The organism is Pseudomonas sp. CYM-20-01 (genome assembly GCF_023169845.1).
Lineage (GTDB): Bacteria > Pseudomonadota > Gammaproteobacteria > Pseudomonadales > Pseudomonadaceae > Aquipseudomonas > Aquipseudomonas azotoformans.
This window is the reverse complement of record NZ_AP025169.1, coordinates 4,181,037-4,640,394: the sequence shown is the minus strand read 5'-3', so window position 1 is coordinate 4,640,394 and position 459,358 is coordinate 4,181,037. Positions and strand designations below refer to the sequence as shown.

Genomic DNA, 459,358 nt, shown 5'->3' with positions numbered 1-459,358 from the left:
GGGAAGACCCGGTCTCGACCATCGAAGAAATGGTCGAACTGCGCCGCCATTGCTCGATTCCGTTTTCCACCCACAACACCGACATCGCCCGAGCAAGGGTGCTCAAGGTGCCCGACGCGATTGTCGGCAACCCGGCGGTCCTCGGTGGTATTGGCCGGCTGCTGCGCTTCATCGGCGCTTGCGAGCATGCCGGCATCGACTTCTGGTGCTACAGCGGCGATTCGGGTGTGGGCAGTGCGGTGTACCTGCATTTGTGTGCGGCGTTGGGCTGGATCCGTGAACCGAACCAGTCGCTGTTCCGCATGCAGGTCACTGACGTGATTGAAGAGGGCCCGTTCGTGCCACGCAATAACACCGTGCGCGTGCCTGAAGGCCACGGGCTGGGCGTGACCCTGTCCCAGGAGCGCTTGGCGTACGGCCATAAACACTTCCTCGAACACGGCCCGATGAACAAATACCACGACGCGCAAAAGCCCGGCACGTTCCGCCGCCTGCCGCTCGCCTGATCTTTTTTTTGGAGGCACTGCCATGAATCAGACTGTGATAGATCATGCCTACGCGCTGTTGTCCAAGCGGCGTCAGGACTGGGGGCTGGAGCAGCCCTTTTATGTGGATCAGGACTTTTTCGAACTGGAAATGCAGCTGTTTTTTCGCCGTCAGTGGCTGTTCGCGGCCATGACCTGCGAGATCCCCAAACACGGCGACTGGCTGCGGGTGAACGTGGGGCGTGACTCTGTGATTGTCATTCGTGGCAACGATGGCGAGGTCAATGCGTTCCATAACACCTGTCGCCATCGCGGCTCACGGATTTGCCTGGAGGAGCACGGCAGCACCAAGCGACTGGTCTGCCCGTATCACCAATGGTCTTACGACCTGCAAGGACAACTGACTGGCACCCGCTTGATGGGCGATGATTTCGACCGTGCCGACTTCCAGTTGGCGCCGGTGGCAGTAGGGGTTGCTGGCGGCTACATCTTCATCAATTTTGCGGATGAACCGAGCGACTTCGAGCCGTTTCGCCAAGACGTTGAGCCCTACCTGCTGCCCCATGGCCTGGACGATGCCAAGGTCGCCTACACCCAGACGCTGGTGGAAAAGGCCAACTGGAAACTGGTGATCGAGAACAACCGCGAGTGTTACCACTGCGTGGGTTCACACCCGGAACTGATGCACATCATCACCGAATTCGACGACCCGAATGATCCGCGCATCAAGCCTGAGTACAAGGCGCTGGTCGAACGCAAGGCCGCGGACTGGGACCGTCTGGGCATTCCACATGCCCATACCCAGGGCAGCGAGCGTTACCGCGCGGTTCGCCTGCCGTTCACTGATGGGCGTGTGTCCATGACCGTAGATGGAAAGCCTGGGTGCTCGCGCTTGTTGGGCAACCTGACCGATTACGACCTGGGCTCGGTGCGCCTGATGAGCCTGCCCAACACCTGGAACCATATTCAGGCGGACCACGCGGTGACCTTTCGGGTGTTGCCGATCGGGCCAGAAGAAACTCTGGTGACCACCCATTGGCTGGTGCACAAGGACGCGCAGGAGGGCCTGGATTATCAGGTCGAACGGCTCAAGGAGATCTGGGCCGCCACCAATGACCAGGATCGTTTCCTGGCGGAAAACAATCACCTGGGGATTCGCGGCAGCGCCTATCGCCCTGGCCCGTACTCCGAATTGATCGAAGGCGGCACCCGCGACTTCATCCGCTGGTACGCCGATCAACTGCTTGCCGAGCTGGCACCGCTGGCTCAAACCCAACCTATTCATCGGGAGACCGCCGCATGACCGCTACTCTAATTGTCAGCCTGGCCGAGATCGAAAATCTCGCCACCACCGCGCTGGTTGCCAGCCATGTCAGTCCCGACAACGCTCGGGCCGTGGCTCGCTCGATTGCGTTTGCCGAGCGCGATGGGCAGCAGATTGTTGGCTTGTCCTACCTGCCGACCTACTGCGACCACGCTGCGTGCGGAAAGGTCGATGGTGCTGCGCAGCCGAGCGCCAAGGTGCAGGCGCCGTCACTGATTCGCGTCGATGCACGAACCGGTTTCGCTCACCCGGCGTTGGCCCTGGGCCTGCCTTTGCTGGTGGAGGCCGCGCGGCGCCAAGGCATGGCGGCATTGGCGGTGGGGCAGTCCTACGCGTGCGGCTCGCTGGGTTATTTTGTCGAAGAACTGGCAGAGCAAGGGCTGGTCGCCTTGATGGTGGCCAATGCCTCGCCTTCGATTGCGCCTCATGGCGGCAAGACTGCGTTTTTTGGCACGAACCCTTTGGCGTTTGCGTGCCCGCGGGAAGGGCGTCCGCCGCTGGTGATTGATCAATCCTCAAGTGTGGTGGCCAAGGTCGCGGTGATCGATGCGTACCGCCGCGGCGTAGCGTTGCCGGCAGGTTGGGCACTGGACGCCGATGGCCAGCCGACCACCAATGCCGATGCGGCAATGGCGGGCAGCCTAAGCCCGATCGGTGGCTACAAAGGCACGAGCGTGGCCTTGCTGATTGACATCCTTGCCGGTGGGTTGAGCGGTTCCAACTTCTCGTTCGAAGCGTCTTCGTTCGGCGATTGCGAAGGCGGACCGCCGCGCACCGGGCAACTGCTCATCGCTTTCGATCCCGCAGCCTTTGGCGGGGCGGCATTCGTGGCGCGGACTGAAGTATTGTTCGGCGCGCTGCTAGCCGAACCGCACGTCCGCTTGCCCGGTGAGCGCCGACTTCAGGCACGACAGGGCAACGAAAACGGTATCGAAGTGCCCCTGGAACTCTGGGAGTTGATCGGACGCTATGTCGATCAAGGATCGCCCGTTTCGCACGCCGGGGGTGCCTAATGAGCCTGGTTCTGCTTGATCAACCCTTGAGCGCAGCGCAGGTGGCCGAAGTGGCCGCCAAACAAGCGGTTCTTGAATTGTCGACCGACGCCAAAGCGCGCATCAGCAAGGCTCACGCCATCGTGCGCAGTGTGGCGGATAACAACTTGCGGGCCTACGGCGTCAACACCGGGGTGGGTGCGCTGTCGGATACGATTGTACCGCCGGCACAGCAAAACGCCTTGTCGCGCAACATCCTGATGAGCCATGCAGTCGGCGTCGGCAGGCCATTGGGGGTTAGCGAAACACGGGCGATCATGGTCGCCGCTGTGAACAACTACGCCCACGGTTATTCCGGGTTGCGGCTGGCTGTGGTCGAACGCCTGGTCATGCTGCTGAACGCCGGTTGTACCCCGCAAGTTCCGCGGCACGGCTCGGTGGGTTATATCAGTCACATGGCGCACATCGGCCTGCTGTTGATCGGCCATGGTCAGTGCCTGCTTGACGGCGTACGGATGCCGGCGGCGGTGGCGCTGGACCGGCTGGGGGTCAAGTCCTTGGTGCTGGAAGCGAAGGAGGGCTTGTGCCTGGTGAACGGTTCGCCGTGTGTCACGGGCCTCGGAAGTTTGCTGCTGGAGCGTGCACGCTGGTTGCTGGATTGGGCGGATACCATCGCGGCGCTCAGCTTCGAAACCCAGCGCTGTCAGATCCGCGCCTTGCATCCCGTGTCCATGGCGTTGCGCACATCCCCCGGCCTGATGCAGGTCAGCCAGCGCTTGAACACTTTGCTCGCCGGTTCGGGCATTTTGCTCGCCGCCACCGGGCGCAAGATCCAGGACCCCTTGAGCCTGCGCAGCATTCCGCAGGTCCACGGTGCGGTGCGCGATGTGTGGGCCCAAGTGCTGACAGTGGTCGAGCGCGAATTGGCCAGTGTCACCGACAATCCAGTGATTTGCGGCAGTCCTGAAGCCCCCGAGATTTACTCTGAGGCCCACGCGGTGGGCGCTGGGATTGGCCTAGCCATGGACCAGATTGCCGTGGCGACCGCACAATTGGGAGCGATTTGCGAACGGCGCATCGATCGCCTGGTAAACCCGTTGGTAAACGGCTTGCCGCCATTTTTGGCGGGCAGCAGCGGGGTGGAGTCAGGGTTCATGATCGCGCAATACACGGCCGCATCACTGGTGGCGCAAAACCGTCGCCTCGCCGCGCCGGCCAGTCTCGATGGCGGTGTTAGCTCCGGGTTGCAGGAAGACATCTTGTGCCACGCGACACCGGCTGCGCTGAAAGCCCACGAGATCCTCGACAACCTCGAAAGCCTATTGGCCATTGAGCTGTTGGCCGCTTGCCAGTGTTACGACTTGTTGGAGCCAGACCTGAGACCGGCGCCCCTGACTCTGGCGATTTATCAAGCGGTGCGCACCCGCGTGACGCGCTATGCCGATGACCGTCCGCTGGGCGAGGATATAGCTGCACTCAGTCGACTCATTGCGCGCTACGCCCCCGACGACACGCAGTTTCTTTGCAGGGTGCAATGAACGCAAGTGAGTGGGGCTCGCGGCAGGGTAATCAGATAACGGGGCACAATCATGTTTGAAGTAATTGTCGTACAAAAGCGCCACGAGGCTGAAGGTGTTTGCAGCTTTGAGCTGTGTCGCGGAGACGGACAACCTTTGCCAGCCTTCACGGCGGGCGCGCACATCGATGTGCGAGTGAGCGTGGATATCACTCGCCAATACTCGTTGTGCAACAGCCCCTTGGAGCGCGATCGCTATCTGATTGGCGTGTTGCACGAAGCCATGTCACGAGGCGGGTCGCGTGGCATGCACGAGCGTATTGGCGTTGGTGATCGGTTGTCGATAAGTGCGCCGAAAAACCACTTCCCGCTAACAACAGGGGCGCGAAAATCGATACTGTTGGGTGGTGGTATCGGTATTACGCCAGTGCTCGCGATGGCCTTTCAACTCGCCCACGAAGGTGCCGAGTTTGAACTGCACTACTGCGTACGCGACCCGCGACGCGCGGCGTTCTTGCAACTCATTGCAGCGTCCGGGTTTGCCGATAACTTGTACATGCACTTCGACACTGGCGAGCGACATCAGTTGTTGGATTTGAATCATGTGTTGGCTGAGCCTCGTGCGGATACTCATCTCTACGTCTGTGGCCCGAACGGTTTCATGGACTATGTAATAAACACAGCACATGGACTCGGTTGGCCGATTGAGCAGATTCACCGGGAGTATTTTGCGGCGTCGAGCGTGGTGCACGATGTCGATCAAGCATTCGAAGTCGAGCTGGCAGAGTCAGGATTAGTCCTTGAGGTACCAACTGACAAGAGCGTGCTCGACGTGCTTTGTGCCTCAGGTATCGAACTGCCTTCTTCGTGCAGACAGGGCGTTTGCGGCGCCTGCATGACACCGGTTATCGAGGGCGTCCCAGATCACCGGGATGTCTTCATGAGCGATAAAGAGCATGCGTTGAACGATCAGTTCACTCCGTGTTGTTCTCGCTCGAAAACCCGGCGATTGGTGCTGGCACTTTAGCTAATGTCTTCCGAATCCACCTCGCCCCGGCATTGCTATTGAACGAGGTACAGCGGGCCGGAGATGTTAGGGTGACACGTGAATCCTCATCTGACTCCCGACTAGTCAGACTGATATCAGAAACTAACACGATTACTCATCTGTAGGTTGATGGCGAAGCGGCTAGGCCGCGACAGACCGCTTTTGGCCGGTTGCTGCCCTTCGTGATAGACAGCAACCGGCCAAAAACAGACGCTCATGGACGACTGCTTTTTCGACCCATAGCTGCCGGTCAGTTGCAATGGCAAGGCGTTGACGATGCTGGTCGTTGAGTTGTGCCAGGCGGTGTTACAACTAACCTGCCGCCTCTTAGGCACAAGGTCATCTAATGCCGGACCGTGTTTCAGTCAGCATATTGATCAACGCTCTCAGGCCGGATGGTACATGGCGATTCGCCGAGTAATAGAGGCACAGCCCCGGATACGCGGGACACCACTCTTCCAGAACTCGTTTGAGTCGTCCGTCCTTGAGCGCATTGGCTGCAAGATGGTCGGGCACGAAGGCGATGCCGACTCCATCGATTGCTGCCTCCACCATCAGCGGCTGATCAGTCAATGTGAGAGGGCCGGGAGCATTGATCCTTTCGACAGCGCCATGGCGCTCAAACTCCCATCGGTAGATTGCACCACTTTCAAACCGGAAGCGGATGCAATGATGGTCATACAGATCTTGCGGCACCCTTGGATATCCGCGTTGCTCGAAGTACTCGGGCGACGCCACTGCCGCAAAGCGAACCTCTCCCATGACTGGGATGGCCACCATATCTTTGGGTACGGCTTCCGCTAATCGGATGCCCGCATCAAAACCATCTGCAACGATATCGCTCAGCTTGCCATCACTGAATATGTCGAGATGGACGCGAGGATACTCGCGCAAAAAGCGCGCAAGCACTGGCCACAGTACCAACCGGATGGCGCCCTCACTGGCATTGATTCGCACCGTTCCGCTGGGGGCGTGGTCAATGCCCTCCAACTCCCGAACGGCTTCTTCAACTGAGGCCATTGCCGGTCTTAGTTTTATGGCTAGGCGCTCTCCCGCCTCGGTCAAGGAGACGCTTCGAGTCGTCCGGTTGAAAAGGCGGACGTTCAACCGTTGTTCGAGAGCCTTGATCGAGTGGCTGATCGCCGAGGGCGTCATGTCGAGATCGATTGCGGCGCTGCGGAAACTTCGGTGGGCTGCGACCGCCAAGAATGCGGCAAAGGCCGACAGGTCATTACCCTTGGATTGGTGAATTACTTTCATCATGGAATCAAATATTGACCAGATTGTTGCGACAGTCAATGAGCCATAGACTCGAATGAAGCTGCAGCATCGCGGGTCCAAAATGCCCTGTGTCGCTCTCAGAGCATCTCGTCCGCAGCCCTAACAGCAATGACCACCTGATCGAAAGGAACATGCGATGAAGATGAAGGCAGTTGTGATGACTGGCGCGAACAAGCCTTGGGAGGTTCATGAGGTTCCCATGCCCAAGGCAGAGCCAGGGCTGGTCCTGGTGAAAGTTCACGCCTCCGGCATGTGCTACACGGACGTGTGGGCAACTCAGGGGGCTGGCGGTGACATTTATCCCCAGACCCCGGGTCACGAAGTAGTCGGTGAAATCGTCGAAGTCGGTGCGGGCGTCCACACGCGCAAGGTTGGAGACCGAGTGGGCACCACTTGGGTACAGTCCTCGTGCGGTCGATGCCCGTACTGCCGCCAAAACCGCCCGTTGACCGGCCAGACGGCCATGAACTGCGTTTCGCCCAGAACGACCGGTTTCGCGTCGCAGGGCGGGCACGCGGAGTACATCGCAATTTCTGCGGAAGGCACCGTATTGTTGCCCGATGGGCTGTCCTACACGGACGCCGCGCCCATGATGTGCGCGGGCTATACCACCTGGAGCGGCTTGCGAGACGCGGAGCCAAAACCGGGTGACAGGGTCGCGGTGCTGGGTATCGGCGGGTTGGGCCATGTCGCCTTGCAGTTCTCAAAGGCGTGCGGGTTCGAGACCATCGCGATCACGCATTCCCCAGACAAGCACAAGCTTGCGACCGACTTGGGTGCCGACCACGTCGTCATCAATGCCGAGGAGCTCTTGGCAGTCGGTGGTGCCGACGTGCTGCTGATCACCACCAACGACTTCGAAACCGCCGAAAAGGCGCTCGCGGGAGTTAATCCTGACGGTCGCATCGTCCTGTGTGGGCTCGACTTCAGCAAGCCGTTCTCGATTCCGTCCGACGGCAAGCCATTCCATATGATGCGCCAACGGGTGGTTGGCTCCACGCATGGCGGACAGCATTACCTCGCCGAAATTCTCGACTTGGCCGCGAAGGGTAAGGTCAAGCCCATTGTCGAAACCTTTTCGCTTGACCAGGCAACGGAGGCTTATGAACGTCTGTCCTCCGGGAAGATGCGATTCCGTGGTGTGTTCCTGCCTCACGGTGGAAATTGATACGCAGAGCGGTTCCGGCGACCGCGCGGTCGCCGGGACCGCGTCAATTATGAAACGTGGGGACTGAAAAATGGCGGCGGGTAGGTCATCGGCAATGCGCAAACGAACGCCCCCTCAACATCGCCATGCTGAAAGCCTGCGACGTGGCATTGATATCGGTCGAATATCGGCTTGTGGTAACGACGCCTGATTTATTGCTCAGAAAATAAATCAGCCCCCTTTTCTATGCCCGCGCTCCGCAGCTAATCCTGATCGTGCGCCTAAGATAGGACCGAAGTGGCTTGGTGACAAAACGCCACGTCGGGTTGAGTCGTGGCAAGCCGCGTGGATCAGTGCGTAGCAAATGGTGATAGGTCTATTTTCTCCTAGTTAGACGTCCGCTTCTGGCCGATTTCTGCCAGCCATGATGGGCAGAAATCGAGCCAAATAGCGCCTCCGGCGATGTCATACAAAACTATGAGTACTCAGTACTAAAGATGCCGACCTATAAAGTCGGTAGCCATCCAGTCGCGGTATAGGCTGGGAAAGACATCATCGACTCGGTCGGCGGATACTCATAGGTTGAGGACAGCACCGCACTGAGTCGATCGCCCAACAGGTTCCAGGCGTTTTTCTTCTCGTCGGCATAGTCGTGATGCAAGTAATGGCGTCTCACCCGGGAGCCGGCCAGCACATGGTTTTGGCAGCGATCGATGACGTCCAAGCTAACGCCTAAGGCTTGCATCATGGTCGCGCCCGTACGGCGCAGGTCATGCGGAGTCCAGTCGCCGTTTTGGCCGTCGGCAAGGACCAGGGTATCGTCATGGCAACGTCTGGAGAGGGCCTTGCGGTTTTTGAACCGGGCCTGGCGATCGCCGACCTGTTTGCTCACCACTTTCACGTCCACATGCCCATCATTCAGCTTGTTCGGAAAGCACCATTGCGAGTCTCCCGTCAGGATTTTGAGTTCCTGAAAGAAATGCAGGGCGAAGGGGGAGAGGAAGACATGGTGGTCCTGTTTCTTGCCACGGGTGCCTTTGACGTTTTCGCTCGGGAGGAACCAGGTCTTTCGGTCCAGATCGACATTTTTCCATTCAGCCTGCAGCAACTCGCCAATCCGGCACAGCGTGCCTAGGCTGATCCAGAGCGCGAGTTGAGTTTCTTTCTTCAGTGGTCGAATGCCTTCATATTTTTGCCCGGCGGGCAGGGTGTTGTAATCGGCGGTCATTTGTTGGAAGCGGTTGTGCAGTTCCAACAGCTCAGCCGGCGAAAGAACGCGGCTTCTTTCCGCTTCGTAGTCGGCAGGGATCAATGGGGAGATGTCGACCAGTTCCGTCGGATCACCCTCAACCAGTAACGCCCGCCAAGGTTGGCGCTTTCTAGCCCAGCTGAACATCTGGGTGAGGTCGGCGAAGAAGCTGATGGCTTGCCGGTGAGCGCCGCGGTTGACCACGGCCCGGATTAGCGTCCGAACATCGTGTTCGGAAACATTGTTCACCGCTGTCTTGCCGAGTGCTGGCAAAAGGTCCTTGTTAAAGCGTCGTTGCAACTCAGCATTGCCGTCTTTGCGCGCCACGCCATCTAACAGCCAGGCCTTGGCCAGATCCTGGACGGTCAGCGTTTGCACCTTCGTCGTTTTTACTTGTTCGGTCTCTACGTTAGCCGCGGCGTATGCCTGTGCCTTGGCGGTTTTCTTGTGTTCGTTGGGATTGATCTGCTCATCGATTAGCGCACGGGCCTGGTTGCGGGCCTTGCGGATGTCCGTTAGAGATTTGCGCGGCCACGACCCGCAGGCGTACTCTTTGTTCTGGTCGCCCCAGCGATAACGATAGAAGAAGCTGACCGAAACACCGTCCTTGCGGACTGATATTCGACCGGCCAGATTGCCATCCTCCCTGAGGATGCGGCCCGCATCATCGGCGGTCAGCGACTCGAGTTCTTTGATGGTGATTTTGGCCATAAAATGGGCTCCCCCTACTTTTACCCCCACATAACCGTCGGCTCTTGATGGACGTGACTGGACTCTCGTGGAGCTGAACACCGCTGAAGCTCAAGTAAATACTAGCTTAGTAAAATCCAGAGTAAAGTTTTGGAAGCTTTCAAGAAGTATGAAAAAGGAGATGGGGTGCTAGGGGTCGAGTGTTCGAATCACTCCGTCCCGACCATATAATTCAAGGGGTTGCGAGATTTTATCTCGCGACCCTTTTTTATTTTTGGTCGTTTTTACCCCCACAAAACCACTGGCTCTGGGTGGAATCCTCGCGGCTTCCGCGTGGGCGGACGCAGTCTTTGGCGCCCACGCGTGGTCTCTTTACCAATGTTGTTTGGTCTTTCTCTTCAGGTCCTGATGTTTTTGAGTGTTTAAGACTATTTTCTTGCTTATTGAGAACTACATACAGGTCAACCAGCAGCTTGTTTATCTCAGGTCGCTCGGGTCATCCTGCGTACTCGGTAGTTAGGCTTGGGCGGCACCGGGATCGTATAGCCGTCGGGGACTAAACTGCGTAGGTCGTAGCCCATCATGAACAATCCAGCTTCAAAGGCGTGGCAGCGGTCTACCAGGTGAGGCTGCTTGGCGAATAGTTCGGACCCTTCTAGCACCGCGCGGATGATCCAACCTAATTGGAGCTGGCGCCGTGCCCAAAGGTGGCGACTGGTGGTGGAGAGTCGCGGTGTACCGTTGTAGCCAAGCTTTAAGTCTTGTGGGTTTCGAATCTGGTCGCCAATCCCTGGCCCCCAGGCGAAGTCCAGTGCCTGCGGCGCAGTGGTGCCGGTGCCTTGGCGGTACAGGTGGTAGAGCAGCGCGATGGCGGCACCGACCCGGCCGTCATAGATGGGAGAGCCTGTGGTGTCGAGCAGGGCATGGATCTTAGTCATGCCCGAGTCGAATCTTAGGATCTTCTGCTTGGTGAGGTGGTTGAGCTGCTGCTTGCGGTCCAGCGCGAGAAGCGCCTGGCACTGCTTTAGGTAATTCACTAAGTTCTTATCGTGCATTTGCTCCTTGAGGAATCCGACGGCGCCATCGACATTTCCCCACGCTAGGATCGCTTCGCAGGCTCCATGCGTGGCGAACTCATCGCGGGCGCGAACCGCCAGGCGCAAGCGAATACGCAGCCGGCGCAGCTCCGCCTTGACCGTCTCCCAGTTCCCGCCCCACTGGTATTCCGCCTGAACCGCTTCGATACCTTGAACCTTGCAGTCGATTGCTTTGCGCACAAACCTGCTGCGCGCGACCTTCAGATGCACTGGCAGAGTGGGGAGGTTTTCGATTAGCCACTCGATGAGGCCGAGCACGTCCGGTTGCTCGAGAAACTGCTTGCGATTCATTCCATGGTTCCTAGTCGCGTCGTGATGAGGATGAAGCTCTAAGGTAGAGCTCGACGGGGTATGTTTGAGTGCCTGTTTTTCGATCCACAGTGGATCTTTCACTATTGACTACACTCGACGAGCGGGCATTCGCTTTGGCTAATCCTAAAAGTCACTTGAGCTGGCATTTGGACGACAGAGCATCTGAATGGACTTTTGATGAGGTCGGAATCAAATGCAAAGGCAAGGCGATTCGATTTTTCTTAGTGCTTCTGACTTGGTTGGACATCTTAACTGCCGGCACTTAACGAGCCTTGACTTAGCGGTGGCGAATGGCGAGCTAGAACGCCCTGCTATCTGGGACCCATTGCTGCAGATTCTATGGGAGCGTGGCACGCGACATGAACAAGGCTTTGTCGAGCACCTACGATCCCAGGGTCTATCCGTGACAATCATTGACGGTATCGGAGTTGATGACGAATCGGTTGAGCGCACAAGGAGCGCCATGCTCGCTGGGGATGAGATCATAGTACAAGGCGCGTTTCGCGCGAATGGTTGGGTGGGTCGCACGGATGTCCTCAGGCGAGTAGAGGCCGAGAGCAATCTTGGAGCATGGTCTTATGAGGTGATCGATACCAAGCTTGCTCGTGAGACGAAAGGTGGAACTGTCTTGCAGCTTTGCTTGTACGCCGATCTAGTCGGCACCATCCAAGGGGGTTGCCCGACACATAGCCATGTAGTTGCCCCATGGTCCGGGTATGAGCCACAGATGTATCGAATGGACGATTACGCAGCGTACTTCCGACGAGTCAAAAGCAGTCTTGTAGCTGCTATCGAGCACGCGGGGGAGGTGATCTATCCTGAACCGAAGGAGCATTGCGACATCTGTCGTTGGCAGAGTCGTTGCGACCGGAAACGTCGAGAGGATGACCATCTCTCGCTTGTGGCCGGGATTACCAAAGTCCATATCGATGAGTTAAGACGGCACGGCATAGAAACTATGACGGATCTAGCAGCAATGCCGGTTCCGCTTCCATGGAGACCCTCGCGCGGGGCAGTACATTCGTACGAGCGGGTACGAGAGCAGGCGCGCATTCAGGTCGAGGGACGCGAAGCAGGGAGCGTGCTTCACGAACTTTTACCTGTTACGGAGGGATTCGGTTTAGCGAGCTTACCCGAACCTTCAGTCGGGGATATCTTCTTCGATCTGGAGGGCGACCCATTTGCTGGGGAAGGCGGCCTTGAGTACTTGTTTGGTTATACTTTTATTGATGGTAACAATGGCATCGCTTATACGGCTGACTGGGCGCTATCTCGTGAGGAGGAAAAACTGAATTTCGAGCGTTTCATCGATTTCGTCGTCGCTCGACAGGAGCAATACCCGGATCTGCACATTTACCATTTCGCACCCTATGAGCCGGCTGCTCTAAAACGGTTGATGGGGCGTCATGCAAGTCGTGAAGAAGAGATTGATGCTCTTCTGCGCTCTAAACGTTTTGTTGACCTTTACAGCGTGATACGAAATGGTCTGCGAGCGAGCGTGGAAAGTTACTCGATCAAAAAGCTTGAGCCCTTATACGATTTCAGCCGAGATACAGAACTTTCAGAAGCAAACAAGGCGCTTGCTAAGGTTCAAGCATGTCTTGAGCTGGGAGATTTAGCGTTCATCAATGATGTTGATCGTTCTGTTGTGACTGGATACAACCGAGATGATTGCGTATCTACATGGCGACTTCGGGACTGGCTAGAAATACAGCGCACCAACTTGATCAACGTTGGCAATATCATTCCTCGACCGGAAGTCCCTGGGAGCGTGCCAAGCGAGGCACTTGGTGAATGGCAAGAGAAGATCATTGGGCTTATCGAACGGTTGACGGACGGGGTTCCTACTGATGCGGCGGAGCGCACGGCCGAGGAGCATGCTCGATGGATTCTCGCGCATTCGCTCGACTGGCACCGGCGAGAACAGAAGGCGCTTTGGTGGGAGTATTTCCGCCTTTCCGACCTTATGGCAGAAGATTTGCTCGACGAGCGAGCTGGACTTTCAGGTCTAACATTTGTGGGCGTGAATGGGGGAACCGCTAAGGCACCCATTCATCGCTACAGCTTCCCTCCTCAAGAAACGGAGATGCGCGGCAGTGAGGATTTGCACACTTTGGGAGGCAGGAAGCTAGGCAGCGTCGACGCAATTTCTCTGGATGAACGTTGGGTCGATATTAAGAAAAGAGGGGACAGTGCAAATATTCATCCTGAGGCAGTTTTTTCCCACACAGTTATTAATACGACTGTCCTCGCCAATGCGCTTGTTCGCATCGGCGAACATGTCGTTGCTCATGGGATGGAGGGAGGCGGACCCTTTCAGGCCGCTCGTGATCTTCTGATGCGTCTGCCCCCTCGTATAGGCAATCAACCGATCCAGCATGAAGGTGAGCCTGCCCTAGATGCCGCACTCCGTGTTGCGGCACATATCGAAAGTGGACTGCTTCCAATTCAAGGGCCGCCAGGTGCCGGCAAGACGCACACAGGCTCACGTATGATCTGTTCTCTCGTGCAAGCCGGGAAGACTGTTGGAGTAACTGCCAATAGCCACAAGGTCATCCGCAACCTTCTCGATGGAGTTGTGAAGGCTTCTGAAGAAATGGGAATTGATGTTTGCTGCTTTCAAAAACCTTCGGAGATGGAACCAGATCAGCAGCGATTGCGATTTGTAAAAAGTAATGCTGATTTGCTAAACGCCATCGGCAGCAGAGCAAATGTGGCAGGAGGGACTGCTTGGCTGTGGGCGTCGCCTGATGCAGCGCACTCCGTGGATGTGCTGTTTATTGATGAAGCGGCGCAAATGGCGCTTGCGAATGTAATTGCTGTATCACAAGCGGCGAATAGCGTTGTGTTGCTAGGCGATCCGCAACAACTCGATCAGCCGATGCAGGGTAGTCATCCAGAAGGCACTGATGTTTCAGCTCTGCATCATATTCTTGGTGAAGAGCAGACGATTGCGTCTGACCGAGGACTTTTTCTTGCGGAGACATGGCGTCTTCATCCGGACATCTGCTCCTATACGTCCGAACTATTCTACGAGGGGCGTCTTCATCCTCGCCCAGGATTGGAGGCTCAAGCAATTCGCTCACCCGGACGCCTCAATGGTTCAGGCCTCCGCTATGTGGCAGTCGTTTCTGAAGGCAATCAGAGTTCATCGCCGGAAGAGGCTGATTGCGTTCGAACGCTCGTGGAGGAAGTCCTTGCGTCAGGCACTACCTGGATCGACAGGCATGGTGTTGAGCGACTGATATCGCTTCAAGATATATTAATCATTGCTCCCTATAATGCGCAGGTGTTCGAGTTGCAGGACCGCATTTCGGGCGCTCGGATCGGAACTGTCGACAAATTCCAAGGACAGGAAGCGCCGATCGTCATTTACTCGATGACAACATCAAGCTACGTCGATGCACCGCGTGGAATGGAGTTTCTCTACAGCCTAAACCGACTGAATGTCGCTACATCACGTGCAAAATGTGTTTGTGTACTCGTTGCGTCACCTACTTTGTTTGAGGCTCAATGCCGAACACCCCGCCAGATGCAACTTGCCAATGCTTTCTGCCGTTACGATGAACTTGCGACGAAAATATAGAAAAAGGAGTTAGTAATCCTGACGTCCGCTGCGTTTTCTGTCGCATCACCATGGCTCGTGATGATACGTACTCGCCAGGAGCGACATCGCGCACACGGACCTTGGGCTTCATTAAGTCGAAGGCTCGAAGCTTGCTATCAATGGCCAGATCGAAGAGAGCCAGATCTCTGCGTCGATGCCTGCCCCTGCGGTCCAGGACCAGGCGGCGAAATCAGACTTCGTCATGAGCGTTTATCCGAAAGGCGCCAGTGGGGCAGTATCCCCGCCGGTGCAGGGCGGATGAATACGCCGGCCGGAATACAGTTGTGAGACGCAATCATCAATCAGCGGATGCGTTTGAACGATGCCATGCAAGGGTAGCCTGTCACCTATAAGATTTAGGGCTTCAAAAACTATAATGCGATGAGGTTCGTGTTCCAATGCAGCAACTTAATATCGCTGTGCCTTATGGCGAACGATGCGTGCTCACACCAAGTGGTTGCGCAGTGGTGTGGCCGTTTCTGAATGCAAAGAAAGGCGATGGCCCCTATGAGCTATTTCTGGACACCAATGCCCTGAGTAAAGTGGATTGGGCGCGCCAGCTGCCACAGCACGTCCGGCACCAGTCCATTCTGAATCCGTTGCCGGCGCTGATGGAACAGTGGTTTTCCAATCCAGAGTTTCGCGCTGACCCGATTACCCGAATAGACGCGATGACCCAAACCTTGTGCGATTTGGGCTTTAACTTTCGAGCGAATTTCGCCGAGCAACAAGTGGCCCTTTTACGCAGGAATGAAGCGGCACTGAAGACGCAGTTCAGCCTCATTTTTCCCTATGTGGTGATCATGAAATCATTGCTGTCGAGGAAGACGCCGGTGGAGACAGCGCTGGCTGAGCTTGATCGAATTGGCCAGGCTGATATTCCGCGCTTCACTTCCAGCCTTATGTTGACTGCCTTAGGGGTTGTGCTGAAAAGTAAGCAGGCGCTCAAACTCGACGGGGATACGAAGCCTGCCTACTCGTATCTGGATTCCTTCCTGGCTTTCCAGTCGGGACAAAAGGTTGAGGGCAGCCACATCACAGTGCCGTACCTGCGTAACCGGGCGGGGGATTTGAACCTATGGTTGATACTGCCGACGCTACGCCAGCAGGGTTATTCATTTATTGGCACACCTGCAGTAGTCACGGGCGATAAAGCACTGCACCGATTGATCCTGCGGGTACTGCCACCACTGCTGCATGTCAGTCAGAAAACATGCTTTTCCATCTTTCCTGAGGGATTGGATGAGGCCCAATACACGAAAATTCTCCAGACTGTACAAACCGTTGGGATCAGAGACGAGATGACCATGGAGCAGCGCCGGCAGCGGGTGGCGGCGTTGTTCGAGTTGTCCAAGGATTTTTGTGCCAACGCTGAAGAGCGTGCGGCCGTAGACGAAAGTTGGCAGGAATGGTGCCTGCCGGGGCTTGGGTTGGACATCCGATTGGACTGAACTGCCAGCGCCGGTCCTGATTGCTCAGGACCGGAATTAGTTTGATGAACTACGCGCCGGCCAATATCACGGCAGTGCCACAGACGACTTCACCAGAGAGTCACGACTCGATCAACTCCCGCACCCGCGCCGTCAAGGTGCCGAGTTGTGGAAGTGACTTGAGGATGGCCTGCATCAAGGCGCTGTCACTGCCGTGGAAGTCATAAATGGCCTGTTTGATGTCGCCCGCCCCGTAGTCTCGCCCTGTCGACATGATGCTCTCGACGTCCTTTTATCCATCGGTGTTGCGTTTATCAATATAAGGCGTGGTCCGTGCACACTGTGGTTCTACTAAATCGATATTGGAGGGGGAGCCTGCCCATCAGAACAACGGGCAGGCCAATCCTAATCTGTACCTAGCGCAATCTGCGGAAGGCTGCGCGCAGTTCCAGGGAGGGGCCGCTTATGGCCGAGGCTGTGTAAAAACGTTTTTGAACGCGACAGGTACTCAAAATCGGACTGGAAATCGCGTTTCTACGCGAAATCCACATCTGCTGACGTGCCGATAAATTTCAGATTTAACACAGATGCGCATACTTCAATTTTGTGAAGCGTTTTTACACACTCTGGGCCGTTTTCTGCCTGTCGCGAAGGACTGAAACCGGCCGATTCTGTTGAAAAAGTCGGCTTCGGTTTCCACGGCAGAAAAATACGCGCCTGAGATTGAAATCTGTGTTTTGGGTAGAAGGTTCAGGACTCGGATTTCACGTAGCAGCGTGCAAAAGAGGTGTTTTCACCCATCAATCTTCGAGCGTTTTGGGCAACCCGACTTTTTCAACAGAATCGGCCAATTGCTGCCAGTAGCGACCGGCAGTAGACGCCCCCTAAGAGACATTCAGATTTTTCGCCGCAAGGTCAGCAATGCAGCGGGAGCAGTCACTGGCGCGGCTTAAACGGAGGGGGTCTGAGCGGCGGCTTACTGAGTTCACCTGCCGTTCCTGCTGGGAGAATTTGATTCAGATGGCGCTCGAGGCCTGGCCATCAACGGTCGTTGGAGAAGGGCAGCTTGCAGGCAAGGTTCTCTGCCAATCTCGCTTCGGTAACCGTAAGGCTGTTACCCGAAGGAGACCACATTGAGGAGCGAAATGCGATGCGCGCTTCACGGCGGGCGCACACACTTGGCGATAGAGAACGCTTCGGCGGGCGCATGTTAGCCGAACCATCGCCGCAACTTTCGCCGGGCTATTTCGAGCAGAGTCGTCACCAGCCCTGACGGGACCAACGGTTCGCTGCACTCCTCAACTTGTACGCCGAACGACGGCTCGTCCACTACAAGCTCGTCTCCAAATCGTTCCAGTCGCCACGCGGTCAGATGCGTGTTAATCGCGGCTGACCAAGTCCTACCGTCCGGATGCGCGCACACGTGTCGCCAATTGCCCGGCAATCGCGCAACGCACGCGCCGCCGGGACTGTGCAGAATGTTAAGTTCCCCGTTGACTTCCACGGCGAACATCGCGATAGCCATCGGGTTACGCGCGAAAGCGGAAGGATCCGTCATGCGGGGATATTCATGCACGCACTCGCCGGTCTGAATATTCCACACACGGAGGACGTCACGGTGTGCCGAAGTCAGCCACTGCCCGTCGTCGGAGATACCGAGGAACCGAACGTGCTTGTCGCCGCCAAGACGTCGCAGTTCCTTCAACGACGCACTGTCGCGAACCATGATGACGGAGTTGTCACTGTGGACCAGTACGTCACCTGTCGCTGAAAAACACGCATGCTCAAATCGGCCCTTTTCATGAATCGATGCGGTTTCTCCGAGCATAGTGAGCGTCTGTGCGTTCAACACACACAGCTTGCCACTACCGTCCGATACGACTGCGACTCGACCGTCGCGGGAGAAGGCCAGGGGTTCGCCGGGAACATCGCGCATCCGCTTACCCGAGGGAAGGGCGTGCTCGTAGCGACCGAACAGTTGCGACTTGCTGTTATGCCGCAGCCAGAAGCTGCAGCTGTCTGCCGCAACGTCCACCCCAGCCCAGCCAGCGAACCTGTACGTTGCTACGGTACGCATGCACGGCCAATGCCAGATGCGCAAGCCGGTCGCATCCTGCTCGTTGGCGAGGTTACATCCGCCCCAAGTGATGGCAAGCGGCCGCTCAGGCACACGGATCAGCCGATCGATCGACTCGGTGATCTGGCGTGTTGCCCGCAAGACCATCGTGTGCGCGTCCCAAATGCGCACCGCGCATGGCTCGTTCTTGTACGACATCGTCGGCGTCTTAGCCGTCGACACCAGCACCGTTCCGTCATCGGAGTAGGCAAGCGCGGAAATCATGTTCTCGTGGTCTACGGGGCTAGCCTCTGTGCGTGCTTCGTCAACGCGAATGAAGTGCACTTCAAACTGGTTCTCGCCGTGCTCGCTGTCGAGTCCGAGGTCGTTGCCCGACGCAGTCGCGAGTAACGATCCGTCCGGCGAGAACGCCATCGTGTTGATCTTGCTCAGCTGTGCCCGTACGTCGCCAACGTGCCGGCCACTCGTGGCGTGCCAGATTCGCACATTCAATGCGTTGCTGTCCGCCATCGCAAGCAACTCACTGTCGGGCGACCACGCGAGGGGGCCGCCGTAGCCGTTGTTCTTGTCCAGCCACGCCACGGGGTTTCCGTCTAGCAATCGGTAGATCCACAGCCTGCGGCCTTTGTCGTAGCCGCAATGGAAGGCAACCAACAGTCCATCTGGCGAAACGAACAACCTGCCGACTGCATGCGCGCTGACGCGCAATTGCCTGACTGCGCGCCTCGACTCGCAATCCCACACGTTGATGGCGTCGCTCCTTGAGCACCATGCGAAATGCGACGTACCCGGAATGAAGTCGAAGTACGCGTTCGAGGAGGTTGCGTGAGCTTGTGACACGGGCTCACCAATTCGGTCCAACAGTTCACCCTGCGGTATGGACCAGATGGTGATCGAACCATCCCCGGAGCATGCGACGAGCAGCTTTCCGTCACTACTGTATTGCAGCTTGTGAACGCCTGAGCGGTGCCCCTTGTGCGTAGCGATGTGCTCGCCCGTGAGCAGCGAGAATTCCATGATGGTCTGTTGTGTCACGGTGGGCGCCATCCCCAGGGCGAACCGCTGCGAATCGGGCGAAATCGTTACTGATAAGATTTTGTGGCCGATGCGGTGCAGCCGCAAACATTCCTGCCCGCTCGCAGTGTCGAACACGCGCACGGCAGGATTTATCGACACCGCGACAAAGAAGCGCCCATCGGGCGACCACGCAATATCGACCACGGCGTGAGAGAAGCCGGTGATGCGCCGGTCGACGGTTGAGCCGAGACGCAACAGCGGTGGGCGCAATTCACGCAACCAAAAACCACCGGGGTACAAGCGCTCCGCAACCTGCCTGCCCGCCTCGGCCCAGCGTGCCATGGTGCTGTCCCGCGGTAGGTGCCTGCCTCCATCTGCGTAATGCGCGCCAGCAATGCGATGGTCGTACCACCAGCAGCTGTTCCACATGCATTGCAACAGCGCTTGAGGATAGTCGTCGCGGTGAGCGTCGATGAAATCAATGTCGCGACGCAAGGCTTCCTCGGCCAGCCGAAGCTGCCAGCCCAACGGGTCGTCCTTGCCGAACAGGCCGCCCGCATCTTGGAGGTCGCCGGCCAGTTCGTAGAGCATGCCGGCGCGATGCCTCGCGTGCCACAGCTCCCACTCGAGCATCAGCGACGCGAGCGCATATTTTGCCTCGAGTGTTGGTTCGTCGGCCGCGATGGATCCGCGCAGGAAAGGCAGTTCAGTGGCCTTGCCCAGATCGGGTTGGCCATCTTCCAAAAACCACGCGCGGTGCTCGAAGAATATCGCCAGCGTCTTCCGGCGCGCGGCACGCGTGGCAGCATCGGGCAGGTAGCGTGTGGTGACCTGCTCGGCAAGCGAGCGGTGAAAAAAACCGATGAGCGCCCCGTCCGGCGCTTGGCGGCGTTGCAGATACGGCCGCATTTGCCGCAGCACAACTTGCAGCGTCGCGTTGCGTGCGGCGGCGGCTATGTCCGGGTGTGCCTGCGCAATGAACTCCGACAAGCCCGTTTCGCTCAATCCGCGTCGAGAAGCTCCGATTGCAGCGAACGTAGTGCGAACGACCTCGCGAGTGGCGTACGGCTCATCGGCCTCCAACCTCGCCAGTATCGCGTCGAACATGCGATGCAGCGCGTCGTGCGACGACTCGCCTTGCGCAGGCCTGGGCAAGCGAGCGATCGCGTCGTCCAGCTTGTCGAAGGAGCCGAACAGCTTCAGCTCGCGCAGCGCCAGCGTCAGGAACAGCGGGTTGCGGCTGGCCGGGTTAGCGAGCAGCACCGCCACCTGGCTCTCGTCGAGCGACTTCGCGTACAAGTTGGGCAACGAGCGAATTAGAGCACGGCAACGAGCTTCGTCCATCAGCGGAACGGCAATTTCGAGCGCGTGGCGCTGGCGCAGCGCCGTTAACAGTTCGACTGCGTCGCTCGCGGTGCTGACGAGTATGCGCACGCCAGGCGGCAGCTTCAGTGGGATCCAGTTCGCGGGCGATGCGGTGCGTTCAAGTTGGTCGATGCCGTCGACCACCACCACGACGCCACGCTGCGCCGCCACTGCGACCTGCTGCAAGAACGCGGGCCACGCCTTCATGATGTCTGCGGCGTCGCGCGGCACCGGCGGCAATGCGGCGCTTGCGTCCGAACCGAGCTTTGAGATCAACTCGAACCACATGCTCGCGAGCAGGTCGGGCACGCGCGTGCTCGATGGGCTGGCACCTGCCGCGCGAAACACCACAAGCGCTTGCGCATCGTCGCGCCGTGCAAACCAATAGCACAGTGCCGCGCTCTTACCACTGCCCGCCGTGCCCCAGACGAAACATGCTGTGGGTGTATCGCCGGCGATGTAGTCATCGATTCTCTCTTGCAATTCAAGATCTGGAACGTGCAACTCAACCCGGCTCGCGACGAACGCGTCCTGCCGGTCGACTTCCGCGGCGACCGCATGCATCGGACGCTCTTGCTGGGCTATGTGATCGGCATAGCGCACTTCGATGGCTCGCTTCAAATCTGCTTCGAACTGCTCGCTAAAGTCGTCGAGCGAGACAAGCCGCCCAGGCACGCCAGGCGTTGCGGGGTCGATAGTATGGCTGTCCCACCGTCCGGTGTATGTGCGCACGCGGTCCAGTGGTGCGAAGACGTCACGAATGCGCTGTTTCAACGCTTCCAGTCGCTGCTGCAAGTCGACTTGGCCGGACGCGGGCGCAGATTGAAAGAACGTGGACGCATAGGCCTCGCGCTCGTCCTCACCGCAATCGAGATCGCTTGGAGGCGGCAACGAAGTCGAGTCACGGATGTAGAAAAACGCCTCCGGCGCGGCCCCCTGCTCTTGCGGACGCAGCGCGGCGGTTTCGATTTCCAGATGAGTCACTGAGTACGGTCCTTGTGATTCCACACCCGCGAGCGCCGCGGACGCATCCTGCGCAAGCGAGCCGTACTGCGCGCCGAGCAGGCAAACGAAGAACGGGCGGCAGCTGTCAATGTGTTGCAGGCAGACTTCAAGCACCTTGCCATCCTCTGCCTCCTCGCGCGGAATGCCCCAGCGCAGGTCCACGTCGATCAGATGCAGGCGCCGGTCTTCGCACCATTGGCGCAGGCGCGGGAAGGTAACCTTGACTAGAAGGTCGCGCTCCGCGTGCATATCGCGAAAGGTGGACGAGATGAAGACGCGAACGGTCTTCCATCGGCTTTGAGCTGAGGGAGCGGACGTACAGTTGTTCATCGTCTTCAACCGCTAACGACTGCAATTAGGCAGATCCAAGAACCGCATCTTCGATCTGGCTGGGTGATTTGTAAACCAGGACCTCAAGGAGAATTTGTGGGCTGTCGCTCGAGCAGCACGCCGCGTTCGACGTCGGGTCGTACCATGCATATTTACTTGCGCAACGACTGCTTTGAGCGCCACATAGCGATGACAGCGTAATGGAGGTGTCGCCTGCCCGTGGCGACCGCTTAGGCGTTCGGCCATTTCTCCCAACAGCAGGCGCTACTCGCTGAGATCTTCGCCGCGGAGGCCGCAGCGCGCAAAGCGGCGCATCAACAGCACCGCCGAATAAAGCTGCGCCTCACTTAGACCGCGATGCGTTATTGGCCCGCAATCAATCGCCTAGTGCGCCAACTCCTGGAAGTAGTTGGCGCGTTACCTTGTGGGTCGAGGTAGTGTAACAAGCCTCTGGCATTGACCTGTAGTGAGACAGAGCGGCAAACGCCATCTCCGGCGCCCATCTGGGGCTGACGGCCGATGGCTTGCACGTGACGCTCCCGAGGGTAGTCTCAAATGGCGCGCTGCGACTCTATCGCTCGGAGTGCTGCTGCCAGTGTAAGCCCAACGATGCGGGCCCACCTTCGGGTCGCTTTGCAACTGTCCGCTCGGCTCGCGCGAGCGGCTGCCTTGTGGCGACGTGCTCACGGCAGCGGAGGTCGCTGATGGTTCGGCAAGATCCACCTGACCAATTCAAGGCTGAGCGGCAGAATACTGAGTGAACCGGCCGCTGGCCATGCATTCGCCAACAGGCCTGAATCAGTCTTTTGCTGACGTAGCCCAAGAAAGCCTGACCGACCGCTTTTGGCCCAGAGTGTGTAAAAACGCTTCACAAAATTGAAGTATGCGCATCTGTGTTAAATCTGAAATTTATCGGCACGTCAGCCGAACTGGATTTTGCGTAGAAACGCGATTTTCAGTCCAACACTGGGCTCCAATCGCGCTAAAAAACGTTTTTACACAGCCTCGGCCGGTAGTGGCCGCTTGTGAATGTCCGCTTCAGCCGATAGCTGCCGGTCGCGATGAGCCAGAGCATGTAGAGTGGCGCTGCTATTGGGATGATCATTGGGTCATCTTCTGCTTGATGCGCTGCGCCTAGGCTCAGAAATAGTTATGCGCAAATCTGCCAGCAGTGACATCGTCCCTGATGTTCAGCAAGTTATCGGTAGCTGGTTTTGGGCAAGAATTCGGCGAGTTCATCCCTGTTGTTCAAAATGATTTGCTGGGCCTTCGCGGACTTGCCCGAATCGGCCTGGTCCAGCCCTAGCTGTTGTAGGGCGTAAAACAACAGCGCCTGTCGGCACTCAAAACTGCACTCTCCCTCGGTCATGCCAAAGTCGAGTTCGATCACCTTCCGATGCCCGGATTCCAGCTCCGGATGTGGGGCGAGTACTAGGCGGACCATATTGTGCCAAGCACGATCAGCGCTGGCGCGTTCTTGGTCGATTTTACTTTTCTCGATTTCCAGCACTCGCGAGAGCAAAAAGTCTCGAAAATCATCATTGGTATGACAGTACGCACGCATGTGCCAACGAAAACCATTGTTGACTAGTGCATGCGGGGTCACCACTCGCACGGAGGGCGTCGCTGAGGAAAACGACTGATATCGAATGGTCAAAGCTTCGTGCTGGCGGATGGCTTTGACCACGGCAATGACCGCCGTGACGTCCAGGCGCCGCCAAGGGCGAGGGACAGTGGCCACGGGAGGATACCATCCGAGAAAACTGCCATGTAAGCCTTCGGGGCTTACGGTCGCTCGTAGTAAATCCTCTAGGTAACGCTCAAGTGAGCTGGACGCAAAAAGCGCCCGAAAGGAAGAGGGTGCTCGATAGACCTTGGTGCTCGTGTCGTACGTCAGGTTGCCGGGTGCCCGTTTGATGTATTCGGCCAGATCCAGAGAAGACTGTGGGACAGATATGCCAAAAAAGCTGGTCAGGTCGCTTCGGTTGAGGTGGCCGTCCCAGTGCAATCGATAGTCGATGAATTCGAGCCGTCGTTCCTGACCCCAGCGCGCGCCAGCCCGGGGGGGAGTGTTGGGCGTTGTCTCAACGTCATTTGTCATGGTGGCCATTTCCTTTCAGTCTAAAAACTAGACGCGTATAAAAAATATTCGTATAGTAAGGCTACGCGATCGGCTGCTGGAGCGCAAATCGTCACGGGCACTCGCCATTCACGGGTACCCAAACCAGCGGATGGTCAGGGTTTTAACTCTCTATGACGGGTATTCCCCATGTCTTTGAACAACACCGAAATACGTTATTACGACGGTAACGTGTTGCGCCTTCCCGCTGAGAAGCGCACGGCGTATCACCAGCAAGTTGATCGACTGATCTCTGAGTTGAGCAAAAAACTTAAGGATCAGAACAAAATCACCATCACGAAGGTCGTGAAGGCTGGGTCATTCGCCAAGTTCACCATCCTGCGTCAAACCACTGAAGATCCGGTGGATGTCGACGTTGTGTTTTACATCTCTGGTCGTAATGTCGATCACGAAACGCTGTCGAGCCTGAATCAGCTCATCTTCGACGCATTGATCACCTTGTACCCAAACAAGTCGGTTGAAGACTTCGAGATCCAGCGTAAGGCGGCGACCGTGACCTTTGTCGGTTCGGGGTTGAGCGTGGACATCGTCCCGGTCATCGAAGATCCCCAAAACGCCAATTACGGCTGGCAGTTCGATATCCATGACGGAACCCGGGCACAGACTTGCGCACCTTGCCAGATCAAGTTCGTGCGTGATCGCAAGAACATTGACCCTGATTTTCGCACCTTGGTGCGGCTTGGTAAAAAGTGGCGCAATCGCATAGAACTCAAGCCCTTAAAATCGTTTGTTATCGAACTGATCATGGCTCACGTACTTGCCACCAACGGCAAGGAAGGTTCGATCGAAAAACGCTTCCGTGACTTTCTGCAGTACATCGCCCAGTCCGAACTCAAGGAGGTCATCACCTTCCCGGAAAACGGCACCGTGACCTCGGTCTTTAGCGATCCGGTAGTGATACTTGATCCAGTGTGCAACACCAACAACGTAGCCAGCCGGATTTCCGAGGGCGAGCGCAAGGAAATTGTGGAAGCCGCTCTTAATGCCTGGCAAACCGCTCATTTCGCATCAACAGAAGACGACCTCGAGCTTTGGAAAGAGCTTTTCGGGCCGCGATTTAAAGTCAAGGAGCCAGCATGAGTCAGACCTACACTTCAACCGAAACGTATTCCGTTGTCGACGTGGAACTGGTAGCTCGCCGGGTCAAAGCAGATCTGATCATGATTGCCAGCAGCACCGGTGCGGTGTCTGAGGACAAGGCCAAGGAATGGGCTCACGACGTCGAACTGTTGGCCAAGAATGGTTATTTAAAGATGGTCGACCTTACTTTGTTCAGCAATAACGTGGAGCACAAGGCTATTCAGTTCAAGGTCAATACCGAGTCAGGCGATCTCACCATGAGTCGGCCTGGTGCGCTGTGGCCGAGGCTGCCGAATCCAGACCTGCGTATCGTTCTCTTCTATACCGCAGCCTACGATGCGGCGGCGAAGGAGAAGATGAGTGGCAAACTGTTGATCGGCTGGACCCCCACTAGCGCGGATACCAGTCACTCAACCCTGACTTCTGGCAGCGGCCGTGATTACGTTAGCAATGGATATGGCATGCAAAGAAAGGACTTCAGTCGATGAGCCACCCCAATATTTTTGACAGTAAAACACCACTGCCTGATGACACGCTGCAGGCTCGAGAAAAGAATCTGCTCGGATTCGACGCGCGTTATCAGAAAATCAACGAACAACTGCGCTTGTTATTGCACCTCGATAAGCTGGCAACTTGGAGTCAGAAACATCACCGCACTGCGCTTGCCCTGTGCAACCTTGTGGCTGAGCAATACCCACTAGTCATTTTCCACGGAGACGTCGGCACTGGCAAAACCGCGACGGCTGAATGCATTGCCAATCGGTTGGCCCGGGAGTCACGTACAGAAGACTCGTTGCTGTTCAAGCTTAGCAATCGCGTCCGTGGCAGCGGTAAGGTTGGAGAAATGGGGACCCTAGTGACCCAGGCGTTTGCTGAGGTCATTGCGTCGGCGGGTAAGACCCGGAGGGCGATTCTGGTGATCGATGAGGGGGACTCACTGGCCGCTTCTCGCTCTCAAGAGCACAGTCATCACGAGGACAAAGTGGCGGTGAATACACTGATTCAGTGTATCGATGACCTGCGTAACCATGGCGGTCGGATCGTCGTATTCCTGTGCACCAATCGCCTGTCGGTACTGGACGCGGCCTTACAGCGTCGTGCAGCAGTGGTGGAAGAGTTTCTGCGACCTGATGACGATGAGCGACGGGCCCTGCTCAAGATGGATTTGGATGGTCTTAGCCTCAATGCTCGACAAATCGAAGGGCTTGTGGCAGCGACAGGTCCCCGCGACAAGCAGCCCGGCTGGACATTTTCTGACATTCGCACTCGCCTGTACCCAGCAGCGTTGGCTAAGGCTTTTCCCGATAAGCCGCTGACGTATGAGCTCCTGCAGGAGGCGGCAAGCTTGTTGCGACCGTCCCCGATTTTGGAGGACAAGTAATGGCGCTATCATCATTGTTTGGTCGACGCATTCATTTGGCGGGCAGTATTGTCGATGATCCCGCGATAGCTTCGGTAACTGAAGTCACTCGTGCCCGCGAGACGGTGGTGGCGCTGGTCAAGGAGTTGATGCGCAAGGGAGCGACATTCGTCATCCCGGTCGACGCGGAAAAGAAGCGATCGGACGGCTTACCCATTTGTTTTGATTGGCTCATCTGGGAAACGATTCACCAAAATATCCACCTAAGGCCCTCCGACGCCCCGAGCCCGTTGATCGTCGCGGTTAAGCATCACAAGAACGAAGATCAGATCCCCGACGAGTTTATCGAACTCTGGGAAGCGCTAAGAGGATCTTCGCTGGTTCAGATCGAAAGTGCGGCGCACTGGAACATGAACAGCAAACGGATGGAGACCCAAGCTCGCCACGGCGATATTCTGATCGCTCTGGGAGGCGGCGAGGGAGTCTTGTACCTGGCCAATCTCTATCACGATGCCGGAAAGCCGGTCATTCCGATAAACCTCAAACTGGTGGCGCCGAATACCGGGGCACTGAGGCTGTTCGAGTTCGGCACTTCAGGCAACCACGCCCGGCGCCTTTTTCATGCGGACAGCAGCACATCTTCGCAGAGCTGGCTGAATCGGATCGAAATGCCGGCGCGCAAATCGGTCCAGGACGGTGCGCGTGACATTCTGGAACTGCTGGAGGCGCTTATCCCGCCCAAGGCCTTTGTCGTCCGGTTGCTCAACAGCTCCCATCCTGAGTACGAGGATGTACAAGCCTTTTTTGACAACGTGGTGCAACCCGTCATGGAGGGTGAGCTTGGTTACAAACTCGAAGTCGTCGACGGCAAGCAAGCGTATGACTTCGCCCGTATCGATCAGGAGATTTTCACCAAACTTCATCGCAGCAGTGTAGTGCTCGCTGACATAACCGGGCTTCGTCCTAACTGTTTTCTGGAACTGGGTTACGCGCTAGGTCGAGGTTTGCCAACCATGGTGTTGGCCAAGTTAGGTACCGAGCATCCGTTTGACATCTACTCGCTGTCAGGACATCACTGGAAAACCACAGGCGGTAGCGAGGAGCGCAAACGCGAGTTTCGTACCCACTGGAACGCCATTAAAACGCGCCCCCCCCTTGTTCCCACAGAGCCTCTTATCCCATGAGCAGCAAACGCGAAGTTTTCATTTCAATTGACGTTGAGACCGCAGGTCCGATCCCGGGTGAATACAGCCTGTTGACCATCGGAGCCTGCGGCGTCGACGATCCGAACCAGACCTTTGCCTGCGAGTTGAAACCGACGACGCTCAATGCCGACCCAAAGGCGTTGGAAATCACAGGGCTTTCGCTTGAGCGCCTTGCCAAGGAGGGGCTTGATCCAGAGCAAGGTATGCGAGCTTTTAAGGAGTGGGTGGCGCAGATGACAGGAGAAGACTCAATACCGGTTTTTGTGGGGTTCAACGCACCGTTTGATTGGTCATTCGTGAACTATTACTTCCATCGGTATCTGGGAGAAAATCCTTTTGGTTTCGCTGCGCTGGATATTAAGTCTATGTATATGGGCGCGACAGGATGCAAATGGGCGGATACTCGCTCCAGTAGAATCGCAGAGGCACTTAATCCGAAGCGAGAAGGCGATCATGACGCGCTACACGATGCCCTTTACCAGGCCGAGCTTTTTCGTCTTACTCGTAAGCTGATGTAAGACGAGTAATGCTTGTTCCACTATTTAGAGTCACGGGGCAGCCACACGCCCCGATAGTTAACACCTGCGCTTGATTTGGGTGGTGCTATCCATGATTTTAATACTCGCGCCGTCGTTGTTTTGGAATATCGCTGCAACCTCGTGCATGTACTCTCGAACTATGGCTAGGTACTGCTATAGCATCGTCAAGTCACTGCCTTGAGCGGAAAGATTGTTGTTTGTAGCCAACTCAGTACTGGATTTTCTCGCGGCAGCCAGTAGGGAGTACAGCTTCGGTGACGTGTTAGATGCAAGTATTAACTATCTGAGTAAGCCATGGAAGAAGTACGAAGCACCTGTACTAATGTTCGAAAGTATCGGGCATTCATCAGCTATTCTCACGACGATGGCGAGGCCGCAAAATGGTTACACAACGCCCTTGAGACATGGAAGCTGCCATCAGACATACGGGCGCTGGTGCGCAAGCAACGGGGGGATTTGCTTCGTCTTTTTCCTGTCTTTATCGACCACGGAGAGTTGTCAAGTTCGCCCAGTCTTCGGCAGGCGCTCAAGCAAGCACTGGACAATTCCGATGCCTTGATCGTGCTTTGCTCACCCAAATCGGCCGAGTCCGGATGGGTGAATGAAGAGGTTCTGCATTTCAAGCGCACCAGACGAGGCGAGAAGATCATCACCGTCATGGTCGATAGCGCCCCAAAGCGCACGAATCATGCGTCGCCGAGTGACGAGTACTTTTGTCCGGCGTTGCGCCATCCGTTAGGTCAAGACGACGAGCTTGAAGTGAGTCTGCGTGAGGAGCCTCTTGCAATCGATATGCGTGAACGCTCCGGCATTAGTCGTCGGGACGTATTGCTCAAGGTTATCGCCGGCATTTTGGGGGTGGATTTTGACCAGCTAAAACGGCGCGAACGTAACCGTAAGCGAAACTGGTGGATCGCCTGCTCGGTACTGATTTTTGCCGGGTTGATGTTACTGGTCTGGAGTCTTTATTCGAAAGATCAAGCCAGGAGGGCCGGGATCGAACGTCAGTCGCTTGAGCTGCTGTCCATTGCGGATGCGCGCTTTCGCCGTCTTGACTACGACGACGGAAGTGACTTTCTGCAATCGTCGATCAAGTTACGCCAGGGACTGGGACAGGCGCCGTCCTCGGAACAGTTGGGACTGATCTACCGGACACTGCTGGACAAGCGGGTCAGCATGCCATTCAGCGAGGTGACGACAAAGTACGATTTACAGAGCCTGGCCCAAGGCTCCGTATTTTTGGTGCTGTTAGAAGGTGCACGTGTCGCGCTGATCAATAATGCTGATCCGAGTGTGCTGAGTTACATCGACATGGCACCGGTTCTCGAGCATTTCCTTCAGCAAGGTATGAGCGCCACGGACCTGCAAACGGCGCTGCAGGGACAAAGAGTCGAAGCCGACACGCAGGGCCGCAAGTTGTACCTGCTGATCAAGAATCAGCTGTTTACCTTCAATATGGATAGCGGGAAACTCCAGGACTCGCTGGACCTCGTTCAGGAACGTGACTTTTCGAGTATTCCACTGAATCAACGAACGGACTTTCACCTGTACTGGGTCGGTGCGCAGTTGATTGTCGAGTTCGGTCAAGAATCCAATTCCGTTGCCTTTCGGCTTCCCGGTGGCGGCTGGAAGGTGATTAGGGGTCGTAGCGTCTCTGATTGGGACGATCACACCGGCGACGTTTACCTGAATGATCAGGGGCGGGCCATTGAGCGCTATCGAGATGCTCAACTGCAGGGGCGTCTGCCCATCAATGTGAATCGAGATTTTGTCCTGGGAACTCGAAACGGTTTGTTGAGCGTTATCGACATTTCAACAGCGGGCACGTCAGTGATCATGCTCGAGACTGAAAAACTCAAGCCCCTGTGGCGCTGTCATATCGTGTCGGGGAAGGTCCTTCAGGCCGACCCTATCGCTGCTGATCAGTTGCTGGTGCAAACCGAGTCGCCCGCCATGCTGTGGCTATACCGCCGCGACGAGCAGGACTGTCATGTCGTGGGCATCTATCCCAGTGCTGCAACATGGTTCGATTACGTGCCTGAGTGGCGGCAATTGGTTCTCACGCAGTCGAATGGCAGTGAATGGGTCAGGGTCACCGATGATGGTTTCGAGCGGGTTGCGCAGCTGCCTTATTCGCGTGCTGCCATCACACCCAAGGGCGAGGGGTATGCCGTCCACAATGAAAAGCTGCTGAAAGTCTGGCCTCAAGGCCGGTTTTTTGGAGAATCGTTGAAAGGGAAATATGGGGCGTCTGGGAAGACTTCAATGTTCTTCGCTACGACCGATGGCATACGCGCGATCGCGGCAGGTAGTGACATCGTGCCCGAAGCGCATTGGGTGCGCTCCTTTAGAGGCAAGACTTATCAGCTGTCAAATCAGCACGGTGAAGTTTTGAAGGAACTCAATCCGGTGATTGATGAGATAACGATTGACGCGATTCTCAGCCGCGAATCGTTCAATCAGCACTCGCCATCGAACCGTGATGGAATGAGTCGCATGCTGGCTCAGAGTTTTCGCGAACACGGCATTTTTTGGCACTCGCCCATCCTCGACCATGCCTGGAATGGCGACATCTACGGTGAGTCGTTCGATGTGCTGACTCGCATCAATATAAAATCCAACCAATTGCAGGTACTGCCTGCGCCCGCTGGCAGTCATTCAGTCAACGAAGCAACTGGCGAGGTGTGGACCCGAAGTTCGCTGGACGGGGACTCGTTGACCTATCTGCCGCCGCAGGCCCAAAACGCTACGGAGATCGAAGGCAGCTCGGCCTATTTTTCCGTGGGCCTGGGTGAGTCGCCTTGGCACAGTCTTCGCGGCCAATCCGGTCTTGTATTTTCGGCCGATGGTCACGACACGCTGGTGTTCAACACTGACGGCCGATGGGCGATTATCGACGCTCATCAATTGCAACCGGCTGTTAGTCCGGCCACTCGGGACCTTGCAATAAAATCGGCGGTTTTCCAGGCACAAGGCTGGCTAATGACAACCCGCGATGATCGCTTGGTGCGGATGTCTACCGACGGCAATACGCTTTTGCAGCAGGCGCCTTTACGCCCGGGTGCCAGTCAGATTGTCGACCTTGGCGACCAAGGTCTCGTTCTTGTGCAAACGAGTGAAGGTGTCGCCTTACACGATGCCGTGACCCTGGCGGAAGTAGCGCTGATACCCGGTTACACGGAATTTCATGCCCTGGGCGCTGGTCAGCAGGTACTGCTGGCAGTGAGTAACCGTGAGGGTGATGAAAAATGGAACATCTATCGATTGCCCGCCTTCGGTAACCACCTGTTGGAGCGAGTGGATGAACTGCGTCTGACACAAAGAAGTCCTGCTCCGCGATCCCATTAAGCTTTCTGGACCTGTAATCAAAGATCAACGAGCAAGTGAAGAGCGTGGCCAGGGCGTTGTTGATGTCAGGGAATTGTTGATCCGTATTTCTACCCTATATTGATGAGAACGGTGCTTATTGCCCAAGGCAAACGTTCCATGTAGTTCCCATTTCAAGGAGAAGCGCTTGAAGCTCCACGCCTTTGTCGCCATGCCTTTTGGTACTAAACCGGCGCATGACGGGAAAATGATCGACTTTAATCGCGTATACGCCGAGTACATCGAACCGGCGTTGCGTGATGCCGGTCTGGAAGTGTTCCGCGCTGATGAAGAGCTCCGAGCGGGGGACATTCGTACCGACATGTTCCAGGAGTTGTTGATGGCGGATGTCGTTATCGCCGACTTGACGCTGGACAACCCCAATGTCTGGTATGAACTCGGTGTGCGACATGCGCTTCGTGCGCGGGGTGTGGTGCTTGTCCAGGGACCGAGACAGAGCCAGCCGTTTGATATCTACACTGATCGCAAATTGCGTTACAACCTGAAGGACGGCGCCCCTGACCCAGCGACGCTGGCTCTCGATCGCAAGTGTCTCACTGACATGGTGCGTGAGACGCTTGACGCTTGGCATGGGCGCAAGGTGAGTCCGGTGTATAGCTTGCTTCCGCACTTGTGCGAGCCTGACTGGAAAAAGCTACTGCTTGAACAACACAACGAGTTCAGCGCTTCCTATAAGGAGTGGTCCAATCGGCTGGAAATAGCACGGCAGAAAAGGTTGGCGGGTGACATTCTCGTGCTGGCCGAGGAAGCGCCGACAGTGGCGTTGCGCATCGAGGCAAAAAGCGCGGCAGGGGACGCACTGCTCAAGCTTCGGCATTACGATTTCGCGTTGGAGCAATTTAACGCCGTACTGGCTCTCGATCCGGCGAACAAGTTTGCGCGTGAGAAAAAAGCGATTTGCTATGGTCGTCTTGATCGCAAGGTTGAGGCGAGAGAGGCGATGCGCCATCTGACCATGGACTATCCAAACGATCCGGAAATCCGGGCGCTTGCCGGGCGTGTGGAGAAGGAGAACTGGATCAATCGTTGGCGCTCTCGGGGCTCTACTCCGACAGAATGGATAGGCGCCGCGCGGTCGCAGGACTCGGCGCTGACTCAAGCCATCGAGCCGTACTACAAAGCGTTCAGCAACGCCCCGGATCACTACTATTCCGGTATCAATGCACTGACCTTGAGCGTTCTGCGCCGTCATCTCGGAGCGGAAACCAGCGCCACAGCGATTGATCTGTTGACCGGGGGCGTGCGCTGGTCGAGCTTCGCTGCACGAGAGCGCAACCGCAAGGATTACTGGGCTCAAGCGAGCTATGCCGAGTTGTGTTTATTGGTGAGCACGCTTGAGGACGTGAGGAAAGAGTATCGAGCCACTGCCGCCGCTACGAATCATGACTGGTTCGCGCTGGACTCCATCCGCCAGACACTTTGCCTGTTGCGCGATCTTGAGTTCCGTCCCGCCGAAACAGCCGTCGCGCTCGATATCATCGATCAGGAAATAGCCATTAGCTCCCCCCCATTCGAACCGCGCCAGGTATTCCTCTTCAGTGGTCATATGATCGACACCCCTGATCGTGCGGTTCCTCGCTTTCCGGCAGACAAGGAAGCCGTTGCTGCAGAGAGTATTGCCGCAGCGCTCAAGAGCTTCGGTGCGGGCCCCGGTGACCTCGCGTTGGCGCAAGGTGCATGCGGTGGTGATCTGTTGTTCCTCGAAGCGTGTCAAAAGCTCGGCGTGCGCCTGCAACTGATGCTGCCACTTCCCGAGCCCGAGTTCATTGAACGCTCCATACTGCCCTCCTTGGGTGGTGAGCAGTGGCGTACCCGCTATTTCGATCTCAAGAGCCAGACAGAGGTGGTGCTGCGTATCATGCCGACCGAACTTGGTTCGCCACCCAAATCGAGCCCCGATGAAGCCATGAGTCCTTTTGAGCGCTGCAACCTGTGGTTGCAATACAGTGCGCTTGCATGGGGGGTAAACAAGGTGCGGTTTATCTGCCTGTGGAATGGCAGCGGTGGCGACGGACCGGGTGGCACCGAGCATATGTACAAGGAAGTGAAGCGCCGGACGGGGCGAGTAGCCTGGCTGGATACACGCAAGCTTTGGTAGGGCGGCGATTGAATCGACTGCGTATCGGCAAATATGAGCTACACCTGTCAATGTCCGGAATTCACTGACTCACCCTGAGCCGCCAACCCAATATCTGAGCATTCGCCATGAGCCAACAACTGGTCAGCCGCATCGAATCTGCTGAACCGAAGAAAATCCTTGCCTGTGACGGCGGTGGTATTCGCGGACTGATGAGCGTCGAGATCCTGGCCAAACTCGAAGCCGATCTGCGTATCGCTAAAAATGCGCCAACGCTGGTTCTTGCCGATTTCTTTGATTTTGTTTGCGGTACCAGTACCGGTGCAATTATCGCTGCGTGTATTTCTGCGGGGATGTCCATGGACGATATTCGTGCGTTTTACGTGGGCAGCGGCAAGGACATGTTCGACCCCGCATCGGTTTTTAAACGTCTGCAGTACACCTACAAGGCCGATCCCCTGGCGACAAAACTGCGTGCGGAACTGGACCGGGCACTGAAACATTCGTCGACACCACAAGAGCCCAACGCCACGCTGGGTAGTTATGGGCTACGCACGTTGTTGATGATGGTGCTGCGCAACCACACCACCGACTCACCCTGGCCGGTGTCCAACAATCCTCGTGGAAAATACAACCAGCTTCAGCGCAAAGACTGCAACCTGCATTTGCCGCTATGGCAGTTGCTGCGTGCTAGCACCGCGGCTCCGACTTATTTCCCGCCCGAAGTTGTAACCTTTGCCCCGGATACCGATGCTGAGTACCAGTTTGTTTTCGTTGACGGAGGCATCACGACGTACAACAACCCGGCCTTCCTGGCGTTTCAGATGGTGACTGCCGAACCTTATGCGATTAACTGGAAAACGGGCGCCGACAAATTGTTGATCGTTTCGGTCGGCACCGGCAGCGCCGCTGAAACCTGGCAGGATTTGAAGGTGAGTGACATGAACCTGGTTCATTACGCCAAAAACCTTCCGGGGGCACTTATGAACGCGGCCAGTGCAGGGTGGGATATGGCTTGCCGGACGCTGGGGGCGTGTCGTTTCGGAGGGGCGATTGATCGAGAGTTTGGCGAAATGATGATGGTGGAAGACAACGTCAAATCGACCTGCCCGAACTTGTTCAGCTATGTGCGTTACAACCCTGAGTTGACCCGGTCCGGGCTGGATAGGCTAGGTCTCACAGACGTCGACCCCGCTACCATTTCGAAACTGGACTCAGTGGCGAACATTCCGGATATCCAGCGTGTTGGTGTGTCGTATGCGGCGCGGAGTGTCTCGCTCTCACATTTGAAAGGTTTCGTGTAATTCATTGTGCGTCCCGCGGTCGGGATTTGCGTAACGAGGTCAGGACGTATGCCTCAACACTTTATTCACTATGTGCCTAGGCGAATCGTATTGCGATTCCCTGATGATCCCAATCATCCCTGGTTCGCAGGTGTACAAGACCTCGACGCCGGTTTTTCCCGCCCGAAATTTCATGTCAGTCGCCGTAAAACCGGACCCACACAGCAGGTGAGAAAGGGGGATACGATTTGGATCCTTGGGCAAATTTTTTCACCGTGGGGGGCTCTTCCACCCGGGCTTGACACGCGCATTGAAGTTAAACACGTTGAAAGGTCAGACGATGGGAAATTTCGGTTTATTGCAACGAAGCACTCGCATTGGTTTCCGTTATCCAATATTTTACAGGTTCTTCCTGAGCTTGAATCGGTAACGGGACAAGGCCGTATAAACCCAGTGTTCAAAGATCTTGAGGCCCCCATTGGCAGGAGCTTGCAGAGTATGCGGCTTTTGGCCTCGGCTGATCCTTTGGAGGAGCATCTTGGGAGGCTAAGTCTTCAGCCGGTAAACTTCATCAGCTACCGGATTTGCGATGGCACCCATTCTGCGTTCATAAAGACGCAGGCGCTTCTCGCACAGGGGCAGGCGGTCTTCTGGGATCGATGGTGCCTTCCTCGCCGACTGGCAGAGCGACGTGAGTTGGTCGGTAGTGAGGTGCTGGATCGCCACCTGATGAAGCAACTTGCGTCAGCGGAGGTGGTATGGGGAATCCAGTCCCCCGCTTATTCGGCGCGGGGTAGTTATTCGGCGAAAGAAAAGCGCAAAGCTGTTCGCCTGGGTACTTATCAATCTGTGCCTGACTTTTAACTACGGGCATTTAAGCGCGAAAGTTACACAGTGGCACTAAACATGATTTCAACAACGACTACCTCGACAGCTTGCGCAGCACCGGGCTCAGTTCAGCGACCGAGTTTCATCACGATTTGCTCGAACTCTATTCGACGTTTTTGAAATTCTGTGATTCGTGCATAAATGGCTGGTAAAATACATCTATCAATTTCCGCTAAAAGTGCATCATCGTTAACGTATACATGCGGCGTGAGTACGGAAAGATACCCGCCGAAGTCTGAAAACAATGTATAGGGAGTAGCCTCCGCCGAAATCAAGGGTTGAACGGGGACCGACGGGAGCATGGGAATAATTCGTTGAAGTTCCTGCGGGATGCTCTTCGGGTCTGTTATATCAGCTAAGATAAAGCATGACATGTGAGCTAACAGCCTGTTGGCGCTGGTGCGATTTTGACCTAGGCTGCTGATTTTGACTGCCCCACATGCTATCTTCGAAATCACCCGCGAGTTCATCATTTTTTGAGTAGTCGGTGGGGCAATGAATTCCGGTTGCCTGGGTCAAAATCGCACCAGCGCCAACAGTTCAATGTCAGCCACCCCCTCCGCCGGCAGTGTGGTTCATGGTCCCACAAGAGCCCAACTTGACCCGGCGCATGCACAACGAATTATCGACATCACCGATGCCGGCGACCAAGGACTGATCACCCCGGCGACCTGTCAGACTTACGCCAAAGAAGTCTCAACACCGAAGTAAAAAAGAGCGTTCGGGCGGGATGTGTCAACATCCAGCCCGACCGCCGTCCCTGCAGAATGTCCCTGCTAGTCCAGCCGAGTCTATTACTCCATACATGAAGCTCGCCTTGCCTAGAGCCTGTTTATCCAGACAGTAAAGGTCTTGCTTTATATGTCTACTATCACCCCGTGGATAGGCAGCAAATGCCGTCTGGCAGGCGCTGCGAATTATTTTTCATCAGTATGCGTGGATTCATTCTCGTCGATTTGCTCCTCCGGATCTTCCGGGTTTTTTTCGATATCTTCGCTTTTTGCGTTACCTAGGTCATATAACTCATTTTCGATACTGCAATCCTTGAGATCGGCATTGATTAAATTTATCAAGCCATCTTCGTTTTTGCCTACAATGCCAACATCATATACTCCATGGGCTAAGCAGTGTCCTGCATATCGAGAAAACTCGTTGAGGTAGCTATAGTACATCGAGGTGTATCGCTTATAGGAGCCAGGGTAACCCCATGTTTCCCCAACAATGACGTCGGGGTTATCTTTGTGTTTTAACCATTTTATAATAACGTCCGGCTTGTGTTCATATGCAAAGTCATCGTTACGATATTCCTCTTCAGTAGGTTCTTCGTCCCTCACGCCAGCATATTCTAGAATTCCGATAACTCTAAATTCTGCATCATCATATGATAGGTCTCGTGCAAGAAATACCATCGGAAATGCTGCGCCACCGAAAGTTCTCCCCCAATACGTGCCTGCAATCTGTATGCCGATAACCTCCTTTTTTCCTGCTTTCGCTCTATACAAACTCAAATTCATTACGTGGCTTGCAGCTTCATTGATGTCAGCTATGGCACACTCCTGTTCATTGCGAGTCAGGATGTAGAATGGTGAAGGGTCTTCGCATGTGAATCGACAAGCTCCGAAGCATGGGCCTTTATATTTTATAAGGTTGTTAAGTGACTCTCGAAGTATTATGTAATAGTTTCCGGAGGTTTTACCCATCTCTTTTAGTGTGAGGATTCTGCAGTTGCCTTCTTTGCATGTTGTAAATGAAATGTTTCCTATGTACTTCAGGTATCCCATTTTTATAGTGACTGTTGGATCTGCTTGCTCTTTGATTAAATTTCTATAGAATTCAACGGAATTCGTAAGATTTTCCGACCTGCGCTCAGCAATTCCACGTAATTTGGCTTGTGTACGAGTTTGTTTTTCCTGCTCAATCGTTTGTAGGTGTGACTGGTATCCGAACCAAAGTGCTAGTATCGCGACTATAAAAAAAAGTACTACAGAAAAAGAAAGCCCAATCAGCGCTTTTCTCTGTCTATTGTGTTCTCGCCTAACGAGAACGTCTTGATCCACTCCTAAAAGCCCAGCGGTGAGTTTCATAAGGCCGACTGCCCGGCCGTCGCCGATTAAATTTTTCTTGTCGTCTCGAAGAGCTCTTAGATCTACGGCAAGATAATCAAGGTTACGAAGATTTGGCGGAAAGAAATCGTTTTCAATATCTTCTGAATTTGGGGAATTTGGAGAAATTACTGGATAAATTCTATCGCCCTTTCCGAGCTCGATAAATCTTTTTACCTCTTCATTGACCCATGAGCTGCAGGCAGCTGCAGGACTACAAAAAACAATTAATGAGTCGCTTGCCTGTAACTTCTCATTAAGGCGTTCACTAAGTCGCCCTCCACCCGGCAGGTCGGCCCTGTCAATAAATATTGGGTGAAGTGACTCGGGGATATTTCCGTGATTACCTGTTGTTTTTAAGAGGCTCTTTGGTGTTCTGTATCGATCAAGCTTTTTATGTAACCAGTGTGCCGCCGTATGGTCTTTTCGGCTGTAACTTAAAAAAGCATTGTAGTGGTTGTTGTTTGGCATGATCAATGCGCTTCTTAATAGTTATCTTTTTTCGGGCTTTGAGCTATTTATGGTGGCAACCCATTTTGCGTGCTTTTGCGAAATAAGCCCCTCAATTCTGTCAGCCAACAAAGCTTCCGGAGCATCTACCCTAGCGTATGGCACTGCGCTCGATAAATATGTGTATTTTTCGTGTTTGAGCGCTACGTAAGTTGATCTATAGGTGGTCCATACTTGCTGATATCGGTTCAGTTGTTGAATTCCTTCCATGATTAGTAATACCAAGCCAAGTAGCGCTGGAATTTTGTTTAAGTCTGGATTTTCGATGACTGAATCTACTGGAATTAATGCGGATGTTATAGTTTGCATTAGTTTCAAGGTTTTAAATTTGAATTGCGCTGAAATGCTTTTTTTTATCGTACCAAGAAATTTGTTGTTCTAGTCTGTCTATAGGGTTGTAGGGTGGGTGTGGATTATGTTTGGATTTTAAGCTTAAGGTGTTGTCGAATTCCTTAGGTGGCTCATTGTTGTCATTTGTAAGGCTCATAACAAACCTCTGTCTCAGATTTTATTGAATAGTAGTATGCTCAGGTATAGCACCATTTAGAAAAAAGTGCCTATGGAGTCAAGGGGGATGAATCAGATCGTCCGAAATCGTATAATCGCGTCAGTGTCGCTTTCACATATGCGTCCAAGGTTTCCACGGCCGCCGCCGCGTTAACTGCAATGTTCTCTACGCCATTTTCCGAAAGCCACTTGGTAATTTCTTCTATCGCTGCACTTAAAGGGTATAGATTGTGCAAAAGAATAGACAGGCCCCATTCTAGGCCATCGGCGACCTTCGACGTTTTCGCGCTCTTTAGCCATTGACTCACCAGCGCGTGAGGCTCCGTTAATTGATGGGGGGGCTTCAATAGTCCGCCGGAGTATAGGTGAGTTAAAATCAGTGCCAGTCTTGGCGAGCGAGTTGTCATGGTCGAGCACTTGGAGTCGGACATTGCCTTCGACCTGAGGAGGTTTGGGTTTGCGTTGTCGCTGCTTTTCCGATTTGGCCCAGTGGCCACGCCCAGGGAGAGGGATGCCGGCTTTGCGACAAGCTTTGGCGACGGCGACGTCGGAAACATCAATATCGTGTGCCAGTTTGACCATGGGTATTTGCCATACTTTTTCGAACAGTTCCACGACGGTGAAGCTCACGAATGTGTACATGTAGTCTGTCACCTTTCCTCATCGCGAATTTAAGGTCACAACACAGGGTGTCGCGGATGTTGAAGTCCGGGAAACTCTGGGTGCAACAGCCTATGACGGTGTTCGCGTCTCTGGCTGCGCGTACGCTGGAAAAGACAACATCGACTCGTTTGCCGTGTGCTCGTAGGTCGAGGACAGCACCGCACTGAGTCGATCACCCAACAGGTTCCAGGCGTTTTTTTTCTCGTCGGCATAGTCGTGATGCAAGTAATGACGTCTCACCCGAGAGCCGGCCAGCACATGGTTTTGGCAGCGATCGATGACATCCAGGCTAACGCCTAAGGCTTGCATCATGGTCGCGCCCGTGCGGCGCAGGTCATGCGGCGTCCAGTCGCCGTTTTGGCCGTCGGCAAGGACCAGGGTATCGTTATGGCACCGTCTGGAGAGGGCCTTGCGGTTTTTGAACCGGGCTTGGCGGTCACCCACCTGCTTGCTCACCACTTTCACGTCCACATGTCCGTCATCCTGCTTGTTCGGAAAGCACCACTGGGAGTCTCCCGTCAGGGTCTTGAGTTCCTGAAAGAAATGCAGGGCAAAGGGGGAGAGGAAGACATAGTGGTCCTGTTTCTTGCCGCGAGTGCCTTTGACGTTTTCGCTGGGGAGGAACCAGGTCTGCTGGTCCAGATCGACATTTTTCCATTCGGCTTGGAGCAACTCGCCAATCCGGCACAAGGTGCCCAGGCTGATCCAGAGCGCGAGTTGCGTTTCCTTCTTTAATGGACGAATACCCTCGTACTTTTGGCCCGCGGGGAGGGCGTTGTAATCGGCGGTCATTTGCTGGAAGCGGTTGTGCAGTTCCAACAGCTCCGCCGGGGAAAGGATCCGACTTCGTTCGGCTTCGTAGTCGGCAGGGATCAGGGGAGTGATGTCGACCAGCTCAGTCGGATCGCCCTCAACCAATAACGTCCTCCAAGGTTGGCGCTTTCTGGCCCAGCTGAACATCTGGGTGAGGTCGGCGAAAAAGCTGATCGCTTGCCGGTGAGCGCCGCGGTTGACCACGGTGCGGATCAGCGCCCGAACATCGTGTTCGGATACGCTGCTCACTGCGGTCTTACCGAGTGCTGGCAAAAGGTCCTTGGTAAAGCGTCGTTGCAACTCGGCATTGCCGTCTTTACGCGCGACGCCATCCAACAGCCAGGCCTGGGCCAGATCCTGGACGGTCAGCGTTTGCACCTTCGTCGTTTTTACTTGTTCGGCCTCTACGTTAGCCGCGGCGTAGGCCTGTGCCTTGGCGGTTTTCTTGTGTTCGTTGGGATTGATCTGCTCATCAATGAGCGCCCGGGCCTGGTTACGCGCCTTGCGGATGTCGGTCAGGGATTTGCGCGGCCAGGTTCCGCAGGCGTACTCTTTGTTCTGCTCGCCCCACCGATACCGATAGAAAAAGCTGACCGACACACCGTCCTTACGGACAGAGATTCGACCGGCCAGATTGCCATCCTCCCTGAGGATTCGACCGGCATCTTCAGCGGTCAGTGACTCGAGTTCTTTGATGGTGATTTTGGCCATAAAATGGGTTCCCCCTACTTTTCCCCCCACAAATACGTCGGCTCTTGATGGACGTTACTGGACTCTCGTAGAGCAGAACACCGCTGGAGCTCAAGTAAATACTAGCTTAGAAAAATCCAGAGTAAAATTTCGGAAGCTTTCAAGAAGTATGAAAAAGGAGATGGGGTGCTAGGGGTCGAGTGTTCGAATCACTCCGTCCCGACCATTATTCCTGAGTAAAATCAGACTCTTAAGCCGATCAACTAGATCGGCTTTTTTGTGCCTGCGCAAAACTCCCCGGTGATTTCGCTGATGTTCAGGTCCGCAACTGCCTTGGACCAGATGATTTCCTCACGGGGCCAGCGGTCATTCTTGGTCCACGCCCTCAATTTGTGCCATGAGATGCCGATACGATAGGTATGACCCAAGAGGCGATTTCCTATGTTCAATGCAAGCCTTAAGAAACAGCTTCAATCTCAGAACAGTGAACTGTTAGAGCTTCGCCAACTGCGCGATGGCCTGGATCGTGAAATGCTGACGTTAAGTATCGATCCCTCATTTAACATCATGGCCTGCAACGAAAACTTTGGAAATACGCTGGGCTATGCTCCGGATCGGCTTGTAGGTCGCCCCATGGCCGAGATTGTTCCCCAGTACGTCTCCAAGCTGCCGTGCTTTCATAACTTTCGAGCTGCAGTGGCCGCGGGGAAGTCGATCAGCGACGATTACAGATACCTTCATGCCGATGGTTCGTTGGTGTGGATTCATGCACATTGGCAGCCCATCATGGACGCGAGCGGCCAGCTGAGCCACATCACTTGCTACGCGACAAACATTACGTCCCGAGTAGAAAAAGCCTCGGAAAATGCCTCATTCATCGAGGCGTTGTTACGTTCTACCGCGGTGATCGAGTTTGATCTCTCTGGGCATGTACTGACGGCAAATGATCAGTTTTTACAAGCCATGGGCTACAACCTGGGACAAGCAAAAGGGAGCCATCACCGTGTTTTCTGTAAACCGGAGCTGACTTCGTCCCAGGAGTACAAGGACTTCTGGGCAAAGCTGAACAGAGGTGAGTTTGTCGCTGGCCGGTTCGAGCGTATAGACAGTCGCGGCCAAACGGTGTGGCTGGAGGCAACCTACAATCCGGTTTACGACACCGAAGGCAATCTTTGCAAAGTGGTGAAGTTCGCGACGGTAGTGACCGATCAAGTGGACCGTGAGCATGAAGTGAGCGGGGCAGCCCAAACGGCATTTGAAATATCTCAGCAAACGGATGTCAGCGCTCAACGAGGCGCAGTCGTCGTCAACGACACGATGCATACCATGCGTAAAATCGCGGTTGATATGCAGGCGGCCTCTGGGGGAGTAGAAGCGCTGGGCAAACAGTCATTGTTGATCAGCTCAATTATCCAGACGATTAGCAGCATCGCGCAGCAAACCAATCTTCTGGCTCTGAATGCGGCGATTGAAGCGGCTCGCGCAGGTGAGCAAGGTCGAGGATTTGCCGTTGTGGCTGATGAGGTTCGACAATTGGCTGGACGGACCAGCACAGCGACTGAAGAAATCGCGTCGGTTGTCTTGCAGAATCAGAAGTTGGTCGATGAAACCGTCGCTGAGATGGCAAACAGCAAGTCCCAAGCCGAGCAAGGCCTTGAGCTTGCCACTCAGGCAGGCCAGGTGATTGTTGAAATTCAGGACGGTGCCAAGCGGGTGGTCGACGCCGTTGGCAGGTTTGCGACCCAGGTGGCTTAGCCCGCGGGACGGTTCGCCAAAGCTGGGTGGGTCTATCATCACCCAGCGCAGCGCATCTCGCCGTTCAGGGCGACGTGTTGGAAGGAAGCGCGTTTATCGCGTGTAGTACTGCTTCGGCGATGGTCTTTGCGATCACTCGACGCTGAGCGTTATCGATCATGGGGCTCAACCATGCAGGCAGGCTATTGAGCATCGGCAAAATGGCTGTGAGCGCACACTCGCGCAACGGCCCGCCAGGCTGATGGCAAGCCTGGTCGACCCATTTTATGAATTCTGCCTCATAGGCAAGCTTCAATTGCTCAACGCGTGCCTGCATTGCTGCGCCTAGACAATTGGCATCCATGACGGCCAACTTGAAGTGCACAGTCATGTGGTCATACAGTTGGATGTGAGCGTCGATCAGTGTTGTCAGGCGTTGCGCGGGCGTCAATCTTCGCGTTTTGATCAAATCAACATGCGACAACAACGCCTGATACAGCTCCATCAGCCATTCAAACAGCATGGCCTCTTTACTCTCGACGTGATGATAAACCGCTCCCGGGCTTATGCCGATATGCGCCGCCAATTCACGCACGCTCACTTGGCTGAAACTGCGCTCCTTGAACAACTCCAGGGCTCTGCGCTGAAACTCCCTTCGGCTCAGCACAGGAACCATCCGCCCGTGAGTCATGTGTCGAGTGCCTGCTGTTTGGCTATTTCCTGGCTGCGCAGAATGAACCGCTGCAGCTTTCCACTTGGCGTCTTGGGTAGTTGTTCGACGAACTCGATTTCCCGCGGGTAAGCGTGTGCAGCCAGGCGCTCTCGCACGTGCAGGCGCAGGACTTCCGCCAATTCGGCGCTGGGCGAGTACTGGCCATTCAATACGATAAATGCCTTGATCAGCTCGGTGCGCTGCGGGTCGGGTTTGCCGACCACGGCGGCCTCGACCACCGCCGGGTGTTCGATCAGCGCGCTCTCGACATCGAAAGGTCCGACGCGATAGCCCGAGGTGGTGATCACGTCGTCGTTACGGCCGACGAAGCTGATACTGCCATCGTCATTCAACTCCACAATATCGCCGCTCAAGTAATAGCCGCTGACAAAGGCTTTGGTCGGCATCGCGAAGTAGCCCTTGAACCAGCACAGCGGCGAACGTTCGCGGTCCACCGCCAGCACGCCTGGCTGGCCAGTCGGCAATTCCCGGTGGGCGTCATCCAGCACGACAATGCGGTATCCCGGCATCGCATAACCGGCCGATCCCTCACGTATCGGGTGGTCTAGCCCATGGTGATTGCACAGCACCATGCCGATTTCGGTCTGGCCATAATGGTCGTGGATGACCACGCCGAGCTGTTCGGCAAACCAGCGGATGACTTGCGGGTTAAGCGGCTCGCCGGCGCTGCTGACGATACGCAGGTGACCACGCACGGCGTCGGCGAACTCGTCCCCTGCTGCGATCAGCAGGCGATAGGCCGTCGGCGAGCCGGCCAGGTTGCGGATTCCGTATTTCGCGATGATCCGGCAGGTACTCTCCACCGAAAACGGCCCGTCATAGAACAATGTGGCATGGCCGCATGCCAATGGACCGGTCACCGCGTAATACAGGCCGTACGCCCAGCCAGGGTCGGCGAGGTTCCAGAACGGGTCTTCCTCACGCAAGTCGATGGCATCACGCATATAACCCTTGAAGGCCAGGAGAGCGCTTAAAGGCACTTCCAGCGGCTTGGCCGGCCCGGTGGTGCCTGAGGTGCACATCAGCAAAAAAGGCGCGCTGGCATCCAGCAACGCGGGCGCGCACTCGGCGTGTTGACGATCCAGCGCGCTCCAGAAATCGTAATCGCCTGGGGTCCATGCATGATCGCCGGTCACCAGGATGCGTGGGCAGTCGGGGATGTCGTCCAGCTTGGAACGGTTGTGCACGTCGGTCACGATCCAGCGTGCCTTGGAGCAGCCCAATCGCTGCTCGATCGCCTTTGGACCGAACGCGGTAAAGAGCGGCTGGTAGACTGCGCCGATACGCCAGGTGCCCAAAATGGCGATCAACAGTTCAACCGTGCGTGGCATCAGGCCCGCGACACGGTCTCCGGGCTTGACCCCCTGTTCCCGCAGAAAGTTGCCGAAGCGCGCAGCGTGAGCTTGCAGTTCGCTGAAACGGTAGTGCGTGGCGCGGCCATCCCGCGTTTCGCAATACAACGCCACGGCATTTACGTCGGCGTGTCGGTCGCAGCATTCGACGCAGGCATTCAAGGCATTCAGCTCGCCCTGTAAATCCTGCGCGGCCAAGCGTAAAAAATCGAAGGAGCTCACTGCTGAGTTGTAATCGCGCATAACGTACCTGATTGTTATTGTTGGAATATGTGCGTTGCCCACGCCCGCAGCGCGGGGGCACGTGGTTAGCCGTCTATCATCTCGGCCGCCTGCTGGGTCGCCTGGCTGGTGCGGGTGGCCAGCTTGCGCACTTCATCGGCGACCACCGCGAACCCGCGCCCGGCCTCGCCGGCGCGCGCCGCTTCGATGGCAGCATTCAACGCCAGCAGGTTGGTCTGGCTGGCAATGCCCTGGATGGTGGCGACAATCTGCGTCAGCTTGCTGAGGGTCTCCTGCATCACCCGATGCTGTTGCGCCTGCGTTTCGCGCATCGCACTTTCTTCATGGTGGGCATGGATATCGGTAATGGCGCCCACCACCCTCTGCGGGGAGCCGTCCGGGGCGCGACGTGTTTGCCCGCGGCCGCGAAACCAGCGGTAGGTGCCGTTTTTGTGTTTGAGTCGATAGTCCACGTCAAATGGGGTCCGGCCGCTGCGGTCGTCCACATGGGCGACAAAGGCTGCGATGGCCCGAGCGCTATCGTCGGGATGCAGGCGTGAGGTCCAGCTTTCCAGGGTGTTGGGGAACTCCTCAACCGTGCTGCACCCCAGCAGCCGGCGCATTTGCGACGACCACCAAATGGTGTTTTTCGGGTTCGCCGGGTCGCCCGCTACCACCTCGATGTCCCAGAGCCCGTCATGCAGCATCTCCCGGGAAATATCGAAACGGGTGGCCGCCAGTTCGAGCGTTTCGTTGTGCAGGCGTTGTTCATGAATGTCACGTACGCTGCCACCGATGGCGACCGCGAGGCCCTGCGCATCACGCCGCGACTCACCGCTGATCCTGCACCAGCGATAGTCGTCGCCGGTTGCAGGCTTTATCCGCACGTCCAACGCAAAGGGTGTACGCCCGCTGCGATCGGCCAGATGCCGGGTAAGCGCCTCCCGATGCGCTTGCTGGTCAGCCGGGTGCAACTGTTCACTCCAACGGCCCAGTTGATCAACACCCTGGGGCTGGATCGACGCCGACCCCATCCATTGCAGCGCACAGTCCGGCGCAGGGGCAGTGGTTCCATCGAGTTCCAGCGCCCAAAACAGTTCACCGGCGCCCTGGGTGATCAGGGTCAAGTGCGCTTCCAGTTGGCGCAATTGTGTGTCGCGGCCGGCCAGGCGCTGATCCAATCGGGCGACTTCCAGGCCCAATGCGCGTGTTTGGTCCTTCAGGGTTCGCCGCTCCTGCAGCAGTTGGTCTACGCCGGCCAGGATGCGGCGCAATATCGGGTTATTCGACGACAGCGGCGTGCTTGCCTGGTCAGGCTGCTCCAGCCTGTCGGCGAGCGGCGTCAGTACCCAGCGGTGGGTTCGGCTGAAAAAGAGCATGGAACACCTCTACCTCGTCAAATGGATTCAGCCTGCCTGGGAGCCGACAGGGCCTGTGCATCAAAGGCCGCGGCCCCCGGCAGGGCTCGCCAGGCCGACGGTCCGGCGGCGATTTCTTCGGCACTGAGCAGGCAGTTGTCGAGCTCACGCTGCAACGCGTGGGTATCGAGATCCTGGCCGATGAACACCCACTCCTGCCGACAGTCGCCGACGATGCTGTCCCACTTGGCCATGATGCTCTGCAACCGGTATTCATCCCGCGGCCACTGCGACTGCTCGATGAAGTTCCACCAGTGCCCAACATAGTCCCACTGGAACTGCGCGCCGCTTTGCGCCAGCAGGCCGGTTTCCAAGTGCCGGCTGGCCAGCCAGAAATAACCTTTGCTGCGTAACAGGCGTCCGTTGCTCCAGGGCTGTTGGAGGAAATCGAGCAAGCGTTGTGGGTGGAAGGGCGCGCGTTCGCGGTACACCCAGGACGTCACGCCATAGGTGTCCGACTCGGAGGCCGGAGCGTCTTCAACCTCCATTTTCCTCATCCAGCCCGGCGACGCCGCAAGGCTGGGCAAGTCAAACAGATAGGTGTCGAGGAGGCGGGTCAACTCAACCTGGCCGTGGGCCATCGGTATGATCCGCGCCGTCGGGTTAAGGCCTGCGAGGACCGCCTGCACGGCCTGATAACCCGGCTCGTCGATCAGGTCCCGTTTGTTGACGAGAATGACGTTGGCGTACTCCACCTGCTCGATCAGCAGGTCCGCCAAAGGGCGTGCAGAGGTGTTCTCCTGTGTATCGTCGCGGGCCACGGTGTCCGGTGACGCGAGCAACGCCTGAAAACGGCTGCCATCGACCACCGTCACCAGGGTGTCGAGCCGTGCCAGTTCGCTGAGGCTGAAGCCTTCAGCGTCAAGGAAGGCGAACGTCTCGGCGACCGGCATTGGCTCCGAGATGCCCGTGGATTCGATGAGCAGGTAATCGAAACGCTGCTGACGCGCCAGGGCACTGATCTGTTCGAGCAGATCGGCGCGTAGCGTGCAGCAGATGCAGCCGTTGCTCATTTCGATCAGCTCATCGCGACCACGGTGCAGCGACACGTCGCGCTGCACCTCGGCGGCATCGATATTGACGTCGCTCATATCATTGACGATGACCGCCACCCTCAGGCCTTCGCGATTGCGCAGGATATGGTTGAGCAGCGTGGTCTTGCCGGCACCGAGGAAGCCGGAAAGCACCGTCACCGGCAGTCGGCCCGCCTGGGTGCCGTCCATCATACGTTCACCGCTCGAGGGGCATCGACGTGGTCCAGGTAGCTTTCGAACAGATCGACCACCACGAAGCCGTCATCTGCTGCATCGCCCCACAGGTCTTTCACCGCAAACTCCACATGGTAGGTCGGCTGATGCGCCGCGCTGGTATCGCCATGGCCGATCGCGTCCGGGAACGGCCATTTTTCCGCAGTGCGGTGCAACACCACGCCTTGCTTGCCGCGCACATAGGCCGGCATGCGGATATGCCCGGCCACGTACTCGTCGCGCACGACCACGCGGTCGCCGACCTCAAACGGAGCGCGACCGGTGATCGCCGCACGCCCTCCCGCCTGTGCCGGATTTGCCAGCTTGAAGTGAGAGCCCAAAGCCTGGTCGAGCTCCGCCTGGGTGATGACGCCCGTTTCGACCAGCAAGGTGGCGGTTGCGATGACATAGCGTTCGTAGTACTGGGTGCCGACATGTTGGCGTACGTCCAGGCGTTCGACGGCATGACGCACTTCGTCCACGCTGAACTTTTTCAAATGATCGGCCCCGACGAACATCAAGCTGTACGCCAGGTGCTCCCAGTCCTGCTTGAATACCTGTTTGTAGTCCAGGCTATTGATGGTGTGAGGGACTTTGCCAAAGCCTTGGAAACCGCCGAGATCGTGAAAGCCATCCATAATAGAAACTCCGGGAGTTGAACGATGATGCGTGGTTTTTCTCAGCCAACGCAGGGCAGGGCGACGCCGATCAGCACGTCTTTGGTCACGAGTGCCTGAAGCTGCTCCTCACTCATGTGTTCGGAACCTTCAGGCCTTAGCGGCAACACCAGGTAGCGGGTTTCGGCGCTGGTATCCCAGACCTTGACCGCCACGTCGGTTGGCAACTCCGTCCCCAGTTCGCGTAGCACGGTGCGCCCCTCCCGGACCAGGCGGGCACGAAACTCGAAGCCCTTGTACCACTCGGGTGGCAGGCCGAGCACCGGCCAGTTGGTGCATGAGCACAGGCTGCAGACAATCACGTTTTTTACCTGTGGCGTGTCTTCCAGCGCGACGATGTATTCGCCCTGCGGGCCGGTATAGCCGAACTGGGCACATGCAGCGGTGCCGTCCTTGAGCAACAGCGCCCGGAACTGCGGATCGACCCAGGCCTTGGCGACCACCCGGGCGCCGTTCTCCGGGCTCCAGCCGTGCTCCATCAATTGCGTGAGTTGCTCGACGTAGCCCTCTGGAATCAGGTCCTTGCTCTTGAGGACCTGGAACAATGCCCAGGCCCGTTCACCGGGGGTTGAAGTGCTCGCAGGCGTGGAAGTAGATGGACTCATGGGGTATCTCCTGTCAGTCATCGCGGTTGTGGAGTGGTTGAAACGTGCCGGTCTTTCTTATTGTTTTCAGGTTGGGCGCTCAGAGCGTGCGCCAGTCCACCGCGGCTTCGAACGCCGCCGCGGCCTGGTAGATCGTGCCTTCGGCGTAGTGCCTGGCGACCAGCATCAACCCGACGGGCAGCCCGTCCACCAGGCCGCAGGGAATCGACATGGCCGGATGCCCGGTGATGTTTTGTGGCGCGGTATTGCCGATCATTTCCAGGGCGCGGGCCACGTATTCAGTGATCGCGCAGCCCGCCGGCGGGTGGGGCTGGGCAGTGATGGGCGTGGTCGGCATCACCAGCAAGTCATAGCTCTGCAAGGCCTTGTCATAGCCTTGCCGGGCAAAGCGGGCGAGGTTCTGTGCCTTGGCGTAATACCGCCCGTTGTAGTGGGTCAGGCCGTACTGCCCGACGAACATGCACAGCTTGAGCGACGCGGATAATTGGTCCGCCTGCTCGCGCCAGCCGGCCTGTTTGTCCAGCAGGCCGACGTCATACAAGCCTTTCCAGTTAAAGCCTGCGCCGTTGCCATGCATCATCTGCATGGTCAGGCCTTCACAACCGATGGGGTGCCACAACGAACCTGCCAGGTTGTGTTCGGGAACGGACACTGTCTCGACATGGGCGCCCAACGCCTCGAGACGGGCGACAGCGTCGCGCACCTTGTCCGCCACGCGCGGATCCTGATTGGCCAGCGCGAACCCCTCCTGCAACACACCGATCCTGAGCCCGCTCACCCCCCGCGCCAGATAACTGCAATAGTCATCGACCTGAGGCGCCGCCTGGCGTGGGTCGAGGCCATCGGAACCGGCCATGGCCTGCAGCATCAGCGCGTTGTCGTGCACGTTGGCGGTGATGGGACCGACATGATCAATCGTCGCTTCAATCGCCATGATGCCGGTGTAGGGCACCAGGCCATGGGTCGGTTTCATGCCATAGGTGCCGCAGAAGGCCGACGGGATGCGGATGGAGCCGCCTTGATCGCCGCCCACGGCGATGTTGACTTCACCGGCGGCGACCAAGGCCGCGCTGCCCGATGACGACCCGCCGGCGGCATACCCGTGACGATGGGGGTTGTGTACCGGGGCTGGGTCAGAGGTATGGCTGCCGCCCGACAGGCAGTAGTGTTCGCAAGTGGCTTTGCCGAGGATGGTCGCGCCGGCATCGAGCAGACGTGTGACCACGGTGGCATCGAAACCCGGTACAAAACCTTCCAGCGGTGCGGCGCCGTTCATCATCGGGACGCCGGCCAGGGCGATGTTGTCTTTGAGCGCGACGGTTTTACCGGCCAGCAGGCCGCCACGGGCGCCATTCACTTCAGTCCGGTAGTACCAGGCGTTGAGCGGGTTTTCCTTGGCCGAGGGGCGATAGCCTGAGCTGCGCTCGTAACGTATCGGCGGAACGAAATCACACAGTTCGTCGACCAGATCGTATGCATCGAAACTTGGTTGCATCAGATCCAGATAGGACGCTGACTGTTCCTGGGTCAGTCGCATGTTCAACTGGGCCGCGATGGCTAACAGCTGATCCAGCGTGGGACGAGTAATGGCCATGATTTTCCTGTCTTTTTATCGATTCAGTCCGGGTGGTGATGTACACCAAATTAGGCGTCTATCACCGTATTCGCATGGTTGAGCAGGACACGCACTTGGCTGAAAAGGACAGCGGCATTCAGAACACTTTCAAGACGCGCAGATTCAGGCGCGCGCCTTCCTTGAAGCCTTGCTCCACCTCGATATCCCTGCCGAGCTGCGCCTGTACCTGCAATGTGGGATCAATAAAGTGCGTGACTGTGAAACGTGCGTAGGACGTCGACACGCCATCGTGCTGGTCAACGCCGTCGATGCTGGTTGCGGCCCCGGTGACATAGCCTCCACCGAGGGCGAACGTGGTGCTTGGGGTCCAGTTGTAGCGCACGGCGGCCTGGTACTCGTAGCGCGTGTTTTCTTCGAGTTTCGCGCTGCTGGTACCGTAGTCGTGATTGGTCGAAACCCAGGACACGTCGGCGACGGTGTCCAATGCCCACTGCGCTGAGAAGTGGTGGATATAGGCCGCTTGTAACGTTGCCCGCCAGCGGTTCTCGCCCAGGTTCAAGGCGTCGTTTTTGTCGTAGCTGCCCACGGGGATGTACAGGTAGGGGGCCAGGGCAAACACATCCTTGTTGGCGGTGGGGAGTGTCCACTTGAGCGGGGCGGTGAGAATCGGGTCACCCAGGCCATGTGCATCACCCAGCGCGCCGACGTCGCCAGAGGCGTTCATGTAGCCGAACGGCAGCAAGATCTGCGGTTCCCATGAAAGGTTTTCGCCAAGGCCTATGGCATGGATGTAACGCAGGATGCCTACGTCGGAGCTGAGCTTGGCGTTGTCGGAGGTTCGATGGCCGTTCTGATACAGCTCGGACCGGTTGGCGTGCTGGTAGTAAAACAACACCGCATCGGCCCCGGCGGGCAGCGGTTCGAAATCCCCCGGCGCGACCTCGAGGGCCTGGCTTTTGGCAAACGGCAACATCCCCAGCACCAACACGACTCGACTCAATTTCATGGCCGTTCTCCTTGTGCGGCAGCGGCATCGCGCAGCATTCCGGTGTGCGCATGGCAGTTGATGTACTCGAAGATCTGGCTGTTGGCGTCTGACACTGACACTTCGTGGTACAGCCGCAACTTTTTCAAACCGGCGGCCACGCGGAAGAACGTCACGAAAATACGCAGGTGGGTCGGGTGGGATTCGGCCCAGCGCTCGAGTTTTTCCACCGAGCGCCAGTGTCCGATGTTGTAGCTGATGTCGAGAAAATTGCCGTCCAGGTCGATATTGCGCACGAACCGGTTGCTGTAGCAGCCCAACGGCTGGCCGTTGTCACGCAGGAAGTCCATGCCGTCCTGCAACGTCGGTAGAATTTCGTCGAGGTACAGCGAGCGTTCATCCGCCTCGGCGTCCGCCCAGTCCTGGCCGGAACGAATCAGCGTGAGGTTGTCATGCCCCAGCACCACCACCCGGCCGCCCCTGGCAGGATCACCGCTGATCACTTGCAGCTCACTCGTGGGCTTCATCCAGTCGGTCTGGGAGATCGCAAAGCGGTCGCGCATCGAGCCCCAGTAACCGTGCTCTTCGATTTCGCCACTGGTCTTGTCCATGACGGCGCCGACACCAGGTAGATTGTCCTGGAAGGCGTAGAGTGTCTCGAACTGCTCGGCGCGCGGTGCGCTGATTTCACGAAAATAGCCTAGCCCGTCATTGAGGCGATCCTGGGAGGCCCACCAGTCGTTGACCGCAGCACAGCGCAACCAGCGGCAGTGAGCAGCCGGGTCTTTCCAGTAGCCGACCACGATCAAGTTATCAAAGCCGCTGTTGTCGGTGTGGTGGGTCACGTCATGGGTCTGCGGGCCATCGGCCAGGCTGAAGCTGCCGACGATGTGACGCATGGCCTGGAGCGCGGCTTCGCGTTGCGCTTCCCCTCGGTACTGCACGCCGAGGTAGGCCATCACCACCTGTTCCAATTGCTCGTCGGCGCGTGCAACCCACATGGCAAAGGGCGGCTGGTACTCGTCGGGCACGCGGCGCGACAGGGTGCGTGGGCATCTGAGATGTGTGTCGATTGCAGATTCCATGTTGAGCTCCTCGTTATTTTCGTTCAGGCCTACGGGTGGGCATCAGTGCTTGGGCGACGGGTCGCGCTTGGCGGTCTGTCGTCGGCGCAGCAGCTTCATGGCCCCCCACTCGATCAACCAATAAGCCGACTCTTCAGGCACGAGGTCGCGCCTGTGCAGGAGCCAGGAGGCATCAGCCAAAGGGTGTGAACAGTGTCGATGCATGGCGTGCCTCATCAGCGGGGGTTGAGCTGCTGTGAGGTGGAAATTAGGCGTGACGGCGAGAGGCCGCTTGGTTCGTCGAGACAACCGTTTGGTTGGAAAAGACAACCCCGGGGGGGACCCCTCCGGTGATCGGCGTTGGTGCGCCCGTGTCGAAAGCCCAGGCCTGTTTGCCTCTTATTGGGGACGCTCGGGCGCAGGAAGTCGCTATGAGTACGTGAGGGCGACCGTCAATGTGTCTGGCCTATTAATTGCTAGCGCTGAAAAGCCGGTAACACCTTTTCGAGCTCTAACTGTATTGCCGTACCGAGGTCAGTGCCATGAATCCAAGCACTCAGTATTCGACCCTTGCTGTTGCTGCACCACGTCGCTTTGATTACTGGAAAGAAGTGGTCTGCCGCCATTGCCTGGCGGCCGATAGCAAACCCTTGTCCCAGAGCAGTTTCGATGGTGTGCTTGCGGTCAATACCTTAGGCCGTCTGGACATCTGTTCACTGTCATCGCCCCTGCATTACTGGGAGCGTTCCGCGCAACATCTGCGTAGCGGTCCGGCCGACGATTTATGGCTGGGGTTCGCCCGGAACGGTCATGGGCAAATTGAACAGAGCGGAAGAAAAGCCAGCCTGGCCACTGGCAATTTGTTTCTTTATGACGCAACGCAACCGTTCCGATTCAGCCTCGGTGGTACCGAAAATCACCTGGTGCGTATTCCGCGGGCATTGCTGACTGAACGCCTGCCGCGTATTGCGGAGCACACCGCGATGGTTCTCGATGATCGGCGGCCCGGCGTGATTCCCTTGCGTGAAATGCTGCGCCAAGCAGCGATTACCCCGGCATCCTTGCAGGATCAGGGCATCTCCAGTCGCTATTCAGAGGCGTTGCTCGACCTTCTGGTGATCAGCCTGGAACTCCAGGACCTGAAGGCCACTCACCAGGAACTGGACCTTTACGGCCGCATCATGCAGTACATCCAACGGCATCTGGCCGAGCCGGACCTGTCGATTGAGGTCATCGCTCAAGCCCACAATGTGTCCACCCGCACCGTCACGCGCGCGTTCGCGCGGTACCAGAAAACCCCCGCCGCCGAGATTTGGAGGGAACGCCTGAATGCCAGCCGTGAAGCGATCGAGCGCGGCCAGGTGCGCAGTATCTCGCAGGCCGCGCTGGACTTCGGGTTTTCTGACTTCTCCCATTTCAGCCATGCGTTCCGCAAAGCGTTCGGCGTCGCGCCTAACACCTTGTTGCAGCGAAATTGAATGATCAAGCAGGGGGAGCGCTAGCCGGCGCTCCTGGTCCTGGACATATCAATCTCAAATGTTATCTCGTCTGCAAGCTGCTGTACGCTCGAGCGGTCTGCAAGCTTGGCCAGGTTGATACCTGTTGTACAAAACATTGATTCGGTTTCTGGCGACCTGACAAAGACGGTAGCAGTCCAGCCATTGATCAGAACGCAATCGACCTTGTGCCCCGGCAGGCTCCGCTCCAGACCCTCGGTCAGCGATATTTTCTTCCAGCTGTGCATGATGACGTACTAACGTGGGTAGTGATGCACGATTGACCTGCGCCTTTTGAAGAAGTGCCAATAGGCCATCACTTTCTATCTCCGCGCTTGAGTGCATTTGCTTCGTGTTGGCGCAGTTCGGCAAGGGCCCAACGATAGGCCTTGAACCAGCCGATGACGGTCCAGCCCGCAAGGAGATTTTTCGTGAGTAAGGCACGGGGAGGATCAGGGTGGAGGAGGGCTACGCAAACCGACGGATACATGTAGAGCAGGACCGCACTGAGATAGAACAAGAAGCTGGCCGCCAGCGCTATTGCTGTGTCACCCGTGCAGATGAGATAGCTGACGGCGCATGTTGGGATGAGTATTGCCAGGCCAAATACCCTCATCGACCGCTCTCCAGAACCGCCGCTTCAGGCCGCGGCCTTGGAAGCAGTGATATCACAATGCCTTGTCCTTGAACAGGTAAGCGCTCCAGTTGAGCAGGCCATGAACGGGCAGGGTCACCGGCAGAATCAGTATTTGTTCTTGAACAGCATGTTGGGATGTCCTCACCTTAACCTGAAGGAAAGCGGCCGCAAGGGCCGCGATCGTCGACTTACCAGAGGGCAATGTCATAGGTGAGGTAGAGGCGGTTGCTGTCGCGGCCCCGGGAGAATTCAGAGCGATAGACGTAGTTGCGCATGCGCACCCCCAGCCCCTTGAACGTGCCGGCCTGCACCACGTAGGCCAGCTCGGTATCACGCTCCCATTCCTTGACCGTGGTCGTGAACTTGCCGTCATTGCCGCTCAGGTAGCGTGCCGAGAAGGTCAGGCCGGGTACGCCGACGGCGGCGAAGTTGTAGCCGTAGTTGAGCATCCAGGTCTTCTCGTCCTCCTCGATGAATTTGCCGATACCGGCGTTGCTGAATGAGTAGACGGTGGCGCCGCTGATGTAGGGCAGACCGGCATCTCCGCGAAGGGTCTGGTAGCCCCCTCCGACGGTATGGCCTGCGATCACGTAGGACAACTGGCCGCTGAACATGTCATTGTCGATTTTGCCCGCGTAGCCAGCGCCGCTATCAACACTGTTGAAGTAGCGCAGGTCGCTGGTCAGCACACCACCGGCCAGTGGCAGGTCGTGCTGGATGCCGGCAAAGTTCTGTCGGTAGAAGTTCTCGAGTTCCCCGTAGAAATAACTCAAGCGAAGGTTTTTGCCCCATTTGTACTCAGCCCCGGCGTAGTTGAAATCTCCCGATTTTTCCCCGCTGTAGCCGTCGGGCACGATCGGCACGCTGTTGGTGGAGTCGCGTAGTTTGAAACGGTCCAGGTGCCCGCCGGTGACGGTCAGGTTGTCGATGTCGGTGCTGCTGACCTGGGTGCCCTGGTAGGTCTGGGGCAACAAGCGTGCATCGTTGTAAATCAGCACCGGCGTCTTGGGCAGCAAGGTGCCGTACTTGACCGTGGTTTTGGCGAACCTGGCCTTTGCGGTTGCGCCGGCGCTGGCGAACTCGTCGGCCGCTCGCCCGTCATCGTGCACCGGCATGAGCCCGGTGCCACTGCGGCCGCGCCCTGAATCGAGCTTCACGCCATACAGCCCCAGGGCGTCCACGCCAAAGCCGAGGGTGCCCGGCGTAAATCCGGACTGATAGTCCAGCAGAAATCCCTGGGCCCACTCGGTACGCTCGCTTTTTGCCGTTCTGGCGGCTCGCGCACTCAAGCCGTGCTCGTCGCGAAAGTTCTCGTTGAAATACACGTTGCGCAGTTGCAGCTTGAGTTTGCTGTCATCAATAAAACCTTCGGCGTTGGCTCCTGCGACGGGTACCAGGCCTAACGCGCAAAACAAAGCCCGACGGGCATACATAGGGTTCATGGCAAATGACTCTTTGTTGTTATTTGGGGTGCAGGGCGACACGCGCCCCGTGAGCGAGGCGCGCTGAAAGACAGCAGAGGTTGTGGGTGGATCAGGTGAACAGGCTGATGGCCCCGGTCAACAAGGCCAGCGCGGTGACGACCAGCGAGGTCAGCACTGCCCATTTGACGGTGGCCTTCTGGAAGTCGCCGATATCGCGATCGACCATGCCCACCAGCAACAGGGTCGAGGCCACTAGCGGGCTCATGAGGTGGACGGGTTGCCCCAGGATCGAGGCGCGCGCAATTTCAACCGGGTCGATGCCATACGCCGCGGCGGCATTGGCCAGGATCGGCACCACGCCAAAATAGTAGGCGTCATTGGACAGCACGAACGTCAGCGGCATGCTGGTGATCGCCACCACCAATGGAAACAGGTGGCCCCAGGATGGCGGGATCCAGTCGACGAGGGTCTGTGCCAGGGCGTCCACCATCTTTGTGCCGGAAAAAATCCCGGCAAAGATCCCGGCGGCGAATACCAGCAACACCACGGTCATTGCGTTACCCGAGTGCGCCAGGATGCGTTCTTTCTGAATGTCCAATTGCGGGTAGTTGATCATCAGCGCGAGCACAAAGCCGATCAGGAACAGGATCGCGGAGTGCATCAACCCCATCACCAGGGCCGCCATCACCGCAATGACCAGCACCAGGTTGACGTAGGCCAGTTTCGGACGCTTGTGGGGGGTGTCCTCAAGAATCGCGTTGATGTAGCAATCGCCGCCACCGCTCTGCAGTTGGACATTGCCGATCCGCTTGCGCTCGGCACGTCCCAGCAGGAAGGCGGTGAAGATCACCCACAGGGCGCCGCCGATCATGGTCGGCAGCAACGGCACGAAGTATTCGCCGGCATCCAGGCCCAGCGCGGCAATAGCCCGTGTCGCGGGGCCGCCCCAGGGGGTCATGCCGCTCATGATGCTCAGCGACAGCATGGAAATGGTCGCCAGGATCATCGGGTTCATGCCGATGCGCTTATACAGCGGCAGCATCGCTGCGCAGGTGATCATGTAGGTCGTGGTGCCGTCGCCGTCGAGTGCGACCAGCAAGGACAGCAGGGCAGTGCCGACCGCGATCTTCATCGGGTCGCCATTGACCCGCTTGAGGATCTTGCGGATCAGCGGGTCGAACAAGCCTGCGTCGATCATCAGGCCAAAGAACAGGATCGCGAACAACAGCAGTGCGGCAGACGGTGCGACCATTTTCAGGCCGTCGAGCATCATCTTGCCGGTGGTGCCACCGAAACCGCCAATCACCGCGAAGACGATAGGTACAACGGTGAGCGCGACGATTGGCGACAAACGCTTCGTCATGATGAGGACGGTAAATACGACCACCATGGCCAGGCCAAGGAAAGCGAGCATAGGACGATTCTCTTGTTGTTATCGTAATAGTGGCTGACGCCGAGGCGCACGCGCCCTGATCCGCCGGGCGGCCAAAGGCGCCTGGCGGAGGAGGGGTCAAGTCAGGGAGGGGCGTTGCCCGGTGATTGTTAAACGCGCTTGGGGACTTTCAGGTCTTCCCAGGCTTCTACCGGCGTCGCAGAGGGTTTTGCGTCGAGCATCCGGTGCAGCGTTTCGCGATGGCAGGCATTTTCCGATAGGGAAATCACTACCGTCGCGACGGCGTTGCTGGCCAGGCTGGTCAGGGCGCGCGCCTCGGACATGAAGCGGTCAACCCCGATCAGCAGCGCCAGGCCGGCCAACGGGATGTCGTGAATGACCGTCAAGGTCGAAGCGAGCGCGACGAACCCGCTGCCCGTCACGCCGGCGGCACCTTTGGAGGACAACAGCATGATCGCCAGCATGGTGATGATTTGCGTCAGGCTCAGGTCAATGTTGCAGGCCTGGGCAATGAAAATCGCCGCCAACGACAGGTAAATGGCCGTACCGTCCAGGTTGAACGAGTAGCCGGTGGGGAGTACCAGGCCCACGACGCCTTTCTTGCAGCCCAGCGCTTCGAGTTTTTCCAGCATGCGTGGCATGACCGGTTCCGTGGAGGACGTGCCCAGCACCACCAGGAATTCTTCACGGAAGTAGCGCAACAGTTTCCACAGGCTGAAGCCGTTGCTACGGCAAATGCTGCCCAGGATCACGAACACGAAGAAGCCGCAGGCGATGTACAAGGTCATGATCAACTTCGCCAGCGAACCCAGCGAAGTGATGCCGTACTGACCCACGGTGAACGCCAGGGCGCCGAAGGCTCCGACCGGGGCAAAACGCATCAGGTACGCGAAGATCTTGAAGACCATCTGCGAAGCGGCTTCGAGTACGTCGAGTACCGGCTTGCCACGCTCGCCCAGGGATGACAAGGCAAACCCGGATAACACCGCAATAAAGAGCACCGGCAGCACTTCCCCCTTACTGAAGGCACCCACGAAGGTTTCGGGGATGATGTGCATGAAGAACTCCACAACCCCAAGCTTTGCCGCCGACTCGGTGTACTGGGCCAAGCCTTTGGTGCTCAGTTGGGTGGGATCAATGTTCATGCCGACGCCCGGCTGGAACACGTATACCGCCACCAGGCCAATGACCAGGCTGATCACCGTAAGGCCAAAAAACAGCAGCATGGTCTTGCTGAGCAGGCGTCCGAGCGAGCGTTTGTCGCTCATTCCGGCGATGCCGGTGACGATGGTGCAGAACACCACGGGGGCAATCATCATCTTGATGAGCTTGATGAACGCATCACCCAGTGGTTTGAGTGCGATGGCCTGCTGAGCCCAGAAATGCCCAACCACAATGCCCAGCACCACGGCGCAGAGGATCTGGAAGTAGAGCGATTTAACAACTTTCATGGCATCACCCATTTTTAGAATTGTGCGGATGCAAAAATGCCAACGACCGCCGGAATTATCCGGCGAGGCGCTGTGACTCAGTGGCGTAGACGTAACCGGAGAACAGCCTGCGCGCGGTGCGTACGACGGACGCTTGAATTGTCTCACCATTGCGGCCGGTGTAGGACAATACGACATCAATCCCGCCGCTTGGGTGTTCGATACGCACCGCTTCACGACGCGGCGTGCTGACCCCGCCAAGCATCTGCGCGACGATGCTGCCTTCTATCACGCACGCGGTGGCCAGACCAATCGAGCCGGTAATGGCGAGCGCGCGGTGGCAGTTGTGCGGCATGAAATAGCGAACCTGAATCGTACCGCCAGCTTTCGCGGGCGAGACCAGCACCGGCTTGGGAATCACTTTGCCGCTGACATCGCCCAGGCCCATGGCCAGGCCGGCCTTCAGCCGCAGCGTCTCAAGGCGTCGCAGGAATTCTTTATCGGCGTCCAGTTCCGCTGGGCTCTCATCGCCACGCTTGCCCAGTTGACTGGCTTCGACGAGCACCATGGGCATGGCCATGTCGATACAGGTCACCGCAATGCCATCAATGACGTCCTGCGTGTTGCCGGTGGGAAAGAGTTTGCCCGTCTTGCTGCCGGCTGCATCCAGGAAGGTCAGTTGCACCGGCGCCGCGGTGCCGGGCACACCATCAATGGCGGTATCGCCCTCATAACTGACTTTGCCATCCGGTGTGTACACCTCGGAATGGATGAAGGTCCCGGTGTTGACGTTGCGAATGCGCACACGGGTGCGTCCGGGGGTGGCTTTGACCAGGCCCTGTTCGATGGCGAACGGGCCAACCGCACACAGCATGTTGCCGCAATTAGGTGCGCTGTCGACTCTGCGCTGCGAAACCATCACCTGGACAAACAAGTAATCAACGTCCGCATCCGGGTGCAGTGAAGGGCTGACAATCGCAACCTTGCTGGTTTGCGGGCTGCCACCGCCGATTCCGTCGATCTCCAGTTCATGACCGGAGCCCATCAGGTTGAGTAGCAGTTCGTCGCGGGCCTCGATGGACGACGGCAAATCCCAGTCGAGAAAAACCGGACCTTTGGAGGTACCACCGCGCATCAGCACACAGGGGATTCTTTGCATAATACTGACTCTTGTTGATCAATCGAGGTGATTGATGCTCTGGGAGCAAGAGTCTCAAGCTTTGAAAAATGTTTCCAATGCAAAAATTGACGTTATTATTGCGTTTGGCGAATGATAAAAGTGCGCTAAACGACTTCCCTATTTCCTTGGCTGACGAGACTGGACATGGACTATGAGCTAAACGACATCCGATCTTTCGTGAAAATCGCCGAATTGGGTAGCTTTCACGAAGCGGCCGATGCTTTGCATCTGTCTCAACCTGCACTCAGCCGGCGGATAAAAAAACTGGAAGAGGGGCTGGGCACGGCGTTGCTGGATCGCACCACCCGCAAAGTCAGCCTTACCAGCGTCGGGCGTGACTTTCTTCCCAAGGCGCGCCGGTTGCTGGATGACTTCGACGAGTCGATTCTTAATATCCGTGAACTGGCCGAACGCCAGATCGGTCGTGTAACCCTGGCGTGTATCCCTACCGCCGCGTTCTATTTCCTGCCTTCAGTGATCCGTCTGTACAACGAGCGCTATCCAAAAATCCGCATACGTCTGCTGGATTTGAGTGCGAATGAGGGCCTTGAAGCGGTACTGCGCGGGGAAGCCGACTTCGGTATCAACATGATGAGTGGGCAGCATCCGGACATTGAGTTCGTGCCATTGGTCAGTGAGCCCTTTGTATTGGCGTGCCGGCGTGATCACGAGCTGGCAGGTCGCAGTTCGGTCACCTGGTCTGAATTGAGCGATTACCGCCTTATCGGGGTAGGGCGTTTGAGCGGCAACCGCATGCTGCTCGACCACGCTCTATCGGGTTTGAGTTGGCGGCCGCAATGGTTCTATGAAGTCCAGCACCTTTCGACTTCATTGGGCCTGGTGGAGGCCGGCCTGGGGGTTTCGGCGATGCCAAGCCTGGCCATGCCGGCTGATGATCATCCCACCTTGGTCAGCGTCCCGTTGATCGAGCCAGTGGTTAACCGTTCTTTGGGCTTGGTCTACCGCCGAGGCTCATCGCTTTCGCCTGCGGCGGAAAAATTCGTCTCGATACTGCTTGAGCAATGGCCACAGTGAGCGGCCGCGTGTGGCCGTCCACTGGCGGTCATACGCATGAGTGAGCTGCCGTCTGCGAGTGAGGCATTCCCGGGCGTGCCCTCGCTTGTTACTTCTGCCCACTGATGGGGCGTTTTCTGAGCGGTTAGGTAGCGGGCTTCTGCACGATCGCTTCATGTTTTCCGGTGACGAACGGGTCTATTTCATTCGAATCAAGCGCTTGGCTCATCATGACTTCACTTGGCACACATCCTGCTTTTTTCGTATCCATGGATAATTGGATACAAAAATTCAAAAGGTGCTGCCGATGCAATTTGCCCCCGCTTACGTTGACCGCCAGCCCCTCACTGCCGAGGAGGAGGCCTACAACTTCCTGCTCGATGCCATTTGCGGCGGTCGTTACCGCAAAGGCGACCGTCTGATCGCCGAAGACATCGCCAGCGAGATCGGCATGAGCCGCATGCCGGTGCGCGAAGCCTTTCGCCGCCTGGACGCCCAGGGCCTGGTGAACTTGCGGCCCAATCGCGGTGCCATCGTCAGCGGCCTGGATATCGATGAACTGCACGAAGTGTTCGAAATGCGCAGCGCCCTCGAAGGCCTGGCGGTGCGCGTAGCGGTGGGGCGCATCGGCGAGCGCCAGTTGGCCGCGCTGGAGCGCTTGCTCGACGCGATGGACGACTACCGTGACGACAGCGCCGCCTGGGTCAGTCGCCACCGTGCCTTCCACGAATACCTGTGCAGCCTTAGTGGCCGCCCGCGCCTGATGAAGCAGATCTCGGCGCTGTACTCACTGGTCGAAGCGCCGATGCGCCTGTGGTTGCAACACGGCGAAAAACCTCTCAGTGCCCGCCAGGAACACGCGGTGATTCTCGACGCGATCCGTGCCGGTGACGCCGCCCGCGCCGAAGCCGTGGTGCGCGAACATATCGAAGGCACCGTGCCGGCGCTGATCCAGTTCCTGCAAAGCGAACAACAATAAGAAACACCTGCTGTGTGTTGACGTTGAGTCCTGCCCCGTTAATCAACGAACTGGAGTGTCTGGTCATGCATAAACACCGCGCCTTGCTGGTGGCTGTCTCCCTCGGCCTCTGTACCCAATGGGCCGTCGCCGCGCCCCAGGTGCCGGAGCGTCTGAAGAACGTCGACAAACTCACCTACTGCTCGGGGATGGATTCACCGCCCCTGGTGTCCTTCGATGAAGCACAGAAACCCCGCGGGCTCACCGTCGACCTGGGCCTCGAAATTGCCAAGCGCCTGGGCGACAAACAGGTGCAGTGGCGGGTGATTCCGTTCTCTGGCCTGGTGCCGGCGCTGCTCGCCCAGCAGTGCGACATGATCGTCGACCAACTGTTCGACAAACCCGAGCGGCGCCAGGTGATCGACATCGTCAACTATATGTATTCCAGCCAGTCGGTGGTGGTGCCCAAGGGCAACCCCAAGGGCATCAAGAGCCTGGATGATCTCTCCGGGCACAAGGTCGCGGTGCTCAACGGCTCTACCATCAAGACCCTGCTGGACGCGCAGAACGACAGCCTGGCCAAGGCCGGCAAATCACCGATGAAACTGGTGGTGTACAACACCGATACCGACGCCTTCCAGGCCCTGCGCATCAGCCAGGTTGATGCCTACGGCACCACCGTGGAAACCGCCGGTTATTACGCGGCGATGGCCCCGGAGCTGTTCCAGGAAGGCGTGCCAGCGTTCAGCCGCATCCTCACCGGTCTGGGCATGCGCAAAGATGATCCGCAACTCAGCGCCGCCGTGCAGCAAGTGATCAGCGACATGCGCAGCGACGGCAGCTACGTCCAGTTGCTGAACAAGTGGCATGTCAGCAGCGACACACTCGACTGAGGCACACCGGCGATGAATTTCAATTGGGATGTGTTCTGGCAGTACCTGTTGCAGCCGAGCGGGGTGTACCTCACCGGGCTGTGGCTGACCTGCCTGATCGCGGTGTCGGCGATGCTGCTGGGCTGTGTGCTGGGGTTGGCGGCGGCGCTGCTGCGCTTGTCGAAGAACCCGCTGTTGCACTTGCCGGTACGTTTTTATGTGTGGCTGATGCGCGGTACGCCGCTGCTGGTGCAGATCGTATTCCTGTACACCGCGTTGGCAGCGGGCGGGATTTTCCGCTTCGAGGATATCGCGCTGTTCGGCCTGGTCATCCCCGGCAATATCCAGGCGGCGATCATTGCCCTGGGCTTGAACGAAGGCGCGTACATGGCCGAGATTATCCGCGCCGGCATCGGTGCGGTGGACAAGGGCCAGTACGAAGCCGGGCGCTCCCTGGGCATGGGCTTTGCCAAGCTGATGCGGCGCATCGTGCTGCCCCAGGCGTTCCGCGTGATCGTGCCGCCGCTGGGCAATGAGTTCAACGTGATGCTCAAGAACACCACCCTGGTCAGCGTGATCGGCGTGCAGGAGTTGCTGCTCAGCACGCAGATGGTCACCTCGGCGACGTTCCGCGTGTTCGAGTTGTACCTGGTGGTCGCGATTTACTTCTTGATGCTCACCACCTTGTGGGGTTTTTTCCAGCGCTGGCTGGAGGCGCGCTTCGGCCAGTCCGACCGGCCATCCGCGCCGCCACCGGCGTCCAGCCGCATGTTCGGGCGCAGCACCTTGAAACTGCTGAGGGGACGATAACCATGGCGCACCAGAGTGAAGAACTGATCATCGAGGCGCTGGACATCCACAAGTCGTTCGGCACGCTGCAGATCCTCAAGGGCATCTCCCTGCAAGTGCGGCGCGGCGAAGTGGTGGTGCTGATCGGCGCCTCCGGCTCGGGCAAGACCACCTTTATCCGCTGCATCAACCTGCTGGAAGACATCCAGGGCGGGCGCATCCGCGTCAACGGTCGTGCCATGGGCTATCGCGAGCGCAGCGACGGCAGCCTGGTGCGTGATTCGGAGCGCAACATCGCGCGTCAGCGCCGCGACATCGGCATGGTGTTCCAGCGTTTCAACCTGTTCCCGCACATGACCGCGCTGGAAAACATCATCGAAGCGCCGATCCAGGTGCTTGGCACACCGCGCGCCGAAGCCCTGGAGCAAGCCCGTGGATTGCTGGCGCGGGTCGGCCTGGCGGACAAGGCCGGCCACTACCCGTCGATGCTTTCCGGCGGCCAGCAGCAGCGCGTGGCGATTGCCCGCGCCCTGGCGATGAAACCCCAGGCCATGCTGTTCGACGAGCCCACCAGCGCCCTCGACCCGGAAACCGTCGGTGAGGTGCTGCAGGTGATGAAGGAGCTGGCCGAGGAGGGCATGACCATGGTGGTGGTCACCCACGAAATGGGCTTTGCCCGTGAAGTCGCCGACCGCGTGGTGGTGCTCGACCAGGGCGAACTCATCGAGCAAGGGCCGCCGGAACAGATTTTCAGCCGCCCCAGCCATCCCCGTACCCGGGCCTTTCTCAGTCGTGTGTTGTGAGTCTTTCCATCACCCTGTGTTGACGAGTCTTAGCCATGTTGAAATTTTCTGCTCACGAGTACCCCTATCCCTCACAGCGCCAAAGCGTATTTGCCCGTCGCGGCATGGTTGCGGCGTCCCAGCCCCTGGCGGCCCAGGCCGGTATCCAGATGATGCAACAGGGCGGCAACGCCATCGACGCCGCGATTGCCACGGCGGCCGCGCTCACGGTGGTAGAGCCCACCGGCTGTGGCCTGGGCGGCGATGCGTTCGCGCTGGTCTGGTGCAAGGGTCGGTTGCACGGCCTGAATGGCAACGGCCACGCGCCGGCGGCCTTGAGTATCGAGGCGGTCAAGGCGGCGGGGCACGACCGGATGCCGCTGTATGGCTGGACGCCGGTCACCGTGCCCGGCTGCCCATCGGCCTGGGCCGAGCTGTCCGAGCGCTTCGGCAAGTTGCCGTTTGCCGAGTTGCTGCAACCCGCTATCAGCCTGGCGCGTGACGGCTTCCCGCTGTCGCCGGTGATCGCCCAGCTATGGCAGGTCGCGCTGGACGAATTCAGCCCCCATCGCGACTCAGCCCTGGACGCCTGGTTCGACACGTTCCTGATCGACGGCCGCGCGCCACGGGCCGGTGAGATATTCCGCAACCCGGCCCAGGCGCGCACCTTGGAAGAACTCGCCGCGACCCGTTGCGAAAGCCTGTATCGCGGCGCCCTGGCCGAACGCCTGGATGCCCATTCCAAGGCCAGTGGCGGCTACCTGCGCGCCAGCGACCTGCAGGATTATCGCGCCCAATGGGTGGACCCGATCCACATCAACTACCGGGGTGTGGACGTCTGGGAAATCCCGCCCAGCGGCCAGGGCCTGGTGGCGCTGATGGCGCTGAAAATCCTCGAAGGCTTCAGCTTCGATCACCGCGACAGCCAGCAGACCTGGCACCGCCAGTTGGAAGCAATGAAACTCGCCTACAGCGACGGCCTGCACTACATCACCGACCCGCTGCACATGCGCGTGGCCGTCGCCGACCTGCTCAGCGATGCCTACAGCACCCGCCGCCGTGGGCAGATCGGCGAACAGGCGCAACCGCCTAAACCCGGCGACCCCCACGCCAGCGGCACGGTGTACCTGGCCACGGCGGATGCCGAGGGCAATATGGTCTCGTTCATCCAGAGCAACTACCACGGCTTCGGCTCCGGCGTGGTACTGCCCGACAGCGGCATCGCCCTGCAGAACCGTGGGCAGGAATTCAGCCTCGATCCGAGCCACGCCAACTGCCTGGCACCGGGCAAGAAAACCTTCCACACCATCATCCCCGGCTTCCTCACCAAGGACGGACAGGCCCTCGGCCCATTCGGCGTGATGGGCGGCTACATGCAACCCCAGGGTCATGTGCAGATGGTGATGAACCTGGTGGACTTCGGCCTCAACCCGCAAGCGGCCCTTGACGCGCCGCGCTGGCAATGGCTGGGCGACATGAAGGTCGGCATCGAACACGGTGCCTCTAGTGACCTGGCCAATGCCCTGGCGCGGCGCGGGCATCAGGTGCAGATCGTCAGCGACCTCACCGACTACGGGCGTGGGCAGATCATCCTGCGTGATCCGGTCAGTGGTGTATTGTGCGGCGGAACGGAGCCAAGGACGGATTCAACGATCGCAGTGTGGTAAGCGAAAAAATTGGCTGAAGGCTGTCCCTTTTTTTCACCTCGCCTGTCATTCCAGGCAAGTGAACAACATCGAGAGCTTCCGCCAATGCCCGCAGTCCGCCCCTTGCTGAAACTGAGCCTGATGCTGAGCCTCAGCGCCAGCCCGTTTTTCGCCGCCGTCAGCTACGCCGAAGACACCGCCGTCCGCCGCAGTTACCAAGTGCCGGCGGGCAGCCTGAGTGCGGCGCTGACGCGTTTTGCCGGGCTGTCGGGGGTCAACCTGTCGGTGGACCCGGCGCTGGTCAGCGGGCGCAGCAGCAGTGGCCTGTCCGGCGAATACGGCGTGGAGGAGGGCTTTGCCCGCCTGCTGCAAGGCTCCGGCCTGCAACTGCAAGCCATGGGCGAGCAGGCCTACATGCTGGTGCCGGTGCCGGAGGGCAGCAGCCTGGAACTGGCGCCCACGTCGATCCTCGGCACCACCGGCCTGTACGACGGCGACACCTACGCCGGTGGCCAGGTGGCACGCCGCACGGCGCAGGGCATGCTCGGCACGCGGGATTTCATGGAGACTCCGTTCAGCATCACCACCTACACCCAGGAGGCGGTGAAAAACCAGCAGGCACGCACCCTCGGCGACCTGATCAGCGCCGACCCCTCGGTGCGGGCCACCAACCCGGCCGGTGGGCGCTACGAGCAATTCACCATTCGCGGATTCAGCCTGTTCAACAGTGACGTGGCCTACAACGGCCTGTACGGCGTGCTGCCCACGTACACCATCGATATGGAAATGGCCGACCGCGTCGACATCCTCAAAGGCCCGAGCCAGTTGATCAACGGCATCTCGCCGCGTGGCAGCGTCGGCGGCGGGATCAACGTGGTGCCCAAGCGCGCCACCGACAAGGACATCAACTCGTTTACCGGCAACTGGGCGTCCGACAGCCAGGCCGGTGGCGCGGTCGACATTGGCCGACGCTTTGGCGAGGACAACCAGTACGGCATTCGCTTCAACGGCGTGAAGCAGTCCGGCGACACCGCCTGGGACCACCAGAGCGTCGACCGCGAAATGGCCGTGCTGGGCCTGGATTTTCGCGGCGAGCGCCTGCGCCTTTCCACCGATATCGGCCATACCGAGCGCGACACTGATGCCCCGCAGGAGCGCGTGCAGGTGGCGGCCGCTGCGCCGGTACCGAGTGCCAACGATGTGCGCCGCAACTATGCGCAGTCGTGGAGCAAGGCGCGCACCAATGACACCTTTGGTACGGTCAACGCCGAGTACGACCTCAGCGACAACGTGATGCTCTACGGTGGCGTGGGCGCGCGCAAAAGCAACCACGACTTCCTGCGTCACGCGGTTTCGGTGACCAATGCGGCCGGCGATTTCAGCGTGCAGCCACGGGACTTCACCCGCGATGAAAACGTGCGCACCTACACCGCTGGCGTGCGCAACTGGTTCCACACCGGGCCGGTGAGCCATGAGGTCAACCTGGCCGCCAGCTACTTCGACATGGACTTCACCAACGGCGGTGCGCGGTATACGGCGCCGTCGAGCAATCTCTACAACCCGGTGCAGTCGCAGACGCCGTCACGGCCGACTCGCTTCGATCCCAAGGTCTATACCGAAAACAAATTCAGTGGCGTGGCCTTGTCCGACACCCTGGGCTTTTTCGACGACCGCCTGTTACTCACCCTCGGTGCGCGCTGGCAGCGGGTCAAGGTGACTGACTGGAGCGATGGGATCAAAGGCGACACCGCCTATGACGAAGAAAAGGTATCGCCGTCGGGCGGCCTCCTGTTCAAGGCCACCGACAAGTTGTCGCTGTACGCCAACTACATGGAAGGCCTGAGCCAGGGCAAGATCGCGCCGTCGACCTCGAGAAACGAAGACGAGATCTTCCCGCCGTTCATCAGCCGCCAGGTGGAAGTGGGCGCCAAGTACGATGCCGGTGCCTTCGCGGTGACCGCCGCCGTGTTCCGCATCAAGCAGCCGGCCTATGAAACCAATGCGACCACGCGGCTGTTCGGGCCCAATGGCAAGCGTGAGAACTCCGGCGTGGAGTTGAGCGTGTTCGGCGAGCCACTCAAGGGCTTCCGCCTGCTGGGTGGGGTGATGTACATCGACAGCACACTCAAAGACACCACCAATGGCACCTGGGACGGCAACCGCGCGCCAGCGACGCCCAAGTACAACGTCAACCTCGGCGCCGAATGGGACGTGCCGGGCCTGGAAGGCCTGACGTTGACCAGCCGTGGCATCTACTCCAGCTCGCAGTACCTGGACCAGTCCAATGTCAAGGAAATCGACGCCTGGAACCGCCTCGACGTCGGCGCACGCTATGGCTTCAAGGTGGATGACAAGCACATCACCCTGCGGGCGAACGTGGAGAACGTCGCCGATAAACGCTACTGGAGCTCGGCCGGTGCATCGGATGACAGCGAGCCGGGACTGACCCTGTCGACACCGCGCACCTACCTGCTGTCGGCCACCGTCGACTTCTGACATCGAGCTTGCTGTGGTGAGCGCGCTTCCTGTGGTGAGCGGGCTTGTCCCGCGTTGGGCTGCGCAGCAGCCCCAACAAGAACACCACATCATGCCAGGTAGAACGCGGTGCCAGGTTTTGGGGCGGCTTCGCCACCCAACGCGGGGCAAGCCCGCTCACCACAGAAGCCCGCTCACCACACAAACCAGTGACCACACAAGCCAGCCCCCTCCAGCAAGCCAGCATCCACATGGCCGAGCAGGTCATAAATGAGAATGTTTTTTGATCACGCCGCCCCGATATGGAATAGTACCCGCCGTTTTCCCCGGCCTGTCTAGCTGGGGTGTGTTAACGCCGAGGTCCTTGTCATGCGAATGCTGCGTTCCATCCCCACCCTGGCCGCCTGTGTCTTGGCGTTCTCGTCCAGCCTGCTGAGCGCCGCCCCCATCGACCTCAACGATGGCCAGCACGCCGTGCATCTGCCCGATGCCCCCAAGCGCGTGGTGGTGCTGGAGTTTTCCTTTCTCGACAGCCTGGCCGCCGTTGACGTCACCCCGGTCGGCGCCGCCGATGATGGCGATGCCAACCGCGTGTTGCCCCGCGTACGCCAGGCCATCGGCCAGTGGAAGTCGGTGGGCCTGCGTTCGCAGCCGAGCATCGAGGAAATCGCCCGGCTCAAGCCCGACCTGATCGTCGCTGATCTCAATCGCCACCAAGCGCTGTACAGCGACCTGGCGAGCATCGCGCCGACCTTGCTGCTGCCGTCCCGTGGCGAGGATTACCAGGGCAGCCTCAAATCCGCCGAGCTGATCGGCAAGGCCCTCGGCAAGAGTGCGCAGATGGAGGCGCGTATCCAGAAGAACCGTGAAAACCTTAAGGCCATTGCACAACAGATCCCGGCCGGCGCCAGCGTGTTGTTTGGTGTGGCGCGTGAGGACAGCTTCTCCGTGCATGGCCCGGACTCCTACGCCGGCAGCGTGCTTGAGGCCATCGGCCTGAAAGTCCCAGCGGTACGCGCCAATGCCGCACCCACCGAGTTCGTCAGCCTGGAACAATTGCTGGCCCTCGATCCGGGCTGGTTGCTGGTCGGTCATTACCGTCGCCCCAGCATCGTCGACAGCTGGAGCAAGCAGCCGTTGTGGCAAGTGCTCGGCGCCGTGCGCAATAAGCACGTGGCCGAAGTGGATGGCGACAGCTGGGCGCGCAACCGTGGCGTGCTGGCGTCGGAGCAGATCGCCGAGGACGCGCTGGCGATTCTTAAAGGCGGCAAAGCCGTATTGAGTCAATAACCGTGCAACGCAGTTTCGCCGCCATTGGCATTCTGCTGTTGGGTGCCGTGTTGTTCTGGCTGTCGCTGTACAGCTGGTCACCCTTCACCCTGACGGCGACGGATGCCTGGAATGGCCTGGTGCACCAGGGCAGCGTTGGCGGCAACATGGCCTATATCGTCGCCCAGTTGCGTGTGCCACGGGCCGTGTGTGCCGCGTTGGTCGGCGCCTGCCTGGGCCTCGCCGGCGCGCTGATGCAGGGCATTACGCGCAATCGTCTGGCGTCGCCGTCCCTGTTTGGTGTGACGGCGGGCGCCGCATTGGGACTGGCGCTGTTTTCCACCGGCCTGGTCGCACTGCCCTTTGCCGGTGGTGCGCTGTTGATGACCTGCCTGGGCGGCGCGCTGGCCTGGATCACGGTGTTCAGCCTCGGCGGTGCCTGGTCGCCGACCACGGCCCAGGGCCGCCTGGTATTGGCCGGCGTGGCCGTGGCGGCGTTGTGCGCGGCCTTGACCCGGCTCACGGTGATCCTGGTCGAGGCCCAGGCGCAAAGTGTACTCAACTGGCTGGCCGGCTCCCTGGCCAATGTCGGCGCTGCGCAGGTGCAGTTGCTCTGGCCGTGCACCTTGATCGGCGGCCTGTGGGCACTCTGGTGTGCGCCGCGCCTGAACCTGATCAACCTTGGCGAAGACGCCGCGCGCTCGTTGGGCGTGGGCATCGCCAGCCTGCGTCTGCAAGTGTTTGTCGCCAGTTTGCTGCTGGTGGGCGCCAGCGTGTGTGCGGTGGGGCCGATCGGGTTTGTCGGGCTGATCGCGCCGAATATCCTGCGTCAGTTCCTGGGCAATGACTACCGCTGGCTGATCCCGCTGAGCGCCGCATTGGGCGCGGTGATCGTGCTGGGGGCCGACCTGCTCAGCCGCGCCGTGGCCTTCCCGGTGGAAACGCCGGCGGGGGTGGTCACCGCGCTGATCGGCGCACCGTTTTTCCTCTTTCTTGCCAGGCGCGCCCTATGATCCGCCCACGACTGCGCCTGTGGCTGCTGCTCGGCCTGTTGCTGCTGGCAACCGGGGTCAGCCTCAGCGCCGGCACCCTGTGGCTCACGCCGCACACCGTTCTGGAACGCCTGCTGGCCCACGACGCCCTCGACTTCGAAGTGTGGAACCACCGCCTGCCGCGCAGCCTGATCGCGATCCTCGCGGGTGCGGCCTTCGGCCTGGCCGGGGCGATTGTGCAGGGCGTGATCCGCAACCCGCTGGCCTCGCCGGAGATCCTCGGCGTGACCCAAGGCGCCGGGTTGGCGCTGACCGTGGCGATCATCGGCTGGCCACACCTGCCGATTGCCTGGCTGCCGCTGGTGGCTTGCCTCGGCGGGGCCGGCGGCGCGTTGCTGCTGGCGCTGTACAACACCGGCGTGAGTTTTTCCGGGGTGCGCTTTGCGTTGTCCGGAGTGGCGATTGCGGTGACCTTGTCCAGCGTCACCGAGTTTCTGATCCTCTCTCACCCCTTGGATATCAACACCGCGCTGCTTGCGCTGACCGGCAGCCTGTGGAGCCGCAACTGGCACCATGTGGCGCTGGTGTTGCCGTTCCTCGTATTGATCCCTGTGGGCCTGTGCCTGGCCAAGCCGCTCAACCTGATCGCCTTGGGCGATGAGGCGGCCCACAGCCTGGGCACCGCGCTGAGCCGTACGCGTTGGTCGGCGATGGCCTGCGCGGTGTTGCTCACCAGCCTGGGCGTGGGGGTGATCGGTCCGATTGGCTTTATCGGCCTGGTCGCGCCGCATATGGCGCGGCGGCTGGTGGGCGGGCATCACCAGTACCTGCTGCCGGCCGCGATGCTGATCGGCGCGTTGCTGCTGGTGCTGGCCGATACGCTGGGGCGCACGCTGATTGCGCCCAGCGAAATCCCCGCCGGGGTGCTTACGGCGGTGATCGGCGCGCCGTATTTTCTTTGGTTGCTGGCACGGTTCAAGGGTTGATGACATGAGTATTCTCCAGGCACGCGAGCTGGACATCGGCTATGGCGCCACGCGCATCGTGCAGGGTCTGTCCTTCGCACCGCCTGCCGGCAAGGTCACCGCGTTGATCGGCCCCAATGGCTGCGGCAAGTCCACCTTGCTCAAGGCCTTCGCGCGCATCCTCAATCCGACCCAGGGCGAGTTGACCCTGGATGGCCAGGCCTATGCCAGCCTGTCTGCCCGGGAGTTGGCACGGCAGATCGCGTTCTTGCCGCAAGTGTTGCCAGTGCCCGAAGGCGTCAGCGTGCGCCAGTTGGTTGCCTATGGTCGCAGCCCGCATAACTCGCTGTGGGGGCGCTTGAGCGGCAGTGATCAGGCTCACGTAAGCCAAGCCATGCAGCGCCTGGAACTGGACGTGTTGGCTGATCGCGCCCTGGCGGACCTGTCCGGCGGCCAGCGCCAGCGTGCCTGGCTGGCGATGGTGTTGGCGCAGAATGCGCCGGTGGTGCTGCTGGATGAACCCACCACTTACCTCGACATCAGCCATCAGGTCGAACTGCTCGACCTGATGGGCGAGCTGGCTGCCGAGGGCAAGACCGTGATCACTGTGCTGCATGACATCAACCAGGCCTGTCGTTATGCCGATCACCTGGCGGTGATGCACGGCGGCAAACTGGTCGCTGATGGCGCACCGGCGCAGGTGGTCAGTGCCGAGTTGATGCGGCGGGTATTTGAGGTGCAGGTGCAGGTGATGCAAGAGCCGGTCGCTGGCACGCCGATGTGCCTGGTTGAAAAAAGCACTCGGGCCAAGGCCTGATCAAGATCAAGACCGACTCGCTTCGCATCGTGGATACGGTTTTTGTTCTGTGTAGCCGGCCCGGCCTCCTGTGGCGAGCGGGCCTGCTGTGGCGAGCTTGCCCCGCGTTGGGCTGCGAAGCAGCCCCCAAACCACTCACGCAGGCATGCCAACGCACTCCCACATTTCAATGCTCGATAATCCTGGTTAACGGCCACTCGAAAGTGCGAGTGTGCTCCGCGTCGAAGGTGAAGTAAGCACTGTGAGTTTATTGGGCTGCCATTTAATTGCGTGAAAGCGCATAAGTGGCTAATTGCAACTAGCGAAGTAGTGGCTATTAGCTGCTAAGGCTCTGTCACGGGGTTCTTGGTCATTGTGTTTATTTTATTCCCCCTGTTCAGGAACTAGCGCTATAACTTCCAGTCGATAACCCCGGCTTATTCTGGCTTGGGTTATGGCTAACTAATGGCATCTTCCAGTAGTTCCAAATAGCCATACTTTCTCGCAATACTAGATACCTGAACATTATGTCGTCAGCGCCTATTGATGCCTGCCAGATGCAGATCCCGCACACCGACCAGGTGTGTGCGTGGCTGATGCAGCATGCCGGGTTGAAAACGGTGGACCTGGAGCGCGCCCGGCGCTTGCTGTCGGATGACCTGCTAAGCCTGCTGACCCGCCTGGGCCTGGTTTCCGATATCGAATTGGCCCGTGCCTGGGCGGCGTTGCTCGGTGCGCCGCTGTTGCTGGCCGACGCCGCGCCGCCGTTGCTCGATCCCTTGCCTGTCCTGACTGAACGCTTCATGCGCCATTACCAGGTCGCGCCCATGGGCTGGACCCAGGGCGGCCTGCGCGTGCTGGCCGCCAACCCGGCGCTGCGTTATCCGTTCCAGGCCCTGGCCTATGCGTGCCAGGTGCCGGTGTGGCTGGCCATCGGCCCGCGCACTGAGGTCGACACGCTGATCGAGCGTTACTACGGCCAGGGCCGTTCGGCCATGGGCACGTTGATCGAAAACCTCGATGAACAAGGTGGTGCCCTGGACGATATCGAACACCTCAAGGACCTGGCCTCGGAAGCGCCGGTGATCCGCCTGGTCAACCTGATCCTGCAACGCGCGGTGGAGCAACGTGCTTCGGATATTCACATCGAACCTTTCGAACACCAGCTCAAGGTGCGCTACCGCATCGACGGTGTGTTGCACGACGCCGAAGCGCCGCCGGCCAGTTCGTCGGCGGCGGTGATTTCGCGGGTGAAGATCATGGCGCGGCTGGACATCGCCGAGCGCCGGTTGCCGCAGGATGGGCGCATCATGTTGCGTATCCAGGGCAAGGAACTGGACCTGCGGGTGTCCACGGTGCCCACCAGTTTCGGCGAGTCGGTGGTGCTGCGCCTGCTCGACCGGCAAACCGTGCAGTTCGACTTTCCCAGCCTGGGCTTCGACGGCCAGCGCTTGGCCGCCTTTGTCGACCTGCTGGCGCGGCCCCACGGCATCCTGCTGGTCACCGGGCCTACCGGATCCGGCAAGACCACCACGCTCTACACCGCGCTGTCGCGGCTCAATACCGCCGAGCGCAAGATCATCACCGTGGAAGACCCGGTGGAGTATCAGCTCGAAGGCATCAACCAGATCCAGGTCAAGCCCGCCATCGGCCTGGACTTCGCCGGGGCGCTGCGCTCCATCGTGCGCCAGGACCCGGACGTGATCATGATCGGCGAGATCCGTGACCTGGAAACCTGCCGCATCGCCATCCAATCGTCCCTCACCGGGCACCTGGTGCTCTCCACCCTGCACACCAACAGCGCCGCCGCCAGCATCACGCGGCTGCTGGACATGGGCGTGGAAAGCTACCTGATCGCCTCGACTGTCAGCGGCATCCTCGCCCAGCGCCTGGTGCGGCGCCTGGACCCGGCCACGCGTGTCGCTTTCGAAGCGCCGCCCGAACTGATCGCCGAACACGGCCTGGACCGCCTCACCGAACAACGCCCGATCCTGCTCTATCGCGGGGACTATCACGGCCGCAGCGCCCTCACCGAACTGCTGGTGATGAACGACGAACTGCGCAGCCTGCTGATGCGCCACGCCGACGCCTCGACCCTGGAACAGGCCGCACGCCGCGCCGGTTTGCGCACTTTGTATGAAGAAGGCTTGCGCCAGGCACTGGCGGGGATTACTTCGCTGGAAGAAGTGCTGCGCGTGACCCGTGGAGAGGACGCTTGAGCCTGTTCAGCTACCGTGCCCTGGACAGCCAGGGCGCGCCGCAGAACGGTACGCTGGAGGCCACCGATCAAACCGCTGCGGTGGCGACCCTGCACAAGCGCGGTTGGCTGCTGTTGCACATCGAACCGGCCGGCGGCCCCGGCCTGCGCAGGGCACGCGGGCCGTTGAAGGGCCAGGCGTTGGTGAGGTTTACCCAGCAATTGGCGACGCTGCTGGGGGCCGGTCAGCCGCTTGAGCGCTCGTTGAGCCTGCTGCTCAAGCAGCCCGGCCCACCCCAGGTGCGCGCGTTGATCGAACGCCTGCGCGACCGGGTCAAGGCCGGCAAGCCGTTGTCCGCCGCGCTGGAAGAAGAGGGTCCGGCGTTCTCGTCGTTGTACCTGAGCATGGTGCGGGCCGGTGAGGCCGGTGGCGCGCTGGAAGGGACGTTGCGCCAACTCAGTGATTACCTGGAACGCAGCCAATTGCTGCGTGGCGAAGTGATCAATGCGCTGATCTACCCGGCGTTCCTGGTGGTGGGCGTGCTGGGTTCCCTGGCGTTGCTGCTGGCGTATGTGGTGCCGCAGTTCGTGCCGATCTTCCAGGACCTGGGCGTGCCGATTCCGCTGATCACCGAGGTGATCCTGGCCCTCGGGACGTTTCTCGGCGCCTATGGCCTGGCGCTGTTGGCCGGGTTGAGCGTGATCGTTTGGTTGGGGGCCGCACGCCTGCGCGATCCGCTGTTTCGCGAGCGCTACGACCGGCGTCTGCTCGGTATTCGTGTGGTCGGCCCGTTGCTGCAACGCGTCGAAGCGGCACGCCTGGCCCGTACCCTCGGCACGCTGCTGAGCAATGGCGTGGCGTTGCTGCAGGCCTTGGTGATTGCGCGGCAAGTCTGTACCAACCATGCGTTGCAGGCCCAGGTCGGGCGTGCGGCGGAATCGGTAAAAGCCGGCGGCACCCTCGCCAGTGCGTTTGGCAGCCAGCCGCTGCTGCCCGAGCTGGCCGTGCAAATGATTGAAGTCGGCGAACAGGCCGGCGAACTCGACGGCATGTTGCTCAAGGTCGCCGACATCTTCGACGTCGAAGCCAAGCGCGGCATCGACCGCCTGCTGGCCGCGCTGGTGCCGTCCCTGACCCTGGTCATGGCGGTGCTGGTGGCGGTGATCATGCTGGCGATCATGCTGCCGCTGACGAGCCTGACCAGCAATATATAAAGGAGCTGACCCCATGAAAAAACCACGCCGCCAAGGCGGTTTCACCCTGTTGGAAATGCTCGCGGTGATCGTGCTGCTGGGCATCGTCGCCACCATCGTCGTGCGCCAGGTCGGCGGTAATGTGGACAAGGGCAAGTACGGCGCCGGCAAGGCCCAATTGGCTAGCCTGAGCATGAAGATCGACAGCTACGCCCTCGACGTCGGCGCACCGCCCACCAGCCTGCAACAGCTGGTGGACAGGCCCGGTGGCTATGCCAAGCCGTCGGACCTCAAGGACCCGTTCGGGCACGCCTTCGGTTATCGCTTTCCTGGCGAACACGGCGCGTTCGACCTGATCTTCTATGGCCAGGACGGCCAGCCGGGCGGCGAAGGCTACAGTGCCGACCTGGGCAATTGGGAGTAGGGCCGCCATGCTCCAGCGCGGCTTCACCCTGCTGGAAATGCTGGTGGTGATCCTGCTGATCAGCCTGGCTGCCAGCGTGCTGGGGCTGGGTGTGCGCCAGGGCTTGCAGGTGGCAAAGGAACGCCATGCGGTGGGGCAGATGGTGGAGGCGCTGCGCACCACGCGGGCAGGGGCGATTGTCAGTGGGCAGCCTGCGCGTACCGTGTTCGATCTGAGCGACCGTACGTTCCAGGCGCCGGGGCGAGCGGTGCAACGGTGGCCGTCCGAGTTGCATGTGACGCTGCACACCGCCGAACAGGTCGGCCCTGGTGTCGAGTTCTACCCCGACGGCAGTTCCACCGGCGGCAATCTCCTCGTGGCCAATGGTGCCCGGCGTTGGCGCATCGATATCGGCTGGCTCACCGGCAGCGTGCAAGCCAAGGCGCTGCCATGAAGCGCCAGGCCGGTTTCACCCTGCTGGAAATGCTCGCCGCCCTCACGCTGATGGCGGTGTGCAGCACGGTGCTGCTGGTTGCCTTTGGCCAGAGTGCGCGCTCGTTGTCCCAGGTGGCCCACAGTGACCGGCTGACCCACGCGGCGCTGACGATTTTCGACCAGGAAGCGGCGGGGCGCTTGAGCAACGGCGTCAGCCAGGGCGAACTCGACGGCATCCATTGGCAACTGATCAGCACCCGGCAGCAAGCGCGGATCGTGCGTCTCGACCTGGTCCTCAGCGAAGGCTCGCACCAGGCCCGCTTCAGCACCTTGAAGGCGCGCCTGTGAAGCGCCGCGAGCAGGGTTTCACTTTGCTGGAGATCCTTGTGGTGCTCAGCTTGCTCGGCGTTTTGCTGGTGCTGGTCGGCGGCGCATTGCTGGGGGCCAATCGCGCCGTGTCCAAGGCCCAGGCGTACACGGTGAGCCTGGATGAAGTGCGCGCCGCCCAACAGTTTTTGCGCACGGCGATCAGCGAGGCGTTGCCGCTGGCGGTGGGCGAGGGCGATGGTTTTTTCGTGGGCACGGCGCAGCGTCTGGAATTTGTCTCGACCTTGCCTGGTGTGCTTGGTGGCGGGATCCATCGGTTCAGCCTGCAACGGGTCGAACAGGCGTTGCAGGTGGGGTTTTCTCAACGTGAACCCCAGGTGCTGCTGAACAACATCGAGGCGTTGCAGTTCAGTTATCGCGGCGAGTCACCGCTGGGCCAGCCCACCGGCTGGGTGAGTGAATGGCCCTGGCCCAGGCGCTTGCCTTCGGCCGTGCGCATCGCTGCCAGCGTGGCGGGGCCGGTGCCCTGGGTCACCCAGGTGATTGCCTTGCGCTTGAACCTGTCCAGCGGGAGTGTTGAAGAATGAAGAGCCAACGTGGTGCTGCGTTGCTACTGGTGCTGTGGGTACTGGCGTTGCTCAGCGTGTTGCTCGGCGGTCTGGCCGGCTGGGTACAGCTGGAAAGTCGCCAGGCCCTGTGGCTGCGCCAGCACACCCAGACCGTGTTGGCCGCCGAAGCCGGTATCGCGCAGGTCATGGCCGATCGGCACTGGGTTGCCGATGGTCGCGACATCCCCCTGGCCTTTGACGACGCCCAATTGCACGTGAGCCTGCGCAGCGAGCGCGGCAAGCTCTACCTGATCAACGCTGATGCCCAGGACTTCACGCGCCTGGCCCTGGCCTGTGGCGCTGCCCCGGCCCAGGCCACACAACTGGCCACGGCCCTCGAAGCACGACGTAACCAGGGCCTGGCGCCGTTGCGGGTGCTGGAAGAAGTACGCCAATTGCCCGGCATGACGCAAACCCTCTACAGCCGCTTGCTGCCCGAGATCACCTTGTGGAGCGACCTGGACCGCCCCGATCCCGCCTTCGCCAGCCCGCTGATGCGCAAGGCGCTGAACCTGCCGCGCCAGAACGCCGAAGGCGTGGACCACGGCGAAGTGCTGGTGGTCGATAGCCGCGCCGAGCGGCCCGGCGGTTATCAGGCGCGGCTGCAAGTCACCGTTTTATTGAGCCCATCGGAGGACAGCGCACAACCCTACCGGGTGTTGCGTTGGCAAGAATGAATCGACTGGAACCCATCGCCCGACACTGGCGCGGCAGCCTGCTGCAACAGGGTTGGCAGGCATGGATCGCGGAGTTGCGCGCCTGTGTACCCGTTTGGCTGGCGTGGCAAGAGCCACCCGAGCAGATTCATCACTGGCCATTGAACGCGCCGGTCGCAACGGGCAGCACGCGCCAGGTGCTGATGCTCGGCGCCGACGCCGTGCTGGTGCAAAGCGTACGACTGCCCTTGGCGGCCGGGCGCAATCTCAGCGCCGTGGTCGGCTACGAGCTGGACCGCTACACCCCGTTCGAGGCCGACCAACTCTACTTTGTGGCGCGTCAGGAGCGACGTACTTCCACCCACCTTGAGGTGACGTTGGTGGCGATCCTGCGCGAACGCCTGGACCAGATCCTCGCCGACTGCGCCACCCTGGGCCTGCATCCCCATCGCGTGGATGCGGCGGACCTCGGCGTCGACCTGCTGCCCGCGCCATTGCGCCCGCAGCGGCCCGCCGGCATGGGCTTGCAACGCAGCCTGCCGTGGCTGTGCGGGGCGTTGCTGATCGCGGCGATGCTGCTGTGGCTCAACGACCGCCAGCGCGTTATCGACGTTATGCACGCCAGCGTCCAACAGCAAAAAGCCGAGGTCGCCGAGGTGCATGCGCTGCGCCAGCAACTGCTCAATACCCGCGGCGCGGCGCAGTACCTCACCCGGCGCAAACTGGCGCAACCGCCACTGGCAGCGTTGCTCAACGACCTGACCACCTGCCTGCCCGCCGACACCTGGCTGGATCAACTGGACGTGAAGGACGGCGAGATTTCCATCGCCGGCCAGAGCGCCAAGGCCAGTGCGCTGATCACTCGCATCAAGGGTTGCCGCAGTCTGGAAAACGCCCAGTTCGAAGGGGTGATCCAACCCGATGCGCGCACCGGCAAGGACCAGTTTGCCCTGCGCGCCCACCTACGCCAGGAGGCTGCCGATGCGCCGACCCCTCACACCCCGTGAACGTCGCGGCGCGGCCTTGTTGCTGCTGGCCGTGGTGGTCGGCGCGGCCTACTGGCTGTTGGTCGACAGCTGGTTTGCCGGCCCCTTGCGTGACATGGGTGAACAGGCCGAACAACTGCGCGAGCAACAACAACGCTATGCCGGTGTACTGCGCCAACGCGATGGCTTGCGCCAGCAACTTGAGCAGGCGCGGCAGGACCCGGCCAGCAGCACCAGCCTGCTGCCGGGGGACGACCCGGATGTGGTCGCCGCCGATCTGATGCAACGCCTCGCCGACCTGATCAACAGCCACGCCAACCTCGGCGGCGGGTGCAGCCTGAGCCAACGCAAGCCCATCACCCCGGAGCAGGACGACGGCGAGCCGTATCGCCAGGTCAAGGTCAGCCTCACACTCGATTGCGCCATCGAGCCCCTGGAAGCGCTGCTGCATGAGCTCGAATACCAACCGCCGTTCCTGTTTGTGGATGAGCTGCGCATCCGCCGCAGCCAGCAGGCGCCGGCCAGCGGTGGTGCGGGCAAGCTGGTGGTGCACCTGCTGGTGCGCGGCTACCTGCAACCGTCGCGGGTGACGCCATAATGAGCCGGTTGCGCCCCGTGGAGTGGGGCTTGCTCGGCCTGTCGGGGTTGCTGGGCGTGCTGATGGCGGTGATCCTCAGCAGCCTGGGTGATGAACCGCAATGGCTGCCCGAAGCGCCTGTGCGCGCCCATCCCACTCCTCAAGTAAAAGGGCTGCCCAGTGTGCCGTTGGACAACCTGGCCGCCACGTGGCAAGCGCCGCTGTTCAGCCCGGATCGCAGCCCGGATCGTGTGGTGGGCAAGGCGCAGGTCAGCAGCCTGGCCCATCTCACCCTCAGCGGCATCATGATCACCGGCAACCTGCAGATGGCCATGCTCAAGCAGGTCGACGGCCCGCTGCTGACCGTGCGCCTGGGCCAGACCCTGCCCAACGGCTGGCGCCTGGAACACCTCACTCCGCAATCCGCCCGTTTCAGCCTGGACGGTCGCACCCAGACCTTGAGCTTCTACGCCAAGCGCTTGCCGCCACCGTCCAAGCGACCCCCCCTTACTTTGCCCCGCGAGCCCCTCCCTTGATCGACATGCGCACCTCCACGTTATGCCTGGCCACCGCCCTTGCCCTGGGCGGCTGTGGCAGCTTTCCCGACCGTCTCGAACCGGATGATGAGCTTCTGCACGAGGCCATGCAGGGCACCGGCGCGCAACGCCCACCCAGCGAGGCGCCCCCAACGGAAGTTGCCCAGCCCTTGGTCAAGTCTCCCGCGCAGCGCCAGTTGATCCGGGGCAACCAACAGTTCGTGCGTGCGCCGGCGGCCACGCCGGGTGCGAAGGCAGAGGGCGGCGACATCGTGTTCAACTTCGCCGACCAACCCATCGAAGCGGTGATCAACAGCGTGATGGGCGACCTGCTGCACGAAAACTACAGCATCGCCCAGGGCGTGAAGGGCAACGTCAGCTTTTCCACCTCCAAGCCGGTGGACAAGCAGCAGGCCTTGTCGATCCTCGAAACCCTGTTGTCCTGGACCGACAACGCGATGATCAAGCAGGGCGACCGCTACGTGATCCTGCCAGCCAGCCAGGCCGTGGCGGGCAAGCTGGTGCCGCAGATGAGCGTGGCGCAACCTTCCAGCGGCTTGTCGGCGCGGCTGTTTCCGCTGCGCTACATCTCCGCCACCGAGATGCAGAAACTGCTCAAGCCCTTCGCCCGCGAGAACGCGTTTCTGCTGGTCGACCCGGCGCGCAATGTGCTGAGCCTGGCCGGCACGCCGGATGAACTGGCCAACTACCAGGACACCATTGACACCTTCGACGTCGACTGGCTAAAGGGCATGTCGGTAGGCGTGTTCGGCCTGCAACGCGCGTCGGTGGCCGAGCTGATGCCTCAGTTGCAAAGCCTGTTCGGCCCGGACAGCGGCATGCCCCTGGCGGGCATGCTGCGCTTCCTGCCGATTGAACGGACCAACTCGGTGGTGGCGATTTCTTCCCAGCCCCAGTACCTCAGCGAAGTCGGCGACTGGATCCGCACCATCGACGAGGGTGGCGGCAACGAGCCACAGATGTATGTCTACGACGTGCGCAACATGAAGGCCGTCGACCTGGCCAAGTACCTGCGGCAGATCTACGGCACCGGCGCGATCAAGGACGACACGCCGGCCAAGGTCGCGCCTGGCCTGCGCACGACGACCCTGTCGTCACTCAATACCGGTGGCTTGCAGAACAACCCGCCTGCCGCTGAAGAACCCGAGCCGGAAGAGCAGCCGGTCGCCGCCACCAACGCCCTGGAAGCCGGCACCCGTATCACCGCGCAAAAGAGCAGCAACCAACTGTTGGTGCGCACTCGTCCTGCGCAGTGGAAAGAGATCGAAGCGGCGATCAAGCGCCTCGACAACCCACCGCTGCAAGTGCAGATCGAGACACGGATTCTTGAGGTCAAGCTCACCGGTGAGCTGGACCTGGGGGTGCAGTGGTACTTGGGCCGCCTGGCGGGCAATTCTGGCAGCACCACGGTGGCCAATGCCTCCGGCAGCCAGGGCGCGCTGGGCGGTGGTGGGGCGGGGCTGGGGGCGACGGATTCGTTGTTCTATTCGTTTGTCAGCTCGAACCTGCAGGTGGCGTTGCATGCGCTGGAAACCAATGGGCGCACCCAGGTGCTGTCGGCGCCGTCGCTGGTGGTGATGAACAACCAGCCGGCACAGATTCAGGTGGGCGACAACATTCCCATCAGCCAGACCACCGTCAACACCGGGGATGCGGACACCACCTTGAGCAGTGTCGAGTATGTGCAGACCGGGGTGATCCTGGATGTGGTGCCGCGGATCAATCCGGGGGGGTTGGTGTACATGGATATCCAGCAGCAGGTCAGTGATGCCGAGAGCCAGAGTGGTACCAGCGATACGCCGGTGAATCCGCGTATTTCGACGCGTTCGGTGTCGACGCAGGTGGCGGTGCAGAGTGGGCAGACGGTGTTGCTGGGGGGGTTGATCAAGCAGGACAACGGGGAGAGTGTCAGTGCCGTACCGTATCTGGGAAAGATCCCGGGGTTGCGCTGGTTGTTTGGGAGTACCAGCAAGTCCAAGGATCGGACGGAGTTGATTGTGTTGATTACGCCCAGGGTGATTACCAGTAGTGGGCAGGCGCGGCAGGTGACGGATGATTATCGGCAGCAGATGCGGTTGTTGCGGCCGGGTAGGTAGTTAGATAGGTAGGTGTACATATCCGTTTCTTCGGTAACGGCTACTTATGGTTCCGCTCTTACAGCGGGTCACTTTTTGAAGAGCGCAAAAAGTAACCAAAAACGCTTCGCCCCAACCGGCGTTTTTCAAGGTAGTTGTCGTGTCTCCCGTCTTGCTAGGCGACCTTCACGACAACTGTCAGCTCCCTTTCAGGATTGAGGTACACCGTCCCGATAGGGTCCCAGTTGCGTGTCTCGCCTGACCACCTTTCAGGCCTTTTTTCTCTCGCTTGCCCATAGATTGCCGCCCTCCGGGCCAAGATTTCCCGGTCTTTTCCCTCGTGGCGCTGGGCGGGTGTCACGAAGCGGATTCGGCTATGACGATGCTCGGTGTTGTACCAGGCCATAAAATTCCTGACCCAGATACGCGCGTCATCCAGGCTGCCAAATCCATCCTGCGGCCACTGCGGGCAGTACTTCAGCGTTCTAAACAGCGACTCCGAGTAAGGATTATCGTTGCTTACCCGGGGTCTTCCTCTCGATGGCGTGATACCCAGGTCGTACATCTTGGTCAGTAACGTCACCGATTTCATCGGTGCGCCATTGTCCGAGTGAAGCACCAGCGGCTGACGCCAGCACTTCTCTCTAGTGACACTTCGTTGCAGTAGGACAGCGGCTTTTTCACCGTTTTCTGCTTCGTAAACTTCCCAGCCCACAGCCTTTCGGCTGTAGATATCTTCGATCAAATAGAGGTAGTAAAACTTCCCACGAACTGGCGACGGCAGGTACGTGATATCCCAAGACCACACCTGATTGGCGGCTGTCGCCGCGTAGGTGGTGGGTGCTTCATGGCGATGCGGGCGTTTGGCGCGGGAACGATGATGCTGCTGATCTGCCGCACGCAGCACTCGGTAAAAGGTTGCCTCCGATGCCATGTAACGTCCCTCGTCAGCGAGCCGTGGCACGATCTGGCTCGGTGGCAGATGTGCGTAGGCCTTGCTGTTGCACAAGGCCAGGATGGCTTGGCGCTCAACATCAGTCAGAGCATTATTCGGCACTGGCCTCACCGTCGTGGTGCGCCCATCTGCCAACAACGCTTCGGGCAGGATCCAGCGTTGTAGCGTGCGTAGCGAAATACCGACTTCTAGACACGCAGGCGCCCTGCGGGCGCCCGCAGTGATGGCTTCGGTGAGCCAGTCGACGAGAAGATGCCGTTCTGGCAACAAGGTCAATTGTCCTCGTCGTCGCTCCCCCAGTAGGCATTGAGCTTTTTCGCAGCACCAGCAATGCGACTGTTTCAGCCAGCGCTGCATCCTTTCGGCGCAGCTCACGCTCCAGCTCCCGAATCCGGTTCTTATCCTCCTTGGTCTCACCAGCGATTCCTTTTTTCAGCGCTGAGTGATTAGTGCTGTTGGCAATGAAAGCTTTGCGCCAGCCGTCAATTTGCTCAGGGAAAATACCGTTGCGACGGCAATACTCACTCAGCTCCAGCTCCGACAAAGCTGATGATTCGATGACTGCCATGAGCTTGGATTCGGCAGACCAACTTTCAGGCGACTGCTTGTTTTCGGACAACTGAGAACCTCTGGCAGCGGCTTGCTTACGCCAATAATGAAGAGACATGTCGCTACAACCTTCACGGCGCGCGACCTCCGACGCTGACAGGCTCAGGGGCGGAAGCATCATTTTCAACAGCGCAGCTTTGCGTTCTTCTGAATAGAAAGGCATGACCTTACTCTTGCCGCCCCCGGAATACTTTTAAAAAGCGGAGGACACGACAACTACCCTGACACCGGGGGCAACACTCGGCACCTCGCCTAGGCTCGGTGTGCCCTCACTCCGGCTTGAATCCGTGGGCCGCCGCAATGGGCCATCCATGGCCCAGTGCGGCTAACCCGGCGTCCTGCCGGGTTACCCACGGATTCAAGCCTGCGTTCGGCCAGCGTGTTTGACGGGGCGATCCCAGATCAAAAGCAAGAGCGCGGCGGCCTTAGAGCCGACCGGATTGTATGGCCGGTACTCGGTCAAAGTGTGGGAAGAGGCTTGCCCCCGATGGCAGTGGGTCAGTCACTGATGAGTTGGCTGACACACCGCCATCGGGGGCAAGCCCCCTCCCACAGTTTGATCTTCATGTATCAGTTGAAGGGTGGTTTGCTCTGGCTCTAGCTCTGGCTCTGGCTTTAGATCTGCTTTTGATTTTGATCTTAGGCGGCCCCCCAAATCACTGTCGGATTACGGGCACACCGAGTGTTGGGGCAAGAGCGTTTTGCTTACTTTTGCGCTGTTCAAAAGTGAGCCGCTGTAAGGGCGGAACCAATATCCGCCGTTACCCAAATAACGGATATACCCCCAATCCCCTGATCACAAAAAACATTACTTATATGAATAACAAAATCAATAAATAATGAAATCAAAAAATATTATCTTATGCCGAAATAGCATCATGTTTTCAAAACCCATTCCGTTATGTTTGAGCTCAACAGCCTACCCCGAGCGGCGTACCCTCACCAGCAGCCCGGTGCCGATCGATGTGGTCAGCACCAAGCAGCTGCAGAGCACCGGCAAGCCCGGTCTTATGGAAGCTTTGAGTGCAGTGATCCCCTCGCTGACCCTGCCGGAAAAAACCGGTTGGGACGCCAGCGCCATCGACCATGTGGAAGTCCTGCGCGATGGTGCCGCCGCCCAATACGGCTCGGATGCCATCGCCGGGGTGATCAACGTGGTCCTCAAGGCCGACACCAGCGGCACCTCGGTGACCAACATCGGCCACGGCCGGGTGTACTTCGCCGGCGACGGGCTGGACTTCGCCGGTTTGCAGGCGGGGTATACGCAGTTCTTTGGCACACCGGAACAGCCGAATAAACCGGCACGTACGGCGCTGCAAGTGGTGGCGTTGCCATTGCCCGGTGCGTTGGTTGAAGTGGAGGCGATCGCTGCAAGAACGCTGTGAGACTCAACGCGTCTTGGCAATCACACCGCTCATGTATTGATTCAAATCGCGGAAGTCGCTAACCCTCCACGCGAATGGCGCTAGCTTCACGCCGTTCTCTCGCAACGTCCTCGGGATCAGGTCGCCATTGGGGCGAAGGATGATTGAAGAGACGATAACGCCTGGGTAGTCATTCAGGCGTTTTTTGAACGTGGCGGTGGTCAGGTCAGGTGTCGGGGGATTGCTCTTGTTGGCCAGGGGGCCTGTGCCTTTGATATCGGCGCCATGGCACATCGCACACCGCTGGGTGAAGAGGGTTTTCCCGTTGGTGTTATCCGCCGAAGAGAATGACGGTTGGAGCAGCGATAGAGCGCCGAGCGATGTGATAAGTACTCGTTTCATTTCCATATGGCCTTAGTGTGTCAATCAGATGTGAGCCGATGGCGTCAAGGACGGTGGGCCAGCCAAGGCTGATTACTCCTGCAACTGCAACGCCCGCTGCTTGAGCTTGCGCTTTTGCTCGAACGGCAGCTTCTCATCATCCTCATACGGCGCGCTGTACCAGTTGCCATAGGTCGGGTTGGGCAACAAGAACCAGCGTTGTCCCAACCAGTGCATATAGGGCTCCACCGCCTTGCGCTGATCCGCGAGGGTGTTGTGGTCGGCCTGCACGAAATCCCCCAGGGAATCCCCGGCCATCAATAACACGCGGGCATGGGCGGCGACCCATTGGCGGCGGCAGTTCTTGCCGTAGCCGGCGCTTTCGCAGTGACCGGTGGGGGTGCTGGCGGCCAAGACCTGTTCGTCGCTTTCGATTGGGAAACCGCGCAGGCGCAGGTTCTTCACCGTGGCGGCGACCTGGCTGTGTTCGCGGTTGGTCAGGTAATAGACCTTGATGCCTTTTTGCCGGGCCGCTTGCAGGAACGCCACGGCACCGGGTAAGGCCTGGGCCTTGGCCTGGTCGACCCAGGTGTTCCAGCGGTCGTAGGAATAGACTTGGTTGTTGACCACGTCGCGGGCGTTGAGCGGCACGTTGTCCAGCAAGGTTTCGTCGATATCGACCACCACCGCCGGCGGCAACCCGTTCAGGTTGCGTGGCGCAAAGGGCAGGGCATCCCAGGTGGGATCGGCCAACGCCACGTCAAGTTGGCGGGTGGCATTGGCGAAAAGCTGTCGGTAAATCAACTCATGCTCGATAGAGGTCTGGGTCCAGAGCACGGCATCGAGTTGGTCATTGGCCGGCGGCGTTTGTTGGCAGCCCGCCAGCAGAAGCAGGCTGGCGAAGATCAGGTTGCGCATGGGCAGTCTCGCAAGTGAAGGTTGAATGGGCAGCACGTTAGCGTAATCACGGGCGCCAGACCGGCATGATGTGCTCATCAATCGCCCAGTGGGGTTGGCGAGGTCGCAGGCATACCCCACCCACCCATCGCACATGGCTGGCGTGATCCAGCCAGTTGGCGTGACCGTTCAGCACGGCTTGCCCCAGTGCAGTCAACGCCAGCACCTGGCGCGGCCATTCCAGGTGCGTCTCGGTGGCCGTGAGTAAAGGCTTGTCGCCATCGAGCAGCGGTTGCAACAGCGCATGAAACATCATGTCGCCCAGAAACGGCAGCGGTTCACGTTTGGCCATCAGTTCGGCAAACACCCGACCAAACGGCGTTGGCCCGTTCTCGGCGAGGTACGTCAGGGCCAGGCGCTCGGTCAACGAAAGGCCGTCATGCAGACCGGGCAGTTCCTGTAATTGGCGCAACAACGCCGGGGCAAGCAACGGCAAGGCGGGGTGGTTGTCGTGGGCCAGTTGCGCCCATTGGACGGGTGAGCTGTCGCAATACGCCGACCAGGCCTGTTTGGCCAATTGCACCGCATCATCCCCGATCAAGCGCCGCTGCGGCCACAGCCACGCCAATACATCCGGCGCCAGTTGGCCGATGCCGATAAAGCGCTGCACGCCAGGAATGCGGTCCACCTCGATGAGTTCCAGTGCGCGCGGCGCGTGTTCAAGGCCGGCGAGTGCGCGGATCAGGAACAGTTGGTCATAGGCATCCGCTTCGCACCACAGCACACTGTGGTCGGCGCTGGCCAATGCTTCGAGGTGGTCGTATTCGGCGTCGACGCGACGAGCTGCATCGGCTGCATCAATGGCAAAGGCCTGGCTGATAAAAGCGCTGCGCAGGGCGCGGAAGGCTTGGCGGGGCAGATTGCGGACCGGCCCCATGCACAGCGGGTCGGTGAGCATCCGGAACTGACCTTTGAACCCCGCCAGTTGCAGGCTGTGGGCAATGTCATTGCCGCAGCGCCAGTGGGTGGTGCGGGCTTCATCGCTGGCGGCAAAATCGGGGTGGCGGGTGGCGAAGTCGATGGCATCGACATGGGCCTTGAGCTTTGGCCAACTGCTGAAGCCCAGCTGCTTGGCGATTTCCCATTGGGCCTGGGACAAGGTAGCGTTCGGGTCTTGGGCTTTGAGGCGCGGCAGCAGTTCCTTGGCGCGCTTGCGCTGTTGCTCAAGGTTGAGACGGCCATCGGTGTTGAAGGGTTGGGACATACGATCTCCTTGCACAAACCTTTTCCGCTTCAAGGTGGGGAGTCGTAGAAAAAAGAGGATGTTGCAGTGTCCTGGGCGCAGCCCTTTCCGCGGAAGGTGGCGTAGAGAGCGCCAGGCAGGGAATATAGGCAGTGAGGTTTTTGATTGCAAGCCGTTCAACCGAGTAATGAGTTCATGACCGACACCCCGTTAATCGAAACCCGCGCCCTCACGCGCCTGGACGAGCGCCGCCAGGTGCCGTTGCTCCAGCCCACCGATTTCAGCCTGCAGGCCGGCGACCGCGTGTCGATCACCGGCTCATCCGGCTCCGGCAAAAGTGTGTTCCTGCGCGCACTGGCGCTGCTGGATGCGCCCACCTCCGGGCAGGTCCTGTGGAACGGCCAGCCGATCGGCAACGCGCAGATTCCCCACTACCGCTGCCATATCAGCTACCTGTCCCAACGCCCGGCGCTGCTCGACGGCACCGTGGAGGACAACCTGCGCTTCCCCTTCAGCCTCAACACCTCGCGCAAGCGCAGCTTCGATCTGGCGACAGTGACCACACTGCTGGGCCACGCCGGCAAGACGCCGGACTTTCTGGCCAAACGCGCCGCCGACCTGTCGGGCGGCGAGTCCCAGGTGGTTTCGCTGATCCGCACCCTGCAGCTCAACCCCGAAGTGCTGTTGCTCGATGAACCCACCGCCGCCCTCGATCCCAGCTCATCCCGCGAAGTGGAAGCGCTGATCGACGCCTGGTTTGCCGGGGATCGTTCCCGTGCCTGTATCTGGGTCTCCCACGACCTGGACCAGGCCCGGCGCATGAGTGACCTCCACTTGCAGATGAGTGCCGGTGTGTTGAGCGGAGCGGCCCAGCCATGAACTATCAAAATCTCACCGCGCTGGACATGGGCATTGCCGCCTCGCTGATCCTGATCAATGGCGCGCTGTCGCTGCTGTTGCGCCTGGGCCTGGGCCGCCAATTGCTGTGGGCGGCGGTGCGCACCGTGGTGCAACTGCTGGCCATCGGTTACCTGCTGGGCTGGGTGTTCGAGTTCGCCTACTGGTACGTGGTGCTGCCGCTGATGTGCGCCATGACCCTGATCGCCGGCCTCTCCGCTGCCGGGCGTGGGCGGCGGACTTACCGGGGCCAGCGGGTCGACAGCATCCTGTCGGTGTGGGGCAGTTCGTGGCTGGTCACCGCCGTGGGCTTGTTTGCGGTGATCCGCATCCACCCCTGGTACGAGCCGCAGTACGCGATCCCGATCCTCGGCATGATCCTCGGCAACACCTTGACCGGCGTCTCCCTGGGCATCGAACGCATGACCCAGGAACTGACCTCGGGGCGCAACACCATCGAAATGATCCTGGCCCTCGGCGGTTCACGCTGGGAGGCCGCGCAGGAAGCTATCCGCCAGGCGGTGCGTGCGGGGATGATCCCGACGCTGAACCAAATGACGGTGGTCGGCATCGTCAGCCTGCCCGGCATGATGACCGGGCAGGTGCTGGCGGGAGAGAGCCCGGTGGACGCGGTGCGGTATCAGATCGTGATCATGTTCCTGATTGCCGCATCGTCGGCGTTGGGTACGGTGGGGGCGGTGCTGCTGACCTATCGGCGGTTGTTTTCGGTGAGTCATCGGTTCCTGAGGGACAGGCTCGAGGAGCGCTGAGCGGTATTGTTTCATCGGGTGAAATGCTCGATTGTAAATCCTGGTGATTCCAACGGCCGGGGCAGCGGTGGAGTATGCGGGGCGTCGAGACCCCCTTCTTTTGGAGCCTTTCATGATCAAACTCTATGGTTTTCCGTTGTCCGGCCACTCCCACCGCGTGGAACTGATGCTGTCCCTGCTGGGCTTGCCGGTGGAATACAACCTGGTGGACCTCAAGCAAGGTGCCCACAAGACCGCCGACTATCTGGCCACGATCAACAGCTTCGGCCAGGTGCCGGCGATCGATGACAACGGTGTGGTGCTGGCCGACTCCAATGCGATCCTGGTTTACCTGGCCAACACCTACGGCAAGGGCCAATGGCTGCCGGGCGATCCTGTGGGGCAGGCCCGAGTGCAGCGCTGGCTCTCGGCGGCCGCCGGTCAACTGAGCGCAGGGCCTGCGTCGGCGCGGCTCGCCACCGTGTTTGGTGCCGAGGTCGACACCGTCGCCGCCATTGCTCGTTCCCATGCCCTGCTGAAGCTGGTGGAGGCACAACTGAGTCAGAGCCGTTTCCTGGCCGGCGAGCAGCCTTCTATTGCTGATATTGCGTTCTACACCTACGTGGCCCATGCGCCCGAAGGCAATGTGTCGCTGGCTGACTACCCTCAGGTGCGCGCCTGGCTTGCCAGCATTGAAGCGTTGCCGGGGTTCGTCGGCATGCCACGCACAGCCGTGGGCTTGCAATCCCATTAACGCAAACCCTATGTAGTGAGCGAGCTTGCCTCGCGCTGGGCTGCGAAGCAGACCCAATAAGACCGCTGCGTTGTTTCAGAAAATACGCGGTGGCAGGTTTCAGGGCCGCTTCGCGCCCCAACGCGAGACGAGCTCGCTCACTACAAGGTGAGGGTGGTGTTTTTTGAGAGGAGTGCCGATGGACCGATTTCATGAAATGCAGGTGTTCCTGGCGGTGGCCGAGGAGGAGGGCTTTGCCGCCGCCGCGCGCCGCCTGAACACCTCGCCGCCCAGCGTCACGCGGGCCATTGCCGCCATGGAGGAACGCATCGGTACCCAACTGCTGGCGCGCACCACCCGTAGCTTGCACCTGACCGAAGCCGGCCAGCGTTACCTGGAAGATTGCCGGCGCATCCTGGCGGAACTCGATGAAGCCGAAGAAGCGGCGGCGGGCAGTTACTCCATCCCCTGCGGCCACCTGACGGTCACCGCGCCGGTGCTGTTCGGCGAGTTGTATGTGGCGCCGGTGCTGGGGGAATACCTGGACCGCTTTCCGTTGGTGAACATCAATGCGTTGCTGGTCGACCGCGTGGTCAACCTGGTCGACGAAGGCGTCGATGTAGCCGTGCGTATCGGTCATCTGCACGAGCCGGGCCAGCAGGCGATCAAGGTCGGTGAAGTGCGCCGGGTCGTCTGTGCAGCGCCAGCCTATCTCGACCAGCACGGGCGACCGGAGCATCCGTCGCAGTTGCGTGAGGCCAAGATCGTCACGTCATCGTCGAGCCAACTGGTGAGTGGCTGGGAGTTTGTCGACGCCGGCCAACCCTTGACCGTGCCCATCGAGCCGCGCCTGGTCGTTACGGCAAACAATGCCGCGATCAACCTGGCACGCCTGGGCTGGGGCATGACGCGGGTGCTGTCCTATCAGGTCGCCACGGCAGTGGCGGCGGGCGAGTTGGAGATCGTCCTTCAAGCGTATGAGGCTGAGCCGTTACCGATCCAGGTGGTGTTCCAGAAGAGCGGCCGTGTACCGGCCAAGATCAATACCTTTGTCGACTTCCTCAGCCATCGCCTGGGCCAGGATGCTGCCCTGAACCCGGCGATGAAACGGTGCGGTTGATGGAGCGCTATCGCGACATGCAACTGTTCGCAGCACTGGCCGGGCACTCGAGCCTGGCCGGCACGGCGCGCAGTGTGCGGGTGTCCGGGCCAACCCTGGTCCGTGCGGTGGCCCGCCTGGAAGCGCGGCTACGCGTGCGGTTGCTTGAGCGCAGCACGCGCGGCGTGAACCTGACCGACGCCGGCAACGCGTACCTGGCCGATTGCGTGCGCCTGCTCGCCGCCGTGGGCGCCGCCGAAGCCTCGGCCAAAGGCTTGCATGTGCAGGCCCAGGGCAACCTGCGGGTGTTTCTGCCCTTTCTGTTCAGCCGTTATGTGATGGCGCCGGTGTTGGCCGACTACCTGGACCGTTATCCCGAGGTGAGCCTAGCGGCGCATTACCACGACTATTATCCAAACCTGCACGAAGAAGGGCTGGACGTGGCGATCCTCGTCGGTGAACTGCCCGACTCATCATTGATCGCCCGGCCCGTGGGGCAGGTGCGGAATATTCTTTGCGCCAGCCCCGACTATCTCGCTGTTCATGGCGAGCCCCAACGCCCGCACGACCTCAAGCAGCATCGGCTGATTGCCAGTGCCGATCAGGTGCATTGGGATTTCCAGGGTTATCAACTCAAGGCCCGTGCGCGCCTTGGCTGCGCCACGGTGCAGGGCGCGATCAATGCGGCGGTGCATGGCGCGGGGGTGATTCGCTGCCTGAGTTACCCGGTTCACGAGCATCTGCAGAATGGACAATTGCGCCGCCTGTTGCCGGGTTTTGAACAGCCGCCATTGCCCGTGCACGTGGTGTATCGCCAAGGCCGCAACGCACCGATGCGCGTGCGCAGCTTTGTCGACCACTGCGTGGCGGCGCTGCGTGAACACCCGGCATTTCAGCTGGCGTAACAGTGGATTGCCTGGCGTGGTGATTCCCTCGGTGGCGGGCAGGGCGCAGCATCGGGTTATCCAACATGAGGTGCTTGCCATGAACCTGATCGAACAATCCCCCTGGCATGCCGGTGAACGGCACATGCAAGAAGCTGTGGGCGTCGCCGAGCGCATGGCCGTGGTCGGGCCCAAGGTGATCCGTGACCATTTGCCCGAGCAGCATCGGGATTTCTACCCCTTGTTGCCGTACCTGATGCTGGGTGTGGTGGACGAGCAAGGTATTCCCTGGGCGACGATGCTTGAAGGTGCGCCGGGCTTTGCCCACTCGCCGGACCCACAGACCTTGCAGGTTGATAGCTTGCCATCCGCGAGCGACCCTGCCCGCAATGCCTTGCGTGAAGGCGCATCCATTGGCTTGCTGGGCATCGACCTCAACACCCGCCGTCGCAACCGTATGAATGGGCGTATCGGTGTGCTCGATCACGAGGGCTTTTCGGTCGACGTGGTGCACACGTTCGGCAATTGCCCCAAGTACATTCAACTGCGGCCGATGGATGCCGTCGCACGTAAACCCGGTAGCGTGGCCGAACGTTCCAGCAGCCTGGATGAGGCGGCCCAAGCGGCAATCCGCAACGCCGATACCTTCTTCGTCGCCAGCTATGTCGAGGTGGATGGCCAGCGCTCGGTGGACGTTTCCCATCGCGGCGGCAATACGGGTTTTGTACGGGTCGAAGGCAACGTGCTGACCATCCCTGACTTTGCCGGCAACCTGTTCTTCAACACCTTGGGTAATTTGCAGGTGAACCCGGTGGCGGGGTTGTTGTTTATCGATTTTGAATCGGGGGATGTGCTGCAGGTGGCTGGGCGTACTTCACTGATCCTCGATGGCCCTGAAGTGGCGCTGTTCGAGGGCGCCCAGCGCTTGTGGACGGTCACCGTGGAACATGTCGTACGCCGCCCGGCGGCGTTGGCGTTGCGGTGGCAGTTCGCGGAGTTTTCGCCGTTCAGTCTGGCGATGGGGAGTTGGTAGTCTGTCCCGCCCCTCGATGATCCCCGATATGTTGCGGGATGTTGAACCGCCGGATTGAACGATTGCTTTGGGTTAGCCTTGTTTTCCTACAAACAACAAGGAAGTCTCATGCAACGGAAGGTCATTAATCCCACAACGGTATTCAACGCCCTGCAATACGGCTTCAGCCAGGCCATGGAAGTGCCGCAAGGCCGGCGCATCATGCTGTCCGGCCAGGTCGGTGTGGATGCTGACGAGCGCACCGTCGGCCCGGGTATTGCGCAACAGACCGCCGCCGCTTTGGACAACATCGAAAAGGTGTTGGCCGAGGCCGGCGGTGATCTGTCCCACGTGATCATGTTGCGGCTGTACATCGCCCAGTCCGCCCGTGACCAGCAGGAGCCGATCGCGCAGGCGTTGCGCGAGCGCTTCCCGCACAACCCGCCGCCGTCTTCGTGGATTATCGTCAGCGGGTTGTCGTTGCCGGATTGGTTGATTGAGATCGAGGCGGAGGCGGTGATTGCGCAGGCGTAAATCCAATTGGGGGGATCGGCAGGCGGGCCTCTTGTGGTGAGTGGGCTTTCTGTGGCGAGCGGGCTTGCCCCGCGTTGGGGCGCGAAGCGGCCCCAGGTTCGGAAGCGTGCGGTGTGTCAGGTAATCCTAGGCGCCTGGTTTTGGGGCTGCTTCGCAGCCCAACGCGGGGCAAGCCCGCTCGCCACAGTTGCAGTGTCCGCCCTATTGGGAGGGTATCAGCCAGATATGGCCGGTTTTTCAAAGACCTTGAAAGGGCTGACCCTCAGTACCGAATCATTACCGACTTGAGCTCGGTGTAATCCTCGATGAATGCACTGCCAAACTCGCGCCCAACCCCCGAAGACCGATTGCCCCCAAACGGCACTGCCGGGTCGAGCAGTGTGTGCATGTTCACCCACAACGTGCCGGCCTTGATCGCCGGCACCATGCGCAGGGCCTTGCCCAAGTCATTGGTCCACAGGCTGGCGCTGAGGCCGTAGGGGCCGTTGTTCATCAGCGCGAGCAGCTCGTCTTCACTGTCGTAGGGCAGGAAGGTCGCGATCGGGCCGAAGGTTTCTTCGTTGAGCAGGGTGTCGTTGATGCTGTTGGCGAGGATCACCGTGGGTTCGACGTAGCAGCCGGGGCGGTCGATGAGTTTGCCGCCGTGGATGATCCGGTTGTTTTCGGCGCGGGCCTGGCTGAAGTAGCCGAGCAGTTTGAGTTGATGCTGATGGTGGGTGACCGGGCCGAATTCGGTGCGTTCGTCCAGCGGCGAGCCGATGGTGAGGCGGCTGAGGCGCTGGCTGAGTTTGTCGAGCACCGCGTCTATCTGCGAGCGGTGCACGAAGAAACGTTCGGCCGCCGCGCAGATTTGCCCGGAATGCAAAAAACCGGCTTCGATGATGCCGTCCACCGCCTTGTCCACGTCCACGTCACGCAGGAAGCCGGCGGCGTTCTTGCCGCCCAGTTCCAGGGTCGCGCGGGTGAGGCCGGCGCCCATGGCACTGCGGCCTACGGCGATGCCGGTGGGCACCGAACCGGTGAAGGACACCTTGTGCGTGCCGGGGTGTTCCACCAGGCCTTTGCCGACGTGGCCGCCGCCCGTCAACACGTTGAGCACACCCGCTGGCAACCCGGCTTCGATGGCCAGTTCGGCGATGCGCAGGATCGTCAGCGGCGTGAATTCGCTGGGCTTGATGATGATGCTGCAGCCGGTCACCAGTGCCGAGGCGAGTTTCCAGATGGCGATCATGGTCGAGAAATTCCACGGCACGATGCCCACCACCACGCCCACCGGTTCGCGCAGGGTGAACGCGGTGTAGCGTTCGCCATTGAACGAGGGCAGCGACGGGGTGAGCGTCTGGCCGCTGATCTTGGTCGCCCAGCCTGCGTAGTAACGCAGGAAGTGCGCCGCCTGGTCGACCTCGAACGCACGGGCAATCTGGATGATCTTGCCGGACTGGCAGGTCTCGATCTGCGCCAGTTCTTCGCGGTTGCGTTCCAGCAGGTCGGCGAGCTTGAGCAGCACATTGCCGCGTGTCGCCGGCGCAGCCTGGGACCACAACTGGAAGCCCCGGTTGGCGGAGTCGACGGCTGCATCGATATCCGCCAGGTCGGCATCGGCGACCTGGGCGATCACCTCACCGGTGGCCGGATTGGTCACCGCCAGCGTCTGGCTGGAATGGCTGCGGACGTTGACGCCGTCGATGAACAGCCCATGGGGTCGACGTAAAAACGCTTCGACGTGAGGCAGCAGCGGGATATCACTCATGGCAGGTTCCTGGCAGTTCACAAAAGAAAAGCCGAGGGTAATCAAGCCACCCGCGTCTGGCTTGACTGTGCCTGCCAGGCGTCATGCCTGTGGCTGCCGCGCCTGTGAAAAGTACAATCTTGCCTGTGGAACGTGCATTTTCCACCGGCCTGCGCCGTTCGATACTGGCCCTGCATCCAGCGCTGCTCCTCGACTTGGAGCGGCTGCCGGACTTCCAATAATAAGCGGGGCCGTCCATGAAAAAGCCAAACCCACTCCTCGAAGACCTCAAGCCCCTCCTGCCGCTGATCGCGGCGAATGCCACGCGTGCCGAACAGCAACGCCAGGTGCCGGATGAGAACATCGCCTTGCTCAAAAGCATCGGTCTGCACCGTGCCTTTCAACCCAAGGCCTTTGGTGGCCTGGAACTGTCGCTGCCCGAGTTCGCCGACTGCATCGCCTTGCTCGCCGGCAGCTGTGCCAGTACCGCCTGGGCCATGAGCTTGCTGTGCACCCACAGCCACCAACTGGCGCTGTTTTCGGCCCGGTTGCAGCAGGAAATGTGGGGCGAAAACCCGGATGCCACCGCCAGCAGCAGTATTGCGCCGTTCGGGCGCGTGGTGGAGGGCGAAGGCGGTGTGCACTTCAGCGGTGAAATGGGCTGGAGCAGCGGCTGTGATCACGCCGAGTGGGCGATTGTCGGCTGCCGTCGACAGAATGCCGAAGGCACCCAGGATTACTGCTTTGCCGTGCTGCCGCGCAGCGACTACCAGATCCGCGATGACTGGTTCGCCGCCGGCATGAAAGGCAGCGGCACCAAGACTCTGGTCATCGACAATGCCTGGGTGCCCGAGCACCGGATCCAGAAGGCCAGGGACATGATGGAGGGCAAGTCCGCAGGTTTTGGCCTCTACCCCGACAGCCAGATTTTCTACGCGCCATACCGGCCGTATTTCGCCAGTGGTTTTTCCACCGTCAGCCTGGGCGTGGCCGAGCGCATGCTGGAGGTGTTCCGCGAAAAAACCAGAACCCGCGTGCGCGCCTACACTGGTGCTGCCGTGGGCGCGGCAACGCCGGCGTTGATGCGCCTGGCCGAGTCCACCCACCAGGTGGCCGCTGCCCGCGCATTCCTCGAAAAAACCTGGCAGGACCACGCCGAACACAGCGCCGCCCAGCGTTACCCGAGCCGCGAAACCCTGGCGTTCTGGCGCACCAACCAGGCCTACGCCACCAAGATGTGCATCGAGGCGGTGGACCGCCTGTTCGCCGCAGCCGGTGGCAATGCCTGGTTCGAACACAACGAAATGCAGCGCCTGTTCCGCGATTCGCATATGACCGGCGCCCATGCCTACACCGACTACGACGTCTGCGCGCAGATCCTCGGCCGTGAGCTGATGGGCCTGGAGCCGGACCCGAGCATGGTGTGACCCGTTCTTCCACTACAACAATCAGGGCGTCCGTTCGAGGGCGCCCGGGAGTCTTGCATGCCTGACAACAGCCTTTTCGACCCACGGGCCTTTCGTCGTGCCCTGGGCAACTTCGCCACCGGCGTGACCGTGGTCACCGCCGCCACCGCATCCGGGCGCAAGGTGGGCGTGACCGCCAACAGCTTCAACTCGGTATCCCTCGATCCGCCACTGGTGCTGTGGAGCATCGACAAACGCTCCAACAGCCACGAAGTGTTCGAGGAGGCCAGCCACTTTGCGGTAAATGTGCTGGCGGCGGATCAGGTGCACCTGTCCAACAACTTTGCGCGCCCACGCGAAGACCGCTTCGCGCTGATCGAGTACGAACCGGGGGAGGGCGGTTCACCGGTGTTCGCCGATTGCTCGGCACGCTTCCACTGTGAGAAATACCAGCAGGTGGACGGTGGCGACCACTGGATCATGATCGGCAAGGTGGTGGCCTTCGACGATTTCGGGCGTGCGCCGCTGTTGTATCACCAGGGCGCTTATGCCGAGGTCCAGGCGCTGCGTCCCTGCGCGCCCGAGACGGTTCAGAACGGTACGGCGACCACCAACTGACTGTAGACATTGGTGCCGTTGCCACCGACCTGGTTGCCGCCGGTTTCGGCATCCTTGTCGGGTTTGTAGAGGCCCAGCAGCGGGGTGATGATCAGGTGCTCGTTCACCGCCCACTCGGCGTACAGGTCCAGCTCGCGACCGTCCAGGTTCAGCTGGCCGCGGGTGCTGACGGTGGTGTAGTCGAAGAACAGCGCACCCAGGGTGAGGTTCTCCAGTGGCTTGACCTTGAGCGCCACGTGTTGCACGGAGGTGTTGGTGTTGTAGGGGCCGGAGTAGTTGCCCGCCACTTCACCCTGCACCCAGGTGCCGTAGCCGCGGTTGAAGCCGGCGAACATCGCGTCCCAGTTCTTTGAATAGCGCGCGTAGCGGTAGGTCAAGTCCGGCGACCAGGGCAGGTCGGCGAAGGTGTAGCCGGCTTCGGCGTAGCCGGCGTTCTGCTGGCTGTCGCGGCGGTTCTGGCGGGCCAGTTCAAAGGCGAAGTGCGCGTTGTCGATACCGGCATTGCCGGCGCCGCGCAGGCTGTACAGGTTCATGCCTTTGCGCTGGCGCTGCACGTCGCTGGCGAAGCGCTCGTCCACATCGATCCCATGAATATACGTGAGCCCCAGGGTGCCCGGCGCGGCGCTGTACTCCAGGGTGCCGGCGGCCATTTCGGTCATGGCCTGGGCGGGGTTGTCGGACTTGATCCACATCAGGCTGCCATGTACGCCGTCCTTGCCGCCGAGGCGAATCACCGCAGTCTTGTCGAAGGCATGGCGTGCAGCGATGTAGTAGGCGCCGCCGCGGTTGAACTCGCCGTCACCCACGCCCTTGCCCAGATTGGGGCCGTCGTCGTTGATGAGAAAACCGTCGCCCAGCATGATGATCTGCCGACCGAACGACAGGTCCACGCCGTCCTTGCCCAAGGCCGGGAACAGCTCGCCCGAACGCCAGCCGGCGAAGGCTTCGTCGAACTTGGTGGTGCGCTCCTTGCCTGTGGTGACCCCGGAGGCATCGCCATCGCCCCAGGTGCCGGAACTCACCAGGTTGGCCGTGCCATACACGCCGCCAAAGCGGCCCAGGCTCTGGTCGACGCTCAGGCCGTACTTGATGAAGGCCTCGCGCCAGGTGGAACCGCCGTTGCGCCCGTCGTAGTTCTTCTTGCTGTTGAACATCCCGTACACGGCAAGGAAGTTGCCGGTGACGTGGGTGTCGGCATCGGCGTAAAGCTCGACCGCCTGGGCTTGGCCCACCAGCAGCGCAATCCCCAGGCCGACCGCCTGGCGCAGGCCGCGATTTTTCAGTGTGTGCTCCATTGTTATTGTCCCCAGCTTGGTTAAGAGTGAGGGCGCATTAGGGCGAGTGGCGGGGGCCTGAGTCTTTTCTCTGCGTGCCAGGGAATTGACCCTGGCCGCCACGCCGCCCGCTGTGGCAGGGAGCAACAAAACCGGCGGCAGACAGGGGCAAGACGATCAATTCGAGTGGGGCGCAGAGTACCGATACATTAAAAAAACCGTCTTCGAGGACCCCACCATGTCGATCAACGACCGACTCACCGCGCACCTCAACCGGGGTACGGTAGGTTTCCCCACCGCCTTGGCCAGCACCATTGGCCTGATCATGGCCAGCCCGGTGATCCTCACCGCCACTATGGGCTTTGGCATCGGCGGCAGTGCGTTCGCCCTGGCGATGCTGATCGCCGTGGTAATGATGCTGGCCCAGGCCACCACCTTTGCCGAGGCCGCCTCGATCCTGCCCACCACCGGCTCGGTGTACGACTACATCAATTGCGGCATGGGGCGGTTTTTCGCGATCACCGGCACCTTGTCGGCGTACCTGATCGTGCATGTGTTTGCCGGCACTGCTGAAACCATCCTGTCCGGGGTCATGGCCCTGGTGAACTTCGAACACTTGAACACCCTGGCGGAATCGGCGGGTGGGTCATGGTTGCTCGGCGTGGGTTTCGTGATCGTCTTTGGGGTGCTGAACGCGTTTGGCGTCAGTGCTTTTGGCCGGGCGGAAATCATCCTCACCTTCGGCATGTGGACCACCCTGATGGTGTTTGGCGTACTGGGCTTGATCGCCGCGCCCGCTGTGCAGTTGGAAGGCTGGTTCGGTGAGTCGCTGGTGGGCACCGACCTGATCACCGTGCTATCGCTGGTGGGCATGGCGATGTTCATGTTTGTCGGTTGCGAGTTCGTCACGCCGCTGGCGCCGGACCTGCGCCAATCGGCCAAGGTGATGCCGCGCGCGATGATGCTGGGGCTGATGGGTGTGGCCACCTGCATGTTCATCTATGGCGCGGCGATGAAACGCCAGGTGGAAAACGTGGTGCTCGATGCCGCCTCGGGCGTGCACCTGCTGGACACGCCCATGGCCATCCCCAGGTTCGCCGAGCAGGTGATGGGGCAGATCGGCCCGCTGTGGCTGGGCATCGGTTTTCTGTTTGCCGGCGCGGCCACCATCAATACCTTGATGGCCGGCGTGCCACGGATTCTCTACGGCATGGCGGTGGACGGGGCGTTGCCCAAGGTTTTCACCTACCTGCACCCACGTTTCAAGACGCCGCTGCTGTGCATCCTGGTGGCGATGCTGATTCCCTGCCTTCACGCGCTGTACCTGGGTGGCAACACCGACAACATCATGCACCTGGTGCTGGCAGCGGTGTGTGCGTGGAGCTTTGCCTACCTGCTGGTGACGATCTCGGTGGTGAGCCTGCGTATTCGGCGGCCGGACTTGCCACGGGCCTATCGCTCGCCGTGGTTCCCGCTGCCGCAGATCGTGTCGAGCATCGGCATCCTGCTGGGCATGTGGTTCATCACGCCACCGGGCATGACCCCGGCGGACATCTATGTGCCGTTTGGCGTGATGCTGGCGGGCACGGCGGCGTATGCGCTGTTCTGGACCCTGGTGGTGCAGAAGGTCAACCCCTTCAAGCCGGCCTCTGTGGAGGAGGTATTGGCAAAGGAGTTCAGTAACCAACCGGAGCAGGCTGATGACGGTTATGGCGACTTTGCGGCAAAGACTGTTTGAGCTGTGGCGTGCCGATCGTGCGCCGTCGGGGTATCGACCGGGGGTGACCCTGGCGCACCTGCGGCGCAACCTTGGGCTGGCAACGCTTGAAGTGGACGGCGTGGCGTTCGAAATAGTCGAGCGCACCGAGTCGCAGTTGTTGATGCACCTGGTGCTGACTGAGTTTGTCCTGCGCGTACCGGCAGCAACGGGGGGCACGGCGAGCTTCGCGGTGCACCATGGCGGCGCGATCCGGCGCCATGGAATTCGTGTGCAGCGCCGTGCCGGCAACCAGGCATTGGGCCGTGAGTTGCAGGCACGCTTGTTGGCCGATGAGGCGTTGTTCCAGGCGCTGATGCCGCTGGATTTCAAGCGTCTGCGCATCGAGCTGCACGACCAGCAATGGTGCGTGCGCCTGGAGCATATGGGCGGCAGCGAGGTGGTCAATCGCCTGCCGGCGTTTCGGCGTTATATCGCCCTGAGCGCGGTGCAGCGCAGTCATTTGCTCGCGGCGCTGGTCGGGTTGAATCGGGTGTTGTCGAACCTCTGATTGGCATCATTAGTGCTTGCGCAATGGGCACACAGGTTGTTGTTGCGTGCATATAGATAACATGTTAACTATTGCATCAGAACAACAAAAAGAAGCCATTGCGGAGACACCCCATGAGCATCCCACAGCATGCACACGACGGGCTGGACACTTGGAACCGCGAGCTACGCGCCGCGTGCGGTTATTTCGAGACGGAACTGGCGTTCAACCGCTCGCTGTTCATCGGCGAGATCCGAGACTTGCCGCGCGGCGTGGCCATCCTGCGCACCAATGCCGGGCTGATCAAACGCCCGGCGCACCACGCCGACCATGACAACGACCAGGACTGTTTCCTGGTCAGCCAACGCAGCGGCTATTCGCAGATCGCGCAGAACGGCCAGACCCTGCAACTGGCGCCTGGCGAGATGCTGTTGATGGACTCGGTGGGCTCCATCGAAATCACCCCCTTCGGCCTGATCGAACACGCCTCGCTGTCACTCTCGCGGCCGCAGGTGTGCAAGCACCTGGGCGGCGACGCACGGGCTTTCGGCAAGATCTCCTCGACCAAAGCCTGCGGGCGCATGCTGCATGTGCTGATGGATCAACTGTGCAAGGACGCCACCGCAGACGGCGCGGGTGAAGTGGAGGCGTTGCAGATGGCTTTCGTGTCGCTGCTGGGATCGGCCCTGGAGCAGGGCGAAGAGTGCCGCGACGGCCTGGCAGCGCTGCAGGGCAGCAACCTGCGCAGCTACGTGCAGAAGGTCATCGATGAATCCCTGAGCCAGCCGGGGCTCAGCCCGATCGGCCTGGCCAACCGGCTGAATATCTCGGTGCGCCACCTGTACCGTCTGTTCGAAGAACAGGACGATAGCGTGTGCCGCTACATCCAGCGCGCGCGGCTCAAGCGCAGCGCGGATGACTTGACCAACCCGTGCCTGCGCAGCGAGTCGATCACCTCGATTGCCTACAAGTGGGGCTTTACCGACTCGGCGCACTTCAGCCGGTCGTTCAAGAAGCAGTTCGAGGTGTCGCCGAAGGATTTTCGTTCGAGCCGGATGCAGGCGGTGGGGGCATAAACGGGATCTTCAAAACAAAGGAGATCAAATGTGGGAGGGGGCTTGCCCCCGATAGCGGTGGTTCAGCCAAGCCTGTGGTGACTGACACACTGTTATCGGGGGCAAGCCCCCTCCCACATTTAGACCGTGCGCGGCTCAGTCATCGGGATACTCCGTGCGGTTGAGCACCTGGCAATACGAGCTGATGGGGAAGTTCGACAGCGCATCGAAGGATGCACCGGCATAGCCGAAGATCTTGCCGTCGCTGCGGTGCTGTTGCAGGTCGATCAGCACCAGGCCGAGGGTCGGCACGATCTTCTCCTGCCACACGAACAGGTACAGCTGTTCGGCGATCTTGTAGTAATGGCAGCGGTCGGTGTCGCACAGGCCTTGCTCCACGCCTTTGAGGCATTGCCAGGCATAGAACCGCTCGTTGAGGTAGATGTGCTCGTAGACTTCGCTGGGGCTGTAGCGGTACCGGTTGCGCAGGCCCACCAGTTCCTCGGTGGGCGCATGCCGGCAGTGGCCGGCCTGCCACGGGCGGTCGAGGCTGCCGTGGAGGAAGTCGACTTCCACCGAGGTCAGCGGCTTGCCGGCCAGGGCACGGTGGTAGAGGCCTTCGTGGGTCTCGGCCTGGTCCGGCAGGCGCCCGATCACGGCAGTGAACGAGGCGTTTGGTGTGTCCAGCACCAGGCTGATCGACCAGCTATGCCCGGCCTCGTGCTTGATGAAATCCACCAGGTACAGGCCCGGGCGAATCGAGGTGGCGCGGTACGGTGCGCTGCCGCTGGAGTGGCCATCGGCGGCGTGCCAGGCCAGGCGGTCCTGCTCGAAACGGTGCTCGATCTGCCAGCCATTGGCGAAATGCAGGGTGAACGCCTGGCCCGCCAGCTCGGCCAGGTTGGGCAGGATGAAGGCGTCTGGAGCGAAACCGTCGGCCAGTGCGCCGACGGTAATCCAGTCGGGAGAACTCGTCATGGCAACCCCTCCCTTACACGACGGCGAAGTAATGTTTGACGAAGCTTTCGCTGAGCACTTCCCACAGCACGGGCGTGCCTTTGGTCACGAACCAGCTGTCACCGGCTTTGTAGCGCGAGGTGTGGCCCGTGGATTCGTCGGTCAGCAGCACTTCCCCAGTGACCACCGTGGCTTGTTCAGCAAACGGATAAACCATGCGGAACTTGCCCTGGGTGGTACCGAAATAAGCGCTGCTGACCGGGTCGGTGGGCGCGCCGAACGTCATCTTGCCGAAGGCGCGCACGTCACCTTCGAGGATCTCGGAGCCGAGGTCGGCCACGGTGCCCCAAGGTTCGAGTTCCGAGAGTTGGACGTTGTGCTTGAGGGGGGTGAGGGGCATGGCAGTTCTCCAGTTGAGTAAAAAATGCGGTTAGCGGCGCCCGTTCCAATAGCCGGAAAGCTGGTGCCAGGATTTGCCCGCCGTCAGCAGCAAGGGGCGGATCGCGTCCTTGCCGATGATGGTCGGGCGATGAATCGAGCTGACCAGGTCGTAGCGCGCCGAGCCTTCGCTCATGCCTTCGGCCAGGACCTTGCAGATGATGTGGCTCGGGGTCACGCCAAAACCGGAATAGCCCTGCACGAAAAACGCGTTGCTGCGCCCCGGCAAGGTGCCGATCTGCGGGAACAGGTTGGGGCTGCACGCCATCGGGCCGCCCCAGGCCAGGTCGATTTTCACGTCCTTGAGGTAGGGGAAGATCTTCAGCATGAGGTGACGGTTCCAGGCCTTGAGGTCGCCGGGAATATGCTCCACCAACGGCGTTGCGGCGCCGAACAGCAGGCGGTTTTCGTTGGTCACCCGGTAGTAGTCGATCACCGGGCGAATGTCGCTGTAGGCCCCCCGAATCGGGCTGATGCGCTGGATCAGCTCCTCGGACAACGGCTCGGTCATCATCTGGAACGCGTAGGTGTTGATGGTCGAACGGTGCAGCTCCGGCTCCAGCTTGTTGAGGAAACTGTCGCAGGCCCACAGCAGTTTGCTGGCGCGTACCGAGCCACGGCCGGTGCGCACGGTGATGCGTTCGCCGTAGCTGACTTCCAGCGCCGGGCTGTTCTCGAAAATCCGCACGCCATGGCCGGCCAGTGCGGTGGCTTCGCCCAGCAGCAGGTTGAGCGAGTGCACATGCCCGCCGCCCATGTGCAGCAGGGCGCTGCTGTAGGCCTTGGAACCGATGATCTGTTGCACATCCGCGCCGCCGAGAAAGCGGATTTCGTGCTGGCTGTTGATCGACTTGAAGTCCTTTTCCCAGGCGCGCAGGGTTTTTTCCTGGCGGGCGTTGAAGCCCATGTAGCCGTAGCCGTGGCAGAAGTCCGCGTCGATGTTGTACTTGGCGATGCGGTTCTTGATGATGTCCGCGCCCAGGTCGCTGATCTCGAACACCTGGCGCAGGCCGTCTTCGCCCACGTCCTTCTTGATCTTCTCCAGGTCATGGCCGATGCCCGCCATGATCTGCCCGCCGTTGCGACCGGTGCCGCCGAAACCCAGGTAGCGCGCTTCAAGCACCACGATATTGGTGATGCCTTTTTCCGCCAGTTCCAGGGCCGTGTTGATGCCGGAAAAACCGCCGCCGATCACCACCACATCGGCGTCGATGTCCTGTTCCAGGGTAGGGAAGCTGAGGTTGTATTTCTTGGTGGCGGTGTAATACGTGGGGGTTTCGATGTTGATCATGGCGCAGCCTGAAAAGTGAAGGAAGGCTCTAAAGCGGATACCTCCATTAGGGGCCCTGGCGAGATGGAAGTCTTGACCCTGCGTGCCCATGCATTTGATTCAGCGCGCCATGGGCGGTGCACTCGACAAGTTATAGCGCGCTCGCCGGCAGGGAATGTTAGAGTTTCGTTAAATTATTAACTAAATACTTCGTGACCCTGATCCCTATGTCCAAACCTCGACAATCCCTGACCCTGGCCTTGCTGCAAGCCCGCGAAGCCGCCATGAGTTTTTTCCGCCCGTCCCTGAATGAACACGGCCTGACCGAACAGCAATGGCGGATCATCCGCATCCTCGAACAGTACGGTGAACTGGAGATTTACCAATTGGCGGAACTGGCCTGCATCCTCAAGCCGAGCATGACCGGCGTGCTGGTGCGCATGGAAACCGCCGGCATGGTGCACCGGCGCAAGGCCGAGCAGGACCAGCGCCGGGTACTGGTGACGTTGGCTGACAAGGGCAAGGCGAGTTTCGAGTCGATGAGCCAGTGCATGGAGGCCAACTACCAGCGGTTGCAGGATCAGTTTGGCGAAGAGAAGTTGCAGACCCTGCTGGGTCTGCTGGATGACTTGAAGAACATCAATATCAAGCGTTGAATCAACGCCTCGAACACTGAGGATCAAAATGTGGGAGCGGGCTTGCTCGCGAATGCGGTGGGTCAGTCAGAGAATAGGCTGGCTGTACCACTGCATTCGCGAGCAAGCCCGCTCCCACATGAGATTTCAGTAGATTCCACCGCTGTGGTCAGCCTCGGGAATGCCTTTGAATGTGCCTGCCAGCGCCTGCAACCCACGCATCAGCACCGTGGTATCCACACCCACCGCGACAAAGGTCGCGCCCAACTCAATGTAGCGCCGCGCCAGGTTTTCATCCGCGCTGAGAATCCCCGCCGCCTTGCCCGACTGCACGATGCGCTTGATCGCATCCTCAATCGCCGCCTGCACATCCGGGTGCCCCGGATTCCCCCGATGCCCCATCGATGCACTCAAATCCGCCGGGCCGATAAACACACCATCCACGCCCTCGACGGCGGCAATTTCATCCAGGGTCGCCAGGCCTTCAAGGTTTTCGATCTGCACCAGCAGGCACATCTGTTCATCCGCCTGGTCTAGGTAGCCAGGGATGCTGTTCCAACGTGAAGCCCGCGCCAGTGCACTGCCCACACCCCGGATCCCTTGGGGCGGATATCGCATCGCACGCACCAGCTCACGCGCCTGGGCGGCGCTTTCGACCATGGGCACCAGCAGCGTCTGGGCGCCGATATCCAGCAGTTGCTTGATCAATGCACTGTCGCCGATTACCGGGCGGATCAGCGCCTGGCTGGGATAGGGCGCGATGGCCTGCAACTGGCCGAGCATGCCTTGCAGGTGATTGGGCGCGTGTTCGCCGTCGATCAGCAGCCAGTCGAAACCGGCATTGGCGGCCAACTCTGCGCAATAGGCGTCGGCCAGGCCGAGCCACAGGCCGATCTGCACCTCGCCGCTGTGCAGGCGGTGTTTGAAGCGGTTGATGGGCAGGTCCATGGCAATCCTCCAGGGTTCAGACGAAGCGGCAGGCAATCGACCCAAGCAGGTCGTAGTCGACATGGAACGTGTCGCCAGGGCGGGCTGCGACCGGGCGGGTGAAGGAGCCGCCGAGGATCACTTGCCCCGGCAGCAGGGTCACGTCATAGGGTGCCAGTTTGTTCGCCAGCCAGGCCACGCCCTTGGCCGGGTGGTTGAGCACGGCGGCCGACACGCCGGACTCTTCGATCACGCCATTGCGGTACAGCACCGCCGGCACCTTGCGCAGGTCGATCTCGGTCGGCCGCACGGCACGGCCGCCCAGCACCACGCCAGCATTGGCGGCGTTGTCGGAGATGGTGTCGAACACCTTGCGCGTCGCGTTGGTCTGCGGGTCGACCTGCTGGATGCGCGCGTCGATGATCTCCAGCGCCGGGATCACCCACTCGGTGGCGTCGAGCACATCGAACACCGTGCAGTTGGGGCCCTTGAGCGGTTTGCCGAGGATAAACGCCAGCTCCACTTCCACTCGCGGCACGATGAAGCGTTCGAAGGGAATGTCGCTGCCTTCGTCGAAAAACATGTCATCGAGCAGGGCGCCGTAGTCGGGCTCGGTGATGTTCGACGAGACCTGCATGGCCCGCGATGTGAGGCCGATCTTGTGGCCCTTCAGGGTGCGCCCGTCCTTGATCTTTTGCGCGACCCAGGCGCGCTGGATGGCGTAGGCGTCGTCGAGGGTGATGCCGGGGTAGTCGAGGGAAAACTGGCGCACCTGTTCGCGGCTGCGTTCGGCGCGGTCCAGGTGCGCAGCGGCCTGGAGAATTTGCTGGGGGGGGAGCATGGCAACGGTCCTTAATGTGGGTTGACGATGGCGGCGTGGGTGCGCAGCACCAGCAGGCCGCCGAGGGCGATGAACAAGGCGAGTACGTACAGCGCCAGGCTGGCGCTCTGGGTGGCGTCGCGCATCCAGCCGATCAGGTACGGCGCGAGGAACGCGGCAACGCTGCCGAACGAGCTGATCATGGCGATGCCGGCGGCCTGGGTGGTGGTGGACAGATACGCCGGCGGCAGTTGCCAGAACATCGGCAGGGCGGCACTGGCGCCCATGCCGGCCAGCACCAGCCCGCCCATCACCAGCAGCGGATTGCCCGGCGCCAGGCCCGCCACGGCGATCCCGACCGCCGCCATCAGCAGTGGCACGCACATGTGCCAGCGGCGTTCGCGATGGCGGTCGGAGGAACGCCCGCAGCCGATCATGAAGAAACATCCGGCCAGGTACGGCACGGCACTGAGCAGGCCGACCTGGCTGTCGCGGCCGATGCCGGCGCCATGGATCAGCGTGGGCATCCAGAACGCCAGGGTGTTCACCGCCAGCATCACCGCGAAATACACCGCCACCAGCAGCCATACCTGCGGGTCGCGCAGGATGCCGCCGAACGAGGTAATGGTCTTGCGCTGTTCCTCGCTGCGCAGTTGGTCGCGCAGCTGTTGTTTTTGCTCGGCGGTCAGCCAGTGCACCGCGTCGAAGCCGTCCGGCAACCACTTGAGCACCACCAGCCCCAGCAGCACCACGGGCAGGCCTTCGATCAGGAACATCCACTGCCAGCCACGCATTCCGCCGACATCGTGGAAGTGTTCCAGGATCGCCCCGGACAACGGCCCGCCCAACACCCCTGCCATGGGCACGGCGATGGCAAATAACGCGGTGACCTGGCCGCGACGGCGTGCCGGGTACCAGCGGTTGAGAAACACCAGGATCCCCGGGAAAAACCCGGCCTCGGCCACCCCCAGCAAAAAGCGCAGCACGTAGAAACCACGGGCGCTCTCCACCCACAACATGCCAGTGGACAACAGGCCCCACACCACCATCAGGCTGGCGATCCAGCGCCTGGGGCCGACGCGGTCCAGGGCCATGTTGCTCGGCACCCCGAACAGCGCATAGGCGATGAAAAACAGCCCAGCGCCGAAGCCATAGACCGTGTCGCTGAACTGCAGGTCGCTGCTCATCTGCATCTTGGCGAAGCCGATGTTGATGCGGTCCAGGTGGGCGAACAGGTAACACACCAGCAACAGCGGCATCAGGCGCCACGTCACTGAACGATGGGTACGGTCGTGCTCGGCCAGCACGCGGCTGGCGGTGGAGTGGGCTGTGCTCATGATGTTGTACTTTTTGTCTGAGAGGCCGTGGGGAGAACAGCGGGTTTACCCCGCCGGGTTATTCAGGAACGCATGCACATTGTTCTGTTTGAAATTGAGTTGCGGATGCAGCTCGACCATCTCGAATGACAGCGCCAGCAAACGTTGCGCCTGCAACTCGGCAAAGTGCGCGTTGATCACCGCGAACACCGCTTCGGCCACCGCCTGGCGCGTGGCCAGGTCGCGGCCATGGCCGACCTTGAGGGTCATGTGTACAAAGGCGTAGTCGTGCTTGCCATCGGCCATGCGCCAGGTGTCCAGGCGTACGCCACGGCTGCGAATACCGCCGAGGGGGAACACGCCACTGTCGCCCAGCACGCGGTGGATCTTTTCAAACAGGCCGGGCAGGTCGGCCTGTGGTTCGAGGTTGTCGGTGTACTCGGCGATAAAGTGCGGCATGGGTTGCTCCCGGTTCTACAGGGGGAAAATCGCATTGATCTGGCCGGTGCCCGAACTGCCGAACGGCGGTGTGATGATCTCCGCCGGCTTGGCGTAATCCGGCCCGCCGAGTAGCCCCAGGAGCATCGCGGTGTCGTGCATCTTGCCTTCGCCGAAGCAGTGCTCGGCGTAGTCCGGCAGCATCGCGCAGAACTCCTTGAAGCGGCCTTGCTTCCACATCTCCACCACGTGCAGGTCCACTTGCTTGTCGAATTCGCGGGTCCAGGTGTGGATATTCGCCTCGGCCTGGCGGTCGTCCGAAAAGCGGTGCGACAGCGAGCCCGAGGCCAGCACCAGCACCTTGCGGTCACTCTTCTCGATGGCCCGGCGCACGGCGGCACCGAATGCGAAGCTGTCTTCCAGGCGGTGCCAGGCGCACCAGGCGGCAATGGAAATGACCTTGAATGTCTCAGCCTCCGGCACGTCCATGTGCATGTAGCGCATGGGCACCAGGGTGCCGTATTCCAGCTCCAGGCTCGGGATGTTGTGGGCCATGCTGCGCACGCCGGCCAGGTTGGCCTCGGCGGCGATCAACGCGCCCAGCTCGGGACAACCGGGGTAGGCGTACTCCATGTTCTTGATGAAGTGCGGCAGCTCGTTGCTGGTGTAGGTGCCCTGGAACCGCTCGCCGCAATTGACGTGGTAACCGCTGTTGACCAGCCAGTGCACGTCGAACACCACTGCCGTGTCGGCGCCCAGTTCGCGGGCGCGGCGGCCGATCTCCTTGTGACCGGCAATCGCCGCTTCGCGACAGCCGTGATGCTTGCCGGGCAGTTCCGACAGGTACATCGACGGCACGTGGCAGATCTTCGCTGCCAGGACCACTTCGCCCATGATGATTCTCCAGGTTCATTATTGTTGTTGGAGCGCCTTGGCGGGGGTTAAACACCCCAACGCGGAATGTGATGGCTGCCCATGGAAATGCACACGTTCTTGATCTCGGCAAACACTTCGAAGCTGTACTGGCCGCCTTCACGCCCGGTGCCGGAACCTTTCACCCCGCCAAATGGCTGGCGCAGGTCGCGCACGTTCTGGCTGTTGATAAATACCATGCCGGCTTCGATCCCGCGCGCCAGGCGATGGGCCTTGCCGATGTCCTGGGTCCAGATGTAGGAGGCCAGGCCGTACTCGGTGTCGTTGGCCAGTTGCAGGGCCTCGGCTTCGTCCTTGAAGGGGATCAGGCACACCACCGGGCCGAAGATTTCTTCCTGGGCGATGCGCATCCGGTTGTTCACATCGGCAAACACGGTCGGCTGGATGAACTGGCCTTTGCTCAGGTGCGCCGGCAGGTTGGCCGGGCGTTCCAGACCACCGGCGAGCAGGGTGGCGCCTTCCTCGATGCCGATCTTGATGTAGCCGGTGACCTTGTCGTAATGCGCCTGGGTGATCATCGAGCCGACCTGGGTCTTCGGATCCTGTGGGTCACCGACGATCAAGCGTTTGGCGCGGGCGGCGAACTCGGTGACAAACTGCGGGTAGACGCTTTCCTGGATAAAGATACGGCTACCGGCGGTGCAACGTTCGCCATTCAGGGAAAAGATGGTAAACAGCGCCGCATCCAAGGCGCGCTCAAGCTCGGCATCCTCAAAGATCAGCACCGGCGACTTGCCGCCCAGTTCCATGGAGTACTTTTTCAGGCCGGCGGTCTGCATGATCTTCTTGCCGGTGGCGGTGCCGCCGGTGAACGAAATGGCGCGCACATCCGGGTGCCGCACCAGCGCGTCACCGGCCGTGGCGCCATAGCCCTGGATCACGTTGAGCACGCCGTTGGGAATCCCGGCTTCCACCGCCAGGCGTCCCAGTTCATTGGCGGTCAGCGGCGACAGCTCGGACATCTTCAACACCGCTGTATTGCCCAGCGCCAGGCACGGCGCGGTCTTCCAGGTGGCGGTCATGAACGGCACATTCCACGGTGACACCAGCCCGCACACGCCCACCGGCTGGTAGAGGGTGTAGTTGAGCATCTGGTCGTCCACCGGGTAGCTGTGGCCATCCATGCGCGTGCAGACTTCTGCGAAGAAATCAAAGTTGTGCGACGCCCGGGGAATCAACACATTCTTGGTCTGGTGGATCGGCAGGCCGGTGTCCAGGGTCTCCAGTTCGGCCAGGTGCGGCACGTTCTGTTCGATCAGTTCGCCGAGCTTGCGCATCAGGCGTGCGCGTTCCTTGGCCGGGGTGCTGGCCCACTTCGGGAACGCGTCTTTGGCGGCCGCTACGGCCTGGGCCACTTCCTCGGCACCGCCGCTGGCGACTTCGCCAATCGCCTCGCCGGTGGCCGGGTTGTAGTTGATGAAGGTGTCTTTGCTTTCGACCTCACGGCCGTTGATCCAGTGTTTGATCATGCTGCTCACGCCTCTTTCCGGGCGGAGAAAAACTCCGCCTCGCTGACAATTCGGTTGACCAGACGGCCCACGCCTTCGACTTCCACCACCACTTCATCGCCGGGCACCACATCGGCCAGGCCTTCGGGCGTGCCGGTGGCGATCATGTCGCCGGGTTGCAGGGTCATGAAACTGGACAGGTATTCGATGAGGTAGGGGATGTCGAAGATCATGTCGCGGGTGCTGCCTTCCTGACGCAGCTCACCGTTGACCCAGGTGCGCAGGGTCAGGTTGCCGGGGTCGGGCACATCGGCCACATCAACGATCCACGGGCCGACCGGGGTGGTGGCGTCGCGGTTTTTCACGCGCAGGTTGGGGCGGTAGTAGTTTTCCAGGTAGTCGCGGATCGCGTAGTCGTTGCACACCGTGTAGCCGGACAGGTAGTCCAGGGCGTCGGCGCGCTTGACGTTGCGCGCGGCCTTGCCGATCACCGCCACCAACTCGCACTCGTAATGCATGTAGGCGACGTTGTCCGGGCGCCAGGTGACCTGGCGGTGGCCGGTGTAGGTGCCGACGGACTTGATGAAGGCCAGGGGTTCGGTGGGTGGGGTGAAGGCCAGTTCGGCCGCATGGTCGGCGTAGTTCAAGCCCAGGGCGAACATGTTGCCGGTGGCCGGTGGCAGCCACTGCACCTGGTCTTCGACGAGCAGGCGACCATCGCTCAAACGCACGGTGTTGTCGGCTTGCACCTGTACGGCGTGCACTTCACCTTCAAAGCGGATACGGGCGTGTTTCATGCTTGGGTCTCCGCTTGAATGTGATTGAGCAGACGGCCCACGCCGCTGATCTCGACTTCTACCCTGTCGCCCGGCAGCACATCGACGCGCCCTTCGGGGGTGCCGGTGATCAACACATCGCCGGGATGCAGGGTCATGAATTCGCTGATTTCGGCGATCAGTTGCGGGATATCGCGCACCCAATTGGCCGTGGTGTTTTCCTGGCGCAGTTCGCCGTTGACCCACATCTTGAGGCTCAGTTGACCGGGGTTGGCGAGCTGGTCCCGTGGGACTAACTGTGGCCCGAGGACGCAAAAACCATCGCGGCATTTGGCTTTGATGGCCGGGCGGTAGTAGCTGTCTTCCGGCAGGCTGAATTCATTCACCACCACATAGCCGGCCACATGGGCCATGGCGTTTTCCAGGCTGACACGACTGGCGCGCTGGCCGATTACCACGCCTAACGCGGGGCCGGGTTGCAGGCGTTCACCCTCGGGGTGCAGCACCACGCCAGCGTGCTCGTTGCGCGTATTCGGGGTCTTGATAAACAGCACCGGCTTGCTCGGCGGCTTCTGGTAGGGCGCCTGCTGGAAGGCGGCGAGATGCTGGTCCAGCAGGCCCTGGTAGTTCAGCGCGACGCCGAACAGGGTGCCGCTGGCAACATCATGCAGGGTACGGCTCATGCGTTTCTCCTGGCGGTGGCGACTGCTGCATAGGCAGTTCGTTAATGTGTTAACGTTATAATTAATATGTTAACTACCGTCAAGCGTGGCAAAATCCTCTGGCGTCATAACAACAAGAAGAGGGCACCGTGAAGCCGATCCCCAACATCAACATCGGGCAGGTCTACGACCAGCGTTACAGCGATGCCGAGGTGCATTACGACAAGCTCGGCAACCTGGCGGGATTTTTCGGGCGCAACATGCCCGTGCATCGGCATGACCGGTTTTTCCAAGTGCATTACGTGAAAAGCGGCGCGGTGCGGGTGTACCTGGATGACCGCCAGTTCGTGGAGTCCGGGCCGATGTTCTTCCTCACGCCGCCCACGGTGCCCCACGCCTTTGTCACCGAGGCGGATGCCGATGGGCATGTGCTGACGGTGCGCCAGCAGTTGGTGTGGGGACTGATCGACGCCGACCCCAGCCTGGCTTCCGGCGCGGCCTGCGTGGCGCTGACGGCGGGTGACCACGGCCTGGATCAACTGTTCGAAGAACTCAACGATGAGATCAACGCCGCGCGGGCAGGGCGCGCCGCCGCATTGGACAGCCTCACGCGCCTGATCATGATTCGCCTGCTGCGCCTGTGCGCCCACTCACTGCCGGCGCGCCCGACCCGGCACGAAGACCTGCGCATCTTCCATCGCTTCAACGAATTGATCGAGGCCCACTATCTGGAGCACTGGCCGCTGTCGCGCTATGCCGAGGGGATTGGCGTGACCGAGGCGCGCCTCAATGAGGTGTGCCGGCGCCTGGCCGACCTGCCGTCCAAGCGCCTGATCCTGGAACGTGTGATGCAGGAAGCCAAGCGCTTGTTGCTGTTCACCGGCAGTTCCGCCAACGAAATCTGCTACCAGTTGGGCTTCAAGGACCCGGCGTATTTCAGCCGGTTTTTCCTTCGGTATGCCCAGGTGACGCCGGGGGAGTATCGGCTGCGGCAGTCGGGCTTGCACTGACGTTCCACGCGCCGCCCAGCGCCGTGTACAACTTCACCTCCGCCACCAGTTGCGCCAGGCGGTCGACGATCAACGCTTGTTGCGAACTGAACAACGCACGCTGCGCATCCAGGAAGGTGAGGTTGCTGTCGACGCCACTACGGTAGCGATGTTCGGCCAGGTTGTAATACTGCTGGTTGGCCGCGACGAAATCCCGCTGCGCCTGCAACTGGTCGGTATAGGTTTGCCGCGCCGCCAGGCCATCGGCAACTTCCTGGAAGGCGGTCTGGATGGATTTTTCGTACTGCGCCACGCTGATGTCTTTTTGCAGTTTGGCGTAGTCAAGGCTGGCGCGCAGGCTGCCGGCGTTGAAGATCGGCAGGTTGATCTGCGGCTGGAACGTCCAACTGCCCGAGCCGCCCTTGAACAGCCCCGACAGTTCGGTGCTGGCGCTGCCGGCGTTGGCGGTCAGGCTCACCGACGGGAAAAACGCTGCGCGGGCCGCACCGATATTGGCGTTGGCGGCGCGCAACTGGTATTCGGCCTGGAGGATATCCGGGCGGCGTTGCAGCAAGTCCGAGGGCAGGCCGGCCGGTACGCGCGCCACCAGGTCGGCGGCAAGTGGACGCGACGGCAGCTGTTCGTCCACCGGACCGCCTACCAGCAGGGCGAGGTTGTTGAGGTCCTGGGCGACCTGGCGCTCATAGCGGGCCACGCTGGCGCGGGTGCTTTCGACGCTGGTGGTGGCTTGCACCACGTCCAGCGCCGAGGCTTTGCCGGCGGTTTTACTGCGGCCGGTGAGGCGCAGGCTGTGTTCGTTGGCCACCAGGGTTTGCCGGGCCAGGGCCAGCAGTTCCTGGTCGGCGCGCCAGGTCAGGTAGGCATTGGCGACGTTGGCGACCAGGCTCAGCTGTGCAGTGCGCCGCGCCTCTTCGGTGCCCAGGTAGGTGAGCATGGCCTGTTCGCTGAGGCTGCGGATGCGGCCGAACAGGTCCAGCTCGTAGGCGCTGATGCCCAGGGTCGCGGAATAGCTGGAGGTGATGGCGGCCTTGCCCGTGCCGGTCACGTCGCCCGGCACACGCCGGCGCTGCCCGGCGCCGGTCGCCGACACGGCCGGGAACAGGTCGGCACGCTGGATACGGTACTGCGCCTGGAACGCCTCGACGTTCAGCGCGGCCACGCGCAAGTCGCGGTTATTGACCAGCGCATCGCCAATCAACCCTTGCAGCGCCGGGTCGTGGAACAGCTGCTGCCAGTCCGACGTGCCGGCCTGCGCCAGCGCATACACGCCAGCCTGGGGATACTGCGCAGGCACGGGCGCCGCAGGCCGTTGGTAGTCCGGGATCAGCGAGCAGCCGCCGAGCATCCAGGCCATCGCGAAGGAGCTCAATTTATGCATCAGGCGCCCACCATCCACTTGGCCAGACCGTGCCGGCCACTCACGCCCAACTTGGCGGCGGCGCGCTTGAGGTAGGTCTCGATGGAGCTGTTCTTCACGCTGAGTTTCTCCGCGATCTGCGGCACGGTGCCGCCGGTCAGCAAGCCGAGGCACACCTCCTGCTCGCGCGCCGACAACGTGATGTCGCCCAGGGACAGGCGCTTGTAGAACTCACGTTGCAATTGCGACTGCTCCAGCAACGTGTGGGCCGGTTCGACCTCGGTGTGCGGTGCCTGGCGCAGGCTCTGGGCGTGGCACTCGATCAGCGGCAGCAGCGTGTCCGACAGGCACTTGAGAAACGACAACTCGGCCAGGGAAAACCCGCGCTGGGTCGGCGGGCGATAAAACGAAATCACACAGCGCCGATTGCCCTGGCGCGACACCAGGTTGCACTGGTGCGAGGTGCCGCGCGGGTGAGCGCTGTTGGCCTTGGCCTTCAACTGTATGAGCAGCGGGTCCTGCATACCCAGCATCTCACGCAGCAGCGGGTGGTCGTCCATGGAATTCAGCGCCAGGGGCGGCAGGTCCTGCGTCTGGCCGGCGCTGCCCAGCAGCGTGATATCGAGCACGCGATCGCGCAGCTCGTCGAGGGTCCATTCGCTCAGATCCACCAGGTGGATCGGCACCCACTTGTCCACCAGGTGCAGCATGTGGGCGGCAAAGCCCGGGTGGCCACTGCTGGCAATCAACTCGCCCATTTCAGCGTAGAAATGCGGGCTTTGGGTGTTGGCAATACTGCTGGTCAAACTCATAGCCTTCTCATCCTTGATATCGAAAACCGTGTACAGACGCTCTGGGCCTCTGCGGGGGCGATCCGTTGCTCACACACCAGAGTCGGTATTCGAAAGTGTATTTAGCCAGTGGATTTGTCCTACGTATGTAGCGGAAACGAGGGACACAACCTGCCATAGAAACCGCGTCATTAATTCGACGTTTCTGAGAGGTAATTCCGACTACGAGTCACCAAGCGGATTTTTTAGGGTTAATTAACTCTATGATAAATAAGATAAAAATATATTTTTTGAAATGTTCAATTCAAACCGGCATCGGCCAAATATAGCCAATGTCCTACAACTCTTTAATCGTTTCAGCAGTGAACCATCAGCCAAGCCTGGTCTATCCATTTGAATGTCCGGGTTTAGGGTGACAGACAGCCCCTGGCCCCCATGCTCCAATCCGGCCCATTCGTCGAAATGGGCACCCCTGCGCGGCCAGTGCCTGACCTCCATGAGAAGGATCTTATGAAGCATTCACCCAGCTTCCCCCTCACCGCCGCCCAGCAGGACATCTGGCTCGACCAACTGCGCGAAGGCGACTCGCCGCTGTACAACATCGGTGGTTATGTGGACTTTGCCGGCGCCATCGACCCCGGCCTGATGCAGCGCGCTGTCGAACTTCTGGTCGCCAGGCACGACGCGTTGCGCACCCAACTGCACAGCGACGCCGACGGCTTGCCTCGCCAGACTTTCGCTGCGACGTTGGCTGTGGAACTGGCGCGGCATGACGTGTCAGCTTGTGCTGATCCGCAGGCCGCGAGCCACGCCCTGATGCAGGCGCAAATGGCCCGGCCTTATGCGATGCAGGGCGCGCCGCTGTTCCGCTTTTTCCTGGTCAAGCTCGACGACAACCACTATCGCCTCGGCACCCAGGCCCACCACCTGATCCTCGACGGCTGGGGCTTCGGCCAGATGCTGCAATCCCTCGCGCAGCTGTACACCGCCCTGGTGCAAGGCCGGCAAGCGGAGTCGCCGGCGCCGTCCTACATCGACTTTATCGACGCAGACCAGCACTACCACGCGTCAGCCCGTTATGCCCGCGACCGCGCCTATTGGCTGGGCAAGTACCGGCTGATTCCCGAGCCGCTGTTGACCCCGCGACACACGGCCAAGGCCACGAGCAATACCCTGGCGCAGGCGTTTCCGGTGGCACTGCTCAACCGCATGGAACAGGTGGCCAACCGTTACCAGGCGTCGGCGTTTCATGTGCTGCTGGCGGCGCTGTATGTGTATTTCACCCGCACCGCCCAACGCCAGGAGTGGGTCGTGGGGTTGCCGATTCTCAATCGTTCCAATGCGCGGTTTCGTTCCACCGTCGGGCTGTTCACCCAGGTCAGCGCCGTGCGCTTGCAGTTTGATGAGCAGTTGCCGTTCAGCGCGTTGGTGCGTGGGGTACGCGACCAGCTCAAGCAGGACTTCCGTCACCAGCGTTTTCCCCTGAGCGAGATGAACCGCGAGCTGGGCCTGCGTCGAAGCGACCGCGGCCAGCTGTTCGACCTGTCGGTGTCCTTCGAGCAGGACGACCATGAACTGCGCTACGGCACAACAGTGGCCCGTGCAGTCAAGGTGTCCAACCACCACGAGCCGCTGCCGCTGGCCATCCACCTGCGCAGCAATCGCTACCAGGACACCGCGTGCTTGCATTGCGTCTACAACGAGGCGTACTTCCAGCACGATGAAGTGGCGGCCCTGGCGCAACGTTTTACCTGGCTGCTGGAGCAGGGGCTGGCAGACACCGCGCTGACGATCCGCGATTTCTCCCTGGTGACACCCGCCGAACAGGCGCGGTTGCAACAATGGAACGCCACCACCCAGCCCGTCACGCCGCCGCAGACCCTACACGCGCGCATCGAAGCCCAGGCTGCGCGCGCGCCGGACGCCGTGGCGGCGGTGTATCAGGGGCGGCACCTGAGCTACGCCCAACTCAACCAGCAGGCCAACGCGCTGGCCCATCAACTGCTGGAGCGCGGCGTGCGGCCGGACGACCGGGTGGTGATCCTGGCGCGGCGTGGGCTGGACACGTTGGTGGGGTTGCTGGCGGTCCTCAAGTCTGGCGCCTGCTACGTGCCGGTGGACCCGGCCCATCCCGCCGAGCGCCTGAATTACTTGCTGCACGACAGCGACCCGGTAGTGGTGCTGACCCAGCACGATTTGCTGCATCGGTTGCCGCCCTTGACGGTGCCGGTGATTCAGCTTGACCGCCCGACCTTCCACCTGGGCACCAACCCCCGCGTAGCGGTCAGCCCCTCCCACCTCGCCTATGTGATCTACACCTCGGGCTCCACCGGTTTGCCCAAGGGTGTAATGGTCGAGCACCACAGCGTCTCGAACCTGGTGGACTGGCACTGCCGGGCCTTCGACCTGCATGCCGGCAGCCACACCGCCAGCGTTGCCGGTTTTGGTTTTGACGCGATGGCCTGGGAGGTCTGGCCGGCGTTGTGCGTGGGCGCCACGCTGCACCTGCCGCCGGCCCATGACGGCGCCGAAGACATCGACGCGCTGCTCGGTTGGTGGCAGGCGCAGCCGCTGGACGTGTGCTTCCTGCCGACGCCCGTGGCCGAGTACGCCTTCAGCCAGGGCCTGCACCACCCGACACTGCGCACCCTGCTGATCGGCGGCGACCGCTTGCGCGCGTTCACCCAGGCGCAGTCCTTCGCTGTGATCAACAACTATGGCCCTACCGAAGCCACGGTGGTCGCCACCTCTGGCCCCATGGCTGTCGGCCGGCCATTGCATATCGGCGCACCCATCGGCAATGCCACGGTGTACGTGCTGGACGCGCAGCAACAGCCGCTGCCCATCGGCGTGGCAGGGGAGTTGTACGTGGGCGGCAACGGCATCGCGCGCGGGTATCTCAAGCGTCCCGACCTCAGTGCCGAGCGTTTCCTCGACGATCCCTTCACCCAGGGGCGCATGTACCGCACCGGCGACCTGGTGCGCTGGCTGCCGGACGGCAACCTTGAATACCTGGGGCGCAACGACGACCAGGTGAAAATCCGTGGCGTGCGCATTGAGTTGGGCGAAATCGAAACGGCCCTGGCCACGCATCCGCATATTCAGGACGCCGTGGTGCAAGCCCGCGAAGGGCAGTTGCTGGCCTGGTTCGTCCCGCGTGAAGCGGTGCCGATCGAAGCCCTGCGCGCCCACCTGCAAGCGTCGCTGCCCGACTACATGCTGCCGGCCGCCTACGTACAGCTGGACGTGTTGCCTCTGACCGCCAACGGCAAGCTGGATCGCAAGGTGCTGCCCACACCCACCCAAGACGCATTCGTCACCCGCCTGTACGAAGCACCGCACGCCGGCGCGGAAAGCGTACTCGCGCAGATCTGGGCCGAGCTATTGCAGGTGCAGCAGGTCGGGCGCCACGACCACTTCTTCGAACTGGGCGGGCATTCATTGCTGGCCTTGCAATTGGTGCAACGCATGCGCCAGGTCGGGCTGCGCGCCGATGTCCAGGTGCTGTTCGGCCAGCCGACCCTGGCGGCCCTGGCGGCGGCGAGTGAACTCAGTGACGTGGACGCGCCGGAGCTGGCCGAACTCGACCCCGCCAGCCTGGCGCCTATCGTCGCGCGCATCCCCGGCGGCGCGGCCAATGTGCAGGACATCTACCCGCTGGCGCCGTTGCAGGAAGGCTTGCTCTACCACCACATCACCGATGAACGCGATCCTTATCAGCAACAGGCGCTGTTCAGCTTTGCGCAGCGCGAGCAGTTGGACGCATTTGCCCAGGCCCTGCAACAGGTGATCAACCGCCACGACATCCTGCGCACCAGCCTGGTGTGGGAGGCCCTGGAGCAACCGATGCAGGTGGTGTGGCGTCAGGCGCAATTACGCGTTGAGCCGCTGCGCGAAGACCCTGCGCCGCTGGATTTGCGCCAGGCGCCGCTGATGGCCCTGGACTATGCCGAAGAGCCGCAGCACTCGCGTTGGGTGGCGCGGCTGCGGTTCCATCACCTGGTCAATGACGCCACCTCCACCACGATCCTGATGCAGGAAATCCGCGCCCACTTGCTCGGCCAGCAGGCGCAGTTGCCGGTGCCGGTGCCGTATCGCAATGTGGTGGTGCAAGCCCGTTCGCCGGCACGTCAAGCGGCGCACGAGGCGTTCTTTCGCGAGCAGTTGGGGGATGTCGACGAGCCGACCCTGGCCTTCGGTCTACAGGAGCGCCAGGCGGATCGGGCGCACACCGAACAAGTCGAACGTGGCTTGAGTGACAGCCTCAATCAGCGTTTGCGTGCCCTGGCGCGTGGCGTGGGCGTGAGCACCGCCAGCCTGTTCCACCTGGCCTGGGCGCAGGTGCTCAGCCGTGTCGCCGGCCGTGATGACGTGGTCTTCGGCACCGTGCTGCTCGGCCGTTTGCAGGCGGGCGAGGGCGCCGACCGTGCCCTGGGCATGTTCATCAACACCTTGCCGCTGCGGGTGCGCCTGGCCGGGCGAACGGTGGCGGATGCGCTCACTTGCACCCACGCCCGGCTCAGCGCCTTGCTCGTCCATGAACAAGCCTCCCTTGCGCTGGCCCAGCGTTGCAGCGGCGCGTCGCCGTTGTTCAACAGCCTGCTCAACTACCGGCACACCGACGCCGAGCGTGACCTGACCCTGGTGCCGGGCATTGCCTTGCTCAGCAGTGAGGACATCCTCAGCTACCCGCTGATGCTGACCGTGGACGACACGGCCAAGGGTTTCCGGATCAAGGCCAAGGCGCCGCAGCAAATTGGCGCCGGTCGGCTGCTCGACTACCTTGAAAACACACTGATCAACTTGGCGGACACGCTGGACCAGGCGCCACAGACACCGTTGCGCGACGTCCAGGTACTGCCCGCCGGCGAGCTGAAAACCCTGCTGGTGGACTTCAACGCTACCGACACCGACTACCCCGACACTTTCACGGTGCAGGCGCTGTTCGAAGCCCACGCACGGCATATCCCCCATGCCATCGCCGTGCAGGCCGGCGAGTTGCAACTGACCTACCGCGAACTCAACGAACGCGCCAACCAACTGGCCTTCCACCTGCGTGAGCGCGGTGTGCAACCGGACGCCCGCGTCGCGCTGTGCGTCGAACGCGGGCTGGAGCTGGTGGTGGGCCTGTTGGCCATCCTCAAGGCCGGCGGTGCCTATGTGCCGCTGGATCCGGGCTACCCGCGTGAGCGCCTGGCCTACATGCTCCACGACAGCCAGCCGGTGGCGCTGCTGGTACATGCCGCCACCCGTGACGTGCCGGGTGACGTGTCGATCCCGGTGATCGACTTCGACCACTGCGCCTGGAGCCAGGCACCTGTCGGCAACCCGTTGGTGCCGGGGCTGAGCGTGGCCAACCTGGCCTATGTGATGTACACCTCGGGCTCCACCGGCACACCCAAGGGCGTGATGATCGAACACCGTGGCCTCGGCAACCTGATGCACTGGGGCTCGCAGCTGTGCCCCAATGCCGAGGGCGGCGCGCTGTTGCAGCGGGCACCGTTCAGCTTCGACGGTTCGGTGTGGGAGCTGTTCTGGCCGCTCACCAACGGCATGCGCCTGGTGCTGGCACGGCCCGACGGCCATCGCGAACCGGCCTACCTGGCGCAGGTGATACGTGAGCAGCAGATCACGGTGATCAAGTTCGTGCCGGCGATGTTGCAGCAGTTCCTTGAGCTGGAAGAGTCCGCGCTGTGCAGCAGCCTCACCGATGTGTTGTGCGGCGGCGGCGAACTCACCGAAGCCCTGGCCCGTGGCGTGCAGGCGCGCTTGCCCAAGGTGCGCCTGCATAACGTCTACGGTCCCACTGAAGCCACAGTGGACAGCAGCGCCTGGACCCTGGAACCCGGCGCGCCGGTGCCGGCATTGCAGTTGCCGATTGGGCGGGCGATCAACAACACACGCCTGTATGTGCTGGATGAACACGATGCGCCGGTGCCGATGGGCGTGAGCGGTCAGTTGCATATCGGTGGCGTCGGCGTGGCCCGGGGTTACCTGGGGCTGGAGCAGATGACCGCCGAGCGCTTTATCGACAGCCCGTTCGTGGCCGGTGATCGGCTGTATCGCACTGGCGACCTGGTGCGTTACCTGCCTGACGGCAATCTGGAGTTCCTCGGGCGTAACGACTTCCAGGTCAAACTGCGCGGTGTGCGCCTGGAACTGGGGGAGATCGAGTCACGGCTGCTGGTGCATCCGGCGTTGCGCGAGGTGGCGGTGTTGATTCGCGATGAACGCCTGGTGGCGTATTTCACCGTGCGTGGCGAGGCGCCGAGCCCGGATGCGTTGCGCGCCCATATGCTGGAGCAATTACCGGAATACATGGTGCCGGCGGCGTTTGTGCAGCTCGACGAATTACCGCTCAACCCAGCGGGCAAACTCGACCGCAAGGCCTTGCCGGAGCCGGGGGTGGGGGCGGTGGTGAGCCGCGCCTATGCGGCGCCGGTCGGGGCGGTGGAGGTGTTGATGGCGGGGATCTGGGCTGAGGTGCTGAAGTTGGAGCGGGTGGGGCGGCACGATCATTTCTTTGAGCTGGGGGGGCATTCGTTGTTGGCGGTGAACCTGGTGGCGCGGATGCGCAAGGCGGGGGTGGAGGTGGATGCGCGGGCGTTGTTCAGTCATCCGACGGTGGCGCAATTGGCGGGGTGTGTGTTGACGCAGGTTCAGCGGGTGGAGGTGCCTCAGGCGGCTATTCCGCAGTTGGGGCGGCGGCGGCGGATTTGACGGGGGCATATCCGTTATTTAGGTAACCGCTGCTTAGGGTTCCGCCCTTATGGCCAGCCCTTTCAAGTATCTGGCTGATACCATTCCATCAAGGGCGAACACTGCAACTGTGGCGAGCGGGCTTGTCCCGCGTTGGGTTGCGTAGCAGCCCCAAAAAAGCTGGGAGCGCTACGCACTCCAACGCGGGGCAAGCCCGCTCGCCACAGAATGCCTGCCCAGTCGAAAGCAACCAAAGCACTCTTGTCGGGATGACTCACCAAGTCAGTTCACGCACAGAGGTAAGCTGCTTTGTAGGACCGTGTTCAGGCAGTCGCAGGCGCAGGTTTCAGGCACTCGATGGAGCGATCTACTGTCGCCTTGGCGATCTCCAGCAAATGCCAGACCGCCAGGATTCTCGCCCGTTCGGGGTTGCTCAGTGTCTCGCCACAATCCAGCGCGGTGGCGGATGCGCTGTCGAGCAAACTGGCGGTGTAGAGCAGGGCGTCTTCGAAGCTCAGGTCTTCGTGGAGGGCGTGGAAACCCTGTGAAGGCAGGTAATGGTCAATGGCGCGGTTGAAGGAGGCGCGGTCTTTGGTGAGGTCTTTTGGTGGGTCGGGTAGGGCTTTGTTCATGGTGTAGTTCCTTGTGTGAATAGGAGCCAACACCTGGCGCGACTAAACGATGGGTGGCGGCTGTACGCAGGTTAGTCGACCGGCCACAAGGAAATCCGGCGCACCCGAAGGTGCCCTGCGCACAGCCACCATAAAACTTCATGTGACCATGCGCCTTGTGTCATTCCGGGCGACTAAACCCGATCACTGAAAACCAGTGACGGACCGCAGACTAGCCACCGATTCCGGCAGGCACAAGGCGGCGGAGATTGTCTAGGAAACGTCCTGCAATTAAAAGCGACACGCCTTGCTGGCCCTTTACAAAGCATGACCAAATGCCACTAACCCTCCCGCTCAACGATGCCGTTGCCGTCCCTGTGGTCCACAGGGTTGCTTTGCTGAACGCATTCCTCAAGCTGCTAATAACTGCCTTATAACTCAAAAAAATTTGGCTATGCGATTCAGCTATTGGATTGTTCTTGAGGTAATGCATTTAATCCGGGGCCTAACTTATTGTTGTTCGGAATAAATCAGCGTGTTCGCACGTTGTAATGAGTCATCGTTCCGCCTTAGAGATTAGCCATGAGCAACCCGGTTGCCCCCGAGCCCCTGATCCGCCTGCTGGGCCTGTGCAAGACCTTTGGTGCCCAACGGGCGCTGGATCAGGTCAGCCTGGATATTTACTCGGGCGAGGGCGTGGCGTTGCTCGGTGCCACGGGGGCGGGCAAGTCGACGCTGGTGAAGATCCTCAGCGGCAGCCTGGCGGCGGATGCCGGTGAGGTGTGGGTCGATGGGCAGCGCCAACGCTTTGCCTCGCCGTTGTCGGCGCGGCGGGTTGGCATCGTGGCGGTGCACCAAGACCCCGACGACGCCATCGCCCCTGGCCTGAGTGTGGCCGAGAACCTGTTGCTGGATGAACTGGGTCAACCCGATGCGGATTTTCTGCTCAACCGCAAAAGCCTGCTGCAACGCGCCGAAGCCATCGCCGCCGGGCTGGGCCTGGACCTGCCGCTGCAACACCCGGTGGAACGCCTTGGCCAGGCCGAGCGCCAACTGCTGGTACTGGCCCGGGCCTTTGCCCTGCAACCCAGGTTGCTGATCCTCGACGAACCCACCGCCGCCCTGTCGGAAACCGACGCCGAACGCCTGCTCGGCCTGATCGACAGCCAGCGCGCCCGGGGCGTGGCGATCCTCTATATTTCCCAACGCTTGTCTGACCTGCAACGGGTGACCAACCGCGCTATCGTCCTGCAAGCGGGCCGACTGACCAGCGACCTCAACACCCGGCACTTGCCGAGTGCGGCGTACACCTTGTTTGGCGATGTGGCTGAACAACCTGCGGTAACTGCCGACAAAGCCTTGCCGGTGCCGTTTCTGGAACGGTTCACCCGGGCCGGTTTCATCCGCAACCGGGCGGAGGGGCGGGCGGTGCAGGCGCAGGTGGCGGGTTTGCGGATGGACACGGGCGAGGCCGATGCGGAGCGCAAAAGCAGGATCAATCCGGATACTTGATTGCGGGCGTATGGCGCAGTGAGTGATGCCTACTGCTACGAGACCAAAGGGGGCGCATCGCAGATCAATGCCGCTTGTCGTTTTTTTCTGAAAAAAAATTACAACAGTTCGGTACATGTTAAGTAATAAGGCATCTGATTGTTTTTGTAGTGTGTTCAGTAAGTTACTAATCTTGTTGAGGGTTTTGATGTGCTGTGGGAGGGGTCGAAAAAAATCGTCGTATGCAATTATTGAATGTCTGATTTTTATGAGTGAAATTTCTCATGTTCATGAGCCTGTTAAAAGTAGGCTATCTTGAATGTTCTTCCAGATACGCTAAGTTTTGATGGAGAGTCGGTCACGCTTCCTGCGAGGTAAGTCATGAGCGGTTATCTATTGTCCAAACCCTTTTTACTGGCAGCATTGTTTATCAAGGAACAGTTGAAGGAACCGGTTGCACTGTTCTGGATGGTAGTTTCTCCCGCGGTGACGTTCTATTTGATCACCTATGCGAGGACGCCCGATGACGATCGGACGATCAATTATCTAGCCGTTACATCTTGGTTCTATGCCTTTATTGCCTGTAGCGTAGCGTTTTTCGGCCTGGCGTTTTATATCGTCGGGCGCAGAGAAAGTGGCTTCTTGCGTTCATTTGTCTACGCTAAACCGACTAAGCTGGTCTTTCTGTTTGGGCAGTTTTTTGCTTGTTCCATCTTGTCGATAGTTTACTGCATGGTTTTCTACGGTCTGACGAAACTTTATTTTGGGGCGGGAGTGGAAGTGTCGGAGGTGTGGGATGTTGCGTCGAGATTTTATATCTGCTTTCTCTTGTTCTCTATATTTTCGCTGTTGCTTACATTGGCTCCATTAAGTTTTCAAAATGCCAGTACTGTTTTTTCTGTCTTGTTGTGTTTGATGTTGGCGCTTGGAATTGTCAGTGCCAGTACATCTCATACTGCCCTCGAAGTCATCAAGCTGTTAAATCCAATGAGATGGGCTAATCAAATAATGCTAGAGGGGGTCGTGGGATCGATAGAAGTCATGCTGGTTGTCATGGTGGCCTTTTCTATTTCCTTTGGCGTGACCTTTCGGTTATTGCTCATAAACCCAGTCTGGAGCCGATACTAATGAAGAAACTTATCGTCAGCTCACTCGGGGTCAGTTACCCAGGCCATGTAGTGTTCAGCAAGGCTTCTCTGACAGCCATGGCCGGCTCCATATCAGGCCTTCTCGGCCCAAACGGCTCCGGTAAAACGACGTTTTTTGACGTACTGTGCGGCCTGAAGAAAGTGGAGGGTGGTGAAATAAGCAGCTCCTTCTCCAAGCTGCTGTACCTGTCGCAGGTCATCAGCACACCCCCTGTATTTCGCATGTTCGACATCTTCAAAATGGCCATGCTGTTTTGCTCCGACACCCAGGTCACCCAACAACATGCACTCGATAAAATCGAAAAATGGAGCCCCGGCATCGCCGAGCGGTACTGCGAGATCTGGAACAAAAAATCTGCGCTCTGCAGCTATGGAGAGAAACGCTGGTTTTTTACGTTGTCGTTGCTTTGTGCCAACGCGGACCTGGTGATACTGGATGAGCCCACTGCGGGTGTGGATCCGGAGTTTCGTTATCACATTTGGCGCTGTCTGGAGGGGGCTGCGGCAGAGGGTGTCGCGGTCTTGGTTTCATCACATAACGTCGATGAGATCGTCGCGCATTGCGATGATTTTTATATGCTGAGCCAAAGGCGATTCAACCGGTTCACTGACGCGCAAGGCTTCATGGACGCGTACGACGCCCAAAGCCTGGATGAGGCATTTATCCATGCCGCCAGCCTGAAGGGATAAGACCGCCGTCTATTTGGACCAGGGAACGAACGCCACGCTGCCACCCTCACGTTTTTGAAACAAACGCTCGCCATTGTCCGGCTGGGTGGTGATGACCTGGTGATCCGCGCCCAGGTACGCCAACGGCGTCAGGTCGTCCTTGGAATACTGCGCGACGATGATCGTGCGCTGCGGGTCGAAGGCCTTGCCGCTGGTTTTCTGCAACCAGGCCATGAACGCTGCGCTGTCGCCCTGGCGCGGGAAGTCCTGGGTCTCGGCCACGTAGTAGAACGGCTTGCCACCGTTTTGCAGGTACATCGGCACCTTGTTGTCCACTTCCACCAGCACCAGTTGCCATTGCTCCCACGGCGCGCGTTTGACCGCTTCGCTGCGCACATCCTCGGCCAAGCGGGTGACGCCGCCATTGCCGTTGCTCCATGGGTAGGCCACGCCAATGACCAGCAGCATCAACACGGCGGCGCAGGCGAACCCTTTGTACCAGCGCGGCCGGCTGGCGGGCCTGGCCTGCAGGCGTTCGCTGAGCCACCAGGCGCCGAGCAACTGGGCGAAGGGCACCAGCGGCAACACGTAGTAGCTGCGCCGGCTGCCACTGGCGGTGAAGAACACAAACAACAGGCCCAGGCCCCACACCAGCCATCGCACGTTGGGCGGGGTCTGGCGCCAGTGCCGCAGCGCCAGCCACAGGCCGAGCAGCCAGCACGGCAGCCACGGCAGGGTGTAGGCGGGCAGGTAGATCAGGTAGGTGTAGATCGGTCCCATGTGATCGAACGGGTCGAAGAAACGCACCACGTTTTCGCGGAACACCAGCGCCAGGCCGCTTTGCCCATAGGTGGGCGCACCGTAGATATGCGAGAGCACGAACGGCACGGCATATACCGCGGCGGCGATTAGCAGCGCAAGTAGCAAGCGCAGGTTGAGATGGCGCTTGTAGCGCTGCTCGCCGAGCAGGTGCGGCAGCAGGACCAGGCCCGGCAGCACAAAACCGATCAAGCCCTTGAACAGCGAGGTCACGGCCAGCAACAGGAAGAACACGGTGTAGCGACCCAGCCGGGTGTCGTCCGGCCCGCGCCAGTACCACCAGACGGCCGCCAGCACGCCGCACACCGTCAGCACATCCGCCGTGGCCACCCGCGCCCAGAACAGAAAGTAAAAGGTGGTGGCGAGCATCCAGCCGGCGATCAGCCCGGTGCCCTTGCGCATCAGTTGCTCACCGAGCAGGTAGACCAGCCACACACTCAGCCACGCACCGATCACCGAGGGCAAGCGCAGTGACCACGGCCCGAGGCCGCCCATCAGGTGGGCCGTGGCGGTGATCAGCCAGTAGGAGGGCAGAGGCTTGTCGTAATAGGGGGTGCCCTTGAGGTAGGGGTCGAAGTAGTCCCCGCTCTGTAGCATCTGCAAGGCGATGTTCGCCCAGCGGGTCTCCGGGCCCCACAGGTCGCGTGCGCCGAGGCCGGTGAGCAGCAACAGCGCGGTGACGCCCAGCAACAGCAGCAGGGCGCCGCGTTCGGTCTTCCAGAAGGGTGTCATCAGGGCAGGCTCGGGTAGATGATCAATTCGAGATAACCCTTGTAGTAGCGTTTGCCGCCTGGCGGCAGTTGCCCGGCTTCGCGCATTTCACTGGTGCTGTTGACCCGCAGCAGCACGCCCACCGAGCCGTGCTGGCGCGCCTCCTTGAGCCAGGCCTGGACCCCGTCCAGTTCCACTTTGCGATGCACCGAGCCCGCGTATTGCAAGCCGTAGCGCAGTTCGCCCTCGGTGTCATACAGCGATACTTCTGGTCGTTTCAGGCGCCAGGCCAGGGCGCTGGCACTCCCCAGTTCATTGCTCAGCAGTGCCTGGGTCTGTTGCAGTTCTTCCAGGTGTTCAAGCACAAACTGGTCGGGCATTTCGTTGTCGGCAATCCACGACGGCATGCTCGCCGGCAACAGGATCACCAGCAGGCCGATGCCCAGTGCAGGCATTGCCCACAGCGTCAGTGGGCGAATCACTTGCAGCAGGTTGGTGAGAATCCACACCAGCAGCACGATGAAGGCCAGGGACAAGCTGAACATCTCGGCGTGGCTGTTGCTGTACAGCGGCCGGGCGATTTGCAGGTAGATCAGGCCGATCATGGCCGCCATGCCGATCACGAAGTTGAACAGGCCATTGAGGCAGATCGTGCGGGCTTTGCCCTGCTTGACCAGGTCGATCATCGTATGGCCCATCAGCAGTGCCAGGGGCAGCAGGCACGGCATGATGTAGGTCGGCAGCTTGCCTCGGCTCAAGCTGAACAGGCCCAGGGGCAGAAGCAGCCACAACGCCAGGAAGGTGATCGCCGGCTGGCGTTTTTCCTGCCAGGTCTTGCGCAGAGTCGTTGGCAGCAGACCGGCCCACGGCAGGCTGGACACGGCGATGATCGGCAGGAAGAACCACCACGGCCGCACATGCTGCGCGTTGTCGGCGCTGAAGCGGCGAATGTGTTCATTCCAGAAAAAGAAGCGCCAGAAGTCCGGTTCCTGAAGATGGATGGCCAGCGCCCATGGCAGGCACACCAGTACTGCGACCACCATCGCCAACGGGCCATAGCGCAGCAACTCACCCAGGCGACGCTGCCAGAGCATGTACGGCACGGCAATCAGCACCGGCAGCGCCAAGGCCAAAAAGCCCTTGGTCATGAACCCCATGGCGCAGGCCAGGCCCACGACGACCCAGGCCCAGAGGCGGCCGCGCAGCGTGGCACTATCGAGGGCAAACCACAGCGCCACCAGGCTCAGGTTGACCCAGAAGGTGAATTGCGGGTCGAGGTTGGAATACCCCGCCTGCCCGGCCACCAGGCCGAAGCTCAGGTAGAGCAGGGCACAGGCGAAGCTTTTGCGCGGGTCATTCCACAGGCGACGGGCGATCAAGTAGGCCAGCAGCACACTCAAGCCGGTGGTCAGCGCCGAGGCGATGCGCACGCCGAACAGGTTTTGGCCGAACACCGCCTGGCCCAGGGCAATCAACCAGTAGCCGCCGGCGGGTTTTTCGAAATAGCGGATGCCCATGAAATGCGGCGCCACCCAGTTGCCGGTTTGAAGCATCTCCTGGCTGATCTGGGCGTAGCGGGTTTCGTCCGGGATCCACAAACCATGCAGGCCCAGGGGCAGCAGGTAAAACGCAACGAAGGCCAGCAGTAATACCGGCAGGGGTTTTAGTCGGGTCATGCAAACGTCGCTCCCTGACGCTCTGAGATGTGGGTTTCAAGTGATGAAGTAATAGTGGAAAAAATCACAGCGTTCACACAATTGCAGAAAATATTCATGACGTCCTTAGTTAAAAGGCGCAACTAAACATGCCAGAACAGGGCTGTCTTTTTGCTGAACAGGGCGGGGAGTAAGTTAGTGGGTCTGTTTTAGCGCGGCAGGCCAATCCGGATTGTTGACGATGCCCAGGATCTTCAACTTGCCGTTGGGCAATGCCTGCACGAACAACGCGCTGCCGTATTCGGGGAACGCGGCATGGGGGAAGCCCTGGGTTTTTTCGAAGTCGGCGATGCAACCGCTGTGGGTAACGAACACCAGATTGCGTCCGGGGGTCTTTTGACTGAGCAATTCCTCGCCCATGGCCGTGCCGCAGATGGCCTGTTGGCCCGAGGTCAGCTCGTTTTTGTCGAACATGAAACGCAGGGTCTGCGCCGTGCGGATAGCGGGACTGGCGAGCACATCGCTGGTGTCCATCCCCATGGATTTAAAGGCGTTGCCGAGCTTTTCGGCCTGTTGGCTGCCGTGTACCGTGAGGCCTTCCATCGGGCCCAGGCACGGGTTGGCGGAGCGATCGCAACGCTCCTCATGGCGCACCAGTACGATCAGGTCGCCGTCGCGCCACAGCGGCATCACTTGCGAGGTCAGCAGGCGGTTGCCGATGCCCAGGTCCCGTGGCGACGCCGGCCAGAACAGGCTGCACACCAGCAGCAGGCCAACCACCGCAAGTCCCAGCCAGAGTCGTTGCAAACGCTTGAAAAAGTCCCGGGGCGAGCGCGGTTTGGTCAGGGTAAGGTCAACCACTTCATTCACCATGGGCATTGTTGGCAGTCTTGTATTAATTAGGCGCAACGTTTTAGCGAATGTCCTTAGTGGGACCAGAGGCTGTCACACGACGGCTGTCTTTTCGCTGAACACCTTGCATGTAAAAAGTTGTGAAAAAGGACAACTAACAAGTTGCCGGCAAGTGAGGCTTGGTGGGTAATTTAATGAGGCACGGGTGGGCAGCTGGTGAAATCGATGTGAAAAATTTGCGTGGCCTTGGTCGGCAGCCGTTATTCTCGATGGCCGCCCATCAAACGAGTGTTGTCATGTTGCAGGTGCAAGGTGTGATCAAAAGCTATGCCACCCCCCAGGGGCCGTTGGCGGTGCTGGCCGGTGTCGATCTGCACCTGGGCCAGCGCAGCAGCCTGGCGCTGATGGGCGAGTCGGGCAGCGGCAAGAGCACCTTGCTGCACTTGGTGGCCGGGCTCGACCGTGTGGATGGCGGCAGCATTCAGGTGGGCGAGCAGCGCCTTGATCAACTGAGCGAAGCGCAACTGGCCCATTGGCGACGTACCGAAATCGGCCTGGTGTTCCAGCAGTTCAACCTGATCGGCAGTTTGCGGGTCGAGGACAACCTGGCGTTCCAGGCGCGGCTGGCGGGGCGCTTTGACCCGCAGTGGCAGGCGCAGTTGATCGAGCGCCTGGGCCTGGGGGATTTGCTCAAGCGCTACCCGGAACAGCTCTCTGGCGGCCAGCAGCAACGGGTGGCGGTGGGGCGCGCATTGGCGTCGCGGCCGGGCCTGTTGTTGGCCGACGAGCCCACCGGCAACTTGGACGAGGCGACCAGCGACGAAGTGCTGCAACTGTTGCTGGACCTTTTGCGGGACAGTCCCACCAGCTTGTTGATGGTCACCCACAGCCCGCGCATCGCTGCACGGCTGGACCGCCAGGTGGTGTTGCAGCGTGGGCGCGTTCTAGCCGCAGGCGCCGCCTGAGATGGCGGTATTTCAGTGGACCTTGCGCGCATTGCTCAGCCACTGGCGACGGCATCCTGTGCAGTTTTTCAGCGTGCTCACCGGCCTTTGGCTGGCCACCGCACTGTTGATCGGCGTGCAAGCCCTCAACAGCCAGGCGCGTGACAGCTATGCCCGTGCCAGCCAATTGATCGGCGGTGAACCCCAGGCCAGCCTCGGTGCGCCGGACGGGGCGAGTTTCCCCCAGGCGATCTTCGCCCAATTGCGCCGCGCCGGGTGGCCGGTCTCGCCGGTGGTGCAGGGGCGAGTGCAGCTCAAGGGCCTGGAAGAGGTACGCCTGCAGTTGATGGGCATCGACCCGTTGTCGTTGCCCGGCAGCGGCGCCGTGGCGGGGCAGCGCTTGAGCCAGGCGCAGATGCTCGCCTTCTTTGATCCGCCGGGGCGTACCTGGATCGCGCCGCAGACCTTGCAGGCCTTGGGACTGCGCGAAGGCCAGCAACCGACCACCGTGGGCGGCCGCACACTGCCGCCATTGCAAGCCCAACCAGACATGGCGCCCGGCCTGTTGCTCACCGACATCGGGTTTGCCCAGCCTGTGCTGGAGATGCCCGAGCGCCTGTCGCGCCTGCTGGTGGACAAGGCATTCGCCGCCAGCCAGCCCACGCCGCCCGCCGGGTTGCAGCTCAAGCAAGGCGAGGACAACAACCTCGCACGCCTTACCGAGAGCTTTCACCTGAACCTCGACGCGCTGGGTTTCCTGTCCTTCGTGGTGGGGCTGTTCATTGTGCATGCCGCCATCGGCCTGGCCCTGGAGCAACGGCGCGGGTTGCTGCGTACGTTGCGCGCTTGTGGGGTCAGCGTGCGCATGCTGATTGTGAGCCTGAGTGTGGAGCTGGGCGTGCTCTCGTTGCTGGGAGGTGTGCTGGGCGTCGCCAGTGGCTACTTGCTGGCCAGTCTGTTATTGCCCGATGTGGCCGCCAGCCTGCGTGGTTTGTATGGCGCCGAAGTCCCGGGGCAGTTGAGCCTCAGCCCCTGGTGGTGGGGCGCAGGGCTGGGCTTGAGCCTGATCGGTGCGCTGCTCGCCGGTGCCAGTAGCCTGTGGCGGGCAGCGCGCCTGCCCTTGCTGGCGCTGGCCAATGCCCAGGCTTGGCATGAAGCCCACGGGCGTTGGTTGCGCCGTCAAGCGTGGGTGGCTGGCGCCGCCTTGCTGATCGCCTTGCTGGCGCTGTGGCTGGGCAATAGCCTGGCTGCCGGGTTTGTGCTGATGGCCGCCTTGCTGCTGGGTGCGGCGCTCGGTTTGCCGGTGCTGCTCAACGGCCTGCTCAAGGCCGTGTTGGGGCGTAGCCGTTCGGTGCTCGGCCAGTGGTTTCTCGCCGACTGCCGCCAGCAGTTGCCGGCCTTGAGCCTGGCCCTGATGGCGTTGCTCTTGGCGCTGGCCGCAAACATCGGCGCGGGCTCCATGACCTCGGGTTTTCGGCATACCTTCAACAACTGGCTGGAGCAACGTCTGACCGCCGAGCTGTATCTCAACCCACAAACCCCTGCCCAGGCCGAACAACTCGGCACCTGGCTGGCGCAACAGCCGTTGGTGCAGACCGTGCTGCCCACCTGGCAGGTCGCCGTGCAAGTGCAGGGCTGGCCGGCGGACCTGTTTGGCGTGGTCGATGATCCCACCTACCGCCAGCATTGGCCGCTGCTGGAGGCCACGAGCGAACCCTGGGACCAGTTGCAGAAGGGCGACACCTTGATGCTCAGCGAGCAACTGGCGCGCCGGCTCGGGGTGAAGCTGGGCGATGCCGTGAACATCCCCACGCCTCAAGGTGTGTGGTCGCCGAAGGTGGTGGGGGTTTACGCCGACTACGGCAACCCCAAGGGGCATGTGCTGGTCAATTCACAACATCTGCTGGCGCACTGGCCGACGCTGTCACCGGCGCGTTTCAACCTACGGGTCTCGCCGCCGGACGTGGCGCCGCTGGTACGTGAGGTGCAACGTGCCTTCGCCCTGGACGACAGCCGTATCGTCGATCAGCAGCAACTCAAGGGCTGGTCGAGCCAGGTGTTCGAGCGCACCTTCGCCGCCACTGCCGCGCTGAACAGCCTGACCTTGGGTGTGGCCGGCGTGGCATTGTTCATCAGCCTGTTGACCCAGAGCCAGAGCCGCCTGGGCCAGCTTGCACCGCTGTGGGCATTGGGCGTCACGCGTCGGCAATTGATGCTGCTCAACCTCGGCCAGACCTGGCTGCTGGCGGTGCTCACATTGGTCCTGGCGGTACCGCTCGGCCTGCTGTTGGCCTGGTGCCTGGATGCAGTGATCAACGTGCAGGCGTTTGGCTGGCGCCTGCCGCTGCAGGTGTTCCCGTGGCAGCTGGCGCAATTGCTCGGGCTGGCGATGCTGGCGACCTTGCTGGCGTCGGCCTGGCCGTTGTGGCAGTTGTACCGCAGCCGTCCTGCGGATTTGTTGAGGACGTTTGCCAATGAAGATTAAGCCCCTGTTGTTGGCGTGTTTGCTGCTGGCCGCTTGCGACAAAGTACCCGCGCCGCAGGAGAGCTTTGCCGGTCTGGGCAGCGACGCGGCGGACTTTGCCCAGGTGGTGCCGGGCAAGGTGTTCAGCTTCCCCGAGGACCACGGCCCCCATGCGGGCTTTCGTATCGAATGGTGGTACGTCACCGCCAACCTCAAGGACGCGCAAGGCAATGTCTTGGGCGTGCAGTGGACGCTGTTTCGCAACGCGCTCAAGGCCGGGCCGGTGCAAGCGGGCTGGCACGACTCCACCGTGTGGCTCGGCCACGCCGCCGTTACGTCCGCCACCCGCCATTACGCTGCCGAACGTTACGCACGCGGCGGCGTCGGCCAGGCCGGAGCTCAGGCAGTGCCGTTCAATGCCTGGATCGACGACTGGAATTTCGCCACCCGCCCTGGTGCAGAGAGCCCTCTGGCGGACATGCAACTCAAGGCCAGCGGTGCGCAATTCGCCTACGACCTGCACCTGACGTCCAGCCGTCCATTGGTGCTGCAGGGCGACCACGGCTACAGCCGAAAATCCGACCAGGGCCAGGCTTCGTACTACTACAGCCAGCCATTTTTCAGTGCCCGTGGCAGCGTCAGCATTGACGGCAGGGTGTATCAAGTCAGCGGCCCGGCCTGGCTCGACCGCGAATGGAGCAGCCAACCGCTGACCGCCAGCCAGACCGGCTGGGACTGGTTTTCCCTGCACCTGCACCGGGGCGAGCAATTGATGCTGTTCCGTGTACGGCAAACCGATGGCACGTCCTACCTGACCGGCACCTGGATTGATCGCGAGGGCCATACACAAACCCTGCACAACGCAGATATCCAACTGACGCCTCTGGATACGACGACTATTGAAGGGCGCAAGATCCCCACTCGCTGGTCGCTGAAAATCCCCGGCAAGCAGCTGGATATCACCACGCAAGCGTTCAACCCGAATGCCTGGATGAACCTGAGTATCCCGTACTGGGAAGGCCCGGTGCAGTTCGAGGGTGGGGTGGGTTACCTGGAAATGACTGGGTATTAGGGTTGTTTCCGTAGGCTGTATTTCTATGCTGCGTAGGCAGCTTCCCAAATGTAAATCGCCCCCCCTGGACGTGTGTCCGGGGCGCAGGTGCTTGCTTATATTTCGACGCCATCTTCACTGCTCACAGGATGTGAGGCATGGCGCAAAGTTTTATCAACAACCGCGTAACGGACTATCAGAGCTTGAAAAACCGACTGATGGGCGGTGCCCCCAGCCGCCAGCGCTCCGCTCATTTTGATGTGTTGAACCGGCACCTGCGCCCCGGCCTGGTGGCGCCGGGGCAACTGGTGATTATTCCCGACAGCCACAGCGTGAATTGCTCGGTCGAGGAGGCCTGGTTGATGCGGCATGCCGAGGAGGTACGCCGCCATCTGGAGGGAAGTGCTGCGGCCGGCACGACGGTGATCGACAACTATGACTTGCTGCAGAGTTTCATGGCGAAGGGCTCGATTGGCATCGGCAGCGCGACGTCGGCCTGGGCGCGGCACCTGGATGAAGTGGCGCAGACGCTGGAGGAGATCGAGCGGTTGCATCAGCGGTTGAAGGACGGTGCGTTGGACAGGACGGCGTTTATTCAACAGCGCCAGGGGTTGTTCCGGCGGTTGGAGGTGCAACTGCAAGGCGCGGCGCGGTTGGGGACGGGGTTGCAGGGTAATGAGTCGTTGAAAAAGGTGTTGGGCCTGTCGACCAGGAGCTATCTGCATAAAGGTGAGATCGCCGGGTATGCGAAGCGGATGCGGGAGATTGCGCAGATGTCGAAGTGGTTGGGTAAAGGGACTTATGTGGGGTTGGCGCTGGATGTGGGAGTGGCGGGGTTGGAGATCAAGGAGGCGTGTGTGGAGGGGCGGGAGGTGCAGTGTAGACGGGCGAAGTATGTGGAGACGGGGAGGTTGGCAGGTGGAGTCTCAGGAGCTGCCTTTTTGGGAAGAATCGGTGCAGGAGCTGCTCGCAAGGCATGCACAATGTTCCTAGGCATTCGCATGAAGGGAAAAGGTGAACTCGCCTGCGGAATTATCGGAGGCTCAGCGGGAGGGTATGTGGGAGGTGAGGGGGTCGGTAGTGCTGGGGCGTTTTTGGGAGGAGAGATCATGGAAGTCGATGGGGATTTGATATTCCTACCCGAGGGAGCCTAACCATGAATTTTTTTCTCATCTACTCCATCGTGTTGTTTGTCGGGACGTTTGTTGTCTTGGGACTGATGATTTTTGCGGAATATGCAAAGCTGGATGAGGTGGAAAGTTATTTCCGTCAGAACGAAAAGGTCCAAGACAATAAGCGATTTTGGAAGCGAAACCAGTGGATCGACAGGCAATATCGCATGTTGCTTATTTCTGAGTTTTTCTCAGACTCAAAGCGCCATGTGGAAGCCGGTATTGTGACGGAGGCTGAATTAGCGTCAGTTCCTTTAGCGCTCAAGCGCTGGATGGTGTGGCCTTATAAAGTTGGCTATATCTGGGCCTTCGGGACGGCTATCTGGAGCTTCTGGCGTTGGTGGTGCGACATCCCCATTCCATAGAAACCCAAATTTCTTCAAAAAATACTGTACATCCATCCAGTCATATCCTACATTCCATCCCAGGTGACCGGACGTCACCTGAGCTTCACTTTTTAACTATGGATGGATAAAAAATGAAATCGAAAAAAGCCTTTATGCTGGGCGCGGCCATGGCGGCCTCCTGCTTCGTTTCGGCCTTCGCCCTGGCCGAGCAAACCCCTCACACACTCAGCGCCGAAGCGGTCAAGCAGGCCGTGGAAAAAGCGCTCAAATCCGGCGGCAAGCTGGACGCGGCGAAGGTGCCGACCAATCTCAAGCAAAAACTCCATGCAGCCAAGACCGGCCAGTCCAAGGCCGTCACCCAGGCGGTCAAGTCCGCACCGTTCAACAGCGTAGTCAGCGAGTTGAAAAAACCGAGCCAAGCCGAGCCGAAAAGCGCTGCTGTCGCCGACTTTGTGCCGCTGTTCCCCACCTTGGATATCAACACGCTCTACACCATCAACGGTGTGGCCCAGGGCGAAGAGTTCGCCTACCACTTCAACCTCCCACAGAATGCGCGGGTCCAAGTGCAATTGGTCAACCAGAGCGCGGGCACCGACATGTCGCTGACCCTGTTTCAGGACGATGGCCAGGGTAACTTGAGCGTGGTGGGTTCCTCGGATACCGCAGGCAATGCCGATGAGTACCTCAACGGGGTTCTGCCGGCCGGTGATTATTACTGGTACATGGTGGCCAAGGTCGCGAACAACTCGCAGTTCAGCTTCGGCGTGGCGGTGGACACCAACATCGATGCCTACGAGCCCAATGACACGCCACAGACTGCCTTTGTGCTGCCGGACTCGATGAACAAGGTCTCCGGAAACCTCGATAACGCCAACGATGTCGACTACTTCGACTTCAAGGCCGTGCGTGGCCAGAGCGTGAGCATGTACCTGGCCGGTGACGCGAGTGGCAGCCGTAACCAGTGGATTTTCGACCGTTTTGACGGCGTCAACTGGGTTACCGTTCCTGCGGGCTCGACCTCGACCTACCCGAGTGTCACCCCGGGCACCACTGTGAAGGTGCGTGTGCGGGCCAACCCGGCTGTGGCTCAGGACCCGACCAAGCACTATCAACTGAGCCTCGGCTCTACGCCGCGGTTGAACACGTCGGATGTGAAGGGTGACAACATCGTGCGGGTGCCTGCATCGATATTCTGGATGGCGACCCAGGCTGCGCGTACGGTGAACTGGACCACTAACTGGTCCGACTCCACGGGTGCGCCGCTGCTGGGTGTTACGCCGGTACTGCGCATCGATAAACGCTTCGAAGGTGCCGAGTTCAACTGGACCGACTTCAAGGCCACCACCAACAGTGCGGGTACCTCCCAGGCCAGTGCTGCTATCGGTGACTGCTTCGGCGATTACCGTGTGCAGTATCCGGACAGCAGCACCGGTGTGACGTACACCTGGGACACCACCTTCAACTTCGGCGGCTGGCGTATCGAGCTGGATGAGTTCCCCGGTGTGGGGGTTGGCGGCGAGAATGTGCCTTACGTGACTTTCGGGCACATCTGCACCCAGAACATCGTTCACTGATTCTAGGGTGTGAGTGAGGAGGGGCAGCCTGATGAGGCTGCCCCTTTTCTATTCTCCCGCCAACGCCTGTGCCAACGGCAACCGCGCCATGCTCGTGCCCTTCAACGAGCCCAGGTACAACCACTCGCCATATTCCCGAGCGGTAGTAATGGGCGAGTAGTTGCCCGCGCTGCCATCCTGCAAATTGGCAATCACCTTGCCTTGCGTATCCAACCCCAGCACAAAGGCTTTGCGCTCGATCGGCTTGGGCACCACCATCAACGCCCGCACCATCACTTTGCGCAGCATGGGGTAGCCGGCGAAGCTGTCCAGCAGCGGGTTACGTGGTGAATACAGCGCCACCCAGAAGCGGTCCTGGCCATTGAAACTGAGGTTGTCCGGCAGGCCGGGCAGGTTGTCGATAAACAGGTCATGGCTGCCGGCACGTTCGCCCTTGAGCCAATACCGGCTGATGCGATAGGCGCCGGTCTCATTGACCAGTACATAATGTTCATCCGGGCCCAGGGCCACGCCATTGGCGAATTGCAGCTGGTCGAGCAGCACCTCGGTGGTGCCGTTGCTGAAGTCATAGCGCAGTAGCCGACCATCGCCGCCATGTTCGATCACCGCTTCGCCGTCCTGCCCATAACCCCAGCGGCTCGATGCATCGCTGAAGTAGGCATAACGCCCGCTGGCGTCCACGGTGACGTCATTGGTGAAACCGAAGGGGACGTTATTGGCTCCCGTGCTCAAGGTAGTGAGTTGGCGGTTTGCATCCAGGGCGAGCAGGCCCTTGATGCCATCGGCAATGATCAAGCGCCCATCCGGGTGCAGCGCTATTCCCAGGGGCCGACCGCCGGTATTGGCCAGTACCTCCAGGCTGCGGCTGTCGGGTGCGGTGCGGATGATGCGCCCGTCATGCAAGCCACTGATCAGATAACCCTGGGCATCCAGCAGCAAGGCTTCGGGCCCGGCGATGTCCTGCGCGCCGATCTTCTGCACGCCCTTGAGGCGCTGGTTTTCGGCGTAGGGGCCGTCCTTCAGCGACGGCGGCTTGGGCGGTGTCCAGTTCACCGGTTGCACTTTGGTGGGCATCAACAGCAAGAAGGCGATCACCAGCAGAAACAGCACAAACAACAGATGACGCAGTTTTTTGGGACGGGTACTCATGACGATTCCTGGTTGTCGTGGGGGCCCGGCTCCCAGTACAGGGTGCCGAACAAGTAATCCATCAGCGGGAGGACGATATTGAAATTGTGCCCCTGCATCAGCTCACGGCGGTGGTGCAGGGCATGCAACTGGTGCATCTGGCGCAGCCACGGCAGCCGTGCCACTGGGTGGTCGGCGGGCAGGTGTTCGCAGGCGTGAAACAATTCGTAAAGCAAATATCCGAGGAGCATGCACCCGGCGAACAATCCGGCGACGTTGGGGCTCAACTGCTGGAGCAGCCACCAGGCGGGCAGGGTGATCGCCAGGCTGTGCAGCACGATCAGCCAGGCCGGAAACAGAATGACGCGCCAGTCCCTAGGGCTGTCGTAGGTCATGTGGCCGGGGGTGAAAAAACTGTGGTGATCGCCGGTGTGGCGCGCATAGAACAGGCGGGCCAGGGCGTGTTTGTGGTGGCCGAGGTGGCGGTGTACCAGGTAGATACACAGGTTGAAGAACACCAGCGTCGCGGGCACGGTCAGCCATTGCAGCGCGGTGATCTGGTGCGTCGATGACCAGGCCAGGCTGATGCACGCGATGCCGTAGCCGAACACGAAACTGGCGTGGAGCCAGGGGTTGTAGTGGGGCGCGACTTGGGCGCGGTAACGGGCGCGAAAGGTCTCGGTGGGATGGGCCATGGCAGGCAGCTCGGTATTTTTTGTTGGAGGCTGAGCTTAGTTGGTACTCAAGATTGTGCGAGGTTTTGTGTTGCGCACATGAACACGTGTGGGAGGGGGCTTGCTGTGGCGAGCGGGCTTGCCCCGCGTTGGGCTGCGAAGCAGGCCCCCTTGTGACATTTCGACCGAAGCCGACCAGTGGCCCCTTGCGTCACCCGAATTTCCTTGTTAGCTTCTCGCAAAATGTTAACGATAACATTTGCTCTAACAATAAAAACAAAACAGAGAACCACGCCATGAAAATGCTCCCGAAAACCCTGTGTTTATTGGCTGTAAGCATCACCCTCGGTACCGCTGCCCCCGCTTTTGCCGACGCCGCCAAGCCGATCCGCATCGGCGCGTCCTTCCAGGAAATCAACAACCCCTATTTCGTCACCATGAAAAACGCCCTGGAAGAAGCCGGGGCGACCATCGGTGCGAAACTGATCATCACCGACGCCCGCCACGACGTGTCCAAGCAGGTCAGCGACGTTGAAGACATGCTGCAAAAAGGCATCGATATCCTGCTGATCAACCCCACCGACTCGGTCGGCGTGCAATCGGCCGTCAAGTCTGCCCACGCCGCCGGCGTGGTGGTGGTTGCGGTCGATGCCCAGGCGGACGGCCCGCTGGATTCCTTCGTCGGTTCGAAAAACTTCGACGCTGGCTTCCAGGCCTGTGAATACCTGGCCAAGAGCATCGGCGACAAAGGCAATATCGCGATCCTCGACGGCATTGCCGTGGTGCCGATCCTGGAGCGTGTGCGTGGTTGCAAAGAAGCCGTGGCCAAGCACCCGGACATCAAGATTGTCAGCATCCAGAACGGCAAGCAGGAACGTGACCAGGCGCTGACCGTCACCGAAAATATGCTGCAGGCCCAGCCCACCCTCAAGGGCATTTTCAGCGTGAATGACAACGGCTCCCTCGGCGCACTCTCGGCCATCGAAGCCAGCGGCCTGGACGTGAAACTGGTCAGCGTCGACGGCGCGCCGGAAGCGATCAAGGCGATCCAGAAACCCGGCAGCAAATTCATCGCCACCTCGGCGCAATACCCTCGTGACCAGATCCGCCTTGCCCTGGGCATCGCCCTGGCCAAGAAGTGGGGCTCGCAAGTGCCGGCCACCATCCCGGTGGACATCACCTTGATCGACCAGGCCAAGGCCAAGGATTTCAGCTGGTAAACCACCCAGGCCCCACGCCATCCGTGGGGTTTGCGGTCTCCTTCTGAATACGAGGTCGGCGGCATGAGCAGTCTTCTGAAGCTGGAAAACATCTGTAAGCGGTACCCGGGCGTACAGGCCCTCAAGTCCATCAACCTGCAGGTCGAGCGCGGCGAGATCCATGCCTTGCTCGGCGAAAATGGCGCGGGCAAATCGACCCTGATGAAGATCCTCGGCGGCGTCGAGCGTCAGGACGAAGGCCAGATCCTGATCGATGGCCAGGCCCGGCAGTTCGCGACCTACCGCGATGCAATCGCCGCCGGCATTGGCATCGTGTTCCAGGAGTTCAGCCTGATTCCGTACCTCACGGCCGTGGAAAACATCTTCCTCGGCCACGAGCTGAGCAACCGCTTCGGCCTGCTGCGCAAGCGCGAAATGGTCGAGGCCAGCGAGGCGTTGTTCAAGCGTCTCGGCGTGACCATTGACCTGCAATGCGCAGTCAAGCACCTGAGCGTGGCCGAGCAGCAGTTTGTCGAAATCGCCAAGGCCCTGGCCCTGGATGCGCGCCTGCTGGTGCTCGACGAACCCACCGCCACCCTTACGCCAAGCGAAGCCGAGCTGCTGTTCGAGATCATGCGCGAGCTCAAGCGCCAGGGCGTGGCGGTGATTTTTATCTCCCATCACCTGGAGGAGATTTTCCAGGTGTGCGACCGCATCAGCGTGTTGCGCGACGGCGGCAATGTCGGCGTCACCGATGTGGCCGACAGTGACATCGACCGCCTGGTCGAGATGATGGTCGGGCGCCGCCTGGCATGCAGTTTTCCGCCCAAACCGAGCAGCGCACGCGGCCCGCTGTTGCTGGAGGTCAAGGACATTCAGCTGGTGCGCAACGGCCCCCGCAACAGCTTCCAACTGCACAAGGGCGAGATCCTCGGCTTTGCCGGTCTGGTCGGTTCCGGTCGCACCGAGCTGGCCCTGGGCATGATGGGCGCGCTGCCGTCGGTGAGCAAAGACGTGTGGCTACGCGGTGAGAAAATTACCCTGGATGACCCGGCCCAGGCGCTCGCCCACGGCATCGGCCTGCTGCCGGAAAGCCGCAAGAGCGAAGGGCTGATCACCGATTTCAGCATTCGTGAAAACATCTCGCTGAACAACCTGCCCAAATACCAGAACGCCTCGGGCCTGATCGACAAGGCCAGGGAATGCGCCAGTGTCGAAGACCTGATGCGCCAGCTGTCGATCAAGGCCCCCAGCGGCGAAAGCCGGGTGTTCAACCTCAGTGGCGGCAACCAGCAGAAGGTGGTGATCGCCCGCTGGATCAACCACCACTGCGACGTGCTGGTGTTCGACGAACCCACCCGTGGCATCGACGTGGGGGCCAAGGCGCAGATCTACGCGCTGATGCGCAGCCTCACCGAACAGGGCTACGCAATCATCATGATTTCCTCCGAGCTGCCGGAAGTCATCGGCATGTGCGACCGCGTCGCCGTGTTTCACAAGGGCGCCATCGTCAAGGTCCTCGAAGCGTCCGCCGTCAATCCTCAAGAGGTCATGCGCCATGCAACAGGGGGCTCAAGTGAATACGTCCATTAACACCGTCGACAGCAGCCGGCTGCGCCTGAACCTGGCGCGGCTGGTGCGCTCGCCGGCGTTCTATCCGTTCGTGGGGCTGGTGGTGGTGACCCTGGTGATGATCCTCGCCAGCGACACCTTCCTCACCGCCAGCAACCTGTCGAACATCGCCCGCCAGGTGTCGATCAACGCGATCATCGCGGTGGGCATGACCTGCGTGATTCTCACCGGCGGCATCGATCTGTCGGTGGGGCCGGTGATGGCGTTGTCCGGCACGCTCACCGCCGGGTTGATGGTCGCGGGCCTGCCGCCGGGCCTGGCGATTGGCGCGGGGATGTTGATCGGCGTGGCCTTCGGCATCGGCAATGGCCTGTTCGTCGCCTACCTGCACATGCCGCCGATCATCGTGACCCTGGCGACCATGGGCATCGCCCGTGGCCTGGGCCTGATGTACACCGACGGCTACCCGATTTCCGGGCTGCCGGAGTGGTTCGGCTTCTTCGGTCGCCAGAGCCTGTTCGGCATCGAAGTGCCGATCCTGATCATGCTGATCACCTACGCCGCCGCCTATGTGCTGCTGCAACACACGCGCATCGGCCGCTACATCTACGCCATCGGCGGCAATGAAGAAGCGGTGCGCCTCTCCGGCGTGCGTGCCGCGCGCTTCAAGCTGCTGGTGTATGGCATCAGCGGCCTGACCGCAGCGATTGCCGGGCTGGTACTCACCTCACGCCTGATGAGCGGCCAGCCGAATGCCGGCGTGTCGTTCGAGCTGGATGCGATTGCCGCCGTGGTACTCGGCGGGGCATCGATTGCCGGCGGGCGCGGGGTGATCGTCGGCACCTTGCTCGGCGCCATGCTGCTTGGCGTGCTGAACAACGGCCTGAACATGCTTGGCGTGTCGCCCTACGTCCAGAGCGTGATCAAGGGCGCGATCATTTTGCTGGCGATTTTCATCAGCCGTCAGCGCCACAAATAAACTCCTAACAAGCACAGGACTCGACACCATGGACAAGCACACCGACATGCAAGCCGTCGTCTGCCACGGCCCCAAAGACTACCGCCTGGAACGCATCGGTAAACCCCAGGCCCGCGCCAATGAACTGGTGATCCGCATCGCCGCCTGCGGCATCTGCGCCAGTGACTGCAAGTGCCACTCGGGCGCTGCGATGTTCTGGGGCGGCGACAACCCCTGGGTCAAGGCGCCGGTGGTGCCGGGGCACGAGTTTTTCGGTTATGTGGTGGAAGTCGGCGAGGGCGCCGCCGAGCACTTTGAAGTCGCGGTCGGCGACAAGGTGATCGCCGAGCAGATCGTGCCCTGTGGCAAGTGCCGCTTCTGCAAGTCCGGCAAGTACTGGATGTGCGAAGTGCACAACATCTTCGGCTTCCAGCGTGAAGTGGCCGAAGGCGGCATGGCCCAGTACATGCGCATCCCCAAGACTGCCATCGTGCACAAGATTCCCGAGTCGGTGTCGCTGGAAGACTCGGCGCTGGTGGAGCCGATGGCCTGCTCGATCCACACCGTCAACCGTGGCGATATCCAGCTCGATGACGTGGTGGTGATCGCCGGCGCCGGCACGCTCGGCCTGTGCATGGTCCAGGTCGCCGCGTTGAAGACCCCGAAGAAACTGGTGGTGATCGACATGGTCGACGAGCGCCTGGAACTGGCGAAGCAATTTGGCGCCGACGTGGTGATCAACCCGGCCCGCGACAACGCCCGCGAGATCATCAACGGCCTCACCGACAACTACGGCTGCGACGTCTACATCGAAACCACTGGCGTACCGGCCGGCGTCACCCAGGGCCTGGACCTGATCCGCAAGCTCGGGCGTTTTGTCGAGTTCAGCGTGTTCGGCGCCGAGACCAGCGTCGACTGGTCGATCATCGGCGACCGCAAGGAACTGGACGTACGCGGCGCGCACCTCGGCCCGTATTGCTACCCGATCGCCATCGACCTGTTCGAGCGCGGCCTGGTCACCTCCAAAGGCATCGTCACCCATGACTTCCCGCTGGACGACTGGGCCGAAGCCTTTGAGTTGGCCAACTCGACCAAGTCGATCAAGGTGCTGTTGAAGCCGGTGGTTTGAACATGAATTACGTGATGGGGGTCGACATCGGAACCCAGAGCACCAAGGCGCTGCTGGTGGATGGTCACGGCACGATCATCGCCCAGCACAGCCAGGGGTATCGCGTGGATACCCCGAAAGTGCGCTGGGCCGAACAATGGCCGCAGGTCTGGCTGGACGCCGTCGAGGCCTGCGTGGCGCAGTGCATGGCCAAGGCCGCTGTGGCGAAAGACCAGGTCAAGGCGCTGTGCATCAGCAGCCTGTATGGCGGCTCGGGGATTGCGGTGGATGCGCAGCTCACACCGCTGCACCCGTGCCTGATCTGGATGGACCGCCGCGCCGGCGAGCAAGTGGCCTGGGTGCGCGAGCATGTGGACCTGGAGCGCCTGTTCGAGGTGACCGGCAACTCGGTGGACAGCTACTACGGTTTCACCAAGATGCTCTGGCTCAAGCAGCACCAGCCCGAGGTGTGGGCGAAAACCCGCTACCTGCTGCCACCGAACAGCTACATCAACTGGTGCTTCACCGGTGAGTTGGCGGTGGACCACAGCAGTGCCGGCAACATCGGTGGCGTCTACGACGTGAAGGCGCGTGGCTGGTCGGCCGAGATGCTCGATGCGCTGGGTATCCCGCAGGCCATGATGCCGCAGCGCTTGGTGCATTCCGGGGAGGTGGTCGGTGGTTTGCTTGAGGCCTGGGCGACACGCCTGGGCCTGCAGGCCGGCACGCCGATCCTGGCGGGTGGCGTCGATGCGGCCATGGCCACGCTGGCGGCGGGGGTGACACAACCGGGCAACCACGTGGCGATGATCGGCACCAGCATGTGCTGGGGTTACCTCAACCAGCAGGTGGATGCGCGCCATGGCCTGGTCAGCATGCCCCACGTCTACAACGGCCACCGTGACCTGTACATCTTCGGTGGTGCGATCACCGCCGGGGCTTCGGTGAGCTGGTTTCGCGAGCAGTTCTGCCAGGCCGAAGAGCAACAGGCCAAGGCCAGCGGCCAGGACAGCCTGGTGCTGCTGGAACAGCGGGCGATGCACATCCCGGCAGGCAGTGAGGGCCTGTTGTTCTTGCCCTACCTGATGGGCGAGCGCAGCCCGGTGTGGGATGACCGCGCCAGTGGCAGTTTTGTCGGCTTGAACCTGTACCACACCAGGATCCACCTGTACCGCGCCGTGCTGGAAGGCGTGAGTTTTGCCTTGCGGCATAACATCGAAGCGGGTACGCGCGGTGCGCACTCCCTGGACCCGCGCTTGATCGTGGTGGGCGGGGCGAGCCATTCGGACCTGTGGATGCAGATCATCGCCGACGTCACGCGGTACCCGGTGTACACCATCGTTCAGGAGGTTGAGGCGGCGTTGGGCGCGGCGTTGCTGGCGGCGCATACGGTGGGGTTGGTGAGTGATGCGGCGATGGACAAGGGCTGGGTGCAACTGGAGCTGCGCGCTGAGCCCAAGGCGCAAAACGTCGAGGCGTATGACCGTGCATTCGGCGAATACCTGAAGCTTTATCCGGCCCTGAAACCGATCATGCACAGCCTGCAGGAGAACTGAATGAACGCCGCCTTCGACTTCACCCACCACCGCATCCTCGTCACCGGCGCCAGCAGCGGCATTGGCCGTGAAATCGCCCTGCAACTGATCGCCAGCGGCGCCGACGTGTTTGCCCTCGGCCGCGACGCGCAGGCCCTGGCCCAACTCGGTTGCCACAGCCTCTGCCTGGACATCGCTGACAGCACGGCCCTCGACAAAGCCCTGCAAGACCTGCCGCCGCTGCACGGCCTGGTCAACTGCGCCGGCATCTCGCGCCTGGAACCTGCCGCTGCCATCAGCGCCGAGGCGTTTGACCAGGTGATGAACGTCAATGCCCGCGCCGCTGCGCAGGTCGCCAGCCGTGTGGCGGCGAAAATGATCGAAGCGCAGATCGCCGGCAGCATCGTCAACGTCTCCAGCCAGGCCTCGTTGGTGGCGCTGGACGATCACCTCGGCTACTGCGCCTCCAAGGCGGCGCTGGATGCGATCACCCGCGTGCAATGTGCCGAGTGGGGCCGCTTCGGCATTCGCGTCAACAGCGTCAACCCAACGGTCACGCTCACACCGATGGCGACCATGGCGTGGTCCGCACCGGCCAAGCGTGACCCGGCGCTGGCGGCGATTCCTTTGGGGCGTTTTGCGCAAACCGCGGAAGTGGCCCTGCCGGTGCTGTTCCTGCTGAGCCGCGCGGCGAGCATGATCAGCGGCGTCAGCCTGCCCATCGACGGCGGTTATACCAGTCGTTAGCCGTTTTCCAACTGGCCAGCGATGACCACCTTGTCCCGCGGCTTGCTCGGGTCTTCGAGGCGGTCGAGCAGCAGGCGTACCGCGCTGCTGCCGGCCAGGGACGCATCATGGGCCACGCAGGCGATGGGCACGCCGAAGATATCGGCGAAGGGCAGGCGGTCGATGCCACAGATGGTCAGGCTGTCGTGGGGGATGTTGTGCATGCGCAACGCGCGCAGCGCGCCGAGGGTGATCAACTGGTTGAACCCCATGATCGCGTCCGGCGCCGAGTGTTCGGCCAGGTAGTCGAGGGTATGCAGGTAGGAGGGCATCAGCGTGTAGTCGCCGGCCTGCACTTCGACCTGCACCTGCGGGTGTTCGGCCAGCACTTCGCGCAGGCCCTTGAGGCGCTCCACGGTGATGCGTGAATGTTCGGGGCCGGTCAGCACCAGCAGGCGCCTGAGGTCGGGCGTCTGGCGCAGCAGGTAGTGCGCGGCCTGGATGCCGCTGTGGTAGTTGTCGAGCACCACACGGCTGAACGGGCTGTCGTGGATCGTGCGGTCGAGCAGCACCACCGGGGTCTTGCCGTTGGCCAGGCGTTCGAGGTAGTCGGGCTGGTAGCCCGGCTCATCCGAGACCGGCGACAGGATGATCCCCGCCACGCGGTAGCCCAGCAGGGTGTCCACGGCCTTGCTTTCCAGTTCTTCCAGCTCATCGGTGTCCACCAGCATGATGGTGTAGCCGTGCTGCTTGGCCTCGCGGGAAATCGCCTTGATCATTTCACTGTAGAACGGGTTGTCCACCGACGCCGTGATCACGCCGATGATCAGGCTTTCACTGCGCTTGAGGCCGCGGGCGAAGGCGTTGGGCACGTAGTCCAGCTCCCGCGCCACTTCGAGGATGCGTGCCAGGGTGGCCGGCTTGACCAGGTCAGGTTTGCTCAGCGCCCGTGACACCGTGATGGTGGTCATGCCGACCTGTTTGGCGATGTCGCTGATGGTGACGGACTTTTTCTTGTTCATCGGTAAGGCTGCAAAAGGAAACACCCGCAGGCTAGCATGCGCGGCGGATATTGTTGCTTCAAATCAGCGGGTCCCAGCGTTGCGACCAGTCGCTTTCGGCCTTGACCACCTCGCGCAGCAACCCCAGCGCCTGTTGCAACACCGCCGAGTCTCGCGCCCGTGAATACACCAGGTAGGTGGGGAAGCTGAACTCCGGCGCCTTGGGCACGCGTTGCATCACGCCGCTGTCCAGGTAGCTCTGCACCACGCGGGTCCGGAAATAGCCGGCGCCGCCGTTCTCAAGGATGTACTGCAACGCCAGCGGCCCCAGGTTGAAACTCAGCGCGGCGCGGGCCTTGTCGGGCAGGGCGGCGTCGTGTTGTTGACGAAAACCGGGTCCCCAATCGATGTACACATAGGGCGCCGGGTTGCTCACCAGCTGCACCAGAATCAGTTTTTCCTCCAGCACCTGCTCCACCTGCAAGCCCGGCCAGTACTGCGGCTGGAACACCAGGGCGGCGTCCAGTACACCCAGCTCCAGTTGGCGCAGCAGGTATTCGCCTTCGCGGATTTCGGTGCGCAGGGCGTGGCCGGGAATGTTCTGGCGCAGGGCCTGGGCCCAGCCGAGCATCAGCGGGTTGCACAGGCTGACTTCGCCACCGATGTGCAGCACGTTGCGATAGCCATCGGGCAGCGGCAGGTCGCGTTTGGCGGCCTCCCAGGTCTGCAGCAACTGGTTGGCGTACACCACGAAGGCCTCGCCATCGGCGGTCAGCCGGGCGCCGGCGCGGTTGCGCACGAACAGTGTGCTGCCCAATTGGCTTTCCAGGCTCTTGACCCGTGCGGTGATGGCGGTCTGGGTGACGTGCAGTTTCTCGGCCGCTGCGGCGAGGCTGCCGCAGCGGGTGATTTCGAGGAAGGTGCGTGCCAGTTCGATGTCCATGAAGCCCCCGGGGATGAATGGGGGACAGTGTAAAGGAATGCGCCCGATACTGTGGAAGGAGGCTTGCTCCCAAGGTCTTTAGGTAGAACTGGCGAAAAGTACCCACAGTTGCAGTGTTCGTCCTCAGCCAGATAGGGCCAGGACCATCTGCGTGTACCCCCTCCCACATGGGGTCCTACGGTGTTCTGGTGATTGGGGCCTGCAGGTGCTTGGTCGGGAATGCCTTTGCATACACCTGGCACACCCGCAACACCTGCTCATCGGCAAACCGCGCGCCCACCACATGCAACCCCACCGGCAAGCCATTCGCCGCCAACCTACACGGCACCGACGCCGCCGGTTGCTGGGTCAGGTTGAAGGGGTAGGTGAAGGGGGTCCACTGTGTCCATGCCTGCAAGCCGGAGCCGGGCGGTACGTCGTGCCCGGCTTCGAATGCGGTGATCGGCATCATCGGCGACACCAGTACATCGTAATGCTCATGGAACGCGGCCATGCGCGCTACCAATGCGGCGCGGGCTTCAAGGGCGGCACTGAAGTCGTCCAGGCTCAGCTGTTCGCCCCGTTTTGCAATCCTTAACAGTCCGGGGTCCAGCAGCTGTTTTTGTGCCTCGCTCATGGCGCCGGTCAGGCGCGCTGCGCCGGCTGCCCATAAGGTGCTGAACACCTCCAGCGGGTCGCTGAACCCTGGGTCGATCTGCTCGACATGGGCGCCCAGTTGTTCCAGGCCTCGAACCGCTTCGGCAACTACCTTGGCCACCTGTGGGTCGACATCGACGTAACCGAAGGTCGGGCTGTAGGCCACGCGCAAGCCTTTCAAATCCGTACCCGGCGTCAGCCATGGTGTGGTGCGTGGAGCACCGATCAAGCCATCCCGTGCGTCCGGTTGGGCGATGGTCTGCAGCATCAGCACACTGTCTTCCACCGTGCGGGTCATCGGCCCCAGGTGCGACAGAATCGTCATGGAGCTGGCCGGCCATTGCGGCACATAACCGAAGGTCGGCTTGATGCCGAAGGTGCCGGTAAACGCACAGGGAATCCGGATCGAACCGCCCGCATCGCTGCCCTGGTGCAACACGCCGAGGTTCAACGCCGCCGCTGCGCCTGCGCCGCCGGACGAGCCGCCCGCCGTGGTGCGCGTGTCCCAGGGGTTGCGGGTGATGCCGTACAGCGGGTTGTCGGTCACGCCTTTCCAGCCGAATTCCGGGGTGGTGGTCTTGCCCAGCAGCACCGCGCCGGCCTTGCGCATAAAGGCTGTGAAGGGCGCGTCGACGTCCCACGGCCCTTCGGCGGATGAGGTGCGCGAGCCCTTGCGGGTCGGCATGCCGATCGTCAGCGTCAGGTCTTTGATCGACGCCGGCACACCGTCCAACGCACCGCAGGGTCGGCCGTCGAGCCAACGTTGTTCCGAGGCGCGCGCCGCACTCAGCGCGCCTTCCGGGTCGACGTGGCAATAGGCGTTCACCACCGGGTTGTAGCGTTCGATACGCAGCAAGGCGTCTTCGGTAACCTCCACCGGCGACAAGGTCTTGTCGCGAAAATGCTGCAGCAGTTGCACCGCCGTCAGTTGGCCGATCTCACTCATGCCGTTTCCCCCTGTGCCGCATTGACCATGGCGCGCAGCAATACCGCGCAGCCCGCCGCCAGGTCGTCCGGCGCGGCGTTTTCAATTTCGTTATGGCTGATGCCGCCTTCGCACGGCACAAAGATCATCCCGGCCGGGCCGAGTTCGGCGACGAAGATCGCGTCGTGCCCGGCACCACTGACGATGTCCATATGGCTCAAGCCCAGGGCCTCGGCACCGTCACGCACCGCGTTGACGCAGGTCGGGGCGAAGTCCAGCGGTGGGAAATCGGCGGTGGGCGTCAGTTCAAAGGTCAGGCCGTGTCGCTGGGCGGTGGCTTCGATCACGCCGCGCACTTCATCGACCATGGCTTGCAGCGTGTCCGCGTGCAGGTGGCGCAGGTCGATGGTCATGTGCACCTGGCCGGGAATCACGTTGCGCGAGCCTGGGTGCAGGCTCAGGCAACCCACCGTGCCGCAGGCGTGGGGCTGCTGTTGATGGGCGATGCGGTTGACCGCGCTGACCACCTCGGCGGCGCCGACCAGGGCGTCCTTGCGCAGGTGCATCGGCGTCGGGCCGGCGTGGGCTTCGACGCCGGTGAAGGTCAGGTCGAACCACTTCTGGCCCAGGCACCCCATGACCACGCCAATCGTGGTGGCCTGGTCCTCGAGCACCGGGCCCTGTTCGATATGCGCCTCGAAATACGCGCCCACCGGGTGGCCGAGCACGGCGCGGGAGCCGGCGTAACCGATGCGCTGCAATTCGGCGCCCACCGACAGGCCCTGGTCATCGACTTTGTCGAGTGTGTCCTGCAAGTCGAACTTACCGGCAAACACCCCGGAGCCCATCATGCACGGTGGAAAGCGCGAGCCTTCTTCGTTGGTCCACACCACCACTTCAAGCGGTGCTTGGGTTTCAATCTTTAAATCATTCAGGGTGCGGATCACTTCCAGCCCGGCCATCACCCCGTAGCACCCGTCGAACTTGCCGCCGGTGGGTTGGGTGTCGATATGGCTGCCGGTCATCACCGGAGGCAGGGCAGGGTTGCGCCCGGCACGGCGCGCAAAGATATTGCCGATGGCGTCAACGCTGACGCTGCACCCGGCCGCCTCGCACCATTGCACAAACAGGTCGCGGGCCTGGCGGTCGAGGTCGGTGAGGGCCAGGCGGCACACGCCGCCTTTTACCGTGGCGCCCAGTTGGGCCAAATCCATCAGCGATTGCCACAGGCGGTCGCGGTTGATCAGCGGGGCGTTGCTCTGGAGCGGTTGCGTAAAACTGTTCATTAGCAGTCTCCGGTCAGGCACTCAGGGCCAAATAACGGTTTTTGATCGTAGGGTCGGCACGGAAGGCTTCGGCGCTGCCTTCGTAGACCACGCGGCCTTGTTCGAGCACGTAATGGCGGTCGGCGAGCTTGTCGCAGACCATCAGGTTCTGTTCCACCAGCAGCACCGGCAGGCCGTCGTCCTTGACCTTGCGCAGGATCTTCACCAGTTCGTCGACGATCACCGGGGCCAAGCCCTCGGTGGGTTCATCGAGGATCAGCAGCTTGGGGTCGTTGAGCAGCGCGCGGGCGATGGCGAGCATCTGTTGCTCGCCGCCAGACAGCGCGTGGCCGGCGTTTTTGCGCCGCTCCTTGAGGCGCGGGAACATGGCGTAGACGTCTTCAAGCTGCCAGCGGCTGGTCTTGCGGGCGGCGATGCGCAGGTTTTCCTCGACGGTGAGCAAGCGGAAAATCCCGCGGTTCTCCGGCACCAATGCCAAACCCTGGCGGGCGATTTCGAAGATCTTCTGCCCGACCAGCGCCTGGCCGTTGAAGTGGATCTGGCCTTGGCGCGGGCAGATGATGCCGAGGATACTGCGCAGGGTGGTGGTCTTGCCGGCGCCATTGCGCCCCAGCAGTGTCACCAGTTCGCCGGGGTTGACGGTGAGCGACACGCCCTCCAGTACGTGGCTCTTGTCGTAGTACGAATGGATATTCTCGACGATCAGCATCAGGCAGCCTCCCCAAGGTACGCGGTGCGCACACGTTCATCGGCGCGCACGAATTCCGGCGTGCCCTCCACCAGGATCTGGCCGTGGCTCATCACCGTGATGCGTTGGCTGATGGACATGACAATGCTCATGTTGTGTTCGATCAACAGCACCGTGTGGTCGCGGCCAAGGTCGCTGATCAGTTGGGTCATGATCGGGATGTCATCGATGCCCATGCCCGAGGTGGGTTCGTCGAGCATCAATAGTTTGGGCTTGGAGCAGATCGACATGCCCACCTCCAGCACCCGTTGCTGGCCGTGGGACAACTCGCCGGCCAGGGTGTCGGCGCGGGCGGTGAGTTGCAGGCGCTCCAGCACCTGGTCGGCCATTTCCAGGTGTTCGCGCTGGCTGTCTACGCGGCGCCAGAAGTTGAGGGCGCGTGCGCCGTCACGGCCTTGGGCGGCCAGGCGCAGGTTCTCGCGCACGCTGAGGTTCTGGAACAGGCTGGTGAGCTGGAACGAGCGCGCCATGCCCAGGCCGACACGGCCGTGGGCGGGTTTGCGCATCAGGTTCCGGCCGTCGAAATGGATCGCCCCGGCGGTGGCCTGGCGCTCGCCGGTGAGGCAGTGGAACAGGCTGGTCTTGCCGGCGCCGTTGGGGCCGATGATGGTGTGGATGGTGCCGGCCTCGACCTTGAGGTTGACGCCATTCACCGCATGGAACGCACCATAGGCCAGTTCCAGGTCCTGGGTTTCCAGCAGGATGCTCATAGCCCTTCCTCCTTGGCGACAACCACGCTCTTGCGGCTGCCGCGCACCTTCTCGAACAGCGACGCCAGGCCGCCCCACAAGCCACCGCGCATGAAGATCACCACCAGGATCAGGATCACCCCCAGCAGCATCAGCCAGCGCGGCCACAGGTCGGAGAGAAAATCCCCGAGCAGCACGATGGAACCGGCGCCCAGCAGCGAGCCGAACAGCGAACCGGTGCCGCCGACGATGGTCATGATCAGGATGTTCTCGGACATCGCCAGGTCGATGTTCGACAGCGGCACAAAGTGCAGCAGCATGGCGTACAGCGCCCCGGCAATCCCGGTGACGGCGCCGGACAGCACAAACACCAGGATCTTGAAGTGCCGCGTGTCGTAGCCGATGGCCGAGGCACGGGTTTCGTTTTCGCGGATCGCCATCAGCGTGCTGCCGAACGGCGAGGCGATCACCCGGCGCGCACCGATGAAGATCAGCAGGAACAGTACCGCGACAAAACCGTAGAACGCGCGGGCGTCGGCCAGGGACAACAGCACGGTGTCGCCCAGGCGGATTTCCGGGCGCGGCACGCTGAGCAGGCCGTTGTCGCCGCCGGTCCAGTCGCTGAGGGTGTAGGCGACAAAATACGCCATCTGGCTGAAGGCCAGGGTCAGCATCACGAAGTAGATGCCGGTACGGCGGATCGCCAGGGCGCCCACCAGCAAGGCCAGCAAGCCACCGGCGATGGCGGCGCCGAGCAACGCAGTGAACAGGCCCAGTTGCAGGTGGATCATCAGCAGCGCCGCGCAATACGCGCCGGCGCCGAAGAAAATGCCTTGGCCAAACGACAGCAGCCCGGTGTAGCCCAGCAACAGGTTGCAGGCCAGGGCGGCCATGGCAAAGATCAGGATCTCGGTGGCCAGGGTTGCTGAGGGCAATATCAACGGCAGGCCGATCAGTACCGCCAGCACCCACAGCAACATGGCGCGCGATTGCGTCTTGGCAAACGGCAGGGGATTTTTCTCGCTCATGTCAGGCTCTCCCGAACAGGCCGTAAGGGCGCACCAGAATCACCACGGCCATCGCGCCGTAGATCATCAGGCTCGCACCCTGGGGCCAGAGTGTGGTCATCAGGCTTTGCACTACGCCCACCAGCAAACCGCCGACCAGCGCACCGCTGAACGAGCCCATGCCGCCGATCACCACCACCACGAAGGCCACGCCGAGAATCTCCGGGCCGACAAAGGGCTGCGCGCCGCGCAACGGTGCAAACAGCACACCGGCGACGCCGGCCAGGGCCACGCCGAGGGCGAAGGTCATGGAGAACAGGCGGAAAATATTGGTGCCCAGCAGCGACACGGTTTCGGTGCTTTCACTGCCGGCGCGCACCAGGGCGCCGAAGCGCGTGCGTTCCAGCAGCAGCCACAGGCCCAGGCCGACCAGCCCGGAAAACACAATGAGGAACAGGCGGTAGTAGGGGTAGACGAAATCACCCACCACCAGCACGCCGCGCAGCAGTTCCGGCACCGCGACGCTCTTGCCCACCGGGCCCCAGATCATCACGCTGGCCTCCTGGATGATCAGCGCGATGCCCAGGGTCACCAGGATCTGGAACATGTGCGGCAAGTGGTAGATGCGCTGGATCAACAGGCGCTCGATCACCCAGGCCAACGCAGCCACCACCAGTGGCGCGATCAGCAGCGCCAGCCAGAAGTTGCCGGTGAGGCTCACGGCGGTGTAGCAGATGTAGGCACCCAGCAGAAAGAACGCGCCGTGGGCGAAGTTGACGAAATTGAGCAGGCCGAAAATGATCGTCAGCCCGACCGCAATGAGGAAGTAGATCATCCCCAGCCCAAGGCCGTTGAGGATCTGGAACAGGTAAAGATTAAGCATGCAGGAACCCTCGGCAGGACGCCGCTTGCGCGGCCTTGCGCTACAAAATTCAGCGGATCAGCCGAGCGTGCAGCCCGTGGCGTCCACCGGCGGGAACGACTGGCCGGCGCTGAGCACTTTGGCCAGGTCATCCTTGTCGGCCATGTCGTTGCTGGCCTTGCCGATCAGCAGGTAGTAATCCTTGATCACCTGGTGGTCACCGGCGCGGATCGATTCCTTGCCGGTCGGCCCTTCGAAACTCAGGCCCTGCATGGCCTTGGCCACGGTCGGCCCGTCGAAGCTGCCGGTGGCAATGATGGTTTCGAGCATGACCTTGGTGCTGATGTAATCGGCGGCCAGCGGGTAGGTGGGGTTGATGCCGTACTTGGCCTGGGTGAGCTTGACCAGTTCACGGTTGAGCGGGGTGTCGACCTGGTGCCAGTACTGCGCGCCGAGGTACACGCCTTCCAGCACGTCGCTGCCCAATTCCTGGAACTGGTCGAGGCCGGCGGACCACACCAGTAGCACTTTCATGCGCTCCTTGATGCCGAAATTCACCGCCTGGCGCAGGGTGTTGGACGACTGGCTGCCGAAGTTGAGCAGCACCAGCACGTCGGGTTTGGTCGAGATCGCGTTGGTCAGGTAGCCGGAAAATTCCTGCTCCTGCAGCGAGTGGTAGCTGTTGCCGACATGCTCCAGGCCGTGTTCCTTGAGCACGTTTTTGGCGCCTTCAAGCAGGGCTTCGCCGAACACGTATTGCGGGGTGATGGTGTACCAGCGCTTGGCTTCGGGCAGCAGTTTGATCAACGGCACCAGGGTTTCGCGGATCGCGCCGTAGGTGGGCACCGACCAGCGGAACGTCGCCTTGTTGCAGTCCTTGCCGGTGACTTCATCGGCGCCCACCGGGGTCATGAACACGCCACCGACCTTGTCGACTTCCTTGGCCACCGCCAGTGCCGACGACGACAAGGTGCACCCCTGGAAGAACAGCGCGCCATCCTGCTGGATGGCTTCCTGGACCTTGCGCACCGCCTTGCCGGCGTTGCCTTCGGTGTCGATGACTTTGTAGTTCAACGGGCGACCGAGCACCTCGGGGTGCTGTTCCACCGCCAGGCGCGAACCCATGTCGGCAAACTTGCCATAGCTGGCAAACGCGCCAGACATGGACTTGAGGCCGTAAAAGGTAAAGGGCTCGGCGGCAAATGCCGAACGCACGCTCAGCGGGAGGCTGAGGGCGGCGGCTGCGGTGAGACTGGCTTTCAACAACGTACGACGCTGCATGGGGTGACTCCCTGGTTTAGTTATTGGCAGGAGTGGCAATGGCGATACGGTGGAGCAAGGGCCTGTGGGCAGGCCTGTTATTGGATGAAACGGTGTGTGGTTGAAATGCAGCCCAACTGTGGGAGGTGGCTTGCCTCCGATGGCGGTGTGTCAGTCGACATGAATATTGAGTGTGCTGGCGTCATCGGGGGCAAGCCCCCTCCCACATGGGGTCTGTGGTGTTCCTTAAGAGTGATCGAACTCCAGTAGAAAATGCGGGCTGACCTGGCCTTCAAGGGCGGTCATGTGGTGTTCGGCATCGCACATGTGTTCATGCATCAAGCTGCGTACCGCACGTTCATCCCCGGCACGAAAGGCGATCAGCAACTGCTTGTGATAATCCAGGTTGGCCGCGTCGAACTGCTTGCGCTTGGGCTTGTAGGCTTTTTTCAGCACCACCAGGTCGCGCAGCAGGTCGTTGAGAAACTGCGCCATGAAACTCAGCAGCGGGTTGGGGCAGGCCTTGGCCAGCAGGTTATGGAACTCCAGTTCCGCCAGGCGTTGCTCGCGCTGGCCGGCTTCGCTGTCTTCCGGGGCGCTGCAGAAATCCACGTTGTCTTGCAGGGCTTGATAATCGTCTTCGCTGAGGCGCCCCAGCACCGACACCGCCAGTTCCACTTCGATGACTTTGCGCAGTTGGTACACCTGCTCGCCGTCCAGGTGCTGGAAGTGCAGGTAGTTGCGCAGTGCACGGCTGGCCGGTTCGGTGCCGGCCTGGTTCAGGTAGGCGCCACCGCTGGGGCCGGTGCGGGTGCTCACCAGGCCTTCCACTTCCAGGGCCTTGAGTGCTTCGCGGGCAGAGCCCTTGGAGCACTGGAAGCTTTCCATCAGCTCACGCTCGGTGGGCAGGCGGTCGCCGGGCTTCAAGGCGTCGGTGACGATGGAGCGCTTGACCGACTCGACAATCACATCGGACAGCTTCTGGCGTTTGCGTCGTAGCGGGCGGCTTAGCATGGGTTCGATTTATCGTATTAATGCGGATAAATAGCACTTAATAACGATCGCCCCCCAGCGTCAACGCCGGGTGTCGTTTTTGAGGCCAACAGGTCGCAAACGGGGGGTTACTGCCTGTCGGCGGAATCCAGGCAGCGCGTGGAGCGTGGAGGTTGCTTGCCGTAGACCAGGAAGTCGCCCACCCAGCGGTTGATGCAACGGCTGGCGTCCTGTGTGGCCGAGTCGTTCAGGCGCAATTGTTCGACGAAGGGCGCCGCCATTTCGCTCGCGTGCGCGTTGACCAGCACCATGCGCGTGACCCGCTCGGGGAACAGCGTGGCGTAGCGGTTGCCCAGGCGTGCGCTGTCGGCATTGCCCAGGTAACGCAACTGAGCTTCACCGAGTTGGGTACGTACGAACTCCAGGTCCTGGGCGGCCATTTCGATGCCATTGTCGGTACTCAGGTCGCGGGTGCTGAGCTCGATGACGTCATAACGGTCCACCAGCCTGCGATAGGCCGGGTGGGAGTGGGCGTTCCACAGGCTGGCCAGGTGGATGACAAAGGTGCCGACCTGATTCTTTTTGGCCGCGTCGCCGGCCTGGGCAATGATCACGCCTTCACGGCTCAGCGGGTCGCGGGCACCGACGCGAGTCACGTACAGGCGCAGCCTGCCCTGGCGGGGCGCTGCGTAATTGCGCGGTACGCTCACGGTGCCGCATTGGGTACGTTCCAGTACCGCGGGGTCCAGGCGTTCAACGGTGGGCAGGGGACAGTCCAGCAACCAGTCGATGGCAGTGGGGGGGATCAACGGCTGGGCTGCGGCAAGGTTTGCCAGCAGCCAGAGACAGGCGCACGTCAGGTGTTTTGCAGCAGTCATCGAGAGGTCCCGGGCAACCGTGTGATAGCGGTTTTTTTACCAAGGACCTTGGGTCGAAGAATGTAGGCTGAAAGAACGTCTTGTGTATGAAACTGGAGTTTTGTTTATCGGATCTCTGTCTGCCAGCCACCACCCAGCGCTTTGTACAGGGCGATACTGGCCTGTAGGCGTGACAAGCGCAGTTGCACATTCTGGTCCTGGGCCGCGTACAGCGTGCGCTGGGTTTCCAGCACGGTGAGCAGGTCTTCGGCGCCGGCCTGGTAGCGGCTTTCGGCGATCTGGAACGCCGTCTGCGCCTGTTGCAGTTCTTCACGCTGCCATTGGCGCTGCTGGTCGAGGCGGGTGATGCTGCTGAGGGCTTTTTCCACATCGGCAAAGCCGTTGATGATCGCGCCGCGATAGGTTTGCAGCAGTTCATCCTGACGGGCGCGGGCCTTGTCGCGTTCAGCGCTTAAACGGCCGTTGTTGAAGATCGGGCCGACCAGGCCGGCGGTCAGCGTGTAGTAGGGGCTGCGCAGAATGTCTGCGGCCTTGTAAGCGTCGGAGCCAAGCGTCGCACCAAGGGTGACGGCTGGTAGCATGGCCGCGCGCGCCACGGTGACGTCGGCTTGCGCCGCCGCCAGTTGCGCCTCGGCCTTGGCGATGTCGGGTCTACGGCTGAGCAACTGGCTGGGCATGCCGGCGCCGATGGTCGGCCAGGTGAGGGCCTGGAACGGTTCGCTGCCCAGCTCCAGGGCCTGCACGGGCTGGCCGAGGAGGGCGGCCAGGGTGATGCGCGATTCTTCGGCCAGTTGCTGGATAAGCGGCAGTTGACGTTGCTGGCTGGCGACCAGGCTTTTTTGCTGGGCCAGTTCCAGGGCAGTGGCGGAGCCGGCGTCATAGCGGGTCTGCACCAGGTCGAGTACGTTGCGCGCGTTCGCCAGGTTGAGTTCGGCGATCTGCTGGCGCTGGTGGGCAGCCAGGGTTTGCGCGTAACGGTCGGCCACGCTGCTGAGCAAGGTCAGCTCCACCGTGGCCTGGTCAAACTCGCTGGCGCGCAGGCTATGCAGCGCACTGTCACGGGCGGCGGCACGGCCACCCCAGAAGTCCACTTCGTAGCTGGCGGTGAGGTTGGCGCCAAAGTTGTCGACGGCATCATTGGTGCGTGACGCATCCAGATCGGGCCCGCCCGGTCCGCGCAGCAACTTTTGACGGCTGGTGGCGAGGTTGAACTTCACCTCCGGCAACAGCGGTGCGCCGGCGATCACTGCACTGGCCTGGGCCTGACGCACGCGCGCGGTGGCGGCAGCTACGTCGTAGCTGTCGCGGCGAGCCTGATCGACCAGGCGGTCGAGTTGCGGGCTGCCGAACTGTGTCCACCATTGCCGGTTGGTGGCCTGCGCCGCCGCACGCTCGGTATATTGCCAGGCGGCCGGCGGTGCGATGCCGCTGTCCAGGGCTGGCGGGTTGCCGGTGCAGGCGCTGAGCAATACGCAGAGGCCGGGCAGGTAAAGGGATCGTTTATTCACTGGTCAACGCCTTAACCGGATCGAGCCGGGCAGCTTTACGGGCCGGCATGAAGCCGAATACGACGCCGGTGACGAGGGCGCAACCGAATGCACCGAACACCGCCACCAGGGAAAACTGCACCGCCACCTTGGCCAGCACCAGCACACCGCCGACCAACAGTGCGAGGGCGATGCCGCACAGGCCGCCAACCACCGAAAGCATCACCGCTTCGGTGAGGAACTGGCGCAGGATGTCGCGCTGGCGTGCGCCTGTGGCCATGCGGATACCGATTTCACGGGTACGTTCGCGCACCGTCATCAACATGATGTTCATCACGCCGATGCCGCCCACCAACAGGGAAATCGCGGCAATCGAACCGAGCATCAGCGACAGGGTGTTCTGCGTGCGCGCCTCGGCCTGGATCATCGCGGCGTTGTTGGTCAGCTCATAGTCGCGCTTGCCGTTGTGCAGCTTTTGCATCAACTGGTCGATGGCCACTTCGGCCTCGCGGACCTTGCGCGCATCCGCCGCCGCGATCACCACATACTCGGGGTCGTAGCTGCCGAACAGACGCACGCTGGCGGCGGTGTAAGGGATGGCAACCCGGTCGTCACTGTCCTTGTTGCCGGAGCTGGCGCCTTTTTCCGCCAGCACGCCAATCACCTGGAACGGCACATTTTCAATCAGGATGTACTGGCCGATGGGGTCGACCTCACCCTTGAACAGCTTCTCGCGCACGCGATGTCCAATCACCGCCACGGTGGCAGCCGCACGTTCGTCGGCAGCAGTGAAGTAATTGCCCTCGACCACCGGCCAATTGAAAATCTCCGGGAAGTTGGTGTCATTGCCGCCCACGTAGGCCATGTAGTCGACATTGCCAAAACGCACCCCGGCTTCGTTGCCATTGACCGGCATGATGCGCTGCACCTGCGGCAGGGACGCCAGTGCATGCACGTCATCGAGGGTCACGATGCCCAGCGGCGTGCGCGGATTCGGCGACGAACCGCTGAGGTAGATGATGTTGGAGCCGAACGCGCCCATCTGCGCCATGACCTGGCGCTTGCTGCCTTCGCCCACTGCCAGCATCACCACCACCGACGCCACGCCGATGATGATGCCCAGCAGGGTCAGCGCGGTGCGGAAGCGGTTGATCCACATCACACGCCAGGCGGCCTGTACCGCGTCCATCAGTTCGGCTTTCCAGGCGCCGTTGTGCTCGGCGCCGTCGGCCAGGCGCTGGCGCAGGTCCACGGCTTGCAGGGCGCCGCTGGTGGCCACGGGTTTCGCGTCGCTGTCATTGGCCGAGTCGCTGATGATCAGGCCATCGCGAATCTCGATGATGCGGTTGGCCCGCGCCGCCACTTCGCGGTCGTGGGTGATCAGGATCACCACGTGGCCCTGGCTGGCGAGTTCGTCGAGCAGGGTCATGACCTCGGCGCCGCTATGACTGTCGAGGGCGCCGGTGGGTTCGTCGGCGAGGATGATATGGCCGCCGTTCATCAACGCACGGGCGATGGACACCCGTTGCTGCTGGCCGCCGGAAAGCTGGTGCGGACGGTTGCCGGTGCGCTCGGCCAGGCCCAAGCGGGTGAGCAGGGCGTTGGCGCGGGCATGGCGCTCGGCGGCGCTGATGCCGGCGTAGATCGCCGGCATCTCGACGTTTTCCTGGGCCGAACCCGAGGGGATCAGGTGGTAGCCCTGGAACACAAAGCCAAAGGCTTCACGGCGCAGCCAGGCGAGTTCGTCGCTGTCCAGGTGCGCGACGTTTTCCCCGGCGAACAGGTAGTCGCCGGTGCTGGGGCGGTCGAGGCAACCGAGGATGTTCATCAACGTGGACTTGCCGGAGCCGGAAGCGCCGACGATGGCGACGAATTCCCCGGCATGGATCGCCAGGTCGATGCCGCGCAATACGTCGACCTGCGGGCTGTCGCCGCCGCCGTAGGACTTGCGGATGTCCTTGAGTTCGATCAGGGGCGTGTTCACCTCAACCCCCGTTGCCGTCGGCCGGGCCGACCAGCAGGTGATCACCTTCGTTCAGGCCGTCGAGCACTTGCACGCGCAGGCGGTCGCTGATGCCGACCTGCACCTGGCGCTGTTCGATGCGGCCATTCTTGGCCACCACCCGGGCGATCTGCTGGTTGGCGTTCGTCGTGCCCTGCAGCGCAGCGACCGGTGCCGTCAGCGTGTCCTTGGCCTGGCTGGCGACGAAAAATACCTGGGTGGTCATTTCGGCCATCAACGCGTTGTCGCCGTTGTCCACATCCAGCAACACGGTGTACAGCACCACGCGGCCGCTGCCGCTTTTATTCGTGCTGTTGGGGCTGCCGCTGCCTTGAGTCTGATTCAGAGGCTTGGGCGGGATCGGCAGGATCTGCCGCACGGTGCTGGTCCAGCGCCGGTTACCGCCGCTCAGGGTGGTGAAGTAGGCGGTCATGCCCGGTTTGACGTGGCCGATATCGGCTTCCGAGACTTCCGCCCACACGGTCATCGGCGACAATTTGGCGATCCGCAGGATCAACGGCGTCTGCTGCTGGGCGTTGAGGGTCTGGCCGACGCGGGCGTCCACCGCGACCACGGTGCCGGTCATCGGCGCATAAATCCGCGTGTAGCCGAGCTCGGCTTCATCACTGCGCAGGCTGGCCTGGGCTTGCAGGATCTGCGCCTGGAACATGTCGACCCGCGCCTGGGTGGCGCTCAGTTCCGCCTTGGCGGTTTGCACGTCTTCCTCGCGGGTGGCGTTGCCGGCGACCAGGCGCTGCTGGCGCTGGTATTTCTGGCGCGCCAGTTCGTGCTGGGCCTTTTGCTCCTGCAACTGGGCCTTGAGGTTCTCGATGGCGTAGCGGCTGGCGTCGAGCTTGGCCTTCTGCGTGGACGGGTCGATCTCCACCAGCAACTGGCCTTCCTGCACCTGGTCGCCGGCCTCGACGTGGATCTTGCGGATCTGGCCGGATGCCTGGGCGCCCACGTCCACATAACGGCGCGGTTGCAGGGTGCCCAGGGCGGTCACACTGTTTTCGATATTGCCGCGGGTGACGGTGACGGTGGTGAGGGTGTCACGCCCCGGCGGCAGCACCTGCCAGGCCGCGACGGCGATGATGGGGATCAGGCACGCGATAACGAGCAAGGCGCGTCGGGCAGGTCGAGGGCGTTTCATGCGTGGGTTTCCAGCCAGGAAAGTTCGGACCGCAGTTGCGGGGAGCTGACAAGTAAACGAGAGAATTGCGCGGGGATTTAGGCGGTTACATAAGCAGTTACAGCTCCCTTGAAGAAAAAAATCGTCCGTTGATGCAAGTCTGCTTTAAAAGTAGATGAGAATTACTATAAATTGCACGCACTCAAACTGCCATTACCTTAACGCTGTCTTTTTTGCACCCGGGGACCTAATGCCGCTACCCCGCGGCCGGGAGTCATGTTGGAAAACTACTATCGCGAGCTGGTGTGTTTCCTCAACGCCAAGCTGGGCAACCGTCAGGTCGCCGAGGATGTGGTGCATGACGCGTATGTCCGGGTGCTGGAACGTTCCAGCGACACCCCCATCGAGCAACCCCGTGCCTTTTTGTACCGTACTGCGCTCAACCTGGTGATTGACGGCCATCGGCGCAACGCCTTGCGCCAGGTCGAACCGCTGGACGTACTCGATGCCGAAGAACGCTTTGCCAGCAGTTCGCCGCACACCACCCACGCCCACGGCCAGCGCCTGGAGCTGCTTGAACGCGCCCTGGCCGAACTGCCGCCGGCCTGCCGCGACAGCTTCCTGCTGCGTAAGCTCGACGGCCTGACCCACTTGCAGATTGCCGAACGCCTGTGCATTTCCCGCGCCCTGGTGGAAAAACACATCGTCAACGCCATGAAGCACTGCCGGGTACGGATGCGCGAGTGGGAAGCACACTGATCAATGATCGGTTAAATTTTATTTCACTGTCCTCGTTTCCTATCAACACACGGCCTGTTGTTCAGGCCTTGAAAGGTATTCCCGCCCCACCGCCAAGGGGCTTATCCAGAGGACACTGGAATGACACAGGCAATTGCTTCGCCCGCGGTTCACGACCTGATCGGTATCGGTTTCGGCCCTTCGAACCTGGCGCTGGCCATCGCCCTGCAGGAGCGCGAAAAGGCCCAGGGCAAACTGGACGTGCTGTTCTTGGACAAACAGGCCGACTACCGCTGGCACGGCAATACCCTGGTAACCCAGAGCGAGCTGCAGATCTCGTTCCTCAAGGACCTGGTGACCCTGCGCAACCCCACCAGCCCGTACTCCTTCGTCAACTACCTGAAAGCCCACGACCGCCTGGTGGACTTTATCAACCTGGGCACCTTCTACCCGTGCCGCATGGAGTACAACGACTACCTGCGCTGGGTCGCCGGGCAGTTCCAGGCCCAGGCGCGCTACGGCGAGGAGGTGCTGGCCATCGAGCCGATCCTGCATCAGCAGCAGGTCGAAGCGCTGCGCGTGATCTCCCGCGATGCCCTGGGCGAGCAGCATGTGCGCACCACCCGTTCGGTGGTGGTCAGCGCCGGTGGCACGCCACGTATTCCCGAGGCGTTCAAGGCGCTTAAAGGCGACAGCCGGGTGTTCCACCATTCGCAATACCTGGAGCGCATGGCCACCCAGCCGTGTGTCGACGGCAAGGCCATGCGCATCGCCATCATCGGCGGCGGCCAGAGTGCGGCCGAAGCCTTTATCGACCTGAACGACAGCTTCCCGTCGGTGCAGGTCGACATGATCCTGCGCGGCTCGGCGCTCAAGCCCGCCGATGACAGCCCGTTCGTCAACGAAGTGTTCTCGCCGGCCTTCACCGACCTGGTGTTCCAGCAGGAGGGCGCCGAGCGTGAGCGCCTGGTGGCCGAGTACCAGAACACCAACTATTCGGTGGTGGACCTCGACCTGATCGAGCGCATCTACGGCATTTTCTACCGCCAGAAAGTCTCCGGCATCGCCCGCCAGGCGTTCCGCACCATGACCGTGGTCGAGAAGGCCACCCCCGGCCCGCTGGGTATCGAACTGGCGCTGCGCAACAACGCCAACGGCGACACCAGCGTCAACCATTACGACGCGGTGATCCTGGCCACCGGCTACGAGCGCCAGACACACCGCGCCTTGCTGGCGCCGTTGGAAGACTACCTGGGCGACTTCGAAGTGGCACGCGACTACCGCATCGTCACCGACGAGCGCTGCAACGCCGGCATCTACATCCAGGGTTTCAGCCAGGCCAGCCATGGCTTGAGCGACACCTTGCTGTCGGTGCTGCCGATTCGCGCCGATGAGATTGCAGCGTCGTTGTATGCCCTGGACCGTGGGCGCGGCAAGGGGCGCTCGGTGCAGGACCTGTTGCTCGCCACGGCAAGCTGACAGGCTGCACTTGTGACCCGGAGGGTTGGCTGATACTGTACAAAAAACCAGTATCGGTAGCCCTCCATGCAGTTGATCGAAAAACTCAGCATTCTCGCCGACGCCGCCAAGTACGATGCATCGTGCGCCAGCAGTGGCGCGCCCAAGCGCAGCTCCGAGGGCAAGGCGGGGCTGGGTTCCACCGATGGCATGGGCATCTGCCACAGCTACACGCCCGACGGGCGTTGCGTGTCGTTGCTCAAGGTGCTGCTCACCAACTTCTGTCTCTACGACTGCCAGTACTGCGTCAACCGCCGCTCCAGCGACGTGCCCCGTGCGCGTTTCAGCCCGGAGGAGGTGGTCACTCTGACCCTGGATTTCTACCGGCGCAATTGCGTCAGCGGGCTGTTTCTCAGCTCCGGCATCATCCGTTCGTCCGACTACACCATGGAGCAGTTGGTGCGCGTGGCCAAGCTGCTGCGCGAAGAGCACGACTTTCGCGGCTATATCCACCTCAAGACCATTCCCGACGCGGACCCGGCGCTGATCGCCGAGGCCGGGCGCTATGCCGACCGGCTGAGCGTGAACATCGAACTGCCCACCGAGGCCAGCTTGCAGACCCTGGCGCCGGAAAAAAAGATCGTCTCGATCAAGCAGGCCATGCAGACCATCTACACCGGCGAGCAGACCGTGCGCAACGAACCGCGTGCACCGCGTTTTGCGCCGGCCGGGCAGAGCACGCAACTGATCGTCGGCGCCGACGACACAGATGACAGCACCATCCTCCACGGTGCCGAGGCGTTGTACGGCAACTTCAAGCTGCGTCGCGTGTATTACTCGGCGTTCAGCCCCATTCCCAACAGCCCGAAAAGCGTGCCGCTGGCCGCGCCGCCGCTGATGCGCGAGCACCGCTTGTACCAGGCCGACTTCCTGTTGCGCAGCTATGGGTTCAATGCCAATGAACTGTTCAAAGGCCCTGGCCACCTGGCCCTGGACATCGACCCCAAGCTGGCCTGGGCCCTGGACAATCGCGACGTGTTCCCCCTGGACCTGAACCGCGCCGAACCGACCTTGATTGCACGCATTCCAGGCATTGGCCTGCGCACCACCCAGCGCCTGGTGGACCTGCGCCGCGAACGCAAGATCCGCTTCGAAGACCTGGCGCGCATGCGCTGCGTACTGGCCAAGGCCAAGCCGTTTTTCATCACCAGCGACTACCACCCGCAACAGGCCGACAGCACCAGCGTATTGCTGCGCGAACAACTGCGTGATCGCCCGCAACCGCAGCAGATGGGGTTGTGGGGGTGATCAGCCTGGAATGCGACAACCTGTTCGCCACCTGGCGCGATCAGGCGCGCTGGCTGCTCAGCCATCAGGTCGACCCCAGCCAGGTGAGCTGGGGCGAGGCGGAGGTGGCGGACCTGTTTGCCACCGATGAGCCGATCCCTGAGGGCCTGGGGCCGTTCCAGGCGCGGATCCCCAAAGCGTTGTTGGAACTGCTGGAGTCGGCTGCCTGCTATCACGGCGACCAGCGTTGGAGCTTGTTGTACGAAGTGTTATGGCGCGTCAGCCATGGCGACCGCACCGCGATGCTGGCCGGGGACAAGCTGGGCAGTGAGTTGCAGCGGCGGATCAAGCAGGTCAGCCGCGAGGCGCACCACCTGCATGCGTTTGTGCGGTTTATCGCGCTGCCGGCGGGAGCGGGGCCGGAACTGCCGGAATACGTGGCCTGGCACGAGCCAGCCCATCACATCCTGAAATCAGCCAGCCAGCACTTTATCGGGCGCATGGGCCGCCATCGCTGGATGATCGCCACGCCGCTGGATGGGGTCTACTACGACGGCGAGCAGTTGATCCACCAGCGTGAATGCCCCGAGGCGTGGCGGCAGTTGGCGCAGAATGTCGAGGACCCCCACAATGCGATGTGGCTGACCTATTACAGCCACATCTTCAACCCGGCGCGGTTGAACCCCAAGGTGATGGAAGGGCACTTGCCCAGCCGGTTCTGGAAGAACCTGCCGGAGGGCAAGTTGATACCGGGGTTGATCAGCGAGGCGCGGACGGGGAAGCAGAAGGATGGGCAGGCCAGGCTGATCGGCACCAAGCCTGGCAAAAAAATCTTAAGCGGGCAGGGTTGAATATGTGGGAGGGGGCTTGCCCCCGATAGCAGTGTGTCAGTCTATACATTTTTAACTGACACTCCCTCATCGGGGGCAAGTCGAATCGTCGCACCGCCCCTCCCACATTAGATTTGCGGTGTTTTGGAGCGATAAGTTCAGGCCAGCTCGGTGGCGGTGTTCTTGACCACCGCCAACTCCGGATGCGCCACCAACTTATCGATGTGCAGCTCGTCATTGTTCAACCAGGTTTCTGTCAGCACTCGATAGTGCTCCATGTCCCGGCAACGCATGCGCAGGCTGTAGTCGAACGGCCCGCTGATCAGCTGGCATTCGAACACCTGCGGGCAGGCTTTCACACAGGCTTCGAAGGCCTTTTGCGCCGAGCGCCCGCTTTGGTTGGACAAGGCCACCAGGACCAGCAATGACAAGCCTGGCGAGACCATCTGCACATCGATGATCGCCCCATACCCACGGATCACCCCACGCCGCTCCAGCTTGCGCACCCGTTCCAGGCAAGGCCTGGGCGTGAGGTGCACCAGCGACGAGAGTTTTTCGTAGGTGATGCGCCCCTGATGGCGCAGCACTTCGATGATGGCCTCATCGATGCGGTCCAGCGCAGGGGAGGAATGGGGTCCGTTGGCCTTGGTATCCATGGGGTTCACTTCAAACGGTTGGAAAGAAATTGTTGCAGGCGCTCACTGCCGGGGTGGTCGAGGATCCTGGCATCGCCTTGTTCCTCAACCTTGCCCTGATGCAAGAACAGCACTTGGCTGGACACCTGGCGGGCAAAGCCCATTTCGTGGGTGACCATCAGCATGGTACGACCTTCCTCGGCCAACGTCTGTATGACTTTGAGGACTTCTCCTACAAGTTCTGGGTCGAGTGCGGAAGTCGGTTCATCGAACAGGATGATCTCCGGTTCCATCGCCAAGGCTCGGGCGATGGCCACGCGCTGCTGCTGGCCGCCGGACAGGAACGCCGGGTACTGATCCGCCACGCGGCCCGGCAGGCCGACCTTGTCCAGGTACAGGCGCGCGCGTTTTTCCGCCTCGGCGGCGCTCACGTTCAGCACCCGTCGCGGGGCCATGGTGATGTTTTCCAGCACGGTCATGTGGCTCCACAGGTTGAAGTGCTGGAACACCATGGCCAGGCGTGTGCGCAGGTTCTGCAACTGGGCCTGGTGCGGCGCGCGGGTGCCGGCGCGGCCTGGCTGCATTTCGAGGCTGATGCCATCCAGGGTGATCACCCCGGCGTCTGGCTGTTCGAGGAAGTTGATGCAGCGCAGCATCGTGCTTTTGCCGGAGCCGCTGGCGCCAATGAGGCTGATCACATCGCCATTGCGCGCATTCAGCGATACGCCCTTGAGCACTTCGTGTTCGCCGTAGCGTTTGTGGATGCCTTCGACTTGCAGCTTGATGGCAGCGGTGGCGGGTTTGGCTACGGGTTCGTCAACGGGATAAGTGGCCAGGGCCTGCGCGGACTGATTCATGGGTTAGCCTCGGGTAGGAACAAGAAAACGCATCCAGCGACGTTCGGCCAGTCGGAACAGGCCCACCAGTGCAAAGGACAGCAGCATGTAGAGCAGGGCGGCGATGCCGAAGGCCTGGAACGTCAGGAACGTCTCGGCATTGGCGTCGCGGGCCACCTTGAGGATGTCGGCGACGGTAGCGGTAAACGCCAGGGAGGTGGCGTGCAGCATCAGGATCATTTCATTGCTGTAGGCCGGTAATGCGCGACGCAGAGCTGCCGGCACTACCACAAACAGGTTCAACCGCCAGCCATGCAGGCCATAGGCGCGGGCCGCTTCGATTTCGCCGTGGGGAATATTGCGGATCGCCCCGGCGAAGATTTCCACGGTGTAGGCGCAGGTGTTGAGCACGAAGGCCAGCAGGGTGCAGTTCAGCGCGTTGCGGAAAAACTGGTTGAGCAGGGCGTTGTCCTGTACCACTTCCAGGCTGTACAGCCCGGTGTAGCAGATCAGCAACTGGATATACAGCGGCGTCCCACGGAACAGGTAGGTGTAGACCTCCACCGGCCAGCGCAGCCAGAAGTGCTCGGAAACCCGCGCCAGCGCCAGCGGAATCGACAGCACGAAGCCGAACACCACCGAGACGATGAACAGCCACAGGGTCATGGCCACGCCGGACAGCCCCGCGCCATCGCTGAGCAGGTAGGCCAGGCCGTATTGCTGGAACAGTTCGATCATCGCGCCATCCCCTTGATGCCGAGGTTGTAGCGCCGTTCGAGGCGCTTGAAGATGCGGTTGGAGAGGGTGGTGATCATCAGGTACACCAGGCCCGCGAGGATCAGGAAGTACAGCGGCTCGTTGGTGGTCTTGCCGGCGTTCTGCGCGGCCTTGACCAGGTCCGACAGGCCGATGATCGACACTAGCGCCGTGGACTTGAGCAGCACCAGCCAGTTATTGCCCAGGCCCGGCAGGGCAAAACGCATCAGCTGCGGGAACAGCACCAGGTGAAAGCGCTGCCAGCGGCTAAGCCCATAGGCGGTCGCCGCTTCCAGTTGGCCGACCGGCACGCTGAGGATCGCGCCCCGGAAGTTCTCGGTGAAATACGCACCGTAGATGAAGCCCAGCGTGACGACGCCTGCGGTAAACGGGTCGATTTCAAAGTAGTCCCAGCCGAACAGTTCGCTCAGGTCGTTGAGCCACAGTTGCAGGCTGTAGAAAATCAGCAGGATCAGCACCAGGTCCGGCACGCTGCGGATCAGCGTGGTGTAGAGCGTGGCCGGCACCCGCAGCCATTTGGCGCTGGAGAGCTTGGCGCCGGCGGCGATCAGGCCGAGGGCGAGGCTCAAGGCCAGGGCGAGGAAGGACAGCTTGAGCGTCATCCACGCACCCTGGGCGAGCATCGGGCCGTAGCCTTGCAAGTTGAGGAATTCATTCATGGAAATGATCTCGATGGAGCACAGAGATTGACTGTGGACGCTGCCTTTTGTGGGAGGGGGCTTGCCCCCGATAGAGGTGTATCAGTGCCAAATCAGTTGACTGAACCACCGCTATCGGGGGCAAGCCCCCTCCCACACAAGCAAGTTTCCACAGCGAGGTCAGAGCATCACTCGTGGTAGATGTCCTGATCACCAAAGTATTTCTTCTGGATCTGCGCGTAAGTGCCATCCGCCTGCACCGCAGCGATGCCCTTGTTGATCAGCGCGCGCAATTCCTGGTCGTTCTTGCGCAGGCCCATGGCGATGTCCAGGGGCAGGGTCGGGTCCTTGAAGGCCGGGCCGGTCTTGAAGTCGGCGCCTTCGGGCTTGGACAGGAAGTTGAGCTGGGCTTCGAGCTTGTCGGTCAGGGTCGCGTCGAGGCGGCCGTTCTGCAGGTCGGCGTAGTTCTGGTCCTGGGACTGGTACGCCTTGATCTGCGCGCCGAGCTTGGCCAGGTGCGCACGGGCATAGGCCTCCTGCAACGACCCTTGCAGTACGCCGACTTGCTTGCCCTTGAGGGATTCCGGGGTGTCGCCGAAGTCGGCGCTCTTGCGGGTGATCACCGAGGTCGGGCTGAGGAACAGCCGGTCACTGAAGTCGATGATTTTTTCACGGGCCGGGGTGACGGCCATGGACGACATGATCGCGTCGAACTTGCGCGCGCGCAGGGCCGGGATCATGCCGTCGAATTCATTGTGGACCCAGGTGCATTTCACTTCGAGCTTGGCGCAGATCGCGTTGCCCAGCTCGATATCGAAACCTTGCAGGCTGCCGTCGGCGGCCACGGATTCGAAGGGCGGGTATTCGGGGAACACGCCGAAACGGATTTCTTTCCAGTCCTGGGCGTGGGCGGAGGTGGCGCAGAGTGGCAACAGCAGCGCGGCGAAGAGTGATCGCAATGGAGTCATGTGCAGGTCCCTATATTTTGTAATTGATGTCAGGGCAGTGAATAACTGGGAGCAGAGAATGCTTCATGATGGTGCGTTTTTTGTGTCGTTTACCCCTCGCATAAAGCGCAAATTGCGCTGTTAAAACTGGCAATGCAGCGGAATCGGCTGTGACACCCGCTGAATCGGCTTTTCCTCCCTGAAAAAATGGCCCGCCCTCGACGCAAAGCAGCAGGCCAGAGCGGTCTCAGGCGCGCTTTTTCTGCTGTACGCGGGGCTGTTGGGCCAGGCGTGCGAACAGGTCTTTGGGGTCGGCCAGGTCCGGCACCAGCTCCAATTCGCTGCCCACCTCCAGCGCCTTGGCTACGTCGAGTACGTAGCGCAGGGCCGAGTAGTCTTCGATGGCGAAACCCACCGAGTCGAACAGCGTGACCTGGCGCGCATTCTCGCGGCCTGGCTGCTGGCCGTTGATCACTTGCCACAGCTCTGTGACCGGCGAATCTTCCGGCATGTGCTGGATTTCGCCTTCGATGCGGCTTTGTGGTTCGTACTCGACGATCACCCGGGCGCGCTCGACGATACGTCGGTCCAGCTCGGTCTTGCCTGGGCAGTCACCGCCGACGGCATTGAGGTGCATGCCGGGTTCGATCATGTCGTCGGTGAGGATCGTCGCGTAGGCCTTGTCGGCGGTGACGGTGGTGACGATGTCGGCGCCTTTGACCGCTTCAGCCACGCTGCCGGCCAGGATCACTTTGATCGCCGGGAAGGCCTTGAGGTTGGCGGCCAGTTTGGCAGTGGCCTTGGCGTCGATATCGAACAGGCGGATTTCATTGATGCCAAGCATGGCGTGGAAGGCCAGGGCCTGGAATTCGCTCTGCGAACCGTTGCCGATCAGCGCCATGCTGCGGCTGTTCTCGCGGGCCAGGTAGCGGGCGACCAGCGCCGAGGTGGCGGCGGTACGGATCGCGGTGGTCAGGGTCATTTCCGCCAGCAGCACCGGCAGGCCGGTGTCGACATCGCCCAGCGCGCCGAAGGCCATTACGGTGAGCATGCCTGCCAGGGTGTTTTTCGGGTGGCCGTTGACGTACTTGAACGCATACAGCGACGCATCGGACACCGGCATCAGCTCGATCACGCCGTCCGGCGAGTGGTTGGCCAGGCGCGCGCATTTTTCGAAATCTTGCCAGCGCAGGTAGTCGGCGCGGATGTACTCGGCCATTTCGGTGATGCAGGTGGACAGGCCTTTTTGCGAGACCAGGTAGCAGAGGTCGTTGACGTCGATATAGCGGGTCATGGCAAGACTCCTTATTGAAATGAGGGACGGGCGGGCAGATGCACTTCCGCCAGCATGCAGCGGGCACTGCCGCCGCCGATGCGTTCGATGTTGTCGATGTTCACCACCACCGGCCGGGTGTGGCGCTCGATATGTTGGCGCTGCGCCGGTTGCAGAGCGCCCCAGGCGCTGGCCGACATCACCAGCAGCGGCTGGCCGTCGCGGTCGTGGACTTCGAGCATGTTGCCGGCGAAGGCTTCCAACTGGTCGAAGTCGAGGGCGACGATGTCCTTACCGGTGTCGCGCAGGGAGCGCTCCAGGGCCTGGCGCTCATTGGCAATCGGCAGGGCTTGCAGGCACACCACCGAGAGGTTGCGGCCGACGCTCATCATCACGTTGCTGTGGTAGATCGGCGCGTGGTGGCGGTCGACCGCGTGGAACACGCAAAGCTGGTAGTCGAGGCGCTCGGCGAACTGACGCAGGGCGTCGTGGTGGGTGCGCCCGGAGTGGCAGGCGTAGCTGATGCGGTGCTGGCGGTCGAGCACCATGCTGCCGGTGCCTTCGAGGAAGATGTTCTGTTGTTCGAGGTGGCTGAGGTCGATGGTGCTGTTGATCGCAAAACGTTGCTCCAGTACTTGCAGCACGCCTTTGTCGCGTTCCAGTCGTCGGTTCTGGCCTTCCATCGGGTACAGCACCAGGCTGCCGTCGGCGTGGCTGCTCCACCAGTTGTTGGGGAAGATCGAGTCAGGGGTGTGGGGCGCCGGGGTGTCCTGCACCACCAGCACTTCGACGCCGTGATTGCGCAGGGTGGCGACATAGCCGTCGAACTCTTCCAGCGCTTTCTGCTGTGCGTGGAGTGGGTCGAGAGGCTGGCGTTGGAAACGGTTGTTGATTGCGGTGTCCGGGTTGAAGGCAAAGCGCGCCGGGCGAATCATCAAGACGGTGTTGGTGGTTTGCATGGGGGCACGAAATCCATGGGGTGAGCTGTGGGGCTATTTTGTGGGTTGTGCGGGGTGAATCCCGGCTGAAACCGAGGGGTGGTTCAGCCGGGAAAGCTGAAAAGTTGGGTAGGGCAGCCGAATCGGCTGCCGGAGTGAAATGCATGCAACCTGTGGGAGGGGGCTTGCCCGCGACAGCGGTGGGTCAGCCAGAAAATCTATATCTGAAAGCATGCTATCGGGGGCAAGCCCCCTCCCACATTGGTAGGATGGTGTTTGTTGCAGCTGTGTCAGCCAGGAGGAATCATGTCTACCGCCGTTCGTCTCGCCCAGGAAGCCGATGCCGAAGGGATCAGCCAGGTCATCCTCGCGGCCCTGCACAGCAGCAATGCGCGGGATTATCCGACGGAGGTGATTGCGCGGGTCGCCAGCAACTTCACACCGGAGGCAGTGCTGGCGTTGCTCAAGCGCCGCGTGGTGCTGGTAGCGATTCAGGATCAGGTGATCGTCGCCACCGCAGCGCTGGATGCGAATGTGGTGCGCTCGGTGTTCGTCAATCCGGAGTTGCAAGGGCAGGGCATTGGTCGGCTGTTGATGATCGAAATCGAGCTACGCGCCCGCGAAGACGGGGTGACGGTGCTGAGCGTGCCGTCTTCGCTGACCGCCGAGCCGTTCTACACCAAGCTGGGGTTTCACACCGTGCGCGACGTTTATCACGGCAGCGAACGTACGTTGGTGATGGAAAAGGCCCTGCTGTCCCGGCATCCCATCGGGCCGTATCGCGACCGTCAGCACCGGGCGCAGGTAGTGGCGTTGTGGCAAGAGGCGTTTGGCTACGAAACGGCGCACAACCTGCCCGCCCTGGCGATTGATAAGAAGCTGGCGGTCAACGATGGTTTGTTCTTCGTCGCGACGGACAAAAAAACCGTGATCGGGACGATTCTGGCCGGGTATGACGGGCACCGTGGCTGGCTGTATTCAGTGGCGGTGCATGCGGACTACCGGCGCCATGGCCTGGGTTCGTCGCTGGTGCGGCATGCGGAACAGGCATTGACGGCGCTGGGCTGCATGAAGATCAACCTGCAGATCACCAGTGGTAATGAGGGGGTCGTCGGGTTCTACGAGGCATTGGGGTATGGGGTGGAACCCAGGATCAGCATGGGCAAGAAGCTAGTGGTGAATATCCCCGAACAATGAAAAAACCCGCCAGATGGCGGGTTTTTCCAGGTGGCTCAGACCTTGACGATCCAGCCTTGCGGCGCTTCAACGTCGCCGGTCTGCACACCGGTCAGCTCTTTATAGAGCTTCTGGGTGATCGGGCCGACTTCAGTTTCGCTGTGGAATACGTGCAGCTTGCCGTTGTACTGGATACCGCCGATCGGCGAGATCACCGCCGCCGTACCGCAGGCGCCGGCTTCCTTGAACTGGTCCAGCTTATCGATGAACACTTCGCCCTCGATCACGTCCAGGCCCAGGCGGGTCTTGGCCAGTTCGATCAGCGACAGGCGGGTAATGCCTGGCAGCACCGAAGGCGACTTCGGTGTGATGAACTTATTGTCGTGGGTGATCCCGAAGAAGTTGGCCGAACCGACTTCCTCGATTTTCGAGTGGGTCATCGGGTCCAGGTAGATCGCGTCGGCGAAACCGGATTTCTTCGCTTCCGAACCCGGCATCAGGCTGGCGGCGTAGTTGCCACCGACCTTGGCGGCACCGGTGCCCTGTGGGGCGGCGCGGTCGAAGGTGGAGATCTGGAAGTTATGGGGCACCAGGCCGCCCTTGAAGTAGGCGCCGACCGGGATGCAGAACACCGAGAAGATGAACTCCGGCGCAGTGCGCACGCCGATGTTGTCACCGGTGCCGATCACGAACGGGCGCAGGTACAGCGCGCCACCACTGCCGTACGGCGGGATGAAGCGCTCGTTGGCCGCGACCACTTGCTTGCAGGCGTCGATGAAGTCTTCGGTCGAGACGTGCGGCATCAGCAGGCGGGCGCAGCTGCGCTGCATGCGGGCGGCATTCTGGTCCGGGCGGAACAGGTTGATCGAACCGTCCTTGCAGCGGTAGGCCTTGAGGCCTTCGAAGCACTGCTGGCCATAGTGCAGGGCGGTGGAGCCCTCGCTGATGTGCAGCACGTTGTCGTCGGTCAGGGTGCCTTCTTGCCATTCGCCGTTTTTCCAGACCTGGAGAAACCGCTTGTCGGTCTTGATGTAGTCAAAACCCAGCTTGTCCCAATTGATGCTTTCGTTACCCATGACACCCTCTATCGTTGGTCAAGTCGGTTTTTTTCTGGATGGGCGCAACAATACTGCATTCTTGGCTTGTGTGGGAGCCACTGGGTGGACGCCTTCAGCCTCTGGTTTGACCGATCCACCGCTATCGGGGGCAAGCCCCCTCCCACAATTTGAATGCATTCCCCTGTGGGAGGGGGCTTGCCCCCGATGGCCTCACCGCGGTTTTACAGATGCAGTGCGTGCCCCAACGCCCGCAACGCGGCTTCCTGTACGGCTTCGCCGAGGGTCGGGTGGGCGTGGATGGTGCCCGCGACGTCTTCCAGGCGCGAACCCATTTCCAGGCTCAGGCCAAAGGCGGTGGAGAGTTCCGAGACGCCAACCCCCACGGCTTGCCAGCCGACGATCAGGTGGTTGTCACGGCGTGCCACCACCCGCACGAAGCCGGTTTTCGACTCCAGGGTCATCGCTCGACCATTGGCCGCGAACGGGAAGCTCGACACGATGCAGTCCAGGCCGGCGGCCTTGGCTTCGTCGGGCGTCTTGCCGACCACCACCAGTTCCGGGTCGGTAAAGCACACCGCCGGGATGGCCGCCGGGTTGAATTCGCGGTGCTTGCCGCTGATCAGTTCGGCGACCATCTCGCCCTGGGCCATGGCCCGGTGCGCCAGCATCGGCTCGCCGCTCAGGTCACCGATGGCCCACACGTTGCGCATACTGGTCTGGCAGCGGTTGTCGATCTTGATCGCCGCGCCGTTCATATCCAGGTTCAGCGCTTCGAGGTTCCAGCCCTGGGTGTTGGGTTTGCGACCCACCGCCACCAGCACCTGGTCGGTTTCCAGTGACAGGGTGTCGCCGTTCGGGTCACGCACCTGCAATGTATTGTCCGAAAAACCGGTGACGCTGTGCTTGAGGTACAGCTTCACCCCCAGTTGCTTGAGGGATTCGTTCACCGGTTGGGTCAGCTCGGCATCGTAGGCCGGCAGGATACGATCCTGAGCCTCGACCACACTGACTTCGGCCCCCAGCTTGCGGTAAGCGATCCCGAGTTCCAGGCCGATATAACCGCCACCTACTACGATCAGGCGCTTGGGAACCCGCGTGGGTGCCAGCGCTTCGGTGGACGAGATGATCGGCCCGCCAATCGGCAGCATCGGCAGGTTGACGCTTTTCGAGCCGGTGGCCAGCAGCAGGTGTTCGCACTGGATGCGCTGGTCGCCGACGTCGACGGTTTTGCCGTCCACCACCTTGGCCCAGCCGTGGATCACTTGCACCTTGTGCTTTTTCAGCAGCGCCGCGACGCCGGTGGTCAGGCGGTCGACGATGCCGTCTTTCCATTCCACGCTTTTGCGGATGTCCAGGGTCGGCACATCCACTTCGATGCCCAGCTGTGAACCCTGGCTGTGGTGCACGGTTTGCTGGAACTGCTCGGCCACATGGATCAGGGCCTTGGACGGAATGCAGCCGATATTCAGGCAAGTACCGCCCAGCGCCTGGCCTTCCACCAAGATGGTCGGGATACCCAGTTGGCCGGCACGGATCGCCGCCACATAACCGCCAGGGCCGCCACCGATAATCAGCAGGGTGGTATTCAATGTCTGCGTCATGCCTTACTCCAGGAACAGGCTGGCGGGTTGTTCGAGCAGGCCGCGAATGGCCTGGATGAATTGCGCCGCGTCCATGCCATCGACCACGCGGTGATCGAAGGAGCTGGAGAGGTTCATCATCTTGCGCACCACGATCTGGCCCTTGATCACCATCGGCCGCTCGACAATGCGATTGACGCCGACGATCGCCACTTCCGGCAGGTTCAGCACCGGCGTGCTGACAATGCCGCCCAACGCGCCCAGGCTGGTCAAGGTAATCGTCGAACCCGACAGCTCATCACGGCTGGCCTTGCCATTGCGCGCGGCCGTGGCCAGGCGTGCGATTTCCTCGGCATTGCCCCACAGGCTGCGGGCCTCGGCGTGGCGCACCACCGGCACCATCAGGCCGACATCGCTCTGGGTGGCGACGCCCACATGCACCGCGCCGAGGCGGGTGATGACCTGGGCTTCGTCGTCGTAACGCGCATTGATCTGCGGGAAGTCGCGCAACGCCACGACCATGGCGCGCACGATGAACGGCAGCAGGGTCAGCTTGCCGCGTGTGGCACCGTGCTTTTCATTCAAGTGCACGCGCAACTCATCGAGAGCGGTGACGTCGATTTCTTCTACGTAGCTGAAATGCGCGGCACGCCGGGTGGCGTCCTGCATGCGCTGGGCGATCTTGCGGCGCATGCCGATCACGGGGATCTGTTCTTCGGTGTTGCGTTCGGCGTAGGGGTTGGCGGTGGATGAAGCCTTCGCTGTGCCTTGTTGCAAGTAGGCGTCGAGGTCTTCGTGGAGGATTCGGCCCGCCGGGCCCGAGCCCTGCACCAGACGCAGCTGAATCCCGGCGTCCAGGGCGTGCTTGCGCACGGCAGGGGAGGCCAATGGGCGTTCGTCGGCGGCACGTGCCACAGGCGCCTGCGCCGCGACAACCGGCGCGGGTTTGCTCTCGACAACCGCCGGCACCGGCTTGGCTTCCACCACCGGGGCGACTTTCGGCGCCTCTTTGACGAGCGGCGCATCCTTGGCGTTGCCCGCGCCTTCCACTTCAATGCTGATCAGAATACTGCCCACGGCCATGACTTCACCCGGCTCGCCGCCGAGGGAGAGCACCTTGCCGTGCACCGGCGAGGGAATGTCCACCATCGCCTTGTCGGTCATGACATCCGCCAGCACCTGGTCTTCGACGACCATGTCGCCGACCTTCACATGCCACACCGACAGTTCAACTTCCGCGATGCCTTCGCCAATGTCCGGCATCTTGATAACGTGCGTGCCCATTCAGACCTCCATGACCCGTTGCAACGCCGCGCCCACGCGGGACGGCCCTGGGAAATACGCCCACTCCTGCGCGTGCGGGTAGGGGGTGTCCCAGCCGGTGACGCGTTCGATCGGCGCTTCCAGGTAGTGGAAGCAATGCTCTTGCACCAGCGCCACCAGCTCGGCACCAAAGCCGCAGGTGCGGGTGGCTTCGTGTACCACCACGCAACGGCCGGTCTTCTTCACCGACTTGACGATGGTGTCCAGGTCCAGCGGCCACAGGCTGCGCAGGTCGATGACTTCGGCGTCGATGCCGGTTTCTTCGGCGGCGACTTGCGACACATAGACGGTGGTGCCATAGGTCAGCACGGTCACGGCCGAACCCGGACGCACGATGGCGGCCACGTCCAGCGGCACGGTGTAGTAACCGTCCGGCACCTGGGCTTGCGGGTGTTTCGACCACGGCGTTACCGGGCGGTCGTGGTGGCCGTCGAACGGGCCGTTGTACAGGCGCTTGGGCTCGAGGAAGATCACCGGGTCATCGTTTTCGATGGACGCGATCAGCAGGCCCTTGGCGTCATAGGGGTTGGACGGCATCACCGTGCGCAGGCCGCAGACCTGGGTGAACACCGCTTCGATACTCTGGCTGTGGGTCTGGCCTCCGTAGATGCCACCGCCGCACGGCATGCGCATGGTCAGCGGTGCGGTGAACTGCCCGGCCGAGCGATACCGCAGGCGCGCAGCTTCCGAGATGATCTGGTCGGTGGCGGGGTAGACGTAGTCGGCGAACTGGATTTCGGCAACCGGGCGCAGGCCATAGGCGCCCATGCCCACGGCCACGCCGATAATGCCGCTTTCCGAGATCGGCGCGTCAAACACCCGCGAGCTGCCGTACTTGGTCTGCAAGCCTTCGGTGCAACGGAACACGCCGCCGAAATAGCCGACGTCCTGGCCGAACACCACCACGTTGTCGTCTCGTTCGAGCATCACATCCATGGCCGAGCGCAGGGCCTGGATCATGGTCATGGTGGTGGTGGTCATGGCGGTTTCCACTTCAATGCTGTTGTTGTGATCGTTCATGTCAGACCCCCAACTCTTGACGCTGGCGCTTCAAGTGCTCCGGCATCTCTTTATAGACGTCCTCGAACATGGTCGCGGCGCTTGGAATCTGGCCGCCGGCCAGGGTGCCGTACTGTTCGGCCTGTTTTTGCGCGGCAATCACTTCGGCTTCAAGTTCTGCACTGACCGCCGCATGCTCCTCTTCGGACCACTGGCCAATCCTGATCAGGTGCTGCTTGAGGCGGGCGATCGGGTCGCCCAGGGGGAAGTGGCTCCAGTCGTCGGCGGGGCGGTATTTGGAAGGATCATCAGATGTGGAATGCGGACCGGCGCGGTAGGTGACCCACTCGATCAGCGTGGGCCCGAGGTTGCGGCGCGCACGCTCGGCAGCCCAGGCGGAAGCAGCGTACACCGCGATGAAGTCGTTGCCGTCCACGCGCAGAGAGGCGATGCCGCAACCGACGCCGCGTCCGGCGAAGGTCGTTGCTTCACCACCGGCAATCGCCTGGAAGGTGGAGATGGCCCACTGGTTGTTGACTACGTTGAGGATCACTGGCGCACGGTACACATGGGCGAAGGTGAGGGCGGTGTGGAAGTCGGATTCGGCGGTGGCGCCGTCACCGATCCAGGCGGAGGCGATCTTGGTATCGCCCTTGATCGCCGAGGCCATGCCCCAGCCCACGCCTTGTACGAATTGGGTGGCGAGGTTGCCGGATATGGTGAAGAAGCCGGCGTCCTTGACCGAATACATGATCGGCAACTGGCGGCCCTTGAGCGGGTCGCGCTCGTTGGACAGCAACTGGCAGATCAGGTCCACCAGTGGCACTTCGCGAGCCATCAGGATGCTTTGCTGGCGGTAGGTGGGGAAGCACATGTCGTCGATGTTCAAGGCCAGGGCCTGGGCGCTGCCGATGGCTTCTTCGCCAAGGCTCTGCATGTAGAACGACATTTTTTTCTGACGCTGGGCGACCACCATGCGGTTGTCGAAGATCCGCGTCTTGAGCATGGCGCGCATGCCTTTGCGCAGGATCTCCACCGGGATGCCTTCAGACCACGGGCCGAGGGCCTGGCCCTGGTCGTCGAGCACGCGGATCAGGCCCTTGGCCAGGTCGGCGGTGTCGGCGGGTTCTACGTCGATGGCGGGTTTGCGCACGGTGCCTGCGTCGGTCAGGCGCAGGTAGGTGAAGTCGGTCTTGCAGCCTGGGCGGCCCGAGGGTTCAGGGACGTGCAGGCGCAGTGGTTCATACTGCTGGGTCATGGCTTTCTACGCTCTATCTTGTGAATTTCTTGTAGTGGGCGCGCTAGCTGACAGTCAGTCCCCGGGTAGGGGAAATCTTGTCCTACAACAATCATAGGCGTGGCGTAGAAGAATATTTATCTCTGTTTCGTTGCGCTCAGGATCATTTGCGGATAAAAAAACTGCATAAACATAATAAACAGGTGATTTTGTCTCATGCGCAAACTGGACCGTACCGATATCGGCATTCTCAACGCCCTGCAGGAGAATGCACGGATCACCAACGCCGACCTGGCCCGTTCGGTCAACCTGTCGCCCACGCCGTGTTTCAACCGGGTCAAGGCGATGGAAGAACTGGGCTTGATTCGCGACCAGGTCACGCTGCTGGACGCCGACCTGCTGGGGCTGCACGTCAATGTGTTCATCCACGTGAGCCTGGAAAAGCAGAACGAGCTGGCGTTGCAGCAGTTCGAAGGGGCGATTGCGGACCGCCCGGAAGTGATGGAGTGCTACCTGATGGCCGGCGACCCGGACTACCTCATCCGGGTATTGGTGCCGACGATCCAGTCGCTGGAGCGCTTCATGATGGATTTTTTGACCAAGGTGCCAGGCGTCGCCAATATCCGGTCCAGTTTTGCACTTAAACAAGTTCGATATAAAACAGCGCTGCCGTTACCACGGGATGGACTAATGGTATGAATATCGGAGAGTCGCAACAGCCGTTAATTATGATGGTTAGCTAAGCAATGATCTGCGTCATGTTTATTTGCCACTATTCATAAAAAAATGCGTAAGTAGTCACGTTTTTTTCACACTCGGTTAAACAAAGTTGTACCCGTAAGGCTGTGTTCGACACGGCCAAGGGGAAGGGTGAGCCGAGATGTCCATGAGAGCCTTGAAGTTGAACTTTCGTACCACATTGTGCTTCGGTGTGGTGTGTTTCCTGCTGTTAATACAAGGCGCAATGACGCTGATAAAAGTCGATAAGGTTTATTCATCGACGGTCGAAATACAAAACAACTGGCTGCCCAGCATTCGCCTGGCCGGCCAGATAGATTCGACGTTTTACAAACTTCGCCTGGACCTGCGGCGTTACGCCATGGAATACGCGGACAAGGACCCCGCCTCCCTGGAAAAACTCAAGGCGGTTCGCGCTGAAGTGCTGCAAGTTGCCGAGCATTATGGAGCGCTGGTATCGAGCCCCGAGGAGCGTACCAAGTACGACCAGGCACTGAGCGAGATAAAAAACTACAGCCAGAAGATGGATGAATTCCTCGCGCAAGCCTCCAGCTTTTCCGCGGAACAAATGGCGGTGTATTTGCGCGACGTCAACGGCCCCATTGCTCGCCAAGTGCAGGCCTCCATCAGCGATTTGATTGCGATCAATGAACAGGGCTCGAAGACCGCGGTGCAAGCCGCCGCCAGTGAGCATGATGCGGCGCGGTTGTTCACATGGGTGTTGATGGCCAGTTCGGTGTTGATCGCCGTGGTGGTGGCCCGCTTGCTGACCCGCAGCATTATCAATCCGGTGCGGGAGCTGCTGGTGTCGACCGGCAAGATTGCCGACGGCGATTTGCGTGTGGCCATTACCATCAGCGGCAATGACGAACTGACCGAGCTGCAAAAGTCGACCGCTACCATGCAGATGAACCTGAAAAGCACGTTGCAGCATATCTCGGAGGCGTCCGGGCAGTTGGCGTCGGCAGCCGAGGAGATGAGTGCGATCACCCGGGAGTCCACTGCCGGCATTGAGCGCCAAAGCCTGGAGACGGATCAGGCCGCCACGGCGGTCAACCAGATGACGGCAGCGGTCGAGGAGGTGGCGAGGAATGCGGTGTCTGCGTCCCAGTCGACGCAGGACTCCCAGCGTTCGGCAAGCGTGGGCATGGAGCGGGTGACGCAAACCATCGCTTCGATTGAAAAGTTGAGCTCCACGGTGCAGCAAACCGGGGTGGAAGTTGAAGGGCTGGCCAAACAGGCCCAGGACATCGCCCGGGTAGTCGAGGTGATTCGCTCCATCGCCGAGCAGACCAATCTGCTTGCGTTGAACGCAGCGATTGAAGCGGCGAGGGCGGGAGAACAGGGCCGAGGCTTTGCGGTGGTCGCCGATGAAGTGCGGGCGCTGGCCCACAGGACGCAAACATCGACCCAGGAAATCGAACAGATGATTGCGAAAATCCAGAGCTGTTCGAGCGAAGCGGTGGCCTCCATGGTCCTCAATCGCAATGAAGCGGTGGACTCGTTGAAGGTTGCCCATGAAGCCGGCGTGGCGATCACCCAGATCACCCAAGCCATTACCGACATCAATGAGCGTAACCTGATGATTGCAACCGCGTCGGAAGAACAGGCGCAGGTGGCGCGTTCCGTCGACCAGAACCTGATCAGCATCCGCGACCTGTCCATCCAGAGTTCGTCGGCCGCCGGTCAGACATCGGTGGCCAGCCAGGAACTGTCCAGGCTCGCCGTGGACTTGAAACAGATCGTGGCGAAGTTTGCAGTGAGTTGATCGCCAAGCAGGTCATGCCTTGGGGGGATGATACATGCTGAAGTGCATTGCTTGTTCCCAGGTGATCCTGGGGATGTACCTGCACAAACTGGACGGGCCATGGATCGGCCATGGGTTCTGGAAGAGCAGCTTTTTGTTGGACCGTGAAGAGGACCGGCAGCGTTTGTTGACGTCGCAGGTCCAGCGGGTCTGGATCGATACCGCAAAAGGCTGCGACGAACCACAACCGGCCCCAGCGGCGCCGGTCACCGTCAAACAACCTGCCACACCGCGTCCTGTGGTGCCAGCCCCCTCAGAGATTAAAGCGGAGGTGGCGCGTGCCGTGAAGGTGTGTGCGGTTGCCAAGCGTGCCGTGATCAGTATGTTCAGTGACCTGCGCATGGGGCGCGCGGTGGAGGTTCGTCAAGTGGCCAGCCTGGTGGAGGACATCTCCCGCTCTATGCTGCGCCATCCCCATGCCTTGCTCAGCCTGGTGCGCCTGAAAAAGGCTAATGAATACACTTACATGCATTCTGTCGCGGTCAGTGGCTTGATGATCGCGCTGGCGCGGCAATTGAACCTGTCGCCGGAGTTGGTCCAGGAAGCCGGGTTGGCCGGGCTGTTTCATGATGTTGGGAAAATGGCCATTCCCGAGCAGATCTTGAGCAAGCCGGCCGGGCTGACCGAGACGGAGTTCTGCACCGTACGTCAGCATCCGGTGGAAGGCGCGCAGATGTTGCGGCTATGCCCGCAGATCAGCGCCCTGGTGCTGGATGTGTGCCTGCATCACCATGAAAAAGTCGACGGCAGCGGCTATCCCCTTGGCCTGGCGCAGGACCAGATCAGCCTGTTCGCGCAAATGGGCGCGGTATGCGATGTCTATGATGCGATCACCTCGGAGCGCCCCTACAAACATGGGTGGGGGCCCGCGGAGGCGATCCAGAAAATGGCCGAATGGAAGGGACACTTCGATGCCCGGGTGTTCCAGGCGTTTGTCCGTTGCGTGGGTATTTACCCGGTCGGCGCCTTGGTGCGCCTGGAAAGCGGGCGCATTGGCGTGGTTGTCGAACAAAGCCCTACGTCGCTGCTGACGCCCAAGGTCAAGGTGTTCTTTTCGGCACGTTCACGCTTGCCGATTTCCCAGTCGGTGGTGAACCTGGCTGAGCAACCGGACAAGATCATCAGCCGTGAAAGCGCCGAGGAGTGGGGCTTCAAGCATATCGACGAATTGTGGTCGGGGCTTGCGCCCTCCAAGTCGTCGTACTTCGAGTAAGCGCGATTCAGAGCTGGTTGAGCGGAATCTTCAGGTACACCACACCGTTATCTTCGGCGGGGGGCAGGTTGCCCGCCCGCACATTCACCTGGATCGCCGGCAGCAACAGCGTCGGCATGCCCAGCCCGGCGTCGCGCTTGGTGCGCATTTCTACAAACGCCGCTTCATCCACGCCGTCATGCACATGGATATTGCCTGCGCGCTGCTCGGCCACGGTGGTCCGGCATTTGGCCTCGCGACCTTCGGGCGGGTAGTCATGGCACACGTACAACTCGGTTTCCACTGGAAAGGCCAGCAACTTGCGCATCGATGCATACAACTGCCGTGCATCCCCTCCCGGGAAATCACAGCGGGCGGTACCGACATCCGGCATGAACAGCGTGTCGCCCACCAGGATCAATCGGCCGTCGATCAGGTAGGCCATGTCCGCCGGCGTATGCCCTGGCACATGCAGTGCCTGGGCCTTGAGGTTACCGATATGAAACACCTCATTCGGTGCAAACAGGTGGTCGAACTGCGAGCCATCCACACGGAACTCCGGCTCCAGGTTGAACAGGTGCTTGAACACGCCCTGGACTTTACTGATGGACTGGCCAATCGCGATCTTGCCGCCCAGGGTACGGCGCAGGTAGGGCGCGGCGGACAGGTGGTCGGCGTGGGCGTGGGTTTCCAGCAGCCACTGCACCTGCAAAGCGTGCTCGCGCACGAAGGCGATGACGTTATCGGCCTGGGCGGTATCGGTACGCCCCGAGGCCGGGTCGTAGTTGAGTACTGAGTCGACAATGGCGCACAGGCCGCCGTCGGTTTCATAGACGACATAGGTGTAGGTCGACGATGCCTCGTCCAGAAAGGCTTGAATCAACGCTGGCATGGCGGACGTCCCCGATGAAGAAAAAAGTGGTTACAATCAGTTTACGTTTTCACATAATGTTTTGAGCTTAAGTGACACAAAGGACCCGAGGCAAATGGAATCTACTCTGAGTGAAGGCGAAGTTGCCCAGTTGCGCGCATCGGCGTCCAAGGCCTGTTCCTTGCTCAAGGCCCTGGCCAATGAGGACCGCTTGCTGATCCTGTGCCAGTTGACCCAGGGCGAGCGCAATGTCGGCGAGCTGGAAGCCCTGACCGGTGTGCGCCAACCCACGCTGTCACAACAGTTGGGCATCCTGCGCGACGAGGGGTTGGTGGCCACTCGTCGGGAAGGCAAATACATTTTCTATGGGCTGGCCAGCCATGAAGTGATTCAAGTGATGAAGACCCTGTCCGGCCTGTATTGCGGCGCGGTCATAAAAAGCTGGGCGTGACGCCATCCGGCAGCGACCCTTGTGTGCATGTATTACAAAGGCGATAGACCATGACCGACCAACACTGGGGCCCTACCATCAGTGGCGATATCGTAGTCATCGGCGGCGGCTCGGCGGGCATTGGCCTGCTGGCCAGCCTGCTCAAGCGCGACCCCCACCTGCATATCACCCTGATCGAACCGAGCGACCACCACTGCTACCAGCCCGCCTGGACCCTGGTGGGCGGCGGTGCCTACGACGTGAAAAAGACCCGCCGCCCACTGGCCGACGTGTTGCCCAATGGTGTCACCTGGGTACAGGCCGCCGTCAGCGAACTGCTGCCGGACGAGCAGACCCTGGTGCTCGACAGCGGCCAGCGCGTCACCTGGAACAACCTGATCGTCTGCCCCGGCCTGCGCCTGGCCTGGGAGAAGGTCGAGGGGCTGCAAGACACCCTGGGCAAACATGGCGTCACGTCCAACTACAATTACCAGCACGCTGCTTACACCTGGCAGTTGGTGCAGCAACTCAAGGGCGGCAAGGCGATCTTCACCCAGCCGGCGATGCCGATCAAATGCGCGGGTGCGCCGCAAAAAGCCATGTACCTGTCCTGCGATCACTGGCTCAAACAGGGCACGCTGAAACACATCGACGTCGAATTCAACCTGGCCGGCGCCGCGCTGTTCGGGGTGGCGACCTTTGTGCCGCCGCTGATGAAGTACGTGGAAAAGTACAATGCCCGCCTGGCATTCAATGCCAACCTGGTGAAAGTCGACGGCCCAGCCCGCAAGGCCTGGTTCGAAGTGAAGGACACCGAGGGCAACGTCCGCATCGAAGAGAAAGCCTTCGACCTGTTGCACGTGGTCCCACCCCAAGTGTCGCCGGATTTCATCCGCCAAAGCCCACTGGCCGACGCGGCCGGCTGGTGTGAGGTGAACCCCCATAGCCTGCAGCACCTGCGCTACCCGCATATCTTCGGCCTGGGCGACGTGTGCGGCACCACCAACGCCAAGACCGCCGCAGCGGTGCGCAAGCAAATCGTGGTGGTTGCCGAGAACCTGCTGGCCCTGCGCAAACAGGCGCCGTTGCCGCTCAAATACGACGGCTACGGCTCCTGCCCGCTGACGGTGGAGAAGGGCAAGGTGGTGCTGGCCGAGTTTGGCTATGGCGGCAAGCTGCTGCCGACCTTTCCCCTGGACCCGACCCGGGCGCGCCGTTCGATGTGGTTCCTCAAGGCGACCTTGCTGCCGTGGTTCTACTGGAACGGCATGCTCAAGGGCCGTGAATGGCTGACTCGCCTGAGCAAGGTGGACTGAATGCTGCTCGCCAGTGTGTTGGGATTGTTGATGGGCCTGGTCATGGGGCTGACCGGCGCCGGTGGCGGCATCCTCGGGGTGCCGGCGCTGGTGCTGGGCCTGGGCTTGAGCATGACCCAGGCCGCGCCGGTGTCGTTGCTCGCCGTCGGCGCGGCGGCGGCGGTAGGGGCGGTCGATGGTTTGCGCCATGGCCTGGTGCGTTATCGCGCCGCGTTGCTGATCGCCTTGCTCGGCGCGCTGTTTTCGCCGGTGGGGGTGTATCTCGCCCACCAATTGCCGGAAGCCCTGTTGATGGGGCTGTTCAGTGCATTGATGGTGCTGGTGGCCTGGCGCATGTTGCAGCGCGAAAAACGCGAGGCAGGGCCGAGTGACCATGGCACCGCCTCCTGGGGCCAGAAGAACTGCATGCTCGACCAGCAGACCGGGCGCCTGGCCTGGACCGCCAAATGTAGCGCGACCCTGGCCGCCCTCGGCGCGGTGACCGGCGCGGTGTCCGGCCTGCTGGGTGTGGGCGGCGGCTTCCTGATCGTGCCGGCGTTCAAGCAGCTCACCGACGTGCAGATGCGCGGCATCGTTGCCACCTCCCTGATGGTGATCAGCCTGCTGTCGTTGATCGGCGTGGCCGGCGCGCTGCATGCCGGTGTGCGCATCGAGCCGGTGGGTTGGGTGTTTATCGCCGCGAGTATCGTCGGCATGCTGGCCGGTCGGCGTCTGTGTTCGGTGATCCCCGCGCGTGCCTTGCAGGTCGGTTTTGCCGGCCTGTGTGTCGTGGTGGCCGTGGGCATGTTGGTCAAGGCCGGTCTTACATCCTAAGTGCCGGGCCTGGACTAAACCGAACTTGCCGGGCACCCGCTGCCCCTCCAAAGCATCCGCAAATCAGGGCCAAGGCAGCGTATGCCATGGCCCACCGCCTTTTGATAATCGCCTCCGACATCAAGTCCCCGTTGCGGAGCGCACCCTGCATAACAATAAGAACGTCCCGCTGCGTCTGTTGCCTGCCTTTATCCTCGGCCTGGGCCTCAGCCCATTCGCCGACGCCGAAATCATGTTGTACGACAAGGACGAAACCACCTTCTCCACCGATGGCTACATCAACGCCTTTCCACCGTGGCCTCCGTCACCTCCAAGGGCCTGGGCTACGGCGTGCAGGCGAAGATGGGCGGTTTGCCGCTGACCGGTTCGGGGTTCCAGGCCAAGGGCATCAACCCGTTTTTCACTAACAATGCCGGGGAGGCCACGTTGCGCAACGTCGACAGCAATGGCTACCTGGTACAAGGCTCGTACAAGGTCGGCAAGAACCGCCTGGCCCTGTCCTACGGCAAGACCAAGGACGACGGCAATGGCATGGTAGCCATCTGAAATGCAATCAAAATGTGGGAGGGGGCTTGCCCCCGATAGCGGTGGATCAATCACTCATGCATCGACTGACACCCTGCAATCGGGGGCAAGCCCCCTCCCACATTGGATCCCCATTGGCTTTTGAGAGAGTGGTCTTGAAAGCCTCATCCCATCGCATCCCCCACCCAGTACCCAAGTAGCATAGGTCCACGCCCAGGCCCTTCGTACACTGATGCTTCAGAGGGGGAGGCAACGATGCACAACAGTGAAGGCGTAGTCAGCGCCATGTCCCAGGCCACCGATGCCGGGCAGGCCGCCGAGGAATTGGCCCAGCAACTGCTGCACCCGTACCTGGGGTTTGTGCTGTTTTTCTGTTCCGCGTCCTACGACCTCCAGGCCCTTGGCCAGGCCCTGCAACAGTGCTTCGGCAAGGTGCGGGTGGTCGGCTGCACCAGCGCCGGCGAGATCACGCCCCAAGGCTACGGTCGCAACTGCATCACGGCGGTGGGCTTCAACCATGCGCACTTTTCCATCGCCACGGAGCTGATCGATCAGGTCGAGCACTTCAGCCTGATCGGTGCCCAGGACATGGTCGAGCGTCTGGTCGGCGGCTGTCGCAGCAACACCCTGGCGCCGATCAAGGGCAACACGTTTGCGCTGACCCTGCTTGACGGCCTGTCCAGCCGCGAAGAAATGGTCCTCGCCGCCCTCAGTGCAGCCCTTGGGGATATCCCGCACTTCGGCGGCTCGGCCGGTGACGACAACTTCCTCACCCACACCCACGTGTACTTCAACGGCGTGTTCCACAGCGGCGCGGCGGTGGTGGTGCTGGTCAACACCTGGCTGGATTTCGAGGTATTCACCACCCACCACATCCTGCCGCGCACGGAAAAACTGGTGGTGACCGGCGCCGACAGCCCGTCACGCCGCGTGTTCGAGCTCAACGCCGAGCCCGCCGCCGAAGAGTACGCGCGGCATATCGGCGTGGCGGTGGCCGACCTCGACCACCGCACGTTCGCCGCCCACCCGCTGGCGGTGCGTATCCACGACCAGTACTACGTGCGCGCTATCCAGCAGGTGCATGAGGACCTCAGCCTGAGTTTCTACTGCGCGGTGGAAAACGGCATCGTGCTGACGGTCATGACGCCCGGCCCGTTGCTGCCGAACCTGCAGGCGCTGTTCGACGGCCTGCAAGCGCGCCTCGGCGACCTGTTGCTGACCATCGGCTGCGATTGCTTTTTGCGCCGCCTGGAGCTGGAAGACAACGGCACCCTCGAACAGCTTGGCGGTTACTTGCGGGACCAGCGGGTGATGGGTTTCAACACCTACGGAGAACAGTTCAATGGCATGCACATCAACCAGACGTTCACCGGGGTCGCCATTGCCCGAGGCCGGCGCTGACCTGCCCGCTCAACTGGCCCGGCTGCAACAGGACAACCACAAGCTGGCGCGGATCAATGCGGCGCTGATCGAGCGCATCGAGTCCGGCATGCCCCAGGGCAACAACCCCTACACCACCTTCCAGCATTCGGTGGTGCTGGCCGAGCAAGTGCGCGAGCGCACCGACGCGCTGAACCAGGCGATGGCCGAACTCAAGGCCAGCAACCACCTGCTGATCAACGCCCGGCTGCGCGCCGAAACCCTGCGTGGCGAACAGGCGGCGGCGCAGAAAGCCCAGGAGAGCGAGCGCTGGATCCGCCTGATCACCGACAACGTGCCGGCGCTGATCGGCTACTTGAATGCCGACCTGGTCTATGAGTTCACCAACAAGGTCTATGAAGAATGGTACTGCTGGCCGCGCGGCATGATGCTTGGGCAGAGCCTGCGCGAAGTGCACAGCGAGCAGCATTGCCAGCGCCTGGATGCCTACGTCGCCCGTGCCTTGGCGGGGGAGAGCGTGACCTTTGAGTTCGCCGAAACCAACATCAACAACCAGGAACGCTACATGCTGCGCTCCTATGTACCGAACATGCTGGCCAGTGGCGAGGTGGTGGGGATCTTCGTGTTGATCCGCGATATCACCGAACGCCGCCGCACGGCCGAAGCCTTGCACCAGGCCTACCAGCATCTGGAACAGCGCGTGGCTCAGCGCACCTCGGAGCTTACGTCGCTCAATGACCAACTGCTCAAGGAAATCGACGAGCGCCGGCGCATGGAAACCCGCCTGCGCGAAGCCAAGCTCGAGGCCGAGCAGGCCAACCTGTCGAAAACCAAGTTTCTCGCCGCCGTCAGCCATGACCTGTTGCAACCGTTGAATGCGGCGCGGCTGTTCACCAGTGCCTTGCTGGAACGCCCCAGCGAAGCCCTGGTGCGCAATGTGAGCAACTCCCTGGAAGACGTGGAAAACCTGCTGGGGACCCTGGTGGATATTTCCAAACTGGATGCTGGCGTGATCAAGGCCGATATCGCGCCGTTCGCCTTGAGTGAATTGCTCGACAACCTCGCCGCCGAGTACACCCAACTGGCCCGCGCCGAAGGCTTGGCGCTGCACTTTGTCGGCTGCTCCGCGTTGGTGCGCAGCGACATTCAGTTGCTGGCGCGGATCCTGCGCAACCTGCTCAGCAATGCCATTCGCTACACCTACCAGGGGCGGGTGGTGCTGGGTTGCCGGCGTCAGCAGCAGCGCCTGTTGATCCAGGTGTGGGACAGCGGCATGGGGATTGCGCAAGAGCGCTTGGAGGAAATTTTCCAGGAGTTCAAGCGCGGCGACGTGCAGCGACCGGACCAGGACCGCGGCCTGGGCCTGGGCCTGGCCATCGTGGAAAAGATCGCCGGGATACTCGGCCATCGCATCAGCGTCAGATCCTGGCCGGGCAAAGGCTCGATGTTCTCGGTGGAGGTACCGTTGAGCGCCACGGCCCCCAAGTCGCTGCCGGCGCCTTCCATGAGCGAGCCGTTGCTCGAGCGCCTGCAAGGTGCCCGGGTGTGGGTGCTGGATAACGACGCGGCGATCTGCGCGGGTATGCGTACCTTGCTCGAAGGCTGGGGCTGCCGGGTGATCACGGCGCTGTCGGAACAGGACCTGGCGCGGCAGGTGGACAACTACCATGCCGAGGCGGACCTGTTGATTGCCGATTACCATCTGGACGACGACCAGAACGGCGTGGACGCCGTGGCCCGCATTAACGCCCGGCGCGGGAGCGCGGTGCCGGCGTTGATGATCACCGCCAACTACAGCAATGAATTGAAGCAGCAGATCCGTGAGTTGGGGCATACCTTGATGCACAAGCCCGTCAGGCCCATGAAGCTGAAAACCGCCATGAGCCACCTGCTCAGCCGGCCCTGACAAAATGCAGATCAAAATGTGGGAGGGGGCTTGCCCCCGATAGCGGTGGATCAGTCAATGCATGTGCTGACTGACACTCTGCCATCGGGGGCAAGTCGAGTCGTCGCACCGCCCCTCCCACAGTTGATTTGTGGTGTGTCAGACCGTCAGCGGCGCAGGTACGAGCCGAAATCGATATCTCCGGCACTGAGTATCGCCTGCACGCGGTTATGCACATTCAACTTGCGCAAAATCGCCGACACATGGGCCTTCACCGTGGTCTCGGCAATCTCCAGCGTATAGGCGATCTGCTTGTTCGACTCACCCTTGGTCATCCGCTCCAACACCAGCAGCTGCTTGCGTGTCAGCGCCTGCAACAGCTCGGGGGCAAACCCAGGGCTGTCGTTCATGCGCCGCTGCCCAGTGTTTTTCTGGGTGCGGATGATGTCCGGCGGCAGGTACACATTGCCGTTGAGAATCTGCTGGATCGCCTCGGTCATTTGCAGGCGCGGTGATGACTTGGTGATAAAGCCCACCGCGCCGTAGGTGATAGCTTGCAGCACGATCTGTTTGTCCTGCTCGGCCGAGACGATCACCACCGGAATGGTCGGCGACTCGTTGCGCAGGTTGATCAGGCCGTTGAGGCCGTGCATGCCGGGCATGTTCAGGTCCAGCAGGATCAGGTCGAGGTCGTCATGTTCCTGGGTCAGCGCAAGGGCGCTGTCCAGGTCGGCGGTCTCCATCACGTCGCTGCCGGGGAAACCGTCGCTGATAACGTTGTGGATCGCCTCGCGAAACAGCGGGTGATCGTCGGCAATCAGAATTTTGTACATGGCCGTTCACCTTCTTGTTGTGGTTTTTTATTCAAAGGGTTCGGGTGTCGCAGCCATCACTGGCAGGTTTGCCGCTTCCCATGCGTCCAAGCCATCGCGGTACCAATACACAGTGGTATAGCCCAGGTTGGCGGCCCGTTTTACCGCGTTCCAACTCAGCCAGCAATCGGCGCGGCAGTAGAACACCAGCGGGCGGGCCAGGTTGCCGCCCGTGTACTTGTACAGGTGGCGCACAAAGTAACCTTGCCACTCGGGCGTGAGGTCGCCGTCGCCGGTATTGGCCAGCCAGTGACTGCCGGGCAGGTTGGCGTGGGGCTGGTCTTCGATGAAGCGGCCCTGTAGCCACGGGCGGCGGTACACGTCGATCAGTACCGGTGCGGGCGTCTGGGTCAACAGGGTTTGCAGGGCAGGGGTGTCGACGATGATCGCCCCGGGCAGTTGATCGGGCGTGGGGCTGCGGTACAGGCTGGTGCGGTAGCCATCGGCGGAAAACAGTGGCGTGTCGGCCTGTACGTACGTGATGAACAGGCACAACAGTGCCGCAAGGGGCAGTCGAGCGGGCAGCATGGCGGATCCAATCCTTATCGTTATGCGCCCATTACACGCCAGTCCTGCTGCCTTGGGAATGCGACGATAGACAGCAAAACCAGTACCAAAGTAGTAGGTCCCATTGGTCCCCGGGGTTCTAGCATGGCCAGAGGCACCGCCATTGGAGGCACTATGAATATCCTGCTGGTCGATGATCACGCCGTGGTCCGCCTGGGTTACGCCGGGCTATTGCGCAGCGGGCTGCCCGGTGTGGTGGTGCGCGAAGCGGCGAGTGGCGAGGATGCCTTGGCGCGGGTGCACGAAGCGGTGCCAAACCTGGTGATCATCGGCTTCGGCCTGCCGGGGATCAGCGGCCTGGAAACCACCCGCCGCCTGCGCCAGCGCTTGCCGCAATTGCGCGTGCTGTTTTTCAGCCAGCATGCTGAGTTGCCCTTGGTGCGCCAGGCGTTGGAGGCCGGTGCGTCCGGCTACCTGACCAAAAGCGCGTTGCCGGCGGTGATGCTGGATGCGGTGGAGCGCATTCTTGACGGCCACACCTATATCGAACAGGACCTGGCCACCCAGCTGGCGTACCACCCCACCGACCGGCGCCTGCAAAGCATGACCCAGCGTGAGCTGGAGATTTTCCTGATGCTCGCCAAGGGCACCCCGGCGCGGGCAATTGCCGCTCAGTTGAGTATCAGCAGCAAGACCGTGTCCAATCACCTGACCTTGCTCAAGAGTAAGTTGCAGGTGAGTTCCCATGCCGAGTTGGTGCATTTGGGTATCGACATGGGGGTGGTGCGGGTGGCGGGTTAACGGTCCCAGGTGGTCGGGCAGTCCTTGCAACCTTCCATGTTCGCATCCTGGAAATTCGCATAGTGCTGGCGGCTGCCGGTGAGGGTGGCTTTCTCCAGATTGCTTTCGCCGAACTTGGCTTCTTGCAGGTTGGCGTCGCTGAGGTCGGCACCTTGTAGGTCGGCCTTGCTCAGCCAGGTCATTTCCAGGTCGGCCGCCCGCAGGTTGGCCTGGTGCAGCTTCGCCCCCGACAGCCGGGCAAATTGCAGGTAGGCGGCGCTGAGGTTGGCGTTTTCAAATTGTGCGCCCTGGGCAAACAGCCCCCAGCCTTGCACGGCCATCAGCGTGGCACCGGTGAAATCCGCCAGGCGCATGTTGGCTTGTTGCAGGCTGGCGCGGGTCAGGTTGGCGCCTTGCAACTGGGCTTTTTCCAGGTTGGCCAGGTCGAGGTTGGCGTGGCGCAGGTCTGCGTCGCGCAGGTCGGCGCCGGCCAGGTTCATTTTGCTTAAGTCTTGATTGCTCAGGTTGGCGCCCTTGAGGTGGGCGCCGGGGCATTGGCTGTGTTCGGCAATGGTACAGCCGTTGATGACCAGGGGGGCGTCGTCGCCCTCGTCGGCGTGAGCCAAGGGCAGGGATAGCAGGATTAAAAAGGGCAGATATTTCATCGCGAGACCTCTGGGGATCCTGGGGTGAGCGGGCTTGCTGTGGTGAGCGGGCTTGCCCCGCGTTGGGCTGCGCAGCAGCCCCAAAACCTGACGGCTCGTTGGGGCTGGAGAAAAGCCGGGGGCCGCTTCGCAGCCCAACGCGGGACAAGCCCGCTCGCCACAAAGGATGACCCCGGCATATAGGGTGAGGTTACTTCTGAGCGGTTTTCAGGTCCCAGCTCGGGATCTTGAACACCCAGAACGACCCACCCTGTGCCACCGGCTTGGTCAGCTCCGCCATGTCGCCGCCCCACAACGGCACCGCGCCGCCGTAGCCGACTGTCACGCCGATGTACTGCTCGCCATCCTGTTCCCAGGTGATCGGCGGCGAGACGATGCCGCTGCCGGTCTGGAATTTCCACAGCTCCTTGCCGGTTTTCGCGTCGAAGGCCTTGAAGAAGCCGTCGCCGGTGCCGGTGAACACCAGGTTGCCCTTGGTCGCCAGTACGCCGGCCCACAACGGCAGGTGTTCCTTGTGCTCCCACACCACCTTGCCGGTGGTCGGGTTCATCGCCCGCAGGGTACCGACGTGGTCGTCATACATACGCTTGATGCGAAAGCCCATGCCCAGGTACGCCGAGCCCTTCTTGTAGTTGACCTCTTCGGTCCAGTACTCCTCTTTCCACTGGTTGCCCGGGATGTAGAACAGCCCGGTGTCCTGGCTGTAGGCCATTGGGTTCCAGTTCTTGCCACCCAGGAACGGCGGCGAGACTTCCACCGGCTTGCCCTTGGTTTCGCCCGGCAATGGCTTGGCTGGACGCTGGCCTTCGTTTTCCACGGGGCGGCCGGTCTTCAGGTCGATGTGGCTGGCCCAGGTGATGTTGTCGACGAACGGGAAGGCGTTCTGCAGCTTGCCGTTGTTGCGGTCGACCACATAGAAGAAGCCGTTGCGGTCGGCGTGGCCGGTGGCCTTGATGACCTTGCCATCCTTGTCCTTGTAGTCGAACAGCACCAGTTCGTTGTTGCCGGAGAAGTCCCAGGCGTCGTTCGGGGTATGTTGGTAGAACCATTTCACTTCGCCGGTGCTGGGGTCGACGCCGACCTGGCCGGAGGTGTAGAGGCTGTCGAAATCGTGGGGGTTGCCGTCCTTCGATGTACGCGCCCAGGTGTTCCACGGGCCGGGGTTGCCGGCGCCAACGATGATGGTGTTGGTCTCGGCATCGAAGCTCGCACTCTGCCAAGGCGCGCCGCCGCCGTGGCTCCAGGCCTCGACCTTGCCGGTTTCGGTGGTCGGGTCATCCGGCCACGAAGGCGCCTTGACGTCGCCGGTCGGGGTGCTGTCCTTGCCGTTCAGGCGGCCCATGTGGCCTTCCACGAACGGGCGCATCCACACCTCTTCGCCGGTGTCCGGGTCGCGCGCATACAGCTGGCCAACCACGCCGAATTCATCGCCGGAGCTGCCGTGGATCAGCAGCACCTTGCCGCTGACCTTGTCTTTGATCAGCACCGGGGCGCCGGTCATGGTGTAGCCAGCGGCGTGGTCGCCGAATTTCTTGTTCCACACCACTTTGCCGGTGTTCTTGTCGAGGGCGATCAGGCGCGCGTCGAGGGTGCCGAAATAGATCTTGTCGCCGAAGATCGCCGCGCCCCGGTTGACCACATCGCAGCACGGGCGAATGTTGTCGGGCAGGCGGTGGTTGTAGGTCCACAGGCGTTTGCCGGTCTTTGCATCGAGGGCGAACACCCGGGAATAGGAGCCAGTGACGTAGACCACGCCGTCGCTGACGATGGCCTGGGATTCCTGGCCACGCTGCTTCTCATCGCCGAACGAATAGGACCAGGCCGGCGTGAGCTTGAACACGTTCTTGTCGTTGACCTGCGCCAGCGGGCTCCAGCGCTGGGCGTTGGTGCCCATGCCGTATTGCAGCACGTCCTGGGTGGTCAGGTGGTCGTTGGCGATGTCTTCCCAGGTGACGTTGCGGGTCTGTTTGGCAGGCTCGGCGGCGGCGAAGCTGGCCGCACTCAAGGACAGGCTGCCGACCAGCAGGAAGGCCTGCACGGCAAGGCTCAGCGGCGAGAGGGCGGGTAGCGATCTTATTGTCATGGTTGCAGTTCCCAGTGGAGGTTATGGCCTGCACAGGGTGCGATGTGAACGCCGTTGCGAATACGGAAAAAGTCCCGGTGTTGCCGGGACAATTTCCCGAACCGCCTCTGATTTAGCAGTGCCCCACAAGGCCTGCTACCAACGGATGAGAACCCGCCCACCAAAGCAGCATACGGGTGTCGCCAGGGGCTTCCTAAGATGGTTGCCATAGCCTCTGCCAAGAGGTTTTGCGTGCACTCCCGAGGGAAAAAATAATGACAACAAAACGCAACGCCTTGATCACCGCCTGCCTGCTCGCCGGTGCAATCAGTACAGGTTCCGCCTGGGCCCACGGCAACGTGACGCCCACCGCCGTGGAAACCAAAGGCCTCACCCCGATCAAGGACGCCGGCGTACCGCTGGACGCCGATGGCTGGGCCGCCACCAACCCCTATCGCACCACACCCGAGCATGACAAGGCGGTGGAGGTCGGTGCGTCGGCCTACAACCAGAACTGCGCGGCGTGCCATGGCCTGGAAGCCAAGTCCGGTGGCATCGCTCCCGACCTGCGCATGCTCGATGCCGGCGACGCCGGCGATGAATGGTTTGTGGAGCGCGTGCGCCACGGCGCCGTGCGCGATGGCCGGGTGTACATGCCGAAAATGGCCGACTACCTCAGCCAGGAAGCCCTGTGGGCGGTGCGTACCTACCTCGACAGCGTGCACGTCGAGGAGTAAGCCATGGGCCTGCGCGGGTGGTGGTTGTGCTGTGTGCCGATGCTGGCCTGGGGCGCGCCCGTGGACCCGGTGCCCTCGGTGATGTGGGCCTACTATCACCAGCGCTTTCTCGACAATGCACCGTTTGTTTTCGACGAGCGGGTGAAGCTCCTGGCGCCGCCGTTCGCCGAGGATGCGCGCCAGGTGCCGCTGGAGATCGACGCCCGCGCCTTCAAGGGGGACGTGGTGAAGATCCTTGCCTGGGCCGAGCTGAACCCGCTGCCGCAGATCGTCGATTTCCAGCCGTTGGGGCCAGTACTGCCGTGGCTGTCGCTGCGGATTCGTATCGAACAGGCCACGCCGTTGCGTGCAGCGGTGCTCACCCGGGATGGCATGTGGCATGTCGGCTCGGCCCTGATCGATGCCGCCGGTGGCGGCTGCACCGCGCCCAGCGTGGTGCGCACCCAACCCGGCTGGGAAGAACACCTGGGCGAAGTGCTCGGCGGCCGTTACCCGCGTGCCGAGTTCAGCCGCGTGAAACTGCAAGTTGCCCATCCGATGGATAACGGCATGATCAGCGGTATTCCCGAATTCTTTATCCATCAGGCCGAGCTGCGTGGCGCAGATAACCAACTGCTGGCACGCCTGGAACTGTTCCCCGCCGTCAGCGAAAACCCCAGCCTGGCCTTCGACATCGAAGGCCGCGAGCCCACGCGCCTGACCCTGCGCGACACCAGCGGCAACCAGTTCGAGGCGGCCATCCCATGAGCCTGCGCTGGATTGTGCTGTGGCTGCTGCTGTTCAGCCTGCCGGTGCTGGCGGACCTGGATTACGTCCTCAAACCTCGGTTGATCGCCGATAACACCTGGCTGCTGGAAGGCAGCACCGACAACTTCACCAGGGACAATGGCGGCAATATCGTCAATGTCGGGTTCATCGTCACCGAGCCCGGCGTGGTGGTGATCGACACCGGGCCGTCCAGGCGCTACGGCGAAGCCCTGCGCCAGGCCATCGCCCGTGTCACCGACAAACCGGTGATCCAGGTGCTGCTGACGCACCACCATCCCGACCACGCCCTGGGCAACCAAGCCTTCAAGGATGTACCGATTGGCGCCCTGGCCGGCACCAAGGATTTGCTGCATGAGCAGGGCGACAGCATGGCCGAGAACCTGTACCGCATGGTGGGTGACTGGATGCGTGGCACCGAAGTGGTGTTGCCCAACGAAGCCCTGCAAGCGGGGCTGATAACCTTCGGCAGCCACGACCTGCAACTGCTGCACCTGCGCGGCCATACCGGCGCCGACCTGGCGATCCTCGACCGCAGGACCGGCGTGCTGTTTGCCGGCGACCTGGTGTTCTACCAGCGCGCACTCACCACGCCCCATTCACCGGGGCTGGCGATCTGGCTGGCGGATATCGCCACTCTGCAAGGCTTGCCGTGGACCCTGATCGTGCCCGGCCACGGCCCCATTGCGACCGACGCCAAACCCTTCGAACAGATGCGTGACTACCTCACCTGGCTCGATCAATTGCTACGCGACGGGGCAGCCCATGGCAGCGACATGCCAGAGCTGATCCGCAGCCCGATCCCCGAGCGATTCGCGGGCATCAACCTGAGCCGCTATGAACTGACCCGCAGCGTGACCCACCTGTACCCGCACTACGAACGCACCCAGATGCAGCCCATCAACACCCAACAATAAGCAGAGGCCTCACCATGATCTACGCCCAACCTGGCACCCCCGGCGCCATCGTCAGCTTCAAGCCGCGCTACGGCAATTACATCGGCGGTGAGTTCGTCGCGCCGATCAACGGTGAGTACTTCACCAACACCTCGCCGGTCACCGGTGACGTCATCGCCGAGTTCCCGCGCTCCAGCGCCGCCGATATCGACAAGGCCCTCGACGCCGCCCACGCCGCCGCCGATGCCTGGGGCAAGACCTCGGCCCAGGACCGCGCCCTGGTGCTGCTGAAAATCGCCGACCGTATCGAGCAACACCTCGAAGTGCTGGCCGTGGCCGAGACTTGGGACAACGGCAAGGCCGTGCGCGAAACCCTCAACGCCGACGTGCCCCTGGCCGCCGACCATTTCCGCTACTTCGCCGGGTGTATCCGTGCCCAGGAAGGCGGCGCCGCCGAGATCAACGAGCACACAGCGGCTTATCATTTTCACGAACCATTGGGCGTGGTCGGGCAAATCATCCCGTGGAACTTCCCATTGCTGATGGCCGCGTGGAAACTCGCGCCGGCACTCGCCGCCGGTAACTGTGTCGTGCTCAAGCCGGCCGAGCAGACGCCGCTGTCGATCATGGTGTTTGCCGAGCTGATCGGCGACCTGCTGCCGCCCGGCGTGCTGAACATCGTGCAGGGCTTTGGTCGCGAAGCCGGGGAGGCGCTGGCCACCAGCAAGCGCATCGCCAAGATCGCCTTTACCGGTTCCACCCCGGTGGGCGCGCACATCATGCATGCGGCGGCCGAGAACATCATTCCGTCCACCGTGGAGCTGGGCGGCAAGTCGCCGAACATCTTCTTTGAAGACATCATGCAGGCCGAGCCGCAGTTCATCGAGAAAGCCGCCGAAGGCCTGGTGCTGGCGTTCTTCAACCAGGGCGAAGTGTGCACCTGCCCGTCGCGGGCTTTGGTGCAGGAGTCGATCTACGAACCGTTCATGGCCGAAGTGATGAAGAAGATCGTCAAGATCAAGCGCGGCAACCCGCTGGACACCGAGACCATGGTCGGCGCCCAGGCGTCCGAGCAGCAATACGACAAGATCCTCTCCTACCTGAAGATCGCCCAGGAGGAGGGCGCGGTGCTGCTCACCGGCGGCGCAGCCGAGCGCCTTGAAGGCGACCTGTCCAGCGGCTATTACATCCAGCCGACCCTGCTCAAGGGCCACAACAAGATGCGTGTGTTCCAGGAGGAAATCTTCGGGCCGGTGGTGGGCGTGACCACCTTCAAGGACGAAGCCGAAGCGTTGGCGATTGCCAATGACAGCGAGTTCGGCCTGGGCGCCGGCCTGTGGACCCGCGACATCAACCGCGCCTACCGCATGGGCCGGGCGATCAAGGCCGGTCGCGTGTGGACCAACTGTTATCACCTGTACCCGGCGCATGCGGCGTTTGGTGGGTATAAAAAGTCTGGCGTCGGGCGTGAGAACCACAAGATGATGCTCGACCATTACCAACAGACCAAGAACCTGCTGGTGAGCTACGACATCAACCCGCTGGGCTTCTTCTGACCCTCTGATTGCAACGCGGTCCCCTGTGGGAGGGGGCTTGCCCCCGATAGCGGTGTGTCATTGACATAAATGTTGACTGACGCGCTGCCATCGGGGGCAAGCCCCCTCCCACATTTTGATCGGCGTCCATTCGCTACCAATGCAGGCGCCGCATCGTTCGAAAGTAGCATTCGCTACCCCATCCCCCCATGCATTAATGACCCCACCGGAATCTTCCGGCCCAACCCGAGGACTGCCCCCATGTGGACCAAACCTGCATTTACCGACCTGCGTATCGGCTTCGAAGTGACCATGTACTTCGCTAGCCGTTGATCGCGGGTACTGTCGGAAGGATGCCTCTTTGGTCTGATTGCATTCGCAGCCGGATCGGTTAGTGTGGAGCGCATTCTTCCAAAATAATAAAAACAGGCTTTCCAATGAGCCCAAATCTGAGCCTCCTGCGTAAATTCGTCTCGCCTGAAATCATCTTTGGAGCCGGTTGCCGGCACAACGTCGGTAACTACGCCAAGACCTTCGGCGCGCGCAAGGTGCTGGTGGTCAGCGACCCCGGCGTGATCGCCGCCGGTTGGGTGGCCGATGTGGAAGCCAGCCTGCAAGCCCTCGGCATCGACTACTGCCTGTACAGCGCCGTCTCGCCCAACCCGCGTGTCGAAGAGGTAATGACCGGCGCCGAGGTGTACCGTGAACATCACTGTGATGTGATCGTCGCCATCGGCGGCGGCAGCCCCATGGACTGCGGCAAGGCCATCGGCATTGTGGTGGCCCACGGGCGCAGCATCCTTGAGTTCGAAGGCGTCGACACCATTCGCGTGCCCAGCCCGCCGCTGATCCTGATTCCCACCACCGCCGGCACCTCGGCGGATGTCTCGCAGTTCGTGATCATTTCCAACCAGCAGGAACGCATGAAGTTCTCCATCGTCAGCAAGGCGGTAGTGCCGGATGTGTCGCTGATCGACCCGGAAACCACGGCCAGCATGGACCCGTTCCTGTCTGCCTGCACCGGCATCGATGCGTTGGTGCATGCGATCGAGGCGTTCGTTTCCACCGGCCATGGCCCACTCACCGACCCCCATGCGCTGGAGGCGATGCGCCTGATCAACGGCAACCTGGTGCAGATGATCGCCAACCCCACGGACATCGCCCTGCGCGAGAAGATCATGCTCGGCAGCATGCAGGCCGGTCTGGCGTTCTCCAACGCGATCCTCGGCGCGGTGCACGCGATGTCCCACAGCCTCGGCGGCTTCCTCGACCTGCCCCATGGGCTGTGCAACGCGGTGCTGGTGGAGCATGTGGTGGCGTTCAACTACAGCTCGGCGCCGGAGCGTTTCAAGGTGATTGCCGAGACGTTTGGCATCGACTGTCGCGGCCTCAATCACCGGCAGATCTGCGCGCGGCTGGTGGAGCATTTGATCGCGCTCAAGCGGGCGATCGGCTTCCACGAAACCCTGGGCCTGCATGGCGTGCGCGTGGCGGATATTCCGTTCCTGTCCCAGCATGCGATGGGCGATCCGTGCATCCTCACCAACCCGAGGGAGTCGAGCCAGCGTGACGTCGAGGTCGTCTATGGCGAAGCTCTCTGACGACCAGCAACGCGCACTCGCCGGGTTGCTGGGGCTGGGCGACCAGTCGGCGCGCAAGAGCCATTACCCGGAACTCACGGCGCGGCTGGATGAGCTGGAGGCTGAGCGCAAGCGCTATATCCGTCTCAATGACGAGTTGGAGCAGCGGGTCGCCGCACGCACCGATGAACTGCTGGAAGCCAACCACAACCTGCAACAGCAGATCGCCCAGCGCGAGCAGATCGAACAGGACCTGCGCGACGCCCGCGACGCCGCCCAGGCCGCCAACCGCAGCAAGGACAAATACCTCGCCGCCGCCAGCCACGACCTGTTGCAACCGTTGAACGCCGCACGCTTGTTGATTGCCACCTTGCGCGAACGGCAGTTGCCCAGCGTCGAGCAGGTGCTGGTGGAGCGCACGCATCAGGCGCTGGAGGGCGCCGAGGACTTGCTCACCGACTTGCTGGACATCTCGCGGCTCGACCAGGCGGCGGTCAAGCCGGATGTGGCGCTGTACCGCCTCGACGAACTGTTCGCGCCGCTGGTCTCGGAGTTCCAGTCGGTGGCCCAGGCGGCGGGGTTGAACCTGCGGGTGCACACGGGCTGCTATGCGATCAGCACCGACTTGCGCTTGCTGACGCGGATTTTGCGTAACTTCCTCAGCAATGCCTGCCGCTATACCGACGAAGGTTGCATCCTGTTGGGCGCGCGCAAGCGTGGCGATTGCCTGCGCCTGGAGGTCTGGGACACCGGGCGCGGGATTGCGCAGGACCGGCTGGAGGCGATCTTCCTCGAGTTCAACCAGCTCGACGTCGGCCGCGCAGCGGACCGTAAAGGCGTTGGGCTGGGGCTGGCGATTGTCGAGCGGATCGCCGAGATCCTGGGTTACCCCATCGCCGTACGCTCGTGGCCGGGACGTGGCTCGATGTTCAGTATCGAGGTGCCGTTGAGCACCGAGATCCCTCTGCCGATCAGCCAGTTGCCAGCCCAGCCGACCACCGGCAACCCGCTGCCGGGACGGCGTCTGCTGGTGATCGACAACGAGGTGAGCATCCTCGACAGCATGCGCGCGCTACTCGGGCAATGGGGCTGTGATGTGGTCACCGCCACCGACCAGGCCGGAGCGTTGCTGGCGTTGGAGGGCAGGGCGCCGGAACTGATCCTGGCCGATTATCACCTCGACCATGGGGTGGTGGGGTGTGCGGTGGTCAAGCACCTGCGTGAGCATTTCGAACTGAACATCCCGGCCGTGATCATTACTGCCGACCGCACCGACCAGTGCCGTAGGGCGTTGCGCCGGTTGGAAGCGCCGTTGCTGAACAAGCCGGTCAAACCCGGCAAGTTGCGGGCCGTGTTGAGCCAGTTGTTGGCCTAGGTCAACACGTCGCAGGTGCTTTTAGCCCATGCTCAAGGCTTGATCTAGAGCCTTGGAGTGGCCCATGAGTGCGGCATCTTTCAAATTACCCCTGGGCCTGGTCGTCGCCGTGTTGGTGATGGCCGGGGTGCTGCTGTTGCCGGTGCCCGCCGACTTGCCGGTCGCCGGGCACCGCATGCTGGCGATCCTCGCGTTTGCCGTGGTGGTGTGGATCGCCGAAGCGGTGTCCTATGAAGCCAGTGCGATCATGATCACGTCGCTGATGGCCTTTCTGCTGGGCACCGCGCCGTCGTTGCAGGACCCCGCGCATGTGATCGGCACCAGCCCGGCGATCAGCATGGCGCTCACCGGGTTTTCCAACCCGGCGCTGGCGCTGGTGGCCGGGGCGCTGTTTATCGCAGCAGCCATGACCCACACCGGCCTGGACCGGCGTATCGCCTTGGTGACCCTGAGCCGGGTCGGCACCAGCACCCGGCGCATCCTGCTGGGGGCGATTGCGGTGACGGTGCTGCTCAGCCTCGTGGTGCCCAGCGCCACGGCGCGCAGTGCCTGCGTGGTGCCGATCATGATGGGTGTGATCGCCGCGTTCGGCGTGGACAAACGCTCGAATATCGCCGCCGGCATCATGATCGTGGTGGCCCAGGGCACCAGCATCTGGAACGTCGGCATCCAGACCGCCGCCGCGCAGAACCTGCTCACCGTCGGTTTCATGGACAAGATGCTTGGCCAGCGCGTGTCGTGGATCGACTGGCTGATTGCCGGCGCGCCGTGGGCGTTGATCATGTCGGCGGTGTTGCTGTTCCTCGTGCTCAAGTTGCTGCCGCCGGAGACCGACAGCATCCCCGGCGGTAAAGAGGCGGTGGCGCAGTCGCTGGTGGAGATAGGGCCGATGACCGGCGCGCAGAAGCGCCTGTTGAGCGTTTCGGTGTTGCTGCTACTGGCCTGGGCCACGGAAGGGCGCCTGCACAGTTTCGACACCACCTCGACCACCTACGCCGGCCTGGTGTTCCTGTTATTGCCGGGTATCGGCGTGATGACCTGGAAGGATGTGCAGTCGCGCATTCCGTGGGGAACGGTGATCGTGTTCGGGGTAGGCATCAGCCTGGGAACGGCGCTGCTGACCACCCAGGCCGGGCAATGGCTGGGCGCGCAAGTGGTGGCGCATACCGGGCTTGACCAGGTGGGGCCGCTGGGTGTGTTTGCGATTCTTGGTGCGTTCCTGATCCTGATCCATCTGGGCTTCGCCAGCGCCACCGCGTTGACCTCGGCGTTGCTGCCGATCCTGATCGCGGTGTTGCAGACCTTGCCGGGGGATTTCAGCCGGTTGGGCATGACCATGCTCTTGGGGTTTGTGATGAGCTACGGGTTTATCCTGCCGATCAATGCGCCGCAGAACATGGTGTGCCTGGGGACCGGGACGTTCACGGCGCGGCAGTTCGCCAAGGTGGGGGTTCTGGTGACGCTGGTTGGCTACCTGTTGATGCTGGTATTCGCTGCGACCTACTGGAGTTGGCTCGGCTGGATCTGAATACGCAGGACATCCCAGGGGGGCAGGGCGACGAGTCGACTTGCCCTCGCACATTTCAGGTGATGCCTGTTCTTCGCATCAATTATGCCCTCGACATGGCAAGATGAACTCCGCTCAGGTTTACTGTCTCTGAGTATGGGTTTACCTGAGTCATCGAATGAACAAATACACCCCCCACACCTGGGAGCCCCACGAGCGCCCGAGCCTGCCCGGTTCGCCGTCTACGCCGCTGCACCCGACGCACAAGCGTTGGCTGTTCGCGATGGTGGGCGTGCTGGTGGCGATTACTGGCGGGTTGGGAAACGCGCTGGTCATCGCCAACCTGCAATACCTGCAAGGTGCACTGGGCGCGACCACCGCCGAAATGGCCTGGCTGCCCGCCGCCTATGTGATGACCAATGTGTGCATGAACCTGCTGCTGGTGAAGTTCCGCCAGCAGTTCGGGCTGCGTGCATTTACCGAGGTGTTCCTGGTGCTGTACGCCCTGGTAACCTTCGGCCATCTGTTCGTCAACGACCTCAGCTCGGCCATCGCGGTGCGCGCGGCCCATGGCATGGTGGGCGCGGCGCTGAGTTCGCTGGGTTTGTACTACATGATCCAGGCCTTCCCGGCCAAGTGGCGCTTGAAGTCCCTGGTGCTGGGGTTGGGCACGGCGCAGTTGGCCTTGCCATTGGCACGGCTGTTCTCCGAAGACCTGCTGCAAATCGCCGAATGGCGCGGGCTGTATCTGTTCGAGCTGGGCCTGGCGCTGATCTGCCTGGGCTGCGTGTTCCTGCTCAAGTTGCCGCCCGGCGACCGCTTCAAGACCTTTGAAAAACTCGACTTCGTCACCTTCGCCATCCTTGCCACCGGTGTCGCCTTGCTCTGCGCCGTGCTGTCCCTGGGTCGCATCGACTGGTGGCTGGAAGCACCGTGGATCGGCATCGCCTCGGCCTGTTCCCTGGTGCTGATCATGGCCGGGCTGGCCATCGAGCATAACCGCGCCAACCCGATGCTGATGACCCGCTGGCTGGGCAGCGGCGTGATGATCCGCCTGGCGCTGGCGGTGATCCTGATCCGCATGGTGTTGTCCGAGCAGTCCACCGGCGCCGTGGGTTTCATGCAGATGTTGAACATGAGCTACCAGCAGATGCACACCCTGTACGTGGTGATGCTGGCCGGGGCGATTGCAGGGCTGGCGGTGAGTGCGTTGACCATCAACCCGGCGCACCTGTTGATGCCGCTGGTGATTTCCCTGGCACTGATGGCCACCGGGTCGGTGATGGACAGTTTTTCCAGCAACCTGACCCGGCCGCAGAACCTGTATATCAGCCAGTTCCTGCTAGGCTTCGGCGGTACGTTCTTCCTGGGACCGACCATGGTATTGGGCACGAAGAACGTGCTGACCAACCCGCGCAACCTGGTGAGTTTCTCGGTGATGTTCGGTATCTGCCAGAACCTCGGCGGCCTGATTGGCGCGGCGTTGCTGGGCACGTTCCAGATCGTGCGCGAGAAATATCACTCCAGCATGATCGTCGAGCACTTGACCCTGCTCGATCCGCGTGTGGCCGCGCGGGTATCGAGCGGCGGTTCGGCCTATGGCGGCATTGTCGCCGACCCCGAGTTGCGCAACCTCATGGGCATTCGCAGCCTGGCCACGGCGGCGACCCGCGAGGCGAACGTGATGGCCTACAACGATGTCTTCATGCTGATCGCGATCATCGCGATACTGACCATGATCTGGATCTTTATCCGCAGCCTGTGGCTGATGAGCACGACCAAAACAGCAGCCCCTCCCGTTCAACCCAGCGGCGCTTCTTCATGACCGAACCGACTTCCACCACCCGACCACCAACGCCATCGCCGCCACCCCGGAAGGCACCACGCCGCCAGGCGCCTCGGTCACCGAGCCACGTTCCCTGCGGGTGCGCATCGTCTCATCGCTGGGGTTTGCCGCGATTGCCATTGTCGGGGTGCTGATCGTGTTGTATGCCTGGCAGTTGCCGCCGTTCAGCAGCGCCGTGGAAACCACCGAGAACGCCCTGGTGCGTGGGCAGGTGACGATCATCGGCCCGCAACTGAGCGGCTATGTTTTTGAAGTGCCGGTTCAGGATTTCCAATACGTGAAGGCCGGCGACCTGCTGGTGCGCCTCGACGACCGGATCTACAAACAGCGCCTGGACCAGGCGCTGGCGCAACTGGCGGTGCAGAAGGCCTCGCTGGCCAATGTGGTGCAGCAGCGCAACAGCGCCGAAGCGACCATCAAGTTGCGCCAGGCAGCCTTGGTGGACAGCCAGGCACAGGCGCGCAAAAGCACGGCCGATTTGCGCCGCAATGAAGAACTGATCAGCGACGGCTCGGTGTCCAAGCGCGAACTGGACGTGACCCGCGCGGCCAATGCACAGACCATCGCCGCCGTGGCGCAAGCCCAGGCCAGCCTGGAAATCGCACGACAGGACTTGCAGACAGTGATCGTCAACCGTGGCTCCCTGGAAGCTGCCGTAGCGAGTGCCGAGGCCGCGGTGGAGCTGGCGCGTATCGACCTGTCCAACACCCGCATCACTGCGCCGCGTGACGGTCAGTTGGGGCAGATTGGCGTGCGCCTGGGGGCCTACGTCAACTCCGGCGCGCAACTGATGGCGCTGGTGCCGCCGCAGCTGTGGGTGATTGCCAACATGAAGGAAACCCAGATGGACAACGTGCAGGTCGGCCAGCCGGTGACCTTTACGGTGGATGCCTTGAACCACCGCAAATTCCACGGCACGGTGCAGCATATTTCCCCGGCCACCGGTTCGGAGTTCAGCCTGTTGCAGGCGGACAACGCCACCGGCAACTTCGTGAAGATTGCCCAGCGTGTGCCGGTGCGGATCACGGTGGACCCGAACCAGGCCGAGAGCGAGCGGTTGCGGCCTGGGTTGTCGGTGGTCGTCAGTATCGACACGGCTGGGCGCCTGAAAAACGCTCCACCCTGACACAACGCAAATCAAAACTGTGGGAGGGGGCTTGCCCCCGATAGCGGTGTGTCAGCCACCCAATGGATTACTGATTCCCCGCCATCGGGGGCAAGCCCCCTCCCACATGTTGGATGTATTTCAAGTTGAAATGGAGTTGCACCGACTGATTGTGTTCCAGCAGTTTCAGGCCCGGCCGCCCCGCCAGGTGATGGGCATTCACCGGATGACTCACCGGTTCGATGCAAAAGAACCCCAGCCCCGGCGGGCAGTACAGCAGGAAGTAGTCGGCGCCGGTGGCCTGGCACTCCAGGGCATAGCCCAGCTCCGGTTGCTCGATCAGGCAATGTCCATCCCACTGACAAAAACCGTTGTCCACCAGGCCTTCCGGCAAGGTCTTCAACGTCTGGAAATCCCAGGCGGCGGGTACCGGTGCCAGCTCCGTGGGCAGTTTCGACGGGGCACTCATCCACACCTGCGAGGCCTTGGCCTGCAACCGCGTTTGCGCTGTGCGCGGCAGGTAGGGATGCAATCCCAAGCCGTGCCACGCCGGTTTGTCCGCCAGATGGGTCACCCGCAACGTGATGCTCAGCTCGCCGTCGCGCAAGCAAAACCGCTGCTCAGCGCGATAGGCGAACGGTGTGTCGCACACCAGTTGCAGCACCACTTCGTTCGCCGACTGGCTGACCACCTGCCACGCTTGTTGCCAGGCCGACCCGTGAATGGGCAGTGGGTCGGTCAGGCTGTTCGGCGTGAGCGCCAGCCAGCCGTCGGGGTTATCGAAACCCCCTTCGGCGATCCGGTTGGACCAGGGTGCCAGCGGATAACAGCCGAGTTTGCCCGGCAGGCCCGTGTCCAGGGCCTGTTGGTCGCTGTGGCGCAACAATGGCTGGCCGCTGGCTCGCACGCGCCAATTGACGATGCTGCCACCCACGGCCGGGGCCAGGGTGAGGTGGGTCAGGTTGTCTTCCAGTTCGATCAGCATCACAGCACCACGCTCGGCAGCCACAATGACAGCGCCGGAATGTAGGTCACCGCCATCAGGATCAGGAACAGCACCGCATAGAACGGCAGCAGTGCCTTCACGGTTTTTTCAATGCTCACCTTGCCCACCGCGGCGCCCACGAACAGCACCGCGCCCACCGGCGGGGTGATCAGGCCGATGCCGAGGTTGACCAGCATGATCATGCCGAAGTGCACCGGGTCGACACCGAGCCCGAGCACCACCGGCAGCAGGATCGGCGTGAGGATCAGGATCAGCGGCGCCATGTCCATCACCGTGCCGAGCAACAGCAGCATGACGTTGATGCACATCAGGATCACGTAGCGGTTGTCCGACAGGGTCAGGAACGCCGTGGTGATTTTCGCCGGGATCTGCATCAGGGTCATGATGTAGCCGAAGCTGGCGGCGAAGGCGATCAGGATCATCACGATGGAAATGGTGCGCACCGTGCGGTGCATCAGCTTGGGCAGCTCGCGCCATTTGTAGTCGCGGTAGATGAACATGGTCACGAAGAACGCCCACAGCACGGCAATCGCGGCCGATTCGGTGGCGGTGAAGATGCCCGAGAGGATGCCGCCGAGGATGATCACCATGGCCATCAGGCCCCACAGGGCATCTGCGGCGATCTTCAGCGCCTGCTTCAAGGGGATGACTTCGCCCTTGGGGTAGTTACGCTTTTTCGCGAAGATCAGGCACAGCACCATCAGGCAGGCGCTCATCAACAGGCCCGGCACCACGCCGGCCATGAACAGCGAGGCGATGGACACCGTGCCGCCGGCGGCCAGGGAGTAGAGCACTGAGTTATGGCTGGGCGGCGTCAGCAACGCCTGCACCGAACCGCTGACGGTCACGGCGGTGGCAAATTCCCGTGGATACCCACGGCGCTCCATTTCCGGGATCAGCACCGAGCCGACCGAGGCGGTATCGGCCACCGACGAACCGGAGATGGCGCCGAAAAACGTCGAGGCCATGATGTTGACGAGGGACAAACCGCCGCGCACAAAACCCACCAATACCCCGGCAAACGCCACCAGGCGACGTGACATGCCGCCCTCGGCCATGATCGCCCCGGCCAGTACAAAGAACGGAATCGCCATCAGCGAAAACTTGTTCACGCCCCCGGCCACCTGGATCATCAAGGCCTGGAACGGGATGTCGATCCACCACGCGCCGATCAGTGCCGACATTCCCAGGGCATAGGCCACTGGCATGCCCAGCAGGATCAAGGCGATAAAACTGCCCAACAGAATCAATGCATCCATGTCAGGCAGCCCCTTCGTTTTCTTCCACCAGGTCGAACCGCACCACGCGCCGCTGGCTCTGGTCGCCGAGCAGGAGTTTTTCCAGTACGAACACCAGGGTCAGCAGCCCACCGATCGGGATCGGCATATAGGTGATGCCTACGCGCAGTGTGGGGATGGCACTCATGAACTGGTTCCAGGTGGACAGGCACAACTTGGTGCCCCACACGGTCATGAACAGGCAGATGGTGGCCATCAGCAGTTGCGCGACGATAGCGGCGATGTGGCGTTGGCGTGGCGGCAGGCGGTCAGTCACTACCGCCACCGACATATGCGCACCCGCGCGGTAGCTGGCGGCGGCGCCGATAAAGGTGAAGATCAGCATCAGCAGGATGGCGGTGGGCTCCGGCCAACTGGCGCCGGTGCCGAGGACGTAGCGGGCGAAGATGCCCCAGGGGATGATCAGCGCGACCCCCAGTACCGAGAGGCCGGCGACCCAGATGCAGGTCATGTACAGGCGGTCGTTGATGCGCAGCAGTAAATTCTTCATGGCGTTCACCGTAACCGGGCGCGTCGATACCGACCGCGCCGGGCCTTGCTAGAGAAGGAGGGTGTTACTGAACGGCGTCGATACGCTTGATGATGTCGGCGTACGCCGCGCCGTATTTGGCGCGAACCGGCGCGGTGGCGTCATAGAAGGGCTTTTTGTCGACAGTAATGAACTCCACGCCGGCGGCCTTGAGCTTGGTTTCACTGCTGGCGGACTTGGCGTCCCACAGCACGCGCTCGTCCGCCTGGGCGGCCTTGGCGGCTTTCTTCACCATGTCCTGCTGGGCGGGAGTGAGCTTGTTCCAGGTGATTTTCGACATCACGATGGGCTCGGGCAGGATCAGGTGTTCGGTGAGGGTGTAGTACTTGGCGTTCTGGAAGTGGTTGTGTTCGAGCAGGGTCGGCGGGTTGTTTTCTGCACCGTCGATCACCCCGGTCTGCAGGGCGCTGAAGATCTCGCCGGTGTCCATGGCAATGCCGTTGGCCCCCATTTCATTGAAGGCTTCGATGAACAATGGGTTGCCTTGCACGCGGATCTTCATGCCCTTGAGGTCTTCGATCTTGCGCACCGGTTTCTTGGTGTAGAGGTTGCGCGTTCCGCCGTCCATCCAGGCCAGGGCCACTAGGCCGAATTCCGAATCGGTGATCTTGGCGAGGATCTCATCGCCGATCTCGCCGTCGATGACCTTGCGCATGTGCGCCTGGTCACGGAACACGAACGGCAGGTTGAACACATTCACGTCCGGCACCACCGGGCCGACGATACCGAGGCTGACACGGGTCATCTGGACCGCGCCGACCTGGGCCTGTTCGACCACTTCTTTCTCGGAGCCCAGCACACCGCCGGGGAAGTACTTGAAGGTCAGTTCGCCGTTGCTTTCCTTGGTCAGGGCCTTGCCCATGTTTTCTTCGGCGACGACGGTGGGGTAGCCGGCGGGGTGGATGTCGGCGAACTTGATTTCCAGGGCGTGGGCGGCGCTGGCGAGGGAGAAGCATGCAGCGGCGAGCAAGGTGCGTTTGAAGTCCATGGGGGTTCATTCCTGTCTTGTTATTGTTGTATTCAAGGCACAGCGATGCAGCTAGAGGGTGAACGTGGGCTCCGGCAATCCGACAACGCCGGGGTTGAGGGCAAACACGCCGCCGGACAGCGACTGGGGGCTCTGGTCGTCACGGATCGAAGTGACGAACAGGGTGTCCAGGCGGCTGCCGCCGAAGGCGCACATGGTGGGCTTTTTTACCGGTACGGTGAGGGAGCGGTCGAGGCGGCCATCGGGGGTGAAACGGTGGATCAGGCCGGCGTCGTTGGCGCAGATCCAGTAGCAGCCTTCTGCGTCTACCGCCGCGCCGTCGGGGCGACCGAGGTAGTTGTGCATGTCCACGAAGACGCGGCGGTTGGAGGGCGTGCCGGTGTCGATGTCGTAGTCGAAGGCCCAGATCTGTTGCACCAAGGGGTGTGAGTCCGAGGCGTACATCGTACGGCCATCCGGGCTGAATGCCAGACCGTTGAGGGTGATGAAACCGTCCAGTTGTGCATAGGGCACGGCGCCGGATGCGTAGCGATAGAGGATGCCCTCGGGCGCATTCAAGCCCATGTTCAGCACCATGCTGCCGGCCCAGAAGCGGCCCTGGCGATCACAGCGGCCGTCGTTCAGGCGCATGTCGGCGCGGGGGTGTTCTACTTCAGCCAAGGGCGTGGTGTCGAGGCTGCCGTCGTTGTACGGGGTAAGCTGGAAAAAGCCGCTCTCCATCCCGGCGACCCAGTTGCCGGCATCGGTGCGGGCGATACAGGCGAGCATCTGCGGCGCTTTCCAGGCGGCAAGATGGCCGGTGGTGGTGCTCCAGCGTTGCAGGCCGCCGTTGGGAATATCCACCCAATACAGCGCATTTTCCTCGGGCACCCACACCGGGCATTCGCCCACGGCGTTGCGGGCGTCGACAATCAATTCGGCGTTCATGGGTCAATCACCGAAGGGGCCGGCCGCGCAGAACGCGCCGCCCTGGTAGACCTTGGCCGGATCATCGGCAGCCACGGGCGGCTGGGCCTCGACCTGGACGCGGAACACTTCGGAGCTGTCCTTGGGCGCAAAGCCCAGGTGGGCGGCGTAGCGGTTGTCCCACCAGGTGTCGAGGTTATCCGACATGCCATACACCACGGTGTGGCCGACGTTGGGCGTGTACAAGGCGCGTTCGAGCAGTTGGGTCAGGTCATCGAAACTCAACCAGGTGTGCATCATGCGGCGGTTCTGCGGCTCCGGGAACGACGAGCCGATGCGGATGCTCACGGTCTGGATGCCATAGCGGTCGAAGTAGAAACTGGCCATGTCTTCGCCGTAGGACTTGGACAAGCCGTAGTAGCTGTCCGGGCGGCGTGGCGAGTGGGCGTCGAGTTGTTCGCCCTGCTTGTAGAAGCCGATCACGTGGTTGGAGCTGGCGAAGATCACACGCTTCACGCCGTGGCGGCGGGCGGCTTCGTAGATATGGAAAATCCCGCAGATATTGGCGCCGAGCACTTCTTCGAACGAACGCTCAACCGATACGCCGCCGAAATGCAGGATGGCGTCGACGCCTTCCACCAGGTGGTGCACGGCTTGCTTGTCGGAGAGGTCGCAGGTCTGCACTTCTTCGGACGCGTCGGCGGCCGGCGCCATGTTGGCGATATCCGACAGGCGCAGCACGTGGGCGTAAGGGCGCAGGCGTTCGCGCAGGACTTTGCCGAGGCCGCCGGCGGCACCGGTGAGCAGCAGGCGGTTGAATGGAACGGGCGGGGTGGTGAGGGTGGTCATGTAGGTTCCATTGTTGTTGTAGGTTGTCGTATGACTTTGCCGAAGTATCGTTATTGATTCCCAGGCTTGTCAACGCCCTTCAGGCTGGCAATGCTCAAATGTGGGAGGGGGCTTGCCCCCGATGGCAGTGTGTCAGGCAGCAGATAGGCCTCTGGTCCGCCGCCACGGGGGGCAAGTGCGAATCGTCGCACTGCTTCTGTCACCTTTAGAGCAGTGAAATCGGATAGCTGATGAACAGGCGGTTCTCGTCGAACTCGTTATTGCTGAAATCCCGACGCATGGTCGAGTTGCGCCAGCGCACGTTCAAATCCTTCAGCGCGCCACTCTGTACGGTGTAGGCCAACTCCGATTCGCGTCCCCATTCCTTGCCATCGGTGATCGCCCCGGTGTGCACGTTGCTGCCGCTGATGTAGCGGTTCATCAGGGTCAGCCCGGGAATACCGAGCACCACGAAGTTGAAGTCATGGCGCACCTGCCAGGATTTCTCCTTGGCGTTGTCGTAGCTGGCGTTGTAGCTGTCGTTGGCCAGGGTGCCGCCGCTGGTGCCGTTGACCCGCATCCACACGCTGTCGCCGGTGAGTTTCTGCAGGCCCACATAGAAGGTGTTGCCGTTGTACTTGGCCGAGAGCAGGGCGAAGGCGGTCTTGTTGTCGAGGTCGCCAGCCAGCGCGCTGCCGTCTTCCTTGCCGGTGAAAAAGCCAAGGTTGGCGCCCAGGGTCCAGTCGCCCACGGGTTGGCTGTGGGTCAGGTTGAAATACCGTTGCTGGTAGATGTCGGTGAGTTCGGCGTACCACACACCGACCTGGGTGCGCTTGTCGTTGAAGCTGTATTCGCCGCCACCGAAATTGAAACGGTCGGAGGTGAACGCGGCTTTGCCGTTCATGAACATGTCTTCCATGCTCGCGTCATTGCGCGGGCTGTTGCCGCGAAACTGGCCGCCGTAGAGGGTCAGGCCGGCGATCTCATTGGACGTGACCTGGCCGCCACGGAAGGTCTGGGGCAGGGAACGGCCATCGTCGGAGCGCAGGATCGGCAGTACCGGCATCCATTCGCCGACCTTCAGTTCAGTCTTCGATAATTTGCTTTTCAGTGCTACGCCAAGGCGCCCGAAGTTATCGGCCGGGCGGCCATCGCTGTGGATCGGCAGCAACTGCGTACCGCCGGTGCCTTTACCGCCATCGAGCTTTTGCGAATACAGGCCCAGCACATCAATGCCGAAGCCCACCGTGCCTGTGGTGTAGCCGGACTTGGCATCGAGGATGAAGTTCTGCGTCCACTCTTCGGCCTTGCCCTGGGGGTTGCTGGGGTTGGTGAAGTTGCGGTTGAAGTAGGCGTTGCGCAGATTGAGCGTGGCTTTGGCATCGTCGACGAAGCCTTCGGCCGAAGCGGTGAGGGGCAAGGTGAAGGCCAGGCTGCCGAGACCGATAAAACCCAGGCGGACGGAGGAATTGCGGGCGAGTGAACTCACAGTGAAGCTCCCTTTCTTTTGTTGTTTTTATTATTTGTTATACGTTGTCGTACAACATTGGGTGCGATATTTGCGAGGTTTTCAGGCGCTGTCAAGCAGAAGTTATACGATGACCTGCTCGGTGTGGAGGTTCAATGTGGGAGGGGGCTTGCCCCCGATGACGGTGTGTTTCAGTCAACCATCAGCATCGGCGGCAAGGTGCCCAGGAGGGAAACGGCGGCGACGGCGGCAATCCCCAGCACCCACTCCAGCTTCACACTGGCCTTCAGGCTGCCCAAGCGTTCTTCACAGCGCTCGATACGCAGCCGGTTCAGCAGCGCCAGGGCCAACATGCCCAGCACCAGCAGCACCTTGATCAACAGGATCAGGGCAAAGCCGTTGAATAACGGCGTGGGCCACAGTTGCCCGGTGAGTACGCGCACGTTGATCAAGCCAGTCACCAGCAAGCCGGCGACCAGGCCATAACCCACACCGCTGAAGCGTCGCAGGATTGGCTCCAGCGCAACAGGCGGGGATTGGCGCTGGATCAACACCAACAGCAGCAAGCCGCCGAGCCAGGCACCGACACACACCAGGTGCACCACCTGATTGAGGATCAGCAATCTGCCGCTGAGCCCGTCCAGCATGGCGCCATGGCCGACCGGTGCCAGTGTCGCCAGCAGCAGCGCGATCACTGGCAGGCGCACCATCGGCCAGGGTTTGGCCAACACGATCACCAGCAGCAGGTTCAGCAACAGGTGCCACACCCACACCTGGCCGAAGAAGGTCTTGCCCAGCACCAGCTGCACCGTGGCCGGCTGCAGCGCCGCGTCCCAACTGCCGGCCATGCTCGCGGTGATCAGTAACAGCCAGGCGACGCCGGACCCCAGCCCCAGCCAGGCCAGTCCACGGGTGATCCGCTCAAGTTGCCGGTCCAGCGCCGGTTGCGGTGCAGCGCCGAGCAGCCAGGGCCTGAATGCGCAGGCCCCGAACATCAACAACACGACGCTGAAATGCAGGAAACGGCACAGCACCAGCAGGGTAGCCACGGGTTACTGGCCGACCTTGAAGCTGTATTCGCCGTTGCTCTTGTGGGTATCGACCGAGACCGCGTTCCACACCACTTTGTAGGTGCCGGCGGCCAACGGGGCGGCTGGGGTGACCACCAGCACTTTCTTGTCGGCGTCCGGCGTTTCCAGGCCCTTGATCGCGATTTCGGTGCCGTCCTTGCTCAGGGACACCTTGGTGAAGGTGGCTTCGACGCCTTCGCTGAAGGTCAGGCGCAGGTCCTTGGGCGCAGCGACGCTGCTGTCGGCCGCTGGCTCCGCAGCCTTGAGGTGGGCGTGGGCAAACGCTGCCGAGGCGCCGAGCAAGGAGGCGAGCAGGGCGAGGGTGGTGAGGCTTTTCTTGATCAACATTGTTCAATACCTTCGGGGTCAGGGAGTCGGTAGAGCCATGTGCAGCAAGGGAAAGGGCTTGCCTTCGCCATCCAGCGGCGAGCGCGCGACCTGGATAAAACCATAGTGCAGGTAGAACCCCACGGCTTGTGGGTTTTGTTCGTTTACATCGACGGTGAGCGTGTCGTGACGGGCACGGGCGTGGTCCAGCAACTGGCGGCCGATGCCCTGGCCACGACGCTCGGGGTCGATAAACAGCATCTCCACATTGTTCCCGCCGGTACCGATAAAACCGGCGATGCCTTGTTGATCTTCATACACCCACACTTCCAGGGCAGGCATCGGCAGGTAGGTGTCGCGTACCAGGGGCAGCAAACGTTGAATTTCATCCTCGGGGAGGAAGTCATGGGTGGCGCGCACCGAGCGTTCCCACAGTGCTCCCAGCACGGGGTCGTCGGTGGCCACACGAGGTCGAATAGTCATTGCAATGATCCTTCATGGGGACCGCGATCCTAACCAATCCGATTTCCGGGGGAAAGGTTCGCGTCAGAAGTTTCACTATGGCCTGTCGCCCCGATCTAGAGCCGATGGTAGTCTTTAAGCCAAGTTGTTGTCAGGGAGCCCTTATGGGCAATCACAAGATCGGAATTCGTCGGGTCAACGTCGAAAAAATCCTGCTGGCCGCGGAGAAAATCTTCGCCGAAAAAGGCTACGGCAGCACCGCCATGGCCGACATAGCTGAAGAAGTGCAACTGCCGCGCTCCAACCTGCATTACTACTTCACCACCAAGAGCGAGCTGTACAGCGCCGTGCTGTTCGACCTGCTGGAAGTGTGGAAGCAGGACGCCCTGAGTTTCGAGACCTTCGATGACCCCCGGGTGGTGCTCAGCAGCTACATCCGCGCCAAGATGCAGCGCTCGCGCACGCGGCCGTATGGTTCGAAAGTCTGGGCCAACGAAATCATCCACGGCGCGCCGACCCTGGGTGAGGCGCTGGATGAAAGCCTGTACGACTGGGCCAAGATGAAGGAAGCGAAGATTCGCCAGTGGGTGGAGGACAAGCGCATCCTGCCGGTGGAGCCGTCGAGCCTGCTGTATATGATCTGGGCCTCGACCCAGCACTATGCGGACTTTGATCACCAGGTGAAGATTTTGAATGATCACCAGCCGTTGTCGGATATGCAGTTCGAGAAGGCGATCCAGACGGTGACCAGTGTGATCTTGCGGGGGATTGGGTTGGAGCCTTGAGCCTTATGGTGACGCTGGTTGTTGTGGTGAGCGGGCTTGCCCCGCGCTGGGCTGCGAAGCAGCCCCAATAAAAACACCTCGGTCCTTCAGACAGAACTCAGTGCCTGATTTGGGGCCGCTTCGCAGCCCAGCGCGGGGCAAGCCCGCTCACCACAGGTTTGCCTACACAGCCTCCCGATAGGGGTTCCGCGGATCCTGCGTCCAATTCAAAAACGGCTTGCCGGTATCTATCGGCACCATCTCGATGCATTCGGCCACCGGGCACGTGATCTGGCATAGGTTGCAGCCTACGCACTCATCATCGATCACCTCATATTTATGCGTACCATCCGCCTGTTTCAGACTGGCAATGGCCTGGTGCGACGTATCCTCACAGGCAATGTGGCAACGCCCGCAGCCAATGCAGGCTGCCTGATCGATCTTGGCGATCACCTGGTAGTTGATATCCAGGTACTTCCAATCCGTCGTATTACCCACCGCCCGTCCGGAAAATTCCTGCAAGCTTTTGTAGCCTTGGCTGTCCATCCAGCGCGACAGTCCGTCCTTCATCTCTTCCACAATCCGAAACCCATGCAGCATCGCCGCCGTGCACACCTGCACCGCGCCGCAGCCCAGGGCGACGAACTCCGCCGCATCGCGCCAGTTGCCGATGCCGCCAATGCCGCAGATCGGCAGGCCCTGGGTCTGTGGGTCGCGGGCGATCTCGGCGACCATGTTCAGCGCAATCGGCTTCACCGCCGAACCGCAGTAGCCGCCGTGGGTGCTCTGGGTGCCGACTATCGGCAGGGCAACCATGCGCTCCAGGTCCACGCTGGTGATGGAGTTGATGGTGTTGATCAGCGACACCGCATCCGCACCGCCACGGTACGCCGCTCGCGCTGCCACGCGGATGTCGGTGATGTTCGGCGTGAGCTTGACGATCACCGGCAGCGAGCAGTACGTCTTGCACCAGCGCGTCACTTGCTCCACGTACTCCGGTACCTGGCCCACCGCCGCGCCCATGCCGCGTTCGGGCATGCCGTGGGGGCAGCCGAAGTTCAGCTCGATACCGTCGCAGCCGGTGGCTTCAACCAGCGGCAGGATGTTTTTCCAGGATTCCTCGACGCACGGCACCATCAGCGACACGATCAGCGCACGGTCGGGCCAGTCCTTTTTCACCTGGGTGATTTCCCGCAGGTTGATCTCCAGGGAGCGGTCGGTGATCAACTCGATATTGTTGATGCCCAGTACTTCCCGGTTGGCGCCGTAGTGCGCCGAGTAGCGGGACGACACGTTGACCGCCGCCGGGTCCTCGCCGAGGGTTTTCCACACCACGCCACCCCAGCCGGCTTCAAAGGCACGGACCACGTTGTAGGCCTTGTCGGTGGGCGGCGCGGAGGCCAGCCAGAATGGGTTGGGGGCCTTGATACCGGCGAACACAATCGAGAGATCGGTCATTACGCAGCCTCCACAGTCAGCATGAGTTGGGCGTGCATGGCTTCAGCGGCCAGCTTGCCGTGTTGCACCGCCTGCACGGTGAGGTCCTGGCCGAGGCTGACGCAATCGCCACCGGCGTACACCCCGGGAACACTGGTACGCAGCTGCTCGTCGACGAAAATGCGTTCGCCGACGCGGTGCAGTTGCTCGGCCAGCGGGTCGTGCAGCGCCTCGTTGTCGAAACCCTGGCCGATGGCCTTGAAGATCGCGTCTGCGGCCAGTTCGAAGGTTTCACCGGTAGGGTGCAGGCGGCCGTTTTCCATGCGCGTACGCAGGAAGCGCATGCCGCGTACATGCCCCAGGTCATCCAGCAGCACGGCTTCGGGCTGGGCCCAGGTCAGCAGGCGCACCTGATTGGCCTTGGCGATAGCCTGTTCGTGGTGGGTGGCGCCCATGTCCGCCAGGCCCCGGCGGTACACCAGGTTCACATCGCGGGCGCCGAGGCGGGCCATTTGCACGGCCATGTCGATGGCGGTATTGCCCGCGCCGAGCACGATGCAGCGGTCGGCCAGGGGCAGTTGGGTGAGGTCGTCGGCCTGGCGCAGTTCGCGGATGTAGTCGGTGGCGGCGAGCAGGCCGGGGGCGTCTTCATTCGCCAAACCGAGTTGTTTGCTCGCGGCAAGGCCGAGGCCGAGGAACACTGCATCGAATTGCTGGTGTAGTTCGCTCAACGTGAGGTTGTCCCCCAGGCGCTGGCCGTGGCGGATCTCGATGCCGCCGATCTGCAAGAGGAAATCCAGCTCCTTCTGCGCAAAGTCGTCCACCAATTTGTATTTGGCGATCCCGTACTCATTGAGGCCACCAGCTTTTTCCCGGGCTTCGAAGATCACCACATCATGGCCGTGCAACGCACTGCGATGGGCGCAGGCCAGTCCGGCAGGCCCGGCACCGACCACGGCAATCCGCTTGCCGGTAGGCGCGGCGCGATGGAAGGGGTGTTCGCTGAAGTGCGCGTTGTCGATGGCGTAGCGTTGCAACAGGCCGATCAGCACCGGAGCGCATTCTTCGGCGTTGTTACGCACGCAGGCTTGCTGGCACAGGATCTCGGTAGGGCACACCCGCGCGCAGCTGCCGCCGAGGATGTTGGCCGAGAGAATCTTCTGCGCCGCGCCTTGCACGTTTTCGGTGTGGATGTTGCGGATGAACGACGGGATATCGATTTCGCTGGGGCACGCGTTCACGCAGGGCGCGTCGTAGCAATACAGGCAGCGCGAGGCTTCCAGTTGGGCCTGGCGAGCGTTGAGGGGGGGGGCCAGGTCGGTGAAATGGCTGGCGAGGGTGGCGCCATCCTCAACGGGATGGGGGAGGTGGGTCAGGGTCTGGATCACGGTGTTGGCCTCACGGTTATTGAGGTGCTGCCTCTGATGGGCAGTGGTTTTTTTGTTGCTTGCACTGGCCTCATCGGGAGCAAGCGCCCTCCCACACTTGACCGCGTTGATCCTGTTGGAATGGGGTCAATGTGGGAGGGGGCTTGCCCCCGATAGCGGTCTCAGCGCTTCACAGCTACTGGCCTGGAATGCTCAGCCCGCCTGCTCAACTGCTCGAACACTGGCGGATACGCCGGCCGCTCCACATACCGTCCGGCCCCGCGCTCGGCGCGCAGGTCGCCATCGGCCCAGACCAGCTTGCCCTGGCTGATGGTGTGGCTGGGCACGCCGCGTACGGTCTTGCCTTCGAAGATGTTGAAGTCGACCTGCTGGTGATGGGTCTTGGCCGAAATGGTCCGCGTGCCCTGTGGGTCCCACAACACCAGGTCGGCATCCGCGCCGACACGAATCGCACCTTTGCGCGGGTAGAGGTTGAAGATCTTCGCGGTGTTGGTGGAGGTCAGCGCCACGAACTCCTGCATCGACAGACGCCCGGTGTTGACGCCTTCGTCCCACAACAGCGCCATGCGGTCTTCGATACCGGCGGTGCCGTTGGGGATCTTGCTGAAGTCGTCACGCCCGGCGGCTTTTTGCTCGGCGCAGAAGCAGCAGTGGTCGGTAGCGGTGGTGTGCAGGTTGCCCGATTGCAGGCCGTGCCACAGTGCATCCTGGTGCCCGCGTGGGCGGAACGGCGGGCTCATCACGTAGCCGGCGGCGGTCTGCCAGTCGGGGTGTTGGTAGACGCTGTCATCCAGCAACAGGTGGCCGGCGAGGACTTCACCGTAGACCGGTTGGCCTTTGGCACGGGCGTAGGTGATCTCGTCCAACGCTTCTTTGGTGGAGACGTGCACCAGGTACAACGGCGTGCCGAGGGTCTCGGCAATGCGGATCGCGCGGCTGGCGGCTTCGCCTTCCACCTGCGACGGACGCGACAGCGGGTGCGCTTCCGGCCCGGTGATGCCCTGGGCCATCAGCTTGCGTTGCAGGTGATACACCAGCTCGCCGTTTTCCGCGTGCACGGTGGGCACCGCGCCCAGTTCCAGGCAGCGCTCGAAGCTGGCGACCAGGGTGTCGTCCGCCGCCATGATTGCGTTCTTGTAGGCCATGAAATGCTTGAAGCTGTTGATGCCGTGGTGGCTGACCAGCTCGGCCATTTCCTCGCGAACCTGCTCGCTCCACCAGGTGATCGCCACGTGGAAGCCATAGTCAGAGGCCGACTTTTCCGCCCAGCCGCGCCACTGGTGAAACGCCTCCAGCAAGGATTGCTGCGGGTTGGGAATGACGAAGTCGATGATCGACGTGGTGCCTCCCGCCAGGCCCGCCGCCGTACCGCTGAAAAAGTCTTCACTGGCCACGGTGCCCATGAAGGGCAATTGCATATGGGTGTGGGGGTCGATGCCGCCGGGCATCAGGTATTGGCCGCTGCCATCGATTAGTTCAGTGCCGGCGGGAATATCCAGGTTCGTACCAATGGCCCGGATTAGACCGCCTGCGCACAACACATCGGCGCGGTAACTTTCATCATGGGTAATAACGGTGGCGCCACGGATCAACAGCGACATGTCGAGTTCCTCACAGGCTTGACCGGCTTGTGCCAGTTCTAAGTGTTGTAGTGCTGCTTGCCGATGGTCGGTTAATTCCTGTCATCGGTGACAGGAATAGAAACTAGCCCGAGTTTTTAGATTGGGCAAGAAGATTTTTTATAAGCTTATACTGAATTTAAGTTATTGATTTATAAGTATAAAAATCAATAATCACCAAAATGTAGCGGCCTCTCACCATTTTGACGCACTTGACAGGTTCTTAAATTGAGCAACATTTCTTATTGCAAATCAGACGCTTGAGACATGCCTCTTGACGGGCAGGGGAAATAAAAATAATTGTGTTGCACCAGATTGAGTCCTGATGGTTCGGGCAACTTCCGCATTATTTAGCCTGAGTAAGGCGGCAAGTACCGAAGGTTCAATCGGAAAGCTGATAAACATCAGCACGTTATATAAGCGGTGAGGGTGCGGTAACGGTTGTCGGCACGGTTATTGAGTGCAGAGGCGGCTGGCCGGGCCCGTGATGTCATGTTGTTTACGAGGTACTCCGGCCGCCTGCACACACCTGCAGGCGCGCAACAATAATTCGAAAAAACCGTGGAGCGGCCATGCAACAGAACAGATCGCAAGTCATTGAACGCAACGGCCTGTACGAACTCGACGCCGGCCCCGACGTCCTCGACAGCCCTCGCTACAACCACGACATGGCACCGACCAAGGTGCACGAACGCACCTGGAACAAGTGGCACATCACTGCGCTGTGGGTCGGTATGTCGATCTGCGTGCCGACCTACACGTTGGGCGGGGTGCTCACCGCGTATTTCGGGTTGTCGGTGGGCGAGGCGCTGATGGCGATCCTGCTCGCGAACATCGTGGTGCTGATCCCGCTGACCCTCAATGCGTTCCCTGGCACGAAGTACGGCATACCGTTTCCGGTGCTGTTGCGTTCGTCGTTTGGCATCCTCGGTTCGAACGTGCCGTGTCTGATTCGGGCACTGGTGGCGTGCGGATGGTTCGGTATCCAGACGATGTTTGGCGGGTTGGCGATCCACCTGTTCCTGGGCTCGATCTTCGAGGGGTGGAAGTCCCTTGGCGGCACCGGCGAGGTGATCGGTTTCATGATTTTCTGGTGCCTGAACCTGTGGGTGGTGCTGCGTGGCGCCGAGTCGATCAAGCGCCTGGAAACCCTGTCGGCACCGTTGCTGGTGGCGGTGGGGATCGGCCTGCTGGTGTGGGCGATGCCCAACGTGTCGATCAGCGAATTGATGGCGATCCCGCCCAAGCGTCCCGAGGGTGCGAGCCTCACCGGTTACTTCATGGCCGGGCTCACCGCGATGGTGGGGTTCTGGGCTACCTTGTCACTGAACATTCCTGACTTCAGCCGCTACGCCAAAAGCCAGAAGGACCAGATCCTCGGGCAGATTTTCGGCCTGCCGCTGACCATGTTCCTGTTCGCCGCCCTCGGCGTGATCATGACCGCCGCTTCGGTGAAACTGGTGGGCGTCAGCGTGTCCGACCCGGTGACCCTGATCGGGCATATCCAGAGCCCGGTGTGGGTGGCCGTGGCCATGGCGCTGATCATCGTCGCCACCTTGTCCACCAACACCGCGGCGAACATTGTCTCGCCCACCAACGACTTCCAGAACATCGCGCCCAAGCTGATCAACCGCACCACGGCGGTGATCCTCACCGGCCTGGTCGGGCTGGCGTTGATGGCCCATGAGCTGCTGAAAAAACTCGGCCTGATTGTTTCCGATGTGAGCCTGGAGACCGTCTACTCCAACTGGTTGCTCGGCTATTCCAGCCTGTTGGGGCCGATCGCCGGGATCATGGTGGTGGACTATTTCATCACGCGCAAACAGCAACTCGACCTGGCCGGCCTGTATCGCGATGACCTGTACCCGGCATGGAACTGGAGCGGTTTCATCGCGTTCGGCGTGCCGGTGGTGCTGACCTTGCTGTCGTTGGGCAGCGATGCGTTCAGCTGGTTCTACAGCTATGGCTGGTTTACCGGTTCGGCGCTGGGTGGGTTGTTGTATTACGGCCTGAATGCCAAGCGCGGGGCCACGCCGGTCACCGTCAATCCATAAGAAAAAATGTAGCCTGAGGAGATCCCCATGAACGCTGCCCTGGACGTTCTGCAATCCACCGATCAGCACATCAACCGCGACCGCCTGTGGCAATCGCTGATGGACCTGGCCAGGCTCGGCGCCACGCCCAAGGGTGGTGTGTGTCGCCTGGCCCTCACTGATCTGGATCGCAAGGCCCGCGACCTGTTCGTGCAGTGGTGCGAAGACGCCGGTTGCACCGTGACCATCGACGGCATCGGCAACATCTTCGCCCGCCGCCCCGGACGCAACCCCAACCTGCCGCCGGTGATGACCGGCAGCCATATCGACACCCAGCCCACCGGCGGCAAGTTCGATGGCTGTTTTGGTGTGCTGGCGGGAGTGGAAGTGCTGCGTACGCTCAATGATCTCAAGCTGGAGACCGAGGCACCGTTGGAGGTGGTGGTGTGGACCAATGAAGAAGGCTCGCGTTTTCCGCCATGCATGATGGGCTCGGGGGTGTTTGCCGAGAAATTCACCCTGGCCGATACCTTGGCCAAGGTCGATGTGGATGGCGTCAGCGTGGGCGATGCGCTGAATGCGATTGGCTATGCGGGCTCGCGGCCTGTGAGCGGGCATAAGGTAGGTGCGTATTTCGAAGCGCATATCGAACAAGGGCCGATCCTTGAGGATGAGAAGAAGACGATTGGTGTGGTGCTCGGCGCTTTGGGGCAGAAGTGGTTCGACCTGAAACTGCGGGGGGTTGAAGCGCATGCGGGGCCGACGCCGATGCACCTGCGCAAGGATGCTCTGGTGGGCGCGGCAGCGGTGGTGGCGGCGGTGAACGCAGCTGCATTGGGGCACCAACCTCATGCATGTGGCACGGTAGGTTGCCTGCAGGCTTATCCGGGATCGCGCAACGTCATTCCCGGTGAAGTGCGCATGACCCTGGATTTTCGTCACCTGGAGCCGGCCCGCCTGGACTCGATGATCAGTGAGGTGCGCAAGGTCATTGAGGACACCTGCACCAAGCATGGGCTGAGTTTCGAGATGGAGCCCACCGCTGACTTCCCGCCGCTGTATTTCGATCAGGGCTGCGTAGACGCGGTGCGCAATGCGGCGAATGGCCTGGGCTTGTCGAACATGGACATCGTCAGTGGGGCAGGGCACGACGCAATTTTCGTCGCCGAACTTGGCCCGGCGGGGATGATCTTCGTGCCGTGTGAAGGGGGCATCAGCCATAACGAAATCGAGAATGCCGCGCCGGATGACCTGGCTGCTGGGTGTGCGGTTCTATTACGCGCAATGGTGGCAGCTTCCGCCGCAATCGCCAGCGGCAAGTTAGCCGCCTGAAATACGGTAGAAAAAAATGTGGGAGGGGGCTTGCCCCCGATAGCGGTGGGTCAGTCACCCTGTTATCGGGGGCAAGCCCCCTCCCACATTTGAACAGTGTGTGATGTTAGATCCAGATGGCATCCCACAATGGGTAGTCGCCGATCTTTTTCACCAGGCCTGCTCTCAATGGATTGGCCACTACATACCTCGCCATCTTCACTAGATCATCTTCCTTGCGCAGTGCCCGGTCATGGAAGCTTTCCTGCCAGAGTCTTCCCTTGCGTCCGCTTAGGCCGTTGACGGACCGCGTGCTCTTGGATTTTACCTGCCGCATCAGGTCCGCCAACGAGCCTTTTTTCAACTCAATAAGCCAATGAAAGTGGTCAGGCATGATCACCCACGCCAGCGAGTTTGCGAGCCCTCGGTACTGAGCCAGGCGAAACTGCCAGACCACCAGTCGACCGAGGTGGAAGTCGCTGAATATCGGTAGGCGTTCGTGGGTGTTGGTGGTGATCAGGTAGATGCGGTTGGGTTCGCTGAAGCGTCCGATGCGCAGCCGATGTGAAGCGGGTAAATCTGCCATTCCCTGGCCCTCTCAAGGTGTGTTCAGAGAGGCTAGATCGGTGTGTAAAAGGCTGACGGGCTGGCTTTTGGCAGGATGTGTCTGGAAGAACGCCATCGGGGGCAAGCCCCCTCCCACATTGGTTCTGCGGCGTTCATACATTGTGTGTCTGGCACAGGAGCAGGGTGGAAGGGGACAAGCCCCCTCCCACATTAGTTCTGCGGCGTTCATACATTGTGTGTCTGGCACAGGACAAGTGTGGGAGGGGGCTTGCCCCCGATTGCGGTAGTTCAGTTGACAGTTATGTGACTGACCCACCTTATCAAGCACCCGGCTGCCAGCCACCACCCAGCGCCGTCACCAACCCCACACTCGCCTGCAACTGCCGCGTCTGCACCGCCTGCAACGTCCTTTGCGCCTGCAGCGCCGCCGTCTGCGCGGTCACCACATCCAGATAACTCACGGCCCCGGCCTGATAGCTGTTCATCGCCAAGGCTTGTGTATGCTCTGCCGCATCCGCCGCCGCCTGTTCATCCTGCGCTTCCTGCTGCAAATCCCGCAGTTGCCCCAGGTTGTCTTCCACCTCGCGCACGGCCTTCAGCACCTGGCTGCGGTAGTGCGCCGATGCCTCTTCGAATTCGGCTTTGGCCTGGCGCTCATTGGCGCTCAGGCGGCCTCCGTCAAAGATCGGCAGATTCACCAGCGGCCCCAGCGCCCAATAGCGATTGCCGGCGGACAGCAGGTTGCCGACGCCTTGCGTCTGCCCGCCAATCAACCCGGTCAGGCTGAAATCCGGGTACCACGCAGCCTTCGCTACACCTATGTTCGCATTGGCCGCAAACACCCGCCGTTCCGCCGCTGCAATGTCCGGTCGACGTTGCAGGAGATGGCTTGGCAGCTGCGATGGGATGCCCGGCAGTGCAATCAATTGCGGGCTCGGCGGCAGGGAGAAATCGCTGGCCGCCACGCCCACCAGTTCACCGATGGCATGCTCGGTCAGGTTGCGTTGCCCGCGGACTTCATCCAGTTGCGCCTTGGCTTCGGCGAGTTGGTTCTGTGCACGCGTCAGGTCCAGCTCTGAAGCAATCTGGCCCTCGTACCGGCTGCGGGTCAGTTGCAGCGCCTGGCTGAAATCATCCAGCGAACTGTTGAGGATCCGCGCCTGTGCATCCAGCCCATTGAGCTGCACATACAGGCTCGCCAGTTGATGCTGCAAGCTCAGGCGCGCCACCGCCAGGTCATCCCCCGATGCTTGCGCCTGGGCATCGCCGGCCGCCACCTGGTTGCGGATTTTGCCCCATAGGTCCAGGTCGTAACTCAGCGAGAAACCCGCTGTATTGCTGTTGTACACCGACGGCTGCGTGGTCCCCCGCAGCGGCCGTGAATCCGATTGGCGCTGGCGCAACGGCTGCGCGCTGGCGGTGATCTGCGGGAACAGGCCGGCATGTAGCTGGCTGGCATACGCCTGGGACGCGTCGAAGTGTGCCAGTGCCGCCGCCAGGTCGGGGTTGGCCTTGAGCAGTTGCTGTTGCAGGTCATTCAGGCGTGAATCGTGGTAGAGCTGCCACCATTCGGGTGCCAGTTGATCGGACGGTTGCGCGCTGTGCCAGGGGCCGTCGCTGGTCTGCTCGCGGTAGTTCGCAGGCAGGTCAATCGGCGGCACCTTGTAGGTGGGCGCCATCGAGCAACCCTGTAGAGCCAGCAGCATCAGTGCAGCGAGGGGCTTAAGCCTTGGGCGCATGCGAACCTCCAGCGGCGTCGGCCAGTTGCACCGGGTCGCCTTCGCGCAGGGCGTCGGGCGGGTTGTCGACCACACGGTCGGCGGGTTTCAGGCCTTGGTCGATGACCAGGCGTTCACCGAGATCGAGGCCGATATGGATGTCCTGCAAGTGCACCTTATTCTGCGCATCCAGCACCGCCACTTGCGTGCCCTGGGCGCGGAAGATCAACGCGCTGGCCGGAATGCTCACGCCATGGGTGTCCGCCGGGATCGGCAGGGTCGCTTCGGCATAGTCACCGGGCAGCAACTCGCCGTTGGGGTTGTCGGCCACGAACTGCGCGAGCAGGGTGCCGGAACGGCGGTCGATGGCGGTGGAGTCGCCGATCAGCCGCGCCTTGAAGTGCTCGCCGGGATGCTCGGGTACCGTCAGCTCGGCTTCCAGGCCAGGGTGGATGACCGCCGCGTAGTTCTGCGGCACCGGTACATACAGGCGCAGTTGGTGGGTGTCGGCGATGTTGAACAGTTCCGGGTCGCTGTCGGTGTCGGCCTTGATCAACTGGCCGATATCGGTGTTACGTGCGGTGATGGTGCCGGCGAACGGCGCGCGAATCGTCTTGTAGCTTTCCAGTGCGGTCAGCCTGGCGTAGTCGGCCGCGGCGGCCTCGGCGTTGGCTTTGGCGGCGGCGGCATTGGAAGTTTTTTCATCGGCCTCCTGGCGCGACACCGAGTGGCTGGCCAGCAGGTTCTGCCAGCGCGTGGCGGTGGTGGCGGCCAGGCGTGCGTTGGCCTGTTCCTGCACCAGGCGTGCGTGGGTCTGTGCCAGTTGCTGGTCGAGGTCCGGGCTGTCGATCTCGGCGAGGACCTGGCCAGCCTTGACCTGGGTGCCGATGTCGGCTTTCCAGTCCTTGAGGTAGCCGCTGACCCGGGCATGGATCGGCGCCTTGCTCCAGGCTTCCAAGTGTGCGGGCAGGCGCAGGGTATCGCCGGCCGCGTTCTGCTGCGGTTGGAACACCATCACCTGCGGGATGGCGGCGGTCTCGGTCCAGGCGGTGACCGACTGTTCGTGCAAGGTGCGGGCGTGCAGGCCGTTGGCGACCAACAGGGCGGCCAGGGTCAGGCCGCCGACACCCATGAGCATCAGACGCTTGCGCGAGGGTTTGTGATCAGACGACATGTGGGCTTTCTCCAGCAACTGCGCGGGTAGGATGACGACCGTGGACCAGGCTGAAGACCACGGGAACAAACAACAGGGTGGCGGTGGTGGCGAGAATCAACCCCCCGATCACCGCACGGCCAAGCGGGGCGTTCTGCTCTTCGGAAATTGCCAGGGGCAACATGCCGATGATCATCGCCAGGGCGGTCATGCACACCGGACGGAAGCGCGTGTAGCCGGCTTCCAGCGCTGCCTTGAGCGCATCGCCATGTTCGGCCAGGCGTTCGCGGCAGAAGCTCACCACCAGGATCGAGTTGGCCGTGGCGACGCCCATGCACAGGATGGCGCCGGTCAGTGCCGGCACCGACAAGGACGTGCCGCTGAGGAACAGCACCCACACGATCCCCGCCAGCGCCGCCGGCAAGGCGGTGATGATCACGAACGGGTCGACCCACGACTGGAAGTTGACCACGATCAGCAGGTAGATCAGCACCACCGCACCGAGCAGGCCAAAGCTCAGGCCGCTGAACGCCTCATGCAACGCATCGATCTGCCCATGCAGGCTGATCACCGCGCCCTTGGGACGCATGGAGGCGGTGTCATCCAGCACTTTCTGCACGTCGCGGGCCACGCCGCCGAGGTCGCGGCCTTGTACGTTGGCGTACAGGTCCAGGGTCGGCTCGATGTTGTAGTGGGTGACCACCGCCGGGCTTTGCACGCGGGAGATGGTGGCTACGCCGCCGAGGATCTGCGACTGGCCGTCGGCACCGGTCACCGGCAGGGCTTCCAGGGAAGGCAGGCTGTCGAGGCGGTACTGCGGGGTGGCTGCGACGATGGAGTAGGACACGCCGTTGGCCGGGTTGAGCCAGAACGTCGGCGCCACCTGGGAACTGCCGGCGAGGGACGCCACCATGCTGTTGGTCACGTCACGCTCGGTGATGCCCAGGCCATTGGCACGCAGGCGGTCGACATTCACCTGCAGCGACGGGTAACCGGTGGACTGCTGGATACGCAGGTCGGCGATGCCGGGGACATGCTGCAGGCGGCGCTCCAGTTCTACCGCATAGGCGCGGTTCTCTTCGTCGTTGCGCCCGGAGATTTTCACGTCCAGCGGGGCGGGGGCGCCGAAGTTGAGGATCTGGCTGCTGATGTCCGCCGGCAGGAAGGCGAAGTGGCTGCCGGGAAAGCTTTCCGGCAAGGCTTCACGCAGTTTTTTCACGTAGTTGGCGGTGGGGGCATGGTCTTTTTTCAGGGTGACCTGGATATCGCCATCCTGCGGACCGATGGTGCCGCTGCTGCTGTAGGCCATGTCGATGCCGCTGAGCGGAATGCCGATGTTGTCGACGATGGTGTCCAGTTCTTCGGCGGGGATGATTTCGCGAATCCGCGCTTCGATACGGTCGAAGGCCGCGGCGCTTTCTTCGATACGCGTGCCCAGTGGCAAGCGCACATGCAGGGCGAGGGCGCCGGCGTCGGTGGCCGGGAAGAAGTCCTGGCCCAGGCTTGGCAACAGCAGGAACGACGCGAGTACACAGGCCAGGAAGCCGACGATAAAACGCTTGCGGTTGCCTAGGGCCAAGGTCAGCAGGCCGTGGTAGGTGTCGCGGATAGTCGAAAAGTGACGCTCGAAGCCCTGCTGGAAATTCAGCACCGATTGCAGCACGCGATTGCGCGGTTTCGGGTGCTGTTCACCCTCGTGGTGGTTGATGAATTCATCTTCCGGGTGATGCCCGGCGCCTGGCTCCGGCGTGTGCGGCTTGAGCAGGAACATCGCCAGGGTCGGCACCAGCGTGCGCGAGAGGATGAACGAACTGGCCATGGCAAAGATCACCGCCAGGGCCATCGGCCGGAACAGGTAGCCAGCGATACCTTGTAGCAAGAACATCGGCACGAACACGATGCAGATACACAGCAGCGAGACGAACGCCGGGCCGACGATCTGCGCGGCGCCGTCGAGGATCGCGGTCTTCACCGCCTTGCCTTGTTCCAGGTGCCAGTTGATGTTTTCGATGGTCACCGTGGCGTCGTCCACCAGGATGCCCACCGCCAGCGCCAGCCCACCCAGGGTCATCACGTTGAGGGTTTGCCCGCTGGCCGCCAGCAACGCGATGGCCGAGAGCACGGCCAGGGGAATCGACGCGGCGATGATCAGCGTCGAACGCCAGCTGCCGAGGAACAGCAGGATCATCGCACTGGTCAGCAGCGCGGCAATGATGCCTTCCTGGGCCACGCTGCCCACCGATTGCTTGACGAACACCGATGCGTCGCCGAGCAGCGAGGTCTTCAGCGACGGCGGCAGGGTTTCGTTGATGCGCGGCAACATCTGGCGGATGCCGTCGATGATCGACAGGGTGGAAATGCTGCCGTTTTTCAGCGCCGGCATCAGCACGGCGCGGTGGCCGTCGACGCGCACAATATTGGTCTGCGGTGGCGAGCCGTCACGCACGTGCGCCACCTGGCCAATCGTGATCAGCGCACCGTCGACGGTCTTGATCGGCAGGTCGTTGAGTTCATCGATGGCCTTGGGGCTGTTGTTGAGCAGGATCGTGTATTCGTTGGGGCCGAGTTTGGCGGTGCCCACCGGGATGATCTGGTTTTGCAGCGCGAGTGCGTTGCCGACGTCCTGCGCCGACAAACCTTTGGCAGCCAGCGCTTGCGGGTCGAGGTCGAGGGTGATCTGGCGTTGCTTGCCACCCATCGGCGTCGGCATGGCCAGGCCGGGCAGGGCGCTGAGGGGCAGGCGGATGTTGTTCTGCACCAGGTCGCGGATCTTGGCTTCCGAGAGGCTGGGGCTGGAAAACGCCATTTGCAGAATCGGCACCGTAGAGGCGCTGTAGTTGAGGATCAGCGGCGGCGTGATACCGGGTGGCATTTGCTTGAGCACGGTTTGTGAAACCGCCGTCACCTGGGCATTGGCGGTGCGGATATCCACGCCGGGCTGGAAGAAGATCTTGACGATGCCCATGCCGGGCAGCGATTGCGATTCGATATGTTCGATGTCGTTGACGGTGGTGCTCAGGGAGCGTTCGTAGGTGTAGATCACCCGGCCGGCCATGGCGTCCGGCGACAGGCCGTTGTACTGCCAGACCACGGCGACCACGGGGATGCCGATATCCGGGAAAACATCAGTAGGGGTACGCAGGGCCGCCATTGGCCCGATGATGCAGATGAAGATGGCCAACACGATAAAGGTGTATGGCTTTTGCAGTGCGGTCTTTACCAGCCCGAGCATGCGTGAAACCTCCGAAAGGAGCAGGATTGCAAACCCCGGCAGTCTCACGCGACCCACCTAACACGCACCTTTCAGCCAGGTGAAGGAACATTTAGGTAAGGGCTGAAGATCGTTTCATATGTATTCATTTGTTCTACAAAGGGCTGCTCCTCAAGCTTGCAACCCATTGGACGCCTTGTCCTGTTTTGGAGCCCTGCCATGTCACTCAAACCTTTATTGTTGATTCCTGCCCTCGGTGCTGTGCTGTTGTTGTCGGCATGCGCCGGCCCGATCCCCAAGGCTGACCCGAGCGAAGCGTGGATTGGTCTGAAAGAAGAAGCGCCGAATGACCTGATGGCCGAGCGGGTAGACGGTAAGCGCGTGGATGACGGGCGCTTTTTTGAGGTGACACCTGGTGATCATCGCCTGGATGTGACGCTGTTCGAGGAAGAGCCGGGTGATGACAACCAACAGGATTGCCAGGGACGTGTCGAGTACAAGCACTTCAAGGCGGGTGAGCACTACACCCTGGTGGAATCCAGCCTGGGCACCACCGTGCGCGCCTCCTTGATGGATGGCCACGGCAAGGAAGTCGCGGCAACGCAGGACTTCAATTGCATGCCAGGCTAGGCGTGATGCACCGCGGCCTTGTGAGGCTTGGCGGGTGCAACGGGTTTGGCGTGGGGGTGATGGTGCCGGCGGGTAATACGCAACACCCCCCACAACATGGCGCCGGCTACCGCCAGCCAACCGCAGATCAGCAGTAAAATCGTCGTTGCAAGGCTCATTCGGGCCTCCTTTCGCCCCTACGGGCACACACAGTCTTCTCAATGGACAGTCTAGCTGCCGGGCGGTTGCCTGCTATTGACCAATGGTCGAGTCCAACCAACTTCTTTGCTATATCCAAGGCCCCTGCATAAACGCGATTGGGCTATGATCAGGGCCCTTACCGGCAGTCGATCAAGAGAGTAGAAAATTGCGGTTACGGTCGAACCTGAAAACATCCTTGTTAATTGCTTGTGCCCTGGGCCTCGCGGCCTGTTCCTCCGCACCGTCGAGGCTGGCGGGCCTGCCGGAGCGAGTCGAACTCAATGGCGTGCCGACCTTTCGCAGCGAGGCTTATCAGAGCGGTCCTACATCGTTAGCCAGCATGCTGTCGCAACAAGGCATTGTCATGACACCGGGGTTGCTGGATAAGCCACTGCATCTGCCGGGCGGTGAAGCGGACCTTGAGCGCAACATGCAGGTGCTGGCGCGTGAGTACGGGCTGATGGTGTACCCGCTCGATGCAAAGTTGACGGTGGTGCTGGCGCAGGTGGCGGCGGGTTATCCGGTGATGGCGCGGATTGGCGGCGGGCTGTGGTCTGACGCGCACTACGTGGTAGTGGTGGGGTTCAATCAGCAGAAAAGCACGGTGTTGCTGCGCTCAGGCATGGATCGGCGCCTGTTGATGAGCTTCGGCGACTTCGAGTCAAAATGGAAAAGTGCCGGAAACTGGGCAATCCTCACCCAGCGCCCGAGCCAGTTGCCAGCCAATGTCGACGCGCAGCGCTGGCGGGATGCGGCTAACGCGACGGCCCAGGCCGGGCAGGAGCGGGCGGCGGCCCAGGCGCTGAAGGTGTTGGCGGAGCGCAAATAAAAAACGGCGCTATCAAGCGCCGTTTTTTAATGGTTGGTTATCGACGCGCTTCTGCAGCATTCGGCCGATTTTTCAGGTTCTTGTCGGCCTTGTAGCGCAACGCCACATCCGGCACCGACCCGCTCTTGCCGGTTTCAACCCAATTGCGGATACGGCTGGCATCGGCAAAGTGGGTGAATTTGCCGAAAGCATCCAGGATCACCAGCGACACCGGGCGGTTGCCCATGCTGGTCACCAGCACCAGGCAGTGGCCGGCCTGGTTGGTGAAGCCGGTCTTGGTCAGCTTGATGTCCCAGTTGGCGCGGTTGATCAGGTGGTCGGTGTTGGAGAAGCCCAGGGTGTAGTTGGGCTTGCGGAACGACACGGTCTTTTCCTTGGTAGTGCTCAACTGGCTGAGCAACGGGTAGTGACGCGCGGCGGCGAGCAATTTGCTCAGGTCCCGGGCGGTGGACACGTTGTGGATCGACAGGCCGGTGGGTTCCACATAGTGAGTGCTGGTCATGCCCAGCGCCTTGGCCTTGGCGTTCATCGCGGCGATAAACGCCGGGTAGCCGCCCGGATAGTGGTGCGCCAGGCTGGCGGCGGCACGGTTTTCCGAGGACATCAGCGCGATCAGCAGCATTTCTTTACGCGGCATCTCGCTGCCGATTTTCACGCGGGAAAACACGCCTTTCATTTCCGGCGTGTCCTTGATGTTGATGTCGATGTACTCATCCATGTTCTGTTTGGCTTCAAGTACCACCAGGCCGGTCATCAACTTGCTCACCGAGGCAATGGGCACCACCACATCCGGGTTGCTGGAGTAGATGACTTTGTTGGTCTGCAGATCTACCAGCATGGCGCTGCCGGAGGCGATTTGCAGTTTGGAGGTGTCACGCGGGGCCTGGGTGGTTTCGGCGGCGTGAGCGAAGGTGCCTGTAAACGCAAAAAATAGGCTGACAATAGAGAGACGAATTTTCACGCGGATGAACTCGCTAAAAAGTAAGGAAATACCGTTCGGAAACGGGTTTTGGATAAATGCCGTTACATTTTAGGAGTATGGATCAGAAACTGTCGAATGTTCTTCTAGAACCGGACGAAAGTTCTTAAAAACTAAGAAAAAACAGGATTTATTGCGGGCAATAAAAAGCCCTGCGATAAGGCAGGGCTTTTTCAGTACGCCCGGTTATTAGGTGTGCAGGGTCTCTGCGGCGTACAGCGTGTTTTCCAGCAGGCAGGCGCGCGTCATCGGACCGACACCGCCGGGTACCGGGGTGATCCAGCCGGCACGGGGCAGGGCGGTGTCGTACACCACGTCGCCGACCAGCTTGCCGTCTTCCTGGCGGTTGATGCCCACGTCGATGACGATGGCGCCTTCCTTGATCCACTCACCCTTGACCAGGCCCGGCTTGCCGGCGGCAACCACGACCAGGTCGGCGCGGCCGACGTGACCGGCGAGATCCTTGGTGAAGCGGTGGGTAACGGTCACGGTGCAGCCGGCCAGCAGCAGTTCCATGGCCATCGGGCGACCGACGATGTTGGATGCGCCGACAACCACGGCGTCGAGGCCGTACAGGTCGACACCGGTGCTTTCCAGCAGGGTCATGATGCCTTTCGGCGTGCATGGGCGCAGCAGCGGGATACGCTGGGCCAGGCGGCCGACGTTATAAGGGTGGAAGCCGTCGACATCTTTGTCCGGGCGAATGCGCTCCAGCAACTTGGAGGCGTCCAGGTGCTCGGGCAGAGGCAGTTGGAGCAGGATGCCATCGATCTTCGGGTCGTCGTTGAGACCGTCGATCAGGTCGGTAAGGGCCTGCTGGGTGGTCTCGGAAGGCAAGTCGTAGGCCTTGGAAATAAAGCCGACCTCTTCACAGTCTTTACGCTTGTGCGAGACATAAACCTGAGAGGCAGGATCGCTGCCGACCAGGATCACCGCGAGGCCAGGCGTGCGCAGGCCTTGCTGGCTGCGCTCGGTGACTCGTTTGGCGATCTGCTGGCGCAGGCTGGCGGCGATTGATTTGCCGTCGATAAGTTGTGCAGTCATTACGCGTGATTAACCATCGAGAGGGGGAAGAAAAGTGCGCGCATTCTCGCATGCCAAGGCGTGAGGGCAAAGGCGCTTGGTCTGCAAATTGCCCTAACCCCTTAAATAAAATGAATTTTTTTCAAAAAAGATTTGACGGGTTTGGAGGGCGTCTATACTATTCGTCGCACTTGTCGGGCACAGCCTAGCACTGGTTAAGAAGGTCGAGCAGAATAGCGTGTTGTTCTGCAAGGCTGGAAGCACTTAGTTTGTAATCCTCCAAGAGTACAGATTAATAAGGCGCCCGTAGCTCAGCTGGATAGAGCATCCGCCTTCTAAGCGGATGGTCGCAGGTTCGAGTCCTGCCGGGTGCGCCATTAGGCAGCTTTGGCACAAGTAGCGTCAGATGGTGGGCGTAGCTCAGTTGGTAGAGCACGGGATTGTGACTCCCGTTGTCGAGGGTTCGATCCCCTTCGTCCACCCCATATTTTAAAAGGCGCCAGATTAATCGTCTGGCGCCTTTGCTTTAAGAGCTTCAAGCGCGGATGTGGTGGAATTGGTAGACACACTGGATTTAGGTTCCAGCGCCGCGAGGCGTAAGAGTTCGAGTCTCTTCATCCGCACCAAATAAAGCTTCGCCTCGTTGATAAGCAGGGTAAGGCTAGACAAAGAAGTGGTTTGGTTTCTTTGTTAACGCAATATGGTGGGCGTAGCTCAGTTGGTAGAGCACGGGATTGTGACTCCCGTTGTCGAGGGTTCGATCCCCTTCGTCCACCCCATATTCGAAAGGCGCCAGATTTAACAGTCTGGCGCCTTTTTTGGTTTTAGCGGTTCGAATATTCCGCGGTCGCAGTCACTGGGTCGCAACGGCAGGGCGTTTCGTCGTATTTATGTATCTCGATGATGCTGCGCTGCCTGCCAGTCCCGTTTGAAGGGTTGGCCGTCAGGGAGATGGATGACGACTTCTTCTATATATAGAAGGGGCGGCGCAGAGCCCTGGCGTGATGGGCTGTATTTGTCACCGGGGCGGGGTGCATCAGTGCCTTCGTACCGATAAATTGCTGGCTGTTTTCGGGTGTATTTGCAGTAGGGTGACTTCTTGAGTTTGACCCACTAGAATGCATGCCCTTGATTGGGGTCGGAAATGGCCGGCTAACGTCTGTGCAACGAGGAATATCCATGCAAGTTTCTGTTGAAAATACTACTGCTATCGAGCGTCGCCTGAGCATCACCGTGCCGGCTGAGCGTATCGAGACTGCGGTCAACAAGCGTCTGCAGCAGACTGCCCAGAAGGCCAAGATCGCTGGTTTCCGTCCAGGCAAAGTGCCAATGAGCGAAATCAAGCGCCGCTTTGGTGCCGATGCGCGCCAGGAAGCTGTGGGTGACGTGATCCAGGCTTCTTTCTACGAAGCGGTCACTGAGCAAAAGCTGAACCCGGCGGGTTCGCCGTCGATCGAGCCTAAGTCCCTGGAAGCAGGCAAAGATCTGGAATACGTCGCTGTATTCGAAGTGTTCCCTGAGTTTGAAGTGGCCGGTTTCGAGAGTATCGCCATCGAGCGCCTGAGCGCCGAAGTGGCTGACTCGGACCTGGACAACATGCTGGAAATCCTGCGCAAGCAGAACACTCGTTTCGAAGTGGTCGACCGTGCTGCCCAGAACGAAGACCAGCTGAACATCGATTTCGTTGGCAAGGTTGACGGCGAAGTCTTCGCTGGCGGCTCCGCCAAGGGTACTCAGCTGGTGCTGGGTTCCAACCGCATGATCCCGGGTTTCGAAGACGGCCTGGTTGGCGCCAAAGCCGGCGAAGAGCGCGTTCTGAACCTGACTTTCCCTGCTGACTACCAGAACCTGGACCTGGCTGGCAAAGCCGCCGAGTTCACCGTGACCGTCAACACCGTTTCCGAGCCTAAGCTGCCAGAGCTGAACGAAGAATTCTTCGCGCAATTCGGTATCAAGGAAACCGGTATCGAAGGTTTCCGCACCGAAGTTCGCAAGAACATGGAGCGTGAGCTGCGCCAGGCCATCAAATCCAAGGTCAAGAACCAGGTCATGGACGGTCTGCTGGCCGCCAACCCGATCGAAGTGCCTAAGGCCCTGCTGTCCAACGAAGTGGATCGCCTGCGCGTTCAAGCTGTTCAGCAGTTTGGTGGCAACATCAAGCCTGACCAACTGCCGGCCGAGCTGTTCGAAGAGCAAGCCAAGCGCCGCGTCGTGCTGGGCCTGATCGTGGCTGAAGTGGTCAAGCAGTTCGACCTCAAGCCAGACGAAGATCGCGTTCGCGAAATGATCCAGGAAATGGCTTCGGCCTACCAGGAGCCTGAGCAGGTCGTGGCTTGGTACTACAAGAACGATCAGCAACTGAACGAAGTGCGTTCGGTTGTGCTGGAAGAACAAGTTGTGGATACTGTTCTGCAGAAGGCTAAGGTGACCGATAAAGCGGTCTCTTACGAAGAAGCAGTCAAACCGGCGGAAGCAGCACAAGCCGACTGATTGTCCAACTCGTTGGAAATTCAACCATAAGCCAGCCTCGCGCTGGCTTATGCGTTTTCAAGACATGACTATTTGGGAGTAACTGCAGAGCATGTTCCGTAATTCCTATATTCAGCAGAACTCTGATATCCAGGCCGCTGGCGGCCTGGTCCCGATGGTTGTCGAGCAGTCCGCTCGTGGCGAACGCGCCTACGACATCTACTCGCGCCTGCTCAAGGAGCGAGTGATCTTTCTGGTGGGCCCCGTAGAGGACTACATGGCCAACCTGATCTGTGCGCAGCTGCTGTTCCTTGAAGCGGAAAACCCGGACAAGGACATCCATCTCTACATCAACTCCCCTGGCGGTTCGGTAACAGCGGGCATGTCGATCTACGACACCATGCAGTTCATCAAGCCGAATGTGTCGACCACCTGCATCGGCCAGGCCTGCAGCATGGGTGCGTTCCTGCTGACTGCCGGTGCCGAGGGCAAGCGTTTCTGCCTGCCTAACTCGCGCGTGATGATTCACCAGCCACTGGGCGGTTTCCAGGGCCAGGCGTCGGATATCGAGATTCACGCCAAGGAGATCCTGTTTATCCGCGAGCGTCTCAACACGTTGATGGCCAAGCACAGCGGGCGCACCCTGGAAGAAATCGAGCGCGATACCAACCGCGACAACTTCATGAGTGCCGATGCGGCGAAGGCATACGGCCTGATCGACGAAGTGATCACCCAGCGTCCCGCTTAATATAAGCCGCTCAAAATAGGGCTGGTCGGCATGTCCGACCACTGGCGGGCTTGAAAAAGCCCGCATAAGCCTTCATCTTGTGTTGCAAGCCTATCGGATTTGGATCGAACGAATGACTGACACCCGCAACGGCGAGGACAACGGCAAGCTGCTCTATTGCTCCTTCTGCGGCAAAAGCCAGCATGAAGTACGCAAATTGATTGCCGGCCCCTCGGTGTTTATCTGCGACGAATGCGTCGACCTGTGCAATGACATCATCCGTGAGGAGGTGCAGGAAGCCCAGGCCGAGAGCAGCGCGCATAAATTGCCTTCGCCTAAAGAAATCAGCGGCATCCTTGACCAGTATGTAATTGGTCAAGAGCGTGCAAAGAAGGTTCTGGCCGTAGCGGTATACAACCACTACAAGCGCTTGAACCAGCGTGACAAGAAAGGCGACGAAGTTGAACTCGGCAAGAGCAACATCTTGCTGATCGGTCCTACAGGCTCGGGTAAAACCCTGCTTGCAGAAACCCTCGCTCGCCTGCTGAACGTTCCGTTCACCATCGCCGACGCCACCACCCTCACCGAGGCTGGCTACGTGGGTGAAGATGTCGAGAACATCATTCAGAAACTGCTGCAGAAGTGCGACTACGATGTAGAGAAGGCCCAGATGGGTATCGTCTATATCGACGAAATCGACAAGATCTCGCGCAAGTCGGACAACCCGTCGATCACCCGTGACGTTTCCGGTGAAGGCGTGCAGCAGGCACTGTTGAAACTGATTGAAGGCACGGTCGCTTCCGTACCGCCACAAGGCGGCCGCAAGCACCCGCAGCAGGAATTCCTTCAGGTTGATACACGCAACATCCTGTTCATCTGTGGCGGTGCGTTCTCCGGCCTGGAAAAAGTGATCCAGCAGCGTTCCACCCGTGGTGGCATTGGTTTCAGTGCAGAAGTGCGCAGCAAGGAAGAAGGCAAGAAGGTGGGCGAGTCCCTGCGTGAAGTCGAGCCTGACGATCTGGTCAAGTTCGGTCTGATCCCGGAATTCGTTGGCCGTCTGCCGGTCCTGGCCACGTTGGACGAGCTGGATGAGGCGGCTTTGATTCAGATCCTCACCGAGCCGAAGAACGCCCTGACCAAGCAATACGCCAAGTTGTTCGAGATGGAAGGTGTAGACCTCGAGTTCCGTACCGATGCACTCAAGTCAGTGGCCAAGCGGGCACTGGAGCGCAAGACCGGTGCACGTGGCCTGCGCTCGATTCTTGAAGGGGTGCTGCTCGACACCATGTACGAAATCCCCTCGCAGTCCGAGGTGAGTAAAGTGGTGATCGACGAAAGCGTGATCGAAGGCAAGTCCAAGCCACTGTACATCTACGAAAACAGTGAGCCGGCTGCCAAGGCTGCCAAAGCTGCGCCTGACGCGTAAGCGTTTCGCAGTGTCGGTATAAACAAGGGGCCTCCAGGGGCCCCTTTGTTTTTACGGCGTTTTTTACGCCGGAGCGTTTACTGCGTTTAACTGCTGGCAATAAGCTTGTTTTTTTTGCATGCAGCCCCCATCTTGGTTTCAAGCTAATTTTTGAACTGTCATAGAGGCGAAATCATGAAGACAACCATCGAATTGCCTCTCCTGCCGTTGCGTGATGTCGTCGTCTATCCGCACATGGTTATCCCGCTGTTCGTGGGGCGCGAGAAGTCTATCGAAGCCCTCGAGGCCGCGATGACGGGCGACAAGCAGATCCTGCTGTTGGCCCAGAGAAATCCTGCCGATGATGATCCAGGCGAAGATGCCCTGTATCGCGTCGGTACCATTGCGACCGTGCTGCAACTGCTCAAACTGCCTGATGGCACCGTCAAGGTGCTGGTGGAAGGTGAGCAGCGCGGCGCGGTTGAGCGCTTCATGGAGGTGGACGGCCACCTGCGTGCCGAAGTGGCGCTGATCGACGAAGTCGAGGCCCCTGAGCGCGAGTCCGAAGTGTTTGTACGCAGCCTGCTCTCGCAGTTCGAGCAGTACGTGCAGTTGGGCAAGAAAGTCCCGGCTGAAGTCCTGTCCTCCCTCAACAGCATCGATGAGCCAAGCCGCCTGGTGGACACCATGGCCGCGCACATGGCGCTGAAGATCGAGCAGAAGCAGGACATTCTCGAAATCATCGACCTGCCGGCCCGTGTCGAGCATGTATTGGCACTGCTGGATGCCGAGATCGACCTGTTGCAGGTCGAGAAGCGCATTCGTGGTCGCGTTAAGAAGCAAATGGAGCGCAGTCAGCGCGAGTACTACTTGAATGAGCAGATGAAGGCCATTCAGAAGGAGCTCGGCGACAGCGAGGAAGGCCACAACGAAATCGAAGAGCTGAAAAAGCGCATCGATGCCGCCGGCCTGCCGAAAGATGCTCTGACCAAGGCCACTGCGGAGTTGAACAAGCTCAAGCAGATGTCGCCGATGTCGGCCGAAGCCACCGTGGTGCGCTCCTACATCGACTGGCTGGTGCAGGTGCCGTGGAAGGCGCAGACCAAGGTCCGCCTGGACCTGGCGCGTGCCGAAGACATTCTCGATGCCGACCACTATGGCCTGGAAGAAGTCAAGGAACGTATCCTCGAATACCTCGCCGTGCAAAAACGCGTGAAAAAGATTCGCGGGCCGGTGTTGTGCCTGGTCGGTCCACCGGGTGTGGGTAAAACCTCCCTCGCCGAGTCGATTGCCAACGCCACCAACCGTAAATTCGTGCGCATGGCCCTCGGCGGTGTGCGTGATGAAGCGGAAATCCGTGGTCATCGCCGCACTTACATCGGTTCGATGCCAGGAAGATTGATTCAAAAGATGACAAAGGTGGGTGTGCGCAACCCGCTGTTCCTGCTCGATGAAATCGACAAAATGGGCAGCGACATGCGTGGCGATCCGGCGTCTGCCTTGCTCGAAGTGCTCGACCCCGAGCAGAACCACAATTTCAACGACCATTACCTGGAAGTCGACTACGACCTCTCCGATGTGATGTTCCTGTGCACCTCCAACTCCATGAACATCCCGCCCGCGTTGCTGGACCGAATGGAGGTGATTCGTCTGCCGGGTTACACCGAAGACGAGAAGATCAACATTGCCGTCAAGTACCTCGCGCCCAAGCAGACGTCGGCCAATGGCCTGAAGAAAGGCGAGATCGAGTTCGAGGTCGAGGCGATCCGTGACATCGTGCGCTACTACACCCGCGAGGCCGGTGTACGAGGCCTGGAGCGCCAGATTGCGAAGATCTGCCGCAAGGCGGTGAAGGAACATGCACTGGAAAAACGCTTCTCGGTGAAGGTCACGGCCGATTCGCTGGAACACTTCCTGGGCGTGCGCAAATTCCGCTACGGCCTGGCCGAGCAGCAGGACCAGGTCGGCCAGGTGACTGGCCTGGCGTGGACCCAGGTGGGCGGCGAGTTGCTGACCATCGAAGCCGCCGTGATCCCGGGCAAAGGCCAATTGATCAAGACCGGTTCCCTCGGTGACGTGATGGTCGAGTCGATCACTGCCGCGCAGACCGTGGTGCGCAGCCGCGCCAGAAGCCTGGGGATCCCCCTGGACTTCCACGAGAAGCACGACACGCACATCCATATGCCGGAAGGGGCGACCCCCAAAGACGGCCCTAGCGCCGGCGTAGGCATGTGCACGGCCCTGGTCTCGGCATTGACCGGCATTCCGGTACGCGCCGATGTCGCCATGACCGGCGAAATCACACTGCGTGGTCAGGTGTTGGCTATCGGTGGTCTGAAAGAGAAATTGCTTGCTGCACACCGGGGTGGTATCAAGACCGTGATCATTCCTGAAGAGAATGTTCGCGACTTGAAGGAAATTCCGGACAATATCAAGCAGGATCTTCAGATTAAACCGGTTAAATGGATTGACGAGGTCCTGCAAATTGCGCTGCAATACGCGCCGGAGCCCTTGCCGGATGTGGCTCCGGAGATAGTTGCTAAGGACGAAAAACGTGAGTCTGATTCCAAGGAAAGAATTAGCACGCATTAATGTGTTAAAGCCTGGGGGCTTCCTTGACAGCTTTTTAGAGCCCTTGTTATAAAGCGGCTCTTAAGTGTCTGTAGGCCATTCAGCACTGGTTTTTGCTTTCACCAAAAAACTTAGAATCATACTCAATAGATATATAAGGGGACTTAGAGTGAACAAGTCGGAACTGATTGATGCTATCGCTGCATCCGCTGATATCCCGAAAGCTGCTGCTGGCCGTGCGCTGGATGCAGTAATCGAATCCGTCACTGGCGCTCTGAAGGCCGGCGACTCCGTAGTACTGGTAGGCTTCGGTACTTTCTCTGTGACTGACCGCCCAGCTCGCACTGGCCGTAACCCACAGACTGGCAAAGCACTGCAAATCGCTGCTGCCAAGAAACCAGGTTTCAAAGCCGGTAAAGCCCTGAAAGAAGCCGTTAACTAAGCTTCGATCAAGCCTTTACCTACCCGGGTCGAACGCAGGTTCGACCTGGCAGCGGAGCGGCCAGCAGACCCAGGTATGCATCGGGTCGCCAAGCCGGGGGGAGAACGAAAACCCCCGTCCGCTCCGCCAGTTGCGAGAAGGCGCATCCTTGGATGCGCCTTTCTTATATCCGTACTCTACCCACGCTCCACGGTTGCCTATTCTTGAAGTTCAACCGTTTCTGGGGGACGCATGCTGCAAAATATCAGGGACAATTCACAAGGCTGGATTGCCAAGACCATTATCGGGATCATCGTCGCGTTGATGGCGTTCACCGGTATCGAGGCCATTTTCCAGGCTTCGGGTAACAACAAGCAGGACGTGGCCAAGGTCAACGGTGAAGAAATCACCCAGACCGAACTGAGCCAGGCCGTCGACATGCAACGCCGCCAGCTGATGCAACAGCTGGGCAAGGATTTCGATGCTTCGCTGCTGGACGAAAAACTGCTGCGCGACGCGGCCCTCAAGGGTCTGATCGATCGCAAGCTGCTGCTGCAAGGCGCTGCCGACGCCAAGTTTGGCTTCTCTGAAGCTGCGCTGGACCAGGTGATCCTGCAGACGCCGGAATTCCAGGTCGATGGCAAGTTCAGCCCTGAACGCTTTGACCAAGTGATCCGTCAGCTGGGCTACACCCGTATGCAGTTCCGTCAGATGCTGACCCAGGAAATGCTGATCGGCCAGGTTCGCGCAGGCATCGCTGGCAGCGGCTTCGTGACCGACGCCGAAGTCCTGGCATTCGCCCGCCTGGAAAAGCAGACCCGCGATTTCGCCACCGTCAACATCAAGGCCAACCCTGCGGCGGTGAAGCTCACCGACGATGAGGTCAAGGCTTACTACGACCAGCACGCCAAAGAGTTCATGACCCCTGATCAAGTGGTCATCGACTATCTGGAGCTGAAGAAGTCTTCCTTCTTCGACCAGGTTACGGTGAAGGATGATGAGCTGCAGGCCGCCTATCAGAAAGAAATCGCCAACCTCGCTGAACAGCGTCGTGCCGCGCACATTCTGATTGAAGTCAACGACAAGACGACCGATGCGCAAGCCAAGGCCAAGATCGAAGAAATCCAGGCACGCCTGGCCAAGGGTGAGAAGTTCGAAGCCCTGGCCAAGGAGTTCTCCCAGGATCCAGGTTCGGCCAGCAATGGCGGTGACCTGGGCTTTGCCGGCCCTGGCGTCTACGATCCGGACTTCGAAACCGCCTTGTACGCGTTGAACAAGGACCAGGTATCGGCGCCGGTGCGTAGCAGCTTCGGTTGGCACCTGATCAAACTGTTGGGCGTTGAGGCACCGCAAGTGCCGACGTTTGCCAGCCTGAAAGACAAGCTGACCAAAGAGCTCAAGACCCAGCAGGTCGAGCAGCGTTATGTCGAAGCGACCAAGCAATTGGAAGATGCGGCATTTGAAGCCTCCGACCTGGCCCAGCCGGCGTCCGACCTGAAACTGACCGTACACACCTCCGCGCCGTTTGGCCGTGAAGGTGGCGAAGGTGTTGCGGCCAACCGCGCCGTGGTCACCGCTGCGTTCAGCCCGGAAGTGCTGGATGAGGGTGCCAACAGCAGCGCCATCGAGCTGGACCCGGAAACCATCATCGTGCTGCGTGCCAAAGAGCACCTGAAGCCTTCGCAACTGCCGCTGGAAAGCGTCGCAGCGGCGATTCGCACGCAGATGGCCAAGGAGCGCGCCAGCGCGGCTGCCAAGACTCACGCTGACGAGCTGATCGCCAGCTTGCGTGATGGCAAGACCCCGCTGAACCAGCCGGTCGACGGCCAGGCCTGGAAGGTCACTGAAGCGGCTACCCGTAGCCAGGAAGCGATCGACCCCGCCGTGCTGCAAACCGTGTTCCGCATGCCCAAGCCTGCGGCCAAGGACAAGCCGACCTTTACCACTGTAACCCTGGCGGATGGTAGCCTGGTCATCGTGCGCCTGAACGGCGTCAACGAGGCCGCTGCGCCAACGGACGAAGAAAAGGCGCAATACCGCCGCTTCCTCGCCTCCCGTGTCGGCCAGCAGGACTTCGCGGCCTACCGCAAGCAGTTGGAAACCAAGGCTGACATCAAGAAGTTCTGATGTCGGTTTGAATAAAAAGCCCCCGGCCTGAAAAGACCGGGGGCTTTTTTATGTGCGCTGTCTCGTCCTAAATAAGGTTTACACCTTCTGACGTCTTATCGGGAAGGTGCAATGAATACGGGCGCAAAACGCAGTCAACGAGATTACACGCTGACTTTTAAATTGTCGGTTGTCGACCAAGTCGAAAAAGGCGAGTTGAGTTATAAAGAAGCTCAACGGCGTTATGGGATTCAGGGTCGTTCGACGGTGTTGGTGTGGTTACGCAAGCATGGTCGGCAGGACTGGAGCCAAGGCGCCTCCATTCGGACCCAGAGGAGCCGACCGATGGACAAACCTACCTTGCCGTTGACTCCCGAGCAAAGAATCAAAGAGCTCGAGGAACAACTGGCACTGGCCAACCAGAAGGCCAAATTCTTTGAAGACGTGGTCGATGTTCTGAAGAACGATTACGGTGTATCCGTTGTAAAAAAGCGGTCCGGCAAGTCGTTGCGCAAACCCAGACCCTGAGTGTCAGCAGGGCTTGCCAGTTTATGAGGATCAGTCGCCAAGCCTATTACAAGCGTGACCGGGTCCATCGTGCCCGAGCCGATCAAGATCAGAAACTTCTCCAGTTTGTGCAGGAAGTTCGTGTGCGCCAACCGTGCATTGGCACCCGCAAATTGCACTCGATGATGCAAGCGAAGCATGACAAGCCAGAATTGCATGTCGGACGAGATCGTTTGTTTGGGGTTTTACGAGAGCACCGGCAGTTGGTGCGCAGGAGACGGGCCTATCACAAGACGACCGATAGCCATCATCGCTTTCGCTGCCATCCCAATTTGCTAAAGCCTGGCCCGCAACAAGTCGTAGCTACTGGCCCGGAACAGGTCTGGGTGGCGGATATCACCTACCTATCTACAGGGCGCGATGAACCGGCCTACCTAAGTTTGGTGACGGATGCCTTCTCGAGGAAAATAGTTGGTTATCACGTGCATGGCAGTCTACATGCCGATTCGGTAGCCCAAGCCTTACGCATGGCGTTGAAGGCACGTCGAACGGGCCAGAAACTGGTTCATCACTCGGATCGCGGCGTGCAGTACTGCTCAGTGCTCTATCAAAAAATCCATGCCAAGCATGGCATCACATGCTCGATGACTGATGGCTACGATTGCTACCAAAACGCCTTGGCAGAACGGGTCAACGGAATCTTGAAGGCGGAACTCTTGCTTCACCGGCCGACAGACTTGGTTCAAGCGGAGCAAATGGTGCGGGAGGCGATCTTGATCTACAACCAGGAGCGCCCGCACTTGTCCTTAAAATACAAAACGCCCGATGCAGTGCATCGGGCGTTGGGGTGAAACAGGTGTAAACCTATTTCAGGACTAGACACGCTAGACTGGTCATTCGTTATCGCCGACCAAGGAGTTTCGCGCGTGTCTATTCAAGGAAAAGAAGGCTGGGTGATCCGTCATGCCAGCGCAGCGGATGCCCCGGCCGTGCTGCAGGTGTTTGACGAGGTGATTGCCTGGTTTGTCGGGATGGGTAATAACGCCCAATGGGGCACCACGCCCTGGTCCGCATTGCCCCGGCGGGTAGCGCAAGTCACAGACGCGTGTGCCATGCCCGGTGCCTGGGTGGTTGAAACGCCTGAGGGGCGGTTGCTGGCGGCACTTGTGCTGGGCGAGCCCATGCCTTACGTACCGCCAGCGTCTGAGCCGGAAGTCTATGTGCGTTTGCTGATCGCCGCACGTGATGCACGTGCGCGTGGGTTGGGTCGGCAGCTGTTGGCTTTCGCCGATGAGCGTGCCCGCGCTGCCGGGGTCAAGCGCCTGCGCGTGGACTGTTACGCCGGCGGCACGGGCGACCTGGTGCGTTTTTACGAGGCGTGCGGGTATCAGCGTATTTCAACGTTCGACCTTGAAGGGTGGCCGGGCCAGTTGTTGGGGCGCCGCCTGTAACGCGCCGGCCAGGGCCAGTAGCATCAGCAGCACAACCGCCCAGGTGAATGCGCCGACGCCCCAGCCTTGGAGCAACACACCGCCCACCAGTCCGCCGCCTGCGATGCCCAGGTTCCACACGGTCACCAGCATCGATTGTGCGGCGTCCGCCGATTCGCCTGCCGATTTGGCCAGTGCGGTTTGCAGCAACGCAGGCAGGCCGCCGAACGCCAGGCCCCACAGCGCGACCGCGAGGTAGATAGCCGCCGGCAGGTTCATCCAGAACGCCAGCGCCAAGGCGACCAGACCGAACAGCGCACAACTGATCAGCAGCAACGGGCGTAACCACCGATCAATCAATACACCCGCCAGCCAGATGCTCAGCAACGCGGCAAGGCCGAACACCAGCAGGACCTGGTCAATATCGGCGGCAATCCGCGCCGGCACCAGCAGCGGCGCGATGTAGGTGTAGAGAATGTTGTGGGCGAGCACGTAGGTAAAAGTCACCCACAGCACCGGACGAATACCCGGCAAGCTGAACACTTGAAGCAGCCCCAAGCGTTTCCCCGCCGGTTCACCGGCGAAATCCGGCAGTTGCAGGCGTGCCCAGATCAGTAGCACCAGCGTCAGGCCGGTCATGATTGCAAAACTCAGGCGCCAGCCAACCGCAGCCCCCAGAAAGGTGCCGGCTGGAACACCCAGCGACAGGGCCAGCGGTGCGCCCAGCATCGCGACTGCGATGGCCCGGCCTTGCAGGTGGGGCGCGACCATTCGGCTGGCATAGCCTGCCAACAGCGCCCACAGCAGTCCGGCGAATACACCGGCCAGGAAGCGCGCCACCAGGGTCAGCCCATAGTGGCTGGAGAGCGCGGTCACGCTGTTGACCAGGGCAAAGCCGCCGATTGCGACCAGAAGCAAGGGACGGCGACGCCAGCATCGGGTCAACAGCGTCAGCGGAATGGCCGCCAGCAGCGAACCCAGGGCGTACAGCGTAACCAATTGGCCGACCAGCGCGGGCGATACGCCGAGGCCGTCGCCCATCTGCGGCAGGAGCCCGGCGGGCATGGCTTCGGTGAGGATAGTGATAAAGCCGGCGCTGGCCAGGGCCAGTAATCCTCCCAGCGGCAGTGTTTCTTTTCGGGCAGTCACGGCGGAATCGGTGAGGGAGGTCATCGCGCTCTATCCATGCAAATGGGCAAGTCGACAGAGTAGGGGGCTGTGGTCTACGGAAAAACAGGCTAAGGTTCCGAACTTATCGGACGTTGGAGTCCGCAATTTCCAGGGACTCGCTCATGGACAGTCTGGGTAGCCTCTCTGTATTCGTTCAGGTGGCAGAAACGCGTAGCTTCACCGTCGCCGGGCGTGTGCTGGGCGTGTCGTCGTCGGCCGTCGGCAAAAGCATTGCGCGGATGGAAGAGCGCCTCGGCGTGCGGCTGTTTCACCGCAGCACTCGCAGCATCACCTTGACCAGTGAAGGTGCGCTGTTCCTGGAGCGTTCGCGGCGGATCCTGGCCGAGGTCGAGGCGGCCGAGCGGGAACTGACGGACGCCAGCGCTACGCCCCGTGGCACGTTGCGCATCAGCGTGCCGCAGGTGCGCGGCTTGCTGATGCCGGTGCTCAGCGACTTCATGCGCGCCTACCCGGATATCGCGCTGGATGTGGATTTTTCCGACCGCATGGTGGACGTGATCGAAGAAGGGTTCGATGCGGTGATTCGTACCGGTAAGCCAGAAGATTCGCGCTTGATGGCGCGCCATCTGGGACACTACCAGTTGGTGCTGGTGGGCACGCCGGCCTATTTCCGCCAGCACGGTACGCCACAACAGCCGCAGGACTTGAACGGGCATGCCTGCCTGCGCCACAAGTTCTGCGCCACCGGCAAGCTGGAGCCCTGGCCGTTACGCCTGGCGCCCGGCGCCTCGGAGCCAGTCCTGCGCACCCCGTTGGTCAGCACCACGATCGAGTCGCTCAAGCATGTGGTACTCGAAGGGTTGGGGATCGCTTGCCTGCCAGACTACATGGTCAATCAGGCCGTCCAGGAGGGGCGGCTGCAAAGGGTGCTGGATGACTGCCTGGAACACCGGGGCAGTTTCTGGATGTTATGGCCATCAAGTCGCCATGCTTCGGTCAAATTGCGCGTGTTTATTGATCATATGTGTGCAGGGCTTTTTCCTACGGCCGGTACGAGGTAGGGCTGTGACGTTTTACCGACAGGAATGCGCGCGCCAAGGCCTCGTTCTGTTGCACAATACCGCCCGGACCGTTTTCCTCAGGATTTTCAATGTCGACATCATTTCACTTGCGTAGCCTCGGGCTGGCGCTGGTGCTGGCGGGCGCCGCGGGCTGCTCGTCACCCAAGACCGCCATTTATGAACATGAGAATTTCGACGACTCCGGTACGTTTTCCCGCGATTACCCGGTCACCGATGTGGCGGCGTGCGAAGCGGCGCGACGTGCCTTGCTGAGCCAGGGCTACATCATCACCAGCAGCGATCCGAAACTGGTGGTGGGCAACAAGAGCTTCCAGCAGACCGGCGAGACCCACCTGCAGATCAGCTTCAACGTGGTGTGTGCCGACGATGGCAAAGGCACCAATCACTCGACCATGTTCGCCAACGCCTTGCAGGACCGTTACGCGCTGAAGAAGGTCAACAACTCCGCGAGCCTGGGTGTGGGCGTGCTGGGGTCGGTATCGATGCCGATCGGTTCCACCGATGATTCCATGGTGAAGGTGGCGAGCGAGACCGTTTCGGCGCCGAAATTCTACGAGCGCTACTTTGCGCTGGTGGACGTGTTCCTGCCTCAGGAAGTGAAGAAGGCCGCGCATATCCCCGAGCAGCCGAAAGCCGAGCTGGGTGTGCCGGAACCTAAAACCGCACCGGCGGCAGAGAAAACCGAGCCGCCGAAGGAAGAGCCTGCCGTGTCCCAGCCCGTCACACCGCCTGCCGAGGCCGCACCGCTCGCGCCACAGCCTGAGCCTGCACCCGCTACCAGTAACCCGGACCTGCCGGCACCGACAGAAGCGATTCCGCCCCTGCCGACGCCTGCGCAGTAACTCAGACCGCCACGGGGTTGACCTTGTCGACGTCGATCCCGTAGCGGCTGATGGCTTCACTGACTTTTTCACGACCTATCACGCCGTCATCCGCCAACGCCTTCAGGGCTGCCAGCACGATGAAATGCCGGTCCACTTCGAAGAACGCGCGCAGGGTTTCACGGGTATCCGATTGTCCGAAGCCATCGGTGCCCAGGGCCACAAAGCGTCGGCCATGGACAAAGGGGCGGATCTGATCGGCGAATAGCTTCATGTAGTCCGTCGTCACCACCACCGGCCCCGCCTGCCCGGCCAGGCAGTGCTCCACATAACTCACCCGTGGCTCGCTCTGCGGGTGCAGCAGGTTCCAGCGTTCGGCTGCATGCCCGTCGCGGCGCAATTCGGTGAGGCTGGTGGCGCTCCACACGGTGCTGTGCACGCCGAAGTCCTGCTCAAGCAGCTCGCCCGCGGCGATCACCTCACGCAGGATTGAGCCACTGCCCATCAGTTGCACCTGGGCCTGCTTGCTGGCCTTGAGCGGGTACATGCCCTTGAGAATCCCGTCTTCCACCCCTTCGGGCATCGCCGGGTGCGGGTAATTTTCGTTGAGCAGGGTGATGTAGTAGTAGATGTCTTCCTGTTCCACGTACATCCGCCGCATGCCTTCGCGAATGATCACCGCCAGCTCGTAGGCAAAGGTCGGGTCGTAGGAAACGCAGCACGGAATCACCGACGACAGGATATGGCTGTGCCCATCGTCATGTTGCAAACCTTCGCCCATCAGCGTGGTGCGGCCGGCGGTGGCCCCCAGCAGGAAGCCGCGTGCCCGTGCATCGCCGGCAGCCCAGGCCAGATCACCCACCCGCTGGAAACCGAACATCGAATAGAAGATATAGAACGGCACCGTCATCAAGCCGTGGTTGCTATAGGACGTACTGGCCGCAATCCACGAGGAAATGGCGCCGGATTCATTCAGGCCTTCCTGCAGGATCTGTCCGTCCTTGCTCTCTTTGTAGTAGCTCAGTTGCCCTGCGTCCTGCGGGGTGTAGAGTTGGCCTACGGCAGAGTGGATGCCAATCTGACGGAACAGGCTTTCCATGCCGAAGGTGCGCGACTCATCCGGCACAATGGGCACGATCAGTTTGCCCAGGTGCGGGTCCTTGAGCAGGGTGCCGAGGATGCGCACAAAGGCCATGGTGGTGGAGATCGCCCGTTCGCCGGTGTCCTTGAGCTGGGTAGCAAAGGCGGCAAGTTCGGGAATCTGCAAGGGTTCGACCGCACTGTGGCGTGCCGGCACATAGCCGCCCAGCGCCTGGCGGCGCGCCGCGAAGTAAAGCGCTTCTTCGCTGTCGGCGGCGGGCTTGAGGTAGGGAATGTCGGCGAGTTGCTCGTCCGCGACGTCCAGGCCAAAACGATCGCGGAAGGCTCTCACCGCATCTGCGCCCATCTTCTTCAATTGATGGTTGATGTTCTGCCCTTCGCCGGCTTCACCCATGCCGAAGCCCTTGACGGTCTTCGCCAGGATCACCGTAGGCTGGCCGCTATGGCGCACAGCGGCGGCATAGGCGTTGTAGACCTTGTCCGGGTCATGCCCGCCCCGTGAGAGTTTCCAGATTTCGTCGTCGGACATATCCGCAACCAATGCCAGCAACTCCGGGTATTTGCCGAAGAAATGTTCTCGCACATAAGCGCCGTTCTGCGACTTGTAGTTCTGATAGTCGCCGTCCACGCATTCCATCATGCGTTGGCGCAGCAGGCCGCTGTGGTCTTTGTCCAGCAGGGCATCCCAACCGCCGCCCCAGATCACTTTGATCACGTTCCAGCCGGCGGCGCGGTACAGGCTTTCGAACTCCTGGATCACCTTGGCATTGCCGCGCACCGGGCCGTCCAGGCGTTGCAGGTTGCAGTTGACCACGAAGATCAGGTTGTCGAGCTTCTCGCGCCCAGCCAGGGAGATGGCGGCCAGGGATTCCGGCTGGTCCATTTCGCCATCACCGAGGAAGGCCCAGACCTTGCGCCCCTGGTGTTGCTTGAGGCCACGCAATTCCAGGTAGCGCATGAAGCGCGCCTGGTAAGCGGCCGTGATCGGGCCGAGGCCCATGGACACGGTGGGGAATTGCCAGAAGTCCGGCATCAGCCGTGGGTGCGGGTAGGACGAAATACCCTCGCCACCGGCCTCACGGCGGAAGTTGTCGAGTTGCGCTTCGCTGATGCGGCCTTCCAGGTAGGCGCGCCCATAAATGCCCGGGGAGGAATGGCCCTGGATGTACACCAGGTCGCCGTCAAAGCGCTCGGTACGGCCACGGAAGAAGTGGTCGAAACCGACGTCGTACAGCACGGCGGCTGACGCATAGGTTGCGATATGCCCACCGACCCCTGAGTGCTTGCCTGCACGCAACACCATTGCCATGGCATTCCAGCGGATAAACGCATTGGTACGGCGTTCGATGGCCAGGTTGCCGGGGTAGGGCAACTGGCGGTCCACCGGGATGGTATTGACGTACGGCGTGGTCACCCGCCCGTAGAAGTCGCCATGCCGCGCCACGTCGAAATCCAGCAACTGATCGATCAGGTAGTGCGCGCGCGGGCGGCCTTCGGTGGACAACACCGACTCGATGGACTCCAGCCACTCGCGGGTTTCCTGTGGGTCGTCGTCGCGTCTGACTGCGTTGTTCGGGGTCATGTGAGGCTCCAGGGTAGGCAGGTTTGAAGTGGCGGGCTCTTTGTGGGAGTGCCGGCAAATGTAATTGCAATTGCAACTACATGGCCGAATCTAGCGCGGGATGAGCTACTATTGCAACCTTCTTGAAATTCCCCGGATGGTGTTGCATGTCGTCGAAAGAGCCAGATGTATGGTTCCGTTTTGTCAGGGCCCACAGGACCGTCATCCGTGAAATCGAGCGTCGCCTGGCTGAGGCGGACCTGCCGCCGTACGCCTGGTACGACGCGCTATGGGGCCTGGAAAGCGGCCCCGACGGCACCCGCCGCATGCACGAATTGGCCGATGTGCTCGCCATCGAACGCTACAACCTCACGCGACTGGTCGACCGTCTGGAAAAGGACGGTCTGGTGGTGCGTTCCCGCTCCGACGGCGATGGCCGCGCGGCGTTTGCCTCGATCACCGAGGCCGGTCGGGTGCTGCGTAAAAAGATGTGGAAGATCTACGAAAGCACGGTGGATGAGTTGTTTCTGTCGCAGATTGAGCCCGAGCAGCGCCAGGGCTTTGCCGACGCGTTGGAGCGCACCGCCGGGCTGGCGATGGACGCGGGCGTGCAGACCCGCAGTCGCCGCAAAATCTGAAACCCCACGGCGCTGCCTTGCCGTCACTCGCATTCCAGTGCATAGCGCTTCATCGCGTCCTGCACTTGCCGTGTGCCGATCCGCCCTTCATCCGCCAAGGCCCTGAGCGCCGATACCACGATCCAATATCGACTCGGTGCCGCCGCCTGTACCGACCCCGCGCCCAGTGCCACAAAGCGTGCATCCATGTACGCCCCTAACTGATCGACAATCGCCTGCGGATAGCCGGTTACCGCAATCACCGGCGCAGCACTCCCCGCCAGGCAATCACGCAAATGGCAACCGCGCTTGGGCAGCCTGGGGTGCAAGCGATTCCAGCGTTCAGCGGCGGCTGCCTCGCGGGCCAGTCGTGTGTAGCTGGGGCAGCTCCATAGCTGCGCACTGATGTTCCAGTCCTGTTTGAGCAAGCGCCTGGCGTGTACCACCTCGTCAAGCGCGAGGCCTGCGCCGAGCAATCGCACGTCGAAGGGGCTGTTGCACTGGAGTGGGTACATGCCCTTGAGCGCGGCCTCTCGGTCCTGCTTACTCAGGGGCGCTGCGCTGTCCTGATCATGCAACGCCAGGTAATAGAAGCCAGGCTTGCCATCGACATACAGGCTTCGCAAGGCCGCCAGCACAATTGCGCGGGCTTCTTCCCCTGAGGCCGGGTCATACGGGGTACAGCGTGGATGAGTGGCCAGCCACAACGGCAGGGACGGTTGCGTGCCTTTGGGCCAGCGGGAGGGCTGGTTTTCAATGTCGTTGCACAGGATGCCGCGCTGCCGGGTAACGTTCGACAGCGCGCTCAACTGTGCCGCCGAGTGCGCGCTGTGCAGGTACAGCAAGGGTTTTTCCACGGCGTTGCGGGCGAACCAGGCGGGCCAGTTACCCTCGCGTCGGGAGCGCGACTGGCCGTGGATCACCCAGGCCTGGCGGCTGGATTCGAGGGTGCTGGCCATGCTGATCACGGTGTGCAACGGTGACCGGCTGGCGGGGGTGGCAGTGCTCAAGGCGTCGATACAGAGCTGCGCGGCGTGTGCGGTAGCGGCGGTCATGGAGAGGGTCACCTGGCGACGAATGCCCATACCCTAATGCAAATCTGTATTTAATTGCAATTGCAATGATTGCAATAGTTCCTCGGTCGTCAGGTGCTAAATCCCTGCAACGCTGCTACGTTTAATCCTTGAGTGCAGGAACGTCATGACGTCGACATTTTTTCGTCATCACGGCACTTTAGGCTGGTGATGCAGGTCATTTATCTGCAACCCCTGTTAACGCAAGAAGGAGTCCGCCATGGACGATTACCAGGAAGAACTGCTCGAGTACCACGCGATTGAGTTGGACCCGCTGGAACCGGCAGACGATGCAACAGAGCTGTAATAAAGACTTCAGGCGGAATGCCGCTGACTGCGGCGAAATTCCCCTGGGGTCTGGTTGTTCCACCGCCTGAACGCCCGTTGAAATGCCTGGGCCGAGGCAAAACCGAGCAAGTAGGCGATCTCGCCGAACGCCAGTTCCGTATCGCGAATGTAGGTCATGGCCAGGTCGCGGCGGGTATCGTTGAGAATCGCGCGAAACTGAGTGCCCTCATCGGCCAGTTTGCGGCGCAGCGTCCAGGTCGGCAGCTTCAAGCGTGCCGCCACTTCTTCGAGGTCGGGTTCCCGGCCGCCATTGAGCATCGGCCCGAGCAAACGGGTAATGCGCTCGCGCAGGCTGCGGGTGCGGGTCAGTTGCTCCAACTCTCGCTCACACAGCTGCAACAACAGGTTCCAGGTGCTGGGGCAGTGCTGCGGGTTGCGCAGGGCCAGGGTGTGCTGGTCGAGGCGCAGTTGATTGGCGTCGGCGCCGAAGTGAACGTCTCCCAGCGCGTCGTAGCGTTCGCTGTACTCCGGCGCCTCGAACTCGATGTCGATGCGCTGCGCCTGCACCGGTTGCTGGGCCAGGCTCGACAACTGATGCAGCCAGCCGGCGATGATCGAGTCCACCACGAAGCGGTTGTAGGCGTTGTAGGGGCTGATGGAGTAGAAGCGCAACCAGGCGCCCTCGGCATCCTCGACGAAGCTCGACTGCCCGCGATAGTTGGAGCCATACAGCGCCTCGAAGCGGGTCAGCGCGCGCGCCGCCTCCCGCACAGTGGGCGCCTGGGCCGCGGTGACACCGGCCAGCCCCGCCTGGCTCAAGCGGCTGAGCTGGCCCATGCGCAGGCCCAGGCCTGGGTCGCCGGTGAGCTGGATGGCGGCGTGGCCCAGGCGCATGTAGCGCGGGATCGACAAGCGTGCACCGGCTTCGGCGAGGCGCGCCGGGTCGAGTCCGTATTGCAGCAGCAGCGGCTGCGGGTCCAGGCCGTGGCTGTGGATGGCATCGGCCAGGCTGTGCACGAAGCCCACCGACAGGTCCCCCAGCCGTACCGGTTTCACAACCAGATATTCAACAAGCGCGCGCCACGGGCCTCGCCATCGGCGCTGATTTGCCCGTTGCTGCTGAGAAAGCTGTGCCCGGCGGTGCCCAGGTCCCAGAACTGCCCGCGCAGGAACACGCTCATGCCGGCGCTGGCCTGGCTGATCGGCTGTTGGCTGATCAGCGTAAGACGGCGCCAGGCTTCGCCCTCACTGAGTTCTTCGGGCTTGAGGCTGATTTCGGTCGGGGTGGACACGCTTTTGAAGCCGCGCCAAGGGCGGTCCCAGGTGTCGCGCCCCAGCACAAAGGCTGGCACCGCGATCAATTGCGCGCCTTGTTCGTTGAGCTTGCGGTAGTTGTCCGGGTACCAGCTGTCGCTGCCGACCAGTACACCCAGGCGCCCGGCCGGGGTGTCGACCACGCTGACGACGTTTTCATCGCCGGGCTTGATGAAGCCGCGCTCATCGTAGATCGGGTAGAGCTGGCGCTGCGGGTCACCGATCGGTAGCCCGTCAGCGGCAAATACCACGCTGGCGTTATACAAGGCGCCATGGCCGACCTGCAGTTGCCCTTGGCTGACGCTGGGGTTGGGCAGGGTGATCGAGCCGGCCACCAGGGTGACCCCGAACTCCTTGGCCAGACCGCCGAACAACAGCTGGTAGTCCCGCGCCATGCCCGAGGCTTTCATGCGCAGGTAGGCGTCGTCGGTGCGGTTGTCGCCGGTGGCGCTGATCCAGGCGCGGGCGAACAGCAGCGGGTTGCTGACCGACAGCCAGTTCATCGCATCCTTCACATGGAGCGCCTGGTACACCTCGTTCTTTTCGCCGGTGAGCATCAGCCAGGTGCCGATATGTTCGGGCAGCACCACGATGGTCTTGTCGTTGATCAGCCCCTGGTCCCGGGCTTTTTGCAGGTAGGCCGCGAGCTTCAGGTGCAGGCGTTCCAGGCTCTGGTAGTCGGCGGGAAACAGCTCCGGCTGGATGCCCAGCAGGTTGCCGCGGTCGGCAGGCAGGCCTTCGTTGACGGCCAGGGTGATACGAAGGTCCGACAGGTAATGCGCCACGGGGCGCTCCTGGGTCCAGACCAGATACGCGGCGATGGCGGCAACCAGCGCCAGGGAGACGGTAAAAGCAAGAAGTTTACGCATGGGGGAACAGACAACAGACCGTGTGCAGGGTTCGCCGACTAGGGTAGGGCCCATGGGCGGGCTTGCCAAGGGGCGCTGTGCATTTGGATCAATAACTTGTCAGTTTCAGTCATTGAGCCGTCATCCACCGCCTCTTAGTCTGTGAGACATAAACCGATGGCGGGCCGCACGAGCCCGTCACACCCCGTGATGATCCGTTGTGGAGCTTGACCATGACCGCTGCTGCCTACCCGCATCTGCTGGCCCCGTTGGACCTGGGTTTTACCACCTTGCGCAACCGTACCCTGATGGGCTCGATGCACACCGGCCTGGAAGAGAAACCCGGCGGTTTCGAACGCATGGCTGCCTATTTTGCCGAGCGCGCCCGGGGCGGTGTGGGCCTGATGGTCACCGGCGGCATCGGCCCGAATGACGAGGGCGGTGTGTATGCCGGCGCGGCCAAGCTGACCACCGACGCAGAAGCGCAGAAACACAAGATCGTGACCCAGGCGGTGCACGCGGCGGGTGGCAAGATCTGCATGCAGATCCTCCACGCCGGCCGATATGCCTACAGCCCCAAACAGGTCGCGCCGAGTGCGATCCAGGCGCCGATCAACCCGTTCAAGCCCAAGGAACTGGACGAAGAGGGCATCGAAAAGCAGATCCAGGATTTCGTCACCTGCTCGCTGCTGGCCCAGGTCGCCGAGTACGACGGCGTGGAAATCATGGGTTCCGAAGGCTACTTCATTAACCAGTTCCTCGCCGCCCATACCAACCATCGCACCGACCGCTGGGGTGGCAGCTACGAAAATCGCATGCGCCTGGCCGTGGAAATCGTGCGCCGCGTGCGTGAGGCCGTGGGCCCGAATTTCATCATCATCTTCCGCCTCTCGATGCTCGACCTGGTGGAAGGTGGCAGCACCTGGGAAGAGATCGTGCAGTTGGCCAAGGCCATCGAAGGCGCCGGTGCGACGATCATCAACACCGGTATCGGCTGGCATGAAGCGCGCATCCCGACGATTGCCACCAAGGTGCCGCGTGGCGCGTTCAGCAAAGTCACCGCCAAGTTGCGCGGTGCGGTGCAGATTCCGCTGATCACCACCAACCGCATCAACACCCCGGAAATCGCCGAGCAGATTCTTGCCGAGGGCGATGCCGACATGGTCTCCATGGCGCGCCCGTTCCTGGCCGACCCGGAGTTCGTCAACAAGGCCGCCGCCGGCCGCGCCGATGAAATCAACACCTGCATCGGCTGCAACCAGGCCTGCCTGGACCACACCTTTGGCGGCAAGCTGACCACTTGCCTGGTCAACCCACGGGCGTGCTACGAAACCGAGCTCAACTACCTGCCGGTCAAGCAGATCAAGAAGATTGCCGTGGTCGGTGCCGGTCCTGCCGGCCTGGCCGCCGCAACGGTGGCCGCCGAGCGTGGCCACCAGGTGACGTTGTTCGACTCCGCCAGCGAGATCGGCGGCCAGTTCAACATCGCCAAGCGGGTGCCGGGCAAGGAAGAGTTCTTCGAAACCCTGCGCTACTTCAAACGCAAATTGCAGACCACCCATGTGGAGCTGTGCCTCAATACCCGCGTGGATGTGGCGCAACTGGCGGCGGGTGGCTACGACGAGATCATCCTGGCCACCGGTATCGCACCGCGTACCCCAGCGATTCCGGGCATCGACAACGCCAAGGTGCTGAGCTACCTGGATGTGATCCTGGAGCGCAAACCGGTCGGCAAGCGTGTGGCGGTGATCGGCGCGGGTGGTATTGGTTTCGACGTGTCGGAATTCCTCGTGCACCAGGGCGTTTCCACCAGCTTGGACCGCGAAGCATTCTGGAAGGAATGGGGCATCGACACCCGGCTGCAAGCCCGTGGCGGCGTGGCCGGGATCAAGCCGCAACCCCATGCACCGGCGCGTGACGTGTTCCTGCTGCAACGCAAGGCCTCCAAGGTCGGCGACGGCCTGGGCAAGACCACCGGCTGGATCCACCGCACCGGCTTGAAGAACAAGCAGGTGCAGATGCTCAACAGTGTCGAGTACCTGAAGATCGACGATGCCGGCCTGCACATCCGCATCGGCGCCGAAGGCGAACCCCAGGTGCTGGCGGTGGACAACATCGTCATCTGCGCCGGCCAGGACCCACTGCGCGAACTGCACGACGGCCTGGTCGCCGCCGGCCAGAACGTGCACCTGATCGGCGGCGCCGATGTGGCGGCCGAGCTGGACGCCAAGCGCGCCATCAACCAGGGCTCGCGCCTCGCCGCCGAGCTGTAAGACCCTGGGCGGGGCGGTGGTAGACTACCGCCCCGTTTTTCATGCAGATCCCGCCCGATGGGTCCCTTCGATTGGCTTCCCCACGCACCGCTTGAACCGCTGCACCTGGATTGGCTCAGAGGTGTCGAGCTGGCCGTGTTGCGCCTGGACCGCATCGACCCGCTGATCAGCGGCAACAAGTGGTTCAAGCTCACCGGGCACCTGGCGCAGGCGCAAGCCGCTCGCGGCCTCATCAGCCTGGGCGGGGCTTATTCCAACCATCTGCATGCATTGGCGGCCGCCGGCACACGCTTCGGTTTCCCCACCGTCGGCCTGCTGCGCGGGCACCCGCAAGACACCCCCACCGTTCTCGACCTGAAAGCCTTCGGCATGCAGCTGCATTGGCTGGGCTATGGCGGCTATCGCGTGCGGCATGAACCCGGTTTCTGGTTGCCGTGGCGTGAGCAGTATCCCCACCTGCACCCTGTGCCCGAGGGCGGCGGTGGTCGGGAGGGCGCCCTGGGTTGCGCGGTGCTGGTCGAGCAGGTGCGTGCACAGTTGCACAGCGTGGGCTGGGCGGACTACGACGGCTGGTGGCTGGCCGCAGGCACCGGCACCACGCTGGGCGGCCTGGCACTGGCAGAGGCGGGCGCGCACCCGGTGTACGGCGCCATGGCGGTGCCGGACGATCACGGTGTGGCGCAGAACGTCGAGGCCATCGTGCAGGGAGGCTATGAACTGCTGGACGCCAGTCGAGGTGGCTTCGCCAAAGTCGACCCCGAGTTGCTCGACTTCATCGACACCACCCAGCAGGCCTGCGGCGTACCCTTGGAGCCGCTTTACACCGGCAAGGCGTTACTGGCCTTGAAGACCCGGATCGAAGCCGGGCGCTTCGCCCCCGGCACTCGCCTGGTCTTCGTCCACACCGGCGGCCTGCAAGGCCAGCGAGGCTTCAAGGGTTAGCGCGCTTGCCCGGCATCATCCGCAACGCGGTGTTGTCCCGCAGGATGTAATGGTGGGCGATCCCGGCCAGCGCATGCAGCCCGATCAACCAGTAGCCGATCTTGCCGAACAGCACATGCCAGCCTTCAATCTGCTTGGCCAGCGCCTTGTTTTCCGCGATCAGCGGCGGCAATTCCATGCCATAGAACATCACCGAATGCCCCTCGGCGCTGACAATCAGCCAACCCGCAATCGGCATGCCGATCATCAACGCGTACAGCGCAACGTGCATCAGCGTCGCCAACAGGCTCTGCCATGGCGGCGGCGCCGGTACGATCTTCGGCGCCACTCCCAGGCTGCGTGCGAACAGGCGCAACCACACCAGCACAAACACGGTAAGGCCGAACATGAAGTGCATCTCGACGATCAACGTTCGCGCACCGCTGCCTTTGGGAAACTGGCCGCGTAACTCAATGCAGGCGTAGACCACCGCCAGCAGCACCACCATCAACCAGTGCAACGCAATCGACATGGTGCTGTAGCGTGTATCGGAGTTTTTCCACGGCATCGCTGGGTTCCTCACTCATCAGGGCAAACCTCCATTCTTTGGCGATGGAGTCCTTCTACTGTATGCCGGTTTTGAGCGGTTTGCCTGGGGTAAGTGCCGTGATGTTGACCTCTATCAGTAGCTCTGCGGCATTTGCCCACGGGCCAGGCGCGCATTGATGTCGGTGATGACCGCAGGCAGGTCGTTGATGGTGTCGATCAGGTAGTGCGGCCGTGAGCCTGCGAACATCGCCTCGATGCGCTTGCGCTCGCTGGCCAGTGTGGCAGCGTCCAGTGCACGGAACTGTTCGTAGGTCAGGCCCAGGGCATTACCGGAGCAAGTCAGGGCGACGGTCCACATCCCGGCGCGGCGGCCTTCGAGGATGCCCGGCACGGTGTCGTCGACCTTCACGCACGCCGCCACATCGTCGATGCCCAGCGCAATCACGTTGGCCAGGGCCTGGGCTGGCCATGGGCGACCGTTGGGCACTTCGTCGGTGGCAACTACGTGGTCGGCGATATAGCCGTTGGTGGCGGCCAGTGCGACCACCTTGTCCATCACTTGCTTGGGGTAGCCGGAGCACGAACCGATCTTGATGCCTTGCACCCGCAAACGGGCGAGGGTGTCGAGGGCGCCGGGAATCAGCGCCGAGTGTTCGGCGATCTTCTCGATCTGCAACGGCATGAAGCGCTGGTAGATGGCCGTCACGTCATCGTCGGTGGGCGTGCGGCCGAAGGCGTTGCGGTAGCGCTCGGCGACTTGCGGCTGGTCGCACAGGGTGCGGATGTGGTCCCACTTGCCCATGCCCATCGGGCCACGGGCTTCTTCGATGGAGACTTGCACGTCGAATTCGGCGAAGGCTTCGACAAAAATCTGCGTGGGTGCGAAGGAGCCGAAGTCGACCACGGTGCCGGCCCAATCGAGGATCACGGCTTGCAGGGTGTTGGGGTTTTGATAGTTCATGCGTGTGCTCCAATCGATGAAAGGGTAATACCCATGGCCTGCAGTACGTCAGCGATGGCGGTGACGGCGGCGTGCATGTCGCTGGCATCGACATGGCCGATGCAGCCCACGCGGAAGGTTTCCACCTGGGTCAGTTTGCCCGGATACAGAATGAAACCCTTGGCCTTGACCCGTTCATAGAAGTCCTTGAAGTGGTAGCGCGGGTCCTGCGGGGCGTGGAAGGTGATGATGATCGGCGCCTGGATGTCCGCCGGCAGGAAGCTGCGCAGGCCCCGTTCGGCCATGCCGTCCAGCAGTGCCTGGCAGTTATTGGCGTAGCGTTGATGACGTGCGCGCAGGCCGCCTTCTTCGGCGTATTGCAGCAGTGCTTCATGCAGGGCCGCCACCACGTGGGTCGGCGGGGTGAAACGCCATTGGCCGGTCTTGGCCATGTAGCTGTGCTGGTCGAACAGGTCCATTGCCAGGGAGTGGCAGTTGCCATGGGCGGCGGCCAGCGCCTGTTGGTCGACGAAGACAAAGCCCATGCCCGGCACGCCTTCCAGGCACTTGCCTGAAGCGGCGATCAATGCGTCGAACGGTACTTCGCGGGCGTTGATCGGTAGCGCACCAAAAGAACTCATGGCGTCGACGATCAGGCGCTTGCCGTGGTGTTTCACCACCTGGGCGATCTCGGCCAAGGGGTTGAGGATGCCGGTGCTGGTTTCGCAGTGGATCAGCGCGACGTGGGTAATGGCCTTGTCGGCGTGCAGCAGGCGGTCCACATCGGCGGCGGTGGTGGGTTGGTCCTCGGCGGTTTCGAAGGTGCTGAATTCGCGGCCCAGTACTTCGCAGATCTTCGCCAGGCGCTTGCCATAGGCGCCGTTGATCAGCACCAGCACCTTGCCGTCGCGTGGGACCAGGGTGCCGATGGCCGCTTCGACGGCAAAGGTGCCGCTGCCTTGCAAGGGCACGCAATGGTGGCTGGCGGCGCCATCGATGATTGCCAGCAACTGTTCGCAGACGCTGGCGGTGAGCTGGTTGAAGCGGTCGTCCCATGAGCCCCAATCCACCAGCATGGCCTGGCGGGTGCGGTTCGAGGTGGTCAGGGGGCCGGGGGTCAGCAGGATGGGCGTCGTCATTACAAATCCTCGCGAAGCATCGGTTGAATCTACGGCGCCTAAATTGCAGTTTGGCTTGTCATCAATCAAATTGTTTGTTGTTATGCGAGCTATCAGTGAGGCCGATAGCTATGAACCTGTTCCAACTGCGTGCATTCGATGCGGTGGCCCGCGAGGGCAGTTTTACCCGTGCGGCGGCGCGGCTGTTCATCAGCCAGCCGGCGGTGACCGGGCATATCAAGGCCCTGGAGGAGCACTACCAGATCGCGCTGTTGCGTCGCACCGCCAGGCGCGTGGAACTGACCGAGGAAGGCACGCGCCTGGCGGCCATCACTCGGGCGATCTTCGGTCTGGTGGACGAGGCGCAGACCCTGCTGGAAGCCAATCGCCAATTGCTCACCGGGCGCCTGGAAGTGGCGGCGGACGGTCCGCACCTGGTGATGCCGATGATCGCCAGCCTGCGTGCGCGGTATCCCGGGATCACGGTCAATCTGCGCCTGGGCAACGCCCAGGAAACCCTGGCAGCGTTGCTGTCCGAGCATGCGGACGTGGCGGTACTGACCGAGGTGGAGCCGCGCAATGGCCTGCACTTGCAGCCGTTGGCCGAATCGCGGATCTGCGCGCTGGTGCCGGTGGCGCATCCGTGGGTCAGGCAGGCCGAGGGTGTTCAGCTGGAGCAACTGCATGAGGTCATCATGGTGCTGCGTGAACCCGGCTCCATCACCCGGCGCACGTTTGACGGTGCTTGCCTCGTTGCCGGTGTACAGCCCAGGGTGCTGCTGGAGCTGGACAGTCGCGAGGCGGTGACGGAAGCCGTGGCTGCCGAATTGGGCGTTGGGGTGGTGTCGTCGATGGAGGTCAGCCCCGACCCGCGGGTGTGCGCGGTGCCGATCCAGGGTGATGGCCTGGTGAACCGTCACCTGCTCGGCTGCATGGAACGGCGCCGCGCATTGCGCCTGATCCAGGCGTTTTTCGAGTTGGCGCCCTGACGGTTTTTTGGTGGAACGATGCGTTCTTGCGCTATAAACTCTGCCCCCAAAGCGCCGGCCAGTAGACGTTTCGGCGCGATGGACATAAAGAGAGTGAGTCATGGGCGCACAGTGGAAAGTCAAACATAAAGAAGCGGCAGCCAATGCCAAGGGCAAGATCTTCGGCAAGCTGGTGAAAGAAATCACCATCGCCGCCCGCAATGGCGCCGACACCGCGACCAACGCGCACCTGCGTCTGGTGGTGGAACAGGCCAAAAAGGCCTCGATGCCCAAGGAAACCCTGGACCGCGCCATCAAGAAAGGCGCCGGTCTGCTCGGCGAAACCGTGCAGTACCACCGCGTGACCTATGAAGGGTTTGCCCCGCACCAGGTGCCGCTGATCGTCGAGTGCGTGACCGACAACATCAACCGCACCGTGGCGGAAATCCGCGTGGCGTTCCGCAAGGGCCAGCTGGGCGCTTCCGGTTCCGTGGCCTGGGACTTCAACCACGTCGGCCTGATCGAAGCCTCGCCGGACAGCCCGGACGCCGATCCGGAAATGGCCGCCATTGAAGCCGGCGCCCAGGATTTCGAAGAAGGCGAAGAAGAGGGCACCACCCTGTTCATTACCGAGACCACCGACCTCGACGCCGTGCAGAAAGCCTTGCCGGAGCAGGGTTTCACCGTGTTGTCGGCCAAGCTTGGCTACCTCTCGAAGAACCCGGTGAGCGGTTTGAGCGATGAGCAGATGGCGGAAGTCGAAGCCTTCCTCGAAGGCCTGGACAACCATGATGACGTGCAGGATATGTTCGTCGGCCTGGCGGGCTGAACCTTCAACATGTGTGAGGGGGCTTGCCCCCTCACACATCGGGTCAGCGCAGTTGGATAGAGGCCAGGATGGCTTCGATCTCTTCGAATCCAGGCCGTGCCAGCACATCGGGCTGACAGCACCTTGCTTGTAGCGTCAGCCATTCACCGCTCACCTGTTCCTCAACCCGCTCCAGCAACTCCCCCAGCAAAATCCCGAACGCGCGCACTTCAATACGCTGCAACGCCCTGGTTTCCTCGGTGTCCGCTGTGGCATGGAACGACGCGGCGCCGAAGTCCCCGAGCAGGCAGTCACCTGCTTCATTCCACAGAATATTGTGGCCATACAGGTCGCCATGGGTGATGCCGTGCCGGTGCAGATGCGCCGCGACCGAGGCGATGCCACGGGCGATGCGCAACGCCACGTCAAGGCTGAAACGGGTGTCCGGCGTGTAGATATCCCGGGTGCACGACGCCAGGCTCGGCAGTGCCGCGAGGTTGCGGTAACTCGGGTCGATCAGGTCCATCACCAGGGCGGCCTGGTCATCGGGGTGGCCGACCACGCGGCCTTCGACCTTGATCAGGTTGGGGTGCAGCCCGGCGGCGATACAGGCCTGCATTTCGTGCAGCGGTGAGCCGTCACTGGTGATGCTGCCCTTATAGAGCTTGACGGCGACGGGTGTGTTTGAGGGTGTCCACTGTGCTTTGCGGATCACGCCGGACGCGCCTTCGCCCAGTACTTCGGCCAGTTCCAGTTCGGACCAGGGAATGTCCGGCGTGGTGTATTCACCCGCCACCGTCACCGCCATTTCCACCGGGTTACCGGCGTAGGCCAGCCAGGTCAGGCTCGGCAGCGTCAACAGCCACTGCGGCAGGCGCGTGAAGCGGTTGGAGGCGATGCGCAGCAGTTCGAGGTTGTGGCAGTCGGCGAGGCTTTGCGGCAGGTGCGTCAGGTGGTTGCCCGCCAGCATCAGTTTTTGCAGCAATGGCCGTTCGCCCAATGCCTCGGGCAGTTGGCTGATGCGGTTATCGGTCAGGATCAGCCAGCGCAGCAGCGGCGGCAACGCGGCGGCGGGCACGTGGCTGATCTGGTTGGCCTTGAAGCCGATCATGCTCAGGTTGGCGCATTGGCCGAGGCAAGCCGGCAGTTCGGTGAACAGGTTGTCCGAGCAGAACAGTACGCGCAGGTGCGGCAGACGGTGCAGGTCGTCGGGCAGGCTGCGCAGGGCATTGCCGCTGAGGTTGAGGATTTCCAGGGAGTCGGCCAGTTCGAAGATTTCCCGGGGGAATTCGGTCAGCCCGCAGGACAGGTCCAGGCGCGTGATGCCGGCCAATTGGCCGGCCTTGAGTTGGGCGAGGGTATTCATGAACGGCGCGGTCACTCGGCAAGAAGGCGTGGAAGGCGCTCATGATACCGGGTCGGACGCGGGTTGCGGGGGGGCCTGCTGCAATTGTCCAAGACGGCTGGCGGTGCGGGCCAGGTCGATGGCCTGGCCGCTCAAGGCAACCTCGAGCGGTAATTCGCCGATCAGTACCAGGTGCTTGTCGCGGTCGTAAAGCACATCCACCAGGTTGATAAAGCGCTGCTGCACGGCAATCGGGCAGTTCGCCAGTTGAGGCAGGCCGTCGATGATCCAGTGGTCGTAGTCCTGGCACAGCAGCAGGTAGTCCATCACCGCCGTCAGTTGTTCGCACAGGTCGTTGAAGGTGAAGGCAATGCTGCGCCCTTGATGGCGGCGGCACATCAAAGTCCGATGGCCGACGCCCAGGGGGCGGGGCGGGCTGTCTACGGCGGGCAGGTCGAGCGCCGCCCGCTGCCCCGGGGTGCCCGGCCAGACGTATTGGCCGCAGGTGAAACGTTGCGCGCTCCGGGCCTGGGGCAGGCTGCGAAAGTCCTGGGGCGAACTGACTTCCAGCACCTCCATGCGCGCTGCGATCAGGTCGATCACCGGCTTGAAGCGCTCGTGGTACAGGGGGTTGGGCAGCAACCCTTGCGGCGCATAGTTGGACGTCACCAACACCAGTACACCGCGCTCGAACAGGGCCTTGAACAGCCGCGTGATCAGCATGGCATCGCCGATATCATGGACGTGGAATTCGTCGAAACACAGCACCCGGCAGCCTGCCAACTGCTCATCGAGCGTCGCGGCCAGGGCATCGTCCTGCGCATGGTGCGTGAACATGCCGCGATGCAGTTGGGCGAAAAAATCATGGAAGTGCACGCGCTGCTTCTCGGCGATCGGCAACGCCTGGAAGAACCCGTCCAGCAGCCAGCTTTTGCCGCGCCCTACGGGGCCGTGGAGGTACAGGCTGCGGGCGGGCTGGCCGACGAGCAGTTGTTGGGTTTCCCGGGCCAGGGCAGCAATTGCGCGGGTTTGACCGGTGCTCAGGGTGTAACCCTGTTGCGCGGCCTTTTGCTGAAAAAACGCGGGAATGGGCGAAGCGCCAAGGGGCCCGGGCTTTTGGCCGAGCAGGCGACGGATCAGGGAAAGCGCGGCCAATGCAAGTCACTCTGTATTTCGGTGGTCGCTCACTTTAGGACGCTCGTCGCGTTTTGACCAATAGAGAAGGGCGCTGCCAGCTATCTCGAAAAAGCATCTCACGCCGGCAATCCTGTCCAGACTGGCAGTTTCTCGCTGAGTGACTAACCTCCTACACAGCAGTCACCCGTGTACAAGGATTTGGGGCAGTGAAGGGACGAGCAGTATTGGCAGTCATGGGCGCAATGCTCTGCAACGCGGCTTACGGTGCACAGCTCCAGGTGGAGGTGCGTATCGACGTGCAGCGGGGCTGCCAGTTGGTGGGCACCACCCGCAGCGCTGGTATCGAGCAATTGGGCGTACTGGATTTCGGCAGCGGCCCGCGTCTGGATGACCCGGCCGGGCCCCTGAGTGCGGCGCTGATCAGCCAGCGCCAACCGCGCCTGGAGTGCAACCCCGACACGCCGTACCAGGTCCGCGTCGATGGCGGCCTGCATGGTGGCACCGGTGAAGTGCGCTACCTCAGTGCTACTACATCGACCCAACCCATTCCCTATCGCATCTATGCCGACGCGGCGCGGCGCGTGCCGTTGCCCGTGGATGTGCCGCTCAGCGGCCGGGTGCCGGACGCAGGTTTCGTCGACCTGCCGCTCTATGGTCGCATCGAGCCGCTCAAGGAGATCCCCGCCGTCGGCCGCTACACCGACCTGCTCAAGGTGACGGTGACATGGTAAGCCGTTGCCTGGCCCTGGTGGCCATGGGTGGCCTGCTGGTGCTGGCAGATGACGTGCAGGCGGCTGTCGCCAGCGGGTTTATCCAGGCGCGGCTGGTGATCACCGCCAGTTGCGAAGTGAGCAAAAGCGTGGAGAGCGCGCCGGTCAACCCCACGGGCGGCACGGCGATGCTCGACTTCGGCAGTCAGGGTCCGACCTGGAACAATCCATTGGGTGCTGGCGTCACCGCGGGCGACAAGGCGCCCTTGGCGGTGTCGTGCAACCCCTCGGTCTCGAGCTTCACCGTGACCATCGACGGCGGCACCAACGGTGATGGCACCACTCGGCGCCTGAGCAATGGGCGCCAGATGATTCCTTATCGACTGTCCGCCGACCCGCAGGGGCACAGCACCTATAGCATCGGGCAACAACGCAATTTTGTCGTGGCCAAGGGCACCCAGATACCGATCCCGGTGTTTGGCTCCGTGGTGGCAAATACCAGTGCCTTACCGGCAGGGATCTACACCGACACGTTGACGGTGACACTGGACTGGTAACTCAAGAGGATGAAAACCATGCATGTACTTGTTTCGCGATTGGGTGTGTGTGCGCTGGGCCTGGCAATGGCCTCCAGCCTCAATGCCGCAACTACGGTGACCGGGCAGATCACCTCCAGCCTGATATTGATCGCCAGTTGCCAGGTCAACGGTTCGGGCGCGGCTACCGGGTTGAACTTCGGTAGCTTGAATTTCGGCACCACCAACAGCCTGTTCACCAACGCCGATGCCCAGTTGCTGGGCGGTACTGGCACCGGTGGCGCGTTGTCGATCCTGTGTTCCAGTGGCACTACGCCAGCGGTCAAGGTGCGCGCCGGTGCACATGACGGCGCGTCCCCCGGTGGCAGCCGTGCATTGGCCGACGGTGCGGGCAACTTCGTGCCCTACGATTTCTACACCGACAGCGGCCATTCCGCGCTGCTGGCGATTGACGGTGTGATCACCCTCGCCACCAGCACCGGGGTGGCACAGACCGTCAACCTCTATGGTCGGGCGGTGGGCAAAGCGGGGCTGCCGGCAGGCACCTACACCGACACCGTGGCCGTGGAACTGACGTTCTAGCAATGTGGCTCAGAGCGTTGCTGGCCTGTGGGCTCGCGGTGCCGTTGCCGTTGTCGGCGGTGACCAGCCAGAGTTTCCAGGTGAGCGCGACCATCATCCCGGGCTGCCTGATCGTGGGCGGCAGCTCCAATTATGGTGCGCTGACCTACGGCAGTTATTCGGCCCTGGCTACCAGCACGGTCACGGCGGCGCTGACGGGGGGCGTGACCTTGCAGTGCACGCCGGGGGTGACGCTGAGCATGAGCGTCGACGGCGGGCAGCACAGCAGCACCGGGCGCAATCTGCAGCTCAATAGCGGTAGCGCGCGGGTGGCCTACCAGTTGTTTCAGGATGCGGCGTTCAGTCAGAGCCTGGGGATCGGCCAGAGCGTCAACGTGGCCTACAGCGATGCGAACAACATCAGCCTGCCGATCTACGGGCGGGTGCAATTGCCGGGCAATCAGCCTGGGGGGACATACAGCGACACGCTGCAGGTGCAGCTGACGTGGTAAGGCTATCGGTATAAGGAGTGGGGTTATGCGTTCACCATCCCGGCGGTTGTGGGCCGCGGGTATTGCCTTGAGTGCGGTGTGCACGGCGGGGCTTGTGCAGGCGGCCAGTTCGGTGCTGATCTGGCCCATCGACCCGGTGCTGGAGGCCGATCAACAGGCGAGCGCGCTGTGGCTGGAAAACCGTGGGACTGAAACCGCGAGCCTGCAGATTCGCGTGTTTGCCTGGAGCCAGAGTGGTTTCGAAGAGCAATACCAGAACCAGCGTGATGTGATCGGCAGCCCGCCCGTCGCGCGGATCGAGCCAGGGCAGAAACAATTGGTGCGCCTGACCCGCACCCGTGAAGTGCCACCGGGGCAAGAGTTGGCCTACCGCATCATCATCGATGAAATCCCTTCACCCTTGCAGGTGCCCACGCCGCCGGAAGGCAAGAACACCGCAGCGGCGATCCGCTTTCAGATGCGTTATTCGGTGCCGCTGTTCGCCTACGGTGCGGGCCTGTGGAACAAGGAGGACAGCACGCGCCCGCGTGACCCCAAGGGCGCGGGCAAGCCGGATCTGAGCTGGCACAAGGTCACGGTAGCAGGGCGTGACTATATCGAAGTGCGCAACCAGGGCGCTGTGCATGCGCGCCTGACCGATGCCGCATTCAAGCAGGGCGGGCAGACCCGACCCTTGGTGGATGGCCTGCTGGGCTACGTGCTGCCGGGCGCCAGCATGCGCTGGCCGGTGCCGCCAGCGCTGTCGGCCGACCAGCCGCTGCAGGTCAGGGTCAACGGCGCACCGCAGTTGGAGAGCCTCGCGCCGCAGCGGTAACAAGCCGGTAACGGGGCAGGAGCGCCCCGGGATTTAAACGGATGGAGATGTCCATTGAAGGACACAACGCCATGGTGAGTCGTGGTCTGGCTCGCAGTCTATGGCTGTCGGTGGTGGGCGGGCTGGGCGGCGCAATGGTTGCGCTTCCGAGCGTGGCTGGCGACCTGCCACCGCCCCCGAGCAGTATGGAGGCTGTCGCCGATGCACAGTTGTTTCTGGCGCTGGTGGTCAATCAGATGGACACCGGCCGCGTTATCGCGGTCGATCAACGGGCTGGGCAACTTTATGTGTCGGCCAGCGCGCTGCAGGACGTGGGCATGAAGCTGCCCGGCGAATTGAGCGGCAGCGTGGCGCTGGACAAGATCCCCGGCCTGCACAGCGAGTACGACAGCAACGGCCAGCGCCTGCTGCTGGATGTGCCGCCGTCGTGGCTGAAGGAACAATTCATCGGCAACCGCAACACCTACCCGCGCACCCAGGCAATGAGCAGCTTTGGCGCCTTGCTCAACTATGACCTGTACTTCAACGATACAGACGAAGGCGGCAGCTACCTCGCCGCCTGGAACGAAGTGCGGCTGTTCGACCACTGGGGCACCTTGTCCAACACCGGCCAGTACCGCCAGACCTTGGCCGATGGCGTCAGCAGCAGTACGTTCAACAACGGCTACCGGCGCTATGACACTACCTGGCGCTTCTCCGATGATGAGCGGCTGCTGACCTACGAAGCCGGTGACGTGATCAGCGGCGCCTTGCCCTGGAGCAGTTCGGTGCGCCTTGGCGGCGTGCAGTTCTCGCGGGACTTCGCGGTGCGTCCGGACCTGGTGACTTACCCCCTGCCGCAATTTGCCGGTGAGGCCGCGGTGCCGTCGTCGGTGGACCTGTTTATCAATGGCTACAAATCCGACAGCGCGCTGTTGCAACCGGGGCCGTACACCCTGACCAACGTGCCGTTTATCAACGGAGCGGGCGAAGCGGTGGTGGTGACGACTGACGCCCTGGGTCGCCAGGTGTCGACCACGGTGCCGTTCTATGTGACCAGCACCCTGTTGCAAAAAGGCCTGACGGACTTTTCGGTGGCCGCTGGCACCTTGCGCCGGGAGTACACCCTGAAGGACTTCGCCTACGGCCCCGGCGTGGCGAGCGGTACCTTTCGTTATGGTTATTCCGACAATTTGACCCTGGAGAGCCATGCCGAAGCCTCCACTGACCTGACCCTGGGCGGCCTGGGTGGCAACCTGCGGCTGGGCAACCTCGGCGTGCTCAATGCCGCCGTCAGCCAAAGCCGATTTGAAGGGCGCAGCGGCCAGCAACTGAGCCTGGGGTATCAGTACAACAGCACGCGCTACAGCCTGTCCTATCAGCGGGTGGAAAGGCACGACGAGTACGCCGACCTGACCCTGGTCGACACCGCTTACGCGAGCCTCAGCAAACGCAGCGAGCAGGTGACGCTGAGCCTCAACCTTGAGCGTTTTGGCAGCCTGGGCATGGGGTATTTCGATGTGCAGGCGGCGGACGATTCGCGCACGCGGCTGCTCAACCTGAGCTGGAGCAAACCGCTGTGGCGCAACACCAGTTTCTACCTGTCGGCCAACCGCGAGATCGGCGACAGCAACTGGGCGATGCAGGCGCAACTGGTGATTCCGTTCGACCTCAACGGCAGCCTGGCCTTGAGCACCGAGCGCAGCAAGGACGGCGCCAGTCGCCAGCGCCTCAATTACAGCAGCGCGGTGCCCAGCGAGGGCGGGGTGGGCTACAACCTCGGTTATGCCCAGGGCGATGGCGCGGCATATCGGCAGGCCGACCTGACCTGGCGCTTGCAGTCGGTGCAGCTGCAGGCAGGCGTGTACGGCAGCAGCGATGCCGAGACACGCTGGGCGGATGCCAGCGGCTCGCTGGTGTGGATGGGTGGCGACACCTTTGCCGCCAACCGTATCAATGATGCCTTCGTGGTGGTGAGTACCCAGGGTTTCGCGGGTATCCCGGTGCGCTACGAGAACCAGCTGGTGGGCGAAACCGACCGTAATGGGCATCTCCTGGTGCCGTGGAGCAACGCGTACTACCGCGCCAAGTACGAAATCGATCCGCTGAACCTGCCGCTCAATGTGCAGAGCCCGAATGTGGAACAACGTGTGTCGGTGCGCCGTGGCAGTGGCTACCTGCTGGAGTTTCCATTGCGCCGGGTACTCGCGGCGAGCGTTACCCTGGTGGACACCCAGCATCAGGAATTGCCCTTGGGCAGCCTGGTGGTGCACGAGCAAAGCAACCAGCAGGCGGTGGTTGGCTGGGACGGCCTGGTGTACCTGGAGAACCTCTCGGCGCATAACACCTTGCAGGTCACGCTGGGTGAAGGGCGTACGTGCCAGGCGCGATTCGAGGTCGACGAGCAGCAACAAGGCGTGCCGCTGATCGGGCCGTTGGTGTGCCAGTGAGACGCGTGGGCTGGCTGTCGCTCCTCGGGATGGTGTGCTCGGGGCAGGCAATGGCGCTGTGTTCGACGGTGGCGACGGCCCCGGTGAGTTTTGGCTCGGTGAGTTCGATCAACGTACGCACCACGACGCAAAACAGTTCGACCCTCAACGGCGGGTTGAGCTGCACCGCTTCACTGATTGCCCTCGGCACCAGTGACCACTTCTATGCCACGATCACCTCGACCACCAGCGGCATGGTCGGCCCCACGGGGGATGTGATCGGTTATACGCTTTATGGCAATAACACCACCACGTTCCCTATTACACGCGGGCTCCAGTTCGATTTCGGCCCCAATGGCATTGCGACAAGCGCGGGGCTTTTGACGGGGCCGGGCAGCAAGAACCTGCCGCTTTACGTGGGCAGTATTACCGGGACGAATGTGGCGGCCGGCGTGTATACCGAAGTCCTCAGCGTTGCATGGACCTGGGATTATTGCATTGGCCTGGGGGTGGGTAACTTGTGCGTATTGCGCGACAAGAACCTGACTCCCCAAGTCAAGCTCCTGACCGTGAGCATGACCGTCACCAATGACTGCCAGATCACCGCGCCCAATATCAGTTTTGGCAGTGCGCCCGTTATCAGCGGGTTCACCGCTGTCACTGGCCAGACCATCAGTATTTCCTGCACCAAGGGCAGTGCCTACAGCGTGGGCCTGAGCGACGGCCAGAACGCTGTCAGTGTGGGCGGGCGGCGGCGCATGATCTCAGGCACCAATTACCTGGCCTACGACATCTTCAAAAGCGCCGGCACCACGCGCTGGGGCAGCGTGGGCGCGGCGCGGCGCGACAGTTCCAGCGCCGAGGTCAACCCCGGCAATGGCCTGGGTATCGGCAGCCAGGTGTTCAACTACAACGCCAGGATCTACACCGATCAAACCACACCGCCCGCCGGCACCTACCTCGACAACGTGGTACTCGACGTGGGTTTCTAGAACTTCAGCATCGCCGGGGTGGGCTGATCCGCCGGGCTGACCACCGCATAGTTGTAGCCGGCACCGGACCAGTACTGGGCCTGCAAGCCATCGGCGCTGCGGCTGCCACGGGGCAGGAAGCCGTTTTCCGGGCCTGGCGGGCGGATGTAGAAGCTGATGCGCCGCCCTTGCGGGTCTTCGTACAGCACCATGGCGGCGGCGCCTTGCTCGGTAGTGAGCAAGCGCCCGCTGACCGGCGTGAAGCCCGACGCGCTCAGGTCAGGCAGGCGGTGGGCCTGGTTGAAATAGCGGTCGAGCCAGGCCTGCATCGTGCCGCCGCCCTGGCCTTTGTAGTCGGCCGGCATGATGCCGTCCTGGGCAAACAAGCGGAACGCCTGCATCGCATCGGCCATCGGCAGTTGGGCCGGCTGGCTGACTTCACGGGCGTGCCAGCCGCCGACACCGCCGAGGCTGACAGCGATCAGCAGCACGGCTGCCGTGGCGAAGTGGCGGCGTGATTGACGCTTGATGCGCTGGCGGATCAGCGCCGGGTCCAGGTCCGGGTTGGCCGGTTGCTGCAGGGCACCGCCCAACGCAGCACGCAGCAACTGCGCGTCGTGCTGCCAGGCATGGACCTGGGCTGCGACATCCGGGTGGGCCGCCAGATAGGTTTCAAGTACACGGCGATCACTCTCCAGCAGTTGGTGATCGACGTAGGCATGCAAATCGCGTTCGCTGGGGGGCAAGCTGATCATTTGAGTATCCGCAGGGAAGGGCTGGCAATTTCGCCATCACTGAGTTGACGCAGGGCTTGGCGCGCCCGGGACAGGCGTGACATCACTGTGCCGAGGGGCACATCGAGGATCTCGGCGACTTCCTTGTAGCTCAAGCCTTCGACCGAAACCCACAGCAGCAGGGCGCGCTGCTCGGTGTTGAGCTGATCGAAGGCTTGCAGGGTCGATTGGGCGATCACCGTGCGTTCGACCGACGGCTGCACATCGTCACGCCCGGTAAAGAATTCCAGCATGCGCGCATAACGCCGGGTGCGGCGGTGGGCATCGAGGAATTGGCGGTAGAGGATCGAGAACAACCAGGCGCGCAAGTCGCCTTCGACACGTTTATCGGCCCAGCTGATGATCGCCCGCTCCAGGGTCGACTGCACCAGGTCGTCGGCGCTGCTGGCGTTACGGGTCAGGGACACGGCAAAGCGCCGCAGCCTGGGGATGAGTTCGCGTAACTGTTCGTCGAGTTCATGCATGGGAATCTGGCTGGTCACTACGCTGGGATTAGAGAGACGTGCGCCGTTGAGGGTTATTCCCCGTGCGTGAAAATAAATCCAGGGCCAGGGAATAGAGCCGATCGGCGTTCGTCTTAATGCTCCGACCTTATGTTCACCCCTAAGGCCTTTGGCCTGGAGTTCCTTCATGGTAGATCACTCATCACCGCCCCGTCCTCCGTTGAGCATCGCGAGCCTGATCGCGCGCCTGGCGGGTATCGGTGCCGTGGTTGCGGTTGTGGCGGGGGCCTTTGCCTACGTCAACGGCACCCTCGACCCACAGCGCCTGCGTCCTAAAACCCTGGTCAACGCGCTGGAAACCAACAATGGCGTGCACCCGGGCTTTCGGCGTAACCATGCCAAAGGCATCTGCGTCGCCGGGTATTTCGAGAGCACGCCCGAAGCCCGCACCTATTCCAGTGCCCAAGTGTTCCGCGAGGCCAAGACCCCAGTGATCGGCCGGTTTGCCTTGCCCAGCGGTAACCCTTACGCGCCCGACAGCAGTGTGCCGATCCGCAGTTTTGCCCTGCAGTTCACCCAGGCCAACGGCCAGCAATGGCGCACCGGCATGAACAGCATGCCGGTGTTCCCGGTGGGCACGCCCGAGGCGTTCTACCAGATGCTCAAGGCCGGTGCACCGGAGCCCGCCACCGGCAAGCCGAACCCGGCGAGCATGCCGGCGTTTTTCGCCGCCCACCCCGAGACCGCGCCGTTCCTGGCGTGGGTCAAGACTGCCAAGCCTTCGGCCAGTTATGCGACTGAAACCTACAACGGTATCAACGCGTTTTATCTGGTAGGGACCGATGGCAAGCGCCAGGCTGTGCGCTGGGGTGTGGTGCCGCAGAGCCAGGACGCGGCGGGCGACATCGCCCCGGCGGGGAGTGATTACCTGGAAAAAGACCTGGTCCAGCGCCTGGCTACCGGGCCGTTGCGCTGGCAGTTGAACATGACCCTGGCCAACCCGGGTGACCCACTGGACGATGCGAGCAAGGCCTGGACTGGCGAGCATAAAGTCATCAATGCCGGCACCCTGGTGCTGCAAAGCAGCCAGCCGCAAGCGGACGGTGATTGCCGCGACATCAACTTCGACCCGCTGATTCTGCCCAGTGGCATCCAAGCGTCCAATGACCCGTTGCTGGCGGCACGCTCGGCGGCGTATGCCAGTTCCTACCTGCGCCGCGCCGGTGAAGTCGGCCCGTTGCACAGCGCCCCTCAGGAGTCGAAGCCATGAATGCCCAACCACGGTTTTTTGCCCCGCTGGCGCGTTTGCTGCACTGGCTGATGGCGCTGATGATCATCGCCATGCTGTTTATCGGTGCGGGCCTGGCGGCGTCTGTCTCGGAGCGGCATGAGTGGTTGATCCACCTGCACAAGCCCCTGGGCATCGCAATTCTGGCGCTGGTGATCGTGCGCCTGATGGTGCGTTTCGCCACCCGTCAGCCACCATTGCCCACCGACTTGCCGCTGTGGCAAGTGTTGGCGGCCAAGGCATCCCATGTGTTGCTGTATGCCTTGATGCTGGTATTGCCGCTGCTGGGCTGGGCGATGATTTCGGCGGCGGGCGACCCGGTGATGCTCAGCAGTTCGGTACAACTGCCGGCGCTGGTGGGCGCGGATGCGCCGTTGTTCGCGGTGCTGCGCAAGGCCCATGGTTATCTCGCCTACCTGCTGTTCCTGACGGTGCTGTTGCACCTGGCGGCGGCATTGTTCCATGGGCTGATCCGCCGCGACGGCGTGTTGCAGAGCATGACCGGCACCCAAGAGTGATGCCGGTGGGAGAGGGCGTCAGCGCAGCACGGTGACGATATCGGCCACCGTGCTCAACACGTCCTTGCCCAACTGCCTGGAGCGCTCGCCTGACCAGCCGGTCTTTGGGTTGGGCGCGTCGTCGTTGTCCTTGAAGGGCATTTCCAGGGTCAGCGACAGGCAGTCGTATTTCTGGCCGACCGCGTTGCACGCCAGGGTCATGTTGGCTTCACCCGGCAGGTCGCGGGTGTAGCCGTGAGTGGTCTGGAAGTCGCGGGTCAGGGCGCTCAAGTGGCTGCGGAAGTGTTTTTCCAATGCCTCGATGCGTGGGGTGTACCCCGGGTTGCCTTCGCAGCCGGCGGTGAAGACGTAGGGGATTTCCTCGTCGCCGTGGATATCGAGAAACAGGTCGACGCCGTACTTTTCCATTTGTTGCTGGACGAACAACACTTCCGGGCTGATCTCCTGGCTAGCGCTCTGCCAGGCGCGGTTGAGGTCCTGGCCCATGGCGTTGGTGCGCAGGTGGCCGTGGAAGGCGCCGTCCGGGTTCATATTGGGCACCAGGTACAGGTCGGCGACTTTCAGCAGTTTTTTCAGCTCGGCGTCACCGTCCTGTTGCAGGCGTTCGATGATGCCTTCCATGAACCATTCGGCCATGTGCTCGCCGGGATGCTGTTGGGCGATGATCCAGATCTTGCGACGACCTTCGCCACCTTTGCCGCGACGCAGCAGTTGGATGTCACGGCCCTCGGCACTTTTACCGGTGGCCAACAATTGGGTGTCGGCGCGGCTCAAGGCCTGTTCGATCAGCCAGTCGTGGCGTTCGCGGCTGTAGGGTTCGAAATAGGCGAACCAGGCGTGCTTCTCGCGGGTTTCCAAACTGATATGCAGGATTTCCCCATCGAAGCGCGAAGGCACCCGGAACCAATTGATGTGGTCATAGGAGGCCACGGCGTTGTAGCCACTCCACGCGTTTGGGTAGGACGATTTACCCGCGTTGCTCAGGCGAAAGGTGTGGGTATGGCCCACGTGCATGCCTTCGGCCTTGAAGTGGAACCATTGGTAATGTTGGCTGCGTGTGTCGGGTTTGATTGCCAGCAGTAACTGATAGGCGTCGTGGGCATCCAGTACCTGGATATTGCCACTGTCGAAGTCGGTGCTGATCCTGATGGAGGTCAAGGCCACGGTCATAGTCTGGTTGCCTGAATATGAGTGTTGTGGCGGCTATCTTACACAGGAGTCTGGTAAAGACTGGACGCAAAATTGTTGCGAAGGGGGAGGGGGGGCGTCTTCCTTGACGCAGCAGCAGCTTAGGATCTATGAGATTGATTCTCAAGCGCTATTTCGCAAAGATGTGGGCTGGAGCGGTCGACTGGCTTTCTTTTCGCGATAGTCTTTTGCTACCATGCGCGCCATCAAGCAACACACAGTCTTCATTAGCCTGAAGCCATGCCAGGGAAACTGGCAAAAAAAAGACCCGGCCAAAGAGCCGGGTCAAAAACCGTGATTAGCCTGATGAGGAGATATTCCAAGAGTCCGACCTAAGGTCCCTTGGTCTATCGACTGATCTCGCGATCAGCTGGGTCCAATAATAATCATTATCATTTGCAAGTCAAATGTTTTTATCCGTGAGATAGAAATATTTTTTCTTCGCGCCTGTCATCCGTTCGCTTGAGCCTCCGGCACCTGCAACGACCGCTCCACCATCGCCTTCGCCATATCGATCAAATACACCACCGAAAACGCCAGGTCGCGATGACTGCCCTGATGGCTGCTCGCTGACTCATAGGCCGTGGCCGCGGCGCTGCGCAACAGGTCCGAGGCGTGCACCAGGGCTTCCTCCGGGCTGATGCCTGGCTTGATGGCAAACAGGGCCTCGTCAGGGGCTGATGCCGACATATCTTCTTTCAAGTAAAAGTCCAATGCGCGCTTGGCGGCACCGCTGCTGCGCAGGTCGTGCAGCTCGGTGTCTTCGGGGATTTCAGGCAGCAGATACGGGCTTGTCGTCATAAGGGGCGGTACTCTGGGGTGGGTGTCGAAAACCTTATGCCGATGATAGTACGTATCGTATTTATGTCGTTTTATGGATTACTACAAACTGTTTATTGCCCTGGAAACTGCGTGACGTATTGTCAGCGTCCATGGATAACTGGATCGCGTTGGTCAAGGCCAACATGGAAGACCGCAAGGTCACGCAAGGTGAACTGGCTGAGCGCCTGGGCATGTCCCAGGGCGGCGTCGGCCATTGGCTCAACAAGCGCCGTGCGCCGAGCCTGGTCGACATGAATCGGGTGTTGGCGGCGTTGGGGCTGGGCTATCTGGAAGTCGCGCTGGATATTCGTGAGCGTGCCGATGAGCCGCCTGCGGAGAAAAACTACAACCCGTATTTCCGCTATCCGGTCAGCGACTGGAAAGGGCTGTGCGAAGTGCGTGAGCCGCGACCGCCTTATGGCGCCGCCCGCTTCGAGCTGACGGATTACCATGCCCGGGGCGAAGCCTTCTGGCTGCCGGTCACCGGCGACGCCATGACCGCACCCAGTGGCCTGAGCATCAGTGCGGGCATGATGATCCTGGTGGACCCGGCCATTGCCGCCGAGCCCGGTAAATTGGTGGTGGCCCAGTGGCTTGGGAGCCCCCAGGCGACCTTTCGCCAGTTGCTGGAAGAGAGCGGCCAGCGTTACCTGGTGCCGCTCAATCCCACCTACCCGAAACAGTTGCTGACCGACGATTGCCGCCTCCTGGGCGTCGTCGTACAGGCCACGGCAAAATTTTAACCCGCCGTTTCGAGCTCCACCAATGCGCAACCTTCGGCAACCATTTCGCCTTCCTGGCAGAACAGTGCCTTGACCACCCCGGCCTGGGGCGCACGGATGCTGTGTTCCATTTTCATGGCTTCCAGCACCACCAGTTGCGTGCCGGCTTCCACCGGCTGGCCCACCTCCACCAGCACCCGTACGATGCTGCCATTCATCGGCGCTGTCAGCCCACCCTGATGGGACTGGTTGGCCTCGACTGCGGCAATCGGATCGAACAGCGCTACGCCGCGCATCTCGCCGTCCCAACGCAGATACAGCGTATGGTCATGGCGTACCGCCAGATGGCTGCGACGCACGCCCTGTCGTTCGATCAGCAACTGTTCGCCACGCCACTGTGGCGCCTGGGCGGCCAGCGTCACCAGTCGGTCCTGGCCATCGCAGCTCAAATGCAGCGACACCTCGGCAGGCAGCCCGGCGCGAAAACCGTGTCTATCCGCCCACGGTCCCTCACCCGGCGGCAGGCTCTGAATAAAGGCCGCGCCAGCCGCCTGCCAGAATTCATCACTTAGCTCTCCTGGGACCGGCAGCAACTCATCCTGATAACGCGGAATAAACCCGGTATCCAACTCGGCCGCCGCAAATGCCGGATGCCCGACAATGCGCCGCAGAAAGCCCAGGTTGGTCTTGAGCCCGCCAATGGCAAACTCATCCAGCATGCCCAGCAGCCGCAGCCGCGCCTGTTCACGGTCCTCGCCCCAGGCAATCAGCTTGCCGAGCATGGGGTCATAGAACGGCGAGACGTTGTCGCCTTGCTCGACACCGCTGTCCACGCGGCGCCCTGGCCCAGGTGCGGATTCACGGTACAGCGCCAGGTGCCCGGTGGCGGGCAGGAAGTCATTGGCCGGGTCCTCGGCGTACAGCCGCACTTCGATCGCATGGCCGACCAGCGGCACCTGTTCCTGGGTGATCGGCAGCGCCTCGCCCTGGGCGACACGAATCTGCCAGGCCACCAGATCCAGGCCGGTAATCGCTTCGGTGACTGGGTGCTCCACCTGCAGTCGTGTGTTCATTTCCATGAAGAAGAACTCACCGCGTGCGTCCAGCAAGAATTCCACAGTGCCCGCGCCGACATAACCGATGGCCTGGGCCGCACGCACGGCCGCCTCGCCCATGGCCTTGCGTTGTTCAACACTCAACCCCGGCGCCGGTGCTTCCTCGACGACCTTCTGGTGGCGACGCTGGATCGAACAATCCCGTTCGTTGAGGTACAGGCAGTGTCCATGCTGATCGGCAAACACCTGGATCTCCACATGACGTGGTTTGAGCAAGTATTTCTCCACCAGCATCTGCCCATTGCCGAAAGACGACAGCGCTTCTCGCTGGGCCGAAGCGAGCGCCTCGGCCAACTGGCTGACGTCCTCGACCACCTTCATGCCCTTGCCGCCGCCACCGGCGGTGGCCTTGAGCAGCACGGGGTAGCCGATGCGTTCGCAGGCGGCGCGGAAGGTGTCCAGGTCCTGGGCGTCGCCGTGATAGCCCGGCACCAGGGGCACGCCTGCGGTTTCCATCAGCGTCTTGGCGGCCGATTTGCTGCCCATGGCATCGATGGCGGAGGCGGGCGGCCCGAGGAAGATCAGCCCGGCGGCTTCAATCGCACGGGCAAACCCGGCGTTCTCCGACAAAAAACCATACCCCGGATGGATCGCCTGGGCGCCGCTGGCCTGGGCGGCAGCGATCAGCTTGTCGATTTGCAGGTAACTGTCGGTGGCTTTGCTGCCACCGAGGTCGACGCGAATATCTGCCTCACGGCTGTGGCGTGCATCGCGGTCGATGGCGCTGTGCACCGCCACGGTGGTCAGGCCCATGGCCTTGGCGGTGCGCATCACGCGGCAGGCGATCTCGCCACGGTTGGCCACCAGCAGGGTCGTCAATGTACTCATGAACGCGGCTCCTGGGGCTGCCAGCTCGGTGGACGTTTTTGCAGGAACGCGCGCAAGCCTTCCTGGCCCTCGGCGCTGACCCGGATGCGCGCAATGGCGTTTTCGCAGTAGCGACGCAGCGCCGGGGTGAGGGCACCGTTGCCCACTTCGCGCAACAGGTCTTTGCTGGCGCGCATGGCAGCCGGGCTGTTGTGCAGCAGGTTGGCGATCCACTGTTCGACCTGATGGTCCAGCTCGCCGATCGGATAGCTTTCCGCCAGTAAGCCGATGTCGCGTGCGCGCTGGCCGCCAAAGCGTTCGGCGGTCAGGGCATAGCGCCGTGCTGCGCGTTCGCCGATGGCTTGCACCACGAACGGGCTGATCACCGCCGGCGCCAGGCCGATGCGCACTTCCGACAGGCAGAACTGCGCATCATCGGTGCCAATCGCCATGTCGCAGCAACTGATCAAGCCGAGTGCGCCCCCGTAGGCCGCGCCTTGCACCACCGCCAGGGTCGGGATTTTCAATTTGGCCAGGTTGTACATCAGCTCCGCGAGTTCGCGGGCATCGTCCAGGTTGGTGTGGTAGTCCAGCTCGGCCGACTGTTGCATCCAGGCCAGGTCGGCGCCGGCGCTGAAGTGCTTGCCGCGCCCGCGCAGGACCAGGAAGCGCAGGGACGGATCGCCTTGTACCCGGTCGAGGGCGATGATCAGTTCGCGGATCATCTCGGCGTTGAATGCGTTGTTCTTGGCTTCACGACTGAGCCACAGCGTGGCGAAGCCACGAGGGTCGGTGATCAGTTCGAGGGTGTTGAAATCGCTCATGGGGTACAGCTCCATTTACATGCGGAACACGCCGAAGCGGCTCGGCTCGATGGGGGCATTCAGCGACGCGGACAAGGCCAGCGCCAGCACGTCACGGGTCTGCAACGGGTCGATCACACCGTCGTCCCACAGGCGCGCGCTGGAGTAGTAGGGGTGGCCCTGGGTTTCATACTGGTCGAGGATTGGCTGCTTGATCGCCGCCTCTTCTTCGGCGCTGAACCCTGTGCCGGCGCGTTCAGCCTGCTCGCGCTTGACCTGCACCAGCACACCCGCCGCCTGCTCGGCGCCCATCACGCCAATACGCGCGTTCGGCCACATCCACAAAAAGCGCGGGTCATAGGCGCGGCCACACATGCCGTAGTTGCCGGCACCAAAGCTGCCGCCGATGATCACCGTGAATTTCGGTACCTTGGCACAGGCCACGGCGGTGACCAGCTTGGCGCCGTGCTTGGCGATGCCGCCGGCTTCGTACTTCTGGCCGACCATGAAGCCGGTGATGTTCTGCAGGAACAGCAGCGGAATACCGCGCTGGCAGGCCAGTTCGATAAAATGCGCGCCTTTTTGCGCCGCTTCGGCAAACAGAATCCCGTTGTTGGCCAGGATCGCAATCGGGTAGCCGTGCAGGTGGGCAAAGCCGCACACCAGGGTGGTGCCAAACAGCGCCTTGAATTCATCGAACACCGAACCGTCCACCAGCCGTGCAATGACTTCGCGTACATCAAACGGCTGCTTGGCGTCGGCCGGGATCACGCCGTACAACTCTTCACCGCTGTATAGCGGCGCGACTGGCGAGCGTTGCAGCAACTGGCCTTGTTTGCGCCAGTTGAGGTTAGCCACGCTGCGCCGGGCCAGCGCCAGTGCATGCTCATCGCTGTCGGCATAGTGGTCGGCCACGCCGGAGATCTTGCAGTGCACATCGGCACCGCCGAGGTCCTCGGCAGTCACCACTTCGCCGGTGGCGGCCTTCACCAGCGGTGGGCCGGCAAGGAAGATAGTGGCTTGGTTGCGCACCATGATTGCTTCGTCGGCCATGGCTGGCACATAGGCGCCACCGGCGGTGCACGAACCCATCACCACCGCGATCTGCGGGATGCCCTGGGCGCTCATGTTGGCCTGGTTGAAGAAGATCCGCCCGAAGTGCTCACGGTCGGGAAACACTTCGTCCTGGCGCGGCAGGTTGGCGCCGCCGGAGTCCACCAGGTAGATGCACGGCAGGCGGTTCTGCTCGGCGATGGTCTGGGCGCGCAGGTGTTTTTTGACGGTGAGCGGGTAGTAGGAGCCGCCTTTCACCGTGGCGTCGTTGGCGACGATCATGCATTCGACGCCTTCCACACGGCCGATCCCGGCAATCACCCCGGCGGCCGGCACGTCTTCGCCGTACACCTGATAGGCGGCCAACTGGCTGAGTTCAAGGAACGGCGAGCCCGGATCGAGCAGGCGATTGATACGCTCGCGCGGCAGCAACTTGCCGCGTGAGGTGTGCCGCTCCTGGGCCTTGGCGCCGCCGCCTTGCTGTACATGGGCAAGCAGGGTGTGCAGGGCGTCGACCTGTTGGCGCATCGCCGCGCTGTTGGCGGCAAATTCCGCCGAACGCGGGTTGAGCTGGGTGTGCAAGGTGGCCATGGTGCGCTCCTTCAGCGGGTTTCGTTGAAGAGTTCGCGACCGATCAACATCCGCCGGATCTCACTGGTGCCGGCGCCGATTTCATACAGCTTGGCGTCGCGCAGCAGGCGGCCGGCGGGGAATTCGTTGATGTAGCCATTGCCGCCGAGAATCTGGATCGCGTCCAGGGCCATTTGCGTGGCGCGTTCGGCACTGTAGAGGATCACCCCGGCGGCATCCTTGCGCGTGGTCTCGCCGCGCTCGCACGCCTGCGCCACCGCGTAGAGGTAGGCGCGGCTGGCATTGAGCTGGGTGTACATGTCGGCAACCTTGCCCTGGATCAGCTGGAATTCGCCGATGCTCTGGCCGAACTGCTTGCGGTCGTGGATGTAGGGCACGATCAGGTCCATGCACGCCTGCATGATCCCGGTGGGACCGCCGGAGAGCACCACGCGTTCGTAGTCGAGGCCGCTCATCAGCACTTTCACGCCGCCGTTGAGTACGCCGAGGATGTTTTCTTCCGGCACTTCCACGTCATCGAAAAACAGCTCGCAGGTGTTGGAGCCGCGCATGCCCAACTTGTCGAACTTGTTGCTGCGGCTGAAGCCTTTCCAGTCGCGCTCGACGATAAACGCGGTGATGCCGTGCGGGCCCTTTTCCAGGTCGGTCTTGGCGTAGATCACATAGGTGCTGGCGTCGGGGCCGTTGGTGATCCAGGTCTTGCTGCCGTTGAGTACGTAACGGTCGCCGCGTTTATCGGCACGCAGTTTCATCGAGACCACATCGGAACCGGCGTTCGGTTCGCTCATGGCCAGGGCGCCGACGTGTTCGCCACTGATGAGCTTGGGCAGGTATTTGAGTTTCTGTGCGTGACTGCCGTTGCGATTGATCTGGTTCACACACAGGTTGGAGTGCGCGCCGTAGGACAGCGCCACCGAGGCCGAGCCGCGGCTGATCTCTTCCATGGCCACCACGTGGGCCAGGTAGCCCAGGCCGGCGCCGCCATATTCTTCTGGCACGGTGATGCCCAGCAGGCCCATGTCGCCGAACTTGCGCCACAGGTCGGCGGGGAACAGGTTGTCGATGTCGATCTGCGCCGCACGGGGCGCGATTTCCTTGCCCACAAAGGACTGCACCTGGTCGCGCAGCATGTCGATGGTTTCACCGAGGGCGAAGTTCAGGGACGGGTAACTCATGGACAGGCACCTTAATGTGAGCATTGTTGTTGTGTGGGTGCGGCGCCAGGGGAGGGCGCTCACCTTTACGTTAACGTAAGCTTGCGTTGCGACGCTGTCAATCGTAGTTTACGTTTACGTCAACCTACAAAAAAGACAACAGGGGTCGTTATGGATCAACCGAATCAGAGCTACAGCCGTGGCTCACAGGACAAGACCTTGCTGGCCATGACGATTGGCCAAGCCTTTGACCGAACCGTCGCGCAGTATCCCGATGGCGAGGCCCTGGTGGTGCGCCATCAACAACGCCGCTACACCTGGCGGCAGTTGGCCGAGACGGTGGATTTGCATGCCCGTGCCTTTCTTGCCCTCGGCATGCAGACCGGCGACCGCCTGGGCATCTGGGCGCCCAATTGCGCCGAGTGGTGCATCAGCCAGCTTGCCAGCGCCAAGCTCGGGGTGATCCTGGTCAATATCAACCCGGCCTATCGCAGCAGTGAGTTGGACTACGTGCTCAAGCAGTCCGGTTGCCAGTGGCTGGTGTGTGCCGGCTCATTCAAGAGCTCCGATTACCACGCCATGCTGCACGAGCTGAAACCGGACGTGCGTGGCCTCATCAGCCTCGATCCCAACCCGCCCACGGGGTTCATGCCCTGGTCGCAACTGGCTGCGCTCGGGGCTGGCATTGCGCCCGAACAACTGCACAGTCGCCAGGCCAGCCTGCACTTCGACCAGCCGGTGAATATCCAGTACACCTCCGGCACCACTGGCTTTCCCAAAGGCGCTACCCTCAGTCACCACAACATCCTCAACAATGGCTACATGGTCGGCGAAAGCCTGGGCCTGACCGCGCAAGACCGCCTGGTGATCCCGGTGCCGCTGTATCACTGCTTCGGCATGGTCATGGGCAACCTGGGCTGCATCACCCATGGCACCACCATGATCTATCCGAATGACGGCTTCGACCCGCTGCTGACCCTCACCACCGTCGCCGAAGAACGCGCCACCGGTCTTTATGGCGTACCCACCATGTTCATCGCCCTGCTCGATCACCCAGAGCTGGGCGACTTTGACCTGTCCACCCTGCGCACCGGCATCATGGCCGGCGCTACGTGCCCCATCGAGGTGATGCGCCGGGTCATCAGCGAGCTGCATATGCGCGAGGTACAGATTGCCTACGGCATGACCGAGACCAGCCCGGTGTCGCTGCAAACCGGAGCGGACGACGACCTGGAACGCCGTGTGACCACGGTCGGGCGCACCCAGCCACAGCTGGAAAACAAGATCATCGACGCCGACGGCAACACCCTCGCGCGCGGTGAAATCGGCGAATTGTGCACCCGTGGCTACAGCGTGATGCTCGGCTACTGGAACAACCCCGACGCCACCCGCGAGGCCATCGACGACGCCGGCTGGATGCACACCGGCGACCTGGCGAGCATGGATGCCCAGGGTTACGTATGCATCGCCGGGCGCAACAAGGACATGATCATCCGTGGCGGCGAGAACGTGTACCCGCGAGAGTTGGAGGAGTTTTTCTTCACCCATCCGGCGGTGGCCGATGTGCAGGTCATTGGCATTCCGGATGCGCGCTACGGTGAAGCCATCGTCGCCTGGGTCAAGTTCCACCCCGGCCATGTCGCCAATGAGTTGGAGCTGCAAACCTGGTGCAAGGGCCGCATCGCGCACTTCAAGACGCCCAAGCACTTCAAGTTCGTGGAGGAGTTTCCGATGACGGTGACGGGCAAGATCCAGAAATTCCGCATGCGCGAGATTTCCATGCAAGAGTTGGGGGCAGGGCAGGACTAAATCCCTGAAAGCACAAAGGGGACCCAAGGGTCCCCTTTAATTTGTCGTTGCGTGCTCTTTTTTTATTATTGAGGGGCGGTCTATTGTTGTTTTTGGCAACCGTTACCCTTTACCGCTGTTTTTGGCGACCCCCATCCGGGGTCAAGAGCAAACGTATTTTTTTGAGCGCTGATCTGCTTCTTCGCGATCGATCCAACCAGTGGGCAGCTACCTGAGGTAGTTTTATTTTTCTCTGACCGGTTGCGGGTTTCGGCATGCCGTACCCTGCGAAGCACATCTTCTCCAAAAAAATCTGTTAGCTGCGTCTCTGCCGTGTTGTTTTTGTTATGTCAGAGTCGTTTCGTCTTATTTTTATTAGGTTTGGCGCTTTTTATTCTTGTTATGCCATAGAGATAGCAGAAGCCGTGCCAACTTTTAAAATTCCTTTAAAATCAATGGTTTGATTTTTGTGTAGGGTTTGGCCTACGGCAAATACGACAAAATATGTTCCCGTGTTACTCGATGTGTAGGCGTGCGGTAACACATTGTCACGGCTAAGCTACTCAACCGGCGTTACGCGCCTTGGCCACGCGTGACCCTGTCGGCCGGCCCAGCACGCTGCTGATCTGCTGGCCCGCGCCAATCAATGCCTCAAGGTCGATACCGGTCTCGATACCCAGGCCGTTGAGCAGGTACAGCACATCCTCGGTAGCGACGTTACCGCTGGCGCCCTTGGCGTAAGGGCAGCCGCCGAGGCCCGCGATAGAGCTGTCGAACACCGTGATGCCCTCCAGCAGGCTGGCGTAGATATTCGCGATGGCCTGGCCATAGGTGTCATGGAAGTGCCCGGCGAGCTTGTCCCTTGGCACCTGCGCCCCGACCACCTCGAACAGCCGCCGCGTGGCGCCCGCCGTACCGGTGCCGATAGTGTCGCCGAGGGACACTTCATAGCAGCCCATGGCATAGAGTTCCCGCGCAACGGCCGCGACCTGTTCCGGCGCGATCTCGCCTTCGTATGGGCACCCCAGCACGCAGGACACGTAGCCGCGCACGCTGACCCCGTGCTGCCTGGCCGCCGCCATGATCGGCGCAAAGCGCTCCAGGCTTTCACTGATGGAGCAATTGATATTGCGCTGGGAAAACGCCTCGGACGCGGCGGCAAACACCGCCACTTCCTTCACGCCCGCCGCCAGTGCGTCCTCGAACCCGCGCAGGTTCGGCGCCAGGGCACCATAGGTCACGCCGGGCTTGCGCTGGATCTGCGCAAACACCTCGGCGGAACCGGCCATCTGCGGCACCCACTTGGGCGAAACGAAACTGCCGACCTCGATATAGCGCAAGCCGGCTGCGCTCAATGCATCCACCAAGCGGACCTTGTCCGCCACGCTGATGGGTTGGGCTTCGTTCTGCAAACCGTCGCGCGGGCCGACTTCCACCAGGCGTACGTGTGAGGGGAGGGACATGGCGGTTACCTTCTGATCAGTGGTCGGCCTGGCGCAGGGTGTGGGCCAGGGCCTGAGTGCAGCGCTCTTCGGCGGTGTCGAGTTCCAGCTTCATCTGTTCGATGTCCAGCAGTTGCTGTTCCAGCTGCTCACGGCGCTCGGCGATTTTTGCCAGCATGCTGTTGAGCTGCACGTGGTTGCCGCTGGTGGGGTCGTAGAGTTCGATCAGCTCGCGGCATTCGGCCAGGGAAAAACCGATGCGCTTGCCCCGCAGGATCAGCTTGAGGCTGACCTTGTCGCGGGCCGAGTAGATGCGCTCCTGGCCCCGGCGTTCCGGGGCCAGCAGGCCTTGTTCTTCGTAGAAGCGAATGGCGCGGGTGGTGATGTCGAGCTCGCGGGCGAGGTCGGAGATGCTGTAGGTGGTGCTCATGGGGGCGCTCAAGGAGGTCTTGGCGTTAAGCTACTGGCAGGTTGACGTAAACGTCAAGGGTCGCTGCGCGACCCATCGGGGGCAAGCCCCCTCCCACAGGGCCGGCGCTTCAACCTCACGCCTGTTGTTTATCGAGTTTCTTCTCGTGGGCGGTGACCTGCTGGCACAACTCGATCATCTGCTCGCGCATCCAACGGTTGGCCGGGTCCTGGTCGGTGCTTTCGTGCCAGTACAGGTGGGTTTCCACCGGCGGCACGTCGTTGACCGGCAGGTTGAACCAGTGCAGTTCATGGCGGCGGGCGAAGCGCTCGGGCACGGTCATGACCATGTCGGTCTGCTGCAGCACCTGCGAGGCCATCAGGTAATGCTGGGAGCGCAGGGCGATCTTGCGCTGGATGCCCATCTTGCCCAGCGCCAGGTCCACATGACCCAGGCCGTTGCGGCGGCTGGAGATATGGATATGGGTCAGCGACAGGTAGTCATCCAGCGTGAGCTTGTCTTTGCCGGCCATGGGATGGCCCTTGCGCATGGCACACACGTAGCGGTCTTCCATCAGCTTGACGTGGCGTACCTGCGGGTCGGTGTTGAGCGGCGCATCCACGGCAAAATCCAGGCGCCCGGCGGCCAGTTCCTTGGTGGTTTCGCGGCGCTTGGACAGGAAACTCTCGATCACCACCGTGGGTGCCAGGCGGCGCAGGCGCTGGAACAGCAGCGGCAGGATCACCGCCTCGGTGAGGTCGGTCATGCTGATGCGGTAAGTCTTGGCCGCCTGCTGCGGGTTGAAGATGCGGCTTTCCTGCACCGACACCCGCAGCAACGACAGCGCATTGCGCACCGGGCCGATGATGTTCTGCGCCATGGGCGTCGGCACCATGCCCTGGGCGGTGCGCACGAACAGCGGGTCGTTGAAGGTCTCACGCAGGCGGGCCAGCGCGTTGGACACCGCCGGCTGGGTGATGCCGACAATCTGCCCGGCGCGGGTCAGGTTGGCTTCGGTGTAGATCGCATCAAAGACGATAAACAGGTTGAGGTCGACCTTGCTCAGATTCATTTCGCAGCGCTCTTATTGTTAGGTGGCCATACGTCGATCATATATCGGTGATGAATGTTAATACACGCCGAGAATAGGCTAGGTAAATTATCAACGCTGTTCTAGCATCGATTGCATGACCTAAACAACCTCTCAGAGAAGGGAGCTGCTCATGGATTTCGCCTATTCGCCCAAGGTTCAGGAACTGCGTGAACGTGTCACTGCGTTCATGGATGCTTACGTTTACCCGGCCGAGCCGGTGTTCGAACGCCAGGTCAGCGAAGGCGACCGCTGGCAGCCCACCGCAATTATGGAGGAGCTGAAAGCCAAGGCGAAAGCCGAAGGCCTGTGGAACCTGTTCCTGCCCGAATCCGAACTGGGCGCCGGCCTCACCAACCTCGAATACGCGCCACTGGCCGAAATCATGGGCCGTTCCCTGCTGGGCCCGGAGCCGTTCAACTGCTCCGCCCCCGACACCGGCAACATGGAAGTGCTGGTGCGCTACGCCAATGAAGAACAGAAACAGCGCTGGCTGGAGCCGCTGCTGCGCGGCGAGATCCGCTCGGCGTTCGCCATGACCGAGCCGGACGTGGCTTCTTCCGACGCTACCAACATGGCCGCCCGTGCCGAACGCCAGGGCGATGAGTGGGTGATCAACGGCAAGAAATGGTGGACCTCCGGCGCCTGCGACCCGCGCTGCAAGATCCTGATCTTCATGGGCCTGAGCAACCCGGATGCGCCACGCCACCAGCAGCACTCGATGATCCTGGTGCCGGTGGACGCTCCCGGCGTGAAGATCGTGCGCCCACTGCCGGTGTTCGGCTACGACGACGCGCCCCATGGTCACGCCGAGGTACTCTTCGACAACGTCCGTGTGCCCTATGAAAATGTCTTGCTCGGCGAAGGCCGGGGTTTCGAAATCGCCCAGGGCCGCCTCGGTCCAGGCCGTATCCACCACTGCATGCGCTCCATCGGCATGGCTGAGCGTGCGTTGGAGTTGATGTGCAAACGCTCCGTCAGCCGGACCGCGTTCGGCAAGCCGCTGGCCCGGTTGGGTGGCAATATCGACAAGATTGCCGACTCACGCATGGAGATCGACATGGCGCGCCTGCTGACCCTGAAGGCGGCGTACATGATGGACACCGTGGGCAACAAAGTGGCGAAAAGCGAAATCGCCCAGATCAAGGTGGTGGCGCCGAACGTAGCGTTGAAGGTGATCGACCGCGCGATCCAGATCCATGGTGGTGCCGGCGTGTCCAACGACTTCCCGCTGGCCTACATGTACGCCATGCAACGCACCCTGCGCCTGGCCGACGGCCCGGATGAAGTGCACCGGGCGGCCATCGGCAAGTTCGAGATTGGCAAGTATGTGCCTAAAGAGCTGATGCGCAGCGGGCAGTAACAGCGGGTCGCCTGCATCGGGGGCAAGCCCCCTCCCACACTTGGATGTGTTCACAGATCAAAATGTGGGAGGGGGCTTGCCCCCGATGCAGTCGGATCAGGCAATGAAGCTCCATCAGTCCTCAGTAAACCCAAACCTCCACCCGCCGATTCTTGATCCGCCCCTCATCCGCCGTATTCGCCGCCACCGGCATCTGCGCGCCAAACCCACGGATATCGCGCAGCACCACGGCGTTCTTGACCAACTCCCGACGCACCGCCATCGCCCGCAGCTTCGACAGCAACGCGGCGCGCTGCGGGTCATCCTTGGCATCGCCAAAGCCCACCAGCGTCACCTGCTTATTTAACTTGTCGTGGTGTTTCAGATAGGCCACCACCCGCTGCAGATCCTGGCGCGCCTTGTTGTCGAGGCTGGCGCTGCCTTCTTCAAAGCGAAAATTCACCGTCAGGCGCTGGGCGTCGCGGGCGATGGCCTGGTAGTCATCGGGCATCGACGGGCGCGGTTGCACGGCGATCGCCTGCACCTGCTGCGCAATAAACCCGTTGGCGGCCACAATCGCCTGGCCCTTGGTGCCCTGGGTAAAGTCCACCAGTGCCTTGGCCCACGGGTTACGCCCGGACGGCGGCAGGTAGAAAAACAACCGGCGTGACAGCGGGTAATCCTCGGTAGCAATCAGGCTGTTGAGCGGCAACATGGGCTGTGAGTCGCCGTCCACAATCGCCACCGCCTTGGCCTGGCGCACGTAGGGCAGGCCGATAAAGCCGATGCCCTGCGGGTCGTGGCTGACCGCATCGGACAGCTGCTCGCTGGACTCGAAGCGCTTGGCACCCGAGGCAAGCGGCTTGCCACGCAGACGCAACACCAGTTCCTTGAACGTGTCGTAGGTGCCGGATTGATCATCCCGTGCGTACACATGAATGAGGCCGCCCACTCCACCCAGTGCCTCCCAGGTACTGACCTCACCATTGAAAATCTGCGCCAGTTGCTCGGTATTCAGCGTGTTCAACGGGTTCTGCGGGTGGAGGATGATCGCCAGGCCGTCGATGGCAATCACTTGTTCGGCTTCGGGGCTTTTCAGGTCGCCCAGGGGTTCAAGGTCGACCAGTTCATTGTCCTTGATCGGGCGAGACGAGGCGGCCAGATCGGCGCTGGCTTTTTTCAGCGCCGTGAACCCGGTGCTCGAACCATGGGCCGCGACTTCGATGGTCACGGTCTTGCCTTGGCGCGTCTTGCCGATCACACGCTGTTCATTGGCGCCTTCGCCCGGTTCGTTGTGCACCGCCTGCAAGCCCTGATGCTCCATCAGCCCCTTGACCAGTGCCGGGCCCAACGCCGCGCCAATGGTATTGGAGCCCTGGATGCGCAAAGCAGGGCCTTGATCAGGAACGGGCAGGGAGGCGGAAACGGCGAAGAGGGGAAAAACAGTCAGCAGTAACAGAACGCGCAGCCTCATGCCGGCACCTTCTCAAGCCAAAGGGGGTGCCGCGAGAATAAGTCAGGCAGGTTGCATAAATATGACGTACGCGCCGCAAGGCTAAATGTGGGAGGGGGCTTGCCCCCGATAGCGGCGTGTCAGCTATAGATGGGCTGAAGACCCACTGCCATCGGGGGCAAGCCCCCTCCCACAGGGTGTGATCAGCTCAGTTCCAGCCAGATCGGCGCATGGTCGGACGGTTTTTCCAAACCACGCAGCTCGTAATCCACCCCGGCATCCTTGACCCGCGCCAACAGGCCATTGGAGGCGAGGATTACGTCGATGCGCAGCCCACGCTTGGGCTCGTCTTCAAAGCCCCGGCTGCGGTAGTCGAACCAGCTGAAGCGGTCGGCCACGTCCGGGTTGAGGTGGCGGAAGCTGTCCACCAGGCCCCAGTTTTTCAGGCGGGCCATCCATTCGCGTTCTTCCGGCAGGAAGCTGCACTTGCCGGTCTTGAGCCAACGCTTGGCGTTGTCGGCGCCGATGCCGATGTCGCAGTCTTCCGGGGAAATGTTCACGTCGCCCATCACCACCAGCGCCTGGTCGTTGCTGAACTGGCTTTCCAGCAGTTGCTGCAGGTCTTCGTAGAAGCGCTGCTTGGCCGGGAACTTGGTGGGGTGGTCGCGGCTTTCGCCCTGGGGGAAATAGCCGTTCATGATGGTAACCGGGTGGCCGTTCTCGTCGGCGAAGGTGCCCCAGATAAAGCGACGCTGGGCGTCCTCTTCGTCACTGGCAAAGCCTTTGTGCACGCTCAGGGCTTCCTTGCGCGACAGCAGGGCGACGCCGTAGTGGCCTTTTTGCCCGTGGTAGTACACGTGATAGCCAAGGGCCTGTACCTCAGCCAGCGGGAATTGGTCGTCGTGGACTTTGGTTTCCTGCAGGCCGATCACGTCGGGCTGGTGCTTTTCAATCAGCGCCGCCAACTGATGTGGGCGGGCGCGCAGCCCGTTGATATTGAAGGAGACGATTTTCATGGTCGGCAGTCCGGTCTGGCAAAAGGGCGATGCTAGCGGACAAGTGGGACGGGGGCCAGCGTGGCGGTAGGGCACGTGCACTGCTAATGTCTGGGAACGACTCGTGCTGTGTAGGTTCGTACCCATAAGAACGCTGCCTTTTGAGCCGCGCCCAGGGAGATTGACGGTATGCCGGACACTACAACTGCAATTGCTGAAATTCGCCTGCTCAACAGCGGCTATTCCCGCGAGGCCCGCTCCCTGTTGTACCAGGCCTATCGGCACGAGCCGACCTTCGCCTACATCTTCGAAGCCGAGCGTCCTGGTTATGAACAACGGGTACGCGCCACCGTGCGCGAGTTGGTCAAGCAGCACTTCTTTCAGAAACTGCCGGCCATTGGTTTGTTCGTCAATGACCGCCTGATCGGCATCGCCCTGATCGCGCCACCGCAGCGGCGCCTGGGCATCACCGAGAGCTGGGCCTGGCAACTGCGCATGTGGCTGAGTACCGGCGTGCGCGGTACACGGCGTTACCTCGACTACCATCACGCGGTGCTGGCGTGCCTGCCCAGTGAGTCGGTGCATGTGCTGCCGTTGCTGGGCATCCACCCGCAATTCCAGGGCAAGCATTACGGCGAGCAGTTACTGGAAGCCGTGCACAATTGGTGTGCCGAAGACCCGCATTCGTCCGGTGTGGTGCTGGACACGGGGAATTCACGTTATCTGGAGTTCTATAAACGCCAGGGCTACGAGGAAATCGGTGAAGTGGCGGTAGGCCCGGTCCTCGAGCATGTGTTTTTCCATCCGAATCCGCAGTCGTTACATGCTGCAACGGCTTAATCCAGAATTATTCAGATAAATCCGAGTTCAAAGAGTCTCCCTTGCTCGTGTAGCATCCGCGCCTATGAAGTTTCCAGGAAGATTTACCAGCGGCTTGATTCTGCTGTTCACAAGCTGCGGCGCGTTGGCGCAAAGCGAACTGGACGTGCGGATCAAACCCTCAAACGACGCGTTGAAAGCCAACATCGAAGGCTATATCGGCGGGGTGGGCGATCGTGATGAAGAGGCCTTGCTGCGGTTCAGCCGTGGCGCCGAGGAGCAGGCGCGCAAAGCCGCCCAGGCCCTTGGCTTCTATCAGCCACAGATCGACAGTGAGGTGAAAGGCGGCAAGAACCCGCGCCTGATCCTCACCATCGACCCCGGCGAACCGGTGCATTTGCGCAACGTGACCATACGGGTCGACGGCCCCGCCGCAGACCTCAAGACCTTTCGCGTGCCCGTCAGCAACGACCTCAAGGCCGGCGCTGTGCTCAACCACGGCCATTACGAAGACGCCAAGCGCCTGATCCAGAACCAGGCCTCGCGCTACGGTTTTTTCAGTGGGCGCTTTACCCGCCAGAAACTAGCGGTAGACCCCAAGGCCGGTGTCGCCGATATCGAACTCATCTATGACAGCGGTCCGCGTTACGCCTTGGGCAAGGTCAGCTTTGCCGGCGACACGCCGTTTGACGAAGAGCTGCTGCAACGCATGGTGCCGTTCAAAAGCGGCACGCCCTATGATTCCGAACTGATCGCCGAACTCAACCAGAACCTGCAAGCCAGTGGCTTTTTTGAAGGCGTGCGCGTGGACGCCGCCCCGGCGGCTTCCACCAATGACATCATCCCGGTGGCCGTGCGCCTGGAGACCCGCAAACCCCGCACCATGGGCCTGGGCCTGGGTTTCTCCACCGACGTCGGCCCGCGCGGCAAAGCCAACTGGACCCGCCACTGGGTCAACCCCCAGGGCCATAGCTATGGTTGGGAAGCCGAGCTGTCGGCGCCGCGACAGAACGTCGGCCTGTGGTACGACATTCCACTGGACCCACCGCTCACCGACAAACTGCGCTTTGCCGGTGGCTATCAGAACGAAGAGATCGCCAACACCGACACCCTGAGTAAATTGCTCACCGTGGGCCCCGAGTGGCACAGCAAGCTGCCCAGCGGCTGGACCCGGGTGATTTCGCTCAAGTACCAGCGTGAAGAATATCGCCTGGGCAATGACTCCGGCCTGAGTAACCTGGTGATGCCAGGGATCAGCTACTCCTACCTGCGCAGTGACAACCGTATCGACCCGCACAACGGCTACCGCCTGCAATTCGACACCAAAGTCGCCAAGGAAGGCCTGGGCTCCGATACCAACCTGCTTTACGGCACGGCCATGGTCAAAGGCCTGACGACGCTGTGGGACAACCATCGCTTCCTGGCCCGTGCGCAGGTGGGCGGCAGCGCCACCAACGGCTATAACTCGGTGCCGCCGTCGCTACGTTTCTTTGCCGGTGGCGACCAGAGCGTGCGCGGCTACGAGTACCAGACGCTGTCGCCGGAGAACGATCGCGGCGACCGTATTGGTGGCCGCTACATGGTGGCCCTGAGCGCCGAGTATCAATATTCCATCGCCGAGAAATGGCGGATCGCGACCTTCATCGACCAGGGTAACTCCTTCAACAATCTGGACCTGCCCAGCCTGAAAACCGGCGTTGGCGTCGGTATTCGCTGGGTGTCGCCGGTCGGCCCGATCCGTCTGGACCTGGCCCATGCCCTGGAAGACCCGGGCGGCATTCGATTGCACTTTTCCATGGGGCCTGAGCTGTGATGCGTGGTGTGAAAATAGCGGGGCTGGCCGTGGTGGCCAGCCTTGCCGTGTTGTTGCTGGCACTGTGGACGGCGCTGGGCACCCAGGCGGGCAGCCGCTGGGCATTGGGCCGCGTGCCGGGGTTGACCCTGGAGAATTTCCAGGGGCATTTGGGTGGCCAGTGGAGCGCCGACCATCTGCTGTGGCAGCAGGACAGCAGCCGTGTCGAACTCCAGGCGCCCAAGCTGGATTGGTCGCCGGCGTGTCTGTTGCGCATGACCCTGTGCATCAATCAACTGGATGTCGAGCAAGTCAGCCTGCAATTCCCTCCCAGTACCGAGCAGAGCAGCGGCCCGATCGAGCTACCCGATCTGAAACTGCCGCTGGCCATCCAGTTGGGCGATGTTCGCGTCGGCAGCCTGCTGTTCAACGGCAGCGAAGAACTCAAGGGCCTGCAACTGGCGGCGCACTGGACCGCCGCGGGCATGCAAATTGATTCGGTGCATCTGCAACGCGATGGCCTGGTGCTGGACCTGGCTGGTCTGCTGCAACCCACCGGCGACTGGCCGTTGAGCGCCAGCGGTAACCTCAGCCTGCCCTATGCACCGGGTGGCGCACCTTGGACCGTTGCGCTCAAGCTAGACGGCGACCTGCTCAAGACGCTCAAGCTTGACGCCGACAGCAGTGGCTATTTACCGGCCAAGCTCACGGGTGAGCTGCAACCCCTGGCGGAACACCTGCCAGCCCAGGTGCACATCACCGCCGACGGCTTCAAACCCAGCGCCGATCTGCCCGACACCCTGCAACTCAATCAACTGGACCTGAGCGCCCAAGGTGACTTGAATGATGGTTACCAACTGCTGGGCAACGCCGTATTGCCGGCGGAAAAAGGTCCGGTGGATCTTGTGCTGCAAGGTCGTGTTGACGCCAAAGGCGCGCAGATCGCCGGCCTGGACCTGAATGCCGGTGACAAGCAAAGCCTGAAACTCAGCGCCAACCTGGACTGGCAACAAGGCTTCAGCGCCGACGCCAAGGTCGACTGGCTGGACTTCCCCTGGCATCGCCTTTATCCCGTCATCGATGAGCCCCAAGTTGCACTGCGTACATTCAATGGCGAGATCTCCTACAAGGATGGCAACTACCTGGGCAACCTCAAGGCCGACCTCGACGGCCCCGCAGGCAAGTTCAACATGGTCACGCCGTTCAGTGGCGACCTCAAGCAAATCTTCCTGCCCGAGCTGAAACTCACCGCCGGCCAGGGCAAGGCCGAGGGCCACCTGAATCTGCAATTCGCCGATGGCATCGCCTGGGACACGGCACTCGACCTGTCTGCGCTGAACCCGGCGTACTGGGTCGCCGAATTGCCCGGCACCCTGGCCGGGCCGCTGCGCAGCAAGGGCGAGTTCAAGCACGAGCAGCTCAAGCTGAATGCCGACCTCGACCTCAAGGGCCGCCTGCGCGGGCAAACCGCCGTGCTGGCAGCCAAGGCCGAAGGCGCGGGTGAGCAGTGGACCCTGGCCAACCTGGATATCCGCCTGGGCGACAACCGCATCAACGGCAGTGGCAGCCTGCAACAACGCCTGGCCGGGCAGATCGACATCAAACTGACGCGCCTGGCCCAGTTGTGGCCGCAGTTGCGCGGGCAGGTCAATGGCCGACTCGACGTGGCTGGCAGCCTCAAGGCGCCCCAAGGCAAACTCGACCTCAAGGGCCAGCAACTGGCGTTTGCCGATAACCGCCTGCAAGGCCTCACCCTCGACGCCAGTCTCGACAGTGCCCAGCGCGCCAAGATTGACCTGAAAGGCAGCGGTATCCAATCTGGCGAGACCCAGGTCGGCACCCTGACCGCCAGTGCCCAGGGCGATATCAAGAACCAGAAGGTCCAGCTCGACCTGGTCGGCCCGCTGGTCAAGCTGGCCCTGGCATTGGACGGCAACCTCGACAAAGGCAACTGGCGCGGGCGCTTGGCCAGTGGCGACGTCCAAGCCGGTGGCCAGGACTGGAAGCTGCAAGCCCCGGCCAGGATCGAACGCATGGCTGATGGCAGGCTGACCTTTGCCGCGCACTGCTGGGTGTCCGGGCCGGCCAGCCTGTGCGGCGAAGACCAGCGCCTGATGCCCGAGCCGAAGCTGCGTTACCACCTCAAGCAATTCCCCATCGACAGCCTGGCGGCGTTCCTGCCGAAGGATTTCGCCTGGCAGGGCAAGCTCAATGCCGACCTGCAACTGGACCTGCCGGCCAGTGGCCCCAAGGGCGTGGTGATGGTGGACGCCAGTGGTGGCACCTTGCGCGTCAAGGACAAGGACCAGTGGCTGGATTTTCCCTACAACACCCTGAAACTTGAAACCACCCTCAACCCCAAGCGTATCGACACTCAGCTCAACTTCCAGGGCGGCAAGCTCGGCGAACTGTTGTTGCAGGCGCAGATCAACCCGTTACCCAAGAACAAACCCATAACCGGCAACTTTAGCCTCGTCGGCCTCGACCTTGCCGTAGCACGGCCGTTTGTGCCGATGGTGGAGAAACTCACCGGCAAGCTCAACGGCAACGGCCGTCTGTCCGGCGGCTTGCTGGCGCCCCAGGTCAACGGCAACGTCAACCTGGTGGGCGGTGAGATCTCCGGTCCGGAACTGCCCATCAGCCTGGAAGGCCTGAATGTGCAGGCGCTGATTGCCGGCGAAAGTGTGCAGCTCAACGGCGCCTGGCGCAGTGGCAAGGCCGGGCAGGGCAGCCTCAAGGGGCAGGTCGACTGGGGTAAGGCGCTGGTGGTGGACCTCAGTTTGCAAGGCTCGCAGTTGCCGGTCACGGTCGAACCTTACGCGGTGCTGGAAGTAGCACCGGACCTGAAAATCAGCCTGAAGAACGACAAATTGGCCATCGCCGGCAACGTGCATATCCCACGCGGCGACATCACCGTGCGCGAGCTGCCACCGTCGACGGTCAAGGTCTCGGATGACACGGTGATCATCGGCAGCCAGACCGAGGAGGGCAAACCGCCGATGGCAATGGCCATGGATATCAACGTGGTTGTGGGCGAAGACAAGCTCAACTTCTCCGGCTTCGGCCTCACCGCCAAGGTCCAGGGCCAGGTGCACATCGGCGACAACCTCGACACCCGAGGCGAGCTATGGCTCAACGACGGCCGCTACCGCGCCTACGGCCAGAAGCTCGATGTGCGGCGTGCGCGGCTGTTGTTCGCCGGGCCGTTGGATCAACCGTTCCTGGATATTGAAGCGATCCGCAAGACCGGCGATGTGGTCGCGGGTATCCGCCTCAGCGGCAGCGCGGAACAGCCCACCACGCAAATCTTCTCCGAACCGGCCATGAGCCAGGAACAAGCGCTGTCCTACCTGGTGCTGGGGCGCCCGCTGAGCACCACCGGTGAGGACAACAACATGCTTGCCCAGGCTGCGCTGGGCCTCGGCTTGATGGGCAGTGCGGGGGTCACCTCGGACCTGGCGAAGAACCTGGGCATCCAGGACTTCGAACTCGACACCCAGGGCAGCGGCAACACCACCGCCGTGGTGGCCAGCGGCAAGATCACCGAGAAACTCAGCCTGCGGTATGGGGTAGGCGTGTTCGAACCGGCCAGCACCATTGCCTTGCGCTACCTGTTGAGCAAGAAGGTGTACCTGGAAGTGGCGAGCGGTGTGGCCAGCTCATTGGATATCTTCTATAAACGCGATTTCTAAGCCACACAGGGACAGAAATGTGGGAGGGGGCTTGCCCCCGATTGCGGTGGGTCGGCCACAGATAAGTTGGCTGATACACCCCAATCGGGGGCAAGCCCCCTCCCACATGGGTTCTCTGGTGTTTTTAGCGTTGTGGCAAGCAGGTCAGGTCTACCTGCTCATAGTTCAGCGCCTTGTTGCGCTCGCCCAGCGTATACGGCGCCTGGCAGTGCTGCTCACCCCACTTGATCACCAGCGTACCGGCATCCTCTTCGATCAATGCCAATGCCTTGCCACTAGGGTCGGACATCGCGATCTGCTTGCCCGCAACACTCTCCAGTGACGCACCAAACGGGATGGGCTTGTGATGCGCGTCGAACAACGCGAACTGCACACGCCGCCCGCTCTTGCTGGTATAGCGGGCCACTACCACGGCCCCACGGCGAGGCACGACCTGCTGGGTGGCGTTATCGATTTCAATGTCAGCGCCCAGGTCACGGGTGTCCAGGCTGATCCAGTTCACGCGGTAGGGTTGCGCATTGGGGATCACCGCATAGCCGTTACGGCCGGTCTTTGCCCCGGAGAAGCTGCCGATCTTCACACCCTGCACGCCGTCGACGTGCGCCAGCGCAAAGGTCTCGCCCACGGTCTGGCCCAGGTTGATACCGCCTGCGTGGGCTACCACCGACCCCGCCACGTTGAGGTTCTGCGCGCTGTACCCTCGGCCCTGGCTGTAGCCGCCGCTGATGTCCATCAGCGAGGTGCGGGTGCTGAGGTTGGCCGAACCGGTGCTACCGCCCGTGCTGCTGTTACCGGCTTGCAGCGAGTAATAGGTGTCGCTGTTTTCGGTCAGGTAGCCGTTGACGCCCAGTTGCGTGGAGTCGCTGCCTTTTTGCGTGCTGGCCGACATGAATGCCCTCGGCGCGCGCGGCTTTGAACCCAGCGGAAAGGACACGGACAGGTTGATCAGCGTGTCGTTGTTCGATGCCCCGTAGTTGCCCACGTCCTGGGTATGCGTGGCGCTGAGGTTGTAGCTCACGTCGCCCCAGTAGTTGCTGTAGCCCGCCGACAGACTTTGCGAGCCGCCGCGTCCCCAGTAGCGCTGGTCGCTGGCATTCACATAGACACTGCCGAACTGCTGGTTGCGGCCCAGGCTCTGGTTGATGGTCAGGTCGGTGCGGGTCTTGGAGTTGCCGGTGCGTTTCTGGCCCTCATTGCTGAGTTCCTCGACGTGGTCGGTGAGGGTGCGATAGCCCTCGGTCGAATACCGATAGGCCGCCAAGGTGAAGTTGGTGTCGGTGCCGGTAAAGGTCTTGGCATACAACGCGCGCACGCTGTTACCCGTGACCTGCTGGCCGAAGGTGCGGCTGACGGAGTGGGTCACATCCAGCGATACCGCGCCGATCGACGTGTTGCGTCCTGCCCCCACGGACAACGCCTGGAAGTCCTGCGTGGCCTGGACGCCGACGATCCCCGACAGGTTGCTGCTGATGCCATAGGCCAGGGTGCTGCTGACAAACTGCGGGTTTTCTTGCCCGTCGTCATTGCTGTTGTACTGGCCGGCGGAGAGGCTGTATTTCAACTGGCCTTCGCGCACCATGATCGGCAGGCTGGAAAACGCCTGCACCGTGACCCGGCGACGGCCGTCAGCCTCGATCACCGTCACTTCCAGGTCGCCGTTGGAGCCGCTGGGGTAAATGTCGCTGATCTCGAACGGGCCCGGTGGCACGTTGGCGGTGTAGAGGATGTAATTGTTCTGGCGGATTTCCACCGTGGCGCTCGTTTGCGCAATGCCACGGATGATCGGCGCGTAGCCACGCTCGCTGTCGGCACGCATGCCATCGTCGGACGCCAGCTTGAGGCCGCGATAGCGCACGCTGTCGAACAGGTCGGTGTCCGAGAAAATATCCCCGGCACTGAACTGGCCCTTCAAGGCCGTCACGTCATGTTGCAGGTAGGTGCGGTTGCTCTTGAACGTACTGGGGCGGTCGGTGCTGCTGTTGAAGTTCGACTCGTTGCGCAGGCGCCACGCGCCCAGGTTGATGCCGTTGCGCAGGCCCAGGTTGTTCGAGAGCGTGGTATCGGCATCGGTGCTGTTGCGGTTGCTGCTCAGTTGGTAATTGATGAACGCCGCAGGCACGCCTTCGTCCCACAGCGCAGGATCGACGTAGCCACGCCGCCCGCGTTCCATGGCGCGTTGCGGCACGCTGACCAGCAGGCGCAGGCGCGGTACGTCGTAGCGCACGCTGGCATGCTCGATCAAGGCGGGCAGGTCCAGGCAGGCATTCGGGTCGGTATCGACGAGCTTGCCGCTGGCCTGTAATGCGCCGATATCGACGCCCACTTGCTGCAGCATCTCCAGGGTCAGGCAGGCCTCGACCTTGCCGTTTTGCGGGTTGCGGCGAAAGTCGATATCGCGCCGGCCCACCAGGGTTTCATTGCCGTACAGGTCAACCCGGTAATTGCCGGGCAGTACGCTGCTGCTGGCGAGCAGTGTGTGCAAGTCGACGTCAGCCGCCGCACCTTGCAAAAACGAAGTATTGAATTGTTCGTCGCCATCGGCCTGGGACACTGAAGTGAAGCCCAGGGCAATCAATAACGGCGCCAATCCATCGCGCTTGAATAAAAACATGCAGGAACCCTATATCACCTCCGATACGAACTAACGGAGCGAAGAGAAATACAGTGAAAGTGCGGCTGCGCGAACGGCAGGCGCGTTATGGTGATTCTGTGTTCAAACTGGCTGAAGTTGGCGCGCCGTTAACCAGTTGCGTGGAATAACGGTCTTGTGCGCCATAGTCATTAATGCTGCCGAATATCAAGCGTGCCGGCTGGCTTGAATTAAGTTGTTTAAGGTTGAACTCTTTTAGTTCGCCCGGCGCAATCATTAGCGAATCGAACGGGTGTTCACTGACGGCCCCGGCTTGCAGGGTAATGTCGGCAATCGACACGTGATAAACCCCTGGGTTGGTGACCCGCAGCACATGCTTGCCGTCGTGTTCGGCCAACTGCCAAAGCAGTTCGGTCGGTGCCAGGTAAGCGTTGTTGTTCAAGCCGGCGGGGCGAAAGAACACCTTGATGCGCTGGCGCACGGCAAGCTGCAAGGTGTTCTGGGTTTTCGATGCCTTGGGGACTTCCTGTACGTTGAGCCACACCACCGACTCTCGGTCGGTGGGCAGGCCCGCGCCGGCATAAATCACCCGCAACAGCTGTTGCTCATTGGCCGTGACCCGCGCCAGCGGTGGGGTCACGGCAAACGGCACCGTGCTGTCAGTGTCGGTATCGACCCAGGACTGGATCAGCACGTCTTCACCGTTGTTACGCACCGTGATACCGGCTTCTTTATGCTGGCCGTCGAACACCAGCCGTGTGCTGCTCAACGAAATGCCGGCCGTGGCCTGGCTGACCGCGAACAGGCCCAGCAGGCCCGCGCAGAGGGATAGAGAATGACGAAATAACATGATGGCTACCGCTACGTTCGAAGAGTGTGCGAGGCCCGAAGGCCCCGCGACGCTGGGGTTATTCGTATTGCAGGGTGAACGGCAGGGTGGCGTCGCCGCGACCGGCTACGGCAGTCGCAGCGTCGGCTGTGGTGACGTAGGCGGCCGAGAATTTCAGCGTGGTGTTGCTGTCTTGCAGGGTGTTTTCGATCTTCGCGGTGGTCGGCGAGCTCAGGTCGATCAACGCACCGTTGCTGTCCAGCAGGGCGATACCGACGTTCTTGGCGGCGCCCAGGCCGTCGATCAGCTTCAGCACTTTGGTGCCGGCGACGATGCCCGAACCTGCGCCTTTGGTCGGTTCGAAGATCATTGCCACCTTGGTGCCGGCGTTGCAGCTGATCTTCATGTCGAAGTTCTCGGCGCTCAGGGTACCGCTGCCTTTTGGCGCGGTCGCGGTGCCCATGTCCTTGATCGACACTTCGCCCATGTTGATCGAAATGGTTTTGTTCAGGCCAATCCCTTCAACGGAACAGGCATCATTGTTGATACTGCCGGTGAAACTAATGGTGCCGCTACCGGCTTTGGTTGGTGCGGTGGGTTCACCGGCGGCAAATGTATTAACTGCGGCAAATACCGACAGAGCCAAGAGTGCGCGAGAGAGCTGTTTCATGTTGTTTTTCCATGCTTGGGGTTAAAACAACACAATAAGGCGCAGGCCTTGGGGGGGGACATCAGACGATCCCTAGAAGTGGGTGTTAGTTAAACAAGTTGCGCTCTATGCAATAAGCCAGCAAGTCCTGGTCACTGCTGACTTCCAACTTGCGCATGGCCGCGACTTTTTGCGTGCTGATGGTTTTGGCGCTGCGGTTCAACCCACGGGCAATCTCGTTGACACTTTGCCCGGAGACAAACAGCCGCAGAATCTCGTGCTCCTTGGGCGATAACCGGGTGAAGCGCTGGTCCAGGTCAAACGACTCCAGCACCGAGGTCGGCTGCGGTCCCTTGCTGCGAATCGGGTTGCCGCGCGCGATGGCCTTGAGCGCAGCCTGGATTTCCACGTGCAGCTGGTTTTTCTGGATCACGGCGAGTACACCCAGCTCCTGCAACCGCGTGAGGATCAGCGGGTTGGAGATCATGGTCAGCACCAGCACGCGCACCTTGGGGAAGTGCCGCACCAGGTACTCCACCAACTTCAGGCCATCGCCGTAGGGCGAGTCCGCCGGCATGTTGAAATCGGTGATCACCAGGTCCACCTCGGTGTTTTCCAGCAACTTCACCAGTTCGTTGGAGCACACGGCTTCGCCCACCACGCGAAAGCGCTCATCGCGCTCGACCAGTTCCCGCACCCCGACCAGCACGATGGGGTGATCGTCTGCGATGACTACGTTGAGGGTTTCCATGGGTTTTTTATCCAGAGTGAAGTTATTCAAGAGTGTCGAGCAATGCGCTGAGCCGCGCCAGGTGCTGCTGCACTTCCAAGGCCAGGGCCGGCGTGACGGCCATGCCGGTCAGGCGCAATTCCAGCTCGACAAAGGCGCTGGCCAGGTCACCGAGCTGCACCGCACCCAGGGCGCCGGCCATGCTGTGCAGTTGTTGCGCCGCGCCATTGGCGTCCTGATTGTCCAGCGCGGTCAAGGTGGTCTGTACGTCATGGCGCAACGTGGTGACAAACAGCTCACGCATCCTGGGTGACAACGGCGGCATCTCGACGACAGCCGGCATTTCGACCTTGCAGTGTTGTTCCAACTGCGCCCGCAAGGCGGCGAGGCTCAGCGGCTTGACCATCCACGCGTTCATGCCGACGGCGGCACAGTGCTCGCCCTCTTCGCGCAGGGCATTGGCCGTCACCCCGATAATCGGCAGCGTGGTGTCCTGTCGGCGCAAGGCTTCGGTCAGTTGGTAGCCGTTCATCACCGGCATATTCACGTCGGTCAGCACCAGGTCGAAGCGTCCCGGCAGCCACTGCATCAGCGCCTGTTCGCCGTTGCCAGCCACGACCACCTGGCAACCCAGGGCTTCCAATTGTTCTTTGATAATGGCCGCGTTGATCACATTGTCTTCGGCCACCAGCACCCGCAGGTTGAGTGGCTGCGCCTTGGCGGACGGTACGCGGTGTGGGCCGGCTTCGGCGCCATGCTGCGCCCGGTGGATCGCCCAGGCAATGGCGCGCGCATTGTCGGCATCGACGCTCCAGTCGGCACCGCACGGTTGCGCCGGGTCAGGCCCGCCCGCCGAAGCGATGATGCGCGTGCCGGACCATGCCAGGTCCTGGGCGAAATCCACCAGCAGCGCGTTGGCCGGCATCTCGGCTGACAGCGCACGGCTGGACAGCCCCAGGCGATTGAGCCAGTTGATCAGGTGCTGCGCCCGTTCGGGTTCCTGTGCCCGTACGTAGACAGGCGGCAGGCCGGGGCTGAACGTCGGGCAATCGGTGAGGCTGCCGGGAACGACCTGCAATGCGACCTGCAAGGTAAAGCTGCTGCCCAGGCCGGGTTCACTCACCACATTCAGCTGGCCGTGCATCAGTTCGCACAGCCATTTGCAGATCGCCAGGCCCAGGCCGGCACCGGCCTGGCTGGTGGCATCTTCGGCCTGGTAGAAGGGGTCGAACAGCTGGTGTTGCTGCGCCTGGGAAATTCCCACGCCGGAGTCACTGACCTGCCATTGCAGGCTCACCTGATCATCGCTGGTTTGCAGGACACGCAGACGCAGCACCACGCGGCCGTAATCGGTGAATTTGATCGCGTTGCTCAGCAGGTTGTTGAGGATCTGGCGGATACGCTGCGGGTCGCCGCGCAGTCGGTCCGGCAGATTCGCGTCGATGCAGGCATACAACTGCAAGCCCTTGGCGCGGGCGAAGGCGCTGTAGGTGCGCACGCTGTCTTCGGTCAGTTCCAGCGGACAGAAGTCCTGGAGTTCGAGGGTCATTTGCCCGGCTTCGATCTTCGACACATCCAGCACATCGCTGATCAGTTGGAACAGGGAGGTGGACGAGCGCTGGATGGTCTGCAGGTAATCCTGCTGGCGTGGCGCGAGGGAGGTCAGGCCGAGCAGCTCCAAGGTGCCGAGCACACCATACAGCGGTGTGCGGATTTCATGGCTCATGGTCGCGAGGAAGCGGCTCTTGGCCTGGTTCGCTGAATCGGCGGCCTGGCGCGCTTCTTCCAGGGCGGCGGCATCTTCGATATGCCGAGTGACATCGTGCACCGCGCACAACCACGCGTCTTGGCCCTGGTAACGCGTGGGCACGAACGCCACGTGCAGGTGACGGCCGCCACTTTCAAGGTCGGCCTGGCCCGGCGTGGTGTGCGGCTGCTGTTTGAGCAAGTCGAACAAGGCGCGGGCGTCCTGCCATTGCTGAGCACGTTGGTTTTGCAGGAGCACATGGTGATCGCTGCGGCGGATCACGCACAGGCCGGTCGGCGCAGTGTCGATGACCGCACGGCTGAACGCCTCGCTCTCAGCGATGCTGGCGTGGGCCTGATGGGCGGGCAACACCACCCGCGCCGTGTACCAACGGTTGAGCGCGCGGCCGCAGCCCAGCATCGCCAGCACCACGGCCAGCAGACACAGCAATGGCCACAGCGCGTAGTCGAGGAAGCGTTGCAGGCTGATCACGTAGATCGCCGTCCACGCCTGCTCGCCCTGGCTGGTGAGTTTGAACACCAGGCCGTCGCGGGTGACATTTACGCCCTCGGCCAACACTTGGCCGGGCTTCACTGCACCGGTCAGGACAACCCCGGCAGGGGTGATCAAGGTGAAGTTGTCGTAGATCGACCACTGCATCAAGCGCTCGATGTTATTCACCTTGGCCAGGTCCAGCAGCGAGGCCACCACCACCCAGGTGTTGGCGCCGTCGATGGTCAGCGCGGTCGAGGCCAGGTTGATGTCGACATAGCCCAGCAGCACGGGCGCAGCGTTGTCATCGGGCGTGGGGTCGTAGGGTTCCCAGTGCACCTGATGATCCGCCAGCGACGAATTCTGTGCGTGCAGGCGCGCGTTCAACTGGGTCAGCACGTCCAGCAGCGCGCCGACCGGCACCTGGCCGCCATCGCGCAGCCGGCCGGTGGCGGGCACGCTGATGTCGAAGTTGTCCGGGCCGTTGATCACCATCACCTGGGGCGACTGATAGTGGGAGGCGGCCCAGAACGCGCTGTAGTAAGCCGACAAGTAGGTGCCGAGAGCGAACACCTTGGGGTATTGGGCGGTGGTGATCTTGTCCGGGTTGATTTTCAAGCTGTAGGGCAGGGAAAACGGTAGCCCGCGACCCTCATAGATATTCGGCCCTTCTTCGGGCAGCGGCTTTTGCACAACGGGTGGGAGCAGGGCCGAAGGGTTGAGTTCGCCCTGGAGACTGCCCCGCGAGACATCGCGCAGGAAGGCTTCCTGCTCGTGGATATTTTCCATCAGCCGGGCGAAGTGGAATTGCAGGGTTTCATGCTGCTCCTTGACCATGCGCTGCACTCCCAGGTAGCTGATACCCAGCAGCAGCACCGCCAATGCGCCCAGTACCAGCAAGCCTTTGTTCAGGCGCAGTGAACTGCTGGTGAGTTTCTCCAGGAAGGCATTGGGGTGATGCATGACGCGGTGACCTCGCAAGCTAACGGTGTTGTTCCACACCCGGCAGCCGGGTCAATAGGCGCTCGCCGGCCCGTCGTGGGTCAGCAATTGCTGGAACTGATCCGCAGAGACGGCGTGGGAGATCAGGAAACCCTGGACCTGAGTGCAGTCGATCTTACGCAACAGCGCAAGTTCTTGCGCGGTTTCTACACCTTCGGCCACCACGATCAAGCCCAATTGACGCCCCAGGCTGACGATGCTGGTGAGGGCCTGGGCCAATTCTTCGTTGGCGTTGCAGCCCTGCACTAGCGCACGGTCGATCTTCACCTCGGTGAACGGCGCTGACACCAGGTTCATGTACGAGCTGTAGCCCTTGCCGAAATCGTCCTGGGACAAGCCGAATCCCTTGATGCGCAAGCGGCAGGCGCCGGCGTAGAAATTGCTGATGTCATCGGGCACCGAGCACTCCATCAGCTCGAAACACAGGCGTGCGGGCAAACCCTGGTGTTCCAGCACGAACGCGAGGATGCGGTCGGGCAGGTCGTGGCTGTTGAGCAGGTGCGTGGGCAGGTTGATCGACACCGGGATGTCATAGCCGTGTTGGCGCCACGTGGCTTGGGCGGCCATCGCTTGTTTCAGCACGCACCACAACAGGCGTTCTTCCAGGTCGCAGGCGATCAATGCCGGCAGGAACACACCGGGTAGCAACAGGCCATGCTCGGGGTGCACCCAGCGCACCAGGGCTTCAGCCGCGACGATGCGACCATTGCTCAGGGCTTTCTTGGGTTGGAACCAGGCGTGCAGTTCACCGTTGTCCAGGGCGTTCATCAGGCTTTGGCAATCGATTCCGGGCTGGGTCTGGGCCGGGACAACCTGGCGCAGAGCCTGCAGCTGGTCGATCAGGCAACGCAGGGCCGCGGCATTCACCGGCTTGGAAATCAACCCGATCACCTTCACTTGCAGGTTACTCGCCACCAGGCTTGCACCCATCAGCATGCGCCGTGACGCGGCGCTCATGATCGCCAGTGCAGGGCGCGAGGGTTGAGCGGCCAGGCCCTGGATAAATTGCACGCCGTCCATGCCGGGCATAAGCAAGTCGGTGAGCACCAGGTCGAAATCGCGTTGTTTCAGGCACGCCAGCGCGGCTTCACCGTCCCTGGCGCACACCACATCAAAATCCCCCAGCTCGCTGAATAGGTTCTGCAAATACAGGTGCTGAAAGGGATGGTCTTCAACGATCAGAATGCTACAGGGCTTCATGGGTGGCTCGTGCGTAGGGAGCCAGGGCAGTGAACAAGGCTCGCAGTGTGAAGGGTTTGACCAGGCAGTGATTCATGCCGGCCGCCAGGCACAAGGCATCTTCACCGCGCAGGGCGTTGGCGGTGGCGCCGATGATCGGGGTGTTGCAGCCCAGGCGCCGCAGGGCTTCGGCCAGTTCGTAGCCGTTGAGCCTGGGCATGTTGACGTCGGTAAGGACGATGTCGAAGGCGCCTTCGTGCCAGCGCGACAAAGCCTCTTCGCCGTCGCTGGCCAGCTCCACGGTGCAGCCGAGTTCTTCAAGCTGGTCGCGCAGGATCAACTGGTTGATCACATTGTCTTCGGCCACCAGGATATGCAGGTGCAAGGGGTGCAGGTCGCGCCGTTCGCAACGTGCCTGGGCCGGCGCGGCCTGGCCGTTCTGGGCGTGGCGAACCGCCTGGTGGATCGCGTTCAGGTCGTTGAGGTTGACCTGCCAGCCCTCTTCGCTGAACTGCGGCTCGTGGGCGCCATCGATGCTGGCGAGGACCCGTGGGCCGTGCCAGGGCGTGTCCAGGCTGCGCTCAACCAGTTCCAGCAGCACCGCGGGTGGGGCCAGCTCGGCGCTGGACGGCGGGCCGACCTGCGCGCGGGCGCCCCAGCGCCGCAGCCAGCCGCAGAGGCTGTCGGCCAGTTCGCGCACAGGCGAGAGCACATACACCACCTCCTGCGCCAGCGGCGCCAGCAGCGACGGCGCGATACCAGTGGGTTGCTCCAGCGGCACGGTCAGGGAAAAACTGCTGCCCAGCCCCGGCTCGCTGACCATGCGCAGGGTGCCGTTCATCAAGTGGGTCAGGCGCAGGCAAATGGGCAGGCCGAGGCCGGTGCCGGCGATCACATGGGGGTTGCCTTCGGTCTGGTAGAACGGCTCGAAGATCAGCGCCTGGTCTTCCTGGGCGATGCCTTTACCGGTGTCCGAGACTTGCCATTGCAGGCACGCCCGTTCGCCTTCACGGCTGAGCTTTTTGACCCGCAGTACCACGCGTCCGGAGTCGGTGAACTTGACCGCGTTGCTCAGCAGGTTGTTGAGGATCTGGCGCAGGCGGCTGGCGTCGCCGATCAGGCGCGACGGCAGTTGCGGGTCGAGGCACGCGTACAGCTGCAAGCCCTTGCTCTGCGCCGCTGCGGCGTAACCCTGCACCACTTCCTGCACCAGGCTGGGCACACAGAACTCACTCAACTCCAGGGCCAATTGACCGGCTTCGATCTTTGACACGTCGAGCACATCGCAAATCAGTTGCAGCAGCGTCGCCGAGGAACCTTCGATGGCATGCAGGTAGCTTTTCTGCTGGGCATCCAGGCGGGTCCGGGCGAGCAACTCCAAGGTGCCGAGCACGCCGTACAGCGGCGTGCGGATTTCGTGGCTCATGGTCGCCAGGAACAGTGTCTTGGCTTCGTTGGCGGCATCGGCGGATTGGCGCGCCTGTTCCAGCGCCGCTTCGATCTGGGTGCGTGCGCTGATATCACTGAAGGCGCAGAGCAACACGTCTTCCCCCTTGTAGCGGGTGGGTGCACAGCTCAGGTACAGGTGGCGACCGTCGGCAGCCTCGAAGTAGTCGGTGAGACAGGGGGCGTCGGGGTCGAAGGCATCACGAATCCAGCCCGGCCCCAGCTCTGCACCGGCCTGGCCGAGCCATTGTTGGGCCAGGGTGTTTTCCAGTACCACTTCGCCGTCGGTGCGCCGCAGCACGCACAGGGCCACGGGGGCGGTCTGGATCACGTCGCGGCTGAACAGCTCGCTTTCCACCAGCGCCTGGATGCGATGGATGGCGGGGGTGATGAAGCGGTGTTCCAGGCGGCGGGTCAGCAGGCCCACCAGGCTGATGGTCAGCAGGCAGAACAGCAGGGCGCCGAGCATCTGCGGCCATAGCGCCCAGAGCACCGCGCGCAGGTCGATGGAGTAGGTGAGCTGCCAGTCCGACGACTTCAGTTGTTTGCGCAACACCAATTGCTCGGGCAGCCAGCCGTCGCCGACAAAGCCGAAGAAGTCCTGCTGGCGCAAGTGCGGCAGGTTCTGCCCGGGCGGCGGGTTGCGGCTGTTGCTGAACAGAGGCATGCCCTGGGCATTGAACATGGTGAATTCGCCGGCGCTGTGGTCGCTCAAGGCGTTGGAGACTTCACGGTCATCCATCTCCAGGCCGAGCCAGCCGGAGTTCAGGTCGCGTTCATCCAGGCGGATAAAAATGTACAGCTGCGAATGGCCGCCGTCGGTGTGGGTCAGCCAGAGTTCCTGCAGGGTTTTCTGCTGCTTGAGGGCATTGAGTTGCGCCAGCATGGACGCGGGAAAATCGGCGGCCGCGGGCCCCGCGTCGTACAGCCGCAGTACCTGAGCATCGGTGCCGACATACAGCAGGTTGAGCTGCTTGGCCTTCAGGAAGTCGCGCATGCGCTGGGTCAGCCAGATGCTCCATTGCTTACCCGGGATTTTACCGAGCAACAGGCGGATTTCCTCATCGTTCACCGGCAGGTTCAATTCGGCCTTGCGTGTGGCCGACAGGCTGAGGCTTTCCAGCAGGGCTTCACGGGTGGTGAAAAAGGTATGGGCCTCGGCGATGGCGCTGCTCATGTAGCTGCGCCGCTGAGAGATCTCGTTGTTGAACGTAAACAGCAGGAAGCTGTACACACCGCCCAGCATGCCCACCAGCAGCACCAGCGCAAAAATGCGCAACAAGCGGCGTGCGGCATGGGGCGTGGACAGGACGGGGCTGATCTGGTGGAGATAGTTCTTTAATCGCATCCCGGCACTCTAGGCGTGGCCGGGCGTAGGAAAAATCAGACGATCCTTAGTTTGCTACAGGTAGTTCACGATAAAGGTGACTTCGGTGTTGGCGCTGCCGGCCTCGACGTTGCCGGTGGGCAAGCGGTAATACGAGGCCGACAACGGGATCTTGAAGTTGGCGCCCGTGGTGGTGAAACCGCTGAAGGAGTAGGTGGTATCAAACGCGATGGGTTGCCCGGCATCATCCATCAATTGCAGGCCGATGCCTTTGGCGGTGGAGCCGCCGTTGAGCGCCACCACACCTCTGGCCGCGTCGATGACGGGCGTGGTGGCTTTGAGTGAATAGCTGACTTTGTTGATACCGGTCTGGCACTGGTTCAGGCCGATGTTGAAGCGGACAGTGCGAGGGGTTGCGCCTGCGTCGCGAAATTCCCAGAGCTGATAGTCGTCACCCATGGCGACGGGGACGGAAGGGGTCTGGCAGGAGGCGGCGTTCAGCACCAGCGGGTTGGTCAGGTTGTACTTGCTGATGAACAGGTCGTCGGCTTTCAAGCTGCCCAGGTTTCCGGCCGCTATCTTGACCTGCGGCGCCAGCGTACCTGATTTGACGATTTCCAGGCGCACCGAGCCTGGGTTGATGCCGTAACCATCCGGCTTGAGCGTAAACGGTGCAGTCTCATAGCGACTCAGAGTGTCGATCCAGACGCGGAACGAAAGCCCGGTCTTGCCGATAGGGTAGGTCGAGCCGCTGGTGACCGAGCCTAGCGTAGGGTTCATCACCAGGCCGTATTGCGAAGAGCCCGTGCATCTCCAGCTGTTTTGAGCGGATTGCACCGTGTCCTGGTAAATCACGGTGCCGTCGGGCGTATCAGCGGGAACTGTCAGGCTGCCACTGGCCAGACTTGCACCGAAATTAAGGGCTTCGTTGGTGTTGATGGTGGCTGTGCAATTAGCCGCAAAAGCGGCTGGCGCGCCCGCCAGGGTGATGACCGCGAGGCGAGTAAACTGTTTTAAAGAAGTCATGGGAAGGAGAGTGTCGACTGGCCAAAAGGCTACGCAGATTACTCAGCGAAGGCGTCACACCCCATCAGGCAATCCTTAGAACCCCACCACTCATCCGCCAACTACCAAGCAAGCTAATAATTCCATTTGACATTCGCTGCCTAAGCAGTAACATCTTGTCATACATTCACTGCCTAGGCAGTAATAAGGTGACTTCCGATGCCCCACTTCACCCCTGACAGCTTTCGCAACTGCCACCTCGGCCTGCTCCTGGGCCGCGCGGCGCTGCTCAAGGACCGCATTATCGACACCCATATGGAACCGCACGGCGTGACCGCTGCGCAGTTCAAGGTGTTGATCATCATCGCCCAGTTCGACGTGGATACCCCGGCGGAGCTGTGCCGCAACCTGTCCCTGGACAGCGGTTCCATGACCCGCATGCTCGATCGCCTGGAGCAAAAGGGATTGCTGGCACGCCAGCGTTCCGAGCAGGACCGGCGCCAGGTGCGGCTGGTGCTGACCGAAGACGGCCAGCGCCTGGCGGACATGCTGCCGCACATCGGCGCCCAGTCGATGAACGAACTGGCCGGCGCCCTGGAGCCCGGCGAGTTGCAGACCCTGGAGCGGATCCTCAAGAAAATTCTGATAGCTGCCGGTGACGCCATCGTCATCCAGCGGGTAGGTAAAGAATGAACATACGCGCACTTAGCCTGGTGCTGGTGGCCATGAACATGGCCGGTTGCGCCAACTACAGCGGCCTCGACACCCAAGGCAAACGCCTCGACGCCAGCACATTGCAAACCGGTAAAACCTTGAGCGGCGTGACCCTGTCGAGCGCTGCCTGGCCGACCGCCGACTGGTGGAAAAGCCTCGGTGACCCGCAGCTTGATGGCTTGATTCGGGAAGCCCTGCAAAACAGTCCCGACATGCAAGTGGCCAGCGCCCGTGCCCACCAGGCCGAAGCCGCCGCCTACGCCGCCGACGCAGCGCGCCTGCCGACCCTGGATGCCAGCGCCGGTGTGAGCCGCTCACGCCTGGCCAAAGACCAGGACCCACGCGGGCAGGGCGATGCCTACTCGACCGTGCGCAATATCGGCGCCAGCTTCAACTACACCTTCGATCTCTGGGGCGGCCAGCGTGCTGCCTGGGAAGCCGCGTTGGGCGAAGCGCGTGCCGCCCAGGTCGACCAGCAGGCCGCGCGCCTGACCCTGGCCGCCAACGTGGCCAAGGCCTACAGCGACCTGGGCCAGGCCCATATCGTGCGCGACCTGGCCAACGATGACCTCAAGCGTACCCGGCAGATGCTCGACCTGAGCAAACGCCGGCTGAATTCGGGTATCGACAGCCAGTACCAGTACCAGCAGACCGAAAGCCTGGAAGCCAGCTCTCAGTCGCAACTGATCGACGCAGAGAAACAACTGCAAAGCGCCAAGATCGCCCTGGCCGTGCTGCTCGGCAAAGGCCCGGACCGTGGCAGTGAACTGGCCCGGCCCAACGTGCTGAAACCCAGCGCTGTCGCCGTGCCCTCGGTGCTGCCGGCCGAGCTGCTGGGCCGCCGCCCGGACCTGATCGCCGCACGCTGGCGGGTCGAATCGGCGGGCCGCAATATCGACGCCAGCAAGACGCGCTTCTACCCCAACCTCAACCTGAGCGCGAGCGCCGGGGCCGAGTCGTTACTGGGCGATGCGATGTTTGGCTCGGCCAGCCGCTTCTTCAACATTGCGCCGACGATCTCGCTGCCGATCTTCGACGGCGGCCGCCTGCGTGCCGACCTCGACGCCCGCGACGCCGACTACGACCTGGCCGTGGCGCAATACAACAAAACCCTGGTGCAAGCCCTGGGCGATATCGGCAACACCCTTTCGCAACTGCGCGACACCGGTCGGCAGATCCAGGCCCAGCAACATGCCGCGGACATTGCCCAGCAGTCCTACGACACCGGCGTGCAGCGCTACAGCTCCGGGATCGGTAACTACCTGGATGTGCTCAGCATCGAGCAGCAATTGCTGCAGGCCCAGCGTCAGCTGGCGACCCTGAATGCCGCGCAGATCGATCTGTCGATTCAACTGATGCAGGCCCTGGGCGGCGGCTACAGCGCCGACAACGTGGCAGCGGCCACCCCAGCTACACGCACGGAATAATTTGAGGTATTTGTCATGGCCACTGCCGAAAACACCAACGCAACCGAACAACCCAAAGACAACAACCCACGCAAACGCAAAGTGATGCTGATCGGCCTGGCGCTGATCGTCATCCTCGTCGTGGTCGGCGTGTGGGGCTGGTACGAGCTCTACGGCCGCTTCAGCGAAAGCACCGACGACGCCTACGTGAACGGCAACGTGGTGGAAATCACCCCGCTGGTCACCGGCACCGTGGTCAGCATCGGCGCCGACGATGGCGACCTGGTCCACGAAGGCCAGGTGCTGATCAACTTTGACCCTAACGATGCCGCAGTGGGCCTGCAAAGTGCCCAGGCCAACCTGGCGCGCACCGTGCGCCAAGTGCGTGGTTTGTACAGCAACGTCGACGGCATGAAGGCCCAGGTCAATGCGCAGAAAGCCGACGTGCAGACTGCCCAGGACAACTTCAACCGACGTAAAACCCTGGCCCAGGGCGGGGCGATTTCCCAGGAAGAACTGTCCCACGCCCGTGACAGCCTGACTGCCGCGAAAAACGCCCTGACCAACCTTGAGCAGCAACTGAAAACCACCAACGCGCTGGTGGATGACACCGTGATCAGCTCCCACCCGGACGTGCAGGCCGCCGCCGCGCAACTGCGCCAGGCCTACCTGGCCAATGCGCGCAGCACCTTGATCGCACCGGTCACCGGCTATGTGGCCAAGCGCACCGTGCAATTGGGCCAACGCGTACAACCGGGCACCGCCTTGATGGCGGTGATCCCGCTGAACCAGCTGTGGATCGACGCCAACTTCAAGGAAACCCAACTGCGTGACATGCGCATTGGCCAGCCGGTGGACATCGAGTCGGACATCTACGGCAGCGACGTGAAATTCAGCGGCACCATCGACAGCCTCGGCGCCGGTACCGGCAGCGCGTTTGCGCTGCTGCCGGCGCAGAACGCCACGGGTAACTGGATCAAGATCGTGCAACGGGTGCCGGTGCGTATCCACATCAATGCCGAAGAACTGGCCAAGCACCCGCTGCGCGTGGGCTTGAGCACCCTGGTCAAGGTCGACCTGCATGACCAGAGCGGCCCGGTACTGGCGCAACAGGCGCCGCAGAAAGCCTCGTTCAGCACCAACGTGTATGACCGCCAACTCGCCGAGGCCGACGCCATGATCACCCAGTTGATCCATGACAACAGCCTCGCCGCGCCCAAGGCTGTGCAACGCTGATGAGCAATAACGCCTCCTTCACGCCACCCAGCCTGTTGATGGCCACCATTGGCCTGTCGCTGGCAACCTTTATGCAGGTGCTCGACACCACCATCGCCAACGTGGCGTTGCCGACCATTTCCGGCAACCTGGGCGTGAGTTCGGAGCAGGGCACCTGGGTCATCACCTCGTTTGCGGTGAGCAACGCAATTGCCTTGCCGCTCACCGGTTGGCTGAGCCGGCGGTTTGGCGAGGTGAAGCTGTTCTTGTGGGCGACGATGCTGTTTGTACTGGCCTCGTTCCTGTGTGGTATTTCCACGTCGATGCCCGAGCTGATCGCTTTTCGCGTCATACAAGGCCTGGTGGCCGGGCCGTTGTACCCGATGACCCAGACGTTGCTGATCGCCGTCTACCCGCCGGCGAGGCGCGGCATGGCCCTGGCGTTGCTGGCGATGGTCACGGTGGTGGCGCCGATTGCCGGGCCGATCCTCGGCGGCTGGATTACCGACAGTTATAGCTGGCCGTGGATTTTCTTCATCAACGTGCCCATCGGTATCTTTGCGGTGATGGTGGTGCGTTCGCAGTTGAAGAAACGTCCGGTGCAGACCAGTTATCAGCCGATGGACTACGTCGGGTTGCTGAGCTTGATCGTCGGCGTGGGCGCCTTGCAGATCATTCTCGACAAGGGCAATGACCTGGACTGGTTCGAATCCAACTTCATTATCGTGGGCGCGGCGATTTCGGTGATTGCCCTGGCGGTGTTCATCATCTGGGAACTCACCGACAAACACCCGGTGGTCAACCTGAAGCTGTTTGCCTACCGCAACTTCCGCATCGGTACCATCGTGCTGATCCTGGGCTATGCGGGCTTCTTTGGCATCAACCTGATCCTGCCGCAGTGGTTGCAGACCCAGATGGGCTACACCGCCACCTGGGCGGGCCTGGCGGTGGCGCCGATTGGTATTTTGCCGGTGCTGATGTCGCCGTTCGTGGGCAAGTACGCGCACAAGTTCGACCTGCGCCTGCTGGCGGGCCTGGCCTTCCTGGCGATTGGCTTGAGCTGCTTCATGCGCGCAGGCTTCACCAATGAGGTGGACTTCCAGCACATCGCCCTGGTGCAGCTGTTCATGGGGATTGGCGTGGCGCTGTTCTTCATGCCGACCTTGAGCATCTTGATGTCCGACCTGCCGCCGCACCAGATTGCCGATGGCGCGGGCCTGGCCACGTTCCTGCGTACCCTGGGCGGCAGCTTCGCGGCGTCGCTGACCACCTGGATCTGGATTCGCCGGGCGGACCAGCACCATGCCTACATGAGCGAGAACATGACCACCTACGACTCGGCGACCCGCGATGCCTTGCAGGCGCTGGGCGGGGCAGGGCAGAAGGCCTACACGCAGCTGGACCAGATCCTCACCAGCCAGGCGTACATGATGTCCACCGTGGATTACTTCACGTTGCTGGGGTGGATGTTCATGGGGTTGATGCTGCTGGTATGGCTGGCGAAGCCGCCGTTTGGCGCCAAGGCAGGGCCGGAAGCCTCAGGCCACTGATCAGTAAAGGTTGAAATACAATTCAATGTGGGAGGGGGCTTGCCCCCGATAGCAGTGGTTCAGCCAACAAATATGTTGAGTGTGCCGCCGCCATCGGGGGCAAGCCCCCTCCCACATTTGGATCTTTGTTCACATTGGATTTGTGGTGTCTGAGGTTCAGGCGCCGGGCAACGCCAATTGCGGATTGACGAAGTCAAACGCCGCCAACTGAAACCCTTGCTCATCCACCTGCAACGCCCAGCCCTGCTTGTCCCAATCCCCCAGCACAATCCGCTTGGCCGCCTGGTCGCCAATCTGCAACTTGTGAATGGCGGGGCGGTGGGTGTGGCCGTGGACCAGGGTGCGCACGCCGAACAGCTGCATCACCCGTGGCACTTCCTCGGGCGTTACATCGACGATGTCGTTAGCCTTCATGCGTGTCTGCGCACGGCTTTCACTGCGCAGCTTGCGCGCCAGCTTGTGGCGTGTGCCCAAGGGCAGGTGGCGCAGGATAAACAGCACGATCGGGTTACGCAGGATGCGCCGCAGCTTCATATAGCCGACGTCGCGGGTACAGAGGCTGTCGCCGTGCATCAACAGCACGGGCTCGCCATGCAGCTGCACGACACTCGGGTCCTTGAGCAAGCTGGCGCCGGCGGCTTTGCAGAACGCCTTGCCGATCAGGAAATCGCGGTTGCCGTGCATGATAAAAATCGGGGTGCCGCTGTCGCTCAGTTCGCGCAGGGCTGCGCAAATGGAGCGTTGGAAGGGTGTCATCCCATCGTCGCCAATCCAGGCTTCGAAGAAGTCCCCCAGAATGTACAACGCCTGGGCGCCACGGGCGCGGCCGTGGAGCAGATCCAGAAACGCCCGGGTAATGTCCGGGCGCTCCTCTTCCAGATGCAAATCTGAAATCAGCAATATCACCCAACGATCTCGGCTTTCTCGACGATCACGTCTTCTACCGGAACATCCTGGTGACCGGCTTTACCGGTGGTCTGCACGCCTTTGATCTTGTCGACGACGTCCTGGCCTTCGGTGACTTTACCGAATACCGCGTAGCCCCAGCCCTGCACGTTCTTGCCGCTGTGGTTCAGGAAGGCGTTGTCGGCCACGTTGATGAAGAACTGCGCGGAGGCCGAATGCGGCTCCATGGTACGGGCCATGGCGACGGTGTACTTGTCGTTGGAAAGGCCGTTGTCCGCTTCGTTCTGGATGCTTGGGCGCTTGTCTTTCTTTTCTTTCATGCCAGGCTCGAAACCGCCGCCCTGGATCATGAAGTTGCCGATGACACGGTGGAAAACGGTGTTTTCGTAGTGGCCGGCGTTCACGTACTCGATGAAGTTGGCGACGGTGATCGGCGCTTTCTCGGCGTTCAGCTCGATGACGATGTCACCGTGGTTGGTGGTCAGTTTGACTTGAGTCATGTTCACTACTCTTTTCAGGGAATTCGTGGATTTGGGTGCCTGGGCACCACGACCGGTATGGCGAAACTGCGGCCAAGGCGCGCAGTTTAGCGTGACCTGCAGGAATTTCGAGGTGGTTTTTTACCACTGGTGCGTTAAATGCACCGCAACCCTGTCAGCGGCTTGACAGCATCAGCTATGATAAGCCCTTTGTTTTGTCGGCCTAGCCCGGCCACGTACTTGTCTGTTCAAGGATCCTATGAGCAAGCCCACTGTCGACCCTACCTCGAATTCCAAGGCCGGACCTGCCGTCCCGGTCAATTTCCTGCGCCCGATCATCCAGGCGGACCTGGATTCGGGCAAGCACACGCAGATCGTCACCCGCTTCCCGCCAGAGCCCAACGGCTACCTGCACATCGGTCACGCCAAGTCGATCTGTGTGAACTTCGGCCTGGCCCAGGAATTCGGCGGCGTCACGCACCTGCGTTTCGACGACACCAACCCGGCCAAGGAAGACCAGGAATACATCGACGCCATCGAAAGCGACGTGAAATGGCTGGGCTTTGAATGGTCCGGTGAAGTGCGCTATGCCTCGCAGTACTTCGACCAACTGCACGACTGGGCCGTCGAGCTGATCAAGGCCGGCAAGGCCTACGTCGACGACCTGACCCCGGAGCAGGCCAAGGAATACCGTGGCAGCCTGACCGAGCCGGGCAAGAACAGCCCGTTCCGTGACCGTTCGGTCGAAGAGAACCTCGACTGGTTCGCCCGCATGCGCGCCGGTGAGTTCCCGGACGGCGCCCGCGTACTGCGCGCCAAGATCGACATGGCCTCGCCGAACATGAACCTGCGCGACCCGATCATGTACCGCATCCGCCACGCCCATCACCACCAGACGGGCGACAAGTGGTGCATCTACCCGAACTACGACTTTACCCACGGTCAGTCGGACGCCATCGAAGGCATCACCCACTCGATCTGCACCCTGGAGTTCGAAAGCCATCGCCCGCTGTACGAATGGTTCCTCGACAGCCTGCCGGTGCCGGCGCACCCTCGTCAGTACGAGTTCAGCCGCCTGAACCTGAACTACACCATCACCAGCAAGCGCAAGCTCAAGCAACTGGTTGATGAAAAGCATGTGCATGGCTGGGATGACCCACGCATGTCGACGCTGTCGGGCTTCCGTCGCCGTGGCTACACGCCTGCGTCGATCCGCAACTTCTGCGAGATGGTCGGCACCAACCGTTCCGACGGCGTGGTCGACTACGGCATGCTTGAGTTCAGCATCCGCCAGGACCTCGACGCCAACGCCCCACGCGCCATGTGCGTGCTGCGTCCGTTGAAAGTCGTGATCACCAACTACCCGGAAGACAAAGTCGATAACCTCGAGCTGCCGCGTCATCCGCAGAAAGAAGAACTCGGCGTGCGCAAGCTGCCGTTCGCCCGTGAAATCTACATCGACCGCGATGACTTCATGGAAGAGCCGCCAAAAGGCTACAAACGCCTGGAGCCGAACGGCGAAGTGCGCCTGCGTGGCAGCTACGTGATCCGTGCCGACGAAGCGATCAAGGACGCCGATGGCAACATCGTCGAACTGCGTTGCTCGTACGACCCGGACACCCTGGGCAAGAACCCCGAAGGCCGCAAGGTCAAGGGCGTGATCCACTGGGTGCCGGCGGCCGCCAGCATCGAGTGCGAAGTGCGTCTGTACGATCGCCTGTTCCGCTCGCCGAACCCTGAAAAGGCCGAAGACAGCGCGAGTTTCCTCGACAACATCAACCCTGACTCCCTGCAAGTACTTACGGGTTGTCGTGCCGAGCCATCGCTTGGCGACGCACAGCCGGAAGACCGTTTCCAGTTCGAGCGCGAAGGTTACTTCTGCGCGGATATCAAGGACTCGAAACCAGGTCGCCCGGTATTCAACCGTACCGTGACCTTGCGTGATTCGTGGGGTCAGTGATTCTGTCTTAAGGGAATTGTCGTGTTAACGATCTACAACACACTCAGCAAGACCAAAGAAGTCTTCAAGCCGCTGGACGGCAACAAGGTGCGCATGTACGTGTGCGGCATGACCGTGTACGACTACTGCCACATCGGCCACGGCCGCAGCATGGTTGCCTTCGACCTGGTGACCCGCTGGTTGCGTTTCAGTGGGTATGACCTGACCTATGTGCGCAACATCACCGACATCGACGACAAGATCATCAACCGCGCCAACGAAAACGGCGAGTCGTTCGACGCGCTGACCGAGCGCATGATCGCCGCGATGCACGAGGACGAGGCCCGCCTCAATATCCTCAAGCCGGACATGGAACCGCGTGCCACGGACCATATCCCGGGCATGCACGCGATGATCCAGACCCTGATCGACAAGGGTTACGCCTATGCGCCGGGCAATGGCGACGTGTACTACCGCGTCGCCAAGTTCATGGGCTACGGCAAGCTGTCGCGCAAGAAAATCGAAGACCTGCGCATCGGCGCGCGTATCGAAGTCGACGAAGCCAAGCAGGACCCGCTCGATTTCGTACTGTGGAAAGCCACCAAGCCCGGCGAGCCGAGCTGGGAGTCGCCATGGGGCGCCGGGCGTCCGGGCTGGCACATCGAATGCTCGGTGATGTCCACCTGCTGCCTGGGTGAGACTTTCGACATTCATGGCGGCGGCAGCGACCTCGAGTTCCCGCACCATGAAAACGAAATCGCCCAGAGCGAAGCCGCGACCGGCAAGACCTACGCCAACGCCTGGATGCACTGCGGCATGATCCGCATCAATGGCGAGAAGATGTCCAAGTCCTTGAACAACTTCTTCACCATCCGCGACGTGCTGGAAAAGTACCACCCGGAAGTGGTGCGTTACCTGCTGGTATCGAGCCACTACCGCAGCGCCATCAACTACTCGGAAGACAACCTCAAGGACGCCAAGGGCGCCCTGGAGCGGTTCTACCATGCGTTGAAAGGCCTGCCGACCGTAGCGCCGGCCGGCGGCGAAGCCTTCGTGGCCCGCTTCACCGAAGTGATGAACGACGACTTCGGCACCCCAGAAGCTTGCGCCGTGCTGTTCGAGATGGTGCGCGAGATCAACCGCCTGCGCGAGAGCGACCTCGACGCAGCGGCCGGCCTGGCGGCGCGCCTGAAAGAGCTGGCCAGTGTGCTTGGGGTTCTGCAAATGAAGCCTGAGGACTTCCTGCAAGCCGGCGCCGAAGGGCGTGTGGATGCGGCTGAGGTCGATGCGCTGATCCAGGCGCGCCTGGCGGCGCGTGCCGGTAAGGACTGGGCGGAATCCGACCGTATCCGCGACCAACTCACCGCGATGGGTGTGGTGTTGGAAGACGGGAAGGGTGGGACGACGTGGCGGTTGGCGGATCAGGCTTGATTGGTAAACGCTGAACGAAAAACGCCCCGACTGGTTCGGGGCGTTTTTTTGCACATCGGTTTAACGTTTCACTCGATCCACTGTGGGAGCTGGCTTGCCTGCGATGACGGCGTGTCAGTCACCGGAAATGTTGACTGACCCACCGTCATCGCAGGCAAGCCAGCTCCCACATTTTTTGCCGTGCCCACTTTGCGAACTCTTCGGTTTCAGATTTATGTGTGAGTTGGATGGTCTTTGAGGCTTAGTGTTTTATCCACCATTAGCTGTATCCCCTCCAGCATCCGACACATTCCCAAGGCCACGCTGCGAGGATTGCCGTCGATCTCAAAAGCCAAATGGCTTGCCAGCGCTTGAACCGAGGCAAGATCCTCCGACGCGTTGACCAGCAGCGTCTCGATGTCTAATCCTTCGCGTACAGTAAATAAACTATGGTCCTCAGTAGAAGGCTCTGGTTTCTCAGGTGGATTCAGATAGTGGTTAATTGCTCGATGAGCCGCAGTATGAAACGCGGCTGAGTCTAATGGCGGATTCGGACTGTCTTTAATCATGGCAAAGCTCCTAGAGTATTGGAGCCACCACCCATCGCTGCGAAACGACATTCGGGTGGCAGCTGTACGCAGGTTCGCAGACCGGGACTCTAGGCACCCGGCATACCCGAAGGTATCCCGCGCACAGCCGCCATAACATCAGGCATAAAAAAGCGCCCGCTATCTGAGGTGGACGCTGTGCGTCTAGAGTTTAACCGGGCTGCGAAACCCGGTCGCTGAATTTGCAGCGACCACCGAAGATTAGGCAGCCATCTTCCGAGCGAAAACCTTAAAACGCTGTCGGAAATTTCCTAGCGGCGCTTACCCGCCTGAAGTTCGCAATATCTGTACTAGGTAGGGTGGCCTTGTACTGACTTTATAGGCGCTATTGGCTGTGTCGTTATAGATGGTCTCGTGATACTCGCCGTCCTTGAAATGCAAAGCGACGCCATCATCGACCGCGTAGGCAGGTTGTATACCCTCACGCTGAACAAGCTCGACAAACGAGGTTTCCCTTCCTGCTTCTGAGCTGAAATGCGGACACAGTGCTCCTGGCAGCAAGCCCAGGCCGTGAACCAGCGCAAACACTCCCCCTGAATCGGAATGCCCATGCTCGCACCAGCAAATGGCGCCTGCACTGACACCACACAGGACTTTGCCGTTTTCCCAGGACCTCTTCAGATGGTCCACTACAGCAAATTCGCGCCAGATCGCCAACATCGCGCGGGTATTTCCGCCTGGTACGTAAATAATGTCGGCTTGCTCAAAGAGTGATGAAACATGATTGGCGTTGGGGAAGGGTGAAATGAAAAATGCCAGCGCGGTTACACGGCAGCCAGCGCTTTCATATTTGGTGGTGAAATCGGAAATCTTGATTCGGTCATCGCCATTGGCGGTAGAGATGTAGAGCACAGTAGGGTGCGTTTTGCCTGATGACGCGACGATATGTTTATCGATACGCGTCATACGCTGCATGTCTTCGGTGGACTCGCCGCCGATAACAATAATGTGCTTAGTCATCCTGACCCCCTGTCCGTCTTGCGCGATGTGAGTGTCTGCCGCCGCTATGAAGATTGCATCACTTGATACCGACTTTGAACAAAACCATTGTCCGACTCATGCGTGCCGATATGGCGAAGCTCAAGTTCTCGACCGATCTGGCTGAAGAGTGGGATCCCTTGCCCGAGTAAAACCGGGATACGCGTAATGATCAGCTCATTCATCAGGCCCGCTTCAAGAAACGCCTGGATCGTCTGGCCTCCGTCGATATAGAGGTGCTTCATGCCGCGCTCGGCTAACGTTGCCACGAGTGAGGTGACGTCTCCTGCCATGACCTCGACCTTGCCCTCCAGATGCGCAGGGATTTGCAGAGGCTGATGGAAGAGCGCAATGACCGGCGTACCCTCATAGGGCCACTCCGCAAAGGACAGTACCTTCTCCAGGGTCTTGCGTCCCATCACCAGTGCATCCACCGTGGCGATGAAACTTTCGTAAGTCACACCGTTCAACTTGGCGGTTTCATACTCCGGCCGGTGCAACCAGTCGATATCACCGTCCGGGCGGGCGATGAAGCCATCGACGCTGGCGGCGATAAACACCGAACATTTGATATCCATGGCGAAAACTCCTTTTTGTGCGCTTGGACGCTAATGTTGATTTAATCCTCGCGTGAAACAACCGGGCGTCTGGGAAACAGCCCTGATGCCCCTGTCTGCCGTGCGAGGATGTATGCGAAGTTGGTTGATCCGTTACCGTTACGCAATCATTTTCTGGTTGTGCTTCGGCGTTTTCCGCACCTCCCTGGCGGACTGGAATCCCATTCCCTCCGGCTCCATGCGCCCGACCTTGCTGGAGGGCGATGTGGTGTTGGTCAATCGTGTGGCCTACGACCTCAAGCTGCCGCTCACGGACATTTCCCTGGCCCAGCTCGATAACCCCCAACGTGGCGATGTGGTGACGTTCTCGTCGCCCAAGGACGGCATGCGCCTGATCAAGCGCATCGTCGGCATACCCGGTGACACCCTGGAAATGAAAGATGAGGTGTTGTGGGTCAACGGCGTGCCTGCCACCTACAGTGATGCGCAGGACATCAGCGAGCCCATCGTTCCCGGCCATGCGGTGCCGGGAATCAAGCTGAACGAGTTGGCGGCCAACCGGCAGCGCACGGTGCAGTTCATGCCGACGGTGCGAGCGATGCGCAGTTTCGGGCCGCTGGTGGTGCCGGCCGACAGCTATTTCATGCTCGGGGACAACCGCGACAACAGCGATGATTCCCGGTACATCGGCGTTGTGCCACGCCGGCTGTTGATCGGGCGGGCGCATCATGTGCTGGCGTCGGCGCAGATTCTGGGTGATTGGATGCCGCGGTTTCGCAGGTTTGGCTCGCCTATCTTGTAATGGAAGTTGTGCTATTTGAAGGCCACCAAGAACCACTGATGGAGACTCGAATGACGTGTATTTTCTGCAGCATCGTCCAAAAGACTTCCCCGGCGCACATCCTGTGGGAAGACGACCAGCACATGGCCTTCTTATCGATCTTCCCCAACACCCCGGGTTTCAGCGTGGTGATCCCCAAGCAGCATTACGGCAGCTATGCGTTTGCACAGTCGGATGAGGTGTTGGCCGGGCTTGCCGTTGCAGCGAAGAAAACCGCGCTTCAGATCGACCGTGCGTTTCCCGATGTGGCGCGCACCGGGATGATCTTGGAAGGGTATGGCGTGGATCACCTACATGCGAAGCTGTTTCCCATGCATGGAACCGGCGGCGACAGTACCTTCAAGCCGTTGAGTTCGAAGGTGGACAAGTTCTTCGAGGCGTATGAAGGGTACATCTCCTCCCACGATCATGTGCGGGCCGATGATGAGGGGTTGGCGGAATTGGCGGCGCACATCAGGTCTTTTGCCTAGCGCCAATCCAAATGTGGGAGGGGGCTTGCCCCCGATAGCAGTGGGTCAGCTACAGGTAAGCTGACTGATCCACCGCCATCGGGGGCAAGCCCCCTCCCACAGTTTTGACCGTGTTTTCTATAGGGATCAACGGCGGCTGCTGACTTCGGCGGGTACATCATCGCCAGCCATGCGCTTGCGGAACAACGCCGTGCGCGCCAACAGCAACGTGGTCACCGGCACGGTGATCGACAGCAGAATCGGAATCAGCCACCCGTGCAACACCGGCCCGGACTTGAGCACCGAAAAATAAATGATCGACGCCAACGCCACACACCACGCTCCCAGCGTCGATGCGAGTGCCGGCGGGTGCATGCGCTGGAAGAAGTCCTTCATGCGCAGCAACCCGATCGCGCCAATCAATGCAAACACACTGCTGAGCACCAGCAGCACGGCCACGACGATTTCCATCCATAACGGCATCATTCAATCACCTCCCCACGCAGCAGGAATTTCGCCAGGGCAAACGAGCCCACGAAGCCGAACAGCGCGATCAGCAGCGCCGCTTCAAAGTAGGTGTCACTGGCATAACGAATGCCCAGCGTCAGCATCATCAACATCGCCAGGATGTACAGGTAGTCCAGCGCCAGTACCCGGTCCTGGGCTGATGGGCCTTTGAACAGGCGCACCAGGGTCAGCACCATGGCCAGGGAGAACAGGAACAGGCTGAACAGGATCGCATTGGCGAGCAGGGCGCTCATTCGAAGATCTCCATCAGGGGCCGCTCGTAGGCGGACTTGAAGTGCTCGATGAAAGACGCTTCATCCTCCAGGTCAAACACATGCAGGAGCAGGATGCTGCGGTCCAGCGCCAGTTCCGACCAGATGGTGCCAGGCACCACTGTGGTGATCATCGACAGCGCGGCCAGGCCGTTGGCATCACGCAAGTCCAGGGGGATCTTGATGAAGCGCGAACGCGGCGGGCGGGAGCTACACATCAGCACGCCCCAGGCCACTTGCAGGTTGGAGACGATCACGTCGCGGCCCACCAGGAAAAACAGGCGGATGATCACGCCAGGGCGGCGGATACGGATGGGCAACGGCCGCAACGGCGCCATCAGCAGCGGCGCGAGAAAGCCCAACAGCGCGCCCAGCAGCAGGTTGCCGGGGCTGACGGACAGGTTCAGCACCAGCCACAACACCCACAACGCCAGGGACAACCACGGGGCAGGGAACAGTCGTTTCATGGCTGTACCTCCAGTGCGGCAGCCTTGGCTTCAGGACTCGCCACCGGCCGCGTCGCCATCACCGCCATCACGTAGTGTTCCGGGTTGTTCAGGCTGACGGCGGTGGCCTGGGTGTAGCGCATCAGCGGCTCGGCCTTGAAGGTCAGCAGGATGCTCAAGCCCAGCAGGAAGAAGATCGGCAAGCACTCGTAGCGACGCAGCAGCGGCGAAGGGCGTTCCTCAGGGGTCCAGAAACGCTGGATGCCCAGGCGTGCGAAGGCAATCAGCGAGGCCAGGCCGGAGAGAATCAGCAGCGCCACCAAGCCCCAGGCGGCCGGTCGGATCGGTTCGTCAACACTGACGCCCAGGCCCAGCGGATTGACCAGCGCACTCAACAGACTGAGCTTGCCGATAAACCCGGAGAGCGGCGGCATGCCGATAATCAGCAGGGCACAGGCAATAAAGCTCAAGCCGAGGAACGCCATGGTCCAGGGGATCACCTGGCCGACCACGGCTTGCTGCTCGTCATCGAGGTTGACGCCAGGGCGCGGATGCAGGGATTCCATGGCCTTGGGCAGCGCATCGATCTCTTCGTCCAGCGGCAGGTCATTGGCCGAGCGCGAACGTTCGATCAACTCGGCCAGCAGGAACAGCGCGCTCAAGGCCAAGGTAGAACTGACCAGATAGAACAGCGCGCCCGCCGTCAGGCTTGGCTGGGCAAACCCCACTGCGGACAACAGAATTCCCGCCGACACCAGGATGCTCAAGCTGGCCATGCGCTCCAGGCGCTGCGCCGCGACCATCGCCAGCGCCGCGCAGATGATGGTCGCCATGCCGCCATACACCAGCCAATCCCCACCAAACAGCGCCGACGCCCCGGCCTGGCCGGAGAACAGCAGGGTCCACAGGCGCAGCACGGTGTACACGCCAACCTTGGTCATGATCGCAAACATCGCCGCCACCGGCGCACTCGCCGACGAGTAGGCGGGCGCCAGCCAGAAGTTCAGCGGCCACATGCCGGCCTTGGCCAGGAACGCCGTCGCCAGGATCGCCGCCCCAGCGTGCAACAGGCCACGATCAGCCTCCGGCACCAGTGGGATTTTCAGCGCCAGGTCAGCGAAGTTCAGCGTGCCGGTGACGCCGTAGATCATCGCCGCGCCAATCAGGAACAGCGACGATGCCAGCAAGTTGATCGCGATGTAATGCAGCCCCGACGACACTCGCGCACGCCCGGAGCCGTGCAGCATCAGGCCATAGGAGGCCGCCAGCAGCACTTCGAAGAACACGAACAGGTTGAACAGGTCGGCGGTCAGGAACGCGCCGTACAGGCCCATCATCTGGATCTGGAACAGCGCGTGGAAGCTGGTGCCCGCGCGATCCCAGCGGGCCATGGCGAACAGCAGCGCACTTACGCCGATGATCCCGGTGAGCACCAGCATCAGCGCCGACAGTTGATCCACCACCAGCACAATGCCGAACGGCACTTGCCAGTTGCCCGGCAGGTAAACCCCAATCGAGCCTGGGCCGCCTTTTTGCGTCCAGTACAGCAGCAGGATGGCGATGCCCAGGCCGATGACGCTGGAGAACAGATTGATTTTCGCCTTGAGCGGGCGGCGCTTTTCGCCAAGCATCAGCATCAGCGCGGCCGTCAGCAACGGCAGCAGGATCGGTGCGACGATCAGTTGATTCACCCAATTCATTCCTTGGGCTCCCGGCCGTCCACATGGTCGGTGCCGGTCAGGCCCCGTGACGCCAGCAGCACCACAAGGAACAGCGCGGTCATGGCAAAGCTGATCACGATGGCCGTGAGCACCAGGGCCTGGGGCAGGGGATCGGTGTAGTTGAGCAGGTCTTGCGGCACGCCGTCCTTGATGATCGGCTCCTTGCCGATAAACAGGCTGCCCATGCTGAAAATGAACAGGTTGACCCCGTATGACAGCAGGCACAGACCCATCACCACCTGGAAGGTCCGTGGTCGCAGGATCAACCAGACGCCGGAAGCCGCCAGGACTCCAATGGCAATTGCGATGACTTCTTCCATCAGGCGGCTCCTTCCGTTGCGGCAACCACTTTGGCCTGGTTGCTCGGTTTATGGGCCCGCACGGACTGGTGGCCGAGGGCAGTGAGCATCAGCAGCGTCGAGCCAACGACCATGGCGTACACGCCGACGTCGAAGAACAGCGCGCTGGCGATATGGATGTCGCCGAGCAGCGGCAGGCTGAAATGCCAGGTGTGAGTGGTGAGGAACGGGTAGCCGGCGAACAACGCGCCGAGCCCGGTCAGGGTTGCCGACAGCAGCCCGAAGCCCATCCAGCGCATCGGCCGCAGGCTCATTTGCGCCTCGACCCACTGCGTGCCAGCGACCATGTATTGCAGGATAAACGCCACCGACATCACCAGGCCGGCAACAAACCCGCCACCCGGTTGGTTGTGGCCGCGCATGAACAGGTAGAACGACACCACCAGCGCAATCGGCAGCAGCAGGCGCACCAGCACCGCCGGCACCATCATGAAGCCCAGCGCGGTGTCGCTGGCCTGGCGCGGGTTGACCAGGTCGGTGGCCACGTCCGGCGCCAGCTGGCGCTGTTGCGGCGGCAACTCCATGCTCTCTTTTGAAGGGCGGAAGCGCCGCAGCAGGGCGTACACTGTCAGCGCCACGGCGCCGAGCACGGTGATTTCACCGAGGGTGTCGAAGCCCCGGAAGTCCACCAGCATCACGTTCACCACATTGCTGCCGCCGCCCTCGGGCAGGGCGCGGCTCAAGTAGAACGAGGAGATATCGTTGGGCGTCTGGCGGGTCAGCATCGCGTAGGACAGCAACGCCATGCCGCCGCCCACCACGGTGGACAACAGGAAGTCACGCAGGCGACGGATGCGCGCCTTGCGCAGCGAGCTGGGCAGCGGCGACACCTCTTCGATCCGCCGTGGCAGCCAGCGCAGGCCGAGCAGGATCAGCACGGTGGTCACCACTTCGACCACCAACTGGGTCAGCGCCAGGTCCGGTGCCGAGAACCACACGAAGGTCACGCAGGTCATCAGGCCGCACACGCTGACCATGGTCAGGGCCGCCAGCCGGTGGTACTTGGCTTGCCAGGCGGCGCCGAGGGCACAGGCAATCGCCAGCAGCCACAGGGTCACGAATACGATGGAACCCGGGATCTTCGGTCGGTCGCCCCAACTGAGGCCACTGTTGAGCATCGGGATCATGCCGCCGACCACCGCCACCAGCACCAGCAGGAACAACTGGGTCTGCAGGCGCTTGGTGCTGATGCGTTTTTCGATCCTGCGCACGCCACGCATCATCACCACCAGGCTGCGCTCGAAGCCGCGCTTGCCGTTGAAGTAGCTGATCACAGGCGGGTATTTGAAGCGACCCCGCTTGAGTTGCTTGCGCAGCAGCAGGTACAGCACCACACCACCGGACATGGCCACCAGGCTCATGATCATCGGTGCGTTCCAGCCGTGCCAGATCGCCAGGCTGTACTCGGGCAGCACACCGCCCACCACCGGCAACGCAGCGGCGGCGAGGATCGAGCCGACCACCTGGGCCGGGAAGATGCCCACCAGCAGGCAGGTGAACACCAGCAGCTCGACCGGTGCGCGCATCCAGCGCGGTGGTTCGTGAGGCGTGTGCGGCAAGTCGGTCGCGGGCGGGCCGAAGAACACGTCGACGGTGAAGCGCAGGGCGTAGGCCACGCTGAACGTACCGGCGATGGTCGCGATCAGCGGCAGGGCGAACTCCACCCAGGCGGTCGAGGTGATGAACACGGTTTCGGCGAAGAACATCTCTTTGGACAGGAAGCCATTGAGCAACGGCACGCCGGCCATGGACGCACTGGCCACCATCGCCAGGGTCGCGGTAAACGGGATCAAACGCACCAGCCCGCTGAGCTTGCGGATGTCCCGCGTGCCGCTTTCGTGGTCGATGATGCCTGCAGCCATGAACAGCGAGGCCTTGAACGTGGCGTGGTTGAGGATATGGAACACGGCTGCGACGGCGGCCAGCGGGCTGTTCAGGCCAAGCAATAAGGTGATCAGCCCGAGGTGGCTGATGGTGGAGTAGGCCAGCAGGCCCTTGAGATCATTCTGGAACATGGCGCAGTAAGCGCCGAGGAGGAGGGTGAGGGCGCCGGCACCGCCGACGATCCAGAACCATTCTTCGCTGCCGGACAGCGACGGCCACAGGCGGGCCAGCAGGAACACGCCGGCCTTCACCATCGTTGCCGAATGCAGGTACGCCGACACCGGCGTAGGGGCCGCCATCGCGTGGGGCAGCCAGAAGTGGAAGGGGAACTGCGCGCTTTTGCTCAAGGCGCCGATCAGCACCAGGGCCAGCATGGCCGGGTACAGCGAATGCGCGCGGATCTGCTCGCCCGCCGCCAGTACCTGGTCCAGGTCATAGCTGCCGACGATATGCCCCAGCAACATTACGCCCGCCAGCAGGCACAGGCCGCCGGCGCCGGTGACCATCAGCGCCATGTACGCCCCACGGCGCGCATCGGCGCGGTGGTGCCAGTAGCCGATCAGCAGGAACGAGAACAGGCTGGTCAGTTCCCAGAAGAACACGATCTGGATCAGGTTGCCGGAGATCACCAGCCCGAGCATGGCCCCCATGAAGGCCAGGAAAAACGCGAAGAAGCGCGGCACCGGATCGTCCGGCGACATGTAATAGCGCGCATACAGCGACACCAGCGTGCCGATGCCCAGCACCAGCATCGAGAACAGCCAGGCAAACCCATCCATGCGCAGCACGAAGTTCAGCCCGAGGCTGGGCAACCACATGAATTCTTCGCGGATCACGCCACCGTGGGCGATCTGGGGGTAGAGCAGGGCGACTTGAATGGTGCCGACCAGGGCCACAAGGCCGGCCAGCAGGGATTCGGTGTTACGTGCATTGTGCGGCAGCAAGGCCGCCAGACAGCTGCCAATGAACGGCAGAAGCAGTAGAACTATCAGGGACATAGGCTTCTAATCTGCGGGAGTTTGGGATGCATCATACGTGCCGCTTTCACGATCACCAAACGGCAAGATGTGGCAGGATCCTACAAGCTAAGCCGAAATCGCCCATTTGGCATTGTTTCAGGTAACCCGATTCGGGCAAGCGACACCGCCCCCCCCCTGTGGGAGCCGGGCTTGCCCGCGATGGCGATCTGACAGCCACTGCAAGTACTCGGACCTTATCCCTGCTGTTCCTGTTCCCTCTCATCGCGCAATTCCAGGGCCTTCTGCCCCTTGGTCTTCATCTCGCTGACAATCACCGCCAACACAATCAACGCCGCCCCCACCATCGCGATCGGCGGGAAGCGTTCCCCGGCAATCCGCCCGACCACGCCGGCCCACACCGGCTCACCGGCATAAATCAACGTGGCGCGGGTCGGCGAAACACTTTGCTGCGCCCAATTCATCGCCACCTGGATCACCGCACTGGTCAAGCCCAGGCCCACCGCGCTGAACACCAGCAACCACGAAAACCCCGGCAGCGCCTCGCCCATCGGCACCACCATCAGGAATGACAACACCGACGCCGTGGCCAGTTGCACCACGGTGACGCGGCGTACGTCCACTTGGCCGGCATAGGCGCTGATCAGAATGATTTCGGCCGCTACCGCCATTGCGCAGATCAGCGTGGCGATTTCACCGGGGCTGAAATTGAAGGACGCGCCCGCCGGCCCGGTCAACAGCATCAGCCCGGTAAACGCCAGCATGATGCCAATGCTCGGCATCAGCGTCGGCCGCCGCCCCAGTACCAACCACTGCAATAACGGCACGAATGGCACATACAGCGCGGTAATAAACGCCGACTGGCTGCTGGGAATGCTCTGCAAGCCGATGGTCTGCAAGCCGTAGCCAAACATGATCGACACGCCGATGAACACCCCGGCCTTCAACTCCAGCAGGGTCAGGTCGCGCAGGGTGCGCAAGGTAAAGAACCCCACCACAATCGCCGCCGCCGCAAAGCGCAGACCGACAAAAAACATCGGCCCACTGACCGTCATCGCATGTTGCACCAGCAAAAACGTGCCGCCCCAGATCATGGTGATTACCACCAGGATGCATTCGGCTTTGCTGAAACGGTTGAAACGAGGGGAGGCGGTCGGGGTGGTCATGGCGGCTCGGTCTTGCAAGGGAAAGGCACGGACCGCACAATGCGCCGCACGCTGGGCAGTATACTGCGCACACCCACCCATTGAGCAATATAGTGCACAAAGAAAATCCACACCGGGCTTCGGTCCTGCAGCACGTCAGCCAGAACGTCCGTCGCCTGCGCCATGCGGCCGACCTGAGCCAGACCGCGCTCTCGGAAAAGTCCGGGGTCAGCCGGCGCATGCTGGTGGCCATCGAGGCGGGAGAGAAGAACGTCAGCCTGTCCACCCTCGACCGCGTGGCCGAAGCGTTGGACGTGGCTTTCAGCGACCTGATCCAAGCGCCCGATGCCCCCGACCACAGCCGCATCAATGAACTGGCCTGGGCCGGTGACATTCCCGGCAGCAAGGCGGTGTTGCTGGCCAAGGCCACGGCGCGCCGCGAGGTCGAGTTGTGGGAAATGCAACTGGAGCCGGGTGACCGCTACAGCCCTGACCCCGACCCGGATGGCTGGAGCGTGCAGTTGTTCGTATTCCAAGGCTGCCTCACGCTGTTGGTGGGCGATGAAGAAAAGCACGTCGCCGCCGGTGAGTTTTATATGTTTGCCAGCCGTCACGTGCATGGCTACCGCAATGACGGCGACGTGGCGGTGCGCTTTGTGCGCAATGTGGTGATCTAACTGTTCCAGCGGCAACAGTGGATGGACACTTTGCTGGTTTGAAACGCGCTCGACTGCGTTGAAATGCCAGCAACTCGCTGATTTTATTGGCGACTGGATTCAGGCACGACTCCTGCAATCACCCAGGTCATCCCCCTCGGAGCCTGGAGTCGGCCCATGTCAGCCCACCCTCAACACCCTGCCCATATCATCCGCTCGGACGCGGAAGCCATCGAGGTCGCCACGCGCCTGGCCAAACGCTTTGCCGTCGAGGCCAGTGCGCGCGACCGTGAGCGGCGCCTGCCGGTGGCCGAGCTCGACGAGTTCTCCGCGAGCGGCCTGTGGGGCATCACTATTCCCAAAGCGTACGGCGGCGCAGGCGTGTCCTATGTGACCGTGGCCGAGGTAATCAAGCTGATCTCCGCCGCCGATCCGTCCCTGGGGCAGATTCCGCAGAACCACCTGGGCGTGGTGGACATCCTGCTGCAAACCGCGACCGAGGCACAAAAACGGTACTACTTCGGCAAAGTCCTCCAGGGCTATCGCTTCGGCAACGCCTTCTCCGAAGCCAAGAGCAAGAACGCCGGCACCTTCGACACGCAGATTCGCTTCCATGGCGACACCGCGCAAATCAACGGCGAGAAGTTCTACTGCACCGGCGCGCTGTTCGCCCATCTGGTGCCCACCGTCGGCAACAATGAGGACGGCCAGGCCTTTATTGCCTTTGTCGAACGCGACGCGCCCGGCCTGAACGTGATCGACAACTGGGACGGCTTCGGCCAGCGCACCACCGCCAGCGGCGGCGTGACCCTCGATGGCGTCAGCGTGCCCTTGAGCGCGGTAATCCCGGCCCACCTGGCCTTCGACCAGCCCACCGCCAACGGCCCGATCTCGCAGATCATTCAGGCGGCGGTCGATACCGGTATTGCCGTTGGCGCTTTGGAGCAGGCGAAAATCTACGCACGCCAGGCGCGGCCCTGGATCGACAGCCAACAGGATCACGGCTGGCAGGACCCGTTCACCATCGCCGCCATCGGTGACTTGGAATGGCGTGTGCACGGCACCGAAGCCATCCTCGCCAAGGCCGGCCTGGCCGTAGACCGTGCCCTTGCCGAGCCCAATGAAGACACCGTCGCCCACGCTTCGCTGGTGGTCGCCCAGGCCAAAGTGCTGTCCGCCGAAACCGCCTTGCTCGCCAGCAGCAAACTGTTCGAACTGGCTGGCACCCGCTCGGTCACCGGCAAGCACAACCTCGACCGCTTCTGGCGCAACGCGCGCACCCACACCCTGCACGACCCGGCCCGCTGGAAATACCACCTGATCGGCAACTACGTGCTCAACGGCGTAAAACCTGCGCGCCACGCCTGGAACTGAGGAGCTCACCCATGACCGCATTGAACCTTGCGCGCCAACTGCTGGACAGCACCCGCCGCCACGTTGAAAACAGCACCGACCCCTACGTGATCAGCCGTTTCGGCGACTTGCAGATTCGCGTCGATGTGGCCGCGGCCTTGCTTGAACGCGCCGAAACCCACCCCAGCCCCGTGGCTGCTACCGAAGCGCAGATCGCTGCCGGCGAAGCCCTGATCGCCGCGAGCAACGCCGAGTTCGAACTCACCGGCCAACGCACCGCACTGCCGTCGAGCCTTGATGACCCGCTGCGTACGAAGTACCAGATCGTCGGTAACTACCACCTCAACGGAGTGCTTTGATGTCCCGTGAAATCCGCCTGAATGCCTTCGACATGAACTGTGTCGGCCACCAATCCCCGGGCCTGTGGGCGCATCCACGTGACCGTTCGTGGCAGTACAAGGACCTGGAATATTGGACCGACCTCGCCAAAATCCTTGAACGCGGAAAGTTCGACGGCCTGTTTATCGCCGACGTGCTGGGCATCTATGATGTGTACAACGGCAACGGCGACGCGGCCATTCGCCAGGCGACGCAGGTGCCGGTCAATGACCCGCTGTCGTTGATCGCGCCGATGGCCCTGGTCACCGAACACTTGGGCTTCGGCCTGACCGCGTCGTTGTCGTTCGAACACCCGTACCCGTTCGCCCGCCGTCTCTCCACCCTGGATCACCTGACCAAGGGCCGCATCGGCTGGAACATCGTCACCTCCTACCTGGAAAGCGGCGCCAAGAACCTCGGCCAGAAAGCCCAGACCGAACACGATGCGCGCTACGACTACGCCGAGGAATACCTAGAGGTCTGCTACAAACTCTGGGAAGGCAGTTGGGAGGAGGGCGCCGTGTTGCGTGATCGCGAACGGCGGATCTTCAGCGACCCGAGCAAAATCCACGAGATCCGCCATGTCGGCAAACACTTCCAGGTGCCCGGCATTCACCTCTGCGAACCTTCGCCGCAGCGCACGCCGGTGCTGTACCAGGCGGGCGCGTCCAGTCGTGGCAAGCAATTCGCCGCCGAACAGGCCGAGTGCGTATTCGTCGCCGCGCCGTCCAAGGTGCTGCTGAAAAAGACCGTCGCTGACATCCGCCGCCGTGCCGCCGAAGCCGGGCGCGATCCGAAAAAAATCCTGATCTTCAACTTGCAGACCGTGATTGTCGGCGAGACCGATGCCAAGGCCAAAGCCAAGTTCGAGGAGTACAAATCCTACGTCAGCTACGAGGGTGCGATGGCGCTGATTTCCGGCTGGACCGGCATCGACTTCAGCCAGTTCAAACCCGATGCACCGCTCAAACACGTGCACACCAACGCCATTCAATCGGCGGTAGAGGCGTTCTCGACGGCCGATCCGAACAAGGTCTGGACCCCGAATGAACTGGCGGACTGGGTCGGTATCGGCGGCTTCGGCCCGCTGTTCGTCGGCGGCCCGGAAACCGTCGCGGACCTGTTGCAGGAGTGGGTTGAAGACACCGATGTGGACGGCTTCAACCTGGCCTACGCGCTGACCCACGAAACCTTCATCGACGCCGTCGACCTGCTGGTGCCGGAGTTGCAGAAGCGCGGGGTGTACAAGACCGAGTATGCCCAGGGCACGTTGCGCGAGAAGTTGTTTGGCGACGGCGCAAGGTTGGCCTCCAACCACCCTGGTGCCGGCTACCGCAATTTATCTGACGCGCACATAACCAATGTGGGAGGGGGCTTGCCCCCGATAGCGGCAGTCCAGTCAAAGCACTTGTGACTGACACACCGCCATCGGGGGCAAGCCCCCTCCCACAGTAGATCGGTGTTGATCCAAATAATCCAGCCAGCGGACCACCGCACGCACACACACCAATAGGAGCACTACCCCTATGAGCGTGCACGAACTCAAACGCCCACTGGCCGTGGAGTGGCCCGCCGAGTGGCTCGGCCACCTGCCCAAGGCCCTCGAACAACTGCACCACTGGGCGCAGATCACGCCGCTGCATAGTGCCCTGCGCCACAAGCGCCGGGGGCAGTGGTGCGCATGGCGCTGGATCGACGCCTTGCGCGATGTGGAACGCCTGGCCGATGGCTTGTGCCAGCAGGGGTTCAGCGAGCAATCGCGGCTGGCCCTCAGCGGTGCGTTCGAGCCGAACCTGCTATTGCTGGCGCTGGCGGCGCACAGCATCGGCGGGCAGGTGCTGACCCTGGCCGATGACCTGGAGCCCGAGGCACTGCAACAGCACCTGTGGCGCATTCGCCCGAGCCATTCCTATGTGCAGGGCCGCCAGCCCGCGCGGCATTGGCAGTCGGCCAATCTGTTGGATTTCGCCCAGTTGCTCGGCCCGTTGGCGCCGACGCAACACCTTGCACGCTGGTGGCAGCCCAAGGGTGAAACCCTGTTGTGGAGCGAGGAAGGCACTCATTGGCAGGGCGGCCTGGCCGTGGTGCTGGAGCAATGGCTGAACAGCGGTCACGGCCTGGCCTTCCCGGAAAGCCTGGCCTCGGCGCGGCGCGACCGCAGTGAAGTCGCGCCCACCGGCCTGCTGTTGTCGCCCGCCCGCTTGCAGCACCTGGCCGATGAGATCGAAAGCCGCCTGGCGCCCCACGGCACCTGGCGCCGACGCCTGTGCGACTGGGCCATCGCCCACCCGCAAAGTGGCTTGCGGCGCCTGCTGAAAAACCGCGTGCGCCGGCTCCTGGGGTTCCAGCGCCTGGCGTACATCTGGCAACCCGTCAAAGCCACGCCTTCACCGGTGTGGCTGGCGGAATTCAAACGGGACATCGCATGAGCCAGGCCATTTTGCAGGTGCGGGATATCTCGCTGTCGTTCAAGGGGGTCAAGGCGATCAATGCCCTGTCCTTCGAGGTGCTGCGCGGCGAGATCTGCGCGCTGATCGGTCCCAATGGTGCCGGTAAAAGCTCGTTGCTCAACGTGCTCAACGGCGTGTACCGCTTTGATGCCGGTGAGATCGTGTTCGAGGACCAGCACTTCCACCGCATCGACCCGTTGGGCGCCGCGCGCCGCGGCATTGGCCGCACCTTCCAGAACAACGCGCTGTTCAAGAAGATGAGCGTGCTCGACAACATCCTCACCGGCCTGTCGCGGCATATGCGCAGCAGCTTTATCGAACAAGCCCTGGGCTTGCCTCGCGCACGCCGCGAAGCCAAGGCGTTCCGGTTGCGCGCACAGGGCATTCTCGAATTCCTGGAGCTGCAAGCCCACCGCGATGTGCTGGTGGGCAACCTGTCCTACGGCCTGCAAAAGCGCGTGGAACTGGGCCGGGCGTTGATCGCAGGGCCGAGCTTGTTGCTGCTGGACGAGCCCATGGCCGGCATGAACGCCGAAGAAAAACAGGAAATGGCGCGCTTCGTCGCCGACGTCAACCGCGACCTCGGCACCACCGTGGTGTTGATCGAACACGACATGGGCGTGGTCATGGGCCTGTCCGACCATGTGGTGGTGCTCGACTACGGGCGCAAGGTCGGTGACGGCACGCCGGCTCAGGTCCAAGCCAATCCCGAGGTGATCGCGGCCTACCTGGGAGTGGTAAACGGATGACGTTTTTCTTTGAAACCCTGCTCGGCGGCCTGCTCGCCGGCACCATGTATTCGCTGGTCGCCATCGGCTTCGTGCTGATCTACAAGGCCAGTGGCGTATTCAATTTTGCCCAGGGCGCGATGCTGCTGTTTGCTGCACTGACCTTCGTCAGCCTGCATGACCAGGGCGTGCCGTTTGCCCTGGCGTTGCTGCTCACGGTGATCGTGATGAGCGTCGGCGCGCTGCTGATCGAGCGCCTGGTCCTCAGGCCACTGGTGAACCGTTCGCAGATCACCTTGTTCATGGCCACGCTGGGCCTGTCGTTCATTATCGAAGGCCTGGCCCAGGGGTTGATGGGCTCCCAGGTGCGGGCGCTGGACCTGGGCATCGACGACGTGCCGCTGTTCGTCGGCCCGCTGATGCTCAGCCAGTTCGACCTGATCGCTGCCGCTGCGGCGGTGGTGCTGGTGACGGTGCTGGCGCTGCTGTTCAACAAGACCCGCATCGGTGTGTCGCTGCGCGCGGTGGCGGATGACACCACGGCGGCGCTGTCCATCGGCATCAACCTCAACCGCATCTGGCAGATCGTCTGGGCCGTGGCCGGCATCGTCGGGCTGGTGGCCGGGTTGCTGTGGGGCGCGCGCCAGGGCGTGCAGTTCTCGCTGTCGCTGGTGGTGCTCAAGGCCTTGCCGGTGTTGATCATCGGCGGGTTTACCTCGATTGGTGGGGCGATTGTCGGCGGGTTGATCGTCGGCGCGGCGGAGAACCTGGCCGAGGTGTACATCGGCCCGTTGATCGGCGGCGGTATCACACCGTGGTTCGCCTACGTACTGGCCCTGGCCTTCCTGTATATCCGCCCCGCCGGCCTGTTCGGCGAGCGCGCCATCGAGCGAGTCTGAAAGCATGTCGATCCCTCTTGTACAACACACCGCGCCGTTGCTGCTGATTCAGCGGCGCATTCCCTGGGCCTTGATCGGCCTGTTGGCACTGGCTTTTATCGGGGTGCCGCTGTGGGGCAATGACTATTGGCTGAATGCGATCCTGATCCCGTTCCTGGTGCTGTCCCTGGCGGGGCTGGGTCTGAACCTGCTCACCGGCTACACCGGGCAGACCTCGGTGGGCGCGGCCGGCTTCATGGCCGTCGGTGCGTTTGCCACCTACGGTTTTCTGCTGCGCCTGCCGGAGCTGGGTTTGCCCGTGGCGCTGCTCGGCGGCGGGGTCATCAGTGCGTTGGTCGGCCTGCTGTTCGGCCTGCCCAGTTCGCGGATCAAGGGCTTCTACCTGATGGTCACCACCCTGGCCGCACAGTTCTTCCTGGAATGGCTGTTCGTCAAGTTTCCCTGGTTCTACAACTACGGTTCGTCCGGGACCATTTCCGCGCCCAGGCTGGCGCTGTTCGGTCATGACCTCAACACACCATTGGGCCGCTACCTGCTGACCCTGGTCACCGTGCTGCTGCTGACCTGGACCGCCCTCAACCTGGTGCGCAGCCAGGTCGGGCGCAACTGGATGGCGATCCGCGACATGGACACCGCCGCCGCCGTGGTCGGCATCCCGGTGGTGCGCTACAAGCGCCTGGCGTTCGCGGTCAGCTCGTTCTACTTAGGTATAGCCGGTGCGCTGTGGGCCTTTGCCTACCTGGGCACGGCCAGCGCCAGCAGCTTCGATATCAACCGCTCCTTCCAGATCCTGTTCATCATCATTATCGGCGGCATGGGCAGTATCGCCGGCAACTTTGTCGGCGCGGCCTTTATCAGTTTGCTGCCGATCTTCCTCAGCCACGCCGGGCAGGCACTGTTCGGCGGCTCGGTGGATGCGGGGCAGTTGCAGAACCTGCAGAAAATCATTTTTGGCGTGTTGATCATCGTGTTCCTGATCAAGGAGCCCGAGGGCTTGATTCGCCTGTTGCACAACCTGCGTGACCGCGTGCGGCAGTGGCCGCTGCGTTTCTGACATTCCCTTAAGAGAATCCCTATGCGTGCATCCTTGAAACGTTCCTTGATCGGCGCCGCGTTTACGCTGGCGACCCTGGCTGGCGCCGTGCCCCAGGCGATGGCTTCGCCGGACCAGCAATTCATTCCCCTGGCGACCTACCGTGTGGGCGCCTATGCGTCCAGCGGCGTGCAGGTGTGGGCCGGGATGATCGACTACCTGCGTTATATCAACGAGGTCGAAGGTGGCATCAACGGCGTCAAACTGGTGTGGCAGGAATGCGAGACCGAGTGGACGGCGGAGAAGGGCATCGAGTGCTACGAGCGCTTCAAGCATGGCCTGGATGGCGCGCCGGTCGCGGTGTACCAGCCCAATGGCGCGCCGGCGGCGTATGCGCTGAGCGAGCGGGCCGAGGTGGACAAGATCCCGCTGATCACCCTCGGCTACGGCCGCACTGAAGCCACCGACGGCACGGTGTTCCCGTATAACTTCCCGGTGATGCTGACTTTCTACAGTGAGGCCTCGACGCTGGTGAACTACATCGCCGAGCGTGAAGGCGGTTTCGACAAGCTCAAGGGCAAGAAGATCGCCACGGTCTACCACGACTCGGCCTACGGGCGCGAAACCCTCGGCCCGCTGAAGTTGCTGGCGGAAAAATACGGCTTCGAAAACATCCAGATTCCGGTGGCCGACCCCGGCAACGAACAGTCCGCGCAATGGCGCCAGGTGCGCCAGGCCAACCCGGATTGGGTGTTCCTGCGCACCTGGGGCGTGTCCACGCCGGTGGCGGTGAAGACGGCGGCGCGCTTCGGCTTCCCGGTGGACCACATCATCGGCGATATCTGGGCCAGTTCCAGCGAAGACGTATTGCCCGCCGGTGCCGCCGCCAAAGGCTACATGGCCCTTACGCCATACCCGGCCGGGGCGGATTTCGAGATCCACAAACGCCTCAAGCAATACATCCTCGACAAGGGCCACAGTGACCTCAAGGACCTGAAGAACTTCGGCAGCGTCTACTACAACTCCGGCCTGGTGAACGCCGCCGTGGCGGTGGAGGCGATCCGCACCGGCCAGGCCAAATTCGGCAAGCGCCCGCTCAATGGCGAAGAAGGCCGCTGGGGCCTGGAACACCTGAACATCGACGATGCGCGCTTGAAGGACATGGGTTACCTGGGCCTGATGCAGAACCTCAAGCTGTCGTGCCGCGACCACGAGGGTGGCGGCTCGGCGCGGGTGCAGCAGTGGGACGGCGCCAATTGGACGCTGATCAGCGACTGGATCGCCGCCGACCGTGCGCTGTTGCGTCCGTTGATCGATGAAAAGTCCGCCGCCTTCGCCAAGGAAAAAGGCCTGACGCCACGCACCTGCACCGGGGATGAATAAACCATGAGCCAGCCCACCACCGCTGCCGCGCAGCCGTCGCTGCTGACGGTCAACGATATCGAAGTGATTTACGACGGCGCGATCCTCGCGGTGGCCGGGGTGTCGTTGAGCGTGCCCAAGGGCGCCATTGTGGCCTTGCTCGGTGCCAATGGCGCCGGCAAGAGCACCACGCTCAAGGCCATCTCCGGCTTGGTGCGTGCCGAACGGGCCGAGGTCAGTCGCGGTGTGATCGAATACGCCGGTGCCGACCTCGCCGGCATCGACCCCAGCCAGCGCGTGCGCCAGGGCATGGTGCATGTGTTGGAGGGCCGCCATGTGTTCGGCCAACTGAGCGTGGAAGACAACCTGCGCAGCGGCGGCTTTGTGCGACGCCTGAGTCGCCGCGACATGGAGCACGACCTGGAACGTGTCTACGCCTGGTTCCCACGGCTCAAGACCAAGCGCCATACCCGCGCCGGTCTCACCTCGGGCGGTGAGCAGCAGATGGTCGCCATCGGCCGGGCATTGATGACCCGTCCTACTTTGGTACTGCTCGACGAGCCGTCCATGGGTTTGGCGCCTATGATCGTGCAGGAGATTTTCGCGATCATCGCTCAGCTCAACCGCGAGCAGCAGGTGAGCTTCCTGATCGCGGAGCAGAACATCAACGTCGCGCTGAACTATGCGTCCCACGGCTACGTATTGGATACTGGGCGCGTGGCCTTGAGTGGCAGCGCCGCTGAACTGCTGGCGCGGGGTGATCTGCATGACATTTACCTGGGCAAACAGTAAGGGCGACTCCGCATGACTGAATCCATCCGCAACGCTGATGTCCTGATCATCGGCGGCGGCCTGAGCGGCACGATGCTGGCCGTGCAACTGCTGCGCCTGCCGGGCGCGCGCCGGGTGCTGGTGGTCGAACCGCGTGCCGAGCTGGGCCGGGGCGAGGCCTACAGCGCCGTCGAACTGGGCCACACCCTGAACGGCAACGCGGCGCGCATGAGTGTCGACCCGGACAACCCAGACGACCTGACCCAATGGCTCACCGACTACATCGGCGCTGGCGGCTGGCCCGAGTCCGACCAGCAGCACGTGCCGATCAGCGAACTGTTCCCGCCACGCGGGATTTTCGGCTTGTATGCCCAGCAACGCCTGGCCGAGGCGAAGGCGCAGTCTGCGACCAGCGTGGAGCATGTGCGTGGCGAAGTGGTCGACCTGCAAGTGGATGCAGGCTCAACCCTGCTGACCCTCGATAACGGCCAGCAATTGCGTGGCGCGTTTGCGGTCCTGGCCACCGGCATGTTCCCGGCGGCGCGTACACCGCAGACCGACTCCAGCGGGTTGAACGCGGCGGCGGTGGACCCGTGGGACGTGAGCGCGATGCGCCGGATCGACCCGCAGGCGCCGGTGCTGATCATCGGTTCCGGGCTGACCATGGTCGACGCCGTGGTCTCCCTGGAACAGGCCGGGCATCGCGGGCCGATCGAGGTGTTCTCGCGTCACGGCCTGCTGCCCCATGTGCGGCGGCAACCGCCGGCCTGGGTGGATTTTCTTGGGGAGGACCATGGCCTGCGCAGCCCTCGGCAATTGCTGCGCGAGGTGCGGCGGCAATGCGCGCTTGCGCAGGCCCAGGGCATCGACTGGCAAGCGCCGCTGGACACCGTGCGTGCGCATATCGCGCGTTTATGGAGCCAGGCCAGCGAGCGTGAGAAGCGCCAGTTCGTCAGGCATGTGCGGCCCTGGTGGGAGAGCCATCACCACCGTTCGCCGCCATTGAGCGCGCAGTTGGTGGCGCGGCTGCATGAAGAGGGGCGGTTGCGGATCCTTGCGGCGTCGTTCAAGGGGCTGGAACCTTCGGGTGAAGGGGTGACGATTCGTTTGCGTTATCGCGGCGAACAAGGCATCACCCTGGTCTCGGGCGCAGCGCTGATCAACTCCAGCGGTATCGAATACGACTGGCGCCGCGTGGCCCGGCCATTGCCCCGGCAATTGCTCAAGCGTGGGCTGATCCAGCCAGGGCCGCTGGCGTTGGGGATTGCGGCGGATACGTCGGGGGCAGTGGTGGACGCCCAAGGGCAGGTCAGCCAGCGATTGTTCGCCATGGGCCCGCCGTTGCGTGGGATGTGGTGGGAAAGCACGGCGGTGACTGATGTGGCGCTGCAAGCCAAGGCACTGGCTTCAAAGCTGACAGAGATCTAAATGTGGCAGGGGCTCCATTTATCTTGAGGTCTTCACGAAGCCCGGCTTGAGGCCGAACACCTCCACGCCCTGCGCCGTTGCTTGCCCCGTGGTCACTTTCACCCGCTCCACCGGTTTATCCATCGCCTCCCGATACTCCACCGTGTGATCTGCCTGGATCGCCTGGCTCGGAATCACCATCGCCTGGGCATTGTTGTAGGTCACGATGGTCAATCGCGCACTCATCCCCAGGCGCACCCGTTGCAACTGCTGCGGCGTGAGCTTGGGGATCGACAGGGTCACCGGAAACTGCGCGCTGCCCTGGCTGTCGTTGGCAATCGCCAGGCCGCTGACCACGCTTACCGAGCCGGTCAGGCGCTCGCCATCAAACCCGTCGCCCAGCACTTCCACCGCCTGGCCCTGGTGCAATTGGTTGATGTCCAGCTCCGAGACCTTGGCGGTGATTTTCAGTCGTTCGATATTCGCCAGCCCAAACAGCACCTGGCCCTGGCTGACCTTGCTGCCGGCCTGCACCGGGGCATTGTTATTGCCGCCGCCCTGGGATGAGGTGTTGCCCGGTGGCGGCACCACGATGCCGGAGAACGGCGCCTTGACCTCCTGGCCATCGAGCAGTTTGTGCAGGGCGTCGTATTTCACCGTGGCGTTGGTCAGTTCCATATCGGCGATCTGGCGGTACTCGCCCTTTCCCTGGTCGATGGCCTGTTGCAGTTCGCTGCGGGCCGAGGCAAGGTCCAGCTGTTGCTGCTGGGTCTGTTGCTTGAGGTCGTCCAGTTCATTGCGCGGGATGATGCCGCGCTTGAACAGGTTTTCGCTTTCGGTGAGTTTGCGCTGGGTGTTGCCGGCGGTCATTTCGGCGGTGCGCAGGCTGCGGCGGGCGCGGCTGACGGCGGGGCTACTGTCCCAGTCCTGCATCTCTTGCACGGTGCGCCGGGCCTTGAGCTGGGCGGAAAGCGCTTCGCGCAATTGCACCTCCAGCGTGGCCGGGTCCATGCGCAACAGCACCTGCCCGGCCTCGACCCGCTGGCCTTGTTCCACCAGGTTGGCTTGCACGTTGCCATCGAAGGGCGCGGTGAGGGTGATGGTGGTGTCGGGCTCGATCTTGCCTACCAGGCCGATCCGGTGCTCCAGCGCCTCGGGCTTGACGGCCAGCCACTGTTCGCTGGCAGCGCCTGGATCGGACGCCGGGCTGCGCAAGGCCAGGCCCGCGCCGCCGAGCAGGACGATCAACACAACACCCAGCAGGCGTTTCTGATTAGTAGTCATTGAGGGCGATTTCCCAACTTTCCAGCGTCATGCCCAGGGTCAAGTCGAGCTGAGTCTGGGCGTTCAAATAAGCGATCAGCGCATTCAGTTGCGCGTTTTCGGCGTTGCGCAAATCGGTCTCGAAGCTCAGCACCTGGAAGTTGGTGGAGCGCCCGGCGCTGAGTTTTTCCCGCTCGATTTCGATCTTGCGCCGCGACAATTCCACGGCGCGCTGGGAGATTTCATACTGGCGCCAGCGCGTACCAAGGTCACGCACCACATCGTTGACGCTGCGTTCCAATTCCTGGCGCGCATCGGTGATGCGGATGGCCTGGTCCTCCACATTCACCCGTGCGCGCACTTCGGCCTGGCGCGTGCTGATATCGCCGATGGGAATCTGCACCTGCACCCCGGCGTAGCTGTCCCAGGTACGGTTGTTGGAACGGCCCGCGTCGTTGTCGGTGTTGGCGCGCACCTGGTTAGCGCCGGCCACCAGGTCCACTTGCCAGCGCCCCGAGTCCTTGGCGATCACCAAGTTGAGGTCGGCCTGTTGGCTGCCGAGCAGGGCGGCGAGGTATTCGGGTTGCTGGGTCTGCGCCAGGGTGAAGGCCTGGCGCTTGTCGATCTGCATGGGCCTGGCCTCCAGGGCTTCGGTGGCGCGAATCGGCGTGGACAGGTCCAGCGCCAGCAGGCGCAGCAGGGCGAGGCGGCTGGTGTCCAGTTGGTTCTGCGCTTCCTCCACGCCCAGTTGCTGGGTGGCGATGTCGGCTTCGGTCTGCACGATTTCGAATTCGGCCATGCGCCCGGCACTGATCAGCGCCTTGTTCACGTCCAGCAAGGTGCCGGAACGCTTGAGCGCATCCTGCACGATGCTCAGTTGCTCCTGGGCGCGCAGCAGTTCGCGGTAGGTGGCGATGATCTGGCTGATGGTCTGCGCCACAGTGGCCTTGAGGTTAAGGCGGTTGGCCTGTTCCGACAGGCGTGACAGGCGCAGCGGCGCGGTGGTGGCGTCCCAGCCGGCGCCACGCAGCAGCGGTTGGATGACTGCCAGGTCCAGGCCGTCGCTGCGGTAGCGACCGGCGCGGTCGGCGTTGCTCAGTTGCTGGGTCCAGGCCATGCTCAGGCGCGTGCCGTACTCGCCGAGCAGGCTGGTGGCGGGCGCCACGTTGGCATTGCGCGCACTGTCGGCGGAGCCCCGGGTGCTGCGGTAGTAACTGTTGAGGGTGAGTTTGGGGTTGAACACATCTTCGGCCACGCGCAGGTCGAACTTCTGGGCCACCCGTTGCAGGTACGCGCTGCGGATCGCCGGGTTGTTGCGCAGGCCCAGGTACACCGCATCCCCGAGGGTCATGGCGGTGGTCTGGGCGTTCAACGACACGCTGCGCTCGTAGCCGCTGCGGGTGGTGCTGGGGGCCGAGGGCTTGATCACCACATCGGCGGCCATGCCGGGCAGGCTGGCGAATGCGAGCAGCCATAGCCATTTACTCATCGCGCAGGGCCTCCACCGGTTGCAACCGCGAGGCCGAGACCGCCGGGTAGATGCCGAAGAACAACCCCACCAGCAACGTGCTGCCCACCCCCAGCGGCAAGGCGGCGACCGCCAGGGCAAATTCCCAGCCCGACAGCCAGGCGTACAACCAGGCCGCCGTCATGCCCAGCACGGCGCCACACAGGGCACCGACGGCGGTGAGGGTCACGGCTTCGAGCAGGAACAGGTTGCGGATGTCGCGTTGGCGCGCACCCAGGGCCATGCGAATGCCGATCTCGCGACGGCGCTCCGAGACGTTCATCAGCATCACGTTCATCACCCCGACGCCACCGCCCACCAGGGAGATCGCCCCCAGGGCCAGCAGCAGATAGGCGAAGGTGCGGCTTTGCCGGGTCATGCCGTCGATCATTTGCTGGGGCACCTGGATGTCTGCATCGTGGTCGGCGAGCTGCGAGCTCAAGGCGGCAGCCACGTCCTTGGCAAGGCGCTCCATGTCCTGGCCGGGTGTGGCGCGGATGATCACATTGCCGATCTGCGGTGTGGCATAGATGCGGCGCATGCCTTCGGCGGGGATGAACAGCGACTCATTGGCCTGCACCGGCATCAGCATCGCCCGGGGCTGGCTGCGCAGGATGCCGACGATCAGGAACAGGTAGTCGTTGATGCGCACGCGGTCGCCCAGTTGCAGGGGGTCACCTGGCGCACCGAGCGCCTGGGCCAGTTGGTCGCCGATCACGCCGTAGGTTTCGTTGGCATCGAAGCTCGACAGGAAGCGCCCCTGCTGTATCACCAGGCGCATCGCGTCCTTAATGTCTGGCGTGCTGCCGACGAAGTTGGCGTTGGTGGTGCGGCCGTGGAACACGATCGGCCCGCTGAACAGCGTGAGGGCGCCGATATGGGCAATGCCCGGCACGGTTTGGCGCACGGCATCGAGGTCGAGGCGGGCGGGCATCGGGATGCTGCTACCGCCTTTGGCTGGGAACTGGGCGATCAGGGTGTCGGTGCCCATGTCCTTGAAGATCATTGCCGCATCCACTGCCGCGTTATGCCCGATGTTGATCAACGCCACCACCGACGAACTGCCGATGACGATGCCCAGCAAGGCCAGGACCGAACGCTTGCCCAGGGTGCGCAGGCTGACGAACGCTTCATGCAGCAGCTGGCTGAGGCTTTGTTCGACCCGCAAGCTCATAGGCTTCGGGCCTCTTGCACCACGCCATTGCGCACTAGGATCTTGCGTTCCAGGCGCTCGGCGATATGCGGGTCGTGGGTGACGATGATCAGCGTGACTTGCTGTTCGCGGTTCAACGCCAGCAGCAGGTCCATGATCTCCTGTGCGGTGGTGCTGTCGAGGTTGCCGGTGGGTTCGTCGGCGAGGATCACCGACGGGTTGCCCACCAGTGCCCGCGCGATGGCGACCCGTTGGCGCTGGCCGCCGGATAGGTCGGCGGGGCGGTGGTGGGCGCGGTCGGCCAGGCCGACCTGCTCCAGCATGCGCAGGGCCTGTTCCACTGACTCATGCCGTGATACGCCGCGATAACTCAAGGGCAGGGCAACGTTGTCCAGGGCGCTGAGGCGCGGCAGCAGGTTGAAACTCTGGAACACGAAGCCGATCTGCTGGTTGCGGATGGCGGCCAACTGGTCCGGTGTGGCGTTGAAAATATCGTGGCCGGCGAAGTGGTACTGACCGCAGTTGGGCAGGTCCAGCAGGCCAAGGATGTTCAGAAGGGTACTTTTGCCCGAACCGGAGGCGCCAAGGATGCCGCAGCTGTCGCCACTGGCGATGGACAGGCACACATCATTGAGAATGGCCAGGTGTTGCCCGGCCAGCTGATAGCTTTTGCCGATGCCTTGCAGGGAGATCAAGCCTGGGTGCGCGGGGGTATCTGTCATCATGACTACGCCTGCAGTCTCGACGATGCCGTGCGGTCCCCGGAAAAGCATTGTTACAAGTTCGGGAGCGGCCTGGCGTGCGTCACGGACTGGTTTTATTTCTTGTTTTTAAAATATTGTTTGAATACTAACCGTGTTCCTGCTGCTTCGCCAGCCATGGATATAGAGCGGTTTCATCCTTTGAAACGATTTCCTCAAGGGCGTCGCAGTCCGCTCAAAAACCGTTCGACCAGCCTGAACGAGCCCGTGGGCACAGGCTTTTGATCATATGGCGCAGTGTCACTACTTGCTTTCAGGCGGCGGCCCCGGTATAAAAAATCAAATTATTTTTTAAAACAATATTTCCCACGTGGAACTTCTATGGTCGCGAAGAAAGTCAGCGCTCCAAACATTACCAAGACTCGATTGCTGGATGCGACAGAGGCTCTCTTCATCAAGTACGGATATGACGCGGTTTTGTTACGGCAGATTACCGAGCGTGCCCAGGTCAACCTGGCGGCGGTGAACTACCACTTCGGGGACAAGGACTCCCTGATGCAAACCCTGCTCAAGCAGCGCCTGGAGCCGCTCAACGAGCAGCGCCTGGAACTGTTGGCGCGGTGTGAAGCCGAGTCCGACGGCCCACTGGACTGCGACACCTTGCTCGGCGTGCTGTTTGCCCCGGCCATGGGCCTGGAGCGCAGCGACCCGGCCAGCGCCAGTGGGGAAGGGCGTTCGTTCATTCGCTTCCTGGGGCGGGTCTACAGCGACACCTCGCCGTTTATCCAGGAATACCTCAAGGTGCATTACCAGCCGGTGTTCCAGCGTTTCTTCGAAGCCTTCGCCCTGGCCTTGCCGGACCTGCCGCGCAATGAACTGGGGGTGCGCCTGCAATTTGCCCTCAAGGCGATTTCCGGGGTGATGGCCGGCACCGAGCTGCGCCTGCTGATGAACTCCATGAGCCTGGGCCGCCCGGCGACGGATGCCGAGGTGATGGCCAAGTTGATCACCCTGGTGTCGGCGGCGATTCGTGTGCCACAGCAAAGCCCGGAAGCGGAAACCGCATTGGCCAAGGTACTGGATACCCAGCGGGCCATTCGCGAACAAGCGACAGCCCCCGCCGTCAAGGCGTCCCGCTAGGTCAAATCCGAGGCAAAAAAAAGCCCGCTGGGGCGGCGGGCTTGATATGCAACATTTGTAACGGATGAGGCTTCACCCTACGTTCCGGGATGTGAATAAAACGTGAAAAATATGTAAGAGAAAGTGTGAAAGTGTTGACGTTGGTAAACACGGCAACAGGCCACCTCTCTAGATCTTCCAGTGCCCGGCACTTTTGGCCAGGCGTTGGCGCATCGCATCCACGTTTGCCGCCAGTTGTACCGTCAACAACCGATAGCCATCCAGCGCGCTGTAGACTGGCGCATCCAGTGCTGGCTCGGTGCCCGTGATAGGGCTGGGCCGCTCCAACCGCTCCGTCACCCCCGACTTCAACGCCCGCGCCATCCCCACCAACTGCACCCGAATTTGCCGATGTTCGGCCCTCAACATCACCTGCATCCGCGCCATCGCCTGTTCATCTCGTGGATCGGGCCGGGTATTGCCAAGAATCTCCAGGGTGCTGATGCACATGCGCAAATGCCGCTGGATCGCGTCCAGCTCGGTCATGGAAATCCGCACTTCCTTGGACACCGACGGCATCAACGAACGCAGTTGCAGCATCGCCGCGTTCAAGCGATTGAGCAATTTGAGGTGCTCGTCATCGGTGACCGACTGGCCATTGATGATCCGGCTGTAGATCGCCGCACAATCGCGCAACGCACTGGCCAGGTTGTAGCGCCACGAGTACACGGCATACAGCGGCAGGGCGAACGAGAACGCCAAGGCCAGCACAATGCCGATCAGGATGTCCACGGTGCGCCATAGCCCATCGGAGATCGGGTTGTCCCCGTGGCCTGCGACGATAAACACCGTGATCGCCGACAACAGGGCGATGTAGCCGCCCTTGCCGATGGCGTGATAGGAAAAGAACCCGCACACCGCCGACATCAACAGGTAGGTCAGGAAGGGCTGGCCGAAGTAGGCCTGCTGCACCACCAGCAACAAGCCGACGCTGGCGCCGATCAAGGTGCCATAGGCGCGTTCCACGGCTTTCTTGCCAATATTGCCGTGGTGCTGCAAGCCACCTATCACGATCAGCATGGTCACCGACGCCCACTCACCGTGGGGCAGGTTGATACCCGTAGTCAGCAGGATTGTCGCCAGCAAGCCGATGGACACGCGTACGGCGTGGATCAGCTTGGCATGGCGGTAGCGGCGGTACGGGTCGAGCAGCGGGCGCAACAGGCGCCGGGCGAAGAAGGGCAGGTTCATCGGTAGTAAAGTGGCCTCGAAATTCAGGGTTACGCGGCCCAAATGTGGGAGGGGGCAAGCCCCTCCCACATTTGGGTGTGTCGTTTTCAGAAAATGTAATCGGTGGTCAAGAAACTTGAATCGCGGTTGCGCAATATGTCACTGACCAGCGCCTTGTTGCTCTCCTGGAACTTGGTCGCCACCAGGGTGCGGATCGAGAACACGCGCAACGCGTCATGCACCGACAGCGTGCCCTCGGCCGAGTTCTTGCGACCGTTGAACGGGAAGGTGTCCGGGCCGCGCTGGCACTGGGCGTTGATGTTGATACGGCCAACCTGGTTGGCGAAAGTATCCACCAGGCGTCCGACTTCCACGGCGTTGGTGCCGAAGAGGCTCAGTTGCTGGCCGAAGTCCGAGTCCAGCACGTAGTCGATCACCGTCTCCAGGTCGCGGTACGGCACGATCGGCACCACCGGGCCGAACTGTTCCTCGTGGTACACGCGCATCTGCGGGTTCACCGGGTACAGCACCGCCGGGTAGAAGAACGAACCACGGCTTTCACCGCCATCCTCATTCACCACCTTGGCGCCGTGTTGCGCGGCATCGGCCACCAGGCCGTTGAGGTAATCCACCTTGCCCATTTCAGGCAATGGCGTCAGCGCCACGCCGTCTTCCCACGGCATGCCAGGTTTAAGCGTGGTCAGCTTCTGGTTGAATTTCTCGATAAAGCGGTCGACCACGTCTTCATGCACGAAGAGGATTTTCAGCGCGGTGCAGCGCTGGCCGTTGAACGACAACGAGCCGGTGAGCGCTTCGCTGACCGCATTGTCCAGGTCCACCTCGGGCAGCACGATACCGGGGTTTTTTGCATCCAGGCCCAATGCCGCGCGCAGGCGGTGCGGTTTCGGGTGCAGTTTTTTCAGGTCGCTGGCGGCCTTGTTGGTGCCGATGAACGCAAAGATATCGATCTTGCCGCTGGCCATCAGCGCACTGACGGTTTCGCGGCCGCTGCCGTAGATCACGTTGATTACCCCGGCCGGGAAGCTGTCGCGGAACGCCTCCAGCAACGGACGGATCAGCAGCACGCCAAGCTTGGCCGGCTTGAACACCACGGTGTTGCCCATGATAAGGGCCGGGATCAGCGTGGTGAAGGTTTCATTCAGCGGGTAGTTGTAGGGGCCCATGCACAGCGCCACGCCCAGCGGTACGCGGCGGATCTGGCCAAGGGTGTCCTGCTCCAGCTCGAAGCGGCTGGAGCGACGGTCGAGTTCCTTGAGCGCGTTGATGGTGTCGGTGATGTAGTCGCAGGTGCGGTCGAATTCTTTCTGCGAGTCCTTGAGGTTCTTGCCGATCTCCCACATCAGCAGCTTGACCACTGCGTCGCGTTGTTCACGCATGCGCCGCAGGAACGCTTCGACATGCTGGATGCGCTCGGCCACGCGCATTGTCGGCCATTCACCCTGGCCCCGGTCATAGGCACGCACGGCAGCATCCAGTGCGGTAAGGGCGGTCTCGGCGTCCAGCAGCGGTGTGCTGCCGATATGCACGCGCTCGTCGCCAAACTGCACCGGGCTTTGTACCTTGGCCAAGGGGCCGTTCCACACCTGCAACTGGCCGTCGACCAGGTAATCACGCTGTTCAATGGGCGCTCCGAGCTGGAATTGCTTGGGAACTGCGGCGGCGGAGGCGGGAAACAGCTGAGCGAGCAGGTTGCTGGTGGTCATGGCGCTACCCCTGGAATAGTTGCAAAACATGACTAGAGAGTCACCCAACAACAGGCTCTATGGCAAGGCTTGCGCGCTTTCTAGTACGCATGGCTGAGCCCGGCGGTTAAACTGCGCGGCTTTTCAGAAGGAGTTCACATGAGTCAGTACCAGCCGGGCATTCTTGCCGCACCGGTGCCGTTGCAGGCACGCCATCTGTTTTTTGCCGTGGAGGCCCTGGCCGCCGTGCCTGCTGCGCTGGACGCGCTGGTGCAACTGGTCGACTCGGCGGCAGTGGTCGGTCTGGGCGAGCCGTTGGTCACCGCACTGGGCACACGCGTTGAAGGCTTGCGCAGTTTTCCGGCAGTCAGCGGGCCGGGCGCACACAATCCGTCCACTCAGCAAGCTCTGTGGGTGTGGCTGCATGGCGAGGATCGCGGTGAATTGCTATTGCGCAGCCGTGCCTTTGAAAAGGCCCTGGCCCCGGCATTTCGCCTGGTGCAGATGACCGAAGGTTTCCGCTACAAGACCGGCTTCGACCTCACCGACTACGAAGACGGCACCGAAAACCCCCACGACGACGCCGCGGTTGAAGCCGCCCTGACCGACAGCGGCGCCAGCTTTGCCGCGCTCCAGCAATGGCAGCATGACCTCGATGGCTTCGCTGCGCTGCCGGCTCAGGAGCGCGACCACATCATCGGTCGCCGCCACGGCGACAACGAAGAACTCGACGACGCTCCCGAGTCCGCCCACACCAAGCGCACCGCCCAGGAAAGCTTCACGCCGGAAGCCTTCGTGGTACGTCGCTCCATGCCATGGGCCGAGAATGGCCAGGCAGGGTTGATGTTCCTCGCGTTCGGGCATTCCTTCGATGCGTTCGAAGCGCAACTGCGCCGCATGAGCGGGTTGGAGGATGGGATTGTCGATGGTCTGTACCGCATCAGCACCCCCTTGACCGGTGGTTACTACTGGTGCCCGCCGATCAAGGATGGGCATCTGGACCTGAGCGCCCTGAGCTAAACCAAGCCGCCCGCCACACGTTCACCGCCACCACCCGACGGCCTCATCGCCCGCGGGTGCGCCGCCCGCTCGAACCAGGTGGGCGCGACAAAACGATAGCCCATGCCCGCTGCCGTGGCGATGTACGGCACATCGTCATCGCCCAGTGTGCGGCGCAGCGTCTTGATCTGCGTGCGCAGGTTGCATTCCTCCACCACCAGTTTCGGCCAGGCGATGTCCAGCAGTTCGGTTTTCTGCAGCAATTCACCGGGCCGCGAGGCCAGGGCGATCAGCAGGGTCAGGGCGCGGCTGCCAAGGTTTACCGGCTGGCCATGCCTGAGCAGTTGGTGGCGCTTGGGCAGCAGTCGATAAGGGCCGAAGTGAATCTCAACGCAACCGTCGTCTTCAAGGAAAGTTGGGGGTGAATAATTCATGTCGGTCATAGATCACCTGGAAGGTTCATATATAGCCGGCCTGCAAACGCGTCCTTTGGTTATTAGTGCAGTTGCACTAACAGGCACGGCGGAAAGTTGCTCCCCCCCGCAATTAGGTTGTTGGGGGAGGCCTATCAAACGCGATGATTAAGTCGCTGTTGTTACAAATCGAAATACCCTGGAAGTTGGGCAAAAGGCTATTAGCGAAAAATGTGACGTTGTCGCGAAAATAATTGCCGAGCAGCGCTGTGCCGGGCGTCTCCATCGAGGTTTATTGTTCAGCTTCGTTCTGTAAACAGTAGGTGAGTCCCCGTAAATCGGGGCCTGTGGCGTGTTTTTGGTTTCTGCTAAAAGTTCCATGCCGCTCCGGCGATGAGTTTTTTTCAATGCCAGGTTGAGCCACACCTTTCACAGTGCCTGTCTGAAACGTTTCACAAGCTTTCACAGCGAAGGCGTTTTGATCGTGAGTAGTATGGATTCCATGCAAACCAACGGCGATTCGAAGGTTCACTGTCTGACGTTTTGGGCCTTCACCGGTTTGCATACTTTCAGCGTGCTGTTGCGCAACTGAATAACTTCCCTATCGATGCAAGGAGATGAACATGGCTGATGTCCCACCAGTAAAAGCCGGCGGCGCCGACGACGCTATCGCGAAGATGGAAGCGACCTTCAACATGGCTATCGAGAAGTCGGCCAAGATCACCGAAATCAGCACCGCGAAAAAAGCGGAGCTGGACGCCACCAAACAGCGTCCGCAGAACTGATTCGCCAAACGGGCAGCGCCGGCGCTGCCCGTTTACCCCTCAAGTCCCGTTTTTATCCTGATTCTTGACCCCGTTGCACAGGCTCAAGGGGGCAAACCCGACTATGACAGCCCTGATTTCCCTGGGTCCGTTCGCCGCAACTGGCGCGCCGACCCTGACGGTGACCGGCGGTTTGCATCAGGGCAGTTCCCTGGTGCTCGACCAGCCTGTCTACACCATTGGCGCCGATCTGGCGGCTGATCTGGTGCTCAGCGATCCCGGCATTGCCGGCCTGCACCTGCGCCTGCGTTTTGAAGGCGGCCAGGTGGCGGTCGAAGCCTTGGGCGGTGACGTATTGATCGCCGGCAATGTGCGCATTCCCCAAGGCAACGGTCATCGCGCGCGGCTGCCGGTGCAGCTGCGCATCGGCACGGCGGGGGTGAGCCTGGCAATGCCGGGCGGTGCTGAAAAACCCGTGCCCGCGCCACGCAAATTGCCCCCCTGGATCGTCGCGACCGCACTGCTGTTTATCTGTGCTGGAGCGCTGGCGTTTCGCAGTGAAGCACCGCTGCTGCCGACAACCGCCGTGGCCGACGTTGCGCCGCTGAAAAAACCTTCCCGCGAGCAGGCCAAGGCCTGGCTGGAGCAGCAGCTGCAAGCCGCCCAGCTGGACACGGTGAAAGTCAGTAACAGCAACGGCCAGCTCAGCGCCACCGGCACCTTCGAACAGTCGCAAAAACCGCAGTGGCTGGCGGTGCAGCGAGCCTTCGACCAGCGTTACGGCCAGCAGATCGTGCTCAACCCGCGTGTCACCGCGCGGGCCGATGCGGCGGCGCCGCGCGTGCGCTTCCAGGCCGTGTGGTTCGGCCCTCATCCCTATGTGATCAACGACAGCGGCAAGCGCCTGTACCCCGGCGCGGCACTGGCGGACAACTGGGTGCTGGAACGCATCGAAAACAACCAAGTGATCCTCGCCCGTGGCGAGGAGCGCTTCACCTTCACGTTGTGACCATGCTTTTAAGCTAAGGCCCTGGGATGAAAGTCGAACCCCGCCCGTTGATCCCCAGTGACGTACGCAGCGCCCCGGTCGAAGCCGTGCGCCCGGTCAATTCGCGCCAGGCCACCGCTTTCGAAGCGGTGCTCAAGACCCGCAAGACCCAGACTCGCCGCTCCCTGCGCAGTGACCTCGAAGAACTCACCAGCGCCGCCGGCGTCGACTCGCTGCTGTTCGGCAGCGCCCGTTCCCTGGAGCTGCTGGAGCATGTGATGGAACACATCCTGCCCAGCCTGGACACCGAGCCACACATCAAGCAACTGGCCGTCGAGCTGATCGGTGAAGAAATCGAGATGCGCCGCACCCTCGCACAGCAACGCTCGGAGGTACATGCCTGATGGCTCGCGATAACGACGACGCCGTGCAACTGCTCAAGGGCATCGGCGAGCTGTACCGGCGCAATGGCCAGTCCCAACGCGCCCTGGTGATGCTGCTGATCGCGGTCAACGTCGCTCCCGATGACGGCGCGTTGCTGCGCTCGCTGGTGCTGGCCTTCACCGACAGCGGCGACGCGACTCGCGCCCTCGGCGCCCTCGACCGTCTGGTGGCGCTGGAAGGCGAGTCCGCCAGCCTGTTGCTGCTGCGCGCCCGCGCCTTGTGGTACGGCGAACGCAAGGACGACGCGCGCCAGTGCTTCAAACGCTACCTGGCCGCACGCAGGGCCGGCGCATGAGTGCACTCAACCGCCTGAACAACCTGGCGCGCCTGGCTGCGCAGCGTACCGACGTGATCATCGTCGCGTTCATGCTGATGGCGATTGTGATGATGATCATCCCGCTGCCCACCTACCTGGTGGACGCGCTGATCGGCCTCAATATCGCCCTGAGCATCCTGATCCTGATCGTGGCGTTCTACATCGGCCATTCGGTGGAGTTCTCCGCGCTTCCGCCGCTGATCCTGCTCAGCACGCTGTTTCGCCTGTCGCTGTCGATCACCACCACGCGCTTGATCCTGCTGCACGGCGATGCCGGGCATATCGTCAAGGCCTTCGGCGACTTTGTGATCGCCGGGCAAGTGGTGGTGGGCATGGTGGTGTTCCTGATCATCACCGTGGCGCAGTTCGTGGTGATCACCAAGGGCGCCGAGCGCGTAGCGGAAGTGGCCGCGCGCTTCACCCTGGACGCGATGCCGGGCAAGCAGATGAGCATCGACAACGACTTGCGCAACGGCGATATCGACCAGGCCGAAGCCCGGCGCCGGCGTTCACGCCTGGAGCGCGAAAGCCAGATGTTCGGCGCGATGGACGGCGCCATGAAATTCGTGAAGGGCGATGCCATCGCCGGCCTGGTGATCCTGGCGGTCAACCTGCTGGGCGGCATGCTGATCGGCATGATCGAGCGCGACATGCCGTTCGGCGTCGCGGTGCACACCTACTCGTTGCTCACCGTGGGCGACGGCCTGATCGCACAGATCCCGGCGCTGCTGATTTCGGTGGCGGCGGGCACCGTGGTCACCCGTGTCAACAGCGACGGTGAAGCGGGGGACCTGGGCAGCGAGATCATCAAGCAACTGGGCGCCAGCTACCGTGCACTGGGGTTGACCGCGTTGATCATGATCGGCGTGAGCCTGTTGCCGGGGTTTCCGACCTGGGTGTTCCTCGGCTTGTCCCTGGTGTTCGGCGGTGCGGCGTTCATGATGTATCGCCGGCATCACCGCCAGCCGGAACTTGAAGTGTTGGTCGAGACGCCGGAGCCGGTGGTCGAAGTCCAGGCCGAACTGGATGACAACCTGCTGCCCGACGCCCGCGTGCTGCTGACCATCGGCAGCGGCGTGTCCCAAAGCGCGCCGCGCCAACTGCTGCGCCAACGCGTCGAAGCGCTGTGCCACGACTTGCGCACCGAACTCGGCGTCGACGTACCGGTACCAGGCATCTACATGGAGGCCAAGGCTACACCGGGCAGTTTCCGCGTGTCCCTGGAAGGCGTGCCGGTCAGCGAAGGCGAGTTGCCGATCAACTGCCTGCTGGTGCAGGACGACCCGGTGCACGTGCAGTTGCTCGACCTCGCCACGGTGCAGGCCGACTCGCCGCTCACGGGCCGCAACGCCCACTGGGTCGAGCGCCAGCACGAAGACACGTTGCGCAACGCCGGCATCGGTTTCCTGCTGCCCGACGAGGTGTTGCGCGGTGTGCTGGAACGTAGCCTGCGCCGCTACGCTGCCGACTTCCTCGGCATCCAGGAAACCCGTCTGCTGTTGGAGCGCACCGAGGCCACCTACGGCGAACTGGTCAAGGAAGCCCTGCGCCTGGTGCCGTTGCAACGGGTCGCAGAAACCCTGCGTTTGCTGGTCGGCGAAGGTGTATCGATCCGCAACCAGCGCGCCTTGCTCGAAGCCATGGTGGAGTGGGGCGCCCGTGAAACCGATGCCGGGCGCCTGGCCGAACACCTGCGCGCCGCGTTGGCCCGGCAGATCAGCCATCAGTACGCCGACCGCAACCGGGTGATCGGTGCGCTGGTGCTGGCGCCGGGCCTGGAAGACCAGTTGCGCGGCGCCCTGCGTCGCCAGGAACCGCAGCGCGAGTTGATCCCCGAGGACGTCAGCCGCGCCTTGCTCACCCAACTGCGCCAGGCCTGCGAGCACACCCGCGAGGTCAACAGCGCGGTGTTGCTGGTGCACCCGGAACTGCGCCGCAGCCTGCGTCGCCTGGTGGTGCGCGGCGAGCTGGAACTGGCGGTGCTGTCGTTCCGCGAGCTGGCCACCGAGTACAACTTGCAAGCGCTGGTGACCATCAGCCTGACCGAGATTTCCAATCGCCGCGCGCCTGCCGCGGCTTCCGTCACTGCCCTGGCGTCTGCCTCATGATGCGTTTTTGTGTGTTGTTGCTGAGTGTTTTTTCGTGCGTGAGCCAGGCTCAGGAAATCGCCGCCGGCGCCGGTGGCTCTATCGCCCTGGCCTCGGGTGAAGGGCGCATCCTGCATTTTGTCGCTCCCGTGGACACGGTGCTGGTGGCCGAACCGAATGTGGCCGACTTGCAGGTGGTGTCACCGGGCACGATCTACATCTTCGGCAAGGCGCCGGGCAACACCAGCCTGATCGCCCTCGGCAGTGACGGTAAGCAACTGGCGAGCCTGAGTCTGGCCGTCAGCAGCGCCAGCCAGGCGGTGACGGCGCCGATGCAGGCATTGCATCCCGGCAACGCTGCGCAGATCAGCGGTGCCGGTAACCGTCTGATCGCCAAAGGCACCGTAGGCTCGGTGGCGGAAGCCACAGACCTGAACGCGCTGCTCAATCCCCAGGGGCAGGGTTTCCAGAGCGCGATCAACACCACTGAATATGCAGGCTCCGCCCAGGTGAACCTGCGGGTGCGCTTTGCCGAGGTGTCGCGTTCGGAGTTGCTGCACTACGGCGTGAACTGGAATGCGATGTTCAACAACGGCACGTTCTCGTTCGGCCTGATCACCGGTGGCCCGTTGGCAGCAGCGTCGGCGGGGGGCCTGGCCGCTGCAGGCGCAGGCTCCGGCAATGTGAATATCGACGGCATGCTCGACGCCTTGCAGGCCAGCGGCGTGCTGCAGATTCTCGCCGAGCCGAACATCACCGCCATGACCGGCCAGACCGCCAGCTTCCTCGCCGGTGGCGAAGTGGCGATACCGGTGCCGGTCAACCGCGACCTGGTGGGCATCGAATACAAGTCGTTCGGCGTGTCGCTGCTCTTCAACCCGACCTTGCTGCCCAACGGCCGCATCGCCCTGCAAGTGCGCCCGGAAGTCAGCCAGGTGGTCAGCGGCGGCACCGTGGATTTCGGCAATTTCCATGTGCCGTCCTTCAGCGTGCGTCGCGCCGATACCCGGGTGGAAGTCGGCAGCGGGCAGACCTTCGCCATCGCCGGCCTGTTCCAGCGCCAAAGCAGCCAGGACATCGAGAAACTGCCACTGCTGGGCGACCTGCCGATCCTCGGCAACCTGTTCCGCTCCAAGCGCTTCCAGCGCAATGAAACCGAACTGGTGATCCTGATTACGCCGTACCTGGTGGAGCCGGTGCGCGGTCGCACCCTCGCCACGCCCCTCGACGCACCACCGGCTACCGCAGCGGCCACCGGACCGCGCAGCGGCGGGGCGTTCGGTTTCTACATGAATTGATCAAGGGGCCTGCCATGACTGTTTTACGTGTGTTGCTGCTGTTGCCCCTGGCGCTGATGGGTTGCCAGACCCACCTGGCGCCGACGTATTACTCGTCCGAATACCGCGCCGATGGCTTGCCGACCCAGTGCCAGCAACCCCCGGCGACGGACACCGTCGGGTTGGGTGAGGATTTCAAACCGACGTTGGCGCTTGGCTGTGCGAACAATTTGAACCTGATGCAAATGGTCGAGCGCAAGCAGGACCTGACCCAAGGCCGCGCCACCGGCCCGGCCATGGCCGCGCCCGTAGGCCGCGCTGCCCAGGTGTACATCGAAGGGTTCGACCGCGAGCAATTGCAGCGTCGCAAGGACCAGCAGGAAGCCAAGGCTGATGCGGCAGGGGGCAAGCAATGACCTGTGTTCCTTGCTGTGGCGAGCGGGCTTGCTGTGGGGAGCAGGCCTATACTGGTGAGCGGGCCTGTTGTGGCGAGCGGGCTTCCTGTGGTGAGCGGGCTTGCCCCGCGTTGGGCTGCGAAGCAGCCCCAAAACCAGGCGCTGAGAACTGTCTGTTGGAATGCGGTGAATTTGACAGGGGCCGCTTCGCGCCCCAACGCGGGGCAAGCCTGCTCACCACAGGAAGCCTGCTCATCACAGGAAGCCTGCTCACCACAACAGGCCTGCTCGCCACAGAAAAGTCATCTGCAGCAGATTCAGCGCGGATCCACCAACCCCAACTCCCGAGCCTGCGCCACGGGATCACTGATCGCCCTGATCCGCTTGGCTTCATCCACCAACCGCGCCCGCTCGGCTGCGGGAATATCGTCCAACGGCAGCGCAGCGACGCGGCCTTCGTACCCCGCCAATACCATCACCAACAACTCATTGCGCTGATGCCGCGCCAATGCGCGGGGCGACTGGGCGACCGGGGCGATGGTGTCCAGCGCCTGCTGCGACTGCCCGCCCAGCGCATACGCCAGGGCCAGGTTGCAGCGGTTGTCGAGGTCGTCGGGCTTGAGGCTCAGGCTCTTGGCGAACGCGCTTTGCGCCGCAGCCGCCTGGCCATTGAGGATCTGCGCGACACCCAGGCGGGTGTAGGCCACCGGCAAGCCGCTGATCTCGGCCGCCTGGCCCAGGGCGGTGGCGGCGCGCTGGGTCTTGCCCACTTGCAATTGCGCGGTGCCCAGGCCGAGCAGGGCCTCGGCATTGCGCGCATCGAACCCCAGGGCCTGCTGGAACGCCCGCTCGGCGCCCGCCGCATCCTTGGCGTCGAGCCTGGCCTGGCCGAGCTTGAGCCACAGCTCGATACCCGCGCCGGGTTGCTGCGCCGCCCGCTCGTACAGCGCTGCCGCACTGGCGTAGTCGCCGCGCTTGCTCAGGTCGTTGGCCAGTTGCAGGGACTTGTCGGCATCGGTCGATGGCTGGTGGGCGCAGGCGGCCAACAGAAGGGTACTGGCGAGCAGAAATCTAGCGGTCATCGTCACAACTCGTCTGGCGAAGGCGGAGGCCATGTAAGCATATTTTTGATGGCTGTCCTATGCCTGTTCAGCGCCAGTTTCGCCCACGCTGCCGAAGAACCTGCCTGGTTCTCCCAGCCGTACGCCTACGTACTGGTGGACCAGGATGTACGCAGTGCCCTGGAAGAATTCGGGCATAACCTCGATGTGCCGCTGGTGCTCTCCGACAAGGTCCGCGGCAAGGCTCGCAGCACGATTCGCGCGGCCACCGCCGGGGAGTTCCTGCAAACCCTGTGCAGCACCAACGGCCTCACCTGGTACTTCGACGGCAACCTCTTGTACCTCAACGCCAGCGATGAAATCAGCACCAAGCTCTTCAAGGCCAACGCCCTGGACCTCGACCAGTTGCAGGCCTACCTCAACAACCTCGATGTGTTCGGCCAGCAGTTGTCGATGCGCAACGGCCCCGAGGGCGATGAAGTGTTCGTGTCCGGACCACCGCCGTACCTGGCGCTGGTGCAGCAGCATGTGGATCACCTGCAACCCAAGGTCGCCGCCGCCCCGGTGGCGCGCGAGCGCGGGGTGCGGGTGTTCCGTGGCGCGCAAGTCAGTACCGAAACCCCAACCCAGTAAAGGAGCAGCACCATGTCCGTAACGGCCGTAGACAGCAATCCCACCCCTGGTGGCGCCAGCCCTGAAGCCAAGTTCAATGCGGCGGTGGAAAACGCCAAGACCGCCGATAAACCTAACGAGCCCACCGACGCCGAACTCACCGATTCGTTCATCACCCAGGCGGTCACCTATGGCGGCCAGTTCATCATCATGCCGAAGATGCAGGAACTGCTGAACGACGCCATGTCCGATGACGACGAAGAGTAGGAAACCCCTATGACTATCAGTCTCGCTGCCGGTGCTTCGGCGTTGCCGCCGTCTGCCGGCGCGGGGCCCGCCGGGGCCTCGCAGAACCTGTTCGAGCACATGGCCAACACCGCCAAGGGCATGCCCGAAGGCGCCAGCCCGCACCAGATCGGCTCGGGCCTGATGGAGCGCATGAACAGTTTCATCGACCGTACGCGGGCTTTCTCCGAACGGGCCGACCTGCTCACCAACAATCCTTCGGCACCGCCGCCGGCCCAGGCAGAAGTCCGCACCGCCAGTGCTTCGCCCCAGGGTGAACCGGGGAAAAAAGTCGGCGAGCAACAGGTCGACCAGATCGTCCACTCCCTGGGCAAGATGTTCGATTACTCCATCGAAACCCAGATGGTGGTGCGCGGTGCGACACAGATTTCCGGTTCCGCCAACACGCTGCTCAAGGGTCAATAACCGTATGCCAAGCCCAAACCGCACCTTGCGCCTGTTGCTGATCGGCCTGCTCGCCAGCCTGTTGCAGGCGTGCAACACCGACCTCTACACCAACCTCAGCGAGCGCGACGCCAACGCCATGGTCGCGGTACTGCTGCGCGGTGGCGTCCCGGCCGAACGCAAGGCCCAGGACAACGGCCAGCTCAAGGTGGTGGTGGATGAGTCACGCTTTGCCGAAGCCATGATCCTGCTCGACAACGCTGGCCTGCCGCAGCAGAGCTTTTCCAATATGGGTGAGGTGTTCAAGGGCAATGGCCTGGTGTCGTCGCCGGTGCAGGAGCGGGCGCAGATGATCTATGCGCTCAGCGAAGAGCTGTCGCACTCGGTGTCGCAGATCGACGGCATCGTCGCCGCCCGCGTGCACGTGGTGCTGCCGGACAATGACCTGCTCAAGCGCGTGATTTCACCATCGTCGGCCTCGGTGCTGGTGCGTTACGACCCGGACACCGATATCAATACGCTGATCCCGCAGATCAAGACGCTGGTCGCCAACGGCATCTCCGGGTTGAGTTACGACGGCGTTTCGGTGACCGCGATCAAGGCCGCCGTCGCCATCAGTCAGAACCCGGCGCAGCCGCGCCTGGCGCGCTTCATGGGCCTGTGGCTGCTGGAAGACAACCTGGCCCAGGCGCGGCTGATGTTCGGCGCCTTGTTGCTGATCGCACTCGGTGCGGTGGGTGTGCTCGCCCGTCAGCAGTGGGCACGTCGTCAGTCCCAGGCGTTGTATGTGCTCAAGGAGGGTGAATGAGTTTGTTCGAACGCTGGCAGGGGCTGATTGCCGAGCCGCTGCGGTTTGTGCGCGGGCCGAGCCTGGGTGCATGTTTTGCCGATGAATTGCCAGACGCCGTGCTGCAGGCGATGCAGGGCCAGCCACGCTTTCGCCAGCGCCTGGAGCAGTTGCTGGTCAGCCAGTATCAACTGGCGCCCATGGCGCAATTGACCACGCCAATGGCGGCAGACTTGGCGGTGCTGTTGCTGTCGCCGACACAGTTTGCCCGCTTGCCAAGGTTGTGCGGCGCCATCTGGCATGCCCCGACCCTGAGCCGCGAGATCCGTCGCGAAGTGGTCAATGAATTGCGCGAAGGCCTGGGCGCTGAAGTCTTCGTGAGCGCCCTGGCCTTGCGCCAACTCGGTGGCGCGGCGGATCTGCTGCGCGAGCCGGCCGAGTTGGTCGACGCCATCGACCGCGATGGCCAAGGTTGCGTCGCGGCCTGGTTGCACGCCCAGCATGCCGACTGGCAGGGCTGGCTGCGTTTGCGCTTTGCCTTCCCCCAGGGCCACAGCGCCCGTGTGCCACGCGACCTGGAAATCGTCCAGGCCGCCGCCGCGTGCCTGCTGGCCGAGGAGATCACGCCATGACTGAATTGCCAAGCCGCCCCACCGCCCGCATCCTGCGCGCCGATGAAGTCGGGCTATGGAGCGATGGTTTTGCCTTCCTGCAGGCGGCCAAGGCGCAGGCCGAGCAGATCCGCGCCGACAGCGAGCAATGGCTGAGCAGCGCCCGCGCAGAGGGCTTTGAAAGTGCCCGGCAAGCGGGCGCCGAACAGGTGGCGCAACTGCTGCTTGCTACCCAAGCCCAGGTGCAGCATTACTTGAGCGGCCTGGAAGCGTCCCTGGCCGACCTGGCCCTGGGTATCGTGCGCGAAGTGCTGGGTGAGTTGGATACGGCCGACCGCGTGGTGCGCAGTACCCGCCAGGCGTTGAGCGCGTTTCGCCAGGACCAGGCCCTGACCCTGTGGGTGCCTCCGGCGGACGTAGATGCCTTGCGCCAACGCCTCAAGCTGGAGGGGCTGGCGATTGCAGTGGATGCGGATGAGCAGCTGAGCGCCGGCCAGGCCCGCCTGAACAGCCCGGCCGGCTCTGTGGAACTGGGCCTTGAAGCCCAATTGCAGAACCTGCGTCGCAGCCTGTTGCCCTTCGCCGAAGAGGGCGTGGCATGAACCTGGGACACCTGCTGCCACGCCTCACCGAACGCCTGGCCCAGGCGCGCCCGCGACCCATGCACGGCACCGTGCTGAGTATTCGCGGTGTTTTGCTGCGCGCCAGCGTGGCCGGGGCGAGCATCGGTGAACTGTGCCAGCTGCGCGACCCCGGCAGCGCGCGCAGCCTGAGCGCCGAGGTGATCGGTTTTGACGGCGACGAAGCCATCCTGTCGCCCATCGGCTCCATGGAAGGCCTGTCCACGCGCACCCAAATCACCGCCACCGGCGAAACCCTGGGCGTGGCGGTCGGGGATGCGCAGCTCGGCCGGGTCATCAGCCCCATGGGCGATTTCCTCGACGGCGACGGCATCCCGCCGACCGTGGCCTTGCAGCATTACCCGCTGCACGCTGAACCGCCGGCACCGTTTTCGCGGCAGCTGATCGTGCGCTCCATGGCATTGGGCATTCGCTCCATCGATGGCCTGCTGACCCTGGCCCAGGGCCAACGCATGGGCATCTTCGGTGAGCCCGGTGTGGGCAAGTCGTCGCTGCTCGCCAGCATCATCCGCAACAGTGAAGCCGATGTGATCGTGATCGGCCTGATCGGCGAGCGTGGCCGGGAAGTGCGCGAATTGCTCGATGTGCAGCTTGACGCCCAGGCGCGTGCGCGCACGGTGGCGGTGGTTGCCACGTCGGATCGTCCGGCCGCCGAGCGGGTGCGTGCGGCGTTTGTCGCCACCACCCTGGCCGAGTACCACCGCGACCAGGGTCGCAACGTATTGCTGTTGATGGACAGCCTCACACGTTTCGCCCGTGCCCAGCGCGAGATCGGCCTAGCCGTGGGCGAGCCGCCGACCCGGCGCGGTTATCCGCCGTCGTTCTTCTCGGCCTTGCCGCGTTTGCTGGAACGCGCCGGCCCCGGCCCCAGCGGCAGCATTACCGCGCTGTACACCGTGCTGACCGAGGGTGATGCCGCCAGTGATCCGGTGGCCGAAGAGGCCCGTTCGATCCTCGACGGGCATATCGCGTTGAGTGCCGAGTTGGCCCAGCGCAACTACTTTCCGGCGGTGGATGTGTTGCGCAGTCGCAGCCGTTTGATGGAGCAGGTCGCCGGTGAAGAACACAAGCGACTGGCCATGCGCATGCGTGAATTGATGGCGCGGTATGGCGAGATCGAAATGCTGATCCGCGTGGGGGAGTACTCCGCCGGCAGCGATCCCCTGGCCGATGAAGCGATCAACCGCCACGCCGCTATCGAAGCCTTCCTGCGTCAGAACGCGGATGAGCCGAGCAACCTGGAACAAACCCTGAACCGCATGCGCCAGGTGTTGGCATGAACCGACTTGTGGTGGTGAGCAGGCCTGTTGTAGTCAGCGGGCTTGCTGTGGTGAGCGGGCCTGTTGTGCTGGGTAGGCCTGTTGTGGTGAGCGGGCTTGCCCCGCGTTGGGCTGCGCAGCAGCCCCAAAACCAGGCGCTGAGTTTTATCTGGAAGAGCCTGGTGAGTTTACAAGGGGCTGCTCCGCACCCCAACGCAGGACAAGCCTGCTCGCCACAACAAGCAGGCTCACCACCGATGTGTGTATCGGCATGAACATGGAGACAGCCCAATGAAAACCGAACAACTACGTACCCTGCAAACCCTGCGGGTGTTGCGCGAACAACGCGCCGCCAGCCAACTGGCCGCGCAGCAGCAACGCTGCGAGCAGACCCACGGTGTGCTGACCGACGCCAAGGAGCAATTGCGCCTGCACCGTGAGGCGATTGCCGAGGAGGCGCGGCTGGTTTATGCGTCCTTGACCGAAGGCCTGTCGGTCGCCAGTTGGCAGGCCGCCCAGGATCGCTTGCGCGGCCTGTCGGATGACCAGCAGCAACTGGAAAACGATGTGAGCCACGTCTCCATCACCTTGGAAAGCCAGGAGCGCGAACGCGATCTGTTCCGTCAGGAGAGACTGAGTCGCCAGCGTCAGTCCGACGCCTGGCAAAGCCTGCTCGAAGGCCGCGAAAGCGATGAGCGTCGCGTTGGCGAGTTGCGTGATGAGGGCACCGGCACATGATCGCAGCCCTTGCCGACCCGCTGTCGCCGTGGCTGACCCACTACGACCCGGCATTGCTGGCCCTGCACAACCAACTGCATCGCCGTCGCCGCCCCTGGCAGGGCCGTTGCGCTGGGCAGGACCTGCGCGTGAGCTGGGCCGCCGCAGTGCACAGCCTTGATGCGCCGCGTGACGTGTTGCTGTCGCTGGGCCGTGCCCCGGTGCGCCTGCGTCTGTCTGCTGCGGCGCTGGAGCAACTGACGCTGCCGCTGGCGCTGCCGTTCGATGTGCAGCCGTTGCCTGCGCTGCCGCGCGCGTTGTTGCTGGAGCTGGCGCTGCTCGACCTGATCGAAGCCTTGGAACCGTTGCTCGGTCACCCGGTGCAGGTGCTCGAAGCCGCTGATGAGCAGGGCGTGTTTGCCCTGCGGTTGGCGCTGGAATTGACCTTCGGCAACCAACCCGCCATGAGCGCCCAGCTGGACCTGAGCGAAAGCGCCGCGGTGCTGGTTGCGCAGTTGCTGGCGCAATACGCCGAGGTCGAACCCGACCCCTTGCCAGGCCTGTGCCAGACCCTGGCGGTGGTGGCGGGGCGCCAGTGGCTGAGCCTCGGCGAACTGCGCAGCCTGCGCCCAGGCGATGTGCTGATGCTGGAACAAGGTCCGGGCCTTGTGCTCGACCTCGACGGCCGCCTGCAGGCGCGCTGCCAATACCAGGGCGAAGTCCTGCGCTTGCAGGAAGCCTTGCAAGCCCCCTTTGTGGAACCGGAGAACCCCATGACCGATGTTGATGCCGCCGTTGCGCTGGATGACCTGCCGTTGAAACTGGTGTGCCAGGTGGGCAGCCTGGAACTGACCCTGGCGCAATTGCGTGAACTGGGCGCCGGCAGCCTGTTGCAGCTCAACACGCCGGGCGTGGACAGCGTCGACCTGATGGTCAACGGCCGCCGCGTCGGCCAGGGCCAACTGGTGAAAATCGGTGACGGCCTGGGTGTGCGCCTGCTGAGTTTTGCCACCCCATGACCGGCTATCAGCCGAACCTGATCGAGATCATCCTGGTCGTTGCGACGATCGGGCTGATCCCGCTGGCGGTGGTGACGCTCACCGGGTTCATGAAGATCTCGGTGGTGCTGTTCCTGATCCGCAACGCCCTTGGCGTGCAACAGACACCGCCGAACCTGGTGCTGTACGGCATCGCGTTGATCCTGTCGGTGTACGTGACCACCCCGTTGATTGGCGACATGTACCGACAGGTGGAGGGGCGCGACCTCAACATCGAGCATGTGGAGCAACTCAAGGATCTGGGCGATGCATTGCGTCCGCCGTTGCAAGCGCACCTCAAGCGCTTCGCGAATGAGTCCGAACGCGGTTTTTTCGTGCAGGCTACTGAGACCATCTGGTCGCCTGAGGCACGCGCCGATTTGCGTGACGACGACCTGGTGGTGCTGATCCCGGCGTTCGTCAGCTCGGAACTGACCCGCGCCTTCGAGATCGGCTTTTTGCTCTATATCCCGTTCCTGGTGGTGGACTTGTTGGTGTCCAACGTGCTGATGGCCATGGGCATGTCGATGGTCTCGCCGAACCTGATTTCCATTCCGCTGAAGATCTTTTTATTCGTGTCACTGAGCGGCTGGTCGCGCTTGATGCACGGTTTGATTCTGAGTTACGGCTGAGGCACGACCCATGGGCCAGGACGTATTCCTGTCATTGATGAAACAGGCGCTGATGACGGTGCTGATGCTCTCCGCGCCGGCGCTGGGGGTGGCGATTATCGTGGGGTTGAGCGTGGGCCTGTTCCAGGCGCTGACGCAGATCCAGGACCAGACGTTGCCCCAGGTGGTGAAGCTGGTGGCGGTGTTGCTGACTATCGTGTTCCTGGGGCCGGTACTCGCCGGGCAGGTGGCGGAACTCGGCGGCCAGGTGCTGGACAATTTCCCGATGTGGACGCGCTGACCGCCCATGGATGCCAGCCTGACCGCGCAGTTCCTCGAAGTCGCCTACCCGGTGATCAGCTCCGCGTCGCTTGCCGCTTGCCGGGCCATGGGCGTGGTGGTGATCACCCCGGCGTTCAACCGCCTGGGCCTCACCGGCATGATTCGCGGCTGCGTGGCCGTGGCGATTTCCATCCCGATGTTTTTCCCGGTGTTCGACGCGCTGACCTCGATGCCGGAGCACGGCAGCGTGTTTATCGCCGGGTTGCTGATCAAGGAGTTCCTGATCGGCATTTTGATCGGCCTGCTGTTCGGCATTCCGTTCTGGGCCGCCGAGGTGGCGGGGGAGTTGATCGACCTGCAACGCGGCTCGACCATGGCGCAATTGGTGGACCCGTTGTCGTCCGGGGAGTCCAGCGTGATGGCGACCTTGCTCACGGTGATGCTGATCACGCTGTTCTTCATGTCCGGCGGTTTCATCCTGATGGTCGACGGCTATTACCACAGCTACCAGCTGTGGCCGGTCACCTCGTTCACGCCGGTGTTTGCCAGCTCGGCGCTGCTGGCGGTGTTGTCGATCCTTGACCAGATCATGCGCGTCGGTGTGCTGATGGTCTCGCCGTTGTTGATCGCACTGCTGGTGACCGACTTGATGCTCGCCTACCTGTCGCGCATGGCGCCGAACCTGCATATTTTCGACCTGTCGTTGCCGGTGAAAAACCTGTTTTTCACGATTCTGATGGTGATCTACATCGGCTTCCTGATCCCGCTGATGCTTGACCAACTGGCGGAGTTTCGCGGCACCGTCGAACTGCTCAAGACCCTGGCTGGAATGGAGTAGACCATGGCCGATACCAGCGAAGAAAAATCCCAGCCGGCCACGGACAAGAAGCTCCAGGACGCACGCAAGAAAGGCCAGGTCGCCAAGAGCCAGGACTTGGTGTCGGGCATGGTTATCCTGTTCTGCACGCTGTGCATTTCGATTCTGGCGCCACGGGCCAAGGCCCAGGTCACCGCGTTGATCGACCTCACCGCGCAAATCTATATCGAACCGTTCGCCACCGTATGGCCCCGGGTGCTCGACCATGCCGAGCAACTGGTGATCGGCATCACGTTGCCGGTGATGGCGGTGACCACCGGAGTGGTGATCCTGACCAACATCATCACCATGCGCGGGTTTGTGTTCTCCACGGACCCGATCAAACCCGAGTTCAAGCGCATCAACCCGGCGGAGGGCATGAAGAAGATCTTTGCCCTGCGCAACCTGGTGGAGTTCATCAAGGGCCTGATCAAGGTGCAGGTGCTGGCAATCGCGTTCTACGTGGTCGGCAAGCATGCGTTGCAGGCGCTGATGGAGTCCTCGCGTTGCGGTGCCGAGTGCATGCAGTCGACGTTTTTCCTGGTGCTCAAGCCGCTGGTGTTCACCGTGCTGTGTGCGTTCATCCTGGTGGGCGGCGTGGACGTGATGATGCAACGCTGGCTGTTCGGCCGCGACATGAAGATGACGCGCAGCGAGACCAAGCGCGAACGCAAGGACATCGACGGCGACCCGCTGATCAAAAGCGAGCGCCGCCGCCAGCGCAACGAGATGCAGGCACTGGCGACCAAGCTGGGTCTGGGCCGTGCGTCCATGATGATCGGCACCACCGACGGCTGGGTGATTGGCGTGCGCTATGTGCGCGGGGAAACCCCGGTGCCGGTGATCGTGTGCCGGGCTTCGCCGGAGGAGGCGTTATTGATGCTGCAGGAGGCCTATGACCTGGGGATTCCCCATGCGCCGGACAGGGTCCTGGCCGCTGAGATCGCGCGCAAGACCGTCCCCGGTGATCCGGTGCCGGATGCGTCGTTCCAGGCCGTGGCGGACTGGCTGGTGGCCGCTCGCCTTATCTGACCCTCAGCTACCAGAGGGAGGCTGTTCAAGGACATTGGGATACATCCAGTCACCAAGTAACACTGGCTCACCTTAAATCAGTCGCTAGCGTTAATGCTCTTAAGGACTTCTCCAGGAGTAATGGATATGCGCCTAGCACCTCAATCCCATCGCCTGCGCCACGGGCGTTATTCGGAACACGGCCGTAGCTACCTCATCACCATCGTCGTTCACAACCGCCAACGTCTATTTACTGATTTGTTCCTTGGGCGCCTGTTGGTTGCCGAATTCCGGAATGCCCACGAATTGGGCCTGGTCGAGTCCCTGGCTTGGGTCATCATGCCTGACCATATCCACTGGCTATTCGATCTGAAGCAAAAGACCCTGGCCGATGTAATGCGGCGTATCAAGTCGCGCAGCACACTGACCATCAATCGTCGTCGCCGAAGCAAAGAACGTGTCTGGCAGCCCGGATATCACGATAGGGCGGTACGTGAGGAAGATGATATTCGCAAGATGGCCCGCTACATCATCGCCAACCCATTGCGGGCTGGGTTGGTTGAGCGGGTAGGCGATTACCCGCTGTGGGATGCTGTTTGGCTCTGATGGGTTTCTGGGTGTGGTTTGTGGTTGTGCTTGTGGTGAGCGGGCTTGCCCCGCGCTGGGCTGCGAAGCGGCCCTAAACCAGGCGACCTGTTTCTGACTGGAGATATGCGGTGACTGGATTGGGGCCGCTTCGCAGCCCAGCGCGGGGCAAGCCCGCTCACCACAGGAAGCCCGCTCATCACAGGAAGTCTGCTCGCCACTTTATCGGTGCTGGAATCGCGGCAGGGAGGCGATGCGCAGCTTGGGTTCTTGCAACCGCGCCAGGTCGGTTGCGATTTGCGCGCGCCAAAAATGCGCGCCCGCCAACTGCGCGTCGACCCAGGCCTGGCGCAGCAGTACGGTGGCCTTGTCCACCGAGCCATAGTGCGCCTGGCGCAAGGTCAGTTGTGCCTTGATCCGCAGCATTTGCGGCACGAACCAGCGTTCATGGCGGCCCAGGGCCAATTGCAGGGTGTCTTCCAGCACTTCCAGGGCGAGTTTTTCCAGGCCCAGGCGCGCCAGGCCCAGGGCGTATTCACAGCGCAGCAGGCTGTAGAGCTGGCTGTCGCCCTGGCCTTGCAGGTGGTGCAAGGCTTCGCCCAGTTGCGGCACGCCGGTTTCCGGCGCGCCTTCGCGGATCAGCAGGATACTTTCGAAACACAGGCGAAATTGCCGCCAAATGTGCAGGTCCTGGCCGGTGGTGCTGTCTTGCAACAGGCCCAGGTAATAGCGCACTTTCGGCAGGTTGGACGCCAGCAGGGCCAGGGGTATGGCGCCCAGGCACAGGGTGTACCAGAGGGTCGCGGGGTGTTCGAGGGAGATGGCTTCGTCGACGCAGTTGCCGATCAGGCGCAGCGCCGGGTCGACGTCGCCTTCAAGCAGCTGCACCTTGGCCTTGAGGCAACGGGCGGCGATGCGTTGGTCGAAGTGCAGGTCGATGATGTGCGAGCGCGGTGCCGACGGCGAGCCCAGGGCTTCATCGATGTTCTGCCGTGCACCCATCAGGTCGCCCATGTGGAACAGCGCCACGGCGCGCATGCGTTTGCCGAGCAATTGTTGGCTGCCGCTGCTGTTCAGCGCGATATAGCGCTCGGCAAGTTCCAGGGCTTCGGTGTACTGGTTGCAGCCGCAACGGTCGGTCCACAGGCCCCACAGGGCGCGCAGCTTGTGCTCGGCATCGCCGAGGTCGCGGGCGTCTTCGCACACCTGGCGCCAGGCTTCGCGCATCGGGCCGCCGGTGCCGTAGGTGAGCATCAGCACACTGGCCAGGGCGGTCTGCAACAACATGCGCTGGCGCAAGGGCAGCGGGACGAGGGCGTCGCTGGCCAGGCCTCTATCGACCCAACTGCGGCACTCGCTGACCAGCGACACCCGTAGCCACAACGGCACGCCGCCCAAGGTCAACTCGATGCCCAGGGGCAGGTCGCCGGTGGGCGAGTAAGCCCATTCGAGGGCGGCCCGAATGGTGTTGATCTCCGCAGCGTAGAGGGCAAGCCAGGTGCCCGGCGACAGGCCATCCAGGGTTCGCCCGGCTTCGCGCAACATACCGAGGGCATAGCGCGCGTGACGTTGGCAGGTGGCGCGGGTTTCGCCCTGTTCGTTGAGTTTTTCCAAGGCGTAGGCGCGGGTGGTTTCCAGCAGGCGGTAGCGCTTGGGCACGGTGGATTCGCTGGCGATCAGCAGCGACTTGTCCATCAGGCTTTCGAGCAAGGGCAGGGCGTTGCGCGGGGCCAGGCGGCTGCTGGTAGTCATCGCCTTGACGGCCTCCAGGGTGAAGGAACCGGTGAACACCGCGAGCTGGCGCAGCATGGCCTGTTCGTCGTCACTGAGCATGGCGTAGGTCCAGTCCAGGGTCGCGCTCAGGGAACGGTGCCGGGCGAGGGCGGTACGCCGGCCGGTCATTTGCAGGCGGAAACTGCCGTCGAGCAGACCCACCAGGTCCTGGACGCCAAAGGTGCGCACACGAGCGGCGGCGATTTCGATCGCCAGCGCGTTGCTGTCGAGTTTGCGGCAGATCGCACTGACGGCCGCGACGTCGGCGTCGTGGAACACAAAACTCGGGTCGAGGGCGCGGACGCGTTCCACAAACAGACGCACGCCGGACCAGGCCAGGGCTTGCTGGGCGCTGAGGTGGGCGTGTGCGTCGGGCACCTCCAGCGGCGCCAGGTCGTGCACCCGTTCGCCGTGTGCACGTAGCGGTTCGCGGCTGGTGGTCAGCACACAGCATTGCGGGGCGCCGCGCAGCAGGGTTTCCCCCGCGTCGGCGGTGGCCGGCAGTACGTGTTCGCAATTGTCGAGCACCAGCAGCAAGCGGCGGTTGGCCAGGCTGGCGACCACACAGTGCAGTGGGTCTGCGCTGACGGTCTGGATACCCAATGCGCTGGCGAGCATGCCAGCCACCCATTGGCCGCTGGTGGCTGGGGCCAGGTCGACAAAGCACGTGCCCAGGTTGAGTTCACCGGCCAGGCGCTGCGCCACGGCCATGGCCACGGTGGTCTTGCCGATACCGCCGGGGCCGGTGAGGGTGACGAAGCGCTGGCTCATGAGCTGGTCCGCCAGGCTGGCGATCAAGGCGTCACGGCCGATCACCTCCGCCGTCGGCGTCGGCGGGTTGGGCTCATCCACGCGTCCATAAGGCACGGGCAGGTGCTCTTCAGCGGCTGCCTGTACGGTGACGGGGGCGACAAAACGATAGCCGCGGCCAGGCACGGTGACGATATAACTGAAGTGGCCATCGTCACCCAGGGCCCGACGCAGTGCGACGATCTGTGCGCGCAGGTTGCATTCTTCCACCACCACCTTGGGCCAGGCGAAGGCGATCAGTTCGGCCTTCTCCAGCAGTTCCCCCGCACGGGTCACCAGGGCAATCAACAGGTAGAGGGCGCGACTGCCCAGGGTGACCGGTTCGCCGTTGCGCAACAACACATGTTGCTTGGCCAGTAATAGAAAGGGGCCAAAGCCCAGGGTGCTGTCGGGGGTGGCCGGCGCGGGGTGGTCTGCGTCCAGGAAGGACACTGCGTGGTTCTTGCTCGAGCTCATCAAATCGTCCTTTTTATAGTCGGGCTTGTTATCGGCGTTCAGGCCGTTCGCCCTTTTTGGGGTACAGATGTGCAGCAGCAGTCTTGGAAAGTTGATGTCGATCAAAAGGTCGGAGAGGCCGCCCTCCTTTGGGGCGTAGTCGTTTTTATGGTGTGTCGCAGGTATTGCTTCAGGGGATGAGACTGTCTCAGAGCTGAAACATTTTATTACCAGAAATACGAATAAAGCAGAATGTATGCCAGTTGGCATGTAACAAACATGACAACAACCGCATGAAATTTATGGTGATTTTTGTGGTCGTCGAAGACACGAAAAAGCCTTCGTTCGGAAAGGCGAATATTTCTAATTGTGTCGTTCGGGATGCCGAATACAGCGCCGGGGTTTTGGCACTGTTTTATTGACTGTGTATCGAACTGTATCCCTGCACCATTCTGATACACCCGCATGACGTTCTATCGCGTTCGCGACACAGAGCGGATACACGCCTGGCTTTAACTCTGCTCACCAGTTGGCGCAGGCGGTCACCGACCCCCAAGGCGCCCTGGCCACACTCAGTCAAGCCAGGAGACTCATCCTATGAAGCGTCCTTACGCAGCCCTCGCGGCAACCCTTGCGCTGTCCCTCAGTGCCTTCGCGGCCGTGGCCCACGCCGACGAGCCCAAGCCCCAGGAAAAATGCTTTGGCGTGTCCCTCGCCGGTGCCAACGACTGCGCCGCCGGCAAAGGCACCTCGTGTGCCGGCACCGCCACCACCGACTACCAGGGCAATGCCTGGGTGCTGGTGGACAAAGGCACCTGCACCCAGATCAAGACCCCTAAAGGCTTCGGCAGCCTCACGGAGCAGCCGTGATCCAGCGCCTGCTGCCCGAAGCCCTGCTGTTGCTGGTGGCCCGGGTGGGGATCGCGGCGGTGTTCTTTCTGTCGGGGCGCACCAAGGTCACCGGTTTTCTTGAACTCAAGCCGTCGACCTACACGCTGTTCCGCTCGGAGTACGCCTTGCCGCTGATCCCGCCGGAGTGGGCGGCGCACCTGGCGACCTACGCCGAGCACCTGTTCCCGCTGTTGCTGGTGCTGGGTCTGCTGACCCGTCCGGCCGCCGCCGCGCTGCTGGGCATGACCCTGGTGATCGAGGTGTTTGTGTACCCCGATGCCTGGCCGGTGCACCTGACCTGGGCAGGCCTGTTGTTGCCGCTGCTGGCTTACGGCGGTGGGGCCTGGTCCCTGGACCGCCTGATCCTGGGCAAACGTTCTTAACTTTGATGGAGATTTCCAATGCGTGTGCTTTCTACCCTGGCCATTGCCATGGCCTTGACTGTTCCGATGCTGGCCCAGGCCGCCGATGCCCCGCAGCCCGGCACTGGTAAAAGCGTGGTGATCGTGCCCGGTTCGTTTGTCGACGGCTCCGGCTGGCGTGTGGTGCACGACATCCTGATTCACAAGGGCTACAAGGTCACGGTGGTGCACCAGGGCCACGAGAACCTGGCCGCCGACGTGGCCGAGGCGCGCGAAGTGCTGGAGCAGCAAGTCGGCCCGGTGGTGCTGGTGGGACACAGTTCCGCTGGCGCGGTGATCTCGATTGCCGGCGACCGCGACAAGGTCAAGTCGCTGGTCTACGTGTCGGCGCTGCAACCGGAAGTGGGCGAGAACATGGCCCAGTTGATCGGCTCGATGCCGGCGCCCAGTGATGACATCAAGCAGAGCCGCGACGGTCATCTGTTCTTCGACCGCGCCAAGTTCAATGCCGACTTTGCCGCCGACCTGACCACCAACCGCACCGACTTCATGGCCGCCTCCCAGGTCCCCGCGACCGCCGCCCTGTTCGGCGGCACCGTGTGGGCCGCGGCCTGGCACAAAAAGCCGAGCTACGCGGTGGTCTCCACCGAAGACCGTGCCCTGAGCCCCGACCTGCAGCGCTGGATGTACAAGCGTGCCGGTTCCAAGGTCACCGAAATCAAGGCCAGCCACTCGGTGTACATCTCCCAGCCCGAGGCTGTGGCGAAGGTCATCGAAGACGCTGCGTCCGTTATCAAGTAATTCACCCCAACCCTGGAGAAACACCCATGAACACTGCACTCAAGTCCCGTCTGAGCCTCGCTGCCGCTGCTGCCCTGATCGCCATGGCGTCGGCCTCATTCGCCACCGCCGCCAGCGCCGCCGACCAGCAGGAAAAACCCGGCCGCTGCTACGGCGTCAACACCTGCAAAGGCACCAGCCTGTGTGCCACCGCCAAGAACGACTGCAAGGGCCTCAACAGCTGCAAGGGCGAAGGCGTGATCGTCAAGACCCCGTCCGAGTGCCTCAAGGCCGGTGGCACCTTGACCGAACCGAAGTAATCCATCCGGCGGGCCCTGTGTGGGCTCGCCACTTATTCGTTGCGGAGATCCGTCATGTCGACATCCAACCCTCACTTTTCAGGCTACGGCCTGGGGCTGCGCAAGGAGCATTACTGCGACTTTCTGGAGACCTCGGTGCCCGTGGACTTCGTCGAAGTGATCTCCGAAAACTTCATGGTCGCGGGCGGCCAGCCCCGGCACATCCTGCGCCAGGTGCGCGAGCGCTACCCGGTGGCACTGCATGGCGTGTCCCTGTCCATCGGCACCGCCGAAGGGCTGGACACCGATTACCTGCGGCGCCTCAAGTCGCTGGTGGATGAAATTGAACCGCTGTTTGTCTCCGACCACCTGAGTTGGTCACGCAGTGGCCGTTTCAATGCTCATGACTTGTTGCCGGTGCCCTACACCGAGGAAGCACTGGACCGGGTCTGCGCCAATATCCATCAGGCCCAGGACGTGCTGGGCCGTACGATGCTGTTCGAAAATCCGTCGAGTTACCTGGCGTTCGAGGGTGCCGCCATGACCGAGTGGGAGTTCATCACGGCCATGGCCCGGCGCACTGGCTGTGAGCTGCTGCTGGACGTCAACAATGTGTTTGTCAGCGCGAGCAATCACGGTTTCGACGCCCTGGCGTTTCTCGATGGCATCCCCGCCGAGCGAGTACGCCAGGTGCACCTGGCCGGCCACAGCCAGGGCCGTGACATCTTGATCGACAGCCATGACAGCCCGGTGTGCACCGGCGTCTGGGAACTGTACGCCCAGGCCATGACCCGGCTGGGGCCGGTGGCGACCATGATCGAGCGCGATGATGAGATCCCGCCGCTCGCCGAGCTGCTTCAGGAACTGTCGATGGCCCGGACGTTGGGGGTAGCGCGATGAACCTGGCGCAACTTCAGCAGGCTTTTCGTAGCTGGCTGGTGACCGCGTCGGATGAATCCGCAGAGTTGCTGGGCAGCAATCACACCGGTCTGGCGGTGTACCAGAACAACTACCGCGCCCAGTTGGTGGGCTGCCTCGAACAGGCTTTCCCCACCCTGCGCCGTTGGCTTGGAGAGGAAGCGTTCCTGGCCGCGAGCATTACGCACATCGACAACCATCCGCCCCATGCCTGGACCCTGGACGCGTACCCCGAGGGGTTCTACACCACCTTGAAGGAGGTGTTCCCGCGCAATCCGGATGTGCATGAGTTGGCGTGGATCGAGTCGGCCCTGAATGAAGCCTTTGTCGCCGCTGACGCGCAACCGCTGGCCCTGGAAGCGCTGGCCGAGCTGGACTGGGACACCGCGGTAGTGCAGCTCACACCGTCGTTGCGTTGCCACGACTTGACCACCAATGCCGAGGCCATCTGGTCGGCGCTGTGGCAGGAAACGCCCGCGCCGCAAGCGATGATGCTGGAGCAGGCGGGCGGTTTGCTGGTGTGGCGGCGGCAATTCACCTCGCGGCTGCGTCAGATGGATGCGCTGGAGCTTCAGGCGGTGCAGCACGTACAGGCTGACGGCAGTTTCGCCGGGCTGTGTGAATTGCTGGTGCAGCGCCTGGGGGAAGAGGCCGGCGTCATGCAGGCGGGTGAATACCTGGCCGCTTGGCTGGGCAGTGAATTGATCGTGGGGGTGAGTGATGTTTGATCGGCGTGGTTTTCTACTGCTGGCGTCGGTGGTGATCGCCGCCCCTGCGTTTGCGCTGCAACAGGTGAGCACGGATGAAGGGGAGGTCCGTTATGAGCAGTTCGGGCCGGAGGAGGGCCGCGCGATTATCTTGTTGGCGGCGGATGTGAGCGTGTTTGCGGCGGTCAGCGGGCCGCTGGCGGCGCAAGGTTTCCGGGTGATCGTGCCGTACCTGCGCGAGGCCGATGACGCCACGCTCGGCCAGGATGTGCTGGAACTGATGAACGCGCTGCATATCCCCGAGGCGGTGCTGGCCGGTGTGGAGCAGGGCGCACGCGTGGCGACGCACACGGCGACCCTGAAACCGACACGCTGCGTGGGGCTGGTCACGCTCAACACGCTGCCCCAGGCGGGTTTTGCCGAGGCGGTAGGGGTGATGGCGAAGACTGGGCACTGGCGCACCTGATCACGCCAGGAACTCCACGTTGCCACTGCGCAGTCGGTAAGTGCCGCCGACAATGCTGAGTTTTCCTTGGGCAAGGGCGTCGGCCAGCACGCTTGATTCGCCCTTGAGCCGTGCCACGGTGTCCCGGACATTTTGCGCAATGGCGTTGTCGAGCAGGTTGCCGGGCGCTTTCAGCACTTTGTTCACGGAAGGCTTGATCGCATCCGCCAGGCTCTGGATTTTACCGGGGAAGGTCACGTTGTCTTTGACCGCCTTGACCCCAGCCGAAATGGCGCCGCAGCTGTCATGCCCCAACACCAGGATCAATGGCGTCCCCAGCATCGCAACGGCGTATTCGAGGCTGGCGAGCCCGTTTTCCGTCACGAAGTTGCCGGCTACGCGTACGCAAAACAGTTCGCCCAGGCCGGTATCGAAGATGTATTCGGGCGCAATCCTTGAGTCGGCGCAAGCGAGTACTGCCGCGAACGGATGCTGGCCGCTGACCAAGGCCTCGCGCTCCACCATCAGGTCGCGGCGCTTTGTCACGTCGGCGGCGTAGCGGCTGTTACCCTCCATCAACCGCGCCAACGCCTGCTGCGGGTCGATAGTGCGGGTTGGCGTGTCGGCCACGTGAGCCGAGGCGATTGGCAACTGACCTGCCAGAAGCACAGCCCCGGCGCTGGTGGCCGCCAGGCGCAGAAAATGCCGGCGTGCATCGCAATACGCGGTTTTACGATCGTTGTCCATCAGTGAGTTTCTCGTAAGGGCAGAGGAACGTCACCCTCGCAAAAATTGCAGCGGGACAATGTAGGAGGTCTCTTTCAATGGGCGCGAACATGAAAATACTGACAGGTAGCCTATCCACCACTGAATAAATTCGCCGCTGCCATTAATCTAACCGCCTTAGTCACCTGGGCGGATTGTTCATGTCTTCTGTTGCCGATGGGTTGCCCCTCAATAAACGCCTGCCGGCCGTGATCGCGATCTCCCTGGGAATCGGCATGGCGACCCTGGACACGGCCATCGTCAACACGGCATTGCCGACCCTGGCCGAGGGGATCGGTACCGATTCCGCCTCGGTGATCTGGGTGGTCAATGCCTACCAGTTGGCGATTATCGCCACGGTGCTGCCGTTTGCGTCGCTCAGTGATGTGCTGGGGCATCGCCGGGTGTACCTCGGCGGTTTGCTGCTGTTTATTGTGTCGTCGCTGTTTTGTGGGTTGGCCGGATCGCTGGTCACCCTGACCGCTGCGCGGGTGGCACAGGGGCTGGGTGCGGCGGCGATCATGAGCGTGAACACGGCGTTGCTGCGGCATATCTACCCGTCAAAAATGCTCGGGCGCGGGCTGGGCTATAACTCGTTGGTGGTGGGGTTGGCCTTTACCCTTGGGCCGACGGCTGCGTCGGCGATTCTGTCGGTGGCGACCTGGCATTGGTTGTATCTGATCAACGTGCCGCTGGGGTTATTGGCCTTGGGGCTGGGCTTGCGCTCGTTGCCGACCCTGCCGATGACGGGGCATGCCTTCGATCGGCTTGCCGCCGTGTTGTGCGCCGGGCTGTTCGCCCTGCTGGTGCTGGGCCTGGGCACGGCGGTGCACGGTGCCCAGGGTGCGCTGACGCTGGGCCTGATTGCCGTGGCACTGGTCTGCGGTGTGCTGCTGTTGCGGCGCCAGGCCGGGCACCCGGCACCGATGCTGGCGCTCGACCTGTTCAAGCGCCCGGTGTTTGCCTTGTCTTCCTTGACTGCTGTGTGTGCCTTCAGCGCCCAGGGCCTGGCCTTTGTGTCACTGCCGTTTTTGTTGCAGGCGGTGCTCGGCCACAGCCAGGTGGAAACCGGTTTCCTGATGACGCCATGGCCGGCGGTGGTGGCGGTGATGGCGCTGGTCGCGGGGCGTCTGGCGGACCGTGTGTCCCTGGGTGTGCTGTGCGGCATCGGCTTGTTGATGCTCAGCGTGGGGATGGCTGCGTTGGCCACCCTGGGCAGCGGCGCCTCGGCATTTGATATCGGCTGGCGCATGGCGCTGTGCGGGGCCGGGTTCGGGTTTTTCCAGTCACCCAACCTCAAGGCGTTGATGACCAGCGCGCCCTTGGCCCGCAGCGGTGGGGCGAGCGGCATCGTGGCGATTTCACGCCTGTTGGGCCAGACGCTGGGTGCTTCGCTGGTGGCCCTGTGTTTTCACTTGTCCGTGGGCAGTGGCCCGCACTATGCGCTGTGGCTGGGCTGCGGGTTTGCACTGGTGGGCGCGGTGGCCAGTGGTCTGCGTTTGTTGCCCTATGGGAAAAAGGTCTGATTAACGCTACCGTGGCGACCTGAATATTTCGGGATGTTTCAGATTTATGTCCAGCCTGGCCCTCCGCACCGCTGATACTCATTCCCGCCGCGCCGCTTTGACCCTGGCTTTATGCCTGCCCAGTGACGTGTTGCTCTACCTGCTGCTGCCCATGGAATCCCAGGCGTTCGGTATCACCCTGGCCCAGGCCGGGGTGTTGCTGGCCGCCAACCGCCTGGTGCGGATTTTCGGCTACCGGCATGTGCTCAATTTCTACGCACGCAACGGCGACCGCCTGACCTGCATGATCGCCGCCGGCGCCGCGACCTTGTGTGCGGTGGGCAACTCGATGTTGTCCGGGTTTGCCGCATTGCTCTGCCTGCGCCTGGTGTGGGGCCTGTGTTTTGCCGCATTGAACCTGTCGACCCAAGTGCTGGCCACCTCGGAGCCCGCCGGTGCCGCACGCCGCGCCGGACGCTCGCGGGCGTTGATCGCCCTGGGGCCGATGCTGGCGCTGCCCCTGGGCGGCTGGCTGACGCTGTGGGCCGGGCCGCGTCCGATCTTTCTGATTCTGGCCGGGTGTTGCCTGGTGGGCTTGTGGATGGCGCGCGGCTTACCTACGGTCGGGCATGATTTGCACAGCACCCCGGGCCGACGCTTCAAATGGCCGGACAGTGTGGCGGTGTGGTCGTTTATCGAGGGCGTAGCGCTGGACGGGCTGTTTATCTTCGGCCTGTCGATCCAGGCGCAGAAGCTGCTGGGCGGGGATGCGGTGCTGATTGCCGGCGGCCTGATGGCGCTGCGTTATGTCTCGGAAATGCTCCTGAGCCCGTTGGGCGGTCGCGCGGCCCAGCGTTTTGGCGCCACCTCGATGCTGCTGCTGTTTTCGTTCCTGAGTGCCCTGGCCCTGACGGCGTTCGGTAGTTACTGGGTGATTGTCGGCGCGGCGGCGGTGCTGGTGTTGCGTGCGTTGCAACTGCCGCTGGTGACCACCCTGGTAGCGGAGCGCAACCCCGGGTCGATGCGGGTATCGGCCTTGGCCTCGAATGCCGTGTGGCGCGATATCGGCGCCGGCCTTGGCCCCTTGCTCGCCGGCCTGCTGTTGCCGATCGCTTCGGCGCCGTGGGTGTTTGGCCTGGCCGGTGCAGCCATCGCCGTGAGCGCGGTGTTCTGCTGGCGGACAAAAAATTCCAACTGATGATGTGAGGTTGTACGTGTCCTCTCAAGAAAGCTTCGTAGACGTGCTGGACAAGGCCTATCGACACTGGACCGGCCAGGGACTGCCGGCCCCGGCACACCTGGACGCACAACAGCGCCTGGCCTGGCTGCACAGCGACGCGCCCTACAGCCTGCTGGCCCATGATGGCGGTGCAGACCCGCGTTTTACCTATGTGAATGACTGCGCCTTGCAGTGCTTCAAATACCCGCGCGAGAGCTTTATCGGCATGCCCTCACGCTTCAGCGCTTCGGCCCTCGACCGCGATGCGCGCCAGCTGCTGCTGGAGCAAGTCACCGCCCACGGCATCGCCGAGGGTTACAGCGGTTGGCGGGTGGATGCGCACAACCAGCCGTTCATGATTCATGCTGGGGTGGTGTGGACCTTGCTCGATGACGCCGGCCAGCCGTGCGGCCAGGCGGCGCTGTTCTGGCCCGACGAGCAGCGCATCGGCATGTTGGCTTAAGCGGTTTTAAAGGCTGCCAGCCAGGCGGGGTCGAGACGGGTTTGTTCGGTGTCGATCCCCAGCGCCTGCATCCTGGCCTTGTGCGCCTCCACCTCAGCCAGCAACTGCACCTGGGCGCTGGAGTTGGCATCCAGTTCATGCATCTGCGTCAAGCCCAAGTGGTAGAAGCGCAGCACCTTGATTGCCGTCGGGTCATTGGCCTGCACCCGCTCGGTGACCTTGTGCATCACATTGGTCACGCTCATCAGGCTGCGCTTGAGCTGCCAGCCATACACCGCCGGCGTCAGCCACGCCTGGGTCCAGAACGGGCCACGCACCAGGGCCAGGGTGATCAGCACCCCGGCGAACACCCCGCCGACATTGAAGCGGAAATTGTCACCGCCGGGCGCACCAAACAGCATCACCGCCAGGCTCGACAGCAGCATCGCCAGTGCGACGAACAACACGGCCACGATCAGCGTGCTGCGCCGGGTCTGTTGACGGAAGGTGACAGGGTCGCAGGGTTTGAGCTCGAACATCCGGGTCATCTCTCCAGAAGGGGCCGGCATCATCTCACGCTTGGGCAAACAAGTTGAACGATGCTGCACGGCGGTTTCTCTAAATTGATGTAGACCCTTTGAGGTGAGCCATCATGCCCGAATACAAGCAACCACCGCCTGGCACCCCGAACCCTGACCGCACACCCGGAGAGGAGGAACGCGACAACGATGCGTTACGCCCCAACGACCCGGCGGAGCGTCAGGACGACGACGTTGAACGCGTCGAGGAAGACCTTGAAAGCCTGCATGACAAGGCTCGCCCACTTTAAAGGAGGAGAACGCCGTGAGTGACACAGCGAAAGGCCCGGCTTCGGGTGAGCATTCCAGTGGTCAGGATGAACTGGGGTTTGATCCGGATTCACCGGATGTATCGGATCCGCAGGTTGACCCCATTGGCCCGGCTATCGCGCCATTGGATCAGAAAAACACCGATAAGGACGAGCGCAAACCGCCTTACGATCCGCTGGGAGATTTGAAGACTTGATCCGGCGACGGTCATTGCGGCTCATTCTTGCCGACACGCATCGTGCGTGGCGAGGTCGCGATACTGCCCTTTGAAATACAGTAATGGCTGTGACGCAGTCGCTTCATGCAGGTTCAAGGCTTTCACTTCGCCGATCACGATCAGGTGATCACCCGCGGCGTGTTCGGCGTGAATTTCGCAATCCAGCCAGTGCAGACTGCCGGCAATGAGCGGATTGCCCAGTGGTGATCCCTGCCACTCCACGCCGTGCCACTTGTCTGTGCCTCGCCGAGCGAACTGGTTGGAAATCCTGACTTGATCGCCGGACAGGATATTGACGGCGAACCGGCCGGCCTGGCGAATCCTGGGATAGCTGGCCGAATTGGACATGACGCTGAATGACACCAGCGGCGGGCTCATCGACACGCTGTAGAACGACTGGCAAGTGAAGCCGACCGGTTCGCCATCAACGTGGGAGGTAATCACCGTGATACCGGACGCGTAGTGCCCGAGGGCTTCTCGAAAGCGCAAGGGCTCGATGGGAGGTGACATAGGCGGTCCTGAATTGGGGGGGGCGTGCGAATGCGCCAGGCAAGGCCTGACATCGTCAGGCCTTGCGCATTCTCACTACGGGTTCGAGAGTTCGTTTCGGACAATGGCTGCGCCGGCACTCAACGCATTCAGCTTGCCCCTGGCAATGTGCCGAGGCAGCGGCGCCATGCCACAGTTCGTGCAAGGGTAGAGCTTGTCGGCATCGACAAACTGCAATGCTTTGCGCAGGGTGTTGGCGACTTCTTCCGGCGTTTCAATCGTGTGGCTGGCCACGTCAATGGCCCCAACCATCACTTTTTTGCCGCGGATAAGTTCAATCAGCTCCATGGGCACATGGGAGTTGTGACACTCCAGCGAGACGATATCGATACTGGATTGCTGCAGCTTGGGGAAGGCTTCTTCATATTGACGCCACTCTGATCCCAGCGTCTTTTTCCAGTCGGTATTGGCTTTGATGCCGTAGCCGTAGCAGATATGCACGGCGGTTTCACATTTGAGGCCTTCAATGGCCCTTTCCAGGGTGGCCACGCCCCAGTCGTTCACCTCATCAAAGAACACGTTGAAGGCCGGCTCATCGAATTGGATGATGTCCACCCCGGCGGCTTCTAGTTCAAGGGCTTCCTGATTGAGGATTTTGGCGAATTCCCAGGCGAGCTTTTCACGACTCTTGTAATGGTTGTCGTACAGCGTATCGATCATCGTCATGGGGCCAGGCAGCGCCCACTTGATGGGTTGCTTGGTTTGCTGGCGCAAGAACTTGGCGTCTTCAACAAACACCGGCTTCTGGCGGGAAACAGCCCCTACGACCGTTGGCACGCTCGCGTCATAACGATCACGGATGCGCACGGTCTCGCGTTTCTCGAAATCAACACCGCTGAGGTGCTCAATAAACGTCGTCACAAAGTGTTGGCGCGTCTGTTCGCCGTCGCTGACGATATCAATGCCCGCGTGTTGTTGTTCCTGCAGGGACAAACGCAAGGCGTCGTGTTTGCCCTCGGTCAATGCCTCATCTTGCAGTTTCCATGGCGACCACAGTGTTTCAGGTTGAGCCAGCCAGGAAGGTTTAGGCAAACTGCCGGCGGTCGAAGTAGGTAACAACTTTTTCATCAGGGATGACCTTGTAGTATTAAAGCGTCAAAGCGCGCAGTGGGCGGACCACTGTTGAAGAACAGCCTGGTAGGGTTTGATGAAGTGCTCTTCCACAAACTTTCCCTGTTCAATGGCCAGGCGGCTGCGTTCTTCTCGATCGTAGACAATCAGCGTCAGTGAATAATCCTGGTGCTTCAAGCTGGGTTGGTAGGATTTGCCGGCGGCAGAATTGGCATTGTAAATCTCGGGCCGGTAAATCTTCTGGAAAGTGTCCATGGTGCTGATGGTGCTGATGAGTTCCAGGTTGCTGTAATCCGCCAGCAAATCACCGGAAAAATAAAACGCCAGCGGCGCAACACTGTTTGAAGGCATGAAGTAGCGAACCTTCAATCCCATTTTATTGAAGTAGTCATCCGTCAGGGAGTAGGCGTCCTGTTGGTATTCAAAGCCCAGTACAGGATGCTGGTTTTCGGTGCGATGATAGGTCCTGGTGTTTGAAACGCTCAGGCAGATCACCGGCGGTTTTTTGAAGTTTTCTTTGTAGGTGTTTGAGTTGACGAAGTGCTTGAACAGTTTTCCATGCAAGTCGCCAAAGTTCTCGGGTGTGCTGAACTCGGTCTGATTCTGGTTGTGCGCTGACAAGGCAACGCTGAAGTCGTAGTCGCGCACGTAGGAGGAGAAGTTGTTGCCGACAATACCCTCGATGCGTTCATCGGTGTGTTGATCGACAATCGTTGTTTTCAATATTTCAATCAGCGGGATGGCGTTGCCACGCTGTTCAGAGTCAATGTTCATTTCAACAGAGACGATATCAAGTTCCACTCGGTAGCGATCACCCTTGGGGTTATCCCATTGCGCCAATGTATTGAAACGATTGTTGATCATCCTCAGTGTGTTGCGCAGATTCTCCTGGCGGCTTTTGCCCCTGGCCAAGTTGGCAAAGTTAGTGGTGATGCGCGTGTTTTCCGAGGGGTGATAATGTTCGTCGAAACGCTGGGTTTTAAGAGTGAATTCAAACTCGCTGTTCATGGTGACCTGACATCCTGATTTCTGGGACACACCTGATGGGTTGTTCAGGTGCCAGATTGATTTCGAGTATCAATAATTAGGATGTAGTTTAGGCGGGGCACAGGTCGAGTAAAATTGAATTGATTTCACTGAAGCGTTAGCTCTGCTCATGATGGGCAAACGGTCAACTGCAAAGGGTGTTGGAAGCCCCACCTTGCAAGGTGAGGCTGTTCACTTACTTGGGTGCGATCCACGTGACATCCGTAATCCCAAACTTCTCCGCCCAGGGCCGGGTGGTTTTCTTGACCTGCTCATGCCCCACGCGTCCCACGCGACTCACATGGGCAATATCGGCATCCACCGCCGCCCAGTGCCAGGCCTCGGCGTTGTTCATTACTTCGGCACGCACCACAAAGGTTTTCGGTTGACCGTGCAGCTGATAATTGATCGTGTAGATTTTTGCGGTACTCATGTTGCCTCCCTGTGTTGTTATAGATGGATAGGGCAGCGTTCAAAAAGGTTCATTCAAAATGACAATCTGCATGCGGGCGCGGCATAGTGACGCTTTCTTCCTGCGCCCAAGGATCGTGCCATGCCTCTGCTGACCCATAGCCGCCTCTACCTGCAACGCCTGGGTTATGACACGCCGCCGGCGCCCACCCTGCAAACCTTGCAGGACCTGCAACTGCGCCATGTGTGCAGCTTTGCCTTCGAGAACCTGTCGAGCCTGATACGCCTGCCGGTGCCGATCGACCTGCCCAGTGTTGAACAAAAAGTGCTGGTGGACGGGCGGGGCGGCTATTGCTATGAGCTGAACCAGATGTTCCTGGCGTTGCTGCAGGAACTCGGCTTCGAGGCGCGTGGCATCACCGGCCGGGTGGTGATGGGCGGGCCGCCGGATGCGCGCACGGCGCGTACCCATCGCTTGAGCCTGGTGACTCTGGACGGCGTGCGCTACATCACCGATGTCGGCTTTGGCGGCATGGTGCCCAGCAGCCCGTTGCAACTGGACACCGAAGCGGTGCAGGCCACGGCCCATGAACCGTATCGCCTGACTTTCGACGGGCAGGGAAGTTACACCTTGTGGGCACAAGTGGCCGAGGAGTGGCGCGGCCTGTATGTGTTCGACCTGCAAGTACAGGCGGATATCGATTATGAAATCGGTAACTGGTACGTCTCCACCCACCCGAAATCGGTATTCGTCGGCCAACTGAAAGTCGCGCGCCTGGCGCCGGGCAAGCGCCATACCCTGAACAATGCCCACTATGCGATCCACTCCCTGGACCGGCCGAGCGTAAAACGCTCGCTTGGCAGTGCCGATGAGGTGGTGCAGGTGCTGACTGAAACCTTCGGGATTCGCGTGCCGGATACGGCAACGCTTCGGCAAACCCTTGATGGCTTGGTCCAGGCTGCTGCCCAGGAATAGCGAGAAAGAGCCTTCGCTGAACCGTTTTACCTCCAAATCAACGCAAATTAATTCGAACCTTTGGCACGCGCCGGGGTTCGAAGCGGTTCCTGAATAATTTGCTCACCAGACAAGGAGATGTAAAACGATGTCCAAGCTATTCGGAAAATTCCTCAAGGGTTCCTCACTGCTGGCGCTGGTCGCTGCGCCTGCCGTGGTGTTCGCCGCACCGTCCACCGACCCGATTTCCACCTTCGGGATCCTGGGCAGCTACAACGACTTCAAATTCGAAGGCGGCAGCGAGAGCGACAAGAGCCACATGCCTGAGGCCGGCCTGTTCTACAACTTCGGCAACAAGCTCACCGCCGAATCCGGCTTTATCTACCAGGCCGGTATCGAAGCCAAGTACGGTGAAAAGAGCGACAACAAACTCAAGGAAGGCCAGGCTGACCTGGATCTCGGCTGGCGTGCCGCGCTGGATGCGCGCAATTTTGTCGACGTGATCGTCGGTGGCGGCTACAGCTGGACCCGCTACGAGCCAGAGATCAACGACCTCGATGTGAAGCTCACCAACAAATCGCCGTTCGCCAAGGCGGCTCTGGGCTACAACCACCAGTTCGATGACATGACCCTGCGTGTCGAAGCCGGTGCCCGTCGTACCATTGATGGCCGCACCAAGCTCAAGGTGGATGATTTCGGCAGCGACACCGTCGACCTCAAGGACCGCACCAACCCCTACGCCGAAGTCAGCTTGCTGATGAATCAGAAGGGTGACCTGCCGGTAGTCGCGGGCCTGTACTACACCCGCACCGAGTACAAGCTCGACGGTGACTCCGAAGTGGCTGACAACACCAAGCTCAAGCGTAACGAGTACGGCTTCAAGGTCGGTATCGCTTTCTGACGCGATGCACCGAAAAACGCCCCCAATGTCCGGGGCGTTTTTTTTGAGGTAATTGCAGATCAACCCAAAGCGGCAAGTTGCGCCACGGTCTCAGGAAAACGTGCCACCAGGCGAATCAGCGTGGCAGCCTGGGCATTTGGCTTGGCCCGACCTTGTTCCCAGTTTTCCAGGGTACGGGTGTTGGTGCGCAGGTACATGGCGAACACCGACCGGGAGAGGTTGAGTTGCTGGCGCACGGCCACCACCTCCTCGGCGGTAAGCGGCTCCAGTTGATTGAGATGAACCTTATGGGTTCGCAGGGTGACTTTGCCTTGGCGTTCGTCTGCCAGGGCGTCGAAGCCTTCGACCAGTTCGGAAAAGATTTCACGTTTCATGATGTGTTCTCGCTTTGATTTCCCTGTCCAGCATGTGTTTTAGGGCTTTTTTGTGCTGTGGTGTCAGGTCATCCTGTTCGTGCTTGCCGTACAGGGTGAACAGCCAGAATTGCGTGCCGCCCGACCACCAGTAGTAAATGACCCGCAGGCCACCGCGCTTGCCTTTGTTGCGTCGCTCATCGATGAAGCGAACTTTGCGCAGTCCGCCTGTTCCCTCGATCACATCTCCTGCTTCCGGGTTCTTCATCAACTCTTGTTGAAAACCCTGGAAAAGCTCGTCACTCAGATAGTCCTTGCGATGCCGCTCGAAGGCCGGCAGTTCGATAAATAGAGCATCCATGTTCTGTACGTAGCCTACGTAGAGTTTGGTGGCCCACTCGCAAAGGGTCAAGTGACCCTAATGTGGGAACTTTCCTAAAACGCAGACACCATACGGCGGCCTTCATCGGGTAGATGCCGGAAGGGGAGGCAGGCGGGTGAGGAAATTTCCGTGAATAGGGGAGGGTAAAAACCCCTGCCCCTGAAACGCAAAACGGCGCCCGAAGGCGCCGTTCTGTTGACTGCATCTCGCTAAGCGATCAAACGCCCAATACCGCGTGCTGCACCAGGGTCAGCAACGGTTGTGGGTACACGCCCAGGAAGAACGCGAGCAGGGCGATGGCCAGCAGCATCACGCCGCCTGCCTTCTGTTCCCAATGCAGCTCGGCATCCACACGGCGCAGGTTCGGCTCGATCAGGTACAGGGTGACCATCACGCGCAGGTAGTAGAACACGCCGATGGCGCTGCCCAGTACCAGGGAGGCAACCAACCACCACTCGTGTGCTTCAACACCGGTCGCGACGATGTAGAACTTGCCGATGAAGCCGGCAGTCAGCGGGATACCGGCCAGGGACAGCATCATCACGGTGAGTACGGCGGTCAGGTACGGACGGCGCCAGAACAGGCCGCGGTACTCGTACAGGGCGTCGGCGTCACGGCCTTTGAACGGCGAGGACATCAGCGTGATCACGCCGAACGCGCCGAGGCTGGTGATCACGTAGGTGACCAGGTACACGCCCATGGCTTCCACGGCCAGGCCTTTGCTCGCCACCAGGGCGATCAGCAGGTAGCCGAAGTGGGCGATGGAGGAGTAACCCAGCAGACGCTTGAGGTTGTTCTGGGTCAGCGCCAGCAGGTTACCGAACAGGATCGACGCGATGGCGATCACGGTCAGCACGTTGCTCAGCACGCCAGTGTTGGCAGCAGGCGAGATCTGGAACAGACGCACCATCACCGCAAACACCGCAACCTTCGACGCGGTCGCCAGGAACGCAGCCACCGGCGCCGGGGCGCCTTCGTACACGTCCGGGGTCCACAGGTGGAACGGCACCAGCGACAGCTTGAACGCCAGGCCGATCAGCATCATGGCCAGGCCCAGTTGGGCGATTGGCGCAGGCAGGCTGGTGGTGGCCAGGGCGTGGCCGATACCGGTGAAGCTCAGGCTGCCGGCTTCGGCGTAGAGCAGGGCCATACCGAACAACAGGAACGCGGAACCGGCGGCCGACAACACCATGTACTTGATGCCGGCTTCCAGGGAGCGCTTGTTGAAGAAGGCATAGGCCACCAGGCCATAGGTCGGGATCGACAGCAGTTCCAGGCCGATGAACAAGCCGGCCAGGTGCTGTGCGCTGACCAGCACGATGCCACCGGCCGCAGCCAGCAGGATCAGCAGGTACAGCTCTTCCTTGTTGCCTGGGTAACCGGTGCCGCCTTCGCCCATGTAGGCGTGGGCGAGGGTGACGCAGGCCAGGGTCGCGACCAGGATCAGCGCGATGTACAGCAGCGCGAAGTCATCGACCATCATCAATGGCGTGACCGCCAGTGGCGCGACCTTGAGGGCCGGGATGATCGACAGCAGGGCCAGGTTCAGGCCGGCACAGGACAGCAGGAACGTTTGCGAGTGATTGCGGCGCCAGGCGATCGCCAGCATCACCACCACGATGGTGAGGCTGGTGATCAGCAGCGGCGCAAGCGCGATAAAGTGTTGGATCGTGAATTCCATAGCGCTCTTACCGGGCCGAAGCGAGTTGAGAGAAGGCGGTGCCGAACCACTGCTGCACGCCATGCATCGTTGCGGCAGAAGTGTCCAGGAACGGTTGCGGGTACACGCCGATGTAGATCAGCAGTACCGCCAGGCCGAGCACCATGATCAGTTCGCGAGCGTCCATCCCTTGCAGGACGGTGTCGGACTTGGCCGGGCCGAAGTAGGCGCGGTGGATCATGATCAGCGAGTAGACCGAACCGAACACCAGGCCGGAGGTAGCAATCGCACTGATCCACGGCGTTTGCACGAAGGCACCCATCAGGATCAGGAACTCGCCGATGAAGTTGCCGGTGCCCGGCAAGCCCAGGGACGCGGCGGCGAAGAACAGGCTGATCGCCGGCAGGTAGGCGATGCGCGACCATACGCCACCCATTTCACGCATGTCACGGGTGTGCAGGCGCTCGTACAGCTGGCCACTCAGGATAAACAGTGCCGCGGCTGAGACACCGTGGGCCAACATCTGGATCACCGCGCCTTGCAGCGCCAGTTGGCTGCCGGAGTAGATGCCGATCAGTACGAAGCCCATGTGGGAAACGGACGAGAAGGCAATCAGACGCTTGATGTCGGTTTGGGCGAAGGCCAGGAACGCACCGTAGAAGATCCCGATCAGACCCAGGGTCATGGCGATCGGCGCGAACTCGGCCGAGGCATTCGGGAACAGCGGCAGGGCGAAACGCAGCAGGCCGTAGGCCGCCGTCTTCAGCAGGATACCGGCCAGGTCCACGGAGCCGGCGGTCGGCGCCTGGGCGTGAGCGTCGGGCAGCCAGGAGTGGAACGGCACCACCGGCAGCTTCACCGCGAAGGCGATGAAGAAGCCCAGCATCAGGATGTACTCGGTGGTCAGGGACATCTTGGTCTTCAACAGGTCGGCGTAGTTGAAGGTAATCACGCCGGTGTTGTTGAAGTTGACCAGCACCAGCCCCAGGATCGCCACCAACATGATCAGGCCGGAAGCCTGGGTGAAGATGAAGAACTTGGTCGCCGCGTAGATCCGGGTTTTCTTGCCGTCCGAAGAACTGTGACCCCAGAGCGCGATGAGGAAGTACATCGGCACCAGCATCATTTCCCAGAAGAAGAAGAACATGAACAGGTCGAGGGCGAGGAACACGCCGACGACACCGCCCAGGATCCACATCAGGTTCAGGTGGAAGAAGCCCACGTGACGCTGGATCTCTTTCCAGGAGCAGAGTACCGAGAGGATACCCAGCAGGCCGGTCAGCAGGATCATCAACAGCGACAGGCCGTCGAGGGCCAGGTGCACGTTGATGCCGAAGCGCTGGATCCACACGTGCTTGAATTCAAGCGCGAAGGTGGGATCGACACCCGGTGCCGGAGCAAATGAATAGTCGCCATGGGCCCACAGCCAGAGGCCGAGCGCGAGTTCCAGGGACATGGTCAGCAACGCAATCCAGCGGGGGAGGGTGGCGCCGAAGCGTTCACCCATCCAGCAGAGCAGGCCGCCGATAAAGGGGATCAGGATTAGCCAGGGCAGAATCATGACAGGCTCGTTTCCTTTCGCAGGTTCGCAATATTCATAGTCAGACCGCTACCACAACGATGGCGCCGATCACCAGCACAGCACCGGCAGCCATGGAGGCTGCATACCAACGCAGTTGCCCGGTCTCGCTGCGGCTCAGGGCGGTGTGACCGGCCTTGGCGGCACGCGGGATCAGACCGATGGTCTGGTCGAGCGGGTCCTTGCGCAGCATGTGGCTGATGGCGAGGTAAGGCTTGACGAACAGTTTGTCGTAGATCCAGTCGAAGCCCCAGGCAGCGAACCACCAGGCCGACAGGAAGCGGCCAATGCCACTGTTGGCGACGGCTGTCACGAAGCGACGCTTGCCGAGGAACAGCAGGGCCGCCAGCAGGATACCGGCGATGGCGATGGCACCCGAGGCGATTTCCAGGCTGTGCTGGGCTGCGCCGCCGGCATGCCCGACGCTTTGCGGCAGAACACCGTGCAGCGGCGGAGTGATCATGGCGCCGACGAAGGTCGACAGGATGATCAGTACCGACAATGGCAACCAGTGCGAGATGCCGTGACCTGCGTGAGCTTCAGTCTTGGCTTCACCGTGGAAGGTGATGAAGATCAGGCGGAAGGTGTACAGCGAGGTCATGAACGCACCCACCAGGCCTGCGTACAGCAGGTTCTGGTTACCGCTGGCGAAGGCTTCCCAGAGGATTTCGTCCTTCGAGTAGAAACCGGCGGTCACCAGCGGCAGGGCGGCCAGGGCGGCACCACCGACGATGAAGCTGGCGTAGGCCAGTGGCAGTTTCTTCCACAGGCCGCCCATCTTGAAGATGTTCTGCTCGTGGTGGCAGGCAACGATCACCGCACCGGACGCGAGGAACAGCAGGGCCTTGAAGAAGGCGTGGGTCATCAGGTGGAAGATCGCCGCGTCCCAGGCGCCAACGCCCAGGGCCAGGAACATGTAGCCGATCTGGCTCATGGTCGAGTAGGCGAGGATGCGCTTGATGTCGGTCTGCACCAGGGCAGCGAAGCCGGCCAGGACCAGGGTCACGCCACCCACGATGCCGACCAGATGCAGGATGTCCGGCGCCAGGGTGAACAGGCCGTGGGTACGGGCGATCAGGTAGACACCGGCGGTGACCATGGTGGCCGCGTGGATCAGTGCGGAAACCGGGGTAGGGCCAGCCATCGCGTCTGCCAGCCAGGTTTGCAGTGGCAGTTGCGCGGATTTACCCACGGCGCCGCCCAGCAGCATCAGGGTAGCCAGGGTGATCCAGAAGTCACCGACCTGGAATTTCTGCGGTGCCAGCACCAGCAGTTCCTGGATGTTCAGCGTGCCCACTTGCTGGAACAGGATGAACAGGCCGATGGCCATGAACACGTCGCCGATGCGGGTGACGATAAACGCCTTGAGGGCTGCGTTACCGTTGTTGCGGTTGCTGTAGTAGAAACCGATCAACAGGTACGAGCACAGGCCCACGCCTTCCCAGCCGAAGTACAGGAACAACAGGTTATCGCCGAGCACCAGGAACAGCATGCTGGCGATAAACAGGTTGGTGTACGAGAAGAAGCGCGAGTAGCCGGCTTCACCGCGCATGTACCAGGACGCGAACAGGTGGATCAGGAAGCCCACGCCGACGACCACGCCGAGCATGGTGATCGACAGGCCGTCGACGTAGAGGGCGAAGTTGGGCTTGAAGCCCTCCACCGACATCCACTGCCACAGCACCAGGGTGTAGTGACCGCCTTCCGGCGGCGCCACGTTGAATTGCCAGATGACGTAGGCGGCGACGATCGCCGACAGGCCAATGGAACCCACGCCCACCAGGGCCGAGAGGTTTTCCGACCAGCGTCCACGGGAGAACGACAGCAGCAGGAAACCGATCAGGGGGAATACGAAAGTCAGAAAGATCATGTTCATCCGCGCATCTCACTGGCAGCGTCGATATCAAGCGTGTGGAAGCGACGATACAGTTGCAGCAGGATCGCCAGGCCAATACTGGCCTCGGCGGCTGCCAGGCTGATCACCAGGATGAACATCACTTGTCCATCTGGCTGGCCCCAACGTGCACCCGCAACGATGAACGCCAGTGCCGCGGCGTTCATCATGATTTCCAGGCTCATCAACACGAACAGAATGTTACGGCGGACCATCAGGCCGACCAGGCCAAGGCAGAACAGGATGCCGGCGACCGCCAGACCATGCTCCAAAGGGATAGCAGGCATCGTCATTGCTCCTTGGCTTCGTTGCGGCCCAAGTGGAAGGCGGTGACGGCTGCAGCGAGCAGCAGCATCGACGCCAGTTCGACCACCAGCAGGTACGGGCCGAACAGGCTGATGCCCACGGCTTTTGCATCCACGGTGGTGTGGCCGATGGCCTGGCCGCTCTGGTGAGCGAACAGCACATACAGCAGTTCACCCAGCAGCAGCGCTGCCAGGACAACCGGGCCGAGCCAGATGCCGGGCTTGAGCCAGACGCGTTCCTGGGCGACCGAAGCCGGCCCCAGGTTGAGCATCATCACCACAAACACGAACAGCACCATGATGGCGCCGGCGTAGGCGATCACTTCCAGTACACCGGCGAACGGCGCGCCGAGGCTGAAGAAGGTCATGGCCACGGCGATCAGCGAAATGATCAGGTAGAGCAGGGCGTGCACAGGGTTGGTGTTGGTGATCACGCGAAGCGTGGACACAACCGCGATACCCGATGCGAAATAGAAAGCGAATTCCATCTTTCTTCCTTAAGGCAGCAAGCTCTTCACGTTGATCGGCTCGGCTTCGTTTTGTGCGGCGCCTTTCGGCTTACCGGCAACGGCCATACCTGCAACACGATAGAAGTTGTAATCAGGGTTTTTACCGGGACCAGAGATCAGCAGATCTTCTTTCTCGTACACCAGGTCCTGACGTTTGAACTCGGCCATCTCGAAATCCGGCGTGAGCTGGATTGCGGTGGTCGGGCAAGCTTCCTCGCAGAGGCCGCAGAAAATGCAGCGCGAGAAGTTGATGCGGAAGAAGTCCGGGTACCAGCGACCGTCTTCGGTTTCAGCTTTCTGCAGGGAGATGCAACCCACCGGGCACGCCACGGCGCACAGGTTGCAGGCTACGCAACGCTCTTCGCCGTCGGGGTCGCGGGTCAGTACGATGCGGCCGCGATAGCGCGGCGGCAGGTACACCGCTTCTTCCGGGTATTGCAGGGTGTCGCGTTTGCGAAAGCCATGGCCGAAAACCATCACCAGGCTTCGCAACTGGGTACCGGTACCCTTAACGATGTCGCCAATATATTTGAACATGGGTCAAATCCTCACTGAACCGCAGCCGCTGGCGCGTGCATCAGCACCACGGCAGCAGTCACCAGCAAATTGATCAGGGTCAGCGGCAGGCAGAAGCGCCAGCTGAAATCCATCACCTGGTCATATCGTGGACGCGGAATGGAAGCGCGCAGCAGGATAAACAACATGATGAAGAACGCGGTCTTCAGGAAGAACCAGAAGAACGCCAACTGCGGCAGGATGCCGAACGGTCCGTGCCAGCCGCCGAAGAACAGCGTGACCAGCAGGGCCGAGATCAAGATGATGCCGATGTATTCACCGACGAAGAACATGCCCCACTTCATGCCGGCGTATTCGATGTGGTAACCGTCGGCCAGTTCCTGTTCCGCTTCCGGCTGGTCGAACGGGTGACGGTGAGTCACGGCCACGCCAGCGATGAAGAAGGTACAGAAGCCGAAGAACTGCGGAATGATGAACCACAGGTTCTGCGCCTGGTACTCGACGATGTCGCGCATGTTGAACGAGCCGACCTGCACCACGATGCCCATCAGCGCGAGGCCCATGAACACTTCGTAGGACACGGTCTGGGCCGAAGCCCGCAAGCTGCCCAGCAGGGCGAACTTGTTGTTGCTCGACCAGCCGGCGAACAGCACCGCATAGACCGACAGACCGGCCATGGCGAAGAAGAACAGCAAGCCGATGTTCAGGTCCGCCACGCCCCAGGTCGGGGTGATCGGGATGATCGCGAAGGCGATCAGCAAGGCGCTCATGGCCACGACCGGTGCCAGGGTGAAGATCACCTTGTCGGCAAACGGCGGGGTCCAGTCTTCCTTGAAGAACATTTTCAGCATGTCGGCGGCGATCTGGAACATGCCGAACGGGCCAACGCGGTTCGGACCGTAGCGGTCCTGCCACCAGCCCAGCAGGCGACGTTCGACGAAGCTGAGCAGGGCGCCCGCGACGACCACGGCCAACAGGATCACGATGGCCTTGACGACCGAGATGATCACGTCGATCACTTCAGGGGTGAACCAGGTCATTGCGCTGCCTCCTGCAGACCGTCAACGGTTTTGCCAAAGATCGCCGGCGGGATACCGGCGAGGCCTTTAGGCAGTGCAACCAGCCCGGCACCCAACTCGTCGTTGATGCGCAGCGGCAGACGCAGGGTCTGGCCGGCCACGTTCAGGCTGAGCAAGGCACCTTCGTTGACGCCCAGGCGGTCGGCTTCGGACTTGGCCACGGATACGTAGGCCTCAGGAATGCGACTTTGCACCGGCGCGGCCTTGGAGGAGTTCTCTTCACTGCCGAACAAGTGGAAGAACGGCACGACCTGCCAGGTGCCCTGGGCCGGGTTGAACGGACGCGGTACGGCGGCGAACCAGTTCAGCGCATCACCGGTGCTTTCGATCAGGCGGGTGCCCGGGTCGCCAGCGCGGATGTGACCACCGACTTCGTCCTGGAACTTGTTCCAGGCCTGCGGCGAGTTCCAGCCCGGCGACCAGGCGAACGGCACCTGCTGACGCGGTTCGACCGAACCCGAGTAACCTTCCATGGAGAAGGCGAACGCGGTGTCGTTGTCTTGCGGGGTACGCGGTTCATGCACGCTGATGTCGGCGCGCATGGCGGTACGACCGGAGTAACGCAGCGGTTCACGGGCCAGTTTCATGCCCTTGATGCGGAACGAGGCGGACGGTGCAGCGTCGACAATCCGCGCCAGTTGCGGGGCGCTGGCAGCGGTGGCTGCGGTGACGTGGTCGAGTTGGGTCCAGTCGATCGGCTGGTTCAGCAGGGTGGCGCGCAGGGCATGCAGCCAACGCCAGCCTTCGTGAACCAGGATGCTGGCATCCATGTACTTCGGATCGAACACCTGGAAGAAGCGCTGGGCGCGGCCTTCCTGGCTGACCAGGGTGCCGTCGCCTTCGGCGAAGGTGGCGGCCGGCAGTACCAGGTGGGCACGGTCGCTGGTGGCGGTCTTCTGGTGATCGGCGACGATCAGCACTTTGGCCGCGTTCAGTGCAGCGTCAACCTTGGCGGCATCGGTGCGGGTGTACAGGTCGTTTTCCAGCACCACGATGGCGTCGGCTTTGCCGTCGGTCACCGCTTGCAGGGCAGCGTCCAGGGACTCGCCACCGAGCATGGCCAGGCCGAGGCTGTTGGCCTCTGGCACCACCAGGCTGATGGAACCGTTCTTGTCGCGCAGCTTCAAGGCCTTGGCGATGTTGGCGGCGGCTTCGATCAGCGCCTTGGAACCCAGCGAGGTGCCGGCAATGATCAATGGGCGTTTGGCCGCCAGCAGGGCGTCGGCAATGCGCTGGGCCAGTTCGACGGCTTCGGTGTCCAGGCCGTCGACGGCAGGCGCGCTTGCGTCCAGGGCGTGGGCCACGGCGAAACCGAGGCGCGCCAGGTCGTCCGGCGCTGCGTGTACACATTCTTCGGCGATGTCGTCGAGCTTTGTTTCAGCGATGCTCGCGATAAACAACGGGTTCAGCGCGTGCTGGCCGATGTTTTTCACCGCGGCGTCGAGCCAGGGCTGGACGCGCATGGCGTCGGCCATGTCTTCGGCCTTGCCCTTGACCGACTGGCGCAGCGACAGGGCGATGCGGGCGGCGGTCTGGGTCAGGTCTTCACCGAGCACGAAGATCGCGTCGTGGTCTTCAATGTCGCGCATGTTCGGTACGGGCAGCGGGCTGTCGTTCAGCACCTGCAGGACCAGGCGGATGCGCTCCAGCTCAGCGGCTTCGATACCGGAGTAGAAGTGCTCGGCACCGACCAGCTCGCGCAGCGCGAAGTTGCTTTCGAGGCTGGCGCGCGGCGAGCCGATACCGACGATGTTGCGGCCGCGCAGCAGGTCGGCGGCTTTATCCAGCGCGTCGTCCAGGCTCAGCTTGGCGCCGTCGGCCAACAGTGGTTGGCGTGGGCGGTCTTCGCGGTTGACGTAGCCATAGCCGAAACGGCCACGGTCGCACAGGAAGTACTGGTTGACCGAACCGTTGAAGCGGTTTTCGATGCGACGCAGTTCGCCGTAGCGCTCGCCCGGGGAGATGTTGCAACCGCTGGAGCAGCCATGGCAGATGCTCGGGGCGAACTGCATGTCCCATTTGCGGTTGTAGCGCTCGGAGTGGGTCTTGTCGGTGAATACACCGGTCGGGCAGACCTCGGTGAGGTTGCCGGAGAACTCGCTTTCGAGCACGCCGTCTTCAACGCGACCGAAGTACACGTTGTCGTGGGCGCCGAATACGCCCAGGTCGGTGCCGCCGGCGTAGTCCTTGTAGAAGCGTACGCAGCGATAGCAGGCGATGCAGCGGTTCATTTCGTGGGAAATGAACGGGCCGAGGTCCTGGTTCTGGTGGGTACGCTTGGTGAAGCGATAACGGCGCTCGTTGTGGCCGGTCATCACCGTCATGTCTTGCAGGTGGCAGTGACCGCCTTCCTCACAGACCGGGCAGTCGTGGGGGTGGTTGGTCATCAGCCATTCGACAACGCTGGCGCGGAACGCCTTGGATTCTTCATCGTCGATGGAGATCCAGGTGTTGTCGGTGGCTGGGGTCATGCAGGACATGACGATACGACCACGGGTGTCGTTCTCGTCGGTGTATTGCTTGACCGCACACTGGCGACAGGCCCCGACGCTACCAAGCGCGGGATGCCAGCAGAAATATGGGATGTCGAGGCCTAGTGAGAGACATGCCTGTAACAGGTTGTCTGCCCCATCGACTTCGAGCGCTTTGCCGTCTACGTGGATAGTGGCCATGGTTCAAAGTTCTTCGTTGGCCCGTTGTCAGCGGGCGTGGCTAATGGAATCTTGTTATTCATGGGCGTCAACACAGCCTTTACGGCGTCAGCCCATGAGCAGGTGAAGGGCACGGACCCTTCACCTGTTAAAGCGTTACGCGCCGACTACGATCGGCCTCGCCAGAGGCGGGACGGCGGCACTGGTAGGCGCGATGCCGGCTTCGAACTCCGAGCGGAAGTATTTGATTGCGCTGCCCAATGGTTCCACGGCGCCCGGTGCGTGAGCACAGAAGGTCTTGCCTGGGCCGAGGAAACCGACCAGACCCAGCAGGGTCTCGATGTCACCCTCGCGGCCTTCGCCGTTTTCCAGGGCCATCAGCAGCTTCACGCTCCATGGCAGACCGTCGCGGCATGGGGTGCAGAAGCCGCAGGACTCGCGGGCAAAGAACTGCTCCATGTTGCGCAGCAAGGACACCATGTTCACGGTGTTGTCGACCGCCATCGCCAGGCCGGTACCCATCCGGGTGCCCACCTTGCCGATGCCGCCGGCATACATTTGTGCGTCGAGGTGCTCGGGCAACAGGAAACCGGTACCGGCGCCGCCTGGCTGCCAGGCTTTCAAGGTGTAGCCGTCGCGCATGCCGCCGGCGTAGTCCTCGAACAGCTCGCGTGCGGTCACGCCGAACGGCAGCTCCCACAGGCCCGGGTTCTTGACCTTGCCGGAGAAGCCCATGAGCTTGGTGCCCATGTCTTCGCTGCCTTCGCGGGCCAACGATTTGTACCAGTCCACGCCGTCGGCGATGATCGCCGGCACGTTGCACAGGGTCTCGACGTTGTTCACGCAGGTCGGCTTGCCCCACACGCCTACGGCGGCAGGGAAGGGCGGCTTGGAGCGCGGGTTGGCGCGGCGGCCTTCGAGGGAGTTGATCAGTGCGGTTTCTTCACCGCAGATGTAGCGCCCGGCGCCGGTGTGCACGAACAGTTCGAAGTCAAAACCCGAACCGAGGATGTTCTTGCCCAACAGGCCGGCGGCCTTGGCTTCTTCCACGGCACGGTTGAGGTGCTTGGCGGCGGTGGTGTATTCGCCACGCAGGAAGATGTAGCCCCGGTAGGTTTTCAGCGCGCGGGCGCTGATCAGCATGCCTTCGATCAGCAGATGGGGCAGTTGCTCCATCAGCATGCGGTCTTTCCAGGTGTTCGGCTCCATTTCATCCGCGTTGCACAGCAGGTAGCGGATGTTGATGGATTCGTCCTTGGGCATCAGGCCCCACTTCACGCCCGTGGGGAAGCCTGCACCGCCGCGGCCCTTGAGGCCGGCGTCTTTCACGGTCTGGACGATATCGTCCTGGGCCATGTCGGCGAAGGCTTTGCGCGCAGCGGCGTAACCGTTCTTGGCCTGGTATTCGTCGAGCCATACCGGCTCGGCATCGTCACGCAGGCGCCAGGTCAGCGGGTGGGTCTCGGGCGAACGCTTGATCAGGTTGGCCGGGCCGAAAGAAGTCAGGGTCATGGGTAGCCCTCGAGCAATTGGGTCACGCCAGCAGGCTGCACGTCACCGAATGTGTCGTCGTCGATCATCAACGCCGGCGCCTTGTCGCAGTTGCCCAGGCAGCACACCGGCAGCAGCGTGAAGCGGCCGTCCGGAGTGGTCTGGCCGAGGCCGATGCCCAGCTTGTTCTGGATCTCGCTGACCACGGATTCGTGGCCGCCGATGTAGCAGACCATGCTGTCGCACACGCGAATGATGTGGCGGCCCACCGGCTGACGGAAGATCTGGCTGTAGAACGTGGCCACCCCTTCAACGTCGCTGGCGGGGATGCCGAGGATCTCGCCGATGGCGTAGAGGGCGCCGTCCGGCACCCAGCCACGTTCTTTCTGGACGATCTTCAAGGCTTCGATCGACGCCGCGCGCGGGTCTTCGTAGTGATGCAGCTCGTGCTCGATGGCCGAGCGCTCGGTTTCACTCAAGGTGAAACGGTCTGTCTGGATAAGCGTGCTGTTCATGCTTAGCGGTCCACGTCGGCCATAACGAAATCGATACTACCCAGGTACGCAATCAAGTCCGCGACCATCTCGCCTTTGATCACCGAAGGGATCTGCTGCAAGTGGGCAAAGCTTGGGGTACGAATCCGGGTGCGGTAGCTCATGGTGCCGCCATCGCTCGTCAGGTAATAACTGTTGATACCCTTGGTCGCTTCGATCATCTGGAAGGACTCGTTGGCCGGCATTACCGGACCCCACGAAACCTGCAGGAAGTGCGTGATCAGGGTTTCGATGTGCTGCAGCGTGCGCTCTTTCGGCGGCGGCGTGGTCAGCGGGTGATCCGCCTTGTACGGGCCGGCCGGCATGTTGCGCATGCATTGCTCGATGATCTTCAGGCTCTGGCGCATTTCTTCGACGCGCACGATGCAGCGGTCGTAGGCATCGCCATTGGCCGCCAGCGGCACTTCGAACTCGAAGTTCTCGTAGCCGGAGTACGGGCGCGCTTTACGCAGGTCGAAATCGCAGCCGGTGGAACGCAGGCCGGCACCGGTGACGCCCCATTCCAGGGCTTCCTTGGTGTTGTACTGCGCGACGCCGATGGTACGACCCTTGAGGATGCTGTTATCCAGCGCCGCCTTTTGGTACTCGTCCAGACGCTTGGGCATCCAGTCGATGAATTCCTTGACCAGGCGTTCCCAGCCATTCGGCAGGTCGTGGGCCACGCCGCCGATGCGGTACCAGGCCGGGTGCAGGCGGAAACCGGTGATGGCTTCGATGACCTTGTAGGCACGCTGACGGTCGGTGAAGGTAAAGAACACCGGGGTCATGGCGCCGACGTCCTGGATATAGGTACCCAGGAACAGCAGGTGGCTGGTGATCCGGAAGAACTCGGCCATCATGATGCGGATGGTGTCGACGCGATCCGGCACCTTGATACCGGCCAGCTTCTCGACCGAGAGCACGTACGGCAGGTTGTTCATCACGCCGCCGAGGTAGTCGATACGGTCGGTGTACGGGATGAAGCTGTGCCACGACTGGCGCTCGGCCATCTTCTCGGCGCCCCGGTGGTGGTAGCCGATGTCCGGCACGCAGTCGACGATTTCTTCGCCGTCCAGTTGCAGGATGATACGGAAGGCACCGTGGGCCGAAGGGTGGTTCGGGCCCAGGTTGAGGAACATGTAGTCCTCGTTGGTGCCGGAGCGCTTCATGCCCCAGTCTTCCGGACGGAAGCGCGCAGCCTCTTCTTCAAGCTGCTGCTTGGCGAGGTTGAGGCTGAACGGGTCGAATTCGGTAGCGCGCGCCGGGAAGTCCTTGCGCAGCGGGTGACCTTCCCAGGTCGGCGGCATCATGATGCGCGTCAGGTGCGGGTGGCCCGGGAAGTCGATGCCGAACATGTCCCAGACTTCGCGCTCGTACCAGCTGGCGTTCGGCCAGATACCGGTGACGGTCGGGATGCTCAAGTCGCTTTCGTTTAGTGCGACCTTGATCATCACGTCGCTGTTACGTTCCAGCGACATCAGGTGGTAGAACACGGTGAAATCGGCGCCGCTCGGCAGCCCCTGGCGCTTGGTGCGCAGACGCTCGTCCACGCCATGCAGGTCATAGAGCATGACGTACGGCTTGGGCAGGTTGCGCAGGAAGGTCAGGACTTCGACGAGCTTGGCACGCGCCACCCACAGCACCGGCATACCGGTGCGCGTGGCCTGGGCGGTAAAGGCGTCAGGGCCAAAACGGTTATTGAGTTCGACGACCACATCCTGGTCGTCTGCCTTATAAGGCGGGATGTACAGAGCACTGCCTGTAGTCATGGTTTTTTATCGCTTTCGGTCAACGTAAAGAATGAAGCCAGGTGTTCGTTCTATAAAAGAAGCGGTGCTGGATCAGACTTCGTCGGGGCTGCGCAGGTTTGTGACTGCGATTCGCTGTTCGCGGCGCTGTTCCTTTTGCGACGGCATCTCGGCGCGGTACACGCCTTGATCACCGACGACCCAGGAAAGCGGACGACGCTCCTTGCCGATCGATTCCTGCAACAGCATCAAGCCTTGCAGGAACGCTTCAGGGCGAGGCGGGCAGCCAGGCACGTAGACGTCCACGGGCAGGAACTTGTCCACCCCTTGAACGACGGAATAGATGTCGTACATGCCACCGGAGTTGGCGCACGAACCCATGGAGATAACCCACTTCGGCTCGAGCATTTGCTCGTAGAGACGCTGGATGATCGGCGCCATCTTGATGAAGCAGGTACCGGCGATAACCATGAAATCCGCCTGGCGCGGCGAGGCCCGGATAACTTCGGCGCCAAAGCGCGCGATGTCGTGGGGCGCCGTGAAGGCGGTGGTCATTTCCACGTAGCAGCACGAAAGACCGAAGTTGTACGGCCACAGGGAGTTTTTACGCCCCCAGTTGACCGCGCCACTCAGCACGTCTTCCAGCTTGCCCATGTAGATGTTTTTGTGGACTTGGTCTTCTAACGGGTCGGAAACGGTTTCCCGTTCGCCGATGGGGTACTGCTCGTTAGGAGCATCCGGGTCGATCCTGGTGAGATTGTATTGCATCGCCAAAGCCTCATTGTTTCAGCTTCGCTTGCCGCTTACGACGAGCTTCCGGAGCCCAGTCAAGGGCGCCCACTCGGAATAGGTAGACAAGGCCTGCCAACAGAATTGCTATGAAAACGAGGGCTTCGACGAATCCGGTCCAGCCGCTTTCGCGGACGGACACAGACCAGGCAAAGAGAAAGAGGGCTTCGATATCGAAGATCACGAACAGCATCGCGACCAGATAGAATTTGGCTGAGAGCCGCAAGCGGGCGCCACCTGTAGGCAGCATGCCGGACTCGAACGGTTCATTTTTGCTGCGGCCCCAGGCTTTTGACCCGAGGAGGCTGGAAACACCGAGCATGAAGGCGCAGAGGCCGACAACACCGAGGAGGAAAATGGCAAAGCCCCAGTTGTGGGCCATGAGTCCTGTCGCTTCGGTCATGCTGGAAATCCTTAACAGAGAGCAAAGGTCTCTGAGCTCGAAAAAGTAACGATGCAGTGACGATATGTCGCACTGCAATCAATCGCGGTGATTTTATGGCTAAACACCGGGCAAGTAAAATTCCTATGGCGAAATTATTCGATGGAATAAGCACATAGTGCACCTTCTTGGGGCTGCAGCCCTTATGTGGCGGGCATTAGCGGGCATTTAATCAAATGTGTTTTGTTTAACCGGTAACGAAGTTTTCATGCGCTAAATGATAATGAATATTGTTTGCGCGGATTTTAAGCGGGTGTGTGTGGTGGGGCGAGGGAAGTTGCTGTTACTTGGTTGAATACCGCTTAGTTGCCGACGGGGATCTTTTAACCGATTTTATTCGTGCCAATACCGCTCTGGATCAATGTTTTGCACAAAATCCAGAGCCGCGTCGGCATTTCCAGTGTGGGAGGGGGCTTGCCCCCGATGACGGGATGTCAGTTGATACGTCTGTGATTGACCCGCCGCCATCGGGGGCAAGCCCCCTCCCACAGGTTGATCTTCATTTTGACAGGGAGGTTTTTCACGGGGCAAAAAAAACGCCCCGAACAGGTCGGGGCGTGATCTTTGTGCGGCACTGCGGTTAGGTCTTCCTTGGGGCCGCAGTGGCCGTGTACTCAGTCGATCAGTGGAATTGCTCTTCTTCGGTCGAGCCGGTCAGCGCGGTCACGGACGAGGTGCCGCCCTGGATCACGGTGGTCATGTCGTCGAAGTAGCCGGTGCCCACTTCCTGCTGGTGAGCCACGAAGGTGTAACCCTTGGCGGCGTCAGCGAACTCCTGCTCCTGCAGCTTCACGTAGGCGGTCATGTCGTTGCGGGCGTAGTCGTGCGCCAGATTGAACATGCTGTGCCACATGTTGTGGATGCCGGCCAGGGTGATGAACTGGTGCTTGTAGCCCATGGCGGACAGTTCGCGCTGGAACTTGGCGATGGTCGCGTCGTCCAGGTTCTTCTTCCAGTTGAAGGACGGCGAGCAGTTGTAGGACAGCAGTTGGTCCGGGTATTCCTTCTTGATCGCCTCGGCGAAACGACGGGCTTCGTCCAGGTCCGGCTTGGCGGTTTCACACCAGATCAGGTCGGCGTACGGCGCGTAGGCCAGGCCGCGGGCGATGGCCTGGTCGAGACCGGCACGTACCTTGTAGAAGCCTTCCTGGGTGCGCTCGCCAGTCACGAAGGGCTGGTCATACGGGTCGCAGTCCGAAGTCAGCAAGTCAGCCGCGTTGGCATCGGTACGCGCCAGGATGATGGTTGGCGTGCCGGCAACGTCAGCGGCCAGGCGGGCAGCGGTCAGCTTCTGTACAGCTTCCTGGGTTGGAACCAGGACCTTGCCGCCCATGTGGCCGCATTTCTTCACGGAAGCCAGTTGGTCTTCGAAGTGCACGCCGGCAGCGCCTGCCTCGATCATGCTCTTCATCAGCTCGTAGGCGTTGAGTACGCCGCCGAAACCGGCTTCGGCGTCGGCCACGATCGGCGCGAAGTAGTCGATGTAGCCTTCATCGCCCGGGTTCTTGCCGGCTTTCCACTGGATCTGGTCGGCGCGACGGAACGAGTTGTTGATGCGCTTGACCACGGTCGGCACCGAGTCCACCGGGTACAGCGATTGGTCGGGGTACATGGATTCGGCGGAGTTGTTGTCCGCCGCCACTTGCCAGCCGGACAGGTAGATCGCCTGGATACCGGCTTTCACCTGCTGGACTGCCTGGCCGCCAGTGAGGGCGCCCATGCAGTTGACGAAATCTTTGTCGGGACGGAAGGAAGGCTTGGCCCCTTGGGTAACCAGCTTCCACAGCTTCTCGGCGCCGAGTTTTGCAAAGGTGTGCTCAGGTTGAACCGAGCCACGCAGGCGGACGACGTCAGCAGCGGAATAAGCGCGGGTCACGCCTTTCCAGCGTGGGTTTTCAGCCCAGTCTTTCTCGAGGGCTGCAATTTGCTGTTCGCGTGTCAGTGCCATGGAAGTAAACCTCGTCGCGTCTTCGTGTGGTGGAAAAATCCATTTGCCAGCCCTGCATTCAAGTGCGTGGGCAGGGCTGCTCGCTGACCAGAAGCTTAGGCGGTCATGTCGGGTCTGGCGGGGAATGCGACGGGATGAACGAGTGGCGAGAGGGTCGGGCAGGTACAGGCGGGCCGAGAACAGTCTTCGGGCGTCGTGGGCCCTCGGGTGTTCAACAGCGTGTAGCCGGGTTACCTGGTTAGCTTCCGTCCCTCGGGACAACTTCGTTCCAGTCGCAACCTCGTCAAACACGCCTTGTGGGCGGTACAGACACGAATCGGCTCAGGTGGGTAGCTTGGAGCGCGATCCGAAGGCCCTTGCCAGGGCCCCTGATTAGCGGGAGCGAGGCCATCATGCCCAGGCTTTTTTGGATCGTCAAATGTTTTGTAGTGCTTTTTTTCAAGCACTACATCTTTAGTCTAATACGACTCATCAGTCAGTTTTTGGTGCTTCAGTTCAGGGTGTCGACCTTGACCCGCACCGTCAGGTCATCACGGCCCTGAGTAGAGTAGCTGCGGGTTGTAGAGGATTTATCAGCCTGGGTCTCGCGATTGATGCCGGACAGGGTGATCCACTCGCCTAGGCGCCCACTGATGGTTGTGTCGGTACTCTGTACGTTCACTACATCGGGACGCTCCTGGCTCATGCGGTCACGATTGGTGCTGATCGCCAGGTGCACGGTCTCGCCGGTGACGCTCGCGGTCACATAGAAGCCCTGGGTCACGTTGCGATACTGGGTCTGATTTTGCAGGCGGCCGTAGCTATCTTGCTGGGTGGTGGTCAGCGGTACGCTCTGGCCGACCTGGATCAGCGCAGGCACGCCTTCGCTGGCCTGGATCTGCTGCGTACCGCCGTCGCGGCTGGTGGTGCCGTAGCTGATGATGCGCGTCTGGCTGTCACCGGTGTTCTGCTGGTTGTTTTCGTTGGTGTCGACGGTGATCAGCAGGCGTTTGGCCGGAGTGTCCAGCTGAGACAGCAAGGCGCGCAGGTCCTGGATCTTGCCGGGGTCGGCCTTCACGATCAGCTGGTTGCCATAAGCGCTGACGGTGCCGTCCTTGCCGATGAAGTTCTGCGCCACGGGCAGCAGGTCTGCGCTGGTACGGTTGCTCAGGTTGACCACTTCGGTGTCGGCCATGGCCGTGACGCTGGTGGCTAACAGGAGGGCGGTGAGCAGGGTGCGTAGGGACATGTCCGTTATCTCTGCGAGTCATTTAGGCTTGATAGTGCCAGTTTGTCGGCCTGGCCGGGTGCAAGTTGAATCCTAGACGGCAAAATGCCCTGGCATGGCAGGGCATTGTTGGTGTTGCTGAAATGGCTATCGGGGGCAAGCCCCCTCCCACACTTGACCGCATTCCAAAGGACTTACTCGGTCAAAATGTGGGAGGGGCGGTGCGACGATTCGACTTGCCCCCGATGGCAGCGACGCGGTCTCGAATCAGCCCTCGCGCACCATATCCACATGCGGAATCCCGACTTCCAGGAATTCGTCGCTGACGATCTTGAAGCCCAGTCGCTCATAGAACGGCGCGGCATACACCTGCGCACTCAGGAACTGCTTGGTCTGGCCGCGTTGCTCGGCCACGCCAATCACCGCTTCCATCAGCTTGTCGCCGACTTTAAGCCCGCGCCAATCCTTGAGTACCGACACGCGCCCGATCTCGCCGCTGGGCAGCAGGCGAGCGGTGCCGATCGGAAAATTACCTTCGAATGCAAGGAAATGCACTGCGCCGGCGTCGTCCGCGTCCCACTCCAGCTCCGGTGGAACCGATTGTTCAGCGATAAACACCGCTTCACGAATGCGCCGAATCTCGGCGATATCCTTTTGCCAGTCCGCGACACTTACGTGAATCCTATTCATCGGCAAATCCCAGGCTTCCTTGCTTGACCAATTCGCACAGCAGATCGCGGCCGTCTTCGTCCGCCAGCCATTCGCCCAGGTTCTCGCTGTGCAGCGCATCGGCCGAGCACACCAGCTTGAGCAGCTCACGCAGTTTGCCTGGCAGGTAACGGCTCTGGCCACTGGCGAACAGCAATACATCGTCGTCCACTTCGGACCAGGCCAGGCGCGCGCTCGGGTTGCGTACCAGGATGGCGCCATCTTGCAGGCTGCTGATGAAGTCGTCTTCGCCCAACTCTTCGCCGGCTACCAGTTCTGGGTAGCGCGGTTCGGTCATGAACTGGCCGAACCAGGTCAGCAGCATGCGCTCGTCGCTCATGTGCTCGGCCAGCAGGCTCTTGAGGCGGTCCAGCGCGTCGCTCTGGATCTGGTGCGGGTCGCTGACCGGCTGGGCGTCAGCGTCGGTGTAGCGCTCTTCGTCGGTCAGGTACTGGCTGAGGAAGTCGGTGAAGTGGGTCAGCACTTCGGCCGCGCTCGGTGCACGGAAGCCCACGGAATAGGTCATGCAGTCGTCTTCGGCAATGCCGAAATGCGCCAGGCGTGGTGGCAGGTAGAGCATGTCGCCCGGTTCCAGGACCCACTCGGCGCTTTCTTCGAATTCGGCGAGGATGCGCAGGTCGGCGTGCTGCAGCAGCGGGCTTTCGGAGCTGCACATCTGGCCGATCTTCCAGTTGCGCTTGCCCTGGGCTTGCAGCAGGAACACGTCGTAGTTGTCGAAGTGCGGGCCAACGCTGCCGCCCGGTGCGGCGAAGCTGATCATCACATCGTCGATGCGCCAGCTCGGCAGGAAGCGGAACTGCTCCAGCAGCTCGGCCACTTCCGGTACGAACTGGTCGACGGCTTGCACCAGCAAGGTCCACTCGCGCTCGGGCAGGGTGCTGAAGGCGTCTTCGGCGAACGGGCCGCGGCGCAGTTCCCAGGGGCGCTCGCCGTGCTCGATCACCAGGCGCGACTCGACTTCTTCTTCCAGCGCCAGGCCGGCCAGTTCGTCGGCGTCGATCGGGCTTTCGAAATCAGGAATGGCCTGGCGGATCAGCAGCGGTTTTTTCTGCCAGTAGTCGCGCAGGAATTCCCGTGCCGTGATGCCGCCCAGAAGTTGAAGAGGGATATCAGGATTCATGTGTAACCTATTGAAAAAAAGCACTTTTCAGACTGGAATAAAAACGCCCGGCGCGGCCGGGCGTCTCAAAGGGTCTTGCGATGATCAGATGCGCTTGGCTTGCTCTACAGCGTTACCGATGTAGTTGGCCGGGGTGAGCAGTTTCAGCTCGGCCTTGGCGGCGGCTGGCATGTCCAGGCCGTCGATGAAAGTCTGCAGCGCTTCAGGGCTGATGCCCTTGCCGCGCGTCAACTCTTTGAGCTTCTCGTATGGGTTTTCGATGTTGTAGCGGCGCATCACGGTCTGGATTGGCTCGGCCAGGACTTCCCAGCACGCGTCCAGGTCAGCGGCGATCTTCTGCTCGTTAAGCTCCAGCTTGCTGATGCCTTTGAGGCTGGCCTCGTACGCGATCACGCTGTGAGCGAAGCCTACGCCGAGGTTGCGCAGTACGGTGGAGTCGGTCAGGTCGCGCTGCCAGCGGGAGATCGGCAACTTGCTGGCCAGGTGCTGGAACAGGGCGTTAGCGATGCCGAGGTTGCCTTCGGAGTTTTCGAAGTCGATCGGGTTGACCTTGTGCGGCATGGTCGACGAACCGATTTCACCGGCAATGGTGCGCTGCTTGAAATAGCCCAGGGAGATGTAGCCCCAGATATCGCGATCGAAGTCGATCAGGATGGTGTTGAAGCGCGCAATGGCGTCGAACAACTCGGCGATATAGTCGTGCGGTTCGATCTGCGTGGTGTACGGGTTGAAGCCCAGGCCCAGCTCATCTTCGATGAAGGCACGGGCGTTGGCTTCCCAATCGATCTCAGGGTAGGCCGACAGGTGGGCGTTGTAGTTGCCCACGGCGCCGTTGATCTTGCCCAGCAGCGGTACGGCGGCGACTTGAGCGATCTGGCGCTCCAGGCGGTACACCACGTTGGCGAGTTCTTTGCCCAGGGTGGTCGGCGACGCCGGCTGGCCGTGGGTGCGCGACAGCATCGGCACGTTGGCGAAGCGGATCGCCAGTTCGCGGATGGCGTTGGCGGTCTGGCGCATCAGCGGCAGCATCACGTCATCACGGCCTTCGCGCAGCATCAGGGCGTGGGACAGGTTGTTGATGTCCTCGCTGGTGCAGGCAAAGTGGATGAATTCGCTGACCTGGGCCAGTTCCGGCAGCTTGGCCGCTTGCTCTTTGAGCAGGTATTCGATGGCTTTGACGTCGTGGTTGGTGGTGCGCTCGATCTCTTTCACACGCTCGGCGTGCTCCAGGGAGAAGTTTTCCGCCAGGGTGTTGAGCACAGCGTTGGCTTCGGCGGAAAACGCCGGCACTTCGCTGATGGCGGGGTGAGCGGCCAGGCGCTGGAGCCAGCGCACTTCAACCAGTACACGAGCACGGATCAGGCCGTATTCGCTGAAAATAGGGCGCAGGGCCTGGGTTTTGCCGGCGTAGCGGCCGTCTACAGGGGAAACCGCAGTGAGCGAAGAGAGCTGCATGGGGTGTTCTCGGACAGTCGGGCAACGAAATGGGGCGCGTATCATACATGAAAAAATCCGCCGGTCCGTTGCCAACTGACCGGCGTATTACGCGTAACGGCTTGAAAATGGCCTGCTGCTGCGACTTATTCGTTGCGCATCAACGGGTAAAGCTCTTTGAGCAATTTGCGACGGCTGATCACCAGCTGCCAACGATGGCCGCCCAACTGGCGCCACAACCGCGCCGAACGAATACCGGCCAGCAGCAGGGCGCGGATTTTCGAGGCGTTGTTCGGTTGTTGCAGGTTGCGCATGTCGCCGTGCACCTGGATGCGCTGGCGCAAGGTGCTCAAGGTGTCCTGGTACAACGCGCCACAGGCGGCGATTACGTTCTCGTGGGCCGGCCCGAAGTGTTCCACCTGAGACTGGATCTGCGGCAGGCGTTTGCCGATGACCTCCAGCATGTCCTCGCGCTTGGCCAGTTGGCGCTCCAGGCCGAGCATCGACAGGGCATAGCGCAGCGGCTCGCGCTGCAGGGTGCTGGGGTCGCGCTCCAGGGCGCCGATCAGTGCGCGGTAACCTTCACGCAGCGCCAGGTCGTCGCCACCGTAGACTTCCAGAGTGTCCTTGGGGTCGCGGATCAGCAGGCTGCCGAGCATGCAGGTCAGGCCGGCTTCGGTGACCTGGCCGGTCTTGGCGATCTTGTCCACCAATACCGCGGCGAGGAACACCCCGCCCAGTGCCGTCAATTGCTCCTGGGTCGGGCTCATGCCTTGTGGCTCCAGGCTTCGGCGATTTCAATCACGCCGCCGCCCAGGCAGATTTCGCCATCGTAGAACACCACGGACTGGCCTGGGGTGACCGCGCGTTGCGGGTCATCAAAGGTGGCACGGTAGCCGGTGGCGGTTTTTTCCAGGGTGCACGGCTGGTCGCTCTGGCGATAGCGCACCTTGGCGGTGAGGCGGCGTGGCGTGCTCAGGTCGATCGGGTTGACCCAGTAGATCTCGGAGGCGAGCAGGGCGCCGGAGAACAGCAGTGGGTGTTCGTTGCCCTGGCCGACGATCAGCACGTTGTTTTCCAAGTCCTTGACCAGCACGTACCACGGCTCTTCACCGGCGTCTTTCAAGCCGCCGATGCCCAGGCCCTGGCGCTGGCCGATGGTGTGGTACATCAGGCCATGGTGGCGGCCGATGACTTCGCCTTCGGTGGTATGGATCTCACCCGGTTGCGCCGGCAGGTATTGCTTGAGGAAGTCGCTGAAGCGGCGCTCGCCGATAAAGCAGATGCCGGTGGAATCCTTCTTCTTGGCGGTAGCCAGGCCGTGTTTCTCGGCGATTCTGCGCACTTCGGGTTTTTCCAGCTCGCCTACCGGGAACAGGGTCTTGGCGATCTGTTCGCCGCCGACGGCATGCAGGAAGTAGCTCTGGTCCTTGTTCGGGTCCAGGCCCTTGAGCAGTTCGGTGCGGCCATCGATGTCGCGGCGGCGCACGTAGTGGCCAGTGGCAATCAGGTCGGCACCGAGCATCATGGCGTAGTCGAGGAACGCCTTGAACTTGATCTCTCGGTTGCACAGGATGTCCGGGTTCGGCGTGCGGCCGGCCTTGTATTCGGCCAGGAAGTGCTCGAACACGTTGTCCCAGTACTCGGCGGCGAAGTTGGCGGTGTGCAGCTTGATGCCAATCTTGTCGCACACGGCCTGGGCATCCGCCAGGTCGTCCATGGCGGTGCAGTATTCCGTTCCATCGTCTTCTTCCCAGTTCTTCATGAACAGGCCTTCCACCTCATAACCCTGCTCCATGAGCAGAACGGCGGAAACGGAAGAATCCACGCCGCCGGACATGCCGACGATGACGCGCTTCTTTTGTGTGTCAGAAGGGGCTGGATCACGCATAGGGTTTCAACGGGTGTCTTGAAAAAGGACGCGATTCTATCAGGCTCGGGCCTTCAAGGCTAAAGAGAAGGGCGGATCAATTCGAGACTGTGGCAGTGGCCGGCCAGATAATCATCGATACAGCGGATGATCAGCTCGCTGCGCCAGTCGTCGCGCACGCTCATCAGCTCGTCACGGCTCAGCCAGCGGGCGCGGAGGATGCCTTCGTCGAGTTGATAGTCCGGGTGGTGTTTCAGGGCCTTGGCGATGAAGCAGACCCGTTGGTAGGTCACGCCGTTGCTGGGGGCGGTGTACAGGTAGATGCCGACGATGCCGATGGCTTCGACGTCCCAGCCGGTTTCTTCGAGGGTCTCGCGTACGGCGGCCTCGGTCAGGGTCTCGTCTGGGTCGAGGTGGCCGGCAGGCTGGTTGAGCACGGCGCGGCCGCCCTTGAGCTCTTCGACCATCAGGAACTTGCCGTTGTCTTCGACGATGGTGGCGACGGTGATGTGGGGTTGCCAGGTCATGGTTGCCTCTGGATTTAAGATGCGGTGCAGTCCTGAAACAGGATAATAGTCAGTGTGGGAGGGGGCTTGCCCCGATGAGGGAGTGTCAGTTGAACTATCTGTGCCTGACCTACTGCTATCGGGGGGCAAGCCCCCTCCCACAGTTTGATTGGGTTTTTTCAGCAAGAAAGCACATTAAACAGAAACCCCGGCACGGGGCCGGGGCTTCTTTACATCCTTACAACCTTACTTCAACTTGGCAATCGCCGCATTGAGGGTGTTGCTTGGGCGCATGGCCTTGCTGGTCAGTTCCGGGTTCGGCGCGTAGTAGCCGCCGATGTCCACTGGCTTGCCCTGGACGGCGTTGAGCTCGGCAACGATGGTTGCCTCGTTCGCGGTCAGGGTCTTGGCCAGTTCGCCGAACTGCGCTTGCAGTGCAGTGTCTTCGGTCTGGGCGGCCAGGGCTTGAGCCCAGTACAGCGCCAGGTAGAAGTGGCTGCCGCGGTTGTCGATGTTGCCGACTTTGCGCGATGGCGACTTGTTGTTGTCGAGGAACTGGCCGGTGGCCTGGTCCAGGGTCTTGGACAGGACCAGGGCTTTCGGGTTGTTGTACGTCACACCCAAATGCTCAAGGGAGGCGGCCAGGGCCAGGAACTCGCCCAGGGAATCCCAGCGCAGGAAGTTCTCTTCAACCAGTTGCTGCACGTGTTTCGGTGCCGAACCGCCGGCGCCGGTTTCGAACAGGCCACCGCCGTTCATCAGCGGCACGATCGACAGCATCTTGGCGCTGGTGCCCAGTTCCATGATAGGGAACAGGTCGGTCAGGTAGTCGCGCAGTACGTTGCCGGTCACCGAGATGGTGTCCAGGCCCTTGCGGGTGCGCTCCAGGGTGAACTTCATCGCGTCGACCGGCGACATGATGCGGATGTCCAGGCCTTCGGTGTTGTGGTCTTTCAGGTAAGCCTGAACCTTCTCGACCACGACGCCGTCGTGTGCGCGCTGTGGGTCCAGCCAGAAGATGGCCGGGGTGTTGCTGGCGCGGGCACGGTTGACGGCCAGTTTGACCCAGTCCTGGATCGGCGCGTCTTTGGTCTGGCACATGCGGAAGATGTCGCCGGCTTCGACGTTCTGTTCCATCAGCAGGTTGCCCTTGCTGTCGGTGACGCGGACTACGCCGTCAGCCTTGATCTGGAAGGTCTTGTCGTGGGAGCCGTACTCTTCGGCTTTCTTCGCCATCAGGCCAACGTTCGGCACGCTGCCCATGGTGGTTGGGTCGAAGGCGCCATTGGCTTTGCAGTCTTCGATGACAGCCTGGTAGATGGTGGCGTAGCAGCGATCCGGGATCACCGCCTTGGTGTCGTGCAGCTGACCATCGGTGCCCCACATCTTGCCGGAGTCACGGATCATGGCTGGCATCGAGGCGTCGACGATCACGTCGCTCGGCACGTGCAGGTTGGTGATGCCTTTGTCGGAGTTGACCATCGCCAGGGCAGGGCGAGCGGCGTAGACCGCTGCGATGTCGGCTTCGATCTGTGCTTGCTGCTCGGCCGGCAGGGCCTTGATGCGCGCGTACAGGTCGCCGATACCGTTGTTCAGGTTGAAGCCGATCTGTTCCAGCACGGTGGCGTGCTTGGCCAGGGCGTCTTTATAGAACTCGGCAACGATCTGGCCGAACATGATCGGGTCGGAGACCTTCATCATGGTGGCTTTCAGGTGAACCGACAGCAGCACGCCTTGTTTCTTGGCGTCTTCGATCTCAGCGGCGATGAATGCGCGCAGGGCCTTCTTGCTCAGCACGGCGGTGTCGATGATTTCGCCTGCCTGTACCGAGGTCTTTTCCTTCAGGACGGTGGCGGTGCCGTCCTGGGCGATCAGCTCGATTTTGACAGCATCAGCGCCTTCGATCTGTACGGCTTTTTCGCTGCCGTAGAAGTCGCCGTTGCTCATGTGGGCGATGTGCGACTTGGAGTCGGCAGCCCAGGCGCCCATTTTGTGCGGGTGCTTGCGTGCGTAGTTCTTGACCGACAGCGGTGCGCGGCGGTCGGAGTTGCCTTCGCGCAGTACCGGGTTCACGGCGCTGCCCTTGACCTTGTCGTAACGTGCACGGGTTTCTTTTTCCGCGTCGGTGGTTACGGTTTCCGGGTAGTCCGGCAGGGCGTAGCCCTGGGCCTGCAGTTCCTTGATCGCGGCTTGCAGCTGCGGAGTCGAGGCGCTGATGTTAGGCAGCTTGATGATGTTGGCTTCAGGCGTAACGGCCAGGTCGCCCAGTTCGGCGAGGTGGTCCGGGATAGCCTTGGCGCCCAGTTGCTCGGGGAAGCTTGCGAGGATGCGCGCGGCGAGGGAGATGTCGCGGGTTTCCACGGCAATATCAGCGGAAGCGGTGAAGGCCTCTACGATAGGCAGCAGTGAATAGGTGGCGAGGGCCGGGGCTTCGTCGGTGAAGGTGTAGATGATCTTCGAGCGGGTGGGCATATTCGGATTAACTCTCTTCTTTGCTGAAAGCGTGCGCAGAAACTCGAGATGCGCCGGGTGGAGCGCGTTCGTTCAAAGTCATCCATGAGCGAAATGTCGAGGTTTCTTCGCGGTGATGTTGGGTTGCATCAGTCGAGCGTCAAGCGGGTGGACTATTGTAATAGTCCTGCTTTGTAGCGGAAGGCTGTGTTCTAGAGCGGTCCGCCGTCGTGACTCTTTGGTCAGCGGCGGCATTATACATAGGTCGCTATGCTTACGCCGAGCCTTCATACAAAAGGTGTGTCGTCCATTGGTCTAAAGGTCGCAGGTGCGCGATTGCGACCAAAGTCGCACGATGTGCTCAAGATTGGCGATTTTGCCTTTTCTTTCAGGCTTGTAGGCGACAAATTATGCTGTTTTCGAAGCAAATGAGCATGGCGCGAGGTTTCAGTCGCCATTTATCTGGAGTAGGCTCGAACGCAGCCAGATGTTCAATCCATAGATGGAGTTCAGCATGGGATACAAGAAGATTCAGGTTCCGGCAGTCGGCGACAAAATCACCGTCAATGCAGACCATTCTCTCAATGTTCCTGACCAACCGATCATCCCCTACATCGAGGGTGACGGTATCGGCGTCGACATCAGCCCGGTGATGATCAAGGTAGTCGACGCAGCTGTTGAAAAGGCCTACGGCGGCAAGCGCAAGATCTCGTGGATGGAGGTTTTTGCCGGCGAGAAAGCGACTCAAGTCTACGACCAGGACACCTGGCTGCCCCAGGAAACCCTGGATGCGGTCAAGGATTACGTGGTTTCCATCAAAGGCCCGCTGACCACCCCGGTGGGGGGCGGCATCCGTTCGCTGAACGTGGCCCTGCGCCAACAACTCGACCTGTATGTGTGCCTGCGCCCGGTGCGCTGGTTCGAAGGCGTGCCCAGCCCGGTCAAGAAGCCCGGCGACGTGGACATGACCATCTTCCGGGAAAACTCCGAAGACATTTATGCCGGGATCGAGTGGAAGGCCGGTTCGCCCGAAGCGATCAAGGTGATCAAGTTCCTCAAGGAAGAAATGGGCGTGACCAAGATCCGTTTCGACCAGGATTGCGGGATTGGCGTGAAGCCGGTCTCGAAAGAGGGCACCCAGCGCCTGGCGCGTAAAGCCCTGCAATATGTAGTGGATAACGACCGCGATTCGCTGACCATCGTGCACAAAGGCAACATCATGAAGTTCACCGAAGGTGCCTTCAAGGAATGGGCCTATGAGGTGGCGGCGCAAGAATTTGGCGCCACGCTGCTCGACGGCGGCCCTTGGATGCAGTTCAAGAATCCGAAGACCGGCAAGAACGTGGTGGTCAAGGATGCGATTGCCGACGCCATGCTCCAGCAGATCCTGCTGCGTCCGGCTGAATATGACGTGATCGCGACCCTCAACCTGAACGGCGACTACCTGTCTGATGCCCTGGCGGCGGAAGTGGGCGGTATTGGTATTGCGCCGGGCGCCAACCTGTCGGATACCGTGGCGATGTTCGAGGCGACCCACGGTACTGCGCCCAAGTATGCGGGCAAGGACCAGGTCAACCCGGGTTCGTTGATTTTGTCGGCGGAAATGATGTTGCGTCACATGGGCTGGGTCGAGGCGGCTGACTTGATCATCAAGGGCACCAATGGTGCGATTTCGGCCAAGACCGTGACTTATGACTTCGAGCGTCTGATGGAGGGTGCGAAGCTGGTGTCGTCGTCGGGCTTTGGTGATGCGCTGATCTCGCATATGTAAGCGATTGGCAATAAAAAAACCGGCCATACCGTAAACGGAATGGCCGGTTTTTTATTAGGCGCTTGCTCGGTGGCCGATCAGGCCAGTTGCTCTTTTGGTTTTTGAGCGACGCCGTCTTTTGCTGTGCCGATGGTGACTGGCGCACTGATTGCGACTGCGTGCTTGCCTTTGGGCCCCTGAATAATGTCAAAGGAGACCGGCTGCCCCGCTTTCAGCGTTTTATACCCGTCCATTTGGATCGCTGAGTAATGCGCAAAAAGGTCTTCATCCTTGCCGTCTTCATTAATGAAGCCGTAACCTTTGGCATTGTTGAACCACTTGACCTTACCGCTTGCCATGCCCATATCCCTCTGCACCAGACTCCATCACTGGAGTATCATCCAGTTTATCCGTCCTAACCCGAATAAATAAGGTTGACTGCGCGGACCTTTTTTACCCACTGTGGGTTCTATTGGTTGTAACACCGTTTCGCCGATAGTCAAGGCGACCAGTCGGTCAGTAGTTGAAAATCTGACAGGTCGCCCCCACCACTGTATTTGAACCACTGACGAACCTTTCTTTCCATGCATGCAAACAGCCAGATTCGACTAACATTCAATCAGGATCGACCGGATCAGGAACATGATGACGACGGTTCTGCAGGCATTGCTGTTCAGGAGGCCAAGCCTGCTCTACAGGCGCCGCCGATGTACAAGGTGGTTTTGTTCAATGATGACTACACACCGATGGATTTCGTGGTCGAAGTACTCGAGGTGTTTTTTAACCTGAACCGCGAGTTGGCGACCAAGGTAATGCTGGCCGTTCACACAGAAGGACGGGCAGTATGTGGAGTGTTTACCCGCGACATCGCCGAGACAAAGGCCATGCAGGTCAACCAGTACGCCAGGGAAAGCCAGCATCCGCTACTCTGTGAAATCGAGAAGGACGGTTAACGCCGACCACTTGGGTATGAGGTGAAGCTATGTTAAACCGCGAGCTCGAAGTCACCCTCAATCTTGCCTTCAAGGAGGCTCGTTCGAAGCGTCATGAGTTCATGACCGTCGAACACCTGCTGCTGGCACTTTTGGATAACGAAGCTGCCGCCACCGTTTTGCGTGCGTGCGGCGCCAACCTCGACAAACTCAAGCATGACCTGCAGGAGTTTATCGACTCCACAACGCCACTTATTCCAGTCCACGATGAAGACCGTGAGACCCAGCCAACCCTGGGCTTCCAGCGGGTGCTTCAGCGTGCCGTGTTCCATGTTCAGAGCTCCGGTAAGCGTGAAGTCACAGGCGCCAATGTGCTTGTGGCGATTTTCAGCGAACAGGAAAGCCAGGCAGTGTTCCTGCTTAAACAGCAGAGCGTTGCCCGTATCGATGTCGTCAACTACATCGCCCACGGTATCTCCAAGGTGCCCGGGCACGGCGATCATTCCGAGGGTGAGCAGGATATGCAGGACGACGAGGGCGGTGAGTCTTCTTCTTCGGGCAATCCACTGGATGCCTATGCCAGCAACCTCAACGAGCTGGCGCGCCAGGGGCGGATCGATCCGCTGGTGGGGCGTGAGCTTGAGGTTGAGCGTGTAGCGCAGATCCTCGCGCGTCGTCGCAAGAACAACCCGTTGCTGGTAGGCGAGGCAGGCGTGGGTAAAACCGCGATTGCCGAAGGCCTGGCCAAGCGCATCGTGGACAACCAGGTGCCGGACCTGCTGGCCAACAGCGTCGTCTACTCCCTTGATCTGGGCGCCTTGCTCGCCGGGACCAAGTACCGTGGCGACTTCGAGAAGCGCTTCAAGGCGCTGCTGGGTGAGCTGAAAAAACGCCCGCAGGCGATCCTGTTCATCGACGAAATCCACACCATCATTGGTGCCGGTGCGGCCTCCGGTGGGGTGATGGATGCCTCCAACCTGCTCAAGCCGCTGCTGTCGTCGGGTGATATCCGCTGCATCGGCTCGACCACGTTCCAGGAATTCCGTGGCATCTTCGAGAAAGACCGTGCCCTGGCACGTCGCTTCCAGAAGGTCGACGTGTCCGAGCCTTCGGTAGAAGACACCATCGGTATTCTGCGCGGGCTCAAGGGGCGCTTCGAAGCGCACCACGGCATCGAGTACACCGATGAAGCCCTGCGTTCGGCCGCTGAGCTGGCGTCGCGCTACATCAATGATCGGCACATGCCGGACAAGGCCATCGACGTGATCGACGAGGCGGGCGCCTATCAGCGCCTGCAGCCGGTCGAGAAGCGTGTGAAGCGCATCGACGTGCCGCAGGTCGAGGACATCGTGGCGAAGATCGCGCGGATTCCGCCAAAACACGTCACCAGTTCCGACAAGGAGCTGCTGCGTAACCTGGAGCGTGACCTCAAGCTCACCGTGTTCGGTCAGGACGCGGCCATCGACTCGCTGTCCACTGCGATCAAACTGTCGCGTGCGGGCCTCAAGTCGCCAGACAAGCCGGTGGGTTCGTTCCTGTTCGCCGGCCCGACCGGCGTCGGCAAGACCGAAGCGGCGCGCCAATTGGCCAAGGCCATGGGTATCGAGCTGGTGCGGTTCGACATGTCCGAATACATGGAGCGTCACACCGTGTCGCGCCTGATCGGCGCACCTCCGGGTTATGTCGGCTTTGATCAGGGCGGCCTGTTGACCGAGGCGATTACCAAGCAACCGCATTGTGTATTGCTGCTCGATGAAATCGAGAAGGCTCACCCTGAAGTCTTCAACCTGCTGTTGCAGGTGATGGACCACGGCACCCTGACCGACAACAACGGGCGCAAGGCGGACTTCCGCAACGTGATCGTGATCATGACCACCAACGCCGGTGCCGAAACGGCCGCGCGGGCTTCGATCGGCTTCACGCATCAGGACCACTCGTCTGATGCCATGGAAGTGATCAAGAAGAGCTTCACGCCGGAGTTCCGCAACCGCCTGGACACCATTATCCAGTTTGGTCGCCTCAGCCATGAGGTTATCAAAAGTGTGGTGGACAAGTTCCTTACCGAGCTCCAGGCGCAGTTGGAAGACAAGCGCGTGCAGCTGGAGGTCACGGACGCGGCGCGCAGTTGGCTGGCCGAAGGCGGTTACGATGCGGCAATGGGCGCACGCCCAATGGCGCGTCTGATCCAGGACAAGATCAAGCGGCCACTGGCCGAAGAGATCCTGTTTGGCGAGCTCTCCGACCATGGTGGCGTGGTGCACATCGACCTGAAGGACGGCGAGCTGACCTTCGAGTTCGAAACCACGGCTGAAATGGCCTGATCGATAGCGGTGGGCGTCAATGTGGGAGGGGGCTTGCCCCCGATAGCAGTGTTTCAGTCGCTACATGAGTGACTGATCTACCACTATCGGGAGCAAGCCCCCTCCCACATTTGGTTTTGGCGTTTGGTAAATAGCGCACACACAAAAACGCCCGGCATAACCGGGCGTTTTGTATTGACTTGCTTAGCGAGCGCGGTAAGTGATGCGCCCTTTGCTCAAGTCATAGGGCGTCAGCTCGACGCGCACTTTGTCACCGGTAAGAATACGAATGTAGTTCTTGCGCATCTTGCCGGAGATATGCGCGGTTACGACGTGCCCATTTTCCAACTCCACACGAAACATGGTGTTGGGCAGGGTGTCGACGACAGTGCCTTCCATTTCGAAGCTGTCTTCTTTCGACATGCAGTAAAGCCCTCGGTATCCAGTGAATGGCCCGGTGCAACTGCGCCAGGCAAAAGCGGCGTGCATTGTGCCCGAAAAAGGGTGTTTAAGCCAAGGGGTTCTAGTTAAGCACGACCCATCTTTGATTAATCAGCAGTTCGATGGGCCGATATTGGGTCTTGTAGTTCATCTTTTTGCAGTTCTTGATCCAGTAGCCGAGGTACACCGCCTCCAGTTCCTGGCGCAAGGCTTCGCCAATTTGCCAGAGGATCGCGAAGCGTCCGAGGCTGCGGCGTTCTTCGGCGGGTTCATAGAAGGTGTAGACCGCCGACAGGCCATTGGGCAGCAGATCGGTCACCGCGACGGCCACCAGGCGGCCGTTCGCACGAAATTCGTAGAAGCGCGAGAAGGGCAGGTCGCGTACCAGAAAGGTGGAAAACTGATCGCGGCTGGGCGGGAACATGTCGCCGTCGGCGTGGCGTTGCTCGATGTAGCGCTGGTAAAGGTCGAAATATTCTTCGGTGAAGCGCGGCTTGGCAGATGTCACCGTCAGGTCGGCGTTGCGCTTGAGGATGCGTTTCTGGTTGCGGTCCGGCAGAAACTGCGCAACGGGGATGCGTGCGGGCACGCAGGCATTACAGTTCTGGCAATGCGGCCGGTACAGATGGTCGCCACTGCGCCGAAAGCCCATCTCCGACAGGTCGGCATACACATGCACGTCCATAGGCTGGCTGGGGTCGAGGAACAGTGTGGTGGCCTGCTCGTCGGGCAGATAGCTGCAAGAGTGGGGTTGAGTGGCATAAAACTTCAAACGCGCCAACTCGGTCATGATCAACCCTCGGATAAGCTTTGAAATAAGTGTAAGCCAGGAGCGCCGATGTCGCCTAGGAAACCCATGGTCCGGCGTTGGGCTGGTCCAGATGGTCGCGCAGGAACCCTGCGAAGTCGTTGCGGGATATGGCGCGGGCACCCAGGCTGTGCAGGTGGTCGTTGGGCATCTGGCAGTCGATCAGCACAAAACCCCAGGCCTGCAATTGACGGGTCAGCGTGGCAAAGCCGAATTTCGAGGCGTTGTCGGCGCGGCTGAACATGGATTCGCCAAAAAACAGCCGGCCCATTGCGAGGCCATACAGGCCGCCTACCAGTTCACCCTTGTCCCAGACCTCAACCGAATGCGCGTAGCCGCGCTGGTGCAGTTCCAGGTAGGCGCTCTGGATGCCTTCGGTGATCCAGGTGCCATCGGCATAGGCGCGAGGTGCGGCGCAGGCCTGGATGATGGCGGCGAAGTCCTGGTCGAAGGTCACGCTGTAGCGCTGTTGGCGCAACAGTTTGCCCAGGCTGCGCGATACATGCAGTTCGTCGGGGAATATCACGGTGCGTGGGTCGGGCGACCACCACAGGATCGGTTGGCCCTCGGAAAACCACGGGAAGCAGCCATGACGATAGGCTTGGATCAGTCGCTCGGCGCTGAGGTCACCGCCGGCGGCGAGCAGGCCATTGGGTTCGCGCATGGCTTTGGCCAAGGCAGGGAAGATCATTGAATCGCGTTGTAACCAGGTCAGCATGGCATCCAGGCTTTGCGGAAGGGGAGGGGAGTGGCAGGTATGGCACCTGCGGCGGCAGTGCTGATTATTGTCGACCTGGCGCCATCGGGCCAGCCCGAATCAGGCATTAAGGGGGATTAGCGTGAGCAGGTGTTTCTGCAACTCTATGCCGGGGGCGTGGTCGTAATCGGGTCTATTCCATGCAGGCCATTTGCCAAGCTTGCCTGGATTGGTAAAAACAGCTCATAAGCCTTTGTCAGCAAAGACAATGCATGCTCAAATTGAACATCTTGTGACACACAATTGGCTATGCTGCTGGAAGAGCGCCAAGCGGCGTGGCATCAGGGAGACAAACCCGTACAATGCGGCCATTGTGGCGTTATCGTCATTTCATCCAGCAATCGCCCGGTGTTAAACAGTAGATTCAACGACGCTCGTTCATTTTTCAGCTGCTCGGATTGGGCAGTATTTGCAGTCATTCAACAGATGGACGCGCTCAAGGCGCAGGAAAAGACCCGTTTTGAAGAAATCCGCCGCAACACCTAAAGCAGCAGTCGTGCCGGCCTGGCGTCAGCACCTGCATTATCGCCTCAAGGAAGGTGCGCTGATCGCCATCGGCGCACTGTGCCTGTTCCTGATGATGGCCTTGCTGACCTATGGCAAGGACGATCCGGGCTGGAGCCACAACAGCAAGATCGAAGACGTGCAGAACTTCGGTGGGCCTGCCGGTTCCTACAGCGCAGATATCCTGTTCATGGTGCTGGGTTACTTCGCCTATATCTTCCCGTTGCTGTTGGCGATCAAGACCTGGCAGATCTTCCGCCAGCGCCACGAGCCGTGGCAGTGGAGCGGATGGCTGTTTTCCTGGCGCCTGATCGGCCTGGTGTTCCTGGTGTTGTCCGGCGCGGCCCTGGCGCATATCCATTTCCATGCACCCACCGGCCTGCCGGCGGGCGCCGGTGGTGCGCTGGGTGAAAGCCTCGGCGACCTGGCGCGCCGGACCCTGAATATCCAGGGCAGCACCCTGATGTTCATCGCACTGTTCCTGTTCGGCCTCACCGTGTTCACCGACCTGTCATGGTTCAAGGTGATGGACGTGACCGGCAAGATCACCCTCGACTTGCTGGAGCTGTTCCAGGGCGCCGCCAACCGCTGGTGGGCGGCCCGTGTCGAGCGCAAGCGCATGGTTGCCCAGCTGCGTGAGGTGGACACCCGTGTCAACGAAGTGGTGGCGCCGAGCACACCGGACCGGCGCGAGCAGGCAAAGGTCAAGGAACGCCTGATCGAGCGCGAGCAGGCCCTGAGCAAGCACATGTCGGACCGCGAGAAACAGGTGCCGCCAGTGATTGCCCCCGCGCCGCCCAAGCCGGCCGAACCGAGCCATCGCGTACAGAAAGAGAAACAGGCACCGTTGTTCGTCGACAGCGCCGTCGAAGGCACCTTGCCGCCGATCTCGATCCTCGACCCGGCCGAAAAGAAACAACTCAACTATTCTCCGGAATCCCTGGCGGCCGTCGGCCACCTGCTGGAAATCAAGCTCAAGGAGTTTGGTGTCGAAGTGTCGGTGGACTCCATCCATCCCGGCCCGGTGATCACCCGTTACGAAATCCAGCCGGCCGCCGGTGTGAAGGTCAGTCGCATCTCCAACCTGGCGAAAGACCTGGCCCGTTCCCTGGCCGTGACCAGTGTGCGTGTGGTGGAAGTGATTCCCGGCAAGACCACCGTGGGTATCGAGATTCCCAACGAAGACCGCCAGATCGTGCGCTTCTCCGAAGTGCTGTCGACGCCCGAGTACGACAACTTCAAATCGCCGGTCACCCTGGCCCTGGGCCATGACATCGGCGGCAAGCCGGTGATCACCGACCTGGCGAAGATGCCGCACCTGCTGGTGGCCGGTACTACCGGTTCCGGTAAGTCGGTGGGGGTGAACGCGATGATCCTGTCGATCCTGTTCAAGTCCGGCCCGGAAGACGCCAAGCTGATCATGATCGACCCGAAGATGTTGGAACTGTCGATCTACGAAGGCATTCCGCACCTGCTGTGCCCGGTGGTCACCGACATGAAGGACGCCGCCAACGCCCTGCGCTGGAGCGTTGCCGAGATGGAGCGCCGCTACAAGCTGATGGCGAAGATGGGCGTGCGTAACCTGTCGGGCTTCAACGCCAAGATCAAGGAAGCCCACGAGCGCGGCGAGACCATCGATGATCCGTTGTACCGGCGCGAAAGCATTCACGACGAAGCGCCAAAGCTGACCAAGCTGCCGACCATTGTGGTGGTGGTCGACGAATTCGCCGACATGATGATGATTGTCGGCAAGAAGGTTGAAGAGCTGATCGCGCGTATCGCCCAGAAGGCCCGTGCCGCCGGTATTCACTTGATCCTTGCCACCCAGCGGCCGTCGGTGGACGTGATCACCGGCCTGATCAAGGCCAACATCCCGACGCGCATGGCGTTCCAGGTGTCGAGCAAGATCGACTCGCGGACCATCATCGACCAGGGCGGCGCCGAACAACTGCTAGGCCACGGCGACATGCTCTACATGCCGCCGGGCACCAGCCTGCCGATCCGCGTGCACGGCGCCTTTGTTTCCGACGATGAAGTGCATCGTGTGGTGGAAGCCTGGAAACTGCGCGGCGCACCGGAGTACAACGATGACATCCTCGCCGGTGTGGAAGAAGCCGGCAGCGGCTTCGATGGCGGCAGCGGCGGTGGCGACGATGATGCCGAGACCGATGCGCTGTACGATGAAGCCGTGGCGTTCGTGCTCGAAAGCCGTCGAGCCTCGATTTCCGCGGTGCAACGCAAGCTGAAAATCGGCTACAACCGTGCCGCTCGTATGATCGAAGCCATGGAAAACGCTGGCGTCGTGACCGCAATGAACACCAACGGCTCGCGCGAAGTCATTGCCCCCGGGCAGATGCGCGACTGATCCCGCGCCGCGTGACAGCACGCGGCGCGCCCTGACTACTCAATGAGGACTCCCATGCGCTTTATCCGCATGCTGTTGTTGCCGGCACTGGCCCTGACCGCTGTTTCGGCTCACGCTGACCCGGCCTCCGTCGCCAGCCTGAAGAACCTGCTCGACAAATCCCAGACCCTGACCGCGCGCTTTTCCCAGTTGACCTTGGATGCCGGAGGCACCCAGTTGCAGGAAACCGCTGGCGAAATGGCCGTGCAGCGTCCTGGCCTGTTCTATTGGCACACCGAAGGCAAGGCTGAGCAGACCATCGTGTCCGATGGCCAGAAGGTCACCCTGTGGGACCCGGACCTGGAACAGGCGACCATCAAGAAGCTCGACCCGCGCCTGAACCAGACTCCGGCGCTGTTGCTCTCGGGTGACGTGTCGAAGATCAATGACAGCTTCGACATTACCTCCAAGCAGACCAGCAACGTGATCGAGTTCACCCTCAAGCCGAAATCCAAGGACACGCTGTTCGACACCCTGTCCTTGTCGTTCGGTAACGGCGTGATCAACAACATGCGCCTGATCGACAGTGTCGGCCAGCGCACCGATATCCTGTTCTCCGGGGTCAAGGCCAACCAGCCGGTACCGGCGTCCAAGTTCAAGTTCGACATCCCCAAGGGTGCCGACGTGATCCAGGAATAAATTCCCCAGAGGTTTCAAACGCTGCCCATGGATCTGTTTCGAAGTGACCCGATTGCCCAGCCATTGGCCGCACGCCTGCGTTCGACCAACCTGGATGAGTACGTCGGTCAGGAACACCTGCTCGCTCGCGGCAAGCCCCTGCGTGAAGCCCTGGAGCAGGGCGCGCTGCACTCGATGATTTTCTGGGGGCCGCCGGGGGTGGGCAAGACCACCCTGGCGCGGCTCTTAGCAAAAGTCTCGGATGCGCACTTCGAAACGGTCTCGGCGGTACTCGCCGGGGTCAAGGAGATCCGCCAGGCGGTGGAAGTCGCCAAGCAGCAGGCCGGGCAGTATGGTAAGCGCACCATCCTGTTCGTCGACGAAGTGCATCGCTTCAACAAGTCGCAACAGGATGCGTTCCTGCCCTATGTGGAGGACGGCACGCTGATCTTTATCGGTGCCACCACTGAGAACCCTTCGTTTGAATTGAACAACGCCTTGCTGTCGCGGGCGCGGGTCTATGTGCTGAAAAGCCTGGACGAGGCGGCGATGCAGAAGCTGCTGCAGCGCGCCTTGAACGAAGACAAGGGCTTGGGCAAGCGCCAACTGAGCGTGAGCGAAGAGGGCTTCAAGATCCTGCTGACGGCCGCCGATGGCGATGGTCGTCGTTTCCTCAACCTGTTGGAAAACGCCTCCGACCTGGCCGAAGACGGCGGTGAGATTGGCGTCGACCTCCTGCAAAGCCTGCTCGGCGACACGCGCCGCCGCTTCGACAAGGGCGGTGAAGCCTTCTACGACCAGATCTCGGCGCTGCACAAATCCGTGCGCGGCTCCAACCCCGATGGTGCGCTGTACTGGTTTGCACGCATGATCGACGGCGGTTGCGACCCGCTGTACCTGGCCCGCCGCGTGGTGCGCATGGCCAGCGAAGACATCGGCAACGCCGACCCGCGTGCCCTGAGCCTGTGCCTGGCGGCATGGGACGTGCAGGAACGACTAGGCAGCCCGGAAGGTGAGTTGGCGGTGGCCCAGGCCATCACCTACCTGGCCTGCGCGCCAAAAAGCAATGCGGTTTACATGGGCTTCAAATCCGCCCTGCGCGCCGCCGCCGAATATGGCTCGCTCGAAGTGCCGATGCACTTGCGCAATGCGCCGACCAAGCTGATGAAGCAGCTGGGTTATGGCGATGAATACCGTTACGCCCATGATGAACCGGATGCCTATGCGGCCGGTGAAGACTATTTTCCCGATGAGCTTGAGCCGTTGCCGTTGTATCAGCCGGTGCCTCGTGGCCTGGAGCTGAAGATTGGTGAAAAGCTTAATCACCTTGCCACCCTCGACCGCCTGAGCCCCCGGCAGCGGAGAAAGTCATGATTCCTCTGGTTGTCGCCGTTTCGGCGGGTGGTATCGCAGGTACACTGCTGCGCTTTGCCACGGGCAATTGGATCAACGCCAATTGGCCGAAACACTTCTATACGGCGACGCTCGCCGTTAATATCGTGGGCTGCCTGTTGATCGGCGTGTTATACGGCCTGTTTTTGCTGCGCCCGGAAGTGCCTATCGAGGTACGTGCCGGCCTGATGGTTGGCTTTCTTGGCGGCCTGACGACTTTTTCATCCTTTTCACTGGATACCGTGCGCCTGCTGGAAAGCGGGCAAGTGCCGCTGGCAATTGGCTATGCGGCCATCAGCGTATTCGGCGGGCTGCTCGCCACCTGGGCCGGCCTGTCCTTGACCAAACTTTGATAAACGAGAGACCGACATGCTCGATTCCAAACTGTTACGTAGCAACCTTCAGGACGTAGCGGACCGCCTGGCATCCCGTGGCTTTGCCTTGGATGTTGCGCGCATCGAAGCGCTGGAAGAACAGCGCAAGACCGTCCAGACCCGCACCGAAGCACTGCAGGCTGAGCGTAATGCGCGTTCCAAATCCATTGGTCAGGCCAAGCAGCGCGGCGAAGACATCGCGCCGTTGATGGCGGATGTCGAGCGCATGGGCACCGAGCTGTCCGAGGGTAAGGTCGAGCTGGAAAAGATCCAGTCCGAGCTGGATTCGATCCTGCTGGGCATCCCTAACATTCCGCACGAATCCGTGCCGATCGGCGCAGACGAAGACGGCAACGTCGAAGTGCGTCGCTGGGGTACGCCGAAAGCCTTTGATTTCGAGATCAAGGACCACGTCGCCCTGGGCGAACTGAGCGGTGGCCTGGATTTCGAAACCGCCGCCAAGATGTCCGGCGCGCGCTTCTCGCTGCTGCGTGGCCCGGTTGCACGCCTGCACCGTGCCCTGGCGCAGTTCATGATCAACCTGCACACCGGCGAGCACGGTTACGAAGAGGCCTACACCCCGTACCTGGTGCAGGCGCCGGCGCTGATGGGCACCAGCCAGTTGCCGAAGTTCGAAGAAGACCTGTTCAAGATCAGCCGCGACGGCGAAGCCGACCTGTACCTGATCCCGACCGCCGAAGTGTCGCTGACCAACATCGTCTCCGGCGAGATCCTCGACGCCAAGCAACTGCCGATCAAGTTCGTCGCCCACAGCCCGTGCTTCCGCAGCGAAGCCGGCGCCTCCGGCCGCGACACCCGCGGCATGATCCGCCAGCACCAGTTCGACAAGGTCGAGATGGTGCAGATCGTCGAGCCATCGACCTCCATGGACGCACTGGAAGGCCTGACCGCCAACGCCGAGCGTGTCCTGCAACTGCTGGAGCTGCCGTACCGCGTACTGGCGCTGTGCACTGGCGACATGGGCTTCAGCGCCGTGAAGACCTACGACCTCGAAGTCTGGGTGCCGAGCCAGGACAAGTACCGCGAGATTTCGTCGTGCTCCAACTGCGGTGATTTCCAGGCCCGTCGCATGCAGGCGCGTTTCCGCAACCCGGAAACCGGCAAGCCGGAGCTGGTGCACACCCTCAACGGTTCCGGCCTGGCGGTTGGCCGTACCCTGGTGGCCGTGCTGGAAAACTACCAGCAGGCTGACGGCTCGATCCGTGTGCCGGAAGTGCTCAAGCCGTACATGGCGGGCGTTGAGGTCATTCGCTAAATGGAATTTCTGCCGCTGTTTCATAACCTGCGCGGCAGTCGTGTGCTGGTCGTCGGTGGCGGGGAGATTGCCTTGCGCAAATCCCGGCTGCTGGCCGACGCCGGGGCGGTGCTGCGGGTGGTTGCTCCCCAGATCGAAGACCAGTTGCGTGAACTGGTACTGGGCAGTGGCGGGGAACTGATTCTGCGCGGCTATCAGGAGGCCGACCTCGATGCTTGCACCCTGATCATCGCGGCAACCGACGACGAGCCGCTGAACGCGCAAGTGTCCAGCGATGCCAAGCGTCGTTGCGTGCCGGTCAACGTGGTCGATGCGCCAGCCTTGTGCAGCGTGATCTTCCCGGCGATTGTCGACCGTTCACCGTTGGTGATCGCAGTGTCCAGCGGCGGCGATGCGCCGGTGCTGGCGCGCTTGATCCGCGCCAAGCTGGAAACCTGGATTCCGTCCACCTACGGTCAACTGGCCGGGCTGGCGGCGCGTTTTCGTGCCCAGGTCAAAGGCTTGTACCCGGATGTGCAGCAGCGTCGTGCGTTCTGGGAAGAAGTGTTCCAGGGCCCGATTGCTGACCGCCAGTTGGCCGGGCAGGGTGATGAGGCCGAGCGCCTGCTGATCGAAAAGGTCAACGGCGCGCCGCCTTATGCGCCGGGCGAGGTTTATTTGGTGGGCGCGGGTCCGGGTGATCCCGACCTGCTGACCTTCCGTGCCCTGCGCCTGATGCAGCAAGCCGACGTTGTGCTGTATGACCGCCTGGTTGCACCGGCGATTCTCGAACTGTGCCGCCGTGATGCCGAGCGCATCTATGTCGGCAAACGTCGCGCTGATCATGCCGTACCGCAAGACCAGATCAACCAGCAATTGGTGGACCTGGCCAAGCAGGGCAAGCGCGTGCTGCGCCTCAAGGGTGGCGATCCGTTCATCTTTGGTCGTGGTGGCGAAGAGATCGAGGAACTGGCCGCCCATGGCATCCCGTTCCAGGTGGTGCCGGGGATCACCGCGGCCAGCGGTTGCGCGGCATATGCCGGGATTCCGCTGACCCATCGCGACTATGCGCAGTCGGTGCGTTTTATCACCGGGCATTTGAAGGACGGGACCTCGGACCTGCCCTGGCATGACCTGGTGGGACCTTCGCAGACTCTGGTGTTCTACATGGGCTTGATCGGCTTGCCGATCATCTGCGAACAGCTGATCAAGCACGGGCGTGCATCGGACACCCCCGCAGCGTTGATCCAGCAGGGCACCACGTCCAATCAGCGCGTGTTCACCGGCACCCTCGCCGATTTGCCACGCATGGTGGCGGAGCATGAAGTGCATGCGCCGACACTGGTGATCGTGGGTGAGGTGGTGGTGTTGCGCGAGAAGCTGAAGTGGTTTGAGGGCGCGCAGTCCCAGGTCTGAGCCTTGAAAGCATCGGGGGCAAGCCCCCTCCCACATTGGACTGCATTCCAGTGTGGGAGGGGGCTTGCCCCCGATGAGGCCCTAAAAGCCAGCCAATACGTCGGATCAGTTCCACACGCCTTTGCCAATCAATTGCTTCCGATCGTGCTGTTCATCAAACCCCTGCAACGGCCCCTTCGGCACAATCCCTGTCGGATTGATCGTGCGATGGCTGGCATAGTAATGCCCCTTGATGTGCGCAAAATCCACCGTCTCCGCCACTCCCGGCCACTGATACAGCTCCCTCAACCAATTCGACAAATTCGGATAATCCGCAATCCTGCGCAAATTGCATTTGAAGTGGCTGTAGTACACCGCATCAAAACGAATCAGCGTGGTGAACAGCCGCACATCTGCCTCGGTCAGGTATTCACCGGCCAGGTAACGATGGTCGCCCAAGTGCTGTTCCAGATGATCCAGCTCGGCGAACACATCATCAAACGCACTTTCATACGCTTGCTGTGAGGTGGCGAAGCCTGCGCGGTATACGCCGTTGTTCACTGCCGGGTAAATGCGTTCGTTCAACGCGTCAATGGTCGTGCGCAGCGGCTGGGGGTAGAAGTCCAGGGTGTTGCCGGTCAATTCATTGAAGGCGTCGTTGAACATGCGGATGATCTCCGCCGATTCATTGCTGACGATGCGCTTGAGCTTTTTGTCCCACAGCACCGGAACGGTGACGCGTCCGGTGTAATCGGCGGTGTCGGCGGTATAGCGCTGGTGCATGAAGTCGAAATCACCCAGCTTGTCGCCGGTGGAACCGTGGGCCTTGTCGAAGGTCCAGCCGTTTTCCAGCATCAGCCAGCTGACCACCGACACGTCGATCAGGCTTTCCAGGCCCTTGAGCTTGCGCAGGATCAGCGTGCGATGGGCCCACGGGCAGGCCAGGGAGACATAGAGGTGGTAGCGACCGGCCTCGGCTTTGAAGCCGCCTTCGCCACTCGGGCCGGGCGCGCCATCGGCGGTGACCCAGTGGCGGCGTTGCGCCTGTTCGCGCTGGAACGCGCCGTCCGCGCTACTTTCGTACCACTGGTCTTTCCAGCGTCCTTCGATCAGCAAACCCATGACTGGCTCCTAGGCTAATAAGCGTTGGAGCCCAGTCTAAAGGGATGAGTTCGAACTAAAAGCGCAAAGACCGGGGGTTAATCATCGATTAAATCGATTTGTCCCGCGCGTCCCAGTATTGCTGGGCCAGGGCGAACGCTTGTTCCCGTGAATGACCCAGGCCACGCAAGGCTAGGGCCATGGTCGCGATCAGGGCCAGTTGTGGGTAGCTGTCCTCGACATCACCGCGCCACAGCGCTTTCAGATGCTCAGGTTCGAGTGTGGCCGGTTTGACGTGGCGCTGGGCGGAGAGGGCGGGCCACTCTTCGTCCCAGCTTTCGCCTCCAGTGGTGCCGTACAGGTGACTGGCCGAGTCGGGATTGATCTCGATCTCGCCGCCGTCGCCCTTCACCACGATTACATTGTCGCCGAGCAGGCCGCTGGCATCGCGGTGCACGCCCTGGTAACCCGGATGGAAAATACTTTGCAGGCCAAGGCGCGCATTCAAGGGGTTGAGCAAGCGCGCCAGGGAGTGGATCGGCGAGCGCAGGCCCAGGGTGTTGCGCAGGTCGATCATGCGTTGCAACTGCGGCGCCCAGTCACCCAGCGGGATAAAGGCCAGGCTGCCGCGTGCGTAGGCGGCTTCGACCTGCTGCCAGTTGCGGCACAGCGGGATCTGCAAACCCTCCAGCAATTGCTCGGTGTACAGCCGTCCCGCCGTGTGGGCGCCGCCGCCGTGCATCAGGATGCGCACGCCGTTTTGCGCCAGGCACTTGGCTGCCAGCAGGTACCACGGCAGGTGGCGTTTCTTGCCGGCGTAGGTCGGCCAGTCGACGTCCACATTCAGCGCCGGAGCGTTCAGGCGTTCGCGTACGGCTTCGGTGAAACCGGCCAGTTCTTCCGGGCTTTCTTCCTTGTGGCGCAGCAGCATGAGGAAGGCGCCGAGCTGGGTGTCCTCGACTTTTTCGTCGAGCAGCATGCCCATGGCTTCGCGCGCCTCCTCACGGGTGAGGTTGCGCGCACCGCGCTTGCCTTTGCCCAGGATGCGCACGAATTGCGCAAACGGGTGTTCGGCAGGGGTTTCAAGGGTCAGCGGGGCAAAGTCGGTCATAAGCAATTCGTCGGCCTGGGCAGGCCCGCCAGCTTGGCGGCGAGTTTGGCGGGAGTGCCGTTGAACAGTTTGTTGAGGTGCAGGCTGTTGCCCTTTTCCGGGCCCAGCTTCAAGGCGGTGTACTTGATCAGCGGGCGCGTGGCGGGTGACAGCTGGAATTCGGCATAGAACTGGCGCAGCAGTGTGAGGATTTCCCAATGGTCCGCGGTCAACGCCAGCGGTTCGGCGGCGGCCAGGGCGTTGGCGACTTCTTCGGACCACGCGTTCAGGTCGACAAGGTAGCCGTCCTTGTCCAGTTCCAGGCTGCGAGTGCCTACGGTCAGGGTGTTCATAGCCAGCTGTTGACCTTGTCGTAGTCGAGCGACAACTGCACGAAGCCTGGGTAGTCCACGCTGTCGGCCCAGTCGGGCAGTGGCAGGTTGCGCGCCTGCATGTCTTCGGCCAGTACAAACACCTTCATGCCTTTGGTGTGCAGCGCCGCGTTGTGCAACCCGTAGGCGCCGTCGCCGCAGAGCAGGATGGCGTCATTTACGCCACAGATACGCAGGCAGCTGTCCAGGCGGCTATCGGTAAACGGGGAGTGGGAAACCACATGTAGAGTCGACATCAGAGGGTTATCACCTGGTCGTAACGGTCAATCAACTGGGAGATCGCAGCACTGTCCAGCGGCTGTGCGCTGGCGGGCGTCGTGAGGCCGCGCTCGGCCAGGCTATGGCTACAGGCGAATACCTCGTCGATACCGAACAGGCCCAGCGCGTGCAGATTGGCGCTGAGGTCCTTTTGCTGCACGGCCTTGGCGTCTTGATGCGGCGCCAGCTGGAACACGCCGTCATCGAGGAACAGCAGGCCAATGGGCAGATCGAACGCGCCCCCGGCCAGCACGATGTCCAGCGCTTCGCGCGCGCTGGGGCCGGACCACGGCGCCTGGCGGCTGATGACCAGCAAGGATTTGGACATGTCACGGCCCTCCAAAACAGATCAGGCGGTCGGCGGCCTGCGCGGCGTCATGCAATTGCCCCAAGCCCGACAGCTCCCACGGCGCATCGAGGTTGACCGCACTGCGTTGATAACGCGTGGCTTCTTCCTGGTTGAGCACGCCACGGCGCAAGGCGGCAGCGATGCACACCACGCTGTCGAGTTGATGCGCGCTGACAAACTCCCGCCATTGACGGGCGATGTCCTGCTCATCCTGGGGCGCAACCACCGAATTGGACGCGCTGTACACGCCGTCCTGATAGAAAAACAGCCGCACAATCTCATGCCCGCCGGCCAGCGCCGCCTGGGCAAACAGCAGGGCGCGGCGCGAGGAGGGCGCGTGGGCGGCACAAAACACTGCAATCGCAAACTTCATGGAACACTCTGCAAGCAAACGTGGGCCAATGATAAAGCCGCCGCCACGAAAAAGCCCGCCGTGATCAAAACGGTCACTGTCGGTGACCGTTCCGGCGATTGCCGACGGGCGCAAGGCTGCCTAGTCTGTGGGCATTCAAAACCGAAATGGAGTGCCCATGTCAGGTCCCTTGGCGTCCCTCAAAGTGCTGGATTTTTCCACCTTGCTGCCTGGCCCATTCGCGTCGCTGATGCTGGCGGACATGGGCGCCGAGGTGCTGCGTATCGAGTCACCCACGCGCATGGACCTGTTGCGCGTACTGCCGCCCCACGACCAGGGCACGTCGGCCAGTCACGCCTACCTCAACCGCAATAAGCGCAGCCTGGCGCTGGACCTCAAGCAGGCCGAGGCGCTGGAGATCGTGCGGACGCTGGTCAAGGACTACGACATCGTCCTCGAACAGTTCCGGCCTGGGGTGATGGAGCGCCTGGGCTTGGGCTATGAGGCGTTGAAGGCGATCAATCCCCGGCTCATTTATGTGTCGATCACCGGTTACGGTCAGACCGGCCCGTATAAGGACCGCGCCGGGCATGACATCAATTACCTGGCGCTGGCCGGAATCGCCAGCTACACCGGGCGCCAGGACAGTGGACCGTTGCCACTGGGCGTGCAGTTGGCGGACGTGGGCGGGGGCTCGCTGCATGCGGTGGTGGGGCTGCTCGCGGCAGTCATCGCCCGGCAGCAGAGCGGGGTCGGCCAGTCTCTGGATGTGAGCATGACCGACTGCTCGTTCAGCCTGAACGCCATGGCCGGCGCGGGCTACCTGGCGTGCGACGTCGAGCCTGAATGCGAAAGCCATGTGCTGAACGGTGGCAGCTTTTACGATTATTACCGCTCGCGGGACGGGCGTTGGATGTCAGTGGGCAGCCTGGAGCCTGGGTTTACGCAGCAGCTCTGTGGCGCGCTGGGACGGCCGGAGTTGGCGGCGCTGGGCTTGTCGCCCGCACTCAAGCAGGCACTGCAGGTTGAATTCGAGAAACGCAGCTTTGATGAGTTGTGTGAGTTGTTTGCCGGGGTGGATGCGTGTGTGGAGCCGGTGTTGAGCCTGAGTGAAGCGGTGGAGCATCCGCAGCTTAAATCGCGGCAACTGGTCAGCCAGGTGCCACGGGGCGATGGTTCGACCCAGGCGCAATTGGCGTGCCCGCTAAAGTTCTCCGAGGGGCTGCCTGAGCCCAGGCATATTGGCGCCGCCGTGGGGGCGCACAGTGATGAGGTGCTGGCGGAGTTGGGGTTCAGTGTTCAGCGGATAGAGGCTTTGCGGCGGGCCAAGGTAGTCGGGTGACTGGACCGGCGCCATCGGGAGCAAGCTCCCTCCCACACTGGGTCGGCGGCGCGGTCACTATGTAGGAGGGGGCTTGCCCCCGATGAGGCCCTCACTCCACCCGGGTTTCGCCGGTAAACACCAAGGTCTGCCGGCACCGCCGACACAAATACCTTCGACCCTGGGCGACCATCCCATGGCGCTGTGACGAAAACGGAAAGTCACTGTCTGCGCACGGGCACTTGTAGATATAGCGAGTGACCTGGCGGCGCTTCACGGCATAGGTGTGGCAACGGTCCGGCGGCAGTTCGTAGACCCCGCGCATGATCAATTGCCATTCCTCGCCGTGGGGCTGGATGCGTTCGCCAAACAATTGGTGGGCAATCAGGTGCGCCACTTCATGGGCGACGGTCTGCTTCAGGAAATGTTGGCTGTTTTCACGGTACAGCTGTGGGTTGAAGCGCAGCAGGTTCTCGTGCAAATGCGCGACACCGGCCTTCTGGCCCCGCAGCTTGAGGCTGACCTGAGGGCGTTTGAAGCTTCGTTTGAAAAAGGATTCGGCTAGCAGGAAACAATCTTCGACGCGGGTATTGAGTTGCTCGGGCATGCTGTACATATCTCCAGAGATGTCCAGTATGCCGCAAAGCTGGGTGTTTCCGAATCTGTCAGGCGCCGAATGGTCATGCATGATGCACAAAGCCACCTTGCGGTGGCTTTGCCTGGGTTTTTTTCCGCTCAGTTGGTGTAGATGGGACCTACGCCCAGGCCCCAGACGATCACGGTAAAGGCCATGATCGCTACCAGTACCACCAATCCTACCGCCAGTATGGAACTGGAAAACAGGAAGCCTTCATCCGGATCGATGTTCATAAAGGTCGGCACGCCAACGTATAGCAGGTACACCGTGTAACAGATGGCCGCCGTGCCCACCACCATGCCCAGCCACATGTGTGGATAGAGCGCCGCCAGCCCGCCAATGAACAGCGGTGTGGCGGTGTAGGTGGCAAACGCCACACAGCGCGCCATGCTGGGATTGGCGTCGTAGGTGCGCGCCATCCAGTGAATGAACGCGCCCATCACCGCCACGCCACCGAGCATCGCGGCGTAGGACATCAGGGTCATCCACAATGCGCTTTCCTGGGTCAGCATCACCGGCGCGCGGTTGCCGATGACCCAGCCGATCTGGGTGGTGCCGATAAACGCGGATACGGCGGGAATTGCCGCAAGAATCAAGGTATGGGTGAGGTACATGTGGCCGATGCTTTCTTCTTTATCGCCACGGATTTCCCGCCATTCCTGGTCGGGATGGGTAAAAAGCCCCACGACGTGATGGATCATGCCAGTCACTCCTGTCGTTATTGCCATCGCCCCCCATCGGAGCGCCCACGGGCCAAATGGCCTCAAAGGTCCTGGATAGCTGTGCGACCTCTAGTCGCAGTATAGGAAGGGATAGCCTGAATAACTGTAGGGCCTTTAGAGCAAATTGCGCTGTAAACGTTGGGGTTAATCGCGCTGAGGTCTTTTGACTGGATGCTGATCATAGTGGGAGGGGGCTTGCCCCCGATGGCGTTGTGTCAGCTATCAATGAGTCGCTGAGACGCCGCAATCGGGGGCAAGCCCCCTCCCACAATGGAACTCGGTGATTCTTACCGGTAAAATATTCGGCTTTTCGTCACACACCTCTAGCGGATCCAAGCGCCATGGGCACTCTTACGGTCAACCAGAACAAACTGCAAAAACGCCTGCGTCGCCTGGCTGGTGAAGCGGTCGCCGATTTCAATATGATCGAGGACGGCGACAAGGTCATGGTCTGCCTCTCCGGCGGCAAAGACAGCTACACCATGCTCGACGTGCTGCTGCACCTGCAAAAGGTCGCGCCGATCAAGTTCGAGATCGTTGCCGTCAACATGGACCAGAAACAACCGGGTTTTCCCGAGCACGTGCTGCCGGCCTACCTCAAGGAGCTGGGCATCGAGTACCACATTGTTGAGAAAGACACCTATTCGGTGGTCAAGGAACTGATTCCGGAAGGCAAGACCACCTGCTCGCTGTGCTCACGCCTGCGCCGTGGCACGCTATACACCTTCGCCGATGAAATCGGCGCGACCAAAATGGCCCTGGGTCACCATCGCGACGACATCGTCGAGACCTTCTTCCTCAATATGTTCTTCAACGGCTCGCTCAAGGCCATGCCGCCCAAGCTGCGTGCCGATGACGGGCGCAACGTGGTGATCCGCCCGCTGGCGTATTGCAACGAGAAAGACATCCAGGCCTACTCCGACTTCAAGCAATTCCCGATCATCCCGTGCAACCTGTGTGGTTCCCAGGAGAATCTGCAACGCCAGGTGGTCAAGGAAATGCTGCTGGAATGGGAACGCAAGACCCCGGGCCGTACCGAAAGCATCTTCCGCAGCCTGCAGAACGTGATCCCTTCGCAATTGGCCGACCGCAACCTGTTTGACTTCACCAGCCTGAAAATTGATGAAACCGCCGCGTCGCGCTTCGTCAATGTTGTGAACCTCTGAGTCCCTTCAAGGCTCTGACACACGGCGCTCGCGGGCGCCGTTTTCAATTCAATTGCCAGGAGAGGGCATGCGCGATTACAAGTGGCTGCACGAATATTGTCTGAATCGCTTCGGTTCGGCGGCCGAGCTGGAAGCCCACCTGCCTGTGCCCAAGACTGCGGCGCAATTACGCAAGATCAGCGATGATCGCTACCTGTCGACCTTGGCGCTGCGCGTGTTTCGTGCGGGCTTGAAGCACAGTGTGGTGGACGCCAAGTGGCCGGCGTTCGAAAAGGTATTTTTCGGCTTCGATCCGGAAAAGGTAGTGCTGATGGGCGCCGAGCACCTGGAGCGGCTGATGCAGGACACCAGCATCATCCGCCACCTGGGCAAGCTCAAGAGCGTGCCGCGCAACGCGCAGATGATCCTCGATATCCAGCAGGAGAAGGGCAGCTTTGGCGCGTTCATCGCCGATTGGCCGGTGACCGACATCGTCGGGCTGTGGAAGTACCTGAGCAAGCACGGCCACCAGCTCGGCGGGCTGTCCGCGCCGCGCTTTTTGCGCATGGTCGGCAAGGACACCTTTGTGCCGAGTGATGACGTGGTGGCGGCGTTGAACGCGCAGAAGATCGTCGATAAGGCGCCGACCAGCCTGCGCGACCTGGCGACAGTGCAGGGTGCGTTCAATCAGTGGCACGCCGAGAGCGGGCGGCCGATGTGCCAGTTGTCGATGATGTTGGCGTACACCGTCAACCATTGAGGCCGGGGTGGTGCCATCGGGGGCAAGCCCCCTCCCACATTGGATAGGCGGCGCGGTAACAGTGTGGGAGGGGGCTTGCCCCCGATGAGGGACTTCAGGCCGCTGCCAGCTGTCGGTTCAACTGATGCCGCCAGCGCACATACAACAATGCCGTACAAAACACCGCCAGGCTCGCCAGCATTTCCAGCACCCCGAACCACTGCCGGTTCGGGTCATACGCCGCCAGCGCGCCCTTGATGAAATACAGGTTCACCACAAAGCACATCCACGAATGGCCGCGCGCGCTGCCCAGCAGCATGCCGGGCGTCAGCACCAGCAGCGGCACCAGTTCGATCAGCAGGATCACCCACGGCCGTGCGCCGTGCAGGTCGGCGACGAACAGGTAATACACGCAGAGCAAACTAACCAGGCCAAAAAACGCCAGCAGGCTGAGTGCGCGAGCCACCTTGACCCGTGGCTCCAACCACGCCTGGGGCGGCAGGACTTTAGGCTTCCTGGCCACGACCGCCCTCCAGCAAGGTGGCGGTGTTCGCCAGGCGCAGGCCCAAGGCGCGACACAGGGCGATCTCGTGCTGGTCGAGCATGCGCTTGCCGTCAGGCCCGGCGTGGTGGCTGGCGCCATACGGCGTGCCGCCGCCCTGGGTATCGAGCAAGGCCTGTTCGCTGTAGGGCAGGCCGGTGATCAGCATGCCGTGGTGCAGCAACGGCAGCAGCATCGACATCAGCGTGGTTTCCTGGCCGCCGTGCAGGCTGGCGGTGGAGGTAAACACACCCGCGGGCTTGCCGACGAGGGCGCCGGTGAGCCACAGGTTGCTGGTGCCGTCGATGAAATACTTGAGCGGCGCCGCCATATTGCCGAAGCGGGTTGGGCTGCCCAAGGCCAGGCCGGAGCAGTGTTTCAGGTCGTCGAGGCTGGCATACAACGCGCCTTCATCCGGAATGCTGGGTGCCACTGCTTCGCACTCGGTGGAGATCGCCGGCACGGTGCGCAGGCGCGCCTCCATCCCGCCTTGCTCGATGCCTCGGGCAATCTGCCGGGCCATTTCGCTCACCGAGCCGTTGCGGCTGTAATACAGCACCAGCACATACGGCGACGTCACGGCAGGATCTCCAGTACGTTTTCCGGCGGACGGCCGATGATGGCTTTGTCGGCGGTTTCCAGGATCGGGCGTTCCATCAATTGCGGGTGATCGGCAATGGCGGCGATCAACTGGGCTTCGCTGAGGCTGGCGTCAGCCAGGTTGAGCGCCTTGTATTCATCTTCACCGCTGCGCAGCAGTTGGCGCGCGCTGATACCCAGTTTGCCGAGCAGCGCCTTGAGTTGCGCGGCATCCAGCGGGGTTTCCAGGTAGCGTACGACGGTGGGGGTGAGGCCACGGGCTTCCAGCAGTTGCAGCGCACCGCGGGATTTCGAGCAGCGCGGGTTGTGATAAAGCGTCAGATCGGTCATGTGCGGGTCGCATCTTGCGTAAGGTGGCGGGTATTCTACCCGCGCAGCGACCCGTCCTTAAACCGTAAGAGGCGATAGGTCGCAGCCAACGTTCATTTTTGCGAAGGATTACCCCATGACAAGGCGACTGATCGGTGCATTGGCGATCATCTCAACCCTGCTGCTCAGCGGCTGCGGTAACGATTACGGCGTTGACCAATACGGCCAGAAGGTGGCGGCCGAACGCTTGGACAAGCAGTGGCTGGTGGTCAATTACTGGGCCGAATGGTGTGGCCCGTGCCGCACGGAAATCCCTGAGCTCAACGCACTGGCCGCACAGCTGAAGGCGCAGAATGTGGGTGTGTTCGGGGTCAACTTCGACAATGTGCAGGGCGAAGAGCTGAAAGCCGCCAGCGACAAGCTGGGCATCAAGTTCACGGTGCTGGCGCAGAACCCGGAAGAGATATTCGATATTCCGCGTAGCGAAGCGTTGCCGGTGACCTACATCATCGATGACAAGGGCAAGGTGCGCGAGACGTTGATGGGCGAGCAGACGGCGGAAGGCGTGCTGGCCAAGCTCAAGGCCCTGCGCGGCTAAAGCCACAATTCAAAACAAATGTGGGAGGGGGCTTGCCCCCGATAGCTGTGTGTCAGTCAATACATCAGTTGACTGTTGCACCGCCATCGGGGGCAAGCCCCCTCCCACATATGGATCCCACCAACCTACCGATCGGCGGTATCAGCCTTCTTCGAGCCACAAGCGTATTGGCTTGCCCTCGGCCGGCCAGAAGCGCGTCTGCTCGATCGGCGAGATATCCCAGCGCTGTACGCCTTGCAGGGCCTGGAAGAAGCGGTGTTCCTGCTCCATCAAGGCTTCGGCGCAGAGCTTGCGGGTGCTGCCGATCTGGCCGAAGCTGAGCTTTTTGCCCTCGACGGTGTAAGGCGCGAACCAATGGTTGCAGCCGCCATTGCCGTAGGCGCGGCCATCGGCGCCGAGGGTGACGGTCAGGTGCGCGTAGTCCATCAGCGGCCGCTCACCAATCCATTCCACTACGTAGCTGTGATCCTGCTGGAGCTTGACCGCGTCGCCGGCGCAGCCGATCAGGCCCGCCCCGAGGGCGGCAAGCAGCAACAGGCCTCTCATTGCGCAGCCTTCTGGCATTTCGGGCAGCGGTGCTTGTCGCCCTCGCTGGCCCAGCCCAACTCGGCGATCCGCGCATTGGCGGCGGGTTGAAGTGGCTCTTTGCTCAGCTTGGTTTCCACTGCAAACTCGAAGTCCAACACGGCGTCGCAGCTGTCGCAGTTGACCTTCCAGGTGTGAATCTCCAACTCGCCGAACTTCGGCCCCTGGGCCATGGCGACCCATTGGCCTGCCGGGCGGATGGAGTAGCGCGCGTCACCTTCGACGGTGAGGCGCATCGACAGGGTTTTACTGCCGCGCAGGGAGACGATCAGCACGTCGCCATGCTTGATCGAACCACCGTTGCCGGTGACCTGGTAACGGCCCGGCACCAGGGCGCGGCATTCGATCAGGGTGTGTTGCGGGCTCAGCAAACTGAAGCGGAAATCGTGTTCGGCCATGGATCCTCCAAATAGGCGCGGCATCCTATCACGGGTGCTGGCTCATCATGAGCCTGGTATGTGACCGCTGATCATCCTTCGACGAGGTTCTGCGCCCGGCCATCGGCCCACGCGGCAATGTTGGCCAACGTGGTGCCGGCGATGGCGGCCAGGGCCTCGCAGGTGAGAAACGCCTGGTGCGCGGTAATGATCACGTTGGGGAAGGTCAGCAGGCGTGCAAGTACGTCGTCCTGCAAGGGCAGGTCGGAGCGGTCCTCGAAAAACAACTGCGCTTCTTCCTCATACACATCCAGCCCAAGGTAGCCGAGCTGGCCTTCCTTGAGCGCCTCGATCAGCGCCGGGGTGTCGACCAGGCCACCGCGACCGGTGTTGATCAGCATCGCACCGGTTTGCATCTGCGCCAGGGAACGGGCGTTGATCAGATGCTTGCTGTCGGCCGTCAACGGGCAGTGCAGGCTGATGATCTGCGCCTGGGCCAACAGTTCGGGCAGGCTCACGTAGCGTGCACCCAAGGCCTGTACCTGCGGGTTGGGGAAGGGGTCGTAGGCGAGCAACTGGCAACCGAAGCCGGCCATGATTTTGGCGAAGGTGGCGCCGATCTGCCCGGTGCCGACCACGCCGACGGTCTTGCCGACCAGGTCGAAACCGGTGAGGCCATGCAGGCTGAAATCGCCGTCGCGGGTGCGGTTGTAGGCGCGGTGCAGGCGACGGTTGAGGGCGAGAATCAGCGCGACCGCGTGTTCGGCCACCGCATGGGGCGAATAGGCCGGCACGCGCACGATGGTCAGGCCCAGGCGCTTGGCGACGGGCAGGTCCACATGGTTGTAGCCCGCCGAGCGCAGGGCGATCAACCGTGTGCCGCCCTTGGCCAACTGTTCCAGCACCGGGGCGCTGAGGTCATCGTTGATAAAGGCGCAGACCACTTCGTGATGTTCGGCCAAAGCCACGGTGTCGAGGTTGAGCCGTGCGGGTTGGAATTGCAGCTCCAGGCCAGGCGGCAATGGTTCGCCGAGAAAGCTGTCGCGGTCGTAGGTTTGGCTGCTGAAAAGAATCACGCGCATCAAAAGGCTCCCCGCAATTAATCTGTTGGAAATGCTGGACAACTGTGGGAGGGGGCTTGCCCCCGATTAGGGTGTGTCAGCTACAGATGCTTCGACTGATGCGACGCTATCGGGGGCAAGCCCCCTCCCACAATTGATCGGCGTCAAAGTAGCTTCAGGCGCTGACCCGCGCCTCACTGGCCAGCCGGGCAATCGCCATGTCCAGTTCGTCCAGCGCATGCATGGCCTTGGCGTCGTCCTGCTTGAGCAGGGTTTCGGCGCGCTGGCAGCATGCCCGCAGTTGCGGTACGCCGCAGTAACGCGTTGCGCCGTGCAGGCGATGCACGCGTTCGATCAGGGCGTTGTTGTCATTGGCCTCACGGGCCTGGGTGATGGCCATGCGGTCGGCCTCCAGGGAGGCCAGCAACATCGCGAGCATATCCGCCGCCAGGTCCGCTTTGCCGGCCGCCAGGCGCAGCCCTTCTTCGTGGTCGAGCACCGGCAGTTTCACGCCAGGGCCGAGGTTGTCGGTCGCGCGCTCCGGACTCTGATTGCGCAGGGCCAGGCCGGTCCATTTCAGCACCACCTGGGCCAGTTGGCGTTCACTGATGGGTTTGGTCAGGTAGTCGTCCATGCCGCTTTGCAGCAAGGCGCGTTTTTCGTTGGCCATGGCGTGGGCGGTGAGGGCGACTACCGGCAATGGCGTGCCGCTGCGTTCGCTTTCCCACTGGCGGATCGCCTCGGTGCTTTGGCGGCCATCCATGCCGGGCATTTGCACGTCCATCAGCACCAGGTCGAAGGTGTCCTGCTTCACTGCGTCGACGGCTGCATAACCGCTTTCCACGGCATGCACCCGGGCGCCCATGTCTTCCAGCAGGGTCTGGACCAGCAACAGGTTCGCCGGATTGTCATCCACGCACAGGACGCGTGGCGCCCGGCTGGATAACGGTTCGCCGGGTTCGCTGCGTGTCGGGCGTGGGCTGATCAGGTCGGACAAGGCACGGCGCAGTTTGCGCGTGCACGCCGGCTTGGCCTGCAATTGACTGTTGGGGTTGGGCACCGACTGGTTGAACAGCATCTGTTCGGTGGTGGGGCACAGCACCAGCACTTTGCAGCCCAGGTGTTCGAGGTCCCACAGGTGTTGGTTGAGGCGCTCGGGCGGGATATCGTTGGCCGTGACGCCGAGCACCGCAAGGTCAATGGCCTGCTCGGTCTGATGGGCGCTGGTGATGCCGTTGGTCAGGCTCTCCAGGCTGTTGAACGGCGTGACTTCCAGGCCGCAATCTTCCAATTGATGTTGCAGCGCCTGGCGTGCCAGTTCGTGGTTTTCCAGCACCGCCACGCGATGACCCAGCAGGGGCGCGGAAGGCAGGTCCTCGACGTCGTCGCGGGTCTTGGGCAGGTTCAGGCTGATCCAGAACTCCGAGCCTTCGCCCGGCGTGCTGTCGACGCCGATCTCGCCGCCCATCTGTTCGATCAGGCGCTTGGAGATCACCAGGCCCAACCCTGTACCGCCGGGTTGGCGCGACAGTGAATTGTCGGCCTGGCTGAAGGCCTGGAACAGGGCGCGTACGTCCTGGCTGGACAGGCCGATGCCGGTGTCCTGCACGCTGATGCGCAATTGCACGCTGTCTTCCTGCTCGTCCTCGATCATCGCCCGGGCCACGATGGTGCCTTCGCGAGTGAACTTGATCGCGTTGCTGATCAGGTTGGTGAGAATCTGCTTGAGTCGCAACGGGTCGCCCACCAGCGCCAGCGGCGTGTCGCGGTAGACCAGGCTGACCAGTTCGAGCTGCTTGGCATGGGCGGCAGGGGCGAGGATGGTCAGGGTGTCTTGCAGCAAGTCCCGCAGGTTGAACGGGATGCTGTCGAGGACCAGTTTGCCGGCTTCGATTTTCGAGAAGTCGAGGATCTCGTTGATGATGCCCAGCAGGTTGTCGGCGGATTTTTCGATGGTGCCCAGGTAGTCGAGTTGACGCGGGGTCAGCTCGCTCTTTTGCAATAAATGGGTAAAGCCGAGGATGCCGTTGAGCGGTGTGCGGATCTCATGGCTCATGTTGGCCAGGAACTCCGACTTGATGCGGCTGGCCTCCAGGGCCTCCTTACGTGCCAGGTCCAGCTCGATGTTCTGGATCTCGATGGTTTCCAGGTTCTGGCGTACGTCTTCGGTGGCCTGGTCGATACTGTGTTGCAGTTCTTCCTGGGCGTTCTGCAGGGTCTCGGCCATGCGGTTGATGCCCGAGGCGAGCTGGTCCAGTTCCTGGCTGCCCAGGGGCGGCAGGCGGGTTTCGAGGTTGCCGTCCTTGAGCTGGGCGACGGCTTGCTTGATCTGGCCGATCGGCGCGTTGATGGTACGGCTGATGCGCAGGGCCAGTGCCGCGGTGCAGATCAGGCCGATGGCGATCAGCAGCAGGCTGGCGAACAGGCTGCGGTAGCCACGCAGCAACATGCCGTTGTGGGACAGTTCCACCTCGACCCAGCCCAGCAGACGGTCGGCTTCATCCGGGATCAGGTCGCCAGCGAGGTTGCGATGGCGGCCAAACACCGGCAGCAGGTAGCGCGTGGCGTCATTGCCGGTGCGCTGCAACAGGTGTGAGCTGTTGCCGATGGGTGCCTGGTTGAGCATGGTCGGGCCGGCGTGGGCGAGGGTCGCACGGTCCGGGCTGAGGAACGACACGGTGCGCACGTCCGGCTGCTCAAGGGATTGGGTGGCGATGCGCTCCAGCAGGTCGGTGTTGCGTGCACTCAAGGCGGGCGCCACCAGTGGCGCCAACTGCTCGGCTATCATCTCGCCACGTTGCAGCAATTGGGTCTGCAGTTCCGACAACTGCATCCAGGTGAAATAGCCGCCCAGCAACGAGGCCATCAGGCTGGTCGGTAATAAGGTCAGCAACAGTACGCGGCCTTTTATCCCCATTCTTGTCAGCACGCCACTCTCCTGCTACCACATTGATATCGATGATTCACGCGGGCATCCGGCCCGCGCCACCTGCGCAGTGTAGCCATTTGCGCGGCGTGGAATCTTGCAAATTAATGACATACGGCAATCTTCGCGCCATTTGGCGCCCGGTGGCGATTGCCTGGGGCGGGGTAATCTTGAATAATCAGCCATTGAGAATGACTTGCAGATACTAATGAATCCCGCAGCAATTGGCCTACCCAGTATCCTGACCATTGAAGATGACCCTGTGCTGGGCGCTTATGTCCATGAGCACCTGGGCCGTTGTGGTTTCCACGTGACCTGGTGCCAGAATGGCCAGCAGGGCCTGCAGATGGCGCGCGACCAGGCCTTTGACGTGGTGTTGATGGACATCCTGTTGCCGGGCATGGATGGCCTGTCGATCCTCACTCATCTGCGCCAGAGCCATTCGATCCCGGTGATCCTGATGTCCGCACTGGGTGCTGAAGCCGATCGCGTCAGCGGTTTTCGCCTGGGAGCCGATGACTACCTGCCCAAGCCGTTCAGCATGATCGAGCTGCGCGTGCGCATCGAAGCTATCCTGCGTCGAGTGGCCCTCGACCGGCGTCCGTTGCCGATTCCGGCACCGGTGCGCGACGATGCCCGCGCGCTGCGCTTTGACGATGAGCTGTGCGATGTTTTCCACCTGGACCATTGGGCCGGCCTGACCCGCAGCGAATACCGGCTGCTGGAAACCCTGCACCGCAACAGTGAAGAAGTCCTCAGCAAACCTTTCTTGTACCAGCATGTGCTGCAACGCGGTTATGCGCCCCATGACCGCAGCCTCGACATGCATATCAGCCAGATCCGCCGCAAGCTCAAGGCCATCGGCTACACCGAGCGCGAAGTGCGCACCGTGTGGGGCAAGGGCTATGTGCTGAGCGGTCACGATGACGGCCTTTGAACGCCCGTTGAAAAGGCTGCCGGGCAGGCACTCGTTATTCTGGAAACTCGCCTGCCTGCTGATCGCCTTTTGCTTGTTGATGATCTGGCTCAGCTGGTCCTGGGGCCGCTACATGGAGCAGAAGAACGCCTACCTGTCCGATGCGGCGCGAATCACCTTGAGTGGGTACGCGGTCGGTGCTGAACAGGCGTGGAATCGCGGCGGCAATGCCGGCGTCGACGCCTGGCTGCAGGCGATGGGCAAGCGCGAAAGCACCTGGATAGGTGTGATCGGCAATGACCTGCAATCGTTGAGCAGCATCCCGCTGAGCGACAACGAAAGCCAGCGCCTGACCTTTCTGCGTGGCCTGGATTGGCCGGTGAGCCGGCATGTCAAAGGCCTGCCGTGGCTGAAGATCCCGTTTCCGGGCGACCCCCATGCGGGGTCGCTGGTGATCGAGTTGCCGCAACGCTTCATGCCGGGGCGCTATCAACTGTTCTGGCGGGTGGTGACCAACGGGGTGATTCCCGGCCTGTTTACCCTGTTGCTGTGTATTGGGTTGTATCGGCTGCTGATCATGCCCCTCAATCAACTGCGTGAGCAGGCCAATGCCTGGCGTGCCGATCAGTTGAACACGCGTTTGTCCCACGACGCCACCAGTCGCCAGGATGAGCTGGGCGAACTGGGGCGTGCGTTCGACCATATGTCCGAGCGTTTGCAGGGCACCGTGGTGTTGCAGCAACAGTTGCTGCGGGACATGTCCCATGAACTGCGCACCCCGCTGAGTCGCCTGCGAGTGGCCTGTGACAGTGAGCAAGACCTGGCGCAACTGCGCGAGCGGCTCGGCCGTGAAATCGACGCGATGCAGCGCCTGGTGGAAGACAGCCTGCAACTGGCCTGGCTCGACACCGAACGCGCGCCGCTGCCCCAGGAAGCTATCCAGCTTCAGGCGCTGTGGGACATGTTGCGTGAAAACGCCTGCTATGAGAGCGACTGGCCGGGGTCGCGGCTGCCATGCCTGTTGGGGGCGGAATGCTGGGTGCGAGGCAACCTGAATGCGTTGGCGCAGGCCCTGGAAAACATCTTGCGCAACGCTATCCGCCACTCACCGTCGGGCGGCGTGGTCAGCCTGGACGGGCGTCGCGAAGGTGATTATTGGCATGTCTGGCTGGAGGACCAGGGCGGCGGGATCGATGACGGGGACCTGGAGCGGATCTTCGCGCCTTTTACCCGCCTGGACGGTTCACGCCCCGGCGATGGCGGCTTCGGGCTGGGCCTGAGCATCGCCCGCAACGCCGTGCAGCGCCAGGACGGCAGCCTGTGGGCGGAAAATACCGGGCAAGGCCTGCGCGTGCACCTGCGCTTGCGGGCCTGCTAAGCGCGGCGCTGTTTGCGCTTTTTCCACTGGTGGGCCACCCACCAGCGCCAGTAGCCCATGGTCAGGCAATAGGCGAGGGCGCCCAGCACCAGCCCCAACACCACTGAACCCAGCAGGAACGGCTGCCACAAGGTGCTGAGTTGGCCGCTGATCCATTCCCAGGTGAGGTCGTCGGGCAGGCTGCGCGGTGGCACGTTCATCAGCCAGGCGCCGGTCATGTAGGTGCAGATAAACACCACCGGCATGGTAATCGGGTTGGTCAGCCACACCAGGCTGATAGCGATGGGCATATTGCCGCGCACGGTGATCGCCAGGACTGCCGCCAACAGCATCTGAAGCGGGATTGGGATAAACGCGGCGAACAAACCCACGGCCATTGCGCGTGCGACCGAGTGCCGGTTCAGGTGCCAGAGGTTCGGGTCATGCAGCAACGTGCCGAGAAACTGTAATGACTTATGTTCCCTGATACTCGTGGGATCGGGCATGTACCGTTTGAATAAGCGCCGGGGCATAAGGGGTCCAGGTCAGTTCGAGGGGCAAGTATGCCCGCATTCTATAAACAGAAAATTCAGACTTTGTGACAAAACATCATAGGCCGCCCTGGGCATCCGGCTAAGACTGAGTGGATCACTTGAAAAGGATGGTTCATGAAGACAGGGATGTGCGCGTTTGCGCTGGGGTTGCTGGCCCTGCGCTTTTTGCCGGTGTTGCCGCCTATGGAATGGCTGATTGCCACGCCGGTGCTGGCGTTGATGTTGTTGCCGTTTCGTACCTACCCACTGGCGTTTTTCCTGCTGGGGCTGAGTTGGGCATGCCTCAGCGCACAGTGGGCATTGGATGATCGCCTGATACCTGCACTGGACGGCCAGACGCGCTGGCTGGAGGGGCGGGTGATCGGGTTGCCGCGACAGACGGGCGAGGGTGTGCGCTTCGAACTGGCCGATAGTCGGTCGCGAAATGCCCGCTTACCCAAACGCATCCGCGTGTCCTGGCGTGGCGGGCCGCCGGTGCGCAGCGGTGAACGTTGGCGCCTGGCGGTTACCCTCAAACGTCCGGCCGGGTTGCTGAATTTCCACGGGTTTGATCAGGAAGCCTGGCTGTTGGCCCAACGCATCGGCGCCACGGGCTCGGTCAAGGACGGCGAGCGTCTGGCGCCGGCCCGCAATGCCTGGCGCGACAGCGTGCGTCAGCGCCTTATGGCGGTGGACGCCCAAGGTCGGGAAGCCGGCCTGGTTGCCCTGGTGCTGGGGGATGGTTCAGGGCTGGCCACTGCCGATTGGCAAGTGTTGCAGGATACGGGCACCGTGCATCTGCTGGTCATCTCCGGCCAGCACATCGGTTTGCTGGCGGGTTTGATCTATGGGCTGATCGCCGGCTTGGCCCGCTACGGTTGCTGGCCGCGAACCTGGCCGTGGTTGCCCTGGGCGTGTGGCCTGGCGTTCAGCGCTGCGTTGGGCTACGGCTGGCTCGCAGGGTTTGGCGTGCCAGTACAGCGGGCCTGCGTGATGGTCGGGTTGGTGTTGGTGTGGCGGCTGCGCTTCCGGCATCTGGGCCTATGGTGGCCGTTGTTGCTGGCACTCAATGGTGTGTTGGTGCTGGAACCGTTGGCCAGTTTGCAGCCAGGGTTCTGGCTGTCGTTTGCGGCGGTGGCAGTGCTGATTCTGGCGTTTGGTGGGCGGTTGGGGCCGTGGAGCCTGTGGCAGGCATGGACCCGACCTCAGTGGCTGATTGCCATTGGATTGTTTCCGGTGTTGTGGGTGCTGGGACTGCCCATCAGCCTGAGCGCACCGCTGGCCAACCTCGTGGCTGTGCCATGGATCAGCCTGGTGGTGTTGCCGCTGACGCTATCGGGGACTGCATTACTGCCATTGCCATATATTGGCGAAGGTCTTCTGTGGCTGGCGGGCGGCGCGCTGGATGGCTTGTTCAAGGGGCTGGCGTGGCTCGCCGGACACATGCCGGCCTGGATCCCGGCGCAAGTACCTTTGGGGTATTGGCTGGTGAGCCTGTTGGGGGCCGTGTTGCTTCTGCTGCCCAACGGCGTGCCCTTTCGCACGCTGGGCTGGCCGATGTTGCTACTGGCGGTGTTTCCCCCGCGAGAGCAGGTGCCCCACGGGCAGGTGGAGGTGGTGCAGTTGGACGTCGGGCAAGGGCAGTCGCTGATTCTGCGCACGCGCCATCATGCATTGCTTTACGACGCCGGACCGCGCACTGGAACCTTTGATCTCGGCGCGCGGGTGGTGCTGCCGTCGTTGCGAAAGCTCGGGGTCGGGGCATTGGACCTCATGCTGCTCAGCCACGCCGACGCGGATCATGCCGGTGGTGCGGCGGCAATTGCCAAGGGCATACCGATCAAGCGTGTGGTGGGCGGAGAAACCGATGGGTTGCCGGCGTTTATCGGTACGCAACCCTGCGTCAGTGGCGAACGATGGACCTGGGACGGGGTAACGTTCGAACTGTGGCAGTGGCCTGGCGCCATCAGTGGCAATGCAAAGTCCTGCGTCTTGCAGGTGCAGGCCAATGGCGAGCGCCTGTTACTGACCGGCGACATCGACCGCGACGCCGAACAGGCCATGCTCGCTTCGTCCCTGGCGGTGCCCACCGCGTGGCTGCAGGCGCCCCACCATGGCAGTCGCAGCTCTTCGTCCTGGGCGTTTGTCGAGCGGCTCTCTCCGCGCAATGTGCTGATCTCGCGGGGGCGCGGCAATGCGTTCGGCCACCCGCATCCGCAGGTGATGGAGCGTTATCAACGGTTGGGCAGCCAGGTGTATGACAGCGCAGAGCAGGGGGCCGTGCGTGTGCAACTGGGAGCATTCGCGCCACCGGTCGTTGCGCGCAGTCAACGCAGGTTCTGGCGCGAGCGCTTACCCTAGGGGGTCAAGGCCTCGGCCGATGGGGTCTGTGGCTGACGCACCTATATGGTAAAGTGGCGCACTTTTTCGAGGGGACATTCACTGTGTGGGAATTGGTCAAATCCGGCGGCTGGATGATGTTGCCGATCATCATGAGCTCTATCGCCGCACTCGGCATCGTCGCCGAACGCCTGTGGACCCTGCGCGCCAGCCGCGTGACCCCCGAGCATCTGCTGGGGCAGGTCTGGGGCTGGATCAAGAACAAGCAACTGGACAAGGAAAAACTCAAGGAACTGCGCGCCAACTCCCCGTTGGGTGAGATCCTTGCCGCAGGCCTGGCCAACTCCAAGCATGGTCGCGAGATCATGAAGGAGTGCATCGAAGAGGCCGCCGCCCGCGTCATCCATGAACTGGAGCGCTACATCAACGCCCTCGGCACCATCGCCGCCATGGCGCCATTGCTCGGCTTGCTCGGCACGGTGTTGGGCATGATCGACATTTTCAGTTCGTTCATGGGCTCCGGCATGACCACCAATGCGGCCGTGCTGGCCGGTGGTATCTCCAAGGCACTGATCACTACGGCCGCCGGCCTGATGGTGGGTATTCCTTCGGTGTTCTTCCACCGGTTCCTGCAACGTCGCATCGATGAGCTGGTGGTGGGCATGGAGCAGGAAGCCATCAAGTTGGTGGAAGTGGTGCAGGGCGACCGCGATGTGGACCTGGTTGGGGGCAAAGCGTGAAATTTCGCCGCAAGCAACGGGAAAATGTCGATATCAACCTCGCGTCGCTGATCGACGTGGTGTTTATCCTGCTGCTGTTTTTTGTCGTCACCACCACCTTCACCCGGCAAACCGAACTGCGCGTCGACCTGCCGGAAGCCGTGAGCGGTTCGCCGGCCGAAGACCAGCAAGTCAAGCAACTGGACATCGCCATCAGCGCCGACGGGGTGTTTTCGGTGAACAACCAGTTGCTGGAGAAAAACGACCTCGCCAGCCTGATGGAGGCCTTGCAGAAAGAGTCCGGCGGCGACACGCAGTTGCCGCTGTCCATCAGCGCTGATGGCAAGACCCAGCACCAGGCCGTGATCACTGCGATGGACGCGGCCGGCAAGCTCGGTTTCAGCCACTTGCGCATGAGCACCGTCGAGGCGGCGAGCCAACCCTGATGGCCATGTCCGATCGTTTGCTCAAGGCCTGGTATGAGGGCCATCCGGCACTCGCGTTGTTGCGGCCGCTGGAGTCTTTGTATCGCCGGGTGGTGCAGCGCAAGCGCGCACGCTTCCTGGCGGGTGAGGGCGAGATCTATCAATCGCCGGTGCCGGTGGTGGTGGTCGGTAATATCACCGTGGGTGGTACCGGCAAGACGCCGTTGATCCTGTGGCTTATCGAACATTGTCAACGCAGCGGCTTGCGCGTCGGCGTGGTCAGTCGCGGTTATGGCGCCAAGCCACCGCAGTTGCCGTGGCGTGTCGAGGCCAGCCACAGCGCCGAGGTGGCGGGTGACGAGCCTTTGTTGATCGTGCAGCGCTGCGGCGTACCGCTGATGATCGACCCCGATCGCAGCCGTGCGGTCCAGGCGCTGCTGGCCAGTGAAACCCTGGACCTGATCCTCTCCGATGACGGCCTGCAGCATTACCGCCTGGCCCGTGACCTTGAACTGGTGCTGATCGACGCCGCCCGTGGCCTGGGCAACCGTCGCTGCCTGCCGGCGGGGCCGTTGCGCGAACCGGTGGAGCGCCTGCAGAGTGTCGATGCGTTGCTGTACAACGGCGCCGCCAGCGACCGCGAGGACGGCTTTGCCTTTCGTTTGCAGCCCACCGCACTGGTCAACCTGCAAACCGGCGAGCGCCGGCCGGTGGATCATTTTGCGCCGGGCCAGCAGGTGCATGCGGTCGCCGGCATCGGCAACCCGCAACGTTTCTTCAACACCCTTGAAACGCTACACTGGCAGCCGATACCCCATGCATTTGCCGACCACGCGCCCTACAGTGCCGAGGTCCTGAATTTTACGCCGTCATTGCCGCTGGTCATGACCGAAAAGGACGCGGTGAAGTGCCGCGCCTTTGCCCAGCCCGACTGGTGGTACCTTGCGGTGGATGCGCTGCCGTCGCCGGCGTTCGTCGCCTGGTTCGACACGCAGCTGATGCGCCTGTTGCCCGCCCGTCTTTTGCCTTAAACCGCTTTTTTCAGGAAACACTCATGGACACCAAACTGCTCGACATCCTCGCTTGCCCGATCTGCAAGGGCCCGCTCAAGCTCAGCGCCGACAAAACCGAGCTGATCAGCAAAGGCGCCGGCCTGGCGTACCCGATCCGTGATGGCATCCCGGTGATGCTGGAAAGCGAAGCCCGTACCCTGACCACCGATGAGCGCCTGGATAAATGACCACCGCCTTTACCGTTGTCATTCCCTCCCGTTATGCGTCGACCCGCCTGCCGGGCAAACCGCTGCAACTGATCGGCAACAAGCCGATGATCCAGCTGGTGTGGGAACAGGCTTGCAAAAGCAGCGCCGAGCGTGTGGTGGTGGCCACCGATGACCCGCGCATCATCGAGGCCTGCAAAGGCTTTGGCGCTGAGGCGGTGCTGACCCGCGAAGACCACAACTCCGGCACCGACCGCCTGGCCGAAGTCGCCACACAGCTCGGCCTGGCGCCCGACGCCATCGTGGTCAACGTGCAAGGTGACGAACCGTTGATCCCACCCGGTGTTATCGACCAGGTGGCCGCCAACCTGGCCGCCCATGGCGAAGCGCGCATGGCGACGCTGGCCGAGCCGATCGAAGACATCGAGACCCTGTTCAACCCGAATGTGGTCAAGGTGGTCAGCGATATCAACGGTCTGGCGCTGACGTTCAGCCGTTCGACCCTACCGTGGGCACGTGACGCCTTCGCCAAGCAACCGGACGTGTTGCCGGAAGGCGTGCCTTACCGTCGCCATATCGGCATCTACGCCTACCGCGCGGGTTTCCTGCATGACTTCGTCAGTTGGGGCCCGTGCTGGCTGGAAAATACCGAATCCCTGGAGCAACTGCGGGCGCTCTGGCACGGCGTGCGCATCCACGTGGGCGATGCGCTGGAAGCGCCACCGGCCGGTGTCGACACCCCGGAAGACCTTGAGCGCGTCCGTCGCCTGCTGGGGGCCTGATGGAGGTTCTGTTTGTCTGCCTGGGCAACATCTGCCGCTCGCCCACCGCAGAAGGCGTGCTGCGCCACAAACTGCGCGAAGCGGGGCTGGCGGGGCAGGTCGATGTGGCGTCCGCCGGCACCGGTGAGTGGCATATCGGCAACCCGCCGGACCAGCGCAGCCAGCGTGCGGCGTTGGCGCGCGGCTACGATCTGTCGGCCCAGCGTGCCCAGCAGGTGTTCCGCGCCGACTTTGCGCGCTATGACCTGATCCTGGCCATGGACCACAGCAATCTGCGCAACCTCAAGGCCATGCAGCCGGGGCAGGGCAAGGCGGAGCTGGACCTGTTCCTGCGCCGTTACGATGCCGAAGTGGACGAAGTGCCAGACCCGTACTACGAGGGTGAACAAGGCTTCGAACGGGTCCTGGACCTGATCGAGCAGGCCTGTGATTTATTGGTGATCGAATTGAAGGGGCGGTTATGACCTTGCAGGTGCTTGCGCAGGTATCGCTCAAGCCGTTCAACAGTTTCGGCATCGACGTACGTGCCCAGCTGTTCGCCGAGGCCCACAGCGACAGCGATGTGCGCGAGGCCCTGGCATATGCCACCGCACACAATGTGCCGCTGCTGGTGATCGGCGGTGGTAGCAACCTGTTGCTGACCCAGGACATTCCGGCGCTGGTGCTGCGCATGGCTACCCAAGGCATCCGCGTGCTGCACGACGATGGCCTGCACGTGGTGGTCGAGGCCGAGGCGGGAGAAGCCTGGCACCCCTTTGTGCTGTGGACCCTGGAACAGGGCTTTTGCGGCCTGGAAAACCTCAGCCTGATCCCCGGCACCGTCGGAGCCGCGCCCATGCAGAACATCGGTGCCTACGGTGTCGAGATCAAGGATGTATTCGCCGGCCTGACCGCCATGGATCGCCACTCCGGCGAACTGCGCGACTTCAGCCTGGAGGAATGCAACTTTGCCTACCGTGACAGCCTGTTCAAGCACGAGACCGGACGCTGGCTGATCCTGCGCGTACGCTTCGCCCTCAGCCGCGCCAGTCACTTGAAACTCGACTACGGCCCCGTCCAGCAGCGCCTGGCGGCGCAGGGGATCAGCGAGGCAACGCCGAGCGACGTCAGCCGCGCCATCTGCAGCATCCGCCGCGAAAAACTGCCGGACCCGGCAGAACTTGGCAATGCCGGCAGCTTCTTCAAGAACCCGTTGGTGTCCCAGGTGCTGGCGGCCGAGTTGCAGGCACTTTATCCGGACCTGGTGGCTTACCCGCAACCTGACGGGCAGATGAAGCTCGCAGCCGGCTGGCTGATCGACAAGGCCGGCTGGAAGGGCTTCCGCGAAGGAGATGCCGGCGTGCACACGCTGCAGGCGCTGGTGCTGGTCAACTATGGCGGTGCCTCGGGGCACGACATTGCCAACCTGGCCCGGCGCATTCAGCTGGATATTCTGGAGCGCTTCAAGGTCGAGCTGGAAATGGAACCCAACCAGTACTGACCTTCTGAAAACAAAAATGCCCCGCATCTTTCGATACGGGGCATTTTTTATTGCAGCCAGTAATCAGTCGTCGCGGCTCATGATGCCGAAGATCTGCAACAGGCTGATGAACAGGTTGTAGATCGACACATACAGGCTGATGGTCGCCATGATGTAGTTACGCTCACCACCGTGGATGATCGCGCTGGTCTGGAACAGGATGCACACCGAGGAGAACAGCACGAAACCTGCGCTGATCGCCAGTTGCAGCCCGCTGATCTGGAAGAACATGCTCGCAACCACAGCCGCCAGCAACACGAAGAAACCAGCGGTGATGAAGCCGCCCAGGAAGCTCATGTCCTTGCGGGTGATCAGCACGTAGGCCGACAGACCACCAAACACCAGCGCCGTCATGGCAAACGCCGAGCTGACCACTTCCGCGCCGCCGGCCATGCCGAGGTAACGGTTGAGGATCGGGCCGAGGATAAAGCCCATGAAGCCGGTCAGGGCAAATGCCGACACCAGGCCCCACGCAGAGTCGCGCAGTTTGTTGGTGAGGAAGAACAGGCCATAGAAGCCGATCAGCACCACAAAGATATTCGGGTAGCCGACGCGCATCTGCTGGGCCACGAACGCCATCACGCCGCTGAATGCGAGGGTAAGGGCGAGCAGGCCATAGGTGTTGCGCAACACGCGGCTGACTTCAAGCTGCTCAGCCTGCGCGTTACCATTCACTGCGTAATTCTGTTCGCGCATGGCGACACTCCTTCAGTTTTGAAACGTTCAGTCGCAAAGATCATAACAGACGCTCTGTAACAAGCTATGGCGAGAGTTTGACAGTGTGTTTCATTCGGGTATTATGGCGCCCGCTGAGACGGGATAGGCTACTATAATCCTGTGATGCACAAGGGAAATTGGCAGAGTGGTTGAATGCACCGGTCTTGAAAACCGGCGGACGTTAATAGCGTCTCCAGGGTTCGAATCCCTGGTTTCCCGCCAAGATTCAAACAAAAGCCCCGCACTAGCGGGGCTTTTGTGTTTCTGGGGTTTGGGTAGGTAACGCCGGTTTTTGATAGGCGTTCCGAAACTTTGCCTATTTTGATGGTTTGGCAGTGGCGCCAATCCTTCTGTAAACCCGTTGGTGATCTCCTGCTCGCTGTGTCCCTGGAGTAGGCTGGCGTCGCCGATATCGATGATTTCCGATACCACCTTGGGTCTTGCCGCTATAGCGGCTGACGTTGAAGGGGAGGGATAAAAGGAAAGCGCATGAGTGAGACGCTAATTCCAGCGAACGTCGAGTTCTGAAATTTGTTGCTGCAGCTGCTCTATGCGCTCAAACCAAGAATCGAAACCATTGGATTCGTCCTGCACCATGAACAGGTAATAACCACCCGTTTCACCTGCGCGGTCATCCTGAATTTCTATTGTCCAACCAGCGTATTCGCCAGTTAAAACCGTTCCAGTGCGGATGATCTGCATGTGTTGGTCTGAATCCAGTGAAGGCTTGCAAGGGCAATAGTACTTTTTTACATCAGCTTGGGAGATGTTGGTACCGCAGCATACTTCCTTGCCACCAGTTCATGGGCACTCGCAACCATGATGCAGAGTGGTGACCACGCCCGCGGTCCTGAATACCCGCTATCAAGCTGATGCGTTATTCTTCGGGAAATTTAGCAGTGCCTGATAGGTCATTTCCATGCTGCGATTCGAAGCTTTCAGTAATGGGCAGCCTATCGGTTGGTCCGATTTAGAGCTCGGCGATCCGCCCATGGGGGTGGCGTTCGGCGTATTTGTTCCTGCTCCTGGATATTCCATTATCCAGGAGCAAGTCAGAGCCTTTGCTCAGCGTGATCAGAGACATTTTAATTTTACAGTGCGTATTGTGGGCGGAGAGGCGATTCGGGCTGCCGGTGTGTGCATTGCGGACTACTCGTTTGATTGCGGGGAAGACGCAATAGAGTTGAGCGTTCTAGGAATCGAGTATCCACCATACGGTGATGTCTTTCCTGAGCACGTCGCGGCCTATAACCAGCAGTGGGGAGCGTAAGCCGCTTCGGGCTACTGAAGACTGTGTAGATTTAGGTGTGCCGCAGGTGAGTGCGGCACGGGTGGTTGTCACATGCCACCAAACAGTATCTTAGCGCTGACCAATTTCTGGCCGTTGACCGTGAGAGTGCAAAAGCTCTCAGGTATTGTCCTGCCAGGCTCAGTCTTCATAGGTTCGCATTTCAGAACTCCCTTCTTGTCGCCGAATGGTAGTTCAAACCCCGCAAGCGTCTTGCTGAATTCCAAAGTGTATTGCTGCCCATAGCCCATTCTTGCGATTACGGTTGGCTCGCCGTCGCTCAGGAATCCGGACGTAGGAAACGCGCATAATGTGCCTTCCACTCGCTTCCCGTCGATGATGTTTGCGTCTGTGTAGCAGGCGATTTGGCTGCGTTTGGTTGCTATCCCACCGGGGCCCAGGTTGGTCCACGTTGCTTGAGGGCCCACGGTGCATCCGTTGAGCGACGCAGCGCCCAAAAGGCATACGAAGAGTGAGCCGGCTTTGACGAATGACATGAGTATCAGCGTCCTTACTTTTTGAAGTCGCCATGAATACCGGCAATGCGCCACTATTTCAAGCTCAAGGTAACTTATGGACAGGCCATACCCTCCATCGTCACAGCTTGAGCTGTCCGGCCTATCCGACTTCGGCATTCGCCTAACCCCGGCTCTCGAAGTATGGGAATGACTCCAAGCCGAGATCCTCACCGACACCGGCAGTATTCACAACGAAGACCATGCCCAATTACCGGGTGCAGGCATCCGAGTGATGTGGGCGTCGTCGAACTTAGAGAAGCAAAGCCGCACAGTCATTATCCCATTGGGTTTGTGCACTTCCCGCCAAGCTTTTCCTCGTCATCTCTTTGATTTTTTACTACTATTGCTCACCTGCGCACTCAAGGAAGAGCGGCTGAGCGCCTTGAGTCTGGTAGAAAATGTACGCTCTATCATTGATTGAGTGATGACTTTTACCCAGAACCTAACGACTCAGCCAACCCCAAATACCTCTTGGTGAAACCGATGAATAAAATGTGTGGCATCGTTGTAGTGGTAGGTCTTGCTCTCTCGGGATGCGCTACGAAAACTCCAGAAAAACCTAAAGAGACTCCCCCTCCAGCCGTCGTCCATGAGGCACCCGCTGAAGCCGCACCTTCGACACCACCAGAAAATTTCACTGTACGGTATGAGGCTGCACCTGCGAACCCACGTCCTGTAGCCCCAATCCATGTCTCCCAGGAGGCAGCTCAGGAAGAGTCTGAAACAAACTTGAACCAGAATCGCGCTGAGCAATGCCGTAAAGAG

General features: G+C 61.5%; 413 protein-coding genes, 5 tRNA genes and 8 pseudogenes (2 of these 426 only partly in view). 222 read left to right on the top strand and 204 right to left on the bottom strand.

Features of this window, described 5'->3' with window-relative positions; genetic code table 11:
- The 5 genes in view from M2497_RS20800 to M2497_RS20780 are tightly spaced (at most 51 nt apart) and all read left to right on the top strand, a layout consistent with a single transcriptional unit that may run on beyond the window.
- Positions 1-506 carry the 3' portion of a mandelate racemase/muconate lactonizing enzyme family protein gene (locus tag M2497_RS20800; protein ID WP_248482809.1) on the top strand. 697 nt of this gene lie to the left of the window's left edge, so the window shows 506 of its 1,203 coding nt (coding positions 698-1,203); its start codon lies beyond the left edge, outside the window; it ends in the stop codon at positions 504-506.
- Positions 507-528: 22 nt separating this feature from the next.
- Positions 529-1,788 (top strand): aromatic ring-hydroxylating dioxygenase subunit alpha, encoded by a 1,260-nt coding sequence (locus tag M2497_RS20795; RefSeq protein ID WP_248482807.1) that lies wholly within the window; start codon positions 529-531, stop codon positions 1,786-1,788.
- Positions 1,785-2,822: an Ldh family oxidoreductase gene (locus M2497_RS20790; protein ID WP_248482805.1), complete on the top strand. Its 1,038-nt coding sequence runs from the start codon at positions 1,785-1,787 to the stop codon at positions 2,820-2,822. The genes M2497_RS20795 and M2497_RS20790 overlap by 4 nt, the downstream gene beginning before the upstream one ends.
- Entirely contained in the window at positions 2,822-4,339 is a 1,518-nt protein-coding gene (gene hutH, locus M2497_RS20785) for a histidine ammonia-lyase (protein WP_248482804.1), read from the top strand. The genes M2497_RS20790 and hutH overlap by 1 nt, the downstream gene beginning before the upstream one ends.
- A 51-nt stretch (positions 4,340-4,390) precedes the next feature.
- Positions 4,391-5,344, top strand: a complete 954-nt coding sequence (locus M2497_RS20780) for a PDR/VanB family oxidoreductase (RefSeq protein WP_248482802.1) — start codon at positions 4,391-4,393, stop codon at positions 5,342-5,344.
- 360 nt (positions 5,345-5,704) lie between these two features.
- Here the strand turns inward: M2497_RS20780 and M2497_RS20775 are convergent, their stop codons facing one another.
- Positions 5,705-6,625, bottom strand: coding sequence for a LysR family transcriptional regulator (locus M2497_RS20775; protein ID WP_248482800.1), 921 nt, complete (start codon positions 6,623-6,625; stop codon positions 5,705-5,707).
- Positions 6,626-6,782: 157 nt separating this feature from the next.
- Here M2497_RS20775 and M2497_RS20770 point away from each other — a divergent pair, with 157 nt between their 5' ends.
- Positions 6,783-7,814: an alcohol dehydrogenase catalytic domain-containing protein gene (locus tag M2497_RS20770; protein WP_236187996.1), complete on the top strand. Its 1,032-nt coding sequence runs from the start codon at positions 6,783-6,785 to the stop codon at positions 7,812-7,814.
- A 69-nt stretch (positions 7,815-7,883) separates the two neighbouring features.
- Positions 7,884-8,002, top strand: a pseudogene (locus M2497_RS20765) (alpha/beta hydrolase); the annotation flags it as partial.
- Positions 8,003-8,298: 296 nt separating this feature from the next.
- On the opposite strand, the gene M2497_RS20760 reads toward M2497_RS20765, so the two are convergent.
- Together M2497_RS20760 and M2497_RS20755 are read right to left on the bottom strand one after the other, a co-directional pair.
- Complete coding sequence (locus tag M2497_RS20760) at positions 8,299-9,753, bottom strand: site-specific integrase (protein WP_248482798.1); 1,455 nt, start codon at positions 9,751-9,753, stop codon at positions 8,299-8,301.
- Between the two features lie 461 nt (positions 9,754-10,214).
- Positions 10,215-11,120 carry a hypothetical protein gene (locus M2497_RS20755; protein ID WP_248482780.1) on the bottom strand — a complete coding sequence of 302 codons (906 nt, stop codon included), beginning with the start codon at positions 11,118-11,120 and terminating at the stop codon, positions 10,215-10,217.
- 214 nt (positions 11,121-11,334) lie between these two features.
- Between M2497_RS20755 and M2497_RS20750 the strand changes: the two genes are divergently transcribed.
- Positions 11,335-14,727: a TM0106 family RecB-like putative nuclease gene (locus tag M2497_RS20750; protein WP_248482778.1), complete on the top strand. Its 3,393-nt coding sequence runs from the start codon at positions 11,335-11,337 to the stop codon at positions 14,725-14,727.
- Positions 14,728-15,146: 419 nt separating this feature from the next.
- Positions 15,147-16,199, top strand: coding sequence for a hypothetical protein (locus M2497_RS20745; protein WP_248482776.1), 1,053 nt, complete (start codon positions 15,147-15,149; stop codon positions 16,197-16,199).
- Positions 16,200-16,299: 100 nt separating this feature from the next.
- Here M2497_RS20745 and M2497_RS20740 read toward each other — a convergent pair whose 3' ends face one another.
- From M2497_RS20740 to M2497_RS20730, 3 genes are all read right to left on the bottom strand, one after another.
- Positions 16,300-16,452, bottom strand: coding sequence for a hypothetical protein (locus M2497_RS20740; RefSeq protein WP_201019094.1), 153 nt, complete (start codon positions 16,450-16,452; stop codon positions 16,300-16,302).
- Positions 16,453-17,388: 936 nt separating this feature from the next.
- The gene (locus M2497_RS20735) at positions 17,389-21,972 is read right to left on the bottom strand and encodes a DUF4062 domain-containing protein (RefSeq protein WP_248482774.1); all 4,584 of its coding nucleotides are present in this window, start codon (positions 21,970-21,972) and stop codon (positions 17,389-17,391) included.
- Positions 21,973-23,170: 1,198 nt separating this feature from the next.
- Positions 23,171-24,073: a WYL domain-containing protein gene (locus tag M2497_RS20730; protein WP_236250222.1), complete on the bottom strand. Its 903-nt coding sequence runs from the start codon at positions 24,071-24,073 to the stop codon at positions 23,171-23,173.
- Positions 24,074-24,241: 168 nt separating this feature from the next.
- On the opposite strand from M2497_RS20730, the gene M2497_RS20725 reads away from it, so the two are divergent.
- From M2497_RS20725 to M2497_RS20680, 10 genes and pseudogenes are all read left to right on the top strand, one after another.
- Positions 24,242-25,192 carry a CBASS oligonucleotide cyclase gene (locus M2497_RS20725; protein ID WP_248482772.1) on the top strand — a complete coding sequence of 317 codons (951 nt, stop codon included), beginning with the start codon at positions 24,242-24,244 and terminating at the stop codon, positions 25,190-25,192.
- Positions 25,189-25,680, top strand: a complete 492-nt coding sequence (locus M2497_RS20720; protein ID WP_201019098.1) for a hypothetical protein — start codon at positions 25,189-25,191, stop codon at positions 25,678-25,680. The genes M2497_RS20725 and M2497_RS20720 overlap by 4 nt, the downstream gene beginning before the upstream one ends.
- The gene (locus M2497_RS20715; protein ID WP_201019099.1) at positions 25,677-26,573 is read left to right on the top strand and encodes an ATP-binding protein; all 897 of its coding nucleotides are present in this window, start codon (positions 25,677-25,679) and stop codon (positions 26,571-26,573) included. Before M2497_RS20720 ends, M2497_RS20715 begins: the two co-directional genes overlap by 4 nt.
- Positions 26,573-27,736 (top strand): hypothetical protein, encoded by a 1,164-nt coding sequence (locus M2497_RS20710; RefSeq protein ID WP_248482770.1) that lies wholly within the window; start codon positions 26,573-26,575, stop codon positions 27,734-27,736. Before M2497_RS20715 ends, M2497_RS20710 begins: the two co-directional genes overlap by 1 nt.
- Positions 27,733-28,275, top strand: a complete 543-nt coding sequence (locus M2497_RS20705) for a 3'-5' exonuclease (RefSeq protein ID WP_201019101.1) — start codon at positions 27,733-27,735, stop codon at positions 28,273-28,275. Before M2497_RS20710 ends, M2497_RS20705 begins: the two co-directional genes overlap by 4 nt.
- A 315-nt stretch (positions 28,276-28,590) precedes the next feature.
- Positions 28,591-31,644 (top strand): toll/interleukin-1 receptor domain-containing protein, encoded by a 3,054-nt coding sequence (locus M2497_RS20700; RefSeq protein WP_248482768.1) that lies wholly within the window; start codon positions 28,591-28,593, stop codon positions 31,642-31,644.
- 166 nt (positions 31,645-31,810) lie between these two features.
- Entirely contained in the window at positions 31,811-33,781 is a 1,971-nt protein-coding gene (locus M2497_RS20695) for a TRAFs-binding domain-containing protein (protein WP_248482766.1), read from the top strand.
- A gap of 107 nt (positions 33,782-33,888) precedes the next feature.
- Positions 33,889-35,064: a patatin-like phospholipase family protein gene (locus M2497_RS20690; RefSeq protein ID WP_248482764.1), complete on the top strand. Its 1,176-nt coding sequence runs from the start codon at positions 33,889-33,891 to the stop codon at positions 35,062-35,064.
- Between the two features lie 48 nt (positions 35,065-35,112).
- Positions 35,113-35,907 carry a hypothetical protein gene (locus M2497_RS20685; protein ID WP_248482762.1) on the top strand — a complete coding sequence of 265 codons (795 nt, stop codon included), beginning with the start codon at positions 35,113-35,115 and terminating at the stop codon, positions 35,905-35,907.
- Positions 35,908-36,459: 552 nt separating this feature from the next.
- Positions 36,460-36,642: pseudogene (locus M2497_RS20680) on the top strand (lysis protein); the annotation flags it as partial.
- Positions 36,643-36,848: 206 nt separating this feature from the next.
- On the opposite strand, the gene M2497_RS20675 reads toward M2497_RS20680, so the two are convergent.
- From M2497_RS20675 to M2497_RS20660, 3 genes are all read right to left on the bottom strand, one after another.
- Positions 36,849-38,504, bottom strand: a complete 1,656-nt coding sequence (locus M2497_RS20675; protein WP_248482760.1) for a toll/interleukin-1 receptor domain-containing protein — start codon at positions 38,502-38,504, stop codon at positions 36,849-36,851.
- A 696-nt stretch (positions 38,505-39,200) separates the two neighbouring features.
- Complete coding sequence (locus M2497_RS20665; RefSeq protein ID WP_248488285.1) at positions 39,201-39,692, bottom strand: hypothetical protein; 492 nt, start codon at positions 39,690-39,692, stop codon at positions 39,201-39,203.
- Positions 39,693-39,782: 90 nt separating this feature from the next.
- Positions 39,783-41,237 carry a site-specific integrase gene (locus M2497_RS20660; protein ID WP_248482758.1) on the bottom strand — a complete coding sequence of 485 codons (1,455 nt, stop codon included), beginning with the start codon at positions 41,235-41,237 and terminating at the stop codon, positions 39,783-39,785.
- Between the two features lie 420 nt (positions 41,238-41,657).
- Here M2497_RS20660 and M2497_RS30710 point away from each other — a divergent pair, with 420 nt between their 5' ends.
- Complete coding sequence (locus M2497_RS30710) at positions 41,658-42,971, top strand: PAS domain-containing methyl-accepting chemotaxis protein (protein ID WP_282578398.1); 1,314 nt, start codon at positions 41,658-41,660, stop codon at positions 42,969-42,971.
- Between the two features lie 64 nt (positions 42,972-43,035).
- Here the strand turns inward: M2497_RS30710 and M2497_RS20645 are convergent, their stop codons facing one another.
- The 9 genes from M2497_RS20645 to M2497_RS20600 form a co-directional block, all read right to left on the bottom strand.
- Positions 43,036-43,626 (bottom strand): TetR/AcrR family transcriptional regulator, encoded by a 591-nt coding sequence (locus M2497_RS20645; protein ID WP_248488235.1) that lies wholly within the window; start codon positions 43,624-43,626, stop codon positions 43,036-43,038.
- 11 nt (positions 43,627-43,637) lie between these two features.
- The gene (locus M2497_RS20640; protein ID WP_248482756.1) at positions 43,638-45,278 is read right to left on the bottom strand and encodes an AMP-binding protein; all 1,641 of its coding nucleotides are present in this window, start codon (positions 45,276-45,278) and stop codon (positions 43,638-43,640) included.
- A gap of 65 nt (positions 45,279-45,343) precedes the next feature.
- Positions 45,344-46,636: a methyl-accepting chemotaxis protein gene (locus M2497_RS30705; RefSeq protein WP_282578397.1), complete on the bottom strand. Its 1,293-nt coding sequence runs from the start codon at positions 46,634-46,636 to the stop codon at positions 45,344-45,346.
- Positions 46,637-46,653: 17 nt separating this feature from the next.
- Positions 46,654-47,901, bottom strand: coding sequence for a GTP-binding protein (locus M2497_RS20625; protein ID WP_248482754.1), 1,248 nt, complete (start codon positions 47,899-47,901; stop codon positions 46,654-46,656).
- Positions 47,898-48,560, bottom strand: coding sequence for a nitrile hydratase subunit beta (gene nthB, locus M2497_RS20620; protein ID WP_248482752.1), 663 nt, complete (start codon positions 48,558-48,560; stop codon positions 47,898-47,900). Before nthB ends, M2497_RS20625 begins: the two co-directional genes overlap by 4 nt.
- A gap of 41 nt (positions 48,561-48,601) precedes the next feature.
- Positions 48,602-49,204 (bottom strand): nitrile hydratase subunit alpha, encoded by a 603-nt coding sequence (gene nthA, locus M2497_RS20615; protein WP_248482751.1) that lies wholly within the window; start codon positions 49,202-49,204, stop codon positions 48,602-48,604.
- A 79-nt stretch (positions 49,205-49,283) separates the two neighbouring features.
- The gene (locus tag M2497_RS20610; RefSeq protein WP_248482749.1) at positions 49,284-50,798 is read right to left on the bottom strand and encodes an amidase; all 1,515 of its coding nucleotides are present in this window, start codon (positions 50,796-50,798) and stop codon (positions 49,284-49,286) included.
- 118 nt (positions 50,799-50,916) lie between these two features.
- Positions 50,917-51,786, bottom strand: a complete 870-nt coding sequence (locus tag M2497_RS20605; RefSeq protein ID WP_248482747.1) for a transporter — start codon at positions 51,784-51,786, stop codon at positions 50,917-50,919.
- A complete protein-coding gene (locus M2497_RS20600; protein WP_248482745.1) occupies positions 51,783-52,850 on the bottom strand; it encodes a phenylacetaldoxime dehydratase family protein in 1,068 nt (355 codons plus the stop codon). Before M2497_RS20600 ends, M2497_RS20605 begins: the two co-directional genes overlap by 4 nt.
- 521 nt (positions 52,851-53,371) lie before the next feature.
- Between M2497_RS20600 and M2497_RS20595 the strand changes: the two genes are divergently transcribed.
- Positions 53,372-54,307, top strand: coding sequence for a helix-turn-helix domain-containing protein (locus M2497_RS20595; protein ID WP_248482743.1), 936 nt, complete (start codon positions 53,372-53,374; stop codon positions 54,305-54,307).
- Between the two features lie 334 nt (positions 54,308-54,641).
- Here the strand turns inward: M2497_RS20595 and M2497_RS20590 are convergent, their stop codons facing one another.
- The 5 genes from M2497_RS20590 to M2497_RS20570 all read right to left on the bottom strand — a co-directional run bounded on the left by M2497_RS20590 (position 54,642) and on the right by M2497_RS20570 (position 60,368).
- Entirely contained in the window at positions 54,642-54,941 is a 300-nt protein-coding gene (locus M2497_RS20590; protein WP_248482741.1) for a superinfection immunity protein, read from the bottom strand.
- A 209-nt stretch (positions 54,942-55,150) separates the two neighbouring features.
- On the bottom strand, positions 55,151-56,404 hold the full coding sequence (locus M2497_RS20585; RefSeq protein WP_248482739.1) for an OprD family porin: 1,254 nt from the start codon (positions 56,402-56,404) through the stop codon (positions 55,151-55,153).
- 91 nt (positions 56,405-56,495) lie between these two features.
- A complete protein-coding gene (locus M2497_RS20580) occupies positions 56,496-57,800 on the bottom strand; it encodes a citrate:proton symporter (protein WP_248482737.1) in 1,305 nt (434 codons plus the stop codon).
- Positions 57,801-57,928: 128 nt separating this feature from the next.
- Complete coding sequence (locus M2497_RS20575) at positions 57,929-59,242, bottom strand: dicarboxylate/amino acid:cation symporter (RefSeq protein ID WP_248482735.1); 1,314 nt, start codon at positions 59,240-59,242, stop codon at positions 57,929-57,931.
- Positions 59,243-59,285: 43 nt separating this feature from the next.
- Complete coding sequence (locus tag M2497_RS20570; protein ID WP_248482733.1) at positions 59,286-60,368, bottom strand: 4-oxalomesaconate tautomerase; 1,083 nt, start codon at positions 60,366-60,368, stop codon at positions 59,286-59,288.
- Between the two features lie 165 nt (positions 60,369-60,533).
- Between M2497_RS20570 and M2497_RS20565 the strand changes: the two genes are divergently transcribed.
- The 22 genes from M2497_RS20565 (at position 60,534) to gspD (ending at position 82,983) form a co-directional block, all read left to right on the top strand.
- The gene (locus M2497_RS20565; RefSeq protein ID WP_071492172.1) at positions 60,534-61,424 is read left to right on the top strand and encodes a LysR family transcriptional regulator; all 891 of its coding nucleotides are present in this window, start codon (positions 60,534-60,536) and stop codon (positions 61,422-61,424) included.
- Between the two features lie 286 nt (positions 61,425-61,710).
- Positions 61,711-62,382: a GntR family transcriptional regulator gene (locus M2497_RS20560; RefSeq protein WP_248482731.1), complete on the top strand. Its 672-nt coding sequence runs from the start codon at positions 61,711-61,713 to the stop codon at positions 62,380-62,382.
- A gap of 65 nt (positions 62,383-62,447) precedes the next feature.
- Positions 62,448-63,254, top strand: a complete 807-nt coding sequence (locus M2497_RS20555) for an ABC transporter substrate-binding protein (protein ID WP_248482729.1) — start codon at positions 62,448-62,450, stop codon at positions 63,252-63,254.
- A gap of 12 nt (positions 63,255-63,266) precedes the next feature.
- On the top strand, positions 63,267-64,043 hold the full coding sequence (locus M2497_RS20550; protein WP_058426249.1) for an amino acid ABC transporter permease: 777 nt from the start codon (positions 63,267-63,269) through the stop codon (positions 64,041-64,043).
- A 2-nt stretch (positions 64,044-64,045) separates the two neighbouring features.
- The gene (locus M2497_RS20545; protein WP_248482728.1) at positions 64,046-64,825 is read left to right on the top strand and encodes an amino acid ABC transporter ATP-binding protein; all 780 of its coding nucleotides are present in this window, start codon (positions 64,046-64,048) and stop codon (positions 64,823-64,825) included.
- Positions 64,826-64,860: 35 nt separating this feature from the next.
- Complete coding sequence (locus M2497_RS20540; protein WP_248482727.1) at positions 64,861-66,471, top strand: gamma-glutamyltransferase family protein; 1,611 nt, start codon at positions 64,861-64,863, stop codon at positions 66,469-66,471.
- 84 nt (positions 66,472-66,555) lie between these two features.
- Positions 66,556-68,946, top strand: a complete 2,391-nt coding sequence (locus M2497_RS20535; protein WP_248482725.1) for a TonB-dependent receptor — start codon at positions 66,556-66,558, stop codon at positions 68,944-68,946.
- Between the two features lie 348 nt (positions 68,947-69,294).
- Positions 69,295-70,215, top strand: coding sequence for a Fe(3+) dicitrate ABC transporter substrate-binding protein FecB (locus M2497_RS20530; protein WP_248482723.1), 921 nt, complete (start codon positions 69,295-69,297; stop codon positions 70,213-70,215).
- Positions 70,216-70,217: 2 nt separating this feature from the next.
- Positions 70,218-71,207: an iron-dicitrate ABC transporter permease FecC gene (gene fecC, locus M2497_RS20525; RefSeq protein WP_248482721.1), complete on the top strand. Its 990-nt coding sequence runs from the start codon at positions 70,218-70,220 to the stop codon at positions 71,205-71,207.
- Entirely contained in the window at positions 71,204-72,172 is a 969-nt protein-coding gene (locus M2497_RS20520; protein WP_179029992.1) for an iron chelate uptake ABC transporter family permease subunit, read from the top strand. Before fecC ends, M2497_RS20520 begins: the two co-directional genes overlap by 4 nt.
- Before the next feature lie 4 nt (positions 72,173-72,176).
- Positions 72,177-72,968 carry a Fe(3+) dicitrate ABC transporter ATP-binding protein FecE gene (gene fecE, locus M2497_RS20515; RefSeq protein ID WP_248482719.1) on the top strand — a complete coding sequence of 264 codons (792 nt, stop codon included), beginning with the start codon at positions 72,177-72,179 and terminating at the stop codon, positions 72,966-72,968.
- A 506-nt stretch (positions 72,969-73,474) separates the two neighbouring features.
- Entirely contained in the window at positions 73,475-75,166 is a 1,692-nt protein-coding gene (locus M2497_RS20510) for an ATPase, T2SS/T4P/T4SS family (RefSeq protein ID WP_248482717.1), read from the top strand.
- Positions 75,163-76,359 carry a type II secretion system inner membrane protein GspF gene (gspF, locus tag M2497_RS20505; RefSeq protein ID WP_248482715.1) on the top strand — a complete coding sequence of 399 codons (1,197 nt, stop codon included), beginning with the start codon at positions 75,163-75,165 and terminating at the stop codon, positions 76,357-76,359. The genes M2497_RS20510 and gspF overlap by 4 nt, the downstream gene beginning before the upstream one ends.
- A gap of 13 nt (positions 76,360-76,372) precedes the next feature.
- Positions 76,373-76,762 (top strand): type II secretion system protein GspG, encoded by a 390-nt coding sequence (locus M2497_RS20500; RefSeq protein WP_248482713.1) that lies wholly within the window; start codon positions 76,373-76,375, stop codon positions 76,760-76,762.
- Between the two features lie 7 nt (positions 76,763-76,769).
- On the top strand, positions 76,770-77,195 hold the full coding sequence (locus tag M2497_RS20495; protein ID WP_248482712.1) for a GspH/FimT family pseudopilin: 426 nt from the start codon (positions 76,770-76,772) through the stop codon (positions 77,193-77,195).
- Positions 77,192-77,524, top strand: coding sequence for a prepilin-type N-terminal cleavage/methylation domain-containing protein (locus M2497_RS20490; protein WP_248482710.1), 333 nt, complete (start codon positions 77,192-77,194; stop codon positions 77,522-77,524). Before M2497_RS20495 ends, M2497_RS20490 begins: the two co-directional genes overlap by 4 nt.
- Entirely contained in the window at positions 77,521-78,090 is a 570-nt protein-coding gene (locus tag M2497_RS20485) for a prepilin-type N-terminal cleavage/methylation domain-containing protein (RefSeq protein ID WP_248482708.1), read from the top strand. The genes M2497_RS20490 and M2497_RS20485 overlap by 4 nt, the downstream gene beginning before the upstream one ends.
- Positions 78,087-78,788: a general secretion pathway protein GspK gene (locus M2497_RS20480; RefSeq protein WP_248482706.1), complete on the top strand. Its 702-nt coding sequence runs from the start codon at positions 78,087-78,089 to the stop codon at positions 78,786-78,788. The genes M2497_RS20485 and M2497_RS20480 overlap by 4 nt, the downstream gene beginning before the upstream one ends.
- Positions 78,785-79,774, top strand: a complete 990-nt coding sequence (locus M2497_RS20475) for a type II secretion system protein GspL (protein WP_248482704.1) — start codon at positions 78,785-78,787, stop codon at positions 79,772-79,774. The genes M2497_RS20480 and M2497_RS20475 overlap by 4 nt, the downstream gene beginning before the upstream one ends.
- Entirely contained in the window at positions 79,749-80,351 is a 603-nt protein-coding gene (gene gspM / locus M2497_RS20470) for a type II secretion system protein GspM (RefSeq protein WP_248482702.1), read from the top strand. Before M2497_RS20475 ends, gspM begins: the two co-directional genes overlap by 26 nt.
- Positions 80,348-80,866: a general secretion pathway protein GspN gene (locus M2497_RS20465; protein ID WP_248488234.1), complete on the top strand. Its 519-nt coding sequence runs from the start codon at positions 80,348-80,350 to the stop codon at positions 80,864-80,866. The genes gspM and M2497_RS20465 overlap by 4 nt, the downstream gene beginning before the upstream one ends.
- Before the next feature lie 5 nt (positions 80,867-80,871).
- A complete protein-coding gene (gene gspD, locus M2497_RS20460) occupies positions 80,872-82,983 on the top strand; it encodes a type II secretion system secretin GspD (RefSeq protein ID WP_248488233.1) in 2,112 nt (703 codons plus the stop codon).
- Between the two features lie 154 nt (positions 82,984-83,137).
- Here gspD and M2497_RS20455 read toward each other — a convergent pair.
- A protein-coding gene (locus M2497_RS20455) for an IS3 family transposase (protein ID WP_248482700.1) occupies positions 83,138-84,689 on the bottom strand; the annotation gives its coding sequence in 2 pieces (ribosomal slippage) (positions 83,138-84,230 and positions 84,229-84,689; 1,554 coding nt in all).
- 715 nt (positions 84,690-85,404) lie between these two features.
- Between M2497_RS20455 and M2497_RS20450 the strand changes: the two genes are divergently transcribed.
- Positions 85,405-85,911 (top strand): Rid family hydrolase, encoded by a 507-nt coding sequence (locus M2497_RS20450; RefSeq protein WP_248482699.1) that lies wholly within the window; start codon positions 85,405-85,407, stop codon positions 85,909-85,911.
- A 3-nt stretch (positions 85,912-85,914) separates the two neighbouring features.
- On the opposite strand, the gene M2497_RS20445 is transcribed toward M2497_RS20450, so the two are convergent.
- From M2497_RS20445 to M2497_RS20435, 3 genes are all read right to left on the bottom strand, one after another.
- A complete protein-coding gene (locus M2497_RS20445) occupies positions 85,915-86,298 on the bottom strand; it encodes a cytochrome c (RefSeq protein ID WP_248482697.1) in 384 nt (127 codons plus the stop codon).
- 66 nt (positions 86,299-86,364) lie between these two features.
- Positions 86,365-87,189 carry an HAD family acid phosphatase gene (locus tag M2497_RS20440; RefSeq protein ID WP_248482695.1) on the bottom strand — a complete coding sequence of 275 codons (825 nt, stop codon included), beginning with the start codon at positions 87,187-87,189 and terminating at the stop codon, positions 86,365-86,367.
- A gap of 46 nt (positions 87,190-87,235) precedes the next feature.
- Positions 87,236-88,432 (bottom strand): DUF1835 domain-containing protein, encoded by a 1,197-nt coding sequence (locus tag M2497_RS20435; RefSeq protein WP_248482694.1) that lies wholly within the window; start codon positions 88,430-88,432, stop codon positions 87,236-87,238.
- Between the two features lie 174 nt (positions 88,433-88,606).
- Here M2497_RS20435 and M2497_RS20430 point away from each other — a divergent pair, with 174 nt between their 5' ends.
- The 7 genes from M2497_RS20430 to M2497_RS20400 all read left to right on the top strand — a co-directional run bounded on the left by M2497_RS20430 (position 88,607) and on the right by M2497_RS20400 (position 94,319).
- Positions 88,607-89,290 (top strand): ATP-binding cassette domain-containing protein, encoded by a 684-nt coding sequence (locus M2497_RS20430; protein WP_248482692.1) that lies wholly within the window; start codon positions 88,607-88,609, stop codon positions 89,288-89,290.
- On the top strand, positions 89,287-90,078 hold the full coding sequence (gene fetB, locus M2497_RS20425) for an iron export ABC transporter permease subunit FetB (protein WP_058426118.1): 792 nt from the start codon (positions 89,287-89,289) through the stop codon (positions 90,076-90,078). The genes M2497_RS20430 and fetB overlap by 4 nt, the downstream gene beginning before the upstream one ends.
- Positions 90,079-90,190: 112 nt before the next feature.
- On the top strand, positions 90,191-90,811 hold the full coding sequence (locus M2497_RS20420; protein ID WP_248482690.1) for a glutathione S-transferase: 621 nt from the start codon (positions 90,191-90,193) through the stop codon (positions 90,809-90,811).
- Between the two features lie 178 nt (positions 90,812-90,989).
- On the top strand, positions 90,990-91,910 hold the full coding sequence (locus tag M2497_RS20415) for a LysR family transcriptional regulator (RefSeq protein ID WP_248482688.1): 921 nt from the start codon (positions 90,990-90,992) through the stop codon (positions 91,908-91,910).
- Positions 91,910-92,794, top strand: a complete 885-nt coding sequence (locus M2497_RS20410) for a LysR family transcriptional regulator (RefSeq protein ID WP_248482686.1) — start codon at positions 91,910-91,912, stop codon at positions 92,792-92,794. Before M2497_RS20415 ends, M2497_RS20410 begins: the two co-directional genes overlap by 1 nt.
- A gap of 79 nt (positions 92,795-92,873) precedes the next feature.
- On the top strand, positions 92,874-93,806 hold the full coding sequence (locus tag M2497_RS20405) for a pyridoxamine 5'-phosphate oxidase family protein (protein WP_248482684.1): 933 nt from the start codon (positions 92,874-92,876) through the stop codon (positions 93,804-93,806).
- Positions 93,807-93,914: 108 nt separating this feature from the next.
- On the top strand, positions 93,915-94,319 hold the full coding sequence (locus tag M2497_RS20400; RefSeq protein WP_248482682.1) for a Rid family hydrolase: 405 nt from the start codon (positions 93,915-93,917) through the stop codon (positions 94,317-94,319).
- A 262-nt stretch (positions 94,320-94,581) separates the two neighbouring features.
- Here the strand turns inward: M2497_RS20400 and M2497_RS20395 are convergent, their stop codons facing one another.
- Positions 94,582-96,069, bottom strand: coding sequence for an aldehyde dehydrogenase family protein (locus tag M2497_RS20395; protein WP_248482680.1), 1,488 nt, complete (start codon positions 96,067-96,069; stop codon positions 94,582-94,584).
- 236 nt (positions 96,070-96,305) lie between these two features.
- On the opposite strand from M2497_RS20395, the gene M2497_RS20390 reads away from it, so the two are divergent.
- Both M2497_RS20390 and M2497_RS20385 read left to right on the top strand, forming a co-directional pair.
- The gene (locus tag M2497_RS20390; protein ID WP_248482678.1) at positions 96,306-97,475 is read left to right on the top strand and encodes a p-hydroxyphenylacetate 3-hydroxylase oxygenase component; all 1,170 of its coding nucleotides are present in this window, start codon (positions 96,306-96,308) and stop codon (positions 97,473-97,475) included.
- A gap of 57 nt (positions 97,476-97,532) precedes the next feature.
- A pseudogene (locus M2497_RS20385) lies at positions 97,533-98,006 on the top strand (flavin reductase family protein); the annotation flags it as partial.
- 38 nt (positions 98,007-98,044) lie between these two features.
- Here the strand turns inward: M2497_RS20385 and M2497_RS20380 are convergent.
- Entirely contained in the window at positions 98,045-99,367 is a 1,323-nt protein-coding gene (locus tag M2497_RS20380; protein WP_248482676.1) for an alginate export family protein, read from the bottom strand.
- A 217-nt stretch (positions 99,368-99,584) separates the two neighbouring features.
- Between M2497_RS20380 and M2497_RS20375 the strand changes: the two genes are divergently transcribed.
- The 3 genes from M2497_RS20375 to feaR all read left to right on the top strand — a co-directional run bounded on the left by M2497_RS20375 (position 99,585) and on the right by feaR (position 102,668).
- Complete coding sequence (locus tag M2497_RS20375; protein WP_248482674.1) at positions 99,585-101,084, top strand: APC family permease; 1,500 nt, start codon at positions 99,585-99,587, stop codon at positions 101,082-101,084.
- Complete coding sequence (locus M2497_RS20370) at positions 101,047-101,613, top strand: DUF3156 family protein (RefSeq protein ID WP_248482672.1); 567 nt, start codon at positions 101,047-101,049, stop codon at positions 101,611-101,613. Before M2497_RS20375 ends, M2497_RS20370 begins: the two co-directional genes overlap by 38 nt.
- Positions 101,614-101,726: 113 nt before the next feature.
- Positions 101,727-102,668, top strand: coding sequence for a transcriptional regulator FeaR (feaR, locus tag M2497_RS20365; RefSeq protein WP_248482671.1), 942 nt, complete (start codon positions 101,727-101,729; stop codon positions 102,666-102,668).
- Between the two features lie 135 nt (positions 102,669-102,803).
- On the opposite strand, the gene M2497_RS20360 is transcribed toward feaR, so the two are convergent.
- Genes M2497_RS20360 through M2497_RS20350 form a run of 3 tightly spaced genes read right to left on the bottom strand, consistent with a single transcriptional unit; the run spans position 102,804 to position 105,333 of the window.
- The gene (locus tag M2497_RS20360) at positions 102,804-103,625 is read right to left on the bottom strand and encodes a molybdenum cofactor biosynthesis F family protein (protein ID WP_248482668.1); all 822 of its coding nucleotides are present in this window, start codon (positions 103,623-103,625) and stop codon (positions 102,804-102,806) included.
- 13 nt (positions 103,626-103,638) lie between these two features.
- Positions 103,639-104,004 carry a cupin domain-containing protein gene (locus M2497_RS20355; protein WP_248482666.1) on the bottom strand — a complete coding sequence of 122 codons (366 nt, stop codon included), beginning with the start codon at positions 104,002-104,004 and terminating at the stop codon, positions 103,639-103,641.
- Between the two features lie 30 nt (positions 104,005-104,034).
- Complete coding sequence (locus M2497_RS20350; RefSeq protein WP_248482664.1) at positions 104,035-105,333, bottom strand: FAD-binding oxidoreductase; 1,299 nt, start codon at positions 105,331-105,333, stop codon at positions 104,035-104,037.
- Between the two features lie 206 nt (positions 105,334-105,539).
- On the opposite strand from M2497_RS20350, the gene hpaR reads away from it, so the two are divergent.
- Entirely contained in the window at positions 105,540-105,968 is a 429-nt protein-coding gene (hpaR, locus tag M2497_RS20345; RefSeq protein WP_071495923.1) for a homoprotocatechuate degradation operon regulator HpaR, read from the top strand.
- Positions 105,969-106,094: 126 nt separating this feature from the next.
- Here the strand turns inward: hpaR and hpaI are convergent, their stop codons facing one another.
- Genes hpaI through M2497_RS20305 form a run of 8 tightly spaced genes read right to left on the bottom strand, consistent with a single transcriptional unit; the run spans position 106,095 to position 113,288 of the window.
- Positions 106,095-106,895, bottom strand: coding sequence for a 4-hydroxy-2-oxoheptanedioate aldolase (gene hpaI / locus M2497_RS20340; RefSeq protein WP_248482662.1), 801 nt, complete (start codon positions 106,893-106,895; stop codon positions 106,095-106,097).
- Between the two features lie 16 nt (positions 106,896-106,911).
- Positions 106,912-107,715 carry a 2-oxo-hept-4-ene-1,7-dioate hydratase gene (hpaH, locus tag M2497_RS20335; protein ID WP_071495921.1) on the bottom strand — a complete coding sequence of 268 codons (804 nt, stop codon included), beginning with the start codon at positions 107,713-107,715 and terminating at the stop codon, positions 106,912-106,914.
- Between the two features lie 11 nt (positions 107,716-107,726).
- Positions 107,727-109,031, bottom strand: coding sequence for an MFS transporter (locus tag M2497_RS20330; RefSeq protein WP_248482660.1), 1,305 nt, complete (start codon positions 109,029-109,031; stop codon positions 107,727-107,729).
- Between the two features lie 45 nt (positions 109,032-109,076).
- On the bottom strand, positions 109,077-109,469 hold the full coding sequence (locus M2497_RS20325) for a 5-carboxymethyl-2-hydroxymuconate Delta-isomerase (protein ID WP_248482658.1): 393 nt from the start codon (positions 109,467-109,469) through the stop codon (positions 109,077-109,079).
- Positions 109,470-109,484: 15 nt separating this feature from the next.
- Positions 109,485-110,342: a 3,4-dihydroxyphenylacetate 2,3-dioxygenase gene (hpaD, locus tag M2497_RS20320; RefSeq protein ID WP_058426096.1), complete on the bottom strand. Its 858-nt coding sequence runs from the start codon at positions 110,340-110,342 to the stop codon at positions 109,485-109,487.
- 47 nt (positions 110,343-110,389) lie between these two features.
- On the bottom strand, positions 110,390-111,850 hold the full coding sequence (hpaE, locus tag M2497_RS20315) for a 5-carboxymethyl-2-hydroxymuconate semialdehyde dehydrogenase (protein ID WP_248488232.1): 1,461 nt from the start codon (positions 111,848-111,850) through the stop codon (positions 110,390-110,392).
- A 5-nt stretch (positions 111,851-111,855) separates the two neighbouring features.
- Positions 111,856-112,626, bottom strand: coding sequence for a fumarylacetoacetate hydrolase family protein (locus M2497_RS20310; protein ID WP_248482656.1), 771 nt, complete (start codon positions 112,624-112,626; stop codon positions 111,856-111,858).
- Positions 112,623-113,288, bottom strand: coding sequence for a fumarylacetoacetate hydrolase family protein (locus M2497_RS20305; protein ID WP_248482654.1), 666 nt, complete (start codon positions 113,286-113,288; stop codon positions 112,623-112,625). The genes M2497_RS20310 and M2497_RS20305 overlap by 4 nt, the downstream gene beginning before the upstream one ends.
- 128 nt (positions 113,289-113,416) lie before the next feature.
- On the opposite strand from M2497_RS20305, the gene hpaA reads away from it, so the two are divergent.
- A complete protein-coding gene (hpaA, locus tag M2497_RS20300) occupies positions 113,417-114,277 on the top strand; it encodes a 4-hydroxyphenylacetate catabolism regulatory protein HpaA (RefSeq protein ID WP_248482652.1) in 861 nt (286 codons plus the stop codon).
- Here the strand turns inward: hpaA and M2497_RS20295 are convergent.
- On the bottom strand, positions 114,204-115,655 hold the full coding sequence (locus M2497_RS20295) for an efflux transporter outer membrane subunit (RefSeq protein WP_248482650.1): 1,452 nt from the start codon (positions 115,653-115,655) through the stop codon (positions 114,204-114,206). The genes hpaA and M2497_RS20295 overlap by 74 nt on opposite strands.
- On the bottom strand, positions 115,655-116,446 hold the full coding sequence (locus tag M2497_RS20290) for a helix-turn-helix transcriptional regulator (protein WP_248482648.1): 792 nt from the start codon (positions 116,444-116,446) through the stop codon (positions 115,655-115,657). The genes M2497_RS20295 and M2497_RS20290 overlap by 1 nt, the downstream gene beginning before the upstream one ends.
- Before the next feature lie 489 nt (positions 116,447-116,935).
- Between M2497_RS20290 and M2497_RS20285 the strand changes: the two genes are divergently transcribed.
- Positions 116,936-123,145, top strand: a complete 6,210-nt coding sequence (locus M2497_RS20285) for a non-ribosomal peptide synthetase (protein WP_248482646.1) — start codon at positions 116,936-116,938, stop codon at positions 123,143-123,145.
- Positions 123,146-123,447: 302 nt separating this feature from the next.
- Here the strand turns inward: M2497_RS20285 and M2497_RS20280 are convergent, their stop codons facing one another.
- A complete protein-coding gene (locus tag M2497_RS20280) occupies positions 123,448-123,756 on the bottom strand; it encodes a hypothetical protein (RefSeq protein ID WP_248482644.1) in 309 nt (102 codons plus the stop codon).
- 561 nt (positions 123,757-124,317) lie between these two features.
- Here M2497_RS20280 and M2497_RS20275 point away from each other — a divergent pair.
- The 3 genes from M2497_RS20275 (at position 124,318) to M2497_RS20265 (ending at position 127,064) form a co-directional block, all read left to right on the top strand.
- Complete coding sequence (locus M2497_RS20275) at positions 124,318-125,247, top strand: ATP-binding cassette domain-containing protein (protein ID WP_248482642.1); 930 nt, start codon at positions 124,318-124,320, stop codon at positions 125,245-125,247.
- A gap of 360 nt (positions 125,248-125,607) precedes the next feature.
- The gene (locus tag M2497_RS20270; RefSeq protein WP_248482640.1) at positions 125,608-126,354 is read left to right on the top strand and encodes an ABC transporter permease; all 747 of its coding nucleotides are present in this window, start codon (positions 125,608-125,610) and stop codon (positions 126,352-126,354) included.
- A complete protein-coding gene (locus M2497_RS20265; RefSeq protein WP_248482638.1) occupies positions 126,354-127,064 on the top strand; it encodes an AAA family ATPase in 711 nt (236 codons plus the stop codon). The genes M2497_RS20270 and M2497_RS20265 overlap by 1 nt, the downstream gene beginning before the upstream one ends.
- A 9-nt stretch (positions 127,065-127,073) precedes the next feature.
- On the opposite strand, the gene M2497_RS20260 is transcribed toward M2497_RS20265, so the two are convergent.
- The 3 genes from M2497_RS20260 to M2497_RS20250 all read right to left on the bottom strand — a co-directional run bounded on the left by M2497_RS20260 (position 127,074) and on the right by M2497_RS20250 (position 131,101).
- The gene (locus tag M2497_RS20260; RefSeq protein WP_248482636.1) at positions 127,074-128,594 is read right to left on the bottom strand and encodes a glycosyltransferase family 39 protein; all 1,521 of its coding nucleotides are present in this window, start codon (positions 128,592-128,594) and stop codon (positions 127,074-127,076) included.
- Positions 128,594-130,249, bottom strand: a complete 1,656-nt coding sequence (gene arnT / locus M2497_RS20255) for a lipid IV(A) 4-amino-4-deoxy-L-arabinosyltransferase (RefSeq protein WP_248482634.1) — start codon at positions 130,247-130,249, stop codon at positions 128,594-128,596. Before arnT ends, M2497_RS20260 begins: the two co-directional genes overlap by 1 nt.
- 174 nt (positions 130,250-130,423) lie before the next feature.
- Complete coding sequence (locus M2497_RS20250; protein ID WP_248488231.1) at positions 130,424-131,101, bottom strand: histidine phosphatase family protein; 678 nt, start codon at positions 131,099-131,101, stop codon at positions 130,424-130,426.
- A 275-nt stretch (positions 131,102-131,376) separates the two neighbouring features.
- On the opposite strand from M2497_RS20250, the gene M2497_RS20245 reads away from it, so the two are divergent.
- The 6 genes from M2497_RS20245 to M2497_RS20220 all read left to right on the top strand — a co-directional run bounded on the left by M2497_RS20245 (position 131,377) and on the right by M2497_RS20220 (position 138,632).
- Positions 131,377-132,045, top strand: coding sequence for an ABC transporter ATP-binding protein (locus M2497_RS20245; protein ID WP_248482632.1), 669 nt, complete (start codon positions 131,377-131,379; stop codon positions 132,043-132,045).
- A 1-nt stretch (position 132,046) separates the two neighbouring features.
- On the top strand, positions 132,047-134,509 hold the full coding sequence (locus tag M2497_RS20240) for an FtsX-like permease family protein (protein ID WP_248482630.1): 2,463 nt from the start codon (positions 132,047-132,049) through the stop codon (positions 134,507-134,509).
- Positions 134,499-135,560 carry a lipocalin-like domain-containing protein gene (locus tag M2497_RS20235; RefSeq protein WP_248482627.1) on the top strand — a complete coding sequence of 354 codons (1,062 nt, stop codon included), beginning with the start codon at positions 134,499-134,501 and terminating at the stop codon, positions 135,558-135,560. The genes M2497_RS20240 and M2497_RS20235 overlap by 11 nt, the downstream gene beginning before the upstream one ends.
- 137 nt (positions 135,561-135,697) lie before the next feature.
- The gene (locus tag M2497_RS20230) at positions 135,698-136,693 is read left to right on the top strand and encodes a hypothetical protein (RefSeq protein WP_248482625.1); all 996 of its coding nucleotides are present in this window, start codon (positions 135,698-135,700) and stop codon (positions 136,691-136,693) included.
- 2 nt (positions 136,694-136,695) lie between these two features.
- Entirely contained in the window at positions 136,696-137,076 is a 381-nt protein-coding gene (locus M2497_RS20225) for a hypothetical protein (protein WP_058426373.1), read from the top strand.
- Between the two features lie 113 nt (positions 137,077-137,189).
- Positions 137,190-138,632, top strand: coding sequence for a hypothetical protein (locus M2497_RS20220; RefSeq protein WP_248482623.1), 1,443 nt, complete (start codon positions 137,190-137,192; stop codon positions 138,630-138,632).
- A 48-nt stretch (positions 138,633-138,680) separates the two neighbouring features.
- Here the strand turns inward: M2497_RS20220 and M2497_RS20215 are convergent, their stop codons facing one another.
- On the bottom strand, positions 138,681-139,781 hold the full coding sequence (locus M2497_RS20215; protein ID WP_248482621.1) for an SMP-30/gluconolactonase/LRE family protein: 1,101 nt from the start codon (positions 139,779-139,781) through the stop codon (positions 138,681-138,683).
- Positions 139,778-140,455, bottom strand: a complete 678-nt coding sequence (locus M2497_RS20210; RefSeq protein ID WP_248482619.1) for a sterol desaturase family protein — start codon at positions 140,453-140,455, stop codon at positions 139,778-139,780. The genes M2497_RS20215 and M2497_RS20210 overlap by 4 nt, the downstream gene beginning before the upstream one ends.
- A 275-nt stretch (positions 140,456-140,730) precedes the next feature.
- Between M2497_RS20210 and M2497_RS20205 the strand changes: the two genes are divergently transcribed.
- The 6 genes from M2497_RS20205 (at position 140,731) to M2497_RS20180 (ending at position 147,553) form a co-directional block, all read left to right on the top strand.
- Positions 140,731-141,654, top strand: a complete 924-nt coding sequence (locus M2497_RS20205) for a substrate-binding domain-containing protein (protein WP_248482617.1) — start codon at positions 140,731-140,733, stop codon at positions 141,652-141,654.
- A 63-nt stretch (positions 141,655-141,717) separates the two neighbouring features.
- Entirely contained in the window at positions 141,718-143,226 is a 1,509-nt protein-coding gene (locus M2497_RS20200) for a sugar ABC transporter ATP-binding protein (RefSeq protein ID WP_248482615.1), read from the top strand.
- Entirely contained in the window at positions 143,192-144,184 is a 993-nt protein-coding gene (locus tag M2497_RS20195; RefSeq protein WP_248482613.1) for a ribose ABC transporter permease, read from the top strand. Before M2497_RS20200 ends, M2497_RS20195 begins: the two co-directional genes overlap by 35 nt.
- Before the next feature lie 28 nt (positions 144,185-144,212).
- Positions 144,213-145,292: an alcohol dehydrogenase catalytic domain-containing protein gene (locus M2497_RS20190; RefSeq protein WP_071495893.1), complete on the top strand. Its 1,080-nt coding sequence runs from the start codon at positions 144,213-144,215 to the stop codon at positions 145,290-145,292.
- Positions 145,293-145,294: 2 nt separating this feature from the next.
- The gene (locus tag M2497_RS20185) at positions 145,295-146,827 is read left to right on the top strand and encodes an FGGY-family carbohydrate kinase (RefSeq protein WP_248482611.1); all 1,533 of its coding nucleotides are present in this window, start codon (positions 145,295-145,297) and stop codon (positions 146,825-146,827) included.
- Positions 146,828-147,553 (top strand): SDR family oxidoreductase, encoded by a 726-nt coding sequence (locus M2497_RS20180; protein ID WP_248482609.1) that lies wholly within the window; start codon positions 146,828-146,830, stop codon positions 147,551-147,553.
- Here the strand turns inward: M2497_RS20180 and M2497_RS20175 are convergent.
- The 14 genes from M2497_RS20175 to M2497_RS20110 all read right to left on the bottom strand — a co-directional run bounded on the left by M2497_RS20175 (position 147,550) and on the right by M2497_RS20110 (position 163,402).
- Positions 147,550-148,554: a LacI family DNA-binding transcriptional regulator gene (locus M2497_RS20175; RefSeq protein WP_071495890.1), complete on the bottom strand. Its 1,005-nt coding sequence runs from the start codon at positions 148,552-148,554 to the stop codon at positions 147,550-147,552. The two genes, M2497_RS20180 and M2497_RS20175, sit on opposite strands and share 4 nt — an antisense overlap.
- Before the next feature lie 58 nt (positions 148,555-148,612).
- Positions 148,613-149,476, bottom strand: coding sequence for a LysR family transcriptional regulator (locus M2497_RS20170; protein ID WP_248482607.1), 864 nt, complete (start codon positions 149,474-149,476; stop codon positions 148,613-148,615).
- Positions 149,477-149,651: 175 nt separating this feature from the next.
- Positions 149,652-151,058, bottom strand: a complete 1,407-nt coding sequence (locus tag M2497_RS20165) for an amidase (protein ID WP_248482605.1) — start codon at positions 151,056-151,058, stop codon at positions 149,652-149,654.
- Positions 151,055-152,323, bottom strand: coding sequence for a Zn-dependent hydrolase (locus M2497_RS20160; RefSeq protein ID WP_248482603.1), 1,269 nt, complete (start codon positions 152,321-152,323; stop codon positions 151,055-151,057). Before M2497_RS20160 ends, M2497_RS20165 begins: the two co-directional genes overlap by 4 nt.
- 13 nt (positions 152,324-152,336) lie before the next feature.
- On the bottom strand, positions 152,337-153,032 hold the full coding sequence (locus M2497_RS20155; RefSeq protein ID WP_028617000.1) for an ABC transporter ATP-binding protein: 696 nt from the start codon (positions 153,030-153,032) through the stop codon (positions 152,337-152,339).
- Positions 153,032-153,781, bottom strand: coding sequence for an ABC transporter ATP-binding protein (locus M2497_RS20150; RefSeq protein WP_248482601.1), 750 nt, complete (start codon positions 153,779-153,781; stop codon positions 153,032-153,034). Before M2497_RS20150 ends, M2497_RS20155 begins: the two co-directional genes overlap by 1 nt.
- On the bottom strand, positions 153,778-154,788 hold the full coding sequence (locus M2497_RS20145; protein ID WP_248482599.1) for a branched-chain amino acid ABC transporter permease: 1,011 nt from the start codon (positions 154,786-154,788) through the stop codon (positions 153,778-153,780). Before M2497_RS20145 ends, M2497_RS20150 begins: the two co-directional genes overlap by 4 nt.
- 1 nt (position 154,789) lies before the next feature.
- Entirely contained in the window at positions 154,790-155,650 is an 861-nt protein-coding gene (locus M2497_RS20140) for a branched-chain amino acid ABC transporter permease (protein WP_015884776.1), read from the bottom strand.
- 57 nt (positions 155,651-155,707) lie between these two features.
- Entirely contained in the window at positions 155,708-156,910 is a 1,203-nt protein-coding gene (locus tag M2497_RS20135; RefSeq protein ID WP_248482598.1) for an ABC transporter substrate-binding protein, read from the bottom strand.
- Between the two features lie 225 nt (positions 156,911-157,135).
- Positions 157,136-157,903, bottom strand: coding sequence for an FCD domain-containing protein (locus M2497_RS20130; protein ID WP_248482596.1), 768 nt, complete (start codon positions 157,901-157,903; stop codon positions 157,136-157,138).
- A 107-nt stretch (positions 157,904-158,010) separates the two neighbouring features.
- The gene (locus M2497_RS20125; RefSeq protein WP_248482594.1) at positions 158,011-158,760 is read right to left on the bottom strand and encodes an alpha/beta hydrolase; all 750 of its coding nucleotides are present in this window, start codon (positions 158,758-158,760) and stop codon (positions 158,011-158,013) included.
- Between the two features lie 104 nt (positions 158,761-158,864).
- Positions 158,865-160,268, bottom strand: a complete 1,404-nt coding sequence (locus M2497_RS20120) for an efflux transporter outer membrane subunit (RefSeq protein WP_248482592.1) — start codon at positions 160,266-160,268, stop codon at positions 158,865-158,867.
- Positions 160,261-162,231 (bottom strand): MacB family efflux pump subunit, encoded by a 1,971-nt coding sequence (locus M2497_RS20115; protein ID WP_248482590.1) that lies wholly within the window; start codon positions 162,229-162,231, stop codon positions 160,261-160,263. The genes M2497_RS20120 and M2497_RS20115 overlap by 8 nt, the downstream gene beginning before the upstream one ends.
- A 1-nt stretch (position 162,232) precedes the next feature.
- Entirely contained in the window at positions 162,233-163,402 is a 1,170-nt protein-coding gene (locus tag M2497_RS20110; protein ID WP_248482588.1) for an efflux RND transporter periplasmic adaptor subunit, read from the bottom strand.
- Between the two features lie 255 nt (positions 163,403-163,657).
- Between M2497_RS20110 and M2497_RS20105 the strand changes: the two genes are divergently transcribed.
- The 4 genes from M2497_RS20105 to M2497_RS20090 all read left to right on the top strand — a co-directional run bounded on the left by M2497_RS20105 (position 163,658) and on the right by M2497_RS20090 (position 167,715).
- A complete protein-coding gene (locus M2497_RS20105; RefSeq protein WP_282578367.1) occupies positions 163,658-164,140 on the top strand; it encodes a sigma-70 family RNA polymerase sigma factor in 483 nt (160 codons plus the stop codon).
- Positions 164,141-164,260: 120 nt separating this feature from the next.
- Positions 164,261-165,598, top strand: a complete 1,338-nt coding sequence (locus tag M2497_RS20100) for a SidA/IucD/PvdA family monooxygenase (protein WP_248482584.1) — start codon at positions 164,261-164,263, stop codon at positions 165,596-165,598.
- 66 nt (positions 165,599-165,664) lie between these two features.
- Positions 165,665-166,885: a putative DNA modification/repair radical SAM protein gene (locus tag M2497_RS20095; RefSeq protein WP_058426732.1), complete on the top strand. Its 1,221-nt coding sequence runs from the start codon at positions 165,665-165,667 to the stop codon at positions 166,883-166,885.
- Complete coding sequence (locus tag M2497_RS20090; protein WP_248482582.1) at positions 166,882-167,715, top strand: TIGR03915 family putative DNA repair protein; 834 nt, start codon at positions 166,882-166,884, stop codon at positions 167,713-167,715. Before M2497_RS20095 ends, M2497_RS20090 begins: the two co-directional genes overlap by 4 nt.
- 137 nt (positions 167,716-167,852) lie before the next feature.
- Here the strand turns inward: M2497_RS20090 and M2497_RS20085 are convergent, their stop codons facing one another.
- From M2497_RS20085 to M2497_RS20055, 7 genes are all read right to left on the bottom strand, one after another.
- The gene (locus M2497_RS20085; protein WP_016974875.1) at positions 167,853-168,350 is read right to left on the bottom strand and encodes an Lrp/AsnC family transcriptional regulator; all 498 of its coding nucleotides are present in this window, start codon (positions 168,348-168,350) and stop codon (positions 167,853-167,855) included.
- Between the two features lie 5 nt (positions 168,351-168,355).
- On the bottom strand, positions 168,356-169,186 hold the full coding sequence (locus tag M2497_RS20080; protein WP_248482580.1) for an ATP-binding cassette domain-containing protein: 831 nt from the start codon (positions 169,184-169,186) through the stop codon (positions 168,356-168,358).
- A 3-nt stretch (positions 169,187-169,189) separates the two neighbouring features.
- Positions 169,190-169,903: an ABC transporter permease gene (locus tag M2497_RS20075; RefSeq protein WP_248482578.1), complete on the bottom strand. Its 714-nt coding sequence runs from the start codon at positions 169,901-169,903 to the stop codon at positions 169,190-169,192.
- A complete protein-coding gene (locus M2497_RS20070; protein ID WP_248482576.1) occupies positions 169,900-170,601 on the bottom strand; it encodes an ABC transporter permease in 702 nt (233 codons plus the stop codon). Before M2497_RS20070 ends, M2497_RS20075 begins: the two co-directional genes overlap by 4 nt.
- A gap of 167 nt (positions 170,602-170,768) precedes the next feature.
- A complete protein-coding gene (locus M2497_RS20065) occupies positions 170,769-171,548 on the bottom strand; it encodes an ABC transporter substrate-binding protein (protein WP_248482575.1) in 780 nt (259 codons plus the stop codon).
- Between the two features lie 226 nt (positions 171,549-171,774).
- Positions 171,775-172,821 carry an ornithine cyclodeaminase gene (locus M2497_RS20060; RefSeq protein ID WP_248482573.1) on the bottom strand — a complete coding sequence of 349 codons (1,047 nt, stop codon included), beginning with the start codon at positions 172,819-172,821 and terminating at the stop codon, positions 171,775-171,777.
- Between the two features lie 11 nt (positions 172,822-172,832).
- Positions 172,833-173,759, bottom strand: coding sequence for an arginine deiminase-related protein (locus M2497_RS20055; protein WP_248482571.1), 927 nt, complete (start codon positions 173,757-173,759; stop codon positions 172,833-172,835).
- A gap of 285 nt (positions 173,760-174,044) precedes the next feature.
- Between M2497_RS20055 and M2497_RS20050 the strand changes: the two genes are divergently transcribed.
- Complete coding sequence (locus M2497_RS20050; RefSeq protein WP_248482569.1) at positions 174,045-174,935, top strand: GNAT family acetyltransferase; 891 nt, start codon at positions 174,045-174,047, stop codon at positions 174,933-174,935.
- A 35-nt stretch (positions 174,936-174,970) separates the two neighbouring features.
- On the opposite strand, the gene M2497_RS20045 is transcribed toward M2497_RS20050, so the two are convergent.
- The 5 genes from M2497_RS20045 to M2497_RS20025 form a co-directional block, all read right to left on the bottom strand.
- On the bottom strand, positions 174,971-175,990 hold the full coding sequence (locus M2497_RS20045) for a branched-chain amino acid aminotransferase (RefSeq protein ID WP_093528047.1): 1,020 nt from the start codon (positions 175,988-175,990) through the stop codon (positions 174,971-174,973).
- Between the two features lie 203 nt (positions 175,991-176,193).
- The gene (lpdA, locus tag M2497_RS20040; protein WP_248482567.1) at positions 176,194-177,573 is read right to left on the bottom strand and encodes a dihydrolipoyl dehydrogenase; all 1,380 of its coding nucleotides are present in this window, start codon (positions 177,571-177,573) and stop codon (positions 176,194-176,196) included.
- A 3-nt stretch (positions 177,574-177,576) separates the two neighbouring features.
- Complete coding sequence (locus M2497_RS20035) at positions 177,577-178,836, bottom strand: dihydrolipoamide acetyltransferase family protein (RefSeq protein WP_248482565.1); 1,260 nt, start codon at positions 178,834-178,836, stop codon at positions 177,577-177,579.
- Positions 178,837-179,895, bottom strand: coding sequence for an alpha-ketoacid dehydrogenase subunit beta (locus M2497_RS20030; RefSeq protein ID WP_248482563.1), 1,059 nt, complete (start codon positions 179,893-179,895; stop codon positions 178,837-178,839).
- Position 179,896: 1 nt separating this feature from the next.
- Complete coding sequence (locus M2497_RS20025; protein ID WP_248482561.1) at positions 179,897-181,132, bottom strand: 3-methyl-2-oxobutanoate dehydrogenase (2-methylpropanoyl-transferring) subunit alpha; 1,236 nt, start codon at positions 181,130-181,132, stop codon at positions 179,897-179,899.
- Between the two features lie 195 nt (positions 181,133-181,327).
- On the opposite strand from M2497_RS20025, the gene bkdR reads away from it, so the two are divergent.
- From bkdR to M2497_RS20010, 3 genes are all read left to right on the top strand, one after another.
- On the top strand, positions 181,328-181,810 hold the full coding sequence (gene bkdR / locus M2497_RS20020) for a Bkd operon transcriptional regulator BkdR (RefSeq protein ID WP_058426744.1): 483 nt from the start codon (positions 181,328-181,330) through the stop codon (positions 181,808-181,810).
- Positions 181,811-181,991: 181 nt separating this feature from the next.
- Positions 181,992-183,617, top strand: a complete 1,626-nt coding sequence (locus M2497_RS20015; protein ID WP_248482559.1) for a methyl-accepting chemotaxis protein — start codon at positions 181,992-181,994, stop codon at positions 183,615-183,617.
- Between the two features lie 34 nt (positions 183,618-183,651).
- Positions 183,652-184,869, top strand: coding sequence for an HD-GYP domain-containing protein (locus M2497_RS20010; RefSeq protein WP_248482557.1), 1,218 nt, complete (start codon positions 183,652-183,654; stop codon positions 184,867-184,869).
- A 7-nt stretch (positions 184,870-184,876) separates the two neighbouring features.
- On the opposite strand, the gene M2497_RS20005 is transcribed toward M2497_RS20010, so the two are convergent.
- Complete coding sequence (locus M2497_RS20005) at positions 184,877-185,740, bottom strand: MBL fold metallo-hydrolase (RefSeq protein WP_248482555.1); 864 nt, start codon at positions 185,738-185,740, stop codon at positions 184,877-184,879.
- A 94-nt stretch (positions 185,741-185,834) separates the two neighbouring features.
- Here M2497_RS20005 and M2497_RS20000 point away from each other — a divergent pair, with 94 nt between their 5' ends.
- The 6 genes and pseudogenes from M2497_RS20000 to M2497_RS19975 form a co-directional block, all read left to right on the top strand.
- Entirely contained in the window at positions 185,835-186,170 is a 336-nt protein-coding gene (locus M2497_RS20000; protein ID WP_005789341.1) for a metalloregulator ArsR/SmtB family transcription factor, read from the top strand.
- A gap of 50 nt (positions 186,171-186,220) precedes the next feature.
- On the top strand, positions 186,221-187,465 hold the full coding sequence (locus M2497_RS19995) for an FAD/NAD(P)-binding oxidoreductase (protein WP_248482553.1): 1,245 nt from the start codon (positions 186,221-186,223) through the stop codon (positions 187,463-187,465).
- On the top strand, positions 187,466-188,278 hold the full coding sequence (locus M2497_RS19990) for a sulfite exporter TauE/SafE family protein (protein WP_248482551.1): 813 nt from the start codon (positions 187,466-187,468) through the stop codon (positions 188,276-188,278).
- A 294-nt stretch (positions 188,279-188,572) separates the two neighbouring features.
- Positions 188,573-188,812: pseudogene (locus tag M2497_RS19985) on the top strand (porin); the annotation flags it as partial.
- Between the two features lie 246 nt (positions 188,813-189,058).
- The gene (gene nosP / locus M2497_RS19980; RefSeq protein WP_248482549.1) at positions 189,059-190,204 is read left to right on the top strand and encodes a nitric oxide-sensing protein NosP; all 1,146 of its coding nucleotides are present in this window, start codon (positions 189,059-189,061) and stop codon (positions 190,202-190,204) included.
- A gap of 256 nt (positions 190,205-190,460) precedes the next feature.
- Positions 190,461-192,089, top strand: a pseudogene (locus M2497_RS19975) (NahK/ErcS family hybrid sensor histidine kinase/response regulator); the annotation flags it as partial.
- Between the two features lie 146 nt (positions 192,090-192,235).
- Here the strand turns inward: M2497_RS19975 and M2497_RS19970 are convergent.
- Both M2497_RS19970 and M2497_RS19965 read right to left on the bottom strand, forming a co-directional pair.
- Positions 192,236-192,901, bottom strand: a complete 666-nt coding sequence (locus M2497_RS19970) for a response regulator transcription factor (RefSeq protein ID WP_058427587.1) — start codon at positions 192,899-192,901, stop codon at positions 192,236-192,238.
- Positions 192,902-192,928: 27 nt separating this feature from the next.
- Positions 192,929-193,468 carry a PQQ-dependent catabolism-associated CXXCW motif protein gene (locus M2497_RS19965; RefSeq protein ID WP_248482547.1) on the bottom strand — a complete coding sequence of 180 codons (540 nt, stop codon included), beginning with the start codon at positions 193,466-193,468 and terminating at the stop codon, positions 192,929-192,931.
- A 153-nt stretch (positions 193,469-193,621) separates the two neighbouring features.
- On the opposite strand from M2497_RS19965, the gene M2497_RS19960 reads away from it, so the two are divergent.
- On the top strand, positions 193,622-194,248 hold the full coding sequence (locus tag M2497_RS19960) for a response regulator transcription factor (protein WP_248482545.1): 627 nt from the start codon (positions 193,622-193,624) through the stop codon (positions 194,246-194,248).
- On the opposite strand, the gene M2497_RS19955 is transcribed toward M2497_RS19960, so the two are convergent.
- Together M2497_RS19955 and exaA are read right to left on the bottom strand one after the other, a co-directional pair.
- Positions 194,245-194,892, bottom strand: coding sequence for a pentapeptide repeat-containing protein (locus M2497_RS19955; RefSeq protein WP_248482543.1), 648 nt, complete (start codon positions 194,890-194,892; stop codon positions 194,245-194,247). The genes M2497_RS19960 and M2497_RS19955 overlap by 4 nt on opposite strands.
- 190 nt (positions 194,893-195,082) lie before the next feature.
- Complete coding sequence (exaA, locus tag M2497_RS19950; RefSeq protein ID WP_248482541.1) at positions 195,083-196,975, bottom strand: PQQ-dependent methanol/ethanol family dehydrogenase; 1,893 nt, start codon at positions 196,973-196,975, stop codon at positions 195,083-195,085.
- Positions 196,976-197,229: 254 nt separating this feature from the next.
- On the opposite strand from exaA, the gene pedF reads away from it, so the two are divergent.
- The 10 genes and pseudogenes from pedF (at position 197,230) to M2497_RS19900 (ending at position 208,321) form a co-directional block, all read left to right on the top strand.
- The gene (pedF, locus tag M2497_RS19945; protein ID WP_248482539.1) at positions 197,230-197,691 is read left to right on the top strand and encodes a cytochrome c-550 PedF; all 462 of its coding nucleotides are present in this window, start codon (positions 197,230-197,232) and stop codon (positions 197,689-197,691) included.
- A 3-nt stretch (positions 197,692-197,694) separates the two neighbouring features.
- Complete coding sequence (locus M2497_RS19940) at positions 197,695-198,438, top strand: quinoprotein dehydrogenase-associated SoxYZ-like carrier (protein WP_248482536.1); 744 nt, start codon at positions 197,695-197,697, stop codon at positions 198,436-198,438.
- A 2-nt stretch (positions 198,439-198,440) separates the two neighbouring features.
- Positions 198,441-199,373, top strand: a complete 933-nt coding sequence (locus M2497_RS19935; protein WP_248488230.1) for a quinoprotein relay system zinc metallohydrolase 1 — start codon at positions 198,441-198,443, stop codon at positions 199,371-199,373.
- A gap of 14 nt (positions 199,374-199,387) precedes the next feature.
- On the top strand, positions 199,388-200,908 hold the full coding sequence (locus M2497_RS19930; protein WP_248482534.1) for an aldehyde dehydrogenase family protein: 1,521 nt from the start codon (positions 199,388-199,390) through the stop codon (positions 200,906-200,908).
- Positions 200,909-201,148: 240 nt separating this feature from the next.
- Positions 201,149-201,220: a pyrroloquinoline quinone precursor peptide PqqA gene (gene pqqA / locus M2497_RS19925; RefSeq protein ID WP_010209364.1), complete on the top strand. Its 72-nt coding sequence runs from the start codon at positions 201,149-201,151 to the stop codon at positions 201,218-201,220.
- A gap of 104 nt (positions 201,221-201,324) precedes the next feature.
- Positions 201,325-202,488: an alcohol dehydrogenase-like regulatory protein ErcA gene (gene ercA, locus M2497_RS19920; protein ID WP_248482532.1), complete on the top strand. Its 1,164-nt coding sequence runs from the start codon at positions 201,325-201,327 to the stop codon at positions 202,486-202,488.
- On the top strand, positions 202,472-203,842 hold the full coding sequence (locus M2497_RS19915) for a hybrid sensor histidine kinase/response regulator (protein WP_248482530.1): 1,371 nt from the start codon (positions 202,472-202,474) through the stop codon (positions 203,840-203,842). Before ercA ends, M2497_RS19915 begins: the two co-directional genes overlap by 17 nt.
- Positions 203,843-203,906: 64 nt before the next feature.
- The gene (locus M2497_RS19910) at positions 203,907-205,370 is read left to right on the top strand and encodes a DASS family sodium-coupled anion symporter (protein ID WP_248482528.1); all 1,464 of its coding nucleotides are present in this window, start codon (positions 203,907-203,909) and stop codon (positions 205,368-205,370) included.
- Between the two features lie 157 nt (positions 205,371-205,527).
- The gene (locus M2497_RS19905) at positions 205,528-207,174 is read left to right on the top strand and encodes an MFS transporter (protein ID WP_248482526.1); all 1,647 of its coding nucleotides are present in this window, start codon (positions 205,528-205,530) and stop codon (positions 207,172-207,174) included.
- A pseudogene (locus M2497_RS19900) lies at positions 207,171-208,321 on the top strand (HlyD family secretion protein). The gene M2497_RS19905 and the pseudogene M2497_RS19900 overlap by 4 nt, the downstream one beginning before the upstream one ends.
- A 67-nt stretch (positions 208,322-208,388) precedes the next feature.
- On the opposite strand, the gene M2497_RS19895 reads toward M2497_RS19900, so the two are convergent.
- The 10 genes from M2497_RS19895 to M2497_RS19850 form a co-directional block, all read right to left on the bottom strand.
- Positions 208,389-209,285 carry an aldose 1-epimerase gene (locus M2497_RS19895; protein WP_248482522.1) on the bottom strand — a complete coding sequence of 299 codons (897 nt, stop codon included), beginning with the start codon at positions 209,283-209,285 and terminating at the stop codon, positions 208,389-208,391.
- The gene (locus M2497_RS19890) at positions 209,285-210,565 is read right to left on the bottom strand and encodes a TRAP transporter large permease (protein ID WP_058426831.1); all 1,281 of its coding nucleotides are present in this window, start codon (positions 210,563-210,565) and stop codon (positions 209,285-209,287) included. Before M2497_RS19890 ends, M2497_RS19895 begins: the two co-directional genes overlap by 1 nt.
- Before the next feature lies 1 nt (position 210,566).
- A complete protein-coding gene (locus M2497_RS19885; protein ID WP_248482520.1) occupies positions 210,567-211,094 on the bottom strand; it encodes a TRAP transporter small permease in 528 nt (175 codons plus the stop codon).
- Positions 211,095-211,158: 64 nt separating this feature from the next.
- Entirely contained in the window at positions 211,159-212,121 is a 963-nt protein-coding gene (locus M2497_RS19880; protein ID WP_071493518.1) for a TRAP transporter substrate-binding protein, read from the bottom strand.
- Positions 212,122-212,172: 51 nt separating this feature from the next.
- Positions 212,173-213,048, bottom strand: coding sequence for an SMP-30/gluconolactonase/LRE family protein (locus tag M2497_RS19875; RefSeq protein WP_248482518.1), 876 nt, complete (start codon positions 213,046-213,048; stop codon positions 212,173-212,175).
- Between the two features lie 3 nt (positions 213,049-213,051).
- Entirely contained in the window at positions 213,052-213,876 is an 825-nt protein-coding gene (locus M2497_RS19870; RefSeq protein WP_248482516.1) for an NAD(P)-dependent oxidoreductase, read from the bottom strand.
- A gap of 205 nt (positions 213,877-214,081) precedes the next feature.
- Positions 214,082-215,344 carry an OprD family porin gene (locus M2497_RS19865; protein WP_248482514.1) on the bottom strand — a complete coding sequence of 421 codons (1,263 nt, stop codon included), beginning with the start codon at positions 215,342-215,344 and terminating at the stop codon, positions 214,082-214,084.
- Positions 215,345-215,514: 170 nt separating this feature from the next.
- The gene (copD, locus tag M2497_RS19860) at positions 215,515-216,372 is read right to left on the bottom strand and encodes a copper homeostasis membrane protein CopD (protein WP_248482512.1); all 858 of its coding nucleotides are present in this window, start codon (positions 216,370-216,372) and stop codon (positions 215,515-215,517) included.
- Positions 216,373-216,375: 3 nt separating this feature from the next.
- Positions 216,376-216,741, bottom strand: a complete 366-nt coding sequence (gene copC, locus M2497_RS19855) for a copper homeostasis periplasmic binding protein CopC (protein ID WP_058426824.1) — start codon at positions 216,739-216,741, stop codon at positions 216,376-216,378.
- 18 nt (positions 216,742-216,759) lie between these two features.
- A complete protein-coding gene (locus tag M2497_RS19850) occupies positions 216,760-217,203 on the bottom strand; it encodes a GNAT family N-acetyltransferase (RefSeq protein ID WP_248482510.1) in 444 nt (147 codons plus the stop codon).
- A 143-nt stretch (positions 217,204-217,346) separates the two neighbouring features.
- On the opposite strand from M2497_RS19850, the gene M2497_RS19845 reads away from it, so the two are divergent.
- Positions 217,347-217,967, top strand: a complete 621-nt coding sequence (locus M2497_RS19845) for a TetR/AcrR family transcriptional regulator (protein ID WP_025854871.1) — start codon at positions 217,347-217,349, stop codon at positions 217,965-217,967.
- A gap of 162 nt (positions 217,968-218,129) precedes the next feature.
- On the opposite strand, the gene preA is transcribed toward M2497_RS19845, so the two are convergent.
- The 3 genes from preA to hydA form a co-directional block, all read right to left on the bottom strand.
- The gene (preA, locus tag M2497_RS19840; protein ID WP_248482508.1) at positions 218,130-219,404 is read right to left on the bottom strand and encodes an NAD-dependent dihydropyrimidine dehydrogenase subunit PreA; all 1,275 of its coding nucleotides are present in this window, start codon (positions 219,402-219,404) and stop codon (positions 218,130-218,132) included.
- Positions 219,404-220,771 carry an NAD(P)-dependent oxidoreductase gene (locus M2497_RS19835; protein ID WP_248482506.1) on the bottom strand — a complete coding sequence of 456 codons (1,368 nt, stop codon included), beginning with the start codon at positions 220,769-220,771 and terminating at the stop codon, positions 219,404-219,406. The genes preA and M2497_RS19835 overlap by 1 nt, the downstream gene beginning before the upstream one ends.
- Before the next feature lie 161 nt (positions 220,772-220,932).
- Entirely contained in the window at positions 220,933-222,372 is a 1,440-nt protein-coding gene (gene hydA / locus M2497_RS19830; RefSeq protein ID WP_248482504.1) for a dihydropyrimidinase, read from the bottom strand.
- A 590-nt stretch (positions 222,373-222,962) separates the two neighbouring features.
- Here hydA and M2497_RS19825 point away from each other — a divergent pair.
- Positions 222,963-224,444, top strand: a complete 1,482-nt coding sequence (locus tag M2497_RS19825; RefSeq protein ID WP_248482502.1) for an NCS1 family nucleobase:cation symporter-1 — start codon at positions 222,963-222,965, stop codon at positions 224,442-224,444.
- Positions 224,445-224,471: 27 nt separating this feature from the next.
- Positions 224,472-225,755: a Zn-dependent hydrolase gene (locus M2497_RS19820; RefSeq protein WP_248482500.1), complete on the top strand. Its 1,284-nt coding sequence runs from the start codon at positions 224,472-224,474 to the stop codon at positions 225,753-225,755.
- 106 nt (positions 225,756-225,861) lie between these two features.
- Here the strand turns inward: M2497_RS19820 and M2497_RS19815 are convergent, their stop codons facing one another.
- The 4 genes from M2497_RS19815 to M2497_RS19800 all read right to left on the bottom strand — a co-directional run bounded on the left by M2497_RS19815 (position 225,862) and on the right by M2497_RS19800 (position 232,404).
- Positions 225,862-226,320 carry a transposase gene (locus tag M2497_RS19815; RefSeq protein ID WP_248482498.1) on the bottom strand — a complete coding sequence of 153 codons (459 nt, stop codon included), beginning with the start codon at positions 226,318-226,320 and terminating at the stop codon, positions 225,862-225,864.
- 301 nt (positions 226,321-226,621) lie between these two features.
- Entirely contained in the window at positions 226,622-228,040 is a 1,419-nt protein-coding gene (locus M2497_RS19810) for an efflux transporter outer membrane subunit (protein ID WP_248482497.1), read from the bottom strand.
- On the bottom strand, positions 228,024-229,193 hold the full coding sequence (locus M2497_RS19805) for an efflux RND transporter periplasmic adaptor subunit (protein ID WP_248482495.1): 1,170 nt from the start codon (positions 229,191-229,193) through the stop codon (positions 228,024-228,026). Before M2497_RS19805 ends, M2497_RS19810 begins: the two co-directional genes overlap by 17 nt.
- Complete coding sequence (locus M2497_RS19800; RefSeq protein WP_248482493.1) at positions 229,183-232,404, bottom strand: efflux RND transporter permease subunit; 3,222 nt, start codon at positions 232,402-232,404, stop codon at positions 229,183-229,185. The genes M2497_RS19805 and M2497_RS19800 overlap by 11 nt, the downstream gene beginning before the upstream one ends.
- Positions 232,405-232,602: 198 nt before the next feature.
- Between M2497_RS19800 and M2497_RS19795 the strand changes: the two genes are divergently transcribed.
- Entirely contained in the window at positions 232,603-233,013 is a 411-nt protein-coding gene (locus tag M2497_RS19795) for a hypothetical protein (RefSeq protein WP_071493502.1), read from the top strand.
- On the opposite strand, the gene M2497_RS19790 is transcribed toward M2497_RS19795, so the two are convergent.
- On the bottom strand, positions 233,010-233,171 hold the full coding sequence (locus M2497_RS19790; RefSeq protein WP_248482492.1) for a hypothetical protein: 162 nt from the start codon (positions 233,169-233,171) through the stop codon (positions 233,010-233,012). The two genes, M2497_RS19795 and M2497_RS19790, sit on opposite strands and share 4 nt — an antisense overlap.
- Before the next feature lie 188 nt (positions 233,172-233,359).
- Here M2497_RS19790 and M2497_RS19785 point away from each other — a divergent pair, with 188 nt between their 5' ends.
- Positions 233,360-234,022, top strand: coding sequence for a C39 family peptidase (locus M2497_RS19785; RefSeq protein WP_248482490.1), 663 nt, complete (start codon positions 233,360-233,362; stop codon positions 234,020-234,022).
- Positions 234,023-234,059: 37 nt separating this feature from the next.
- On the opposite strand, the gene pbpG is transcribed toward M2497_RS19785, so the two are convergent.
- Positions 234,060-234,983: a D-alanyl-D-alanine endopeptidase gene (gene pbpG / locus M2497_RS19780; RefSeq protein ID WP_071492048.1), complete on the bottom strand. Its 924-nt coding sequence runs from the start codon at positions 234,981-234,983 to the stop codon at positions 234,060-234,062.
- A 207-nt stretch (positions 234,984-235,190) separates the two neighbouring features.
- A complete protein-coding gene (gene folD, locus M2497_RS19775; protein WP_248482488.1) occupies positions 235,191-236,045 on the bottom strand; it encodes a bifunctional methylenetetrahydrofolate dehydrogenase/methenyltetrahydrofolate cyclohydrolase FolD in 855 nt (284 codons plus the stop codon).
- 279 nt (positions 236,046-236,324) lie between these two features.
- On the opposite strand from folD, the gene M2497_RS19770 reads away from it, so the two are divergent.
- From M2497_RS19770 to M2497_RS19715, 12 genes and pseudogenes are all read left to right on the top strand, one after another.
- Positions 236,325-236,401 (top strand) — tRNA-Arg (locus M2497_RS19770).
- A gap of 32 nt (positions 236,402-236,433) precedes the next feature.
- Positions 236,434-236,509, top strand: a tRNA-His gene (locus M2497_RS19765).
- A 56-nt stretch (positions 236,510-236,565) separates the two neighbouring features.
- Positions 236,566-236,650: transfer RNA gene (locus M2497_RS19760), tRNA-Leu, on the top strand.
- A gap of 77 nt (positions 236,651-236,727) precedes the next feature.
- Positions 236,728-236,803: transfer RNA gene (locus M2497_RS19755), tRNA-His, on the top strand.
- Positions 236,804-237,203: 400 nt separating this feature from the next.
- Complete coding sequence (gene tig / locus M2497_RS19750; protein ID WP_248482486.1) at positions 237,204-238,514, top strand: trigger factor; 1,311 nt, start codon at positions 237,204-237,206, stop codon at positions 238,512-238,514.
- A 91-nt stretch (positions 238,515-238,605) separates the two neighbouring features.
- Complete coding sequence (clpP, locus tag M2497_RS19745; RefSeq protein ID WP_248482484.1) at positions 238,606-239,241, top strand: ATP-dependent Clp endopeptidase proteolytic subunit ClpP; 636 nt, start codon at positions 238,606-238,608, stop codon at positions 239,239-239,241.
- A gap of 112 nt (positions 239,242-239,353) precedes the next feature.
- Positions 239,354-240,646: an ATP-dependent Clp protease ATP-binding subunit ClpX gene (gene clpX, locus M2497_RS19740; RefSeq protein ID WP_248482482.1), complete on the top strand. Its 1,293-nt coding sequence runs from the start codon at positions 239,354-239,356 to the stop codon at positions 240,644-240,646.
- Between the two features lie 174 nt (positions 240,647-240,820).
- Positions 240,821-243,217, top strand: a complete 2,397-nt coding sequence (gene lon, locus M2497_RS19735; protein WP_071492029.1) for an endopeptidase La — start codon at positions 240,821-240,823, stop codon at positions 243,215-243,217.
- Positions 243,218-243,365: 148 nt separating this feature from the next.
- Entirely contained in the window at positions 243,366-243,638 is a 273-nt protein-coding gene (locus M2497_RS19730; RefSeq protein WP_003174819.1) for an HU family DNA-binding protein, read from the top strand.
- 231 nt (positions 243,639-243,869) lie between these two features.
- A complete protein-coding gene (locus tag M2497_RS19725) occupies positions 243,870-245,744 on the top strand; it encodes a SurA N-terminal domain-containing protein (protein WP_248482480.1) in 1,875 nt (624 codons plus the stop codon).
- Between the two features lie 111 nt (positions 245,745-245,855).
- A pseudogene (locus M2497_RS19720) lies at positions 245,856-247,109 on the top strand (IS3 family transposase).
- A 47-nt stretch (positions 247,110-247,156) separates the two neighbouring features.
- Positions 247,157-247,681, top strand: a complete 525-nt coding sequence (locus tag M2497_RS19715; RefSeq protein WP_248482478.1) for a GNAT family N-acetyltransferase — start codon at positions 247,157-247,159, stop codon at positions 247,679-247,681.
- Here the strand turns inward: M2497_RS19715 and M2497_RS19710 are convergent.
- Positions 247,628-248,833: an MFS transporter gene (locus tag M2497_RS19710; RefSeq protein ID WP_248482476.1), complete on the bottom strand. Its 1,206-nt coding sequence runs from the start codon at positions 248,831-248,833 to the stop codon at positions 247,628-247,630. The two genes, M2497_RS19715 and M2497_RS19710, sit on opposite strands and share 54 nt — an antisense overlap.
- Positions 248,834-248,952: 119 nt before the next feature.
- Between M2497_RS19710 and M2497_RS19705 the strand changes: the two genes are divergently transcribed.
- Positions 248,953-249,852: a LysR substrate-binding domain-containing protein gene (locus M2497_RS19705; protein ID WP_248482474.1), complete on the top strand. Its 900-nt coding sequence runs from the start codon at positions 248,953-248,955 to the stop codon at positions 249,850-249,852.
- Positions 249,853-249,941: 89 nt separating this feature from the next.
- Positions 249,942-250,715: a DUF2242 domain-containing protein gene (locus tag M2497_RS19700; RefSeq protein ID WP_248482472.1), complete on the top strand. Its 774-nt coding sequence runs from the start codon at positions 249,942-249,944 to the stop codon at positions 250,713-250,715.
- A 1-nt stretch (position 250,716) separates the two neighbouring features.
- On the opposite strand, the gene aceE is transcribed toward M2497_RS19700, so the two are convergent.
- Positions 250,717-253,377: a pyruvate dehydrogenase (acetyl-transferring), homodimeric type gene (gene aceE, locus M2497_RS19695; protein ID WP_248482470.1), complete on the bottom strand. Its 2,661-nt coding sequence runs from the start codon at positions 253,375-253,377 to the stop codon at positions 250,717-250,719.
- 146 nt (positions 253,378-253,523) lie between these two features.
- On the opposite strand from aceE, the gene M2497_RS19690 reads away from it, so the two are divergent.
- Positions 253,524-253,994, top strand: a complete 471-nt coding sequence (locus M2497_RS19690) for a MarR family transcriptional regulator (protein WP_248482468.1) — start codon at positions 253,524-253,526, stop codon at positions 253,992-253,994.
- Positions 253,995-254,017: 23 nt separating this feature from the next.
- Here the strand turns inward: M2497_RS19690 and M2497_RS19685 are convergent, their stop codons facing one another.
- From M2497_RS19685 to M2497_RS19675, 3 genes are all read right to left on the bottom strand, one after another.
- Complete coding sequence (locus tag M2497_RS19685) at positions 254,018-255,028, bottom strand: pyruvate dehydrogenase (protein WP_248482466.1); 1,011 nt, start codon at positions 255,026-255,028, stop codon at positions 254,018-254,020.
- Positions 255,029-255,361: 333 nt separating this feature from the next.
- Complete coding sequence (locus M2497_RS19680) at positions 255,362-256,390, bottom strand: AraC family transcriptional regulator (RefSeq protein ID WP_248482464.1); 1,029 nt, start codon at positions 256,388-256,390, stop codon at positions 255,362-255,364.
- Positions 256,387-257,517 (bottom strand): carbon-nitrogen hydrolase family protein, encoded by a 1,131-nt coding sequence (locus M2497_RS19675; RefSeq protein ID WP_248482462.1) that lies wholly within the window; start codon positions 257,515-257,517, stop codon positions 256,387-256,389. The genes M2497_RS19680 and M2497_RS19675 overlap by 4 nt, the downstream gene beginning before the upstream one ends.
- A 212-nt stretch (positions 257,518-257,729) precedes the next feature.
- Between M2497_RS19675 and M2497_RS19670 the strand changes: the two genes are divergently transcribed.
- Both M2497_RS19670 and M2497_RS19665 read left to right on the top strand, forming a co-directional pair.
- Positions 257,730-259,769, top strand: coding sequence for an NADPH-dependent 2,4-dienoyl-CoA reductase (locus M2497_RS19670; RefSeq protein WP_248482460.1), 2,040 nt, complete (start codon positions 257,730-257,732; stop codon positions 259,767-259,769).
- Between the two features lie 57 nt (positions 259,770-259,826).
- Positions 259,827-260,711, top strand: coding sequence for a pyridoxal-phosphate dependent enzyme (locus M2497_RS19665; RefSeq protein ID WP_248482458.1), 885 nt, complete (start codon positions 259,827-259,829; stop codon positions 260,709-260,711).
- Here M2497_RS19665 and M2497_RS19660 read toward each other — a convergent pair.
- The 3 genes from M2497_RS19660 to M2497_RS19650 all read right to left on the bottom strand — a co-directional run bounded on the left by M2497_RS19660 (position 260,701) and on the right by M2497_RS19650 (position 263,318).
- Positions 260,701-261,258, bottom strand: a complete 558-nt coding sequence (locus M2497_RS19660; protein WP_071493484.1) for a cytochrome b — start codon at positions 261,256-261,258, stop codon at positions 260,701-260,703. The two genes, M2497_RS19665 and M2497_RS19660, sit on opposite strands and share 11 nt — an antisense overlap.
- A 114-nt stretch (positions 261,259-261,372) precedes the next feature.
- On the bottom strand, positions 261,373-262,200 hold the full coding sequence (phnX, locus tag M2497_RS19655) for a phosphonoacetaldehyde hydrolase (protein WP_248482456.1): 828 nt from the start codon (positions 262,198-262,200) through the stop codon (positions 261,373-261,375).
- Positions 262,197-263,318 (bottom strand): 2-aminoethylphosphonate--pyruvate transaminase, encoded by a 1,122-nt coding sequence (locus M2497_RS19650; protein ID WP_248482454.1) that lies wholly within the window; start codon positions 263,316-263,318, stop codon positions 262,197-262,199. Before M2497_RS19650 ends, phnX begins: the two co-directional genes overlap by 4 nt.
- 110 nt (positions 263,319-263,428) lie before the next feature.
- Here M2497_RS19650 and M2497_RS19645 point away from each other — a divergent pair, with 110 nt between their 5' ends.
- Positions 263,429-264,286 (top strand): LysR substrate-binding domain-containing protein, encoded by an 858-nt coding sequence (locus M2497_RS19645; protein WP_248482452.1) that lies wholly within the window; start codon positions 263,429-263,431, stop codon positions 264,284-264,286.
- Positions 264,287-264,386: 100 nt separating this feature from the next.
- The gene (locus tag M2497_RS19640; protein WP_071493480.1) at positions 264,387-265,094 is read left to right on the top strand and encodes a YebC/PmpR family DNA-binding transcriptional regulator; all 708 of its coding nucleotides are present in this window, start codon (positions 264,387-264,389) and stop codon (positions 265,092-265,094) included.
- 43 nt (positions 265,095-265,137) lie between these two features.
- Here M2497_RS19640 and M2497_RS19635 read toward each other — a convergent pair whose 3' ends face one another.
- Together M2497_RS19635 and zapE are read right to left on the bottom strand one after the other, a co-directional pair.
- Positions 265,138-266,439 (bottom strand): protein kinase, encoded by a 1,302-nt coding sequence (locus M2497_RS19635; RefSeq protein ID WP_248482450.1) that lies wholly within the window; start codon positions 266,437-266,439, stop codon positions 265,138-265,140.
- 39 nt (positions 266,440-266,478) lie between these two features.
- On the bottom strand, positions 266,479-267,573 hold the full coding sequence (gene zapE, locus M2497_RS19630) for a cell division protein ZapE (RefSeq protein WP_248482448.1): 1,095 nt from the start codon (positions 267,571-267,573) through the stop codon (positions 266,479-266,481).
- Positions 267,574-267,797: 224 nt separating this feature from the next.
- Here zapE and M2497_RS19625 point away from each other — a divergent pair, with 224 nt between their 5' ends.
- The 7 genes from M2497_RS19625 to M2497_RS19595 all read left to right on the top strand — a co-directional run bounded on the left by M2497_RS19625 (position 267,798) and on the right by M2497_RS19595 (position 274,088).
- Positions 267,798-268,286, top strand: a complete 489-nt coding sequence (locus M2497_RS19625) for a spore coat U domain-containing protein (protein WP_248488229.1) — start codon at positions 267,798-267,800, stop codon at positions 268,284-268,286.
- Positions 268,280-268,822, top strand: coding sequence for a spore coat protein U domain-containing protein (locus tag M2497_RS19620; RefSeq protein ID WP_248482446.1), 543 nt, complete (start codon positions 268,280-268,282; stop codon positions 268,820-268,822). Before M2497_RS19625 ends, M2497_RS19620 begins: the two co-directional genes overlap by 7 nt.
- 18 nt (positions 268,823-268,840) lie before the next feature.
- Complete coding sequence (locus tag M2497_RS19615; protein WP_034107216.1) at positions 268,841-269,383, top strand: spore coat protein U domain-containing protein; 543 nt, start codon at positions 268,841-268,843, stop codon at positions 269,381-269,383.
- A 2-nt stretch (positions 269,384-269,385) separates the two neighbouring features.
- Positions 269,386-269,874 (top strand): spore coat U domain-containing protein, encoded by a 489-nt coding sequence (locus tag M2497_RS19610; protein ID WP_071493476.1) that lies wholly within the window; start codon positions 269,386-269,388, stop codon positions 269,872-269,874.
- 25 nt (positions 269,875-269,899) lie between these two features.
- Entirely contained in the window at positions 269,900-270,688 is a 789-nt protein-coding gene (locus M2497_RS19605; protein WP_248482445.1) for a molecular chaperone, read from the top strand.
- A gap of 71 nt (positions 270,689-270,759) precedes the next feature.
- Positions 270,760-273,117 carry a fimbria/pilus outer membrane usher protein gene (locus M2497_RS19600; protein WP_248488228.1) on the top strand — a complete coding sequence of 786 codons (2,358 nt, stop codon included), beginning with the start codon at positions 270,760-270,762 and terminating at the stop codon, positions 273,115-273,117.
- A gap of 50 nt (positions 273,118-273,167) precedes the next feature.
- Positions 273,168-274,088: a spore coat U domain-containing protein gene (locus M2497_RS19595; protein WP_248482444.1), complete on the top strand. Its 921-nt coding sequence runs from the start codon at positions 273,168-273,170 to the stop codon at positions 274,086-274,088.
- On the opposite strand, the gene M2497_RS19590 is transcribed toward M2497_RS19595, so the two are convergent.
- The gene (locus M2497_RS19590) at positions 274,085-274,822 is read right to left on the bottom strand and encodes an anti-sigma factor (RefSeq protein WP_248482443.1); all 738 of its coding nucleotides are present in this window, start codon (positions 274,820-274,822) and stop codon (positions 274,085-274,087) included. The genes M2497_RS19595 and M2497_RS19590 overlap by 4 nt on opposite strands.
- Entirely contained in the window at positions 274,819-275,325 is a 507-nt protein-coding gene (locus tag M2497_RS19585; protein ID WP_248482442.1) for a sigma-70 family RNA polymerase sigma factor, read from the bottom strand. Before M2497_RS19585 ends, M2497_RS19590 begins: the two co-directional genes overlap by 4 nt.
- Before the next feature lie 166 nt (positions 275,326-275,491).
- Between M2497_RS19585 and M2497_RS19580 the strand changes: the two genes are divergently transcribed.
- Together M2497_RS19580 and M2497_RS19575 are read left to right on the top strand one after the other, a co-directional pair.
- The gene (locus M2497_RS19580; protein ID WP_248482441.1) at positions 275,492-276,574 is read left to right on the top strand and encodes a catalase family peroxidase; all 1,083 of its coding nucleotides are present in this window, start codon (positions 275,492-275,494) and stop codon (positions 276,572-276,574) included.
- Positions 276,571-277,110: a cytochrome b gene (locus M2497_RS19575; RefSeq protein WP_248482440.1), complete on the top strand. Its 540-nt coding sequence runs from the start codon at positions 276,571-276,573 to the stop codon at positions 277,108-277,110. Before M2497_RS19580 ends, M2497_RS19575 begins: the two co-directional genes overlap by 4 nt.
- Positions 277,111-277,128: 18 nt before the next feature.
- Here the strand turns inward: M2497_RS19575 and M2497_RS19570 are convergent, their stop codons facing one another.
- Together M2497_RS19570 and M2497_RS19565 are read right to left on the bottom strand one after the other, a co-directional pair.
- Positions 277,129-278,280: a M14-type cytosolic carboxypeptidase gene (locus tag M2497_RS19570; RefSeq protein WP_248482439.1), complete on the bottom strand. Its 1,152-nt coding sequence runs from the start codon at positions 278,278-278,280 to the stop codon at positions 277,129-277,131.
- 468 nt (positions 278,281-278,748) lie between these two features.
- The gene (locus M2497_RS19565; protein ID WP_058423883.1) at positions 278,749-279,099 is read right to left on the bottom strand and encodes a DUF3077 domain-containing protein; all 351 of its coding nucleotides are present in this window, start codon (positions 279,097-279,099) and stop codon (positions 278,749-278,751) included.
- Between the two features lie 131 nt (positions 279,100-279,230).
- On the opposite strand from M2497_RS19565, the gene M2497_RS19560 reads away from it, so the two are divergent.
- On the top strand, positions 279,231-279,863 hold the full coding sequence (locus M2497_RS19560) for a S24 family peptidase (RefSeq protein ID WP_248482438.1): 633 nt from the start codon (positions 279,231-279,233) through the stop codon (positions 279,861-279,863).
- Here M2497_RS19560 and M2497_RS19555 read toward each other — a convergent pair.
- The 4 genes from M2497_RS19555 to M2497_RS19540 are packed head-to-tail and all read right to left on the bottom strand — an operon-like array spanning position 279,860 to position 285,386.
- A complete protein-coding gene (locus tag M2497_RS19555; protein ID WP_248482437.1) occupies positions 279,860-281,785 on the bottom strand; it encodes an acetyl/propionyl/methylcrotonyl-CoA carboxylase subunit alpha in 1,926 nt (641 codons plus the stop codon). The genes M2497_RS19560 and M2497_RS19555 overlap by 4 nt on opposite strands.
- On the bottom strand, positions 281,782-282,588 hold the full coding sequence (locus M2497_RS19550; protein WP_248482436.1) for a gamma-carboxygeranoyl-CoA hydratase: 807 nt from the start codon (positions 282,586-282,588) through the stop codon (positions 281,782-281,784). The genes M2497_RS19555 and M2497_RS19550 overlap by 4 nt, the downstream gene beginning before the upstream one ends.
- A gap of 15 nt (positions 282,589-282,603) precedes the next feature.
- A complete protein-coding gene (locus M2497_RS19545) occupies positions 282,604-284,211 on the bottom strand; it encodes a carboxyl transferase domain-containing protein (protein ID WP_248482435.1) in 1,608 nt (535 codons plus the stop codon).
- 11 nt (positions 284,212-284,222) lie between these two features.
- A complete protein-coding gene (locus M2497_RS19540) occupies positions 284,223-285,386 on the bottom strand; it encodes an isovaleryl-CoA dehydrogenase (protein WP_058423878.1) in 1,164 nt (387 codons plus the stop codon).
- 150 nt (positions 285,387-285,536) lie between these two features.
- Between M2497_RS19540 and M2497_RS19535 the strand changes: the two genes are divergently transcribed.
- Positions 285,537-287,174, top strand: a complete 1,638-nt coding sequence (locus M2497_RS19535; protein ID WP_248482434.1) for an AMP-binding protein — start codon at positions 285,537-285,539, stop codon at positions 287,172-287,174.
- Between the two features lie 542 nt (positions 287,175-287,716).
- On the opposite strand, the gene M2497_RS19530 is transcribed toward M2497_RS19535, so the two are convergent.
- From M2497_RS19530 to M2497_RS19520, 3 genes are all read right to left on the bottom strand, one after another.
- Complete coding sequence (locus M2497_RS19530) at positions 287,717-288,616, bottom strand: hydroxymethylglutaryl-CoA lyase (RefSeq protein WP_248482433.1); 900 nt, start codon at positions 288,614-288,616, stop codon at positions 287,717-287,719.
- A gap of 16 nt (positions 288,617-288,632) precedes the next feature.
- The gene (locus M2497_RS19525) at positions 288,633-289,025 is read right to left on the bottom strand and encodes a MerR family DNA-binding transcriptional regulator (protein WP_071491993.1); all 393 of its coding nucleotides are present in this window, start codon (positions 289,023-289,025) and stop codon (positions 288,633-288,635) included.
- A 115-nt stretch (positions 289,026-289,140) separates the two neighbouring features.
- Positions 289,141-290,076, bottom strand: a complete 936-nt coding sequence (locus tag M2497_RS19520) for a LysR family transcriptional regulator (protein WP_071493460.1) — start codon at positions 290,074-290,076, stop codon at positions 289,141-289,143.
- 151 nt (positions 290,077-290,227) lie between these two features.
- On the opposite strand from M2497_RS19520, the gene M2497_RS19515 reads away from it, so the two are divergent.
- Positions 290,228-291,457, top strand: coding sequence for an acyl-CoA dehydrogenase (locus M2497_RS19515; protein ID WP_029298342.1), 1,230 nt, complete (start codon positions 290,228-290,230; stop codon positions 291,455-291,457).
- 121 nt (positions 291,458-291,578) lie between these two features.
- Here the strand turns inward: M2497_RS19515 and M2497_RS19510 are convergent, their stop codons facing one another.
- A complete protein-coding gene (locus M2497_RS19510) occupies positions 291,579-292,910 on the bottom strand; it encodes a phosphate ABC transporter substrate-binding/OmpA family protein (RefSeq protein ID WP_248482432.1) in 1,332 nt (443 codons plus the stop codon).
- A gap of 182 nt (positions 292,911-293,092) precedes the next feature.
- Positions 293,093-293,905 (bottom strand): exodeoxyribonuclease III, encoded by an 813-nt coding sequence (gene xthA / locus M2497_RS19505; protein WP_248482431.1) that lies wholly within the window; start codon positions 293,903-293,905, stop codon positions 293,093-293,095.
- 168 nt (positions 293,906-294,073) lie between these two features.
- Between xthA and M2497_RS19500 the strand changes: the two genes are divergently transcribed.
- The 3 genes from M2497_RS19500 (at position 294,074) to M2497_RS19490 (ending at position 300,187) form a co-directional block, all read left to right on the top strand.
- A complete protein-coding gene (locus M2497_RS19500; RefSeq protein ID WP_058423870.1) occupies positions 294,074-294,724 on the top strand; it encodes a GNAT family N-acetyltransferase in 651 nt (216 codons plus the stop codon).
- A gap of 64 nt (positions 294,725-294,788) precedes the next feature.
- Positions 294,789-296,516: an autotransporter assembly complex family protein gene (locus M2497_RS19495; RefSeq protein ID WP_248482430.1), complete on the top strand. Its 1,728-nt coding sequence runs from the start codon at positions 294,789-294,791 to the stop codon at positions 296,514-296,516.
- Complete coding sequence (locus M2497_RS19490; protein WP_248482429.1) at positions 296,516-300,187, top strand: translocation/assembly module TamB domain-containing protein; 3,672 nt, start codon at positions 296,516-296,518, stop codon at positions 300,185-300,187. Before M2497_RS19495 ends, M2497_RS19490 begins: the two co-directional genes overlap by 1 nt.
- A 124-nt stretch (positions 300,188-300,311) precedes the next feature.
- Here the strand turns inward: M2497_RS19490 and M2497_RS19485 are convergent, their stop codons facing one another.
- The 8 genes from M2497_RS19485 to M2497_RS19450 all read right to left on the bottom strand — a co-directional run bounded on the left by M2497_RS19485 (position 300,312) and on the right by M2497_RS19450 (position 313,204).
- The gene (locus tag M2497_RS19485) at positions 300,312-302,798 is read right to left on the bottom strand and encodes a fimbria/pilus outer membrane usher protein (protein WP_248482428.1); all 2,487 of its coding nucleotides are present in this window, start codon (positions 302,796-302,798) and stop codon (positions 300,312-300,314) included.
- A gap of 85 nt (positions 302,799-302,883) precedes the next feature.
- On the bottom strand, positions 302,884-303,627 hold the full coding sequence (locus M2497_RS19480) for a molecular chaperone (protein WP_248482427.1): 744 nt from the start codon (positions 303,625-303,627) through the stop codon (positions 302,884-302,886).
- A gap of 58 nt (positions 303,628-303,685) precedes the next feature.
- Entirely contained in the window at positions 303,686-304,276 is a 591-nt protein-coding gene (locus M2497_RS19475; RefSeq protein ID WP_248482426.1) for a fimbrial protein, read from the bottom strand.
- Between the two features lie 85 nt (positions 304,277-304,361).
- A complete protein-coding gene (locus M2497_RS19470; protein ID WP_248482425.1) occupies positions 304,362-305,006 on the bottom strand; it encodes a response regulator in 645 nt (214 codons plus the stop codon).
- A 22-nt stretch (positions 305,007-305,028) separates the two neighbouring features.
- Positions 305,029-308,187, bottom strand: coding sequence for a hybrid sensor histidine kinase/response regulator (locus M2497_RS19465; RefSeq protein ID WP_248482424.1), 3,159 nt, complete (start codon positions 308,185-308,187; stop codon positions 305,029-305,031).
- A gap of 51 nt (positions 308,188-308,238) precedes the next feature.
- Positions 308,239-309,426 (bottom strand): EAL domain-containing response regulator, encoded by a 1,188-nt coding sequence (locus tag M2497_RS19460; RefSeq protein WP_248482423.1) that lies wholly within the window; start codon positions 309,424-309,426, stop codon positions 308,239-308,241.
- Positions 309,413-312,199, bottom strand: coding sequence for an ATP-binding protein (locus M2497_RS19455; RefSeq protein ID WP_248482422.1), 2,787 nt, complete (start codon positions 312,197-312,199; stop codon positions 309,413-309,415). Before M2497_RS19455 ends, M2497_RS19460 begins: the two co-directional genes overlap by 14 nt.
- 54 nt (positions 312,200-312,253) lie before the next feature.
- Positions 312,254-313,204, bottom strand: coding sequence for a fimbrial protein (locus tag M2497_RS19450; RefSeq protein WP_248482421.1), 951 nt, complete (start codon positions 313,202-313,204; stop codon positions 312,254-312,256).
- Positions 313,205-313,402: 198 nt separating this feature from the next.
- Between M2497_RS19450 and M2497_RS19445 the strand changes: the two genes are divergently transcribed.
- Genes M2497_RS19445 through M2497_RS19430 form a run of 4 tightly spaced genes read left to right on the top strand, consistent with a single transcriptional unit; the run spans position 313,403 to position 318,068 of the window.
- Positions 313,403-313,876: a MarR family transcriptional regulator gene (locus M2497_RS19445; RefSeq protein ID WP_248482420.1), complete on the top strand. Its 474-nt coding sequence runs from the start codon at positions 313,403-313,405 to the stop codon at positions 313,874-313,876.
- Positions 313,873-315,324, top strand: a complete 1,452-nt coding sequence (locus M2497_RS19440; protein WP_248482419.1) for an efflux transporter outer membrane subunit — start codon at positions 313,873-313,875, stop codon at positions 315,322-315,324. Before M2497_RS19445 ends, M2497_RS19440 begins: the two co-directional genes overlap by 4 nt.
- A gap of 15 nt (positions 315,325-315,339) precedes the next feature.
- Positions 315,340-316,539: an efflux RND transporter periplasmic adaptor subunit gene (locus tag M2497_RS19435; protein WP_248482418.1), complete on the top strand. Its 1,200-nt coding sequence runs from the start codon at positions 315,340-315,342 to the stop codon at positions 316,537-316,539.
- The gene (locus tag M2497_RS19430) at positions 316,539-318,068 is read left to right on the top strand and encodes a DHA2 family efflux MFS transporter permease subunit (RefSeq protein WP_058423856.1); all 1,530 of its coding nucleotides are present in this window, start codon (positions 316,539-316,541) and stop codon (positions 318,066-318,068) included. Before M2497_RS19435 ends, M2497_RS19430 begins: the two co-directional genes overlap by 1 nt.
- A gap of 156 nt (positions 318,069-318,224) precedes the next feature.
- Here the strand turns inward: M2497_RS19430 and lpxH are convergent, their stop codons facing one another.
- The gene (lpxH, locus tag M2497_RS19425; protein ID WP_248482417.1) at positions 318,225-318,974 is read right to left on the bottom strand and encodes a UDP-2,3-diacylglucosamine diphosphatase; all 750 of its coding nucleotides are present in this window, start codon (positions 318,972-318,974) and stop codon (positions 318,225-318,227) included.
- The gene (locus M2497_RS19420) at positions 318,971-319,474 is read right to left on the bottom strand and encodes a peptidylprolyl isomerase (RefSeq protein ID WP_010209496.1); all 504 of its coding nucleotides are present in this window, start codon (positions 319,472-319,474) and stop codon (positions 318,971-318,973) included. Before M2497_RS19420 ends, lpxH begins: the two co-directional genes overlap by 4 nt.
- Positions 319,475-319,712: 238 nt before the next feature.
- On the opposite strand from M2497_RS19420, the gene M2497_RS19415 reads away from it, so the two are divergent.
- Complete coding sequence (locus M2497_RS19415) at positions 319,713-321,413, top strand: glutamine--tRNA ligase/YqeY domain fusion protein (RefSeq protein WP_248482415.1); 1,701 nt, start codon at positions 319,713-319,715, stop codon at positions 321,411-321,413.
- A 21-nt stretch (positions 321,414-321,434) separates the two neighbouring features.
- Complete coding sequence (gene cysS, locus M2497_RS19410) at positions 321,435-322,823, top strand: cysteine--tRNA ligase (protein WP_248482413.1); 1,389 nt, start codon at positions 321,435-321,437, stop codon at positions 322,821-322,823.
- 212 nt (positions 322,824-323,035) lie between these two features.
- Here the strand turns inward: cysS and M2497_RS19405 are convergent, their stop codons facing one another.
- The 3 genes from M2497_RS19405 to M2497_RS19395 all read right to left on the bottom strand — a co-directional run bounded on the left by M2497_RS19405 (position 323,036) and on the right by M2497_RS19395 (position 324,966).
- Positions 323,036-323,371 carry a hypothetical protein gene (locus tag M2497_RS19405; protein ID WP_248482411.1) on the bottom strand — a complete coding sequence of 112 codons (336 nt, stop codon included), beginning with the start codon at positions 323,369-323,371 and terminating at the stop codon, positions 323,036-323,038.
- Between the two features lie 300 nt (positions 323,372-323,671).
- Complete coding sequence (locus M2497_RS19400; RefSeq protein WP_248482408.1) at positions 323,672-324,370, bottom strand: peptidase E; 699 nt, start codon at positions 324,368-324,370, stop codon at positions 323,672-323,674.
- Positions 324,371-324,414: 44 nt separating this feature from the next.
- Entirely contained in the window at positions 324,415-324,966 is a 552-nt protein-coding gene (locus M2497_RS19395) for a dihydrofolate reductase family protein (protein WP_248482406.1), read from the bottom strand.
- Between the two features lie 112 nt (positions 324,967-325,078).
- On the opposite strand from M2497_RS19395, the gene lepB reads away from it, so the two are divergent.
- Both lepB and M2497_RS19385 read left to right on the top strand, forming a co-directional pair.
- On the top strand, positions 325,079-325,747 hold the full coding sequence (lepB, locus tag M2497_RS19390) for a signal peptidase I (RefSeq protein WP_248482404.1): 669 nt from the start codon (positions 325,079-325,081) through the stop codon (positions 325,745-325,747).
- 50 nt (positions 325,748-325,797) lie between these two features.
- Positions 325,798-326,256 carry an HIT family protein gene (locus M2497_RS19385; protein ID WP_248482402.1) on the top strand — a complete coding sequence of 153 codons (459 nt, stop codon included), beginning with the start codon at positions 325,798-325,800 and terminating at the stop codon, positions 326,254-326,256.
- A 126-nt stretch (positions 326,257-326,382) separates the two neighbouring features.
- Here the strand turns inward: M2497_RS19385 and M2497_RS19380 are convergent, their stop codons facing one another.
- From M2497_RS19380 to M2497_RS19350, 7 genes are all read right to left on the bottom strand, one after another.
- The gene (locus M2497_RS19380) at positions 326,383-326,721 is read right to left on the bottom strand and encodes a Na+/H+ antiporter subunit G (protein WP_028616866.1); all 339 of its coding nucleotides are present in this window, start codon (positions 326,719-326,721) and stop codon (positions 326,383-326,385) included.
- A complete protein-coding gene (locus tag M2497_RS19375; RefSeq protein WP_003192168.1) occupies positions 326,718-326,996 on the bottom strand; it encodes a K+/H+ antiporter subunit F in 279 nt (92 codons plus the stop codon). The genes M2497_RS19380 and M2497_RS19375 overlap by 4 nt, the downstream gene beginning before the upstream one ends.
- Positions 326,993-327,481: a Na+/H+ antiporter subunit E gene (locus M2497_RS19370; protein WP_248482400.1), complete on the bottom strand. Its 489-nt coding sequence runs from the start codon at positions 327,479-327,481 to the stop codon at positions 326,993-326,995. Before M2497_RS19370 ends, M2497_RS19375 begins: the two co-directional genes overlap by 4 nt.
- Positions 327,478-329,160, bottom strand: coding sequence for a monovalent cation/H+ antiporter subunit D (locus M2497_RS19365; protein ID WP_248482398.1), 1,683 nt, complete (start codon positions 329,158-329,160; stop codon positions 327,478-327,480). The genes M2497_RS19370 and M2497_RS19365 overlap by 4 nt, the downstream gene beginning before the upstream one ends.
- Complete coding sequence (locus tag M2497_RS19360) at positions 329,157-329,501, bottom strand: Na+/H+ antiporter subunit C (protein ID WP_003192163.1); 345 nt, start codon at positions 329,499-329,501, stop codon at positions 329,157-329,159. Before M2497_RS19360 ends, M2497_RS19365 begins: the two co-directional genes overlap by 4 nt.
- Entirely contained in the window at positions 329,501-332,422 is a 2,922-nt protein-coding gene (locus tag M2497_RS19355; protein WP_248482397.1) for a monovalent cation/H+ antiporter subunit A, read from the bottom strand. Before M2497_RS19355 ends, M2497_RS19360 begins: the two co-directional genes overlap by 1 nt.
- Before the next feature lie 215 nt (positions 332,423-332,637).
- Entirely contained in the window at positions 332,638-333,567 is a 930-nt protein-coding gene (locus M2497_RS19350; RefSeq protein WP_248482396.1) for a DMT family transporter, read from the bottom strand.
- Positions 333,568-333,659: 92 nt separating this feature from the next.
- On the opposite strand from M2497_RS19350, the gene M2497_RS19345 reads away from it, so the two are divergent.
- The 11 genes from M2497_RS19345 (at position 333,660) to M2497_RS19295 (ending at position 344,604) form a co-directional block, all read left to right on the top strand.
- On the top strand, positions 333,660-334,223 hold the full coding sequence (locus tag M2497_RS19345; RefSeq protein ID WP_248482395.1) for an XRE family transcriptional regulator: 564 nt from the start codon (positions 333,660-333,662) through the stop codon (positions 334,221-334,223).
- 156 nt (positions 334,224-334,379) lie between these two features.
- Positions 334,380-335,576: an SfnB family sulfur acquisition oxidoreductase gene (locus tag M2497_RS19340; RefSeq protein ID WP_248482394.1), complete on the top strand. Its 1,197-nt coding sequence runs from the start codon at positions 334,380-334,382 to the stop codon at positions 335,574-335,576.
- Positions 335,577-335,587: 11 nt separating this feature from the next.
- A complete protein-coding gene (locus M2497_RS19335) occupies positions 335,588-335,914 on the top strand; it encodes an acyl-CoA dehydrogenase (RefSeq protein WP_248482393.1) in 327 nt (108 codons plus the stop codon).
- The gene (locus M2497_RS19330) at positions 335,914-337,347 is read left to right on the top strand and encodes an LLM class flavin-dependent oxidoreductase (RefSeq protein WP_248482392.1); all 1,434 of its coding nucleotides are present in this window, start codon (positions 335,914-335,916) and stop codon (positions 337,345-337,347) included. Before M2497_RS19335 ends, M2497_RS19330 begins: the two co-directional genes overlap by 1 nt.
- 112 nt (positions 337,348-337,459) lie before the next feature.
- The gene (locus tag M2497_RS19325) at positions 337,460-338,362 is read left to right on the top strand and encodes an acyl-CoA synthetase (RefSeq protein ID WP_248482390.1); all 903 of its coding nucleotides are present in this window, start codon (positions 337,460-337,462) and stop codon (positions 338,360-338,362) included.
- Positions 338,359-339,132, top strand: a complete 774-nt coding sequence (locus M2497_RS19320; RefSeq protein WP_248482388.1) for an ABC transporter ATP-binding protein — start codon at positions 338,359-338,361, stop codon at positions 339,130-339,132. Before M2497_RS19325 ends, M2497_RS19320 begins: the two co-directional genes overlap by 4 nt.
- Positions 339,129-340,010, top strand: a complete 882-nt coding sequence (locus tag M2497_RS19315; RefSeq protein WP_058423839.1) for a branched-chain amino acid ABC transporter permease — start codon at positions 339,129-339,131, stop codon at positions 340,008-340,010. The genes M2497_RS19320 and M2497_RS19315 overlap by 4 nt, the downstream gene beginning before the upstream one ends.
- A 4-nt stretch (positions 340,011-340,014) precedes the next feature.
- The gene (locus M2497_RS19310) at positions 340,015-341,064 is read left to right on the top strand and encodes a branched-chain amino acid ABC transporter permease (protein ID WP_248482386.1); all 1,050 of its coding nucleotides are present in this window, start codon (positions 340,015-340,017) and stop codon (positions 341,062-341,064) included.
- A 21-nt stretch (positions 341,065-341,085) separates the two neighbouring features.
- Positions 341,086-342,426, top strand: coding sequence for an ABC transporter substrate-binding protein (locus M2497_RS19305; protein ID WP_248482384.1), 1,341 nt, complete (start codon positions 341,086-341,088; stop codon positions 342,424-342,426).
- 3 nt (positions 342,427-342,429) lie between these two features.
- Positions 342,430-343,197 carry an ABC transporter ATP-binding protein gene (locus tag M2497_RS19300; protein WP_248482382.1) on the top strand — a complete coding sequence of 256 codons (768 nt, stop codon included), beginning with the start codon at positions 342,430-342,432 and terminating at the stop codon, positions 343,195-343,197.
- 12 nt (positions 343,198-343,209) lie between these two features.
- Positions 343,210-344,604: an FAD/NAD(P)-binding protein gene (locus M2497_RS19295; RefSeq protein WP_248482379.1), complete on the top strand. Its 1,395-nt coding sequence runs from the start codon at positions 343,210-343,212 to the stop codon at positions 344,602-344,604.
- Positions 344,605-344,622: 18 nt separating this feature from the next.
- Here the strand turns inward: M2497_RS19295 and M2497_RS19290 are convergent, their stop codons facing one another.
- From M2497_RS19290 to M2497_RS19275, 4 genes are read right to left on the bottom strand one after another with little or no spacing between them, the layout of a single operon-like run.
- Positions 344,623-345,867 (bottom strand): HlyD family efflux transporter periplasmic adaptor subunit, encoded by a 1,245-nt coding sequence (locus M2497_RS19290; RefSeq protein ID WP_248482377.1) that lies wholly within the window; start codon positions 345,865-345,867, stop codon positions 344,623-344,625.
- Positions 345,857-347,335 carry a TolC family protein gene (locus tag M2497_RS19285; protein WP_248482375.1) on the bottom strand — a complete coding sequence of 493 codons (1,479 nt, stop codon included), beginning with the start codon at positions 347,333-347,335 and terminating at the stop codon, positions 345,857-345,859. Before M2497_RS19285 ends, M2497_RS19290 begins: the two co-directional genes overlap by 11 nt.
- On the bottom strand, positions 347,328-348,527 hold the full coding sequence (locus tag M2497_RS19280) for an ABC transporter permease (protein ID WP_248482373.1): 1,200 nt from the start codon (positions 348,525-348,527) through the stop codon (positions 347,328-347,330). The genes M2497_RS19285 and M2497_RS19280 overlap by 8 nt, the downstream gene beginning before the upstream one ends.
- A complete protein-coding gene (locus tag M2497_RS19275) occupies positions 348,524-349,231 on the bottom strand; it encodes an ABC transporter ATP-binding protein (RefSeq protein ID WP_248482371.1) in 708 nt (235 codons plus the stop codon). Before M2497_RS19275 ends, M2497_RS19280 begins: the two co-directional genes overlap by 4 nt.
- Positions 349,232-349,588: 357 nt before the next feature.
- On the opposite strand from M2497_RS19275, the gene M2497_RS19270 reads away from it, so the two are divergent.
- Entirely contained in the window at positions 349,589-350,347 is a 759-nt protein-coding gene (locus tag M2497_RS19270) for a TetR/AcrR family transcriptional regulator (RefSeq protein WP_248482369.1), read from the top strand.
- A 168-nt stretch (positions 350,348-350,515) separates the two neighbouring features.
- On the opposite strand, the gene M2497_RS19265 is transcribed toward M2497_RS19270, so the two are convergent.
- Together M2497_RS19265 and M2497_RS19260 are read right to left on the bottom strand one after the other, a co-directional pair.
- Complete coding sequence (locus M2497_RS19265; RefSeq protein WP_248482367.1) at positions 350,516-351,577, bottom strand: FUSC family protein; 1,062 nt, start codon at positions 351,575-351,577, stop codon at positions 350,516-350,518.
- An 86-nt stretch (positions 351,578-351,663) separates the two neighbouring features.
- Positions 351,664-353,280, bottom strand: coding sequence for an NADP-dependent glyceraldehyde-3-phosphate dehydrogenase (locus M2497_RS19260; protein ID WP_248482365.1), 1,617 nt, complete (start codon positions 353,278-353,280; stop codon positions 351,664-351,666).
- Between the two features lie 138 nt (positions 353,281-353,418).
- Between M2497_RS19260 and M2497_RS19255 the strand changes: the two genes are divergently transcribed.
- Complete coding sequence (locus tag M2497_RS19255) at positions 353,419-354,279, top strand: Dyp-type peroxidase (protein ID WP_248482363.1); 861 nt, start codon at positions 353,419-353,421, stop codon at positions 354,277-354,279.
- Here M2497_RS19255 and M2497_RS19250 read toward each other — a convergent pair.
- Positions 354,276-354,701: a winged helix-turn-helix domain-containing protein gene (locus M2497_RS19250; protein WP_348984763.1), complete on the bottom strand. Its 426-nt coding sequence runs from the start codon at positions 354,699-354,701 to the stop codon at positions 354,276-354,278. The genes M2497_RS19255 and M2497_RS19250 overlap by 4 nt on opposite strands.
- A gap of 593 nt (positions 354,702-355,294) precedes the next feature.
- On the opposite strand from M2497_RS19250, the gene M2497_RS19245 reads away from it, so the two are divergent.
- The 7 genes from M2497_RS19245 (at position 355,295) to M2497_RS19215 (ending at position 360,963) form a co-directional block, all read left to right on the top strand.
- On the top strand, positions 355,295-355,456 hold the full coding sequence (locus M2497_RS19245) for a hypothetical protein (protein ID WP_016969018.1): 162 nt from the start codon (positions 355,295-355,297) through the stop codon (positions 355,454-355,456).
- Between the two features lie 103 nt (positions 355,457-355,559).
- Positions 355,560-356,444 carry an FHA domain-containing protein gene (locus M2497_RS19240; RefSeq protein WP_248482359.1) on the top strand — a complete coding sequence of 295 codons (885 nt, stop codon included), beginning with the start codon at positions 355,560-355,562 and terminating at the stop codon, positions 356,442-356,444.
- Between the two features lie 26 nt (positions 356,445-356,470).
- The gene (locus tag M2497_RS19235) at positions 356,471-356,827 is read left to right on the top strand and encodes a hypothetical protein (protein WP_248482357.1); all 357 of its coding nucleotides are present in this window, start codon (positions 356,471-356,473) and stop codon (positions 356,825-356,827) included.
- Positions 356,827-357,162, top strand: a complete 336-nt coding sequence (locus tag M2497_RS19230; protein ID WP_071493422.1) for a type III secretion protein — start codon at positions 356,827-356,829, stop codon at positions 357,160-357,162. Before M2497_RS19235 ends, M2497_RS19230 begins: the two co-directional genes overlap by 1 nt.
- Positions 357,159-359,291, top strand: coding sequence for a type III secretion system export apparatus subunit SctV (gene sctV / locus M2497_RS19225; RefSeq protein ID WP_248482356.1), 2,133 nt, complete (start codon positions 357,159-357,161; stop codon positions 359,289-359,291). Before M2497_RS19230 ends, sctV begins: the two co-directional genes overlap by 4 nt.
- A complete protein-coding gene (locus tag M2497_RS19220) occupies positions 359,288-360,568 on the top strand; it encodes a type II and III secretion system protein family protein (protein WP_248482355.1) in 1,281 nt (426 codons plus the stop codon). The genes sctV and M2497_RS19220 overlap by 4 nt, the downstream gene beginning before the upstream one ends.
- A gap of 14 nt (positions 360,569-360,582) precedes the next feature.
- Positions 360,583-360,963, top strand: a complete 381-nt coding sequence (locus tag M2497_RS19215; RefSeq protein ID WP_248482354.1) for a hypothetical protein — start codon at positions 360,583-360,585, stop codon at positions 360,961-360,963.
- A gap of 296 nt (positions 360,964-361,259) precedes the next feature.
- Here the strand turns inward: M2497_RS19215 and M2497_RS19210 are convergent, their stop codons facing one another.
- The gene (locus M2497_RS19210; protein ID WP_248482353.1) at positions 361,260-362,024 is read right to left on the bottom strand and encodes a tetratricopeptide repeat protein; all 765 of its coding nucleotides are present in this window, start codon (positions 362,022-362,024) and stop codon (positions 361,260-361,262) included.
- Between the two features lie 48 nt (positions 362,025-362,072).
- Between M2497_RS19210 and M2497_RS19205 the strand changes: the two genes are divergently transcribed.
- The 14 genes from M2497_RS19205 (at position 362,073) to M2497_RS19140 (ending at position 371,723) form a co-directional block, all read left to right on the top strand.
- Positions 362,073-362,636 carry a type III secretion protein gene (locus M2497_RS19205; RefSeq protein WP_248482351.1) on the top strand — a complete coding sequence of 188 codons (564 nt, stop codon included), beginning with the start codon at positions 362,073-362,075 and terminating at the stop codon, positions 362,634-362,636.
- Between the two features lie 12 nt (positions 362,637-362,648).
- The gene (locus M2497_RS19200) at positions 362,649-362,882 is read left to right on the top strand and encodes a hypothetical protein (RefSeq protein ID WP_058425051.1); all 234 of its coding nucleotides are present in this window, start codon (positions 362,649-362,651) and stop codon (positions 362,880-362,882) included.
- Positions 362,883-362,891: 9 nt separating this feature from the next.
- Positions 362,892-363,326, top strand: a complete 435-nt coding sequence (locus tag M2497_RS19195; protein ID WP_248482350.1) for a hypothetical protein — start codon at positions 362,892-362,894, stop codon at positions 363,324-363,326.
- Positions 363,327-363,330: 4 nt separating this feature from the next.
- Positions 363,331-364,113 carry a type III secretion inner membrane ring lipoprotein SctJ gene (sctJ, locus tag M2497_RS19190; RefSeq protein ID WP_248482349.1) on the top strand — a complete coding sequence of 261 codons (783 nt, stop codon included), beginning with the start codon at positions 363,331-363,333 and terminating at the stop codon, positions 364,111-364,113.
- Positions 364,110-364,724 (top strand): type III secretion protein, encoded by a 615-nt coding sequence (locus tag M2497_RS19185; RefSeq protein ID WP_248482348.1) that lies wholly within the window; start codon positions 364,110-364,112, stop codon positions 364,722-364,724. The genes sctJ and M2497_RS19185 overlap by 4 nt, the downstream gene beginning before the upstream one ends.
- Positions 364,721-365,305: a FliH/SctL family protein gene (locus M2497_RS19180; protein ID WP_248482347.1), complete on the top strand. Its 585-nt coding sequence runs from the start codon at positions 364,721-364,723 to the stop codon at positions 365,303-365,305. Before M2497_RS19185 ends, M2497_RS19180 begins: the two co-directional genes overlap by 4 nt.
- On the top strand, positions 365,302-366,624 hold the full coding sequence (locus M2497_RS19175) for a FliI/YscN family ATPase (protein ID WP_248482346.1): 1,323 nt from the start codon (positions 365,302-365,304) through the stop codon (positions 366,622-366,624). Before M2497_RS19180 ends, M2497_RS19175 begins: the two co-directional genes overlap by 4 nt.
- 270 nt (positions 366,625-366,894) lie before the next feature.
- The gene (locus M2497_RS19170; RefSeq protein WP_248482345.1) at positions 366,895-367,341 is read left to right on the top strand and encodes a hypothetical protein; all 447 of its coding nucleotides are present in this window, start codon (positions 366,895-366,897) and stop codon (positions 367,339-367,341) included.
- Positions 367,338-368,339, top strand: coding sequence for a type III secretion system cytoplasmic ring protein SctQ (sctQ, locus tag M2497_RS19165; RefSeq protein ID WP_248482344.1), 1,002 nt, complete (start codon positions 367,338-367,340; stop codon positions 368,337-368,339). Before M2497_RS19170 ends, sctQ begins: the two co-directional genes overlap by 4 nt.
- Positions 368,336-368,989, top strand: a complete 654-nt coding sequence (sctR, locus tag M2497_RS19160) for a type III secretion system export apparatus subunit SctR (RefSeq protein ID WP_017137580.1) — start codon at positions 368,336-368,338, stop codon at positions 368,987-368,989. The genes sctQ and sctR overlap by 4 nt, the downstream gene beginning before the upstream one ends.
- Positions 368,990-368,999: 10 nt before the next feature.
- Complete coding sequence (locus M2497_RS19155; RefSeq protein ID WP_016969171.1) at positions 369,000-369,269, top strand: flagellar biosynthetic protein FliQ; 270 nt, start codon at positions 369,000-369,002, stop codon at positions 369,267-369,269.
- Between the two features lie 6 nt (positions 369,270-369,275).
- Entirely contained in the window at positions 369,276-370,088 is an 813-nt protein-coding gene (sctT, locus tag M2497_RS19150; protein ID WP_248482342.1) for a type III secretion system export apparatus subunit SctT, read from the top strand.
- 3 nt (positions 370,089-370,091) lie between these two features.
- A complete protein-coding gene (locus tag M2497_RS19145) occupies positions 370,092-371,138 on the top strand; it encodes an EscU/YscU/HrcU family type III secretion system export apparatus switch protein (protein ID WP_248482340.1) in 1,047 nt (348 codons plus the stop codon).
- 126 nt (positions 371,139-371,264) lie between these two features.
- On the top strand, positions 371,265-371,723 hold the full coding sequence (locus M2497_RS19140; protein ID WP_248482338.1) for a transposase: 459 nt from the start codon (positions 371,265-371,267) through the stop codon (positions 371,721-371,723).
- A 201-nt stretch (positions 371,724-371,924) separates the two neighbouring features.
- Here M2497_RS19140 and M2497_RS19135 read toward each other — a convergent pair whose 3' ends face one another.
- A complete protein-coding gene (locus M2497_RS19135; RefSeq protein WP_248482337.1) occupies positions 371,925-374,741 on the bottom strand; it encodes a winged helix-turn-helix domain-containing protein in 2,817 nt (938 codons plus the stop codon).
- 576 nt (positions 374,742-375,317) lie between these two features.
- Here M2497_RS19135 and M2497_RS19130 point away from each other — a divergent pair.
- From M2497_RS19130 to M2497_RS19100, 7 genes are read left to right on the top strand one after another with little or no spacing between them, the layout of a single operon-like run.
- Positions 375,318-375,590, top strand: a complete 273-nt coding sequence (locus M2497_RS19130) for a DUF2282 domain-containing protein (protein WP_049712652.1) — start codon at positions 375,318-375,320, stop codon at positions 375,588-375,590.
- Positions 375,587-375,994, top strand: a complete 408-nt coding sequence (locus M2497_RS19125) for a DoxX family protein (protein ID WP_083365789.1) — start codon at positions 375,587-375,589, stop codon at positions 375,992-375,994. Before M2497_RS19130 ends, M2497_RS19125 begins: the two co-directional genes overlap by 4 nt.
- Positions 375,995-376,012: 18 nt before the next feature.
- Positions 376,013-376,774, top strand: coding sequence for an alpha/beta hydrolase (locus M2497_RS19120; RefSeq protein WP_248482336.1), 762 nt, complete (start codon positions 376,013-376,015; stop codon positions 376,772-376,774).
- 26 nt (positions 376,775-376,800) lie between these two features.
- Positions 376,801-377,073 (top strand): hypothetical protein, encoded by a 273-nt coding sequence (locus M2497_RS19115; protein ID WP_016979675.1) that lies wholly within the window; start codon positions 376,801-376,803, stop codon positions 377,071-377,073.
- A 54-nt stretch (positions 377,074-377,127) separates the two neighbouring features.
- The gene (locus tag M2497_RS19110) at positions 377,128-377,952 is read left to right on the top strand and encodes a DUF692 domain-containing protein (RefSeq protein ID WP_248482335.1); all 825 of its coding nucleotides are present in this window, start codon (positions 377,128-377,130) and stop codon (positions 377,950-377,952) included.
- Positions 377,949-378,698, top strand: a complete 750-nt coding sequence (locus tag M2497_RS19105) for a DNA-binding domain-containing protein (protein WP_248482334.1) — start codon at positions 377,949-377,951, stop codon at positions 378,696-378,698. Before M2497_RS19110 ends, M2497_RS19105 begins: the two co-directional genes overlap by 4 nt.
- Positions 378,691-379,143 (top strand): alpha/beta hydrolase, encoded by a 453-nt coding sequence (locus tag M2497_RS19100; protein WP_248482333.1) that lies wholly within the window; start codon positions 378,691-378,693, stop codon positions 379,141-379,143. The genes M2497_RS19105 and M2497_RS19100 overlap by 8 nt, the downstream gene beginning before the upstream one ends.
- On the opposite strand, the gene M2497_RS19095 is transcribed toward M2497_RS19100, so the two are convergent.
- Positions 379,144-379,869 carry a carbonic anhydrase gene (locus M2497_RS19095; RefSeq protein WP_248482332.1) on the bottom strand — a complete coding sequence of 242 codons (726 nt, stop codon included), beginning with the start codon at positions 379,867-379,869 and terminating at the stop codon, positions 379,144-379,146.
- Positions 379,870-380,048: 179 nt separating this feature from the next.
- Here M2497_RS19095 and M2497_RS19090 point away from each other — a divergent pair, with 179 nt between their 5' ends.
- Genes M2497_RS19090 through M2497_RS19080 form a run of 3 tightly spaced genes read left to right on the top strand, consistent with a single transcriptional unit; the run spans position 380,049 to position 383,074 of the window.
- Positions 380,049-381,413, top strand: coding sequence for an MFS transporter (locus M2497_RS19090; RefSeq protein ID WP_248482331.1), 1,365 nt, complete (start codon positions 380,049-380,051; stop codon positions 381,411-381,413).
- A 46-nt stretch (positions 381,414-381,459) separates the two neighbouring features.
- A complete protein-coding gene (locus M2497_RS19085) occupies positions 381,460-382,590 on the top strand; it encodes an MFS transporter (protein WP_248482330.1) in 1,131 nt (376 codons plus the stop codon).
- A 16-nt stretch (positions 382,591-382,606) separates the two neighbouring features.
- The gene (locus M2497_RS19080) at positions 382,607-383,074 is read left to right on the top strand and encodes an MEKHLA domain-containing protein (protein WP_248482329.1); all 468 of its coding nucleotides are present in this window, start codon (positions 382,607-382,609) and stop codon (positions 383,072-383,074) included.
- Here M2497_RS19080 and M2497_RS19075 read toward each other — a convergent pair.
- Positions 383,071-383,592, bottom strand: a complete 522-nt coding sequence (locus M2497_RS19075; RefSeq protein ID WP_248482328.1) for a DUF3087 family protein — start codon at positions 383,590-383,592, stop codon at positions 383,071-383,073. The two genes, M2497_RS19080 and M2497_RS19075, sit on opposite strands and share 4 nt — an antisense overlap.
- A gap of 113 nt (positions 383,593-383,705) precedes the next feature.
- On the opposite strand from M2497_RS19075, the gene M2497_RS19070 reads away from it, so the two are divergent.
- Both M2497_RS19070 and M2497_RS19065 read left to right on the top strand, forming a co-directional pair.
- Positions 383,706-383,882: a hypothetical protein gene (locus tag M2497_RS19070; RefSeq protein ID WP_165447912.1), complete on the top strand. Its 177-nt coding sequence runs from the start codon at positions 383,706-383,708 to the stop codon at positions 383,880-383,882.
- Between the two features lie 14 nt (positions 383,883-383,896).
- Complete coding sequence (locus tag M2497_RS19065; RefSeq protein WP_248482327.1) at positions 383,897-384,097, top strand: DUF6021 family protein; 201 nt, start codon at positions 383,897-383,899, stop codon at positions 384,095-384,097.
- A gap of 21 nt (positions 384,098-384,118) precedes the next feature.
- On the opposite strand, the gene M2497_RS19060 is transcribed toward M2497_RS19065, so the two are convergent.
- From M2497_RS19060 to M2497_RS19045, 4 genes are all read right to left on the bottom strand, one after another.
- Positions 384,119-384,628 (bottom strand): flavin reductase family protein, encoded by a 510-nt coding sequence (locus M2497_RS19060; protein WP_248482326.1) that lies wholly within the window; start codon positions 384,626-384,628, stop codon positions 384,119-384,121.
- Between the two features lie 75 nt (positions 384,629-384,703).
- Positions 384,704-385,735: a methionine synthase gene (locus M2497_RS19055; protein ID WP_248482325.1), complete on the bottom strand. Its 1,032-nt coding sequence runs from the start codon at positions 385,733-385,735 to the stop codon at positions 384,704-384,706.
- A 27-nt stretch (positions 385,736-385,762) separates the two neighbouring features.
- Positions 385,763-386,746 (bottom strand): DUF1852 domain-containing protein, encoded by a 984-nt coding sequence (locus M2497_RS19050; RefSeq protein ID WP_248482323.1) that lies wholly within the window; start codon positions 386,744-386,746, stop codon positions 385,763-385,765.
- Between the two features lie 214 nt (positions 386,747-386,960).
- Positions 386,961-387,197, bottom strand: coding sequence for a DUF6555 family protein (locus tag M2497_RS19045; RefSeq protein WP_058425027.1), 237 nt, complete (start codon positions 387,195-387,197; stop codon positions 386,961-386,963).
- Positions 387,198-387,317: 120 nt separating this feature from the next.
- On the opposite strand from M2497_RS19045, the gene M2497_RS19040 reads away from it, so the two are divergent.
- Together M2497_RS19040 and M2497_RS19035 are read left to right on the top strand one after the other, a co-directional pair.
- Entirely contained in the window at positions 387,318-388,151 is an 834-nt protein-coding gene (locus M2497_RS19040; protein WP_248482321.1) for an arylamine N-acetyltransferase, read from the top strand.
- A gap of 127 nt (positions 388,152-388,278) precedes the next feature.
- The gene (locus M2497_RS19035) at positions 388,279-389,031 is read left to right on the top strand and encodes an outer membrane beta-barrel protein (protein WP_058425025.1); all 753 of its coding nucleotides are present in this window, start codon (positions 388,279-388,281) and stop codon (positions 389,029-389,031) included.
- Positions 389,032-389,090: 59 nt separating this feature from the next.
- Here M2497_RS19035 and M2497_RS19030 read toward each other — a convergent pair whose 3' ends face one another.
- The 24 genes from M2497_RS19030 to M2497_RS18915 all read right to left on the bottom strand — a co-directional run bounded on the left by M2497_RS19030 (position 389,091) and on the right by M2497_RS18915 (position 416,248).
- Positions 389,091-389,405 (bottom strand): transcriptional regulator, encoded by a 315-nt coding sequence (locus M2497_RS19030; protein ID WP_248482319.1) that lies wholly within the window; start codon positions 389,403-389,405, stop codon positions 389,091-389,093.
- Entirely contained in the window at positions 389,395-389,745 is a 351-nt protein-coding gene (locus M2497_RS19025) for a toxin (RefSeq protein WP_071493394.1), read from the bottom strand. The genes M2497_RS19030 and M2497_RS19025 overlap by 11 nt, the downstream gene beginning before the upstream one ends.
- Positions 389,746-389,983: 238 nt before the next feature.
- Positions 389,984-391,447: an NADH-quinone oxidoreductase subunit NuoN gene (gene nuoN / locus M2497_RS19020; protein ID WP_058425023.1), complete on the bottom strand. Its 1,464-nt coding sequence runs from the start codon at positions 391,445-391,447 to the stop codon at positions 389,984-389,986.
- Positions 391,448-391,454: 7 nt separating this feature from the next.
- Positions 391,455-392,987: an NADH-quinone oxidoreductase subunit M gene (nuoM, locus tag M2497_RS19015; protein WP_010209575.1), complete on the bottom strand. Its 1,533-nt coding sequence runs from the start codon at positions 392,985-392,987 to the stop codon at positions 391,455-391,457.
- A 40-nt stretch (positions 392,988-393,027) separates the two neighbouring features.
- Positions 393,028-394,881: an NADH-quinone oxidoreductase subunit L gene (gene nuoL, locus M2497_RS19010; protein WP_248482317.1), complete on the bottom strand. Its 1,854-nt coding sequence runs from the start codon at positions 394,879-394,881 to the stop codon at positions 393,028-393,030.
- Positions 394,878-395,186, bottom strand: coding sequence for an NADH-quinone oxidoreductase subunit NuoK (nuoK, locus tag M2497_RS19005; RefSeq protein WP_003174727.1), 309 nt, complete (start codon positions 395,184-395,186; stop codon positions 394,878-394,880). The genes nuoL and nuoK overlap by 4 nt, the downstream gene beginning before the upstream one ends.
- Positions 395,187-395,188: 2 nt before the next feature.
- Complete coding sequence (gene nuoJ, locus M2497_RS19000) at positions 395,189-395,692, bottom strand: NADH-quinone oxidoreductase subunit J (protein ID WP_016974048.1); 504 nt, start codon at positions 395,690-395,692, stop codon at positions 395,189-395,191.
- Positions 395,693-395,701: 9 nt separating this feature from the next.
- On the bottom strand, positions 395,702-396,250 hold the full coding sequence (gene nuoI, locus M2497_RS18995) for an NADH-quinone oxidoreductase subunit NuoI (RefSeq protein WP_003174725.1): 549 nt from the start codon (positions 396,248-396,250) through the stop codon (positions 395,702-395,704).
- Positions 396,251-396,261: 11 nt separating this feature from the next.
- Complete coding sequence (gene nuoH / locus M2497_RS18990; protein ID WP_058425021.1) at positions 396,262-397,269, bottom strand: NADH-quinone oxidoreductase subunit NuoH; 1,008 nt, start codon at positions 397,267-397,269, stop codon at positions 396,262-396,264.
- Positions 397,266-399,980 carry an NADH-quinone oxidoreductase subunit NuoG gene (gene nuoG / locus M2497_RS18985; RefSeq protein ID WP_248482315.1) on the bottom strand — a complete coding sequence of 905 codons (2,715 nt, stop codon included), beginning with the start codon at positions 399,978-399,980 and terminating at the stop codon, positions 397,266-397,268. Before nuoG ends, nuoH begins: the two co-directional genes overlap by 4 nt.
- A 135-nt stretch (positions 399,981-400,115) precedes the next feature.
- Complete coding sequence (gene nuoF / locus M2497_RS18980; RefSeq protein WP_003174722.1) at positions 400,116-401,471, bottom strand: NADH-quinone oxidoreductase subunit NuoF; 1,356 nt, start codon at positions 401,469-401,471, stop codon at positions 400,116-400,118.
- The gene (gene nuoE / locus M2497_RS18975; protein WP_003174721.1) at positions 401,468-401,965 is read right to left on the bottom strand and encodes an NADH-quinone oxidoreductase subunit NuoE; all 498 of its coding nucleotides are present in this window, start codon (positions 401,963-401,965) and stop codon (positions 401,468-401,470) included. Before nuoE ends, nuoF begins: the two co-directional genes overlap by 4 nt.
- Positions 401,966-401,967: 2 nt before the next feature.
- Positions 401,968-403,752 carry an NADH-quinone oxidoreductase subunit C/D gene (gene nuoC / locus M2497_RS18970; RefSeq protein ID WP_029293360.1) on the bottom strand — a complete coding sequence of 595 codons (1,785 nt, stop codon included), beginning with the start codon at positions 403,750-403,752 and terminating at the stop codon, positions 401,968-401,970.
- 72 nt (positions 403,753-403,824) lie between these two features.
- Entirely contained in the window at positions 403,825-404,499 is a 675-nt protein-coding gene (locus M2497_RS18965; protein WP_003174719.1) for an NADH-quinone oxidoreductase subunit B, read from the bottom strand.
- Positions 404,500-404,509: 10 nt separating this feature from the next.
- The gene (locus M2497_RS18960; RefSeq protein ID WP_003219575.1) at positions 404,510-404,923 is read right to left on the bottom strand and encodes an NADH-quinone oxidoreductase subunit A; all 414 of its coding nucleotides are present in this window, start codon (positions 404,921-404,923) and stop codon (positions 404,510-404,512) included.
- A 661-nt stretch (positions 404,924-405,584) separates the two neighbouring features.
- Entirely contained in the window at positions 405,585-406,910 is a 1,326-nt protein-coding gene (gene aceA / locus M2497_RS18955; RefSeq protein ID WP_005789113.1) for an isocitrate lyase, read from the bottom strand.
- A gap of 490 nt (positions 406,911-407,400) precedes the next feature.
- Positions 407,401-408,138 carry a secretin N-terminal domain-containing protein gene (locus tag M2497_RS18950; RefSeq protein WP_248482314.1) on the bottom strand — a complete coding sequence of 246 codons (738 nt, stop codon included), beginning with the start codon at positions 408,136-408,138 and terminating at the stop codon, positions 407,401-407,403.
- A gap of 246 nt (positions 408,139-408,384) precedes the next feature.
- Entirely contained in the window at positions 408,385-408,807 is a 423-nt protein-coding gene (locus M2497_RS18945; RefSeq protein ID WP_248482312.1) for a GNAT family N-acetyltransferase, read from the bottom strand.
- On the bottom strand, positions 408,800-409,966 hold the full coding sequence (locus tag M2497_RS18940; RefSeq protein ID WP_093123834.1) for a cupin domain-containing protein: 1,167 nt from the start codon (positions 409,964-409,966) through the stop codon (positions 408,800-408,802). Before M2497_RS18940 ends, M2497_RS18945 begins: the two co-directional genes overlap by 8 nt.
- 84 nt (positions 409,967-410,050) lie before the next feature.
- Entirely contained in the window at positions 410,051-411,421 is a 1,371-nt protein-coding gene (gene purB, locus M2497_RS18935; RefSeq protein ID WP_248482310.1) for an adenylosuccinate lyase, read from the bottom strand.
- Between the two features lie 125 nt (positions 411,422-411,546).
- The gene (gene hflD / locus M2497_RS18930; RefSeq protein WP_058425015.1) at positions 411,547-412,170 is read right to left on the bottom strand and encodes a high frequency lysogenization protein HflD; all 624 of its coding nucleotides are present in this window, start codon (positions 412,168-412,170) and stop codon (positions 411,547-411,549) included.
- Positions 412,167-413,291 (bottom strand): tRNA 2-thiouridine(34) synthase MnmA, encoded by a 1,125-nt coding sequence (gene mnmA, locus M2497_RS18925; RefSeq protein WP_248482309.1) that lies wholly within the window; start codon positions 413,289-413,291, stop codon positions 412,167-412,169. The genes hflD and mnmA overlap by 4 nt, the downstream gene beginning before the upstream one ends.
- 59 nt (positions 413,292-413,350) lie before the next feature.
- Positions 413,351-413,797 (bottom strand): NUDIX hydrolase, encoded by a 447-nt coding sequence (locus tag M2497_RS18920; RefSeq protein ID WP_248482308.1) that lies wholly within the window; start codon positions 413,795-413,797, stop codon positions 413,351-413,353.
- 225 nt (positions 413,798-414,022) lie between these two features.
- A complete protein-coding gene (locus tag M2497_RS18915; RefSeq protein ID WP_248482307.1) occupies positions 414,023-416,248 on the bottom strand; it encodes an NADP-dependent isocitrate dehydrogenase in 2,226 nt (741 codons plus the stop codon).
- Positions 416,249-416,741: 493 nt separating this feature from the next.
- Between M2497_RS18915 and icd the strand changes: the two genes are divergently transcribed.
- Positions 416,742-417,998 carry an NADP-dependent isocitrate dehydrogenase gene (gene icd / locus M2497_RS18910; protein WP_248482306.1) on the top strand — a complete coding sequence of 419 codons (1,257 nt, stop codon included), beginning with the start codon at positions 416,742-416,744 and terminating at the stop codon, positions 417,996-417,998.
- A gap of 77 nt (positions 417,999-418,075) precedes the next feature.
- Here icd and cspD read toward each other — a convergent pair whose 3' ends face one another.
- A complete protein-coding gene (gene cspD, locus M2497_RS18905; RefSeq protein ID WP_282578316.1) occupies positions 418,076-418,342 on the bottom strand; it encodes a cold shock domain-containing protein CspD in 267 nt (88 codons plus the stop codon).
- Positions 418,343-418,561: 219 nt separating this feature from the next.
- Here cspD and clpS point away from each other — a divergent pair, with 219 nt between their 5' ends.
- Entirely contained in the window at positions 418,562-418,930 is a 369-nt protein-coding gene (gene clpS / locus M2497_RS18900) for an ATP-dependent Clp protease adapter ClpS (RefSeq protein ID WP_005789091.1), read from the top strand.
- Positions 418,931-418,959: 29 nt separating this feature from the next.
- Positions 418,960-421,230 carry an ATP-dependent Clp protease ATP-binding subunit ClpA gene (gene clpA, locus M2497_RS18895; RefSeq protein WP_071493384.1) on the top strand — a complete coding sequence of 757 codons (2,271 nt, stop codon included), beginning with the start codon at positions 418,960-418,962 and terminating at the stop codon, positions 421,228-421,230.
- Positions 421,231-421,413: 183 nt separating this feature from the next.
- Here the strand turns inward: clpA and infA are convergent, their stop codons facing one another.
- The 3 genes from infA to aat all read right to left on the bottom strand — a co-directional run bounded on the left by infA (position 421,414) and on the right by aat (position 423,176).
- A complete protein-coding gene (infA, locus tag M2497_RS18890; RefSeq protein ID WP_002553999.1) occupies positions 421,414-421,632 on the bottom strand; it encodes a translation initiation factor IF-1 in 219 nt (72 codons plus the stop codon).
- A 100-nt stretch (positions 421,633-421,732) separates the two neighbouring features.
- Positions 421,733-422,440 carry an arginyltransferase gene (locus M2497_RS18885; protein ID WP_058425010.1) on the bottom strand — a complete coding sequence of 236 codons (708 nt, stop codon included), beginning with the start codon at positions 422,438-422,440 and terminating at the stop codon, positions 421,733-421,735.
- Between the two features lie 55 nt (positions 422,441-422,495).
- Positions 422,496-423,176 (bottom strand): leucyl/phenylalanyl-tRNA--protein transferase, encoded by a 681-nt coding sequence (gene aat / locus M2497_RS18880; protein WP_248482305.1) that lies wholly within the window; start codon positions 423,174-423,176, stop codon positions 422,496-422,498.
- A 282-nt stretch (positions 423,177-423,458) separates the two neighbouring features.
- Here aat and M2497_RS18875 point away from each other — a divergent pair, with 282 nt between their 5' ends.
- The 7 genes from M2497_RS18875 to cysG are packed head-to-tail and all read left to right on the top strand — an operon-like array spanning position 423,459 to position 431,178.
- Entirely contained in the window at positions 423,459-423,701 is a 243-nt protein-coding gene (locus M2497_RS18875; RefSeq protein WP_248482304.1) for a hypothetical protein, read from the top strand.
- The gene (locus M2497_RS18870; RefSeq protein WP_248482303.1) at positions 423,676-426,084 is read left to right on the top strand and encodes a DNA translocase FtsK; all 2,409 of its coding nucleotides are present in this window, start codon (positions 423,676-423,678) and stop codon (positions 426,082-426,084) included. Before M2497_RS18875 ends, M2497_RS18870 begins: the two co-directional genes overlap by 26 nt.
- A gap of 54 nt (positions 426,085-426,138) precedes the next feature.
- A complete protein-coding gene (lolA, locus tag M2497_RS18865; RefSeq protein ID WP_071491890.1) occupies positions 426,139-426,762 on the top strand; it encodes an outer membrane lipoprotein chaperone LolA in 624 nt (207 codons plus the stop codon).
- Positions 426,763-426,789: 27 nt separating this feature from the next.
- Entirely contained in the window at positions 426,790-428,115 is a 1,326-nt protein-coding gene (locus tag M2497_RS18860; protein ID WP_248482301.1) for a replication-associated recombination protein A, read from the top strand.
- Entirely contained in the window at positions 428,112-428,486 is a 375-nt protein-coding gene (gene crcB, locus M2497_RS18855) for a fluoride efflux transporter CrcB (RefSeq protein WP_071493379.1), read from the top strand. The genes M2497_RS18860 and crcB overlap by 4 nt, the downstream gene beginning before the upstream one ends.
- A gap of 16 nt (positions 428,487-428,502) precedes the next feature.
- Positions 428,503-429,783, top strand: coding sequence for a serine--tRNA ligase (gene serS / locus M2497_RS18850; RefSeq protein WP_248482300.1), 1,281 nt, complete (start codon positions 428,503-428,505; stop codon positions 429,781-429,783).
- Positions 429,784-431,178: a siroheme synthase CysG gene (gene cysG, locus M2497_RS18845; protein WP_248482299.1), complete on the top strand. Its 1,395-nt coding sequence runs from the start codon at positions 429,784-429,786 to the stop codon at positions 431,176-431,178.
- A gap of 105 nt (positions 431,179-431,283) precedes the next feature.
- Here cysG and M2497_RS18840 read toward each other — a convergent pair whose 3' ends face one another.
- The 6 genes from M2497_RS18840 to tusD all read right to left on the bottom strand — a co-directional run bounded on the left by M2497_RS18840 (position 431,284) and on the right by tusD (position 434,720).
- Positions 431,284-432,279: a glutathione S-transferase family protein gene (locus tag M2497_RS18840; RefSeq protein ID WP_248482298.1), complete on the bottom strand. Its 996-nt coding sequence runs from the start codon at positions 432,277-432,279 to the stop codon at positions 431,284-431,286.
- Between the two features lie 88 nt (positions 432,280-432,367).
- On the bottom strand, positions 432,368-433,369 hold the full coding sequence (locus tag M2497_RS18835; protein WP_248482297.1) for a glycosyl transferase family protein: 1,002 nt from the start codon (positions 433,367-433,369) through the stop codon (positions 432,368-432,370).
- Positions 433,366-433,701 carry a TusE/DsrC/DsvC family sulfur relay protein gene (locus M2497_RS18830; protein WP_071493374.1) on the bottom strand — a complete coding sequence of 112 codons (336 nt, stop codon included), beginning with the start codon at positions 433,699-433,701 and terminating at the stop codon, positions 433,366-433,368. The genes M2497_RS18835 and M2497_RS18830 overlap by 4 nt, the downstream gene beginning before the upstream one ends.
- Entirely contained in the window at positions 433,698-433,976 is a 279-nt protein-coding gene (gene tusB, locus M2497_RS18825) for a sulfurtransferase complex subunit TusB (protein WP_248482296.1), read from the bottom strand. Before tusB ends, M2497_RS18830 begins: the two co-directional genes overlap by 4 nt.
- Positions 433,976-434,326 (bottom strand): sulfurtransferase complex subunit TusC, encoded by a 351-nt coding sequence (tusC, locus tag M2497_RS18820; RefSeq protein WP_248482295.1) that lies wholly within the window; start codon positions 434,324-434,326, stop codon positions 433,976-433,978. The genes tusB and tusC overlap by 1 nt, the downstream gene beginning before the upstream one ends.
- A 1-nt stretch (position 434,327) precedes the next feature.
- The gene (gene tusD, locus M2497_RS18815; protein ID WP_248482293.1) at positions 434,328-434,720 is read right to left on the bottom strand and encodes a sulfurtransferase complex subunit TusD; all 393 of its coding nucleotides are present in this window, start codon (positions 434,718-434,720) and stop codon (positions 434,328-434,330) included.
- 157 nt (positions 434,721-434,877) lie between these two features.
- On the opposite strand from tusD, the gene M2497_RS18810 reads away from it, so the two are divergent.
- The gene (locus tag M2497_RS18810; protein WP_248482291.1) at positions 434,878-436,041 is read left to right on the top strand and encodes a CaiB/BaiF CoA-transferase family protein; all 1,164 of its coding nucleotides are present in this window, start codon (positions 434,878-434,880) and stop codon (positions 436,039-436,041) included.
- Positions 436,042-436,132: 91 nt separating this feature from the next.
- Here the strand turns inward: M2497_RS18810 and M2497_RS18805 are convergent, their stop codons facing one another.
- Complete coding sequence (locus M2497_RS18805; protein WP_248482290.1) at positions 436,133-436,627, bottom strand: SprT family zinc-dependent metalloprotease; 495 nt, start codon at positions 436,625-436,627, stop codon at positions 436,133-436,135.
- A 128-nt stretch (positions 436,628-436,755) separates the two neighbouring features.
- Positions 436,756-437,358 carry a Yip1 family protein gene (locus M2497_RS18800; RefSeq protein WP_248482288.1) on the bottom strand — a complete coding sequence of 201 codons (603 nt, stop codon included), beginning with the start codon at positions 437,356-437,358 and terminating at the stop codon, positions 436,756-436,758.
- Positions 437,359-437,720: 362 nt separating this feature from the next.
- On the opposite strand from M2497_RS18800, the gene ttcA reads away from it, so the two are divergent.
- Together ttcA and M2497_RS18790 are read left to right on the top strand one after the other, a co-directional pair.
- Complete coding sequence (gene ttcA / locus M2497_RS18795; protein WP_248482286.1) at positions 437,721-438,545, top strand: tRNA 2-thiocytidine(32) synthetase TtcA; 825 nt, start codon at positions 437,721-437,723, stop codon at positions 438,543-438,545.
- 67 nt (positions 438,546-438,612) lie between these two features.
- The gene (locus M2497_RS18790; protein WP_248482284.1) at positions 438,613-439,284 is read left to right on the top strand and encodes a DNA-3-methyladenine glycosylase I; all 672 of its coding nucleotides are present in this window, start codon (positions 438,613-438,615) and stop codon (positions 439,282-439,284) included.
- 94 nt (positions 439,285-439,378) lie between these two features.
- Here M2497_RS18790 and M2497_RS18785 read toward each other — a convergent pair whose 3' ends face one another.
- From M2497_RS18785 to arsC, 3 genes are read right to left on the bottom strand one after another with little or no spacing between them, the layout of a single operon-like run.
- Positions 439,379-439,786: a DUF2069 domain-containing protein gene (locus M2497_RS18785; protein WP_248482282.1), complete on the bottom strand. Its 408-nt coding sequence runs from the start codon at positions 439,784-439,786 to the stop codon at positions 439,379-439,381.
- The gene (gene wrbA, locus M2497_RS18780) at positions 439,770-440,384 is read right to left on the bottom strand and encodes an NAD(P)H:quinone oxidoreductase (RefSeq protein WP_248482280.1); all 615 of its coding nucleotides are present in this window, start codon (positions 440,382-440,384) and stop codon (positions 439,770-439,772) included. The genes M2497_RS18785 and wrbA overlap by 17 nt, the downstream gene beginning before the upstream one ends.
- Positions 440,381-440,734 carry an arsenate reductase (glutaredoxin) gene (arsC, locus tag M2497_RS18775; RefSeq protein WP_248482278.1) on the bottom strand — a complete coding sequence of 118 codons (354 nt, stop codon included), beginning with the start codon at positions 440,732-440,734 and terminating at the stop codon, positions 440,381-440,383. The genes wrbA and arsC overlap by 4 nt, the downstream gene beginning before the upstream one ends.
- Positions 440,735-440,849: 115 nt before the next feature.
- Between arsC and M2497_RS18770 the strand changes: the two genes are divergently transcribed.
- Positions 440,850-441,311, top strand: a complete 462-nt coding sequence (locus tag M2497_RS18770; protein ID WP_248482276.1) for a TlpA disulfide reductase family protein — start codon at positions 440,850-440,852, stop codon at positions 441,309-441,311.
- Between the two features lie 141 nt (positions 441,312-441,452).
- Here M2497_RS18770 and M2497_RS18765 read toward each other — a convergent pair whose 3' ends face one another.
- From M2497_RS18765 to M2497_RS18750, 4 genes are all read right to left on the bottom strand, one after another.
- Positions 441,453-441,857: an META domain-containing protein gene (locus M2497_RS18765; protein WP_248482274.1), complete on the bottom strand. Its 405-nt coding sequence runs from the start codon at positions 441,855-441,857 to the stop codon at positions 441,453-441,455.
- Complete coding sequence (locus tag M2497_RS18760) at positions 441,854-442,294, bottom strand: hypothetical protein (protein ID WP_248482272.1); 441 nt, start codon at positions 442,292-442,294, stop codon at positions 441,854-441,856. Before M2497_RS18760 ends, M2497_RS18765 begins: the two co-directional genes overlap by 4 nt.
- Before the next feature lie 71 nt (positions 442,295-442,365).
- Positions 442,366-443,355 carry a 2-hydroxyacid dehydrogenase gene (locus tag M2497_RS18755; RefSeq protein WP_248482270.1) on the bottom strand — a complete coding sequence of 330 codons (990 nt, stop codon included), beginning with the start codon at positions 443,353-443,355 and terminating at the stop codon, positions 442,366-442,368.
- Between the two features lie 154 nt (positions 443,356-443,509).
- On the bottom strand, positions 443,510-446,263 hold the full coding sequence (locus tag M2497_RS18750; RefSeq protein ID WP_248482268.1) for a response regulator: 2,754 nt from the start codon (positions 446,261-446,263) through the stop codon (positions 443,510-443,512).
- A gap of 205 nt (positions 446,264-446,468) precedes the next feature.
- On the opposite strand from M2497_RS18750, the gene M2497_RS18745 reads away from it, so the two are divergent.
- Together M2497_RS18745 and M2497_RS18740 are read left to right on the top strand one after the other, a co-directional pair.
- Positions 446,469-447,197, top strand: a complete 729-nt coding sequence (locus M2497_RS18745; RefSeq protein WP_248482266.1) for a response regulator transcription factor — start codon at positions 446,469-446,471, stop codon at positions 447,195-447,197.
- Positions 447,184-448,554, top strand: a complete 1,371-nt coding sequence (locus M2497_RS18740; protein WP_248482263.1) for a sensor histidine kinase — start codon at positions 447,184-447,186, stop codon at positions 448,552-448,554. Before M2497_RS18745 ends, M2497_RS18740 begins: the two co-directional genes overlap by 14 nt.
- Here the strand turns inward: M2497_RS18740 and M2497_RS18735 are convergent.
- Positions 448,551-449,066, bottom strand: coding sequence for a DUF2062 domain-containing protein (locus M2497_RS18735; RefSeq protein WP_058425439.1), 516 nt, complete (start codon positions 449,064-449,066; stop codon positions 448,551-448,553). The two genes, M2497_RS18740 and M2497_RS18735, sit on opposite strands and share 4 nt — an antisense overlap.
- A 135-nt stretch (positions 449,067-449,201) precedes the next feature.
- Here M2497_RS18735 and M2497_RS18730 point away from each other — a divergent pair, with 135 nt between their 5' ends.
- The 8 genes from M2497_RS18730 to murB all read left to right on the top strand — a co-directional run bounded on the left by M2497_RS18730 (position 449,202) and on the right by murB (position 456,031).
- Positions 449,202-451,427 (top strand): DNA internalization-related competence protein ComEC/Rec2, encoded by a 2,226-nt coding sequence (locus M2497_RS18730; RefSeq protein WP_248482261.1) that lies wholly within the window; start codon positions 449,202-449,204, stop codon positions 451,425-451,427.
- An 83-nt stretch (positions 451,428-451,510) separates the two neighbouring features.
- A complete protein-coding gene (locus M2497_RS18725) occupies positions 451,511-452,146 on the top strand; it encodes a MotA/TolQ/ExbB proton channel family protein (RefSeq protein WP_058425437.1) in 636 nt (211 codons plus the stop codon).
- Positions 452,143-452,571: a biopolymer transporter ExbD gene (locus M2497_RS18720; protein ID WP_058425436.1), complete on the top strand. Its 429-nt coding sequence runs from the start codon at positions 452,143-452,145 to the stop codon at positions 452,569-452,571. The genes M2497_RS18725 and M2497_RS18720 overlap by 4 nt, the downstream gene beginning before the upstream one ends.
- Complete coding sequence (gene lpxK / locus M2497_RS18715) at positions 452,571-453,581, top strand: tetraacyldisaccharide 4'-kinase (RefSeq protein WP_248482259.1); 1,011 nt, start codon at positions 452,571-452,573, stop codon at positions 453,579-453,581. The genes M2497_RS18720 and lpxK overlap by 1 nt, the downstream gene beginning before the upstream one ends.
- 23 nt (positions 453,582-453,604) lie before the next feature.
- The gene (locus M2497_RS18710; RefSeq protein ID WP_003174668.1) at positions 453,605-453,790 is read left to right on the top strand and encodes a Trm112 family protein; all 186 of its coding nucleotides are present in this window, start codon (positions 453,605-453,607) and stop codon (positions 453,788-453,790) included.
- Entirely contained in the window at positions 453,787-454,551 is a 765-nt protein-coding gene (gene kdsB, locus M2497_RS18705) for a 3-deoxy-manno-octulosonate cytidylyltransferase (RefSeq protein ID WP_058425434.1), read from the top strand. Before M2497_RS18710 ends, kdsB begins: the two co-directional genes overlap by 4 nt.
- Positions 454,551-455,015: a low molecular weight protein-tyrosine-phosphatase gene (locus M2497_RS18700; protein WP_248482257.1), complete on the top strand. Its 465-nt coding sequence runs from the start codon at positions 454,551-454,553 to the stop codon at positions 455,013-455,015. Before kdsB ends, M2497_RS18700 begins: the two co-directional genes overlap by 1 nt.
- Positions 455,012-456,031 (top strand): UDP-N-acetylmuramate dehydrogenase, encoded by a 1,020-nt coding sequence (gene murB / locus M2497_RS18695; RefSeq protein ID WP_248482255.1) that lies wholly within the window; start codon positions 455,012-455,014, stop codon positions 456,029-456,031. Before M2497_RS18700 ends, murB begins: the two co-directional genes overlap by 4 nt.
- 63 nt (positions 456,032-456,094) lie before the next feature.
- On the opposite strand, the gene M2497_RS18690 is transcribed toward murB, so the two are convergent.
- Positions 456,095-456,766, bottom strand: a complete 672-nt coding sequence (locus tag M2497_RS18690; protein ID WP_016977342.1) for a Bax inhibitor-1/YccA family protein — start codon at positions 456,764-456,766, stop codon at positions 456,095-456,097.
- A gap of 152 nt (positions 456,767-456,918) precedes the next feature.
- Here M2497_RS18690 and M2497_RS18685 point away from each other — a divergent pair.
- A tRNA-Ser gene (locus M2497_RS18685) sits at positions 456,919-457,009 on the top strand.
- Between the two features lie 279 nt (positions 457,010-457,288).
- On the opposite strand, the gene M2497_RS18680 is transcribed toward M2497_RS18685, so the two are convergent.
- Positions 457,289-457,489 carry a hypothetical protein gene (locus tag M2497_RS18680; RefSeq protein WP_248482253.1) on the bottom strand — a complete coding sequence of 67 codons (201 nt, stop codon included), beginning with the start codon at positions 457,487-457,489 and terminating at the stop codon, positions 457,289-457,291.
- Between the two features lie 217 nt (positions 457,490-457,706).
- On the opposite strand from M2497_RS18680, the gene M2497_RS18675 reads away from it, so the two are divergent.
- Positions 457,707-458,057, top strand: coding sequence for a hypothetical protein (locus M2497_RS18675; RefSeq protein WP_248482251.1), 351 nt, complete (start codon positions 457,707-457,709; stop codon positions 458,055-458,057).
- Between the two features lie 68 nt (positions 458,058-458,125).
- On the opposite strand, the gene M2497_RS18670 is transcribed toward M2497_RS18675, so the two are convergent.
- The gene (locus M2497_RS18670; protein ID WP_248482250.1) at positions 458,126-458,572 is read right to left on the bottom strand and encodes a hypothetical protein; all 447 of its coding nucleotides are present in this window, start codon (positions 458,570-458,572) and stop codon (positions 458,126-458,128) included.
- A gap of 76 nt (positions 458,573-458,648) precedes the next feature.
- On the opposite strand from M2497_RS18670, the pseudogene M2497_RS18665 reads away from it, so the two are divergent.
- Positions 458,649-458,870 (top strand): annotated as a pseudogene (locus M2497_RS18665) (hypothetical protein); the annotation flags it as partial.
- A 206-nt stretch (positions 458,871-459,076) separates the two neighbouring features.
- Positions 459,077-459,358, top strand: the 5' portion of a protein-coding gene (locus M2497_RS18660) for a hypothetical protein (RefSeq protein WP_248482248.1). 219 nt of this gene lie beyond the right edge of the window; the window shows 282 of its 501 coding nt (coding positions 1-282); the start codon lies at positions 459,077-459,079; the stop codon falls past the right edge of the window.

Bases quoted from the DNA above. Each gene is read 5' to 3' on its own strand.
- M2497_RS19045 (WP_058425027.1), bottom strand. From the start codon at position 387,197: ATGAGTACCGCAAAAATCTACACGATCAATTATCAGCTGCACGGTCAA.
- M2497_RS18735 (WP_058425439.1), bottom strand. From the start codon at position 449,066: ATGCCCCGGCGCTTATTCAAACGGTACATGCCCGATCCCACGAGTATC.
- M2497_RS19615 (WP_034107216.1), top strand. From the start codon at position 268,841: ATGCATGTACTTGTTTCGCGATTGGGTGTGTGTGCGCTGGGCCTGGCA.
- M2497_RS19605 (WP_248482445.1), top strand. From the start codon at position 269,900: ATGCGTTCACCATCCCGGCGGTTGTGGGCCGCGGGTATTGCCTTGAGT.
- clpS (WP_005789091.1), top strand. From the start codon at position 418,562: ATGCATGCAAACAGCCAGATTCGACTAACATTCAATCAGGATCGACCG.
- M2497_RS19275 (WP_248482371.1), bottom strand. From the start codon at position 349,231: ATGATGACAGATACCCCCGCGCACCCAGGCTTGATCTCCCTGCAAGGC.
- M2497_RS20395 (WP_248482680.1), bottom strand. From the start codon at position 96,069: ATGAGTGATATCCCGCTGCTGCCTCACGTCGAAGCGTTTTTACGTCGA.
- M2497_RS19170 (WP_248482345.1), top strand. From the start codon at position 366,895: ATGAAAACCGAACAACTACGTACCCTGCAAACCCTGCGGGTGTTGCGC.
- M2497_RS19600 (WP_248488228.1), top strand. From the start codon at position 270,760: ATGGTGAGTCGTGGTCTGGCTCGCAGTCTATGGCTGTCGGTGGTGGGC.
- M2497_RS19285 (WP_248482375.1), bottom strand. From the start codon at position 347,335: ATGAGTAAATGGCTATGGCTGCTCGCATTCGCCAGCCTGCCCGGCATG.
- M2497_RS19570 (WP_248482439.1), bottom strand. From the start codon at position 278,280: ATGACCGTGGCCTTGACCTCCATCAGGATCAGCACCGACTTCGACAGT.
- M2497_RS19665 (WP_248482458.1), top strand. From the start codon at position 259,827: ATGGGTCCCTTCGATTGGCTTCCCCACGCACCGCTTGAACCGCTGCAC.
- M2497_RS20720 (WP_201019098.1), top strand. From the start codon at position 25,189: ATGAGTCAGACCTACACTTCAACCGAAACGTATTCCGTTGTCGACGTG.
- M2497_RS20585 (WP_248482739.1), bottom strand. From the start codon at position 56,404: ATGAACCCTATGTATGCCCGTCGGGCTTTGTTTTGCGCGTTAGGCCTG.
- M2497_RS18745 (WP_248482266.1), top strand. From the start codon at position 446,469: ATGAATCCCGCAGCAATTGGCCTACCCAGTATCCTGACCATTGAAGAT.
- M2497_RS20795 (WP_248482807.1), top strand. From the start codon at position 529: ATGAATCAGACTGTGATAGATCATGCCTACGCGCTGTTGTCCAAGCGG.
- nuoJ (WP_016974048.1), bottom strand. From the start codon at position 395,692: ATGGAATTCGCTTTCTATTTCGCATCGGGTATCGCGGTTGTGTCCACG.
- M2497_RS19490 (WP_248482429.1), top strand. From the start codon at position 296,516: ATGCGTGGTGTGAAAATAGCGGGGCTGGCCGTGGTGGCCAGCCTTGCC.
- hpaD (WP_058426096.1), bottom strand. From the start codon at position 110,342: ATGGGCGAAGTGGTCCTGGCAGCGAAGATCTGCCACGTGCCGTCGATG.
- M2497_RS19290 (WP_248482377.1), bottom strand. From the start codon at position 345,867: ATGACTACTAATCAGAAACGCCTGCTGGGTGTTGTGTTGATCGTCCTG.
- M2497_RS20700 (WP_248482768.1), top strand. From the start codon at position 28,591: ATGGAAGAAGTACGAAGCACCTGTACTAATGTTCGAAAGTATCGGGCA.
- M2497_RS19145 (WP_248482340.1), top strand. From the start codon at position 370,092: ATGGCCGATACCAGCGAAGAAAAATCCCAGCCGGCCACGGACAAGAAG.
- nuoF (WP_003174722.1), bottom strand. From the start codon at position 401,471: ATGACCCTGACTTCTTTCGGCCCGGCCAACCTGATCAAGCGTTCGCCC.
- M2497_RS19965 (WP_248482547.1), bottom strand. From the start codon at position 193,468: ATGCTGCCCGCTCGACTGCCCCTTGCGGCACTGTTGTGCCTGTTCATC.
- purB (WP_248482310.1), bottom strand. From the start codon at position 411,421: ATGCAGCTCTCTTCGCTCACTGCGGTTTCCCCTGTAGACGGCCGCTAC.
- M2497_RS20245 (WP_248482632.1), top strand. From the start codon at position 131,377: ATGTTGCAGGTGCAAGGTGTGATCAAAAGCTATGCCACCCCCCAGGGG.
- M2497_RS20640 (WP_248482756.1), bottom strand. From the start codon at position 45,278: ATGCGCGATTACAACTCAGCAGTGAGCTCCTTCGATTTTTTACGCTTG.
- M2497_RS18940 (WP_093123834.1), bottom strand. From the start codon at position 409,966: ATGAATCCTGATATCCCTCTTCAACTTCTGGGCGGCATCACGGCACGG.
- M2497_RS18885 (WP_058425010.1), bottom strand. From the start codon at position 422,440: ATGACCGAGTTGGCGCGTTTGAAGTTTTATGCCACTCAACCCCACTCT.
- M2497_RS20010 (WP_248482557.1), top strand. From the start codon at position 183,652: ATGCTGAAGTGCATTGCTTGTTCCCAGGTGATCCTGGGGATGTACCTG.
- phnX (WP_248482456.1), bottom strand. From the start codon at position 262,200: ATGAACTATCAAAACCCCAACACCCTGCAAGCCGTGATCCTCGATTGG.
- M2497_RS20575 (WP_248482735.1), bottom strand. From the start codon at position 59,242: ATGGGTGATGCCATGAAAGTTGTTAAATCGCTCTACTTCCAGATCCTC.
- M2497_RS19230 (WP_071493422.1), top strand. From the start codon at position 356,827: ATGGCTCGCGATAACGACGACGCCGTGCAACTGCTCAAGGGCATCGGC.
- M2497_RS20375 (WP_248482674.1), top strand. From the start codon at position 99,585: ATGTCGATCAACGACCGACTCACCGCGCACCTCAACCGGGGTACGGTA.
- gspD (WP_248488233.1), top strand. From the start codon at position 80,872: ATGCGCACCTCCACGTTATGCCTGGCCACCGCCCTTGCCCTGGGCGGC.
- M2497_RS19320 (WP_248482388.1), top strand. From the start codon at position 338,359: ATGAGCCAGGCCATTTTGCAGGTGCGGGATATCTCGCTGTCGTTCAAG.
- M2497_RS19420 (WP_010209496.1), bottom strand. From the start codon at position 319,474: ATGACTCAAGTCAAACTGACCACCAACCACGGTGACATCGTCATCGAG.
- sctJ (WP_248482349.1), top strand. From the start codon at position 363,331: ATGCCAAGCCCAAACCGCACCTTGCGCCTGTTGCTGATCGGCCTGCTC.
- M2497_RS18830 (WP_071493374.1), bottom strand. From the start codon at position 433,701: ATGAACACCCTGACCGTAGGCACTCGCAGCCTGGAACTGGACAAGGAC.
- M2497_RS19810 (WP_248482497.1), bottom strand. From the start codon at position 228,040: ATGCGCCCAAGGCTTAAGCCCCTCGCTGCACTGATGCTGCTGGCTCTA.
- M2497_RS20450 (WP_248482699.1), top strand. From the start codon at position 85,405: ATGTTTTCAAAACCCATTCCGTTATGTTTGAGCTCAACAGCCTACCCC.
- M2497_RS20530 (WP_248482723.1), top strand. From the start codon at position 69,295: ATGCGAATGCTGCGTTCCATCCCCACCCTGGCCGCCTGTGTCTTGGCG.
- M2497_RS20015 (WP_248482559.1), top strand. From the start codon at position 181,992: ATGTCCATGAGAGCCTTGAAGTTGAACTTTCGTACCACATTGTGCTTC.
- M2497_RS19265 (WP_248482367.1), bottom strand. From the start codon at position 351,577: ATGAACCTGCCCTTCTTCGCCCGGCGCCTGTTGCGCCCGCTGCTCGAC.
- M2497_RS20380 (WP_248482676.1), bottom strand. From the start codon at position 99,367: ATGGAGCACACACTGAAAAATCGCGGCCTGCGCCAGGCGGTCGGCCTG.
- M2497_RS20600 (WP_248482745.1), bottom strand. From the start codon at position 52,850: ATGGAATCTGCAATCGACACACATCTCAGATGCCCACGCACCCTGTCG.
- M2497_RS20195 (WP_248482613.1), top strand. From the start codon at position 143,192: ATGCAACAGGGGGCTCAAGTGAATACGTCCATTAACACCGTCGACAGC.
- M2497_RS19135 (WP_248482337.1), bottom strand. From the start codon at position 374,741: ATGAGCTCGAGCAAGAACCACGCAGTGTCCTTCCTGGACGCAGACCAC.
- M2497_RS20250 (WP_248488231.1), bottom strand. From the start codon at position 131,101: ATGGTGAATGAAGTGGTTGACCTTACCCTGACCAAACCGCGCTCGCCC.
- M2497_RS20565 (WP_071492172.1), top strand. From the start codon at position 60,534: ATGGACTATGAGCTAAACGACATCCGATCTTTCGTGAAAATCGCCGAA.
- M2497_RS19195 (WP_248482350.1), top strand. From the start codon at position 362,892: ATGACTATCAGTCTCGCTGCCGGTGCTTCGGCGTTGCCGCCGTCTGCC.
- M2497_RS20025 (WP_248482561.1), bottom strand. From the start codon at position 181,132: ATGACCCAGCAGTATGAACCACTGCGCCTGCACGTCCCTGAACCCTCG.
- M2497_RS20140 (WP_015884776.1), bottom strand. From the start codon at position 155,650: ATGCTTAATCTTTACCTGTTCCAGATCCTCAACGGCCTTGGGCTGGGG.
- M2497_RS20410 (WP_248482686.1), top strand. From the start codon at position 91,910: ATGGAGCGCTATCGCGACATGCAACTGTTCGCAGCACTGGCCGGGCAC.
- clpA (WP_071493384.1), top strand. From the start codon at position 418,960: ATGTTAAACCGCGAGCTCGAAGTCACCCTCAATCTTGCCTTCAAGGAG.
- M2497_RS20725 (WP_248482772.1), top strand. From the start codon at position 24,242: ATGTCTTTGAACAACACCGAAATACGTTATTACGACGGTAACGTGTTG.
- M2497_RS18840 (WP_248482298.1), bottom strand. From the start codon at position 432,279: ATGGGTTTGCTGATCGAAGGACGCTGGAAAGACCAGTGGTACGAAAGT.
- M2497_RS18805 (WP_248482290.1), bottom strand. From the start codon at position 436,627: ATGCCCGAGCAACTCAATACCCGCGTCGAAGATTGTTTCCTGCTAGCC.
- M2497_RS19590 (WP_248482443.1), bottom strand. From the start codon at position 274,822: ATGATCAGCTTGCCCCCCAGCGAACGCGATTTGCATGCCTACGTCGAT.
- M2497_RS20540 (WP_248482727.1), top strand. From the start codon at position 64,861: ATGTTGAAATTTTCTGCTCACGAGTACCCCTATCCCTCACAGCGCCAA.
- M2497_RS19400 (WP_248482408.1), bottom strand. From the start codon at position 324,370: ATGACTAAGCACATTATTGTTATCGGCGGCGAGTCCACCGAAGACATG.
- aat (WP_248482305.1), bottom strand. From the start codon at position 423,176: ATGCTGACCTGGTTACAACGCGATTCAATGATCTTCCCTGCCTTGGCC.
- sctV (WP_248482356.1), top strand. From the start codon at position 357,159: ATGAGTGCACTCAACCGCCTGAACAACCTGGCGCGCCTGGCTGCGCAG.
- M2497_RS19510 (WP_248482432.1), bottom strand. From the start codon at position 292,910: ATGAGGCTGCGCGTTCTGTTACTGCTGACTGTTTTTCCCCTCTTCGCC.
- M2497_RS19300 (WP_248482382.1), top strand. From the start codon at position 342,430: ATGAGCCAGCCCACCACCGCTGCCGCGCAGCCGTCGCTGCTGACGGTC.
- M2497_RS19890 (WP_058426831.1), bottom strand. From the start codon at position 210,565: ATGGATGCATTGATTCTGTTGGGCAGTTTTATCGCCTTGATCCTGCTG.
- M2497_RS20660 (WP_248482758.1), bottom strand. From the start codon at position 41,237: ATGGCCAAAATCACCATCAAAGAACTCGAGTCACTGACCGCTGAAGAT.
- cysG (WP_248482299.1), top strand. From the start codon at position 429,784: ATGGAATTTCTGCCGCTGTTTCATAACCTGCGCGGCAGTCGTGTGCTG.
- M2497_RS20760 (WP_248482798.1), bottom strand. From the start codon at position 9,753: ATGGCCAAAATCACCATCAAAGAACTCGAGTCGCTGACCGCCGATGAT.
- M2497_RS19580 (WP_248482441.1), top strand. From the start codon at position 275,492: ATGGTAGATCACTCATCACCGCCCCGTCCTCCGTTGAGCATCGCGAGC.
- M2497_RS20770 (WP_236187996.1), top strand. From the start codon at position 6,783: ATGAAGATGAAGGCAGTTGTGATGACTGGCGCGAACAAGCCTTGGGAG.
- M2497_RS20535 (WP_248482725.1), top strand. From the start codon at position 66,556: ATGCCCGCAGTCCGCCCCTTGCTGAAACTGAGCCTGATGCTGAGCCTC.
- M2497_RS20265 (WP_248482638.1), top strand. From the start codon at position 126,354: ATGAAGAAACTTATCGTCAGCTCACTCGGGGTCAGTTACCCAGGCCAT.
- icd (WP_248482306.1), top strand. From the start codon at position 416,742: ATGGGATACAAGAAGATTCAGGTTCCGGCAGTCGGCGACAAAATCACC.
- M2497_RS19210 (WP_248482353.1), bottom strand. From the start codon at position 362,024: ATGACCGCTAGATTTCTGCTCGCCAGTACCCTTCTGTTGGCCGCCTGC.
- M2497_RS19700 (WP_248482472.1), top strand. From the start codon at position 249,942: ATGTCGACATCATTTCACTTGCGTAGCCTCGGGCTGGCGCTGGTGCTG.
- M2497_RS19565 (WP_058423883.1), bottom strand. From the start codon at position 279,099: ATGACGACAAGCCCGTATCTGCTGCCTGAAATCCCCGAAGACACCGAG.
- M2497_RS20595 (WP_248482743.1), top strand. From the start codon at position 53,372: ATGAATCCAAGCACTCAGTATTCGACCCTTGCTGTTGCTGCACCACGT.
- M2497_RS20685 (WP_248482762.1), top strand. From the start codon at position 35,113: ATGCCTCAACACTTTATTCACTATGTGCCTAGGCGAATCGTATTGCGA.
- M2497_RS20570 (WP_248482733.1), bottom strand. From the start codon at position 60,368: ATGCAAAGAATCCCCTGTGTGCTGATGCGCGGTGGTACCTCCAAAGGT.
- M2497_RS20555 (WP_248482729.1), top strand. From the start codon at position 62,448: ATGCATAAACACCGCGCCTTGCTGGTGGCTGTCTCCCTCGGCCTCTGT.
- M2497_RS20440 (WP_248482695.1), bottom strand. From the start codon at position 87,189: ATGCGCAACCTGATCTTCGCCAGCCTGCTTCTGCTGGCGGGCTGCCAA.
- M2497_RS20185 (WP_248482611.1), top strand. From the start codon at position 145,295: ATGAATTACGTGATGGGGGTCGACATCGGAACCCAGAGCACCAAGGCG.
- M2497_RS20735 (WP_248482774.1), bottom strand. From the start codon at position 21,972: ATGAACAACTGTACGTCCGCTCCCTCAGCTCAAAGCCGATGGAAGACC.
- M2497_RS20750 (WP_248482778.1), top strand. From the start codon at position 11,335: ATGCAAAGGCAAGGCGATTCGATTTTTCTTAGTGCTTCTGACTTGGTT.
- M2497_RS19905 (WP_248482526.1), top strand. From the start codon at position 205,528: ATGAACAAATACACCCCCCACACCTGGGAGCCCCACGAGCGCCCGAGC.
- M2497_RS19325 (WP_248482390.1), top strand. From the start codon at position 337,460: ATGAGCGTGCACGAACTCAAACGCCCACTGGCCGTGGAGTGGCCCGCC.
- M2497_RS19595 (WP_248482444.1), top strand. From the start codon at position 273,168: ATGGCGCTGTGTTCGACGGTGGCGACGGCCCCGGTGAGTTTTGGCTCG.
- M2497_RS20210 (WP_248482619.1), bottom strand. From the start codon at position 140,455: ATGGCCCATCCCACCGAGACCTTTCGCGCCCGTTACCGCGCCCAAGTC.
- M2497_RS19140 (WP_248482338.1), top strand. From the start codon at position 371,265: ATGCGCCTAGCACCTCAATCCCATCGCCTGCGCCACGGGCGTTATTCG.
- M2497_RS19725 (WP_248482480.1), top strand. From the start codon at position 243,870: ATGCTGCAAAATATCAGGGACAATTCACAAGGCTGGATTGCCAAGACC.
- M2497_RS19335 (WP_248482393.1), top strand. From the start codon at position 335,588: ATGACCGCATTGAACCTTGCGCGCCAACTGCTGGACAGCACCCGCCGC.
- M2497_RS20325 (WP_248482658.1), bottom strand. From the start codon at position 109,469: ATGCCGCACTTTATCGCCGAGTACACCGACAACCTCGAACCACAGGCC.
- M2497_RS19650 (WP_248482454.1), bottom strand. From the start codon at position 263,318: ATGACGACGCCCATCCTGCTGACCCCCGGCCCCCTGACCACCTCGAAC.
- M2497_RS19215 (WP_248482354.1), top strand. From the start codon at position 360,583: ATGACTGTTTTACGTGTGTTGCTGCTGTTGCCCCTGGCGCTGATGGGT.
- M2497_RS20175 (WP_071495890.1), bottom strand. From the start codon at position 148,554: ATGAACAAGAAAAAGTCCGTCACCATCAGCGACATCGCCAAACAGGTC.
- M2497_RS19455 (WP_248482422.1), bottom strand. From the start codon at position 312,199: ATGCGATTAAAGAACTATCTCCACCAGATCAGCCCCGTCCTGTCCACG.
- sctT (WP_248482342.1), top strand. From the start codon at position 369,276: ATGGATGCCAGCCTGACCGCGCAGTTCCTCGAAGTCGCCTACCCGGTG.
- lpdA (WP_248482567.1), bottom strand. From the start codon at position 177,573: ATGACGCAGACATTGAATACCACCCTGCTGATTATCGGTGGCGGCCCT.
- fecE (WP_248482719.1), top strand. From the start codon at position 72,177: ATGAGTATTCTCCAGGCACGCGAGCTGGACATCGGCTATGGCGCCACG.
- M2497_RS19710 (WP_248482476.1), bottom strand. From the start codon at position 248,833: ATGACCTCCCTCACCGATTCCGCCGTGACTGCCCGAAAAGAAACACTG.
- M2497_RS30705 (WP_282578397.1), bottom strand. From the start codon at position 46,636: ATGCTCTTTTTCAGCCGAACCCACCGCTGGGTACTGACGCCGCTCGCC.
- M2497_RS19305 (WP_248482384.1), top strand. From the start codon at position 341,086: ATGCGTGCATCCTTGAAACGTTCCTTGATCGGCGCCGCGTTTACGCTG.
- nuoL (WP_248482317.1), bottom strand. From the start codon at position 394,881: ATGAACATGATCTTTCTGACTTTCGTATTCCCCCTGATCGGTTTCCTG.
- sctQ (WP_248482344.1), top strand. From the start codon at position 367,338: ATGATCGCAGCCCTTGCCGACCCGCTGTCGCCGTGGCTGACCCACTAC.
- M2497_RS19115 (WP_016979675.1), top strand. From the start codon at position 376,801: ATGAACACTGCACTCAAGTCCCGTCTGAGCCTCGCTGCCGCTGCTGCC.
- M2497_RS20135 (WP_248482598.1), bottom strand. From the start codon at position 156,910: ATGCAGCGTCGTACGTTGTTGAAAGCCAGTCTCACCGCAGCCGCCGCC.
- M2497_RS19070 (WP_165447912.1), top strand. From the start codon at position 383,706: ATGCCCGAATACAAGCAACCACCGCCTGGCACCCCGAACCCTGACCGC.
- aceE (WP_248482470.1), bottom strand. From the start codon at position 253,377: ATGACCCCGAACAACGCAGTCAGACGCGACGACGACCCACAGGAAACC.
- ttcA (WP_248482286.1), top strand. From the start codon at position 437,721: ATGGGCACTCTTACGGTCAACCAGAACAAACTGCAAAAACGCCTGCGT.
- M2497_RS19235 (WP_248482357.1), top strand. From the start codon at position 356,471: ATGAAAGTCGAACCCCGCCCGTTGATCCCCAGTGACGTACGCAGCGCC.
- M2497_RS19645 (WP_248482452.1), top strand. From the start codon at position 263,429: ATGAACCTGTTCCAACTGCGTGCATTCGATGCGGTGGCCCGCGAGGGC.
- nuoC (WP_029293360.1), bottom strand. From the start codon at position 403,752: ATGACTACAGGCAGTGCTCTGTACATCCCGCCTTATAAGGCAGACGAC.
- M2497_RS19500 (WP_058423870.1), top strand. From the start codon at position 294,074: ATGCCGGACACTACAACTGCAATTGCTGAAATTCGCCTGCTCAACAGC.
- M2497_RS18920 (WP_248482308.1), bottom strand. From the start codon at position 413,797: ATGACCTGGCAACCCCACATCACCGTCGCCACCATCGTCGAAGACAAC.
- M2497_RS19685 (WP_248482466.1), bottom strand. From the start codon at position 255,028: ATGACCGCCGCTACCGCACACGCCGCGCAGCTCTGTATCGACGCCTTG.
- kdsB (WP_058425434.1), top strand. From the start codon at position 453,787: ATGACCACCGCCTTTACCGTTGTCATTCCCTCCCGTTATGCGTCGACC.
- nuoG (WP_248482315.1), bottom strand. From the start codon at position 399,980: ATGGCCACTATCCACGTAGACGGCAAAGCGCTCGAAGTCGATGGGGCA.
- M2497_RS19075 (WP_248482328.1), bottom strand. From the start codon at position 383,592: ATGTTCGAGCTCAAACCCTGCGACCCTGTCACCTTCCGTCAACAGACC.
- M2497_RS19365 (WP_248482398.1), bottom strand. From the start codon at position 329,160: ATGAATTGGGTGAATCAACTGATCGTCGCACCGATCCTGCTGCCGTTG.
- M2497_RS19085 (WP_248482330.1), top strand. From the start codon at position 381,460: ATGTCCAGCCTGGCCCTCCGCACCGCTGATACTCATTCCCGCCGCGCC.
- M2497_RS18755 (WP_248482270.1), bottom strand. From the start codon at position 443,355: ATGCGCGTGATTCTTTTCAGCAGCCAAACCTACGACCGCGACAGCTTT.
- M2497_RS20580 (WP_248482737.1), bottom strand. From the start codon at position 57,800: ATGCTCGCTTTCCTTGGCCTGGCCATGGTGGTCGTATTTACCGTCCTC.
- M2497_RS18960 (WP_003219575.1), bottom strand. From the start codon at position 404,923: ATGACCGAAGCGACAGGACTCATGGCCCACAACTGGGGCTTTGCCATT.
- M2497_RS20060 (WP_248482573.1), bottom strand. From the start codon at position 172,821: ATGACCCGCTATATCGACGTCAACGACCTCTGCTACCTGGTCTCGCAA.
- M2497_RS19185 (WP_248482348.1), top strand. From the start codon at position 364,110: ATGAGTTTGTTCGAACGCTGGCAGGGGCTGATTGCCGAGCCGCTGCGG.
- M2497_RS19795 (WP_071493502.1), top strand. From the start codon at position 232,603: ATGTCACTCAAACCTTTATTGTTGATTCCTGCCCTCGGTGCTGTGCTG.
- cspD (WP_282578316.1), bottom strand. From the start codon at position 418,342: ATGGGCATGGCAAGCGGTAAGGTCAAGTGGTTCAACAATGCCAAAGGT.
- M2497_RS20435 (WP_248482694.1), bottom strand. From the start codon at position 88,432: ATGTCCCAACCCTTCAACACCGATGGCCGTCTCAACCTTGAGCAACAG.
- M2497_RS20190 (WP_071495893.1), top strand. From the start codon at position 144,213: ATGGACAAGCACACCGACATGCAAGCCGTCGTCTGCCACGGCCCCAAA.
- M2497_RS19310 (WP_248482386.1), top strand. From the start codon at position 340,015: ATGTCGATCCCTCTTGTACAACACACCGCGCCGTTGCTGCTGATTCAG.
- M2497_RS19885 (WP_248482520.1), bottom strand. From the start codon at position 211,094: ATGAAGAATTTACTGCTGCGCATCAACGACCGCCTGTACATGACCTGC.
- M2497_RS19460 (WP_248482423.1), bottom strand. From the start codon at position 309,426: ATGAAGCCCTGTAGCATTCTGATCGTTGAAGACCATCCCTTTCAGCAC.
- M2497_RS20130 (WP_248482596.1), bottom strand. From the start codon at position 157,903: ATGCTAAGCCGCCCGCTACGACGCAAACGCCAGAAGCTGTCCGATGTG.
- M2497_RS20740 (WP_201019094.1), bottom strand. From the start codon at position 16,452: ATGTCGACAGGGCGAGACTACGGGGCGGGCGACATCAAACAGGCCATT.
- M2497_RS18915 (WP_248482307.1), bottom strand. From the start codon at position 416,248: ATGCCCACCCGCTCGAAGATCATCTACACCTTCACCGACGAAGCCCCG.
- hydA (WP_248482504.1), bottom strand. From the start codon at position 222,372: ATGTCGCTGTTGATCCGTGGCGCCACCGTTATTACCCATGATGAAAGT.
- M2497_RS20520 (WP_179029992.1), top strand. From the start codon at position 71,204: ATGATCCGCCCACGACTGCGCCTGTGGCTGCTGCTCGGCCTGTTGCTG.
- M2497_RS19340 (WP_248482394.1), top strand. From the start codon at position 334,380: ATGTCAGCCCACCCTCAACACCCTGCCCATATCATCCGCTCGGACGCG.
- M2497_RS19535 (WP_248482434.1), top strand. From the start codon at position 285,537: ATGGATCAACCGAATCAGAGCTACAGCCGTGGCTCACAGGACAAGACC.
- M2497_RS19470 (WP_248482425.1), bottom strand. From the start codon at position 305,006: ATGGAAACCCTCAACGTAGTCATCGCAGACGATCACCCCATCGTGCTG.
- nthA (WP_248482751.1), bottom strand. From the start codon at position 49,204: ATGAGTCCATCTACTTCCACGCCTGCGAGCACTTCAACCCCCGGTGAA.
- M2497_RS20150 (WP_248482601.1), bottom strand. From the start codon at position 153,781: ATGAGCATCCTGCTGGAAACCCAGGACCTGGAACTGGCCTATGGTGCG.
- M2497_RS20710 (WP_248482770.1), top strand. From the start codon at position 26,573: ATGGCGCTATCATCATTGTTTGGTCGACGCATTCATTTGGCGGGCAGT.
- M2497_RS20705 (WP_201019101.1), top strand. From the start codon at position 27,733: ATGAGCAGCAAACGCGAAGTTTTCATTTCAATTGACGTTGAGACCGCA.
- nthB (WP_248482752.1), bottom strand. From the start codon at position 48,560: ATGGATGGCTTTCACGATCTCGGCGGTTTCCAAGGCTTTGGCAAAGTC.
- M2497_RS20415 (WP_248482688.1), top strand. From the start codon at position 90,990: ATGGACCGATTTCATGAAATGCAGGTGTTCCTGGCGGTGGCCGAGGAG.
- M2497_RS20105 (WP_282578367.1), top strand. From the start codon at position 163,658: ATGTTGGAAAACTACTATCGCGAGCTGGTGTGTTTCCTCAACGCCAAG.
- arsC (WP_248482278.1), bottom strand. From the start codon at position 440,734: ATGACCGATCTGACGCTTTATCACAACCCGCGCTGCTCGAAATCCCGC.
- M2497_RS20510 (WP_248482717.1), top strand. From the start codon at position 73,475: ATGTCGTCAGCGCCTATTGATGCCTGCCAGATGCAGATCCCGCACACC.
- M2497_RS20235 (WP_248482627.1), top strand. From the start codon at position 134,499: ATGAAGATTAAGCCCCTGTTGTTGGCGTGTTTGCTGCTGGCCGCTTGC.
- M2497_RS19040 (WP_248482321.1), top strand. From the start codon at position 387,318: ATGCCTCTGCTGACCCATAGCCGCCTCTACCTGCAACGCCTGGGTTAT.
- M2497_RS19875 (WP_248482518.1), bottom strand. From the start codon at position 213,048: ATGAACGCCGAATTGATTGTCGACGCCCGCAACGCCGTGGGCGAATGC.
- M2497_RS20305 (WP_248482654.1), bottom strand. From the start codon at position 113,288: ATGAGCCGTACCCTGCATGATGTTGCCAGCGGCACCCTGTTCGGCGTC.
- M2497_RS19315 (WP_058423839.1), top strand. From the start codon at position 339,129: ATGACGTTTTTCTTTGAAACCCTGCTCGGCGGCCTGCTCGCCGGCACC.
- tig (WP_248482486.1), top strand. From the start codon at position 237,204: ATGCAAGTTTCTGTTGAAAATACTACTGCTATCGAGCGTCGCCTGAGC.
- M2497_RS19220 (WP_248482355.1), top strand. From the start codon at position 359,288: ATGATGCGTTTTTGTGTGTTGTTGCTGAGTGTTTTTTCGTGCGTGAGC.
- crcB (WP_071493379.1), top strand. From the start codon at position 428,112: ATGATTCCTCTGGTTGTCGCCGTTTCGGCGGGTGGTATCGCAGGTACA.
- M2497_RS19055 (WP_248482325.1), bottom strand. From the start codon at position 385,735: ATGAAAAAGTTGTTACCTACTTCGACCGCCGGCAGTTTGCCTAAACCT.
- M2497_RS20205 (WP_248482617.1), top strand. From the start codon at position 140,731: ATGAAAATGCTCCCGAAAACCCTGTGTTTATTGGCTGTAAGCATCACC.
- M2497_RS19405 (WP_248482411.1), bottom strand. From the start codon at position 323,371: ATGATTAAAGACAGTCCGAATCCGCCATTAGACTCAGCCGCGTTTCAT.
- M2497_RS20055 (WP_248482571.1), bottom strand. From the start codon at position 173,759: ATGCAAACCACCAACACCGTCTTGATGATTCGCCCGGCGCGCTTTGCC.
- M2497_RS20145 (WP_248482599.1), bottom strand. From the start codon at position 154,788: ATGAGCGAGAAAAATCCCCTGCCGTTTGCCAAGACGCAATCGCGCGCC.
- M2497_RS20490 (WP_248482710.1), top strand. From the start codon at position 77,192: ATGAAGCGCCAGGCCGGTTTCACCCTGCTGGAAATGCTCGCCGCCCTC.
- M2497_RS19295 (WP_248482379.1), top strand. From the start codon at position 343,210: ATGACTGAATCCATCCGCAACGCTGATGTCCTGATCATCGGCGGCGGC.
- M2497_RS19625 (WP_248488229.1), top strand. From the start codon at position 267,798: ATGCTCTGCAACGCGGCTTACGGTGCACAGCTCCAGGTGGAGGTGCGT.
- M2497_RS20110 (WP_248482588.1), bottom strand. From the start codon at position 163,402: ATGAAACGCCCTCGACCTGCCCGACGCGCCTTGCTCGTTATCGCGTGC.
- tusD (WP_248482293.1), bottom strand. From the start codon at position 434,720: ATGAAGTTTGCGATTGCAGTGTTTTGTGCCGCCCACGCGCCCTCCTCG.
- M2497_RS20285 (WP_248482646.1), top strand. From the start codon at position 116,936: ATGAAGCATTCACCCAGCTTCCCCCTCACCGCCGCCCAGCAGGACATC.
- nosP (WP_248482549.1), top strand. From the start codon at position 189,059: ATGCACAACAGTGAAGGCGTAGTCAGCGCCATGTCCCAGGCCACCGAT.
- M2497_RS18690 (WP_016977342.1), bottom strand. From the start codon at position 456,766: ATGCGCGAACAGAATTACGCAGTGAATGGTAACGCGCAGGCTGAGCAG.
- M2497_RS19815 (WP_248482498.1), bottom strand. From the start codon at position 226,320: ATGGCAGATTTACCCGCTTCACATCGGCTGCGCATCGGACGCTTCAGC.
- M2497_RS20370 (WP_248482672.1), top strand. From the start codon at position 101,047: ATGACGGTTATGGCGACTTTGCGGCAAAGACTGTTTGAGCTGTGGCGT.
- M2497_RS19105 (WP_248482334.1), top strand. From the start codon at position 377,949: ATGAACCTGGCGCAACTTCAGCAGGCTTTTCGTAGCTGGCTGGTGACC.
- xthA (WP_248482431.1), bottom strand. From the start codon at position 293,905: ATGAAAATCGTCTCCTTCAATATCAACGGGCTGCGCGCCCGCCCACAT.
- M2497_RS18675 (WP_248482251.1), top strand. From the start codon at position 457,707: ATGCTGCGATTCGAAGCTTTCAGTAATGGGCAGCCTATCGGTTGGTCC.
- M2497_RS20420 (WP_248482690.1), top strand. From the start codon at position 90,191: ATGATCAAACTCTATGGTTTTCCGTTGTCCGGCCACTCCCACCGCGTG.
- M2497_RS20270 (WP_248482640.1), top strand. From the start codon at position 125,608: ATGAGCGGTTATCTATTGTCCAAACCCTTTTTACTGGCAGCATTGTTT.
- M2497_RS19670 (WP_248482460.1), top strand. From the start codon at position 257,730: ATGACCGCTGCTGCCTACCCGCATCTGCTGGCCCCGTTGGACCTGGGT.
- M2497_RS20065 (WP_248482575.1), bottom strand. From the start codon at position 171,548: ATGACTCCATTGCGATCACTCTTCGCCGCGCTGCTGTTGCCACTCTGC.
- copC (WP_058426824.1), bottom strand. From the start codon at position 216,741: ATGTTGATCAAGAAAAGCCTCACCACCCTCGCCCTGCTCGCCTCCTTG.
- M2497_RS19030 (WP_248482319.1), bottom strand. From the start codon at position 389,405: ATGAAACGTGAAATCTTTTCCGAACTGGTCGAAGGCTTCGACGCCCTG.
- M2497_RS20605 (WP_248482747.1), bottom strand. From the start codon at position 51,786: ATGAAATTGAGTCGAGTCGTGTTGGTGCTGGGGATGTTGCCGTTTGCC.
- tusB (WP_248482296.1), bottom strand. From the start codon at position 433,976: ATGTCGACTCTACATGTGGTTTCCCACTCCCCGTTTACCGATAGCCGC.
- M2497_RS20665 (WP_248488285.1), bottom strand. From the start codon at position 39,692: ATGTACACATTCGTGAGCTTCACCGTCGTGGAACTGTTCGAAAAAGTA.
- M2497_RS20545 (WP_248482728.1), top strand. From the start codon at position 64,046: ATGGCGCACCAGAGTGAAGAACTGATCATCGAGGCGCTGGACATCCAC.
- M2497_RS19445 (WP_248482420.1), top strand. From the start codon at position 313,403: ATGCCCCACTTCACCCCTGACAGCTTTCGCAACTGCCACCTCGGCCTG.
- M2497_RS19100 (WP_248482333.1), top strand. From the start codon at position 378,691: ATGTTTGATCGGCGTGGTTTTCTACTGCTGGCGTCGGTGGTGATCGCC.
- M2497_RS20260 (WP_248482636.1), bottom strand. From the start codon at position 128,594: ATGACACCCTTCTGGAAGACCGAACGCGGCGCCCTGCTGCTGTTGCTG.
- M2497_RS20715 (WP_201019099.1), top strand. From the start codon at position 25,677: ATGAGCCACCCCAATATTTTTGACAGTAAAACACCACTGCCTGATGAC.
- M2497_RS19990 (WP_248482551.1), top strand. From the start codon at position 187,466: ATGCTGCTCGCCAGTGTGTTGGGATTGTTGATGGGCCTGGTCATGGGG.
- M2497_RS19910 (WP_248482528.1), top strand. From the start codon at position 203,907: ATGAGTGCGGCATCTTTCAAATTACCCCTGGGCCTGGTCGTCGCCGTG.
- M2497_RS19845 (WP_025854871.1), top strand. From the start codon at position 217,347: ATGGGCAATCACAAGATCGGAATTCGTCGGGTCAACGTCGAAAAAATC.
- M2497_RS20775 (WP_248482800.1), bottom strand. From the start codon at position 6,625: ATGAAAGTAATTCACCAATCCAAGGGTAATGACCTGTCGGCCTTTGCC.
- M2497_RS19245 (WP_016969018.1), top strand. From the start codon at position 355,295: ATGGCTGATGTCCCACCAGTAAAAGCCGGCGGCGCCGACGACGCTATC.
- M2497_RS20290 (WP_248482648.1), bottom strand. From the start codon at position 116,446: ATGAGTTTGACCAGCAGTATTGCCAACACCCAAAGCCCGCATTTCTAC.
- M2497_RS20675 (WP_248482760.1), bottom strand. From the start codon at position 38,504: ATGCCAAACAACAACCACTACAATGCTTTTTTAAGTTACAGCCGAAAA.
- sctR (WP_017137580.1), top strand. From the start codon at position 368,336: ATGACCGGCTATCAGCCGAACCTGATCGAGATCATCCTGGTCGTTGCG.
- M2497_RS19705 (WP_248482474.1), top strand. From the start codon at position 248,953: ATGGACAGTCTGGGTAGCCTCTCTGTATTCGTTCAGGTGGCAGAAACG.
- M2497_RS19240 (WP_248482359.1), top strand. From the start codon at position 355,560: ATGACAGCCCTGATTTCCCTGGGTCCGTTCGCCGCAACTGGCGCGCCG.
- M2497_RS19550 (WP_248482436.1), bottom strand. From the start codon at position 282,588: ATGAGCGATTTCAACACCCTCGAACTGATCACCGACCCTCGTGGCTTC.
- hpaE (WP_248488232.1), bottom strand. From the start codon at position 111,850: ATGATCAAACACTGGATCAACGGCCGTGAGGTCGAAAGCAAAGACACC.
- M2497_RS19205 (WP_248482351.1), top strand. From the start codon at position 362,073: ATGGCTGTCCTATGCCTGTTCAGCGCCAGTTTCGCCCACGCTGCCGAA.
- M2497_RS19820 (WP_248482500.1), top strand. From the start codon at position 224,472: ATGAACGCTGCCCTGGACGTTCTGCAATCCACCGATCAGCACATCAAC.
- M2497_RS19560 (WP_248482438.1), top strand. From the start codon at position 279,231: ATGGATAACTGGATCGCGTTGGTCAAGGCCAACATGGAAGACCGCAAG.
- M2497_RS18765 (WP_248482274.1), bottom strand. From the start codon at position 441,857: ATGAGAGGCCTGTTGCTGCTTGCCGCCCTCGGGGCGGGCCTGATCGGC.
- M2497_RS19430 (WP_058423856.1), top strand. From the start codon at position 316,539: ATGAGCAATAACGCCTCCTTCACGCCACCCAGCCTGTTGATGGCCACC.
- M2497_RS19690 (WP_248482468.1), top strand. From the start codon at position 253,524: ATGTCGTCGAAAGAGCCAGATGTATGGTTCCGTTTTGTCAGGGCCCAC.
- nuoK (WP_003174727.1), bottom strand. From the start codon at position 395,186: ATGCCTGCTATCCCTTTGGAGCATGGTCTGGCGGTCGCCGGCATCCTG.
- M2497_RS18770 (WP_248482276.1), top strand. From the start codon at position 440,850: ATGACAAGGCGACTGATCGGTGCATTGGCGATCATCTCAACCCTGCTG.
- infA (WP_002553999.1), bottom strand. From the start codon at position 421,632: ATGTCGAAAGAAGACAGCTTCGAAATGGAAGGCACTGTCGTCGACACC.
- M2497_RS19385 (WP_248482402.1), top strand. From the start codon at position 325,798: ATGACGTGTATTTTCTGCAGCATCGTCCAAAAGACTTCCCCGGCGCAC.
- M2497_RS19200 (WP_058425051.1), top strand. From the start codon at position 362,649: ATGTCCGTAACGGCCGTAGACAGCAATCCCACCCCTGGTGGCGCCAGC.
- M2497_RS19260 (WP_248482365.1), bottom strand. From the start codon at position 353,280: ATGACCACCAGCAACCTGCTCGCTCAGCTGTTTCCCGCCTCCGCCGCC.
- M2497_RS19805 (WP_248482495.1), bottom strand. From the start codon at position 229,193: ATGTCGTCTGATCACAAACCCTCGCGCAAGCGTCTGATGCTCATGGGT.
- M2497_RS20230 (WP_248482625.1), top strand. From the start codon at position 135,698: ATGGCGCAAAGTTTTATCAACAACCGCGTAACGGACTATCAGAGCTTG.
- M2497_RS19525 (WP_071491993.1), bottom strand. From the start codon at position 289,025: ATGAGCACCACCTACAGCATCTCCGACCTCGCCCGCGAGCTCGACATC.
- M2497_RS18740 (WP_248482263.1), top strand. From the start codon at position 447,184: ATGACGGCCTTTGAACGCCCGTTGAAAAGGCTGCCGGGCAGGCACTCG.
- M2497_RS19790 (WP_248482492.1), bottom strand. From the start codon at position 233,171: ATGAGCCTTGCAACGACGATTTTACTGCTGATCTGCGGTTGGCTGGCG.
- M2497_RS20625 (WP_248482754.1), bottom strand. From the start codon at position 47,901: ATGATGGACGGCACCCAGGCGGGCCGACTGCCGGTGACGGTGCTTTCC.
- M2497_RS20000 (WP_005789341.1), top strand. From the start codon at position 185,835: ATGGAATCTACTCTGAGTGAAGGCGAAGTTGCCCAGTTGCGCGCATCG.
- M2497_RS19800 (WP_248482493.1), bottom strand. From the start codon at position 232,404: ATGCTCGGGCTGGTAAAGACCGCACTGCAAAAGCCATACACCTTTATC.
- M2497_RS20445 (WP_248482697.1), bottom strand. From the start codon at position 86,298: ATGGAAATGAAACGAGTACTTATCACATCGCTCGGCGCTCTATCGCTG.
- M2497_RS19620 (WP_248482446.1), top strand. From the start codon at position 268,280: ATGGTAAGCCGTTGCCTGGCCCTGGTGGCCATGGGTGGCCTGCTGGTG.
- M2497_RS19930 (WP_248482534.1), top strand. From the start codon at position 199,388: ATGATCTACGCCCAACCTGGCACCCCCGGCGCCATCGTCAGCTTCAAG.
- M2497_RS19180 (WP_248482347.1), top strand. From the start codon at position 364,721: ATGACTGAATTGCCAAGCCGCCCCACCGCCCGCATCCTGCGCGCCGAT.
- M2497_RS19270 (WP_248482369.1), top strand. From the start codon at position 349,589: ATGGTCGCGAAGAAAGTCAGCGCTCCAAACATTACCAAGACTCGATTG.
- M2497_RS19970 (WP_058427587.1), bottom strand. From the start codon at position 192,901: ATGTACAAAATTCTGATTGCCGACGATCACCCGCTGTTTCGCGAGGCG.
- M2497_RS19025 (WP_071493394.1), bottom strand. From the start codon at position 389,745: ATGGATGCTCTATTTATCGAACTGCCGGCCTTCGAGCGGCATCGCAAG.
- M2497_RS19610 (WP_071493476.1), top strand. From the start codon at position 269,386: ATGTGGCTCAGAGCGTTGCTGGCCTGTGGGCTCGCGGTGCCGTTGCCG.
- nuoI (WP_003174725.1), bottom strand. From the start codon at position 396,250: ATGTTCAAATATATTGGCGACATCGTTAAGGGTACCGGTACCCAGTTG.
- M2497_RS19880 (WP_071493518.1), bottom strand. From the start codon at position 212,121: ATGGACTTCAAACGCACCTTGCTCGCCGCTGCATGCTTCTCCCTCGCC.
- M2497_RS20360 (WP_248482668.1), bottom strand. From the start codon at position 103,625: ATGACGAGTTCTCCCGACTGGATTACCGTCGGCGCACTGGCCGACGGT.
- murB (WP_248482255.1), top strand. From the start codon at position 455,012: ATGACCTTGCAGGTGCTTGCGCAGGTATCGCTCAAGCCGTTCAACAGT.
- fetB (WP_058426118.1), top strand. From the start codon at position 89,287: ATGAACTATCAAAATCTCACCGCGCTGGACATGGGCATTGCCGCCTCG.
- M2497_RS19640 (WP_071493480.1), top strand. From the start codon at position 264,387: ATGGGCGCACAGTGGAAAGTCAAACATAAAGAAGCGGCAGCCAATGCC.
- M2497_RS20240 (WP_248482630.1), top strand. From the start codon at position 132,047: ATGGCGGTATTTCAGTGGACCTTGCGCGCATTGCTCAGCCACTGGCGA.
- M2497_RS20155 (WP_028617000.1), bottom strand. From the start codon at position 153,032: ATGCTGATCGTCGAGAATATCCATTCGTACTACGACAAGAGCCACGTA.
- M2497_RS20165 (WP_248482605.1), bottom strand. From the start codon at position 151,058: ATGAGTGAGATCGGCCAACTGACGGCGGTGCAACTGCTGCAGCATTTT.
- M2497_RS20180 (WP_248482609.1), top strand. From the start codon at position 146,828: ATGAACGCCGCCTTCGACTTCACCCACCACCGCATCCTCGTCACCGGC.
- M2497_RS18790 (WP_248482284.1), top strand. From the start codon at position 438,613: ATGCGCGATTACAAGTGGCTGCACGAATATTGTCTGAATCGCTTCGGT.
- M2497_RS19955 (WP_248482543.1), bottom strand. From the start codon at position 194,892: ATGAAATATCTGCCCTTTTTAATCCTGCTATCCCTGCCCTTGGCTCAC.
- nuoN (WP_058425023.1), bottom strand. From the start codon at position 391,447: ATGGAATTCACGATCCAACACTTTATCGCGCTTGCGCCGCTGCTGATC.
- hpaH (WP_071495921.1), bottom strand. From the start codon at position 107,715: ATGCTCCCCCCCCAGCAAATTCTCCAGGCCGCTGCGCACCTGGACCGC.
- M2497_RS19515 (WP_029298342.1), top strand. From the start codon at position 290,228: ATGGATTTCGCCTATTCGCCCAAGGTTCAGGAACTGCGTGAACGTGTC.
- M2497_RS18835 (WP_248482297.1), bottom strand. From the start codon at position 433,369: ATGACCGACTTTGCCCCGCTGACCCTTGAAACCCCTGCCGAACACCCG.
- M2497_RS20475 (WP_248482704.1), top strand. From the start codon at position 78,785: ATGAATCGACTGGAACCCATCGCCCGACACTGGCGCGGCAGCCTGCTG.
- M2497_RS18730 (WP_248482261.1), top strand. From the start codon at position 449,202: ATGAAGACAGGGATGTGCGCGTTTGCGCTGGGGTTGCTGGCCCTGCGC.
- feaR (WP_248482671.1), top strand. From the start codon at position 101,727: ATGAGCATCCCACAGCATGCACACGACGGGCTGGACACTTGGAACCGC.
- M2497_RS20350 (WP_248482664.1), bottom strand. From the start codon at position 105,333: ATGATCAACATCGAAACCCCCACGTATTACACCGCCACCAAGAAATAC.
- M2497_RS18800 (WP_248482288.1), bottom strand. From the start codon at position 437,358: ATGATCCATCACGTCGTGGGGCTTTTTACCCATCCCGACCAGGAATGG.
- M2497_RS20005 (WP_248482555.1), bottom strand. From the start codon at position 185,740: ATGCCAGCGTTGATTCAAGCCTTTCTGGACGAGGCATCGTCGACCTAC.
- M2497_RS20755 (WP_248482780.1), bottom strand. From the start codon at position 11,120: ATGAATCGCAAGCAGTTTCTCGAGCAACCGGACGTGCTCGGCCTCATC.
- M2497_RS19660 (WP_071493484.1), bottom strand. From the start codon at position 261,258: ATGCCGTGGAAAAACTCCGATACACGCTACAGCACCATGTCGATTGCG.
- M2497_RS20430 (WP_248482692.1), top strand. From the start codon at position 88,607: ATGACCGACACCCCGTTAATCGAAACCCGCGCCCTCACGCGCCTGGAC.
- M2497_RS20075 (WP_248482578.1), bottom strand. From the start codon at position 169,903: ATGATCGAACTGTTCCAGCAATACGGCCTGGCCTACCTGCTCAGCGAT.
- M2497_RS19155 (WP_016969171.1), top strand. From the start codon at position 369,000: ATGGGCCAGGACGTATTCCTGTCATTGATGAAACAGGCGCTGATGACG.
- M2497_RS18860 (WP_248482301.1), top strand. From the start codon at position 426,790: ATGGATCTGTTTCGAAGTGACCCGATTGCCCAGCCATTGGCCGCACGC.
- M2497_RS20050 (WP_248482569.1), top strand. From the start codon at position 174,045: ATGTCTACCGCCGTTCGTCTCGCCCAGGAAGCCGATGCCGAAGGGATC.
- folD (WP_248482488.1), bottom strand. From the start codon at position 236,045: ATGACTGCACAACTTATCGACGGCAAATCAATCGCCGCCAGCCTGCGC.
- M2497_RS20280 (WP_248482644.1), bottom strand. From the start codon at position 123,756: ATGAACAAAGCCCTACCCGACCCACCAAAAGACCTCACCAAAGACCGC.
- M2497_RS18710 (WP_003174668.1), top strand. From the start codon at position 453,605: ATGGACACCAAACTGCTCGACATCCTCGCTTGCCCGATCTGCAAGGGC.
- M2497_RS18810 (WP_248482291.1), top strand. From the start codon at position 434,878: ATGTCAGGTCCCTTGGCGTCCCTCAAAGTGCTGGATTTTTCCACCTTG.
- M2497_RS19870 (WP_248482516.1), bottom strand. From the start codon at position 213,876: ATGACCACCCTCACCACCCCGCCCGTTCCATTCAACCGCCTGCTGCTC.
- M2497_RS20560 (WP_248482731.1), top strand. From the start codon at position 61,711: ATGCAATTTGCCCCCGCTTACGTTGACCGCCAGCCCCTCACTGCCGAG.
- M2497_RS19130 (WP_049712652.1), top strand. From the start codon at position 375,318: ATGAAGCGTCCTTACGCAGCCCTCGCGGCAACCCTTGCGCTGTCCCTC.
- M2497_RS19350 (WP_248482396.1), bottom strand. From the start codon at position 333,567: ATGACCACCCCGACCGCCTCCCCTCGTTTCAACCGTTTCAGCAAAGCC.
- exaA (WP_248482541.1), bottom strand. From the start codon at position 196,975: ATGACAATAAGATCGCTACCCGCCCTCTCGCCGCTGAGCCTTGCCGTG.
- M2497_RS20125 (WP_248482594.1), bottom strand. From the start codon at position 158,760: ATGACTGCTGCAAAACACCTGACGTGCGCCTGTCTCTGGCTGCTGGCA.
- M2497_RS19330 (WP_248482392.1), top strand. From the start codon at position 335,914: ATGTCCCGTGAAATCCGCCTGAATGCCTTCGACATGAACTGTGTCGGC.
- pedF (WP_248482539.1), top strand. From the start codon at position 197,230: ATGACAACAAAACGCAACGCCTTGATCACCGCCTGCCTGCTCGCCGGT.
- M2497_RS20590 (WP_248482741.1), bottom strand. From the start codon at position 54,941: ATGAGGGTATTTGGCCTGGCAATACTCATCCCAACATGCGCCGTCAGC.
- M2497_RS20035 (WP_248482565.1), bottom strand. From the start codon at position 178,836: ATGGGCACGCACGTTATCAAGATGCCGGACATTGGCGAAGGCATCGCG.
- M2497_RS19545 (WP_248482435.1), bottom strand. From the start codon at position 284,211: ATGGCCACCTTGCACACCCAGCTCAACCCGCGTTCGGCGGAATTTGCC.
- preA (WP_248482508.1), bottom strand. From the start codon at position 219,404: ATGACCGATCTCTCGATTGTGTTCGCCGGTATCAAGGCCCCCAACCCA.
- M2497_RS19450 (WP_248482421.1), bottom strand. From the start codon at position 313,204: ATGACTTCTTTAAAACAGTTTACTCGCCTCGCGGTCATCACCCTGGCG.
- M2497_RS19370 (WP_248482400.1), bottom strand. From the start codon at position 327,481: ATGAAACGACTGTTCCCTGCCCCGTGGTTGTCCCTGGCGTTGTGGGTG.
- M2497_RS20400 (WP_248482682.1), top strand. From the start codon at position 93,915: ATGCAACGGAAGGTCATTAATCCCACAACGGTATTCAACGCCCTGCAA.
- M2497_RS19495 (WP_248482430.1), top strand. From the start codon at position 294,789: ATGAAGTTTCCAGGAAGATTTACCAGCGGCTTGATTCTGCTGTTCACA.
- M2497_RS20070 (WP_248482576.1), bottom strand. From the start codon at position 170,601: ATGAATGAATTCCTCAACTTGCAAGGCTACGGCCCGATGCTCGCCCAG.
- M2497_RS19375 (WP_003192168.1), bottom strand. From the start codon at position 326,996: ATGAGCGCCCTGCTCGCCAATGCGATCCTGTTCAGCCTGTTCCTGTTC.
- M2497_RS19110 (WP_248482335.1), top strand. From the start codon at position 377,128: ATGTCGACATCCAACCCTCACTTTTCAGGCTACGGCCTGGGGCTGCGC.
- M2497_RS20200 (WP_248482615.1), top strand. From the start codon at position 141,718: ATGAGCAGTCTTCTGAAGCTGGAAAACATCTGTAAGCGGTACCCGGGC.
- M2497_RS19355 (WP_248482397.1), bottom strand. From the start codon at position 332,422: ATGTCCCTGATAGTTCTACTGCTTCTGCCGTTCATTGGCAGCTGTCTG.
- gspM (WP_248482702.1), top strand. From the start codon at position 79,749: ATGCGCCGACCCCTCACACCCCGTGAACGTCGCGGCGCGGCCTTGTTG.
- M2497_RS19280 (WP_248482373.1), bottom strand. From the start codon at position 348,527: ATGAGCTTGCGGGTCGAACAAAGCCTCAGCCAGCTGCTGCATGAAGCG.
- M2497_RS19050 (WP_248482323.1), bottom strand. From the start codon at position 386,746: ATGAACAGCGAGTTTGAATTCACTCTTAAAACCCAGCGTTTCGACGAA.
- M2497_RS18680 (WP_248482253.1), bottom strand. From the start codon at position 457,489: ATGCAGATCATCCGCACTGGAACGGTTTTAACTGGCGAATACGCTGGT.
- M2497_RS19250 (WP_348984763.1), bottom strand. From the start codon at position 354,701: ATGACCGACATGAATTATTCACCCCCAACTTTCCTTGAAGACGACGGT.
- M2497_RS19090 (WP_248482331.1), top strand. From the start codon at position 380,049: ATGTCTTCTGTTGCCGATGGGTTGCCCCTCAATAAACGCCTGCCGGCC.
- M2497_RS19035 (WP_058425025.1), top strand. From the start codon at position 388,279: ATGTCCAAGCTATTCGGAAAATTCCTCAAGGGTTCCTCACTGCTGGCG.
- hutH (WP_248482804.1), top strand. From the start codon at position 2,822: ATGAGCCTGGTTCTGCTTGATCAACCCTTGAGCGCAGCGCAGGTGGCC.
- hpaR (WP_071495923.1), top strand. From the start codon at position 105,540: ATGTCCAAACCTCGACAATCCCTGACCCTGGCCTTGCTGCAAGCCCGC.
- M2497_RS20495 (WP_248482712.1), top strand. From the start codon at position 76,770: ATGCTCCAGCGCGGCTTCACCCTGCTGGAAATGCTGGTGGTGATCCTG.
- M2497_RS20225 (WP_058426373.1), top strand. From the start codon at position 136,696: ATGAATTTTTTTCTCATCTACTCCATCGTGTTGTTTGTCGGGACGTTT.
- lon (WP_071492029.1), top strand. From the start codon at position 240,821: ATGAAGACAACCATCGAATTGCCTCTCCTGCCGTTGCGTGATGTCGTC.
- M2497_RS20480 (WP_248482706.1), top strand. From the start codon at position 78,087: ATGAAGAGCCAACGTGGTGCTGCGTTGCTACTGGTGCTGTGGGTACTG.
- M2497_RS19435 (WP_248482418.1), top strand. From the start codon at position 315,340: ATGGCCACTGCCGAAAACACCAACGCAACCGAACAACCCAAAGACAAC.
- M2497_RS20645 (WP_248488235.1), bottom strand. From the start codon at position 43,626: ATGGTTCCTGTGCTGAGCCGAAGGGAGTTTCAGCGCAGAGCCCTGGAG.
- M2497_RS19540 (WP_058423878.1), bottom strand. From the start codon at position 285,386: ATGAGTTACCCGTCCCTGAACTTCGCCCTCGGTGAAACCATCGACATG.
- M2497_RS20405 (WP_248482684.1), top strand. From the start codon at position 92,874: ATGAACCTGATCGAACAATCCCCCTGGCATGCCGGTGAACGGCACATG.
- M2497_RS20330 (WP_248482660.1), bottom strand. From the start codon at position 109,031: ATGAGCACAGCCCACTCCACCGCCAGCCGCGTGCTGGCCGAGCACGAC.
- M2497_RS20030 (WP_248482563.1), bottom strand. From the start codon at position 179,895: ATGAACGATCACAACAACAGCATTGAAGTGGAAACCGCCATGACCACC.
- M2497_RS20550 (WP_058426249.1), top strand. From the start codon at position 63,267: ATGAATTTCAATTGGGATGTGTTCTGGCAGTACCTGTTGCAGCCGAGC.
- M2497_RS19850 (WP_248482510.1), bottom strand. From the start codon at position 217,203: ATGACTATTCGACCTCGTGTGGCCACCGACGACCCCGTGCTGGGAGCA.
- M2497_RS20390 (WP_248482678.1), top strand. From the start codon at position 96,306: ATGAAAAAGCCAAACCCACTCCTCGAAGACCTCAAGCCCCTCCTGCCG.
- tusC (WP_248482295.1), bottom strand. From the start codon at position 434,326: ATGTCCAAATCCTTGCTGGTCATCAGCCGCCAGGCGCCGTGGTCCGGC.
- M2497_RS19995 (WP_248482553.1), top strand. From the start codon at position 186,221: ATGACCGACCAACACTGGGGCCCTACCATCAGTGGCGATATCGTAGTC.
- M2497_RS18950 (WP_248482314.1), bottom strand. From the start codon at position 408,138: ATGTCCCTACGCACCCTGCTCACCGCCCTCCTGTTAGCCACCAGCGTC.
- lepB (WP_248482404.1), top strand. From the start codon at position 325,079: ATGCGAAGTTGGTTGATCCGTTACCGTTACGCAATCATTTTCTGGTTG.
- M2497_RS20780 (WP_248482802.1), top strand. From the start codon at position 4,391: ATGTTTGAAGTAATTGTCGTACAAAAGCGCCACGAGGCTGAAGGTGTT.
- M2497_RS19555 (WP_248482437.1), bottom strand. From the start codon at position 281,785: ATGAGTACATTGACGACCCTGCTGGTGGCCAACCGTGGCGAGATCGCC.
- nuoM (WP_010209575.1), bottom strand. From the start codon at position 392,987: ATGATTCTGCCCTGGCTAATCCTGATCCCCTTTATCGGCGGCCTGCTC.
- nuoE (WP_003174721.1), bottom strand. From the start codon at position 401,965: ATGAACAGCACGCTTATCCAGACAGACCGTTTCACCTTGAGTGAAACC.
- M2497_RS19940 (WP_248482536.1), top strand. From the start codon at position 197,695: ATGGGCCTGCGCGGGTGGTGGTTGTGCTGTGTGCCGATGCTGGCCTGG.
- M2497_RS19095 (WP_248482332.1), bottom strand. From the start codon at position 379,869: ATGGACAACGATCGTAAAACCGCGTATTGCGATGCACGCCGGCATTTT.
- M2497_RS20500 (WP_248482713.1), top strand. From the start codon at position 76,373: ATGAAAAAACCACGCCGCCAAGGCGGTTTCACCCTGTTGGAAATGCTC.
- M2497_RS20100 (WP_248482584.1), top strand. From the start codon at position 164,261: ATGACACAGGCAATTGCTTCGCCCGCGGTTCACGACCTGATCGGTATC.
- M2497_RS19440 (WP_248482419.1), top strand. From the start codon at position 313,873: ATGAACATACGCGCACTTAGCCTGGTGCTGGTGGCCATGAACATGGCC.
- mnmA (WP_248482309.1), bottom strand. From the start codon at position 413,291: ATGCGTGATCCAGCCCCTTCTGACACACAAAAGAAGCGCGTCATCGTC.
- M2497_RS19360 (WP_003192163.1), bottom strand. From the start codon at position 329,501: ATGGAAGAAGTCATCGCAATTGCCATTGGAGTCCTGGCGGCTTCCGGC.
- M2497_RS19465 (WP_248482424.1), bottom strand. From the start codon at position 308,187: ATGCATCACCCCAATGCCTTCCTGGAGAAACTCACCAGCAGTTCACTG.
- M2497_RS19480 (WP_248482427.1), bottom strand. From the start codon at position 303,627: ATGTTATTTCGTCATTCTCTATCCCTCTGCGCGGGCCTGCTGGGCCTG.
- M2497_RS18760 (WP_248482272.1), bottom strand. From the start codon at position 442,294: ATGGCCGAACACGATTTCCGCTTCAGTTTGCTGAGCCCGCAACACACC.
- M2497_RS19675 (WP_248482462.1), bottom strand. From the start codon at position 257,517: ATGCGTAAACTTCTTGCTTTTACCGTCTCCCTGGCGCTGGTTGCCGCC.
- M2497_RS18965 (WP_003174719.1), bottom strand. From the start codon at position 404,499: ATGCAATACAATCTCACCAGGATCGACCCGGATGCTCCTAACGAGCAG.
- nuoH (WP_058425021.1), bottom strand. From the start codon at position 397,269: ATGACCTGGTTCACCCCTGAAGTGATCGACGTGATCATCTCGGTCGTC.
- M2497_RS19960 (WP_248482545.1), top strand. From the start codon at position 193,622: ATGAATATCCTGCTGGTCGATGATCACGCCGTGGTCCGCCTGGGTTAC.
- M2497_RS18670 (WP_248482250.1), bottom strand. From the start codon at position 458,572: ATGTCATTCGTCAAAGCCGGCTCACTCTTCGTATGCCTTTTGGGCGCT.
- lpxK (WP_248482259.1), top strand. From the start codon at position 452,571: ATGGCCATGTCCGATCGTTTGCTCAAGGCCTGGTATGAGGGCCATCCG.
- M2497_RS19475 (WP_248482426.1), bottom strand. From the start codon at position 304,276: ATGAAACAGCTCTCTCGCGCACTCTTGGCTCTGTCGGTATTTGCCGCA.
- M2497_RS20215 (WP_248482621.1), bottom strand. From the start codon at position 139,781: ATGAGTACCCGTCCCAAAAAACTGCGTCATCTGTTGTTTGTGCTGTTT.
- M2497_RS19530 (WP_248482433.1), bottom strand. From the start codon at position 288,616: ATGTCCCTCCCCTCACACGTACGCCTGGTGGAAGTCGGCCCGCGCGAC.
- M2497_RS20080 (WP_248482580.1), bottom strand. From the start codon at position 169,186: ATGAATCAGTCCGCGCAGGCCCTGGCCACTTATCCCGTTGACGAACCC.
- hpaI (WP_248482662.1), bottom strand. From the start codon at position 106,895: ATGGACCTGCCCATCAACCGCTTCAAACACCGCCTGCACAGCGGCGAG.
- serS (WP_248482300.1), top strand. From the start codon at position 428,503: ATGCTCGATTCCAAACTGTTACGTAGCAACCTTCAGGACGTAGCGGAC.
- M2497_RS20095 (WP_058426732.1), top strand. From the start codon at position 165,665: ATGCAGTTGATCGAAAAACTCAGCATTCTCGCCGACGCCGCCAAGTAC.
- M2497_RS20790 (WP_248482805.1), top strand. From the start codon at position 1,785: ATGACCGCTACTCTAATTGTCAGCCTGGCCGAGATCGAAAATCTCGCC.
- M2497_RS20160 (WP_248482603.1), bottom strand. From the start codon at position 152,323: ATGAACAGTTTTACGCAACCGCTCCAGAGCAACGCCCCGCTGATCAAC.
- M2497_RS19380 (WP_028616866.1), bottom strand. From the start codon at position 326,721: ATGATGCCGTTATGGATGGAAATCGTCGTGGCCGTGCTGCTGGTGCTC.
- lolA (WP_071491890.1), top strand. From the start codon at position 426,139: ATGCGCTTTATCCGCATGCTGTTGTTGCCGGCACTGGCCCTGACCGCT.
- M2497_RS20745 (WP_248482776.1), top strand. From the start codon at position 15,147: ATGCAGCAACTTAATATCGCTGTGCCTTATGGCGAACGATGCGTGCTC.
- bkdR (WP_058426744.1), top strand. From the start codon at position 181,328: ATGCGCAAACTGGACCGTACCGATATCGGCATTCTCAACGCCCTGCAG.
- M2497_RS19255 (WP_248482363.1), top strand. From the start codon at position 353,419: ATGAGTCAGTACCAGCCGGGCATTCTTGCCGCACCGGTGCCGTTGCAG.
- M2497_RS20275 (WP_248482642.1), top strand. From the start codon at position 124,318: ATGAGCAACCCGGTTGCCCCCGAGCCCCTGATCCGCCTGCTGGGCCTG.
- arnT (WP_248482634.1), bottom strand. From the start codon at position 130,249: ATGACCCGACTAAAACCCCTGCCGGTATTACTGCTGGCCTTCGTTGCG.
- M2497_RS20170 (WP_248482607.1), bottom strand. From the start codon at position 149,476: ATGGACATCGAACTGGCACGCACCTTCCTCGAAATCACCCGCTGCGGC.
- M2497_RS20085 (WP_016974875.1), bottom strand. From the start codon at position 168,350: ATGGATACCAAGGCCAACGGACCCCATTCCTCCCCTGCGCTGGACCGC.
- M2497_RS19575 (WP_248482440.1), top strand. From the start codon at position 276,571: ATGAATGCCCAACCACGGTTTTTTGCCCCGCTGGCGCGTTTGCTGCAC.
- M2497_RS19415 (WP_248482415.1), top strand. From the start codon at position 319,713: ATGAGCAAGCCCACTGTCGACCCTACCTCGAATTCCAAGGCCGGACCT.
- M2497_RS20610 (WP_248482749.1), bottom strand. From the start codon at position 50,798: ATGGCCATTACTCGTCCCACGCTGGATCAGCTGTTAGCCATCGCGGCC.
- M2497_RS18945 (WP_248482312.1), bottom strand. From the start codon at position 408,807: ATGAATAGGATTCACGTAAGTGTCGCGGACTGGCAAAAGGATATCGCC.
- M2497_RS19635 (WP_248482450.1), bottom strand. From the start codon at position 266,439: ATGAATACCCTCGCCCAACTCAAGGCCGGCCAATTGGCCGGCATCACG.
- aceA (WP_005789113.1), bottom strand. From the start codon at position 406,910: ATGGCACTGACACGCGAACAGCAAATTGCAGCCCTCGAGAAAGACTGG.
- M2497_RS19825 (WP_248482502.1), top strand. From the start codon at position 222,963: ATGCAACAGAACAGATCGCAAGTCATTGAACGCAACGGCCTGTACGAA.
- M2497_RS20355 (WP_248482666.1), bottom strand. From the start codon at position 104,004: ATGCCCCTCACCCCCCTCAAGCACAACGTCCAACTCTCGGAACTCGAA.
- M2497_RS19175 (WP_248482346.1), top strand. From the start codon at position 365,302: ATGAACCTGGGACACCTGCTGCCACGCCTCACCGAACGCCTGGCCCAG.
- clpP (WP_248482484.1), top strand. From the start codon at position 238,606: ATGTTCCGTAATTCCTATATTCAGCAGAACTCTGATATCCAGGCCGCT.
- M2497_RS20310 (WP_248482656.1), bottom strand. From the start codon at position 112,626: ATGAAACACGCCCGTATCCGCTTTGAAGGTGAAGTGCACGCCGTACAG.
- M2497_RS20045 (WP_093528047.1), bottom strand. From the start codon at position 175,990: ATGGGTAACGAAAGCATCAATTGGGACAAGCTGGGTTTTGACTACATC.
- M2497_RS20220 (WP_248482623.1), top strand. From the start codon at position 137,190: ATGAAATCGAAAAAAGCCTTTATGCTGGGCGCGGCCATGGCGGCCTCC.
- M2497_RS19060 (WP_248482326.1), bottom strand. From the start codon at position 384,628: ATGTCACCTCCCATCGAGCCCTTGCGCTTTCGAGAAGCCCTCGGGCAC.
- M2497_RS19485 (WP_248482428.1), bottom strand. From the start codon at position 302,798: ATGTTTTTATTCAAGCGCGATGGATTGGCGCCGTTATTGATTGCCCTG.
- clpX (WP_248482482.1), top strand. From the start codon at position 239,354: ATGACTGACACCCGCAACGGCGAGGACAACGGCAAGCTGCTCTATTGC.
- M2497_RS19120 (WP_248482336.1), top strand. From the start codon at position 376,013: ATGCGTGTGCTTTCTACCCTGGCCATTGCCATGGCCTTGACTGTTCCG.
- M2497_RS20730 (WP_236250222.1), bottom strand. From the start codon at position 24,073: ATGACAAATGACGTTGAGACAACGCCCAACACTCCCCCCCGGGCTGGC.
- M2497_RS20295 (WP_248482650.1), bottom strand. From the start codon at position 115,655: ATGCATAAATTGAGCTCCTTCGCGATGGCCTGGATGCTCGGCGGCTGC.
- hflD (WP_058425015.1), bottom strand. From the start codon at position 412,170: ATGAGCCCGACCCAGGAGCAATTGACGGCACTGGGCGGGGTGTTCCTC.
- M2497_RS19585 (WP_248482442.1), bottom strand. From the start codon at position 275,325: ATGCATGAACTCGACGAACAGTTACGCGAACTCATCCCCAGGCTGCGG.
- M2497_RS30710 (WP_282578398.1), top strand. From the start codon at position 41,658: ATGTTCAATGCAAGCCTTAAGAAACAGCTTCAATCTCAGAACAGTGAA.
- M2497_RS19395 (WP_248482406.1), bottom strand. From the start codon at position 324,966: ATGGATATCAAATGTTCGGTGTTTATCGCCGCCAGCGTCGATGGCTTC.
- M2497_RS19915 (WP_248482530.1), top strand. From the start codon at position 202,472: ATGGCGAAGCTCTCTGACGACCAGCAACGCGCACTCGCCGGGTTGCTG.
- M2497_RS18700 (WP_248482257.1), top strand. From the start codon at position 454,551: ATGGAGGTTCTGTTTGTCTGCCTGGGCAACATCTGCCGCTCGCCCACC.
- M2497_RS19520 (WP_071493460.1), bottom strand. From the start codon at position 290,076: ATGAATCTGAGCAAGGTCGACCTCAACCTGTTTATCGTCTTTGATGCG.
- M2497_RS20690 (WP_248482764.1), top strand. From the start codon at position 33,889: ATGAGCCAACAACTGGTCAGCCGCATCGAATCTGCTGAACCGAAGAAA.
- M2497_RS19895 (WP_248482522.1), bottom strand. From the start codon at position 209,285: ATGCTGATCGAACTGGAAGACAACCTGACCCACCTCACCCTGGCCCCG.
- ercA (WP_248482532.1), top strand. From the start codon at position 201,325: ATGAGCCCAAATCTGAGCCTCCTGCGTAAATTCGTCTCGCCTGAAATC.